Annotated in this window: 320 protein-coding genes, 6 tRNA genes and 21 pseudogenes (1 of these 347 running past the window's edge); 213 read left to right on the top strand and 134 right to left on the bottom strand. The window is 71.1% G+C overall.

Features of this window, described 5'->3' with window-relative positions:
- Positions 1–108: 108 nt before the first annotated feature.
- Positions 109–600 carry a hypothetical protein gene (locus ACFY1J_RS17810; RefSeq protein WP_390712640.1) on the top strand — a complete coding sequence of 164 codons (492 nt, stop codon included), beginning with the start codon at positions 109–111 and terminating at the stop codon, positions 598–600.
- Here ACFY1J_RS17810 and ACFY1J_RS17805 read toward each other — a convergent pair.
- Positions 567–1,388 carry an alpha/beta fold hydrolase gene (locus ACFY1J_RS17805; protein ID WP_390712641.1) on the bottom strand — a complete coding sequence of 274 codons (822 nt, stop codon included), beginning with the start codon at positions 1,386–1,388 and terminating at the stop codon, positions 567–569. The two genes, ACFY1J_RS17810 and ACFY1J_RS17805, sit on opposite strands and share 34 nt — an antisense overlap.
- 419 nt (positions 1,389–1,807) lie before the next feature.
- Here ACFY1J_RS17805 and ACFY1J_RS17800 point away from each other — a divergent pair, with 419 nt between their 5' ends.
- Complete coding sequence (locus tag ACFY1J_RS17800; protein WP_390712642.1) at positions 1,808–2,269, top strand: CBS domain-containing protein; 462 nt, start codon at positions 1,808–1,810, stop codon at positions 2,267–2,269.
- Here the strand turns inward: ACFY1J_RS17800 and ACFY1J_RS17795 are convergent.
- Complete coding sequence (locus tag ACFY1J_RS17795; RefSeq protein ID WP_390731491.1) at positions 2,249–2,404, bottom strand: hypothetical protein; 156 nt, start codon at positions 2,402–2,404, stop codon at positions 2,249–2,251. The genes ACFY1J_RS17800 and ACFY1J_RS17795 overlap by 21 nt on opposite strands.
- A 485-nt stretch (positions 2,405–2,889) precedes the next feature.
- Here ACFY1J_RS17795 and ACFY1J_RS17790 point away from each other — a divergent pair, with 485 nt between their 5' ends.
- From ACFY1J_RS17790 to ACFY1J_RS17765, 6 genes are all read left to right on the top strand, one after another.
- Positions 2,890–4,152 (top strand): cation:proton antiporter, encoded by a 1,263-nt coding sequence (locus ACFY1J_RS17790; protein WP_390731490.1) that lies wholly within the window; start codon positions 2,890–2,892, stop codon positions 4,150–4,152.
- The gene (locus tag ACFY1J_RS17785; protein ID WP_390712645.1) at positions 4,149–5,447 is read left to right on the top strand and encodes an SLC13 family permease; all 1,299 of its coding nucleotides are present in this window, start codon (positions 4,149–4,151) and stop codon (positions 5,445–5,447) included. The genes ACFY1J_RS17790 and ACFY1J_RS17785 overlap by 4 nt, the downstream gene beginning before the upstream one ends.
- 363 nt (positions 5,448–5,810) lie before the next feature.
- Positions 5,811–7,181, top strand: a complete 1,371-nt coding sequence (locus tag ACFY1J_RS17780) for a hypothetical protein (RefSeq protein WP_390712646.1) — start codon at positions 5,811–5,813, stop codon at positions 7,179–7,181.
- Positions 7,182–7,397: 216 nt separating this feature from the next.
- Entirely contained in the window at positions 7,398–7,487 is a 90-nt protein-coding gene (gene kdpF / locus ACFY1J_RS17775) for a K(+)-transporting ATPase subunit F (protein ID WP_390712647.1), read from the top strand.
- A 9-nt stretch (positions 7,488–7,496) separates the two neighbouring features.
- Entirely contained in the window at positions 7,497–9,998 is a 2,502-nt protein-coding gene (locus ACFY1J_RS17770; RefSeq protein ID WP_390712648.1) for an ATP-binding protein, read from the top strand.
- Between the two features lie 40 nt (positions 9,999–10,038).
- Positions 10,039–10,797: a DUF4118 domain-containing protein gene (locus ACFY1J_RS17765; RefSeq protein ID WP_390712649.1), complete on the top strand. Its 759-nt coding sequence runs from the start codon at positions 10,039–10,041 to the stop codon at positions 10,795–10,797.
- 19 nt (positions 10,798–10,816) lie between these two features.
- On the opposite strand, the gene ACFY1J_RS17760 is transcribed toward ACFY1J_RS17765, so the two are convergent.
- The gene (locus ACFY1J_RS17760) at positions 10,817–11,437 is read right to left on the bottom strand and encodes a hypothetical protein (protein ID WP_390712650.1); all 621 of its coding nucleotides are present in this window, start codon (positions 11,435–11,437) and stop codon (positions 10,817–10,819) included.
- 235 nt (positions 11,438–11,672) lie between these two features.
- On the opposite strand from ACFY1J_RS17760, the gene ACFY1J_RS17755 reads away from it, so the two are divergent.
- The 7 genes from ACFY1J_RS17755 (at position 11,673) to ACFY1J_RS17725 (ending at position 19,695) form a co-directional block, all read left to right on the top strand.
- Complete coding sequence (locus ACFY1J_RS17755; protein WP_390712651.1) at positions 11,673–11,813, top strand: hypothetical protein; 141 nt, start codon at positions 11,673–11,675, stop codon at positions 11,811–11,813.
- On the top strand, positions 11,810–11,899 hold the full coding sequence (gene kdpF, locus ACFY1J_RS17750) for a K(+)-transporting ATPase subunit F (RefSeq protein WP_016434100.1): 90 nt from the start codon (positions 11,810–11,812) through the stop codon (positions 11,897–11,899). Before ACFY1J_RS17755 ends, kdpF (ACFY1J_RS17750) begins: the two co-directional genes overlap by 4 nt.
- An 8-nt stretch (positions 11,900–11,907) precedes the next feature.
- Positions 11,908–13,569, top strand: a complete 1,662-nt coding sequence (kdpA, locus tag ACFY1J_RS17745; protein ID WP_390731489.1) for a potassium-transporting ATPase subunit KdpA — start codon at positions 11,908–11,910, stop codon at positions 13,567–13,569.
- The gene (kdpB, locus tag ACFY1J_RS17740; RefSeq protein WP_390731488.1) at positions 13,569–15,710 is read left to right on the top strand and encodes a potassium-transporting ATPase subunit KdpB; all 2,142 of its coding nucleotides are present in this window, start codon (positions 13,569–13,571) and stop codon (positions 15,708–15,710) included. The genes kdpA and kdpB overlap by 1 nt, the downstream gene beginning before the upstream one ends.
- A 5-nt stretch (positions 15,711–15,715) precedes the next feature.
- Positions 15,716–16,327 carry a potassium-transporting ATPase subunit KdpC gene (kdpC, locus tag ACFY1J_RS17735; RefSeq protein ID WP_390731487.1) on the top strand — a complete coding sequence of 204 codons (612 nt, stop codon included), beginning with the start codon at positions 15,716–15,718 and terminating at the stop codon, positions 16,325–16,327.
- Between the two features lie 115 nt (positions 16,328–16,442).
- Entirely contained in the window at positions 16,443–17,126 is a 684-nt protein-coding gene (locus ACFY1J_RS17730; protein WP_390731486.1) for a response regulator, read from the top strand.
- 25 nt (positions 17,127–17,151) lie between these two features.
- Positions 17,152–19,695, top strand: a complete 2,544-nt coding sequence (locus ACFY1J_RS17725) for an ATP-binding protein (RefSeq protein WP_390712656.1) — start codon at positions 17,152–17,154, stop codon at positions 19,693–19,695.
- A gap of 615 nt (positions 19,696–20,310) precedes the next feature.
- On the opposite strand, the gene ACFY1J_RS17720 is transcribed toward ACFY1J_RS17725, so the two are convergent.
- Together ACFY1J_RS17720 and ACFY1J_RS17715 are read right to left on the bottom strand one after the other, a co-directional pair.
- Positions 20,311–20,544: a hypothetical protein gene (locus ACFY1J_RS17720; RefSeq protein ID WP_390731485.1), complete on the bottom strand. Its 234-nt coding sequence runs from the start codon at positions 20,542–20,544 to the stop codon at positions 20,311–20,313.
- A 46-nt stretch (positions 20,545–20,590) separates the two neighbouring features.
- Positions 20,591–21,634: an amidohydrolase family protein gene (locus tag ACFY1J_RS17715; RefSeq protein ID WP_390731484.1), complete on the bottom strand. Its 1,044-nt coding sequence runs from the start codon at positions 21,632–21,634 to the stop codon at positions 20,591–20,593.
- A gap of 89 nt (positions 21,635–21,723) precedes the next feature.
- Here ACFY1J_RS17715 and ACFY1J_RS17710 point away from each other — a divergent pair, with 89 nt between their 5' ends.
- Positions 21,724–22,458: a TetR/AcrR family transcriptional regulator gene (locus ACFY1J_RS17710; RefSeq protein WP_390712660.1), complete on the top strand. Its 735-nt coding sequence runs from the start codon at positions 21,724–21,726 to the stop codon at positions 22,456–22,458.
- 68 nt (positions 22,459–22,526) lie between these two features.
- Here the strand turns inward: ACFY1J_RS17710 and ACFY1J_RS17705 are convergent, their stop codons facing one another.
- The gene (locus ACFY1J_RS17705; protein WP_390731483.1) at positions 22,527–23,357 is read right to left on the bottom strand and encodes a helix-turn-helix transcriptional regulator; all 831 of its coding nucleotides are present in this window, start codon (positions 23,355–23,357) and stop codon (positions 22,527–22,529) included.
- A gap of 103 nt (positions 23,358–23,460) precedes the next feature.
- Here ACFY1J_RS17705 and ACFY1J_RS17700 point away from each other — a divergent pair, with 103 nt between their 5' ends.
- From ACFY1J_RS17700 to ACFY1J_RS17685, 4 genes are all read left to right on the top strand, one after another.
- Complete coding sequence (locus ACFY1J_RS17700; RefSeq protein ID WP_390712662.1) at positions 23,461–24,306, top strand: NAD(P)-dependent oxidoreductase; 846 nt, start codon at positions 23,461–23,463, stop codon at positions 24,304–24,306.
- 46 nt (positions 24,307–24,352) lie between these two features.
- On the top strand, positions 24,353–24,982 hold the full coding sequence (locus tag ACFY1J_RS17695) for a nuclear transport factor 2 family protein (RefSeq protein WP_390731482.1): 630 nt from the start codon (positions 24,353–24,355) through the stop codon (positions 24,980–24,982).
- Entirely contained in the window at positions 24,979–25,905 is a 927-nt protein-coding gene (locus ACFY1J_RS17690; RefSeq protein ID WP_390731481.1) for an alpha/beta hydrolase, read from the top strand. The genes ACFY1J_RS17695 and ACFY1J_RS17690 overlap by 4 nt, the downstream gene beginning before the upstream one ends.
- Positions 25,906–26,034: 129 nt before the next feature.
- Entirely contained in the window at positions 26,035–27,078 is a 1,044-nt protein-coding gene (locus ACFY1J_RS17685; protein ID WP_390731480.1) for an SDR family oxidoreductase, read from the top strand.
- A 366-nt stretch (positions 27,079–27,444) separates the two neighbouring features.
- Here ACFY1J_RS17685 and ACFY1J_RS17680 read toward each other — a convergent pair whose 3' ends face one another.
- On the bottom strand, positions 27,445–28,149 hold the full coding sequence (locus ACFY1J_RS17680) for a GntR family transcriptional regulator (protein ID WP_390712666.1): 705 nt from the start codon (positions 28,147–28,149) through the stop codon (positions 27,445–27,447).
- Between the two features lie 157 nt (positions 28,150–28,306).
- Between ACFY1J_RS17680 and ACFY1J_RS17675 the strand changes: the two genes are divergently transcribed.
- The gene (locus ACFY1J_RS17675; protein ID WP_390712667.1) at positions 28,307–28,846 is read left to right on the top strand and encodes a YbhB/YbcL family Raf kinase inhibitor-like protein; all 540 of its coding nucleotides are present in this window, start codon (positions 28,307–28,309) and stop codon (positions 28,844–28,846) included.
- A gap of 8 nt (positions 28,847–28,854) precedes the next feature.
- Positions 28,855–29,547: a metal-dependent transcriptional regulator gene (locus ACFY1J_RS17670; protein WP_390712668.1), complete on the top strand. Its 693-nt coding sequence runs from the start codon at positions 28,855–28,857 to the stop codon at positions 29,545–29,547.
- A 166-nt stretch (positions 29,548–29,713) separates the two neighbouring features.
- Here the strand turns inward: ACFY1J_RS17670 and ACFY1J_RS17665 are convergent, their stop codons facing one another.
- Positions 29,714–30,121, bottom strand: a complete 408-nt coding sequence (locus tag ACFY1J_RS17665) for a RidA family protein (protein ID WP_390712669.1) — start codon at positions 30,119–30,121, stop codon at positions 29,714–29,716.
- A gap of 122 nt (positions 30,122–30,243) precedes the next feature.
- Here ACFY1J_RS17665 and ACFY1J_RS17660 point away from each other — a divergent pair, with 122 nt between their 5' ends.
- Complete coding sequence (locus ACFY1J_RS17660) at positions 30,244–30,624, top strand: winged helix-turn-helix transcriptional regulator (protein WP_390712670.1); 381 nt, start codon at positions 30,244–30,246, stop codon at positions 30,622–30,624.
- 296 nt (positions 30,625–30,920) lie between these two features.
- Here ACFY1J_RS17660 and ACFY1J_RS17655 read toward each other — a convergent pair.
- The 5 genes and pseudogenes from ACFY1J_RS17655 to ACFY1J_RS17635 form a co-directional block, all read right to left on the bottom strand.
- Positions 30,921–31,607: pseudogene (locus ACFY1J_RS17655) on the bottom strand (Tn3 family transposase).
- A pseudogene (locus ACFY1J_RS17650) lies at positions 31,604–32,818 on the bottom strand (IS3 family transposase). Before ACFY1J_RS17650 ends, ACFY1J_RS17655 begins: the two co-directional pseudogenes overlap by 4 nt.
- A gap of 361 nt (positions 32,819–33,179) precedes the next feature.
- Positions 33,180–33,344 (bottom strand): annotated as a pseudogene (locus ACFY1J_RS17645) (recombinase family protein); the annotation flags it as partial.
- Complete coding sequence (locus ACFY1J_RS17640) at positions 33,278–33,919, bottom strand: hypothetical protein (RefSeq protein ID WP_390731479.1); 642 nt, start codon at positions 33,917–33,919, stop codon at positions 33,278–33,280. The pseudogene ACFY1J_RS17645 and the gene ACFY1J_RS17640, both read right to left, overlap by 67 nt.
- Before the next feature lie 252 nt (positions 33,920–34,171).
- Positions 34,172–34,939, bottom strand: a complete 768-nt coding sequence (locus tag ACFY1J_RS17635; protein ID WP_390712672.1) for a DeoR/GlpR family DNA-binding transcription regulator — start codon at positions 34,937–34,939, stop codon at positions 34,172–34,174.
- 220 nt (positions 34,940–35,159) lie between these two features.
- Between ACFY1J_RS17635 and ACFY1J_RS17630 the strand changes: the two genes are divergently transcribed.
- The 17 genes and pseudogenes from ACFY1J_RS17630 (at position 35,160) to hisC (ending at position 59,149) form a co-directional block, all read left to right on the top strand.
- Entirely contained in the window at positions 35,160–36,335 is a 1,176-nt protein-coding gene (locus tag ACFY1J_RS17630; protein ID WP_390731478.1) for an MFS transporter, read from the top strand.
- A complete protein-coding gene (locus ACFY1J_RS17625) occupies positions 36,332–36,937 on the top strand; it encodes an HAD family hydrolase (protein ID WP_390731477.1) in 606 nt (201 codons plus the stop codon). The genes ACFY1J_RS17630 and ACFY1J_RS17625 overlap by 4 nt, the downstream gene beginning before the upstream one ends.
- Complete coding sequence (locus ACFY1J_RS17620; RefSeq protein WP_390712675.1) at positions 36,934–37,542, top strand: GPP34 family phosphoprotein; 609 nt, start codon at positions 36,934–36,936, stop codon at positions 37,540–37,542. Before ACFY1J_RS17625 ends, ACFY1J_RS17620 begins: the two co-directional genes overlap by 4 nt.
- A 236-nt stretch (positions 37,543–37,778) precedes the next feature.
- Positions 37,779–39,047, top strand: coding sequence for an aspartate aminotransferase family protein (locus tag ACFY1J_RS17615; RefSeq protein ID WP_390712676.1), 1,269 nt, complete (start codon positions 37,779–37,781; stop codon positions 39,045–39,047).
- Positions 39,044–39,997, top strand: a complete 954-nt coding sequence (locus ACFY1J_RS17610; RefSeq protein ID WP_390712677.1) for an inositol monophosphatase family protein — start codon at positions 39,044–39,046, stop codon at positions 39,995–39,997. The genes ACFY1J_RS17615 and ACFY1J_RS17610 overlap by 4 nt, the downstream gene beginning before the upstream one ends.
- Positions 39,994–41,031: a zinc-binding dehydrogenase gene (locus tag ACFY1J_RS17605; RefSeq protein ID WP_390731476.1), complete on the top strand. Its 1,038-nt coding sequence runs from the start codon at positions 39,994–39,996 to the stop codon at positions 41,029–41,031. Before ACFY1J_RS17610 ends, ACFY1J_RS17605 begins: the two co-directional genes overlap by 4 nt.
- The gene (locus ACFY1J_RS17600; protein ID WP_390731475.1) at positions 41,028–42,911 is read left to right on the top strand and encodes a beta-galactosidase; all 1,884 of its coding nucleotides are present in this window, start codon (positions 41,028–41,030) and stop codon (positions 42,909–42,911) included. The genes ACFY1J_RS17605 and ACFY1J_RS17600 overlap by 4 nt, the downstream gene beginning before the upstream one ends.
- A gap of 155 nt (positions 42,912–43,066) precedes the next feature.
- Positions 43,067–45,250 (top strand): aminotransferase class III-fold pyridoxal phosphate-dependent enzyme, encoded by a 2,184-nt coding sequence (locus ACFY1J_RS17595; RefSeq protein ID WP_390712680.1) that lies wholly within the window; start codon positions 43,067–43,069, stop codon positions 45,248–45,250.
- Positions 45,247–45,651 carry a nuclear transport factor 2 family protein gene (locus ACFY1J_RS17590; protein WP_390712681.1) on the top strand — a complete coding sequence of 135 codons (405 nt, stop codon included), beginning with the start codon at positions 45,247–45,249 and terminating at the stop codon, positions 45,649–45,651. Before ACFY1J_RS17595 ends, ACFY1J_RS17590 begins: the two co-directional genes overlap by 4 nt.
- Positions 45,652–45,661: 10 nt before the next feature.
- Positions 45,662–51,805 (top strand): amino acid adenylation domain-containing protein, encoded by a 6,144-nt coding sequence (locus ACFY1J_RS17585; protein ID WP_390731474.1) that lies wholly within the window; start codon positions 45,662–45,664, stop codon positions 51,803–51,805.
- Positions 51,802–52,998, top strand: coding sequence for a cytochrome P450 (locus ACFY1J_RS17580; RefSeq protein WP_390731473.1), 1,197 nt, complete (start codon positions 51,802–51,804; stop codon positions 52,996–52,998). The genes ACFY1J_RS17585 and ACFY1J_RS17580 overlap by 4 nt, the downstream gene beginning before the upstream one ends.
- A pseudogene (locus ACFY1J_RS17575) lies at positions 52,995–53,168 on the top strand (ferredoxin); the annotation flags it as partial. The gene ACFY1J_RS17580 and the pseudogene ACFY1J_RS17575, both read left to right, overlap by 4 nt.
- Positions 53,169–53,262: 94 nt before the next feature.
- Positions 53,263–54,666 (top strand): FAD-binding oxidoreductase, encoded by a 1,404-nt coding sequence (locus ACFY1J_RS17570; RefSeq protein WP_390731472.1) that lies wholly within the window; start codon positions 53,263–53,265, stop codon positions 54,664–54,666.
- A complete protein-coding gene (locus ACFY1J_RS17565; protein ID WP_390731471.1) occupies positions 54,663–55,889 on the top strand; it encodes an MFS transporter in 1,227 nt (408 codons plus the stop codon). Before ACFY1J_RS17570 ends, ACFY1J_RS17565 begins: the two co-directional genes overlap by 4 nt.
- Entirely contained in the window at positions 55,871–56,710 is an 840-nt protein-coding gene (locus ACFY1J_RS17560) for a TauD/TfdA dioxygenase family protein (protein WP_390731470.1), read from the top strand. The genes ACFY1J_RS17565 and ACFY1J_RS17560 overlap by 19 nt, the downstream gene beginning before the upstream one ends.
- Positions 56,711–56,741: 31 nt before the next feature.
- Positions 56,742–58,034, top strand: coding sequence for an ATP-grasp domain-containing protein (locus ACFY1J_RS17555; protein ID WP_390731469.1), 1,293 nt, complete (start codon positions 56,742–56,744; stop codon positions 58,032–58,034).
- Between the two features lie 47 nt (positions 58,035–58,081).
- Positions 58,082–59,149 carry a histidinol-phosphate transaminase gene (hisC, locus tag ACFY1J_RS17550; RefSeq protein WP_390731468.1) on the top strand — a complete coding sequence of 356 codons (1,068 nt, stop codon included), beginning with the start codon at positions 58,082–58,084 and terminating at the stop codon, positions 59,147–59,149.
- A 310-nt stretch (positions 59,150–59,459) separates the two neighbouring features.
- Here the strand turns inward: hisC and ACFY1J_RS17545 are convergent.
- Positions 59,460–60,616: pseudogene (locus tag ACFY1J_RS17545) on the bottom strand (transposase).
- Between the two features lie 181 nt (positions 60,617–60,797).
- On the opposite strand from ACFY1J_RS17545, the gene ACFY1J_RS17540 reads away from it, so the two are divergent.
- Together ACFY1J_RS17540 and ACFY1J_RS17535 are read left to right on the top strand one after the other, a co-directional pair.
- A complete protein-coding gene (locus tag ACFY1J_RS17540) occupies positions 60,798–61,094 on the top strand; it encodes a hypothetical protein (RefSeq protein ID WP_390731467.1) in 297 nt (98 codons plus the stop codon).
- Between the two features lie 156 nt (positions 61,095–61,250).
- Positions 61,251–61,469: pseudogene (locus ACFY1J_RS17535) on the top strand (PRC-barrel domain-containing protein); the annotation flags it as partial.
- A gap of 285 nt (positions 61,470–61,754) precedes the next feature.
- On the opposite strand, the gene ACFY1J_RS17530 reads toward ACFY1J_RS17535, so the two are convergent.
- The 5 genes and pseudogenes from ACFY1J_RS17530 to ACFY1J_RS17510 form a co-directional block, all read right to left on the bottom strand.
- Positions 61,755–62,993, bottom strand: coding sequence for a PP2C family protein-serine/threonine phosphatase (locus ACFY1J_RS17530; protein ID WP_390731466.1), 1,239 nt, complete (start codon positions 62,991–62,993; stop codon positions 61,755–61,757).
- Between the two features lie 295 nt (positions 62,994–63,288).
- Complete coding sequence (locus ACFY1J_RS17525) at positions 63,289–63,600, bottom strand: STAS domain-containing protein (protein ID WP_390705386.1); 312 nt, start codon at positions 63,598–63,600, stop codon at positions 63,289–63,291.
- A gap of 324 nt (positions 63,601–63,924) precedes the next feature.
- The gene (locus ACFY1J_RS17520) at positions 63,925–64,524 is read right to left on the bottom strand and encodes a DUF5994 family protein (protein ID WP_390705387.1); all 600 of its coding nucleotides are present in this window, start codon (positions 64,522–64,524) and stop codon (positions 63,925–63,927) included.
- Positions 64,525–64,667: 143 nt separating this feature from the next.
- Positions 64,668–65,016, bottom strand: a pseudogene (locus tag ACFY1J_RS17515) (hypothetical protein).
- On the bottom strand, positions 65,013–65,204 hold the full coding sequence (locus ACFY1J_RS17510; RefSeq protein ID WP_048584893.1) for a CsbD family protein: 192 nt from the start codon (positions 65,202–65,204) through the stop codon (positions 65,013–65,015). The pseudogene ACFY1J_RS17515 and the gene ACFY1J_RS17510 overlap by 4 nt, the downstream one beginning before the upstream one ends.
- Positions 65,205–65,515: 311 nt before the next feature.
- Between ACFY1J_RS17510 and ACFY1J_RS17505 the strand changes: the two genes are divergently transcribed.
- Both ACFY1J_RS17505 and ACFY1J_RS17500 read left to right on the top strand, forming a co-directional pair.
- Positions 65,516–66,517 (top strand): acyl-CoA desaturase, encoded by a 1,002-nt coding sequence (locus tag ACFY1J_RS17505; protein ID WP_390731465.1) that lies wholly within the window; start codon positions 65,516–65,518, stop codon positions 66,515–66,517.
- A gap of 42 nt (positions 66,518–66,559) precedes the next feature.
- Entirely contained in the window at positions 66,560–66,958 is a 399-nt protein-coding gene (locus ACFY1J_RS17500) for a DUF5994 family protein (protein ID WP_390731464.1), read from the top strand.
- Positions 66,959–66,989: 31 nt separating this feature from the next.
- On the opposite strand, the gene ACFY1J_RS17495 is transcribed toward ACFY1J_RS17500, so the two are convergent.
- The 4 genes and pseudogenes from ACFY1J_RS17495 to ACFY1J_RS17480 form a co-directional block, all read right to left on the bottom strand.
- Positions 66,990–67,202: a hypothetical protein gene (locus ACFY1J_RS17495; protein ID WP_390706270.1), complete on the bottom strand. Its 213-nt coding sequence runs from the start codon at positions 67,200–67,202 to the stop codon at positions 66,990–66,992.
- Between the two features lie 115 nt (positions 67,203–67,317).
- A pseudogene (locus ACFY1J_RS17490) lies at positions 67,318–67,551 on the bottom strand (DUF5994 family protein); the annotation flags it as partial.
- Positions 67,552–67,844: 293 nt separating this feature from the next.
- The gene (locus tag ACFY1J_RS17485) at positions 67,845–68,018 is read right to left on the bottom strand and encodes a CsbD family protein (RefSeq protein WP_390705390.1); all 174 of its coding nucleotides are present in this window, start codon (positions 68,016–68,018) and stop codon (positions 67,845–67,847) included.
- A gap of 91 nt (positions 68,019–68,109) precedes the next feature.
- Positions 68,110–68,295: a hydrophobic protein gene (locus ACFY1J_RS17480; protein ID WP_390731463.1), complete on the bottom strand. Its 186-nt coding sequence runs from the start codon at positions 68,293–68,295 to the stop codon at positions 68,110–68,112.
- A 713-nt stretch (positions 68,296–69,008) separates the two neighbouring features.
- On the opposite strand from ACFY1J_RS17480, the gene ACFY1J_RS17475 reads away from it, so the two are divergent.
- From ACFY1J_RS17475 to ACFY1J_RS17455, 5 genes are all read left to right on the top strand, one after another.
- Complete coding sequence (locus ACFY1J_RS17475; protein ID WP_390731462.1) at positions 69,009–69,305, top strand: hypothetical protein; 297 nt, start codon at positions 69,009–69,011, stop codon at positions 69,303–69,305.
- A gap of 84 nt (positions 69,306–69,389) precedes the next feature.
- Positions 69,390–69,779 carry an ANTAR domain-containing protein gene (locus tag ACFY1J_RS17470; RefSeq protein WP_390705394.1) on the top strand — a complete coding sequence of 130 codons (390 nt, stop codon included), beginning with the start codon at positions 69,390–69,392 and terminating at the stop codon, positions 69,777–69,779.
- On the top strand, positions 69,776–70,132 hold the full coding sequence (locus tag ACFY1J_RS17465; RefSeq protein WP_390705395.1) for a PRC-barrel domain-containing protein: 357 nt from the start codon (positions 69,776–69,778) through the stop codon (positions 70,130–70,132). Before ACFY1J_RS17470 ends, ACFY1J_RS17465 begins: the two co-directional genes overlap by 4 nt.
- 40 nt (positions 70,133–70,172) lie before the next feature.
- A complete protein-coding gene (locus ACFY1J_RS17460) occupies positions 70,173–70,532 on the top strand; it encodes an ANTAR domain-containing protein (protein WP_390705396.1) in 360 nt (119 codons plus the stop codon).
- A gap of 34 nt (positions 70,533–70,566) precedes the next feature.
- On the top strand, positions 70,567–70,674 hold the full coding sequence (locus ACFY1J_RS17455) for a DUF1206 domain-containing protein (protein WP_390705397.1): 108 nt from the start codon (positions 70,567–70,569) through the stop codon (positions 70,672–70,674).
- 177 nt (positions 70,675–70,851) lie between these two features.
- Here the strand turns inward: ACFY1J_RS17455 and ACFY1J_RS17450 are convergent, their stop codons facing one another.
- The 4 genes from ACFY1J_RS17450 to ACFY1J_RS17435 form a co-directional block, all read right to left on the bottom strand.
- Positions 70,852–71,568: a GAF and ANTAR domain-containing protein gene (locus ACFY1J_RS17450; protein WP_390705398.1), complete on the bottom strand. Its 717-nt coding sequence runs from the start codon at positions 71,566–71,568 to the stop codon at positions 70,852–70,854.
- A gap of 78 nt (positions 71,569–71,646) precedes the next feature.
- Positions 71,647–72,408, bottom strand: a complete 762-nt coding sequence (locus ACFY1J_RS17445; protein ID WP_390705399.1) for an ANTAR domain-containing protein — start codon at positions 72,406–72,408, stop codon at positions 71,647–71,649.
- Complete coding sequence (locus tag ACFY1J_RS17440) at positions 72,405–73,070, bottom strand: hypothetical protein (protein WP_390705400.1); 666 nt, start codon at positions 73,068–73,070, stop codon at positions 72,405–72,407. Before ACFY1J_RS17440 ends, ACFY1J_RS17445 begins: the two co-directional genes overlap by 4 nt.
- Positions 73,067–73,492, bottom strand: a complete 426-nt coding sequence (locus ACFY1J_RS17435) for an STAS domain-containing protein (protein ID WP_390731461.1) — start codon at positions 73,490–73,492, stop codon at positions 73,067–73,069. The genes ACFY1J_RS17440 and ACFY1J_RS17435 overlap by 4 nt, the downstream gene beginning before the upstream one ends.
- Positions 73,493–73,932: 440 nt before the next feature.
- Between ACFY1J_RS17435 and ACFY1J_RS17430 the strand changes: the two genes are divergently transcribed.
- On the top strand, positions 73,933–74,427 hold the full coding sequence (locus ACFY1J_RS17430) for an Asp23/Gls24 family envelope stress response protein (RefSeq protein ID WP_390705402.1): 495 nt from the start codon (positions 73,933–73,935) through the stop codon (positions 74,425–74,427).
- Positions 74,428–74,600: 173 nt separating this feature from the next.
- Here the strand turns inward: ACFY1J_RS17430 and ACFY1J_RS17425 are convergent, their stop codons facing one another.
- Positions 74,601–74,783 carry a hypothetical protein gene (locus ACFY1J_RS17425; RefSeq protein ID WP_390731460.1) on the bottom strand — a complete coding sequence of 61 codons (183 nt, stop codon included), beginning with the start codon at positions 74,781–74,783 and terminating at the stop codon, positions 74,601–74,603.
- A 307-nt stretch (positions 74,784–75,090) separates the two neighbouring features.
- Here ACFY1J_RS17425 and ACFY1J_RS17420 point away from each other — a divergent pair, with 307 nt between their 5' ends.
- Both ACFY1J_RS17420 and ACFY1J_RS17415 read left to right on the top strand, forming a co-directional pair.
- A complete protein-coding gene (locus ACFY1J_RS17420) occupies positions 75,091–75,336 on the top strand; it encodes a hypothetical protein (protein ID WP_390705404.1) in 246 nt (81 codons plus the stop codon).
- A 134-nt stretch (positions 75,337–75,470) separates the two neighbouring features.
- Positions 75,471–76,360: pseudogene (locus ACFY1J_RS17415) on the top strand (YihY/virulence factor BrkB family protein).
- Between the two features lie 1,880 nt (positions 76,361–78,240).
- On the opposite strand, the gene ACFY1J_RS17410 reads toward ACFY1J_RS17415, so the two are convergent.
- Positions 78,241–79,032, bottom strand: coding sequence for a GvpL/GvpF family gas vesicle protein (locus tag ACFY1J_RS17410; RefSeq protein WP_390731459.1), 792 nt, complete (start codon positions 79,030–79,032; stop codon positions 78,241–78,243).
- A 3-nt stretch (positions 79,033–79,035) separates the two neighbouring features.
- Positions 79,036–79,437, bottom strand: a complete 402-nt coding sequence (gene gvpJ / locus ACFY1J_RS17405; protein ID WP_390705406.1) for a gas vesicle protein GvpJ — start codon at positions 79,435–79,437, stop codon at positions 79,036–79,038.
- Positions 79,438–79,904: 467 nt separating this feature from the next.
- Between gvpJ and ACFY1J_RS17400 the strand changes: the two genes are divergently transcribed.
- Positions 79,905–80,948, top strand: coding sequence for a fatty acid desaturase family protein (locus ACFY1J_RS17400; RefSeq protein WP_390705407.1), 1,044 nt, complete (start codon positions 79,905–79,907; stop codon positions 80,946–80,948).
- A gap of 287 nt (positions 80,949–81,235) precedes the next feature.
- On the opposite strand, the gene ACFY1J_RS17395 is transcribed toward ACFY1J_RS17400, so the two are convergent.
- The 10 genes and pseudogenes from ACFY1J_RS17395 to ACFY1J_RS17350 all read right to left on the bottom strand — a co-directional run bounded on the left by ACFY1J_RS17395 (position 81,236) and on the right by ACFY1J_RS17350 (position 91,242).
- On the bottom strand, positions 81,236–81,691 hold the full coding sequence (locus ACFY1J_RS17395) for an RHS repeat domain-containing protein (RefSeq protein ID WP_390731458.1): 456 nt from the start codon (positions 81,689–81,691) through the stop codon (positions 81,236–81,238).
- A 203-nt stretch (positions 81,692–81,894) separates the two neighbouring features.
- Positions 81,895–82,506: pseudogene (locus ACFY1J_RS17390) on the bottom strand (transposase); the annotation flags it as partial.
- A gap of 114 nt (positions 82,507–82,620) precedes the next feature.
- Positions 82,621–83,316, bottom strand: a complete 696-nt coding sequence (locus ACFY1J_RS17385; RefSeq protein ID WP_390705409.1) for an RraA family protein — start codon at positions 83,314–83,316, stop codon at positions 82,621–82,623.
- An 853-nt stretch (positions 83,317–84,169) separates the two neighbouring features.
- Positions 84,170–84,817 (bottom strand): signal peptidase I, encoded by a 648-nt coding sequence (gene lepB, locus ACFY1J_RS17380; protein WP_390731457.1) that lies wholly within the window; start codon positions 84,815–84,817, stop codon positions 84,170–84,172.
- A 110-nt stretch (positions 84,818–84,927) separates the two neighbouring features.
- Positions 84,928–86,205 carry an Ig-like domain-containing protein gene (locus ACFY1J_RS17375; protein ID WP_390731456.1) on the bottom strand — a complete coding sequence of 426 codons (1,278 nt, stop codon included), beginning with the start codon at positions 86,203–86,205 and terminating at the stop codon, positions 84,928–84,930.
- A gap of 248 nt (positions 86,206–86,453) precedes the next feature.
- Positions 86,454–87,689, bottom strand: coding sequence for an MFS transporter (locus ACFY1J_RS17370; RefSeq protein WP_390705412.1), 1,236 nt, complete (start codon positions 87,687–87,689; stop codon positions 86,454–86,456).
- Between the two features lie 708 nt (positions 87,690–88,397).
- The gene (locus tag ACFY1J_RS17365; RefSeq protein ID WP_390705413.1) at positions 88,398–89,486 is read right to left on the bottom strand and encodes an aKG-HExxH-type peptide beta-hydroxylase; all 1,089 of its coding nucleotides are present in this window, start codon (positions 89,484–89,486) and stop codon (positions 88,398–88,400) included.
- A gap of 221 nt (positions 89,487–89,707) precedes the next feature.
- Complete coding sequence (locus tag ACFY1J_RS17360) at positions 89,708–89,845, bottom strand: hypothetical protein (RefSeq protein ID WP_363294854.1); 138 nt, start codon at positions 89,843–89,845, stop codon at positions 89,708–89,710.
- A gap of 51 nt (positions 89,846–89,896) precedes the next feature.
- Positions 89,897–90,175, bottom strand: a complete 279-nt coding sequence (locus ACFY1J_RS17355; protein WP_390705414.1) for a hypothetical protein — start codon at positions 90,173–90,175, stop codon at positions 89,897–89,899.
- On the bottom strand, positions 90,172–91,242 hold the full coding sequence (locus ACFY1J_RS17350) for a hypothetical protein (protein WP_390731455.1): 1,071 nt from the start codon (positions 91,240–91,242) through the stop codon (positions 90,172–90,174). Before ACFY1J_RS17350 ends, ACFY1J_RS17355 begins: the two co-directional genes overlap by 4 nt.
- Before the next feature lie 536 nt (positions 91,243–91,778).
- On the opposite strand from ACFY1J_RS17350, the gene fusA reads away from it, so the two are divergent.
- Positions 91,779–93,815: an elongation factor G gene (gene fusA, locus ACFY1J_RS17345; protein WP_390731454.1), complete on the top strand. Its 2,037-nt coding sequence runs from the start codon at positions 91,779–91,781 to the stop codon at positions 93,813–93,815.
- A gap of 148 nt (positions 93,816–93,963) precedes the next feature.
- On the opposite strand, the gene ACFY1J_RS17340 is transcribed toward fusA, so the two are convergent.
- Entirely contained in the window at positions 93,964–95,814 is a 1,851-nt protein-coding gene (locus ACFY1J_RS17340; protein WP_390731453.1) for a coagulation factor 5/8 type domain-containing protein, read from the bottom strand.
- 213 nt (positions 95,815–96,027) lie between these two features.
- On the opposite strand from ACFY1J_RS17340, the gene ACFY1J_RS17335 reads away from it, so the two are divergent.
- The 10 genes and pseudogenes from ACFY1J_RS17335 to ACFY1J_RS17290 all read left to right on the top strand — a co-directional run bounded on the left by ACFY1J_RS17335 (position 96,028) and on the right by ACFY1J_RS17290 (position 109,469).
- Complete coding sequence (locus tag ACFY1J_RS17335) at positions 96,028–97,344, top strand: ABC transporter substrate-binding protein (protein WP_390731452.1); 1,317 nt, start codon at positions 96,028–96,030, stop codon at positions 97,342–97,344.
- A 5-nt stretch (positions 97,345–97,349) separates the two neighbouring features.
- Positions 97,350–98,336 (top strand): carbohydrate ABC transporter permease, encoded by a 987-nt coding sequence (locus ACFY1J_RS17330; protein ID WP_390731500.1) that lies wholly within the window; start codon positions 97,350–97,352, stop codon positions 98,334–98,336.
- A 34-nt stretch (positions 98,337–98,370) separates the two neighbouring features.
- Positions 98,371–99,210, top strand: coding sequence for a carbohydrate ABC transporter permease (locus ACFY1J_RS17325; protein WP_390706225.1), 840 nt, complete (start codon positions 98,371–98,373; stop codon positions 99,208–99,210).
- Between the two features lie 26 nt (positions 99,211–99,236).
- Positions 99,237–100,601: a GH1 family beta-glucosidase gene (locus ACFY1J_RS17320; RefSeq protein WP_390731451.1), complete on the top strand. Its 1,365-nt coding sequence runs from the start codon at positions 99,237–99,239 to the stop codon at positions 100,599–100,601.
- Between the two features lie 61 nt (positions 100,602–100,662).
- A pseudogene (locus ACFY1J_RS17315) lies at positions 100,663–101,227 on the top strand (discoidin domain-containing protein); the annotation flags it as partial.
- A gap of 279 nt (positions 101,228–101,506) precedes the next feature.
- Complete coding sequence (locus tag ACFY1J_RS17310) at positions 101,507–101,818, top strand: hypothetical protein (RefSeq protein WP_390731450.1); 312 nt, start codon at positions 101,507–101,509, stop codon at positions 101,816–101,818.
- 51 nt (positions 101,819–101,869) lie between these two features.
- On the top strand, positions 101,870–103,096 hold the full coding sequence (locus tag ACFY1J_RS17305; RefSeq protein WP_390731449.1) for a hypothetical protein: 1,227 nt from the start codon (positions 101,870–101,872) through the stop codon (positions 103,094–103,096).
- A gap of 72 nt (positions 103,097–103,168) precedes the next feature.
- A complete protein-coding gene (locus ACFY1J_RS17300) occupies positions 103,169–103,567 on the top strand; it encodes a hypothetical protein (RefSeq protein ID WP_390731448.1) in 399 nt (132 codons plus the stop codon).
- 551 nt (positions 103,568–104,118) lie between these two features.
- Positions 104,119–108,966 (top strand): DddA-like double-stranded DNA deaminase toxin, encoded by a 4,848-nt coding sequence (locus tag ACFY1J_RS17295; protein ID WP_390731447.1) that lies wholly within the window; start codon positions 104,119–104,121, stop codon positions 108,964–108,966.
- Entirely contained in the window at positions 108,909–109,469 is a 561-nt protein-coding gene (locus ACFY1J_RS17290) for an Imm1 family immunity protein (RefSeq protein WP_390731446.1), read from the top strand. The genes ACFY1J_RS17295 and ACFY1J_RS17290 overlap by 58 nt, the downstream gene beginning before the upstream one ends.
- A gap of 255 nt (positions 109,470–109,724) precedes the next feature.
- Here ACFY1J_RS17290 and ACFY1J_RS17285 read toward each other — a convergent pair.
- A pseudogene (locus tag ACFY1J_RS17285) lies at positions 109,725–109,983 on the bottom strand (3'-5' exonuclease); the annotation flags it as partial.
- Here ACFY1J_RS17285 and ACFY1J_RS17280 point away from each other — a divergent pair.
- Entirely contained in the window at positions 109,984–110,907 is a 924-nt protein-coding gene (locus ACFY1J_RS17280; RefSeq protein ID WP_390731501.1) for a hypothetical protein, read from the top strand.
- 207 nt (positions 110,908–111,114) lie between these two features.
- On the opposite strand, the gene ACFY1J_RS17275 is transcribed toward ACFY1J_RS17280, so the two are convergent.
- Positions 111,115–111,582, bottom strand: a complete 468-nt coding sequence (locus ACFY1J_RS17275) for an ATP-binding protein (RefSeq protein ID WP_390731445.1) — start codon at positions 111,580–111,582, stop codon at positions 111,115–111,117.
- A 184-nt stretch (positions 111,583–111,766) separates the two neighbouring features.
- Between ACFY1J_RS17275 and ACFY1J_RS17270 the strand changes: the two genes are divergently transcribed.
- Complete coding sequence (locus ACFY1J_RS17270) at positions 111,767–112,627, top strand: Scr1 family TA system antitoxin-like transcriptional regulator (RefSeq protein WP_390731444.1); 861 nt, start codon at positions 111,767–111,769, stop codon at positions 112,625–112,627.
- A complete protein-coding gene (locus tag ACFY1J_RS17265) occupies positions 112,624–112,809 on the top strand; it encodes a DUF397 domain-containing protein (protein ID WP_390731443.1) in 186 nt (61 codons plus the stop codon). The genes ACFY1J_RS17270 and ACFY1J_RS17265 overlap by 4 nt, the downstream gene beginning before the upstream one ends.
- Positions 112,810–113,433: 624 nt before the next feature.
- On the opposite strand, the gene ACFY1J_RS17260 is transcribed toward ACFY1J_RS17265, so the two are convergent.
- Positions 113,434–113,574, bottom strand: a complete 141-nt coding sequence (locus tag ACFY1J_RS17260; protein WP_390731442.1) for a hypothetical protein — start codon at positions 113,572–113,574, stop codon at positions 113,434–113,436.
- Positions 113,575–113,643: 69 nt separating this feature from the next.
- Between ACFY1J_RS17260 and ACFY1J_RS17255 the strand changes: the two genes are divergently transcribed.
- The 3 genes from ACFY1J_RS17255 to ACFY1J_RS17245 all read left to right on the top strand — a co-directional run bounded on the left by ACFY1J_RS17255 (position 113,644) and on the right by ACFY1J_RS17245 (position 115,478).
- Positions 113,644–113,916: a hypothetical protein gene (locus ACFY1J_RS17255; RefSeq protein WP_390731441.1), complete on the top strand. Its 273-nt coding sequence runs from the start codon at positions 113,644–113,646 to the stop codon at positions 113,914–113,916.
- 80 nt (positions 113,917–113,996) lie between these two features.
- A complete protein-coding gene (locus tag ACFY1J_RS17250) occupies positions 113,997–114,671 on the top strand; it encodes a hypothetical protein (protein WP_390731440.1) in 675 nt (224 codons plus the stop codon).
- A 54-nt stretch (positions 114,672–114,725) separates the two neighbouring features.
- Positions 114,726–115,478 carry a YcnI family protein gene (locus ACFY1J_RS17245; protein ID WP_390705444.1) on the top strand — a complete coding sequence of 251 codons (753 nt, stop codon included), beginning with the start codon at positions 114,726–114,728 and terminating at the stop codon, positions 115,476–115,478.
- A gap of 66 nt (positions 115,479–115,544) precedes the next feature.
- On the opposite strand, the gene ACFY1J_RS17240 is transcribed toward ACFY1J_RS17245, so the two are convergent.
- Positions 115,545–116,351 (bottom strand): CDP-alcohol phosphatidyltransferase family protein, encoded by an 807-nt coding sequence (locus ACFY1J_RS17240; protein WP_390731439.1) that lies wholly within the window; start codon positions 116,349–116,351, stop codon positions 115,545–115,547.
- Positions 116,352–116,458: 107 nt separating this feature from the next.
- Here ACFY1J_RS17240 and ACFY1J_RS17235 point away from each other — a divergent pair, with 107 nt between their 5' ends.
- From ACFY1J_RS17235 to ACFY1J_RS17215, 5 genes and pseudogenes are all read left to right on the top strand, one after another.
- Positions 116,459–117,451: a zinc-binding alcohol dehydrogenase gene (locus tag ACFY1J_RS17235; protein WP_390705446.1), complete on the top strand. Its 993-nt coding sequence runs from the start codon at positions 116,459–116,461 to the stop codon at positions 117,449–117,451.
- A 152-nt stretch (positions 117,452–117,603) separates the two neighbouring features.
- Positions 117,604–118,002, top strand: coding sequence for a 6-carboxytetrahydropterin synthase (locus ACFY1J_RS17230; protein ID WP_263214598.1), 399 nt, complete (start codon positions 117,604–117,606; stop codon positions 118,000–118,002).
- 5 nt (positions 118,003–118,007) lie between these two features.
- Entirely contained in the window at positions 118,008–119,186 is a 1,179-nt protein-coding gene (locus tag ACFY1J_RS17225; RefSeq protein WP_390706226.1) for a glycosyltransferase family 4 protein, read from the top strand.
- Positions 119,183–120,205, top strand: a complete 1,023-nt coding sequence (locus tag ACFY1J_RS17220) for a trans-aconitate methyltransferase (RefSeq protein WP_390705447.1) — start codon at positions 119,183–119,185, stop codon at positions 120,203–120,205. The genes ACFY1J_RS17225 and ACFY1J_RS17220 overlap by 4 nt, the downstream gene beginning before the upstream one ends.
- Positions 120,202–121,296, top strand: a pseudogene (locus tag ACFY1J_RS17215) (YbhN family protein); the annotation flags it as partial. The gene ACFY1J_RS17220 and the pseudogene ACFY1J_RS17215, both read left to right, overlap by 4 nt.
- Before the next feature lie 164 nt (positions 121,297–121,460).
- Here the strand turns inward: ACFY1J_RS17215 and ACFY1J_RS17210 are convergent.
- Complete coding sequence (locus ACFY1J_RS17210; protein ID WP_390705448.1) at positions 121,461–122,225, bottom strand: creatininase family protein; 765 nt, start codon at positions 122,223–122,225, stop codon at positions 121,461–121,463.
- Positions 122,226–122,263: 38 nt separating this feature from the next.
- Between ACFY1J_RS17210 and ribA the strand changes: the two genes are divergently transcribed.
- Genes ribA through ACFY1J_RS17195 form a run of 3 tightly spaced genes read left to right on the top strand, consistent with a single transcriptional unit; the run spans position 122,264 to position 125,070 of the window.
- Complete coding sequence (gene ribA / locus ACFY1J_RS17205; RefSeq protein WP_390705449.1) at positions 122,264–122,923, top strand: GTP cyclohydrolase II; 660 nt, start codon at positions 122,264–122,266, stop codon at positions 122,921–122,923.
- Positions 122,924–122,956: 33 nt separating this feature from the next.
- Positions 122,957–123,928, top strand: coding sequence for an ornithine cyclodeaminase family protein (locus tag ACFY1J_RS17200; RefSeq protein WP_390705450.1), 972 nt, complete (start codon positions 122,957–122,959; stop codon positions 123,926–123,928).
- The gene (locus ACFY1J_RS17195) at positions 123,925–125,070 is read left to right on the top strand and encodes an NAD(P)/FAD-dependent oxidoreductase (protein WP_390705451.1); all 1,146 of its coding nucleotides are present in this window, start codon (positions 123,925–123,927) and stop codon (positions 125,068–125,070) included. Before ACFY1J_RS17200 ends, ACFY1J_RS17195 begins: the two co-directional genes overlap by 4 nt.
- A 35-nt stretch (positions 125,071–125,105) precedes the next feature.
- Here ACFY1J_RS17195 and ACFY1J_RS17190 read toward each other — a convergent pair whose 3' ends face one another.
- From ACFY1J_RS17190 to ACFY1J_RS17180, 3 genes are all read right to left on the bottom strand, one after another.
- A complete protein-coding gene (locus ACFY1J_RS17190) occupies positions 125,106–126,329 on the bottom strand; it encodes a serine hydrolase domain-containing protein (RefSeq protein ID WP_390705452.1) in 1,224 nt (407 codons plus the stop codon).
- Between the two features lie 75 nt (positions 126,330–126,404).
- A complete protein-coding gene (locus ACFY1J_RS17185; protein WP_390705453.1) occupies positions 126,405–127,748 on the bottom strand; it encodes an MFS transporter in 1,344 nt (447 codons plus the stop codon).
- The gene (locus ACFY1J_RS17180) at positions 127,745–128,326 is read right to left on the bottom strand and encodes a TetR/AcrR family transcriptional regulator (RefSeq protein WP_390705454.1); all 582 of its coding nucleotides are present in this window, start codon (positions 128,324–128,326) and stop codon (positions 127,745–127,747) included. Before ACFY1J_RS17180 ends, ACFY1J_RS17185 begins: the two co-directional genes overlap by 4 nt.
- 100 nt (positions 128,327–128,426) lie before the next feature.
- Here ACFY1J_RS17180 and ACFY1J_RS17175 point away from each other — a divergent pair, with 100 nt between their 5' ends.
- Positions 128,427–128,858 (top strand): PPOX class F420-dependent oxidoreductase, encoded by a 432-nt coding sequence (locus tag ACFY1J_RS17175; protein WP_390705455.1) that lies wholly within the window; start codon positions 128,427–128,429, stop codon positions 128,856–128,858.
- A gap of 80 nt (positions 128,859–128,938) precedes the next feature.
- Here the strand turns inward: ACFY1J_RS17175 and ACFY1J_RS17170 are convergent, their stop codons facing one another.
- The 5 genes from ACFY1J_RS17170 to zwf all read right to left on the bottom strand — a co-directional run bounded on the left by ACFY1J_RS17170 (position 128,939) and on the right by zwf (position 135,188).
- The gene (locus tag ACFY1J_RS17170) at positions 128,939–129,604 is read right to left on the bottom strand and encodes a TetR/AcrR family transcriptional regulator (protein WP_390706227.1); all 666 of its coding nucleotides are present in this window, start codon (positions 129,602–129,604) and stop codon (positions 128,939–128,941) included.
- 509 nt (positions 129,605–130,113) lie between these two features.
- Complete coding sequence (gene gnd / locus ACFY1J_RS17165; RefSeq protein ID WP_390705456.1) at positions 130,114–130,995, bottom strand: phosphogluconate dehydrogenase (NAD(+)-dependent, decarboxylating); 882 nt, start codon at positions 130,993–130,995, stop codon at positions 130,114–130,116.
- A gap of 2 nt (positions 130,996–130,997) precedes the next feature.
- On the bottom strand, positions 130,998–132,683 hold the full coding sequence (gene pgi, locus ACFY1J_RS17160) for a glucose-6-phosphate isomerase (protein ID WP_390731438.1): 1,686 nt from the start codon (positions 132,681–132,683) through the stop codon (positions 130,998–131,000).
- 1 nt (position 132,684) lies between these two features.
- Positions 132,685–133,611 (bottom strand): glucose-6-phosphate dehydrogenase assembly protein OpcA, encoded by a 927-nt coding sequence (gene opcA / locus ACFY1J_RS17155; protein ID WP_390705458.1) that lies wholly within the window; start codon positions 133,609–133,611, stop codon positions 132,685–132,687.
- Positions 133,608–135,188 carry a glucose-6-phosphate dehydrogenase gene (zwf, locus tag ACFY1J_RS17150; protein WP_390731437.1) on the bottom strand — a complete coding sequence of 527 codons (1,581 nt, stop codon included), beginning with the start codon at positions 135,186–135,188 and terminating at the stop codon, positions 133,608–133,610. Before zwf ends, opcA begins: the two co-directional genes overlap by 4 nt.
- A gap of 200 nt (positions 135,189–135,388) precedes the next feature.
- On the opposite strand from zwf, the gene ACFY1J_RS17145 reads away from it, so the two are divergent.
- The gene (locus ACFY1J_RS17145) at positions 135,389–136,282 is read left to right on the top strand and encodes a helix-turn-helix domain-containing protein (protein WP_390731436.1); all 894 of its coding nucleotides are present in this window, start codon (positions 135,389–135,391) and stop codon (positions 136,280–136,282) included.
- A 50-nt stretch (positions 136,283–136,332) separates the two neighbouring features.
- On the opposite strand, the gene ACFY1J_RS17140 is transcribed toward ACFY1J_RS17145, so the two are convergent.
- The 3 genes from ACFY1J_RS17140 to ACFY1J_RS17130 all read right to left on the bottom strand — a co-directional run bounded on the left by ACFY1J_RS17140 (position 136,333) and on the right by ACFY1J_RS17130 (position 139,763).
- Positions 136,333–136,755 carry a hypothetical protein gene (locus ACFY1J_RS17140; RefSeq protein ID WP_390731435.1) on the bottom strand — a complete coding sequence of 141 codons (423 nt, stop codon included), beginning with the start codon at positions 136,753–136,755 and terminating at the stop codon, positions 136,333–136,335.
- A gap of 177 nt (positions 136,756–136,932) precedes the next feature.
- Positions 136,933–138,321, bottom strand: a complete 1,389-nt coding sequence (locus tag ACFY1J_RS17135) for a glycoside hydrolase family 16 protein (RefSeq protein ID WP_390731434.1) — start codon at positions 138,319–138,321, stop codon at positions 136,933–136,935.
- A 197-nt stretch (positions 138,322–138,518) separates the two neighbouring features.
- Complete coding sequence (locus ACFY1J_RS17130; RefSeq protein ID WP_390731433.1) at positions 138,519–139,763, bottom strand: Ig-like domain-containing protein; 1,245 nt, start codon at positions 139,761–139,763, stop codon at positions 138,519–138,521.
- Between the two features lie 205 nt (positions 139,764–139,968).
- Here ACFY1J_RS17130 and ACFY1J_RS17125 point away from each other — a divergent pair, with 205 nt between their 5' ends.
- Complete coding sequence (locus tag ACFY1J_RS17125; protein ID WP_390731432.1) at positions 139,969–142,638, top strand: FAD/NAD(P)-binding protein; 2,670 nt, start codon at positions 139,969–139,971, stop codon at positions 142,636–142,638.
- 215 nt (positions 142,639–142,853) lie between these two features.
- Positions 142,854–144,161: a lipase family protein gene (locus tag ACFY1J_RS17120; protein ID WP_390705464.1), complete on the top strand. Its 1,308-nt coding sequence runs from the start codon at positions 142,854–142,856 to the stop codon at positions 144,159–144,161.
- Positions 144,162–144,444: 283 nt separating this feature from the next.
- Here ACFY1J_RS17120 and ACFY1J_RS17115 read toward each other — a convergent pair whose 3' ends face one another.
- From ACFY1J_RS17115 to ACFY1J_RS17095, 5 genes and pseudogenes are all read right to left on the bottom strand, one after another.
- The gene (locus ACFY1J_RS17115) at positions 144,445–145,290 is read right to left on the bottom strand and encodes a hypothetical protein (protein ID WP_390705465.1); all 846 of its coding nucleotides are present in this window, start codon (positions 145,288–145,290) and stop codon (positions 144,445–144,447) included.
- Positions 145,290–146,960, bottom strand: a complete 1,671-nt coding sequence (locus ACFY1J_RS17110) for a histidinol-phosphatase (RefSeq protein WP_390705466.1) — start codon at positions 146,958–146,960, stop codon at positions 145,290–145,292. Before ACFY1J_RS17110 ends, ACFY1J_RS17115 begins: the two co-directional genes overlap by 1 nt.
- A gap of 29 nt (positions 146,961–146,989) precedes the next feature.
- Entirely contained in the window at positions 146,990–148,816 is a 1,827-nt protein-coding gene (locus ACFY1J_RS17105; protein WP_390731431.1) for a LamG-like jellyroll fold domain-containing protein, read from the bottom strand.
- A gap of 65 nt (positions 148,817–148,881) precedes the next feature.
- A pseudogene (locus tag ACFY1J_RS17100) lies at positions 148,882–150,258 on the bottom strand (beta-galactosidase domain 4-containing protein); the annotation flags it as partial.
- Positions 150,249–150,359, bottom strand: a pseudogene (locus ACFY1J_RS17095) (carbohydrate kinase family protein); the annotation flags it as partial. The pseudogenes ACFY1J_RS17100 and ACFY1J_RS17095, both read right to left, overlap by 10 nt.
- Positions 150,360–150,498: 139 nt before the next feature.
- Between ACFY1J_RS17095 and ACFY1J_RS17090 the strand changes: the two are divergent.
- From ACFY1J_RS17090 to ACFY1J_RS17075, 4 genes are read left to right on the top strand one after another with little or no spacing between them, the layout of a single operon-like run.
- On the top strand, positions 150,499–151,263 hold the full coding sequence (locus ACFY1J_RS17090) for a DeoR/GlpR family DNA-binding transcription regulator (protein ID WP_390705468.1): 765 nt from the start codon (positions 150,499–150,501) through the stop codon (positions 151,261–151,263).
- Positions 151,260–152,597: a 6-phospho-beta-glucosidase gene (locus ACFY1J_RS17085; RefSeq protein ID WP_390705469.1), complete on the top strand. Its 1,338-nt coding sequence runs from the start codon at positions 151,260–151,262 to the stop codon at positions 152,595–152,597. The genes ACFY1J_RS17090 and ACFY1J_RS17085 overlap by 4 nt, the downstream gene beginning before the upstream one ends.
- A gap of 30 nt (positions 152,598–152,627) precedes the next feature.
- On the top strand, positions 152,628–155,687 hold the full coding sequence (locus ACFY1J_RS17080; protein ID WP_390705470.1) for an alpha-mannosidase: 3,060 nt from the start codon (positions 152,628–152,630) through the stop codon (positions 155,685–155,687).
- A 3-nt stretch (positions 155,688–155,690) separates the two neighbouring features.
- Complete coding sequence (locus ACFY1J_RS17075; RefSeq protein WP_390731430.1) at positions 155,691–156,941, top strand: alpha-L-fucosidase; 1,251 nt, start codon at positions 155,691–155,693, stop codon at positions 156,939–156,941.
- A 303-nt stretch (positions 156,942–157,244) separates the two neighbouring features.
- On the opposite strand, the gene ACFY1J_RS17070 is transcribed toward ACFY1J_RS17075, so the two are convergent.
- Both ACFY1J_RS17070 and ACFY1J_RS17065 read right to left on the bottom strand, forming a co-directional pair.
- The gene (locus ACFY1J_RS17070; protein ID WP_390731429.1) at positions 157,245–158,927 is read right to left on the bottom strand and encodes a carbohydrate binding domain-containing protein; all 1,683 of its coding nucleotides are present in this window, start codon (positions 158,925–158,927) and stop codon (positions 157,245–157,247) included.
- A gap of 142 nt (positions 158,928–159,069) precedes the next feature.
- The gene (locus ACFY1J_RS17065) at positions 159,070–160,239 is read right to left on the bottom strand and encodes an ATP-grasp domain-containing protein (RefSeq protein WP_390705473.1); all 1,170 of its coding nucleotides are present in this window, start codon (positions 160,237–160,239) and stop codon (positions 159,070–159,072) included.
- Between the two features lie 390 nt (positions 160,240–160,629).
- Here ACFY1J_RS17065 and ACFY1J_RS17060 point away from each other — a divergent pair, with 390 nt between their 5' ends.
- Both ACFY1J_RS17060 and ACFY1J_RS17055 read left to right on the top strand, forming a co-directional pair.
- Positions 160,630–161,538, top strand: coding sequence for a metallophosphoesterase family protein (locus tag ACFY1J_RS17060; RefSeq protein WP_390731428.1), 909 nt, complete (start codon positions 160,630–160,632; stop codon positions 161,536–161,538).
- Positions 161,486–162,166, top strand: coding sequence for a 4'-phosphopantetheinyl transferase (locus ACFY1J_RS17055; RefSeq protein WP_390705475.1), 681 nt, complete (start codon positions 161,486–161,488; stop codon positions 162,164–162,166). Before ACFY1J_RS17060 ends, ACFY1J_RS17055 begins: the two co-directional genes overlap by 53 nt.
- 15 nt (positions 162,167–162,181) lie before the next feature.
- Here the strand turns inward: ACFY1J_RS17055 and ACFY1J_RS17050 are convergent, their stop codons facing one another.
- The 3 genes from ACFY1J_RS17050 to ACFY1J_RS17040 form a co-directional block, all read right to left on the bottom strand.
- Entirely contained in the window at positions 162,182–162,418 is a 237-nt protein-coding gene (locus ACFY1J_RS17050) for a hypothetical protein (protein WP_390705476.1), read from the bottom strand.
- Positions 162,419–162,603: 185 nt separating this feature from the next.
- Positions 162,604–163,143 carry a toxin-antitoxin system, toxin component gene (locus ACFY1J_RS17045; protein ID WP_390706229.1) on the bottom strand — a complete coding sequence of 180 codons (540 nt, stop codon included), beginning with the start codon at positions 163,141–163,143 and terminating at the stop codon, positions 162,604–162,606.
- Between the two features lie 32 nt (positions 163,144–163,175).
- Positions 163,176–163,832, bottom strand: a complete 657-nt coding sequence (locus ACFY1J_RS17040) for a helix-turn-helix domain-containing protein (RefSeq protein ID WP_390731427.1) — start codon at positions 163,830–163,832, stop codon at positions 163,176–163,178.
- 232 nt (positions 163,833–164,064) lie between these two features.
- Here ACFY1J_RS17040 and ACFY1J_RS17035 point away from each other — a divergent pair, with 232 nt between their 5' ends.
- Positions 164,065–164,736: a hypothetical protein gene (locus ACFY1J_RS17035; protein WP_390705478.1), complete on the top strand. Its 672-nt coding sequence runs from the start codon at positions 164,065–164,067 to the stop codon at positions 164,734–164,736.
- Between the two features lie 77 nt (positions 164,737–164,813).
- On the opposite strand, the gene ACFY1J_RS17030 is transcribed toward ACFY1J_RS17035, so the two are convergent.
- Both ACFY1J_RS17030 and ACFY1J_RS17025 read right to left on the bottom strand, forming a co-directional pair.
- Entirely contained in the window at positions 164,814–165,590 is a 777-nt protein-coding gene (locus tag ACFY1J_RS17030) for a cache domain-containing protein (protein ID WP_390731426.1), read from the bottom strand.
- Positions 165,591–165,625: 35 nt separating this feature from the next.
- On the bottom strand, positions 165,626–166,399 hold the full coding sequence (locus ACFY1J_RS17025) for a FadR/GntR family transcriptional regulator (protein ID WP_390705480.1): 774 nt from the start codon (positions 166,397–166,399) through the stop codon (positions 165,626–165,628).
- Positions 166,400–166,476: 77 nt separating this feature from the next.
- Between ACFY1J_RS17025 and ACFY1J_RS17020 the strand changes: the two genes are divergently transcribed.
- From ACFY1J_RS17020 to ACFY1J_RS16960, 13 genes and pseudogenes are all read left to right on the top strand, one after another.
- Complete coding sequence (locus ACFY1J_RS17020) at positions 166,477–167,517, top strand: ABC transporter ATP-binding protein (RefSeq protein WP_390731425.1); 1,041 nt, start codon at positions 166,477–166,479, stop codon at positions 167,515–167,517.
- A gap of 14 nt (positions 167,518–167,531) precedes the next feature.
- Positions 167,532–168,744: pseudogene (locus ACFY1J_RS17015) on the top strand (ABC transporter substrate-binding protein).
- Positions 168,745–168,752: 8 nt separating this feature from the next.
- The gene (locus ACFY1J_RS17010) at positions 168,753–169,652 is read left to right on the top strand and encodes an ABC transporter permease (RefSeq protein ID WP_390731424.1); all 900 of its coding nucleotides are present in this window, start codon (positions 168,753–168,755) and stop codon (positions 169,650–169,652) included.
- A 32-nt stretch (positions 169,653–169,684) separates the two neighbouring features.
- On the top strand, positions 169,685–170,500 hold the full coding sequence (locus ACFY1J_RS17005) for an ABC transporter permease (protein ID WP_390705484.1): 816 nt from the start codon (positions 169,685–169,687) through the stop codon (positions 170,498–170,500).
- A 456-nt stretch (positions 170,501–170,956) separates the two neighbouring features.
- Positions 170,957–171,411, top strand: a pseudogene (locus tag ACFY1J_RS17000) (hypothetical protein).
- Between the two features lie 29 nt (positions 171,412–171,440).
- Positions 171,441–172,442 carry a LacI family DNA-binding transcriptional regulator gene (locus ACFY1J_RS16995; RefSeq protein ID WP_390731423.1) on the top strand — a complete coding sequence of 334 codons (1,002 nt, stop codon included), beginning with the start codon at positions 171,441–171,443 and terminating at the stop codon, positions 172,440–172,442.
- A gap of 110 nt (positions 172,443–172,552) precedes the next feature.
- Positions 172,553–173,902: an ABC transporter substrate-binding protein gene (locus tag ACFY1J_RS16990; protein ID WP_390731422.1), complete on the top strand. Its 1,350-nt coding sequence runs from the start codon at positions 172,553–172,555 to the stop codon at positions 173,900–173,902.
- Between the two features lie 5 nt (positions 173,903–173,907).
- On the top strand, positions 173,908–174,861 hold the full coding sequence (locus ACFY1J_RS16985; protein ID WP_390705486.1) for a carbohydrate ABC transporter permease: 954 nt from the start codon (positions 173,908–173,910) through the stop codon (positions 174,859–174,861).
- A complete protein-coding gene (locus tag ACFY1J_RS16980; RefSeq protein ID WP_390731421.1) occupies positions 174,858–175,733 on the top strand; it encodes a carbohydrate ABC transporter permease in 876 nt (291 codons plus the stop codon). The genes ACFY1J_RS16985 and ACFY1J_RS16980 overlap by 4 nt, the downstream gene beginning before the upstream one ends.
- A 36-nt stretch (positions 175,734–175,769) precedes the next feature.
- Entirely contained in the window at positions 175,770–177,392 is a 1,623-nt protein-coding gene (locus ACFY1J_RS16975) for a glycoside hydrolase family 13 protein (RefSeq protein ID WP_390731420.1), read from the top strand.
- A gap of 47 nt (positions 177,393–177,439) precedes the next feature.
- Positions 177,440–179,617 carry a discoidin domain-containing protein gene (locus ACFY1J_RS16970; protein WP_390731419.1) on the top strand — a complete coding sequence of 726 codons (2,178 nt, stop codon included), beginning with the start codon at positions 177,440–177,442 and terminating at the stop codon, positions 179,615–179,617.
- A gap of 87 nt (positions 179,618–179,704) precedes the next feature.
- Positions 179,705–180,217 (top strand): hypothetical protein, encoded by a 513-nt coding sequence (locus ACFY1J_RS16965; RefSeq protein WP_390705490.1) that lies wholly within the window; start codon positions 179,705–179,707, stop codon positions 180,215–180,217.
- Positions 180,214–183,423 (top strand): caspase family protein, encoded by a 3,210-nt coding sequence (locus ACFY1J_RS16960; RefSeq protein WP_390731418.1) that lies wholly within the window; start codon positions 180,214–180,216, stop codon positions 183,421–183,423. Before ACFY1J_RS16965 ends, ACFY1J_RS16960 begins: the two co-directional genes overlap by 4 nt.
- 7 nt (positions 183,424–183,430) lie before the next feature.
- Here the strand turns inward: ACFY1J_RS16960 and ACFY1J_RS16955 are convergent, their stop codons facing one another.
- From ACFY1J_RS16955 to ACFY1J_RS16940, 4 genes are read right to left on the bottom strand one after another with little or no spacing between them, the layout of a single operon-like run.
- Positions 183,431–184,999, bottom strand: coding sequence for a hypothetical protein (locus tag ACFY1J_RS16955; RefSeq protein WP_390731417.1), 1,569 nt, complete (start codon positions 184,997–184,999; stop codon positions 183,431–183,433).
- 22 nt (positions 185,000–185,021) lie between these two features.
- Positions 185,022–186,587: a hypothetical protein gene (locus tag ACFY1J_RS16950; RefSeq protein WP_390731416.1), complete on the bottom strand. Its 1,566-nt coding sequence runs from the start codon at positions 186,585–186,587 to the stop codon at positions 185,022–185,024.
- On the bottom strand, positions 186,587–190,009 hold the full coding sequence (locus tag ACFY1J_RS16945) for a hypothetical protein (RefSeq protein ID WP_390731415.1): 3,423 nt from the start codon (positions 190,007–190,009) through the stop codon (positions 186,587–186,589). Before ACFY1J_RS16945 ends, ACFY1J_RS16950 begins: the two co-directional genes overlap by 1 nt.
- Complete coding sequence (locus tag ACFY1J_RS16940; protein WP_390731414.1) at positions 190,009–192,648, bottom strand: hypothetical protein; 2,640 nt, start codon at positions 192,646–192,648, stop codon at positions 190,009–190,011. The genes ACFY1J_RS16945 and ACFY1J_RS16940 overlap by 1 nt, the downstream gene beginning before the upstream one ends.
- A 379-nt stretch (positions 192,649–193,027) precedes the next feature.
- Between ACFY1J_RS16940 and ACFY1J_RS16935 the strand changes: the two genes are divergently transcribed.
- Positions 193,028–195,082: a phosphocholine-specific phospholipase C gene (locus ACFY1J_RS16935; RefSeq protein WP_390731413.1), complete on the top strand. Its 2,055-nt coding sequence runs from the start codon at positions 193,028–193,030 to the stop codon at positions 195,080–195,082.
- A 66-nt stretch (positions 195,083–195,148) separates the two neighbouring features.
- Positions 195,149–195,979 carry a phospholipid scramblase-related protein gene (locus ACFY1J_RS16930; protein ID WP_390731412.1) on the top strand — a complete coding sequence of 277 codons (831 nt, stop codon included), beginning with the start codon at positions 195,149–195,151 and terminating at the stop codon, positions 195,977–195,979.
- Between the two features lie 120 nt (positions 195,980–196,099).
- Here the strand turns inward: ACFY1J_RS16930 and ACFY1J_RS16925 are convergent, their stop codons facing one another.
- Entirely contained in the window at positions 196,100–197,041 is a 942-nt protein-coding gene (locus tag ACFY1J_RS16925) for a hypothetical protein (protein WP_390731411.1), read from the bottom strand.
- Positions 197,038–197,832, bottom strand: coding sequence for a phosphatase PAP2 family protein (locus ACFY1J_RS16920; protein WP_390731410.1), 795 nt, complete (start codon positions 197,830–197,832; stop codon positions 197,038–197,040). The genes ACFY1J_RS16925 and ACFY1J_RS16920 overlap by 4 nt, the downstream gene beginning before the upstream one ends.
- A gap of 249 nt (positions 197,833–198,081) precedes the next feature.
- Between ACFY1J_RS16920 and ACFY1J_RS16915 the strand changes: the two genes are divergently transcribed.
- Positions 198,082–198,696: a TetR/AcrR family transcriptional regulator C-terminal ligand-binding domain-containing protein gene (locus ACFY1J_RS16915; RefSeq protein WP_390705500.1), complete on the top strand. Its 615-nt coding sequence runs from the start codon at positions 198,082–198,084 to the stop codon at positions 198,694–198,696.
- Positions 198,697–198,856: 160 nt separating this feature from the next.
- On the opposite strand, the gene ACFY1J_RS16910 is transcribed toward ACFY1J_RS16915, so the two are convergent.
- The 3 genes from ACFY1J_RS16910 to ACFY1J_RS16900 all read right to left on the bottom strand — a co-directional run bounded on the left by ACFY1J_RS16910 (position 198,857) and on the right by ACFY1J_RS16900 (position 202,406).
- The gene (locus ACFY1J_RS16910) at positions 198,857–199,876 is read right to left on the bottom strand and encodes a DUF2510 domain-containing protein (protein WP_390731409.1); all 1,020 of its coding nucleotides are present in this window, start codon (positions 199,874–199,876) and stop codon (positions 198,857–198,859) included.
- A 93-nt stretch (positions 199,877–199,969) separates the two neighbouring features.
- Complete coding sequence (locus ACFY1J_RS16905) at positions 199,970–201,118, bottom strand: anhydro-N-acetylmuramic acid kinase (protein ID WP_390731499.1); 1,149 nt, start codon at positions 201,116–201,118, stop codon at positions 199,970–199,972.
- A complete protein-coding gene (locus ACFY1J_RS16900) occupies positions 201,039–202,406 on the bottom strand; it encodes an MFS transporter (RefSeq protein WP_390731408.1) in 1,368 nt (455 codons plus the stop codon). The genes ACFY1J_RS16905 and ACFY1J_RS16900 overlap by 80 nt, the downstream gene beginning before the upstream one ends.
- Positions 202,407–202,590: 184 nt before the next feature.
- Here ACFY1J_RS16900 and ACFY1J_RS16895 point away from each other — a divergent pair, with 184 nt between their 5' ends.
- Entirely contained in the window at positions 202,591–205,272 is a 2,682-nt protein-coding gene (locus tag ACFY1J_RS16895) for an ATP-binding protein (protein WP_390731407.1), read from the top strand.
- An 11-nt stretch (positions 205,273–205,283) separates the two neighbouring features.
- On the opposite strand, the gene ACFY1J_RS16890 is transcribed toward ACFY1J_RS16895, so the two are convergent.
- The 3 genes from ACFY1J_RS16890 to ACFY1J_RS16880 form a co-directional block, all read right to left on the bottom strand.
- Entirely contained in the window at positions 205,284–206,075 is a 792-nt protein-coding gene (locus ACFY1J_RS16890) for an SDR family NAD(P)-dependent oxidoreductase (protein WP_390705504.1), read from the bottom strand.
- Between the two features lie 80 nt (positions 206,076–206,155).
- Positions 206,156–207,130 carry a DUF3048 domain-containing protein gene (locus ACFY1J_RS16885; RefSeq protein WP_390731406.1) on the bottom strand — a complete coding sequence of 325 codons (975 nt, stop codon included), beginning with the start codon at positions 207,128–207,130 and terminating at the stop codon, positions 206,156–206,158.
- Positions 207,131–207,239: 109 nt separating this feature from the next.
- Positions 207,240–208,310, bottom strand: a complete 1,071-nt coding sequence (locus tag ACFY1J_RS16880; RefSeq protein ID WP_390731405.1) for an ATP-dependent DNA ligase — start codon at positions 208,308–208,310, stop codon at positions 207,240–207,242.
- Between the two features lie 73 nt (positions 208,311–208,383).
- Here ACFY1J_RS16880 and ligD point away from each other — a divergent pair, with 73 nt between their 5' ends.
- Together ligD and ACFY1J_RS16870 are read left to right on the top strand one after the other, a co-directional pair.
- Positions 208,384–209,430 (top strand): non-homologous end-joining DNA ligase, encoded by a 1,047-nt coding sequence (gene ligD / locus ACFY1J_RS16875; RefSeq protein ID WP_390705507.1) that lies wholly within the window; start codon positions 208,384–208,386, stop codon positions 209,428–209,430.
- A 128-nt stretch (positions 209,431–209,558) separates the two neighbouring features.
- Positions 209,559–210,596, top strand: coding sequence for a LacI family DNA-binding transcriptional regulator (locus ACFY1J_RS16870; protein ID WP_390705508.1), 1,038 nt, complete (start codon positions 209,559–209,561; stop codon positions 210,594–210,596).
- A gap of 70 nt (positions 210,597–210,666) precedes the next feature.
- Here the strand turns inward: ACFY1J_RS16870 and ACFY1J_RS16865 are convergent, their stop codons facing one another.
- Complete coding sequence (locus ACFY1J_RS16865) at positions 210,667–211,455, bottom strand: VOC family protein (RefSeq protein ID WP_390705509.1); 789 nt, start codon at positions 211,453–211,455, stop codon at positions 210,667–210,669.
- Positions 211,456–211,741: 286 nt separating this feature from the next.
- On the opposite strand from ACFY1J_RS16865, the gene ACFY1J_RS16860 reads away from it, so the two are divergent.
- The 6 genes from ACFY1J_RS16860 (at position 211,742) to ACFY1J_RS16835 (ending at position 214,960) form a co-directional block, all read left to right on the top strand.
- Positions 211,742–211,987, top strand: coding sequence for a WhiB family transcriptional regulator (locus ACFY1J_RS16860; protein WP_363294951.1), 246 nt, complete (start codon positions 211,742–211,744; stop codon positions 211,985–211,987).
- 51 nt (positions 211,988–212,038) lie between these two features.
- Positions 212,039–212,110: transfer RNA gene (locus tag ACFY1J_RS16855), tRNA-Gly, on the top strand.
- Positions 212,111–212,117: 7 nt separating this feature from the next.
- A tRNA-Ala gene (locus ACFY1J_RS16850) sits at positions 212,118–212,190 on the top strand.
- Positions 212,191–212,321: 131 nt separating this feature from the next.
- Positions 212,322–212,393 (top strand) — tRNA-Glu (locus ACFY1J_RS16845).
- A 30-nt stretch (positions 212,394–212,423) separates the two neighbouring features.
- Entirely contained in the window at positions 212,424–213,776 is a 1,353-nt protein-coding gene (locus ACFY1J_RS16840) for an SDR family NAD(P)-dependent oxidoreductase (RefSeq protein ID WP_390705510.1), read from the top strand.
- On the top strand, positions 213,770–214,960 hold the full coding sequence (locus ACFY1J_RS16835; RefSeq protein ID WP_390731404.1) for a ribonuclease inhibitor: 1,191 nt from the start codon (positions 213,770–213,772) through the stop codon (positions 214,958–214,960). Before ACFY1J_RS16840 ends, ACFY1J_RS16835 begins: the two co-directional genes overlap by 7 nt.
- Positions 214,961–215,014: 54 nt before the next feature.
- On the opposite strand, the gene ACFY1J_RS16830 is transcribed toward ACFY1J_RS16835, so the two are convergent.
- Both ACFY1J_RS16830 and ACFY1J_RS16825 read right to left on the bottom strand, forming a co-directional pair.
- A complete protein-coding gene (locus ACFY1J_RS16830; protein ID WP_390731403.1) occupies positions 215,015–216,853 on the bottom strand; it encodes an AAA family ATPase in 1,839 nt (612 codons plus the stop codon).
- Entirely contained in the window at positions 216,854–218,260 is a 1,407-nt protein-coding gene (locus tag ACFY1J_RS16825; protein WP_390705513.1) for a hypothetical protein, read from the bottom strand.
- 99 nt (positions 218,261–218,359) lie between these two features.
- On the opposite strand from ACFY1J_RS16825, the gene ACFY1J_RS16820 reads away from it, so the two are divergent.
- A tRNA-Trp gene (locus tag ACFY1J_RS16820) sits at positions 218,360–218,435 on the top strand.
- A gap of 219 nt (positions 218,436–218,654) precedes the next feature.
- Here ACFY1J_RS16820 and ACFY1J_RS16815 read toward each other — a convergent pair.
- From ACFY1J_RS16815 to ACFY1J_RS16795, 5 genes are all read right to left on the bottom strand, one after another.
- Complete coding sequence (locus ACFY1J_RS16815) at positions 218,655–219,098, bottom strand: cupin domain-containing protein (protein WP_390705514.1); 444 nt, start codon at positions 219,096–219,098, stop codon at positions 218,655–218,657.
- A gap of 112 nt (positions 219,099–219,210) precedes the next feature.
- Positions 219,211–220,050: a hypothetical protein gene (locus ACFY1J_RS16810; RefSeq protein ID WP_390731402.1), complete on the bottom strand. Its 840-nt coding sequence runs from the start codon at positions 220,048–220,050 to the stop codon at positions 219,211–219,213.
- 80 nt (positions 220,051–220,130) lie between these two features.
- Positions 220,131–221,105 carry an acyl-ACP desaturase gene (locus ACFY1J_RS16805; RefSeq protein WP_390705516.1) on the bottom strand — a complete coding sequence of 325 codons (975 nt, stop codon included), beginning with the start codon at positions 221,103–221,105 and terminating at the stop codon, positions 220,131–220,133.
- Between the two features lie 225 nt (positions 221,106–221,330).
- Positions 221,331–222,107 carry a dimethylargininase gene (ddaH, locus tag ACFY1J_RS16800; RefSeq protein WP_390705517.1) on the bottom strand — a complete coding sequence of 259 codons (777 nt, stop codon included), beginning with the start codon at positions 222,105–222,107 and terminating at the stop codon, positions 221,331–221,333.
- 133 nt (positions 222,108–222,240) lie between these two features.
- The gene (locus tag ACFY1J_RS16795; RefSeq protein WP_390705518.1) at positions 222,241–223,866 is read right to left on the bottom strand and encodes an ABC-F family ATP-binding cassette domain-containing protein; all 1,626 of its coding nucleotides are present in this window, start codon (positions 223,864–223,866) and stop codon (positions 222,241–222,243) included.
- Between the two features lie 444 nt (positions 223,867–224,310).
- On the opposite strand from ACFY1J_RS16795, the pseudogene ACFY1J_RS16790 reads away from it, so the two are divergent.
- Positions 224,311–225,071: pseudogene (locus ACFY1J_RS16790) on the top strand (isocitrate lyase/phosphoenolpyruvate mutase family protein).
- A 130-nt stretch (positions 225,072–225,201) separates the two neighbouring features.
- Here the strand turns inward: ACFY1J_RS16790 and ACFY1J_RS16785 are convergent.
- Entirely contained in the window at positions 225,202–225,618 is a 417-nt protein-coding gene (locus ACFY1J_RS16785; RefSeq protein WP_390705519.1) for an SsgA family sporulation/cell division regulator, read from the bottom strand.
- A 267-nt stretch (positions 225,619–225,885) separates the two neighbouring features.
- On the opposite strand from ACFY1J_RS16785, the gene ACFY1J_RS16780 reads away from it, so the two are divergent.
- Both ACFY1J_RS16780 and ACFY1J_RS16775 read left to right on the top strand, forming a co-directional pair.
- Positions 225,886–226,947 carry a WD40/YVTN/BNR-like repeat-containing protein gene (locus ACFY1J_RS16780; RefSeq protein ID WP_390731498.1) on the top strand — a complete coding sequence of 354 codons (1,062 nt, stop codon included), beginning with the start codon at positions 225,886–225,888 and terminating at the stop codon, positions 226,945–226,947.
- A gap of 84 nt (positions 226,948–227,031) precedes the next feature.
- Positions 227,032–227,364, top strand: coding sequence for a plasmid stabilization protein (locus ACFY1J_RS16775; protein ID WP_390705520.1), 333 nt, complete (start codon positions 227,032–227,034; stop codon positions 227,362–227,364).
- Between the two features lie 10 nt (positions 227,365–227,374).
- On the opposite strand, the gene ACFY1J_RS16770 is transcribed toward ACFY1J_RS16775, so the two are convergent.
- Positions 227,375–227,671 (bottom strand): YciI family protein, encoded by a 297-nt coding sequence (locus ACFY1J_RS16770; protein WP_390705521.1) that lies wholly within the window; start codon positions 227,669–227,671, stop codon positions 227,375–227,377.
- 61 nt (positions 227,672–227,732) lie between these two features.
- Here ACFY1J_RS16770 and ACFY1J_RS16765 point away from each other — a divergent pair.
- Together ACFY1J_RS16765 and mmpA are read left to right on the top strand one after the other, a co-directional pair.
- A pseudogene (locus ACFY1J_RS16765) lies at positions 227,733–228,416 on the top strand (endonuclease V); the annotation flags it as partial.
- Positions 228,417–228,956: 540 nt separating this feature from the next.
- Positions 228,957–229,103: a morphogenic membrane protein MmpA gene (gene mmpA / locus ACFY1J_RS16760; RefSeq protein WP_390705522.1), complete on the top strand. Its 147-nt coding sequence runs from the start codon at positions 228,957–228,959 to the stop codon at positions 229,101–229,103.
- A 6-nt stretch (positions 229,104–229,109) separates the two neighbouring features.
- On the opposite strand, the gene ACFY1J_RS16755 is transcribed toward mmpA, so the two are convergent.
- On the bottom strand, positions 229,110–230,288 hold the full coding sequence (locus ACFY1J_RS16755) for a saccharopine dehydrogenase family protein (RefSeq protein WP_390705523.1): 1,179 nt from the start codon (positions 230,286–230,288) through the stop codon (positions 229,110–229,112).
- A gap of 353 nt (positions 230,289–230,641) precedes the next feature.
- On the opposite strand from ACFY1J_RS16755, the gene ACFY1J_RS16750 reads away from it, so the two are divergent.
- The 5 genes from ACFY1J_RS16750 to ACFY1J_RS16730 all read left to right on the top strand — a co-directional run bounded on the left by ACFY1J_RS16750 (position 230,642) and on the right by ACFY1J_RS16730 (position 237,779).
- On the top strand, positions 230,642–231,796 hold the full coding sequence (locus tag ACFY1J_RS16750; RefSeq protein WP_390705524.1) for a CaiB/BaiF CoA transferase family protein: 1,155 nt from the start codon (positions 230,642–230,644) through the stop codon (positions 231,794–231,796).
- Positions 231,796–232,809, top strand: coding sequence for an LLM class F420-dependent oxidoreductase (locus ACFY1J_RS16745; RefSeq protein ID WP_390705525.1), 1,014 nt, complete (start codon positions 231,796–231,798; stop codon positions 232,807–232,809). The genes ACFY1J_RS16750 and ACFY1J_RS16745 overlap by 1 nt, the downstream gene beginning before the upstream one ends.
- A 31-nt stretch (positions 232,810–232,840) precedes the next feature.
- A complete protein-coding gene (locus ACFY1J_RS16740; RefSeq protein ID WP_390705526.1) occupies positions 232,841–234,055 on the top strand; it encodes an acetyl-CoA C-acetyltransferase in 1,215 nt (404 codons plus the stop codon).
- 46 nt (positions 234,056–234,101) lie between these two features.
- Entirely contained in the window at positions 234,102–236,279 is a 2,178-nt protein-coding gene (locus ACFY1J_RS16735; RefSeq protein ID WP_390731401.1) for a 3-hydroxyacyl-CoA dehydrogenase NAD-binding domain-containing protein, read from the top strand.
- A gap of 165 nt (positions 236,280–236,444) precedes the next feature.
- Positions 236,445–237,779: a glycoside hydrolase domain-containing protein gene (locus ACFY1J_RS16730; protein ID WP_390705528.1), complete on the top strand. Its 1,335-nt coding sequence runs from the start codon at positions 236,445–236,447 to the stop codon at positions 237,777–237,779.
- Between the two features lie 21 nt (positions 237,780–237,800).
- Here ACFY1J_RS16730 and ACFY1J_RS16725 read toward each other — a convergent pair whose 3' ends face one another.
- Positions 237,801–238,514, bottom strand: a complete 714-nt coding sequence (locus ACFY1J_RS16725; protein ID WP_390705529.1) for a MerR family transcriptional regulator — start codon at positions 238,512–238,514, stop codon at positions 237,801–237,803.
- A gap of 246 nt (positions 238,515–238,760) precedes the next feature.
- Here ACFY1J_RS16725 and ACFY1J_RS16720 point away from each other — a divergent pair, with 246 nt between their 5' ends.
- Both ACFY1J_RS16720 and ACFY1J_RS16715 read left to right on the top strand, forming a co-directional pair.
- A complete protein-coding gene (locus tag ACFY1J_RS16720; protein WP_390705530.1) occupies positions 238,761–239,249 on the top strand; it encodes a macro domain-containing protein in 489 nt (162 codons plus the stop codon).
- Positions 239,246–240,163, top strand: a complete 918-nt coding sequence (locus ACFY1J_RS16715; protein ID WP_390731400.1) for an adenosine kinase — start codon at positions 239,246–239,248, stop codon at positions 240,161–240,163. Before ACFY1J_RS16720 ends, ACFY1J_RS16715 begins: the two co-directional genes overlap by 4 nt.
- A 256-nt stretch (positions 240,164–240,419) precedes the next feature.
- On the opposite strand, the gene ACFY1J_RS16710 is transcribed toward ACFY1J_RS16715, so the two are convergent.
- Positions 240,420–241,913: a M1 family metallopeptidase gene (locus ACFY1J_RS16710; protein ID WP_390705532.1), complete on the bottom strand. Its 1,494-nt coding sequence runs from the start codon at positions 241,911–241,913 to the stop codon at positions 240,420–240,422.
- Positions 241,914–242,094: 181 nt separating this feature from the next.
- On the opposite strand from ACFY1J_RS16710, the gene ACFY1J_RS16705 reads away from it, so the two are divergent.
- Positions 242,095–244,044 (top strand): Xaa-Pro dipeptidyl-peptidase, encoded by a 1,950-nt coding sequence (locus ACFY1J_RS16705; protein ID WP_390731399.1) that lies wholly within the window; start codon positions 242,095–242,097, stop codon positions 244,042–244,044.
- Positions 244,045–244,049: 5 nt separating this feature from the next.
- Here the strand turns inward: ACFY1J_RS16705 and ACFY1J_RS16700 are convergent, their stop codons facing one another.
- A complete protein-coding gene (locus tag ACFY1J_RS16700) occupies positions 244,050–244,970 on the bottom strand; it encodes an NAD(P)/FAD-dependent oxidoreductase (protein ID WP_390731497.1) in 921 nt (306 codons plus the stop codon).
- Between the two features lie 90 nt (positions 244,971–245,060).
- Between ACFY1J_RS16700 and ACFY1J_RS16695 the strand changes: the two genes are divergently transcribed.
- Both ACFY1J_RS16695 and ACFY1J_RS16690 read left to right on the top strand, forming a co-directional pair.
- Positions 245,061–246,089, top strand: a complete 1,029-nt coding sequence (locus tag ACFY1J_RS16695) for an oxidoreductase (protein ID WP_390705534.1) — start codon at positions 245,061–245,063, stop codon at positions 246,087–246,089.
- 36 nt (positions 246,090–246,125) lie between these two features.
- Positions 246,126–247,766 carry an ABC-F family ATP-binding cassette domain-containing protein gene (locus ACFY1J_RS16690; protein WP_390731398.1) on the top strand — a complete coding sequence of 547 codons (1,641 nt, stop codon included), beginning with the start codon at positions 246,126–246,128 and terminating at the stop codon, positions 247,764–247,766.
- A 163-nt stretch (positions 247,767–247,929) separates the two neighbouring features.
- Here ACFY1J_RS16690 and ACFY1J_RS16685 read toward each other — a convergent pair whose 3' ends face one another.
- On the bottom strand, positions 247,930–250,344 hold the full coding sequence (locus ACFY1J_RS16685; RefSeq protein WP_390705536.1) for a Tex family protein: 2,415 nt from the start codon (positions 250,342–250,344) through the stop codon (positions 247,930–247,932).
- A gap of 159 nt (positions 250,345–250,503) precedes the next feature.
- Here ACFY1J_RS16685 and ACFY1J_RS16680 point away from each other — a divergent pair, with 159 nt between their 5' ends.
- Together ACFY1J_RS16680 and ACFY1J_RS16675 are read left to right on the top strand one after the other, a co-directional pair.
- A complete protein-coding gene (locus ACFY1J_RS16680) occupies positions 250,504–251,463 on the top strand; it encodes a GlxA family transcriptional regulator (RefSeq protein WP_390731397.1) in 960 nt (319 codons plus the stop codon).
- Positions 251,464–251,527: 64 nt separating this feature from the next.
- Positions 251,528–252,163, top strand: coding sequence for a DJ-1/PfpI family protein (locus ACFY1J_RS16675; protein ID WP_390731396.1), 636 nt, complete (start codon positions 251,528–251,530; stop codon positions 252,161–252,163).
- Here the strand turns inward: ACFY1J_RS16675 and ACFY1J_RS16670 are convergent.
- Positions 252,150–252,905: an enoyl-CoA hydratase/isomerase family protein gene (locus ACFY1J_RS16670; RefSeq protein WP_390705539.1), complete on the bottom strand. Its 756-nt coding sequence runs from the start codon at positions 252,903–252,905 to the stop codon at positions 252,150–252,152. The two genes, ACFY1J_RS16675 and ACFY1J_RS16670, sit on opposite strands and share 14 nt — an antisense overlap.
- A gap of 246 nt (positions 252,906–253,151) precedes the next feature.
- Between ACFY1J_RS16670 and ACFY1J_RS16665 the strand changes: the two genes are divergently transcribed.
- Positions 253,152–253,646 (top strand): ATP-binding protein, encoded by a 495-nt coding sequence (locus tag ACFY1J_RS16665; protein WP_390705540.1) that lies wholly within the window; start codon positions 253,152–253,154, stop codon positions 253,644–253,646.
- A gap of 6 nt (positions 253,647–253,652) precedes the next feature.
- On the opposite strand, the gene idi is transcribed toward ACFY1J_RS16665, so the two are convergent.
- From idi to galE, 3 genes are all read right to left on the bottom strand, one after another.
- Positions 253,653–254,246, bottom strand: a complete 594-nt coding sequence (gene idi, locus ACFY1J_RS16660; RefSeq protein ID WP_363298599.1) for an isopentenyl-diphosphate Delta-isomerase — start codon at positions 254,244–254,246, stop codon at positions 253,653–253,655.
- 213 nt (positions 254,247–254,459) lie between these two features.
- Positions 254,460–255,401: a cation diffusion facilitator family transporter gene (locus ACFY1J_RS16655; protein ID WP_390731395.1), complete on the bottom strand. Its 942-nt coding sequence runs from the start codon at positions 255,399–255,401 to the stop codon at positions 254,460–254,462.
- 134 nt (positions 255,402–255,535) lie between these two features.
- On the bottom strand, positions 255,536–256,507 hold the full coding sequence (gene galE, locus ACFY1J_RS16650; RefSeq protein WP_390705542.1) for a UDP-glucose 4-epimerase GalE: 972 nt from the start codon (positions 256,505–256,507) through the stop codon (positions 255,536–255,538).
- Between the two features lie 295 nt (positions 256,508–256,802).
- On the opposite strand from galE, the gene ACFY1J_RS16645 reads away from it, so the two are divergent.
- The 20 genes from ACFY1J_RS16645 to ACFY1J_RS16550 all read left to right on the top strand — a co-directional run bounded on the left by ACFY1J_RS16645 (position 256,803) and on the right by ACFY1J_RS16550 (position 277,963).
- Positions 256,803–258,620, top strand: a complete 1,818-nt coding sequence (locus ACFY1J_RS16645) for a DUF5941 domain-containing protein (protein ID WP_390731394.1) — start codon at positions 256,803–256,805, stop codon at positions 258,618–258,620.
- Complete coding sequence (locus ACFY1J_RS16640; RefSeq protein ID WP_390705544.1) at positions 258,617–259,378, top strand: sugar phosphate nucleotidyltransferase; 762 nt, start codon at positions 258,617–258,619, stop codon at positions 259,376–259,378. The genes ACFY1J_RS16645 and ACFY1J_RS16640 overlap by 4 nt, the downstream gene beginning before the upstream one ends.
- Positions 259,366–260,427 carry an iron-containing alcohol dehydrogenase family protein gene (locus ACFY1J_RS16635; protein ID WP_390705545.1) on the top strand — a complete coding sequence of 354 codons (1,062 nt, stop codon included), beginning with the start codon at positions 259,366–259,368 and terminating at the stop codon, positions 260,425–260,427. Before ACFY1J_RS16640 ends, ACFY1J_RS16635 begins: the two co-directional genes overlap by 13 nt.
- Positions 260,405–261,184, top strand: coding sequence for a CDP-alcohol phosphatidyltransferase family protein (locus ACFY1J_RS16630; RefSeq protein WP_390705546.1), 780 nt, complete (start codon positions 260,405–260,407; stop codon positions 261,182–261,184). Before ACFY1J_RS16635 ends, ACFY1J_RS16630 begins: the two co-directional genes overlap by 23 nt.
- A 5-nt stretch (positions 261,185–261,189) precedes the next feature.
- Positions 261,190–262,074 (top strand): glycosyltransferase family 2 protein, encoded by an 885-nt coding sequence (locus ACFY1J_RS16625; RefSeq protein WP_390705547.1) that lies wholly within the window; start codon positions 261,190–261,192, stop codon positions 262,072–262,074.
- Between the two features lie 83 nt (positions 262,075–262,157).
- Positions 262,158–263,087 (top strand): ABC transporter permease, encoded by a 930-nt coding sequence (locus ACFY1J_RS16620; RefSeq protein ID WP_390705548.1) that lies wholly within the window; start codon positions 262,158–262,160, stop codon positions 263,085–263,087.
- The gene (locus tag ACFY1J_RS16615) at positions 263,080–263,859 is read left to right on the top strand and encodes an ABC transporter ATP-binding protein (protein WP_390705549.1); all 780 of its coding nucleotides are present in this window, start codon (positions 263,080–263,082) and stop codon (positions 263,857–263,859) included. Before ACFY1J_RS16620 ends, ACFY1J_RS16615 begins: the two co-directional genes overlap by 8 nt.
- Before the next feature lie 361 nt (positions 263,860–264,220).
- On the top strand, positions 264,221–265,123 hold the full coding sequence (hpnC, locus tag ACFY1J_RS16610) for a squalene synthase HpnC (RefSeq protein WP_390705550.1): 903 nt from the start codon (positions 264,221–264,223) through the stop codon (positions 265,121–265,123).
- A complete protein-coding gene (gene hpnD, locus ACFY1J_RS16605) occupies positions 265,120–266,073 on the top strand; it encodes a presqualene diphosphate synthase HpnD (protein WP_390705551.1) in 954 nt (317 codons plus the stop codon). Before hpnC ends, hpnD begins: the two co-directional genes overlap by 4 nt.
- Complete coding sequence (locus ACFY1J_RS16600) at positions 266,073–266,213, top strand: DUF6380 family protein (protein WP_390705552.1); 141 nt, start codon at positions 266,073–266,075, stop codon at positions 266,211–266,213. Before hpnD ends, ACFY1J_RS16600 begins: the two co-directional genes overlap by 1 nt.
- The gene (gene hpnE / locus ACFY1J_RS16595; RefSeq protein ID WP_390705553.1) at positions 266,210–267,637 is read left to right on the top strand and encodes a hydroxysqualene dehydroxylase HpnE; all 1,428 of its coding nucleotides are present in this window, start codon (positions 266,210–266,212) and stop codon (positions 267,635–267,637) included. Before ACFY1J_RS16600 ends, hpnE begins: the two co-directional genes overlap by 4 nt.
- A 68-nt stretch (positions 267,638–267,705) precedes the next feature.
- A complete protein-coding gene (locus tag ACFY1J_RS16590) occupies positions 267,706–268,770 on the top strand; it encodes a polyprenyl synthetase family protein (RefSeq protein WP_390706232.1) in 1,065 nt (354 codons plus the stop codon).
- A 118-nt stretch (positions 268,771–268,888) separates the two neighbouring features.
- Positions 268,889–270,922: a squalene--hopene cyclase gene (gene shc / locus ACFY1J_RS16585; RefSeq protein WP_390731393.1), complete on the top strand. Its 2,034-nt coding sequence runs from the start codon at positions 268,889–268,891 to the stop codon at positions 270,920–270,922.
- Complete coding sequence (locus tag ACFY1J_RS16580; protein WP_390705555.1) at positions 270,922–271,563, top strand: 1-hydroxy-2-methyl-2-butenyl 4-diphosphate reductase; 642 nt, start codon at positions 270,922–270,924, stop codon at positions 271,561–271,563. Before shc ends, ACFY1J_RS16580 begins: the two co-directional genes overlap by 1 nt.
- 5 nt (positions 271,564–271,568) lie before the next feature.
- On the top strand, positions 271,569–272,594 hold the full coding sequence (gene hpnH, locus ACFY1J_RS16575) for an adenosyl-hopene transferase HpnH (protein WP_363298584.1): 1,026 nt from the start codon (positions 271,569–271,571) through the stop codon (positions 272,592–272,594).
- A gap of 4 nt (positions 272,595–272,598) precedes the next feature.
- Positions 272,599–273,756, top strand: coding sequence for a flavodoxin-dependent (E)-4-hydroxy-3-methylbut-2-enyl-diphosphate synthase (gene ispG / locus ACFY1J_RS16570; RefSeq protein ID WP_390705556.1), 1,158 nt, complete (start codon positions 272,599–272,601; stop codon positions 273,754–273,756).
- 28 nt (positions 273,757–273,784) lie between these two features.
- Positions 273,785–275,713, top strand: coding sequence for a 1-deoxy-D-xylulose-5-phosphate synthase (dxs, locus tag ACFY1J_RS16565; protein WP_390705557.1), 1,929 nt, complete (start codon positions 273,785–273,787; stop codon positions 275,711–275,713).
- Entirely contained in the window at positions 275,710–277,095 is a 1,386-nt protein-coding gene (locus ACFY1J_RS16560) for an aspartate aminotransferase family protein (RefSeq protein WP_390705558.1), read from the top strand. Before dxs ends, ACFY1J_RS16560 begins: the two co-directional genes overlap by 4 nt.
- Before the next feature lie 101 nt (positions 277,096–277,196).
- On the top strand, positions 277,197–277,844 hold the full coding sequence (locus ACFY1J_RS16555) for a helix-turn-helix domain-containing protein (RefSeq protein ID WP_390731392.1): 648 nt from the start codon (positions 277,197–277,199) through the stop codon (positions 277,842–277,844).
- A complete protein-coding gene (locus tag ACFY1J_RS16550; protein WP_390705560.1) occupies positions 277,841–277,963 on the top strand; it encodes a DUF6126 family protein in 123 nt (40 codons plus the stop codon). The genes ACFY1J_RS16555 and ACFY1J_RS16550 overlap by 4 nt, the downstream gene beginning before the upstream one ends.
- A gap of 27 nt (positions 277,964–277,990) precedes the next feature.
- Here the strand turns inward: ACFY1J_RS16550 and ACFY1J_RS16545 are convergent, their stop codons facing one another.
- A complete protein-coding gene (locus tag ACFY1J_RS16545) occupies positions 277,991–278,788 on the bottom strand; it encodes a tyrosine-protein phosphatase (RefSeq protein ID WP_390705561.1) in 798 nt (265 codons plus the stop codon).
- Positions 278,789–278,960: 172 nt separating this feature from the next.
- Here ACFY1J_RS16545 and ACFY1J_RS16540 point away from each other — a divergent pair, with 172 nt between their 5' ends.
- The 3 genes from ACFY1J_RS16540 (at position 278,961) to ACFY1J_RS16530 (ending at position 283,370) form a co-directional block, all read left to right on the top strand.
- Complete coding sequence (locus ACFY1J_RS16540) at positions 278,961–281,033, top strand: alpha-galactosidase (protein WP_390731391.1); 2,073 nt, start codon at positions 278,961–278,963, stop codon at positions 281,031–281,033.
- Positions 281,034–281,374: 341 nt separating this feature from the next.
- Positions 281,375–282,307: a peptidoglycan DD-metalloendopeptidase family protein gene (locus ACFY1J_RS16535; protein WP_390731390.1), complete on the top strand. Its 933-nt coding sequence runs from the start codon at positions 281,375–281,377 to the stop codon at positions 282,305–282,307.
- Between the two features lie 277 nt (positions 282,308–282,584).
- Positions 282,585–283,370 carry an SGNH/GDSL hydrolase family protein gene (locus ACFY1J_RS16530; protein ID WP_390706233.1) on the top strand — a complete coding sequence of 262 codons (786 nt, stop codon included), beginning with the start codon at positions 282,585–282,587 and terminating at the stop codon, positions 283,368–283,370.
- 41 nt (positions 283,371–283,411) lie between these two features.
- Here ACFY1J_RS16530 and ACFY1J_RS16525 read toward each other — a convergent pair whose 3' ends face one another.
- From ACFY1J_RS16525 to ACFY1J_RS16495, 7 genes are all read right to left on the bottom strand, one after another.
- Positions 283,412–284,032: a TetR/AcrR family transcriptional regulator gene (locus ACFY1J_RS16525; protein WP_390705564.1), complete on the bottom strand. Its 621-nt coding sequence runs from the start codon at positions 284,030–284,032 to the stop codon at positions 283,412–283,414.
- A gap of 19 nt (positions 284,033–284,051) precedes the next feature.
- On the bottom strand, positions 284,052–284,471 hold the full coding sequence (locus ACFY1J_RS16520; protein ID WP_390705565.1) for a hypothetical protein: 420 nt from the start codon (positions 284,469–284,471) through the stop codon (positions 284,052–284,054).
- 73 nt (positions 284,472–284,544) lie between these two features.
- A complete protein-coding gene (locus tag ACFY1J_RS16515) occupies positions 284,545–285,063 on the bottom strand; it encodes an acetate--CoA ligase family protein (protein ID WP_390705566.1) in 519 nt (172 codons plus the stop codon).
- A gap of 112 nt (positions 285,064–285,175) precedes the next feature.
- A complete protein-coding gene (locus tag ACFY1J_RS16510; RefSeq protein WP_390705567.1) occupies positions 285,176–286,354 on the bottom strand; it encodes a Glu/Leu/Phe/Val dehydrogenase dimerization domain-containing protein in 1,179 nt (392 codons plus the stop codon).
- Positions 286,351–288,024, bottom strand: coding sequence for a thiamine pyrophosphate-binding protein (locus tag ACFY1J_RS16505; protein ID WP_390731389.1), 1,674 nt, complete (start codon positions 288,022–288,024; stop codon positions 286,351–286,353). Before ACFY1J_RS16505 ends, ACFY1J_RS16510 begins: the two co-directional genes overlap by 4 nt.
- The gene (locus ACFY1J_RS16500) at positions 288,024–289,181 is read right to left on the bottom strand and encodes an acyl-CoA dehydrogenase family protein (RefSeq protein WP_390705569.1); all 1,158 of its coding nucleotides are present in this window, start codon (positions 289,179–289,181) and stop codon (positions 288,024–288,026) included. Before ACFY1J_RS16500 ends, ACFY1J_RS16505 begins: the two co-directional genes overlap by 1 nt.
- 144 nt (positions 289,182–289,325) lie before the next feature.
- Positions 289,326–289,904, bottom strand: coding sequence for a carboxymuconolactone decarboxylase family protein (locus tag ACFY1J_RS16495; protein ID WP_390705570.1), 579 nt, complete (start codon positions 289,902–289,904; stop codon positions 289,326–289,328).
- Positions 289,905–290,107: 203 nt separating this feature from the next.
- Between ACFY1J_RS16495 and ACFY1J_RS16490 the strand changes: the two genes are divergently transcribed.
- From ACFY1J_RS16490 to ACFY1J_RS16430, 13 genes are all read left to right on the top strand, one after another.
- On the top strand, positions 290,108–291,370 hold the full coding sequence (locus tag ACFY1J_RS16490) for an MBL fold metallo-hydrolase (RefSeq protein WP_390705571.1): 1,263 nt from the start codon (positions 290,108–290,110) through the stop codon (positions 291,368–291,370).
- Between the two features lie 413 nt (positions 291,371–291,783).
- Positions 291,784–293,982: an ATP-binding protein gene (locus ACFY1J_RS16485; protein ID WP_390705572.1), complete on the top strand. Its 2,199-nt coding sequence runs from the start codon at positions 291,784–291,786 to the stop codon at positions 293,980–293,982.
- An 80-nt stretch (positions 293,983–294,062) separates the two neighbouring features.
- Complete coding sequence (locus tag ACFY1J_RS16480) at positions 294,063–294,497, top strand: roadblock/LC7 domain-containing protein (protein ID WP_390705573.1); 435 nt, start codon at positions 294,063–294,065, stop codon at positions 294,495–294,497.
- A gap of 2 nt (positions 294,498–294,499) precedes the next feature.
- A complete protein-coding gene (locus ACFY1J_RS16475; protein ID WP_363298620.1) occupies positions 294,500–294,871 on the top strand; it encodes a DUF742 domain-containing protein in 372 nt (123 codons plus the stop codon).
- The gene (locus tag ACFY1J_RS16470) at positions 294,849–295,448 is read left to right on the top strand and encodes an ATP/GTP-binding protein (protein WP_363298565.1); all 600 of its coding nucleotides are present in this window, start codon (positions 294,849–294,851) and stop codon (positions 295,446–295,448) included. Before ACFY1J_RS16475 ends, ACFY1J_RS16470 begins: the two co-directional genes overlap by 23 nt.
- Before the next feature lie 62 nt (positions 295,449–295,510).
- Complete coding sequence (locus ACFY1J_RS16465; RefSeq protein WP_390731388.1) at positions 295,511–296,083, top strand: GAF domain-containing protein; 573 nt, start codon at positions 295,511–295,513, stop codon at positions 296,081–296,083.
- A gap of 148 nt (positions 296,084–296,231) precedes the next feature.
- The gene (gene tdh / locus ACFY1J_RS16460) at positions 296,232–297,260 is read left to right on the top strand and encodes an L-threonine 3-dehydrogenase (RefSeq protein ID WP_390705574.1); all 1,029 of its coding nucleotides are present in this window, start codon (positions 296,232–296,234) and stop codon (positions 297,258–297,260) included.
- A gap of 166 nt (positions 297,261–297,426) precedes the next feature.
- A complete protein-coding gene (locus tag ACFY1J_RS16455; RefSeq protein WP_390705575.1) occupies positions 297,427–298,626 on the top strand; it encodes a glycine C-acetyltransferase in 1,200 nt (399 codons plus the stop codon).
- 31 nt (positions 298,627–298,657) lie between these two features.
- Positions 298,658–299,560, top strand: coding sequence for a LysR family transcriptional regulator (locus ACFY1J_RS16450; RefSeq protein WP_390705576.1), 903 nt, complete (start codon positions 298,658–298,660; stop codon positions 299,558–299,560).
- Positions 299,561–299,606: 46 nt separating this feature from the next.
- Positions 299,607–300,191 carry a helix-turn-helix domain-containing protein gene (locus tag ACFY1J_RS16445; RefSeq protein ID WP_390705577.1) on the top strand — a complete coding sequence of 195 codons (585 nt, stop codon included), beginning with the start codon at positions 299,607–299,609 and terminating at the stop codon, positions 300,189–300,191.
- On the top strand, positions 300,188–300,718 hold the full coding sequence (locus ACFY1J_RS16440; RefSeq protein WP_390705578.1) for a GNAT family N-acetyltransferase: 531 nt from the start codon (positions 300,188–300,190) through the stop codon (positions 300,716–300,718). The genes ACFY1J_RS16445 and ACFY1J_RS16440 overlap by 4 nt, the downstream gene beginning before the upstream one ends.
- A 30-nt stretch (positions 300,719–300,748) precedes the next feature.
- A complete protein-coding gene (locus tag ACFY1J_RS16435) occupies positions 300,749–301,108 on the top strand; it encodes an MmcQ/YjbR family DNA-binding protein (RefSeq protein ID WP_390705579.1) in 360 nt (119 codons plus the stop codon).
- 73 nt (positions 301,109–301,181) lie between these two features.
- Positions 301,182–302,474 carry an MFS transporter gene (locus ACFY1J_RS16430; RefSeq protein WP_390731387.1) on the top strand — a complete coding sequence of 431 codons (1,293 nt, stop codon included), beginning with the start codon at positions 301,182–301,184 and terminating at the stop codon, positions 302,472–302,474.
- An 18-nt stretch (positions 302,475–302,492) separates the two neighbouring features.
- On the opposite strand, the gene ACFY1J_RS16425 is transcribed toward ACFY1J_RS16430, so the two are convergent.
- Complete coding sequence (locus ACFY1J_RS16425) at positions 302,493–303,404, bottom strand: transketolase family protein (RefSeq protein WP_390705581.1); 912 nt, start codon at positions 303,402–303,404, stop codon at positions 302,493–302,495.
- A 34-nt stretch (positions 303,405–303,438) separates the two neighbouring features.
- Positions 303,439–304,146, bottom strand: coding sequence for a transketolase (locus ACFY1J_RS16420; protein WP_390705582.1), 708 nt, complete (start codon positions 304,144–304,146; stop codon positions 303,439–303,441).
- Positions 304,147–304,269: 123 nt separating this feature from the next.
- On the opposite strand from ACFY1J_RS16420, the gene ACFY1J_RS16415 reads away from it, so the two are divergent.
- The 4 genes from ACFY1J_RS16415 (at position 304,270) to ACFY1J_RS16400 (ending at position 308,876) form a co-directional block, all read left to right on the top strand.
- Positions 304,270–304,343: transfer RNA gene (locus tag ACFY1J_RS16415), tRNA-Pro, on the top strand.
- Between the two features lie 252 nt (positions 304,344–304,595).
- Positions 304,596–305,939: a helix-turn-helix domain-containing protein gene (locus ACFY1J_RS16410; protein ID WP_390705583.1), complete on the top strand. Its 1,344-nt coding sequence runs from the start codon at positions 304,596–304,598 to the stop codon at positions 305,937–305,939.
- Between the two features lie 574 nt (positions 305,940–306,513).
- Positions 306,514–307,821, top strand: coding sequence for a hypothetical protein (locus ACFY1J_RS16405; RefSeq protein WP_390705584.1), 1,308 nt, complete (start codon positions 306,514–306,516; stop codon positions 307,819–307,821).
- Positions 307,822–307,970: 149 nt separating this feature from the next.
- On the top strand, positions 307,971–308,876 hold the full coding sequence (locus tag ACFY1J_RS16400; RefSeq protein WP_390705585.1) for an aminotransferase class IV: 906 nt from the start codon (positions 307,971–307,973) through the stop codon (positions 308,874–308,876).
- Here ACFY1J_RS16400 and ACFY1J_RS16395 read toward each other — a convergent pair.
- The 3 genes from ACFY1J_RS16395 to ACFY1J_RS16385 form a co-directional block, all read right to left on the bottom strand.
- Positions 308,845–309,141 (bottom strand): hypothetical protein, encoded by a 297-nt coding sequence (locus ACFY1J_RS16395; protein ID WP_390705586.1) that lies wholly within the window; start codon positions 309,139–309,141, stop codon positions 308,845–308,847. The two genes, ACFY1J_RS16400 and ACFY1J_RS16395, sit on opposite strands and share 32 nt — an antisense overlap.
- A gap of 87 nt (positions 309,142–309,228) precedes the next feature.
- Positions 309,229–310,053 carry a hypothetical protein gene (locus ACFY1J_RS16390; protein WP_390705587.1) on the bottom strand — a complete coding sequence of 275 codons (825 nt, stop codon included), beginning with the start codon at positions 310,051–310,053 and terminating at the stop codon, positions 309,229–309,231.
- A gap of 6 nt (positions 310,054–310,059) precedes the next feature.
- Entirely contained in the window at positions 310,060–311,154 is a 1,095-nt protein-coding gene (locus ACFY1J_RS16385) for a Gfo/Idh/MocA family protein (protein WP_390731386.1), read from the bottom strand.
- Positions 311,155–311,406: 252 nt separating this feature from the next.
- Here ACFY1J_RS16385 and ACFY1J_RS16380 point away from each other — a divergent pair, with 252 nt between their 5' ends.
- From ACFY1J_RS16380 to gntA, 21 genes are all read left to right on the top strand, one after another.
- Positions 311,407–312,243 carry a transketolase gene (locus ACFY1J_RS16380; RefSeq protein ID WP_390705589.1) on the top strand — a complete coding sequence of 279 codons (837 nt, stop codon included), beginning with the start codon at positions 311,407–311,409 and terminating at the stop codon, positions 312,241–312,243.
- Positions 312,240–313,187, top strand: coding sequence for a transketolase family protein (locus tag ACFY1J_RS16375; protein WP_390705590.1), 948 nt, complete (start codon positions 312,240–312,242; stop codon positions 313,185–313,187). The genes ACFY1J_RS16380 and ACFY1J_RS16375 overlap by 4 nt, the downstream gene beginning before the upstream one ends.
- Complete coding sequence (locus tag ACFY1J_RS16370; protein ID WP_390731385.1) at positions 313,184–314,446, top strand: hypothetical protein; 1,263 nt, start codon at positions 313,184–313,186, stop codon at positions 314,444–314,446. The genes ACFY1J_RS16375 and ACFY1J_RS16370 overlap by 4 nt, the downstream gene beginning before the upstream one ends.
- Positions 314,443–315,483 carry a phosphotransferase gene (locus tag ACFY1J_RS16365; RefSeq protein WP_390705592.1) on the top strand — a complete coding sequence of 347 codons (1,041 nt, stop codon included), beginning with the start codon at positions 314,443–314,445 and terminating at the stop codon, positions 315,481–315,483. The genes ACFY1J_RS16370 and ACFY1J_RS16365 overlap by 4 nt, the downstream gene beginning before the upstream one ends.
- Complete coding sequence (locus tag ACFY1J_RS16360) at positions 315,476–316,981, top strand: FAD-binding protein (RefSeq protein WP_390731384.1); 1,506 nt, start codon at positions 315,476–315,478, stop codon at positions 316,979–316,981. The genes ACFY1J_RS16365 and ACFY1J_RS16360 overlap by 8 nt, the downstream gene beginning before the upstream one ends.
- Entirely contained in the window at positions 316,981–319,419 is a 2,439-nt protein-coding gene (locus tag ACFY1J_RS16355) for a non-ribosomal peptide synthetase (RefSeq protein ID WP_390731383.1), read from the top strand. Before ACFY1J_RS16360 ends, ACFY1J_RS16355 begins: the two co-directional genes overlap by 1 nt.
- On the top strand, positions 319,416–322,502 hold the full coding sequence (locus ACFY1J_RS16350) for a type I polyketide synthase (RefSeq protein ID WP_390731382.1): 3,087 nt from the start codon (positions 319,416–319,418) through the stop codon (positions 322,500–322,502). Before ACFY1J_RS16355 ends, ACFY1J_RS16350 begins: the two co-directional genes overlap by 4 nt.
- Positions 322,499–323,344: a 3-hydroxyacyl-CoA dehydrogenase family protein gene (locus tag ACFY1J_RS16345; RefSeq protein WP_390705596.1), complete on the top strand. Its 846-nt coding sequence runs from the start codon at positions 322,499–322,501 to the stop codon at positions 323,342–323,344. The genes ACFY1J_RS16350 and ACFY1J_RS16345 overlap by 4 nt, the downstream gene beginning before the upstream one ends.
- A gap of 3 nt (positions 323,345–323,347) precedes the next feature.
- Positions 323,348–323,641, top strand: a complete 294-nt coding sequence (locus ACFY1J_RS16340; RefSeq protein ID WP_390705597.1) for an acyl carrier protein — start codon at positions 323,348–323,350, stop codon at positions 323,639–323,641.
- A complete protein-coding gene (locus tag ACFY1J_RS16335; RefSeq protein ID WP_390705598.1) occupies positions 323,638–324,822 on the top strand; it encodes an acyl-CoA dehydrogenase family protein in 1,185 nt (394 codons plus the stop codon). The genes ACFY1J_RS16340 and ACFY1J_RS16335 overlap by 4 nt, the downstream gene beginning before the upstream one ends.
- On the top strand, positions 324,809–325,945 hold the full coding sequence (locus ACFY1J_RS16330; RefSeq protein WP_390705599.1) for an HAD-IIIC family phosphatase: 1,137 nt from the start codon (positions 324,809–324,811) through the stop codon (positions 325,943–325,945). The genes ACFY1J_RS16335 and ACFY1J_RS16330 overlap by 14 nt, the downstream gene beginning before the upstream one ends.
- A complete protein-coding gene (locus tag ACFY1J_RS16325; protein ID WP_390705600.1) occupies positions 325,942–326,565 on the top strand; it encodes a class I SAM-dependent methyltransferase in 624 nt (207 codons plus the stop codon). The genes ACFY1J_RS16330 and ACFY1J_RS16325 overlap by 4 nt, the downstream gene beginning before the upstream one ends.
- On the top strand, positions 326,565–327,299 hold the full coding sequence (locus tag ACFY1J_RS16320; protein ID WP_390705601.1) for an SDR family NAD(P)-dependent oxidoreductase: 735 nt from the start codon (positions 326,565–326,567) through the stop codon (positions 327,297–327,299). The genes ACFY1J_RS16325 and ACFY1J_RS16320 overlap by 1 nt, the downstream gene beginning before the upstream one ends.
- A complete protein-coding gene (locus ACFY1J_RS16315; RefSeq protein ID WP_390705602.1) occupies positions 327,286–327,879 on the top strand; it encodes a TIGR00730 family Rossman fold protein in 594 nt (197 codons plus the stop codon). Before ACFY1J_RS16320 ends, ACFY1J_RS16315 begins: the two co-directional genes overlap by 14 nt.
- Positions 327,880–327,900: 21 nt before the next feature.
- Complete coding sequence (locus ACFY1J_RS16310; protein ID WP_390705603.1) at positions 327,901–329,175, top strand: MFS transporter; 1,275 nt, start codon at positions 327,901–327,903, stop codon at positions 329,173–329,175.
- Positions 329,176–329,204: 29 nt separating this feature from the next.
- Complete coding sequence (locus ACFY1J_RS16305) at positions 329,205–330,002, top strand: 4'-phosphopantetheinyl transferase family protein (protein WP_390731381.1); 798 nt, start codon at positions 329,205–329,207, stop codon at positions 330,000–330,002.
- A 64-nt stretch (positions 330,003–330,066) separates the two neighbouring features.
- On the top strand, positions 330,067–331,305 hold the full coding sequence (locus tag ACFY1J_RS16300) for an ATP-grasp domain-containing protein (RefSeq protein ID WP_390731380.1): 1,239 nt from the start codon (positions 330,067–330,069) through the stop codon (positions 331,303–331,305).
- Between the two features lie 71 nt (positions 331,306–331,376).
- Positions 331,377–332,108 carry a class I SAM-dependent DNA methyltransferase gene (locus tag ACFY1J_RS16295; protein ID WP_390705606.1) on the top strand — a complete coding sequence of 244 codons (732 nt, stop codon included), beginning with the start codon at positions 331,377–331,379 and terminating at the stop codon, positions 332,106–332,108.
- 4 nt (positions 332,109–332,112) lie between these two features.
- Entirely contained in the window at positions 332,113–332,958 is an 846-nt protein-coding gene (locus ACFY1J_RS16290; protein ID WP_390705607.1) for a hypothetical protein, read from the top strand.
- The gene (locus ACFY1J_RS16285; RefSeq protein WP_390705608.1) at positions 332,955–334,964 is read left to right on the top strand and encodes a phenylalanine--tRNA ligase beta subunit-related protein; all 2,010 of its coding nucleotides are present in this window, start codon (positions 332,955–332,957) and stop codon (positions 334,962–334,964) included. The genes ACFY1J_RS16290 and ACFY1J_RS16285 overlap by 4 nt, the downstream gene beginning before the upstream one ends.
- Positions 334,961–335,650: a guanitoxin biosynthesis heme-dependent pre-guanitoxin N-hydroxylase GntA gene (gntA, locus tag ACFY1J_RS16280; RefSeq protein ID WP_390705609.1), complete on the top strand. Its 690-nt coding sequence runs from the start codon at positions 334,961–334,963 to the stop codon at positions 335,648–335,650. Before ACFY1J_RS16285 ends, gntA begins: the two co-directional genes overlap by 4 nt.
- Here gntA and ACFY1J_RS16275 read toward each other — a convergent pair.
- A complete protein-coding gene (locus ACFY1J_RS16275; RefSeq protein WP_390705610.1) occupies positions 335,634–336,332 on the bottom strand; it encodes a TetR family transcriptional regulator in 699 nt (232 codons plus the stop codon). The genes gntA and ACFY1J_RS16275 overlap by 17 nt on opposite strands.
- Positions 336,333–336,389: 57 nt before the next feature.
- Between ACFY1J_RS16275 and ACFY1J_RS16270 the strand changes: the two genes are divergently transcribed.
- Both ACFY1J_RS16270 and ACFY1J_RS16265 read left to right on the top strand, forming a co-directional pair.
- Entirely contained in the window at positions 336,390–337,076 is a 687-nt protein-coding gene (locus ACFY1J_RS16270; protein WP_390705611.1) for a class II aldolase/adducin family protein, read from the top strand.
- Positions 337,073–338,002: a carbohydrate kinase family protein gene (locus tag ACFY1J_RS16265; protein ID WP_390705612.1), complete on the top strand. Its 930-nt coding sequence runs from the start codon at positions 337,073–337,075 to the stop codon at positions 338,000–338,002. Before ACFY1J_RS16270 ends, ACFY1J_RS16265 begins: the two co-directional genes overlap by 4 nt.
- Before the next feature lie 6 nt (positions 338,003–338,008).
- Here the strand turns inward: ACFY1J_RS16265 and ACFY1J_RS16260 are convergent, their stop codons facing one another.
- The 4 genes from ACFY1J_RS16260 to ACFY1J_RS16245 are packed head-to-tail and all read right to left on the bottom strand — an operon-like array spanning position 338,009 to position 342,052.
- Positions 338,009–338,545, bottom strand: a complete 537-nt coding sequence (locus ACFY1J_RS16260; protein WP_390705613.1) for an NUDIX hydrolase family protein — start codon at positions 338,543–338,545, stop codon at positions 338,009–338,011.
- Positions 338,546–338,578: 33 nt separating this feature from the next.
- The gene (locus ACFY1J_RS16255) at positions 338,579–339,736 is read right to left on the bottom strand and encodes an amidohydrolase family protein (protein WP_390705614.1); all 1,158 of its coding nucleotides are present in this window, start codon (positions 339,734–339,736) and stop codon (positions 338,579–338,581) included.
- A gap of 2 nt (positions 339,737–339,738) precedes the next feature.
- Positions 339,739–341,142, bottom strand: coding sequence for a glutamine synthetase (locus tag ACFY1J_RS16250; protein WP_390705615.1), 1,404 nt, complete (start codon positions 341,140–341,142; stop codon positions 339,739–339,741).
- Positions 341,143–341,179: 37 nt separating this feature from the next.
- Positions 341,180–342,052, bottom strand: a complete 873-nt coding sequence (locus ACFY1J_RS16245; RefSeq protein WP_390705616.1) for an SAM-dependent methyltransferase — start codon at positions 342,050–342,052, stop codon at positions 341,180–341,182.
- A 93-nt stretch (positions 342,053–342,145) separates the two neighbouring features.
- Here ACFY1J_RS16245 and ACFY1J_RS16240 point away from each other — a divergent pair, with 93 nt between their 5' ends.
- Both ACFY1J_RS16240 and ACFY1J_RS16235 read left to right on the top strand, forming a co-directional pair.
- Positions 342,146–343,027 (top strand): Cof-type HAD-IIB family hydrolase, encoded by an 882-nt coding sequence (locus ACFY1J_RS16240; RefSeq protein ID WP_390731496.1) that lies wholly within the window; start codon positions 342,146–342,148, stop codon positions 343,025–343,027.
- Between the two features lie 71 nt (positions 343,028–343,098).
- Positions 343,099–344,031, top strand: coding sequence for an NADP-dependent oxidoreductase (locus ACFY1J_RS16235; RefSeq protein ID WP_390731379.1), 933 nt, complete (start codon positions 343,099–343,101; stop codon positions 344,029–344,031).
- A gap of 194 nt (positions 344,032–344,225) precedes the next feature.
- On the opposite strand, the gene ACFY1J_RS16230 is transcribed toward ACFY1J_RS16235, so the two are convergent.
- The gene (locus ACFY1J_RS16230) at positions 344,226–345,035 is read right to left on the bottom strand and encodes an alpha/beta hydrolase (protein ID WP_390705618.1); all 810 of its coding nucleotides are present in this window, start codon (positions 345,033–345,035) and stop codon (positions 344,226–344,228) included.
- Between the two features lie 131 nt (positions 345,036–345,166).
- Here ACFY1J_RS16230 and ACFY1J_RS16225 point away from each other — a divergent pair, with 131 nt between their 5' ends.
- Both ACFY1J_RS16225 and ACFY1J_RS16220 read left to right on the top strand, forming a co-directional pair.
- A complete protein-coding gene (locus ACFY1J_RS16225) occupies positions 345,167–346,354 on the top strand; it encodes a thiolase family protein (protein ID WP_390731378.1) in 1,188 nt (395 codons plus the stop codon).
- A gap of 93 nt (positions 346,355–346,447) precedes the next feature.
- Complete coding sequence (locus tag ACFY1J_RS16220; protein WP_390705620.1) at positions 346,448–347,221, top strand: sulfite exporter TauE/SafE family protein; 774 nt, start codon at positions 346,448–346,450, stop codon at positions 347,219–347,221.
- Here ACFY1J_RS16220 and ACFY1J_RS16215 read toward each other — a convergent pair.
- Positions 347,210–347,995: an HAD-IIA family hydrolase gene (locus tag ACFY1J_RS16215; RefSeq protein ID WP_390705621.1), complete on the bottom strand. Its 786-nt coding sequence runs from the start codon at positions 347,993–347,995 to the stop codon at positions 347,210–347,212. The genes ACFY1J_RS16220 and ACFY1J_RS16215 overlap by 12 nt on opposite strands.
- Before the next feature lie 117 nt (positions 347,996–348,112).
- Here ACFY1J_RS16215 and ACFY1J_RS16210 point away from each other — a divergent pair, with 117 nt between their 5' ends.
- Positions 348,113–348,859: a cobalt-precorrin-6A reductase gene (locus ACFY1J_RS16210; protein WP_390731377.1), complete on the top strand. Its 747-nt coding sequence runs from the start codon at positions 348,113–348,115 to the stop codon at positions 348,857–348,859.
- Between the two features lie 14 nt (positions 348,860–348,873).
- Here the strand turns inward: ACFY1J_RS16210 and cobF are convergent, their stop codons facing one another.
- Both cobF and ACFY1J_RS16200 read right to left on the bottom strand, forming a co-directional pair.
- The gene (gene cobF, locus ACFY1J_RS16205) at positions 348,874–349,647 is read right to left on the bottom strand and encodes a precorrin-6A synthase (deacetylating) (RefSeq protein ID WP_390705623.1); all 774 of its coding nucleotides are present in this window, start codon (positions 349,645–349,647) and stop codon (positions 348,874–348,876) included.
- 56 nt (positions 349,648–349,703) lie between these two features.
- The gene (locus tag ACFY1J_RS16200) at positions 349,704–350,240 is read right to left on the bottom strand and encodes a DUF309 domain-containing protein (protein WP_390705624.1); all 537 of its coding nucleotides are present in this window, start codon (positions 350,238–350,240) and stop codon (positions 349,704–349,706) included.
- A gap of 104 nt (positions 350,241–350,344) precedes the next feature.
- On the opposite strand from ACFY1J_RS16200, the gene ACFY1J_RS16195 reads away from it, so the two are divergent.
- The 5 genes and pseudogenes from ACFY1J_RS16195 to ACFY1J_RS16175 all read left to right on the top strand — a co-directional run.
- Positions 350,345–350,418, top strand: a tRNA-Pro gene (locus ACFY1J_RS16195).
- A gap of 149 nt (positions 350,419–350,567) precedes the next feature.
- Positions 350,568–351,482 (top strand): RNA polymerase sigma factor SigJ, encoded by a 915-nt coding sequence (sigJ, locus tag ACFY1J_RS16190; RefSeq protein ID WP_390705625.1) that lies wholly within the window; start codon positions 350,568–350,570, stop codon positions 351,480–351,482.
- A 61-nt stretch (positions 351,483–351,543) separates the two neighbouring features.
- On the top strand, positions 351,544–352,221 hold the full coding sequence (locus ACFY1J_RS16185) for an NAD(P)-dependent oxidoreductase (protein ID WP_390705626.1): 678 nt from the start codon (positions 351,544–351,546) through the stop codon (positions 352,219–352,221).
- Between the two features lie 62 nt (positions 352,222–352,283).
- Positions 352,284–352,952, top strand: coding sequence for an NUDIX domain-containing protein (locus ACFY1J_RS16180; RefSeq protein ID WP_390705627.1), 669 nt, complete (start codon positions 352,284–352,286; stop codon positions 352,950–352,952).
- A 77-nt stretch (positions 352,953–353,029) separates the two neighbouring features.
- Positions 353,030–353,199 (top strand): annotated as a pseudogene (locus ACFY1J_RS16175) (aldo/keto reductase); the annotation flags it as partial.
- Here the strand turns inward: ACFY1J_RS16175 and ACFY1J_RS16170 are convergent.
- From ACFY1J_RS16170 to ACFY1J_RS16125, 10 genes and pseudogenes are all read right to left on the bottom strand, one after another.
- On the bottom strand, positions 353,193–355,211 hold the full coding sequence (locus tag ACFY1J_RS16170; protein ID WP_390705628.1) for a beta-galactosidase: 2,019 nt from the start codon (positions 355,209–355,211) through the stop codon (positions 353,193–353,195). The pseudogene ACFY1J_RS16175 and the gene ACFY1J_RS16170 sit on opposite strands and share 7 nt — an antisense overlap.
- Positions 355,208–356,527, bottom strand: coding sequence for a glycoside hydrolase family 36 protein (locus ACFY1J_RS16165; protein WP_390731376.1), 1,320 nt, complete (start codon positions 356,525–356,527; stop codon positions 355,208–355,210). Before ACFY1J_RS16165 ends, ACFY1J_RS16170 begins: the two co-directional genes overlap by 4 nt.
- Positions 356,528–356,553: 26 nt before the next feature.
- The gene (locus ACFY1J_RS16160) at positions 356,554–357,450 is read right to left on the bottom strand and encodes a carbohydrate ABC transporter permease (RefSeq protein WP_263214807.1); all 897 of its coding nucleotides are present in this window, start codon (positions 357,448–357,450) and stop codon (positions 356,554–356,556) included.
- On the bottom strand, positions 357,447–358,427 hold the full coding sequence (locus ACFY1J_RS16155; RefSeq protein WP_390705630.1) for a carbohydrate ABC transporter permease: 981 nt from the start codon (positions 358,425–358,427) through the stop codon (positions 357,447–357,449). Before ACFY1J_RS16155 ends, ACFY1J_RS16160 begins: the two co-directional genes overlap by 4 nt.
- 8 nt (positions 358,428–358,435) lie before the next feature.
- The gene (locus ACFY1J_RS16150) at positions 358,436–359,749 is read right to left on the bottom strand and encodes an ABC transporter substrate-binding protein (protein ID WP_390705631.1); all 1,314 of its coding nucleotides are present in this window, start codon (positions 359,747–359,749) and stop codon (positions 358,436–358,438) included.
- A 269-nt stretch (positions 359,750–360,018) separates the two neighbouring features.
- Positions 360,019–360,804, bottom strand: a complete 786-nt coding sequence (locus ACFY1J_RS16145; RefSeq protein ID WP_390705632.1) for a GntR family transcriptional regulator — start codon at positions 360,802–360,804, stop codon at positions 360,019–360,021.
- Between the two features lie 71 nt (positions 360,805–360,875).
- Complete coding sequence (gene iolD, locus ACFY1J_RS16140; protein ID WP_390705633.1) at positions 360,876–362,780, bottom strand: 3D-(3,5/4)-trihydroxycyclohexane-1,2-dione acylhydrolase (decyclizing); 1,905 nt, start codon at positions 362,778–362,780, stop codon at positions 360,876–360,878.
- On the bottom strand, positions 362,780–363,676 hold the full coding sequence (gene iolB / locus ACFY1J_RS16135; RefSeq protein WP_390731375.1) for a 5-deoxy-glucuronate isomerase: 897 nt from the start codon (positions 363,674–363,676) through the stop codon (positions 362,780–362,782). The genes iolD and iolB overlap by 1 nt, the downstream gene beginning before the upstream one ends.
- Before the next feature lie 13 nt (positions 363,677–363,689).
- Positions 363,690–364,568 carry a deoxyribose-phosphate aldolase gene (locus ACFY1J_RS16130; protein WP_390731374.1) on the bottom strand — a complete coding sequence of 293 codons (879 nt, stop codon included), beginning with the start codon at positions 364,566–364,568 and terminating at the stop codon, positions 363,690–363,692.
- 167 nt (positions 364,569–364,735) lie between these two features.
- Positions 364,736–364,897, bottom strand: a pseudogene (locus ACFY1J_RS16125) (5-dehydro-2-deoxygluconokinase); the annotation flags it as partial.
- Positions 364,898–365,123: 226 nt separating this feature from the next.
- On the opposite strand from ACFY1J_RS16125, the gene ACFY1J_RS16120 reads away from it, so the two are divergent.
- From ACFY1J_RS16120 to ACFY1J_RS16090, 7 genes are all read left to right on the top strand, one after another.
- Positions 365,124–366,143: a sugar ABC transporter substrate-binding protein gene (locus ACFY1J_RS16120; RefSeq protein ID WP_390705636.1), complete on the top strand. Its 1,020-nt coding sequence runs from the start codon at positions 365,124–365,126 to the stop codon at positions 366,141–366,143.
- Positions 366,143–367,219 (top strand): ABC transporter permease, encoded by a 1,077-nt coding sequence (locus tag ACFY1J_RS16115; RefSeq protein WP_390705637.1) that lies wholly within the window; start codon positions 366,143–366,145, stop codon positions 367,217–367,219. The genes ACFY1J_RS16120 and ACFY1J_RS16115 overlap by 1 nt, the downstream gene beginning before the upstream one ends.
- 4 nt (positions 367,220–367,223) lie before the next feature.
- Positions 367,224–368,132 carry an ATP-binding cassette domain-containing protein gene (locus tag ACFY1J_RS16110; protein ID WP_390705638.1) on the top strand — a complete coding sequence of 303 codons (909 nt, stop codon included), beginning with the start codon at positions 367,224–367,226 and terminating at the stop codon, positions 368,130–368,132.
- A 2-nt stretch (positions 368,133–368,134) separates the two neighbouring features.
- Positions 368,135–369,037 (top strand): sugar phosphate isomerase/epimerase family protein, encoded by a 903-nt coding sequence (locus ACFY1J_RS16105; protein ID WP_390705639.1) that lies wholly within the window; start codon positions 368,135–368,137, stop codon positions 369,035–369,037.
- Positions 369,038–369,180: 143 nt separating this feature from the next.
- A complete protein-coding gene (locus ACFY1J_RS16100) occupies positions 369,181–370,434 on the top strand; it encodes a serine hydrolase domain-containing protein (RefSeq protein ID WP_390731373.1) in 1,254 nt (417 codons plus the stop codon).
- A gap of 23 nt (positions 370,435–370,457) precedes the next feature.
- Positions 370,458–370,673, top strand: coding sequence for a hypothetical protein (locus tag ACFY1J_RS16095; RefSeq protein ID WP_390705641.1), 216 nt, complete (start codon positions 370,458–370,460; stop codon positions 370,671–370,673).
- Between the two features lie 112 nt (positions 370,674–370,785).
- The gene (locus ACFY1J_RS16090; RefSeq protein WP_390731372.1) at positions 370,786–371,073 is read left to right on the top strand and encodes a hypothetical protein; all 288 of its coding nucleotides are present in this window, start codon (positions 370,786–370,788) and stop codon (positions 371,071–371,073) included.
- Here ACFY1J_RS16090 and ACFY1J_RS16085 read toward each other — a convergent pair.
- The gene (locus ACFY1J_RS16085; RefSeq protein WP_390705643.1) at positions 371,023–372,027 is read right to left on the bottom strand and encodes a Gfo/Idh/MocA family oxidoreductase; all 1,005 of its coding nucleotides are present in this window, start codon (positions 372,025–372,027) and stop codon (positions 371,023–371,025) included. The two genes, ACFY1J_RS16090 and ACFY1J_RS16085, sit on opposite strands and share 51 nt — an antisense overlap.
- Before the next feature lie 66 nt (positions 372,028–372,093).
- On the bottom strand, positions 372,094–372,318 hold the 3' portion of the coding sequence (locus ACFY1J_RS16080; protein ID WP_390705644.1) for an SDR family oxidoreductase. 552 nt of this gene lie beyond the right edge of the window; the window shows 225 of its 777 coding nt (coding positions 553–777); its start codon lies beyond the right edge, outside the window; its stop codon occupies positions 372,094–372,096.

The raw sequence follows: 372,318 nt of genomic DNA, 5'->3' as shown, positions 1-372,318 counted from the left end.
GAGGCCCTGCCTTCATGCCCACGGCCAGCCGCGATCACCCGATCGAGACTCCCGTTCGACGCCCACCCCTCAAGATCGGAACGACAACAGCTACTTAGCCTCGGCGCCATGCGGACGACGTGCCAGAGCACGCTGGCGTTCCTCGTCATGCTGCTCGCGGTCGACACGTGCGCCGGAACCCTGAACGCCATCCGGGCCGTCCTCTGGACGGGCCTCGCCCTCCTGCTCTTCCTGGTCCTGGCTCCGCCGCGGGTGGAGACCGGCGAAGGATGGCTGCGACCCCGCTGGCTGTGGCGCGAGCACTTGGTGCGGACAGACCGGCTGGTCTCCGTGCGCTGGTCGCAGAGAGGAGCACAACGGGTGATCCTTCGCGACGCGGACGGGGCGCGCATCGAGGTCGGTCCGGAGGTGCTGGCCGCCGATCCGGCGCTCTGGCGTCTGGTGGAGACGGGCGCGAGAGCGTCGTCGGAGCAGGGGAGGCTGTGGCGGGGGCATTCCGCCCTGCGCAAGCTGTCACGAAGGATCGACTCGGAGACCGCGTTGGCCATTTTCAGGATCTCCGGCCTTCACGAGGACGGCGGCTCCGCCGAATGGCGCTGAGCATGTTCCTGCGAGTCCGGCGGAAGGCAGGAGGTCAGGAAGTCGCGCACGCGGGCTGTGATCGTCGGCCAGTCGTCTCCGAACCAGACCATGTGGCTGTCCGCGGAGCTCTCCACCAGTTCCACTCGCTGAAGCCCGGCGGACAGCGCCTCGGCATGCGTGAACGATACGGCGCCGTCGCGACGGCTTGCGATCACCAGGCTCGGCTGGGTGATGTCGGCCAGCAGGCTGTTCAGATCGGGTCCGGTTCTGAGGTCTCTGAGGTCGTTCAGGAAGCCGCTGCCCGACCTCATCCGCGAGAACAGCGCAATCAGCTCCGCCCGGTGCTCGGGCCGCAGGCCCGCCACCACATCGGCGGCCGGAAGAGTCGTGAGATCACGCAACAGCAGCCGCAGAGCCGCATCAGGGGCGCGTCTCACGAGGGCGTGTACGAGCGCCCAGGTCGCACGCTCCCGACCAGGCGCGAAGACCACCTTGGAGCCGAGGTATGTACGGCGATCGGGCCAGGGCAGCGGTCCCACGGCGCTCTGCAGGATCAGCCGTTCGACGAGTCCCGGATGCCGCGCGGCCATCGCGACCGCGGTGGGGCCTCCACCGGAGATGCCGACCGCCGCCGCGACCTCGGCGATGCCGAGCCTCCTGCACAGCGCCGCAGTGACATCGGCGAAGCCTGTCGACGACCGACCGGTCGATGCGGGTGTGCGGCCGTAGCCGGGCCGCGACGGCACCAGCACGGAGTAGCTCGCATCGGCGAAAACCTCCTCACCGAGGGTGAGGCCGGCTCGCATGTGACCGCCGTAGAAGACGATGACGGTCGCCGGGCCACGGTGCTGGAAGCGGTATTCAACCTTCCCCTGCCTCAACTCCACGGTCTGCGTGGCAAGTTCGGCATCGTTGCTGCGCCTCTGCGGGTGTCTCACTGCAGGTCCTCGTGGCGGCGGAAAGCGGCTGTGTCGGCACGGTCAGTCTCACACGAGGAGGCGCTGGCGAGACCCCGGTGGCACTCCGACGGTCGAAATCCGTCGGAGTGCTCGCCCGGCACGGCGGCTGTCGTGTCGCACCTGTTCAGGAGCCCGAACGGGGTCGGCGGAGCCACCCGTCCCGATTGCATCACAATGTCAGGGGAACCCCGCGCGACGGCTGGCCCGGGTGCCGCGGCCGCGTGACGCTTCCCTCCGACGGGACACAGAACAATCAGGAGCCGACCGTGCGGGCACGAGACCTGGCAGTGGAGTACGAGACCGTCGGCGTCGACACCGACGCCATGGCGGCGGCACGGCTGATGGCCGAACACAGGCTGCCCGCCCTGCTCGTCCTCGACGAGAAGGGAGCGCCGAAGGCGATCCTGCCCGCCTCCCAGATGATCAAGACCGTGGTGCCGGCGTACGTCATCGAGGATCCGACGCTGGCCGCGGTGGTCGACGAGCGCCACGCCGACCGGCTGTGCCAGGCACTCAAGGGCCGTACGGTGCGTGACTGCCTCTCCAAGAGCGTGCCCGCGCCGCCGGTCGCCGAGTCCGACGCGACCGCGCTGGAGGTCGCCGCGCTGATGGCGCAGGTCCGCAGCCCGCTGGTGGCCGTGGTCGACAAGGACAAGACCGGCGTGCGGCTGATCGGCGTGATCACCGCCGCTCACTTGCTGGAACGACTACTGCTCGCCGCCTCCTGAGCCGAACGGGCCGTCCCCTTCGTAGAGGGGGAGGACTCGCTCCAGGCCCAGCCGGCTGGCTGTCCTGCGGGCCTGGGGAGGGACCTGGTTGACGACCACCCGCATGCCGTGCGCACGCGCCGTGCGCACGGCCATGAAGAAGACCGCACAGCCGTCAGGGCTCTGGTACGACACGTCGCCCAGGTCGATGTCAAGGACCGTCGCCGGGATCGCAGCAAGTCCCGGAGGCGGTCTCCGACCAGCCCGGCGTTCCTGGACGTGATCTCCCCGGAGAGCCGGAGGACGACATGGTCCGGTGATGAGGCGGGTGTGTGTCCGCGGCGACGGAAACGGTGCAGTGGATGCCGCATCGGTGGCTCCAGGACAGAGGGCGGCCGACCGCCGACCAGCCTTCCCGGCGCACCTGAGCATCAGCACAGGCCGCACGGCCTGCCCACGCCGCGTGAGCCGACCCCGGGCGGGACCTGACATTGCCGGGCCCCGGCAATGTTCGCGCGGGAGAGGTGCGCATAAGGAACCTGTCAAAGATGTATCAAGGACAGGTAAGGTTCCACCTGGTGTGCCGGGAAGCCTGGTCGGCGAGTCGAGGACAGCTCTCTCTTCCGATCGGGGCGTTTGCCATGGTGCTTGTGGTGGTGTTCGGCGTCGCGCTGCTGGTGGCGGTGCTGCTGTCGGGCCTTGCGGCCCGGACGGTGCTCTCCACGTCCTTCCTCTTCCTGGTCGGCGGTGCGCTCGTCAGTGACGGCTTCCTCGGGCTGATCCACATCACGCCGGACAGCGAGATCGTGTCCGTGACGGCCGACCTGGCTCTTTTCGCGGTGCTGTTCACCGACGGCATGCACGTCTCATTGCCGAAGCTGCGCGCCCACTGGAGGAACCCGGCGCGTGCCCTGGGTCTGGGCATGCCGCTCGCGTTCGTCTTCATGGCCCTGGTGACCCACTTCCTGGTGGGCCTGGACTGGACGACGTCGTTCCTGGTGGGCGCGGTCCTGGCGCCGACCGACCCGGTGTTCGCCTCGGCGATCGTGGGCCGCAGCGAGGTCCCGGCCAAGCTGCGTCAGCTGCTGAACGTGGAAAGCGGCATCAACGACGGACTCGCCCTGCCGGTCGTGATGATCCTGATCGCCGCGGCCGGTCCGACGGCCGCCGACCTGGAGGCGTCCCCCGGGAAGATCGCGCTGGAGCTGTTGCTCGGCCTTCTCTTCGGCGTCGCCCTGCCCCTGTTCGTCAACGGGCTGGTGCGGTTCCGGCTGCTGGGCGCGGAGCCCAAGCTGCAGCCCCTGCTGCCGCTGGCGACGGGGATCATCCTCTACGCGACCTGCCACCTCACGCACGCCAACCCGTACCTGGCGGCCTTCTCGGCGGGCGCGGCCCTCGCGCACGTCTCGCCGGAGGCGAAGGCATCCTTCGAGCCGCTCGGCGAGGCGCTGGCGGAGCTGGCGAAGTTCGCCGCGCTACTGGTCTTCGGCGCGCTGCTCACACCCCGGCTCTTCGGCGACCTGTCGCTCGGCGGATACGCCGCAGTGATCCTGGCGATCTTCCTGATCCGCCCGGCATCGCTGCTGCTGTCCCTGCTCGGCACCACCATCTCCCGCAGGGAGAAGCTCGTCGCCGCCTGGTTCGGCCCGAAGGGCTTCGCATCGGTGGTGTACGGGCTGCTGGTGCTGCAGTCCGGCATCCCGCAGGCTGAGGAGGCGTTCACACTGATCGCCGTCTGCATCGCCTTCTCGATCATCGCCCACAGCTCCACGGACGTGCCCATCGCCCGCGCCTTCGACGTCGAGGAACTGGCGGGCATCCCGGACGGACGCGACGACGCGGACATCCCAAAGACCCCCCAGGCCACGGCTCTGCAGGCCCACGGAGGAACCGGAGGAACGTGAACGACTGGCACAGCTGGGCCGCGATCGTCGTCTTCGTCGGCGCGTACGCCCTGATCATCAGTGAGAAGATCCACCGCGTCGCCGTGGCCCTCGGCGGCGCAGGCCTGATGCTGGCGATCGGGGCGACCGACGACGTCTCGGCGTTCTACTCCGAGGACTCCGGGGTCGACTGGAACGTCATCTTCCTGCTCATGGGCATGATGATGATCGTCGGCGTGCTGAAGAAGACCGGCATGTTCGAGTACCTGGCCATCTGGGCGGTCAAGCGCGCCCGTGCGAAGCCGTTCCGGGTCATGGCCATGCTCGTCGTCATCACGGCCGTGGCCTCGGCGCTGCTCGACAATGTGACCACGGTCCTGCTGGTCGCCCCGGTGACCCTGCTGGTGTGCGAGCGCCTCGCGCTGCCCGCCGCGCCGTTCCTCATCGCCGAGGTGATGGCCTCGAACATCGGGGGAACCGCCACCCTGGTCGGTGATCCGCCCAACATCATCATCGCCAGCCGGGCCGGCCTGACCTTCAACGACTTCCTCGTCCACCTCGCCCCGCTCGCCGCCGTCCTGGTGGCCGTCTTCCTCGCCCTGTGCCGAGTGATGTTCCGCAAGTCCTTCGTCTACGACGAGGACCGCGCCGCCGAGATCATGGCGCTCGAGGAGGGCGAAGCCATCAAGAACCCGCGCCTGCTCGTCCAGGGACTACTCGTCCTGGCCCTGGTCGTGGCCGGTTTCGTCCTGCACCCGGTGCTGCACTACGAGCCCAGCATCGTCGCCCTGCTCGGCGCGGGGCTGCTCGTCGCCGTCTCCAACGTCGACACCCACGACGTCCTGGCCGAGGTGGAGTGGCCCACCCTCGCCTTCTTCGCCGGCCTGTTCATCATGATCGGCGGCCTCATCGACACCGGAGTCGTCAGCGAGGTCTCCCGGAAACTGGCGGATGCGATCGGCGGCAACGAACTCGGCGGCTCCCTGAGCCTGCTGGGCGGCTCGGCCGTGCTGTCCGGCATCGTCGACAACATCCCCTACGTCGCCACCATGGCCCCCATCACCAGCGACCTCGTCCGGGACATGGGCGGTGCAAGCGACCACGTCCTGTGGTGGGCGCTCGCCCTCGGTGCCGACCTGGGCGGCAACGCCACCGCCATCGGCGCCTCCGCCAACGTCGTCGTCCTCGGCATCGCCGAACGCAACCGGCAGCCCATCTCCTTCTGGCAGTTCACCAAGTACGGCCTCGTCGTGACCGCCGTGACCGTGGCGATCTCCCTCGGCTACGTGTGGTTGCGGTACTTCGCGTTCGCGTGATCGAAGGCCGACGGATCGCGGTAGGCGTCAAACCCCCGTCAAGGGAACCTGAGCAGGCGTCAGGGGCGCGTCAACGAACGCTGTGTGTGGCTGATTTCCGTCGCAGACTGATCGGCACGGGGGACGGGCAACCGTCCGTGGCGTGACGTTGGAGGGCTCGTGTCGATCACGGCCGGCACCACGCGCAGTCCTGAGGCGGGGGCCGGGACTGCCGCGCAGACACCGCACGGAACCGTCGCCCCTGCTCCAGGCCGCCGGGGACCGCGACCGAGCGGGAGGCCGCGACCGAACGGGCCCGAGCGCCGCCTCCGCCACGAGGCCGTTGCCGCGTGGGCCGCTCTGCGCCGCCGCTACTGGGCCACCGTGCCCGCGCGGCTGCGTCTTCTGCGCGCCGCCACGGCCTCCCTCGGCGTGGCTCTTGCCGTGCTGATCCTGTTCTCCGGGCTGGCCGCCTCCGGCACCTGGGACGCGATCGCCGAGCGCGACGCGCCACGCACCACCAGCGCCACCGACCTCAACCTCGCCCTGAACGACATGGACGCACAGGCCGCGAACATCCTGTTGTCCAGCGGGGACGCGGGCAAGGGGCGGACGACGGTGCCCTACACCAAGGCGATCGGCTTCTACGCCGACGCCCGCCACTCCATCGGCCACCAACTGCGCACGCTGGCCGTAGCCGCCGAGGGCGACCGGGCCGCCGAGAAGACCGAGGAGTCCCTCACCGATGACTTCGCGGAGTACCAGGAGCTGATCGGCCGTGCTCTGGAGAACGACGGTCGGTCCGGTGGCAAGCCGGCCGCCCTCGCCGACCATCGCAGAGCCACCGATCTGCTTCAGAGCCGACTCCTGCCGGAGGCACGCGCGTTGGTGGACTCCAACAACCGTGCCTTCGAGCGGCAGTACGACGCAGCGCGCTCCTCCCTGTCCGCCCAGCTCGCTGCCGTCGCCTCGCTCGGTATGCTCCTGCTGGCGGTGCTCGGCGTCCTGCAGTGGTACCTGGCCCGCCGCTTCCGCCGGATCCTCAACCCTGGTGTCCTGGCCGCCACCGTGTGCACCCTGGTCGCCGTCGTCCTTGCCGGACAGCTGCTGTCCGGCACCGCGGAGCACCTGCGTGGCGCCCGGCGCGACGCCTTCGACTCGGTCGTGGCTCTCTCGCGCGCCCGCGCCATCGCCTACGACGCCAACGCCGACGAGAGCCGCTACCTCCTCGACCCTCAGCGCCGCGACCAGTACGCGCAGGCATTCCTCACCAAGTCCCAGCATCTGTACGGCGTGAAGGGGGCGACCCTCGCGACGTACGACGACGATCTGGCCCGGACGTGGCAGGCCTACGGGCGTGACCACGGCGATCTGCGGTTCACGGGCGAGTTCCGGCGCGAATTGGACAACATCACCTACACCGGGGAGCGGGCCGCCGTCGAGAAGACCGTGGACACGTACGCCGTGTACCAGCGCGACGACCGCCGCATCCGCGCACTCGTCGCGCAGGGCAAGGAACGGGCGGCGGTCGAGTTCTGCATCAGCTGGGATCCCGGTATGTCCAACGCGCACTTCGGGGCGTACATGCACGCCCTGGGCAAGCTGATCACCATCAACCGCGATCACTTCGCAACGTCGGTCCAGGCCGGTCGCTCCACTCTCACCGGTCTGCTCCCGTGGTGCTGCGGCCTGCTGCTGGCGGCGTCGCTGCTCACGATCCTGGGGCTGCGGCCCCGGCTCGCCGAGTTCCGTTGACGGCCGCCCTCCTGCGGCCCCCGTCCCAGACTTCCCGGCACACCGCGTTCACCTGTCGGGCCGTGCCCCGTCAAGGACGTGTCAAAGTCCAGGCGTGAGGCGCCAGGGATGCGTCAAGACAGTGCCCGGCGGCCGGCGGAACCGGTTCGGTGAGGGAAACGGCTCGGCGCGCAGCGAGACAGGACGCCGCCGGTACGTCGGAGGAGCTGAGGATCGGTGGATGCTGGACATGTCGTGGGAGTGATCGTGGCCGTCTGCCTCGTCGGATACCTGGTCCTGGCGCGCATCTTCCCGGAGAGGTTCTGAGAAGGCCCGATGAGCGACGTACGGCCGGGACGGCTCAAGGTCTACCTCGGAGCGGCTCCCGGGGTGGGCAAGACCTACCGGATGCTCGACGAGGCGCGGCGCAGGGCGGCGCGTGGCGCGGACGTGGTGGTGGGGTTCGTGGAGTGCCACGGCCGCCCGCACACCGAGGCGATGCTCGACGGCCTCGAAACCGTCAACTGGCTCCGCTGCACCCACCGTGGCGGGGAGTTCGCCGAGATGGACCTGGCTGCGGTTCTCGACCGGCGCCCGCAGCTGGCCGTCGTGGACGAGTTTGCGCACACCAACGTGCCCGGCGACGGACGCAACGCCAAGCGGTGGCAGGACGTGGAGGAGTTGCTGGCGGCAGGCATCGATGTCGTCACTGCCATCAACGTCCAGCATCTCGAGTCGCTGAACGACGTCGTCGAGAAGATCACCGAGGTGCGGCAGCACGAGACAGTGCCCGACGAGGTCGTCCGACGCGCTGACCAGATCGAACTGGTCGACATACCGCCGGAGGGGCTGCGGCGGCGGATGGCGCACGGCAACATCTACGCGGCCGAGAAGGTCGATGCGGCCCTGGCCAACTACTTCCGGCCGGGCAATCTGACCGCGCTGCGGCAGCTGGCGCTGCTGTGGGTGGCCGACCGGGTCGACGAGGCACTGCAGGCCTACCGGAGCGAGCACGGCATCGGCGGGGTGTGGGAGACGCGGGAGCGGGTGGTCGTCGCGCTGACCGGCGGCCCGGAGGGCGACACGCTGATCCGGCGAGGCGCCCGCATCGCCGACCGGTCCGCGGGTGGCGACCTGCTCGCCGTGCACGTCGCCCGCAGCGACGGTCTGGCCGCCGGCGCCTCACACGCCTCCCTCGCCCGGCAGCGCCAGCTGGTGGAGGACCTCGGCGGCAGCTACCACTCGGTGGTCGGCGACGATGTGCCCACCGCGCTGGTGGAGTTCGCCCGCGCGGAGAACGCCACCCAGCTGGTGCTGGGCACCAGCCGTCGTGGCCGTCTGGAGCAGTTCCTGACCGGAAGCGGCATCGGTGAGACGACCATCGCGCTCTCCGGCGACATCGACGTCCACATGGTCACCCACGAGCGGGCCGGTCGCGGCAGGCTGCTGCCGTCCCGGCGCCGCACGCTGCCGACGTCGCGTCTGATCGCCGGGCCCGTCGCCGGGTTTGTGGTGCCGGTGCTGCTCACGTTCCTGCTCGGTCAGGTGCGCGGCGCCCTCAACCTCACCAGCGACGCACTGCTGTATCTGCTGACCGTGGTGGGGGTGGCCTGCATAGGCGGGGTCGCCTCCGCGGTGGTCGCCTCGGTGACGGCGTCCCTGTTGCTCAACTACTGGTTCGTGCCGCCCACCGGCCGGTTCACGCTCGGCGACACCAACAACTTTCTGGCGTTGCTCGTCTTCGCGATCGTCGCCGCCACCGTCGCGGCTGTCGTCGACCGCTCCCTGCGCCTGTCGCGGCGCTCGGCGCGGGCGACAGCCGAGGCGGAGACCATGTCGTCACTGGCCGGCACAATCGTCCGTGGCGGCGCGACGATCCCGGCGCTGCTGGAACGCACGCGCGAGACATTCGGCATGGAATCGGCGGAACTCGTCGAGCAGCCACCCGGTCCCCCGGCCCACGGCGGGGTCACCGTGCCGGTCGGCTCCCGTTCCTTCCTGGTCCTGCGCGGTCGCACGCTCCCGTCCTCCGAGCGGCGGGTACTGGCAGCCTTTGCCGCGCACGTCGGCTCCGCGGTCGAACGGGCCAGGCTGGAGGCGGCCGCCGCCGAGATAGAGCCGGTCAAGGCCGCCGACCGACTGCGGACGGCGCTGTTGCGGGCCGTCGGCCACGACCTGCGCACCCCGCTCGCCGCGGGCTGGGCCGCCATCACCTCGCTGCGCAGCCGTGACGTCGACTTCTCCGCTGATGACCGCGAGGAGCTGCTCGCCACCGCCGACGAGTCCATGGCCAGGCTCAACCGTCTCGTGGAGAACCTTCTCGACCTCAGCCGTCTCCAGGCAGGCGCGCTCACCCTCAACCTTCGGGCGACCACGCTGGAGGAAGTCCTGCCGAGTGCGCTGGCGGACTCCTCCGATGTCGAGGTGGGGGAGATGGAGGGGATTCCCGAGGTTCTGGCCGACCCCCCGCTGCTGGAGCGCGTCATCGCCAATCTGGTCGGCAATGCTGCCCGCCACACCCGGTCGGGGACGAAGGTGCTGGTGACTGGCAGCGCCCTGGCGGGCCGAGTGGAGGTACGGGTCGTCGACCGGGGGCCCGGACTGCCGGTCGAAGACCGGGAGCGGATCTTCGAGCCCTTCCAGCGGCTCGGCGACACCGACAACACCAGCGGTCTCGGCCTGGGGCTCGCCCTCTCCCGCGGCCTGGCCGAGGCCATGGACGGAACGCTCACGCCGGAAGACACTCCCGGCGGAGGGCTGACCATGGTCTTGTCCCTGCCGGTCGCCGCGCAGATGGCGCAGGCGCGTGGTACGCAGAACGTAGGAGGCGGTGCATGAGCGGAGGAGCCGACGCCATGAACACAGGAGGCGTAGAGATATGACCGGCTTTGCACTGCGGGACCGGGCGGCGGTGGCCGCCGCGCTGCTCGGGCCCTTCCTCGTGGCCCTCGCCCTCGTGCCCTTCCGTACCGATCTGTCGAACACGAACGCGGCGCTCATCCTGGTCGTGGTGGTCGTCGCGGTCGCGGCCGTCGGCAACCGGATCGCGGGCGCGCTCGCGGCGCTGTCGGCGGCAGTGTGGTTCGACTTCTTCCTCACCGTTCCCTACGAGCGATTCACCATGACGCAGACGGACGACATCGAAACGGCCGTCCTGCTCCTGATCGTCGGCCTCATCGTCTCCCAACTGGCCGCTCATGCCAGGCGGCTTGAGGTGATCACCGTCACCGATGCCGATCACCTTCGCCGCATCCACGAGACGGCCGAGCTCGCTCGTACCAGTCGTTCGGCCGATGCCGTGGTCGAGCACGTGCGGCGCCAACTGATCGAACTGCTGGGGTTGCGCGGGTGCCGCTTCGAGTACGGCACCCTGATGGGCCGGCCGCCGCGCCTGGAACAGGACGGATCGGTGGCGGTGGGCCGCCGGAGCTGGGACGTCGACGCGGGTGGTTGGCCGGAGGGCGAGATCGAACTGCGCGCGTACGGCAACGGCCACTACTTCGGGCGGTTCATGATGGACCCGGCACCGGGGGCGGTCCCGTCGCTCAAGGCCCGGCTGGTGGCGGTGACGCTGGCCGACCAGGCGGGTGCCGCCTTGGACACGGCCGGCCTGACGAACGGCAGGACGCCGGCCTGAGAACGTCCTTGGCAGCCCGTCAGGGGGTGGGGGTTTCGTCTGTCTCCGCGGCCAGACCGGATACCTTGAACACCGCCCACGCCGTCTCCCGGTCGATGCGTTCCGACAGGCTGCGCAGAGCCTCCAGACACGGTGAGGTGGGGCTTCCGCTGGTGGAGATGCAGGCGTCCGTGCTGAGCCGGTGCCACAGGCCCGGGTTGGCGACCAGGACCTGTGTGTCGAACTCGACCCGCCCGCCGAGCGCGTCCCGCAGCACGAGGCGTTGCCCTTCGTGACCGGTGGTGCGGGCGGCGACGAGGCGGTCGGTACGTACCCGGCGTGTGCCCCTGAGGGTTCGTACGGCCAGCCATCCCTCACCCACGGCGACGCGGGGAGGCATCAGGACGAGGAACAGCAGCAGGGCGAGTCCGCCCCACAGGGCGGCACGCGCCGCGGTGAACGTGCCGGCCGCTGCGTCCACCAGGAACAGCAGCCCGAGGAAGGAGCCAACGCACAGGAGCGCGGTCCGCAGGTCTGAGGCCCACCGGCGGTCGACAACCCCGTTCCCGTACGGCCCGGGGTGGCCGGCGGTCCTATCGGCCCGTGGGCCGGACCGGCCGATCGGCCGTCCCTTCATACGCCTGTGCGTGCGGCGTTCCATGGCGTGGACGATAGGGCGACAAACGCGCCTCGCCCGGCTTCTTAACGCCCCGCTAACGGCTTGGCGATCCGACCCTGACGCCCGCGTCGTATCCGCCGTCCGGGCCGGGAAAAGCCAGGGACTACAGGCGCCTCATGATCACCCGTAGGGGCGGCGTCGACGCGGCCGTAAGAGGTGCGTCAAAGCTGTCGGAGTCGCCGTAAGAGGGCCGTTAAGGAGAGTTGGAACCGGCCGGATGGCAGGTTTCCTTTACTGGTCCGATTCTTACTCGAACCTCATCCAGGAGCTCACGATGGCCGACGTGGCCTTCGTCATCGCCACCATCGCGGCGTTCGCGCTGGTTGCTCTCGTCGCCAAGGGGGTGGCGAAGCTGTGACCGCCGAGAACATCGTCGGCCTGGTCGTGGCCGTCGCCCTGCTGGGTTACCTCGTCCTCGCCCTGATCTTCCCGGAGAGGTTCTGAGCCGCGACATGGGTCCCGTAATTGCTGATGTGCTCTTCGTGACCGCGCTGATCGGCGCGCTCGCGCTGGTGCACCGTCCCCTCGGCGACTACATGGCCGCCGTCTTCCAGTCCGAGAAGCACCTGCGGGTCGAGCGGTGGATCTACCGCTCGGTGGGCGCCGACCCGGACGCGGAGATGCGCTGGCCCGCCTACTTGCGCGGCATGCTGGTCTTCTCCGCGGTGAGCGTGCTGTTCCTCTACCTGCTGCAGCGGGTGCAGGACAAACTGCCGCTGTCGCTCGGCTTCAAGGCGATCACCCCGGACCAGGCGTTCAACACGGCCGCGTCGTTCGTGTCGAACACGAACTGGCAGTCCTACTCGGGCGAGGTGGCGATGAGCCACGTCACCCAGACCGCCGGTCTTGCCGTGCAGAACTTCGTGTCCGCCGCGGTGGGCATTGCCGTCGCGGTGGCACTGGTGCGTGGCTTCGCCCGCTCCCGCACCGGCGACCTGGGCAACTTCTGGGCCGACCTGGTGCGCTGCATCGTCCGGATCCTGATCCCGCTCTCCGTGGTCGCAGCCGTGATCCTGATCGCCGCGGGCGCCATTCAGAACTTCGGCGACATCCACTACATCACCACCCTGACTGGTCAGAAGCAGGCCATCAGCCCCGGCGCGGTCGCCTCCCAGGAAGCCATCAAGGACCTCGGCACCAACGGCGGCGGTTTCTTCAACGCCAACTCCGCCCACCCGTTCGAGAACCCCAACGGCTTCACCAACTGGCTGGAGATCTTCCTGCTCCTGGTGATCCCGTTCTCGCTGCCGCGCACCTTCGGCAAGATGGTCGGCTCGGTCAAGCAGGGCTACGCGATCGTCGCCGCGATGGGCGTCATCTGGTTCCTCGGCGTGGTCGCCGTGACCTGGCTCGAGTACGCCCACCCGGGCACGGCCTCGCAACTCGCGGGCGGCGTGATGGAGGGCAAGGAGCAGCGCTTCGGCGAGGGCAACTCGTCGTTGTTCGCCGTGTCCACAACAATGACCTCGACCGGGTCGGTCGACTCCTTCCACGACTCCTACAGCGGCCTGTCCGGCGGCGTGCTGCTGCTGGGCATGATGCTGGGCGAGATCGCGCCCGGCGGTACCGGCTCCGGCCTCTACGGCATGCTGATCATGGCGATCATCGCGGTGTTCATCGCCGGTCTGATGGTCGGCCGTACGCCCGAGTACCTGGGCAAGAAGATCGGCTCCCGCGAGATCAAGCTGGCGGCCTGTTACATCCTCATCACCCCCGCCCTGGTCCTGATCGGTGCCGCGCTTGCGATGGCTCTGGGCAAGGGCGAGTCGTCGATGACGAACACCGGCGCACACGGCTTCTCCGAGATCCTGTACGCCTACACGTCCGCGTCGAACAACAACGGCTCCGCGTTCGCCGGGTTCGCGGCCAACACCGAGTACCACAACACCATCCTGGGCCTGTGCATGCTGCTGGGCCGCTTCCTGCCGATGGTGTTCGTGCTCGCACTGGCCGGCTCGCTCGCCGAGCAGAAGCCCATCCCGGTCACGGCGGGCACCCTGCGCACCGAGAAGCCGCTGTTCACCGGCCTGCTGGTGGGGGCGATCCTGATCATCACCGGTCTGACGTTCTTCCCGGCCCTCGCTCTGGGCCCGCTGGCCGAAGGGTTGGCGTGATGACCACCGACACCTCCAAGACAGAGACAAAGAAGCAGGACTCCATGTCCACTCCCACCCTTGCGCCCCACCAGGACGCGCCGACCGGGCACAAGGCCCCAGAGGGCCGTGTCGGCGGCGGCCTGTTCGACCCCAAGCAGCTGGTCAAGTCGCTGCCGGACGCCTTCCGCAAGCTCGACCCGCGGGTGATGGTCAAGTCGCCCGTGATGTTCGTGGTCCTCGTCGGCTCTGTTCTGACGACGGTCTTCTCCTTCAAGGACCCGACCAACTGGTTCGGCTGGACGATCAGCGCCTGGCTGTGGCTGACGGTGATCTTCGCCAACCTGGCGGAGGCCGTGGCCGAGGGCCGGGGCAAGGCGCAGGCCGACACCCTGCGCAAGGCCAAGACCGACACCGTCGCACGCCGCCTCCTCAAGGATGGCTCCGAGGAGCAGGTCCCGGGCACCGCGCTGACCATCGGTGACCTGGTGGTCTGCGAGGCGGGCGACATCATCCCCGGTGACGGTGACGTCATTGAGGGCGTCGCGTCCGTGGACGAGTCGGCGATCACCGGTGAGTCGGCCCCGGTCATCCGCGAGTCCGGCGGTGACCGGTCCGCGGTCACCGGCGGCACGAAAGTCCTCTCCGACCGCATCGTCATCAAGATCACGACGAAGCCGGGCGAGACCTTCATCGACCGGATGATCAGCCTCGTCGAGGGCGCGGCCCGGCAGAAGACGCCGAACGAGATCGCGCTCAACATCCTGCTGGCATCGCTGACCATCGTCTTCCTGCTCGCCTGCGCCACGCTGCCGCCCTTCGCCGACTACGCGGGCTCGAAGCTCGGCATGGTCGTACTGGTCGCGCTTCTGGTCTGTCTGATCCCGACCACGATCGGCGCGCTGCTCTCCGCGATCGGTATCGCGGGCATGGACCGCCTGGTCCAGCGCAACGTCCTGGCCATGTCGGGCCGCGCGGTCGAGGCCGCCGGTGACGTCTCCACGCTGCTGCTCGACAAGACCGGCACCATCACGCTGGGCAACCGGCAGGCGTCCGAGTTCGTGCCGGTGCGCGGCACCACGGAGGCCGAGGTCGCCGACGCCGCCCAGCTCTCCTCGCTGGCCGACGAGACGCCCGAGGGCCGCTCGATCGTCGTCCTGGCGAAGGAGAGGTACGGCCTGCGCGAGCGCCACCAGGGCGAGCTGGCGCACGCCGAGTGGATCGCCTTCACCGCCCAGACCCGGATGTCGGGTGTCGACGTCGACGGCAAGAAGATCCGCAAGGGCGCGGCCGGTTCGGTCATCGCCTGGGTCAAGGAGCAGGGCGGCACGGTCGCCGAGGACGCGGACACCGTCGCCAACCGCATCTCCGAGGCCGGCGGCACCCCGCTGCTCGTCGCGGTCGACGACGTCGAAGGCGCCCGGATCCTGGGCGTCATCCATCTCAAGGACGTCGTCAAGGACGGCATGCGGGAGCGGTTCGACGAGCTGCGCCGCATGGGCATCAAGACCGTCATGATCACGGGTGACAACCCGCTGACCGCCAAGGCGATCGCCGAGGAGGCGGGCGTCGACGACTTCCTCGCGGAGGCCACTCCCGAGGACAAGATGGCCCTCATCAAGCGGGAGCAGGCGGGCGGCAAGCTGGTCGCGATGACCGGTGACGGTACGAACGACGCCCCGGCCCTTGCCCAGGCGGACGTCGGCGTGGCGATGAACACGGGTACGTCGGCCGCCAAGGAGGCCGGCAACATGGTCGACCTCGACTCCAACCCGACCAAGCTCATCGAGATCGTCGAGATCGGCAAGCAACTCCTCATCACCCGGGGCGCGTTGACCACGTTCTCCATCGCCAACGACGTCGCGAAGTACTTCGCGATCATCCCGGCGCTGTTCGCGGCGGTCTACCCGGGCCTGGACAAGCTCAACATCATGGCGCTGTCCTCGCCCGACTCCGCGATCCTGTCCGCGGTCATCTTCAACGCGCTGATCATCATCGCGCTGGTGCCGCTGTCCCTGAAGGGCGTGCAGTACCGGCCGGTGAGCGCGGACCGGATGCTCCGCCGCAATCTCACGATCTACGGCCTCGGCGGACTGATCGCCCCGTTCATCGGCATCAAGCTCATCGACCTGCTCATCTCTCTGATCCCCGGGATCGGGTGAAGGACATGAACACCTCTCTCGCGAACTCCGGCCGCATGGTGTGGGCCGCGCTGCGCATGCTGCTCGTCCTCACCGTCGTGACCGGGATCATCTACCCCCTCGTCGTCACCGGCATCGGGCAGGCCCTGTTCCACAACAAGGCCAACGGCTCGGTCGTCAAGGTCGACGGCAAGCAGGTCGGCTCCAAGCTGATCGGCCAGAGCTGGAACATCAGGGGCACCGACAAGCCGGACCCGAAGTGGTTCCAGGGCCGGCCGTCCAACAGCAACTACGACCCACTGGCCACCGGCTCCAACCAGCTCAGCGCCGGCAACCCCAAGCTGGTCAAGATGGTCGAGGCCGCCAAGAAGCAGGTCGCCGACTTCAACGGCGTCCCCCAGTCCGAGGTGCCCAAGGACGCGGTCACCGGTTCGGCCTCCGCGATCGACCCGGACATCTCCCCGGCTTACGCGGACATCCAGGTCAACCGTGTGGCCAAGGCGAACGGGCTGTCCGTCGCGCAGGTCCAGAAGCTGGTGAAGGACCACACCGACGGCCGCAGCCTCGGCTTCATGGGCGAACCGCACGTCAACGTCCTGGGGCTCAACATCGCCCTCAAGGAACTGACCCAGAAGTAATGGCCTTATGGACACGGACGGCTGGGAGCCGGCGAACCGGGAACCCCCGGCTCGCCGGCTCCCGCCGCCGTCCCTACAGCACGGACCCCACCGACAAGAGGAAGGCCGCACACCGATGACCCGGGTGCTGGTGGTGGAGGACGACCCGCAGCTCGTACGGGCCCTCGTGATCAACATGCAGGCCAGGCAGTACGGAGTCGACGCGGCGCCCGACGGCGCCACCGCCCTCCGCCTGGCCGCTGCCCGCCAGCCCGACGTGGTGATACTGGATCTCGGCCTGCCGGACATGGACGGCGTGGACGTGATCAGGGCCCTGCGCGGCTGGACCCGTGTTCCCATCCTGGTGCTGTCCGCCCGCCGCGCCTCGGACGAGAAGGTCGCGGCGCTCGACGCGGGCGCGGACGACTACATCACCAAGCCGTTCAGCATGGACGAGCTGATGGCCCGGCTGCGGGCCTCCGTCCGTCGTAACGAGGAGGCTCCGCTCCTCCCCGAGACGACCCTGGTCAAGACCGACGACTTCACCATCGACCTCCTGGCGAAGAAGGCGACGAGGGGCGGCCGGGACGTACGGCTCACTCCCACCGAATGGCATCTGCTGGAGATCCTGGTCACCAATCCGGGCCGCCTCATCACGCAGAAGCACCTGTTGCAGGAGGTCTGGGGCGTCTCGCAGAGCAACAAGACCAACTACCTGCGGGTTTACATGGCCCAACTGCGCCGCAAACTGGAAGCGGACCCCGCCCATCCCCGCTATCTGATCACCGAGCCCGGCATGGGCTACCGCTTCGAGGCATGACCGTAGAGACGAAGAGACGAGAGACATGGCACGCGGCAAGCTCCGGATCTACCTCGGCGCGGCACCGGGCGTCGGCAAGACCTACGCGATGCTCTCCGAAGCACACCGACGTGTGGAGCGGGGCACCGACTGCGTGGTCGCGTTCGTGGAGCATCACGACCGGCCGCGCACCGAGGTCATGCTGCACGGCCTGGAACAGATCCCGCGCAAGAAGCTGCAGTATCGCGATGCCGTCTTCACCGAGATGGACGTCGATGCCGTCCTGGCGCGGCGCCCGCAGGTTGCCCTGGTGGACGAGCTCGCCCACACGAACATCCCCGGCTCCCGCAACACCAAGCGCTGGCAGGACGTGGAGGAACTGCTCGCCGCCGGCATCGACGTGATCTCGACCGTCAACATCCAGCACCTGGAGTCGCTCGGCGACGTCGTCGAGTCGATCACCGGAATACGCCAGCAGGAGACCGTCCCCGACGAGGTCGTACGCCGCGCGGACCAAATAGAGCTGGTCGACATGTCACCCGAGGCCCTGCGCCGCCGCATGGCGCACGGCAACGTCTACAAGCCGGACAAGGTTGACGCGGCCCTTTCCAACTACTTCCGCCCCGGCAACCTGACGGCGCTGCGCGAGCTGGCGCTGCTGTGGGTGGCTGACCGGGTCGACGAGTACCTGAACCAGTACCGCAGCGAGCACCGCGTGTCGACGATCTGGGGGTCGCGGGAGCGGATCGTGGTCGGCCTGACTGGAGGCCCCGAGGGGCGGACGCTGATCCGCCGGGCGGCACGGCTGGCGGAGAAGGGTGCCGGCGGCGAGGTGCTCGCCGTCTACATCTCCAGCAGCGACGGCCTGACCTCCGCCTCTCCGAAGGAACTCGCCGTCCAGCGCACCCTCGTCGAGGACCTCGGCGGCACATTCCACCAGGTCGTCGGCGACGACGTCCCCGCCGCGCTGCTGGACTTCGCACGCGGAGTGAACGCGACCCAGATCGTGCTGGGCGTCTCCCGGCGCAAGAGCTGGCAGTACGTCTTCGGGCCGGGCGTCGGCGCGACCGTCGCCCGCGACTCCGGCCCCGACCTCGACGTCCACCTGATCACCCACGACGAGGCGGGCAAAGGCCGCGGGCTGCCCATCGCGCGGGGCGCGCGGCTGGGGCGCTCCCGCATCATCTGGGGCTGGTTCACGGGCATCGGTGGCCCGATGCTCCTGACGCTGCTGCTGACTCATGTCAACGCAGACCTCGGCCTCACGAACGACATGCTGCTGTTCCTGACGCTGACAGTGGCGGCGGCACTGCTCGGTGGCCTGCTACCGGCGCTCGCCTCGGCGGCATTCGGGTCCATGCTGCTGAACTGGTACTTCACGCCACCGGTGCATCGCATCACCATCGCCGACCCCAAGAACATCCTCGCCTTGGTGATCTTCGTGGCTGTGGCCGTGGCGGTGGCCTCCGTCGTCGACCTGGCCGCACGCCGCACCCACCAGGCCGCCCGGCTACGCGCCGAATCGGAGATCCTCTCCTTCCTCGCCGGCAGCGTGCTGCGCGGCGAGACCAGCCTCGATGCGCTGCTGGAACGGGTCCGCGAAACCTTCGCCATGGAATCCGTAGCGCTCCTGGAGCGCGACAACGACGCCGCGCCCTGGACCGTCGCAGGCTGCGTGGGCCCGAACGCGCTGACTCAGCGCCCCGAGAACGCCGACGTCGACGTACCGGTCGGCGACCACATGGCGCTCGCTCTCTCCGGCCGCGTATTGCCCGCCGAAGACCGCCGCGTCCTGGCCGCCTTCGCCGCCCAGGCAGCCGTCGTCCTCGACCGCCAGCGCCTCCAGGAGAGGGCCGACCAGGCCAAGGTGCTCGCCGAGGGCAACCGGATGCGCACCGCGCTGCTCGCCGCCGTCAGCCACGACCTGCGCACCCCCCTCGCGGGCATCAAGGCGGCCGTCACCTCCTTGCGTGCGGATGATGTGTCCTGGTCGGAGGAGGACCAGGCCGAACTCCTCGCCGGAATCGAGGACGGCTGCGACCGCCTCGACCACCTCATCGGCAACCTGCTGGACATGTCCAGGGTGCAGACCGGCACCATCGCGCCGCTCATCCGGGACATCGACCTCGACGAGGTCGTCCCCATGTCCCTCGCAGGCGTGCCAGAGGACAGCGTGGAACTGGACATCCCCGAGACACTGCCCATGGTCTCCGTGGACAAGGGCCTTCTGGAGCGGGTGGTCGCCAACGTCGTCGAGAACGCCGTGAAATACGGCCCCGCCGAGGAGCCCGTCTTCGTGTCCGCCAGCGCCCTGGGCGACCGAGTCGAAGTCCGGGTCGTCGACCGCGGCCCCGGTGTCCCGGACGAGGCCAAGGAACACATCTTCGAACCCTTCCAGCGCTACGGCGACTCCCCGAGCGGCAACGGGGTCGGCCTCGGCCTCGCCGTCGCCCGCGGCTTCGCCGACGCGATGGGCGGCACCTTGCACGCAGAGGACACCCCCGGCGGCGGTCTCACCATGGTCCTCAGCCTTCTGTCGGCGGGCAAACCGCAGTCCACGCCCGGCCTTTCCGCGACCACTGCCTCCTAGGCACCTCTCGCACACCGGCCGATCCGACGAACACCGCTCCGGCGGTCCGTGCTCTGCGCGTTGACGCCGGACACGGGCCTCGACCGCCGCGCCTCGGCATCCAGCACGAGGCGCACGAGGCGAAGCTCGATGGCAACTTGGCCCCGCTGCGCGAGCAAGGTTTCACTGCTCCCACGCTCGGGCATGCCGCGTGACGATGTACTCCCGGACCTGGTCCGTGTGCAGGGCGGTGGGCGCCTGACGCGTCATCCGCGATGGTGACGCCATATCCATACAGCCAGGCGAGTGGCGAGGACCGCAAGCGCCACAGCGCCGACGAGTAGAAGTACGGCCAGCACCGTATGCAGCGAGTCGGCAACCTCCAAGCCGCGCAGGAGCAGAGAGCCGGCCAGGCTGGAGAATCCAGGAAAGGCCAAGGACCAAGGAGGCCGCTGCCGTCGCTGCGATGCCTTCCCGGTCCAGTGCTCCGGTGGCCGCGCGGGGATGACGACCATCGCGCCCGGGCCTGGTGATGAAGACGAACACCCAGAATCCGACGACCACGACAAGCGCGGCAGTGAACGTAACCGTGGGGAAGCTGACAACAGCGTCGACGATCTCCTGCACTGCTCCACCTCATGGGTGCTGGTAGGTGTCGGGGATGCCGTCGGTGTCCTCGTCCCGGTCCTCGGCCTCGCACAGGCGACGGTAAACCCCATTGCGGCGCTTGAGCAGCAGCGCGGCCAAGGTGGCTGCGATCAGCGAGCCGATCAAGACTGCGGCCTTGATGTGCTTGCCGGCCGCGGGGTCGGTGGATGCGAGCTCGCCGACCAGGCAGCGGCAGGACAAGTGAACCTGAAACCACGTCAACCTGCCCTGACCAGCTAGTCAGCCACTCCCATGCAGCGGGGGAACCTCACCTAGGTCGCCGGGCGTGGTTTGTGGCGCGGGACGTGAGGTGCTCCCAGTTGCGGTGCGCGATGTCGGCCTTCTGCTCGTCGGTGAAGGGGGCGTCCTCCAGGAAGGACCGGGCGACGCCGGCGCTGGTGTCCACGTAGGGGAAGCCACCAGGGCGGAACCCGTAGGTGAAGGGGTAGTCAGTGGAGTACAGCATCCGTTCAGTCCCCACGACTTCGGCTGTCCAGCGGAGATAGCGGGGGCTGACGGTGCCGCTGCCGGCGAGCCAGAAGTTCTGCTTGAAGTAGTCGGCGAGCGGGCGGGCCAGGCCACCGGCGTCGGCGAAGAACCCGGTGTGGTCGAGATAGAAGAGCACGACCTCTCCCCAGTGGCCGGCAATGACCTGGAGATCGGGGTGCCGGTCGAAGACGCCGGAGAAGATCATTCGCAGGTACTGCACGCCCAGGTCGTAGTACCAGCCGATCGCGGGCCCTGCCAGTGCGGTCCCGATGGGGCCGATGTTGGAGTAGTAGGCGTCCATCACCGCCTGCACAGGCATCTGCGGATGGAAGTGGAGGGGGACCTGCAGCCTCTCCGCGGCGGCGTACAGCTCGTCGTACTCGGGGTCGTCGGCGAGCTTGGATCCGGTGCGCCCGTAGAGCATGGCGCCCGGGAAGCCCAGCTCGGTGACCGCCCGCTCCAGCTCCGCGGCCGCGGCCGACGGCGACTGTGTCGGGATAGCCGCGAACGCCTGGAACCGGTCGGGGTTGCCGGCCACAATCGCCGCGAGCTGGTCGTTGGTGTCGCGGGCCGCGGCGACCGCATCCGAGTCAGGCAGGTTCTGCACGCCCGGTGACGAGATCGACAGCACCGCCATGTCGACTCCCTGGTCGTCCATGTGCGCAAGCCTCGTCTCCGCGGTGTCGCGCAGTCGCTGGGCGATGGGGCCGTCGCCGAACCCCAGGTTCGGCAGCTCCGGCACCCCGGACCGCGACCACGCCTCCATGATCGCGGGCAGGACGACGTGCTCCTCCAATGCAATGATCCGCAGTCGGTCAGACATGCGATGCCTCTCCGCCAGTTTCCAATGGAATCACTAAAAGCGTATCACTGATACTAACGATGGATCCGTTCACGCGGTATCGTTGGTCCATGTCGCCACGTCCGCCTAGCGGGAGCAGCGCTTCCGACGCTGCGGCCATCGGCCGCGAACAGGCCCGACAGCGGGTCATCGAGGCCGCCATCGACCTGCTGACGCGAGGGGGTCGCGACGCGGTCACTACCCGCGCGGTCGCTGAAACGGCGGGCCTGCAGCCGCCGGCCATCTACCGGCTGTTCGGCGACAAGGACGGGCTGCTAGACGCGGTGGCCGAGCACGGCTTCACCGCGTTTCTCGCCACCAAGCACGTCGACCCCGACCCGCGGGACCCCGTCGAGGACCTGAGAGCTGGCTGGGATGTCGCGGTTGAGTTCGGCCTGGCCAATCCCGCGCTGTACACACTGATGTACAGCGAGCCCACGAGGGCCACCTCGGCCGCCTTCAAGGCGGGCATGGACATCCTGATGGGCCGTATCCGGCGCCTCGCCGCCAGCGGCTGGCTCCGCGTCGACGAGGAACTCGCGGCCCAGATCATCCATGCCACAGCGCGCGGCGCAGTGCTCACCTGGCTGTCCCTGCCGGAGCACCGGCGCAACCCGGCCCTATTGACCACTCTGCGGGAGTCCATGGTCGCCGCCGTAACCAGTCAACGGCCGTCCGTGCAGGACGCGGGCCCGGCGGGCGCCGCCCGCGCCTTGCGCGCAGCGCTTCCCGAACAGACGACCCTCAGCAGCGCGGAACAACATCTGCTGAGGGAGTGGCTGGGCCGCCTCGCCGCCGACGGTTGAGGCGTCGGAGGCTCGTGCGTTCTCGCCGGGGTGAGGCTCCGCATGAGTAATGGCCGACGGATTGTCGGCTATCCGGTGAGTGCCTGGGTGCCTATGACGGCGAGGAGCGCGAGGCGTTCGGCGTCCTGGCTGCCGGGTTCGGCTGTGTAGACCATGATGCGCAGGTCGTTGCCGGCGACGCTGAGTACGTCGCAGTCCAGCGTGAGAGCGCCGACGTGCGGGTGGTCGATGGTCTTGCGGGCGGACAGGTGCTGGCCGACGGCACCGGATTCCCAGAGCTCATCGAACTCGGCGCTTTTGATGCGCAGTTGGGAGATGAGGTGTTGCAGTCGCTGATCGGCCGGGTAGCGGCTTGCTGTTCTGCGCAGGTCGGCGACCTGCGCGGCGCGCAGTGCGCCCCGGGACTCGGGGGTGTGGCGGATGCGGGTGCCGGTGCCGAGGAAGTTGCGCCACACGGCGTTGCGGTCGCTGCCGTGCCATTCCCCTATCAGCGCCGTGTACAGGGGGTTGGCGAGCAGCTGGGTCCATGCGGCGTCGAAGACGGCGACGGGAGTGCCGGCGAGCCGGTCCAGCATCCGCTGGATGCTGGGCGTGATGTACGCAGGGACCTTCTCCGGGCCGGGAGGAACGAGACCGGCTAGTTGGAAGAGATGGGCGCGCCGGCCGCTGGTGAGCCGCAGGGCCCGGGCGAGGGCTTCGACGACCTGCGGGGAGGGGCTGGTGGCCCGGCCCTGTTCGAGGCGGGTGACGTAGTCGACGGATATACCGGCCAGCTGGGCCAGCTCTTCGCGCCGCAGCCCCGCGGCGCGCCGGTGGCCGCCTGTGGGAAGGCCTGCCGTCTCGGGTGAGACCTGGTCACGCCAGCGCCGCAGGGCTGCGCCGAGTTCTGTCGTTGCCATACCGGACAGTCTGGCTTACGTGCCACAAGGCGCGCCTGGTACTGGCAGTCCTATGAAGACGGGTCTACTGCCTGTTCCCGTGTTCTGTGCCCATCGTGGAGGCATGACAGCGACAGGAACATCTGCCGCCCCCGCAGTGGGCTGGATCGGACTGGGCGACCAGGGCCTGCCCATGGCCAGGGCCATCGCCGAAGCCGGGTTCCCCCTGCACACCTGGGCCCGGCGGCCCGTTTCCCTGGACGGACTGAGCGGTGTGCCGCACGTCCGCCACAACGACATCTTGGACCTGGCCACCGCGAGCGACATCGTTGCCCTGTGCGTCGGCACGGACGACGACGTTCTACGGGTGGCCGAGCAGTTGCTGGACGGGCTGCGTCCGGGGGCGGTCGTCGTCAATCACGGTACGGGCCTGCCCAGCGCCGCCGTGCGGCTCACCGAGGTGTGCGCCACGGCTGGCGTCGAGGTCCTGGACGCCCCGGTCAGCGGCGGCCGGGGCGCCGCTGAAGAGCACCGGCTGACCACTATGGTCGGCGGACCGCAGCCGGTGGCCGAGTGGTGCGAGAAGGTCTTCACCTCCTTCTCCCGCTACGTCGTCCACCTCGGCGCTGCAGGGGCCGGACAGACGGCGAAGCTGTTCAACAACGCGCTGCTGATGCTGAACCAGGCCGCCATCGTGGACATCGTCGACCTGGCCACCCAGCTGAAGCTGAAAGTGCCCCAGCTGGTCGGGGTGCTGAAACTGGGCAGCGCCTCCAGCGCCGCCCTGACCTTGCTGAACACCATGGTCACCCCCGACACCGTCGAGCACCTCTCCGCCGTCGAGGCGCTGGACATGGAGCTGTTCGACCAGGCCATGGGCGAGGCGGGTATCGACTCCGCTGCTGTCACCGCACGGGGACTCACCGGCGCCCGCGGGCTGCCCGACCTCTTGGGCCGGCTCAACCCCTGAAATCCCTCTTCACCTCACCCGTCGGCAACGGACAAGGAGACCCGTCATGAGCGCAGAAGACGTCGCGCAGCTGGTGCTGCGTGAGCGGCAGAGCCGGGATCGCGGCTGGTACGAGGGCATGGCGGCCTGCTTCGCCGAGGACTCGGTCGTGGAGATGAGCTGGTCCTCCGGCAGCGGCGCCGGCTTCGTCCAGGCGACCCGAGACATGGCCGGCCGCGGCGACCTTGCGGTCCACCGCCTGAGCCCGCCGACCGTGCGCATCGATCAGGACCGCGCGCTGGTGGAGCTGCCGCTGGTCATCGAGCGGCGTATCGATGTCGACGGGGTCGAGGCCGACATTGCTTCCGCCTGCCGCTCGCAGTACCGGGCCCAGTACGGCGCTGACGGAGTGTGGCGAATCGTGCGGATCACGTCGATCTACGAGAAGGACTTCCTCACTCCGGCCCTGCCCAACACCCGCCTGGATATCGACCCGCAGGTCCTGGCCGCTTACCGCCCCTCCTACCGGTGCCTGGCCTGGGACCTAAACCGCAAGGGCTACCAGGTCGGCGACGACCACCTCGGCGACGACCGGCCAGAGGCTGTCCAGGCCCAGTACCGGGACGAAATGACCTGGCTCCACGAGAGCCACACCCCGGCCTGCGCGACCGGCAGCCGAAAGGACCGATCCGTATGAGCAGGGAACAGCGCGGCCGGGTCGACGCGTTGCTGAGGCAGCCCCGCCCCGGGGGCCCGCAGTCGGTCGAGGCGTTTAGAGACCGATTCAAGTCGACGATGGCCCAGATGATCGTGCCGGGCGGCATCCGCACCACGCGGACGACGCTCGCGGGCCGACCCGCACTGCACATCGCGCCGGACAACAACCCGCGCCGCGGGATGATCCTGTACTTCCACGGCGGCGGCTGGGTGGCCGGCTCCCCGGAGACCGCGCTGTCGATGACGGGACACCTCGTGGCCAAAACCGGGTTCACGTCGTACTCGCTGGACTACCGGCTTGCCCCCGAGCACCCGTTCCCAGCCGCGATCGACGACGCGCTGCGCGCCTACCGCGCCCTCCTCGACAGCGGGCAGGAGCCTTCGGCCATCGCGTTCGCCGGGGACTCCGCCGGCGGCGCCCTCACCGTCACCACCTGCCTCGCGGCCCGCGACGCAGGGATCCCCCTGCCCGCCGCGATCGTGGCCTTCTCGCCCTCCCTGGACGCCACCGGATCGGGCGAGAGCATGGACACCAAGGCGGGTATCGACCCGATCTTCACCCGCGAATACCTCAAGGAAACCATCGCGCCCCTGTACCTCGCGGGTCAGGACCCACGCCAGCCGATGGCTAGCCCGGCCCTGTCCGCCGACCCGACCGGCTTCCCACCGATGCTCCTCCAAGCGGGCACGAACGAGGTCCTCCTGGACGACTCGACCCGCATGGCCGCCCGCGCCCGCACCGTCGGCGTGAACGTGATCCTCGACGTCACCGCCGACGTGCCCCACGTGTTCCAGTCCTTCGCCGGCGTTCTCGACGAGGCCGACGAGGCACTGGAGCGCACAGCCCTCTTCCTTACCCAACACGTCCGCAGCACCGAACCGGCGGCAGTGTCAGCGCGGTAAGGCCCCGAGCCGCCCGGCCCTCCAGCGGGCGGGCTCCGGTCCGGGCTGCTTGATGGCCCGAACAGTTGTCAATGACCCAGCAAGGAAGGGAATACAGATGATCATCACACCGCCCCCGGGGGTGCAGACATGACCGCGCCGCAGCCTAGCGTCCTCGTCACCGGCGGGTCCGGCTTCATCGCCGGACACTGCATTCTCCAACTACTGGAGCAGGGATACCGGGTGCGCACGACCGTGCGCACCCTCGGGCGCGAGTCCGAGGTCCGGACGCAGCTCAGCGACGCCGGGATGGTGAACGGCAGCGCGTTGTCCTTCGTGGCAGCGGACCTCACGAGTGATGCAGGATGGGCTGATGCCGTCGCCGGGTGCGACTTTGTGCTGCATGTTGCCTCTCCCGTGCACGTGGAGCATGTCGAGGACGAGGACGACGTCATCGTTCCGGCGCGTGAAGGTACTCTGCGCGTGCTGCGTGCAGCACGCAATTCCGGTGTCAAACGGGTTGTCCTCACCTCTGCGTTCCATGCGGTCGCCTACGGGTACCCGCACACCGACCACCAGTTCACCGAGGAGGACTGGAGCGTCCTCAACGGGCCAGGTGCCACCGCCTACACCAAGAGCAAGACGCTCTCCGAGCGCGCCGCGTGGGATTTCATCGACGCCGAGGGTGCTTCGACGGAACTCGCCACAATCCTTCCCGTCGCAGTCATGGGACCCGTGATGGGCAAGGCAATCTCCGGATCGAACCACCTCATCCAGCGAATCCTCGACGGGGCGATGCCCGGCTACCCCGATCTGTGGATCCCGATCGTCGACGTACGCGATGTGGCAAGCGCGCACCTGCTGGCCATGACCACCCCTGAAGCGGCTGGTCAGCGCTTCCTCACCGCCAGCGGACCAGCGATCTCGATGAAACAGATCGGCGCCACCCTCAGAGCCAACCTCGGAGACGCAGCCAAGCACGTGCCAGCCCGGTCCATCCCCAATGCCGTGGTACGCATGGTTTCCCTCTTCAACAAGGAGCTCCGTACGGTCGTGCCCGACCTCAGCTTCGCCAGGAAGATGACCAGCGAAAAAGCCCACCGCGTACTGGGATGGCAGCCCCGCAACAGTCCCGAGGCCGCCATCCTCGCAACCGCCGAGAGCCTGATCAGGAAAGACCTCGTGAAAGCGTGACCTGGCGGCACTTCACCAGGAGACCGCCGGCCCCGTACTGGCTCGGGGTAATCACCTTCTCCCCGATGGGCGTGGTCTTCTTGCCGGTGCCATCCGCACTATCGATGATCTGGCCCCCGCCGGTGCTCGATGTGCGCTGCCACGATTCTCCCCGGACAACATCACGGCTGCTGGCCAGAACACGCCAACCGGGCCCTCGCCATGCTACAGGCGCCGGCCGAGCACGGCTTCGCGCGCCTGAAGACCTGGCGCGTCCTCGGCAAGGTACGCACCGACCCTAACTCGAGCACCCCGAAGCCCACGCACGCCAGACCCGCGACCAGCAACTTCACGATGTACACCGCTCATCGGGTCATGACGAGGCGATCAGGCTTCCTTCGCGGGTTCGTGGTGGGCGCAGTCGGCCAGTCCGGCCGCGGTCAGAGTGAGGTGCTGGGTCAGTACCTCGGCCGCGGTGTGGGCGTCGCGGGCCAGCGCGGCTTCCTCCAGTCGGCGGTGCTCGCCCACGTGGTCCCGGTCGGGGTGGCGGTGCGCTGACCAGCGGCGGGCCAGCTCGCTCGCGGTCCACATCCGGTCGAAGGTCTCCAGTAGGACGGGGTTGCCGCAGCCCTCCAGCAGGGTGCGGTGGAAGACCCGGTGGGCTTCGGACCATGCGCCGCTGTAGTGCTCGCCCTCCTCCAGCGCGTGCGCCGGGGTGCGGGCCAGGCGGTGGTGGGCGGCTCGTACACGGGCCTCCCAGTCGACGTCGCCGCGCTCGATGGACATACGCAGCACGACCGGTTCGATGGTCCGGCGGGCCTCCGCGATCTCCTGCCAGCGGCGGTCGGAGAAGGCCGGGACGGCGAAACCGCGGTTGGGCAGCCGGTCGGCGAGGCCCTCGCCGACCACTCGCACGAGCGCCTCGCGCACGACGGCCAGGCTCACGCCCTGTTCCCTGGCAAGGTCCTGGGGCTTGAGGGCGTCACCGGGGGCGTAGTCGCCGCGCAGGATCGCATCCCGCAGGTGTGCGTAGACCTGCTCGGAGAGCATCTGCTTCCCCGACGAGGTTGAGGTGTGGGCCGCCTGGGTCATGCCCTCAGCATAGACGATCCAGCAAATAATCGATTATTAGTGTTATGGTCGATCTGGCGGTCGACGCAAGGGTGACGGCGGTGCTTTACGCGACGCTGCGGGCTCCTGTCGGCCGCATCACCGCCACCCCACAGCACGACATGAAAGGAACGACGCGATGAGCGCCAACGACCCCTTCGCCCGCCTCCCCGAGGCGGCCTCCTTCACCGTCACCAGCACCACCGTCACAGACGGCGATGCCTGGCCGCCCGACCAGTTCTCCGGCATCTTCGGCGTCCCTGGCGGGAAGGACGTCTCCCCGCAGCTGTCCTGGAGCGGCGCCCCGGAAGGCACCAAGAGTTACGCCGTCACCGTCTACGACCCCGACGCCCCCACCGGGTCCGGGTTCTGGCACTGGGCGGTCGCCGACATCCCCGCCACCGTCACCGAGCTGCCCGAGGGCGCCGGCGACGACACCGGCTCGGACCTGCCCGAGGGCGCCTTCCAGCTGCCGGGCGACGCCCGCACGGCTCGCTTCATCGGCGCTGCCCCGCCGGCCGGGCACGGCCCGCACCGCTACTTCATCGTGGTGCACGCCCTCGACATCGCCTCCATCGGCGTTGCGGCCGACGCCACCCCGGCCGTCCTCGGCTTCACCATGGCCGGCCACATCCTCGGCCGCGCGGTCCTGACCGCCACCGCCGAAACCCCCGCCTGACCGACAGCATGTCCCAACTCATCGACACCACAGAGATGTACCTGCGCACCATCCTGGAGCTGGAGGAGGAGGGCACGATCCCCATGCGTGCTCGCATTGCCGAGCGCCTGAGCCAGAGTGGCCCCACCGTCAGCCAGACCGTCGCCCGCATGGAGCGGGACGGTCTGGTGTCTGTCTCCAGCGACCGGCACTTGGAGCTGACCGACGCGGGCCGCCACCTGGCGACACGCGTGATGCGCAAGCACCGCCTCGCGGAGTGCCTGCTCGTCGACGTCATCGGGCTGGAGTGGGAGCAGGTCCACGCCGAAGCCTGCCGCTGGGAGCACGTGATGAGCGAGGCCGTCGAACGCCGCGTCCTCAAGCTGCTGCGGCACCCGACGCAGTCGCCCTACGGCAACCCGATCCCGGGCCTGGAGGAACTCGGCGAGAAGAGCACCGTGGAACCATTCCTCGACGAGAGCATCGTCAGCCTCAGCGACCTTAAGCCCGGGCCGAACGGCGCGAGCGCGGTCGTACGGCGCATCGGGGAGCCGATCCAGACCGACCCCCAGCTGATGTACACCCTGCGGCACGCCGGGGTGCGGCCCGGCGCGGTCGTGAGCGTGACGTCGTCGCCCGGCGTCGTGATGGTCGGCAGCGGCGGGGAGGCCGCTGAACTCCCCGCGCAGAGTGCTGCGCACGTCTTCGTGGCCAAGCGCTGAGCCCAGCCGGCGGCTGGCCGTTGCTGTGGCCCGTGCGGGCACGAGGGTGGCCCTGGACCACGATCGTGGTCCAGGGCCACCCTCGTTGCGGCAACCCCACGATGTCACCGCGACCAGGGGCGCGAGGCCCCTGGTTCAGCGACATCCCCGGGCGAAGAGGGCCTGTTCAGTCGATGACTGCGGTGGCTTCGATCTCGACCAGGTGCTCGGATACGTCCAGCGCCGCAACGCCCAGCAGGGTGGCGGGGGGTGCCGGGGTGACGCCCAGTTTCGTGACCGCCCGGGTGATCCCTTCCATGAGCAGGGACATCTTGTCAGGGGTCCAGTCGACGACGTAGACGGTCAGTTTCGCCACGTCGTCGAGGGAGGCGCCGACTTCGGCCAGGGCGGTGCCGATGTTCAGGTAGCACTGCTCGACCTGGGAGGCGAGGTCACCTTCGCCGACCGTGACACCGTCGGCATCCCAGGCGACCTGGCCTGCGACGAAGAGCAGCTTCGAACCGGTCGCGATCGACACCTGCTGGTAGGCATCGATCTTTGGCAGTCCGCTGGGGTTCACCAGGGTGATGGGCATGCTGCTGCCTCCTTGTCATGAGGGCGCTTCGCGACACGCTTGCTCTCTTGTGGTTACTTCGGAACCGTAGGAGAGTGGTCGCTGACATGGAAGAACGCACTTTTCGGTGACTGGGGAACCTTATGGTGACCAAGCAGTTCATAGGCTCGCCCGACGAAGCGGACGTGAGGCGCGCCGACTCTCTGGCTCGGGAGATTTTCTCGGACGTCGCCAACAAGTGGGCCCTCCTGATCATTGAGGCTCTGGGGGAGCGCACCCTGCGCTTCGGTGAGCTGCGGGACGAGATCGAGGGCATCAGCCACAAGATGCTCACCCAGAACCTGCGCATGCTGGAGCGCAATGGCCTGGTCGAGCGGACGGTGCACCCGGTCGTGCCGCCGCGGGTCGAGTACACCCTCACCGAGCCGGGCCAGGCCCTGCGAGTGACGATCGACGGACTGTGTGACTGGACCCACCGGTACCTCGGTCACATCGAGGCCTCCCGCCACTGTTTCGACGACTGACGGGTTGACCACTCGCAGGCCGCCCCGAGCTTCGCGATCGTGCCGGACGACAGTCCTGCCCGGTCGGCGAGGACTGACGGGCGCCTCGCCGACGCCTTCTGCGCCGCCGAGATACGCGCCGGGAAGGCGGCGTGCTGTGAGTGTGTCCTGAACGTGTCGGCTTGTCCGTCACGCTGCTGCCGCCTTGTTGTCGTCGCCGAGCACGCTGAAGTCGACGTCCAGGTGGGCGTCGTAGGCGTCGGGGGTGATGCCGAGCTCGTGGGTGGCGTACTCGCAGAACCGCTTGATGTGCTCGGTCAGGTACGGGGAGACCTGCGCGAGGTCGAGCGGGTCTCCACCACCTGGCCCTCGGCCTGCAGCTCGCGGACCACGTCGGCGATGTCCAGGGTGTTGTGGAAGATCACCAGGTTGGCCAGCAGGGAGGTGAACTTCACGTCCTTCTCCTGCTCCACTGGGTCGTTCGCCGCCACCGTGCCGTGCTGGCCGAAGCGCACCCAGTCGGAGAAGCCGTTGAACGCCTCGACCTTGTTGGTCGCCGCCGTCACCCTCGCCCGCAGCGGCGCGTCCGAGAGGTAGCGCAGCAGCTGGATGGTGCGGATGACCTTGCCGACCTCGCGGAAGGCCGTGTAGGTGGCGTTGCGGCGCGAGCCGGACCGCAGGCGCCGCAGCAGCAGGACGGAGGAGATGGTGCCCTCGCGGATCTAGACGATCACCCGCATCAGGTCCCGGAAGTGGGTCTCGATCAGGCGCCAGTCGATGACGTTGCGCCCCGCCTCCCCGAGCGAGGCGTCGACGTGCTCGTAGGCCGCGGTGCGCGGGGGGCGGAAGAACAGCAGGTCCTTCCAGTTGCGGATGCAGGGCATCAGGTAGATCCCGAGCAGGTGGGCGATGGCGAAGACCGGGTGGCTCTGGCCCTGGGTGTCCGCGTGGATCGTGGTCACGCGGACTGAGGTTGATCCCCGGGGGTGGACACCGGGTTTCACGCGACGAGTGACAGCGTACGTGACGTGATCAATTGCTGTTCATAATCGGCTGGCGCTAGGTAGCCGAGGGCTGAGTGGCGGCGGCGCCGGTTGTAGTACGACAGCCACCTGAACAGCTCCAGCCGTGTCTGCGCCTTCGAGGTCCAGCGCCTGCCGTGCAGCAACTCGCGCTTGAGGCCCTGGAAGAACGATTCGGCGAGGGCGTTGTCACAGCTTGAGCCGACGCGGCCCATGCTGCGGCGGATGCCGTGCCGGCGGCAGACCTCAGCGAAGGCGGCCGATCCATATTGCGTGCCCCTGTCCGTGTGAAAGACGACGCCGTGGACCTGGCCGCCGCGGGCGGCCACGGCCATCTCGATCGCGTCGGTGACCAGCGAGGTACGCATGTGGTCCGTGATCGACCAGCCGATCACGCGCCGCGAGCAGATGTCGATGACCGTGGCGAGATACAGCCAGGTCGAGCCGACGGCGACGTACGTTATGTTGCCGCACCACTTGGTGTTGAGCATGTCCGCCGTGAAGTCACGGATCACCAGGTCCGGCACAGGCGGGGCCGCCTTGTCCTGAATGGTCGTGCGCTTCTTGCGCCGCAGGTGCCGTCCGACGATGCGGTTGATCCTCATCAGTCTGCTCACGCGCTTGCGGTTGATCTTTCTCCCGCGGGAGCGGAGTTCGGCATGGACGCGCGGGGCGCCATAGGCGCCCTGGTGGTCGGCATGGATCTGCCGGATCTCAGACACCGTCCGCTCTTCCTCGACGGCTCGTGCGGCGCGGGCGTCTGCAGTGACCCGATGCTGGTAGTAGCCGGAGCGGGAGACGCCCAGGACCCAGCAGATCCGCTTCACGCCGAAGGCGGCGCGATTCTCGGAGATGAAGTCCCAGCGGCGGGGGGCTCACTTCACCTCCCGGGCGAAATAGGCGGCTGCCCGGCGCAGGATCTCGCGCTCCAGCTGCCACTCCTTCTCCGCCTTCAGCAGCCGGGCGTTCTCCGCCCGCAACCGGGCCAGTTCCTCAGCCGGACTACCGCCGGCCTCACGGCGCTCGGGCAGTGCCAGGGACTCGTTTTCCTTGCGGACCCACGTTCGCAGCGACTCGGCGGTGATGCCGAGGTCCGCCGCCACCGCCGCGTAGGTGCGCTTGCCGCCCCCGGCGCGGTAGAGCGCGACCGCGTCCTTCCTGAACTCCTCCGGATACGGAGACTTGCGTCCCAACTGGACATCCCTCCCTGGACCACCAAGATCCATTGTCAGGGTGTCCACTCCAAAGGATCAGCCTCACGGCAGGACGTGATCCTCGCGCAAGGACGTGTTGGGGCGCGACCGGGTTGGGACCCGGTCGCGCTGGTGTGGCCGTGGCGGCACCGGTGGCCGGGACGGCGGTGGGCCCAGTGGGATTCCATGCGCCGGCCGGAGACGCCGCAGCACAGCAGCCCGGGGGACGTTTCCCGGTGGACGCGGAGGTTCTGGACGGTGATGAAGTCGGCCTCGCTGACCAGCGCCGGGTGTGCGGGCGGTCGGAGATGATCCAGTCGGTGGGGTTGTTCCAGCGCATGACGTTGAGGTGGCCGAGAGTGGTGTTGGCGGGGTCGACGAGGTCGTGGTCGGTGCGCCGGCGGTTCCAGACCTGTCGGCCGGTGTAGCGGGGATTGGCGAGGATGGCCTGCACCGTGTTCAGCACCCAGCGCTGACCGTCACGGTGCGGGTTGCGGACCCGGTCGGCGGCGGATGGGCAGGGGATGCCGGCGTCGTTGAGGCGCGGGTGATGCGGGCGATGCTGTGCCCGGCCAGGCGCTGGGCGAAGATCCAGGACACGATCAGCCCGCACGCGGGGTCGATGTCCAGGCGCTGCAGGCGTACGCCGCGGCGGGCCAGGGCCAGGGCCAGGGCCAGGGCCAGGGCCAGGGCCCGGTTCCCGGTTGGGGTGCGGGCCGGCGTCGGCGAGGCGGTAGCCGTGGGGTGGGCGGCCGCCGAGATGGCGGCCCTGATCGCGGGGACAAGATCCCGAGCAGGATCATCAGCTCCTCCTGCCCGCCGGTCTGCGGATCCACAACGCCGCCCCAGCTTCGGCACCCACACCTCGACGCCATAGTGCTCGAAGAGCGGAGTCATGGTCGCGAACTGGCTGCCGTAGAAGGCGCGTTCACTGGAACCGATGACGACCGCGTCGAACTCCCGGTCGGGATCAGCCATCGCGACGAGCAGGGCCGCAGCCTCGGGTCGGCGCGACCAGGGCACGGTGCGGCTGCGCCCGGTGTCGAAGAACTCGGCGACGATCCGTCCGTGACCGGAGACCAGGGCCTGAGCGCGTAACAACTGCCAAGCTTGTGACGTGTTCGGGTCCTGGTGGTCCTCGGTGGACACCCGCCCGTAGAACGCAAACCGCAGACCACTGGCCGGCGGCATGCCGACGGGCATCCGGATGACGGCGCTTGGCTTCCTGCGCGCTGCATTCCTGCCCTTGCCGTATCCCGGCAGCCAGGTACGGGGATCGGTGATGTCGTTGCGCAGCCCGGAATCCCGGGTGTTTGCAGGCGGGGAGGGATCGCGGGCTCCCCGCCCCGCAGTTCAGTCCTCGGTGGGATGGACGACCTGGACCCCACGCGCCTGCATCGCCTCGACCACCGGGTTGTCCGGCGCCGCATCCGTGACGACCAGCGTGATCTCCTCCAGCGGGCAGATCCGGCCGAGCGCCGTGCGGCCGAGCTTGTCGGCCGTGGCCACCAGGATGACCCGCTGGGCCGCTTCGAGAGCCGCCCGTTTCACGCGGACGTCGTCGAGGTTGTAAGCGGTGGCACCACGGGCCGGGTCCACGCCGCAACAGCCCAGTACAAAGGTGTCGAAGCACAGATCCTTGAACGTCACGGCGGGCGTGTCGCCGTAGAAGGAGAGCTCCCCCGAACGGATCTGGCCACCGGGCAGCAGCAGCTGGATGCCGGGGTATGTGGAGAGTGCGAAGGCCGCGTGCAGTGACAGAGGGGTGACCGTGAACTGCCGGTCCTCCATGGCCTTGGCGACGGCCACGAGGGTGGTGCCGGTGTCCAGGGCGACCGTCTCGCCGTCCGTCAGCAACGACAGCACGGTACGCGCGAGTCGCTCCTTCGTCTCCGTGCCCGACATCGCGCGGATCGCGTACGGCGGCTCGACCCCGCCCGGCAGGTTGCTCACCGCGCCGCCACGCACTCTGCGCAAGGCACCGCGCGATTCCAGAAGCTCCAGGTCCCGGCGGATTGTCATCTCCGAGGCCCCCGTCGCGCGGGCGAGGTCGGCGACGGTCGCGCGGTTCTCGCGCATGAGCATCTCGATCACGAAGTTGTGTCTCTCCATCACATTCATGTCGGCGAGGGTATCGGCCATCCCTGCGGGACGCCGAGGAATGAACATCCCACCTGTTCAAGATGACATGATCTATGAGAGAGTTCTGGGGTGATGCTCATCTGACCTGCGTCTTCCTGTGTGTGTTTGATGTGCGTTCAACTACCGTTCCTTGAGGAGTTCGATGTCCACAGCCCGCAGACCCGAACCGTCCGGGGCCCCGCGGCCATTACTCTCGATCGTGGCGATCGTCGCCTCCTGTGTGGCATTCGTGGTGATCGGAGCCCTCCAGGCCTTGTACGGGCCCGCGATCCCCGCGCTGCGCAGGGACTTCGGCATCAGTCCCGCCGTCGCCGGACTCAGCCTGAGCGGACACTTCGCCGCCGCGGTGGTCGGCGTGCTCGTCTACCACCTGCTGTGCGCACGGCTGGGCCACCGGATCCTGCTCGGTGCCTCGTACCTGCTCATGGCGCTGGGCGCGGTCGTGTTCGCCACCGCGCCCAACTGGCCCCTGGCCCTGGTCGGCACGTTCGTCATCGGCCTTGGCTTCGGCGGTGTCGACTACGGCCTCAACCAGCTGTTCGCCGTCGCCTTCGGCCGCCGCAGCACCGCGATGCTCAACCTGCTCAACGGCCACTTCGGTGTGGGTGCGATCGCGGGGCCCGCCCTGGTGGGATGGCTCGGCGCCGAGCACTACCCGGGCATCTTCGTCGGCGTCGCCGCCGTCTGTGTGCTCATCCTGTTCACCCTCGGAGGTGTGGCCTCCCGGGAGCCCGAGCCCTTCAACGAGGGCACGTCCGGTACGGGTGCGCGCGTCGCGCCGATCATCGCCGCGTTCATCGGCGTCTACGTGCTGCACGTGGCCATCGAGACCGGGGTCGGCGGATGGGAGCCCACCCATCTGGAGACCGTGGGCTTCGCCGCCGCGACCGCCGCCACCGCCACGTCGGCGTACTGGGCCGCCATGACCATCGGCCGCTTCGTCGTGGTCCCGCTCTGCCTGCGCTTCTCGGCGCCCGCGATCCTCACCGTGTGCTGCGCGGGCATGGCGGGATTCCTCATGCTCGCGACGCTTCCCTCGGCGGCGCCCTACGCCTACTTCGGGGTGGGCCTCGCCATCGCGCCGATCTTCCCCACGTGTCTGCCCTGGCTGAACCGGGCGGTGCCGAGCGTCGCCGCGGCCGGCGCCTATGTGATGGCCGCTTCGATGATCGGAGGCGTCGCCTTCCCGCCGCTGCTCGGCGTGGTCATCGACGGACTGGACGTCAAGGCGCTCCCGGTCGTCCTGTTCGCCCTGGCCGGCGTCTGTCTGCTGCTCAGCTTCTGGCTGCGCGGCAACGCCCCCGACCCGAACGGACTGCCCGCATCGAGCCCCGGCGCCGCCGGGACCACCAAGCCCTCGGAGGTGCAGGCGTGAAGGCCGTCCTCTTCGACATGTTCGGAGTCCTGGCCCGGGTCCAGTCCGCAGAGTCGCAGGTGGTGATCGAACGAACAGCCGGCGTGAGCGGAAAGCGGTTCTGGGACGCCTACTGGTCGCTGCGCGCGCCGTACGACCGCGGCGACGTCCTGGGCCCCGCCTACTGGAAGAACGTGGGCGAACGGCTCGGGACGCCGTTCACCGGCCGGCAGGTCGACGAACTGATCGCCGCCGACCTCGCCAGCTGGAGCGAGGTCGACCAGGAGAGCGTGAACTTCCTGGTCGAGCTGGCCGGCCGGGGCGTGCGCCTGGGACTTCTCTCCAACATCCCGGAGGAACTCGCCGTCCACTACGAGGCCACCCAGGAGTGGCTCGGACATTTCGGCGTGGTCGGACTGTCCTGCCGGATCGGCAGCGCCAAGCCGGAAGCCGCCGCGTACGAGTGGTGCGGCCGCGAACTGGGGCTGCCTGCCGAGGAGATCCTTTTCGTGGACGACCGTCCCGACAACGTTCTCGCGGCCCGCGAAGTCGGCATGCGCGGCCATGTGTTCACGGACGTCGGCACCCTCGCCGCGGTGCTGGAGGAGGAGTACACCGGGTGACACCGACGCCTCTCCTCCTGGCCCTGTGCGGTGCCGGAGAAGGCGGATCCTGGCCCTGGCCCACCCGGACCGAAGCCGGACGCGCGGTCGCCGGAGCGGCGCTGTACGAACTCGCCCTCGCACGGCGGCTGGAGCTGCTGGACGACAGAGTCGTGCCGTACGGCGGCGGCACCACGGACGACGTGGTCCAGGACGAGGTGCTCCGCAGCGTCGGCGCGGCCGGCCGGGCGCGGCCGCCCTGGGAATGGGTGGAGTCGCTCGGCCATGGTGCGCTGCGGCACGTCGAGGAGGAATGCGGGGCCACCGCACTCGGCACGCTTGGCGAGCGCATGAGCGAGGCGAGGGCCCGGGCGCGGCGCGCCGCCGAACGGCCCGACGTGTCGGACGCCTCGGCCCTGGCAGTCGTCGTACTGCTGGTCGCCGCCCGCCAGGGACACCTGGTGCAGCCGGCAGCCCTGCCCCCGGACCGGGCGCGCCACGCGGCGCAGGCGCTCGCCCTGCTCGAACGCAGCGTGCCGCATTCCGGCCGGGCGCTGCGCTGTGCCGCGGCCGCGGTGCGGCGCTCGATCACCGTTTCCGCCGCCGCTCTGACCTTCCCCGGATAGCCATTGCAAACGAATTCCTGCCCCTCCTTGCCAGCGAGGGATCCGATATGATCTTCTTGCTGCGGGGATGTTGAGTGAGTTCCGAGTGCACCGCAATTCCACTCCGTCCCGTCTCCTCTGCATCACATACCACATGGTGCGAGTGATTTCAGCGACCAGATTTCACCGGCACAATTCTTCGACCACACAGAAACGTGAACAGGCATGTGCTTTCGTGTCTGCCCCAGGGGGAAATGATGGATACCAAGACCGTCACCGATCACCTCTATTATCCCGTCAGCGCGCAAAAGATGGAGCGGGGTGAAGGCGTCTATCTGTACGATGCCGACGGAAACCGCTACCTGGACTGCGCGTCGGCGACGTTCAATCTCAGCCTCGGTTACTCCCACCCCGCCGTGATCGCGGCGATGAAGGACCAGCTCGACAAGGTGGTCCATCTCACCTCCTCGTACCAGAGCGATCCGATCAACGGGCTCGTGCAGCGGCTCGTGGAGACCTCGCCGGCCAATCTGACCCGGGTCCACCCCAAGGTCTCCGGCGGGTCGTCCGCCAATGAGGGCGCCATCAAGATGGCCCAGCACGCCACCGGAAAGTCCGAGGTCATCACGTTATTCCGCAGCCATGTGGGACAGACGATGATGATGGCATCGATGTCAGGAAACGCTTTCCGGCGCGAGCCGTTCCCGCTTCTGTACCCAGGCAGCCTGCAGGTCCCCGACCCGTACTGCTTCCGCTGCTTCTACGGGCAGAACAAGGAAACCTGCGGCCTGATGTGCGTCGACCGCATCGACGACTTCATCGAGTACGCGAGCAGCGGCCGGGTCGCGGCCGTACTGATCGAGCCGATTTCCGGAAACGGCGGGAACATCATGCCGCCGGACGGCTACATGCAGAAACTGCGGGCCTTCTGCGACGAACACGACATCGCCCTCATCTTCGACGAGATCCAGACGGGCATCGGCCGTACGGGGCATATGTTCGCGGCCCAGCATTTCGATGTCGAGCCGGACGCCATCACCACGGCGAAGGGCCTCGGTGGTTCCGGCGCGCAGGTCGCCGCCATTCTCACCAACGACCGTCTTTCCGGGCTTCCCGCGCATCACCACTCCTTCACCTACGGCTCGAATCTCCTTGCCGCCGCGGCCGCGAACGTCACCCTCGACATCGTGCGGCAGCCGGAATTCCTCGCGAATGTCAGGAATGCCGGCGACTATATTCTCGAGCGACTTCGCGACATGCAGCTGCGCTATCCGGCCATCGGCGACGTCCGCGGTGTCGGCCTGATGATCGGCTTCGAGATGTGCGAGCCCGACGGCAAGCCGGCCGTAAAGCTCACCAACCACCTGGCGAGCGCGGCCATGGACCACGGCCTCATCCTGCGCACCTCGCGCTACGGCTACGGAAACGTCCTCAAGATCCGTCCTCCGCTGATCCTGACGATGGCTCAGGCCGGGGAGATCTGCGACAAGCTGGAGAACCTCTTCATGTCGGAGCTCGCCCAGTGAAGAATCTACTCAAGGGTCTCGGCGAACACGTCCGCGCCGAGCTGCTGACCTACGGCGAGCTGGGCCTGGCCCGCCAGGTGCACGGCGACTCCCCCGGCGGCGACGCCCAGTTCGACGTCGACGAGGTGGCCGAGAAGGCCGTCCTGGACTACCTGCGCGCCCACGCCGAGGTGCCCGTCGCCGTCTACACCGAGGACGGCGCCTTCGTCGAACTCGCCCCCGACCCGCAGTATCTGCTCGTCGTCGACCCCATCGACGGCACCCGCCCCACCTCGGCCGGCCTCGAGATGGGCGTGGTCTCCATCGCCGCGGCCCCCTACGGCGACGGCAAGCCGACCCTCGCCGACGTCACCGCCGCCTTCCTGTTGGAGATCAAGAGCGGCGCATGGATCTACGGTGACGACACCGAGGGCCTCTCCAGCGGCGGTCACCCCACCGCCGTACCGCGGCTGAGCCGGACCACCGACCTGGCGAAGATGTTCTGGTCCATCGAGTTCAACGGCCACCCCATGCACCTGATGGACGCGGCCTACTCCCACCTCGTGGACCAGTCGTCCAACACCGGCGGCGTGTTCGTCTTCAACAGCGCCAGCTTCTCCATCTCCCGCATCATCACCGGACAACTCGACGCCTACGTCGACATCGGCAACCGGATCCTGCGCGACCACCCCGACACCGAGGCCGAGTTCCTGCGCGTCGGACGCGGCTCGATCCTGCACCTGTTCCCGTACGACATCGCCGCCGCGGTCTACCTCGCCAAGCAGGCCGGTGTCGTGATCACCGACGCCTACGGCGACGACCTGGGCCCGACCTCGCTGGTCGACCTCGGGCCGCTGAACCAGAAGTCGTGCATCGCCGCGGCGACGCCCGAACTGCACAAGCAACTGATCGACTCCATCCGCTGGGAACCGGGCCGTGGCACCACCCCGGCCGCCAAGGGGGACGCATGAAGGCGCTCACGCTGACCGAAGACCGCTCTCTGGAGCTGGTCGACCGGCCCAAGCCGGAACCTCGCGAGGCGACGGACGTCGTCATCCGCATCGTCCAGAGCGGTATCTGCGGCACCGACCGCAGCGTGCTCGTCGGCAAGTTCCCGGCCGAGGCCGGGGTGGTGATGGGACACGAGGCCGTCGGCGTCGTCGAGACCACGGGCCCCGGCGTGACCCGCTTCGCACCCGGTGACCGGGTCATCGTCAACCCCACTCTGTACTGCGGCAGTTGCGCCACGTGCCTGGAAGGCCACTGGAACTTCTGCGGCAACAAGGCGGGCACCGAGGTCGGGCTCGACTACGACGGCTCCTTCGCCGAGTTCATGCGCCTGCCCGAGTTGTTCTGCCACGCGATACCCGACGGGATGAGCTTCGACCGGGCCGTCGTGGTCGAACCGCTCGCCTGCGCCCTCAACAACATCGAGGCCGGCCGGCTCCAGCCGGGCGAGACCGTGGTGATCGTCGGTGGCGGTCCGATGGGCACCGTCACCGCCATGGCCGCCGCCCGCTACGGCGCCCGGGTCCTGGTCGTCGAGCCCGACCCGGTCCGTCAGTCGCTGGACCGGGAGATCTTCGCCGCCCCCGAGTTCGAGGGCCGGATCACCCTCCACTCCCCGGACGACGCCGAACTCACCCACCGCGGCCACCTGGTCGTCGACTCCGTCGGCAACCTCCTGGAGCAGAGCCTCGGTTACGCCGCCCAGCGGGGACGGGTCGTCGTCATGGGCTTCAACAGCAACGCCACCGCCACCGTGCGTCCGCTGCAGATCCTCCAGCGCGGACTGCAGATCATCGGCGCCGGCGACTACAACAGCATGATCTTCCCCAAGGCCGTCGAGCTGGCACGCTCGATCCCGCTGGAGCGGCTGATCACTCACCGCTTCCCGCTGGAGGACCACGCGGAGGCCTTCAAGGCCCTTGCCGCGGTGCCGGGCGCCGACTACGCCGCGCTCAAGGTCGTCCTCATACCGGACCAGGACGGGGGCACCGTATGAGCGCCCGGCTGAACACGGCCCTGATCCCCGGCACGGACCGCCCCGTCGTCATCGGCGAGTACCCCTACTACCGGGCCGATCCGGCCAACTGGGCAGGCAATCTGCTGGAGTTGCGCTCCCTCGGCGTCGACGTCGTCTCGTTCTACCTGCCCTGGCGGCTCCACGAGACCGGCGAGGGCGAGCAGCGCGCGTTCGACTTCCACGGCAAGACCGACCCGCAGCGCGACGTCGTACGGCTGATCGGCCTCGCCGCCGAGGCGGGCCTGGCCGTCCTGGTCAAGCCCGGCCCCTTCATCCACGCGGAAGTACAGCTCGGCGGGCTCCCCGACCGGCTGTGCGGCTCCGGCCACACGCCCTACCAGGGGCTGACCGGCGACCTGCTCACCTCCCAGGCCAAGCCGTTGCCCAGCCTCCTCGACCCGGCCGTCAAGGACGAGGTCGCCACCTGGCTGCGGGCCGTGGCCGGCGAGGTCGTGTCACCCACGGCCGCCCCCCGGGGCCCCGTCGTCGCGCTCCAGCTGGGCAACGAGGGCATGTCCGGTGACGTGCACATCGCCATCGACGCCCAGGACGCCTCCCCGGCGGCCCGCGAGGAGTTCGCCCGCTGGCTGTCCGCCCGCGGACTGACCGACGAGGCGGCGCGCGCCGGCGACGAACTCGCCGACTGGCCCAGCGCACTGCGGCTGCTGTGGTCGCGCTGGTCCGGCGAGGCCATCGCCGGGCTGTGGGACTGGATCTCCGACCTGTTCCCGGCCGGCCCGGCCCGCGTGGCCAACGTGCCCCTGGCCCGCGCCATCGGACCGGACGCCACCATCGACGCCTGGGCCGCCCGCCACCGCGCCCTCAAGGGCTCCCGGCATCTGATCGGGCACACCGAGTGGGTGGGCAACCCGGCACAGAGCCCGGAGGCCTTCGCCACGCACCTCGGCGAGATCCTGCTGGGCGGCACCGATGTGCTCGAGGCCAACTGGGGCTTCACCTGGGACGACGAGACATTCGCCGGTCCGCGCACACCCCTGTTCAACGCCCTGCTGGCCCTGACGCTCGGATCCACCACGGTCAGCGTCTACACCGCCTGCGCGGCGGGCACCTGGGGCGAGCTGATCGACATGGACCCGGAGGGGCTGCGCGCCGAAGGCGTCGACCCCGCCCTCCACGCACCGCCGTACTGCCCCGGTGCGCCCCTCACGGAGGCCGGCGAGCACAACCCCACCGCGGAGAGCCTGCTGCTGCTCACCCGCTTCCTCGACCGGCACGGCGCGGCCCTGGCCGACAGTCGGCTCGACCGCGACGCGGATCTGCTCGTCGACCGCGCCCTGGCGGAGGCCGGCGCCTGGCAGCGGGAGGGGAAGACCGTACTGCGGGAACTCACCGAGGCCGTCCACGAGCAGCTGCGGGACACCCACCGGCTGGTGGGCCTGCGCTGGCTCGACGAGGCCCCGCCCCGCACCGCACAGGACGCCACCGGGCCCCTCGGCGTGCTCCGCGCGGGTCACCCCGGCGCGAGCACCGCACCCGGCGAACTCACCGTCGCCGCGGGCGTCCCCGCCCACGGTGCCGTGGCCGGCTTCGTCGCCGGGCTGGGCACGGACGCCCCACGCTGGACGTCCGCCCAACGCCGCGCCGTCGCCCTCACCAGGACGGGCTCCGACGGGACGCGCGTGATCGGCGTCTTCAACCCCACCGGCGCGGACGACCGGATCACCGGCGCCGACGGCGACTGGGCCGTCGATCTGCCCGCAGGGACCGCGGCGCTCGCCGTCTGCTGGGGAGACACGCTCCTGGGCTGGCTGGCGACGCCCACCGCACCTTCCACCGCCGCCGTCACCCTGACCTGGGGCGGCGAGCAGGCCGACGCACAGCGCGTGACGGCCTCCTGAGAACGCGGGCGGCGGGAGAACGCGCCTGACAACGCTCTCCCGTCGCCCGCTCCCGCGGCTTGGTCGTCCAACTCCTCGCGAGGCAGAAGGGAGTTCGACGACCGGGCCGCGGACCGACGAAATCGCCCGAACCCGATTCGAGCCCAGGTGCCGCCATGTTCCAGAACCACGACGTCGCGTCCCCCACGGCCACCACCGTGTTCCGCCCCGCAGGTCGCAACACCCTCACCGCTCTGCGCGACCTCATCGAACAGGAGCATCCGATCTTCGCGATGCCCTCCTGGTTCGTGACCGCCGACTCCGCCCACGCCGGCCACCTGATCAGCGAGTTCCTGCGGGAACTCGGCGGCCCCGGGACCCCCGCGGCCTACCGCAGCTTCTTCGCCAACTCTCGCTACGAAGCCCTCCACGGAGCGGTCAAGCTGCTGCGCCACCGCTCGGCCGATTCCGCGGCCCGGCACCACGGACGCGTTCTCGTCCTCGATCCCGATGGCACACTCGCCCGCCGCGCCGACCCGCTCGGCGACGGCCCCGACCGAGCGCTCGCCCCCGGGCTCCACAGCCACTCCACCCTTGCCGCCCTGCGCACGGCCGCCGCCGGCGCCGACCACTGCGGCCTGATGCTGCGCGGCACGGAGCGACTCGGCGCGGACGACCTGGCCGATCTGGCGGCGCTCGTCCGCGACGTCCGGGCCCGCGGCGCCCGCATCGCCCTGGACCTGTCCGACGTCGATCCGCTGGCCCCGCCGTCCGGCACCGTCCGCGCCCTGCGACCCGACCTCTTCGTCCTCGGCGAGTCGCTCACCGGCTACGAGGTGCCCTTCGGCGCCTTCGCGGGCAGCCCCGACCTGTTCGCGCCCTGGTCCACCCCCTCGACCGGATTCCTGCACTCCAACACCTATGGCGGCAACACCGTCGCCATGCGCGCGGTCAAGGACCGGCTGCTGGGGCGCTGGGACGAACGGCACGCCGTGCACCGCGTCCTGGCCGCCACCGCCCACGACTGGCAGCGCACCCTCGACCTGTACGCCCGGCACGTCAACCCGATGACCGCCCGGATGCACCGCAAGCTGCGGGGCGCCCTCCACGTCGTACGCGCCAAGGGCTCCCGGCTCACCGTCCAGCTGGACTCGGGCCGCCGCCTCGAACTCGTCGACGGGCTGTGCGGTGCGGGTCTCGGCGTGGCCGGCCACAACCCCGTCGACGCCCTCACCGACGTCGTCCGCACACACGACACGGAGCGCGACTATGTCGCCGAACTCCAGCGTGTCCTCGCCCGGGACACCGGGCTGCCCCACACCTACCCCGCCGTCAGCGGCGCCTCTGCGGTGGAGAGCGCGTTCATCCTGGCCCGGCTGGCCCGCCCCGAGCAGCGCCGGATCGTGGTCTTCAAGCACAACTACGGCGGCAAGACTCTGGTGTCCCTGCTGGCCACCGCGGCCGAGCGCACCCGTGCCCCGTTCGGGCCGCTGTACGAGGACATCCGCTACATCGACCCGTACACCCCGCACGCCGCCGAGGAGTTCCGCAAGGAGGCGGCGACCGGAGAGGTCGGCCTGGTCTGGATCGAACTCGTCCACGGCAGCTCCGACTCCTACGCGCCCATTCCCACCGCGCTGCTCGACGCCGTCTCCGAGGGCCGCGAGCCGCACGGGTACCTGGTCGGCGTCGATGAAATCCTCACCTCGTACTACCGCTGCGGCACCCGGTTCGCGCACCAGGGCAGGCTGCCCGAGATCGACCTGATGAGCCTGTCGAAGGCGCTCAGCTACGGCTGCTTCCCGACCGGAGCCGCCCTGGTCTCCGACGCCGTCCACGAGGCTGCCCGCCGCACCGCTCCGCAGCTCGTCGAGGAACTACGCACCCGGCACGCCCACCAGCTCGGTGCCCATTTCTCGCTGCAGGCCGTCGCCCAGGTCGACGCACTGCACCTGGACCGGCGGGTAGCGGCCCTGTCCGCCGTGGTGGACGAGGGGATCGCCGCGATGGACACCGGCCCCGCCGGCGTCGTCGGGCGCCGCTTCGCCGAGGGCCTGCTGGGCCGCTTCGAACCCCGTGTGCCCGGACCGCTGCGCCGCGTCGTCGACCCCGAGGGCGAGTGGATGACCTTCGCCCTGATCATCTGGTGGATCACCCGGGCCAGGGCCTTCGTCGTCTACGACGTCTTCCTGCTGCCGCTCGTCGCCACCGAGGACGAGATCCGCCAGGTGATGCGCGGGGCCCGAGAACTCTCGCGCACCTCCCCGTACCGCCTCCTCGCCCAGGTGGGCCTCTTCCGTCTGGGCGAACGGGCACGCGCCGTCGCGCGCACCCTGACCACCGCTAGGAGCACCGTATGAGCCAGCAGAACGTCGACGTCGTCCGCCGTTTCTTCCAGCTCTTCGACGAACGACGGCTGACGGACATCGAGGCCCTCCTCACCGACGACTTCGAGTGGGTCTACCACGGTCCGAAGTCCCTGCCCTGGGCGGGCACGTACCGGGGCGTCGAGGGATTCAGGCAGTTCTTCACCATCGTCCGCGATCTGATCCAGGTGCAGGAGTGCGTGGCGTACGACTACCTGGACGCGGGCGACCGGGTCGTCGTCCTCGGCGTCAGCCGCACCCGGGTGCTCGCCAACGACCGCCGCTACGAGGCCCAGTGGATGAACGTCTTCACCGTGCGCGACGGTCTGATCTCCCGCTACCTGGACCTCTACGACACCGCCAGCGTGGTCGAGGCCCTCGGCCAGGAGCACTGAACCAGAGCACATGAACGCAGCCAGAGCCCACACCCTCGGCGACGCCTTCGCCGACGTCGTACGCGCCCGCGCCGAGCACACCGCGCTCGTCCACGGCGACCTCCGCCTGACCTACCGCGACATGGCCGGCTGGGCCGCGTCCGTCGCGGACCGGCTCGGCCGTGCCGGGGCCGTCGGCGCACCCGTCGGCATCCGTGCCCCCCGGTCCGCGGGGACCGTCGCCACCGTCCTCGGCGCGGTCCTCGCCGGATGCGCCTACGTGCCCCTCGACCCGGACGCGCCCGACGCTCGACTGCATGCCCTGGTGGAGGAGTTCGGCCTGCGCACGCTCTGCGTGGCACCCACCGAGGCCTGCCGGCTGCGCACGCTGCTGCCGGGGGTGCGGATCCTGACCGTCGACGCGACGATGCCGGACCCCGCACCCCTCGCCGTCGCGCCGAGCGCCCCGGACACGCTTGCCTACGTCATCGCCACCTCGGGCACCACCGGGCGGCCCAAGGGCGTACAGGTGGAACACCGTGGCGTCCTCACGCTCGCCCGGGCCCCGGAGGCGGGGTTCCGGCCCGACGACGTGGTGCTCCAGCTCGCCCCCCTCCATGTCGACCCGTCCGTCTTCGAGATCTGGGGCGCCCTGCTGAACGGGGCCACCCTCGTCCTGCCCGAAGCCGCCCGGCCCGGCATCCACGACATCGGGCGGGAGGTGCGCCGGCACCGGGTGAGCGTGCTGCGGCTCGCCGCACCGCTGTTCGCGCTCGCCATGGAGCACATCACCGACGCGCTGCGCGGACTGCGGCTGTGCGTGTCGGGCGGTGACCGGGCCTCGGCGAAGGCCGTGCGCGCGGCACTGCGCGAGCTGCCCGGCTGCCGGATCGCCAACGGCTACGGGCCCACGGAGACCACGGTCTACGCCTGCTGGCTGGTGCTCGACGCCCAGCACCCCTATGCCGCAGACTGGCCGGACGTGCCGATCGGCCGTCCCTTCGCCGATGCCACCGTCCACGTGGTCGACTCCGACCGGCGGCCTGTCGCCCCCGGCGAGGAGGGCGAACTCTGCGTCGGCGGGCCGGGCGTGGCCCGCGGCTACCTGGGCCGGCCCGACCTCACCTCCGACCGCTTCGTCCCCGAACCCGGCCGGCCCGACCGCACCGCCTACCTCACCGGCGACCGGGTCCGGCTGCTGCCGGACGGCAACCTCGCCTTCCTCGGCCGCACCGACGACCAGGTCAAGATCCGGGGCCACCGGGTCGAACCGGTCGAGACGGAACGGGCCCTGCTCGCCCATCCCGCGGTCCGCGAGGCCGCCGTGGTGGCGCACGGCACCGGCGAACGGCGCAGGCTCGCGGCGTTCGTCGTCCTCCGGGACGTGGCCGCCGAGCCGGACCTCATCGCCCACGCGGCGACACTTCTGCCGTCGCCGCAGGTCCCGGCGACGGTGACGGCGCTCGCGCAGCTGCCGGTCACCCCGAACGGCAAGACCGACCGGCCCGCCCTCGCCCAACTGGCCGGGCGGGCGCCCGACATGGCCGGGCCCGGCCTCCCGGACACACCCACCGAGAAGGTCGTGGCGGACCTGTGGCAGGAGGCGCTGGGCTCCTCGGTCGGCACGGACAACGACTTCCTCGCCGCGGGCGGCGACTCGCTCACCGCCATAGGCGTACTGGCCCGCCTGGAGCGCGCGACCGGTGTGGCCCTGTCGGTCGGGGACCTGTTCCGGGCGGCCACGGTGCGCGGGCTCGCCGCGCTCGTCGACGCCGCCGTGCCGGCCGGGACCGGCACGTCACCCGCCGTGGAGCGGCAGCCCGACGGCACCTGCACCGCACGGGCCGCCGAGCGGCAGCCGGACACACACGGCCGCGTTCCGCTCCTGCCCGGGCAGGAGGGCATCTGGTTCGAGCAGCAGGCCAGGCCCGGGAATCGGTACGTCATCTCCCGCACCTTCCTGGTACGGGGGCAGGTCGACGTACCCCGGCTGCGCCGTGCGCTCACCCGGCTCGGGCAGCGGCAGACGGCCCTGCGCACCGTCGTCCGGCAGGACGCCGACGGCTGGTGGCAGACGCCGGACGCGGATCCCGGCGCCGCCGTGGACCACCACGACATGACCCGGATGCCGCCGGCCGAGCGGCAGCATCGGATCCGCGCGCTCATCGCCGCCGGGGCGGCCGCCGGCGAGGCGTCCCCGCTCGTCCGCACCCTGGTGGTCACCCTCGACGAGTCCGCCGCTGTCGTCCACTTCGACATCCACCACATCCTCGCCGACGACTGGTCCCTCGACCTCTTCTTCACCGAGCTGTCGGCTCTCTACGACGACCTGGAGGCTCAACTCCCGCCGCTTCGGCGGACCTTCGCCGACCATGTGCGCGAGACCCTGGCCCGTCTGCCGGAACGCGAGCACGCCGCGCTGGAGTTCTGGCGCGGCGCCCTGAAGGGCGGCGCGGCCACTGCCGACCTCGTCACCGATCACCCCCGGCCGGCCCTGCTCAGCGGCGCCGGTGACCGCGTCCGGCTGTGGATCGACGCCGCCGAGAGCGCCCGGTACGCCGAGGCCGCCCGCCGGCATGGCATCAGCCGCTTCATGTTCTGCCTGGCCGGCGTGTACACCGTCCTCGCCGCACACGCCGAACGCGACTCCCTGTGCCTCGGCAGCCTGGCGACGGGCCGCGGGCGGGCCGGTACCGAGGACCTCGTCGGCTACTTCGTGAACCTGCTGCCGATCCGGGTCGAGGCCACCGCGGACACACCGGTCGTCACCCTGTTCCGGCAGGTCCGGGAGGCATGCGCCGCCGCACACGCCCACCACCACGTGCCCTTCCAGACGGTGTGCCGGGAACTCGGCGCCTCGGGTGTGTCCCGCGGATCCAGCCCCTTCCGCGTGGTCGTCAACCACCAGCAGCACCCGCCCCGCCCGCTCCGGCTGGGCTCCGCGCCCGTCGAGCCCCAGCCGCCGACCGAGGACGACACCGCAAAGTTCGAGCTGACCTTCACCTTCCAGGAGTCGTCCCAAGGACTCGCTCTCGACGTGGAGTTCAGCACCGACCTCTACCGCCGGGACACCGTCGAGCGACTCGCGAGCCAGCTGGTCGCGGTACTGGGCCGGCTCGCCGACGCCGGTCCGGACACCGCCCTGCGCGACATCGAGTTGCTCGAACCCGGCGAACGCGGCCGGCTCCTGGCCGCACCGGCGTCCGAGCGGCTCCCGGCCCACCCGGACGCCACCCTCACCTCGCTGTTCGCCCGTACGGCCGCCGCCCACCCCGGCAAGACCGCCGTGGTGGGGGAGGACACCGCCCTCACCTACCGCGAACTCGACCGACTCTCCGACGAGATGGCCAACCGGCTCCTCGCCCGGGGCGCGGGCCCCGGTGAGCGCGTCGCTCTCTGCCTGGAGCGCACGCCCCTGCTGATCGTGGCCGTCCTCGGCGTGCTCAAGACCGGCGCCGCCTACGTCCCGCTCGACCCGGCGTATCCGGCCGAGCGGCTGCGCCACGTCCTCGCGGACGCCCGGGCCCGGGCGCTGGTGACCTCGAAGGACATCACCGACCGGCTGCTGCGACCCGGTACGGAAACGGACGGCCTGCCGCCTGTCGTGGACATCGACCGGCTCGTGCGCCCCTCGGACGAGTCCCCGCCCACGCGGGCGGCGGCCTGCGCCACCGACCCCGCCTACATCATCTACACGTCCGGCAGCACCGGCCGGCCGCGCGGCGTCGTCGTCTCCCATCGCTCGGTCGTCAACACCCTGCACGCCGGCCTCGCCCGCCACCCGTTCACGCTGGACGACGTCTGGCTGCAGCTCACCTCGCCCGGCTTCGACGTGGCGGTTTACGAACAGTTCATGCCCCTCGTCTCCGGCGGCACCCTGGTCTGCTGCGCGGACGCCACCCGCGGTGACCCCGCCGCACTCGTCCGGGCCCTGCGCGACTACGGCGTGACCGTGATGGTCATCGTCCCCTCGCTCCTGCGCGCGCTGGGCCGACCGGACCTCGCTTCGGTACGGGTCCTGATCGTGGCCGGCGAGCCCGCCGACCCGCACGACACCCGCCACTACGCCCAAAGCCGCGTCGTCATCAACGGCTACGGCCCCACCGAGGCGGCGACCCTCGCCACCACCCACGAGGCCGGACCGGACGAGGACCGCGGCAGGATCCCGATCGGCCGGGCGCTGCCGGGAACCACCGCCCATGTCATCGACCGCCACGGCAGGCTCGCCGCCACGGGAGTCCCGGGGGAACTCTGGTTGGGCGGCGCGGGAGTCGCCCTCGGCTACTGGAACAACCCCGAACGCACCCGCGACCTGTTCACCACCGTCCCCGTCCTCGGCGACCGACGCCTGTACCGCACCGGGGACCGGGCACGGCGGCTGCCCGACGGCACCCTGGACTACCTGGGCCGACTTGACGGACAGATCAAGCTGCGCGGCTTCCGCATCGAACTCGGCGAGATCGAGGCGACCCTGACCCGCCATCAGCACATCGGTGAAGCCGTCGCGGTGCTTGTCGGCCAAGGACCCGACGCCGATCTCGGTGTCGCCTACGTGGGCACTGCCGACGAGCAGGAGGCGCGGGCCCATCTCGTCCGCCACCTGCCCGGCCACATGGTGCCCCGGCTCGTCGTGCCGGTCGCGCACATCCCCACCAGCAGTCACGGCAAGGCCGACCGCACCGCGCTCGCCGTCCGCCTCGCGACCCACGCGCGCGACCACGGCCCCACCGAGGAGACCGGCCGCGCCGCGAGCCCGCTGGAACAGGAACTGCTGGCCCTGTGGCGGGAGGTCCTCGGCAGCGGCCCGGCCATCGGCCTGTTTGACGACTTCTTCGCGCTCGGCGGGCACTCGTTGCGCGTCATCCGGCTGCTCGGCGAGCTCGAACGACGCTACGACCACCGGATACCGGTCCGGGACTTCCTCGCCGAGCCGACGGTCAGGGCCACCGCGCGCGCACTCACCCGCCCCGACGCCGGCACCCGGACGGCGACGGTGCTCCCCGAAGACGTCGTGCTCGACCCCGGCATCACCTTCGCCGGGCCCGTCGCCGCGCCGCGCCGCACGGACTCCGTCCTGCTCACCGGTGCCACCGGGTTCGTCGGCAGCCACGTCCTGAGCGAGCTGCTGGAGCGTACGGAGGGACCGGTGCTGTGCCTCGTACGCGCCGCGACGCCCGAAGCTGCCCGCGCGCGGCTGGCGCAGGCGGCCCGCCGGTACGCGCTCGCCCTGGACGCCGCCGACCCCCGGATCGTGCCGCTGCCCGGCGACCTCACGCTGCCCGGTCTGGGACTGGCGGGAACTCCCGGGCAGGGAGCGGCCCGTGCGGCGGCCACCGTCCTGCACCTGGGCGCGGAGGTCCACCACCTCTCCGGCTACCAGCACCTCGCCGCGGCGAACGTCGGCGGGACCCAGGAACTGCTGAGGATCGCCGCCGAGGGCCGGGCCGCCCGCTTCCACTACGTCTCCACGCTCGCCGTGCTGCGCGAACACACCCCGGACGGCCGCACGCGCACCCTGAGCGAGTCGACACCGACCGAACACGAACGCCACCCGCGCGGACGCGGCTACGCCGCGGCGAAGTGGGCCGCCGAACAGCTCGTCCGCCAGGCCGTCGCACGGGGAGCCGACGCCCGGACGTACCGGCTGGGCCGCGCGGGGGGCAGCTCGGCGACCGGCGCGCTCAGCCGAGACGACATGCTCACCCGGCTCCTGGTGAGTTCGGCCGCCCTCGGCTGCTACCCCGACCACCCGGGCCTCGCCTCCGACGCCCTGCCCGTCGACGTGATGGCCCACGCACTGGTGGCGCTGGCCCTCGCCGACGCCCCGCCGGGCACGGTCGGCCATCTGCACCATCCCCGCCGCAGCGGGCTCGGTGTCTTCCTCGCCGGCCACGACCGGCGCACCGGCTCCCGCACCCGCCCGGTCGCCCTGCGCACCTGGCTGGGGCGGCTGGACGACGCGGTGGCCCGGGGCACCGAACTGCCCGCCCTGGCCTACCGGGAGCACCTGCGCGAGCTGTGCGACGCACCCGACCGGGCGCAACCCGCCGGCTACCGCAACGAAGCCACTCTCGCCGCCCTGCACGCCCACGGCATCACCCCGCCCGACTGGGACGACGCCGTGGTCGACCGCTGGTGGCAGTACCTCGCACCGACCGGAGAGACGAGCGAATGACGGAAGTGCTGTATCCCATGGCCCGCCAGTGCCCGTTCGCCCCGCCCGAGGAGGTCACCCGGCTGCGCGACGAGCCGGAGGTACCCCGCGTCCCGATCTGGAACGGCGTACGCCCCTGGCTGTTCACCCGCTACGAGGACGCGCGGCTGGTGCTGAGCGACCCCCGGTTCAGCGCCGACAAGAGCCGCCCCGGCTACCCGCTCTCCAGCGCCGTCGCGGCCGCCGAGACGGCCGTCGAGCCGACGCTGCTCATCATGGACAACCCCGAGCACGACGCGCTGCGCCGCCTGGTGCTCGGCGAGTTCACCGTCCGGCGGGCCGAATCCTGGCGCCCCGCCGTGCGCGCCGTCGTCGCGGGCTGCCTCGACCGGATGCTGGACGGACCGCGCCGCGCCGACCTCGTGGCCGATCTCGCGCTGCCCGTCGCGCTCTCGGTGATCTGCGAGTTCCTCGGCGTGCCCCTGGCGGACCGGGAGCTGTTCCGCTCGCTCACCCACACCATGAACGCAGTGGCCGGCACCACCGAGACCGCAGCCGCGGCCCGTCAGGAACTTCAGGACTACCTCGAATCCCTTGTGGCCGCACGGGAGAAGGACCCGGGAGACGACTTCATCGGGCGCATGGTGGTCCGGCATGTGCGCACCGGGGCGATGAGCCGCCGCACCCTGAGCGCGATGGCGCTGCTGCTGCTCACGGCGGGGCACGACACCACGGCCAACATGATCTCTCTCGGCATCCTCACCCTGCTGCGCCACCCCGGCCGCTTCGCTGCCCTGCGCGGGCACGAGGACCCCCGGCAGCTCGCGGACACCGTGGAGGAGCTGCTGCGCCACCTCACCATCGTCCAGCGGGGAATCCGCCGGATCGCCACCGAGGACGTCGAGGTGGGCGGCCGTCTCGTGAAGGCGGGGCAGGGGGTGATCGCGGCGATCAACGTGGCCAACCGGGACCCCTCGCGCTTCCCCTCCGGCGAGGACTTCGACCCGGGCGTACGCGCCCACGGCCACCTCGCCTTCGGCTACGGCCCGCACCAGTGCCTGGGCCAGTCCCTGGCGAAGGTCGAACTCCAGGAGACCTACCACGCCGTCGCCCACCGGCTGCCGGAACTGCGGCTCGCCGTGCCCGTCGAGGAGATCCGCTTCAAGTCGGACATGGCCGTCTACGGCGTCCACGAACTCCCCGTGGCCTGGTGAAACCTCCGCATCCGGGCCGCCCGTCCGCCCTCTTGACCGCCAAGGAGTCAACCACCTTGAAGATCACCCTCGAACCCGAGCGATGTGTCGGAGCCGGGCACTGCGTCCTGTCGGCACCCGAGGTCTTCGACCAGAACGAGAGCGACGGCCTCGTCGTGCTGCTCGACACCGAGCCGGCCGTCGCGCTCGCCGACGCCGTCCACGAGGCGGCGGACCTCTGCCCGGCGCCCGCGCGATCCTCGTCGGCGGCGAGGACGGCACCCCGTGAGCCTGATCCACCGGCTGCGGGAGGCGCTGGGCGGTGCCGCCGTGCTCACCGATCCCGACGCGACCGAGGGCTACGCCCGCGACATGATGCCGCTCGCCCCGGCGGGCCGCCCCCTCGCCGTGGTGCTGCCCGCCGACACCGCCGGGGTGCAGGCCTGCGTCCGCGCGTGTGCCGAGGCCGGCGTACCCGTCGTCCCGCGCGGTGCGGGCAGCGGTCTGACCGGCGGCGCCAACGCGGTGGACGGATGCGTCGTCCTGGTCACCACCCGGATGGACCGGATCCTCGAACTCGACGCGGACAACCGCCTGGCCGTCGTCCAGCCCGGAGTCGTCAACCGCACGCTCCGGGACGCGGCCGCCGCACACGGCCTCTTCTACCCGCCGGACCCCTCCAGCCTCGAATGGTGCACGCTCGGCGGCAACCTCGCCACGGACGCTGGCGGCCTGTGCTGCGGAAAGTACGGCGTGACCAGCGATGCCGTCCTCGGCCTCGAAGTCGTCCTGGCCGACGGCTCGTTGCTCACCACGGGCCGCAGGACCGTCAAGGGCGTGGCCGGTTACGACCTGACCCGGCTGTTCGTCGGCAGCGAGGGCACGCTCGGGATCATCACCGAGGCGACGCTGAAGCTGCGTCCGCTGCCCGCCGCGCCGGGCACGATCGTCGCCGCCTTCGACTCCGTCGAGCGGGCCGGGGAGGCCGTCAACCGCGTGGTCCGGGCCGGGCTGGTGCCCTCCCTGATGGAGATCATGGACGCCACCTCCCTGCGGGCGTCCGCCGAGTACCTGCGGGCGGACCTCGGCGCGGGCGACAGCAACGCCCTGCTGCTGTGCCAGTCGGACGCGGGCGGCGAGCAGGCAGCCGCCGAACTGGACTCCATGGAGCGGCTGTTCAAGGACACCGGCGCGCAATGGACGCACGCGACCACGGACCCGGCCGAGGGTGGTCTGTTGCTCCGGGCCCGCCGGGTGTCCCTGCCGGCCCTGGAGGCGCGCGGCGCCTGCCTGACCGAGGACGTGGCGGTGCCCCGCACCCGGATCGCCGAACTCATGGCCGGCTGCGAGAGGATCGGGGCGCAGGAGGGACTGACCGTGGCCGTCGTAGGCCACGCGGGCGACGGCAACATGCACCCCACCGTCCTGTACGACAGGGCCTCGGCTGAGGAGTACGCCCGTGCCCGCGGCGCCTTCGACACCATCCTCGCCCTCGCCCTGTCGCTCGGCGGCACCGTCACCGGCGAGCACGGCATCGGCAAGCTCAAGACCGAGTGGCTGGAGAGGGAACTGGGGCCCGTCTCGATGCGGGTCCACCGGCAGCTGAAGGACGCCCTCGACCCCGCGGGCCTGTTCAATCCGGGCGCGTTGTTCGCCCGCCGGCGCCCGGCGGGCGGGCGCACTCCGTGATCACCCGTACCGTCCGCGCCGTCGCGGGGCTCCCCGCACCGCTGCGCACCCTGTTCTTCACCACCCTGATCTTCCGTACGGGCACGATGGCCTATCCGTTCCTCGCCGCCCACCTGCTGGTGCACGAGGGACTGGGCAGGGGCACGGCCGGCACCGTTCTCGTCTGCTTCGGCGTGGGCGCCCTCGGCGCCGACCTGGCGGCGAGCGTCCTGCTCGGCAGGGTGAGCGCCCGTGCGCTGATGCTGGGCGGCCTGGTGCTCAACGGGGCGGTCCTGGCCGTGTTCCCCTTCCTGCACGGTCTGGCGCCGCTGGTCGCCTCCGTCGTCGTGTGGGGCTTCGCATACGAGATCTTCACCCCGGCCGCGTACTCGGCGACCGTCGCCGCCGCCGGTTCCGAGGAGCGGAAGGTCGCCTTCTCCTGCTACCGGCTCGCCATCAACCTCGGCATGGCCGCCGGGCCCGTCGCGGGCGGGCTGCTCTTCGCCGTCGAGCCGCGGCTGGTGTTCTGGGCCAACGCCGGCTGCGCCCTGACCGCCGCCGGACACCTCGCGGCACGCTCCCGTGGAGCGCCGTCCGCCGCCCCGGCAGGACGCGACACCCCGAAGACCGGTGCCGTCCCGCGCACCCGGTACGAACGGACCCGCTTCTGGACGATCTTCGGTCTCTCGTTGCCCGTCCAGCTCGCCTACTCGCTGCCGTCCGTCTTCGTCTCCACCTACGTCATCGTCGGACTGGGGCTGCCCGGGTACTGGGCGGGCGTCGTCTTCGCCGTCAACGCGGCGGGCATCGTCCTGTTCGAGGTCCCCCTCAACGTAAGGATGGCCAGGACGGGACACCTGCCCACCCTGCTCCTGGGCTTCGGCCTCGCGGGCGCCGGGTTCCTGCTGATGGCGCTGTCCGGATCGGGCCCGTCGCTCGTCCTGTCCACGCTCGTGTGGACTGCCGGGGAGACCATCGTGTTCCCGGGGCTCCTCGGCTACGTCAGCGAGTTGTCCGGCGAGGCCTCGGCGGACCGCAACCTCAGCCTCTACTCCACCGGCGTCAACATCGCCTTCATCCTGGCGCCCCACCTCTCCCTGCTGCTCGCCCGGCCGTCCGCCCCCGGTATCCCGTGGGCCGTCGCGGGCGGCGCCCTGTGCGTCGCCTGGCTCCTGCTGACGGTGGCCCGCAGCAGCCCCCACACCTGGTACAAGGAGGAACCTTCATGCACCGACGCGATCTGACCCCGTTCATCGGCGTCGAGTACACCGGAGTCACCCACGAGGACCTGCGGAGCGAGGAACTCTTCGCAGACGTCGTCGACTCCGTCCACCGGCGCGACCTGGTGGTGCTCCGGGGCATCCGGCTGACACCCGAGCAGCAGATCGGGCTCGCCGCCCGCCTCGGCACCCCCGTCCCCTTCCTGCTGAGCGACTGGCGCCACCCGGAGTTCGCCGAGATCCTCGTCTCCTCCAACGAGCGCCGGCAGAACAAGCCCGTCGGCGTCCCCCGGGTCGGAAACTTCTGGCACCAGGACTCGTCGTACAACGCGCGCCCGGCCGAGTACACGGTGCTGCACGGGGTGAACGTGCCGGCGGAGCACGGCCACACCCTCTTCGCGTCCGCCACCGACGTCCACGACCGGCTGCCCGAGGCGTGGAAGACCCGCCTGGAGGGCCTCACCGGACGGCACACCCTGACCAGGCAGCAGCGCATCGAGCCCCGCCACGTGGGCCTGTCCATCGCCGAGATGCGGGCCCTTGTCGCCCACGAGTACCCGGCGGTCGAGCACCCCGTCGTCCGCCGCGACGCCTTCACCGGCCGGCGCTTCCTGTATGCCGCCCGGGAGTACATGGAAGCGGTCGTCGGTCTCGACGCCAACGGCAACGACGAGTTCTTCGACCTGGTCGACTCCCTGGTGCAGGACCCCGCGCACGTCTACGAGCACCACTGGACGCCCGACGACCTGCTGATCTGGAAGACCGCGACCACCTACCACCGGGCCACCGACCTCCCGGAGGGCGTCGGCCGGACCGTGCACCGCATCAGCGTCGCCGCTGCCTGACCGGCCGCGCACGGAAAGGACCCGACCTCCCATGAGTCACCCCGCCCCGAGCCGTCCCGTCGGCGTCGTCGTCGACGCGTACTCGATCGGCAAGTTCCTGCCCGCCGCGTTCCAGCGGCTCGGCGCCGACGTCGTCCACCTGCAGTCCACCCCGGAGTTCCTCGCCTCGGTACCGCCCCCGGACCTCGGGCCGTACATCGCCAACGTGGTGCACGGCACCAGCGACTGGGACCGCACCGCCAAGGAACTCGCCGCCTACGCCCCTGTCGGCGTGCTGCCCGGGCAGGAGACCGGCGTCCCCCCGGCCGACACCGTCGCCGAGCGGCTGGGCCTGCCCGGCAACCCGGCCGCGACCTCCGCCGTGCGCCGCGACAAGTACCGGATGATCGAGGCGCTGCGAGCCGCCGGGCTGCGCTGCGCCCGGCAGCTGAAGTCAGCGGACGCCGCCGAGATCGTCGACTGGGCCGAGCGCGACGCCGGTTACCCCGTAGTGGTCAAGCCGCTCAGCTCGGCCTCCACCGACGGTGTCTCGATCTGCCGCAGCGCCGAGGAGATCCGCACCGCCGTGGCCGCCGTCCTCGGCACCTGCGACATCTTCGAGCGCTGCAACGCCGAAGTCCTCGCGCAGTCCTTCCTGCGGGGCCCCGAGTACATCGTGGACATCGTCCGGGGGCCCGGCGGTGGGCGCCATGTGTGCGGGGTGTGGCGGTACGAGAAGACGGAGACCGGCACCAAGCGGATCTACGACAAGGACATCCTGCTCGACCCGGACAGCCCCGGGGTGCCCGTCCTCGTCGACTACGTGGACCGCGTCCTCGACGCCCTCGACATCCGCTTCGGCGCAGCCCACGCCGAGGTCGTGATGACCCCCGAGGGCCCCGCACTCGTCGAGGTCGGGGCCCGGCTCAACGGGAACATGGAGCCCGCCGTCCACGACACCTGCATGGACGGCAACCAGGCGGACCTGCTCGCCCTCGCCTGCGTACGCCCCGAGGAGTTCCAGCGCAGGTATGCCGGCCGCACGATGTACCGCAAGCACCGGGAAGCCCTCGTCGTGCACGGGCAGACCACCCGGGAAGGAACCGTCGAGGAGATCGACGAGGACGTCCTCGCCCGGATCGCCGCCCTGCGCACGGTCCGCCTGGCCGTGCCCCGGCTTCGCCCCGGCGACCGGATGCGCCCGACCACCGATCTGCTCTCCAGCCCGCTGCGGGTCTTTCTGGTCGGGGACCGTCCCGAAGACCTGCTCGCCGACCACCGGCGGATACAGGGCCTGCAGGACGGAGTCTTCCGGCTCGCCGAGCCGGTCGGGGCGACGCGCTGAGCCGGCCGCATCGCCCCACGCCGCACGCACGAAAGGAAGCTGCCCCCATGGGTGTTCCCACCCGAGCCGATCTGGCCGGCATCCCCGGCTACATCATTCCCGGCCGGCCTCCGGGCGCGATCCTGCTCAACTCGAACGAGAGCTCCCTGCCGCCGCTGCCCTCGGTCGTCGAGGCGATCACCCGGGCCGCTGCCGAGGGAAACCGGTACCCGCAGTGGTTCTCCGAGGACCTGGTGGCGCGGCTCGCCGTCGAGCTGCGGGTCCCGGAGTCCTCGCTCGCGATCGGCTGCGGTTCGGTGAGCCTGTGCCAGCAACTCGTCCAGGCCTACTGCGCGCCGGGCGACGAAGTGCTCTGCGCCTGGCGTTCGTTCGAGGCGTACCCCGTCTTCGCGCGGGTCGCCGGGGTGCACGCCCGTACCGTCCCGCTGGATGCCGAGCACCGCCATGACCTCGCCGCCATGGCGGACGCCCTCTCCCCGGCGACCCGCGTGGTCTTCGTCTGCAATCCCAACAACCCCACCGGCACGGCGGTAAGCGCCCGGGAGGTGCGCGAGTTCGTGGAGCGGGTCCCCGACGACGTCCTCATGGTCCTGGACGAGGCATACCGTGAGTTCGTGACGGACCCTGACGTACTGGACGGTGTGCTGCTCACCCGTGAGCACGAGAACGTGGCCGTCCTGCGGACCTTCTCCAAGGCCTATGGGCTCGCCGGCATTCGGGTCGGGTACTGCGTCGGGGCGCCCGCCGTCGTCTCGGCGGTCAACAAAGTCGCCGTCCCCTTCGCGGTCAGTCGGCCGGCACAGGCGGCGGCGACAGCCGCACTGGCGGACACCGAGCGGGTGGGCGAGCGCTGCCGGACCGTGGCGGCGGAACGCGAACGCGTGCGGGACACGCTGCTGAGGGCGGGCTTGCACGTCCCGGCGTCCCAGGCGAACTTCCTCTGGCTTCCCCTGGGTCACAGATCGAGCGACTTCGCCGCTTTCTGTGCTCGACGCGGTGTCGTGGTCCGGCTCTTCGGAAACGAGGGGGTACGCGTCACGGTCGGTCTGCGGCAGGAGAACGACGTCTTCCTGCACGCCGCGGAAGAGTTCGCTGCGATCACACTGCACGGGTGAGTTGACTCGTCGGTCATACCGATGGCCAACAAGGCGCGCTGCTCACCTCTCCGAGCCTCCGCAGCGCATGGCACGTTCCTGCACAGGGACGCCCCGTAGGCAAGTCCGCCTGCCGACCCAGTACGTCCGGGAAGCGGTCGCACCGCCAGCGCGGACTGGCGGGCGGTTCCCTCGCACCCACCGCCGCACCTCATCCTGCGGGGCCACGCCTTGGGCATTTGAGTGAACCGCTGCCCACCTCCCCTCCACCGGGCCAGCCGAGAGGAGGAGACTGCCCGCCATCAAGGTCATGCCCCGCGGGGTGGTGTAGTCACGGCAGCTGGTTCGGTTCCGGTTGTGGGGTGATCTGCGGCTCGGGTTCGGTTGCCTTGGTGGTGAAGAGCTCGGCCATGGAGGCTTCCGGCAGGTAGCGGCGGTCGAAGACCTGCCACTCGTCGGGGAGTTTCGGCCAGCACCGCGGCGGCGAGCCGGTCCAGGGCGGCGGGGTTGGGAAAGACCTGGACGACGTCGGCCCGCCGCTTGATCTCCCGATTCAGCCGCTCCAGCGGGTTGGTCGACCAGATCTTCTTCCAGTGCGCCGACGGGAAGTCGGCGAACGCGGTGATGTCCGTCGCCGCATCCAACAGCATCGTCTTGACCTGCGGGAACTGCCGTCCGAGCATGTCGGCGACCACATTCAGCTGGGTGCGCACCTGCTCTCCGGTGGTCTGCGCGAAGATGGTGCGGATGGGCGCGGCGACCATCTCCCCGGAGCCCCTCTCGATCACCGAGAACACGTCCCGGACGAAGTGAACCCGGTACCTTTGCCAGGCCGCGCCGAGGAAAACGGTGCGGATCGCGGCCACCAGCTCGCTGTGGCTGTCGGAGATGACCAGCTGGACGTGCTCCAGGCCACGGGCCTGCAGCGAGCGCAGGAACTTCGTCCAAAACGGTGGCGATGACCACGGCCTGGGAGACGATCCGGTGATTCACCCTCGCCTTGCAGTAGGTGGCGTCCAGGAAGACGTAGGGGAAGACGGTGTGGTCCAGCGGCCGCTCCTTGATCGCGGCCAGTTCCTCGTCCAGCTCACCGCAGATGCGGGAGACCTCGGACTTGGAGATCCCGCTGTCCGCACCGAGTGCTTTGACCAGGTCGTCGACCGAGCGGGTCGAGACACCGTGCACGTATGCCTCCATCACCACGGCGAACAACGCCCGGTCGATCCGCCGACGCCGCTCCAGCAACGACGGGAAGAACGACCCGCTCCGCACCTTCGGGATCTTCGGGTCCAGATCGCCGGCCCAGCAGCCTCTCCCGATGTCCATTGCGGCAGGTCGTGCGCGTCTCGGAGTGCTCGCGCGGCGCGGCACCGATCACCTCGGTGGCCTCGGCCTCGATCAGCTCCTGCAGGATGCGCTCGCACACCACCCTGATTGCTCAACTCCATCGGCCCGACGTAGTGACTCAAGCAGCCGCACGTTTGAGATCGGCGTCCGTGACCTTTCGCGCGGAGCCCGGCGGGTCCGAACAGGTCTCAAGCAGCCATCCATGCCGGGCAGGACGCGCTTGCGTCGCACGCTGTGCGCAACCGTTGGGCAGGACTACGCTGTGGGGTGAGGCCCCAGTCCCCGGTATCGATGCTGTGTCCCGCTCCCGGGGAGGCCCACTGTGTTCGTCCTGCTCCTCACTCTCATCGCGGTCCTGTTCGGCTTCGGCTTCCTCGGTCCCATTTGGTGGGTGGCTGCGGCGGTGCTGGTCTATGCCGCTACCCGACACGGCCGCGATCGTGGCGGCGGCCGGAGCCGCAGCGGCAGTTCCGATCTCGGGGACTACCGGGACTACCGCGAGCGCCGGAATCGCCAGGAACGCTGGGACCGCCGCTACAGCCGTCAGAATCGGGCGCGTTGGCGGCGCGAGGACCGTCGGGACCGCGAACACCGCAGTACCCGTGAAGTGGCCGGGTAGCCACGGGTTGCGTTCGGAGGCGGCCGGGGCCCTGGTCGCCGCCTGGGAGGGCAAGTCGCTCCCGGTGCGGATGCAGCGTGCGCTGCGGCGATTTCACGCGGAGATCCAGGGGGTGACTCACGACCGCCAGGCGTGTCGTCCAGGTAGGGAGAGGTCGTGGTTCACGCAGCCGACGTCCGAGAATGGCGCAACCGCGATGTCGTCTACACCGAGTCGTACAAGATCGGTGTCTTGGAGGCGGTCTATGTGGACACCACTACCGATGAGCCGGCCATGGCCGCGGTACGGACGGGACTGCCCACCCGGCATCGTCTTGTCTTCGTCCCTTTTGAGGACGCGATAGTCGGGCCGGGCCGTCTCAGGGTCGGTTATGTGACAGGCGAAGAGTCCGCACCCCGTAGCCATCTGTGTTCAGCAACGGCATGCCGCCGGGGTCTGGGACGTCTGCACAGCAGCGTAGTCCTTCGCGTCGTGTGACCGCGGTCCGAAGCAGCCCAATCTCAGGATATGGACGGTGCAAAAGACGCGGTGGCTCGCGCATGTCCGAGGCATCGCAACAGGAATTGGACAGAAAGCACTCGTGACGGCTGGCGGAGTACGGCACCTCGTGCACCCCCAGGAGGTGGCTCGCATGACGGAGCCGGTCGTGCGGTTGTCGGCTCACTCCAGGAGCACGAGGTGGTCGGCGGCGCCCCCTTGCCATTCGATCAGGAAGAGGGCCGCGTCGTCGCTGGTGCGGCCGCCCCGTTGCTGCTTCAGGGCGTGGGAGAGTGCGCGCACCACCGCGCGTACTCCCTTCTCCGTGTGTTCGATGCGGTTGACCCAGTGGATGAGTTGTTCTTCGCCGAATTGTTCTTCGCCGGCTTCGTGTTCCTCGATCAGGCCGTCGGTGAAGCACAGCACCCGGTCACCGCGTTGGAGCCTCTGCTGGCTGGTCCGGGGCTCTTTACCGCCGAAGCCGACGGGAAAGGTGGTCGGGCCGCGCAGTTGCCGGACGACCTTGTGGTCGCGGATCAGCAGCGGTGCAGGGTGGCCCGCGTTGACCCACTGCAGATGGCCCGTTGCGATGTTCAGACGCATCATCTGCGCGGTGACGAAGTGGTCGGGCCCGAACTGGTCGGCGATGGCCCGGTCCATGAACGCATAGATCTCCGACAGGCCGATGTCGGCACGTCTGGCGTGCCGGTAGGCCCCGACGGCGACGGTCGCCATCGTGGCGGCGTCCAGACCGTGGCCCATCGCATCGACCATGGCCACGTGCAGGATGTCCTCGTTGAGGGCGTAGTCGAAGCTGTCGCCTGCGACGTCGTAGGCGGGCTCCAGGATTCCGGCCACTGCTGCCTGTGGGACGGACATCGCCAGCGGCGGCAGCAGGGACCACTGGATCTCCGCGGCCACGCTCATCGGTTCGCGGCGCCGGGCGAGGAAGAACTGGTCGGTGTAGCTGTGCTTGGTGACCAGCATGTCGGCGACCAGACCGGCGAGCCTGCGCAGGAGCCGCCGGTCGTCGTCGACGGTGTCCAGGGTGAGGGCCATCACTCCCACCTGGTCGCTGCCGTCCAGCAACGGTAGGTACATCCGGACGCCGTCGGGCTGCGGCACCTCGACAGTGGTCGCGTGCAGGAAGGCCATGCCGGCGGGAGAGTCACCGATCGGCTCGGGCTCGCCGACCATCAGCCGCCGACCCGGCAGTGGCACCAGCACCAGCTGGCCGTAGTCCTGCAGCAGGATCGAGACGTCGCGGCCACCGACCCTGGCCACCTCTTCCGCGATCAGCGGGGCGATCAGCTGCGGCGGCATCTGGTGTGCCCGGTCCAGCAGCACCCCCAGCAGCCGCTCACCGAACCCTTCCGACCGGTCCAGCATGCCCTCGTCGGGTTGGCGCTCACCTTCCGCCATAACTGCACTCCCGCACCGGCGTCGTCGAAGCTTCGGCCGCCGTGTCCATGCTCACCTCGTGCCGCGAGTCCAGCGCCCGCACCGACAGGCGCGGTCCGTCCTGCGGTCACGGCGGATGCGCTCGACCCGCTCACGTGATCTGTACACACGGGCTCCTGACACGACCGCGATCAACGCGCACAGAGTGACGCGGCGGGCCACGCCGAACAGCCCATTACGCCAGACGCGGCATGTCACACACGGTCGGAACAGATGGCTCTGGGTCCCGTTGTGCACCACCTCTCGCCCGGAGCCGTCACAGGAGCAGAAGATCGGAGCCGCTGTCCGTGAGGAGCCGTGCGGTCTGCGGGGACGGGTGGTGCAGTCGCAGGGACGCGTGGGTCTCGGCGGCGTGCCGCGACGCGTCGAGGAAGACGCTCAGGCCACTGTTGTCGCAGAGGCCGACGGTGGTCAGATCGACATCGATGGTGGTGATGCCGTCAAGCAGGCACCGCTCCAGAGCGGTGCGCACCTGGGGCGCGGTGGCCGGGTCGATCTCACCGGCCAGGGTGATCAGTGCTCGCCTGCCCCGGTGGTGCCGGTAGATGTTCAGCTGCGGAAGAGTCATGACGCCTCGGTTCATGGGACCCGGCCCTCTCCTCGCACAGTCATAGGCCCGGCGACGTACGGCTGCGGTGGCGAGGCGGGAACCGGCCGCGGCCCCCGTCGCGGTGGTCCAGCCGTTCGCCCGTGGTCGGCGACTCGGACCGGTCCGGACCCACCGGGGGCTTGCGGGGTGCCGCGGCAGCGGCGGCCGGGCAGGGGGGCGCTGTACCAGTGCACGGCGATTCTCTCGGCGTGCTGGATGTTGAGCCGGTGGATCACGTACGCCGCCCCTGCGATGAGAACCACGAAGGCGGCGGCCGTCAGGAAGGCGTTCATGGCGGCCACCTCACATACCGATGATCAGACGACTGGTCCGGCCGGGCGGACCGGTCTGTTCCGGAACGGCCGCGGCCACCGCCGAGGCGCCGCCCTCGTACTCCCATGCCTCGTCCGGGTCCAGTGGCTCGTCGGTCGCAGAGACGCCGTGCCGGGCCTCGTCCGCGGCGATGAGAGCGCTCGCAGTCAGTGGCGGGCCGTCGTAGTCGGACGCGGCAGCCATCAGACGGGCCGCCGACTCCGCGCCGGTCTCGGGCGGGATGACCAGCAGGTCCCAACGGCCGGTGCCGTAGGAGAGCAGCAGCAGCTTGTGCGGGTCGATTTCCGGGGTGAACCAGCCGACCTTGACGATGTGGCCGTCCACGGGAATCTTGCGGGGGATGACCGGCCAGTGCTCCGGGTTGACGGCGATGCGGGTGATGCGGCCCCACAAGGGGTCCAACACGTCGGTCAGTGCAGGCAGTTCGCTCAGCAGATCCCGGGAACGGGGCCACCAGGCACCGTCCAGAAGTCCACGAGAGGTGCCGTCGGTCTTCAGGGCGAGACGCGCGGCCGGGGCTGCGACGGGCTCGGATTGCGGCAGTGGTGGAAGCAAGGTCGCCCACATCATGCGGACCCGTCTCCGGGCCGCCTCTGCGGCGGCCCGGGTTTCATCTTTCGCCAAGAACGACCCGGCATGGTCGCCGGTGTGCGAATGCCCTCGGTACTGTCCACACTACTCCGCGCAACGCCGCGGCGCGGAGTAGTGGCTGCCTAGATGTGGAGCAGTCGCTGGATGATCTCCCGGTGCTGCCGCAGCGCGAGCCGGAGTCCGTCGGACTGTGCCTCCGGGGCCTGCTCCTGCCAGTCGTCGCGAAGGAGACGCCGCCGTTCCGCGAGGGCGTTCACGAGCTGGGCGGTGGCTTCGTCATAGGCGCTCTCGACCTCTTCCAGTGCCTCGAGCGGCGTGTCGGCGAAGGTGTTGAGAGCGTGCCGGAGGGACTGGACGATCTTGTCCTGTTTCGTCCGACGGGAGCAGCGGCTCCGGGCCTGGGGCGCGGCGCTCGGCGGGGCCCCGGGTCTGGCCCGCGGGCTGCTGGGCGCGTTTCTGGTCGTACATCATCGGGGGCCGCTTCCGTTCCGCCTGAAGGCGCCCTTGGCCTTCTCCGCGGCCTGCTTCAGGCTTCCGGAGACCCGGTCGGTCCTGCCTCGGCGCTGCAGTCGCCTGTTGCGGGTGACTCGGCCGAGTTCTTCCGTGATCCTGCCCTTCATCGTCTGCGCCTGGTTCTTGATGGTCCGTGAAACGGTCATGGCCGGCCTCACTGTTTGTTCGGTAGGTGGGTTCCCGCGAGGTCTGGGCGAGGCGGGAAGGCGGAATGCTTCGCCGTGTTGTTCCGGGGTGGCATGGCCCTGCACCGTGCTGCCAGTCAACGTCCGGCAACGGTCCCTGTCAACGCGGTCGCCACGCGATCCGGTCCCGCCTCGTCTCGGAGCGTGCGGGAGTACGGTGGAGAAAGCGAGGCTCTTCGTAGCCGGTGTCCGGCCCCCTCCTCGCGACTCCCATCCCATGGGCAGCCCGTGACCCCGGCCGCGCCATCCGTATCCAGGCCGAGGAACCACGTATGCCACTCAGCCCGAACACCTCCACCACGGTCGCACCGTCCGACCCCATCCCGCCGCCCCAGGGCTACGACGGGACGTCCCCCTTCCCGCCGGACGGCCCAGCGCCCGCGCGCGACGGCGGTGAGCGGCTGTATGTCATGGTGACGGCGGTGATCGTCGTTCTGCCGTTCGTGGCGATCGGCCTGGCCGGCTGGTTGCTGTGGGGGAATCTCATCCATCCCGCCGATATCGTGCTCGCCCTCGTCCTCTACACGATCACGGGTCTCGGCGTCACGGTCGGCTTCCACCGTGGCCTCACCCACGGCGGCTACCGGGCCGTCCGCCCCGTGCGGATCGCGCTCGCGGTGGCGGGGTCGATGAGTTTCCAGGGCGACGTCATCGGCTGGGTCGCCACCCACCGCCGCCACCACGCCTTCACCGACCGGCCCGGCGACCCGCACTCCCCGTACCGCTACGGCACGCATTTGCGAGGCCAGTTGCGCGGTCTGGTGCACGCTCACGTCGGCTGGCTGTTCCGCAACGACCGTACGCCGCCGGAGCGTTATGCCCCCGACCTCCTTGCCGACCGCGACATCCGTGCCGTCGCCCGCGCCTTCCCGGCGCTGTGCGTCCTCACGCTCGCCCTGCCGTTCGCGGTGGGCTGGGTCATCGGCGGTACGTGGGTGTACGGCGTAACCGCCCTGCTGTGGGCGGGACTTGTGCGCATCGCGCTGCTCCATCACGTCACCTGGAGTGTGAACTCGCTCTGTCACCTGATCGGTGAGCGTCCGTTCCGCACTCGGCGCCACGACCGGGCCACCAATCTGTGGCCCCTCGCCCTGCTCGCGTTCGGCGAGAGCTGGCACAACCTCCACCACGCCGACCCCACCAGCGCCCGCCACGGCGTCGACCGCGGCCAGCTCGACCCCTCCGCCGCTGTCATCCGCCTCCTCGAACGCCTCGGCTGGGTGCACGACGTGCGCTGGCCCACCGCGGAGCGGGTCGCGGCCCATCGCGCCTGACGCCGACCACTCGATCCCTTACGGCAGTTGGCAGGAGCCTTCATGACCACCGCACTGCAGTCCCCGCTTCCCTCCCACCCTCTCCTCCGCTTGCGCCTTGCGCCCCACGGCGGCATGCCCCGGCTCATCGACGGAGCGTGGTGGCCCCGTTCGTACGACCTGCTCGCCGAACTCCCCCAGCTGCTTGCTGGATTGCCGCGCGCGTGGGGCCACATCACCAGCGTCACCGTCAACGGGGCGACGTGGTCCGCGGTGCCCGGCCGGATCCTCGTCCTCAACCAGGTCGTACGACTGCACAGGACCGTGGCGGCATCAGCCCCGCACACCGTCGTCCTGCTCGCCCCCGGCCGGGGGCGCTGGGATCTGCTGGTCGTGCCTCCGGATACGACCGAGGAGGCCGCTGAACCGCTCATGGCGGCCGCGGCAAGTGGCCACGACTGATCCGGCCCACGACGGACTGCCCGGCGAATCATCAGGGCACCGACGGCCAGGTTCGGCGACGACGACCGTCACATCCCACCATCAGCCGGTCGGGCCGGCCGGTGGTGGCCTCGCACGACGAGGAGGTTTCGCCGGCCTGTTCCGCCGCCACGAGGGCGGTCGCGTTCGTCAGCGGGCCGGTGTTCGCGCTCGCGGTGGCCATCAGCCGGGCGGCCGAGGGGGCGCCCGGCTCCGGGGGGATCACCAGGAGGTCCCAGCCGCCTGCGGTGTAAGACAGCAGCAGGATCTTGTGCGAAATCCTGCTCCGACGTGAACCAGCCGACCTCCACCACATGGCCGTTGACGAGGATCTTGCGCGGGAGTGTCGGCCAGTAGCGCGGGTTGACGGCGATATGGGTGATCCGTCCCCACAGCGGATCCAGTACGTCCGCCAGAGCGGAGAGTTCGTGTGTCAGGTCACGTGACCGAGGCCACCAGGCGCCGTCCAACTCGACGTGCCCTGGTGAAGGACTCACGGATTTCAGCGCGAGGTGCGCGGTCGGGGTCCTGAAGGGAACGGCCCGTAGCGGGGGAGGAGAGGTGGTCGCGGACATCACGCGAACCCGTCTCCGGACCTCTGCGCGAGCGTAACTGCCCGGTGTCGTTGCTCACTGGGAACGACACCGGCATCGGAGCCGGTGTGCGAAATGCTTCCGATGCATTCACGCTACTCCCCGAAGAGGCCGAACGGGCCGCTCCTGGACGTCGGCTCGCTTCCGTCGGCGGTCGTCCTCCGAGGAGCGGCTGGTCTCACCCGACGATGAGCCGGCTTCATTTGCCGGCCAATTCCGCGTTGGCCTGCCGGGTGGCGTCCACGCGATCTGGGCGCCACCCGGGGCGTTCGTGGTCAGGGCCTGAAGGCGTCCTCGGCCTTGTCGCCCGACTGCTTCAGGTTTCCGGAGACCCGGTCGGTCCTGCCGTGCCGCTGCAGGCGCCTGTTGCGGTTGGTCTGGCCGATGCGTTCGGTGACCCGGTCCTTGAATGCCTGGGTCTTGTGCTTGATCGTCTGTCCGACGCTCATGGCTGTCCTCTGCTCGTTCGCTGGACGGGCTCCCGCGCGTGATCGCCGTACAGGCCGCTGTTCCCGTGGGTGGGAGAGCGTCTGGTGCGGACTACCCGCGGCTGCGGCCGTACCGGCGGCTGCCACCGCCGCGCCCACTGCCGCCGCGCCCGCGCATCGCGAAGCCGACGATCCAGACGACCAGCAGTACGGTGGCGACCCACCAAAGGGCCTGCAGGGTGAAGCCGAACCCGAACACCACCAGGATCAGCAGAAAGAGAAGGATCCACAGGATCATTGCCGGGCCTCCAGATCGCGGGAAGTTCCTGATTCCGCGGGGTCCGGGCGAAGCGGGAAGGTGGAATGCGTCGCCCGAGTGATCCGGAGCGGCATGGCCCTACGCCGTGCTGTCAGTCAACGCCTGGCAACTTCCCTTGTCAACGCGGTGTCGACACGGGGGAGTTCTGCGAGTTGGGCAGGGGCCGCTGGGGCAAGCGGAGCCTCGGCGGGGGTTTCGACCGGCTCGGCCGGCGGCGACGGCAGGACGTGGTCCTCCCACCAGGACAGGCCCATCACGGTGGCGAGCAGGACGAAGGGGGTCGAAGCGGGAACGATCAGCGCGTACATGCGTACCGCCTGCGGTGGATACGTGCGACAAGGCGGGCAGCGGATGGAGTGTGCCCGCATGGGGCGCATCGTGGCTGCGCCGGGATCGCGTAGCGACGGCGGGTGCGGGAGCGGCCCGTTGGCAAATGGGGCAGGTACCGGCACCGATGCGCCAGGTGCGCCCTTGAAGGAGCGCGAGAGGTGATCGACGCTGCCGGGGGCCCGGGCCGTACCGTGCACGCTAGCCTTCGCCGCGCTTCCTGGACAGACGGCAAGTGGCCATCCGGTCCCGGCGGAGGACACTGACGTGGGCCGCTTTCCGTAACCTCTGGGGAGGACTAGTCTGTTCGAAACAGGCCCCGGCCCCCGGCAGTGACGTTTTGTTCTGCTCCGGGGAGGCCCGCTGTGTTCGGTCTGCTTCTCATCCTCATCGTGGTCTTGTTCGGCCTCGGCTTCCTCAATCCCCTCTGGTGGGTGGCCGCGGCGGTGCTGGTCTACGGCGTCACCCGCCACGGCCGCGATCGCGGAGGAGGCTGGATGCGCGGCGACGGTTCCGATCTCGGGGACTACCGGGACTACGAGAACCGCCGGGACCGTCAGGACCGCTGGGACCGTCAGGACCGCTGGGACCGCCGCTACAGCCGACGGAACCGGGCGCGCTGGCGGCGCGAGGACCGTCGGGACCATGAACGCCGCGGGTGACCGATGAAGTTGCCCGACATCCAGAGGTTCCGGTGTGGCTTAAGGCAGGCCGGACATGCCGAGATCGTGGGGAGGGTGCGTGCCATGCATCGCACAACCATGCTCCCAGAGGATTGGTGGAATGTGGCGGCCGAGGCCCCGGTAGGGAATGCGGCCGGTCTGGATGTGATGGCGCTGCGCGCCGAGATCGATCAGCTGCGGCGGGCGCTGGACGGTCGTGCGGTGATCGATCAGGCGTGCGGCATGGTAATGGTCCTGGCCCCCTGCCGCCGTGGGCCGGCCAGGAGCCTGCTGGTGGACATGGCACGGCAGTGCCACACCAAACTTCCCGACGTGGCTGCGGCCGTGGTCGCCGCCTGGGAGGGTGAGCCGCTCTCGCGGTTGATGCAGCGTGCGTTGCGGCGGCTTTACGCGGAAGACCGGGGGTGCGACTCATCACAGGCGGATGAGCCGTCCGGAAGGGGAACGCCATGATTCACGCAGCCGACGTCCGCGAGTGGCGCAACCGCGACGTCGTCGATACCGAGGGCCACAAGATCGGTGTGCTCGAAGCGGTCTATGTGGACACCACCACGGACGAGCCGGCCGTGGCCACGGTACGGACCGGACTGCCCACCCGGCACCGTCTGCTCTTCGTCCCCATCGATGATGCGATCGCCGGGCCGGACTATCTCAAGGTCGGCTATGTCAAAACGCTGGTGAAACACGCTCCTTCGATCGGCACGGACGACGTGCTGCCCGCTGAACAGGAGGAAGCGATCTTCAAGCACTACGGACTGGCCTACAAGACCGGTGCGGCCGGAGAACGGCAACTGGCGCGCCGCTGACCGCCTACGGACAGGATGACTGCCCTGTGAGGTACGGACCATGTACCAGCTGACCACGCCCCGTGAAGAACAGCGGCTGTTGACGGCCGTGGCATCGGCGGAGGAAACGGCTCTACTGGCTGAGGTCGTCGAACTACGCGCCAGAAACGAGCAGTTGGGCCGTGCGCTGGCAAGCCGTGCGGTGATCGACCAGGCGCGCGGCATGGTGATGGCCCTGGCGCCGTGTTCCAGCGGCAGGGCATGGGACCTGCTGGTGGACGTGTCGCAGCACTGCAACGTGAAACTTCGGGACGTGGCTGCGGCTCTGGTCGCCGCGACGAAGGACGAGAGGCTCCCGGAGCCGATACAGCGGGAGTTGCGGCGGGCGCTGCGGCGCCTTCATCTGGCAGACCGGCGGTGACGCCATGCGTGCCCGGCGGACGGCACCGGGAGCTGTGAGCACACAGACACCGGTGGGGCCATGGCTCCTGGTTGTCGTCGCGATCGGGCTGGTTCTCTTCGGCGTCTTCTCCTTCGCCTCGGCCCGCTGGCGCCGCCTGTGAGCGCCCGACCCAAGCCGGATCCGCCGGCTCCTCCCGCAGACTCGCCCTTGGGCCCGAGCCGTCACCACGCAATCTCCGCCCGTGCGCAGACGGCGCACTCCAGAAGCACGGCCCGTGATCCGAGCGTGGTTCTTCGTGCTCGGGCAGCTGCGTGCGGTCACCGCCTCGGCGACGGTGTCAGGCCGACAGTCCGGGAAGGGGTTCGGAGTCGTCGATGAAGGCGCGGGCCAGATCGGACAGGCGCCGGTTGTGCGCACGGGCGTAGCCGCGCAGTGCGGTGAAGGCCTGTTCCATGTCGGTGTTGTGGCGTTCGGCGAGTTTGCCCTTGGCCTGTTCGATCAGTACGCGGCTGTTCAGTGCGGTCTGCAGCTGTTCGTTGAGGACGGTGCTGCGGTGTGCGGAGCGCTGTTGGAGCAGGCTGATGGTGGCGACGTCGGCCAGGGCCTGGGCGATGAGCGTGCCGGCCGGGTCGAAGGGGCCGGGGGCGGCGCGGAAGAGGTTCAGGGCGCCGACAGTCTCGTCCCGCAGGCGCATCGGCAGGGCCTGGACGGCTCCGAAGCCGCTGCGGTGGGCCGTCGCGACGAAGCGCGGCCAGCGGTCGATCTCCCGGGTCAGGTCGGGGACTGCCACCGGTGTGCCGGTGCGGAAGCACTCCAGGCAGGGGCCTTCGTCGTTTTGGAGCTGGAAGAGTTCCAGCAGCCGTACCTGTTCGTCGGAGGCGGCCATGACGCGCAGTTCGCCGTCGCGGTCGGCGAGGAGCACGCCTGCGGCGCTCGCGTCGAGCATTCCCACGCAGCGGTCGGTGAGCAGGCGCAGGAAGTCGATCAGGTCGAAGTCGGCGACCAGGTTGTCCGCCAGTTCGACGAAGGTCTTGGCCAGGAGCTGCTGATTCATCGTGTCACCCTCGATTGAGACTGGTCCCGCCGGAAGGGGGCGGGAAGCACGGCACGTTCATCGGATGGCACCAGTGCGTCAGGATTCCTCTTCGGTCCGTCTGGGCTCCGCGTCCGGGGAGAAGCGGAGCCGGTGGGCCACCACGTCGGCGGCCACGTCGTCGAGCCGGCGTCCCTGCATATAGGCGTAGGCGCGCAGCCGGACGAAGGCTTCGTCGATACCGACACCGAGCTGGACGGTGAGGATGCCGGTGGCCTGGTCGATCTCCGCCCGGTATCCGCCCAGGTCCTCGAAGTCGCGATCTGCCAGTACTCCGTCGACCGGTGCGCCCGTCTCCTCGATCCGTGCGTCGAGCAGGAGCAGCGTCGCGAGATCGGCGAAGACCAGTGCGTCGGCCAGCTCCTCCGCGTCCAGCACGGTCGGCACGTCGGCGTACAGGTCGAGAACTCCCGGGCTGATCGCCCCCATCTGCAGGGGGAGTGCGAAGACCGCCCGTGCCCCGGCCTCCAGGGCCGCATCGGCGAACATGGACCAGCGGTCCTGCAGTTCACCGGTGACCAGATCGGGCGTCAGGACGGCCGAGCCATGGGTGAAGGCATCCACGCATGGCCCCTCGCCCAGGGTGAGCTGCAGTTCCTCCAACTGCTCGCTGATGTCGTCGGTGCTGCACAGCGGATGACTCGCCGCGGTGCGGGACATCGCCGACAGCCCGGCCCCGCCGACCGGCAGCGCGGCCACCGCCGCCGTGCACACATCCACCACACCGACCCGGGCACCACGCAGGGCCGCCTGCTCGGCGACCAGCACCTGAATCCGGGCCGATCGACTGTCGGACCTCACCCGGGCCACCGCGTCCCGGCATCGTGAGCGAGGCCCTCCAGTCTCGCCGCGGTACGTTCCCCGACGGGAAGGACCAGCACCCGGAGCAGCGTGGCGCTGATCGGCCTCCAGGTCTCTCCTGCGTCCAGCCATCCCCAGGAACGGAGCGCAGCGGGAGTTGGGCGATCAGCCCGGTCCACCAAGGTGGCGCCGAGCGACGCCTGGTGGTCGCTCAGCAGCCGCTCCTGCAGTCGGCAGGCCCACTCACGACCCTGCGGGTGCGGCCGGACGAGGATGTCGGTGATCGCGAAGACAAGTCCCGACTCGGTGAGTTGCTCGATGCCACGCGGCTGTGCCCCGTCGAAACCGAGACACCAGAAGCCGTCGCTGCGCACCGGACATCCGAAAGCGCATCCCACCAGGCCGTTCGTCTCCGCGATCACCATGGCGAACCCCGGCCGACGGATCTCGCCAGTGAGACGGTTCAGAATGTCCTGGCCGCCGGGACGGCGGTACTCCTTACGGGGAGACGTCTTGCGGTAGTCCACGTACAGATCCGCGAGCTCCCCGCTCGCACCCAGTGCCCGCCAGCGGTTCACCCGACGTAACCGCACCGCGTCCGCGTCGGACCCCTCGCGGCCACGGGGCTTGTACGGCTGCCCCAGCTCCGACTGGGCCGTCACCGCACATCGCCCGAGAGTACAGAGGCAAGCGGAACAGTCCGCCGCGGCGGGGCTTGCGCGGTCGGGGCTGGGACATCCCCGAGAAGAGGTGACAGACGCCCGACCGGCGGGCCGAGGAGCAGGAACCCGGAGCCGGTGAGGTCGAGGATCAGGCCCAGTGTCGGTGGCGGGTGGTGCAGTCGCAGGATTCCGCCGGCCTCCGTGGTCAGCTGTGAAGCGTAAAGGAATGCATTGAGGCCGCTGCAGTCGCAGAAGGTCACGGGGGTGAGGTCGACATCGACGATGCGGATGCCGTCGCGCAGGCACCGCGCCAGTGCCGCGCGTACCAGCGGCGCCGATTCCAGGTCGATCTCACCGGCGAGGGTGATCAGCGCCCGGTTCCGTAGATCATGACGATAGATGGTGAGCTGTGGGAGGGGCATGACGCCTCGGTTCAGAAGACCGTCAGACAGCGCACGCGGTGACGCCAGGATTCCCGGCCCCCTTGGCGCGCTCCTGGCAGGGGCGTACGTTCGACGGAGGCAGAGCAACGGCTGGCCCAACAGCCTGTGCGACAGGACAGAGGACCCAGTTCCCTCCAGGGATGCGCCGGGGGACGGACGAAGAGCCCGCTCCCCGCAGCCATCTGTATCGAGCAACGACAAAGCCGCCGGGGTCTGGGACGTCCGTACACCAGCGTAGTCCTCAACCCGGTCCGGCAGACGGCCGGAAGCCGCCCATTCCCAGGATGTGGACGGTGCCAAGGCCAGTGGCGCGCGCATATCCGGTGCCCTGCACGGTACTTGGGGGAGCGACACGAAGGCGGCGGCCGACAGCCGCTCAGGTATGGCAGTCCGTCGACTGCCTGAGGAGGTGGCTTCGCATGACGGAGCCGAACGGTTCAGCCCTGCAGAAGTCCGGTCCCGGTGAGCCGAGCACCGATCTGGGCACGATGCTGCAGGCCGCACGGCCCGGGCCTCAGGAACCGCCAGCGACCCGTGGCCGGACGACCATCGCGGACGGCGTGGTGGAGAAGATCGCCGGGATCGCCGCACGGGAGGTCCCCGGAATCAACGCACTGGGTGGCGGGTTCACTCGCACCATGGGCGCTGTGCGCGACCGGGTCCCGGGCGGGCACGCGAGCGCGGGGCGTGGCGTCAAGGTCGAGGTCGGCGAGAAGCAGACCGCCATCGACCTCCAGGTCGTAGTGGAATACGGGGCGAGCATCCGCGAGGTCGCGGCAGAGGTCCGCGAGAACGTGATCGCTGCGGTGGAACGGATGACGGGCCTGGAAGTCGTCGAGGTGAACATCGCCGTCAACGACGTGCACCTGCCGGACGAGGACACGCCGCCGACCAGCGAGGACCGCGTGCTCTAGTCGAGAGGCGGGCAGGGGCAAGGATTCCGCCCCATCGCTCCTCCGGGGCATGGGGACAGCCACGACTGCAGGCGGTGATCGCCTGATCAGGGTGCAACTCAGCCCCGCTGATGGGAAATCCCTGGCCGCTCCCCGTTCGGATCGCTGACACGAGGATGGAGCGCATCGTTTCCTCAGCGCCGACGTCCGCTTCCCCGGGAGGACCAGCCAGAGCCCACGCCGGCCGAGTGCACGGCGAGGAAAGCAAGCCCGATAAGCATGAGGCTCGTCGGACTGAAGATCACCTCGGTCGACGTCTCGGTGACATGGATGATGAAGGCGATGACGAAGAGTGCGCCGGCCACGAATGCGAGCATCTGTCTACCCCTGTCGGTGGACGACGAACCACACGTGATCCCGGTGGCTGCGCCGCTACCTGCCGGATTCCCCGGACGGCGCCGATCAGTCGCGTAATCCGTACCGGAGCCGACGGCAACACCCCGTCGCGTGACCTGCAGATGCTGTGAACGAGGCAACCGGGACTGCTGGTACCGCGACCCCTCGGCCGCCCAGCCCACAGGCCGACCGATCCGTGTGAGCATGGGAAGTGGACAGGCCGCCATCGAGCACCCGGATCCAGATCGAATGCCGCGGTCGGCCATCTGCGACAGTGAGGAGCGCCCCATGGGCGCGAACAGGGCCGAAGCTGCGGTATCTGACACTATCCAGGAGCTGACGGACCGACTGACGGCCTCCTACGCAAACCTGTTGACGGCTGCAATCGTGCGGTATGTGGTGCAGGACTGCTACCAGCCGCTCAGCAGCGCTGACCATCCCGCAGACGGCCTTGCCGCACCGGACGACCAGGCGCCGCAGGGTCATGATCGGCTGGCTCCGCCCCAGATCTCGGTTGACCTGCAGGCATGGTGACGGTAAAGGCTGCCGGTGAGCTGCTGGCACACCAGCAACCGTCGGCCGGCGCAGCTCGCATACGTCGGGATGCACGGGTTCGCCGCCGGATGCCTCTTCTCCTGCCGTGGGTACGCTGAGAGTGGGTGTTCTTCATGAATTGGCTGACACGGCCCCCTGTGATAGCACGGTTGATGCGTACGCACGGGTGGCGGGCGTTCGAGCGGCTGGATGCTGTCCACTGGGCCCGGCTCGCCGCCGCTATCACCTTCACCAGTTTTCTCGCGCTCTTTCCGCTGATCACCGTCGGCGCGGCGATCGGCGCCAAGCTGCTGAGCGAGGACCAGCTGGGGAAGCTCCAGGACAAGATCGCCGCTCAGGCGCCGGGCCTCTCCGATCTGCTGGACCTGGACAGTCTCGTCGCGCAGGCCGGATCCGCCGGGCTGATCGCGGGTGCCCTGCTGCTCGTGATCGGCATCAACTGGGTCGGTGCCCTGCGCGGGTGCCTGCGTGCGGTGTGGGAGAAGGAGCAGGACCCTGGCAATCCGTTCCTGCTCAAGTTCAAGGACTCCGTGGTGCTGGTCGGCCTCGGCGCGGTCGGGCTGGTCGCGATCGGCAGTTCAGTGTTTGCGAACAGTGCAGTTGGCTGGGCCGCCGACAAGGTCGGGATCGAGGGCGGGGCGGGACGGGCGCTGCTGTTCTTCGCCGGCTTGGCCATCGCCCTGGTTGTCGACTTCCTGTTGCTGGTCTACTTGCTCACCCGGCTGCCGCGCGTGTATCCCGGCCGGCATGCGGTCGTGGTTGCCGGGCTGATCGGTGCGGTGGGCTTCGAACTGCTCAAGCTGCTACTGACCGGCTACCTGCAGGGTGTCGCGGCCAAGAGCATGTACGGTGCCTTCGCCGTGCCGGTCGCCGTCGTTCTGTGGATCAACCTCATGGCCGGCTGCTGCTGTACTGCGCCGCCTGGACGGCGACAGCAACGGGGACGGCGGTGCAGGCCGGCGAACAGCCGAGAGTGAGGGACCAGATCCCGGGATCAGCGTGAGCGCCCACCGACACCCAGGGGCTTTGGCTCCTGCCCGTTCCGCTTCATCCGACGATGAGGTCGCCGACCATCTGGCGCAACAGCCGCGCCGCACCAGGCGCGGCATACTGGGACAGCCCGCTCAAAAGAGCCGGAGTCAGAGCTGGGGGCGACGGCGGTGCAGGCCCGCGACGGGCTACTCAGGAGAGGCGTCCGACGGCCGACCCGGGCGAAGGCACCAGGGGAGTTGGAGTCACCGCTCCCGGCGACGTCCGCTGAGCGCAGCCGTCACCGGCGGTCTGCTGATGAAGGCGCCGCAGCTCCCGCTGTATCTGCTCGGGGGAGCTTCTCGTCCTTCGTCGTGGCGAGCAGAGCCGCGGGCCACGTCCTGGAGTTTCACATTGCAAGGGACGAAGACCAGGCTGCGCCGTGTGGGCAGTCCGGTCCGTACCGTGGCCATGGCCGGGGTCCTGGCCGCCCCGGCGGCCCCAGCCACGACCAGACGCGCCGCGACTGGCGGACCTGCTGGAGCGCCTGGGCATCCGCACGGTCGGCGCCTACGCGGTGCTCTGCCCGAGAACAAGGTGCTGGCCCGCTTCGGCGCCGAGGGCCTCGCCGCCCACCGCACCGCTAGCGGCCAGCACGATCGCCAACGCCCTGGACCACCGCTTCGAGCACCGTGCGGCATGACCGAGCGCGAGCGCCGGGCCCTAGTCCGACGCAGGCCAACTATTACCTCGTGGCGGCGCGCCTTCTGGAGACGGCACGCCTGGAACACTGGCAGCAGACCCAATGCTGCGCGACTGCCTCACCGCCGGCGAGTTGACCCTGGCCGCCGACCGAGGCCGTACAGGTCGTGTGCTGCTGAAGAGCTGCGTGGCTCTGGACCGCGGCGGGCTGTCTGACCTGCGTAGGCGGCACGACGAATGCCACTAGTAGCGAACGGCCATGGCTGCGAAGGTGCTGGGGGAGTGGGCCGGGAGCCGCCGAGGGGGCGCAGCACTGGCGCCAGTTCAGCGCCCAAGCGTACGACCGCAGTGACGAAGCCGCCCAGACGATCGTATCCTTTCGCTGTGGCGGGCGTTGGTGAAGTTGACGCGTGCACGAGCCGGGCTGACGGGTGGCCTGCGCCCGTGTGATATGACCCCGAGCCGTGACGATCGCGCCGCACAGGCCGTCCAAGCCGGTTTGGCGGGGGTTGATGCACGGACTGCCCGCTAGCTGGTGGAGCGATGTCGCCGCCCAGGACGCGGCTGTGGCAACGGCGAGCCCACTGCGCGTGTTCCACCGCACCCGTATCCGCGCTTTCGTACGGTCCCAGATATGAATGATGCACAACCCTCTGGTGGCAACGGCGAGCCCGCTGCGCGATCGGGTTTTGCGGCGTTTTCCTTTCAGGACGTGCTGCGAGAGCTGAACGCCAATCTGCGGTCGCTGTCGGCCAACGGTGCTTGCAGGGGCGTCCGTCCTCCTCACCCCCGTAGCACTGTCGACAACCGCGGCCGCGCCGAGCCTGCCCGTAGTCCCAGCCCCGCTGCTTTCGTCGAAGACGGCGCTGCAGGGCCCGTTCGTCCGACTCCCGCAGAACCCACAAAGTCGCAGGCCCTCGCAGGCCCTCGCATTCCCACAGGCCGATACCGTGAGAGCAAGCCTGGCTTGACCTGTAGTCAGCCGACCGCCCAGTTATCCCGCTTCACACACAGGTTGAAGCGCGGCAAACGCAATCCAGTCGACGTCTCCCCGCGTCACCGGGAATGTGGGAAGACGCCGGACGGACTTCACCGTCAGGCTGCCTGCCACGGTGCTCGATGCCCTTGATGCCCTGGCTACCCCCGGCACACTGCCCGTCAGGCTCGCCGTCGTGGAGGAGTGAAGCCGCCCGTCCATCAGGCTTCAGCGTCTCACCCGTTCGTCGGCTGGGCCGCTGCGGCACCGAATGCGTCCGCGGTACCGCCTTCGGCATGTTGCGTCGAGGGGGTGTCGACGAAGCTGTAGGGCGGGAGCGGGCCGTTGACGCGCAGCTCCAATTGCGCGTGCTGCCCGCGTAGTTCGTCGATCGCGGCCAGGAATTCCTCCGCCGAACCGCGGTCCACCAGGAAGGAGAGGTTGGCCAGCCAGCCGGTGCTCTGCAGCCCGACGCTGACTGCCTCGGCCATCGGCTCCAGCGCCTGATGAAGCATCTCGGCGTCAGTGGCCTCGCGCGCCTGGAGGGCAGCAGCTACCAACTCCCAGAGTTGGACCTTCTGCTCGTGTGATCCGCCGCCGGCCTGCCGGTTTGCCTCTGCCAGGGACCGGATCTCGTCGTTGTCCTCCATCACCAGGCGGAGTACGGCCTCTTCGTTGTGGTTGGCCTTGAGGTTGTACTCCGTTTTGCCGTCCAGTGCCCGCAGCCGTTCGAGGAAGTGCTCTGCACGCCCGGCGAGCACGGCGGTCACCGTGTCGTCGCCCGGGGAGGCGTGGCCGAACCGCATCGGCAAGACCACGCCATCCGCACCTGCTTCGTCCAGTACACGCTGGTGAGCGAGGAGATCACGCCGCTTGGGCCGCAGCTCCTCGGGGGCATCGCTGACGATCGCGGTCAGCTCGCTCTGGCGCAGAATGCGCACCGGCCGCGGCGGGTCTCCGATGCCGTCCATGTCCTGCGGGAGTGGGGAGTGGGTGGCGCGGATGATCCCGTAGACGTAGGTGCTCATCTCTCATTCCCCTGTCCTGCGGGCGGATTGCCGGTCGCGCTGGCGTTCCTGGCCCTCGTCACGGGACTGCTGGAAGGCGTCGGAGATCGTCTCCGCGGCGCCGGACAGGTCTCCCTTGGTCTTGCCGCGGGCGCCGGACTCCGTGAGTTGCCCCGTGAGCTCCGTCAGCCCGGCCAGCTTGCGCGATCCCGCTTCCAGATCGAGACGGTTGCCCGCCTCGGCGAAACGCAGATAGGTGTCGACGCTGGCGACCACGATCCGAATGTCGATCTTGAGTAGCTCGATACCGACAATGGAGACCCGCACGAACGCGTCGATCACCAGCCCGCGGTCGAGAATGAGCTCCAGCACGTCGTACAGGCCACTGGAACCTCCCCCACCACCCTGCTGTGTCGCCACACTCATCACGACCAACCCCTTTGCCGTCTATCTCTGTGTGGTCCCGCCCGCGTTGTCCCACTTCATAAGCGACTCCCGAAACTCCCGGTCAAAAGGCCTATGGATGCACTCTCACAGTGACAGCTACGAGGCAGGCGTTCAGTGCGCGAGTAGCCCCCATCACCCAAGGTCGAACGCATGTACGAGTGAAGCCGCGTCCTCTAGAGCACCCAGCGTTGTGCTGGCAGGGGCGCACTCCATCACGTCTGCAGTCGGCTTCCAGACAGCGACGCCGCCACCGGGCCCGGCCCGGGCACGACCCCGTGGTGCAGATGCCGGGACCGTCCTCTGCACGGACCGCCAGTAGCCCTGTGCCGTCACGGTGTGAGACCTGCCGGGCAGGGAACCCGAGAGAGCGCACCGGCGGCCCGCTCTCATGCGGTTCCCGTGGGCGGCGCCGAGCCACCTGCTTCACAGCGGAGAGTGTCACCATCATGATCAGAAGTACCACGGCCCGTCCCCCGGCGCCGGAGACGTCCGGCAGCGACTTTGCCCGGTTGTCGAGGAAGATCGCTGATGCCGGCCTGCTGGGGCGCCGCCCCGGCTATTACACGCTCCGGATCACAACGGTGGCCGGGCTCTACGTCGGCGGGTGGACCGCCTTCGCGTTCATCGGCGTCAGTTGGTGGACCCTGGCGGTCGCCGTCTTCCTGGCCGTTGTTTTCGGTCAGGTGGCCCTGGTCGCCCATGACGTGGCCCACCGCCAGGTGTTCCGCCGACGCCGGGCCAGCGAGGTGTCCGGACGGATCGCCGGAGCCGGTATCGGCATGGGCTACGGGTGGTGGCAGGACAAACACACCCGCCACCATGCCAACCCCAACCATGAGGAACTCGACCCGGACCTCGACCCCGACCTCCTGGTCTGGACCCAGGAACAGGCCCTGGCCGCCAAGGGGCTTCCCCGCCTGATCGGCCGCTGGCAGGCGTTCCTGTTCTTTCCGCTCCTTACGCTGGAGGGCTTCAACCTGCACGTGTCGAGCGGGAAGGCGCTGGCCAATCGATCGCTCAAGCACCGAATGCTCGATGGCGCGCTGTTGTTCGCGCACTGCGCGGTTTACCTGACCGTCCTGTTTTTCGTGCTGCCGCCCGGTATGGCGATCGCCTTCCTCACCATCCACCAGTGCCTGTTCGGCGTCTACCTCGGCTGCCTCTTCGCTCCCAACCACAAAGGCATGCCGATCCTGACGGGCAAGGACCGCCCGGACTTCCTCCGCCGCCAAGTGCTCACCTCACGCAACGTGCGCGGCGGCTGGTTCACCGACATTGCACTGGGCGGGCTGAACCACCAGATCGAGCATCACCTGTTCCCCAGCATGCCCAGCCCCAACCTGCGCAAGGCCCGGCCCACCGTCCGGCGTTACTGCGAGGAACTGGGCGTGGACTACGTGGAGACCGGGCTGATCACCTCCTACCGGCAGGCCCTCACCAGCCTCCACCAGGCCGGAGCACCGCTCCGGCACGCCCACGTCCCCGCTTAAGAAATGCCGCGGCCATCAACGACAGCGATGTGGCAACGGACGGCACTTTTAGTCCTCCCCCGGGCACGTCGCCGCCGCCGAGGAGGCCTAGTGCACGGCGACGGTTACCAGCAGGTTCGGCCTCGCAGGGCGGCTTTGAGCGATGTCCGCAGAGGCGGATGCCCTGGATGGGTTCGTCGGTCAGGCGCATTCCTCCCCGAAGCCGACTTCTGCTTCTGCCCCCGGCCCGGGCGTCTCCGGAACGAAAGCGTTCGCCGGCCCGCGGTCTGGCGAGGCGTACGAAGGTCTTACTCCGCCCCAGGTGACCGACGCGTTCTGGGGGCCTTCGCTAGATCAACTGCGATGAGTTTTGGTGACGTCACTGGGGCAGAGGCTGCAGGGGTTGGGAAGGCCATGAGGGCTGCACTTGGGCTGCCTTGGTGCGAAGTGAGGGTGGACGCGAGCGCGTTGCCCGTACCACCGGTGGCAATGACGCGCCCCTGGTCGTCGTACTCGTACCAGTAGTTGGTGCCGTTCCGGTCGGTCCACGACGTGATGCGCCCGTCGACGTCATAGGTGTAACGCATCGGCAGCCCCGAGGAGTTGAACTCCTCGGACAGGTGACCGTGCTCGTCGTACGCGAAGGTGAGCAGCGTGGTGCCGGGCCGGTCCGGGTGGGCGGGGTCGATCAGGCGCAGGCCCGTGATGCGGGAGCGCGCGTGATCGTGGTCGAGGGCGATCCGGTAGCCGCCGGAGTGGACCACCGCTCCAGGGACGTCACCCTCCTCGTACTCGATGGTGATCCGGTTGCCGTTGCGGTCCTGGATGTACTGCAGAGGCAGATCGACGGCGGTGTCACCGGCAGCCGCGACGGGGCTGTGGAAGACATACGTCAGGCCCGCGTCGGGGTCGGCGACACGGATGCCGCCGTCAACCTTGCTGTCCCAGGACAGGGTCAGTCGGGAACCTCGGCGGCGGTGTTGCTGCCCGCGTTCCCGGGCCGCAGCAGGTCGGCGACCGGTTCCCCGCTTCCGCCACTGCCGTGGTCGACGAATCCCATCAGGGGGTGATGCCCGAAGGTCTTCTTCCAGGTCGCGGTGGCGTCCTGCTTGTCGGAGTGGGCCAGCACGAGCACTCCGTCCAGGTCCACGATCACCTGCCCGCCCGCGTTCGGCGCCGATGGACCGGCCAGCTTCCAGACGCGGTCACGCACTTCGCCCCGCGCCGAGCGGATCGCGGCCAGGGCCCTCGGCCCGGCCGTGGCGAGGGTGTCGATGAGGCGGGAGACCGTCGGGTCCGAGGCGACCGGCCCGAACACGACCGGCTCGGCCCGCAGCAGCCCGACATCCGCGAGGCAGTCCCCGCCCAGCGCGACCGCGAGGGCCACGTCCAGCAGGATCTTGCCCGAATCGTGCACCGCCCTCGGCTTACGCCACGGCGCGAGCGTCGCCGAGAGCGCGGTATCCAATCCAGTCCGGCGGGCGGTCTCCACCAGCAGTACTCCGCCCGCCTGCGAGACCGTACCCTCACCGTCGCCACGGACGCGGACACGCGGATACAACCCGTTGTGCTTCCTCACCGGGAGAGTGCTTCTTTCGCTGCGGCGACTGGACCCTAGACCAGTCCTATCGTCCCAGTTCAGAGGCACCCTCCAACGTTCGGGGCACCTCATGAACTCGGCCTGATGCGCTTGCTATTCCTCGATCGCTCCGCCCACCCGGCGCAGATGCTGCCGGAACGTGTATGACGGGTCGACGGCGCGCCGTGCGAGGAAGTCGGCGAAGGAGGTCTGATCACGCAGGGTCCGGCCCTTACGGATCTGGGCAGCCTGCTCGCGCTCGGTCTCCCAGATCGAGCGGGCGGTGGCCAGGACCTCTTCGGCGCGTTCGGCGGCCACGAACAGCACGCCGTCCTCATCGCCAAAGACCACGTCCTGACCGCTGACAAGGTGAGGGCTGACACGCGCGGTCCGAAGTGCCTCGGGTTCCCGTTCGTCAAGGCGGACCGGCCCGGCCGGCCAGCTGCCGTAGCTGAACACCGGCAGCCCGATCTCCACCAGCTCAGGCGTGTCGCGGTGCTGCCCCCACACCACGAGACCCGAAAGACCAGCCGCCTCGGCCTCAAGTACCACCAGGTCGCCGATGCACGCCTCGTCGGTTCGACCACCGTTGTCGATGACCAGCACGGCGCCATCCGGCACCTCGGTGAACGCTTCGAGGAACACGTCCGCGCTGCCGGAGTGCCGGACAGGCAGCACCTGCCCGGAGACACGGCCACCAGGGGCCACCGAACTGATGCCGGGAGGTGCCACTCGTAGCGGTACGCCTACGCGCAGGCAGGCGTCGGCCACCAGCGGCGTGGACAGATCGGTGAAAGCCTCGACAGCCATGGCGTCCTTCCTCAGGTCGCTTTCCGTGCCCCTGATGGTGAACAGCCAGGGGACAGCGCCGTGATCGTAACCTGTGAAGGCTCACCCAGAGAGAGCTGCCGCCCCCTGGCCGCGCGGCCCTGGACCAGCCCTGTCGTCCCAGGTCACAGGGCGCCTCCGGCACTACGGACAGCAATCAGAACATCGCCTCGTGAAAGCGCGAGGCTAAGGAAGGCGGGTCTGCGGAAAGTATGGGCGAGATCAAGAACAGGCAAAGGCTCGCAGTGGATGCCGAGAGGAGAGGTCCGGTCAAATGCCGGCTCCCGCGGTTGATCAGGCGAGTGCCCTACGCGGCAGCACGGAGCATGGGAACGAGGGGAGCCGACGTTCCGCTGTGCGCAGCTGGAGGTGCAGATGGTCGTCATATTGGAGATGAATTGTCGAACGGCCGGCGGATCTCTGAGATCCATTACGTGAGCGGCAAGTAGGAGGGCGCCTCCCGCGGTTGGCATGCGGACGAGAGCCTGTCGGCCTGCGGCGTTCCGGAGACCGAACTCCGCGCGGTGGTATCGGGCACCCTGCCGTCGGCTTCGCAGCTCGACGGCCTCGCCTCGGCGCTCGGTCTCCACGCCGCCGACCTCCGTGATCGCCGACGTCCCGGTGCCGGAAGCCCTCACACCCTGCGGCTCGGCCATGCAGGGCAAGACTCACGTCTGGCTCCCGAGGTGGAGCCGTCCTTGGGCGACCACAACCGTATCGTCTGCATCCGGCCCATCCTCCCATCCATGAGGCCCGGGAGCCGCTGGCCCGGACTGCCGACGAAGATCCACTCCGTTAGGACACCGTCGGGGATGAGCACCGGCCGTCATCCTCCTCAGCCCACGAGCCATGGTGCGGCGGGCGGAAGCGATCTCTGGGCGCGTCGTCTGGCCACGTACCCTCCGATGCCGAGCAGCGTCAGCGCAATCCCGAGGCTTCCGATTGTCACCGGCACTGTTGGCGGGGCGGAGTCCTCCATTACTCGCCCCTGTACCCCGGAGGCCGCGAAACTGCCTGACTGCTCACTGAGGTGGTATCGCGAGTCGTTGGAGTTCGCACGGTGGTCGCCGAGCACGAACAACCGCCCCTCCGGGACCTTCACGTCGTACGGGTCGACCGCCAGGTCCTCGTCGGCGTCCGTCACGTACGGCTCGTCGAGTGGCTTTCCGTTCACCGTGACCCGGTTCCCGGCCCCCACCACATGATCGCCGCCCATCCCGATGACCCGTCGCAGCACCGGTTCGGCTACATAGCGCTCGGGTGAATCGATGAGTACGACATCACCTCGACGTATCTCGGTCGCGTCGATCTGTTCGATCAACAGTCGGTCACCCGGGCGGAATGTGGGCCTCATCGAGTCACCCATGACCGTGACCAACTTGTAGTTCGCGAGGGTGTACGCGATGGCCCCTACCAGGATGGCCAACCCGAAGGGTGCCAACACCCAGGCCACATCTCTCAACCTGGCGATCGTCTGCCGCATGAGCACCCCTGTCCTTGAACTGCCCGACGGCTGTGCGGGCATGCAGAGGCTATGTGGCCTCGGTACGGAACGCACCCAGCTCCCGTCCCGTACGCGTGGTGTGACCTGCGTCAGCCGGTCGCGCTGCCCGAGATCCACTCGCGCCACGGCACGTTCCAGTCGCTGAGGCCGTTGTCCGGGGCCAGCGTGGTCTTGTCCGCGGAGTTCTTGACGATCACTACGTCACCGATCATCGAGTTGTCGAAGAACCAGGCGGCGGGCTTCTTGGCGTCGCCGCCGCCCACGACGTCCTTCAGGCCCACGCAGCCGTGGCTGGTGTTGACCTTGCCGAAGACCGAGTCGGCACCCCAGTAGTTGCCGTGGATGAACGTGCCCGAGGCGGTCAGGCGCATGGCGTGCGGTACGGCCTTGATGTCGTACGAGGGCTTGCCGTCCTTCTCCGTGAGGCCGACGGTCGCACCGTTCATGTGGATCTGCCTGAACTTCTCGGAGATGACCATCTGACCGTTGTACGTCGGGTGTTCGGGGCTGCCGGACGAGATCGGGATGGTCTTGATCGTCATGCCGTCCCGCACGACGGTCATCTGCTTCGTCTCGGCGTCTACGGTGCTGATCTGGCTCCGGCCGATCTTGAAGGTGACCGTCTTCTGGATGCCGTAGGCGTTGAGCTTGACGGTGACGGTGGAGCCGGGCTGCCAGTAGTCCATGGGGCGGAAGTCCAGGCGGTGGTCGTTGAACCAGTGACCGACGACCTGCTGGCCGCTGCTGGAGCTGACCTGGACCTTCGACTCCACGGCGGCCTTGTTGCTGATCGCCTTGCCGAAGTTGACCGTCACCGGCATGCCCACGCCGACGGTCGAGCCGTTCTCGGGGGAGAGGTGCCCGATGAAGTTGTTGGCCGGGGAGATCGTGGTGATCGTGGCGCTCCCGGTGGCGGATCGGCCCTGGGCGTCCTCGGCCTCCGCCGCGACCTGGTATTTGGTGGCCTTCTCCAGTCGGCCGTCCGGCTTCCAGGACGTGCCGTCCGCGGACAGGGTGCCCGGAATCTCGGTACCGGTCGCGACGGCGGTCATGGTCACCTTGGTGAGCTTGCCGTTGCTGACGGTGACCGTGACGGGGGCGTTGATCCCGACGTTGTAGGCGCCTTCCCCGGGCGTGATCTTTATTCGGGCGTCGGAAGCGTCCTGGGCGCCCGTCTGATCCGTCGGCGTCGGCGTCGGCGTCGGCGTCGGTGACTGCGCCTGCACCTGCGGTTTCGGGTCGGTTCCGGGGCCGTTGTCGCTGGTGGCAGCGTGGCTGGTACCGCCTAGGGCCGTGACTGCGAGTACGCCGCCGAATACGCCGGCCGTAGCCATCAGCCCGGTGCGTCGCTTACGTACCGTGATCAAACGCTTCTCCCATGCCACTGGTCGTTGAATCCGTGGAGCCGGTCACCGGAGGAGGGCAACCTGCTCCAAGGACTCCATTTATGCATTCATCCATCCTTAAAGGGGTAAATTGTGGCGGATTCCACGCCCAGCCGTTCGGGTGCGTGCCCGGTGTCGGCACGTGGTGGGACGGTGCGACGCCGGAGTCGTTGGCCGGCTGCGGCAGCATCCTCTGCTGGAGGATGACTGCGGCGGCGCCGGTCGGTGCGTCAGCCGGAGACCTCTCCCACCGCCGACTGCCGGCGGCGGAGCGAGCGCAGCATCTCCCACACCACGAAGGCCAGCGGGATCGCGCCGGAGACGATCACCTGGCCGCGGCTGGAGACGAGACTGTTGGGGGTGCCCAGCGCATAGCCGAGGCCGATGCAGCACCGGGACAGGGCCTGGTAGCAGGCCCAGGCGCTGCCGTGCACCTCGGCGGGGACATTGGTGTGCACCGCGTTGCGCAGACCCACGTTGCACACGCCGTTGCCGAAGCCCGCGAGCAGGAACAGTGGGAAGATCACCGGGGCCATGGGCAGCGCGCCGGCGAGCACCAGCCCGACGGAGATGCCGAGCACCCCGCCCAGGATGAGCGCGGTGTGCCGTTGCGACCATCCCGCACGGCCCGCGAGCAGCGCGCCGGGGATGCTGCCCAGTGCCCAGGTCGCCAGGAAGAGACCGAAGACGCTGTCGTTGCCGTCCGCCACGTCACGCAAGTAGTAGACGCCCGCGACGCCCTCGATGCTGGTGGCCAGCATCGCCGCCGCCAGTGTGGGGATGAGCGCGCCGACAACCGGCGCGTGCCGCAGCGCCCGATATCCGTCCGACAGCTTCGTGGCGGGCCTGCGGCCGATGGCCACGTCCACCGAGCGAGGGACGGCGAGCGCGGTGCACCAGGCGAGCACCAGGAACGAGACGCCGTCGGCGCCGAGCAGGAACGCGGTGCCCCACACGGAGTGCAGCAGGCCCGCCAGCGCGGGACCGATCAGCCCCGCCATCGAGAGCCCCGCGGTGAGCAGACTGTTCGCCCGGCCCGTGTGCTCCTCGCCCGCGATGACGGGGAGCATCTTGAAGCCCGCGGCCACCGAGGCCACCCCGGCCAGACCCGACACCGCGATCAGTCCCACGCGCAGATGGAAGGCGTCCACCGCGGCGGCTCCGCCGAGGGACAGTGCCTGGACCACCAGCGCCCACAGGCACACGGACCGCGCGCTGACCCGGTCCACCAGCGACCCGATGAAGGGCGCGCCGATCACCGTGGGCACGAGCTCGGCGAGGAAGACCTCCGTCACGCCGAAGCGGAAGTCCTTGTTCGCCGCGTCCAGCACCATGCCGAGGGAGGCGAACGAGTCGCCGACGCGTGAGAAGAGAGTGCCCGCGATCAGAACCAGGGCGGGAGCGGGGACCAGCATGCTCCGGCGCAGCGGGGCGAACGTCGTCTTCCGCGTCTTCTGCGTGTCCAATCGAGTCCAATCCATTCGCTTGCCGCGTTCACATCAAGCTGCTGCGGGAACAGATTAGGCCTGCGCGCAATGCAGAAGGGCGTCCACCGGCCAACCGACGCACCACCGCCCGTGACTTCCATGGTGTTGCGACCCTCGTATGCGAGTCCCGGTTTCTCGGCCATTGCCCGAACTTCACGAGAGGTCCACAGGCGCTCTTCATGAATCCCCCGGAACGCGAGGGAAGGCAGGGGCATCCCCCTCACGCGCCTCGACGAAGCAGCTGTGGCGCAACTTCCGGGACTCCGCGGCGAAGTCGATCCCGTGCCGGACCGGCTGCCGGCCGCCCCACCGGTCCTCCAACCCCGCAGGTTGCGGACGACTTCCCGCGTATCGGGCGCGGACGTGAAGGAGTTGAGCGTCGAGTTGCCCAACAGCACCACGTCGACCGCGCTTTTCGGCCAGATGCGGGAGTCGAGGAGGTTCCCCTTGACGAATCGCGTCAGTCCGGCATGGCGCTCCGGAAAGGGCTTCACCGTGGCTCCCGAGTTGTCGGTTCCGGTCAGATGAATGTCCGGAAAATGCCGGGCCAACGCGAGACCGGAGAAATAGGACCGAACGGGAATGTCCGGGAACTTCTTCAGAATCCGCGAGAACAGGCCGAACAACCAAGTCGCTGTTTGCGGGGACGGATGTCATACGACGGCCTGTGTCAACGACGGCCTTGAGTCATACGAGGGCGGCTTCCGCCTCCAGCCGATGGACCTGTTCGAGCGCGTCCGCCGTGTACGGGCCGTCCGCGTCCCGTCCGGCCGCCGCCAGGGTCTCCCGGTGGGTGTCCATGATCGTGGCGAGCCAGTCGACCATCGCCCGCGCGTCAGGTCCGAGAGCCGAACGCACCACGTCGCTGCGCACCGCCGCGTCGAAGAACCGGGCCCGCTGCCAGTACTCGGTGAGCATGCCGTCGCATTCGTCCCGGTCGGCCAGGGAGCCTACCCACACGCTCAGCAGCAACTCCAGCAGATGCACGTACACATGGATCGTGGACAGGACGCGCAGACAGTCCATCCGGCGGCGTTCGCCCGCCACCGGGTTCCACGGGATGCCGAACAGCGCGCCGCCCAGGTAGTCGTAGTCGGGGTTGACGAGCCGCCGGCAGACCAGCAGGTCGTAGAACTTCTGGTGCGCGGCCTCGTGGAGCACGGCGTCCGCCGTCTTGAGCGGACTGGCGAGCACCTGGGTGTTGAGGACGGACACGAACGGCGCCGGAACGATGAACGCGGACTCGATGATGCTGTCCTCGATCAGCACCGCGCCCCGTACGGAGGAGACGATCGAGGCGCCGAACTCGCCGACGGCCGCCTTGATGAGCCGCAGGCCGTTTCCGACGGCCCGGACGTGTCGCGGCGTCGCGGCCACATAGCTGTGCGGCACCGCCAGATCCTCGCTGATCACCGTCCTGAGCGCCCGGCCGGCCTCGACGCCCGACCAGTCGGTGGCGAGGGCGTAGGCGTGACCGGGCACCGCGAGCTGGGTCTGCGGTGCGGCGGAGGCGAACAGCTGGGCGCCTCGCCGCAGGATGCGGGCGGCCTCGGCGGGGTCCTTGCGGCCGTGCAGGGCACGGAAGGAGTCGAGCGTCGTCGCGCGTGCGACGCTGTGCTCGATGAGCGCGGCATCCTGAGCAGGGCTCGGGGGACGGAGCCCCGTGTGCGCGTGCAGCAGTTCGGACGCGATCTCCGAGAAGGTCGCCATGTCGGCGTGGATGCCCGCCGCTGCCCCGAAGGGGCCGGTGCCGAGAAGGTGCCGTGCCTTGGACATGTCCTGTCCCTCCCTCGTGGAGGAAGCCTGGTGGGTGTGGATGGGCCGGGTGGTGGCCGAGCGACGCGTGCGGGAATCCGGGGCCGTTCGCCCGTTCTCCCGTTCGCCCGTACGCGGAATCCGGTGCCGCCGCCCGTGGTGGCGCCGCGGCCGGGCGCCACCACGAGTACGGCTGCGGACCGCCGGGGCTCTTCGGCCCGCGGTGTCCGGGCGGTGCCGGCTCAGCTGACCGCTGGGTACTGCGCCTGCGCCTGTATCTCGGGGATTACGGGGCTGGTGGAGCTGCCGTCGTCCTCGGCGTCCGCGGCCAGCTCGGCCAGTTGCTCGACGTCGATCCTGGACTTGTCTTCGGAACCCATGGGTCACACCTCCTCCCGTGCGGGGATCTCCCGTCCCGACCGTGTGGGGGCCTACGGTCGGGCGGGAAGCTCTTCGAGAAGTCCCGCTCCGGCCAGGCCGTCGGCCCGGCGGGCGAGTTCCTTGCGTGCGTCCGCGTCGCTCTTCTTGCGCAACTCCGCGTAGCGTGCGACGAGTTCGTCGCCGGTCAGGCCACGCTCGAACAGCTTCAGCAGCAACACCGAACCGGCGTCGATCTGCAGCACCGTGGGAGGCGTGGTGGTGAAGGCGAGGAACCGGCCCTTGATGCTCAACGGCCGGTACTGAATGCCCTTCGCAAGCCTGTAGTTCACGTGTGCACCTCGCGCTGTGGTGTGGCGTGCCAGGTGGTGAGCGTGCCGACGAGACTCGCGGGCAGTTCGTCGCGGACCGCGGCCAGCATCCGTGTCAGCTCCCGGTGCAGCAGCAGTCCGTCCGGCCCGAACTCCCGGCGCACACTGTCGAGTTCGAGTGAGCCGAGCAGAAACCCGCCGCGTTCCACGGCTGTGGCCAGCCTCTGCCGCACGGTCCGTGGGTCACAGCCGGTCTTGTCCGGCTGCCCTTGCCGCAGCGCGGTCGTGTGGAGCACCGCGAGATGGGTGTAGACGTGCGCCGCGGAGATGACGCGGCCCGCGGTGAACCACCTCGGTGCCGCCTGGTCGAGACTCCATGGAAGCAGTACGCGCGCGCTGCGTTCGTCGGTGTAACCGGGCCGTACGAGCCGGCGGGTCAGGCGCAGTACGGCCATTTTCTCGTGCAGCGATTCGTGGAGCAGGGCGTCCGCGAGACCGAGCGTGTCCCCGTGGAGTGTGGCAGTGGAGATGAATACGGTCTCGGGTACCTGGGTCAGATACAGGCTCGGAATGGGCGAGTCGAGTACGATGATCTGGTGCACGAACGGCAGGACGCTGTCCGCGATTTCCGGCAGGAGATCCCGGAGCAGCAGTACCGCCCGCGAAATCCGTATTTCGTCATCCGCCGTGACCCGGAACGGCCGGGCGTGTTCCCCGATTCCCTGTTCCGTCATGACCGAGACGAAATGCCTCTCGAACACGGCTGCCGTGGAATCGGTGATCCAGTCCCGCACGTAAATCCGCAGCGCCGGTGCCGCGTGGACAGGCAGCGCGGTGGAGTCGTACGTCCGCCACGCCCGTAGTGCCCGGCTCCCCGGGTCCGCGCCGCCGAGTTTCCGGTCGATGGCGCAACGCCTCAGGCAGGCGGCCATTCCATCGCCGTCCGGAAGGTTTCGCAGATCCATGGGATCGCCGAGTCCGGTGGCCCACGCCGCTCCGGAATAAAGGACGTCCCGGTCGGCCAGGAGCGCGTCGGCGTCGGCGACGACACCGGTCGTGGCCAAGGAGACGACGTTGCTCACAGGCATGAATGCCGCCCATCCCGTTCGCCTTTGTTTCCGGGGTGGTCACCCCTTGTTCGCCATATTCTCGGCGGCTATTCCGAAGCATGTCAACGGCCCTCCGGCGGGCCGAACTCCATTTCCACCGGCACTCCAGCAGCGGTCGACTCATGGCGTCGGGACCAGGGTTCGGCCGGTCGGAAAACCGGGTGACCGGATCGTGTCGGCCTTCCTACACTCGCCACGGACACACCGCACGCCGCCGTCATCTAGCCGTGCGCCGTGTGCCGTGACGACCAGTGGGACGAGTGAGGGGAGCAGGGCCGTGCGTGACCGCACCGCTGTCGCCGTTCCCCGCGCCCGGTACGAGGTGATCCTCGTGTCCTCGTCCGCCCGGTGCCCGCTGCGCGGCCGGTACCGGACACCCGTGACGCACGACTGACCTCATTCACGCAGGCACGTACGCCTGCTTGTCGACGGAGGATCAGAGAACCGGACGTCCGACGTCCGCACGGGAAATCGCGCCGCCCTTTTCCAGCCCAATTCCCGAAAGGCACCGGGCCGTGCGCACCACTTCTCAGACCGCCGTCCGCAATCTGGGCATCCTCGCCCATGTCGACGCCGGCAAGACCACCCTCACCGAGCGGATCCTGTTCGCGACCGGGACCACGCACAAGCGCGGTGAGGTCCACGACGGCACGACCGTCACCGACTTCGACCCCCAGGAGCGCGACCGTGGCATCACCATCTTCGCCGCGGCCGTGAGCTGCGCCTGGGACGGGCACCGGATCAATCTGATCGACACCCCCGGCCATGTCGACTTCGCCGACGAGGTCGAGCGTTCGCTGCGCGTGCTCGACGGAGCGGTCGCCGTGTTCGACGCCGTCGCGGGGGTCGAGCCGCAGAGCGAGTCGGTGTGGCGGCAGGCCGACCGGCACGGCGTACCGCGTATCGCGTTCGTCAACAAGCTGGACCGCGCGGGCGCCGACCTGGACGCGGCCGTCGAGTCGATCCGACGGCGGCTCCATCCGGCGCCGCTCGTCGTGCAGTTGCCGATCGGGACCGAGGACGGCTTCACCGGTGTGGTGGACCTGCTCCGCATGCGGTCGCTGGTGTGGTCCGACGGCGGTGGCGACGCCGCGGAGGGGCCGGTGCCGGAGGCGCTGCGAGAGGAGGCCGGGCGGCGGCGCCGGCTGCTGGAGGAGGCGGTGGCCGAGCTGCATCCGGCGGCGATGGAGGAATTCTGCCTGGAGTCCGCCGTCGCCACGCCGACCCTCGTCTCCGCGCTGCGGGACCTGACCCGCAGCGGCGACGGAGTGGTGGTGCTCTGCGGCTCGGCCTACCGCAACCGGGGGATCGAGCCACTGCTCGACGCCGTCGTGGCCTATCTGCCGTCGCCGCTGGACGTGCCATCCGTACGGGGCACGCACCAGGGCGCGGAGGAGGAGCGGACCGCCGACCCGGCGGCGCCGTTCGCTGCGCTGGCGTTCAAGGTGAACATCGCCCCGACCGGGCGGCTGACGTATCTGCGGGTGTATTCGGGAACGGTCGAGAAGGGAGACGCCGTGTGGGACTCGGTCGCACGCCGTACCGAGCGGATCGGGCGGATCCTGCGCGTCCGGGCGGACCGGCACGCGCCGGTCGACCGGGCGGTCGCCGGGGACATCGTCGCCGTGGTCGGACTGAAGTCCGCCCGCGCCGGCTCGACCCTGTGCGCCCCCGGCGCCCCGCTCGTCCTGGAACCACCCGGTGTCGCCGAGCCGGTGGTCTCGGTGGCGGTCGAGGCCCGCGGCCCGGCCGGGGCCGACCGGCTGGCCACCGCGCTCGCGCGGCTGGTCGAGGAGGACCCCTCGCTGGTCGTGCGGACGGATCCCGAGACCGGCCAGACGGTGCTGTCCGGCATGGGCGAACTGCATCTCGAGGTCGCGACGGAGCAGCTGCGCCGCGTCCACGGCGTGGAGGTCAACGTTGGGCGTCCGAGGGTGAGTTACCGCGAGACGGTCGGCCGAGGGGTGTCCGGACTGGTCTTCCGGCACGTCAAACAGGACGGCGGGGCAGGCCAGTTCGCCCACATCGTCCTCGACGTCCAACCGCTGGCCGAGGGCTTCGAGTTCCGCTCGACGGTGGTCGGCGGGCGGGTCCCGCAGGAGTACGTCCGCGCGGTCGAGGCCGGCTGCCGGGACGCCCTCGTCGAGGGACCGCTCGGCGGGCACCCGGTGACCGGGCTGCGTGTCACCCTCACCGACGGGGCGACCCATGTGAAGGACTCCTCGGACACCGCCTTCCGCACGGCGGGCCGGCTCGGTCTCCGGGAGGCCCTGCGCGCCGGCGCGATGGTCCTCCTGGAGCCGGTCGCAGAGGTCACGGTCACCGTGCCCGACGAGGCCGTCGGCGCAGTGCTCGGCGACCTCGCCGCACGCCGCGGCCGCGTCTCGGGCTCGACCGCGCGCGCCGGCGTGGCGGTCGTGACGGCGACAGTGCCGCTGGCCGAACTCTTCGGCTATGCGACCCGGTTGCGCAGCCGGACCCAGGGCCGCGGCACGTTCACGGTCCGGCCCACGGGCTATGCGCCGGCGCCGGCCGGGGTGCCCGTGCGGTAACCGGTACGGGCGGCCCCGCTCCTCAGTGGGTGGGGCCGCCACGGCTCATCGCTCGCCGTCACCGTGCCCGGCGACGTCGTCGTGTCGGGACCCCCGTGCGGTGAACGATTCGGCGGCCCCATCCCTCAGCGGGCGGGGCCGCCCCGGCTCACGGGTACGACACGACCGTGGACGGCACCGTGGAGGTACCCGAGGTCGGCGCGCCGGTCTCGTTGATCACGTGTTCGTACTGGCCGTTGCCGCCGAGCGAGACGACCAGGACGTTGTGGAAGCGGACGCCCGGACGGTTCGGCGCGGCGAAGCCGTTGTGCTGCACGATGGTGGGGTCGACGTTGTAGTAGCAGTAGCTGCCGAGGCCCCATGCCTCGTGCGCGGTGACGGCGTCGCCGACCTTGTAGGCGGCGTAGCCCTTGACGGAGCCGTTCTGGATCGCGGCCTGGTTGGGGGCGTCGTACGCCTTCTCGTTCTGGAAGAAGATCGTGCGGCCCCGACGGCCGTACCACTGCACGTCGTACTTGTTGAAGTGCTCGACGAACAGGCCGGTCGCGAGGACGTCGTCGCCGTTGACCACGACTCCGTAGTCGGCCCGGTTGGTGTCCCAGCCGACGCCGGTGCCGTGGTCGGCGCGCCACACCCAGGTGTGGTCGACGATGGTGTGCCGGTTGTTGATCACCATGCTGGTGGTGGCCCTGCCCGCGCCCGCGCCGCCGATGCGGACGAACACGTCCTGCACGGTGGTGGGGTTGGCGGAGTGGTCGCGGGAGGCGCCCGTGGGCCCGACTTCCAGCAGGGTGCGGGAGTTGACCGGCCCGGCGTCGATCAGGAAGCCGGCCAGCCGGACGCCGTCCACGTCGGCGACCTTCAGGGCCGTGACGCCGTTGTCGGGCACGATCGTCGCGTACCCGAGGCCCAGGACCACGGTACCCGCGCGGTTCACCTGGATCGGCTGGTCCACATGGTAGATGCCCGGAGTGAGCAGCAGATGAAGGCCTTGCGCCAGCGCCTGGTTGAGGGTCGCGGCGCTGACGCCCGGCTTGGCGACGTAGAACTGCGAGAGCGGCAGCGACGTACCCCTCAGCGTGCCGTTGCCCCAGGTGACACCGCGGGCGTTGGTCCGCTTCTCCGGCAGGAACACACGCAGGTCGCTGCCGCTGACGTACAGGAAGGGCTTCTCGCGGGAGACGGGCGTGGTGTCGAGCATGGTGTACGGCGGGTTCGGGAAGGTCTGCGCCGGGGCGCCCTCGACCCCGGAGAACACCATGTTCCACACGCCGTTGAGCCAGCTGCCGATCGCGCTGTCACGGGTGTACCACTGCTGTTGCGAGTACGGCCCCACCTGGCCGTCGATACGGCTGTCGGCGATGTAGCCGCCGCTCGCCCAGCCGTAGCCGGTGGGGGAGAGGTTGAGGCCGCCGCGGACGTGCATCCGCCGGAAGGGGGCCGCCTGGGCGACCGCCCAGCGGTTGGTGCCGTTCGCCGGGACCAGGGCGAGGTTCTCCGCCGAACGCCAGAAGTTCTGCGTCGCGTTGCCGTTGAACCAGCCCGCGTCGACCGTCACGTCCCCGTTGATGGTCGTGTCGTCGGGGGACAGGCCGAGGCCCGCGATCGAGGTGTAGAAGCCGAGTTGTGCGTTGAGCCCGTGGTAGGTGCCGGGCCTGAACAGCAGCGCATAGCGGCCGGTGCCGAACTGGGCCGACTCCTGCCGCCGGAACACCTCGTCCAGCCTGGCCTGGATGTCCGGGGTCGACGGGTCGAAGACGAGCACGTTGGGGCCGAGGTCACCGCCGCCGGGCAGGGCGTGCGGGCGGGCCCGGGAAGGGACCGGCATTGCCGCTGCCGGCGTGGCTGCTGCCGGCGTGGCCGTTGCCGGGGCGGCCGTTGCCGGGGTGGACGACAGGCCCGCCACCGTCGAGGCCGCAGCCGCGGCTGCGCCGAGGACGGTTCTGCGGCCGACGAAGTGGCCCTGCGGAGCAGGGCCGTCCGGGGAGTGGGAAGACATGGGGCGGCTCTCCTTGTTCAGGAAGCGAACGGTGGGGAGTACAGGGAGCGCTCTCTCGCCGGGGAATGCTTCATGGCGTGAACACACCCGTCAAGGGGTGTGACCGCAGTTCGTCGGGCTCTGTCGAAACCCTTGACGGACCAGCGTTCCGAGGTTTAACTCACGTCCTAAATTAAGCCATGATGGCAATCCCGGAAGGGGACACCAGGAGCCATGCGCAGCATCCGAGCCGCGGCCGTAGGCGCCGTCACCATGTCTCTCGCCCTGGCGGCCACGGCCTGCGGAGGCGGTTCGTCGAGCAGCGGTGGGTCCAACGACTCGCCGAAGACGCTCACCTACTGGGCCTCCAACCAGGGCGCCAGCATCGCGATCGACAAGAAGGTCCTCCAGCCCGAACTCGACAAGTTCGAGAAGCAGACGGGCATCAAGGTGAAGCTGGAGGTCGTGCCCTGGTCGGACCTGCTCAACCGGATCCTGACCGCGACCACCTCCGGCCAGGGCCCCGACGTGCTGAACATCGGCAACACCTGGAGCGCCTCGCTCCAGGCGACCGGGGCGCTGCTGCCGTGGGACGCGAAGAACTTCGGCAAGATCGGCGGCAAGGACCGCTTCGTCGACTCCGCGCTGGGCTCGACGGGCGCGGAGGGCAAGGACCCGGCGGCCGTACCGCTGTACTCGATGGCGTACGCGCTCTACTACAACAAGCAGATCTTCGCCGACGCGGGCATCTCCAAGCCCCCGGCCACCTGGGCCGAACTCGTCGCCGACGGCAAGAAGATAACCGCCAAGGGCAAGTCGGTCCTCGGCGCCGAGGGTTCGAACGTCTCGGAGAACATCCACCACGTCTTCGTCTTCGCCAAGCAGCACGGCGCCGACTTCTTCACCGCCGACGGCAAGCCCGACTTCACCAACGACAACGTGGTCGCCGCGGTCAAGCAGTACGTCGACCTCATGGCCAAGGACAAGGTCATCCCGACCGGAGACGCCGAGTACGCGCAGAACCAGTCCGTCAGTGACTTCGCCAAGGGCAAGCAGGCGATGCTGCTGTGGCAGTCCGCGTCCGCCAACCTCAAGTCGCAGGGCATGAGCGAGGACGCCTACGGCGTCGCCCCCGTCCCCGTGCAGTCCGGCACCCCGGGCAGCGGCGCGCAGGTCAACTCGATGGTCGCGGGCATCAACATCTCCGTCTTCAAGAACAGCCACAACCTCGACGGCGCCACGAAGTTCGTGAAGTTCATGACCAGCGACGAGGAGCAGAAGATCCTCAACAAGGCCTACAGCTCCATCCCGCCGGTCAAGACCGCCCAGGAGGACGCCGCCTTCAACACCCCCGCGAACGCCGTCCTGAAGAACACCCTCGCCACCAGCGCCGCCGCACTGCCCCAGGTCGCCGCGGAGTCGCAGTTCGAGACCGCGGTCGGCACCGCCGTCAAGGAGTTGTTCGCCGACGTCGCCGCCGGACGCGCGGTGACCACCGACTCGGTGAAGGCCAAGCTGGAGAAGGCCCAGCAGCAGATGCCGGCGGCGTGAGCACGATGACGACCACCACCCCCGTCAGGGAGTCGGTCCCCACGAGTTCCCCCGGGGCGGCGCGCGGCTCGCGCCGCCCCGGGCGGATCCGCCGCGTGGGACTGCCGTACCTGCTGCTCCTGCCCGCCCTGCTGCTCGAACTCCTGGTCCACCTGGTGCCGATGGTGATCGGCATCGTGATGAGCTTCAAGGAGCTCACCCAGTTCTACATCCGCGACTGGGGCAGCGCCCCCTGGTCCGGCTTCGGCAACTACCGGATGTCGGTGGACTTCAACGCCCCCGTCGGCGAGGCGCTGCTGCACTCCTTTCTCGTCACGGTCGGCTTCACCCTGCTGTCGGTCGGCCTGTGCTGGCTGATCGGCACGACGGCCGCGGTCTGCATGCAGGACACGTTCCGCGGCCGGGGCCTGCTCCGGGCACTCTTCCTGGTGCCGTACGCGCTGCCCGTCTACGCGGCCGTCATCACCTGGGTGTTCATGTTCCAGCACGACAACGGCCTGGTGAACCACGTCCTGCACGACCAACTGCACCTCACCGACAAGCCGTCGTTCTGGCTCATCGGCAACAACAGCTTCGTCGCGCTGCTCGTGGTGAGTGTGTGGAAGGGCTGGCCGTTCGCCTTCCTCATCGTGATGGCCGGGCTGCAGAACATCCCGCGCGAGCTGTACGAGGCGGCCGCGCTGGACGGCGCCGGAATGTGGCAGCAGATCCGCCGCATCACCCTGCCGTCCCTGCGCCCCGTCAACCAGGTGCTGATCCTGGTCCTGTTCCTGTGGACGTTCAACGACTTCAACACGCCGTACGTCCTGTTCGGCAAGGCCGCCCCCGAAGCCGCGGACCTCATCTCGGTCCACATCTACCAAGCGTCCTTCGTCACCTGGAACTTCGGCACCGGCTCCGCGATGTCCGTCCTGCTGCTCCTGTTCCTGCTCGTCGTCACGGGCGTCTATCTGCTGCTCACCTCACGCGGACGGAGGGCCGCCGATGTCTAGCCCCGCCGGCTCCCGGGTCCCGTCGGCCTCCCCGATGGCCCCGCCGCGCTCCTTCCTGTGGACCCGGCGGATCTTCCTCACGCTGCTCACCGGCTTCGTCCTGGTGCCGGTGTATGTGATGATCTCCAGCTCGCTGAAGCCGCTCGCGGACGTCACGGGCAAGTTCCGCTGGCTGCCGAGCGACCTGACGATCCGCCCGTACATCGACATCTGGTCGACCGTCCCGCTCGCGAAGTACTTCGTGAACTCGCTGATCGTGGCGGGCGCGGCGACCGTCTGCTCGGTGGTGATCGCGGTGTTCGCCGCCTACGCCGTCAGCCGCTACAGCTTCCGCGGCAAGCGTGTCTTCACGGTCACCGTGCTGTCGACGCAGATGTTCCCGGGCATCCTCTTCCTGCTCCCGCTGTTCCTGCTGTACGTCAACATCGGCAACGCCACCGGAATCGCCCTGTTCGGCTCGCGCGGCGGTCTGATCCTGACGTACCTCACCTTCTCCCTGCCGTTCTCGATCTGGATGCTGATCGGGTACTTCGACTCGGTGCCGAAGGACCTGGACGAGGCGGCGCTGGTGGACGGCTGCGGGCCGCTCGGCGCGCTCTTCCGGATCGTCGTGCCGGCCGCGATCCCCGGCATCGTCGCGGTCGCCGTCTACGCCTTCATGACCGCCTGGGGCGAGGTCCTCTTCGCCTCCGTCATGACCAACGACACCACCCGCACCCTGGCCGTCGGCCTCCAGGGCTACTCCACGCTCAACGACGTCTACTGGAACCAGATCATGGCCGCGTCGCTGGTCGTGAGCGTGCCCGTGGTCGCGGGCTTCCTGCTGCTGCAGCGCTATCTCGTCGCGGGACTGACGGCGGGCGCCGTCAAGTGAACCCGCCCCGTTTTGAAGGGACTTACGTGTCCGAACGCATCGACCTCGCCGCACTCCCGCACGACTTCCTGTGGGGCACGGCCACAGCGGCGTACCAGATCGAGGGAGCTGTCACCGAGGACGGCCGCTCCCCGTCGATCTGGGACACCTTCTCGCACACCCCCGGGAAGATCGACAACGACGATCACGGCGACGTCGCCTGCGACCACTATCACCGCTGGCGCGAGGACATCGGCCTCATGCGTCAACTCGGCACGAACGCCTACCGGTTGTCGATCGCCTGGCCGAGGGTGATGCCGGGCGGCGACGGCCCGGTGAACCCCAAGGGCCTCGCCTTCTACGACGAGTTGGTGGACGGCCTGCTGGCGTCGGGCATCACCCCCTCCGTCACCCTCTACCACTGGGACCTCCCGCAGGCCCTCCAGGACCGCGGCGGCTGGCCGGAACGGGCGACCGCCCTCGCGTTCGCCGAGTACGCCTCGGCCGTCGCCGAACGCCTGGGCGACCGCGTGCGGCTCTGGGCGACCCTCAACGAGCCCTCCTGCTCGGCCTGGATCGGCCACCTGGAGGGCAAGATGGCCCCGGGCCTGACCGACCTCACGGCCGCCGTCCGCGCCTCCTACCACCTCCTCCTCGGCCATGGCCTCGCCACCCAGGCGATCCGCGCGGCCGTCCCGGACGCCAGGATCGGCATCGTCAACAACCTCTCCACGGTGTTCGCCGCCACCGACCGCCCCGAGGACGAGGCCGCGGCCCGCCGCCACGACGGCCACGTCAACCGCTGGTGGCTGGACCCGGTCCACGGCCGTGGCTTCCCGGCCGACATGCGCGAGGTGTACGGCATCGAACTCCCCGAGCGGGAAGGCGACTTGGCGACGATCGCGGCCCCGCTGGACTGGCTCGGCCTCAACTACTACTTCCCGGCGTACGTGGCCGACGACCCCACCGGCCCCGCGCCCCGCGTCCGCTCCGTGCGCCGCCCCGGCGTCTCCCGTACTGGCATGGACTGGGAGATCGACGCGAGCGGCATCGAGACCCTGCTGCTCCGCCTCACCCACGAGTACGGAGCCCGGAAGATCTACGTCACGGAGAACGGCTCCGCCTACCCGGACGTGGTGCGCCCCGACGGCACCGTCGACGACCCCGAGCGCCAGGAGTACTTGCTGACCCACCTGGCGGCCTGCGCCTCGGCGGCCCGCAAGGGAGCCCCGCTGGCCGGCTACTTCGCCTGGTCGCTGCTGGACAACTTCGAGTGGGCGTACGGCTACGACAAGCGCTTCGGCCTCGTCCACGTCGACTACCGCACACAGGTCCGCACGATCAAGGGAAGCGGACACCGGTACGCGGAGATCGTGCGCGCCCATCGCGGCCGCGCACGCAAGGCCGCCTGAGGCGGTTCCCCGGTGGGCGCGAGTGGTGGAGCCCGCGCCCACCACATCCCACACCTCACGCATGCTCCTGAGCGCGCTCACGACGCCGGCGTTCCTGGGCGCGTGCCCGGCGCTCGCCGCCCCTGTTTACACCGACCGCGCGGCCACCGCCTCCGGCAGCGAGAACGCGGCACCACGCCGGACCTGGCCTTCGACGGAAACGGCGCGACCCGCTGGTCCAGCTACTTCGCGGACGACGCCTGGATCCGCCTCAACCTCGGCACCACGATCCGCATCGACCGGGTCGTCCTGGACTGGGAGGCGGCGTACGGCAAGAGGTACGTCCTGGAGGCATCCCGCAACGGCACCGACTGGACCCCCTTCCACACCGAGACCGATGGCACCGGTGGTACCGTCACGGCACACACCTGCCCGCAGGAGGTCACCGGCCGCCACATCCGCCTGCGCGGCATCGAACGAGCCACCTCCCTACGGCTATTCGCTCTGGTCGTTCAAGGTCTACGGCGGCGAACCGGCCCCGGCCTCCCCGCCCCGCACCGACCTGGCCCTGAACCACCCCGCACTCGAACCACTACCAACGCGCGGGAAACTCACCGGCGTTCGCCAGGGACGGCGGCTGGCCCGCCGGCTTTCCAGTCCGGTTCTGCATGAGCCGGCATTCGCGGCAACGGGTTCACGGCAGCGCGGTCAGGTCCCCCGTTCGCCCTCGGCTGCCGACTCGACCTCTGGCACGGCCTTCCGGGCGAACTCGCCTGTCGCCGCCCGCACATCCACCCCGTCCGTCATGGAGGCCATGATGCCCGGCCCGGCGGCAACGGCCCCTGCCAACGGCAAGGTTGAGCAGTTGGGGTACCGGCGGCGTCATAGCCGCCCGGTGTCACCCCGAGGATCGTTAGTGTTGCCCCATGAGCGCGTTGGACACGGCCGAGCTCAAGGCCATGATCGAAGAGGCGACTGTCGACGCCTACAACGACGACGAGCAGCTGACCGGACTGTTCACCATGCTCGAGGAGCACCTCGAACTGCCCTTCACCACCGCGGTTCTAGGTGTCGAGGTGACTGTTCGCGGCATCGACCTCACCCCGGACGGCAGGATCGCCGCCCTGTGCTCTCGCGGCGGCATGCGGCAGTCGATCGGAATCCTGGATCTGCCTTTGCCCAGCCCGGCGCCCGAGGGCGCGGAGTGGATCGAGGCATACCGTCACTGGGCCGGTTGAGGCCGGGCACCTCACACCCACGCGGAACCGGCTTGTGTGAAAGGGCTGAACATGGGTGACGTCGTACAGGGCACGCATCAGGGCGCCGGCGATCCGTCGCTGACCGACCTCATCGAGCACAGTGCCGAGTTGAAACGGCAGCTGGTCGCCTTCGGGCAGAGCTCCCGCTTCGACCGGTGGTTGACGCCCCTCCTGCTGGAGGCCGCGGGGCCTGAGCGGCAACTGGACGAGGGCGAGGCGATCCGGATCGTCGACCACTTCATCCTGCGGTACCGCCTGCCGGACGGCTCGACCGTGGTGGACCGGTTCGTCGCCGGACGGAAGGACTTGACCGCGGCCGACCGCGAGATGCTGCTCGGCTGGCGTGACCCGGTCGAGGGCATCTTCGAGGTCCAGCGCAGGGAAGCGGATGCCCTCGTCCTGCTGAACCTGGTCGACGACCTGGAGTACCGCACGTACTCGAATGCCGGGCGGGCGGCCTTCCGCGGAGTGTCCAAGGGCAGCTTCCTCCATGCCTGCCTGGTACCGGTCCATCCGGCGGGTGGTCCGTGGCTGGTGTCCGGGGCGATGTCGAGCTACCCAAGATCCAGCGCCACCGAGATCGCCCAAGCCGCTCTCCAACTGGTCACGAGCCGACCCGAACTGGTCTTCCGCAACCCCCAGAAGATCGAGCAGGGATGGCAGGCGATGCGGAAGGACCGGGCCGTGTTCGTCGAGTTCTGCGGCAGCGACGAACTGGTCCTTCCACCTGCCGAGGCCGAGGACCTCCTCAACGCCTACTACCGCCACCGTCAGGAGGCCGCCGTCGCCGGACATCCCGACCGTGCCCGGGACAGCCGACGCCCCGGCCTGGACCTGCCGCTTTTCGAGTTGCCGGCGGAACTGGCGGGCTCGGACACCATCGGTGTCATCTACGACCAGGTCGACGGGCTCAACTTCTACGCGGACTATGGGATGCTGCGGGACCTCTTCGGGACCCCGGCTCTCGCGGGCCGTAGGCAGCATCAGGACCTGCTGCGCACGTACCTGCGCGAGGAGTCGATCGGGCCACTGCCGATCCGCCGACTGGCTGCCGCTCACCCGGAGGCGGTCGACGCGGTGTTCCGAAAGCTGCTGCGGAAGCCCGGTTTCACCTGGAGCGAGCACGGCGAGGCGCTGCTGCGCCGACGCAAGCCCTGGTACTACGAGAACGAACCTCGCCCTGGTGTCTCCGTGATCGGCGACCGGCTCAGTGCGCTGGCCGCCGGCCGCCGACAGTCACCCTTCACACGGCCGTGATATTGCGCAACACTGCCCGTCCTCTTTCCATACCGCGTGTCCGAAGGCCAGTGCGTGAAAGGCGGCAGAGGCTTGACCGACTGGATCTACATCCTCGATCGGAACAAGGATACACTGGACGGCGAGCCCTCCGGCATGGAATCCATCCGCCGCCTCGCCCGCGAGGATCCCGAGCTGGACTTCTGGCTCAGCCGGCGCAACCGCATGCGTCCGGGCGACCGCCTGTGGTTCTTCTTCAGCCACCCGGAGTCGGCGGTCGCGGCAGTGGCCGAGGTCGACGATGAGCCGTGCCTCGATCCCGACGACCCGGAGTTGTCCTACCGGGTCGAGGCGACCTTGCTGCCGGAGGCGACGGACGCGCTGTACCGCAACCCGGTGGGGCGGGAGGACCTGCGACTCGGTCAGGTCCGGTCGGTGCAGAAGGTGAAGCCGGAGGCACTGCCGGTCCTGCTGGCGCGGGCTGGCCTGTGAAACGGCTGCTGATGCAGGTGCGTTACCCGGCCCGGCCCGGAGCCCGGGCCGTGGCTGGCCGACTCGGACGGCGCGCATAGACGAGTCCGGTCAGCAGAGTCTGATCCTCGATGCGGCGAGGTCCGTCGCTTGCTCCAGGCCTCATTCCGACTGTGATGTTGATCTCACGGTGACGGAGGGTATGGGAGGCCGTCGGTTCCGGTAAGGGGCCGGTAAGGCGGTTCTCGCAAGCTCTACACAGTATCCGCACAGTTCCCTCATATGCGTCACGGTAACCAGGCGTAACTGCCGTCTGAGGCAATGCCGTTGCGGAGTGGATCACCGACGTGTCTATGGTGGCGTCCACTCCTGGAAGGACCTGACCAGTCCGCCTGTCCCGGAGCGACCGGCGCGTCCACGGGGGGAGCGCCCTACACAACATGAGGTCCCAGAAGTCACGCGGGCCTGACGTTCCCCTCCTGGGAGTGCGCTTGAAGAAGCCACCCCCCCTATAGAGAGGGATACGCGTGTTGCGTAGACCTGCACGGAAGCAGGGCAAACATCCCAGATGGATGGCGGTCCTGGCGACTCCGGTCGTCCCGATTGCCTCCCTCGCTCTCCTCGCCACCGTAGCGGTGCATCCGGAGCCGACCGCCGGCCGTGATCCGCGCACCAGCCCGGTCGCCGACTCCTACGACGGGTTCGACACCAAGGCCGCCGAGCAATTGCGCCTGGACCAGTGCCTGATGGCCGACGGCCTGCGCAGAGGCGGGCCGAACCTGTACAGCTTGGCCAACACCTCCCTGCCGCTGCCGGCGGACCAACTGCACCAGAAGGCAGACCGCACCTACGACACCGGTGCGTTCGCTCAGGCATGGCAGAAGGACAGTGACGACACCGACGCCTGGGTGAAGAAGGCCCAGGACACCGACCAGTCGTTCAAGAACACCGTCAGCGGCCTGGACAACTACCCCGGCTCTCCCAAAGCGGAGAAGATCTTCGACAAAACGGGGATGCTTCCTTGGCTCTACCAGTCGTACTTCAAGTCCGTCGACTTGCTGTCACCGTTCTACGACCCGTCACCGCAGGCGGACGACAAGACCAAGAAGGCCGCCCTCGCCATCGGAAACCCGCTGTACACCAGCGGTGGGACGAGCCAGGAGCAGGAGGCCTGGAAGCTCTGGAAGAAGAACTCCGCAGACCCGATCCCGAACGAGATGTTCGTTCCCCGGGTGTTCGACGACGACGCCAGGATCTTCCTCGCCTCCGGAGGCTTCCCCAGGACCGCGCCGACGACGGACACCCCGGAGTTCCGCATCGCGGTCGAGGACTTGAAGTCCCGGTTCGCTTCGTGCGCGTGGCACAACCCGATCGACCCTGACCGGGTCCTCGGCAAGGAGGTGGCGCAGGCGTCCGGCGAGTGGCAGCAGGAGATCACCTCGCAGGCCGCGCAGCGCCAGCAGATCTTCTCTTCCGGCAGTACCGCCACCAAGGCGCTGCAGAACGGCACCTTCGCCCTGGGCAAGATGCTGGGTCAGTCGTGGATCGCGGACTACTCCACCCGCTGGCTGGACTACTACACCGAGGGCGGCCTCGGCTGGATCGGCGACGGCCAACTGGAGATCCAGGTGCCGGGCGCTGCCGGCAAGTGCCTCGACGTCCAGGGGGCCGGCAAGACCAACGGCACCCCGGTCCAGGTCTACACCTGCAACGGCGGCGCTTCCCAGAAGTGGCAGGTGATGGGCTCCTACGACGGCGGCTACACCCTGGTCAACCCGAACTCCTTCAAGTGCCTTGAGGTGCTGAACGGCAACGGCGCCGACGGCACGAAGATCCAGATCCGGGACTGCGGCAGCGCCAAGGCCCAGCAGTGGAAGTTCGACGTGCGCAGCGCCGGCCCGCTGCGCAACGCGGCGACCGGCAAGTGCCTGCACCTGCCGACCTTCGACAACAGCAAGGACGCCGTGCAGTCGACCTGCAACGGCTCTGCCGCGCAGAAGTTCAGGATCGTCCCCAAGACCCACACCGGCACCGCACCGGCAAAGGCCGATGTGGACAAGGCCAAGGCCAACATCACAGCTGCGCAGGCGGATACGAAGAAGCAGCTCGCCCTCCTCAAGACCCAGCTGGAGACAGCCCAGAAGGCCGCGACCACGTCGGACACCGCACTCCAGGCGTCGTACGGCATCGCCGACACCAACGGAGCCCCGCGGGGTCGTGGTCTGCTGGTCGGTCTGCAGAAGGACCAGGTCACCAAGGGTGCGGCCGCCGCGCTCACGGCGATGGAGAAGGCCGGTGAGACCGCCGAGGCCGCGACCCGCGCCTCGGCCGGGGACAGCGCGACCATCACGCAGCGCGCCCTCGCGCAGGCGGCGCAGTCGAAGGCGGAGTTCCGCAAGAAGGCCGCCGAGGCAGCCGAGTTCCAGGCGAAGGCCGCGGCGGACGCGGCGAAAATCCACCGGGACAACGCCAAGAAGGACAAGGAGACCGCGGAGGCCAAGCTCACGGTCGCGGTGAAGGCCGAGGGCGACGCGAAGGCGGCCGCCGCCGACGCGCACGCCAAGCGGCTCGCCGCCGAGGCCGAGGAGAAGACGGCCAAGGCGGAGAAGGAGAACGCGGCGGCCAAGCAGGCCGAGGCCGCCCAGCACCGCAAGAACGCCGAGTCCGAGGCGACCAAGGCGAAGGACGCCAAGGACAAGGCCGAGGCCGCCGAGAAGACCGCCGAGAGCAAGCGCGACGACGCGGTCACGGCGAAGGACCATGCCAAGTCCCTGCGGGACGACGCGTGGGACGCGAAGCAGAAGGCGGATGCGGCCCGCGCCAAGGCCGACGCAAAGGACGCCTACGCCGACTCCCTCGACTCCGGGGACGCGGCGGACGCGGCTCGTGCTGCCGCGAACGACGCGGACAAGGCTGCCGACGACGCCGAAGCCGCCGCGACGAAGGCCCGTTCGGAGGCGGACGCCGCCACGCAGGCCGCGGCCGACGCGGATGCGGCAGCGACGCGCGCGGAGGCGGCGGCGAAGCGGGCCCGCTCCGACGCGGACGCCGCCCAGGCGGACAAGCTGAAGGCGGACGCGGCGGTGAAGACCGCGACCAGCGCCGCCGCGGACGCCATCAAGGCATCCCAGGACGCCGCAGCCGAGGCCAAGACGGCGGTCAAGCTCGCCGACGAGGCCGAACAGCACGCCAAGGACGCCAAGACCCAGGCCGACGGCGCCAACAAGGAGGCCGGCAACGCGGTCGCGGCCGCGGCGAAGGCCGCGGGCTTCGCCCACGTCACCGCGCAGGCCGCGGTGGACGCCGGTGAAGCGGCGAAGCAGGTCGCCAACCCGGCCAACGACGCGATCCAGCTCGGCTCCTCCTACGTCGACAACGACTCCACCGCCGGCCTGGTCGTGCTGACCGGTCAGGCGTCGAAGACGATCGCCGAGCAGCAGCAGGCCGTCGCCGACGCGCACGCCAAGAACGCCGCCGCAGAGGCCGACGCCGCCAAGAACCTTGCAGACCAGGCCAAGGGCGACGCGAAGGAGGCCTACCAGCACGCAGCGAACGCCGCCAAGTACGCGTCCGACGCCCGCACCTACTCCAAGGACGCCCTCGGCTACGCGGCCGACGCCGCCAAGGCCGCGGCAGCGGCGCAGGCATCACTGGCCCGCACCATGGAGTACGACAAGCAGGCAGCCGAAGACGCCGCAGCAGCCGACAAGGCAGCAGGCAACGCCGAAGGCTACGCAAAGGACGCCCGCGACTCCGCCGACGCCGCCGAACTCGACGCCGAGGCGGCCCGCTCCGCGGCCAGCCAGGCCGAACAGGACGCCAAGGACGCCCGAGCGGCCGCCACCCGCGCCGACGCAGCGGCAACTGAGGCCGAACAGGCGGCGAAGGATGCCGACAAGTACGCCAAGGAAGCCCAGGATGCGGCCGACCGGGCTGAACGGGAGGAGGCCAACAAGGAAGCATCCCAGGGGTCCGGTACGGGCATTCCCGGTGTGTTCGCCGTCCCGGACGAGTCGACCGTCGAGATCGTCAGCTCCAAGCAGATCGGCACGTGCCCGGGGATGCCGGAAGCGGCCTTCCAGGGCTGCGATGCGACGTTCGACCTGGTCGTCACCTACGAGGCCGACTTCTACCTGTGCGCCGACGACCAGGCCCAGGCCACGGCGGACGGGTGCCCGAAGTCGGCGTGGGAGTTCCTTAAGCGGACGACACTGAAGAACGTCAAGATCGACGGCTGGACGCACAAGTTCTCCGGTAAGGACATTGTCCGCGCCGGGTGGCAGAGCCTCTTCGGTGATGTGGCCGGATCGATCCTGTTCTCCTTCTTCGCCGAAGACCTGATGGACTGCTGGCACGGCAGCAAGACCGCCTGCGCCTGGAGCCTTGCCACGTATGTCCCGGTCGAAGGCCTGCTCACCCCGATTGCGCGTGCCGTCAAGACACTCAACACGGCTGCCAAAACCGGAGTTGGGTTCGAGGACGCCTGGAAGGCGCTGCGCGCCTACAACTTGTCCGATGAGGTCATCGCCGGTATTGCCGCAAGAGCCGTTGCGGCTCTTGCCAAGGTGTGCGAGCGCACCAATAGCTTCCCCGGCACCACACGAGTGCTGATGGCAGACGGCACCACCCAGCAGATCCAGGACGTCCGGGTCGACGACGCAGTCCTCGCCACCGATCCCGAGAGCGGCCGTACCGAAAGCCACAGCGTCACCCGCACCATCTACACGCCGGACGACACCGACTTCGCCGACATCACGATCAACGTCGGCAACGCACGGATCACCGCCACTCAGCACCACCCCTTCTGGTCGCCCAGCGCCCACCGCTGGATCGACGCCGGCGACCTCAAGCCCGGCCAGGCCCTGCGCACCAGCAGCGGCGCGACCGTCACGGTGGCTCGCGTCCATCGCTACCATCAGATCCATTCGGCTTACAACCTCACCGTTGAAAACTTCCACACGTACTATGTGCTAGCCGGGGCGACGCCAATCCTCGTGCACAACACAGCATGCGTTAACGTCGCGAAGGTGCTGGCGGAGCTTGCCGACAAGCGCGTGACGACCGGTCGAATCTTCGATTCGTCGGGCAAAGAGGTTTTCAAGGAGATAGAAGCCGGAGGTGGCGGCGCTCTCGTTGACGCTACCGATGAATATCTGAGAAAATACGGAACTGCCATCCATCCGAAGGCTAAATACTACCCGGCTGCGCAGCATGTTGAATCGCAATATGCCATGTGGATGCGGCAAAATGGGGTAACCAACGCCACGGTGGTAATGAACAACGCCGAAGGTGTATGCGGAGGTCCGTACGGGTGCCTAAGGGCAGTCAAGACAATCCTGCCGGAAGGCTCAAGGATGACTATATGGTACCCTGGCGCACTGAAGCCAGAAGTCATTCTCGGAGAGGCCGCCGCACCGTGATTTTGAATGCAGTGATCCATGGCCGCTATCACTATGCAGAAAGCTGGCCGGAAAAGGTCAGGCTAGTTGATGAAGTCATGGAGAATATGCGGTCAGAGCGCCGTGACCAGCCTTGGATCAGTCCAGGGGAGGTGGCTACGCTCATGTTCGCGGACAGGCGTCATTCAGAGTCCGTAGACGATTGGTGGCCTGACAACACCCTCCAGGTTGCAGTCAACTTGGAGAGCGGTTACGGCGGCCTCGTCTGGTTCGCAACCCAAGAGCGCGCGACGAAGGACGAAATTTCGGAGCACATTTGGGTTTCCGATAACCCGAATCCTCCGAACTTCGATCCGCGTGTTGTGTCCGACCCCGGGGTTCCGTTTTTCTTTGATCCCAGAAGCGCTCTGCCGATTGATCGGGTTCGGGCCGCACTTGAGGAGTTCTGTCGACATGAAACCGGCGATCGACCCGAGTGTATTCGATGGGTTCACGGAGAAATGAATGGACAGAGGAATGAGTGATTCTCATCCTGTCATGCTGTCCCGGGCGGAGCCGATCGTGGGTTGTCTGCCGGAATAGTTCCGGCAGGAGGCCATCGTCATCATAATGCGCCATGCGGGATCATCCGAGAACTGAATGGACCGTACGAGTGTGGTTGCGGCCTCGAACTTCGCAGGTGACGCTGTTTGGTTAATTCGGGGCCTCGCGTGACGTCGGTTCCCAAGACCCCGGTGGTCTTGGGAACCGACGTTGTTGTTTGAGGAGGGTGGCAGTCGTTACGCAAGCTCAATCGCGCCAGAATCTGTTGGATGTGTATCAATCCAGGACAACCCACCTAGGTCGAGGCGGATGCGCGCCCGTGTGACAGCAACGTAGGCAAGGCGGACATCAGTGTCGTTGACAGGTTCTGGAATTGCGCGGCCCTCGGCATCGTGCCGGGTCGGTGTCCTTGGGAGGTGGGAAGTCGTCACGGATCCGGACGGATGGCCATTCGCGGCCCTTGGCCTTGTGAGCGGTGGACACAGTTGCGTCGGCATGCCCCTGGCCGACAGGCAGGCCGGCGCATGCGTATACGTCGACACCATTGACGGTCCGGCAGGCGGTGTCCACGTCAGCTGGAATGCCGGTCAATCCCTGACCGAGGCTGCCCTCGGGTTCATGGAGCCGGACCGGCTCGATCACCGGGGACCGGTGATCGAGCACGGTGCGCGGGTCGGTTCACTCATGGACGAGACGATCAAAAGGGTGCTCACACTTGCCGGTTTCCGCACCCGTGACGCGGCCGAGCTCAACGACCTGGCCCCGGGAACCCATGTCGCGGGCCGGCAGCCGAGACAGTGGTTCATCGAGTACATCCTCACGGAGGGTGTACTTGGTCTCATCGCCGCCATCCGTTCCTGCGACCCGAGCGGTGACGATTCCGGCGAGTCGGCGGCCGGTATCAGCGCGGAGGACAAGGCACGGCTCACCGGACGGGGCATCCGGATCGTGCAGGACGGTCTGCACCGTCTGACGGATGACGACCGGCAGGAATTCGCGCGCGTCTTCCGCCGGCTCGCCGGAGCGATGTACAGCCAGGCCATGGCATGCAGGGGCTTTTGGAAGGCAGACCGGTTGCTGCTGGAACTTCCCGACGAACTCTGCCTCCCTGCGCAGGAACCGCCGACCGTAGCCGGTACTTCGGTGACCCGGTTTCAGGTGCTCGCGGCCGCGTACGCGGCTCTGCTCGGCAGTATCGAGCTGGCCGACGAAGACACCGTCGACGACGATGACGCCGTCAAGATCACCGAAGCGTGGACGGGGACCCTGCTGAGGCGGATGGGCCAGGCGCCTGACGAGGACCGGCAGGAGCTGATCCGCCTCTTCCGGGAGGCCGCTTGCGAGGAGACCGACTCCGCGTACATGGCGTTCGCTTCCGGTTTCCCGGAGGCCATTGGTTTGGTCGAGGAGGGCGACTGAGCGACGACCACCTGATCAGGTGGTCCGGCCATCGGCCACCAGGCGTGCTCCGCTGGCCTCCATCCACAGTTCATGCGAGCCACTGCTTACCGGCCGGTGCGGTCGTGGCGGAAGTGCAAAGTGCGGGTCACCACCGAGGCCATCGTCGGCGCCGTCACCGGCTCCCTCGCCACGCGCCAGGCCGTGCTGCCATCCCGTAGGGGCGATTCACTCACTGACCGACCCGGGTTCGCGTCGGCCGAGGGTGAGTTCGGCCCACACGGTCTTGCCACCTGGCGGATAAGGCTCGGTGTCCCAGCGGTCGGCCAGGGCCGTGATGAGCAGGAGGCCACGACCCGTCTCAGCGTACGGTGGTGTCTCGAAGTCCGTTGAAGCGGAGGGCAGTTGGTTGCCGCGGGCGTCGGTGACGGCGATGCGGAGGACGCCGGCGGACGGGTGGTCGAGGGTGAGCGCGAGGCGAAAGTCGCGGCCTTGGACTCGGCCGTGCAGGACCGCGTTCGCGGCCAGTTCGGCGACGATCTGCTCGGCACGCTCGGTGACCGTGGGGGACACCTCCCAGGTGCGCAGCTGCTCGTAGGTGAGCAGGCGGGCGAGGCGGGCTCCGCGGCGGGTGGACGACAGTTGCTGCGCGAAGTTGCGCACGGGGGTGCGGAGCGGAGGCGTGGTCGCGTTCATGGGGCCACGGTGGCGGGCGTGTGGGAGCGTGATCCAGGCTTGCGGCCCGTACGCTGCGTCAGCGTACGGGCGCATTCCGTGGACGGTACGCGAAACCTGCGGTCACGCTGGGTGTTGTCCAGTGCGGGGACGACGGCAACGGCCATCAACGGCCGTGCAGGCAGGCATCTGGAGGTGACCGCGTATGACGGGCGGTGCGGGGGCGAGTGACCAGCTGACGGTGTGCGAGGCGGAACGGGAGCCGGACCCGTCGGACAGTCTGCGGACTTTCGGCGCCGTCGTCCAGGCCCTGCGGGAGAACGCGGGGCTCAGCCGGGCCGAGTTCGGTGAGCTGGTCCGTTTCTCCAAGCACACCGTGGGGTCGGTGGAGTTGGGGCGGCGGATGCCGGACGAGTCGTTCGTGGAGCGGGCGGAGGAGGAGCTGGGGAACACGGGGGCGTTACGGAGGTCGGCGCGGTTTCTGACGCGGGGGGAGGCGGGGCTGGCGGCTTGGTTCCGGCGGTGGGCGCGGCTGGAGCGGGTGGCGGTGAGTCTGTGTACGTATGAGTGTCGGTTGGTGCCGGGGTTGTTGCAGTCGGAGAGGTACGCGCGGTCCGTGTTCGACAACAGCATCCCGCCCTTGTCGAATGAGCAGTTGGAGGCCCAGCTCACGGCTCGGATGGAGCGGCAGCAGATGATCTGCGAGCGGCCCAATGTGCCGTTCAGCTTCATCATCGAGGAGCACTTGTTTCGGCGTCGGCTCGGGGGCGATGAGGTGATGCGGGGGTTACTTGATCACGTGCTGGAGCTGACAGCTCTGAGGAATGTGACCCTGCAGATCATGCCTGTCGATGCTGAGACCCATGGATGCCTCGATGGGTCGGTGCAGCTGCTTGAGACCCCGGAGCGGCGGCTGGCCTACTCGGAGGGGCAGCAGAACGGCCGTCTGATCTCCGACGCGAAAGAGGTGAGCCTCCTCTATCAGCGCTATGACACACTGCGCTCGCAGGCCTTGCACCCCAAGGACTCGCGTGGCCTGCTGGAGCGACTGCGAGGAGAGCTATGAGCACGACCGAACTCGCCTGGTTCAAGTCAAGCTACAGCGGCACCCAGGGGGACAGCTGCGTGGAGGTCGCCGTCACCGCGCAAGCCGTCCACGTGCGGGACTCCAAAGACGTCACACGACCTCACTTTGCTGTCGGGCGGGACGGATGGGTGCCGTTCGTGGGGTTCGTGACCGAGGTCTGAGCGCTCGGCACGCCGGTGACGTTCAGAAGATCTTGCAGAGCGTCATTGCGCGCATGTCCACCTCGCCCGGTGACCCGAGTACCGAGCTGCGGCCCACGTAGACGGTGTCCCAGTGCGATGTCCCGACCGGACATGAGCCGCTACTCAGGAGCAGGCCGCCGGACAGGTCGGGGCTTGTTCCGGTGCCCAACGGTGTGTCGACGGTGGTCGGAACGGCGGACGCGCCGGCTTCGCCTTTCTCGCCCTCGGGTCCGCGCTCGCCCTGCGGCCCTTGCTCGCCTTGGGCTCCCTGCGGTCCTCGCGGCCCTGTCGAGCCTGCCGGGCCCCGGGCGCCTGCGGGCCCGGTTGCGACGAAGTACGCACCGGCCACGGCCCCCGCCGCACCAGAGACGGTTACGACGGCCACGGCAGCGGCGACTATCAGGGTGAGCTTTCCGGGCCGCCGCCGAGGAGACGCTGAAGGGGCCGTCAGCGTTGGGTGCGCTGCGGTGTCCGGAGCCTCTTGGGCGGTCTCGGGTCTCTCGGGCAGGTTGTCGGTCATGTGGCGGCGATTCCTTGTCCGGACGGGGCCTTGCGGGCGCAGGCACTGGGTGAGGATGGAGGAGTGTAATTCGTGCCGCCCGATCAGCGCTCGTAGGCTGCGAAGGCGCGGGCCTGCTCCACCTTGCGGATGCGACCGAGTTCGATGGGCAGGGACGAGTGGGGGCGGCCCAGGCGTTTGAGGATCTCGGCAAAGTACGGGACGGGCCTGTTCTCGGTTGGCACACCCAGTTCTCCCTGCTGGGCAGCATCGAGCACCGGGCGCCCCGGCTCAAGCCGCAGCTGTACACGTCCATGGCCAAGGGAGGGCGTTACCGCACGCTGGACCTCGGTCGTCCGGGCATCGTGCTGGTGCACCGTGCCAGCGCCAAGGGGCTGGGCTTCGACACGGTCGTGATCCCCGACGCGCACACCGACGCGGCTGCCGATCCCACCTCGGCCGCGCTGCGCATGACGTACTACGTGCTGGCCACGCGTGCCCGGCGCGAGCTCCACCTCGCCTACGAAGGGGAGAGCGAGCCGCCGCTCCTTGCGCAGGTCGGGCGCGGCGAACTGCTGCGTGGGTGACGGGACTTCGTCTGTGCGTCCGCACTGAACCAGAGCGTCGTCGCGACACGTGTCCCCCCACCGTGGGAGGATCACCGACCATGAGCGCGTCCCCGGCGGTGAGGAGTCTGCGCGCCGCTGTGTTCGCCGCGGTGTGTGTGCTGCTCGCTGCCGCCGGGCACGGGCTTGCGATGGGGGCGATGCCGCCGTTGTGGGCCGATGCGGCCGCCTTCCTCGGCGTGTTCGCGCTGGGGTGGCTGCTGGGCGGCAGGGAGCGGTCGCTGGCGGGGATCGGCGCGGCCATGTTCGTCACCCAGGCGGGGCTGCACGTCGGCTTCGACGCGGCCCGGCCCGCCGCTCCCATGCCCGCGCACGCCATGCGGACGGCGGCCGCGCACGCCCACGGCATGGCGGCCGCGCACGCCCACGGCATGGCGGCCGTGCACGCCCACGGCATGGCGGCCGTGCACGCCCACGGCATGGCCGCCATGGCCCGGCCGCACACCGTCACCGCGCACGCCACCGCCGCCCATGTGCTCGCCGCGCTGGTCGCCTCCTGGTGGCTGCGGCGCGGTGAGGCCGCACTGTGGTCGCTGCTGCGCCGGGCCGTCGCGCTCGTGCCGGGGCTGGTGGCCTGGTGGCGGGGCTCCCCGTTGCCCGCGCTGCTCGACGGGCTCCGCCGCGTCCCGGACGCCGTCATCCCCGCGCGTCGGCTTCCGCTGCGGTATGCGGTGCGTCGCCGAGGCCCTCCGGGCCGGATTCCGTACACGATCTGAACACGATCTGAGTCAGCCTCACACCCTTCATCCCGTACGGAGATCCACTCACCCATGTCCACGTTCACGACACGCATCGCCCTGCGCCGTGCCGCCGCCGTCACCGCCCTCGCCGCCGTCGGAGTCCTCGGGGCTGCGGGCATCGCCTCCGCGCATGTCACCGTCCACCCCGAGAGCTACGCCAAGGGAGCCACGGACGGTCTGCTGACCTTCCGTGTGCCCAACGAGGAGGACAGCGCGAGCACGACCGAGGTGCAGGTCTTCCTGCCCACCGACCACCCCGTCCTCGGGGTGCTCGTCCACCCGCAGGACGGCTGGACCGCCAAGGTGACCACCACCAAGCTCAAGAAGCCGGTCAAGACCGACGACGGCACCATCACCGAGGCCGTCTCCGCGATCACCTGGACCGGAGGGAAGATCGGGGCCGGTCAGTACGAGGACTTCGACGTGGCCTTCGGGGCATTGCCGGAGGACGTCGACCAGCTGACCTTCAAGACCCTCCAGACCTACTCCGACGGCAAGGTCGTCCGCTGGATCGAGCAGGGCGGCGAGGACGAGTCGGAGAATCCCGCGCCGGTGCTGAAGCTCACGGCCGGTGACGACGAAAGCGCCGCTTCGTCGGGCGCGAAGGGCGGCGACACCAAGAGCGGTGACGCGAAGAGCGGTTCCGCACAGGCCGCCTCGGACTCCGGCGACTCCGACGACTCCACCGCCCGCAGCCTCGGCAGTGCCGGGCTGATCGTCGGCGTGCTGGGCCTGGCGGCCGGGGCGGTCGCGATCGTGCGGAGCCGGTCGGCACGCTCGTAACAGCCGTACGCGAAGGGCCCGGATCAGCAGCTGATCCGGGCCCTTCGCATTGTGCTGGGTGGGGTGTCACCGCGCGACGAGTTCCAGCATCTCCTCCCGGGCCTCGCGGGCGGGCGCCTGCGAGGCCCGGGAGGCCTCGCGGGCGGGCGCCTGCGCGACCACCCGGGACGTCCGCCACAGCCACAGCACGTCCCGGCCGAACGACCACAGCAGCGACCCCAGGGCCAGCAGCGCCACCGCCATGTTCGCGACGTGCGGGAGCAGTTCCGAGCCGGCCAGCAGCAGGCAGACGCCCTGGATCGCGGCGACCGTCTTGCGGGCGAAGGACGGCGGCAGCGGCGCGTTCAGCCAGGGCGCGACCTTGGCCGCGGCGACGAACGCGTAGCGCATCGCGCCGATCAGCAGCACCCACGGGCCGAGCTGCATCGACACGTACACGCTCAGCACCAGGATCAGGAACGCGTCGACCTCCATGTCGAAACGGGCCCCCAGCGCCGTCGACGTGCCGGTGCGCCGGGCGACCTTCCCGTCCACGCCGTCCAGGATCAGCGCCACAGCCGTCAGGCCCACAAGGAGCGTGACCGGCGGCGAGCTCTCGAAGGAGTCCGCGACCAGCGCCGTCACCCCGCCCACCAGCGTCGCCCGGCCGAGGGTGACCCGGTTCGCCGGGCCGAAGGAACGCAGCCGGGAGCGGTGCAGCGCCCGCGAGAGCACCGCCCAGCTCGCGACCGCGAACGCGAGCCCCGTCAGCCAGCCCGCCGGCCCCATGCCGATCGCCGAGCCGAGCAGGGCCAGCAACAGGATCTGCACGCCCGCTCCCACAGCGGTCTCCTGCTGGACCAGCCTTGCTTCGTAAGTGTTGTTCAGGGCCACCGCACGTCCTCCGGCCGAGTGACAGAGTCGATCAACGCCGCGTACTGTGCGCGGCCTGTGCACATCTCGGTACGTGAACAGGTTCCCGATCGTTCAGGAGGATGCCGATGAACCGCTCCGCGCGCGCTTTCTGGCTGAGCTCGCCGGGTCAGGGCGAGATCCGCGACGTCACCCTCACGGGGCCCGGCGAGGGCGAGGTGCTGGTGCGCTCGCTCTACTCCGGCGTGAGCCGCGGCACGGAGACTCTCGTCTTCCGCGGGGGCGTCCCGGCCAGTCAGCACACCGCGATGCGGGCGCCGTTCCAGGAGGGCGACTTCCCCGGACCGGTGAAGTACGGCTACCTCAATGTCGGGGTGGTGGAGGAGGGGCCGGATGAGCTGACCGGCCGAACCGTCTTCTGTCTGTATCCGCACCAGACCCGCTACGTCGTTCCGGTGAACGCGGTGACCCCGGTGCCGGAGAACGTGCCCGCCGAACGGGCCGTCCTCGCGGGGACGGTCGAGACGGCCGTGAACGCCCTGTGGGACGCCGCCCCCCTGGTCGGCGACCGGATCGCGGTGGTCGGCGGCGGCATGGTCGGCTGCTCGGTGGCCGCCCTGCTGGCCCGCTTCCCGGGGGTGCGGCTGCAGTTGGTCGACGCCGACCCGGCGCGCGCCAAGACCGCCGAGGCCCTCGGCGTCGGCTTCGCCCCGCCCGAGGACGCACTCGGCGACTGCGACCTGGTCGTCCACGCCAGCGCCACGGAACAGGGACTCGCCCGCTCCCTCGAACTGCTCCGCGCCGAGGGCACCGTCCTCGAACTGAGCTGGTACGGCGACCGGCGCATCGCCCTCCCGCTCGGCGAGGCCTTCCACTCGCGCCGGCTCACCGTCCGCAGCAGCCAGGTCGGCACCGTCTCCCCGGCCCGTCGCGCGAGCCGCAGCTACGCCGACCGGCTCGCCCTCGCCCTCGACCTGCTCGCCGACCCGGCGCTGGACGCGCTGGTCACCGGGGAGAGCCCGTTCGAGGAGCTCCCGGCGGTGCTGCCGAGGCTCGCCTCGGGCGAGATCCCCGCCCTGTGCCACCGGGTCAGCTACGCCGGCCCCGAAGACACAGCCTGACGGACCTGTTCAATCCCGGACGACAAAAGGGCCTGACCTGAGAAAAGAGTGAGAGGGGGCTGAACACGGGGAAGCGAAGAGCCGTACTACACAGCATCCCCGCCAGCAAGGGGCCGGAGGGGCCAGACGTGCCGCACCTGGAGGGTCGTCCGTTGTTCAGCATCACCGTCCGCGATCACATCATGATCGCCCACAGCTTCCGCGGCGAGGTGTTCGGGCCCGCGCAGCGACTGCACGGCGCCACGTTCCTCGTGGACGCCACCTTCCGCCGTGAGCAGCTGGACGACGACAACATCGTCGTCGACATCGGACTGGCCACCCAGGAACTGGGCGCCGTCGTCAGCGAGCTGAACTACCGCAACCTCGACGACGAGCCCGACTTCGCCGGTGTCAACACCTCCACGGAGTTCCTCGCCAAGGTCATCGCCGACCGGCTCGCCGAGCGCATCGAGAAGGGCGCCCTGGGGGAGGGGGCCAAGGGGCTGGCGGGCATCACGGTCACCCTGCACGAGTCGCATGTCGCCTGGGCGAGTTACGAGCGTGGCCTGTGACCGACATGGCCATCGACCGGGCCCCGGCCCTGACCTATGTGCCCGCGCAGCGCGCGGCCGCCCCTGCGAACGTCGGGATCATGCCCATGTCCCTGCGCACCGTGCACTTCGTGCTGCCGGGCGGCGTCGACGACCCGGCCTCGCCGAGCGGCGGCAACGCCTACGACCGGCGTGTCTGCTTGGACCTGCCCGGCTTCGGCTGGCAGGTCACCAAGCACGCCGTCGCCGGGGCCTGGCCCCGGCCCGGTGCGGCCGCCCGTGACGAACTCGCCCGCACGCTGCGGGAACTGCCGGACGGCGCGGTCGTCCTGCTGGACGGGCTGGTGGCCTGCGGCGTCCCCGAGATCGTCGTCCCCGAGGCGGAACGCCTGCGTCTCGCGGTGCTCGTGCACCTCCCGCTCGGCGACGAGACCGGCCTCGACCCGTCGGTGGCCGCGGACCTGGACGCCCGGGAGCGCGCGGTGCTGCGGGCCGTACCCGCCGTCGTGGCCACCAGCGACTGGGCGGTCCGCCGCCTCGTCTCCCACCACGGCCTCGCCCCCGAACGGGTCCATGTCGCCGCTCCCGGCGCCGACATCGCGCCGCTCGCCCCCGGTACCGACGGCGTCTCGCATCTGCTGTGCGTGGCCGCGGTGACCCCGCGCAAGGGGCAGCACCGGCTGGTGGAGGCCCTCGCGACGGTACGGGACCTGCCGTGGGACTGCGTCTGCGTGGGCGGACTCGGGCACGACCCGGAGTACGTCGCACAGCTGCGATCCCTGATCGCGAAGTACGGCCTGACGGACCGTCTGCACCTGGTGGGCCCCCGTGCCGGCGCCGACCTCGACGCCAGCTACGCCGCCGCCGACCTGATGGTCCTCACCTCGTACGCGGAGACGTACGGCATGGCGGTCACGGAGGCCCTGGCCCGGGGCATCCCGGTCCTCGCGACCGATGTCGGCGGTCTGCCCGAGGCGGTCGGCCGCGCCCCCGACGGCGGCGTGCCCGGCATTCTGGTGCCGCCGGAGGACCCCGCCGCGCTCGCCGCCGAACTGCGCGGCTGGTTCGGCGAGGCCGATGTGCGCCGCCGGCTCAAGGCCGCCGCCCGCGGCCGCCGCGCGGCCCTCGACGGCTGGGCGACCACGGCCCGCAGCCTGGCCGGAGTCCTGCTGAGGCTCCCTGACGAACCCCGGAGGGCGGCATGAGGAAGACGACGGTGACCACGCCGACCGGGGCGATCCCGGCACAGCCGGGGCCGCGCGGCGAGGAGCATGCGCCCGTGTCCGGACCGGAGAGCGAGGAGGGGGTGTCCGACGTGATCGCAGGTGCCGGACCCGTGACCCGGCCCGGGGAGCGGGCCACCGTGCGGCTGAGGGAGGGCGGGTCCGAGGAGCCGCCGCGGTACGCGCCCGAGTGGCTGGAGCTGCGCGAGAGCGCCGACGCGGCCGCCCGCGCGCTCGATCTGCTCGACCCGCTGCGCATCCGGCTCGCCAACCTGCCGGGGCGCACGGGCGGGTTCGCCGTGCACGACCTCGGCTGCGGCACCGGCTCGATGGGCCGCTGGCTCGCGCCCCGGCTGGACGGCGCCCAGCACTGGATCCTGCACGACCGCGACCCCTACCTCCTGCACTTCGCCGCCGTGGCCTCCCCGCGCGCCGCCGCCGACGGCAGCCGGGTCACGGTGGAGACGCGGCGCGGCGAGATGGCCCGGCTGACCCCGGACGCGCTGGCCGGCGCCTCCCTGGTGACGGCCTCCGCGCTGCTCGACGTCCTCACCCGCGAGGAGGTCGAGACCCTCGCGGACGCCTGCGTCGGGGCCGGCTGCCCGGCCCTGTTGACCCTCTCGGTGGCCGGACGCGTCGAACTCACCCCGTCGGACCCGCTGGACGCCGACATGGCGGAGGCGTTCAACGCCCACCAGCGCCGCGGCGGCCTCCTCGGCCCCGACGCGGCCACCGTGGCCTGCGAGGTCTTCGGCGAGCGCGGCGCGACGGTGAAGGTGAATCCGAGCCCGTGGCGGCTGGGCCCGGCCGAGTCGGCGCTGACCGCCCAGTGGCTGCGTGGCTGGGTGGGCGCGGCCGTGGACCAGCGCCCCGAACTGCGCGAGCGCGCCGACCGCTACCTCGAGGAGCGGCTGGCCGCCTGCGAGGCCGGTGAGCTGCACGTCGTCGTCCACCACAGCGACGTACTGGCGCTGCCCCGGCCCAGGGGCGGGGCGTCATGAGCACCCAGGCGGTGGGCGCCGGGGCGACGTCCCGCACGATACGGGCGGCCGGCCACGCGCGCGTGACGCCCACGACACCGGCACGCGCGCGCGTGCACGGGACCGGCACCGCGGCGGCCGCGGGCCCGCGGGACGGCGGCTGTCTCGTCGTACCCGCTCAGGCGTCCGACGGCGGCTCCCCACTCGACCCGGCCGGTGCGCTCGGGGTCTCGGACGGCGCCCCGGGTGCCGAGGAACGGCGCGGCACCGGCCCGCGCCGCCTCCTCGGCCGCCTCGACCTCCGGGCCGTGCGCGCGCACTTCGGCACCGTCGCCGGAGTCGCCATCCTCGCCGCACTGCTGTGGAAGCTCGGCACCGGCGTCTTCCTGGACGGGCTGCGGCGGATCGATTCCCCCACGCTGCTGGCCGCCGTGGCCGTCGGGGTGGTCACCACCGTGTTCAGCGCCTGGCGTTGGCAACTGGTGGCCCGGGGGCTGCGGATCCGGCTGCCGCTCGGGCCCGCCGTGGCCGACTACTACCGCGCGCTGTTCCTCAACGCGGCCCTGCCCGGCGGTGTCCTCGGCGATGTGCACCGCGCGGTCCGGCACGGGCAGAGCGCCGGCGACATGGGCCGCGCCGTGCGGGCGGTCGTCCTGGAGCGCGTCGCCGGGCAGATCGCGCTGGCCGTCCTCGGCGGTGCGGCGCTGCTGACCCTGCCGTCCCCGGTGCGGGACGACGTGCGCGGCTTCGCCCCGCTGGTGGCGCTGGCCGCGGCGGGCGCGCTCGCCGTCGTCCTCGCGGTCCGTATGAACCGCGCGCCCGCCCGGCGCGGCGGCGCGCTGCGCAGGACCCTCGGCGAGGCGCGCCAGGGCCTGCTGTCCGGCGGCAACGGGCCGGGCGTCGCGCTCTCCTCGGTGGTCGTGCTCGCCGGGCACGTCGCGATGTTCGTCGTGGCGGCCCATGTCGCCGGGTCCGGCGCCTCCGTCGCGGTGCTGGTCCCGATCGCGGTCCTCGCCCTGGTCGCCATGGGCCTGCCGCTGAACGTCGGCGGGTTCGGCCCCCGGGAGGGCGTCACCGCCTGGGCGTTCGGCGCCGCCGGACTGGGCGCGAGCAGCGGAGTGACCGTCGCGGTCGTGTACGGCGTGCTGAGCTTCGTGGCGAGCCTGCCCGGCGCCGTCGTCCTGGTCGTGCGCTGGTACACCGGGCTGCACTCGGGCGCCGGGTCCCGGGCCGCCGACGCGGTTGCGGAACCCGGCGCCCGGGCCGCGGACGCGGACTACCCCAGCCCGTCCGTGGACGTGAGCAACTCGAAATACGCGCCGAAGGAATCGGCGAGGCTCGCCAGCAGTTCCTTCCCCTTTTCCGCCGACCCCAGGGAAGGACGGCCGATGACGCCCGATTCGGTATAGCGGGACATTCCCGTGGTGAGCAGATGACGGCGGTCGTCCGCCGTGAAATCGGCGGACTCGTAACCAGGGCGGACCAATTCGGGATGAGCGTGCAGCAGAATGGAGGTCTCGATTTCCCCCGCGTGCATGTCGGTGAGCATCGAGGTCCGCACCCCGGACCGTTCCAGCGCCTCCTCCCAGTCCTCCGGGGCCGGGAACAGCGCCATCCGCTCCCCGCGCGCGGAGGACTCCTGAACGACGTTTCCCAGTACGTAGTTGCCGCCGTGGCCGTTGACCACGACGAGCGCGTCGACGCCCGACCGGCGCAGCGACGCGGCGATGTCCCGCACCACCGCATGAAGGGTCACGGACGAGATGCTGACGGTACCGGGCCAGGCCGCGTGCTCGTGCGAGCAGGCGATCGTCACGGGAGGAAGGAGGTGCACCGGGTACGCTGCGGCGATCTCCCGCGCGACGGCACAGGCGACCAGGGTGTCGGTCGCCAGGGGAAGGAAGGGACCGTGCTGTTCGAAGCTCCCGACCGGAAGGACGGCGACCTGTGTTGAGACGCCGGCCGCCCGCGTCCGTACGTCTTCCGTGGTGTCCGCCGGCAACAGCCCGTATGCCGCCGTAGGCGCGCCCGAACCACTCATCTTTTCACGGCCTTTCGTCTCTGCTTAGGAATCAGATCATGACAGAAAACATCGGCGTACTCGGCCAGAAGACCCCACGGCGTTCGGGCGTGGAACGCGTCGTGAATGCACCGTTGCCCACCGTGTACGGGAAATTCCAGGCGATCGGCTACCTGGACCACGAGCGCGGTGACGAGCAAGTGGCCCTGGTCTACGGCGACATCGGCACCGAGCACGTTCTCACCCGGCTGCACTCGGAATGCCTGACCGGCGACGCGTTCGGCTCCCAGCACTGCGAGTGCGGCGACCAGCTGGCCTCCGCGCTGCGCGCGGTCGTCGCCGAAGGCAGCGGCATCGTCGTCTACTTGAGGGGCCACGAGGGCCGCGGCATCGGTCTGCTCGCCAAGCTGCGCGCGATGGCCCTGCAGGCGGAGGGACTGGACACGGTGGAGGCGAACCTCGCCCTGGGCCTGCCGGTCGACGCCCGCGACTACGGCGTCGCCGCCGGGATCCTGCGCGACCTGGGGGTCCGCTCCGTACGTCTGATGTCCAACAACCCGCGCAAGCGCGAATCGCTGCTCCAGCACGGCATAGAGGTCGCCGAGACGGTCCCGCTGCTGATCGAGCCGTGCGAGAACAACATCACCTATCTGCGCACCAAGCGGGAGCGTCTGGACCACAACCTGCCCCATCTGGACGCGGTCGCCCACTGGTCCTGATTCGCCGGGCGACGGCCCGGACAGGATGTGGGGATGACCGACGACGTCCTCTTTCTCTCCGGCGAGCAGGTGGTGCGGCTGCTGGACCTCGACGCGGCGATCGCCTCGCAGCGGGCGGCCTTCACCGCGCTCGGGACCGGTGACGCCGACCTGCCCGGGAAGATCATGGAGCCCAGCCGCTTCGACGACAGCGTGGTCTTCGCCTACCTCGCCCGGCTCTCGGCGGACACCGGCCCGGTGGCGAAGTTCGGCAGCGTCAACCCGGGCAACGCGGCCGCCGGGCTGCCCACCGTCCATGCGGTCGTCACCGCCCTGGACCCGGTGACCGGCCGGCTCGCCGCCGTCCTGGACGGCACCGCGCTGACCACACTGCGCACGGCCGCGGGCAGCGCCGTGGCCGTGGACGCGCTGGCCGTCCCCGGCGGCGTGGAGCCGGCCGTCCTGGGCTCGGGCACCCAGGCCCTCGCCCACGTACGGGCGATCGCCCGGGTGCGGGAGGTGACGTCCGTACGGCTGTGGAGCCCGACCCCCGCGCACCGCGCCCGCGCCGCGCGGACCCTGGCGGCCGAACTGGACGTCCCGGTGCGCGCGGCCGACAGCGCCGAGGAGGCCGTGACCGGGGCGTCGCTGGTGGCCGCCTGCACGCTCAGCACGACGCCCGTGGTGCGTGGTGAGTGGCTGGCGCCCGGGTGCACAGTGGTCAGTGTGGGCTCGTTCGAGCCGACCCGGCGCGAGGTCGACACCGAGGTCGTACGGCGGGCCGCCGTCGTCGTCGTGGACGATCCGGCGACGGCTGCGGGGCATGCCGGGCCCGTCGTGGACGCGCTGCGCGAGGGCCTGCTCGCGCCCGGGGACCTGGTCCCGCTGGGCGAGGTGCTCACCGGACGGCGCGCCGCCCGCACCTCGTCCGACGACATCGTCTACTACAACAGCGTCGGACTCGGCATCCAGGACGCCGCGGCGGCCTGGGCCGTGATCCGCGCGGCGAAGGAGGCACGCGCGTGAATCTCCAGGCCCGGGTCGTGGTCATCGGCGGCGGGGTGATGGGCACCAGCATCGCCTACCACCTGGCGAGCGCAGGCGTACGCGATGTCGTGCTGGTCGAGCGGGACGAGCTCGCCGCCGGCTCCACCTCGAAGGCGGCGGGCGGGGTGCGGGCGCAGTTCTCCGACGCGCTCAACATCCAGCTCGGGGCCAGGAGCCTGGAGGCGTTCGGCCGGTTCGAGGAGGACACCGGGTACGACATCGGGCTGCACCGGGTCGGCTACCTCTTCCTGCTGTCCACGCCCGAGGAGGTGGCCTCCTTCGAACAGGGCGTCCGACTGCAGAACTCGCTCGGTGTGCCCAGCCGCCTGATCACCCCGCGGGAGGCCCGCCGGCTGTCCCCGCTCATCACCACCGACGGCCTGCTCGCCGCCGCCTGGTCGCCGGACGACGGCCACTGCACCCCCGAGTCCGTCGTCCACGGCTACGCGACGGCCGCCCGCGCCCACGGCGCCCGGATCCTGCGCCACACCGAGGTCACCGGCATCGAACTGCACGGTGCCGGCATCACCGCCGTGACCACCACCCTGGGCCGGATCACCACCGACACCGTGATCTGCGCGGCCGGGGCGTGGTCGCGGGCCGTCGGCGCGATGGCCGGCGTCGATCTGCCGGTGGAGCCGCTGCGCCGGCAGATCGCCGTCACCGAACCGGTCCCGGGCCTGCCTCCCGCCCTCCCCATGACGATCGACTTCACCACCAGCCTCTACTTCCACGCCGAGGGCCCCGGCCTGCTGCTCGGCATGTCGGACCCCGACGAGAAGCCCGGCTTCGCCACCGACACCCACGACCGCTGGATCCCCCGTCTGTACGAGGCGATGCAGCGGCGCGCGCCCGCCCTGCTCGACCTGCGCCGCACCGGCGGCTGGGCGGGCCTGTACGAGAACACCCCCGACCACAACGCCCTGATCGGCGAGGCGACTTCGGTCTCCCGCTTCCTGTACGCGACGGGCTTCTCCGGCCATGGCTTTCTGCAGGGCCCGGCCGTCGGCGAGGTCGTCCGCGACCTGTACCTCGGCCGCGAACCCTTCCTGGACGTCGGCCCGTTGAGCGCCGCCAGGTTCGCGGCCGACGCCCCGCGCCCGGAGGCCAACCTGGTGTGACGGAGCCGGGGCCGTGCCGTGAAGCCCGTTCGTCCTCAGTCGACGACCGCCTCGTGCACCAGCCGCTTCAGCTCCGGGAACACCTTCAGCGTCTTCGGCCGTACCTGGGTCATGAACTGCACCGTCAGGTCACGGCTCGGATCGACCCAGAAGGTCGTGGTCGCCACGCCGCTCCAGCCGTACGCGCCCAGGCCCGTCGGGGCGAGGGTGCGGGACGGGTCGATCACGACGGAGACGTTGAAGCCGAAGCCGACGCCCTCGTTGCCGGGCTCCTGGTGGGCGGGGGCGCCGAAGGTGCGCAGGTCGGTGCCGCCGGGAAGGTGATTGCTGGTCATCAGGGCGAGCGTGCCCGGGGACAGGAGGCGGGTGCCGTCCAGTTCGCCGCCCCGGCGGAGCATCTCCATGAAGCGGTGGTAGTCGTGCGCCGTGGCCGCCATGCCGCCGCTGCCGGACAGGAAGCGCGGCCGGCCGCGCAGCGGGAGCCCGGGGATCGGCGCGATGCCGCCGTCGTCCGTCTCGCCGTACAACTCCGAGAGCCGCGGGGCCTGTTCGGGCGTGATGTGGAGCCCGGCGTCCGTCATGCCCAGGGGGCGGAAGATCCGCTCGGCGAAGAACTCGTCCAGCGGCTGCCCGGAGACCACCTCGATGACCCGGCCGAGCACATTGGAGGCGACCGAGTAGTTCCACTGCGTCCCCGGCTCGAACTGCAGCGGCAGGCTCGCGTACACGTCGACCGTCTCGGCGAGGTCCGCGCCCGGCGGTACCGAGGACTCCAGGTGGGCGTCGCGGTAGAGGGCGTCGACGGGATGGGAGTAGTAGAAGCCGAACGTCAGGCCCGCGGTGTGGGTGAGCAGGTGCCGGATCAGGATCGGTCCGTCGGCTGGGCGGGTGCGCACCTCGGCCCCGGATCCGCTCACATACACCCGCGGCTCGGCGAACACGGGAAGGTGACGGCCGACCGGGTCGTCCAGCGACAGCCTGCCCTCCTCCACCAGCAGCAGCGCCGCGACCGCGGTGACCGGCTTGGTCATCGAGTAGATCCGCCACAGTGTGTCCGGCTCGACGGGCAGCCCGGCCGCGATGTCGCGGTGGCCGTGCGTGGTGAGGTGGGCGACACGGCCGCCGCGGGCCACGGACACCAGGTAGCCGGGCAGACGTCCGTCGTCGACGTAGTGCGCGAAGTGCTGGTCGAGGCGGTCAAGCGCCTTCGCGTCCAGCCCGACCTCGTCCGGCTCGACTTCCTGTCGCAGCTGTGCCATCGCTCTCCTCCGGTCGCGTCGTACGCGATGCGGTCCGGCATACCCCTCGGGGGCGGCTCCCGACCTCATCAGATCTCATCGTCGCTCAGAAACGCGGAAAAGTGCCCGCTCATCAGGGTGTTGTGTGATCGACACGACGCCGCGACCGGGAAGCGCGCGGGCAGCCACCGCGCCGACCGCGGCCACAGCGGCCAGCACCGTCAGCGGCAGCGCGGTGCCCGCACCCATGAGCGCGGTGGCCGCGGCCACGCCCAGCGTCGGGCCGATGTTGAGGGCGGTCTGCTGCAGTCCGCCCGCGACTCCGGCCGACCCGGTGTCCGCCTGCCGTACGACGACATGGGTCGCCGCCACCATCACCGTGCCGAACCCGGCGCCCAGCAGCGCGAATCCGCAGCCCAGGGGGAGGGTGCCGGAGGCCCGGGACAGCAGCAGGACGCCCAGCGCGAGGACCGCCGTCGCCGCTCCCGTCGTACGGCGGGCACCGACCCGGCGCAGCAGTACGGCGCAGCCGGGAGCCGACAGCACCATCAGCACCGCCAGCGGCAGGCTGCGCAGGGCGCTCTGGAACGGGTCGAGGGCGAGGGTGCGCTGCAGGACGTAGGTGGCCACGAACAGCGTGCCGAACAGGGACGCCGACGCGGCGACCAGAATGCCGAGCGCCGCGCCGACGGACGCCGAGCCGATCACCTCCGGTGGCAGCAGCGGGCTCGCGGTACGGCGTTCGTGCCGGACGAAGGCGGCGCCGGTGAGCGCCGCCAGGCACAGGCCGAGGGGATACGGCGCGACCAGTGAGTGGACCAGGCAGGCCAGCGTCACGGCGAGCAGCAGGGCGCCCGGCACGTCCAGCGGCCTGCCCGGCGCCCCGGCGAGGTCCGGGCCGCGGGCGGCGAGGGCGAGCACGCCGAAGCCGAGCGCGGGCAGCACATTGAGGAAGAAGACGGCCCGCCAGCCCAGGCCGGTCACCAGCGCCCCGCCCACGACCGGGCCCGCGGCGGCCGCGAGGCCGATGGCGCTGGTCCGCACCGCGAGCGGCATCGCGAGCCGGTCCGGCGGGAACGCCGCACGCAGCATCCCCAGCGTGGCCGGTTGCAGCAGCGCGCCGAACACCCCCTGCGCCACCCGCAGCGCGATCACCCAGCCCACGCCGGGCGCGAGGCCGATGCCCGCAGAGGCCGCTGCGAACCCGAGCATGCCGCAGGCGAACACTCGCCGCTGCCCGTACCGGTCGCCGAGCCGCCCGGCGAACACCAGCAGGCTCGCGACCGCGATGAGATAGGCGGTGCTGGTCCACTGGACCTGCGCGAACGACGCGTGCAGATCCCGTTGCAGGGTGGGCTGCGCGACGGTGAGGACCGTACCGTCCAGGGCGACGACGACGGCGCCCACCACGCTGCTCGCCAGCGTGAGCCGACGGTTCACCGCGCGCCGTCCGGCCCCAGGTGGGCGTCCAGGGCGGAACGCAGCAGCGGCGCGAAGTCCCGTGCGCCGGTGACGAGTTGAAGGCTTCCCCAGCTCCACAGCTGGGCGATGCCGTGCAGGTTCGCCCACAACGCACCGGCCACGAGGGAGGCGTTGGCGTCCGGCCGGACCCTGCCGACCAGGTCCGTCAGCAGACCGAAGAGCGGCAGGCTGGTCTCGCGCAGGCCCAAGTGCCCGCTCTCCAGCAGGTCGTGACGGAACATCAGCTCGTACATGCCGGGGTTGTCCAGCGCGAACCGCAGATAGACGTCCGCCAGTGCCGTCAGCTGTGCGCGCGGCGGCGCCGCGCGGTCGCCGAGCACCGCCCCCGCCCGGTCGGCCAGCGCGTCGAAGCCGCGGCGCGCGATGGCCGACAGCAGCTCCAGATGGGTGGGGAAGTAGCGGCGCGGCGCACCGTGCGAGACCCCCGCACGACGGGCGATCTCCCGCAGGGTCAGCGCTTGGGCGCCCTCGGCGGCCACCAGCGCCACACCGACGTCGACCAGCCGGGTCCGCAGACCCGTATCGGACTCACTCATGGACAGTGTCTACCAGGAGCGAGTAGACACTGTCTACTATTTTCGGGCAGGAGGCGTCCGCGCGGGAATGCGCGGCTGGCCCCGCCCCGTTGTTCCACGTATGACTGCCACGCAGGACGCACTGCTGAAGTTGCTCTCCGCCGGCCACGGCGGGGTGCTGGTCACGCTCAAGCGCGACGGGCGCCCCCAGCTGTCGAACGTGAGCCACGCGTACTACCCCGACGAGCGGATCATCCGCGTCTCGGTCACGGACGACCGTGCCAAGACGCGCAACCTGCGCCGGGATCCCCGTGCCTCGTACCACGTCACCAGCGGTGACCGGTGGGCGTACACGGTCGCCGAGGGCACGGCCGACCTCTCGCCCGTCGCGCAGGACCCGTACGACGAGACGGTGGAGGAACTCGTCCGGCTCTACCGCGACATCGTGGGCGAACACCCCGACTGGGACGACTACCGTGCCGCCATGGTCCGCGACCGGCGGCTCGTCCTGCGGCTGCACGTCGAGCGGGCCTACGGCGCTCCCAAGCGCTAGGTTCCGCCGGACCTGGCTCAGCGGCGCCGCGAACGGCTCGGGGTGTCGTGTCTCCCCGACCCAGCCCTCCAGCAGGGCCCTCAGTCCGCCGCCCGCTCCGCCGTGAGATAGGCGATCACCATGTCGCCGAGCATCGTCCGGTAGTGCTCGCGCCGGGCGGGGTCCACCAGGTCCCGGCCGAACAGGGCGCCGAAGGTGTGCCGGTTGGCGACCCGGAAGAAGCAGAACGAGCAGATCATCGCGTGCACGTCGACCGCGTCGACATCGGCCGCGAACAGTCCCGACTCCTGTCCCGAGGCCAGGATGCGGCGGATCACGTCGAGCGCCGGCGAGCCGATCTTCCCGAGCTTGTCGGAGGCGGCGATGTGCTCGGCCCCGTGGATGTTCTCGATGCCGACCAGCCGGATGAAGTCCGGGTGCCGCTCATGGTGGTCGAAGGTGAGCTCGGCCAGCCGCCGGATGGCCGCGACCGGGTCCAGGTGGTCCACGTCGAGTGCCTGCTCGGCCTCGCGGATCACGCCGTACGCCCGCTCCAGGACGGCCGTGAACAGCTGCGCCTTGCCGCCGAAGTAGTAGTAGATCATCCGCTTGGTGGTACGGGTGCGGGCGGCGATCTCGTCGACCCGGGCGCCGTCGTAGCCGGCCCGGGCGAACTCCCGCGTCGCCACGTCGAGGATCTCGGCCCGGGTACGAGCGCCGTCACGCCCGCGCCCGCTGTGCCGTGCCGGTTCGTCGACGCTGGTCATCGGGTTCCTTCGGGCGTGGGGCGCAGGGCGCGGGGCGCGGGGCGCGGTCGGTGCCGGTGATTGTAGAAGCAGGGCCCGCCCCGGGTGGACTTCGACCACGTCACCGGCTTCGCCGCACCCTCCGCGCACGGTCTGCCCGACGTCCCGCTGGAGCGGGCGGTGCGGCTGGATGCCGGAGACGCCGGTGCGCCCGTCGGTGCGCGGCCGGCTAGCGCCGGCGAGCGCGCCGCGCCCCTGGTCCGGCACTTCGGGGACGACCGGCCGGCCTGGGCCGGCCTCGACCGGCTCGCCGGACCGCTCACGGCCGCCGACGGCGCCAGTGGCCTCGCCCATGCGTCCCCCGGCCGGCGTGGCCCTCTTCCAGAGAGCACGCTGCCCCCGGACGTACCGGTGAGCCTGGCGGCGCAGCGGCACGTCCGGGGGCAGGGGCGGCTAGGTCGGGTTCGTCGGGCTCTCCAGTTCCGCTCCGCGATCAATGGGCGCCCGTGCCCGGTCGGCTCGCCGGGCGGTCACTCCTTCGTCGACTCGACCGCGTGGCCGCCGAACTGGTTGCGCAGGGCAGCGATCATCTTCATCTGGGGGGAGTCGTCCTGCCGGGAGGCGAACCGTGCGAAGAGGGAGGCGGTGATCGCGGGCAGCGGCACCGCGTGGTCCACGGCCGCCTCGACGGTCCAGCGGCCCTCGCCGGAGTCCTGCGCGAAGCCCTTCAGCTTCTCCAGATGCTCGTCGTCCTCCAGGGCGTTGACCGCGAGGTCGAGCAGCCAGGAGCGGATGACGGTGCCGTCCTGCCAGGAGCGGAACACCTCGCGCACGTTGTCCACCGAGTCGACCTTCTCCAGGAGCTCCCAGCCCTCGGCGTAGGCCTGCATCATCGCGTACTCGATGCCGTTGTGGACCATCTTGGAGAAGTGCCCGGCGCCGACCTTGCCGGCGTGGACATAGCCGTACGGCCCCTCGGGCTTGAGCGCCTCGAAGATCGGCTGGAGCCGCTCGACGTCCTTCCTGGCGCCGCCGACCATCAGGGCGTAGCCGTTCTGCAGGCCCCACACGCCGCCGGAGACGCCCGCGTCGACGAAGCCGATGCCCTTGGCGCCGAGTTCCGCGGCGTGCTTCTCGTCGTCCGTCCAGCGGGAGTTGCCGCCGTCGACGACGGTGTCGCCGGCCTCCAGCAGCTCCCCGAGTTCGTCGATGACGGACTGGGTGGCGGTGCCGGCCGGGACCATCACCCAGATGGTGCGCGGGGCGTCGAGCCGCGCGACGAGTTCGGCCACGTCCGCGACGTCGGAGAGCTGGGGGTTGCGGTCGTAGCCGAAAACGGTGTGGCCGGCGCGGCGGATCCGCTCGCGCATGTTGCCGCCCATCTTGCCGAGACCGATGAGTCCGAGCTGCATGGTCAGTTCACTTCTTCCTGAGCGTTCCGGACGTTGTGGGCGTTCCGGGTGTTCCTGAGCGTGCGGTACGCGGCGACCAGAGCCCGGGTGGACGGGTCGAGACCGGGGACGTCCGCGCCTTCGGTGAGGGCGGGCTCGACGCGCTTGGCGAGGACCTTGCCGAGTTCCACGCCCCACTGGTCGAAGGAGTCGATGTTCCACACCGCGCCCTGGACGAACACCTTGTGCTCGTACAGGGCGATCAGCTGGCCGAGGACCGACGGGGTCAGCTCGCGGGCGAGGATCGTGGTGGTGGGGTGGCTGCCCTTGAAGGTGCGGTGCGGCACCTGCTCCTCGGGCACGCCCTCGGCGCGGACCTCGTCGGCGGTCTTGCCGAAGGCCAGGGCCTGGGTCTGGGCGAAGAAGTTGGCCATCAACAGGTCGTGCTGGGCGGCCAGTTCACCGCTCAGCTCGTCGACGGGCCGTGCGAAGCCGATGAAGTCCGCCGGGATCAGCTTCGTGCCCTGATGGACGAGCTGGTAGTAGGCGTGCTGCCCGTTGGTGCCGGGCGTGCCCCACACCACCGGGCCGGTCTGCCACTGGACCGGCTCGCCCTGCCGGTCCACCGACTTGCCGTTGGACTCCATGTCCAGCTGCTGCAAGTAGGCGGTGAACTTGGAGAGATAGTGCGAGTACGGCAGCACCGCGTGCGACTGGGCGTCGAAGAAGTTGCCGTACCAGATTCCGAGCAGGCCGAGGATCAGCGGGGCGTTGGCCTCGGCGGGCGCGCTGCGGAAGTGCTCGTCGACCAGGTGGAAGCCGTCGAGCATCGACCGGAACCGGTCCGGGCCGATGGCGATCATCAGGGAGAGGCCGATCGCGGAGTCGTAGGAGTAGCGGCCGCCGACCCAGTCCCAGAACTCGAACATGTTCTCCGGGTCGATGCCGAACGCGGCGACCTTCCCGGCGTTCGTCGACAGGGCCACGAAGTGCCTGGCCACCGCCTTCTCGTCGCCATCCAGGCCCCGCAGCAGCCAGGAGCGCGCCGAGGTGGCGTTGGTGATCGTCTCGATGGTGGTGAACGTCTTGGACGCGACGACGAACAGCGTCGTGGCCGGGTCCAGGTCCCGTACCGCCTCGTGCAGGTCCGCGCCGTCCACGTTCGACACGAACCGGAAGGCCAACTCCCGTGCTGTGTACGGGCGCAGCGCCTCGTAGGCCATCGCGGGGCCCAGGTCCGAGCCGCCGATGCCGATGTTGACGACGGTGCGGATCCGCTTGCCGGTGTGGCCGGTCCACTCGCCCGAGCGGACCCGGTTCGCGAAGTCGCTCATCCTGTCGAGCACGGCGTGCACCGCCGGGACCACGTTCTCCCCGTCGACCTCGATCACCGCGTCGCGCGGGGCGCGCAGTGCCGTGTGCAGGACGGCGCGCTTCTCCGTGACGTTGATCTTCTCCCCGTGGAACATGGCGTCCCGCAGACCGAAGACGTCGGTCGCGGTGGCCAGTTCCTGCAGCATGGCCAGGGTCTCGTCGGTGATCAGATGCTTGCTGTAGTCGATGAGCAGGTCGCCGACCCGTACGTGGTACCGCTCGGCCCGCGCGGGATCCTCGGCGAACAGCTCCCGCAGTTGGGTCTGCCACTGGGCGCGGTGGTCCTCCAGAGCCGTCCACTCGGGGCGCCGGGTGAGCTTGGGGGGGCCGGACATGTCAGGAGTGCTCCTCGGTGCCCTTGGCGCGCAGGGCGATGGCGTACATCTCGTCGGCGTCGAGGCGGCGCAGTTCCTCGGCGATGAGTTCGGAGGTGGCCCGGACCTTCAGGGCGAGCGTGCGCGGCGGCTGGCCCGGCAGGGTCAGCGTGGCCAGCGGGCCCTCGGGCCGGTCGATGACGATCTCGCCGCCCGCGGTGCCGAGGCGTACGGCCGTGACGACCGGTCCGGCGGTGACCACGCGGTCGACCTTGACCTTCAGCCGCACCCCCAGCCAGCGGGCGAGCAGCTCGGCGGCCGGGTTGTCGGCCTCGCTCTCCACGGCGGCCGAGATCACCGGCACCCGGGCCTGGTCCAGGGCCGCCGCCAGCATCGAGCGCCACGGGGTCAGCCGGGTCCAGGCGAGGTCGGTGTCGCCGGGCGTGTAGGCGCGGGCACGGGCGTCGAGGGCCTCCAGCGGGCGCTCGACGGCGTACAGATCGGTGATCCTGCGCTGCGCGAGCGCGCCGAGCGGGTCCTTGGCGGGCACCTCGGGCGCGTCCGCCGGCCACCAGACGACGACCGGGGCGTCCGGCAGCAGCAGCGGCAGCACCACGGAGGCGGCGTGGTCGGAGACCTCGCCGAAGGTCCGCAGGACCACCGTCTCTCCGGTGCCCGCCTCGGAACCGAGCCGGACCTCGGCGTCCAGCCGCGACCGGGTGCGCTCCCGCGGGGTGCGGGACTGCCGCTTGATGACGACCAGGGTGCGCGAGGGGTGCTCGTGCGAGGCCTCCTCGGCCGCCTTGATCGAGTCGTAGGCGTTCTCCTCGTCCGTGACGATGACCATCGTCAGGACCATCCCCACGGCCGGGGTCCCGATGGCGCGGCGGCCCCGCACCAGCGCCTTGTTGATCTTGCTTGCCGTGGTGTCGGTCAGGTCGATCTTCATGGCCTGCGCCAGCTCCGTCCGTCTCGTGCGAGCATCTCGTCGGCTTCCTCAGGTCCCCAGCTGCCCGACGCGTACTGCGCCGGCCGGCCGTGTTCCGTCCAGTACTCCTCGATCGGGTCGAGGATCTTCCAGGACTCTTCCACTTCCTGGTGACGGGGGAACAGATTGGCGTCGCCGAGCAGTACGTCCAGGATGAGCCGCTCGTACGCCTCCGGGCTGGACTCCGTGAACGACTCGCCGTAGGCGAAGTCCATCGTCACGTCCCGGATCTCCATCGAGGTGCCCGGCACCTTCGACCCGAATCGCACGGTCATGCCCTCGTCGGGCTGGACGCGGATGACGACCGCGTTCTGCCCCAGTTCCTCGGTGGCCGTGGAGTCGAAGGGGGAGTGCGGGGCCCGCTGGAAGACCACCGCGATCTCGGTGACCCGGCGGCCGAGGCGCTTGCCGGTGCGCAGATAGAAGGGGACGCCCGCCCAGCGGCGGTTGTCGACCTCCAGCTTGATCGCGGCGTAGGTGTCGGTCTTCGACTGGGCGTCGATGCCCTCCTCCTGGAGGTAGCCGATGACCTTCTCGCCGCCCTGCCAGCCCTCCGCGTACTGTCCGCGTACGGTATGCGCGCCCAGGTCCTCGGGCAGCCGCACCGACTTCAGCACCTTCAGCTTCTCGGTGAGCAGCGCGTCCGCGTCGAAGGCGATCGGCTCCTCCATGGCGGTCAGCGCCATCAGCTGGAGCAGATGGTTCTGGATGACGTCACGGGCGGCGCCGATGCCGTCGTAGTAGCCGGCGCGACCGCCGATGCCGATGTCCTCGGCCATGGTGATCTGCACATGGTCGACGTACGAACGGTTCCAGATCGGCTCGTACATCTGGTTGGCGAAACGCAGCGCCAGGATGTTCTGGACGGTCTCCTTGCCGAGGTAGTGGTCGATGCGGAACACCTGGTCGGGCTCGAACACGTCGTGCACGACGGCGTTGAGTCGCTGGGCCGACTCCAGGTCGTGGCCGAAGGGCTTCTCGATGACCGCGCGCCGCCAGGAGCCCTCCGGCGGGGCGGCCAGGCCGTGCTTCTTCAGCTGTCGTACGACCTTCGGGAAGAACTTGGGCGGCACGGAGAGGTAGAAGGCGAAGTTGCCACCGGTGCCCCGGGAGGCGTCCAGCTCCTCGACGGCATTCTTGAGCTGCTTGAACGCCGTGTCGTCGTCGAAGTCGCCGGGGACGAACCGCATGCCCTCGGCGAGCTGCTGCCAGACCTCCTCGCGGAACGGGGTGCGCGCGTGCTCGCGGACGGCGTCGTGCACCACCTGCGCGAAGTCCTGGTCCTCCCAGTCCCGACGGGCGAAGCCGACGAGAGAGAAGCCCGGCGGCAGCAGACCCCGGTTGGCCAGGTCGTACACGGCCGGCATCAGCTTCTTGCGGGACAGGTCACCGGTGACGCCGAAGATGACCAGACCGGACGGGCCCGCGACACGGGGGAGCCGGCGGTCGCGCGCATCGCGCAGGGGGTTCAGCCAGTCGGTGGCCGGGACGACGGGGAGGCGCATCTCCGCCGCGTCCTTGGCAGGCTTGTCGCTCATCACGCGTCAACTCCCTTGCTGTCGCTCGAAGCCGTCGGAGGTCTGCGTGCTCATCTTCAAGAAGTCCTCGATGGAAGCGGGATTGCTGACCGGACGCGTTCAAAAGTAAAAGTCTGACTTTTTGGAGGGAAGGTCGGGGTGTGCCAGCCTTTGGTGAAAGTGGGACACCAGCGGCACCCCAAGGACGGCACGGGAAAGACATGGCGGACAGAACGGCCCAAGAGGGCGGCGGAGACGGGATCAGAACCTTCCCCTTCCCGGTCGATCTGAGCGTCTGCGGCGTGGGCATGCAGGCCGGCCCCATGGGCGCCGGCCACACCTGGCACGCCGAAGCCCCGCTGCACCGCGTCCACCGCATCGACTTCCACGTGGTCATGCTCTTCGACCACGGCCCCGTACGGCACATGATCGACTTCGCCGAGTACGAGGCGACGGCCGGCGATCTGCTGTGGATCCGCCCCGGGCAGATCCACCGCTTCTCGGACACCGACGAGTACCACGGAACCGTCCTGACCATGCAGCCCGGCTTCCTGCCCCGGGCCACGGTGGAGGACACCGGCCTGTACCGTTACGACCTGCCGCCGCTGCTGCGCCCCGACCCGGCCCAGCTCGCCGCCCTGCGCGCGGCCCTCGCCCAGCTGCAACGCGAGTACGAGGACACCGCGACCCTCCCGCTGGCTCTGCACACGGCGGTGCTGCGCCACTCCCTGACCGCGTTCCTGCTCCGTCTGGCACATCTCGCGGCCAGCTCCGCGGAGGCCGCCCGGCTCCAGGCCGATTCGACGTTCACCCTCTTCCGCGACGCGGTCGAGCAGGGCTTCGCCACCAACCACAGCGTCAGCGCGTACGCCGACACCCTCGGCTACTCCCGCCGTACCCTCGTCCGCGCGGTCCGCGCCGCCACCGGCCAGACACCCAAGGGCTTCATCGACAGACGCGTGATCCTGGAGGCCAAGCGGCTGCTCGCCCACACGGACATGCCGATCGGACGGGTGGGCGCGGCGATCGGCTTCCCCGACGCCGCGAACTTCTCCAAGTTCTTCCAGCTGCACACCGGCCAGACGCCGGTGGGATTCCGGGCGGAGCTGCGGTAGCGGTCCGGGCCGGAAGGGGGAAGCCCCGGTCGCCGGTACCCGATCGGTCGCTAGTACCCCATCGGGCGGTAATACCCCAGCACCGCCGCCAGCTGCGCGAACCACTGCCCCAGCACCTCGCGCGGCTTCGCCGCCACGACGCACTCGTAGACCCTGCCGTCGAGGTGGACGACGGCCATCATCAGAGCCTTGCCCGAGGGACTCGCCTTGTAGTGGACGCTGCGGATCTCCGGCCAGGGGAACTCGGCGATGACGTCATGGTCCTCGAAGGCGACGCCGTTCACGTCGACCACGATCGAGTTGTGACGGTCGACGGCCAGGAACTCCGGTCCCGCAGGCGCCGGCCCGGGCGGCACCGGCGGCGTGGGTGGCACCGGCGCTTGCGGGTACTGCTGTGGCATGGGGGCGTACTGCGGCGGCGGAGGCCCGAACCCCTGTGGCTGCTGCCGGCCGTACCCCGGCTGATTCGTCATGGGTCCCCCAATCCCCCGCACTTCTCGTCTCCCACGGAGAACCTACCCGTCGCCTCCGAAACCTTCCGAAGCGGCCCAACCGTACTGATCGGCACGCGGTGCACGGCGGCGGCGCCAGGGGCCGACCCCCACGCGGAGGTCGAGCCGCCCGGCGCCGCCGGATGCGTAACTCCCTTGTCAGTGACCGAAGTCGAACCAGTTCACGTTCACGAAGTCGGCCGGCTGTCCGCTGGTGAAGGTGAGGTACACGTCATGGGTGCCGGTGACCGAGGTGATGTTGGCCGGGACCGTCCGCCAGGACTGCCAGCCGCCCGTGTCGGCCAGTGCGAAACTTCCGACGGGCGCGTTCGTACGGCTGTCGAGGCGGACCTCGACCAGGCCGCTCACTCCGGAGCCCGCACCGCTCGCCACCCGCGCGAAGAACTGCGTGGCCGGCGTGGAGCCGAAGTTCACGCCCTTGTACTGCGCCCAGTCACCGTTCGCGAGCCAGCCGATGTTCTGCCCGCCGCCGGTGTCCGTGGTCGTCTCGGTGCCCACGCCGGACTGGCTGTCGTACGACTCGGCCTGGATCGCGCTGTAGGCGTCGCGATTGCCGGAGGGCGGGGGAGTGGTGCCGCCCCCACTGCCGGACTGGAGGACCTGGACGTAGTCGACGACCATCGGGTGCCCGGACTCGGTGTCGCCGTCCAGACCGCCGCCGAGCGCGTCCGGGAAGGCGCCGCCCATCGCCACGTTCAGGATGACGAAGAAGCCGTGGTTGGTGGCGTTGGCCCAGGTCGTCGCGTCGACCTGGTTCGCCGTCACCGTGTGGTAGTTGACGCCGTCGACGTAGAAGCGGATCGCTTCGGGGCTCACCGAGCGGTCCCACTCCATCGTGTAGGTGTGGAAGCCGGACTGGCAGGTGGTGTTCGGGCAGGCGACGTTGTTGCCGATGCCGGAGGTCTCGTTGCACGGGCCGCCGGGGTTGGTGCCGCAGTGCATCGTGGCCCAGACCTTGTTCAGGCCCTGGACGTTCTCCATGATGTCCAGCTCGCCCACGCTCGGCCAGTTCTGGTAGTTGCCGCGGTAGGGGGCGCCCAGCATCCAGAAGGCGGGCCAGTAGCCCTCGGCCGCGGTGCCGGTGACGTTCGGCATCTGGAGGCGGGCCTCCACCCGCAGCTTGCCGCCTGCCGGGGGCTGGAAGTCGGTGCGGGTGGTCTCGATGCGGCCCGACGTCCAGCGCCCGGACGCGTCGCGCACCGGGGTGATGCGAAGGTTGCCGTTGCCGTCGAGCGAGACGTTGCTCGGGCTGGACGTCATCGTCTCGACCTCGCCGGTGCCCCAGTTGGCGGGGCCGCCGGGATACGAGGTCCCGGTGTCGTACTGCCAGTTCGAGGTGTTGACGCCGGAGCCCGCGGAACCGTTGAAGTCGTCCAGGAAGACCTGGGACCAGCCGGACGGGGGTGTGGGGGCGGAGGCGCTGGCGGGCAGGGTGGCGGCCGTGGCGGCAGCGGCGGCCAGACCGATCGTCGCGAGCACGGCGACGAGGGCCCGCCGCCGTCTGGGTATGCCGGAGGTTTCACTCATGGGGGTGCCTCTCGGGTACGGGAGGGGGAAGCGCGGGTGACCTTGAGAGCTGACCTTCAGTGCTGACTTTGAGGGCAGGTGCTGAGAGCGCTCTCAAAGTGCGCCCAATGTGCTCTCCGCTCCTCCGGTCGTCAAGAGTTGAAACAAAGAAAGTGCTTGATTCTCAAGGGAGTTCACCCGGTGAAACCGCCGCGGACCTAGACCGCGCTGCCCGCCTTCCAGTCCGCCCAGGACAGGTTCCAGCCGTTGAGGCCGTTGGACGGCTCCACGGTCCGCTCGCCCGAGTTCTTCACGATCACCACGTCGCCGAGCATCGAGCTCTCGTAGAACGTGTAGCCCGCCACGGAACTGTCGCTCGCGCCCTTCGCGTCGTGCAGGCCGACGCATCCGTGGCTGGTGTTCTGGTGCCCGAACACCGAGGTGGACGCCCAGTAGTTGCCGTGGACGAAGGTGCCGGAGGTGGTCAGGCGCTGGGCGTGCGGCACATCCGGGATGTCGTACTCGTCGCCGAGTCCGACCGTCGACGACTCCATCCGCGTCCGCTTGAACCGCTCGCTGATCACCATGATCCCGGACCAGGTGGTGTGCTGGGCGTTGCCGCCGCTCACCGGGTAGGTGGCGACGGTCCTGCCGTCCCGCGCGACGGTCATCTCCTTCGTCGCCAGGTCGACCGTGCTGATCTGCTCGCGGCCCATGTGGAAGGTGACGTCCTTCGACTGGACGCCGTACACCCCGTCCGCCCCCTCGACGTCCTTCAGTCGCAGACTGAGCGTGATCTTCGTCCCGGCCGCCCAGTAGGTCTCCGGCCGGAAGTCCAGCCGGGTGTCGCTGAACCAGTGGCCGACCACCTCGACGGCCGGCTCCGCGGTCACCGTGATCGCCTTCTGCACGGCCGCCCGGTCCTTCACCGCGTGCGTGAAGTCGATCGACACGGGCATGCCGACGCCGGAGGTGGAGTTCGCCTCGGGCGTGAAGTACCCGACGAACGTCGCGCCGGGCGACCTGGTGGTGAACGTCGACACGGTCTCCTCGGCGGCGCCCTTCGCTCTGGCGGTCACGGTGTACTCCGTGCCGGAGCAGGGGTTCTTCGCCGAGGTCCACTTCGTCCGGGCGTCGTTGTAGGAGCCGGACAGGGCGGAGCCGTCGTTGCCGGTGACGGTGACCGAGGCCAGGGTGCCGTGCGTGACGGTCACCTCGACGGGGCTGTCGAATTCGGCCTTTCTGGTGCCGGAGGCGGGCGTGACCGCGATCGTCGCCTTCTTGGCCGTGACGGCCCGTGCGGAGCCCGTGGCGTCCTTGCCGTCCGCGGCCGGCGAGCCGTCCGCCGATTCACCGCAGCCCGCGAGGGCCGCGGCCGGAACCGCCCCGAACGCGGCGAGGAGCCCGCGCCGGGTCCACCGCGACTGCCGCCCCGACCGGTGGGAAATGTGCGAGACGCCCACGACACGCCTTCCTGAGTTGTCCGTCCGTGCCTGCGCATCCTGCGTCACTTGTCTGTACCGGCCCTTTGAATCCGAGGGGTCCTTGCTGAGATTCCGGTGAGGACACGCCCGGACGGCCGGAAAGCGCGGTTGCCGGGGCCCCCGCAGGTATCGGAAGAATTCGGAACAGCAAGAAGAAGACGACCCACCCCCGCCGGAGGTATCCGTGACCCAAGTCCGCAAGCGGCACACCGTGGCCATCGTCGGAGCCGGCGCGGCGGGCGCCCTGACCGCCGTCCAGCTCTGCGAGACGGCGACCCGCCGCCGGACTCCCCTGGACGTCGTCCTCGTCGACCCGGCACCGGAGGCGGGTCGCGGCACCGCCTACGCCACGCCCGACCCCCGCCACCGGCTCAACGTCCCCGCGGGCAACATGAGCGCCTACCCCGACGAGCCGGGTCACTTCACCCGCTGGCTGTGCCGGCACGGCGAACCGTCGGTCACCGCCGCCGACTTCGCCACCCGCTACCGCTACGGCGCCTATCTCGCCGACACCCTCGGCCAGGCCGTCGTGCGCGCCCACGGCACGGTCACCGTGCGCCGGCTGCGCACCCGCGCGGAGAGCTGTACCGGCACCCCCGACGGCCGGGTGGAGCTCCGCCTCGCCGACGGGGGACAACTGACCGCGGACGCCGCCGTCCTCGCCACCGGCCCCGCCGGCGCGACCGCGGCCTGGGCCCCGCCCGCCCTGCGCGACTCGCCCCGCTTCGTCGACGAGCCATGGGCGCCCGGCGCCCTGAACGGCGCGCGCGAGGGCACCGACGACGTGCTGCTCGTCGGCACCGGCCTGACCGCCGTCGACCTCGCCCTCACCCTCGACCGCCCCGGACGCACCGTGCACGCCCTGTCCCGCAGCGGACTGCTGCCCCAGCCGCACGCGCTGCGCCCGGCCGGGGTGATGACCGCACCCGACGACCTCGACGACACCTCCCTGGGCAGGCTGCGCCGGGCGGTCTACCGCCACCTCAGCCGCTCGGTCCGCACCCACGGCGACTGGCGCCCCGGCCTGGACAGCCTGCGCCCGCACACCGTACGGCTGTGGCGCAGCCTCACCCCCGAGGAACGGGAGGAGTTCCTGGCCCGCGAGGGCGCCCTGTGGAACACCCACCGCCACCGCATGGCCCCCGCCACCGCCGAGCACGTCTCCCGGGCCCGTACCGCCCGCCGCCTGCACGTCCACACCGGTACGGTCGTCCGCGCCGCCGCCCACGAGGACGGGACCCTCGCCGTCGAGCTCTCCGGCGGCCGAACGCTGCGCGTCGGCTGGGTGGTCGACTGCACCGGGCCGGGGCGCCGCCTCGACGACCCGCTGTGGGCTTCGCTGCTCGCCTCCGGCGCGGCCGTGCACGGCCCGCTGGGCATGGGCGCGGCCACCCGTGACGGGCGTCTCCTCGACGCCCACGGCCGTACCGGGCTCCCGCTGTTCACCCTCGGCTCGCCGCGCCGCGGCGAGCTGTGGGAGACCACCGCCATCCCCGAAATCCGCGTCCAGGCGGCCGAGTTGGCCCAGCAACTGCTGGCGCCGCTCACCCCGAAGCCCCGCGCGAGCCGCCGACCCGTCGACGGACACGGACTCGCCCTGACCACCCACGCCGAGGCGGCCGCCGCCTACCGCACCGGACTCGACCGGGTCCTCAGGGTGCGGTCCGGCGCCGAGGACGCCTTCGCCCGCTCGGTCGCCCTCGATCCGGGCTTCGCCCTCGGCCATGCCGCCCTCGCCCTGCTCGGCCACGAGTGCTCGGCCGCCGTCGACGTGCCGCGCGCCCTCGCCGACGCGCAGCGCTGCGCCCGCGAGCGGGCCGACGAGCGCGAGCGCTCCTTCGTGGACGTGATCAGCCGCCGGGTCACCGGTGACGACGGGGACGAGGCCCTCGTACGCCATCTCGGGGAGCACCCCGGTGACGCGCTCGCGCTCGCGGCGGCGGTGCCCACCATCGCCTTCTCCGGCGTCAGCGACCTCCAGGACGACGAGGCGCTCGGTCTGCTCGAACTGACGTCACCGGCGTACGACGGGCACTGGTTCCACACCTCGCTGCTCGCGTTCCTGCGCCAGGGGCAGGGCCGGCTGCACGAGGCGGGCGAACTCGCCCACCGGGCCCTGGCCGTCGAGCCGGCCTCCGGACACGCCGTGCACGCCCTGGCGCATGTGCACTACGAGTCCGGCGCGCACGAGGCTGGCCGCGACTGGCTCGACCGCTGGGTGTCGGGGCGGGGCCGGGGCGCGGTCCACCGGGCGCACTTCTCCTGGCACATCGCCCTGCACGAACTGGCCCTCGACGACCCGGCCGCGGTCCGCAGGCGCTGGTTCGCGCAGCTCGCGCCCGGCCGGGTGACCGGAATGCGGGCCCTCGTCGACTCCGGGTCGCTGCTCTGGCGGGCGCGGCTCAGCGACAGCTGGCAGGGCGAACTGCCCACCGCGGACGTGCTGGACTCGGTCGGCCGTGAGGTGCTGGAGCGGCCCGCGACCGCGTTCACCGCCCTGCACGCCGCGGTCGCCCTGACCGCCGCCGGGGACCTGCCCGCCCTGCGCAGGCTGCGCGACCACGCGGCGGGGGCCGACCCCGTGCAGCGGGAGGTCGTCGCGCCGCTGTGCGAGGCCTTCGCCGCGCTCGTCGAGGAGCGCTTCAAGGAGGCGGCCCGCGGTCTCGACGCGCTGCTGCCCGTGCTGCGCAGGGTCGGCGGCAGCGCCGCCCAGCGCGAGGTCGTCGAGGAGACGCTGCTGTACGCACTGGTGGCGGACGGCCGCTGCGAGGCGGCCCGCCGACTGCTGGACGCCCGCCTCGACCGCAAACCGGCGCCCCGCGACCGCCGGTTGCTGGCCGCACTGCCCGCCTGACCGACCAGCTGTATACCACCGGGCCCCGCATCCGAGCACGCGTCGGATGCGGGGCCGTCGCGTTCTGCCTGCCCCGAGGCTAGTCATCGGCGCACAGCCCGGCCCGCGTCGGTTCATCGTCCTTTAACTATCAGCGCTTACCTACGGCTCCGTAACCTCACGGCCTGCTCAGCTTCACGTACCTCTCCACCCCACGGAAGGAACGCTCTGAAGTGATGTCACACAGGTCGAGGAAGCCGCTGAGGAAGCCGCTGCCGAGGAGAGCCGCACTGCTCGCCGCCGCGGGTCTGCTCGGCGGACTGCTGGCGGTGCCGGCAGTGACCGCGGCGGCCGGGACGCCGGCCGCGTGCTCCGCCGCCGACGCCGACATATACCGCCCCCCGGACGGCGCGACCGCCGCTCCGGGCGCCGTCGTCGCCTGCCGCCACGTCGACTCGCTCCCCATGGTGATCGGCGGTCCGCCGCTGGACGCCTGGAAGGTCCAGTACGGCTCCACCGACGGGCGGGGCAAGCCGGTCTCCGTCGCCGGCACCGTCGTCGTACCGAAGAAGCCGTGGACCGGGCCGGGCGAACGGCCGCTCGTCGCGTTCGTGCCCGGCACCCTCGGCATCGGACCGCAGTGCGCGTTCTCCAAGCAGCTGGCCGGCCAGTACCAGGACGCGTACGAGGGCCCCAACATGGCGGCGCTGCTCAACGCCGGTTACGCCGTCGCCGCGACCGACGGCCAGGGATACATGGACGGCCAGGTCCACCCGTACGCCTCGGGCGCCGAGGCCGGTCACGCCGCCCTCGACATGGCCCGCGCGGCCTCCCGGGTGCCCGGCAGCGGGGTGAGTCCCGATGCCCGGGTCGGGATCTGGGGCTACTCGGAGGGCGGTTCGGGCAGCCTGTGGGCGGCCCAGCTCGCCCGCTCGTACGCGCCCGAGCTGAACGTCGTCGGCGCCGCCTCCGGCGGGATCCCCGCCGACCTCAAGCAGGTGGCCGGCCACCTCGACGGGCAGTTCTTCGCCGGGTTCCTGATCGACGCGTTCATCGGTCTGTCCGTCACCCACCCGGACATGCCGTTCGACGAAGTCCTCAACGACAGCGGCCGCAAGGCCGTCAAGGACGCCGAGTCGCTGTGCGCTCTCGGCACCGTCAGCCGGTTCGCGGGCGCCCGGGTCGAGCAGTACACCAAGGACGGGCTGACCCTCGACCAGCTGTACGCCCTGCCCGCCCCCGACGGCACCACCTGGGGCGATGCCGTCGAGGCCAACAAGCTCGGCGTCGGCGTCGGCACCCCCGGCTCGGGCGCCCGCTACGAGATCGGGTTCCCGGTGCTGCAGTACCGCGGCCTGCTCGACGAGGTGATCCCTGGCGCCATGGCCAACAGCACACGCCGCGCCTACTGTTCCGCCGGAGTCAACACCCAGTGGACGCCGTACGTCGGCGATCACCTCACCGGCGACCCGCAGTCGGTCGGCGACGTGGTCGCCTGGCTCGGCGACCGGTTCGAAGGCAAGACGACGAAGGGCAACTGCTGATCCCCGAGCGGTGACCGCCCGTCCCGCGACCGTCCCCGTGCCGACAGCCCCACGGCACGGGGACTCACGCTTCCGGGCCTCGGGACCCCGGGACTCGGGTCGACGTGACCGGGGTTCCTTCGCCGGACGCCGGACGCCGGACGCCGGACGCCGGACGCCGGGCGCCCACGAGCCGACGATCGCACTCGGGTCGTAGCCGAGCCGTGTCCCCAACTCCCGGAACCGGCCGACCGCCGCCGCCCTCCGGAGCCCGTCACGCTTCTGCGCCCGCACCCCGGCCCGGCTACCCCTGCCGGTACGAGTACACCGTCGTCGCCGCCGCGCACACGCCCGGGGGGATCACCTCCGCGCGCAGGGTGCCGGACTTCGTGTCGTAGTCGACGCCCTCCGCCTCGAAGGTGCCCGAGCAGATGCTGGTCTGCTCCAGGGCGAACAGGCTCTTCACCGAGCCGGTGACCGGCCGCCCGTCCAGTCTGTGCGGAAGGTCGACCTGGAGCAGCGGCCGGATCTCGGGGAACAGCGTTCCCGAGGCGTCGTCCGAGGCGCACACCAGGCGGGTGTCGGTGACGAAGTCGCAGCCCTGGATGTCGCGCACCGGCTTGTCCAGGGTGATCTGCCCCGCCTCCGGCAGGTCGCCGCCCCTGGCCGGGGTGGACGGGTTGAGCAGGGGAGCGGGGAAGGCCTGAAGCCTGCTCTGGTCGCCCCACTCGCCCGACACCAGCCACTGCCCGTCGGGCGAGACGGCGGCGAAGGAGTTGTTGACCTTCTCGCCCGGGTTCAGCCGGTGCGTGTACTCGTAGCGCTGTCCGGACGGCGTGGTGACCGCGTACATCTTGGAAGTAGCCGTGTCGGCGCCCTGGTAGGCGTCGAAGACATAGCCGCGCGCGATGTCCGGGTCACCCACGTGGTTCCAGCCCTTGATCCGCAGGTCCAGCGGGATGTCCAGCAGCCCGCGGTACAGCAGCGAGCCGTCCGCGCGGCTCGCGAGCCCCTGCCCGCCGCCGAGGGTGTCCGTGTACGACGTTCCGGTCCGCGCCCACTGCGGTTCCCCGGAGGCGGCGAATGCGCTCGGGGAACCGAGGGTCACAGCAGCGGCCAAAGCGGTGAGGGCGACCAGCTGACGCTTCATCAACGACCTTCCACGTCCACGAAGATGGGGTTGGAATAGAACCACGTATCGGCCCACGGGGCACCGTTGCCGGGCTCGTGGGAGACCGGTCCGTGCGGGTCCACGGACGCGCCCAGATACCCCGCGCCGTTCCGGTTGCCGTCGCTGCCGCGCAGCCGGACGTAGAAGGACTCGTCCCCGGCGGTCAGCGGGATGCGCAGGGTGTACGTCCCCTTGCGGCCGGACACGTCCTTGGTCTGTACGACCTTGGTGTCGGGCGCCTGCCAGGTGTCGCGGTCGGTCACCGGACCGCGCACCGCGCCACGGATCACGTCCACCTGCGCCAACTGGGGCAGGACGCCGTGCGGGTTCACCCGGGAGGCGGTCGTCACCGTCACGTACAGCGTGATCCGCTCGCCCTTGCGGACCCGCAGCCGGCCGCCCAGCGTGACACCCCGCCCGAAGTCGCAGTCCCGCTTCAGGCGCACGTCGAGCCCGTCGAGCAGATGCCCGTGGTCGAGCCAGACCCGGCCCGCGCGCAGGCCCGCCATCACCGCGCGGTAGCCGTAGCGGGTCACGCCGACGTGGGTACGGCTGAACTCACCGGGCCAGAAGTCGCTGCCCGGCTGCGGGGCGTCGGTGTCGACCGGGTCGGGCAGCCTGCCGGTGTTGTCGAAGTTCCGGCCGGCCGGCCAGTCGCCGTTCTTCCAGGTGTCGAAGACCGTCCGGTGGTTGTCGGAGTTGGTGGTGATCGAGAACAGCCGGCCCTCGGCCAGCATCGAGTCCCACAGCCCGCCGACGGTGGCGGTGGCCCAGTCGAAGCCGCCGTAGGTGAGGTAGGCCCCGGCCGGGTATCCGGCGTAGGAGTTGGCGGACGGAGCGTTCTGGTACTCGCCGCGGATCGCCGTGGAGCCGCCCCAGCCGGGGATGGCCGCGCCCTGGGCGCCGGGCGCGCCCTCCATACCGATCATGATCTCGGGGGCGGCGTCGCGCCAGTTGCGCATCTCGTGCGGGGAGTCGATGCCCAGGCGCAGCGGGTGATTGGCGAGGACGAGGACGTCGTCGACATAGCCGGTGCGACGCTGCTGGGCGAGCCACTGGATGGCCTTGACCGCGTGGGCCTCGTTGCGGGCCGTGTTCGGGTTGTCGGGGGCGCCGTCGGCGTAGCCGAGCAGCTTGCCGTCGTAGGCGAGCTCGAACCGGGTCAGCAGGTCGACCTCGTTCGGTCCGGGGGCCGCGAAGACCGTGCAGTGCTCGGCGGCCGGGATGTACCACTCCAGGCCCTGGAAGATCAGCCGGCGCGGGTTCTCGGCGCGGGCCTTGAGGATCTCCTGGTGCTCCAGCTTTGCGCCGTAGTAGGCGTGGCCGAAGTTGGAGTGCTCGTTGAACACCATCCAGTCGAGGCCGTACTTGGCGGCGGCCCGGGCCTGCTGGGAGAAGGTGTACTTCGCGTCGTGGCTGTAGACGGAGTGGACGTGGTGGTCGCCGACCAGATAGGCGAGGCGCGGGTCCTCGCCGCCGAAGGCCCGGCCGGAGGCGGCGACGGCCGGGGTGGCCGCCCCGCCGAGGGCGAACGCGGCGCCGAACAGGCCGGCGCGCCGCAGGAGTTGGCGTCTCGACACACCCTGGGCGTCGAGGTCGGCGGGGGCGATGGCCGGGTCGGCCCATTCGGGCAGCTGCTGCTCGGGCATGGTGGTCCTCGTGATCCTCGTGAAGGGGGTCAGTGGGTCATGAAGGAGGTGACGGGCAGCGCCCGGGACACGATCCGGACGTCACCGAGCCGGCCGTGCAGGATCTGGTCGATCTTCCCGGCGTACTCGTAGCCGCCGAGCAGCCAGGGCAGCCCGGCCGAGGCGATGCCGACGGCGGCGGCGTGCGGGTTGCGGGCCACCGGGCAGCCCTGGACGTACATGACCGTGTGCCGTCCGTCGTTGACGACGGCGAGGTGCCACCAGGTCTCGCGGGCGGTCTCGTCCCCCCAGTTGGTGGCGAGCTGCTGCTGGTTGAGCGGATGGACCGCCCACTGCGGGCCCGGTCCGTCGGAGATGGACAGCGTGGCGAGCGGCTCGTCGGGGTCGTCCGTGACCGGTCCGACGGAGCCGTTGTTGCCGGTGCGGCTGACCAGACCGGACCAGGCATTGTGGCCGGCGTCCCAGTCGGCGGGCAGCCGGTAGAACGCCTCGATGGTGTAACCGTGCGCGAAGGTGGCCGAGTTGAGGGGAGCCCCGTCGACCGTGCGCAGCCAGGCGCCCTTCAGCGGGGACTTGTAGCCCTGGAACTCCAGGCTGCCGTGGCCGGGCTGGTCGGGGTGGTGGTCGGGCGACCAGCCGAGCGTGCCGCCGCCGACCGAGACGACGGTGAGGTCGTTGCCGCGCCCCGAGAGGTCATGGACGGTGCCGGAGGGCGCCGACTCGAACCGCCAGTAGGCCATGGTCCCGGGTATCAGCATCTTCGACGCGGGCCGCGCGGGACGCACGGGCACGGGGTCGAAGCCCGAGAAGCGCTCCGCGAAGTCGATCTCGACCGAGAAGCGGTCCGCGTCGCCGCTCAGCTCGATCTCCTGCCGCTCCAGCTCGTTGAGCCCCCGCTGGGCGCGGCCCAGGATCCACGGGGAGACCGTCTCGACGTCGATGACCTTGCGGTCGAGGTCGAAGTGGTAGAGGCGGATCATCGCCGCGCCGCCGAAGTAGCGGTTCTGGTAGTTCGTCAGGTGCAGATGCACCTCGTTGCCCGCGGCGTTCTTGCGGACCGCCCGCCCCGCGGGCCAGTAGTGGCCGCCCAGCGTGAGGAAGATCTGGTCATGGGCCTCGATCAGCTGGTCCCACAGCTGCTGCCCGTAGGCCGACAACGTGTCGTCCTCGGCGACCAGTTCGTGCGTGGTGAGGACGACCGGCGTCTTCGGGTGGGCGGCGAGGACGTCCTTCGCCCAGGCACACCCCTTCGCGGACAGCCGCCAGTCCAGCGCCAGCACCATCCACTCGCGCCCGGCGGCCCGGAACAGATGGAAGGTGTTGTAGCCGTCCGGGGAGGCGCCGCCGAACGTGGGCTTTCCCTGGAAGCGCTTCGGCCCGAACGCGTCCAGATACGGCGTCGCGCCGCGCTGGTCGTCCGTCGAGGACCGCACGTCGTGGTTGCCGGCCAGGACGCTGTAGCCGACTGAGCGCCGGTCGAGGATCCCGAACGCCTCGCTGATCGCGGCGACTTCGGCCGGTGCGCCGTTCTGGGTGAGGTCGCCGAGATGGGACAGGAAGACGATGTTGTCGTCCTTGCCGTGTTCCAGCAGATAGCGCAGGGACGCCTCGATCGGCGCCTTGTCGATGCTGGGCCCGTCGAAGAGGTACTGGGTGTCGGGCATCACCGCGAGGGTGAAGCGGCGGCTCGCGGTGTCGGGCCGCCAACCGCTCTTCTCGGCGGCCTCGGCGACGGCCGGCAGGGCGACCCCGGCGGTGGCGGCGGCCCCGAGCAGCGCGGTGGCCCTGAGGAAGGTGCGTCTTCCGGCGTCGGCCTGCGCGGCCTCGCCCTGGCTGTGGTCATGCCAAGTACACACGTGTGCTCCGTGAGAGTGGTGAGGCCGGGGAGAATGGAGAATGAGGTGGGTGCGACCGGGGGAATTCAGCGAACGCGCAGGGTCCAGCTCCAGCGGTGGACACCCGGTGGGATGCGGTACCGGGGCGAGGTGTCGGGTCCGCACGAGGCCGTGCCCAGCCCTCGGTGCGCCGCGTCGATGTGCACGACGCAGCCGGGCCGCGGCACCAACTCGTCGTGGTGCGCCGCGGCGGCCACGTCCTCGGCGCGGTGGCGGGTGACGGAGACCTGGCGCGGCTCATCGAGCACCACCGCGAGGCCGGTGCCGTCCGGTGCCGACAGGGTGAAGTGCCGTACGCCGTGCCGGCCGCCGCTCTCCTGCGGACGCAGACAGGGCGTGAACAACTCGTCGACGGGGACGGAGCGATGGCCGACGGGCGCCCCCGCGCTCCGGTCGGGATACGACTCCCAGGGCCCCTGCCCGAACCACTCCAGCAGCTTTGGGCCCGGCGTCGTCCCGAAGACCGTGCCGACCCGCGCCACGTCCTCGAACTCCTCCGGCAGCTCGGCCTCTTCATCGATGCGGACACCGCCCTCGACGGGCGTGAGCACCTGCCGGTGCCGTACGACCCCGGCCGTCCCGGCGTACTCGGCGCGCACCGTCACCCGGCCGCCGTACCGCCGGACCGACACGACCTTGCGGACGAGCGAGTCGAGTCCCCAGGCCCGCCAGCGCTGCGCCATGCCGCCCAGCTCGTTGTTGTCGGTGGGCGCCCGCCACAGCGAGAGAGCCGGCGCGGCCGTCAGCAGCGGATGGATCAGCAGACCCTCGCCGTCGACCTCGACGGCCCGGTCCGCGGGAGCGTCTTCGAGCGGCACGGCCGGACCGCGCAGCCGGATCCGCGGCACGCACACCTCGGTCCCGCGCGGTGCCCACGGCAGGTCCTGCGCCGTGCTCACCCGCAGCGTCAGCCAGGCCTCGCCGCCGTCGCGCGGCACGGCGAAGGGCAGCGGCACGGCCGCCGTCTCGCCGGGCCGCAGACCGGGCAGTACGGCGGGCGCGGACAGCGTACGGCCGTCCGCCAGGGACAGCTCCCAGGTGCCGGACAGCCAGTCCAGGCCCCGGAAGTGCTGGTGGTTGGAGAGGACGATCCCCTCGTGCCGGAAGCACTCGATCCGCACCGGCGCCGCGAGCTCCCGGTGCTCGTACAGCACCGGCTTCGGGGTGCGGTCGGGCAGGACGACACCGTCCGCGACGAACGCGCCGTCGTGGATCGGCTCGCCGAAGTCGCCGCCGTACGCCCAGCGATGGCCGGGCGCGGCGACACCGTTGTCATACAGCCCGGCGCCTGCGCGTCCGGCCGGTTTTCCGTCGCTCACGCGCTGAAGAATTCCGTGGTCCCAGAACTCCCGGATGAACCCGCCCTGAAGACCCGGGGTGGCCTCGATGGCGGCCCAGTCGTCCAGATCTCCTCGCCCGGTGTGGGCGGCCTGCCCAGGCCCGTGAGGACGAGGGCGTAGAAGAGCAGCCCGGTCAGCAGCACGTCGGGCCGGCCGTCGTGCACGGATACGTCCTCTCGTCCGGAGAGCCCGTCAAAACTCTTCAATTCGGTGACCGGAATCGTGTGCCGCTCCTGAGATTGGTCAATAACTGAGCAGAACTGAGCATGGATTTGATTGAAGATGACGAGTAGTGTTCATGGTGTGCTGGCGGAACGACGACATCAACTCATCCTCCGGGCCCTGCGCTCCGGCGGCCCCGCGGCCGTGACCGACCTCTCCGAACAGCTCGGCGTGAGCCCGGCCACGATCAGACGCGATCTGCTCAAACTGGAGGAGGACGGCCTGCTCACGCGGGTGCACGGCGGCGCCGTGGTGGAGGAGGGGGACCAGCCCTTCGCCGAGGTCGCCGAGGTGCGCGTGCCCGAGAAGGACGCCATAGCGGCGCGCGCGGCGGCGATGGTCGCGGACGGCCAGTCGGTGCTGTTCGACATCGGCACCACCGCCTACCGGCTGGCACGTCAGCTGCACGGCCGCCGGCTCACCGTGATCACCAGCAACCTGGTGGTCTACGAGGAGCTGGCCGACGACGAGGGCATCGAGCTGGTGCTGCTCGGCGGCATGGTCCGCCGCGAGTACCGCTCCCTGGTCGGCTTCCTCACCGAGGACAACCTGCGCCAGCTGCACGCCGACTGGCTCTTCCTCGGCACCAGCGGAGTGCGGCCCGGCGGGCAGGTGATGGACACGACCGTTGTCGAGGTGCCGGTCAAGCGAGCCATGATCAAGGCAAGCGAAAAGGTCGTCCTGCTCGCCGACTCGGCGAAGTTCCCGGGTACCGGAATGGCGAAGGTCTGTGGTCCCGAGGACCTGGACGTGGTGGTGACGAACGCGCCGGTCGACCCGGTGACGCGCTCCTCCCTGGAGGAGGCGGGCGTCGAGGTGGTCCTGGCAGGAAAGGTGCAGCCGTGAAGCTGACGATTCTGGGCGGCGGCGGATTCCGTGTGCCGCTTGTGTACGGGGCGCTGCTGACCGACCGCGGCGAGGGGCGGGTGACGGAGGTCGTCCTGCACGATCTGGACGACGGCCGGCTGCGCGCGATCGTGCGCGTCCTGGCCGAACAGGCGTCGAGCGTGCCCGACGCGCCCCGGGTGACGGCCACCACCGACCTCGACGAGGCCCTGCGCGGCGCCGACTTCGTCTTCTCCGCGATCCGCGTCGGCGGCCTGGCGGGCCGGGCCGATGACGAGCGGGTGGCGCTCGCGGAGGGCGTGCTCGGCCAGGAGACGGTCGGCGCGGGAGGCATCGCCTACGGTCTGCGGACGGTCCCCGTCGCCGTCGACATCGCCCGCCGGGTGGCCCGCCTCGCCCCCGACGCCTGGGTCATCAACTTCACCAACCCGGCCGGCCTGGTCACCGAGGCCATGTCCCGCCATCTCGGCGACCGCGTCATCGGCATCTGCGACTCGCCCGTCGGCCTCGGCCGCCGTATCGCCCGGGTGCTCGGCGCGAACCCCAAGGAGGCGTGGATCGACTACGTCGGTCTCAACCACCTCGGCTGGGTGCGCGGCCTGCGGGTCGCCGGACGCGACGAACTCCCGCGCCTGCTCGCCGACCCCGACCTGCTCGGCTCCTTCGAGGAGGGCAAGCTCTTCGGCACCGACTGGCTGCGGTCCCTGGGCGCGATCCCCAACGAGTACCTGCACTACTACTACTTCAACCGCGAGGCCGTCCGCGCCTACCAGCAGGCCGGGAAGACCCGCGGCGCCTTCCTGCGCGACCAGCAGGCCCACTTCTACGAGGAGATGCGCAACCCGGACGCGCCGGCCCTCGCCGCCTGGGACCGCACCCGCGCCGAGCGCGAGGCCACCTACATGTCCGAGAACCGCGAGACGGCCGGCGCCGGCGAGCGTGACGCCGACGATCTCTCCGGCGGCTACGAGAAGGTCGCCCTCGCCCTGATGCGGGCCATTGCCCGCGACGAACGCACCACCCTGATCCTGAACGTGCGCAACGCGAACACCCTCTCCGTGCTCGACCATGACGCCGTCATCGAGGTCCCCTGCCTGGTCGACGCCAACGGCGCGCACCCGGTCGCGGTCGACCCGCTGCCCGGCCACGCCACGGGCCTGGTGTGCGCGGTCAAGGCGGTCGAGCGCGAGGTGCTCGCCGCCGCCGAGTCCGGCTCCCGTACGACGGCCGTGAAGGCCTTCGCGCTCCATCCGCTGGTCGACTCCGTGAACGTGGCCCGTCGGCTCGTCGAGGGCTACACCGCCGTCCATCCCGGCCTGGCATATCTTGTGTAAGCGCTTTCCCTTCGCTTCCTGGAGACCTCCATGCACGACGAACGCCGCCGGATCGAGGAGCGCGTAGAGCGCCTCCACAACCAGCGCATCAAGCCCGCGACATACGCGGCCACCGTCCCCCTCGCAGTGGAGGCATGGCAGGCGCCCGGGGAGCCCGTGCCCTTCGAGGAGGCCGCGGCCGCCCCTTACGAGCCCTTCGCGATGGGCACCCCATGGGGCCCGCCGTGGGGGACGACCTGGTTCCGGATGCGCGGACAGGTGCCCGCCGCCTACGCGGGCCGGCGCGTCGAGGCCGTGATCGACCTCGGCTTCGTGGGTGACTGGCCCGGCAACCAGGCCGAGGCCCTCGTCCACCGCACCGACGGTACCCCGCTCAAGGCCGTCAACCCGCTCAACCAGTACGTGCCGATCGCCGACCCGGCGACGGGCGGGGAGCAGGTCGACTATCTGGTCGAGGCCGCCTCCAACCCCGACATCCTCGCGGGCGACTTCGCGGCCCCGACCCCGCTGGGCGATGTGCTGACGGCGGGCGACCGTCCCCTGTACACCTTCCGCCGCGCCGACATCGCCGTCCTCGACGAGGACGTCTGGCACCTCGACCTCGACGTCCAGGTGCTGCGCGAGCTGATGCTGGAACTCGGCGAGCACGACCCGCGCCGGCACGAGATCATGCACGCCCTCGACCGGGCGATGGACCTGCTGGACCTGGACGACATCTCCGGTTCGGCGCCCGCCGTGCGCGCGGCCCTGAAGCCGGTGCTGTCGAAGCCCGCCCACGCCAGCGCCCACGTCGTCTCCGGCGTCGGCCATGCCCATATCGACTCCGCCTGGCTGTGGCCGATCCGCGAGACCAAGCGCAAGACGTCCCGCACCTTCTCCAACGTCACGTCCCTGGCCGACGAGTACGAGGAGTTCGTCTTCGCCTGCTCGCAGGCCCAGCAGTACGAGTGGGTGCGAGACAACTACCCGCAGGTCTGGGCCCGCATCCAGGAGTCCGTGAAGAAGGGCCAGTGGGCGCCGGTCGGCGGCATGTGGGTGGAGGCCGACGGCAACCTGCCCGGCGGCGAGGCGCTCGCCCGCCAGCTGATCCACGGCAAGCGCTTCTTCATGGAGCACTTCGGCATCGAGACCAAGGGCGTCTGGCTGCCCGACTCCTTCGGCTACACCGCCGCCTACCCGCAGCTCGCCAAGCTCGCCGGCAACGACTGGTTCCTCACCCAGAAGATCTCCTGGAACCAGACCAACAAGTTCCCCCACCACACCTTCTGGTGGGAGGGCATCGACGGCACCCGCGTCTTCACCCACTTCCCGCCGATCGACACCTACAACGCCCGCTTCAGCGGCACGGAGATGGCCCGCGCGGTGCGCAACTACAGCGAGAAGGGCGGCGCGACCCGCTCGCTGGCCCCCTTCGGCTGGGGCGACGGCGGTGGCGGCCCCACCCGCGAGATCATGGAACGGGCGCGCCGCCTCAAGGACTTGGAGGGCTCCGCCCGGGTCGAGATCGAACACCCCGACGCCTTCTTCGCGAAGGCACGCGCCGAGTATCCGGACGCCCCGGTGTGGGCCGGCGAGCTGTACCTGGAGCTGCACCGCGCCACCTACACCACCCAGGCCCGCACCAAGCAGGGCAACCGCCGCTCGGAACACCTGCTGCGCGAGGCGGAGTTGTGGGCGACGACGGCCGCGCTGCACGCGCTGGGCTACGTGTACCCGTACGAGAGGCTCGACCGCCTCTGGAAGACGGTGCTGCTGCACCAGTTCCACGACATCCTGCCCGGATCCTCCATCGCCTGGGTGCACCGCGAGGCGGAGGCCGAGTACGCCCGGGTGGCGGGGGAGCTGGAGGAGCTCACCGCCGAGGCCGTGGCCGCGCTCGGCGGCGGCGGGACGCGGGTCTTCAACACCAGCCCCTACGGCCGCGCCGAGGTCATCCGCACGTCGGACGGCACGCCGGCGTACGTAGAGGTGCCCGCGAACGGCAGCGCGCCCCTCGGCGACGCCGAACCCCCGCGGCCGGTCACGGTGTCGGGGCGGGTCCTCGACAACGGGCTGGTCCGCGTGGCGGTGGCGGAGGACGGCACGCTGTCGTCCGTCGTCGACCTGCGGGCGAACCGTGAGGTTCTCGCGGACCCGGGCAATCTGCTGCGCCTGCACACGGACCTGCCCAACTACTGGGACGCCTGGGACATCGACAAGCACTACAAGAACCGGTACACGGACCTCCTGGACGCCGAGTCGGTCACGGTGGTCGATCAGGGTCCGCTCGTCGGCGCGATCCGCGTGGAGCGCTCCTTCGGCAAGGGTTCGAGGATCACCCAGACGATCACCGTCCGGGCGGGCAGCCCCCGGATCGACTTCGAGACCGAGATCGACTGGCACGAGGCCGAGAAGATCCTCAAGGCGGGCTTCCCGGTGGACATCCGGGCCGCGCACTCCTGCGCGGAGATCCAGTTCGGTCATGTCCAGCGCCCCACCCACACCAACACCAGCTGGGAGGCGGCCCGCTTCGAGGTGTCCGGCCACCGCTGGGTGCACCTCGGCGAACCCGGCTACGGTGTCGCGGTCATCAACGACTCGACCTACGGCCACGACGTCTCCCGCACGGTCCGCGAGGACGGAGGTACGACCACCACGGTCCGGCTCAGCCTGGTCCGCGCCCCGCGCGTCCCCGACCCCGAGGCCGACCAGGGCCGGCACCGGTTCGTCTACTCCCTGCTGCCCGGCGCGCGCATCGAGGACGCGGTCGCCGCGGGCTACGCCCTCAATCTGCCGCTGCGCGTGGCGGACGCGGCGGGTGAGCCGGAGCCGGTGGTCTCGGTGGACGGCGCGGGCGTGACGGTCGAGGTGGTCAAGCTCGCCGACGACCGGTCGGGCGATGTCGTCGTCCGGCTCTACGAGTCCCGCGGCGGCCGGGCCCAGGGCGCCCTGCGCACCGGCTTCCCGCTCGCCGGCGCCCAGGTCACCGACCTGCTGGAGCGCCCCCTGGAGAACACGGACCTCGACATCGACGCCACCGGCGCGATCCCGGTCGCGCTGCGCCCCTTCCAGATCCTGACCCTGCGTCTGCGGCGTGCCGAGGTGAGCTGACCCGTGGCGATACAACCCTGGTTCACCGACGCCAAGTTGGGGATCTTCGTCCACTGGGGCATCTACGCCGTCGACGGCGTCCAGGAATCCTGGTCGTTCTACGACGACATCGTCCCCTACGACCGGTACATGTCCCAGCTCGACCGGTTCACGGCCGCCCGCTACAACCCCCGTGACTGGGCGAGGCTGTTCGCCCGCGCGGGCGCCCGGTACGCCGTGCTGACCAGTCGGCACCACGACGGCGTCGCCCTGTGGGACAGCGCCCACGGCCGGCTGAACGTGGGCCGTGATCTGATCACCGGCTACGCGGACGCCCTGCGCGAGGAGGGCCTCAAGGTCGGTCTCTACTACTCGCACTCCGACTGGAGCCACCCGGACTACGCCTCCACCCGCAGGCCCGGCCGCCCGCCGGAGCAGGAGGACAACCGCTACTCCGAGGCCGCGGCCGAATGCGAGGACCCGGCGGCCTGGGAGCGGTTCATCGCCTACCGGGACGGCCAGATCCGCGAACTCGCCGAGCGTCACCGGCCCGATCTGATGTGGTTCGACGGCGAGTGGGAGCGCAGCGAGGAACAGTGGCGGATCCGTGAACTCGCCGCGCTCGTCCGCTCGCACGCGCCGGACGTCGTCTTCAACGCGCGCATGCTGAGCGAGGGCGACTATGCGACGCCCGAGCAAGGGGCTCCCGTGGTCCCACCGGACGGCCCCTGGGAGCTGTGTCTGACGATCAACGACTCCTGGGGCTTCCAGCACCACGACCACCACCACAAGTCGGTGGACCAGCTGATCCGCTACTTCACCGAGACGATCGGCGGCGGTGGCAACCTGCTGCTCGACGTCGGCCCGCGGGAGGACGGGACCGTACCGGCCGAGCAGGCAGAGCGGCTGGAGGGGCTCGGCGACTGGATCGGCAGGCACGCCGAGGCGGTGTACGGGACGCTGCGGGGGCTGCCGGCCGGCCATCACCACGGCCCGAGCACGCTCTCGCCGGACCGCCGCACCCTGTACCTGACGCTGTTCGACGCCCCGCGTGCCGCGTTCGGTGTGCGCGGGCTGCGCAGCGGGGTGCGCCGGGTGACGGTGCTGGGCAGCGGCAGGGAGCTCGGCCATCGGGTCGTCGGCGGTCTGCACGAGGCGCCGGGTGTGCTGTGGATCGATCCGCCCGCCCCGGCCGACCTCGACCCGCATGCCACGGTGCTCGCCCTGGAACTGGACGGTGAACTGGAGCTCTACCGCGGGGCGGGCCGCTCCTGACGGTGTGTCCGCACGGCCTCGTGCTCCCGCTCACCGCCGGGTGACGTCATTCGGGCCGGCCGGTCGCTCCCCGTGACAGCGGCCGACCGGCCCGATCCCCCGTGGTCCCCCGTTCTCCCCCCTGGCTCCCCCCGAGCCTGTTCCCCCGTTGTCCCCCGTACTTCCCCCGTTGTGTTTCACCGTTAAGAGCCGCCGGGCCGGCCCCTGATACACCCCGGCACGAAAAAAATTCCCGGCAGGTGTCCGAGGGGAAAGGAGAGTCCCCCCGGCCCAGGAACCGGGGGGACGTCAGCAGTGGTGCGCTCAGCCGGTGAAGCCGGCCGTGATGGAGGTGAACTGCCAGTTGTTCTGGCTGATGCCGGAGCAGTTGCTCACCACGCCGCCGCCCGCGCAGGGCCGGTCGCGGTTGACGGACCAGAAGGCGAGCCGGGCAATGTGGTGGGAGTTGGCCCAGTCGCGGATCTGGGTCCAGATCGCCGGGGTGGTGGTCTCCTGCTGGTCGGACAGGCCGTTCATGCCGGAGATGCCGATGTGGGAGTACGCGGTGGCGTCGTCCCAGCCGAAGGTCGACTTGAGTTTGGCCTTCAGGCCCTCGGTGGCATTGACGGTGTTGCCGTACATGTCGGAGCCGCCGCCGAAGTCGAAGGGCATGATGGTGAAGACGTCGATGTTGGCGCCGAGCGACTGGGCCTGCTCGATGAGGCGGTTGCCGTAGTAGGTCGGGCCGGTCGTCGAGGTGCCGAAGGTGACGATGGTCTTCAGGCCGGGGTTGTTGGCCTTGACCGTCTTGAGGGCGGTGAGGATCTTCGCCTGGACGGCCTCGCTCTCGAACTCGTCGGAGTTCTCGATGTCCATGTCGACGGCCTTGAGGCCGTAGGCGTCGATGACCTTCTGGATCGCCCCGGCGAGTGCGCTCGCGGAGGAGCAGTTGGCGCCGAGCTTGCTGCCCTGCCAGCCGCCGAACGACGGGACGATGTCACCGCCCGCGGAGCGGATCTGGTTGATGGCGGTCTGGTCGACGCCACCGGTCAGCGCGCGGCTGCCGTCCCAGGCGGGGTTGCAGCCGCCGGAGTCCAGCACGAACGCCATCGTGAACCACTTGATGCCCGTCGCGCTCATCACCGTGGTCGGGCTCGGCGGGTCGCCCCAGCCCTCGTACAGATACGGCGCGGCCTGCTTGAAGCCGGTGCCGCCGCTGCCCGCGTCCGTGGTGACGGTCACGGAGTTGGAGGCCCCGGACCTGTTGCCGGCCGCGTCCCGAGCCCTGACGGTGAAGGTGTACGCCGTGCTCGGCGACAGCCCGCTGACCGTGGCCGTCGTACCGGACACGCTGAGTACCTGGTTGGAGCCGGCGTAGATGTCGTAGGCCGTGACCCCGACGTTGTCCGTCGAGGCGTTCCACTTCAGCGACACGCTCGACGAGGTCTTGCCCGTCGAGGTGAGACCCGTGGGCACGGTCGGCGCCTGGGTGTCGCCGCCTCCGCCGCCACCCGGGCCGTCCAGGCTGATGTCGTCGGCGTAGTACGTGCCCTGCGCGTACCAGCCGTGGACGTAGATGGTGGCGCTGGTCTGGGAGGCGCCGGTGGTGAAGGACACCGACAGCTGGCTGTAGGCGGACGGGGAGGTCGTCCATGTCGAGGCGCCGCCGTTCACCCCGAGGTAGACATAGGAGCCGCGCACCCAGCCGCTGAGCGTGTAGGCGGTGTTCGGCTGGACCGCGACGGTCTGGGTGCACTGTGCGTTGTCGCTCGAACTCGCCGCCCCCGCAAGGGCCTTGGAGCCGCTGTGCACGGGGGAGGAGACGACCGAGCCGAGGTTGCCGGTGCAGGTCCAGGGGGAGAGGCCGCCCGACTCGAAGCCGGGGTTGGTGAGGATGTTGGCCGCGTGGGCCGTACCGGGCAGGGCGATGGCTCCGGCGAGTGCGAGGACCGCGGAGCCGACCAGGGCGAGCAGACGACGTCTGGAACGTCGGAATGTGTTGCGCACGCGATCTCCCTGATGGAATGGGGGTGTTCGGGAGTGCACGGATGTGCGGAAGGGGTGCGCAACCAAGTTGGTATGGACCAATCACGGTGTCAAGGGGCTGCGCCATGATTGGTCCAGACCGGTGTGGACTCGACGGCCGGGCCTAGGCGGGTGCGATGGCCGAGGCGGTTGCGGGGGCAGGGCTGGGGGTTTCGGCCTCGGTCGTGAGTTCGGCGGCGGGCCCGGTGGCGGGCGCGGGCATCGCCGGGAGCAGCGGCTCGGTCTCCGCCGACCGCTGGTGCGGCAGCGACACCGGCCGCAGCGGGCGCGGTCCGGACACCACCGTGTAGTCCTGGCCCAGGAACGGCGGCTCGATCTCGCCGGGGTCCTCGCCGAGCGCCAACTGTACGGCCGCCCACGGGGCGTTGACTCCGCACAGCGCCAGCTGGTGCAGGCCGCCCGCCGGACGCGTGTTGACGTCGAGCAGCACCGGACGGTCGCCGTACATCCGGAACTGGATGTTGGACAGGTGGTGCAGCCCGAAACCTCCCGCGATCAGCCGGGCCGGCGCCAGCCACCGCTCGTCGAGCGTGAAGCCGCGGCGACGGCCGTTCTTGGTGCGTCCGACGGCCAGCCGGATCCGGTTGTCGGGACCCGTGAGGCAGTCGACCGACACCTCCGGCTGCTCCAGACGCGGCATCACCAGCCAGTCCACGGGGTGATCGGCCTTCTCCAGCGCCTCGACGACCAGGTCCAGCTGGACGTAGGGACCCGGGAAGCCGTTGAGGTGCAGAAGCGAGAACGGGGCGCGCGTGATGACGCGGAAGCCCACGCCGCCCGCGCCCGCGGCCGGCTTGAAGCAGGCCTTGTGACCCTCCGCCTCCAGCTGCTCGACGGCGGTGACGAGCTCTTCGGCCGTCCGCACCCGCCACCACGGCGGCACCGGCACGCCGACCGAGCGCACCGCCTCGTAGGCCGTCGCCTTGTCCTCGAACACGGCCACCGCCTCCGGCGTCGGCGCCAGCAGGGCCGTGCCGACCGCCTCGAAGTCGGCGCGGTGCGCCACGATCGCGGCCTGGTGCAGCCGGGGCACGAACACGTCGATGCCGCGCCGTGCGCACTGGTCCAGGGCGTACTCGACGTACGCGGCCGGGGACAGGCCCTCCGGCTCCAGGTCGGCGGTGTCGGCGGCGGCCAGCACGGGGGAGTCGGCGTCGCCGTGCGTGGCATGGATCTCGACCGCACGGTCGCTGGGATTTCTCCGCAGCTGATCCATGAAGAACACGTTCTCCGCGTACGTGCGGTTGAGCCAGACGCGTACGCGAGAGATCATGCAGGCCGCCTTTCGGGGATTTCGGGCAGGGCGGAGCGGCCCGTGCCCGGGCAGGGTGGTTGGAGGGACACCAAACCGCCCTACGCGAAGGGAAGTTCGTGGCGGTGGTGTTGGGGCGATCATACGGCTTTCAAGGGCCCCGTCGTGCAACGCGAATGTTACGGATTCCCGGCTTCTGCCAAACCATCTCCCTCACCACCACTCTCCCGCCCCAACGGGACGCCTCCCGACCCCGGCTCACCCGGACGACGCAGCCGTGCGGAAAGGGCGGGTGAGCGGCGCCGGCGGGGCCCGGGCCGTGGCGCCGCGCCGTCCGGATCGGTTGCCCCTTGTCCGGGGGCGGTGAATATGTTCTCGTGTTGCCAGTGGCGTGATCGGAAGGGGTGACGGGTGGAGTCGACGGCCGATGGTGCCGGGCAGTTGCTGGCCATCAGCGACCTGCACATCGCGTACGCCGAGAACCGTGCGCTCGTCGAACAGATGCGCCCCGAGACGGACGACGACTGGCTGATCGTGGCCGGTGACGTCGCGGAGACCGTCGCCGACATCCGCTGGGCCCTGGAGACGCTCGCCGGCCGCTTCCGCAAGGTGCTGTGGGTCCCCGGCAACCACGATCTGTGGACCCACCCCAAGGACCCCGTCACCCTGCGCGGCGTCCCACGCTACGAGTACCTGGTCGGGATGTGCCGGGACCTGGGCGTGACCACCCCCGAGGACCCCTACCCCATCTGGGACGGCCCCGGCGGCCCGGTGGCCGTGGCGCCGCTGTTCCTCCTGTACGACTACTCGTTCCTGCCCGACGGCTGCGCGACCAAGGAGGAGGGCCTCGCCTACGCGCACGGCACCGGCATCGTCTGCAACGACGAGTACCTGCTGCACCCCGACCCCCACCCCTCGCGCGAGGCCTGGTGCCGCGCCCGGGTCGCCGCGACGGAACGCAGGCTCGCCGAACTCCCGGACGACCTGCCCACCGTGCTGATCAACCACTATCCGCTCGACCGGCACCCCACCGACGTCCTGTGGCACCCCGAGTTCGCCATGTGGTGCGGCACCGACCTCACCGCCGACTGGCACCGCCGATTCCGGGTCGACACCATGGTCTACGGTCATCTCCACATCCCGCGGACCACCTGGCTCGACGGCGTCCGCTTCGAAGAGGTGTCCGTGGGATATCCCCGCGAGTGGCGCAAGCGACCGGAACCCCCGGGAAGGCTGCGCCGCATTCTGCCGATGGAGGTCGGATCCGGTGATCGAGGAGCTGCTCCCGGACTCGGTCGTGGCCGTGGAACTGCACGGTGACGACGCGATCCAGGAAGCCCCGCTCTATCCCGAGGAGGAGGCGCTCATGGTCCGGGCGGTGGCCAAGCGCCGCCGCGAGTTCTCGTCCGTGCGCGCCTGCGCCCGGCGGGCCATGGAGAAGCTCGGCGTACCCGCGCAGCCCATCCCGACCGGCGAGAGCGGAGCCCCGCGCTGGCCGGACGGCCTGGTCGGCAGCATGACCCACAGCCAGGGCTACTGCGCCGCGGCCCTGGTCCGCGCCGCCGACCTGGCCTCCCTCGGTATCGACGCCGAACCGGACGAACCGCTGCCCGAGGACGTCGTCTCCTTCGTCTTCCTGCCCACGGAGCGCGAGCGCCTGCGCGGGCTCGCCGCGGAGCGCCCCGACATCCACTGGGACCGGATCCTGTTCAGCGCCAAGGAGTCCGTCTACAAGGCGTGGTTCCCCCTCACCGGACGCTGGCTGGACTTCAGCGAGGCCGACATCGAGATCCTCGCGGACCCCGGCGAGCGGCCGCACGGCGGTCTGCGCGCCGAACTCCTCGTCCCCGGCCCATGGGTGGACGGTCACCGCGTCCAGCGGTTCGAGGGCCGGTGGAGCGTCCGGCGCGGAGTCGTGACCACGGCCGTGGTCGTGCCCCACTCCTGAGGGCCGGCGTCGGCCTCAGGGCCGCGGACACCACATCTGCAGCAGCCGGAAGAACGCCTCCTCGTTGCCCGTGAGTCCCGCGTCCGCCAGTGCCTGCTCCGCCTCGGCGAGCACGGTGGGCGGGACCACGGCCGGACGGCCGCCGCGGCCGCCGTCCGGTGGGCCGTCGAAGGCCGCACGCACCGTATGCAGCAGTCGCAAGTAGGCCTGTACGGCGGTGCGCTCATGGTCGGTCAGTACGGCGGTGGGCATCGGTCGGCTCTCCCCGGTCGGCTTCACGGTCACGCGCCCGCAGGACACGTACCTCCAGCTTGCCGTCCACCACTGACAACGCCCTTTCTCCCGCACTCCGGGCTTCGCTCGTGCGGGGGGACCCCATCGCCCGGGTTCGCCCGCTCAGCGGAGGCGGAACCGCACCGGCCGGGCCGGGGCGACGCTCAGCCCTGCGGTCCCAGATAGCCCAGGGAGGCCTCGATGCGGCCCGCCAGGTGGTTTCGCTGCACCGGGCCGCGCAGGGCCGAACCCGCCAGCCAGGTGCGGCACTTGCTGGCCAGCAGCAGGCCGAAGGTCTCGGCGTCGCGTTCCTCGTCCAGATGGAAGCGGGTGCGGGCGGCCACCCGCTGGACGGTCGCCTGGAGCGCCGCCTGGTCCGTGTCGTTGTCCAGCAGCCGGGTCGCGACGGCGACGCCCTCGACGTGGTGGCCGCCGTGGTCGGCCTTCATGTGCCACAGCTCGTGGCCGAGGATCACCAACTGGTGGTCGGGCGCGGTGCGTTCCTCGACGACGATGAGGTCCCGGTCGGTCATGTCGAGCCACAGCCCGCTGGCCGTCCCGGGCGGGAAGGCGGCCGTACGGAAGAGGACGGGACGGCCGCGGCGGCGGCTCATCGCCTCGCACAGCGCGGTGTACAGGTCGTGCGGCCGGGCCGGTGCGGGCAGCGTCAGCTCCCCGACGAGCTCGCCGCACAGCCTGCGCATGTCCCTGCCGATGCCCACAGTTCTCCCCCGGCTCACGACTCGGGCCGTTTGACGCTCTCCAGGAGCATGTCGAGCCACTCCGCGACCTTGTCCCGGTGCTGGTCGGTGGGCAGTTGCGCGGCGCGCCAGGCGATCCCGCGGACGCCGTGGTCCTGCAGCAGCCGCTCCAGCGGGTCCGCCACGGACTCGGCCGCGGCCCGTTCACGGTCGGCGAGTTTCTGCAGCAGCTCCTGCTCGGTGCGCCGCAGGGCGCCCGCGAGGGCCTCGGGGTCCTCCGCCGTGAGAAAGCCCGCGTGCACCCGGAAGAAGCGCTGGATGGCGTCGCAGTGCTCCATGGTGGGGCGCCGGTCGCCGTTGATGAGCGCGCCGGCCTGCTGCCGGGACATGCCCGCGCCGTCGGCTATCTCCTGCTGGGTGTACTTGCGCCCGTTCGGCTTGAGCCGGGTCCGGCGCAGCAGGTCGAGACGCTGCAGGAACCGGGCCTGCACATCGGGCTCGCCCGCGGGCCGCCCGCTCAGCAGGGCCCTGACCACGGGCTCGGGGACGCCGCAGGCGATACACAGGCGCCGGACGTCGAAGACCTCGGCGTGCGGTACGCCGAGCCGGTCGGCGAGCGCGGCGACGCGGGCGACGTCGGCCGGCAGCTGGGCGGTCGCCGTGGCGCCCGGATCCTCGTAGCCATCCGTCACCGACAGAACTCCTACGTCTCTCAGGGGCTTCAAGGGGTTCTCACAAGCGAGTGGCGTGAACTTCCCGGAGAGTAGCGGGTGGTTCGAACTCACATCCAGGTCTCGCCACAACTGTGGCCAATTTCAGCCGTCAACAGGCATGAAATGCCACGATAGTTGACATGACTCTTGTCGGGGCAGCAGGATCACATCGCCGCGTGAAGGCCGCATAGGCAAGAGGGGTGACCTCCCGATGGCATATCAGGCAGGTGGGCAGCGGTCGGCGCCGCGGCCCGTCCCCGAGAGTCTCGAGGCCCAGGCATATCTTCAGGACTACGCCACGCTGCTGGAGGCCGTCGCCTTCCCGTCCGTGGTCTTCGACCACCGCTGGGACGTGGTCCTGGCCAACGGCGCGTTCGAGACACTTTTCCGCGGCATCGGCCCGCACCCCACGGCCATGCCGGGCGACAACCTGCTCCGGTTCGTGCTGTTCCACCCCGACGCGGGAACGGTCCTCGGGGAGCACGAGGCGCGTTGGTGCCTGCCGATGCTGGCGCACTTCAAGGCGGCCATGGAGCGCTACGGCCATGACCATGAGCTGCAGGCCATCCGCCGGGAGATCTCCCAGGACCCCATCATGGAGGCCGCGTACCGGCACGGTCTGCCGCACTGGATCCGGGCCGTGGGGGACGAGGCCGTGGAGCACGACGGCGCCGTCCGCCCCCTGCTCCACCCCGACCCGCGCTGGGGCGCGACCGAGTGCCGCATCGTCGGTGACACCCCGAAGATGCTGGAGGCCATGGGCTACACGCGTCTCACCCTGGTCCTGCGCGACTCCCGCCGCCCCGGCGCGGCCCCGCGCCGCCCCCGCCGCGCGCGTGGCAGCGCCACGCACCTGACCGTCGTACCGACCGCGGACGCCTGACCCGGCACCGTCGGCGTTCAGGTCGCCGACGGCGCCGGGCGGCACACCCGCCCCATTGGCTCCGGGCCGCGCCCCGCTCAGCCCGCCCCCACGACCAGCACCAGCGGCACCCCGCGGCACGGAACCAGTCGTGTCCCGGCGAACGCCGTGGCTCGCGCCCGCTCCAGCACGGTCGCGAAGTCCGGGCCCTTGGTGAGGGAGCCGGCCAGGTGGGCCGGGTCCGCGGAGGCCGCCACGCGGCCGCGGGCGTTCACCAGATGGGCGGGGCCGGACAGCTCGCGCAGGAGGGGGAGCGCGGTCGCCTCGAAGTGCCGCAGATACACGTCGGCCGCGGCCACTCCCACGAACCGGCCCGCCACCTCCACCGGCGCGGACAGGGTGAGGCTGTACTCGTCGGAGCAGAGGTAGTCGACGTACGGTCCGGCCACGGCCCGCCGCCCGGTGTCACGGGGCAGCGCGAACCAGTCCCAGTGCGTGTAGTCCGAGTACGCCGACCGGTTCGGGTCGAGGTCGAGCAGCAGCGGCCGTACGTCCCCCTCGGCGGTCGTCTGCCACCACTCCAGCCAGGCGGGTACGTCGGCCAGCAGACCCGGTGCCGCGACGAAGCCGACTCCGGAGACCAACTCCTGGCGGGCCAGCCGAAGGTGCAGCCCCGGACGGAGCGCGGCCAGATCGGCGGAGGCGGGCCGGCCGCCCCGAGCGTGCACCCGGGCCAGCAGCTCGGCCGTGTCGGCGCGGGTCTCGGCGACCGCGGCGAAGACCGCCTCCAGTGCGTCGCCCACCCGGGCCGCCACGCGCTCCTCCGCCGACGCGTCGAGCGTCGCGGCGGCGCCGGGACCGGGGCTCCTGCTCATGGCGCCCTCCAGCGGACGGGGACCGGTGACGAGTCCTACAGCGTGAGGCGCACCGCGATGAGCCGTGCCGTCGACTCCTGTACGCACCGTTCGGCCAGCGTGCCGGCCGAGGCGTGCGCCCCATCTTGCACGGCCGAGATTACGGAGCGGTGACGGTCTGCGGCTTCTTCACGATATTCGTCGTCCCCGAACACGAGGCACAGCAGCGCGCCCACCTCCGTCTGCAGGGCCACCTGTTCGCGGGTGAGCCGGGCGGACTGCGCGGCCGCGGCCAGCTCCACGTGGAAGCGGCCGTACATCCGGCTGCGGGTCGGCGCGTCCTCTGCCTCGGCCAACTCCACGGCCGTACGCCGCAGTTGGATCAGGTCGTCCGGTTCCGTGCGCTGTGCGGCGAGCCGGGCCGCGGCGCCCGACAGGGCGGCCCAGTGATCGCCGAGGTCGCGCAGCTCCTCGGTGCTCCAGCCGCGCAGCCGGGCCTTGAGCCGCTCCTCGCCGGGCACGGCGGGCAGCGAGACGAAGCTGCCTCCGCCGCGCCCCCGGCGGGTGGTGACCAGGCCCTGCTGGCGCAGCGCCATGAGCGCCTCCCGCAGGGTCACCGTGGACACGCCGAGCTGCCCGGCCAGCTCGCTCTCCCCGGGCAGTTGCTCCCCGTCGGCGAGCAGCCCCAGCTCTATGGCGTCGCCGAGCCTGCGGACGACCGTGTCCACCCGCGCCCGGTTGTCGACCGGCGCGAACACGGCTCTGCGGGCCCCACCGTCCGTCGGTTGCTTCACGGTCACCACCTTGCACGTTGACTCAAGCTTTACCATAAGGGAGTCTTGAGATTTGACATATGACTTCATAGGTTTCCCTTCAACGATCAAGAGCGCCAGAAAGGTTCCCGCCCATGGAGGGAATTGCGATCCGGCTCGAAGGGCTGCGGAAGTCGTTCGGGGAGACGGCCGCCGTCGCCGGCGTCGACCTGGACATCCGGGACGGCAAGTTCTTCTCGATGCTCGGCCCGTCCGGATCCGGCAAGACGACCGTCCTGCGCCTGATCGCCGGCTTCGAGACCCCCACCGACGGCCGGATCGAACTGGCCGGGCAGGACGTCACCGGCCTCGCCCCCTTCGAGCGGGACGTGCACACCGTCTTCCAGGACTACGCGCTGTTCCCGCACATGACGGTCGAACAGAACGTCGCCTACCCCCTCAAGGTCCGCAAGGTGCCCAAGGCGGAGCGCCTGGTCCGCGCCCGCAAGGCGCTGGCCGAGGTGCGCCTGGACGGGTACGGCAAGCGCCGCCCCGCCCAGCTCTCCGGCGGCCAGCGCCAGCGCGTCGCCCTCGCCCGCGCACTGGTCGGCCGCCCCCGGGTCCTGCTGCTCGACGAACCCCTCGGTGCCCTCGACCTCAAACTGCGCGAGCAGATGCAGATGGAGCTCAAGGCGCTCCAGCGCGAGGTCGGCATCACCTTCGTGTTCGTCACCCACGACCAGGAGGAGGCGCTGACGATGAGCGATCGCATAGCCGTCTTCCACCAGGGCGTCGTCGAACAGGTCGGCACCCCCGCCGAGATCTACGAGCGCCCGGCGACCCCGTTCGTCGCGTCCTTCGTCGGCACCTCGAACCTCCTGGTGGGCGAGTCCGCCCAGCGCGTCGTCGGCACCCCCGGCACCTACAGCATCCGGCCCGAGAAGATCCGCGTCCTCAAGGAGTCCGCCACGGCGGACGAGTCCGAGCACGCCTCGGCCACCGGCACCGTCGCCGAGGTCGTCTACCTGGGCGACGCGACCCGCTTCCTCGTCGACCTCGACGCCGGCGGCCGCCTCACCGCCCTCCAGCAGAACCTGGAGACCTCCGCCGAGGACGTCGCCGCCTACCGCGGCGCCCGGGTCCGCCTCCAGTGGCATCCGCGCCACACGGTCCAGGTCCCCGACGCCGCCCGCTGAACCCCTGCTCACCCATGGAGAACGCCGTGCGCCACACCCGAACCCTCCACGTCGCGGCCGCCGCCGCGCTGCTCCTCGTCGCCACCGCCTGCGGATCCTCCGGCTCCGGCGGCGGCTCCTCGGCCACCGGCCTCAATCCCCCCGACCTCAAGGCGCAGTCCGAGCTCGGCAAGACGGAGGGCCAGGTCAACCTGATCGCCTGGGCCGGTTATGTCGAGGACGGCTCCAACGACCCCAAGGTGAACTGGGTCGGCGACTTCGAGCAGCGGACGGGGTGTCAGGTCCACTCCAAGGTCGCGGCCAGCTCCGACGAGATGGTCAAGCTGATGAAGACGGGCGAGTACGACGCCGTGTCGGCCTCCGGCGACGCGTCCCTGCGCCTGATCGCCTCCGGCGACGCCGCCCCCGTCAACACCGGCCTCGTACCGAACTACAAGGACGTCTTCGGCGACCTGAAGCTGCAGGCCTGGAACTCGGTCAAGGGCAAGGCGTACGGCATCCCGCACGGCCGCGGCGCCAATCTGCTGATGTACAACACCCAGAAGGTCACGCCCGCCCCGACGTCCTGGTCCGCGGTCTTCGGCGACGCCGCGAAGTACCAGGGCCATGTCACCGCCTACGACTCCCCGATCTACATCGCCGACGCGGCGCTCTATCTCAAGGCCACCAAGCCGGAGCTGGGCATCAAGGACCCCTACGCGCTCGACCAGAAGCAAGTTCGACGCCGCCGTCGCCCTGCTGAAGAAGCAGAACACGAACATCGGTGAGTACTGGAGCGACTACCTCAAGGAGACCTCCGCCTTCAAGAGCGGCGACTCCGTGGTCGGCACCACCTGGCAGGTCATCGCCAACCTCGCCGCCGACGAGGGCGCCAAGGTCAAGGCCTTCGTGCCCAAGGAGGGTTCCACCGGCTGGTCGGACACGTGGATGCTCTACGCCAAGGCCAAGCACCCCAACTGCGCGTACAAGTGGCTGGACTGGATCGTCTCGCCGAAGGTCAACGCCCAGGTCGCCGAGTACTTCGGCGAGGCGCCGGCCAACGCCAGGGCCTGCGACGAGACCAGCGACAAGAACTTCTGCGCCACCTACCACGCGGCCGACACCGCCTACTGGAAGAACATCGCCTTCTGGAACACGCCCATCGAGCAGTGCCTGGACGGCCGCACCGACGTCAGGTGCGTGCCGTACGCCAAGTGGGTCCAGGCCTGGACCGAGATCAAGGGCTGAACCCCACCATGACCGTCGTCGCGCAGACCGCCGGGCGGCCCTCCGGGGGCACCGTCCGGCGAGCCGCCGGGCTGTTGCACCGCCGCCCGCGGCTCAGACTCGCCCTGCTGCTGGCCGCCCCGCTGCTGTGGCTGGTCATGCTCTACCTCGGCTCGCTGACCGTGCTGTTCGTCTCCGCGTTCTGGACGACGAACTCCTTCACCTCCGAGGTGGTGAAGGTCTGGTCGACCGACAACTTCCACGAGCTGTTCACCACCCCCGTCTATCGGCAGGTGATCCTGCGCAGCATCGGCGTGGCCCTCGCGGTCACCGTCCTGTGCGTGGTGATCGCCTCTCCGGTCGCCTTCTACACCGCCCGGGTGGCCCGCCCGAAGTGGCGCCCGCTGCTCGTGGTCGCCATCCTCACCCCGCTGTGGGCGAGTTACCTGGTCAAGGTGTACGCCTGGCGGCTGATCCTGTCCCAGGGCGGGCTCGCCGACTGGATGCTGGAGCCGTTCGGGCTGAGCGGGCCGGGGTTCGGACTCCCGGCCGCGGTACTGACACTGACGTACCTCTGGCTGCCGTACATGATCCTGCCGATCCACACGGCCCTGGAACAGCTGCCCGCCAATCTGCTCGACGCCTCCGCCGACCTGGGCGCCCGGCCCGGCCGCACCTTCCGCTCGGTCGTGCTGCCGATGGTGCTGCCGTCCGTCGCCGCCGGCTCGGTCTTCACCTTCTCGCTCAGCCTCGGCGACTACATCACCGTGCAGATCGTCGGCGGCAAGACCCAGCTGATCGGCAATCTCGTCTACTCCAACATCGAACTCAACCTGCCCATGGCCGCCGCGCTCGGCACGGTCCCGGTCGTCGTGATCGTGGTCTATCTGCTGGCGATGCGCCGCACGGGCGCGCTCAGCAGCCTCTAACGCTCAGCAGCCTCCAAAGGGGTGTTCTCGTCATGCAGCTCTCGCGTTCCGCGCGCATCGCGCTGCGCGTCGCCGCCGGGTTCGGCTTCGCGGTGATCTACGTGCCGCTGCTGCTGGTCCTCGTCAACTCGCTGAACCCGGACCGGAGCGCGAGCTGGCCGCCGCCGGGGCTGACCCCGCACTGGTGGTCGGTGGCCTGGAACAACTCCGGTGCGCGCAGCGCGCTGTGGGTCTCCGTCAAGGCGGGGCTCGGCGCCACGGCCATCGCGCTCGTCCTCGGCACCCTGATCGCCTTCGCCGTGGCCCGGCACCGCTTCTTCGGCCGTGACGCCCTATCCTTCGTGGTCGTCCTGCCGATCGCGCTGCCCGGCATCGTCACCGGCATCGCGCTCAACTCGGCGTTCGGCACGGTCCTGGAGCCGCTCGGGGTGGGCCTGGGCCTGTTCACGGTGGTCGTCGGACACGCCACCTTCTGCATCGTCATCGTCTTCAACAACGTGGTCGCCCGGCTGCGCCGCACCTCCGGCTCGTACGAGGAGGCGGCGATGGACCTGGGGGCCCACACGTTCCGGGCCTTCGCCGATGTCACCTTCCCGCTGGTGCGCTCGGCGCTGTTCGCGGGCGGACTGCTCGCCTTCGCGCTCTCCTTCGACGAGATCGTGGTGACCACGTTCACGGCAGGGCCTGGCATCCAGACCCTGCCCATCTGGATCTTCGACAACATGACCCGGCCCCAGCAAGCGCCGGTGGTGAACGTGGTGGCGGCGGTGCTCGTCCTGCTGTCGGTGATCCCGATCTACGTCGCACAGCGGCTGTCGTCGGACACGGCGACGGAGAGCAGGATCTAGGGAATGTCGTTTGGATCATGCCGGCGTCGCGGTGGTGCTCCGGGTGTCACCCGCGAGCCGTCCAGCGGGGTGCCGTCCCGGCCGGTGTCGCGGGGACCGGCGCCGTCCGGGACCGGCTCGTCCGCCGTGACCCCCAGTTGATGCGCCACCGCGACGGTGGCCGGCCGTCTCCGGTGCCGTACTCGTCCTGGCCGCCTCGGGCATCGCGGCCCGCGGTCTGGACCTCGGGGTCGGATTCACCGGCGGACGGCTCATCGAGTACTCCACCGCCACCCCGGTCGACCCGGACCGGGCCCGCGCCGCCCTCGCGGACGCCGGATTCCCACGCGTCGTCGTGCAGTCCTCGGGACAGGAGCAACTCGCGCTGCGTACCGCCGGTTGACCGATGCCGAGGAAGCCCCGGTCACCGAGACCGTGCGCGGCCTCGGGGGAGCGACCCAGAAGGTACGGGACCACATGGTCGGTCCCAGCCTCGGCAGGGAACTGCGTCAGGGGGCGCTGATCGCCCTCGCCGTGGCCCTCGGGGCTCAACTCCTCTATCTCGCCGCACGGTTCCGGTGGGTCTTCAGTACGGCCGCGGTCACCGCCCTCCCCCACGACGTGCTGATCCTCGTGGGTGTCTCATCGGCTACTCGGTCAACGACTCCGTCGTCGTCTTCGACCGCATCAGGGAACGCCGGCGCTCGGGAACCGGGGCCGGCCTCGCGCACCTGACGAACCAGGCGATCCTGCAGACGCTGCCGCCTACGGTCAACACCGGCATGGCCGTGCTCGGCGGCGAGGCGCTCGGCGACTTCGCCCTCGCCCTGCTCGTCGGGCTGGTGGTCGGCACCCACTCCTCGATCTTCACCGCCGCCCCGATGGCCCTCGAACTGGAGGCGCACATCTCCTCGGTCACTTCACGCAAGTGACTTGCGTTTCTTGCGCTATTCTTGCGCTCATGACACGACGACTTGCGGAAGTGGCGAAGAAGGTCGGGGTCAGCGAGGCCACGGTCAGCCGGGTGCTCAACAACAAGCCTGGTGTCTCCGAAGCCACGCGGCAGGCGGTGCTGTCCGCCCTCGACGTCCTCGGCTACGAACGGCCCACCCAGCTGCGCGGCGAGCGTGCGCGGCTGGTGGGGCTGGTCCTCCCGGAGTTGCAGAACCCCATCTTCCCGGCGTTCGCCGAGGTCATCGGTGGCGCGCTGGCCCAGCTCGGACTCACCCCGGTGCTGTGCACCCAGACCAAGGGCGGGGTCTCCGAGGCGGACTATGTGACGCTGCTGCTGCAGCAGCAGGTCTCCGGGGTCGTCTTCGCCGGCGGGCTGTACGCCCAGGCCGACGCCCCGCACGACCACTACCGGCTGCTCGCCGACCGCAACATCCCGGTGGTGCTGGTCAACGCGGCCATCGAGCACCTCGGCTTCCCGGGCGTCTCCTGCGACGACGCGGTCGCCGTGGAGCAGGCCTGGCGGCACCTCGCCTCCCTGGGGCACGAGCGGATCGGCCTGGTGCTCGGTCCCGGGGACCATGTGCCGTCGGCGCGGAAGCTGGCGGCGGCGCGGGCGATCGCCGGGGGAGAGCTGCCCGACGAGTTCGTGGCCCGCGCCATGTTCTCCATCGAGGGCGGCCACGCGGCGGCGGCCAAGCTCATCGACCGCGGGGTCACCGGGTTCATCTGCGCCAGCGACCCGCTCGCCCTGGGAGCCGTACGGGCCGCCCGGCGCAAGGGACTTGGCGTGCCCTCGCAGATCTCGGTGGTCGGATACGACGACTCCGCGCTGATGAACTGCACCGAGCCGCCCCTCACCACGGTCCGCCAGCCCATCGAGTCCATGGGCAAGGCCGCCGTGGAACTGCTGAACGCGCAGATCGGCGGCAGTGCCGTAGCGGCCGACGAACTGCTCTTCGAACCGGAGCTGGTGGTCCGCGGATCGACCGCGCAAGCTCCTCGTCCCTGAGATCCGCTCGACTGTCGAATAATTACAGATTCTGCGCGTCATCTTGCAAAGAGATGTCGCCGGTGCTTGAGTGTGCGACGCCCACCGCTCCTGCCCAGAGGGGTCCACCGATGAGAAGCACCGGGTTCCGCCGTACCTTCCTCGCGCTAGGCGTCTGTTCCTCCCTCGCGCTCTGCGCCTCCGCCTGCGGATCGGGCGACGACACGGCGAGCGGCAAGACCCGCATCACCGTCAACTGCGAGCCGCCCAAGAGCGCCAAGGTCGACCGCGCGTTCTTCGAGGAGGACACCGCCTCCTTCGAGAAGCAGAACCCGGACATCGATGTCGTCGCACACGACGCGTTCCCCTGTCAGGACCCGAAGACATTCGACGCCAAGCTCGCCGGCGGGCAGATGGAGGACGTCTTCTACACGTACTTCACCGACGCCCGGCATGTCGTCGACATCGGCCAGGCCGCCGATCTCACCCCGTACCTCAAGGAGTTGAAGAGCTACCCCACCATCCAGCGGCAGCTGCGCGACATCTACACCGTCGACGGCAAGGTCTACGGCATACCGCGCACCGGATACTCCATGGGGCTGATCTACAACCGCACGCTCTTCGAGAAGGCCGGCCTCGACCCCGACAAGCCCCCGGCGACCTGGGACGAGGTGCGCGCCGACGCCAAGAGGATCGCCGCGCTCGGCGGCGGCACCGTCGGCTACGCCGACTACAGCGCCCAGAACCAGGGCGGCTGGCACTTCACGGCCGAGCTGTACTCACAGGGCGGAGACGTCGTGTCGGCCGACGGCAAGAAGGCCACCGTCGACACCCCCGAGGGCCACGCGGTCCTGCAGAACCTGCACGACATGCGGTGGACCGACGACTCGATGGGCAGCAAGCAGCTCCTCGTCATCAACGACGTCCAGCAGCTGATGGGTTCGGGCAAGCTCGGCATGTATCTCTCCGCGCCGGACAACATCCCGATCCTGGTGAAGGAGAAGGGCGGCAACTACAAGGACCTCGCCCTGGCCCCCATGCCCGGCGGCAAGGGCACGCTCATCGGCGGCGACGGCTACATGTTCAACAAGAAGGACACGCCCGCGCAGATCAGGGCCGGCCTGAAGTGGCTCGACCACATGTTCCTCACCCCGGGCGACGGCTTCCTCGGCGACTACGCCCGCGCCAAGCAGCACGACGCGCCGGTGGGCCTGCCCGAGCCGCGGCTGTTCACCGGCCCGGCCGACGTCAAGGACCAGCAGGTCAAGAAGGCCAACGCCAATGTCCCGGTGGAGAACTACCAGGCCTTCCTCGACGGCAACCAGCAGCTGCAGATGAAGATCGAGCCGCCGGACGCCCAGCAGATCTACTCCGTCCTCGACGGAGCCGTCTCCGCCGTCCTCACCAAGAAGGACGCCGACATCGACCAGCTGTTGGTGGACGCCTCCGGCAAGATCGACGGCATCCTGGCCAGGAGCTGACACCGATGACGAAGACGGTTGCGCCGCGACCCGTCGGGCAGATCGCCGTACGCCCCGTACAGGCGCCGCCTCCGGCAGGGGACCGGAGGCGGCGCCGCCTGGCCGACCAGGCCCGCGCCTACGCCTTCCTCCTCGGCGGTCTGCTCTGCTTCGCCCTGTTCTCCTGGTACCCGGCGATCCGCGCGGTCGTCATCGCCTTCCAGAAGTACACGCCCGGCTCCCCGCCCCAGTGGGTCGGCACCGCCAACTTCACCCGCGTCCTGCACGACCCGGAGTTCGCGGCGGCCTGGCGCAACACCCTCACCTTCACCCTGCTCGCCCTGCTCATCGGCTTCGCGATCCCCTTCGTACTCGCCCTGGTCCTCAACGAGTTGCGGCACGCCAAGGCGTTCTTCCGGGTCGTGGTCTATCTGCCGGTGATGATCCCGCCGGTGGTCAGCGCCCTGCTGTGGAAGTGGTTCTACGACCCCGGAGCCGGCCTCGCCAACGAGGCGCTGCGCTCTTTGCATCTGCCCACCTCCAACTGGTCCAACGGCGCCGACACCGCCCTCGTCTCCCTCGTCATCGTCGCGACCTGGGCCAACATGGGCGGCACGGTCCTGATCTATCTGGCCGCGCTCCAGTCCATCCCCGGCGAGCTGTACGAGGCGGCCGAACTGGACGGCGCCGGACTGCTGCAACGCATCCGGCATGTGACGATCCCGCAGACCCGCTTCGCTGTCCTGATGCTGATGCTCCTTCAGATCATCGCCACCATGCAGGTCTTCACCGAACCCTTCGTGATCACGGGCGGCGGACCGGAGAACGCCACCGTCACGGTCCTCTATCTGATCTACAAGTACGCCTTTCTCTACAACGACTTCGGCGGCGCCTGCGCGCTGAGTGTGATGCTCCTGGTGCTGCTCGGCCTCTTCTCCGCCGTATATCTGCGACTGACTCGCTCCGAGGGGGACGCATGAGCACCCGGACCCTCGTCTCCCCGGCGACGCTGGCCCGCCCGCGCGGCAAGGCCGTCTACTGGACCGTGTTCACCGGCGTCGTCGTCCTCTTCGCGCTCGCCTTCCTCTTCCCGGTCTACTGGATGGTGACCGGCGCGGCGAAGTCGCCGGACGAGGTGGCGCGGACCCCGCCCACCTTCGTGCCGGAGCACTGGCACCTCACTGGCTACACCGACGCCTGGGACCTCATGCAACTGCCCCGGCATCTGTGGAACACGGTGGTCCAGGCGTCCGGAGCCTGGCTGTTCCAGCTGGTGTTCTGCACGGCCGCCGCCTACGCCCTCTCCCGGCTGCGGCCCGCCTTCGGCAAGGTGATCCTCGGCGGCATCCTGGCCACCCTCATGGTCCCGGCCCAGGCACTCGTCGTACCCAAGTACCTCACCGTCGCCGACCTGCCACTGGTCCACACCAGCCTGCTCAACGACCCCCTCGGGATCTGGCTGCCGGCCGTCGCCAACGCCTTCAACCTGTATCTCCTGAAGCGGTTCTTCGACCAGCTGCCGCGCGATGTGCTGGAGGCCGCCGAGATCGACGGCGCCGGAAAGCTGCGCATCCTGTGGTCGATCGTGCTGCCCATGTCCCGGCCGGTCCTGGGCGTGGTGTCGATCTTCGCGCTGGTCGCCGTGTGGCAGGACTTCCTGTGGCCGCTGATGGTCTTCTCCGACACCGACAAGCAGCCGATCAGCGTGGCCCTCGTCCAGCTGTCGCAGAACATCCAGCTGACCGTGCTCATCGCCGCGATGGTGATCGCCAGCATCCCGATGGTCGCCCTGTTCCTCGTCTTCCAGCGGCACATCATCGCCGGGATCAGCGCGGGCAGCACGAAGGGCTGACGCCGCCCTCCTTACCGACACAGAAAGGCAGGCACCGTGGGACAGCCCCCCCATGCCCGAAACGCCGACTGGTGGCGCTCCGCCGTCATCTACCAGGTGTACGTACGCAGCTTCGCGGACGGCGACGGCGACGGCGTCGGCGACCTCGCGGGCGTCCGGGCGAGGCTCCCGTACCTCGCCGAACTCGGCGTGGACGCCCTGTGGTTCAACCCCTGGTACCTCTCACCCATGAAGGACGGCGGCTACGACGTCGCCGACTACCGCGCCGTCGACCCGGCCTTCGGGACGCTCGCCGAGGCCGAGAAACTCATCGCCGAGGCGCGGGAGCTGGGCATCCGCACCATCGTCGATGTGGTGCCCAACCATGTCTCCGACCAGCACGTCTGGTTCCGTGCGGCGTTCGCGGCGGGCCCCGGCAGCCCCGAGCGCGAGCTGTTCCACTTCCGGCCGGGGCGCGGTGCGCAGGGCCAACTCCCGCCGAACGACTGGCCGTCCCAGTTCGTCGGCTCCACCGGGCCCGTGTGGACCCGGCTGCCCGACGGCGACTGGTACCTCCATCTGTTCACACCCGAGCAGCCCGACCTCAACTGGGCGCACCCGGCCGTCCGCCGCGAGCACGAGGACATCCTGCGCTTCTGGTTCGAACGGGGCGTGGCCGGTGTCCGCATCGACTCCGCGGCCCTGCTCGCCAAGGACCCGGACCTCCCCGACCTGGCCGGCGGCCGCGATCCGCACCCCTTCGTGGACCGCGACGAGCTGCACGACATCTACCGCTCCTGGCGCGCGGTGGCCGACGAGTACGACGGTGTCTTCGTCGGCGAGGTCTGGCTCCCCGACCCCGAACGCTTCGCCCGCTACCTCCGCCCCGACGAGCTGCACACGGCCTTCAACTTCTCCTTCCTGGCCTGCCCCTGGGACGCCACGAGGCTTCGCACGTCGATCGACACCACCCTCGCCGAACACGCGCCGGTGGGCGCACCGGCCACCTGGGTGCTGTGCAACCACGACGTGACCCGCACCGTCACCCGGTACGGCCGTGAGGAGACCGGCTTCGACTTCGCCACCAAGGCCTTCGGTACGCCGACGGACCTCGCCCTCGGCACCCGCCGGGCCCGCGCGGCCGCGCTGCTGTCGCTGGCCCTGCCCGGGGCGGTCTATGTGTACCAGGGGGAGGAGCTGGGGCTGCCGGAGGCCGACATCCCCTCGGACCGGACACAGGATCCGATGTACTTCCGCTCGGGCGGCACCGCCCCGGGCCGCGACGGTTGCCGGGTGCCGCTGCCCTGGGCGGCGGGGGAGCCGTACGCGGGTTTCGGCTCCCGCGAGGAACCATGGCTGCCGCAGCCGGCCGCCTGGCCTTCGTACGCGGTCGACCGGCAGCAGAACGACCCGGACTCCATGCTCGGCCTCTACCGCGAGGCGATCCGGCTGCGCCCGTCGTTCGGCGACGGCCCCCTCACCTGGCTGCCCGCCCCCGAGGGCGTCCTCTCCTTCACGCGCGCGGAGGGAGCGGATGGCGCGGATGGTGCGCTCTGCGTGGTGAACCTCGCGGCCGCCCCCGCCGAACTGCCCGCGCACACCCGACTCCTGCTCGCCAGCGGCCCGCTGGACCACCGGGGCCGCCTCCCGCAGGACACGGCGGCCTGGCTCCGGGTCTGAGCCGCCGCCTTGCTATCCCCGCACCCCCACCTCGAAGGGATCAGCACATGCAGCAGAGCACCCTCAGATATGTCAGGCGCATGCCAGCCGTCGGCGCGGCCGTCGCCCTCGCCGCCGGCATGCTCGTCGCCCTCGCCCCGGCCGCCCACGCCGCAGCGGGCGCCTCCCTCCCGTTCACCTCCGTCGAGGCCGAGTCGGCGACCACCAACGGCACGAAGATCGGACCCGACTACACCCAGGGCACCCTCGCCTCCGAGGCCTCCGGACGCAAGGCCGTCCGGCTCGGCTCGGGACAGCGGGTCGAGTTCACCGTGCCTCGCGCGGCCAATGCCGTGAACGTCGCCTACAGCGTCCCGGACGGCCAGTCCGGCACGCTCGACGTGTACGTCAACGGCACCAGGCTCGCGAAGTCCCTGCCCGTCACCTCCAAGTACTCGTACATCGACACGGGCTGGATCCCCGGCGCCAGGACGCACCACTTCTTCGACGACGCCCGGCTGCTGCTCGGCCGGGACGTCCAGGCGGGCGACACGATCGCGTTCCAGTCGACCGGCACCCAGGTCACCGTCGACGTCGCCGACTTCGAGCAGGTCGCCGCGGCCGCGTCGCAGCCAGCCGGCTCGGTGTCCGTCACCTCCAAGGGCGCCGACCCCAGCGGTCAGGGCGACTCCACCCAGGCGTTCCGGGACGCCATCGCGGCCGCACAGGGAGGAGTGGTCTGGATCCCGCCCGGCGACTACCGGCTCACGTCCTCGCTCAGCGGCGTGCAGAACGTGACCCTCCAGGGCGCCGGCAGTTGGTACTCCGTCGTGCACACCTCCCGCTTCATCGACCAGTCGTCCTCCGCCGGGAACGTCCACATCAAGGACTTCGCGGTCATGGGCGAGGTCACCGAGCGGGTGGACTCGAACCCGGACAACTTCGTCAACGGCTCGCTCGGGCCCGGGAGTTCGGTGTCGGGCATGTGGCTCCAGCACCTCAAGGTCGGCCTCTGGCTGATGGGCAACAACGACAACCTGGTCGTCGAGAACAACCGCATCCTCGACACCACCGCCGACGGCCTCAACCTCAACGGCACCGCGAGGGGCGTCCGCGTCCGCAACAACTTCCTGCGCAGCCAGGGCGACGACTCGCTCGCGATGTGGTCCCTGTACGCGCCGGACACGAACAGCAGCTTCGAGAACAACACCATCTCGCAGCCCAACCTCGCCAACGGCATCGCGATCTACGGCGGCACCGACATCGCGGTCAGGAACAACCTGATCTCCGACACCAACGCCCTCGGCAGCGGCATCGCGATCTCCAACCAGAAGTTCCTCGACCCCTTCCACCCCCTCGCGGGCACCATCACGGTCGACGGCAACACCCTCGTCCGCACCGGGGCCATGAATCCCAACTGGAACCATCCGATGGGGGCGTTGCGCGTCGACTCGTACGACAGTGCCATCAACGCCACCGTCAGCATCACCAACACGACGATCACGGACAGCCCCTACAGCGCCTTCGAGTTCGTCTCCGGCGGTGGGCAGGGTCACCCGGTCAGGAACGTCACCGTGGACGGCGCGACGGTGCAAAACACCGGCACGGTCGTGGTCCAGGCCGAGGCCCAGGGCGCAGCAACCTTCCGCAACGTCACCGCCACCGGCGTCGGCGCGGCCGGTGTCTACAACTGCCCCTACCCCGCGAGTTCGGGGTCCTTCGCACTCACCGACGCCGGCGGCAACTCCGGCTGGAGCAGCACCTGGTCGGACTGCTCGACCTGGCCCCAGCCCGGCCAGGGCAACCCGGACCCCGACCCGAACCGCAACCTGGCCAAGGGCCGCCCGGCCACCGCGACCGGCTCGCAGGACGTCTACACGCCCGGCAAGGCGGTCGACGGCGACCCGAACAGCTACTGGGAATCCACCAACAACGCCTTCCCCCAGTCCTGGACGGTGGACCTCGGCTCGACCGAGGCCGTGCGCCGACTGGTGCTGAAGCTGCCGCCGTCGTCCGCCTGGGGCGCACGGACCCAGACCATCACGGTGCTGGGCAGCACCGACGGTGCCACCTACTCCACGGTGGTCGGCCCGCAGGGCTACCGCTTCGACCCGGCAACCGGAAACACTGCGACCGTCTCCCTGCCGGGTGGCACCAGCCTGCGCCATCTGCGCCTGACGGTCAGCGCCAACACCGGCTGGCCCGCCGGACAGTTCAGTGAGGTGGAGGCGTATCTGACGTCGTAGCCCGAGGGGTTCCGCGCTTCGCCGCTCGTCTCTGCTTGCGCACAGGGCGCGCAGTGCGGCGAAGTGCGGAACCGATCCTCGGAGGGCATGTCACGGGACATCCGCCCGTTCAGTGGTTTGCCCGAACGTCATATGGTTTGGTGCGGGATCTGCCAAGCTGAGGCGATGAAGCTGGTGGTGGAGATCCTCGGCACTGAGCGGCCGCACATCGAACTCGACGATCTGCGTCACGACTTGGCCCGAGACCCGGAACTGCGCCCGCTCGCCGTCGAAGCGCGGCCGGCGCCCGGCGTCGACGGTGCGATGAGCGGCGTGATCAAGGACCTGGTGATGGTGCTCGGGGCGGGCGGGGTGGGCGCCGCCCTGGTCCAGGCCCTCACCGCCTGGCTGGCGGGCCGTCAGCGGAGCATCAGCATGAAGGTGACGTGCGGATCGCGGAGCGTGGAGTTCGAGGTGCGCCAGGCCCGCGACCATCAAGCCGCCCTTGAGATGTCACGGCAACTGCTCGAACTTCTCGCCCAGGGCGGCGACGAGGCGTCGGGCGAGGAACAGCAGCCGTCGGGCGGGGAAGAACCACTCGTCCCGGGTGGCGAAGCGTGATCCACCACCCGGACCCGGCGAAGTCACGGGCCGTCCTCATCGGGGTCAGCCGCTACGCCGACCCCGACCGCTGGCAACCCCTGCCCGCGGTCGCGACGAACCTCGCCGACCTCAAGGCGGTCCTCACCGACCCGGACCTCTGGGGCCTGCCTCCTGAGCACTGCGATGTGATCGAGGACCCCGAGGACCCCACCGAAGTCCTCGTGCGCGTGCTGTCCGCCGCGAACAGCGCCGAGGACACCGTGGTGGTGTACTTCGCGGGCCACGGAGCCATCCTCAAGTCCCAGCTCGTCCTGCCGACCGTCACCTCCACCGGCGACACCCTCAGCGCGCGGAAGATCCCGTTCGCCGACATCAGAGAGATCGTCACCGAACGCAGGGCCCGCCATGCGGTGATCATCCTGGACTGCTGCTGGAGCGGTATGGCGACCGCCATGTCGGACATGGAGTCCGTGATGGACCGGGAGATCGAACCCAGCAGCGCCTACATCCTGACCTCGTCCGCCCGCGACAGCATCTCGATCGCCGTACGCGGCGAGAAACACACCGTCTTCACGGGCGAGTTGCTCAAGACGCTGCGCGGTGGTGTGCCCTCACCGGACTGGGCCCTCACCCTGCGCGCCGTCACGACCGCCGTCGTCCGCGGGCTGCGCGAGCGGCGGATGCCCCGTCCCCGGCACAGTCAGGCCGGCCACGGCGACTACCTCGCCCTCGTCCGCAACCGTCAGTGGCGTCCCCCGCCGGACCCCGGGCCCGATACCGCCGGGACCGCCGACACCGGGACGCCCGACGTGGTGAGCGCTCCGGGCTCCAGCTGCGTACTGCGGCGCTACCCCGAGCAGTTCGACCCCGTCGAGCCGGACGGGGCCCGTATCACCCCGAGCCTCCTGCTGCGGGCCGACCGCGCCGTCGTCCCCTTCCACGGCCGGGAACGCGAACTGGCGAACTTCGCCGTCTGGCGCGAGGGCGGCGGCGCGCGCCTCAGGGTCCTGTACGCCGGTGGCGGCCAGGGCAAGACGCGCTTCGCCCGCCATCTGGCCGAGGAATGGGCGGAGGGGGGATGGCAGGCCTGGCACGCCGTCCGCCGCCCGAAGCAGGTCTCCGTGCTGCGCGAGGCCACCGGGGGCCGTTGGCGCTCCGGCGGCGCCGGGACCCTCGTCGTCGTCGACTACGCCGACCGGTGGCCGACCGAGGAACTGAGCGCGCTGCTGGAGTTCGTCGCCTCGTCCGGTTCCGGCCCCTTACGGGTCCTGCTGCTCGCCCGGATGACCGGCCACTGGTGGACCGCCCTCACCTCGCGTCTGCCGACCGTCATCGCCCTGCACAACGCCGTCCCCCTCACCTCGCACACCCCTGACCCGAGTCACCGGCCCATGGAGTTCCAGACCGCGCGCGAGGGCTACGCCCAGGCACTCGGCGTCCCCCTCGACCGGGTGCGCCCCAAACCCATCGACAGACAACCCGACTGGAACCTGCGCGACTTCTCCCTCGTCCTGACGGTGCACATGGCGGCCCTGGTGGACGTGCTGGCACAGCTGTCCGGTACGCCCGCCCCCGTCGACCCGGTCGCCGTGTCCGCGGATCTGCTCGCCCGCGAGCGAGCCCAGTGGGAGGACGTCCTGGGCCACCGCGACTTCCGTGGGCTCACGCTCGACCAGGTCAGACGAGCCGTCTTCGTCGCCACGGTCACCGGCGGACTGCCGGTGCGACAGGCGCGCAGGGCCCTGCGTCGCGCCGGCATCAGGGCCGACGAGGTCATCGACCCGCTGCTGAACCTCCACCGCCAGTGCTATCCGCCCCTCGACGGCGCCCAGAGCGCCGCCCTGGAGCCGCTGTACCCGGACCGGCTGGGCGAGGACTTCCTGGCGCTCACCATCCCCGGCCACAGTGCGGACTACCCCGCCCAGATGGAGGCGCAGGAACTCGCGGAACGGCTGCTCCTCCCGTCGGACTCCGAACCCGACGGGCCGCCGTGGACGCCGTACGCGATGACCATGCTCGCGGAGACCTCACGCCGCTGGTCCCATGTCGCGAGCGCGGTCCTGCATCCGCTGCTGAGGGACCACCCGAAGCTCGCGGTGCGCGCCGGGGGCACCTTCCTCGCCACCTTCGCCGAGACCACCGAGCACACCGACCTGCTGGTGCGGATCCGTGCGGAGCTGCCCAGGCACCGCGGTGCCGACCTCGCGGTCGGAGTCGCCGCGATCGACCGCCGCCTCGCCCCCTACGACGCGGACCGGGCCACCACGGGCGTGGACCTGGCCCGCAGCGCCGACGAACGGGTCCGCTCCTACTCCCGGGCGGGCCAGTCGCATGAGGCCCTTCGCGAGGCCGCCCGCGCGGTCGACGCATGGCGTGTGCTGGCCGAGCACCATCCGGCCGCGTACCGGGCGGGCCTGGCGAGCGCCCTGGCCACGCTCGGGTCGCTGGAACTGGGTGACGGACAGACCGAGAAGTCGTGGGAGTCCGTCGACGAGGCGCTGCTGCTCGTCCGGCGGACCGAGGAGCCGGCGCTGAAGCCGACCGAGCGCTCCCGCATCCTCGTGAACATCGCCAGCGTCCTGCAGCAGGCCGGCGACGAGGACCGACGTGCCTCGGCCGTGCGGCTGGCGGAGGAGGCGGTGAAGACGTTCCGCGCGGCAGAACCGGGACCGGACCGGCGGAACGAGGCCGGGCTCGCGGACGCGCTGTCGGTGCTGTGCGCGGCGTACGGCAGCGTGGGCGACATCCCGAAGGCGCGGGAGGCGGGCGACGAGGCGCTGGCGATCCTGGGGCAGCTCCACGCCGGGGGAACGTCCGGCTTCGAGGAACTCAGCGAGGTCCTCGACCTGCTGGGCCGCCTCGCCGCCGACGCGGGCGACCTGCCGACCGCGCTCAGACGGGGCAGGGCCGCGGTCCGCACCCGCGAGCTGCTCGCCGCCGAGAACCCCGCCTTCGAGGAACGCCTCGCGCAGTCGCTGTGCAATCTCGCCGGATACCACTCCGACCTCGCCCGGCGCGTGTCCGACCCGAGGGAGCACGACAAGGCCGTGGCCCATGCCGAGGAGGCACTGCGGAGGCTGCGGGACCGCCTCGGCCCCGCAGCCGACAGGTCCGACGCCGGCGTGCGCGCGGTGGCCGGAGTGCTCGTGACCATCCTGCGGCGCCGGAACCCCGCGGACCCCAGGGCGGACGCCCTGGGGCAACGCCACGGCCTCGTCGGCTGACGGGGCCTCAGCCCACCCGCGAACCGGGCGAGCCGACGGGGCCCGCGTCCCAGAAGAGGTCCTCCTCCGCGTCGGCCGCGTACCCGAAGTCCCACAGACACACCAGGCTGCGGTCCTCCACCGCCGCTTCCACCTTCGCGACGACACTGGACAGGAACCACGGCAGCGTCGGCTGCCCCGCGGACCACAGGTCGGCGAACTGCCGTCCCGTGTCCTCCCGCAGCAGCAGGTCGGTCACCGGACGGGTGCACACCACCAGCAGCTCCCGGGGCAGGGTCTCCACCAGAGCCCAGTTCACCGCGGTGTTGTCCGGCAGCGGGCCGGCCGTCGCGCCCGGGGCTCCCGCAGCGGCAAACACCTGTTCCCAGCGTCCCTTGCGCAGCCGCAGCACGGACCCGTCGCCGACGCCGAACACGAGATGCGTCCGGGACTGCCGGTCGTCCAGCGGGGTCAGCACGGCCGTCACCCCGGTCGCGGTCGCCCGCTCCGCGGGCGAGCCGTCCAGGGCGATCCACCCGCGCTGCCTGCCCTCCACCTCGACGGCCCGGCCGACATCGCGCAGGGCGAGCCGCAGTGTCGCCTGCGCCCCCGACGGAACGGGATCGGTCGCCGGGCCGTCCAGCCCCTCGGCCAGGGCGTCCGCGCTCCGCACCACCTGCATCTCCAGCGCCCGGCACACATGTGCCGCCGCGGACTGCGACCACGCGCCGTCCGGCGCTCCGGCCGCAACCGTACTCAGCAGATGGCGCCGGCCCCGCGCCGTGGGCATCCGCAGCAGTACGGCATCGCGGCGGTGCTGCCGCTCCCGTCGGTGCCGGTCTCCGCACGTCGACACCGCCCGGACCACCACCGCGCCCAGATCGGCACCGTCGACGACGCTGTCGGCCACGGCGTCGGCACTCAGCGAGGGATGCTGGGGCATCACGGGCAACAGGTCGCGGATGTTCGACAGCGGCTGTGCTGAGGTGCCGCCGGGGTCGATCAGGCTACGAATGCGGTCGAGCTGTGCCCGCATGCCCGGATGGCTCATCTGGGCGCTGTCGCGCGGCAGCGCTCGCTCTTCCGCCAGCTTGCGCCGCGACGCCTCCTCGTCCGCGACGCGCTGCGCCTCGTCACGCTGCGACCGGGTCTCGGCCAGCTGCTCGGAGAGCCGCTTGTGGTCCTTGCGGAGGCGCTCGTGTTTCGCCGTCAGTTTGCCGTGACGCTCGGCGAGTTCGTCCCGCGCGGCGGTCAGACGGTCGCGTTCCTCGGCGAGTCGGTCCCGCTCCGCCAGGAGTCCGTCGCGCCCCCTGCCGAGCTCGTCCCGGTCCGTGAGGGCCTCGGTCAACGAGTTCTCCAGCAGCGCCGCCCTCGTGCGCGCCGTGTCCCGCTCCCGGACCGCGTCCTCGGCCTCGGCCCGGGAGCGCCAGAGCTCCTGGGCGATGTCCGCCGGCGGCAGCGCCGCCTCCAGACGGGCGATCTCGTCCCGCAGCCGCAGGCGTTCCCGGCCGAAGAGGTGGCGCAGCCGCCAGAGCAGGGCCAGGGCGCCCACGAGGAGCGCGCCGAGGGCGGCGAGCAGGGCATTCACAACCGTCATCTCGTCCTCCCGGACCCGCTCGTCATCTCGTCCTCCCGGACACACTCGGCTGCTGGACGACGACCACACCGAGGCCCTTCTCCTGGGAGCCTGGGCGGCGCACCAGGGCGTGCAGCACCCACTGGACCAGCGGGGCCGAGGGCTGCGCGCGCCCCGGGACGTTCTCCCCGACGGTGAACCGCGACACCTGGTCACGATCGATGAACCTCATGTTCTGGTGCGGGAAGAACTCGTAACCGGCGCGCGGTGCGGAGCCGGCCAGGTCCGCCCAGGGCGCGATGCGCCACTGCCACCACCAGCTGTCCAGCGCGGCGACGGTGGGCCGCAGCACGGAACCGATCAGAGCGTCGAGCTCGTACTCCGCGCGGAACGTGCCGTCCGTCATGAGCCTGCGCAGCCGCTCCTCCAGCAGCGTGGTGAAGTAGTCCTGGTCGACGGGCCCGGCGACCTTGCCCTTCCAGCACAGCACCAGAGCGGAGTCGAGCGCGGTCAGCCGCAGGATCTGCCCGGCCCGCACCGCCCACACCCGCCATCGTTCATGCCGCGGGTCCGGCTCGCCCGCCCGCGCCGCGGCGGCCAGGGCGGGCGGCAGCGAAGCCGGCAACTCCCCTTCCGTGTCGGGCCGGACGGCCAGTCGCTCCTCCGTGCAGTGACCCGGCAGGGCCGGAATGATGACGCTCGGGTCCTCGGGAGCCCTGGCCGCGCTCCATTCGGAGGTGAACCGGATGTCGTCCTCGGCCGCCGAGCGAGCCGTCTGCCACAGGTCGTCGCGCCATCGGTCCATCTGGTCGGCCGGCAGATGCAGCAGGGCCATGTGCGCGGCGCACCAGATCTCCTCGACCGTCGTCGGCTCCGCGATGCCGCCCCAGCCCTTCGGCTTCAGCTGCGGGATCGGCGTGTCCAGCCACGGCTTGGTGTCCGGGTCCTTGTACAGGCTCTCGAACCGTTCGGCCAGCGCCTTGCGCAGCCGCTCCGTATGGTCCACCGGCAGCGGCGGATAGGTGGGTCTGGGCGGCGCGGCGGGCTGCCCGGCCGTGCTCGCCGTCCGCGCGGTGGGGCCGCCCTCTTGCGGCGGAAGTCCCGCGTCCTGCCCCATGGGAACGGGACCGTCCGCGCGGGCCGACCCGCTGTGGGCCGGGAGAACCGGTGCGGGCAGGGGGTCCTCGTCCGGCCGGTCCGCGTCGGCCTCGTCGGCGTCACTCGCCCCGGCCGCGTCGCCCGCCCCGTGCCGCACGGTGGGCTCGGCCGGGGAATCCGATGCCGGCGTGGTCCGTCGGGCGGCCGGTGGTGTGCTGCGGCCCAGCCGATGGGCGAGCAGGCCTACGGCGCTCAGCGCGTCGTAGGCCAGTACCTGGGCGCGCTCGGGGTCGGCGCTGAGCCGTTCGTCGTGCAGCTGCGCCGCCATCCGTGCGCAGCAGGCACGCAGGCCGTCGATGAGCACGTCCCGGCTGGCGGACGGCAGGTCCGCCAGCTCGGTGACGGCGGCCGAGAAGGAGCCGAGGAGGTCGCCGACGTCCGCCGGACCGGCCGGGGCCGTGTTCCGTTGCGCGACCGGAGGCGCCGCGGCGAGTGCTCCGGTGTCGTCCATCAGTGCTCTCCCGTCAGGGGATTCCAGAGGTCGTTGAAGTCGGGGCGGCCCTCGTCCATACGACGCCGGTAGACCCGCCCGGGGAACCGCTCCACCTCCGGCAGGTGCCTCGTCTCGGCGAAGGGCACCGCGCCACGGAACACACGGAGGTGCCCGCGGGCGTCGAGCGTCGCCATGTGCAGGCGCTGGGGGCCGTTGGAGGCGGCGTCGAGGACCGCCAGGCTCTCCAGCTTCCGCGTGTTGCCGCTGCCGTCGTCGAGGTGGAACTCGTACTGCCGGCCGATGGGCGGCACCGGTATCACGGCCCTGCGGCCGGGGACGGTGCGCTGGGTGCCGTCGCGGTCCGGGTGGAAGACGTCCGGGAAGTACTCCTCCTCGGAGGATCCGGCGGCGGGCCGGGGGAAGACCTCGACGAGCGCGCCGCCGGCGTCCGGGACGCACAGGCGTCCGGGCAGGCGGCAGCGGCTGACCTCGGGGTCGAAGTGGGCGTCGGGGACGAGGTCGGCGAGCGGGAGGTGGTGGCTCTCGGAGTCGACGTAGTAGTGGGGGGCGCCGGAACAGATCAGGATCTGCGGGACGAGCTGCTGGTCCACCTCGATCAGGTACTTGGCGCGGCGGCCGCTCCAGACCGGTGCCGACAGGTCCAGCCGGTCCCGGGCCGCGGCCAGCGCGAGGTCGAAGCTGCCCCACTGGATGGACCGGGAGGAGGAGGTGAACCGGTGCAGTTCGAGCAGCTCGGGCAGTTCGTTCCAGTGGCGCGAGCGGATGCCGCGGGTGCCGACCTCGTCCAGTTCGACGAAGGGTTCGCCGGCCCGCAGCAGGACGAGCCGGCGCCCCGCCTGGCCGAGCGGTCCGAGGTCGCAGGGCAGGCTGGCGAACAGGCCGTGGGTGACGATGTCCAGCTCGCTCATGTTCTGCTGCTTCGCCGCGGCGGCCACGCCCGCGCGCTTGCTGATGGCATGGGCCCAGGCCGCACCCAGGGAGGTGGCCTGCTTGGCCGCGAACCCGGTCTCGATGGCCAGCGCGGTGGGGTTCCAGCCGAACTTGCGCCGTGAGCCCGCGTCCGCCCGGGTCAGTACGTCCGCGATCGTCTCCTGGACCATGGGCATGCTGCTGGTCCGGCCGGAGATGACGACCTGATCGAGCACGGGCGGGAACGCGGCGGCCCGTCCTGTCCCGGCGGCCCCTGCGTCGACGTCCCACTCGCGTTCGAAGGTGCTGCGCACCAGATCGGCGCCCATCTCCGCGGCCCGTTCCAGCACCGGTCGCATCAGCCGCCGGAACTGCCCGGGATCCAGGGGCAGATCACCGGTGGGATTGCTCAGCGGCACGTCCGCGCTCTGCACGATCTCGTGCACGTCGTCCTTCCGCAGCACCGGGGGCTCGGCGGGATCGGCCGCCCCCAGCAGGCACTTGGTCCGCTCGGCCAGCTGCCACAGTGCATGGAACCGGTCCCGGGCGAGCTGGGGCTGCAGGGTCGAGGCGTCGTAACGCGTCGGGATGCAGCGGTCGAGCACCTCCTTGATGTCCGCGCCCACCACCGATTCCAGCTGCCGCCCGGCCTGTTCGGCGACCTGGGCCGCCAGTGACCGGCGGTTCGGCGGCGTGCCGCCCGGGGGTTCCCACAGGGCGTCGACGAGCACGGCCTTGAGCCAGTGGAAGACCTGGAGCGTGAGCAGGTCGCCGCCCAGCTGCTCATGCCCCGTGGAACCGAGCAGCAGGGGCTCCAGCCGGTAGCGCCGGCCCAGGAACGCCGGGTCGCCGCCGGGCCGTTCGGGTGTGACGTCGGTGAGGACCAGCCTGAGCAGCGCGATGTCCGTGGTGCCGCCGCCGATGTCGATGACCAGCATGGTGCGGTGCCAGGTCGCGGGCAGCACCGGAACCCGGCGCTCGCGGGCGGCCTCGTCCTCCGGCCCCGCCGCGGACCGCGCGGGCAGCACCCGTACGACACGGCGGGAGCGGGCGCGCAGCGCCTCCAGGCCCAGGTTGAGATTGCCCGACAGCTCGCGCATGACGAAGAACAGACCGGCGGCGAGCCCCTCGTCGTAGTCCATCACCACGACTTGGGCGTTCAGCGCCTTCTTCACCAGCGTCAGCAGCCGGTCCTTGACCTCCGGCAGGGCGGTGGTCGGATAGGTGACGACGACGGTCTGCACGGTGCTGCTGTCGGTGGCCGAGTCCCGGGTCAACTCCTCCGCGGCGCTGACCAGTTGGAGATACATGTGCTGCGTGAGATGGATCGCGCTGAGGTCAGAGCCGGGGACATCGCCGGGCCGCAGCCGCATGACCTGACGCTTGAGCCCGGTGATCGCGGCGGGCGCGTCGACGAGCTGGAAGCGGCGCTGCTCGGGGGCCCCGGCCACACCGTCGGAGTCGTCCTCCAGCAGGGCGCTCGCGGGCGCGTAGGTGAGTTCGGCGTTCTTCCCCTGGAACTGGACGGGGCGCAGTGAGTGCATCCGCAGCGGCGGTGTGTCGGTGACCCGGGAGTAGCCGCGGTGCAGCCGGGGGACCAGCCACTCGCGCAGTTCCGTGTCGCCGTGCTGGCGGATCTGCTCCATCGCCAGGAGGAGGGCGTCCACCGCGTCCGGGTTCTCCTCGTGCATCAGGTCGAGGGCCTCGCGTCCGGCGACTGTCTCTCCCGAGCCCAGGCGCACCTGCGAGGCCAGCAGGTTGTCGACGGCGGTCCGGTACGGGGCGGGCCAGTCGGGCCGCGGGTCGAGCAGTTCGCCGAGCATCGTGCCGAGCGCCCTGCCCTGGGCGGGGTCGACCGGGAACTGGGTGACCTTGGCGGCGCTCTGCAGTGTGACGGTGGAGGCGGTGGTGCCGAAGTCGACGACCACGAACTCCTGGAAGTGCCGGTCGGACGGTTTGCGCAGGGTCAGGAACTCCGGCAGCGACGGCTCCTCCTCCCCGGCCGTGGGCTCCGGTTCCTCGTGCGGCGGGCGGAACTCCAGCAGCACGGTGCCCTGGACGATGTCGCGGCCCGCCTTGCTCTGGTAGTCCAGCTCCCAGGTCACGTCGACGCGCAGCGGGAGGCCGTTCGTCCATGGCTCGTTCGGCTGCGTGGCGGACCCGAACAGCAGGAAGGAGGTGTCGACGAAGGCGTCCTTGGACAGCACGGTGTCGGCCAGCATGTGCTTGGTGATCGAGCGAGCGGGCAGCCAGGCCGCCCGCAGCGCCTGCTCCAGCCGGGGCGGCAGGACCGAACCGTCGCCCGGGCGCATCGTGAGTCTGCCGGGAAGCGTGGTGTTGAAGTACGGGTTGTCGTGGGCGGCGGCCAGTCGCAGGGTGACCACGGGCAGCGGATAGCGGCCGTCCTGGGCGTGGAGGACGAACTCCCGGGAGCCCCGGGAGCGGACGTACGGGGACTTGGCGCCGTCCGCGGTGTCCGGCACGTCGAACGAGAGCACCAGCTCGGGCATCAGGCCTTCCTCCAAGTCCTCATCAGCACGTCGATGGGCTGGTTGCCGCGATCGTCGGCGTGACCCGGACCGCCTCCCGGGCCGTCGGCCGGCGCCTCGCCCTGGGATGCGTGCCGGGCACCGGGAGTGCCGCGCGGCGGGCGGATGTCGTGATCGGCGAGCACCCACTGCGCCGTCTTCTCGTAGAAGGTGTGCAGTACGTCGACCCGGCCGCTCAGCAGCCGGTTGAGGCGCTCGGTGACGACGGCCGCCGCCGCGTCGGCGGTGTACTGCCGCAGCCGCGTCACGATGAGCGGATGGCGTTCCTGGCGCTCGGTCATGAGCTCGCCCTCCGGCATGGCGTGGTGCCAGGGCAGCGCGTGGTCGGCCAGTCCCGGGAAGCGGTCGGCCGGGTTCTCCCGGGGGCCGTTGTCCTGGTGGTGCTGGCGGCGCTGGTGGCCGACGACCTCCGCGGGGTGCAGCGCGGTCCACAGCTGCGTCAGCCGGTTCTCGACCTCCTCCGGGTCGCCGAGGTGGCTCAGATAGACCTCGCTCAGCAGGGGCAGCGTGCCGGGCTCCTCGAACCAGGAGCGCAAGCCCTCGAACTCGGCCTCCCACCTCTCCTGCCAGGCGCCGAGCCAGGTGTCCAGCCGCTCCCGGTCCCGGTCCGTGTGGCCCTCCACGAGGGCGGCGAAGCGCGTCATGTAGCCCTTCGTCGTGTCGGTCGAGCGGACCCCGGTGGCCGGGGCGGGCGCGCTGACCCGGCCGGGCAGCACGATGCTGAACTCACCGGCCGGGCGCGGTGGTGCGCTGCGCGACACCAGGCCGTTCTCGTCGTTCCGGGCCCGTTGCAGCAGCAGGTCCCACTCGCCCCACTCGTACACCGCCTGCCGGACCTCGGCCGCGGCACCGGCCAGGCTCAGCGGTGGGGGTGACGCGGCGACGTCCTGCGGAGCCGTGGCGCGCAGCTCGTCGAGCTCGGCCATGAGGGTGGCCAGCAGTCCGCGGTACTGGCCGAGGCGCTCGGTGAGTTCACGGAATTCCGCGGAGGTGGCGACCGTGGGTCCGCTCTCCTGGCGTACCTGGTACTGCAGGGCGCGCAGCGCGTCCCAGAGTTTGCGCCGGGAGCGCTCGGCGAGCTCCTGCTTGAGCGCCACGCCGTTCGCTCTCAGATGCTCCTCGATCAGCCGGTGCAGCTTGCGCACACCGCCGTCGTCGGCGACCGCGCGCAGCCGGTCCGCCCAGTGGCCGTGCGGGGCGAGGGACTGGAAGCGGTCGGCCAGCGCGGTCCACCCCGTGCCGCCGCCCTGTTCGTCGCGTGCGTCCAGGGCTCGCTGGGCGTCGTCGATCCGGGCCTGCGAACCCGGCGACAAGGCGGCGTAGGGCAGGCCGTAGCGGCGGATCGCGGTGATCGCGGAGGTCAGCACCACTGCCTCTTCGCGACCCCGGACGAACTTGTCGGAGTGGACGTGGATGGCGTTCAACTCGTCCGAGGCGTGCAGCAGTTCGGTGGCGTCGGCCGCGGTCTCCGGCGCGCCGGGCACCGGGACCTGGTCGAAGAAGCTCGCCGCGACGAGGGCGGCCTTGCCCAGCACCTCGGTGCTGCGGCCGTCCTGGGTCAGCATCCCCCAGAAGCTCTCGACGCCCTGGGTGCCCGCGCGTCGGGCGTCCAGCACCACGAGGATGGTGTGCACGTCCGCGAGTTCACGGCGGCTGAGATGGGTGTCGCGGCCGTACGAGCCGGCGCCGCCGATGCCGGGGAAGTCGAGGAACTGCACCTCGTGGTCGGCCAGCAGTTCGTTCAGTTCCCAGTGCTCGGGGGAGACGTACACGTCCTGCACGACGCGCTCGATCAGGTCGAAGCTGCGGCTGAGCGCCTCGGTGTCGTTCCTGATCTCGGCCGCGGTGAACGGCTGGACGCGGCGCAGCGGCAGCCTGGCCGGGATCCGTTCCTCCACACCGTGGTCGAGGGCTTCGCGCAGATGCTTGGAGGGCAGCCGCTGGACCGTGCCCATGACGCCGTCCTGGCTCAGCCAGGCGTCACGGATCCGGCACAGCTCGGCGGCGGCCGCGCGGTGCGTGGAGGCGATGCGCAGCGGATCCACGAGCGGATCGGGCTGTCCGGGGCCCTGTTCCGGCCACAGACAGCCGACCCACTGGTCGAACAGGGTCCAGCCCTCGGGGCTGTTGAGCGGGTCCAGGCTGCGCAGGACCGCGCCGGCGACGAGTTCGGGGTGCTCGTGGTCGAGGCCGTCGGCGAGTTCGTCGAGGATGGTCCGTACGCACTCACCGAGGCGCTTTTCCGTGAGGTAGTGGATCTCGGCCGTCGGGTCCGCGTACGTCTGCTGGGGGCGGCCCTCCTCGTCGCCGGCCGGCTGCTGCCGCAGCCGTAGCACCGTGATGTTGCCGGTGGCCTTGCGGTTCTCCACCGGCAGCAGGTCCGACTTGCCCAGCAGCGTGCCCACCAGCAGGGACTTGCCGACCGAGAATTCGCCGACGACGCCGAAGGTGACCGGCTGGGCCGCGCGGGCGGCCAGCTCCTTGGCCAGCGCCTGCACCGCCGAACGTTGCTCGTGCGCGTCGGTCTGCTGCTCACCGAGCATTTCTAGCGTTTCTCGGGCAAATGCCCGCATTTCGGGCAGGGTTAACTGCTCGGCCATGGTTGCGGATCCCCCTCGTGCGAAGAGCGCGCGCTGACGCTCTGCCCCCGATGTGCTCATCCGGCGCCACTCGTCGCGGCGGCGTGAGGGTACCTATTAGGCCAGAAAGCGGCCGTCCGAGAGCATGCAATGCAAAAAGACGCCAATATGATCTTTTCTGGCGGCCGGGGCGTCAGTTCCGCTCCCGCGGGGGCGGTGTCCATGTCCGCGAAGCGCTTACTTGATGAGGACTTGGCCGCGCGTACCGTCGGGCGTCACATCGGCGCCATCGCACCCTTCCCTGTCGTTTGCTGCTCTTGGAACACTCGCACCGCGCACGTTCCGTCATCCGTTCCACGATCCGGCCATCCCGCACATCAGGATGAGAGGTTCCTTGCTCATGTCCGAAGTCAACCGGCGCCGATTCCTCCAACTCGCGGGCGCCACCACGGCGTTCACCGCGCTTTCCAGCAGCATCCAGCGCGCCGCCGCGCTGCCCGCGAACCACCGCACGGGATCGATCGAGGACGTCGAGCACATCGTCGTCCTGATGCAGGAGAACCGCTCCTTCGACCACTACTTCGGCTCGCTCAGAGGCGTCCGCGGCTTCGGCGACCCGCGCCCGGCGGTGACCCGGCAGGACGGCAAGCCGGTCTGGTACCAGTCGAACGGCACCAAGGACCTGCTGCCCTTCCACCCCGACGCCGACGACCTCGGCATGGCCTTCATCCAGGACCTCCCGCACGGCTGGAACGACGGCCACGCGGCCTTCGACGGCGGCAAGTACGACAAGTGGGTGCCGTCCAAGGGCTCCACGACGATGGCGTACCTGACCCGCGACGACATCCCGTTCCACTACGCGCTCGCCGACTCCTTCACCATCTGCGACGCCTACCACTGCTCGTTCATCGGCTCCACCGACCCGAACCGCTACTACCTGTGGACGGGCTACACCGGCAACGACGGCCAGGGCGGCGGCCCGGTCCTCGGCAACGACGAGGCGGGCTACGGCTGGACGACCTACCCCGAGCGCCTGGAGCGGGCCGGGATCTCCTGGAAGATCTACCAGGACGTCGGCGACGGCCTCGACGCGAACGGCTCCTGGGGCTGGATCCCGGACGCCTACCGCGGCAACTACGGCGACAACTCGCTGCTGTACTTCAAGCAGTACCAGAACGCCCAGCCCGGCGACCCGCTCTACGACAAGGCCCGCACCGGCACCGACGCGCGCAAGGGCGAGGGCTTCTTCGAGCAGCTCGAGGCCGACGTCAAGGGCGGCAAGCTGCCGCAGATCTCCTGGGTCGTCGCCCCCGAGGCCTTCACCGAGCACCCCAACTGGCCCGCCAACTACGGCGCCTGGTACATCGCCCAGGTCCTCGACGCGCTCACCGCCGACCCGGCGGTGTGGGCGAAGACGGCCCTGTTCATCACGTACGACGAGAACGACGGCTTCTTCGACCACATGATCCCGCCGTTCCCGCCGGCCTCCGCGGCCCAGGGCAAGTCCACCGTCGACGCCGGACCGGACCTCTTCAAGGGTGACGCCGGCCATGTGGCCGGACCCTACGGTCTGGGCCAGCGCGTGCCGATGCTCGTCGTCTCCCCGTGGAGCAAGGGCGGTTTCGTCTGCTCCGAGACCCTCGACCACACCTCGGTCATCCGCTTCATGGAGCGCCGCTTCGGCGTGCACGAGCCGAACATCTCGCCCTGGCGGCGCGCGATATGCGGCGATCTGACCGCCGCGTTCGACTTCACCCGCAAGGACACGCGCCCGGTGGTGCTCCCGGACACCGACGGCTACCGGCCGCCGGACCACGACCGCCACCCGGACTACGTCCCGACCCCGCCCGCCAACGGGGCCCTGCCCCGGCAGGAGCGCGGCCGCAAGCCCACCCGCCCGCTCAAGTACGTCCCGTTCGTGGACGGTTCGGCGGACAGCGCGGCCGGAAAGTTGACGCTGACCTTCGCCTCCGGTGCCAAGGCCGGCGCCGCCTTCCTGGTCACCTCCGGAAACCGCACCGACGGACCCTGGAGCTACACCACCGAGGCCGGCAAGACGGTCGCCGACACCTGGAACTCCGCGTACTCGAACGGCTCGTACGACCTGACCGTGCACGGCCCCAACGGCTTCCTGCGCGTCTTCAAGGGCCCGGGCAAGGCGGCCGGACCCGAGGTCACCGCGCGGCACAGCGGCGACCACGTCGAGCTCACCTTCACCAACAAGGGCTCGCGCACCGTCGAGCTGGAGCTGGTCAACGGCTACACCGGCCGGCCCCTGACCTTCCAGGTGCGCCCGGGCGCCAGGGTGCGGCACGCCGTCGACCTCGCGGCGAGCAGGCGCTGGTACGACCTCACCGTCACGTCCGACAACGACCCCACGTTTTTGCGGCGGTTCGCCGGACATGTCGAGAATGGGTGTTCCGGTGTCAGCGACCCCGCGATCCTCACGTCGTAACAGGGCGATGAATACCGCATCGTGGGGGCTGGTCAGCTCCTGGTCGGCTCAGGGTAGTGTGCCCCGGTGACCACGCAATCGAACACTCCTGCAGGCTGGTACCCCGATCCCCACGGGGCAGCCCAGACGCTCCGTTACTGGGACGGCGCGCAGTGGACCGACCACACCAGCCCGGCCCAGCAAGGTACTCAGCAGGCGCCTCCGCAGGCCGGCGTCCCGCACCAGGCGGGCGCCGACGCGAAGGTGCAGCGTCAGGTGCAGCAGCAGGCCGGGGTCGCCGCGGGCGGCCCCGGTGGCGGCACCCTGTTCACCGAGCCGGTCCTGGTGGTGAACCAGAAGGCCAAGCTGATCGAGCTGACCAACGAGTACAAGGTCATGGATCAGAACGGCAACCAGATCGGCTCGGTCACCGAGGTCGGCCAGGGCGTGCTCAGGAAGATCCTGCGGTTCGTCTCCAGCCTCGACCAGTTCCTGACGCACAAGCTGGAGATCCGCGACGCCCACGGTCAGCCGCAGCTGCTGCTGACCCGGCCGGCGAAGTTCCTCAAGTCGCGCGTGATCGTGTCGCGTCCGGACGGTTCGCCGGTGGGCGAGATCGTCCAGCAGAACATGATCGGGAAGATCAACTTCGCGATGAACGCGAACGGCCAGCAGGTCGGCGCGATCAAGGCGGAGAACTGGCGGGCGTGGAACTTCGCCATCGTCGACCACGCGGACAACGAGGTCGCCCGGATCACCAAGACCTGGGAAGGCCTCGCCAAGACGCTGTTCACGACCGCGGACAACTACGTCCTGCAGATCCACTACCAGCTCCCCGAGCCGCTGCTGAGCCTCGTGGTGGCGACGGCACTGACCGTCGACACGGCGCTCAAGCAGGACTCGCGGGGCCTGGGCTGACACAGCCGGGCAACGGCACGAACAAACGCAACGGCAACGGCGGCCGGTGCGTGCGGGATGCGCACGCGTCGGCCGCCGCCTTTGTGTCGTTCCGGGAGAATGCGTCGTTCCGGGGAACTGCTACAGCGGAGTGAGGTGTCCGCGCTCCGGTCGCCGCGGCACCAGGACCGGCTCGGGCGACGCGGTCCCCCGCTCCAGCGCGAGCACCGCGGCCACGGGATGCTCCTCGTCGCCCGCGTCCGGCGCGGGTGTCTCCCGGGTCAGCAGCACCACACCCCAGGACGCAAGACCCGCCCCGGACAGCGCGAGGAGCACACCCGCAGCGCCGCCCCGCAGGCCCTGCCCGAGCAGCGTCAGGCCGATCAGCGCGGCCGCCACCGGGTTGGCGAGCGTCACCACCGCCAGCGGGGCGCCGAGACCGCCGCGGTAGGCCGTCTGCGACAGCAGCAGCCCGCCGGTGGCGAACGCGGCGACGAGCAGCGCCACCACCACCTCCTCCGCGCCCAGCGCCGCGCCCGTGCGGTCCGTCGCCGCCACGGTCACCGTCTGGGTGAGCGCCGAGGCCACACCGGAGGCGAAGCCGGACGCCGTCGCGTGCCGCAGGCCGGGCCGGGCGCCGGGCCAGGACAGCGCGCCGATCAGGGCGGCGGTCGTACCGGCGACCGCCACTGCCTCGGTGAGGCTCAGCACCCGGTCGGGAGCCGGGCCCGATGCGGTCACCAGCAGGGCGGCCAGCCCCAGCAGCGTCAGCGAGGTGCCCCGCCACTCGGCCGTGCTGACCTTCCGCCCGGCCGCCCGCGCCCCCATCGGGACCGCCGCGACCAGGGTGAGCGCGCCCAGCGGCTGCACCACGGTCAGCGGGCCGTACTTGAGAGCCACGACATGCAGCAGCGCCGCGCCCGCGTTCAGCCCGACCGCCGACCACCACGCGCCGGTGCCGAGCAGCCGCAGCAGGCCCGCGTCCGGGCCGCGGGAGGCGAGCCGTTCCTGCGCCACCGCGGCGGCCGCGTAGGCGACGGCCGAGACCAGCGACAGGACGACAGCCACCAGGACGGCGCTCATCGGGCCGCTCCCACCAGGACGGGCTCCTCCGGTACGAGCGTGCGCGTGCCCCGTCCCGCCGTGGTTGCTGTGCGGTGCGGCGGATGGATGAGGGCGAGCGCGACGCCCAGCATGGCCGTGGCGACGATCGCGTCCAGCCAGTAGTGGTTGGCCGTGCCCACGATCACCGCGAGTGTGATCGCCGGATGCAGCAGCCACAGCAGGCGCCGGCGGGACCTGGTCGCCACGATCAGGCCGATGGCCACCATCAGGGCCCAGCCGAAGTGCAGCGACGGCATCGCCGCGAACTGGTTGGACAGATGGTCGGTCCGCGGGGGGCCGTAGACCGACGGGCCGTACAGCCGTGCCGTGTCCACCAGCCCGGTCGCGGCCAGCATGCGCGGCGGGGCCAGCGGGAACGTGAAGGGCAGGACCAGGGCGGCCGCGGTGACCACGGCGAGGACCCGCCGGGCCCAGACGTAGTGCGCCGGGCGCCGCAGATACAGCCAGACCAGGAAGGCCAGGGTGGCCGGGAAGTGGACGGTCGCGTAGTAGGTGTTCGCGAGGTGCACGAGGGTGCCGCTGTGCAGCAGCGCGGACTGCACGTCGCCCTCGCCGGGAAGGTGCGCCGCCCGTTCCAGGTCCCACACGCGACGGGCGTTGTGCAGGGCCTCGCCGGTGTGGCCGGTGGCCAGCTGCCGGCCGAGCTTGTAGACGAGGAAGAGCCCTGCGACGAGCAGGAGCTCACGGCCGAGCGGGGGCCTGGTCATGGCTCCTGGCTCGGGTTCTGCAGGCTCGGTGCGGGCATTCATCCCCCGGCCCCTTCGCTGACGGCGGTGCGTGTGGTGGTGCGTACTGAGACCCGGACCACAGCCCGAACTCATCGATACGTCTCCGTACCGATACGCCAGTGTACCGATACGCACGAGTACCGGTACACTGGCGTATCGATAGACGTACGACACACTGGTTACAGGCTTCGAAGCCGCGCTTGAGGACCGCTTCAGGCGGCCTTGAGCAACGGCGGGGCGCACGAGTCGCACACGAGTGAGGAGAGACGCATGACGTCGCAGGCCGCGGACGGACCGGAGACGGTCGCCGCCTCGCGCCGCTCCAAGATCACGCCCGAGCGTGAGCGGGAGTTCTTCGACGCCGTGCTCGAACAGATCCGCGAGTGCGGCTATGACTCCGTCACCATGGAGGGCGTCGCCACCAGCACCCGGTGCAGCAAGTCCACGCTCTACCGCCAGTGGAAGACGAAGCCCCAGTTCGTGGCCGCGGCGCTGCGGTCCAACCGTCAGGCGCGCTTCGCCGGCATCGACACCGGATCACTCGCGGAGGACCTGCGCCAGGCCGCGCGGGACGCGGGGGACTGGTCGGGCAAGGACACCCGGCTGCTGCAGGCCCTCAGTCACGCGGTCACCCAGGACCCCGAGCTGCAGCAGGCGCTGCGCGAGGCCCTCGTCGATCCCGAGATCGCCGCACTCCAGGAGATCCTGCGGCGTGGTGTCGAGCGGGGCGAGGTGCGGGCCGGTCATCCGGCGCTCGAGTACATCCCCGCCATGATGTTCGGAGTGCTGCGCGTGCGGCCCGTGTTGAGCGGGCAGTACGCCGATTCCGACTATCTCGTCCGGTTCGTGGAGGCCGCCGTGCTGCCCTCGCTCGGGCTGACCTGAGACCCAGGCCGCCGTCCATGGGATGACTGGACGGTGACCTGCTCGCGCCGCACCGTGGGGACGGGGGCGGCGCACACCCCCGGCCGGGTGGGGTTCCCCTTGAGCGGAGGGGCTCCCCACCCGGCCGCATCATGTGCCGGGGCGGGCCGGGCCGGGGGAGTCAGACGTTCTGGCCGTTGCCGCCGCCGGACGACACCTTGATCCCCTTGGTGATCTCGTCGATGACCGACAGCTTCTGCCCGACGTCGATGCCGAAGCGGACCACGACCATCCGATCGGGACTCGCCGGGGAGGGGAAGGCGAGCGATTCGACGTAGCCGTCGGCGCCCTTGCTGGTGACCGCCTTCCAGCGGACCAGATAGCCCTTCTGCCCGGCCACGGTGACCGCCTCGGAGGCGAGCACCTCGTGCGAGGTGATGCTGCCGTAGGTGGTGCCTCCGTAGGACTCCTTGGCGTTGGCCGCGATGTCCGCCTTGGCGACCTCCTCGGCCGTGCTGCCCTTGGTGCGCAACAGCGCCGCCGGTGCCGAGTAGGCGCCGCCGGGGACACACGACTTGGACGTGTCGCCGGGGCACTTGTACGAGTCGTTCGACGAGATCTGCGCGCCCACGTTCATGGCCTGCCCGGTCCAGCCCTTGGGCACGGGCAGGCTGATCCCGTTGATCGGGTCCGGCACGCTGCCGCCGCCCTCGACCTTCGGCGCCTCGGACTGGCCCGGCGACGGCGACTGACCGCCGGGGCCGCCCGAGCCGCCGCCCGGTCCGCCCTGACCGCCGTTCTGCCCCTCGGGCCCGCCCCGGCCGCCCGGCCCGCCCTGGCCCTGCTGCGAACCGGCCCGGTCGCCGCCGGAGTCGTGCCTGGCGAGCGCGTACACGCCGACCCCGATGCTCGCGAGCACCGCGACGGCCACCGCGACGGCTATCCCCGTGCGCAGACCGCGCCGGGAACCGGCCGGCGGCTGGGCGGGATACCCGGGATACCCGGGATATCCGGAGTGGCCGCCGTAGGCCGGGTACGGGCCGGTGCCCTGCGGCTGCGTCGGGGTACCCCAGGCGGCCCCCGACCCGGCGGGGCGGGTCTGGTCCGTCCATGCCCCGCCGTCCCACCAGCGCTCGGTGGGGGGACCGTCATTCGTCTGCCCGGGGTCGGGGTACCACCCCGGAGGAGTCACCTGCGTCATGCCCCCACCGTATGAGGCGTCGGTGAAAGCGGGATGAGAGGCCCCGCAACAGTTGCGTGTTGCCGATCCGGGACCGTGCTCTCCCGGCCATGGTCACTCCACTTCCAGCCGCACCGGCGCGTGCCGCGCGGGCGCGGGCAGCCGCAGCCCGCCCCGCCCCGGGGTCACCGACCCCAGGACGCTCGGATGCCGGGCGCCGGTGCTGACCGGTTCGGTGCCCGAGAGCCCGTGCGCCGTGAGGAACCCGAGGACCGCGAAGGCATACGCCTCCTTGGCGGCCGAGGGCAGGCCCAACTCGTCGGAGGTACGCACCGCCACCCCGGGCAGCCGGTCTCGCAGCATCGCCATCAGCACCGGGTTGCGCGTACCGCCGCCCGAGGCGATCACCTCCGTGGCGCCCACGGACCGTACGGCGTCCGCGACCGTGCGTGCCGTCAACTGGGTGAGTGTCGCCAGCACATCGTCCGCGGGCAGGCCGTCGAGTCCGGCCGCCCGCACATATCCGGGGTGGAACAGCTCCTTGCCGGTGGTCTTCGGCGCGGGCCGCGTGTAGTACGGCTCCCTCAGCAGCCGGTCCAGCAGCGGGCCGTGCACCCGGCCGCGGGCGGCCAGCGCGCCGTCGGCGTCGTACGCCAGCCGTCCGCCGCTGAACTCCCGGGCCGCGGCATCGGTCAGCGCACAGCCGGGACCGGTGTCGAAGGCCGTCCCGTCCGGCGCGGTGAGGTTGGCGATCCCGCCGATGTTCAGCGCGACCGGCGTGCCCTGCCTGCCGCGCAGCCACAGCAGGTCGACCAGGCTGACCAGCGGTGCGCCCTGGCCGCCGGCGGCGACGTCGCGCGGCCGGAAGTCGGCCACGACGGGCACCCCCGTCGCCTCCGCGATCCACGCGGGCTGCCCGAGCTGCAGTGTCCCGTGCACCCGGCCGCCGTCCACCCAGTGGTAGACCGTCTGCCCGTGCGAGGCGATCAACTCGGCCCGCCCGTCGCACAGTTCACGATCGGCCCGGACGGCCGTCGCCGCGAACGCCTGCCCGATCCGGGTGTCGAGCCGGCACACGTCCGCAAGCGGGACGGCCGACGGGGGCAGCGCCGCCGCGAGGGATTCCCGCAGCGCGTCGTCGTACGGCTCGCTCACCATCCCGAGCGGCTTCAGGACGAGCGTGTCACCGCCGAGGCGCAGCTCGGCCGCCGCCGCGTCGACGGCGTCGTACGACGTCCCGGACATCAGTCCGATCACCAGCACCTGGTCCATCCGCCTTCCCGGCCGGGCGCCCGAGGAGCGCGAGCGCGCTCACCGCGCAGGTCGCCGCCGCGTAGTACGCGGGCACGTCCACGTTTCCGGTGCGCTTCACCGTCTCCGTGATGATGAGCCCGGCGCACCCCGAGAACACGGCATTGGACAGGGCGTAGGCGAGTCCCAGCCCCGTACAGCGCACACGCGTCGGGAACAGCTCGGCGAGCATCGCCGGCCCCGGCCCGGCCATGAGCCCCACGACCGCCCCGGCGGCGCACACGGCCGCGCCCTTCACCAGGGACGAAGTCCCCGTGTCCTGGAGGAGGTTGAACAGCGGCACGGCCGCCCCCACCACCAGCACCGCCCCCGTCAGCATCACCGGCCGCCGCCCGATCCGGTCGCTGAGCAGCCCCGCCGGGAGGATCGCCGCCGCGAAGCCCAGATTGGCCAGAACCGTGGCGGTCAGCGCCTGCCGGAAGTCCGCGTGCAGCGCCGTCTGGAGATACGACGGCAGGACGACGAGGAAGGTGTACCCGGCCGCCGACCAGCCCATCACCCGTCCGGCCCCCAGCGCGACCGCCCGCACGACCCCGCGTGCGGGCAGGCGCTCCGCGTCCGGCGTCCGCTCCCTGAACGACGGTGTCTCCTCGAGCCGCACCCGCAACCACAGCGCCCCCAGCCCCATCGGCAGCGCGAGCAGGAACGGCAACCGCCAGCCCCAGGCACTCAACTGATTTTCCGTCAGCACGGTCGCCAGACCGACCGCGGCACCCGCCCCGCCCAGCAGTCCAAGCGCCACCGTGAACGACTGCCACGCGCCGTACAGCCCGCGCCGGCCCGGCGGGGCGAACTCCGTCATCGCTGACACCGCGCCCCCGAACTCACCTCCCGCGGAAAGCCCTTGAACGACCCTCAGAAGGGTGAGCAGCCAGGGGGCCAGGGCGCCCGCCGTGGCATAGGTCGGCAGCGCGCCGATCAGCGTGGTCGCCCCGGTCATCAGGGCGACCACCAGGATCAGCACCGGCCGCCGCCCGATCCGGTCGCCCAGCCGGCCGAACAGGGCGGCGCCGACCGGCCGGAAGAAGAACGCCAGCGCGAAGGAGGCGTATGCCTTCACCAGCCCCTCGACCGCACCGCCGCCCTCCGGCGTGAAGAACCGCTGCGCGACGACCGTCGCGAAATAGCCGTAGACACCGAACTCGTACCACTCGATGAAATTGCCCACCGACCCCGCGGCCAGCGCCCTTGCGGACGACGCCTTTCGCGGGGTCCGGCGATCTTCGAAAGTCAGCTTCATTCCCAGCCTTGTTGACGGTCCGTCGACTCCACAGCGGCAGGTCCGGGCAGGGGGCACGTCGTCCTCACGCGTCCCTGTTCACCCGTCGCGGCAACACGTGCCCGGAGCGGCCTCCGTACAGCCAATCCGACGGCTACGCTCGTGGTCTGTACGTCGTTCGGGCGACACCAGGGGAGGTAACGGGATGACGGAGGCACGGCCCCCTGTGGCCGCTTCGCCTTCCCTGTGGGAGCGCGACGCGGAGATCGCCGCCGTCACACAGGCGCTCGACGCCCTGTGCGCGGACCGCTCGTCCTCCGGGAACCTGCTCGTGTTCCGGGGCGACGCCGGACTGGGCAAGACGGCGCTCCTGACCGAGACCCGCCGTATCGCCGAACGGCGCGGGTGCACCGTGTGGTCCACCCGCGGCGGCGAGAACCTGAAGTCCGTCCCGTTCAACGTGGTACGGCAGTTGCTGCAGCCCGCGCTGGTCTCGCTGATGCCACAGGAGGCCCGCGAGTACCTCGGCGACTGGTACGACATCGCGGGGCCCGCGCTCGGCATAACGGAGCCCGGTGAGCGGCAGGCCGACCCGCAGGGCGTGTGCGACGGCCTGGTCGCGGCCGTCCGCAGACTGGCCAAACGGGAATGGCCGCTGGTGCTGCTCGTCGACGACGCGCACTGGGCCGACGAGGAGACCCTGCGCTGGCTCACCGCGTTCGCCGATCGCCTCGACGATCTGTCCGTCCTGGTCGTGGTCGCCCGCCGGCCCGGTGAGGTGTCCGGTGACAGCGCCCGCTACCTCGACGCGATCGCCGCCACCGCGGGCCGCCCCGTCAGCAGTCTCGACGCCCTCACCCCGGACGCCACCGCCGGACTCACCCGTGCCACCCTCGGCCGGCACGCGGACGCCCCGTTCTGCCGCGAGGTCTGGGCCGTCACCGGCGGCAATCCGTACGAGACCGTCGAACTCCTCGCCAAGGTGCAGGACAGCGACCTCCAGCCGGTCGAGGCCCACGCCGGTGAACTCCGCCCCCTGAACCGCTCCGCCCGCGGCGGCGGACTCGTCGCCCGGCTGGAGGGCCTCGGCATCGACGCCACCCGGTTCGCCTGGGCGGCCGCCATCCTCGGCACCGGCATCACCGTGGACCTGGTAGCCCAGCTCGCCACCATGAGCATGGACGACGCCGAACGCTGTGCCGAACTGCTGTGCAGCGCCCGCATCCTCACCGAGCCCGACCCCGCGGCCGCCCGGCCCGACGACGGCGACCTGGAGTTCGTCCACCCGCTGATCGCCTCCGCCGTCTACAACTCCATCCCCGAGGCCCTGTGCACCGCCATGCACGGCATCGCCGCCCAGGTCGTCACCGACTCCGGGCGCGGTGCCGCCGCGGCCTCCCGGCACCTCCTCCAGGTGCACCCGGACGACGACGAGGAACTCGTCGAGCAGCTGCGCGAGGCGGCCCGGGAACACCTCGCCGTCGGCGCCCCGGACGCGGCCCGCCGCTGTCTGGAACGCGCTCTGGTCGAACCGCCCGTGCCCGAGGTCCACGCGCGCGTGCTCTACGAATTGGGCTGCGCCACGCTGCTGACCGCGCCCGCGACCACGATCGACCATCTGCAGAGCGCGCTCGGCATGCCCGGCCTCGACGGCGACGAACGCGTCGACGCCGTCTTCCGCCTCTCCCAGGCACTGCTCCACAACAACCAGCTGGAGGAGGCCGTCCACACGGTAGAGGCCGAGGCTGCCCGCCACGAACCCGGGCCCGCCCGGCTTCGGCTGCAGGCCGTGCACTTCATGTGGGAGGGCATCCACGGCGAGGCCGCCTCACCCGGCCGCTCCGAACGCCTCGCCGACCTCGCCCGCACCTGCACCGGCCGCGACAACTCCGAGCGCGCCCTGCTGATCCTGCGCGGCTTCGACGCCATGACCCACGGCGAGAGCGTGGAGGAGATCGTCGAACTGTGCGACCGGGCCCTCGTGAACGGCCGTCTCGCCCCCGGTCTGGGCTGGACCGACACCGAGTGGGGCGTCGAACTGCTGATGATGCTGGGCAGTGCGTACACCTACGCCGACCGGCTCGACCGCGCCGAGAGCCTGTTCGCCGAGGCCCTACGGGCCTATACGACCGCGGGATGGAGCGGCGGCCATCTCTCCCTGGCGAACGCGTTCCTCGGCCTCGCCTACCGTCGGCAGGGCCGCCTCAGGGACGCGGAGACCATCCTGCGCGAGTCCCTCGCACTGGCCGAACGCGTCGGCCGCGGCCTGCCCCTGTACTGGTCGGCGACCTGCGGACTCGTCGACACGCTGCTGGCCCGCGGCCATGTGGACGAGGCCTGGGCGGTGGCCGAGCGGTACGGCTTCGCACCGCCCTACCCGTCGACGATCGTGCTGCCCGACCCCCGCTCCGTGCGCGGCCGGCTGCTGCTCGCCGTCGGCCGCACCGAGGAGGGCATCAACGAGCTGGAGGCGGCCGAGAAGGCGGCGGCCGCCCGGGGCGGCCACCATCCGGTCCTCGCGCCCTGGGCCGTCGACCTCGCCAAGGCCCTCGCCGTGCAGGATCCGCCGCGCGCCGCCCGGCTCGCCACCGAGGCCCGCCGCCAGGCGGAGCGCCTCGGCACGGACACCGCCATCGGCGAGGCCCTGCGCTGTGCGGCCGCCCTGGAGACCGGGCAGCGCGCGGTGCGGCCGGCCGCGCAGGCCGTCGCCTACCTGGAGGCCTCGCCCTGCCAGTACGAACACGCGGCCGCCCGCGTCGAGTACGGCATCGCGTCCCGTTCGGTCGCCGAGCTCAACCGGGGCATGGCACTCGCGCGCTCGTGCGGGGCGGACGGGCTGGTGGAGCAGGCGCGAGAGGTACTGGAGACGGGCGGGGGCCTCAGCTGACCCGCGCCGCCTCAGATCGCCAGCAGTTGCTCGGTGACCGCTTTCAGGCGCTTGCGCACCTCGGGGTCGTACGTCCCCTCGTGCGCCCTGGCCGGACGCGTGCCGTCGAAGTAGCCGCCCGAGCCCAAGTCCCGGGTGGCCAGGGCCAGGACGCCCGTCGCTCCGTCCGCGACCGTGTTCCAGGGGGTGATCCCGCCCTCGCGGACCATCGCGGTGTCCATGTAGGTCGCGGGGTGCAGCACATTGACCGACACACCGCTGCCCGCCAGCTCCTCGGCCAGCGTGAACGTATGGGCGGCGAGGGCGAACTTGCTGCGGCAGTACGCCGACACGCCGCTGTAGCCGCGGGTGAGCTCCGGGTCGGTGAAGTCGAGCGGCTCCTGGCCGACCGAGCCGACGTTGACGATCCGGGACGGTGTGTTCGCGCGCAGCACCGGCAGCAGGGCGCGGGTCAGCACGACGGGGGCGAGGTAGTTCACGGCCAGCCGCAGCTCGTGCCCGTCGGTGCTCAGCTCGCGGCCGGAGCCACGCGGCCCGGCGCCCACCCCGGCGTTGTTGATCAGCACGTCGAGCCCGGGCCGCGCCTGTGCCACCCGGGCGCCCAGCTCGCGCACCTGGGCGAGCGAAGCGAGGTCCGCGACGAACCCCTCGGCCTCACCCTCGGCACGCAACTCCTCGACGAGCCGCCGCGTCCGTTCCGGGTCCCGCCCGTGGGCGAGCACGACATGACCGGAGCGGACCAGCTCGAAGGCGACGTACCGGCCGAGTCCGGAGGTGGCACCGGTGATCAGAACAGTGGACATGTCCCCACCCTAGGCACGCTCCGGCGCCGGATGCCTGGTGCCGCCGAAGCTACGCCCAGCAGGGTCACCCTCACGCGCAATCAGTGGCCGGACTGCGCGAACACCACCCACACCTGGCCCTCGGCGAAGTTCATGGGCGTGCCGTCGGCGGTGGTGAACTCCGTGCCGTCGGCGGCGGCCGCGCGGGTCCAGGTCGCGTCGAAGGCGCGCCCGTCCCGCAGCACCTCCGCCTTCCCCGTGCCCACCGTCTCGGTGTACGGCGTGTTGTTGCCGAGGACGTCGTGGTACGCGGACTCGTGCACCTTCACGTACTGCACGACGACCGTCGCGGGAGTCACGCGCTTCCCGTCGGCCGTCCTCGTGGGCGTGCCGTCCATACCGACCAGCCAGCGGTGCCGGTCGGCGGACCAGGTGAAGGTGAACTCGGCCACCGGGTAGCGCACGGTGCGCGAGGTCGCGGGCCGCCCGCCCGCCGGTGCCGCGCCGTAGTGGAAGCCGGTGGTCAGCGCGGCCTTGCCCGGCGTGGCGGACAGCAGCCGGTCCGGGTGCAGATAGAGGTTGTGCGGCGCGGCCTTGTCGCTGCCGCGGAAGAAGGCGTCGGACGCGTTGTTGGGTGTCTCCGGCCGCAGCGGCGCCTTGTCGATCAGCGGCAGCAGCTTGGTCTGCGCCCCCGAGAAGGCGAGTGTCGGCCGGTCGAACTGGCGCAGCAGCTCCAGATCGGATTCGCGGGCGCTGCGCACCGGCCCGATGACCTTCGGCAGCTTGGTCGCGTACACCGCCATCAGCCGGCTCAGCCCGCCCTCGACCTGTTCCGCGTACACGACGTCCGCGGAGTCCAGCCCCGTCTGCGGGCGGGCCGCGGGCACATTGTCGATCTTCACGGCGAGCACCTGGCCGGTGCCGCCGCCCGGGGCCGGCCCGCTGGTCCCGCCGCGGCCGTCGTCCACCGGGCCGGGGCCGTGTCCCGACGTGCAGCCCGCCGCGAGAGAAGCCGTCAGCGCGGCGGCCAGAAATGCTGTCGTCGCGGCGCGTCGTGTGCGCCCTCTGTGCCCCATGCCCACCGTCGCCACCGTTGCCACCAGGTCTGTGCCGTCGATTGTGCGCTCATAAGTTCATTGATGGCCATACCCGCGCGATTCTGATCGAGCCTGCCGGGTGAGCCGGTCAGCCGGGGCTGCCGAGGATCTCCGCGAGGTCGTAGCGCACCGGTTCCTCCAACTGGGCGTAGGTGCAGCTCTCCGGGGTGCGGTCCGGGCGCCAGCGGCGGAAGCGGGCCGTGTGCCGGAAGCGGACCCCGTTCTCCATGTGGTCGTACGCCACCTCGGCCACCCGCTCCGGCCTGAGCGGCACCCAGGACAGGTCCTTCTTGCCCGACCAGCGGCTGGGGGCCCCGGGCAGCCGGGCCGTCTCGTGGGCGGCCTCCTGCGACCAGGCCGCCCACGGATGTCCGGCCGCATCCGTCATGCGCAGCGGCTCCAGCTCCTCGACCAGTTCGGCGCGGCGCTTCATCGCGAACGCGGCCGACACGCCCACATGCTGCAGGGCGCCCTGGTCGTCGTAGAGACCGAGCAGCAGCGAGCCCACCACCGGACCGCTCTTGTGGAAGCGGTAGCCCGCCACGACGACGTCGGCCGTACGCTCGTGCTTGATCTTGAACATCGCCCGCTCGTCCTGCAGATAGCGCACGGTGGGCGGCTTGGCGACGACCCCGTCCAGGCCCGCCCCCTCGTACTGCTCGAACCACTGCCGCGCCACGTCGATGTCGGTCGTCGCCGGTGCCAGATGGACGGGTGCCGTCACCCCGGACAGCGCCCTGGCGAGGAGCGCCCGGCGGTCCGTCAGCGGGACGTCCAGCAGTGACTCGTCGGCCAGGGCCAGCAGGTCGAACGCGACGAAGGAGGCGGGCGTCCGCTCCGCCAGCGTGCGCACCCGGGAGTCCGCCGGGTGGATGCGCTCGGTCAGCGCGTCGAAGTCGAGCCGCCCCTCCCGGGCGATCACGATCTCGCCGTCCAGCACGCAGCGCTCGGGCAACCGCTCCTTCAACGCCGCGACCAGCTCGGGAAAGTACCTGGTCAACGGCTTCCCGGTGCGACTGCCGAGCTCGACCTCGAGCCCGTCACGGAACACGATGGCCCGGAAGCCGTCCCACTTCGCCTCGTAGTGCATGTCCGGCGGGATCTTCGCCACCGACTTGGCGAGCATCGGCTTCACGGGCGGCATCACCGGGAGATCCATGCTCCGATTCTGCGCGCATACAGCGGCTGCCGCCCGGTGTGCGCGGTGTGCGGGGTACGCCTACCGTGGCCGCATGGGTGACGCGGTGGAACTGGAGGCGGGCGGCCGGACCGTGCGGCTGTCCAGCCCGGACAAGGTCTTCTTCCCCGAGCGCGGTTTCACCAAGCTGGACCTGGCCCGGTACTACATCGCGGTCGGCCCCGGCATCCTGCGCGCCCTGCGCGACCGCCCGACCACCCTGGAGCGCTACCCGGACGGGGTGACCGGCGAGTCCTTCTTCCAGAAGCGGGCGCCCAAGAACATGCCCGACTGGATCCCCACCGCCCACATCACCTTTCCCAGCGGCCGCTCCGCGGACGAGATGTGCCCCACCGAGGAGGCCGCCGTCGTGTGGGCCGCCCAGTTCGGCACCCTCACCTTCCACCCCTGGCCGGTGCGCCGCACCGACGTCGACCGCCCCGACGAGCTCCGCATCGACCTCGACCCGCAGCCCGGCACCGATTTCGCCGACGCCGTCCGCGCCGCCCACGAACTGCGCACCGTCCTCGACGAGTTCGGCGGACTGCGCGGCTGGCCCAAGACCTCCGGCGGCCGCGGACTGCATGTCTTCGTGCCCATCGAACCGCGCTGGACCTTCACCCAGGTGCGCCGCGCCGCGATCGCCGTGGGCCGCGAGATGGAACGGCGGATGCCGGACCACGTGACGATCAAGTGGTGGAAGGAGGAACGCGGAGAGCGCATCTTCATCGACTACAACCAGACCGCCAGGGACCGCACCATCGCCTCCGCCTATTCCGTACGCCCCCGCCCGCACGCCCCGGTCTCGGCCCCCCTGCGCTGGGAGGAAGTGGGCGAGGCCCACCCCCGGGACTTCGACCTCGCGACCATGCCCGCCCGCTTCGCCGAACTCGGCGACGTGCACGCCGACATGGACGACCACGCCTTCTCCCTCGAAGCCCTGCTCGAACTCGCGCGCAAGGACGAGCACGACCACGGACTGGGCGACCTGCCCTACCCGCCCGAGTACCCGAAGATGCCCGGAGAACCCAAGCGCGTCCAGCCGAGCCGAGCACGACGCGAGAAACAAGACCCACCACCGCCGGACCCGAACGGCCCCTAGGACCGCCTACGCACCGACACCGCCGAGATCGAAGAGGCCCCAACACCCCTTCCTATTACGAGAGCGCTCTCACGACGGTCCTCGCTCGGGGATATCCTGATCCGCAATCGCCGATGAGGAGTCGCGAAGTGACCGAGACAGCGCCGCGTCCCACGTTGGAGGCCGTGGCCGCACGGGCGGGGGTGTCGCGGGCCACCGTGTCCCGGGTGGTCAACGGTGGGGACGGAGTCCGGGAGCCGCTCGTGGAGCGGGTCCGGCGGGCGGTCGAGGAGCTCGGCTACGTCCCCAACCAGGCCGCGCGCAGCCTGGTGACGAAGCGGCACGACGCCGTCGCCGTGGTCATCGCCGAACCCGAGACCAGGGTCTTCGCCGACCCCTTCTTCGCCCTGCAACTGCGCGGGATCAGCAAGGAGCTGACGGCGCACGACAACCAGCTCGTCCTGTTGCTGACCGAGGGCCGGGACGATCACGCCCGCGTGGCCCGCTATCTCGCCGGAGGCCATGTCGACGGCGCGCTCGTCTTCTCGCTGCACCTCGACGATCCGCTGCCCGGGCTGATCCGGGGCGCGGGCGTCCCCACGGTGTTCGGCGGCCGGCCCGGCTGGAGCCACGGCACGCCCGACGCGGTGTACGTCGACAGCGACAACCGGGGCGGGGCCCGCGACGCCGTACGCCATCTCGTCGGCCTCGGCCGGAGGCGGATCGCGCACATCACCGGCGCCCTCGACCAGACCTCCGCGGTGGACCGGCTCGACGGGTTCCGGGACGTGATGGCGGACGCCGACCCGCTGCTGATCGTGGAGAGCGACTTCACCCCGGCCGGCGGCGAGCGCGCCATGCGGGAACTCCTCGACCGCTGCCCCGACGTGGACGCGGTGTTCGCCGCGAACGACCTCGGCGCCTCCGGAGCGCTGCGCGTACTGCGCGCGAGCGGACGGAGGGTGCCCGAGGACGTCGCCGTGATCGGCTTCGACGACATGCTGCCGGTCGCCGAACAGACCGATCCGCCCCTGACCACGATCCGTCAGGACATAGAGGAGATGGGCCGGTTGATGGCCCGCCTCCTGCTGCGTGGCCTGGACCGCGGCAATCGCGACGACTTCGCGGCGGACGCGCCCTCCGGCATCATCCTGCCGACCACGCTGGTACGGCGCGCCTCCGCGTAGGCCCCTGGCCCGGCCCTCGTTGCTGCTGACGGGCCGGGGTGCCTCACGCCCTCGCCGGGGATGCCGGGTCTCAGCCCTGCGGCTCGCTCTTGATCACCGCGAAGCGGGCGCCGTACGGGTCGGCGAGCTTCGCCATCCGGCCGACGCCCTCCATGCTCGTGGCGGGCATGCGGACCTTGCCGCCCAGCTGCTGCGCCTTCTCGACCACGGCGTCGGTGTCCTCGACCTCGAAGTACGGCAGCCAGTAGGCGCCGGCCTCGGCCTCGGTGGGGTCGTCGGCCAGCGGGACCATTCCGCCGAACATCGCGTCCTCACCGCCCTCGGTGGGGTTGACGCAGGTGTACGTGCCGCCGGGGAAGGGCATGGCGGACGTCTCCAGACCGAGCACCTGGTGGTAGAACGCGGCGGCCGCGGCGATGTCCGGCGTGTACAGCTCGACCCAGCACAGCGAACCGGGTTCGCTCGCCTTGTCCACACCCTTGGTCCGGCCCGGCTGCCAGAGCCCGAAGGGCACGCCCGCCTGGTCCGCGAGGATCGCCATGTGGCCCTGCCCCATCACGTCCATGGGCTGGAGCAGCACGCTGCCGTGCGCCCCCTCGGCGGCCTTGGCCGTGGCCTGCGCGTCCGCGCTCTGGAAGTACACGGTCCAGGAGGGCGGACCCTGCTCAGGAGTGGTCTGCATACCGCCGGCCACGGTCTTGCCGTCCAGTTGGAAGAAGCCGTAACCGCCGGCATCGGGCCCCGCCGACTGGAACCGCCAGCCGAAGAGACCGCCGTAGAAGGAGGTGGCGCCCTCGATGTCGGATGTGCCGACGTCGATCCAGTTGGGTGCGCCGTTGACGAAACGGGTGGTGAGCATCTTCGCCCTCCTCAAAAGGGTCCCGTTCTCAGTGCACTGCCGAGTCTTGCACCGCCCACTGACAATCGCTGCCGCAGCGCGTCCGCGAGCCGCAGCGCCCACCGCGACTACCCTGGGTGACCAGCCGCGTTCCTCTTGTTTTCATCCCGGTCCCGCGCGCCGCCGTGCGCCGCCGCGGGCCGGGGGAGCATCATTCGGGGCGGCACACAGGCCCCGTACACGCCCCGGCCGCGGCGTTGACCCGGCGTTGATCGAACGTTTTTCGCGGCGCGGCACGATCCTGCTCATGCACATCGAAACGATCACCTCGCCCGACCTTGCCTGGCAGGAGGAGGCGTTGTGCGCGCAAACGGGGGCGGACTTCTTCTTCCCGGAGCCCGGCAGCTCGGTACGGGAGGCGAAGCGGATCTGCGGCCTGTGCCCGATCCGCTCGGCCTGCCTGGCGTACGCGCTCGACAACGACGAGCGCTTCGGCGTCTGGGGCGGCCTGTCGGAGAAGGAACGGCTGGAGCTCCGGCGCGCATCGCTGTGAAGCCCGGACGGTGCGTCACCCCGGACTGGCCGTTAAGATCCGGGAGCGCGTCCGGGCGTAGCGCAGAGGCAGGCGCACCGCCTTGCCAGGGCGGCCACACCGGTTCGAATCCGGTCGTCCGGGCGTGCGGGGGTCGGTAGCGCAGAGGCAGGCGCACCTTCACGGCACTGAGGGACACGCCGGTTCGAATCCGGTCCGATCCGCGACGTAGCACGACCGCGACAGAGCGCGAACGGGGCGGGACCGCATACCCGAGCGGTCCGCAAATCCGTGCGGCCACCGCCGCCGTGTGCGGTTAGGATCCGGGAGCGCATCCGGATGGGACGCGTCTCTCGGTCCTGTAGAGCAGAGGCAGACTCGCCACCCTCTCAAGGTGGATACGCCGGTTCGAATCCGGCCGGGACCACGGCACGGCGGACACGGGGCGGGTAATCGGATGGGCGAGGCGATCACCGACACGATCACAGGCACCGTCACCGAGGCGGAACTGGCAGCCTTCCACCAGGTGGTGGGCAAGCTGCGCACGCTGCCCGTCGACGACCCGGTGCGACTGCGGGCCGAGCAGGTCGCCGCGTCCTTCGCGCGCGACGGCCGGCTGCGGCGACGCAAGGCGCGGGGCGCCGAGGCGTCCGCGGCCGACGCGGCGGCGATGGCGGCGACGGCGACCGGCGCCCCGGACCGCCGCGAGGACGCCCCGCTGGCCGAGTCCGGCGCCGGGGGAGTCTTTCTCCGGCCGCGCACCTGCTACGTCTGCAAGTCGCCCTATCGACAGGTCGACACCTTCTATCACCGGCTCTGCCCCGAGTGCGCCGCCGACAACACCGCCCGCCGCGCCCTGAGCACCGATCTGAGCGGCCGCCGGGCGCTGCTCACCGGCGGCCGGGTGAAGATCGGTTTCCAGCTCGCCCTGATGATGCTCCGGGACGGCGCCGAAGTGCTCGTCACCTCGCGCTTCCCGCACGACACCGTGCGCCGCTTCCGGGCGGCCGAGGGCAGCGCGCAGTGGCTGGACCGGCTGACCGTCCTCGCCGTCGACCTGCGCGACCCGCGCCAGGTGCTCGGGCTGTGCGAGGAACTGCGGCAGGAGGGCCGGCCGCTGGACATCCTCGTCAACAACGCCGCGCAGACCGTGCGGCGGCCGCCCGAGTCGTATGCGCTGCTGGCCGCCGGGGAGTACGACGCGCTGCCCGCCGGGGCCCGGCAGGCGCCCGGGTTCCGGCCGATGCGGATGCTGGAGGGCTCGGCCGCCGCGCTGCCGGTCGCCCTGCGCGAGGCCGACGAGGCCGGGCTGCTGCCCGACCCGTCCCCGGAGAACTCCTGGTCGGCCCGGCTCGGCGCGCTCGACCCGGCCGAGGTCCTGGAGACCCAGCTCGTCAACGCCCTTGCCCCGGCCCTGCTGTGCGACCGGTTGCTGCCCCTGCTGCTGGCCGCGCCGCGGCCACGCCGGTACGTGGTCAATGTGACCGCCGTCGAGGGCCGCTTCGCCGTCCGCAACAAGATGCCGGGCCATCCCCACACCAACATGGCCAAGGCGGCCCTGAACATGCTCACCCGCACCAGCGGCGCGGAACTCGCCGCCCGGGGTGTGCACATGTGCGCCGTCGACACCGGCTGGATCACCGACGAGAACCCGGTCCCGAAGAAGGCCCGTATGGCCGAGGCCGGGTTCCGCACACCGCTCGACATCGTGGACGGGGCGGCCCGGGTGTACGACCCGATCGTGCGCGGCGAGGCCGGGGATCCGGTGTCGGGGGTGTTCCTGAAGGACTACCGGGAGGCGGAATGGTGAGCGAGGAGCCCGAGGAGGAGATGGGCGGCTTCGCCGGGGTGCCGTACGTCGTGCCGCGTCCCCTCGCCGAACTGGCGCCCCTGCTGGACTGGTTGCGCGCGGGCCGCCCGGCCGGTGAGCGGCTGGACTTCACGGCCGGTACGGCGCTGCCCGACGGGCGGCTCGATCTGTGCAAGCAGGGGGTCGGTGCGGAGGGCGCGGCGCTGATCGCCGACGCGCTCGCCCAAGGGCCGTCTCCGGTACGGCACCTGCTGCTCGGTACCGACGCGCTCGGCGACGACGGGGCGGCCGCCGTCGCCGAGAGCACGGGGGACGTCCAGACGCTGTACCTCGGCTGCAACGGGATCACCGCGGGCGGCGCCTGCCGGATCGCCGACAATCTGCGCGCCTCGCCGCAGGTTGTCACTGGCCTGTGGCTGAAGAGGAACCCGCTGGGCAACGGGGGCGGGCAGGCCGCGGCCGAACTCATCGAGTCCGCACGGTCGTTGCGCACCCTCGACCTCGTCCAGACCGGACTGGACGCGCCGGGCACCGCCGTCCTGGCCGACGCGCTGCTGGCGGCCGCCGAGGGCGGGCGCCGGATCGAGCGGCTCTTCGTCGGCGGCAACCCGCTGGGGGAGGCGGGCGCGCGGGCGCTCGCCTCGGTCGTCGCCGGGGGCGCGGTCGACGAACTGTACGTGTCCGCGGCCCGGTTGGGAGACGCGGGCGCACTCCGGCTGGCCGAGGCCCTGGAGCGGGCGCCGTACGGGCGGCTCACCCGGCTGGCCGTCGCCAGCAACGGCATCGGACCGGCCGCCGCGGCCCGCCTGGTGACGGCGGCGACCGCGGCCGGTGTGACGCTGCTGGACCTCGGCCGGGTCCGGGCGGCGGCGGTGCTTGCGGCGGAGGACAACCGGCTCGACCTGACGGCCGCCGAGACCATCGCCGCGGCCCTCGCCGACGGCGAGCACAGGCTCGCCCACCTCGTCCTGACCCACACCGGGATGCGCAGCCGCGAGGCCCACCGCCTCCTCGACCACGCGGCCCATGCCACCACGGCCACCCGCTTCCGGCTCGGCAACGGCATCGCGGCCAGCGTCAAACGCCGCCTGGACGCCCTGAGCGCACATGTCCCCGCACCGGCCGTCCCGGCGGACGTGGCGGCCATCCGCAGCGTGCACCGCACGGCCCCGCCTCAGGCCTGAGCCGGGGCGGGGCCCGGCAGCCCGGACTTCGGCGTCTCGGACCCCGGCACCGCCTCAGCTCCGCCGCAGCCCGGTGAACACCTCCGTCCAGAAGCGCTGTTGCTGCTGCGACGCTCCCACGAGATACGTCGCCCGCAGCTTGGGCGGCAGCAGCGCCACCAGCCGGGCCACCACCGCCCGGTGCTTCTTCAGCTGGGACAGCTCCGCGTTGGCGAGGATCTGATGGACCACGTCACTGTCGTTCTCGCCCTCGTCCGAGCGGCCGGCCGCTCGGCGCAGGCGCTCCTCCCACAGGTCGGCGTCCCGGGCGAGCTCGCGCAGGCCCGTGACCGGGCGGCCGCGCAGACGGTCCATCAGGGCCGTGAGCGGCACGGGCGCGTACTCGCCGTCGCCGAGATAGACGGTGCCCATCTCCAGCGGCAGTCCCCGCCGGTGCAGCTTGATGAGGCGCTCCAGGGTGCGCTTGGTGATCCAGGCACGCCCGTCGTCGTCGATGTCGTGCTTCCACCACTCCAGGACCGTCTCGGCGTCGGTGCCGTACTGCGCAAGGAGCCACTCGTTGGCCGGGATGTCCTCCGGCTCGACGGTGAGCGAGGCCGTGAAACGGGTCGCCTGGGCGATGTTGTTCCGGGACACCAGGAGCTTGCGGCCCAGGTGGTACGGCGGGTTCTGAACCGCTATCTGCGCCCGCAGGTTCTCGATCCGCCGCCCCGCCAGCGACCACTCCTGGGTGACCTCCATGAGCTTGGCGAACGCGGCCTTGTCCTTGGGCCGGTTGTACTCGTCCCACACGATCGCCTTCGGCTCGGGACCGGTGAAGGGCGCGGCGAGGAGGTTGTCCAGCGTGCCGTCCGGGGACGGGATCGGCGCGCACAGGTCCTCGACGTTCGTCACGGGCAGGGAGAAATACAGCGCCTCCCGGCCGAGCCCCTCGCGCAGGGTCTCGCGCACCAGCTCCGTCTTGCCGCAGCCCGGCGGGCCCTGCAGCAGCACGGTCCACCGGTTGCGCAGGGCGGCCCGGACGACCTGCCGCACCGGGTCGGGGATGGTGGCCGGGTTGCGTGTGCCGAGCGCCTCGGCGATCCGGTCGAGGATCTCCGACGTGCGGTTGTGACCGGGGCGGCCGTCCGGGCCCGGCTCTGCCAGCCGCAGCCGCTCGCCGTCGACCAGGGGCAGGCCCCAGCGCAGTGGGAAGCCCTCCCTGGCGTTGGCCAGGATGTGGTCCAGGGTGCGCGGGGAGAGCAGCTCACGCAGCTCCGGGGAGAGCGAGGCCCACAGGGAGAACACCGGACGCAGGTCCCACTGGCGGTACTTGGCCGCCAGATGGCGCCGCCAGGACGTGTCGTTCGCGGTGATCCGGATCGTCACCATGCGGTCGAGCAGCGCCAGGTCGCCGCGGCGCGCCGACGTCTCGGCCAGTGACTCGTTGTCCGTCAGGAACACGCCGACGCAGCCAAGGGCGCGCAGATCGTGCTCGCCGAGCGTCCAGTTGCAGGCGATCTGCATCAGCTGCGACTGGATCGTGTCGCCCGCCTGCAGCGAGTCGTCGATGAGCAGCACGAAGGGCCTGCCCGGCTTGAGCTGGCTCATCACCAGCTGGCGCAGGACCAGTTCGCCGGTCCGCGGGTCGCGCACCGGCGCGTTGACGAGGAGGTCGTCGGGTGTCAGGTTCGCCGCGGGGACGTACACCAGCGTGGCGTCCGGGTGGGCGCGGGCGAGGTGGGAGAAGAACGTCGCCGTCTTGCCGATGCCGTGCTCGCCGAAGACCTGCCCGGTCTGCCCCATGTCGATCATCGCGTCGATGAAGGCCTCCAGGCGTGAGGCGGTCGACTGCCGTGGGCCCGTGCGGTCCGTGTGGCCCGTGTGGTCCGTGTGCTGCGCTTCCGTGGTCATCTACCGTGATCCTGTGGTGACGCGATGGCAGTCCATCGCCGGTGTGTGCGTCTCGGGCCAGTCACTGCCGCCCTGGGTGATCAGCCAGATCCATTTGCCCGGCTCGGCCGGAGTGATCGCCGGGGCGTATCCGTCGGTGAGCATCACGACGGCGTCCGGGGTCACGTCGAACCGGCGCCCGTTCACCTCCGTGCGGCCCTCCACGTAGTCCGCGACCGCCTGGAAGCTCGTGCCACCGCCGCCGTACACGCGCTCGCCCGGTCTGAACGGCATCACCACGGAGTCGAAGGACAGCCAGTGTGCCTCCACCCCGTCGATCCGGCCGACGAGTTCGGTGAGCCACGTGATGACGTGGTCCGGCATCGAGCCCGAGGTGTCGTACGCGATGACCAGCACCTTGTCCCGCACCGGGCCCCGCCGCGAGAGCATCGGGTCCTGGCCCAGGGCCGCGAGCAGGGCGCCCCGCTTCTTCGGGTACACCAGCCGCTCGCCGTCGCGCAGTTTCGAGCCGAGTACGTCGATCAGCCAGCGCTGCCACCAGTCGACCGTACGCGTGCGCGTGGTCTCGCCGCGGAGCATGCCCGCGCCCAGGTTGCCCCAGATCCGGGCGGCCCGGGCCGAGCCCTCCTCGGTGCGGCCCATCAGGTCGAGCAGCTCGCGCTCCGCGCCCGGGTGCCCGCGCCGGGCCGCCAGCAGGGAGTTGAGCAGCGCGGAGGACGTCACCGCGTCGACGGTCTCCTGGTCGGCCGGGACGAGCCCGCCCTCCAGGCGCACGCACAACCGCCGCTCGGGGACGGGTGGATGGCGCATGCGCTTCAGCTCGCCGTACACCCGCATGTCCGTGTGGGTGAACGTCTCGTACGCCACCGGCTCCAGGCCGTGCGTCGTCAGGTCCTTGCAGTAGGCGTCGTACACCTTGCGCGGGTCGACGCCCGTGGGCCGGCCGTCGAGCAGTGGCAGCTCCTCGCGGGCCAGCCGGACCAGTGCCACATGGTTGATGGACACCTCGGCGGCCAGTTCGAACACCGGGTCCTCGCGCAGCTCGGCGTCCGCGAACAGATGGCGGTGCACCAGATGCCGCGCCTCGTGGAACAGCACGAACTTCACGCCGTCCAGGCCCAGCGCGACGAAGAAGTCCGGGTTGTACAGCAGCAGGCAGGAGCCGTCGCCGGAGGCGACCACGGCCGCCGTGTCCACCGCGGTCGTCGGGATCTGGTGGTGGCACTTCGCGTACAGCCAGGACGCCACCGCCGATTCGGTCAGGCCGAAGTCCAGCAGCGCGGCCTCCTTCAGCCGCCGTGCCTCCTCGACCACGGCCGGATCCGCCGGGCGGTACCGCTCAAGTGCCCGGCGGTCGGTGAGGTCGACCACATGAGGGCGCCGTCGCCCCCGCTCCCCGTACGCCATGCGAAGCCCCCCGTGCCCCCTGTAACGCGCTTCCCCCGGTGCTTCATTGGTACCAGCCCGCACTGACAACGGGCCAAGGCATTACGCTCTGCGGCAAGGGCGGGGCCGTAGCGCAGAGGCAGGCGCACCGGTCTCCAAAACCAGAACACGCCGGTTCGAATCCGGCCGCCCCGCCCCCCTAGGCCCTGTCGTCAAATCCCCGTCAGCCCGGCGACGCCATGCACGCCCTCTCGCCGCACCGGGCCCCGACCCAAGTACGTCCAGTACGAGGGCCGAGGCCCGGCACGCCGAGAGCACGCTCCCCCAAGCTCTCGGCTGCGCTCGAGCAGGGGGGACCCCCATGACGCCGCGGGGCCCGCCCTCCGGGCGGACGACGGGGATTTGACGACAGGACCTAGTCCACGGGCCGCGGGGCGCGCAGATGCGCCCGCCGAGCCAGTTCCTCCTCGTCCACCAGCGTGAGCATCGGCTGATTCGGTGCGCAGAGCATGGTCACGACGAAGCGGGTCCGTGCGTCCGGCAGGGCGTTGCCGTCCTGGTAGTGGATCACGTCACCGCCCGGCTCCCAGAACGTCCCGCCGGCCTCGACCACACGTTCCGGCTCGCCCTCCAGCTCGAAGCGGACCGCGCCTTCGAGCACGTATCCGAAGGCCGGCCCGGGGTGCCGGTGCGGAGGAGTCCCGGGGTCGCCGGGAGGCCACTCGACCACGATGGTCATACCCGAGGCACCCTCGGGTACGAAGGGGGGTCTGACGTCCTGCAGCACCGTCACCGCCGTCTTCCAGGCCTCGGACCGCGGCTCCTCGCCGGCAGGGGTCTGTGGTTCCTTGTCCGACACTGTTCCGCACCTCCACGATGTCCCCGGCGCCCCGACATCCATCGTCCGGCAAGAGCCGCGATCACGCAGTCCGGGACGGCCGCCCGCCCCTTCGCCCTTTCGCCCCTTCGGCTCAGGCGACGGCGCTCGCGGTCAGCACCAGCTCCTCGGCGTTGCCGTGGAACGTCTCGACCAGCTGGGCCAGTACCGCCCAGGCGTCCTCGCGGTCGCCCAGCTGGTCCTGGACGAGCGGGCGCAGGGCTTGCTCGGCCTCCTTGATGCGGGTCGGGAACAGCACATGACCCATGGAGAGGACCTGGAGCGCGTGTACGGCGGGGCCGTGGGCCGTCGCGTACTCGGCCGGGCCGTCGAGCACACCCGCCAGACGGACCCGGTGGGTGAACTTGCGGTGCGAGCCGAACCGTTCGCGCAGCGCGGGCGGGCAGTCCGGGCGTACGGACAGCGCCCAGCGCGCGTACCCGGGCAGTGGACGCTCGCCGTGCGCCTCGGCGACCGCCGCCCAGTCGGTGCGCGTCAGGACCATGGACCCGGCCGCCCGCGCCTGCTGAAGGGACGTCACTTCCCGCAGCGCGCCCACGAGGCCGTGCCGCACATAGCTCTCGGGCACCTCGGGTTCCTCGTCGCGCAGGGAGGGGTGCACCGGGAGTGGCTCGGTGCGCCCGGGACCGAACGGCACGCCCCGCGCGACGGCCCGGCGCAGCGCGGCATCGGTGCCGACGAACCGCCACACCACCGCGTTGAGGTCCGGGTCGTCCTCCTCGAGGACCCACAGCACCACCGAGGACGGCAGCGCATTGGCCCAGGCCCACGCGCGGTCGAGCCGGCGCCGGACCGCCGCGGGGTGTTCGGGGCCGGGCAGGCCGGTCCGCGTTCTGATCCGGCCGGCGGTTCCTTCGTCGATCAGGCCGAGCAGAAAGCCGACTGCCTGTTCCGCCCTGGTGTGGTCACGCATGGCGGCATGATGCCGCAGGCCACTGACAGGGCGCACCGACAAATCGGTGCGCCCCGCGCGGTACGGTCGGGTGCTGCCGGTCAGGCCCCGGCGCGCGCCGCCATCCGCGCCTTGCGCGCGGCCAGCCTCTCGTCGAACTTCAGCGCCTCCGCGTCGAGACCGCCCATGAACAGGCCGAGTTCGTCCTGTGCCTGCTTCCCCTCCGGGCCGAGCCCGTCGATCTCCATGATCTTCAGGAAGCGCAGCACGGGCTGGAGGACGTCGTCGTGGTGGATGCGGAGGTTGTAGACCTCGCCGATCGCCATCTGGGCCGCGGCGCGCTCGAAGCCGGGGATGCCGTGGCCGGGCATGCGGAAGTTCACGACGACGTCCCGCACGGCCTGCATGGTCAGGTCGGGGGCGAGTTCGAAGGCGGACTTCAGCAGGTTGCGGTAGAAGACCATGTGGAGGTTCTCGTCGGTCGCGATGCGGGCCAGCATGCGGTCGCAGACCGGGTCGCCGGACTGGTGGCCGGTGTTGCGGTGCGAGATACGGGTCGCGAGCTCCTGGAAGGCGACGTAGGCGATCGAGTGCAGCATCGAGTGACGGTTGTCGGACTCGAAGCCCTCGCTCATGTGGGACATGCGGAACTGCTCCAGCTTGTCCGGGTCCACCGCGCGCGAGGTAAGCAGGTAGTCGCGCATCACGATGCCGTGCCGGCCCTCCTCGGCCGTCCAGCGGTGCACCCAGGTGCCCCAGGCGCCGTCCCGGCCGAAGAGCGAGGCGATCTCGTGGTGGTAGCTGGGGAGGTTGTCCTCCGTCAGAAGGTTGACCACGAGGGCGACACGGCCGATCTCGGTGACCTTGGAGTGCTCCTTGTCCCAGGCCTCGCCGTCCTCGAACTGGCCGGGGAAGTTGCGGCCGTCGGTCCACGGGACGTACTCGTGGGGCATCCAGTCCTTGGCGACATTCAGATGGCGGTTCAGCTCCTTCTCGACCACTTCCTCGAGCGCGTACAGCAGCTTCGCGTCGGTCCACACGGACGGGCTGCCGAGGTGAGGAGAGGTGATCGTCACAGGAACTCCAGGGGGACGCCGTACAAAGGGGGATGAAGGAGGTGAACCGGCGAGCGGTGCCGGAACCTACGAGATCGTAGGCTACGAAGCCGTAGGTTACGAAGCCGTAGGTTAAGCGTGGCGTAAAGATCGCTGATCAGGCGCCGTTCCTCCGCTGTACCAGGACATGTCAAACAGCCCCGGGACGCGCAGGTCCCGGGGCTGTTGGGGTGATGGATCACCCGATCAGGCGTACAGCCCCCGCAGTCGCACCGAGAGGCACGTCACACATCCCTCGAGCTTCTCGAACTCGCTGATGTCCACCGTGACCACCTGATGGCCGAGATCGGTGAGCAGTTCCTTCGTCTTGGGCGCGCTGTCGGCCATCAGCAGCTTGCTGCCGCCGAGCAGCACCACGTGCGCGCCGGCCTCCTCGGGCACCGCGAGGAAGCCCGGGAACAGGGAGGGGCGGTCCACGTTCGGGATGTGCCCGATCACCGTGCCGTCGGGCAGCGCGGTGACCGCCGACTTCAGATGCAGCACCTTGTTCACCGGTACGGCCACCACCCGCGCGCCCAGCGGCTCGAAGGCGGCCCGCACCTGCTGCACCCCGGCCGCGTTGGTGCGCCCGCCCCGGCCGACGTAGATCGTGTCGCCGACCTTCAGGACGTCACCGCCGTCCAGGGTGCCCGGCTCCCAGATCCAGTTGACCGAGCAGCCGAGGCGGGCCACGGCCTCCTCGACCCCGGCGGTCTCGTCCCGCCGGGACTCGGCACCCGGCCGGGTGATCAGCGCCACGTTCTTGTACATGACCACGGTGTCCTCGACGAACACCGAGTCCGGACAGTCGTCGGCCGCGTCCACCTCGACCGTCTCCCAGCCGTGCGTACGCAGCGCCTCGACGTACGCCTCCCACTGCTCCACGGCGAGTTCCGCGTCGACCTTCTCCCGCTCGATGTGCGTCACCAGGCCTTCGGCGAGGCGCGGGCTGGGGCGGCGGACGAGGGCCTTCTTGCTGGGCACGACGGGTCTCCGAATCGGCGGGTCGGTACGGCGCCCACGATGCGGCGCCGGTTCGCCATCATGCAGGCCCGGACCGGGTGTACAAAACCCCGGTGCCGGGCCGTGTCCCGGCAAAGGCGCTCCAAGGGGACGGTCAGGCCGGGTCCCCGACCTCCTCGGGTGTCGTCTCCTTCAGTTCTCCCTCCTCCAGGAGCAGCCAGCGGGTGATGCCGAGGGACCTGAGGAACGGCAGGTCGTGGCCGGCCACGATCAGCGCGCCCTCGTAGGAATCCAGGGCGGTAGTGAGCTGGCGCACGCTCGCCATGTCCAGGTTGTTCGTCGGCTCGTCGAGCAGCAGGAGCTGCGGCGCGGGCTCGGCCAGCATCAGTGCCGCCAGGGCCGCCCGGAAGCGTTCGCCGCCGGACAGCGTGGCCGCCTTCTGGTCGGCGCGGGCGCCCCGGAACAGGAAGCGGGCCAGACGCGCCCGGATCCGGTTGTTGGTGGCGCCCGGCGCGAACCGGGCCACGTTCTCGGCGACGGACAGCTCGCCGTCGAGGACGTCCAGCCGTTGCGGCAGGAACCGCAGCGGCACATGCGCCTCCACTTCGCCCGCCACCGGCGCCAGCTCCCCGGCGATGGTGCGCAGCAGGGTCGTCTTGCCCGCGCCGTTGCGCCCGATCAGCGCGATCCGCTCGGGACCGCGCAGGTCGAGGATGCCGTTGACGCGCGCCCCGTACGCCGGTTCCAGGCCGCGCAGAGTGAGCACGTTCCGGCCCGGCGGCACGGCCGTGTACGGCAGGTCGACGCGGATCTCGTCGTCGTCCCGTACGGCGTCCACCGCATCGTCGAGCCGGTCCTTGGCCTCGGCGAGCCTCTCCTCGTGCATGATGCGGTGCTTGCCCGCGGACTCCTGCGCCGCGCGCTTGCGTGCCCCCATCACGATCTTCGGTTCACGCTTCTGCTCCCACATCTTCTGCCCGTAGCGCTTGCGGCGGGCCAGCTTGACCTGGGCGTCCACCAGTTCGCGCTTCTGCTTGCGAAAGTCCGCCTCGGCGACCCGCACCATGCGTTCGGCCGCCTCCTGCTCCACGGCGAGGGCCTCCTCGTAGGCCGAGAAGTTGCCGCCGTACCAGGTGATCTCCCCGGCACGCAGATCCGCGATCTGGTCGACCAGTTCGAGGAGCTCGCGGTCGTGGCTGACGACGACCAGCACGCCCGGCCAGGACGAGACGGCCGCGTACAGCCGCCTGCGCGCGTACAGGTCCAGGTTGTTGGTGGGCTCGTCGAGCAGCAGCACGTCCGGGCGGCGCAGCAGCAGCGCGGCCAGGCGGAGCAGTACCGACTCGCCGCCCGACACCTCGCCGACCGTGCGGTCCAGGCCGATGTGCCCGAGACCGAGTTCACCGAGGGTGACGAGCGCGCGCTCCTCGACGTCCCAGTCGTCGCCGACCGTCTCGAAGTGCTCCGCGGACGCGTCGCCCGCCTCGATGGCGTGCAGTGCGGCCCGCCGGGCGGCGATGCCGAGCGCCTCGTCGACACGCAGGGCGGTGTCGAGCGTGACGTTCTGGGGGAGGTGGCCGACCTCGCCGGTCACCTTGACGGTGCCGTCCGACGGGGTGAGCTCGCCGGCGATCAGCTTCAACAGGGTCGACTTTCCCGATCCGTTGACGCCGACCAGCCCGGTCCTGCCGGGGCCGAAGGCCACGTCGAGGCCGTCGAGGACGCAGGTGCCGTCGGGCCAGCCGAAGGACAGGGACGTACAGCTGAGAGAAGTGGACACAAGGGCCTCGCGGTTGCTGGGTGCGGTCGGGGTGAACGCGTGTCGAGACACCGCGGGGCGCGAACGGGGAACCGGGGGCACACGAAGGCCCTGTGCCGGAGGACGGCTCGGACGCCGAGGTCGCACACGACGCACACACCCGACGGGTGTGACGCGGTGTCTCAGGACCTCAGACGAGCAACGTCCTTCTCCAATCGACGGCAACAGGACCGCTGAACAACGTACGAGGGGTGCGCCGGGCCGTCAACGCAATTAATCGCGAGCCCGCGCCGCGAGTCCGCACCGGCCCCACGTGCACGTCGGATTTCTGCCAGCCCGCGTCCCGGCCGGCCGGTTGAGTCGTCCGCATGACGAACGAGAGCACCCTGCGAGACCGTGCCCTGGCCTTTTTGCGCCCTGCACATCCCGGGGCGTCCGCTCGTCCTGCCGAACGCCTGGGACGCGATGAGCGCCCGGCTCGCCGAGGACGCCGGCGCCGCCGCGGTGGCGACCACCAGCGCAGGGCTCGCCTGGAGCCTCGGCGCAGCCGACGGCGACCGGCTGGAGCGGGACCGAGCACTGGACGCGGTGGCGCGCATCGCCGCCGCGGTAGGGGTCCCGGTCAGCGCCGACGTCGAGAGCGGCTACGCGAAGGACCCGGGGGGCGTCGCCGACACCGTCCGCGCGGTGCTCGCGGCGGGCGCGGTGGGCATCAACATCGAGGACGCGCTGTACGAAGAGGGGAGGGGTCCCCCGGACGAAGTCTGGGGGAGCATCGCGGCCGCCCGCGAGGCCGCCGACGCGCAGGGCGTGCCGCTGTTCGTCAACGCCCGGATCGACACCTTCCTGAGGGGCGCCGGGGGAGTGGACGCCACCCTGGAGCGGGCCGCCGCCTTCCGCGCCGCGGGCGCGACGGGATCTTCGTCCCCGGGGCCGTCGACCCGGAAACGGTCAGGGCGCTCGCCGAGGTCATCGACGGACCGCTCAACGTGCTGGCGGGCCCCGGCGCACCGTCCGTCGCCGAGCTCGCCGCCCTGGGCGTGGCCCGGGTGAGCGCCGGGTCCGGCCCGGCCCAGGCCGCCTACGCGGTCGGCCGCCGCGCGGCGCGGGAGCTGCTGGACGCGGGGACGTACCGGGCACAGGAGCAGGGGCTGGACTACGGGGAGCTCAACACCCTGCTGACGCGGGGGCGCTGGGGGCTGTTGTTCGGATCGGGCCGGCTGTGACCGAACGGTGCGGTCTGGCCGACCCCGAGCGGGGTCATGGGGGTGCCCCCTGGTCGAGCGAAGCCGAGAGCTTGGAGGAGTGCGTGCCAGGGCCCACGACGCCGGGATGATCCAAACGACACCCTTTGGGTCAGCAGGCGTCCCGCATCAATTCGGCCAGTTGGTGGTCGAGGTCCAGCTGGAGGTGTTCCAGGCCCTCGGGCACGAGCTCGTTCGTGGCCTGTAGGAACCGGCGGATCTCGCCCGTGCGGATGTGTACGACGGCGGTGCCCTCGGGGGCGTGGAACTCCAGCACGGTGCGGTCGTACCCGTACGGCCGCACCCGGACGTCGCCGTGGCCCTCCGGGCCGTGCAGGCCTGCGGACAGGAGCTGGCGGGCAAAGCTCCAGCACACCTCCACGCCCTCCAGGGTGGCCGGGGCGGGGAAGGTCATCCGGACGGCGAACGGGTCGTGCCGGTCGTAGCGCAGCGTGGCGGGAATGCTCGGCATGCGCGGTGCGGCGGCGACGAGTCGGGCCTCTACGGGCTGCTCGATGACGATGGACAACGCCTTGCTCCCTCGTGACGGCTGGACGAACTTCCGGGTGGCTGAGACCTGGCACTGGAAGAGACGACGGAATCAGCCAATCCGTGCACACGAATTTCGAGTGACCTCGGTCACCGCGTCCATGCACGCGAGGGGCAGGTGTGTTCCGCACTGCCGTGAGCGGCGCCCGGGCCCCCTGGACGACGCCGGGGCGGTGGGCTAGCTTCGCCCGCCATGAGGCGCTTGGGGAGCACGCGACGAACGAGACGTACGACCCGTACCAGCCCGATGGTGGCCGCGGGGGTGGCCTGCGGGGCCGCGCTGGCCGCGCTGACGCTCGCACCGGCGCACGCCGCGCCGCAGGGCGGCCATCACGCACCGCACTGGGAACTCAAGGACACCGGCACCCCCGACATCCGCTACCGCGGGCTGTCCGCCGTCAGCCGCGACACCGCCTGGGTGGCCGGATCCGGCGGTACGGTCCTGCGCACCACGGACGGCGGGGCGAGCTGGCGGAACGTCTCTCCGCCGGGCGCGGCCGCTCTGCAGTTCCGGGACATCGAGGCGTTCGACGCGCGGCGCGCGGTGGTGCTGGCCATCGGCGAGGGCGAGGACTCCCGCGTCTACCGCACCGACGACGGCGGCGTGACCTGGACGGAGTCCTTCCGCAACACCGACCCGAAGGCGTTCTACGACTGCCTCTCCTTCTTCGACCGCCGCCACGGCCTCGCCATGAGCGACCCGGTGGACGGAAAGTTCCGCATCCTGTCCACCGGCGACGGCGGCCGCACCTGGCGGGTGCTGCCCTCCGACGGCATGCCCGCCGCGCTGGACGGCGAGGCGGGCTTCGCGGCGAGCGGTCAGTGCCTGGTCGCCTCCGGTGCCAAGGACGCGTGGCTGGCGACCGGCGGCGGCGCACGCGCGCGCGTGCTGCACTCCACGGACCGCGGCCTGACCTGGACGGCCACCGACACGCCGGTCCCGGCCGGCGACCCGGCCCGCGGCGTGTTCGCCCTCGCCTTCCGCGACCGCACCCACGGCCTCGCCGTCGGCGGCGACTATCGCGCGGACCAGCCCTCCCCACAGGCGGCGGCGCTCACCTCGGACGGCGGCCGCAGCTGGCGGCCCGCCGCCGCGCCCCCGCCCGCCTACCGCTCCGGCGCCGCCTGGCTTCCGCACAGCCGTGGCGCCGCGCTCGCCGTCGGCCCCACCGGAACCGACCTGACCACCGACGCCGGGCGCACCTGGCGGACGGTCGACACCGGCTCGTACGACACCGTGGACTGCACCCCCGACCTGGGCTGCTGGGCGGCCGGGGAGAAGGGGCGCGTGGCGCGGCTGGAGAGCTGATGAGGTGGGCCACGGCGCGGGTACTCGGGTGTCGTGCACGACACGAGAGGTCGTCGCACACGACACGAGAGGAAGTGAGCGGCCGTGCCACGCGGTGCCAGTCCCAAGCGCGAACGTCAGTACGAGCACATCAAGCAGAGCGCCCTGGACCGGGGCGAGAGCACCGAGCGCGCCGAGGAGATCGCGGCGCGGACGGTCAACAAGGAACGCGCCAGGGCCGGTGAGTCGAAGACCGCCAGTCGCACCTCGACCCAGGACATGTCGTCCGGCGAGCGCGGCGGCAGGCGGTCCCACCAGGGTGCCCAGGGGCCCACCTACGACCAGCTGTACGAGGAGGCCAAGCAGCGCAACGTCAAGGGCCGTTCGGACATGAACAAGGAGCAGCTGCGGCGCGCGCTGGGCGGGAAGAAGAGCTGAGCCCGCGCGCTCAGCCGAGCGTCTCGCGGTAGCGCTCCAGCCCGGGCGCCGTCTTGGTGGCGATGAACTCCGTGATGCGGTAGGCGCACACCCCGGCGGCGACGAACGGATCGCCCGCGGCGAGCTCCTCGATACGCGCGCGGTCCTCCGCGACGGCCAGGATCACCCCGCCCTCGCGGGGGTCCTTGCGCCCGGAGGCGAGGAAGAGGCCCTTCTCGTACTGCTCGTCGAGCCATGCCACGTGTGCCGGCATCACGGCGTCCACGGCCTCGAGCGGTGCGGTGTAGATCAGGTCCAGTACGAACATGATCACGAGCCTACCCCTGGGCGGCCGCGCGGCCGGCCGGGCCCGTACAGTCGACCCCACCATGACGACCGTACGCGTGCCCGCGGGCTGGCCCGCGACCGAGGAGCAGGCCCGCGCCGTACAGGACGAACTGCGCGGACGGGTGGTGCTGGACGAGCCGGGGCCGCCGCCCGGGACGGGGTACGTCACCGGGGTCGACGTCGCCTACGACGACGAGCGGGACGTCGTCGCGGCCGCGGCCGTCGTGCTGGACGCGGCGACGCTGGACGTGGTGGCCGAGGCGACGGCCGTCGGGCGGATCTCCTTCCCGTACGTCCCCGGGCTGCTCGCCTTTCGCGAGATCCCCACCGTCCTGGCCGCCCTCGACGCCCTTCCCCAACCGCCGGGCCTGGTGGTCTGCGACGGCTACGGACTGGCCCACCCGCGCCGCTTCGGCCTCGCCAGCCACCTCGGCGTGCTCACCGGACTACCCACCATCGGCGTCGCCAAGAACCCGTTCACCTTCATGTACGACGACCCGGACCCGCGGCGTGGCAGCGGCACCCCGCTCCTCGCGGGCACCGAGGAGGTCGGACGCGCCCTGCGCACCCGGGACTCCGTCAAGCCGGTCTTCGTCTCCGTCGGCCACCGGGTGAGCCTGGACAACGCCTGCGCCCACACCCTCGCGCTCACCCCGCAGTACCGGCTCCCGGAGACAACGCGCCGGGCGGACGCGCTCTGCCGGCGCGCGCTTCGTGAGGCGACGCGCGGGCGGAGCCCTCTCGTCGAGCATGCGGCCGCGGATCCCGAACGGAGCTGGGGCCGTTCCCTGTTCGAGCGCCAGCCCCTTCCCGTCGTCTGGGCGGGCCGGGTGCTCCGGGCGGCGGCGGAGGGGCTGGGCCGGACACCGGAGATCGACGCCGCGCTGGACCTCGCGGACGACCGCGACCGCTGGAGCCGGGGGCGCGAGGTGTTCGAGCTGGTGCGCGGGCGAGGACTCGCGGCCTGGGAGCATCCGACGCAGGAGCAGCAACTCCTGGTCCGCCTCGCGGAGCTGGTCGGCAAGCTCGCCCACAACGAGGCGGGACCCCCGCCGTTCTTCGACTACCACGCGGGGTGGCAGATCGGCCCCATCGCGGTCCGGCTCGCCACCGCCGCGCACGATCCGGCCGTACGGGACCGCATCGCGGAAGCGCTGGGGGACTGGCCGCCGGCTGAGTACGACGTCTGAGTACGACGCCTGAGTACGTCGTGTGAGTAGCTGTACGGATGTGACGGCCCCGCAGCGACCGGCACGCTGTGGCGCATGACGACATCACGTGCCGCAAAGCCCCTCGCAGACCCCAACCGCCCCGTCGAGCGCGCCGTGACGGCCGCGCTGGTCCTCGCCGTGCTGGCGGGGCTCGGCTGGATAGGCGGGATGATCTACACCGTACTGGGGTGGCCGCTCTAGCCGCCGCTAGAAGGTCGCCGCCACCCTGAACGTGATCCCCGCCGTGCGCAGCCGCTCGGTCAGGGCGTCGCCCATCGCCTGGACCGTGGTGACCTGGCCGGCCGTCGGCGGGAGGTCGTCGAAGGCCAGGGACAGGGCCGACTCGGCGAACATCTTCGCCGTCTCGTCGTAACCGGGGTCGCCGCCGCGGACCTCCGTGAACACGCGCCGGCCGCCGCCCTCGCCGACGAACCTGACCGAGAACCAGCTCTTCGCGCGCTTGTCGGCGCTCGGCCCGTCCCCGGGCTTGAGCCGGTCCGACAGCCAGCGCCGGGCGGGCGGCAGCTGAGCGGCGGCGACCACCGCGCCCACGGCCGCGACCGAGCCCAGGGCGACGGGCAGCCGCTTGACGGCCGCGTAGTGCCGGTAGCGGAAGTCCGGGCCGTACCGGTCCACGGCCTTCGCCGACCGCCGGACGATCTGCGCGTCGATGGTCGGCAGGGGGAGGGCCCAGGCGCCGATCTCCTTGGCGAACCGTGGCGCACCGGTCGGCGCCGAAGCCCTGCGGCCCATCAGCCGCGGCTCGTGACGGCCGCGCTCGCGCGCGGCGGCGAGCATCTGCCGGCCGCGCCCCATCTGGGTCAGTGCCGAGGCGAGGGTGCCGCCGGAGAAGGTGGCGTCGGCGCTCACGTATCCGTCCACCGTCAGCGGTACGCCCTCGGGCAGCTGCCGGACCGTGAAGTACGCCCCCAGGTCGTGCGGCACCGAGTCGAAACCGCAGGCGTGCACCAGCCGGGCGCCGGTCTCACGCGCGCGTGCGTCGTGGCGGACGTACATCAGGTCCACGAATTCGGGCTCGCCCGTGAGGTCGAGATAGTCCGCACCGCTGTCCGCGCAGGCGGCGACGAGTTCCTCGCCGTAGCGGACGTACGGCCCGACGGTCGAGGCCACCACGCGCGCGTGCCCGGCCAGTTCGCGCAGCGTCCCGGGTTCGGTGACGTCCGCCCGGAGCACCCCGACCTCCGCACCGCCCGGCAGCCGCTCGCGCAGCGCCCGCAGCCGGCTCTCGTCACGGCCGGCGATCGCCCAGCGCAGGTCCTCGGGGGCGTGTGTGGCCAGGTACTCCGCGGTGAGCGTCCCGACGAAGCCCGTGGCTCCGAAGAGCACGATGTCGTACGGACGGTCCGTCCTGCTCAGCCTGCTCATGACACCTCTCGGTCGTGCAACCCGCGCCGCTGTCGGTGGCTGAGGCTAGCGTGAGGGGTGCGGAGCCCGACGACCAGCCCGGAGGCAGCCGATGGTCGTGTCCAGCAACGCCCTGAAGAAGTGGGAGAAAGTACGAGAGTTCGCTCTCGGGCTGCCGGGCGAGAGCTATCGGGGATCGCCCCCAAGAGGCTCATAGCGGAACTCGACGCACGCTGACCTCCCGCGGACCACGCTGGGCGAGCGGACTTCCGGGTAACTTGGCTAAGCGCTTGCTCGCCAGGCCTTGTGCCGGGTGGAACACGTTCTTAGCATCACTGGTGTTACATCAGTTGTGTCACATGACTGGGGGCGGCATGAGGACGGCCAGGACGGCGACGCCGGGACAGGGCCCGCTCACGGGCGTGCGCGTGGTCGAGCTGGCCGGGATCGGACCCGGCCCGTTCGCCGCGATGCTCCTCGCCGACCTGGGCGCCGACGTCGTACGGGTGGACCGGCCGGGCGGCAACGGCCTGGGCATCGACCCGGCGTACGACATCACCAACCGCAACAAGCGCTCGGTGCTCGTCGACCTGAAGTCGGCGGACGGCCCGACGCGCGTCCTCGACCTGGTCGAACGGGCCGACATCCTCATCGAGGGCTTCCGCCCCGGCGTCGCCGAGCGCCTCGGCGTCGGCCCCGAGGACTGCCAAGCCCGCAATCCGCGGCTGGTCTACGGCCGGATGACCGGCTGGGGCCAGGAGGGCCCCCTCGCCCAGCGCGCCGGCCACGACATCGCGTACATCGCCCTCACCGGCACCCTCGGCATGATCGGTGCCCCGGACGAGCCCCCGGCCATCCCCGCGAACCTGGTCGGCGACTACGCGGGCGGCTCCCTCTACCTGGTCGTCGGTGTCCTCGCCGCCCTGCACCACGCGCGCGCCACCGGCACCGGCCAGGTCGTCGACGCCGCCATCGTGGACGGCGCCGCGCACCTCTCCGCGATGATCCACGGCATGCTGGCCGCCGGCGGCTGGCAGGACCGGCGCGGCGCCAACCTCCTGGACGGCGGCTGCCCCTACTACGGCACCTACGAGACCGCCGACGGCAGATACATGGCGGTCGGCGCCCTGGAGCGGCAGTTCTACGAGGAGTTCCTGCATCTGATGGACCTCGACGAGCTGGCCCCCGCCCGCAAGGACTGGACCCGCTGGGGCGAGCTGCGCGAGCGCGTCGCCGCCCGCTTCAAGTCCCGTACCCAGGACGAGTGGACGGCCGTCTTCGAGGGCTCCGACGCCTGTGTGGCGCCCGTCCTGTCCCTGCGCGAGGCCCCGCACCATCCGCACCTCGCCGCCCGCGGCACCTTCACCGACCACGGCGGCATCACCCAGCCCGCGCCGGCCCCGCGCTTCACCGAGACCCCCACCGCCGTCCGCACCGGCCCCGTCCTGCCGGGCGCCGACACCGCGGAAGTGGCCCGCGACTGGGACGTACCCCGGCTCATCACCGACCCCGAGAAGGACGGCGACTGATGGAACTCTCGATCCCCCTCGACTACGCGAGCGACCCGCGCACGGCCGCGGACCAGGCCGCCGCACTGGAGTCGGCGGGCCTCGACGCCGTCTGGGTCGCGGAGGCGTACGGCTTCGACGCCCCCACGATCATGGGCTATCTGGCCGCCCGCACCGAACGGATGAAGATCGGCTCCGCGATCCTCAACGTCTACTCCCGCACCCCGGCCCTGATCGCCCAGACCGCCGCCGGCCTCGACGCCATGTCGGGCGGCCGCGCCGTCATCGGGCTCGGCGCCTCCGGCCCGCAGGTGGTCGAGGGCTGGCACGGGAAGGCGTACGACAAGCCCCTCGGCCGCACCCGCGAGACCATCGAGCTGACCCGACGCATCCTGCGCCGCGAGGTCATCGACCACCACGGCATCACGGACATGCCCCGGCCCGGCGGCCTCGGCAAGCCCCTGAAGCTCCTCACCAAGCCCGTGCGCCCCGCGGTGCCCCTGTACGTCGCCTCCCTCGGCCCCGCCAACGTCCGTATGACCGCCGAGATCGCCGACGGCTGGCTGCCCACCCTGTTCGTCCCCGAGAAGGCCAAGGACGTGTGGGGGACCCCGCTCGCGGAAGGCGCCGCCCGCCGCGACCCCGCCCTGGAGCCGCTGCGGATCGTCGCGGGCGGGCTGCTCGCCATCGGCGAGGACGCGGCCGCCGTACGGGACCTCGCCCGCCCCAAGATCGCCCTGTACGTCGGCGGCATGGGCGCGCCCGGCAAGAACTTCTACAACGACCTCGCCGTCGCGTACGGCTACGAGAAGGAAGCGCGGCTCATCCAGGAGCTGTACCTGTCCGGCCGCAAGAAGGAGGCCGAGGCGGCCGTCCCGGACGAACTCTGCGAGCTCATGTCGCTGTGCGGCCCGGAGGGTTACGTCCGTGAGCGCGTCGCCGCGTTCCGCGAGGCGGGCGTGACGATGCTGAACGTCGTCCCTGTGGGCCCGGAACCGGCCCGCCTGGTCGAGACCGTCAAGAGCTGGCTCTGAAAAACCCTCACCCTCCCGGAAAGGCTTGTCAGTGAGCACCGAAGCGTACGTGTACGACGCGATCCGCACTCCGCGCGGCCGCGGCAAGGCGAACGGCGCCCTGCACGGCACGAAGCCCATCGACCTGGTCGTCGGACTCATCCACGAGATCCGTGACCGTTTCCCCGGCCTCGACCCGGCCGCCGTCGACGACATCGTCCTCGGCGTCGTCGGCCCGGTCGGCGACCAGGGCTCGGACATCGCCCGGATCGCGGCGATCGCGGCCGGACTGCCGGACACCGTGGCGGGCCTCCAGGAGAACCGCTTCTGTGCGTCCGGCCTGGAAGCCGTCAACCTCGCCGCCGCCAAGGTGCGCTCCGGCTGGGAGGACCTCGTCCTGGCCGGCGGCGTGGAGTCGATGTCCCGGGTGCCGATGGCATCGGACGGCGGCGCCTGGTTCAACGACCCCATGACCAACCTCGCCGTCAACTTCGTGCCACAGGGCATCGGCGCCGACCTGATCGCCACCATCGAGGGCTTCTCCCGGCGCGACGTCGACGAATATGCGGCCCTCTCGCAGGAGCGTGCGGCCACCGCCATGAAGGAGGGCCGCTTCGAGCGCTCCGTCGTCCCCGTCAAGGACCGCAGCGGACTCGTGGTCCTCGACCACGACGAGTTCCCGCGCCCCGGCACCACCGCCGACTCGCTCGCCAAGCTGAAGGCGTCCTTCGCCGACATCGGCGAGCTGGGCGGCTTCGACGCGGTGGCCCTGCAGAAGTACCACTGGGTCGAGAAGATCGACCACGTCCACCACGCGGGCAACTCCTCCGGCATCGTGGACGGCGCCTCGCTGGTCGCGATCGGCTCCAAGGAGGTCGGCGAGCGCTACGGCCTCACCCCGCGCGCGCGGATCGTCTCCGCCGCCGTCTCCGGCTCCGAGCCGACCATCATGCTCACCGGGCCCGCGCCCGCCACCCGCAAGGCGCTCGCCAAGGCCGGGCTGACCATCGACGACATCGACCTCGTCGAGATCAACGAGGCGTTCGCGGCCGTCGTGCTGCGCTTCGTCAAGGACATGGGCCTGTCCCTGGACAAGGTCAACGTCAACGGCGGCGCGATCGCGCTGGGCCACCCGCTCGGCGCCACCGGCGCGATGATCCTCGGCTCGCTCATCGACGAACTGGAGCGCCAGGACAAGCGGTACGGCCTCGCCACCCTGTGCGTGGGCGGCGGCATGGGCATCGCCACCATTGTCGAGCGCATCTAGTCCCCAGCGGCAGCAGAGACTTCAGACCTCAACGGAGACCCCTGACATGACCGAGAGCACCACCATCCGCTGGGAACAGGACGACACCGGCGTCGTCACCCTCGTCCTCGACGACCCCAACCAGTCCGCGAACACCATGAACGCGGCCTTCCGCGACTCGCTCGCCGCGATCACGGACCGCCTGGAGGCGGAGCAGGACTCCATCCGCGGCATCATCTTCACCTCCGCCAAGAAGACCTTCTTCGCGGGCGGCGACCTGCGCGACCTCATCCGCGTCACCCCCGAAACCGCCCAGGACCTGCTCGACGGCGGCCTCGCCATCAAGCGCAACCTGCGCCGCATCGAGACCCTGGGCAAGCCGGTCGTCGCGGCGATCAACGGCGCGGCCCTGGGCGGCGGCTTCGAGCTCGCCCTCGCCTGCCACCACCGCGTCGCCCTCGACACCCCCGGCACCAAGATCGGCTGCCCCGAGGTCACCCTCGGCCTGCTCCCCGGCGGCGGCGGAGTCGTGCGCACCGTACGCCTGCTGGGCATCGCCGACGCGCTGCTGAAGGTCCTCCTCCAGGGCACGCAGTACAACGCGCGGCGCGCCCAGGACAACGGTCTCGTCCACGAGTTGGCCGCAACGCCCGAGGAACTGCTCGCCAAGGCCCGCGCCTTCATCGACGCCAACCCCGAGTCGCAGCAGCCCTGGGACAAGCCGGGCTACCGGATTCCGGGCGGCACCCCGGCCAACCCGAAGTTCGCGGCCAACCTGCCCGCCTTCCCGGCCACCCTGCGCAAGCAGACGGGCGGCGCGCCCTACCCGGCCCCGCGCAACATCCTCGCGGCCGCCGTCGAGGGCTCCCAGGTCGACTTCGAGACCGCCCAGGTCATCGAGGCCCGCTACTTCGTCGAGCTGGCGGCGGGCCAGACCTCGAAGAACATGATCCAGGCGTTCTTCTTCGACCTCCAGGCCGTCAACTCCGGCGCCAACCGCCCCAAGGGCATCGAGGCGCGCAAGGTCCGCAAGGTCGCCGTCCTCGGCGCCGGCATGATGGGCGCGGGCATCGCCTACTCGTGCGCCCGCGCGGGCATCGACGTCGTCCTGAAGGATGTGTCGGCCGAGGCGGCGCGGAAGGGCAAGGGCTACTCCGAGAAGCTGTGCGCCAAGGCCGTCGCCAAGGGCCGTACCAGCCAGGAGAAGGCCGACGCGCTGCTCGCCCGCATCACGCCCACCGCCGACGCGGCCGACCTCGCCGGCTGCGACGCGGTCATCGAGGCCGTCTTCGAGGACACGACCCTCAAGCACAAGGTGTTCCAGGAGATCGAGAGCGTCGTCGCCCCCGACGCGCTGCTCTGCTCCAACACCTCCACCCTGCCCATCACCGCCCTCGCCGAAGGCGTGGAGCGCCAGGCCGACTTCATCGGACTGCACTTCTTCTCGCCCGTCGACAAGATGCCGCTCGTCGAGATCATCAAGGGCGAGCGCACCGGCGACGAGGCCCTTGCGCGCGCCTTCGACCTGGTCCGGCAGATCAACAAGACGCCCATCGTCGTCAACGACTCCCGCGGCTTCTTCACCTCGCGGGTGATCGGCCACTTCATCAACGAGGGTGTCGCGATGGTCGGCGAGGGCATCGAGCCCGCGTCGGTCGAGCAGGCGGCCGCCCAGGCCGGCTACCCGGCCAAGGTGCTCTCCCTGATGGACGAGCTGACCCTGACCCTGCCGCGCAAGATCCGCAACGAGTCGAAGCGGGCCGTCGAGGAGGCGGGCGGCACCTGGCAGGCGCACCCCGCCGAGGCCGTCATCGACCGCATGGTCGACGAGTTCGGGCGCCCCGGACGCAGCGGCGGCGCGGGCTTCTACGAGTACGGCGAGGACGGCAAGCGGGCCGGGCTGTGGCCGGGGCTGCGCGAGCACTTCACCGAGCCCGGACACCAGATCCCGTTCCGGGACATGCAGGAGCGCATGCTCTTCTCCGAGGCGCTCGACACCGTCCGGCTCCTCGAAGAGGGCGTCCTGACGTCCGTCGCCGACGCCAACATCGGCTCCATCTTCGGCATCGGCTTCCCGGGCTGGACCGGCGGTGTGCTCCAGTACATCAACGGCTACGAGGGAGGGGTCGCCGGTTTCGTGGCACGCGCCTGTGAACTCGCCGAGCGCTACGGCGAGCGGTTCCAGCCGCCCGCCCTGCTGGTCGAGAAGGCGGAGCGGGGGGAGACCTTCACCGACGCGCGCTGAGCAAGTCCTCGGGTGACACGGCCGCGCCCGCGCCCTGCCGGAGCTCCGGCAGGGCGCGGGCGCGCATCGTAATGGGTGAACTTCTTGCACGCCTGTGGACAGCGGGGACTTGGGGACGCGAACGTGAGGGCGAGCGAACTCGGCCATACCGCTCAGGGGGGTCCCATGCCGTACTCACGCTCTGCCCTGCGAAGATTCCTCGCCGTCGCCTCGGCCTGCCTCCTCGGCGGCGCCTCTGCACTCGCGGTCGCTCCCGTCGCCGCGGCCGAACCGGCCACGCCGGTCGGCTATCCGGCGGGAGCGACCGCCACCCGCTACTCGGGGCTCGCCTTCGACGCCTGCACGGCCCCGCCGCTCACCACCGTGCAGGCCTGGAACGCCTCGCCCTACCGCGCCCTCGGCGTCTATGTCTCCGGCGTCAACCGTACGTGCGCCCAGCCGCAGCTGACCGCGTCCTGGGTGGCCTCCGTGACCGGGCTGAAGTGGCGCCTGCTGCCCATACACAAGGGCCTGCAACCGCCGTGCGGGGCACGGCCGTCCGACGCCAAGATCAGCACGAGCCCGGCCACGGCCCGCTCGCAGGGCACCGCGGCAGCCACGGAGGCGATCGCCGCGGCCAAGGCCCTCGGCATGCTGCCCGGCAGCGCCCTCTACAACGACATCGAGCACTACGACCAGACCGACGGCACCTGCCGCACGGCCGTCCTGACCTATGTCTCCGCCTGGACCAAGGAACTCCACCGGCTCGGCTATGTCTCCGGCGTCTATATGAACCTCAACCTGGGCGCCCGCCAACTCGCCGACGTCTACACGTCCACGGCCTACGCACGCCCGGACGCCCTGTGGATCGCGCGCTACGACAGCGTCGACTCCCTCAAGGGCTGGGCCGGCATCGCCGACTCCAAGTGGGCCGTCCACCAGCGCGCCAAGCAGTTCCGCGGCGGCCACGACGAGACCTACGGGGGAGTGACCCTCAACATCGACACCGACCGGCTCGACGCGCCCGTCGCCACGGTGGCGTACCCGTACAAGGTGACCAGCACGACCCCGCTCAACGCCCGCACCGGGCCCGCGACCAGCTACCCCGTCACCGCGACCTACGCCCCCGGCGCGACCCTGAAGGTCGTCTGCCAGACGCCCGGCACCAAGGTCGGCACCACGTCCGTGTGGGACAGGCTCACCAACGGCGGCTATGTCTCGGACCGTTACGTCAGTACCCCCTCCGGCACCGGCTACAGCGCGCCGCTGCCCCGCTGCGCCTACCCGTACCAGGTGACCGCCCCGGCAGGCGTGACCGAGCGCAGCGGCCCCGGCGTGGGGTACTCCGCGGTCGGCACCTCGCCCGGCGGAGCCCTGGCGTGGGTCACCTGCCAGCGGTCCGGTTCGACGGTCGGCACCACCAGGATCTGGGACCGGCTCGACAACGGCCACTATGTGTCGGACCACTATGTGGCCACGCCCAGCAGTACCTCGTACAGCAAGCCCGTGCCGCGCTGCTGAGCCGCGCGACGGGCCGGAGGGTCACGGGGCTGCGTCTGCCTGCGCGTCGTCGAGCCACAGGCGCAGCTCCTGCTTCAAAGACCGCTGGAACGTGGTCAGCAGCCCCTGCACCACCAGCGGCTGCATATGGGCGGACAGCGACCGCACATGCCGCGCGTCCCGCTCCGAGACCTCGTCGCGCAGCAGTTGCGACAGCTCGTGGGCGGCCGCGCGCGAGTGCTCCAGGAGCACCTTCCGCGCGGCGAGGATGGCCTCCTGGGACAGCGGTACGTCCAGCAGCTCGACGCCGAGCCGCAGCTGTCCGAGGTCCACGCGGTACGCGTCACCGGCCCGCTCGACGACGTCCATCGCCACGAGCCGGTCCAGGTCGCCCTCGTCCAGGGACCGCCCCGCCCGCCGCTCCAGTTCCTCGCGCGACAGTGTCTCCGCCGCGTCCGGGGCCCACGAGGAGACCACGGCCCGGTGCACGGCGAGTTCGTGCGCGGTCAGGTCCGGCGGCAGCTGCCGCAGATACCGCTCGATCGCGGCCAGCGTCATGCCCTGGTGCTGCAACTCCTCGATCAGCGCCAGGCGCGCCAGATGCTCCCGGCCGTAGTGACCCACCCGGCGCGGACCGATCACCGGCGGCGGCAGCAGTCCCCTGGTGCCGTAGAAGCGGACCGTGCGGACCGTGACGCCCGCCCGGGCGGCCAGTTCGTCGATGGTGAGGGTCGGCTCCTCGGTGTCGGTCGTCATGTGCAGCAGTATTGCTGTCTCACCAATGCTGTGACACCTCTTCCCGAGGTCTGACCGGAGTGTGAGCCGCGGGTGACCGCGATGTGAGAAGAGCCGCTCTGTGACGTCTGGTCACCCGGCCGCACTTCCGCCTCAAGGGCAGCCCCGGCACGGAGATCGCCACGATCGCCTTCCTGCTGGTCTGCCTCGGAACTCACGAAGTAGCAGGTCACGGCCACTGTCAGTGGCATCGCCTACGGTGGCGTCATGTCGGAGATCACATATGTCCGGGGTGACGCCACCGTGCCGTCGGTCAAGGGCGTCAAAGTGATCGCCCACGTCTGCAACGACATCGGGGGATGGGGAAAGGGCTTCGTCCTGGCGCTCTCGCGCCGCTGGCCGGAGCCCGAGGCGGAGTACCGCGCATGGCACCGCCACCGCGCGTCGAACGACTTCGGGCTGGGCGCGATACAACTTGTGCGGGCCGAGCGGTACGTCTGGGTGGCCAACATGATCGGCCAGCGGGGCACCCGAACGGGCAGCAAGGGCGCCCCGGTGCGATACGAGGCCATCGACACGGCACTCGCCCGGCTCGCCGACGAAGTGATCGAACTCGGCGCGTCCGTGCACATGCCCCGCATAGGCTGCGGTCTGGCAGGCGGGAAGTGGTCCCGGATCGAGCCGCTGATCACGGAGCGGCTGGTGCGGCGCGGGATCGCGGTGACGGTGTACGACCACGGGGAGGGCGGGGGATGAGCGACGGGATCGACGTCCTGGTGCTGGGCGGCGCGGGCGTGGACACGATCGTGTACGTCCCCGAACTGCCGCTCCCGTACGCCGACAGCTACATGATCGACTCCGGGATCCGCACCCGCGCCGGACAGACCGGCGACTTCGTCGCGGTGGGCCTGAGCGCGCTGGGCCTGCGCACCCATCACCTCGACCTGCTCGGTGACGACCCCGAGGGCGAACTCGTCCGCGCGCTGCACCGGGAGCGCGGGATCCCGCTCACCGCGATCCCGCAGCCGGCCGGCACCAAGCGCGCGGTGAATCTGGTCGGCCCGGACGGCCGCCGGCTCTCCCTCTACGACACCAGCCGGGCCCTCGCCGACGACCGCTTCCCGGAGCGGACGGTCCGGGACCTCGCCGCGGCGAGCCGGCACGTCCACGTGGCCATCACCCACCCGTGCGCCCACACCCTGCCCGCACTGCGCGAGACCGGCGTCTCCGTCTCGACCGACCTGCACGACTGGGACGGCGAGAACCCCTACCACGAGCCCTTCGCCCACGCGGCGGACATCGTCTTCCTCTCGGCGACGGCCCTCACCGACCCCGAGCGGACGATGCGCCGCATCGCCGACCGGGGCAGGGCCGAGCTGGTCGTCGCCACCGCCGGGGCCGAGGGCGCGTACCTGCTGTCCGACGGCGAGCTGAGCCACATACCGACGGTGACACCACCCGCGCCGGTGGTGGACACCAACGGCGCGGGCGACGCCTTCGCCGCCGCCTTCCTCTTCGCCCACCTCGACGGGGAGCCACCCCGGCGCAGCGCCCTGTACGGGACGGTGGCCGGGGCGTACGCCTGCACGGTGCCGTCGACGGAGACGGCCGCGATCGGCCGAGACCAACTGCTGGACCGGGTGGCGGAGCTGGTCTCGGCCGAGGTGTGAGCCACGGGGCCGCGTCCGCAGGCATCGGGCCGGCGCACCGGGTGACGTCCTCGGCCGGGGCCGGGTGAGCCGCCTGGCCCCGGCGCCATGTCCCTCCAGTGTCTCGGCCGGCGTGCGCCTCGATCGTCGCCTGCCGGGCGGCGCCCGTCTGGACGGTCGGGCGGAGTCCCCGTCGGCCCGCCGTGGCAGGTGACGTCCTCGGACGGGGCCGGGGTGACCCGTCCGGTCCTGGCCCCGGCCCCGTACCTCCGGTGTCTCAGCCTCCGTGGGCCTCGTTCGTCGCCTCGATCTTCTTCCAGGACTTGGGCTGGACGGGGGCCGCCGCGGGCTCGGCGACGACCGCGGAGCGGGCCGCGGCGGCTGTCGGCTTCGTCGGCTGGAACAGCCAGGTGTCGAACAGGGCGGACAGCGGCTTGCCGGAGACCTTCTCGGCGTACGTCCGGAAGTCGGCCACGGACGCGTTGCCGTACGCGTGCTCCTTCGGCCAGCCCTTCAGGATGGCGAAGAACGCGTCGTCACCGACCTCGTTGCGCAGCGCCTGGACGGCCAGCGCACCCCGGTCGTAGACGGCGATGTCGAACTGGTCGTCCGGTCCCGGGTCACCGGGCTCGACGGACCAGAAGGCGTCGTCGGCGGGGTGTGAGGCGTACACATAGTCGGCGAGCTGTTGCGTGGTGCCCTCGCCCTCGTGCTCCGACCACAGCCACTGCGCGTACCGCGCGAAGCCCTCGTTGATCCAGATGTCCTTCCAGCCCTTCAGCGACACGTCGTCGCCGTACCACTGGTGTGCCAGCTCGTGCACGACCACTGAGGTGTTGGAGCCGTTCGCGAACTGGCGCGGGCTGTAGTACACGCGGGTCTGGGTCTCCAGCGCGAACCCGGTGGTGGTGTTGGGGACATACCCGCCGGCCGAACCGAAGGGGTACGGCCCGAAGTAGCCGCTGAGCCAGTCGACGATCTCCCCGGTCCGTTCCACGCTCGCCCGCGCCGCCCCGTCGTTGTCCCCGAGGTCCTTGCTGTACGCGTTGACGACGGGGACCCCGCCCTCGGAGGTGCCCGTCGTGATGTCGAACTTCCCGACCGCCAACGTGGCCAGATAGGTCGCCTGCGGCTTGTTCTCACGCCAGTTGTAGCGGGTCCAGCCCAGCCTCGAACTGCTCGACTGGAGCGTGCCGTTGGAGATGGCCTGGGTGCCGTCCGGCACGGCCACCGACACGTCGTAGGTCGCCTTGTCCAGCGGGTGGTCGTTGCTCGGGAACCACCACCAGGCCGCCTCGGGCTCGTCGGCCGCGATCGCGCCGTCGGGCGTGCGGTGCCAGGTGTTGAAGCCGTACGCGCTCTTCGTCGACGGCACCCCGCTGTAACGGACCACCACGGTGATCGGCGTGCCCTTCGCCAGCGGGTTCTTCGGCGTGATCACCAGCTCGTGCTGGCCGGAGGCGGCGAAGCCGGCCTTGGCGCCGTTGACCCGCACCTCGCTCACGTCCAGCAGGAAGTCCAGATCGAAGCTGGACAGCTCCTGCGTGGTCCTCGCCTGGATCGTCGCCGTACCCGCCAGCTCGTCCGTGGCCGGCTGGTACGTCAGCCGGAGGTCGTAGTGGGAGACGTCGTAACCGCCGTTTCCGTAGTTCGGGTAATAGGGATCGCCGATGCCCGGTGCGCCGGGAGCGGAACTTGCGGCCGATGCCGGGATCGCCAGCAGGAGAGAGGCCGCCGCGAGCGCGCCCGGCGCGAAGATTCTGCGGTGCACGAGAACTCCAAGTCGTAGGGGCACGAAGTCTGTTCGGAGCCTATTCAGACCCTGTGGCCCCTGACCTGTCCACAGCCCCTCGTGTCACACGATCGCCATCCGGCCGACATGAGCCACCCGGTCCCGACGTTCACTCAGCTGCCCTCTTCTGCACGGGAGTTGACCGGGGTACCGTCCGCGCATGCCGAAACGCACGCGCTTCACGATCTGGAGATCGCTCGCGACCCTGGCCGTCGCGGCCCTGATGGCCGCCTTCCTCACCCCCGTGGCCGCCCAGGCCGCCCGGCGCGAGAGCCGGCCCGTCTACTCGTACGCCCATGCCATCCGTGAGGCCGTCTGGGTGGACACCGGCCTCGACGGGGACGGCGACGGCAGGACGGACCGCGTCGCCGCCGACATCGTCCGGCCGGCCGAACCCGCCCGGCAGGGCCGCAAGGTGCCGGTCATCATGGACGCCAGCCCGTACTACTCCTGCTGCGGGCGCGGCAACGAGAGCCAGAAGAAGACGTACGACGCGAGCGGCCGCGTCGTGCGGATGCCGCTCTTCTACGACAACTACTTCGTGCCCCGCGGCTACGCCTTCGTCGGCGTCGACCTGGCCGGTACCAACCGCTCCGACGGCTGTGTCGACATCGGCGGCCGCTCCGACATCGGGTCCGCGAAGGCCGTGATCGACTGGCTGAACGGCCGCGCCAAGGGCTACACCAGCCGCACCGGCACCACCACGGTCAAGGCCACCTGGACCAACGGGAAGACCGGGATGATCGGCAAGAGCTGGGACGGCACCATCGCCAACGGCGTCGCCGCCACCGGCGTCAAGGGCCTGAGGACCATCGTCCCGATCAGCGCCATCTCCTCCTGGTACGACTACTACTTCGCCAAGGGCGCACCGCTGTACGACTCCGGCCCGGACTGGCTGTCCGACGCCGTCGAGAGCGCCGACGCCCGAGCCCACTGCGCCGCCGTACAGAAGAAGCTCGTCGACGGCGCCCCGCGCACGGGTGACTGGACCGGTCTGTGGACCGAACGCGACTACGTCAAGAACGCGTCCAAGGTGAAGGCCAGCGTGTTCCTCGTGCACGGCATGCAGGACCTCAACGTCCGCACCAAGCACTTCGGCCAGTGGTGGGACGCCCTCGCCAGGCACGGCGTCGAACGGAAGATCTGGCTCTCTCAGACCGGCCATGTCGACCCCTTCGACTACCGGCGCGGGGCCTGGGTCGACACCCTGCACCGCTGGTTCGACCACGAGCTCCTCGGCTACGCCAACGGCATCGACCGTGAGCCGATGGCCGACATCGAACGCCACCCGGACCAGTGGGTCACCTCCACGGTCTGGCCGCCGCGCGACACGCAGGGCACAACCCTGCGCCCGGCCGCCGGCAGCCGGGCGGGCGTCGGCACGCTCGGCCTGCGCCGGGGACAGGGAACCGAGACCTTCACCGACAACCCGGCCCTGAGCGAGACCGACTGGGCCGCCCGGATCGGCACGGCCACCCCCGAGAAGGCCGGTTTCCTCACCGAGCCGCTCACCCGGGACCTGCGCCTGTCCGGCTCGTCCAAGGTCACCGTGACCGCCACGCCGACCACCTCGACGGCCCATCTCTCCGCGGTCCTCGTCGACCTCGGCCCCGGCACCATCCGGGACTACGCGGACGACGGCGAGGGCATCACCACCCTCACCGACCGCACCTGCTGGGGCGCGAGCACGACCGGGGACAGCGCCTGCTTCAAGGCGACGAAGGCGAGGACGAAGGCCGTCGACTACACGGTGTTCAGCCGCGGCTGGGCCGACCTCGGCAACTACGCCGACACCGGCAAGGGCGTCCCGCTCACGCCGGGCAAGGCGTACACCATCACGCTCGACCTGGCGGCCACCGACCATGTCGTCCCCAAGGGCCACCGGCTGGCGCTGATCGTCGCGGGCACGGACAAGGACCTCATCGACCCGCCGTCGACCACCCCGACGCTCACCGTCGACCTGGCCCGCACGTCGGCCAGGCTGCCGCTGGTGGGCGGTCCCGCGGCGTTCACCCGGGCGACCTCGGGCACCGCGTCCACCGCTCCCGCACCCACGTCCCTGGAAGGCGTCCGCTCACCCCGTACGATCCAGCGCCTCCCCGGCAACTGACCGGCTCAGGCGGCCGCGCCCGCCAGCGCGGCCGCCTCCCGGGCGCAGCCCCAGGCCACGGTGACGCCGGCGCCGCCGTGGCCGTAGTGGTGGACCAACGCCCGTTCGTCCGGCAGCGGCAGGCGCTCCAGCCGTACCGCGATGCGTGCCGGGCGCAGCCCCACGCGATGGGCCAGCACCCTCGCCCCGGCGATCTCCGGCCGGACCGCGGCACACCGGGCGATGATCCCCGCGGCCACGGCCGGGTCCGGCTCCAGCGACCACGCGTCGTCCTCCGCCGTACCGCCCAGGATCAGCCCGCCCGGCTGGGGAAAGAAGTACGTGGAGGTGTCCGAGGAGTGATCGACGGAGGTGAACCAGGTCGTGACGCCCGGGTTCTCCACCACGACCAGCTGACCGCGCACCGGCCGCACCTCCGGATCCGGTACGAGCTCACGGGCCCCCAGACCGGTGCAGTTGACCACGACCGGCGCGGGCACCCGGGCCAGATCGGTCACCACCCGCTCCTCGACCGTGCCGCCCGCCTTCAGCAACCGCGCCCGCAGCCACGCCAGATGGGCCGGCATGTCGATCAACGGCAGCCGTGCCGCCAGACCTTCGCCGTCGTCCGCGGTGCGCAGCCCCGGCACCCGCGCCGCCCAGGGGCCCAGCTCGTCCAGACGCAGCCCGCGGTGTACGCCCTCGACCATGCGTACGCCGGTCTCCTCCGGGCGCGTCGCCAGGTCCTCGTACTCGGCAAGGGATTCGAGGGCCCAGCGGCCGACGAGCGGTTCCGGTTCGATGCGGTACGGCCACCACAGCGCGCCGGCGACCGCCGAGGTCGTGCGCTCGGCCGGGTCCCGGTTCCACACCCGTACCCGGACGCCGTTCTCGGCCAGCACCACGGCCGTGGTCAGCCCGACGACCCCGCCGCCGACCACGATCACGCCATCACTTCGCTCATGCTCCACGCGAGGACGTTAGCGAAATATGTCATGCCGCGCTCACATGCGTCCCACTCTGGGAATACTCACAGCATGTCTGCCGCATACGTGTCCTTCGGCCTGGCACCGGCGATGCGCGCCGGCGGTGTGCTCGCCGACGGCGGCTACCAGGTCCACCGGGACTTCGTGGACTTCATCGTCGACGGACGTCCGCTGCTGTTCCAGCTGTCCGACCTGGACGCCGTCTCGCCGCTCGCCTCCGACGTCCCGCCCGCGATCTTCACCGCGCAGGTCCGCAGCCTGCTCCTGGAGAGCGAGGCGCCCCTGCCCGACGGCCGCTACGTCGTCTACGGCTGCCCCGAGTGCGAGGACCTGGCCTGCGGTGCGGTCACCGCCGTCATCGAGCGGGACGGCGACGACTACATCTGGCGGGACTTCGCCTGGCAGAGCGAGGACCATGCCGACCTGGAGCTCAACGGCTATCACGGCATAGGGCCCTTCCGCTTCCACGGCGACGAGTACCGCGCGGCCCTCGGCGCCCTCCTCGACGACGCCGACGCGCAGGCCCAGCCCCGCCGCCGGGTGCTGCTGATCGGCGCCCGCGTCGCGCTCCTCGCCAAGCTCGCCGCCGCCCTGCGCACCATCGGCATCGGCGCCGACATCACCCAGGACGCCACGGGCGTTCCCGAGGAGGAACTGCGCGCGTACGGCGCCGTCGCCTTCGGCCGGGCGATCGGTGAGGCGCAACGGGCCGCCGTACGCCGGGCGTTCGAGCGCGCCCGCGTCGACGTGGCCTATGTCGACGGGCTCGCCCCGATCGTCCCCCTGCTCGTCGCGCAGATCGAGCACGCCCTGGACCGCCGCCCCGTGGCACAGCGCAGGCTGACCCGCCTGGTGGCGGCTGACGGCGAGGCGGGCATCGAGGTCACCTCGCCCTGCCGGGTCCGTCTCACGGCGTACCGCCTCGACCGGCTCTACCGCACCCACACCCGGGAGGTCTTCGACGGAGTCCTGGAGGCCGGCCTGCACCGCATCGCCCTGGACGCCAAGGCGGTCAAGGGGGAGTCCTTCGTCGTGGCCCGGACCTCGGGGAGCGTGCTGGTGGAGGCGATGGCCCGCTGACCGGCGCGGCGTGCGGCCATTAGGATCGGCGGTCTGATGACTGCCACCCTCGTCGCCAAGAATCTCGCCGCCGGCCACGGCGACCGCTCGCTCTTCTCCGGGCTCGACCTCGTCGTCGCGCCCGGTGACGTGATCGGGCTGGTCGGCGCCAACGGCGCGGGCAAGTCCACGCTCCTGAGGCTGCTCGCCGGGCTGCTCGCGCCCGAGCACGGCGAACTGCGCCTGTCCCCGCCCACCGCGACCGTCGGCCATCTGCCCCAGGAGCCGGAACGACGGCCCGGCGAGACCGTACGGGAGTTCCTCGCCCGCCGCACCGGCGTCGCCGAGGCCCAGCGGGTGATGGACGAGGCGACACAGGCCCTGGTCGACGGCGCGCCCGGTGCCGACGACGCCTACGCCACCAGCCTGGAGCGATGGCTGGATCTCGGCGGCGCCGACCTGGAGGAGCGCGCGGAGGAAATCGCCGACTCGCTGGGCCTGGCCGTGGACCTGGACCAGCCGATGACGTCCCTGTCCGGCGGCCAGGCGGCCCGCGCCGGCCTCGCCTCGCTCCTGCTCTCCCGCTACGACGTCTTCCTGCTCGACGAGCCCACCAACGACCTCGACCTGGACGGCCTGGAGCGCCTCGAACGCTTTGTGACCGGCCTGCGCGCCGGGACCGTCGTCGTCAGCCACGACCGCGAGTTCCTCACCCGCACCGTCACCAAGGTCCTCGAACTCGACCTCGCCCAGGGACAGATCAACCTCTACGGCGGCGGCTACGAGGCCTACCTGGAGGAGCGCGAGGTGGCCCGCCGGCACGCCCGCGACGACTACGAGGAGTACGCCGACAAGAAGGCCGCCCTGCAGGACCGCGCGCAGATGCAGCGCTCCTGGATGGACAAGGGCGTGAAGAACGCCCGGCGCAAGGCGGGCAACGACAACGACAAGCTCGGCCGCAAGTTCCGCAGCGAGGCCAGCGAGAAGCAGGCCGCGAAGGCCCGCCAGACCCAGCGGATGATCGAACGCCTCGATGTGGTCGAGGAGCCGCGCAAGGAGTGGGAGCTGCGCATGGAGATCGCGACCGCGCCGCGCTCCGGCGCGGTGGTCGCGACCCTGCGGGACGCGGAGATACGGCGCGGGGACTTCACCTTCGGCCCGGTCTCGCTGCAGCTCGACTGGGCGGACCGGGTCGCGGTGACCGGCGCCAACGGCGCGGGCAAGTCGACGCTGCTGGGCGCGCTGCTCGGCCGCGTCCCGCTGGACGCCGGGCACGCCTCCCTCGGCTCGGGCGTCCTGGTCGGCGAGGTCGACCAGGCCCGCAAGGTGTTCCACGGCCCGGAGGCACTGCTGGACGCCTTCTGCGCGGCCGTCCCGGACACCGAGCCGGTCGAGGTCCGCACCCTGCTCGCCAAGTTCGGCCTGAAGTCGGACCATGTGTTGCGCCCGGCGGCCACCCTCTCCCCGGGCGAGCGCACCCGCGCCGCCCTGGCGCTCCTCCAGGGCCGGGGCGTCAATCTGCTCGTCCTCGACGAGCCGACCAACCACCTCGACCTGCCCGCCATCGAACAGCTGGAGTCCGCCCTCGACTCCTACCAGGGCACGCTGCTCCTGGTCACCCACGACCGCCGGATGCTGGACGCGGTCCGCGTGACCCGCCGACTGGAGGTGGCGGCGGGCAAGCTCACCGAGCGCTGACCGGCGCCCTCGCGCCGCACCGGGGACCGGGCCGGCCGGCCCCCGTGGCGATCGCAAGATCACTGTCCACGGGTTTCACCCGACGGCACTGATGAGACCGCGCGGGCCCCGGCGATCCCTCGCCTTCCCGCACGCGCGGGAAGGCGGGGCGGGCTCCGGTGTCTCAGCCGCGGCGGCCGCTCTTCGGGTCGAGCAGGCCCGCGCGGCGCAGCGCGTCCGCCATCGCGCTGTTGGCGGGCGGCGGGGGAGCCTGGCGCCCGCCCCGGTCTCCGCCGCGGCCCTGGCCTGCGCGCTGCTGCCCCTGCCGCTGCTGGCCCTGGCGCTGCTGTCCCTGCCGCTGCTGGGGTGGCCGTCCGCCGCCGCCGCGCTGCTGGCGCTCCTGCGGCGCCGCCTCGTCGTCGAGGCGCAGCGTCAGCGAGATCCGCTTGCGCGGGATGTCCACGTCGAGGACCTTCACCTTGACGATGTCACCGGGCTTCACCACGTCACGCGGGTCCTTGACGAACGTCTTCGACATCGCGGAGACATGCACGAGGCCGTCCTGGTGGACACCGACGTCCACGAACGCCCCGAACGCGGCCACGTTCGTGACGACGCCCTCCAGCACCATCCCAAAGGACAGGTCGGAGATCTTCTCCACACCCTCCTTGAAGGTCGCCGTCTTGAACGCCGGACGCGGGTCACGGCCCGGCTTCTCCAGCTCCTTCAGGATGTCGGTGACGGTCGGCAGACCGAAGGTGTCGTCCACGAACGCAGACGGCTTCAGCGAGCGCAGCACCCCCGTGTTGCCGATGAGGGCGGCCACCTCCTGGCCGGAGGTCTTCACCATGCGCCGTACGACCGGGTACGCCTCCGGGTGCACGCTGGACGCGTCCAGCGGGTCGTCGCCGCCACGGATCCGCAGGAAGCCCGCGCACTGCTCATACGCCTTCGGGCCCAGCCGTGCCACGCTCTTCAGCTGCGACCGCGAGGTGAACGGGCCGTTGGCGTCCCGGTGGGACACGATGTTCTCCGCGAGCCCGGAGGTGATGCCGGAGACCCGGGCGAGCAGCGGCGCGGAGGCGGTGTTCACGTCCACGCCCACGCCGTTCACACAGTCCTCCACCACCGCGTCCAGCGAGCGCGACAGCTTCACCTCGGACAGGTCGTGCTGGTACTGGCCGACACCGATCGACTTCGGGTCGATCTTCACCAGCTCGGCCAGCGGGTCCTGCAGCCGGCGCGCGATGGAGACCGCGCCGCGCAGCGACACGTCCATGTCCGGCAGCTCCTGCGAGGCGAACGCCGACGCCGAGTACACGGAGGCGCCCGCCTCGGACACCATCACCTTGGTGAGCTTCAACTCGGGGTGCCTGGCGATCAGTTCGCCGGCGAGCTTGTCGGTCTCCCGGGACGCGGTGCCGTTGCCGATCGCGATCAGCTCGACCGTGTGCTCCTTCGCCAGCCGGGCCAGCTTCGCCAGGGCCTCGTCCCACTTGTTGGCCGGGACGTGCGGGTGGATGACGTCGGTGGCGACGACCTTGCCGGTCGCGTCGACCACGGCCACCTTCACGCCCGTACGGAAGCCCGGGTCCAGGCCCAGCGTCGCGCGCGTGCCGGCCGGGGCGGCGAGCAGCAGGTCACGGAGGTTGGCGGCGAAGACGTCGACCGCCTCGTCCTCGGCGGCCGTGCGCAGCCGCAGCCGCAGATCGATGCCCAGGTGGACGAGGATGCGGGTGCGCCAGGCCCAGCGGACCGTGTCCGTCAGCCACTTGTCGGCGGGGCGGCCGCGGTCGGCGATGGCGAACTTCGACGCGACGATTCCCTCGTACGACGACGGGCCCTCCGTCGGCTCCTCCGGCTCCAGGACGAGATCCAGGACCTCCTCCTTCTCGCCACGCAGCATCGCGAGGATCCGGTGCGAGGGCAGTTCGGTGAACGGCTCGGCGAAGTCGAAGTAGTCGGCGAACTTGGCGCCCGCCTCCTCCTTGCCGTCGCGCACCTTCGCGGCCAGGCGCCCGCGCACCCACATGCGCTCGCGCAACTCGCCGATCAGGTCGGCGTCCTCGGAGAACCGCTCGGTGAGGATCGCCCGCGCGCCGTCCAGGGCGGCCTGCGGATCGGCGACGCCCTTGTCGGCGTCCACGAAGGCGGCGGCCGCGGCGAGCGGCTCGACCGTCGGGTCCTTGAGCAGGCCCTCGGCCAGCGGCTCCAGGCCCGCCTCGCGCGCGATCTGGGCCTTCGTCCGGCGCTTCGGCTTGTACGGCAGGTAGATGTCCTCCAGGCGCGCCTTGGTCTCGGCACCCCGGATCCGCGCCTCCAGCTCCTCGGTGAGCTTGCCCTGCTCGCGCACCGACTCCAGGATCGCGGTCCGCCGCTCCTCCAGCTCCCGCAGATAGCGCAGCCGCTCCTCGAGGGTGCGCAGCTGCGCGTCGTCGAGCATCTCGGTCGCTTCCTTGCGGTAGCGGGCGATGAAGGGCACCGTCGAACCGCCGTCGAGCAGTTCCACGGCAGCCTTGACCTGCCGCTCCCGTACGCCGAGCTCTTCGGCGATCCTGCCTTCGATGGACCCTGCTGCGAGGGACCCGGGTGTCGTCACGATGCCGTACCGCCTTCTCCACTGAGGTTGCGCGGCAATTGTGGCAGGTGGCACCGACAACCGGGGATCAGGGCGCTCCCACGTGGCGGGTTGTTCATGGCAGAAAAGGTGGGGTACCCGTCATTGCGGCTGTCCGCCGGCCCGCCAAGAATCGAAACCATGGCGCAACGAACCGTTCTCGTCGTCCTCTTCGACGGCGTCCAGAGCCTCGACGTCACCGGCCCCCTGGAGGTCTTCGCGGGCGCCGAGAGCCACATCCCGGGCAGCTACCGCATCCGTACGGCCTCCCTGGACGGGGCCCCCGTATGCACTTCCAGCGCGCTCACCCTCGTACCGGACCAGTCACTGGCGGACGCGTCCGAGCCGCACACGCTGCTCGTCCCCGGAGGGCAGGGCACCCGCCACCCCGATCCGCGGCTGACCGACTGGCTGCGCCGGCACGGGCCGGGTGCCGAGCGGCTGGTCTCCGTGTGCACCGGGGCGATCCTGCTCGCCGCGGCCGGTCTGCTGGACGGCCGCCGCGCCACGACCCACTGGGCGTACTGCGGCAAGCTCGCCCGGGACCACCCCGCCGTCGAGGTCGACCCCGACCCCATCTACGTACGCGACGGACACGTGGCCACGTCGGCCGGTGTCACCTCCGGGATAGACCTCGCCCTCGCGCTGGTCGAGGAGGACCTGGGCCGGGACGTCGCGCTCTGCATCGCCCGCCACCTCGTGGTCTTCCTGCGCAGGCCCGGGAACCAGGCCCAGTTCAGCGCCCAGCTCGCCGCGCAGACCGCACGGCGCGAGCCGCTGCGCGAGGTCCAGCAGTGGATCAGCGAGCACCCGGACGGCGATCTGAGCGTCGAGTCGCTCGCCGCCCGCGCCCGGCTCTCGCCCCGCCACTTCGCCCGCGCCTTCCAGGCGGAGACCGGCGTCACCCCCGGCCGCTACGTCGACCGGATCCGTCTGGAGCACGCCCGCCGGCTCCTGGAGGACACCGCCGACGGCGTCGAGGAGATCTCCCGCGCCAGCGGCTACGGCACGCCCGAGGCCATGCGGCGCGCGTTCGTCAAGGCACTGGGGACCGCACCGGCCGAGTACCGCCGTCGGTTCCGCACCGCGCCCGCCCACTGAACTGCCGACCGAACCCGCCCACTGGACTCGTCCACCGAACCCGTCCGCCGAAAGGGAACTCGCGATGCACATCGCCTGCGTCGTCTACGACCGCTTCACCGCCCTCGACGTCGTGGGGCCCTACGAGGTCCTCGCCCGCCTCCCGGACGTCCGCCTCGACTTCGTCGCCGAGCGGCCCGGCCCCGTGCGCACCGAGACGGGATTCCTCGCCGTCGCCGCGGACAAGGCCCTGGACGAGGTGCCGCACCCCGACCTCGTCGTGGTCGCCGGCGGCCCCGGCACCTTTGCCCAGCTGGAGAACGAGGATCTGCTGGAGTGGCTGCGCGGCGCCGACGCCACGAGCACCTGGACCACCTCCGTGTGCTCCGGCTCGCTGCTGCTGGCCGCCGCCGGACTGCTCAAGGGCCGCCGGGCCACCAGCCACTGGGTCGCGCTCGACCTGCTGAAGGAGTACGGCGCCCTGCCGACCGGGGAACGGGTCGTCACCGACGGCAAGTACGTCACCGCGGCCGGTGTCTCCTCCGGCATCGACATGGGCCTCACGCTGGTCGGCCGGATCGCGGGCGACGAGCACGCCCAGGCCGTGCAACTGCTGACCGAGTACGACCCGCAGCCGCCCTACGACGCCGGGTCCCCGGGCAAGGCGCCCGCGCATCTCGTCGAGGAGTTCCGTACGAACAGCCGGTTCACTCTGGTGTAGGCACGGTCCAGGTGAAGTGCGGCCGGCGGCGCTCCAGGAAGGCGGCGACCCCCTCCGCGGTGTCGCCGCTGCCGCGCGCCTGCTCCGTCCAGTGCGCGTCCCGGTCGGCGCGCCCGTTCGCGAACTCCTTCGCCGCGGCCTGCGTCAGCTGCGAGCGCGAGACCAGGACCCGGGCGAACTCGGCGACCCGCTTGCCGAGTTCGCCCTCCGTCAGCAGCTCGTCGATCAGACCCGTGCGCAGGGCCCGCTCCGCGTCGATCAACTCGCCGGAGAAGAGAAGGTACTTGGCGGCGGCCGGGCCCACCAGCGAGACCAGTCGGCGGGTGGAGGACGCCGGATAGACGATGCCGAGCTTCGCCGGGGTCACCCCGAACAGCGCCCCCTCCTCGGCGAACCGCAGATCGCAGGCCGCCGCGAGCTGCGACCCGCCGCCCACGCAGTGACCGCGGATCGCCGCCAGGGTCGGCTTGGGGAACGCCGCCAGGGCCTCCTCCGCCGCCACGGCGAGCCGCTGCGCCTCCTCCGGCGAGCCCCGCAGCGTCGAGATGTCGGCTCCGGCGCAGAAGGTCGCGCCCTCACCGGTGAGCACCAGCGCCCGCACGGCGGGATCGGCGGCCAGCGCGTCGAGCAGCGGGGGCAGGGACCGCCACATCGCGGCCGTCATGGCGTTGCGCTTGGCCGGGTGGTGGACGACGACGGTGGCGACCGAGTCGGCGACCGAGTGCAGCAGCTGGGACTCCATGCGGGGATGCTATCCGCCGCTGCCCTGGCATGATCTCCGGGGGAACCCGTCAAACCCGTACAACCCGAATAGTTCGCGAAGGCGGCGCGACCGGGACAGGAGCAGTCCCACAACTGACCTTGTCATACGCCAACGGTCAGAACCGCTCGATACCAGCTGACTTCCTGTCAGACCTGTGGGGTGGAGCGGGTCGTTATCAACACTCGATGTGTGGTGACAATCGAGCGCGAGGGTGGCGACCGGACGATGGAAAACCACGGGCGCGGGTACGACCCGCGCCCACACGGAGGCGACCAGAGGGCGCCGGATCCGCTGCCGTACGAAGGGGTGTGGCGGTTCACCGCCGCCGCAGTCGACGCCTCGGTCCCGCAGGCGCGACACGCCGTGCGGGACCTGCTGCTGCGCCAGGGCGTCCCGGTCTCTGACGACCTGGTCCACGGGCTGTTGCTGATCGTCTCCGAACTGGTCACCAACGCGGTGAAGCACGCGGCGCTGCTGTCGCCGATGCTCGCCGTGGAGGTGGCCGTCGGTGCCGAGTGGGTGCGCGTGTCGGTGGAGGACAACCATCCCTACCGCCCGACCGCCCTGGAGGCCGATCACGGTCAGACCGGCGGCCGGGGACTGCTCCTGGTCCGCGAGGTGGCCCAGGAGGCGGGCGGGGTGATCGACGTGGAGCACACGGCGAGCGGCGGCAAGGTGATCTGGGCCGCCCTGCCACTCAAACCGGTCAGGCTGGTGTGAGTCTCCTCACCAGCCCGCGGACGGGCCCGTCAGCTCCTTGACCGCCGGACGGGCCGCGTCCAGAACGGTCATGAACCAGGAGGAGAAGGTGTCCTTCGCGTGCCGCTCCGCCAGCTCGGCGGGGGTCACGAAGGCGGTCTGCGCCACCTCCTGGGGATCCGGCCCGAGCGGGGCCTGCACCATGCCGACGAACAGGTGGTTGTACTCCTGCTCGACCAGGCCCGAGGCCGGGTCGGGGTGGTTGTAGCGGACCGTGCCCGCCTCGGCCAGCAGCGACGGCGAGACGCCGAGTTCCTCGTACGTCCGCCGGGCCGCCGCCGCGAAGGGCGCCTCGCCCGGGTAGGGGTGGCCGCAGCAGGTGTTGGACCACACACCGGGGGAGTGGTACTTGCCGAGAGCCCGCTGCTGGAGCAGCAGCCGTCCGCGCTCGTCGAAGAGGAACACCGAGAACGCGCGGTGCAGCTGTCCCGGCGGCTGATGTGCCGCGAGCTTCTCCGCGGTGCCGATCGTCACACCCTTCTCGTCGACCAGTTCCAGCAAAATCTCGTCCGCGGTGCCGTTCGACGAGCTGTGCGTCGCGGTGGCAGGTGTGATCGGCATACCCATCCTTCGCCTCGGTCTTGGCACCCCAAGTCTGCCGTACGAATCCGGCACTACCGGCACTTCCCGGCACGGGCCACGCCGGAAGAGGGACCCGGTAGATGATCGTGCCCGGCAGGTGTGGCCGGGAACCGTCCACTGGCCTCGAACACGGGGACGCGGGCGCGCTCCGGACCGCTGCGTTCCGGCCGTGACGCCTTCAGCGGGGTGCCGTCAGAGGCACAGCCGTGCCTCGTGCTCCGCGTGCCCGCCCGGCTCCAGCTGGAAGGTGCAGTGCTCCACGTCGAAGTGGTGGCCCAGACAGCCCTGCAGCTCGTGCAGCATCTTCTCGTGGCCTATGGCGCTCAGCACGTCCGAGCGCACGACCACATGCGCGGACAGCACCGGCAGACCGGAGGTGATGGTCCAGGCGTGCAGGTCGTGTACGTCCTCCACACCGTCCAGCGCCAGGATGTGGGCCCGCACCTCCGCCATGTCGACGTCCTTGGGAGCGGCCTCCAGCAGCACGTCGAGGGTCTCGCGCAGCAGCTTCACCGTGCGCGGGACGATCATCAGGCCGATGACCAGCGAGGCGATCGGGTCGGCCGCCTGCCAGCCCGTGGCCAGGATCACCGCCGCCGAGACGATCACCGCGAGCGAGCCGAGCGCGTCCGCGGCCACCTCCAGGAACGCGCCGCGCACGTTCAGGCTGTCCTGCTGGCCCTTCATCAGCAGCGTGAGCGAGATCACGTTCGCGACCAGGCCGATCGCACCGAACGTGAGCATCAGCTGACCCTGGGTCTCGGCGGGTGTGAAGAACCGCTGGATCGCCTCGTACAGGACGTAACCGCCGACGCCGAGCAGCAGCAGACAGTTGGCGAGGGCGGCGAGGATCTCGGCGCGCGCGAGGCCGAAGGTGCGGTTGGTGCTCGGCGGGCGGTTGGCGAAGTGGATGGCGAGCAGGGCCATGCCCAGGCCCAGCGCGTCCGTGGCCATGTGCGCCGCGTCCGCGATGAGCGCGAGCGAATCGGCGAGCACACCACCGGCGATCTCGATCAGCATGACGGCGAGCGTGATCGACAGAGCGACGCGCAGCCTGCCGCGGTAGGCCGCGGCCGCCGTACCGGTGGGGGGCGCGTGCGTGTGCCCGTGCCCGTGATCGTGACCGGCCCCCATGGAATCCGCCCTCCTGTGTGTCGCCCGGGATCACAGTGAACTACGGGTGGGGGGTATCGGGCAACGCGGCACTGAACACCGTTGTCATGTGCCCTGACCTGCGGAAACGAACCGCAGGTCAGGGCATTGCCGGCTCACTTGCCGTGGTGCAGCTGCCAGCCCTGCCATGCCGATTCCACCATCTCGCGCACCCCGCGCCTCGCCCGCCAGCCCAGTTCCTCGGCGGCAAGCGCGGCCGAGGCGACCGCGCGCGGCGCGTCCCCGGGGCGGCGGCCCTCGACGACGGGCGTTCGCCCCTCGCCGGTGACCTCGCCGATGACCGTGATCAGTTCGCGGACCGAAACGCCCTCGCCGCGGCCGATGTTCACCGTCAGATCCCCGGTCGCGGTGCCCCCGGTGAGCCGGCGGGCCGCCGCGAGATGGGCCTCGGCGAGGTCCGCGACATGGATGTAGTCGCGGATGCAGGTGCCGTCCGGCGTCGGATAGTCGTCACCGAAGATCCGCGGGGCCTCGCTTCGGGTGAGCCGGTCGAAGACCATCGGCACGATGTTGAACACGCCCGTGTCGGCCAGCAGCGGCGCGGCCGCGCCCGCCACGTTGAAGTAGCGCAGACAGACGGTCGCCATGCCGTGCGCCTGCCCCGCCGCCCGCACGAGCCATTCGCCGGCCAGTTTCGTCTCGCCGTACGGGTTCACCGGGGCACACGGGGTGTCCTCCGTGATGAGGTCCACATCCGGGTTCCCGTACACGGCCGCCGACGAGGAGAAGAGGAACCGCTCGATCCCGGCCCCGGCGGCCGCCTCCAGCAGCGTGGCGAGGCCGCCGACGTTCTCCCGGTAGTAGCGAGTGGGCTGCGCCACCGACTCGGCGACCTGCTTGCGCGCCGCGAGATGCACCACACCCGTCACCCCGTGCTCGACGAAGACCTGCTTGAGCAGGTCCGTGTCCATCGTGGAGCCCGTGATGAGCGGGATCTCGTCCGGGAGCCGCTCGGGCACCCCGGCCGACAGATCGTCCAGGGCCACGACACGCTCCCCGGCCTCCGTCATGGCCCGCGCCACATGCGCCCCGATGTATCCGGCCCCGCCGGTGATCAGCCAAGTCATGGTCATCCACCCTATGCCGAGGCCGCACGGGCGACGCACGATGTCCCGGATGCCCGGAACGGGGCCGGGCGCGCCGGGCACGGTTTGTGGGGCGGGCCCCCGATCCCCGATGATGATCGCGGCAAAGGCCGGTGGAGGCCGCGTCGACCGGCCCGTGAACGGGTGGTGAACACAGGCTTCCGGTCATCGGATAGCCTCTGCCGACATGCCGCCCGGGTGTCACGGACAAGCGGCCCATCCAACACGCACGCAGACGACCGGCGCGGACGCGCCGGCACCCAGGGAGTGAGTTCGGTTGCCGACCGCCATCGTCACCGGTCAGCCGGTCCCCGGATCGTCGCTCGAAAGCGATCTGCGGTCCCTCGGCTTCGACGTGCGGGTGGCCTTCGACGCCTCGGACACCGAGGCGCTCCTCGCCGCCGTCCCGGCCGACCGGCGGGTGGCCGTCGTCGACGCCCGCTTCGTGGGCCATCCGCACGCGCTGCGCCTCGGCCTCACCGACCCCCGCTTCCCGCTCGCCGCGATCCCGGGCGCCGTGACCGCCCAGCCGGCCGGCCGCCAGGCCCTGACCCGTGCGGTTGCGCGGGAGACCTCGGCGGGCGGCGCGGGCGCGCTCGCCGTGGACAGCGTCGCCGACGGCATCGTCACCGCCCTCGACGCCGACGGCGCGGACGTGCACCGCCCCGAGCTCGGCAGCCTGGTCGCCGCCGTCCCCACCGACCCGCAGGCCCGCAACGAGGCACGCCAGGCCGTGGACGCCGTCGACGACGAGGCCGTACGCCTGAAGTCGGCCGTGAAGTCCCGCGACGGCTTCTTCACCACGTTCTTCATCAGCCCGTACTCGCGCTACATCGCCCGCTGGTGCGCCCGCCGGGGTCTGACCCCCAACCAGGTCACCACCGCCTCGCTGCTCACCGCCCTGATCGCGGCGGGCTGCGCGGCCACCGGCACCCGTGTGGGATTCGTCGCCGCGGGCATCCTGCTGATCTGCTCGTTCGTCCTGGACTGCACCGACGGCCAGCTCGCCCGTTACTCGCTTCAGTACTCGACGCTCGGCGCCTGGCTGGACGCCACCTTCGACCGCGCCAAGGAATACGCCTACTACGCGGGCCTCGCGCTCGGCGCGGCCCGTGGCGGCGACGACGTCTGGGCCCTCGCCCTGGGCGCCATGATCCTGCAGACCTGCCGGCACGTCGTGGACTTCTCCTTCAACGAGGCCAACCACGACGCCACCGCCAACACCAGCCCCACCGCCGCCCTCTCCGACAAGCTCGACAGCGTCGGCTGGACGGTCTGGGTGCGCCGGATGATAGTCCTGCCCATCGGCGAACGATGGGCGATGATAGCCATCCTCACGGCGGCCACGACCCCGCGGATCACCTTCTACGCGCTGCTGGTCGGCTGCGCCCTCGCGGCGACGTACACCACGGCGGGGCGGGTACTGCGGTCGCTGACCCGCAAGGCGCGGCGGACGGGCCGGGCGGCGCAGGCGCTGGCGGACCTGGCCGACTCGGGCGCTCTCGCGGACGGCCTCGTACGTCTCTTCAAGAAGGGGCTGCCCGGCAAGAAGGGGCTGCCCGGCCTCGCCGTGCCCGCCGTCGCCCTCCTGGGCGCAGCCGCCGTCGTGGCCGCGTCCGCACTGACCGACTTCGGCGGACCGCTGCCCGTGATCGCGGCCGCCGTCTACGCCCTGACCTCGGCCCTTGCCGTCGCCCGCCCGCTCAAGGGCGCCCTCGACTGGCTGGTCCCGCCGTTCTTCCGGGCCGCCGAATACGGCACCGTGCTCGCCCTCGCGGCCAAAGCGGAGGTGAACGGAGCCCTTCCTGCGGCTTTCGGCCTGGTGGCCGCCGTCGCCTACCATCACTACGACACGGTGTACCGCATCCGCGGCAACGCCGGAGCGCCGCCGGCCTGGCTGGTGCGCGCCATCGGGGGGCAGGAGGGTCGGACGCTGCTCGTCACCGTGCTGGCAGCGCTGCTCACCGCCGCGCAGTTCAAGGTCGCGCTCACGGTCCTGGCCGTGGCCGTCGCCCTCGTGGTGCTCGTCGAGAGCATCCGCTTCTGGGTGTCCGCAGGGGCGCCCGCCGTACACGACGAAGGAGAAACCGCATGATCGGCCTCGTGCTGGCGGCGGGCGCCGGACGGCGTCTTCGCCCCTACACCGACAGCCTTCCCAAGGCATTGGTGCCGGTACGTTCCGCTGAGCCGACGGGCATAGAGGACGGCATCACCGTGCTCGACCTCACGCTCGGCAACTTCGCCGAGGTCGGTCTGACCGAGGTCGCGATCATCGTCGGCTACCGCAAGGAGGCCGTGTACGAGCGCAAGGCGGCTCTTGAGGCGAAGTACGGCCTCAAGCTGACCCTCATCGACAACGACAAGGCCGAGGAGTGGAACAACGCCTACTCCCTGTGGTGCGGGCGCGATGCCCTCAAGGACGGTGTGATCCTCGCCAACGGCGACACCGTGCACCCGGTCTCCGTCGAGAAGACCCTGCTCGCCGCCCGCGGCGAGGGCAAGAAGATCATCCTCGCCCTGGACACGGTGAAGAGCCTGGCCGACGAGGAGATGAAGGTCGTCGTCGACCCCGACAAGGGCATGACGAGGATCACCAAGCTGATGGACCCCGCCGAGGCTTCCGGCGAGTACATCGGCGTCACCCTGATCGAGGGCGACGCGGCCCCCGAACTGGCCGACGCGCTCAAGGCCGTGTGGGAGACCGACCCGCAGCAGTTCTACGAGCACGGCTACCAGGAGCTCGTGAACCGCGGCTTCAGGATCGACACGGCGCCCATCGGCGAGGTCCAGTGGGTCGAGATCGACAACCACGACGACCTCGCCAGGGGACGGGAGATCGCGTGCCAGTACTGACGAGGCTCATTCCCTCGCCGCTCGTCGTGGACATCCGCCCGGGTGCCCTCGACGACCTGGCCGGTGTGCTCGCCGACGAGCGCATCTCGCACTCCGGCCGGCTCGCCGTCGCCGTCAGCGGCGGCTCGGGCGCCCGGCTGCGCGAGCGCATCGCGCCGTCGCTGCCCGGCGCCAGCTGGTACGAGGTGGGCGGCGGCACCCTCGACGACGCCGTGCGGCTGGCCGGCGACATCAAGGCCGGCCATTACGACGCGGTCGTCGGACTCGGCGGCGGCAAGATCATCGACTGCGCCAAGTTCGCCGCGGCCCGGGTCGGCCTGCCCCTGGTCGCTGTGCCGACGAACCTCGCGCACGACGGTCTGTGCTCGCCGGTCGCCACCCTCGACAACGACGCGGGGCGCGGCTCCTACGGCGTGCCGAACCCGATCGCGGTCGTCATCGACCTGGATGTGATCCGCGAGGCACCGGCGCGCTTCGTACGGGCCGGTATCGGCGACGCGATCTCCAACATCAACTCGATCGCGGACTGGGAGCTGTCCAACCGCGTCAACGGCGAGAAGATCGACGGCCTCGCCGCCGCCATGGCCCGCCAGGCCGGCGAGGCGGTGCTGCGGCACCCCGGCGGCATCGGGGACAACGACTTCCTCCAGGTGCTCGCCGAGGCGCTGGTCCTCACCGGCATCGCGATGTCGATCTCGGGCGACTCCCGGCCCGCCTCGGGTTCCTGCCACGAGATCAACCACGCCTTCGACCTGCTCTACCCCAAGCGCGCCGCCAGCCACGGCGAGCAGTGCGGGCTCGGCGCGGCCTTCGCGATGTATCTGCGCGGGGCCCACGAGGAGTCGGTGCACACGGCCCAGGTGCTGCGCCGGCACGGGCTTCCGGTGCTGCCGGAGGAGATCGGCTTCACCGTGGACGAGTTCGTCCGCGTCGTGGAGTTCGCTCCGGAGACCCGGCCCGGCCGCTACACGATCCTCGAACACCTCGACCTCAAGACCCACCAGATCAAGGACTTCTACGCCGACTATGTCAAGGCCATCGGTAGCTGAACTCCGCACGGTCGTCCATCCCCCGGGGGTGAAGGACCGGCGCAGCGGTGAGCACTGGATGGGACGCCTCTATATGCGCGAGGTGTCCCTGCGGGTCGACCGCTGCCTGGTGAACACCAGGGTCACGCCCAACCAGCTCACGTACCTGATGACCGTCTGCGGTGTGCTCGCGGCCCCGGCCCTGCTGGTGCCGGGGATCGCGGGCGCCGTGCTCGGCGTGGTCATGGTCCAGCTGTATCTGCTGCTGGACTGCGTCGACGGCGAGATCGCGCGCTGGAAGAAGCAGTACTCGCTCGGCGGGGTCTATCTGGACCGGGTCGGCGCCTATCTGACCGACGCGGCGGTCCTGGTCGGCCTCGGCCTGCGCGCCGCCGACCTGTGGGGCTCCGGGCGGATCGACTGGCTGTGGGCCTTCCTCGGCACCCTGGCCGCCCTCGGGGCGATCCTGGTCAAGGCGGAGACCGACCTGGTCGGTGTCGCCCGGCACCAGGGCGGCCTGCCGCCGGTCAAGGAGGCCGCGTCCGAGCCCCGCTCCTCCGGCATGGCGCTGGCCCGCCGTGCCGCCGCGGCGCTCAAGTTCCACCGGCTGATCCTCGGGATCGAGGCGTCCTTGCTGATCCTGGTCCTCGCGATCGCGGACCAGATCAGGGGCGACCTGTTCTTCACCCGGCTCGGCACCGCCGTACTCGCCGGGATCGCGCTGGTGCAGACCGTGCTGCACCTGGTGTCCGTCCTGGCGTCGAGCAGGCTGCGGTGAGTGCGATGACGTCTTCACTGAAGGTCGGCGCGGTCGTCATCACCATGGGCAACCGCCCCGACGAGCTGCGCGCCCTGCTCGACTCGGTCGCCAAGCAGGACGGCGACGCGGTCGAGGTGGTCGTCGTCGGCAACGGCTCGCCGGTGCCGGACGTCCCCGAGGGCGTGAGGACGCTGGAGCTGCCCGAGAACCTGGGCATTCCGGGCGGCCGCAACGTCGGCACAGAGGCCTTCGGGCCGGGCGGCCGGGACGTCGACATATTGCTCTTCCTCGACGACGACGGCCTCCTCGCCCAGCACGACACCGCCGAGCTGTGCCGGCAGGCCTTCGCCGCCGACCCCGAACTCGGCATCATCAGCTTCCGCATCGCCGACCCGGACACCGGCGTCACCCAGCGCCGCCACGTCCCGCGGCTGCGGGCCTCCGACCCGATGCGCTCCTCCCGGGTCACCACCTTCCTCGGCGGCGCCAACGCCGTCCGCACCCGGGTCTTCGCCGAAGTCGGCGGGCTGCCGGACGAGTTCTTCTACGCCCACGAGGAGACCGACCTCGCCTGGCGGGCCCTGGACGCCGGCTGGATGATCGACTACCGGTCCGACATGGTGCTGTACCACCCCACGACCGCGCCTTCCCGGCACGCGGTCTACCACCGCATGGTCGCCCGCAACCGCGTCTGGCTGGCCCGCCGCAACCTTCCCGCCCCCCTGGTCCCCGTCTATCTCGGGGTGTGGCTGCTGCTCACGCTGCTGCGCCGGCCCTCGCGCCCGGCGCTCAGGGCCTGGTTCGGCGGGTTCAAGGAGGGCTGGGCCACTGAGTGCGGTCCCCGCCGGCCCATGAAGTGGCGTACGGTGTGGCGGCTGACCCGACTGGGCCGGCCTCCGGTCATCTGACAAGCTCGACCTGGGGCGCCACGTATCGCGCGGCGAAGCGCGGACGGCCTCGAAGACGAACTCGAAGACGAAAGTTTCCACCCGTGAGTGAGACAACGCATGACGCCGGGGTCGCGGTGAACGCGGCTCCGTCGCCCGACGAGGGACTGCCGGCCGCCCAGCTCGCCGCCAAGTACGGGCTCGCCGTGAGCGGTGCCCGCCCCTCGCTCGTCGAGTACGTCCGACAGCTGTGGGGCCGACGGCACTTCATCCTCGCCTTCTCGCAGGCGAAGCTGACCGCCCAGTACAGCCAGGCCAAGCTCGGGCAGCTCTGGCAGGTGGCCACCCCGCTGTTGAACGCCGCGGTGTACTACTTCATCTTCGGGCTCATCCTCAAGGCGGACCGGGGCATGTCGCACGACGTGTACATCCCGTTCCTGGTGACGGGTGTGTTCGTCTTCACCTTCACGCAGAGCTCGGTGATGGCCGGCGTGCGCGCGATCTCCGGCAACCTCGGCCTGGTCCGCGCCCTGCACTTCCCGCGTGCCTCGCTGCCCGTCTCCTTCGCGCTGCAGCAGCTCCAGCAGTTGCTGTTCTCGATGCTGGTGCTGTTCGTCGTCGCGGTCGGCTTCGGCAGCTACCCGGACCTGTCCTGGCTGCTGATCGTCCCGATCCTCGCTCTGCAGTTCCTCTTCAACACCGGTCTCGCGCTGATCATGGCGCGGGCGGGTTCGAAGACCCCGGACCTCGCCCAGCTGATGCCGTTCGTGATGCGTACCTGGATGTACGCGTCGGGCGTGATGTTCTCCATCCCGATCATGCTGGCCGACAAGCCGCAGTGGGTGGCGACCGTCCTGCAGTGGAACCCGGCCGCCATCTTCATGGACCTGATGCGCTTCGCGCTCATCGACGGCTATGGCTCCGAGAACCTTCCCGAGCACGTCTGGGTGGCCGCGGGCGGCTGGGCCGCGCTGCTCGCCGTCGGCGGCTTCGTGTACTTCTGGAAGGCGGAGGAGAGGTACGGCCGTGGCTGAGCAGGACCAGCGGGAGCTCATCCCCACCGTCATCGCGGACGAACTGCACATCGTCTACCGGGTCAACGGCGCCAAGACCGGCAAGGGCAGCGCCACCGCCGCGCTCAGCCGCATCCTCAAGCGCGGCGAGGAGCGGGGCGTGCGCAAGGTGCACGCCGTGCGGGGGGTGTCCTTCGTCGCCTACCGCGGCGAGGCCATCGGTCTGATCGGCTCCAACGGCTCCGGCAAGTCCACGCTGCTGCGTGCCATCGCCGGTCTGCTGCCCGCGGAGAAGGGCAAGGTCTACACCGACGGCCAGCCGTCCCTGCTCGGTGTCAACGCGGCCCTGATGAACGACCTCACCGGGGAGCGGAACGTCATATTGGGCGGGCTCGCCATGGGCATGTCCCGTGAGGAGATCAGGGAGCGCTACCAGGACATCGTCGACTTCTCCGGGATCAACGAGAAGGGCGACTTCATCACCCTGCCGATGCGCACCTATTCCTCCGGCATGGCGGCCCGTCTCCGCTTCTCCATCGCCGCCGCCAAGGACCATGACGTCCTGATGATCGACGAGGCCCTGGCCACCGGCGACCGCAAGTTCCAAAAGCGCTCCGAGGAACGCATCCGGGAACTGCGCAAGGAAGCCGGCACCGTGTTTCTGGTCAGTCACAACAACAAGTCCATCCGCGACACCTGCAACCGCGTCCTGTGGCTGGAGCGCGGCGAGTTGCGCATGGACGGACCGACCGACGAGGTGCTCAGGGAATACGAGAAGTTCACGGGCAAGTAGCCCGGTTCCGCCCAGGGCCCTGCCGGAACCTTTCCGGCGGGGCCCTGCGTCTGCAAAGGAAACGTCAACTCCGGCTTCTCTTAGGAATCTTGACGCCAATCGGTGTGTTGTTGTGATGTGCAGGACACCCCGACGGACCCAGCTGCGTTGTACAACGTAAGCTGTACCGGTCCCCGAAAGCGGCAAGTGGGGCGATAATACGCGACACCCACCGTCAGGGGCGCTCCACCGACGGCGAGGCGGCGTGTCCGAAATAGTGTGTATTGGGTCGGCAGTGTAGAACGGGAGATGTGACGGCAATGGCTACGGAAACTCCCCAGCTCAACGCAGCATGTGCCGTCCACGCCCCGGGCAGCGTGCGGTGACGGCGACCGGTACGCCGCGCACCCTGGATCCCGAGCGCGGCACCCTCGACAAAGCCGCGGACGAGAACTTCCCGGTGGCCCCGTTCTTCCTGCCCAGAGCCTGGCGCGACGACCTCATGGCGGTGTACGGCTTCGCGCGTCTCGTCGACGACATCGGCGACGGCGACCTGGCACCCGGCGGCGCCGACGCCCGTCTGCTCGGCGTGTCGCCCGCACAGGCCGAGGACCGCCTGCTGCTCCTCGACGCCTTCGAGGCCGATCTGCACCGCGTGTTCGAATCCACCCCGCACCACCCCCTGCTGCGCCGCCTCCAGTCCACGGTGCGCCGGCGCTCCCTCACCCCCGGGCCCTTCCTCGGCCTGATCGCGGCCAACCGCCAGGACCAGCTCGTCAAGCGGTACGAGACCTACGACGACTTGCTTGCCTACTGTGAGCTGTCCGCCAACCCCGTCGGCCGCCTCGTCCTCGCCGTCACCGGAACCTCGACCCCCGAGCGGATCCGCCTCTCCGACTCGATCTGCACGGCCCTCCAGATCGTCGAACACCTTCAGGACGTCGCCGAGGACCTCGGCCGCGACCGGATCTATCTGCCCGCCGAGGACATGAAACGCTTTCAGGTCCAGGAGGCGGATCTCGCCACGACAACCGCGAGCGCATCGGTGCGCGCACTGGTTGCATACGAATCAGAACGCGCCCGCGGTCTCCTGAATGAAGGCGCCCCCCTGGTGGGTAGCGTCCACGGCAGGTTGAGGCTGCTGCTCGCGGGGTTCGTGGCGGGGGGAAGGGCGGCGATCCGCGCGATCGCCGCCGCTGAATACGACGTACTTCCCGGCCCGCCCAAGCCCGGCAAGGTCCAGCTGCTGCGCGAGGTGGGCGTGTCTCTGCGAGGAGAGGGGTGATCCGGACCGTGGAGTCTCCGCCACACGTGTCCTCACCGGTACTCGCCGCCTACAGCTACTGCGAGGCCGTCACCGGGCAGCAGGCCCGTAATTTCGCGTACGGCATCAGACTGCTGCCGACGCCCAAGCGCCGCGCGATGTCGGCGCTGTACGCCTTTTCCCGGCGCGTCGACGACATCGGCGACGGCGCGCTGGCGGACGAGGTCAAGGTCGCGCGCCTGGAGGACACCCGGGCCCTGCTCGCCCGGATCCGCGAGGGCGCGGTCGGCGAGGACGACACCGACCCGGTCGCCGTCGCCCTCACGCACGCCGCCCGGGCCTTCCCGGTCCCGCTGGGCGGCCTGGACGAACTCATCGACGGCGTCCTCATGGACGTACGCGGCGAGCACTATGAGACCTGGGACGACCTGAAGGTCTACTGCCGTTGTGTGGCCGGCGCCATCGGGCGGCTCTCCCTCGGCGTGTTCGGCACGGAAGAGGGGGCGCGCGGTGTCGAGCGGGCACCCGAGTACGCCGACACCCTCGGTCTCGCGCTGCAGCTCACCAACATTCTCAGAGACGTCCGCGAGGACGCCGAGGGCGGCCGTACCTATCTGCCCGCCGACGACCTCGCGAAATTCGGCTGCTCGGCCGGGTTCAACGGGCCGACACCACCGGAGGGCTCCGACTTCGCGGGCCTCGTGCACTTCGAAGTGCGACGGGCCCGCGCCCTTTTCGCCGAGGGCTACCGGCTGCTCCCCATGCTCGACCGGCGCAGCGGCGCCTGCGTCGCCGCCATGGCCGGCATCTACCGCCGTCTGCTCGACCGCATCGAGCGCGACCCGGAGGCCGTGCTGCGCGGCCGGGTCTCGCTGCCCGGACGCGAGAAGGCCTATGTGGCCGTGCGCGGCCTGTCCGGCCTCGACACCCGTCGGCACGCGTCCCGGCGGACCGTCAGGAGGCGCGCCTGATGGACAATACGGTCCAAGGTGACTCCACCGGAGAAAAACGGCACGCAACCCTCCGGTGCGGTGCGGCGTCCCTGACTGCGACGGCCTGCCGTGCACTGTTCAACCACCACGGCGGGCATGCACGGGAGGACGCGCGATGAACGACGGCAGGCAGGCCGACGAGCCGCACGCCGGCACGCCGGGGGGCACCGGGCGCAGTGCCGTCGTGGTCGGCGGCGGACTGGCCGGGATCACGTCCGCGCTCGCGCTCGCCGACGCGGGCGTCCGCGTCACCCTGCTCGAAGGCAGGCCTCGCCTGGGCGGGCTCGCCTTCTCCTTCCGGCGCGGCGAGCTGACCGTCGACAACGGCCAGCATGTGTACCTGCGCTGCTGCACCGCCTACCGCTGGTTCCTCGACCGCATCGAGGGAACGGCGCTGGCACCACTGCAGGATCGTCTCGACGTGCCCGTTCTCGACGTCGCCAAGCCCGAGGGCCGACGGCTCGGGAGACTGCGGCGCGACGCCCTGCCCGTGCCCCTGCATCTGGGCCGGAGCCTGGCCACCTACCCGCATCTCTCGCTCGCCGAGCGGGCGGGCGTGGGGCGTGCCGCGCTCGCGCTGGGGGGGCTCGACCTCGCCGATCCGACCCTGGACACGCAGGACTTCGGCAGCTGGCTGGCCGGGCACGGCCAGTCGGCGCGTGCCGTCGAGGCCCTGTGGGACCTGGTCGGGGTCGCCACCCTCAACGCGGTCGCGGGCGACGCCTCGCTGGGGCTCGCCGCGATGGTGTTCAAGACCGGTCTGCTGTCCGACCCGGGCGCGGCCGACATCGGCTGGGCGCACGTCCCGCTGGGCGAACTGCATGACCGCCTCGCCCGCAAGGCGCTCGACTCCGCGGGCGTCCGTACCGAGGTCCGTACACGCGTCACCTCCGTCTCCATCAACGAAAACGGGAGTTGGAGCGTTCAGGTTCCCGGCGAGACGCTGGAGGCGGACGCCGTCGTCCTCGCCGTACCGCAGCGCGAGACCCACGAGCTGCTGCCGCCCGGCGCCCTCGACGCCCCCGAGAACCTGCTGGCGATCGGCACCGCGCCGATCCTCAACCTCCATGTCGTCTACGACCGCAAGGTGCTCGCCAAGCCGTTCTTCGCGGCCCTCGGCACCCCGGTGCAGTGGGTCTTCGACCGCACCGAGGCCTCCGGGCTGCGCACCGGCCAGTACCTCGCCCTGTCCCAGTCCGCCGCGCAGGACGAGATCGACGAGCCGGTCGCCGTGCTGCGCGAGCGCTATCTGCCCGAGCTGGAACGCCTGCTGCCCGTCGCCCGCGGCGCGCGGGTGCAGGACTTCTTCGTGACCCGGGAGCGCGCCGCGACGTTCGCTCCCACCCCCGGCGTCGGGCGGCTGCGGCCCGGCGCCCGCACCAAGGCCCCCGGCCTGTACCTGGCCGGAGCGTGGACCGCCACAGGGTGGCCCGCGACCATGGAGAGTGCGGTCCGCAGTGGAGTGAGTGCGGCCGACGCCGCGCTGAGCGCCCTGGGCCGGCCCCGCCCCAGCCACCTCTTCGGCTTCGAGGAGGCGGCGTGATGCTCGATCAGCACCCGGCAGGCCCCCGCACCCCCGGTACCGCAACAAGAGGAGAGACTGTGCCCACTGTGCCCCCGGCCTCGAAGGCCGCTCGCGAGAGAGCGGTGGACGTGACCGCGCTCCTGGAGCGCGGTCGGACCCTGGCCACACCGGTACTGCGGGCGGCCGTCGACCGGCTGGCCCCTCCCATGGACACCGTCGCCGCCTACCACTTCGGCTGGATCGACGCGCAGGGCAACCCCGCCGACGGAGACGGCGGCAAGGCCGTACGCCCCGCTCTCGCCGTGCTCTCCGCCGAGGTCACCGGCGCCGCCCCCGAGGCCGGCATCCCCGGCGCGGTCGCCGTCGAACTGGTCCACAACTTCTCGCTCCTGCACGACGACCTGATGGACGGCGACGAACAGCGCCGCCACCGCGACACCGTCTGGAAGGTGCACGGCCCCGCCCAGGCCATCCTGGTCGGCGACGCCCTGTTCGCCCTGGCCAACGAGATCCTCCTGGAGCTCGGCACCGTCGAGGCCGGCCGCGCCACCCGCCGGCTGACCACCGCCACCCGCGCCCTGATCGACGGTCAGGCGCAGGACATCTCCTACGAGCACCGCGACCGGGTCAGCGTCGAGGAGTGCCTGGAGATGGAGGGCAACAAGACCGGTGCGCTGCTGGCCTGCGCCAGCTCCATCGGCGCGGTGCTCGGCGGCGCCGACGACCGCACCGCCGACACCCTGGAGAAGTACGGCTACCACCTCGGCCTCGCCTTCCAGGCCGTCGACGACCTGCTCGGCATCTGGGGCGACCCGGAGGCCACCGGCAAGCAGACCTGGAGCGACCTGCGCCAGCGCAAGAAGTCCCTGCCGGTCGTCGCCGCGCTCGCGGCGGGCGGACCCGCCTCCGAGCGGCTCGGCGAGATGCTCGCCGCCGACGCCAAGAGCAGCGACTTCGAGAACTTCTCCGAGGAGGAGTTCGCGGCCCGCGCCGCCCTCATCGAGGAGGCGGGCGGCCGCGAATGGACCGCCGAAGAGGCACGCCGCCAGTACACCATCGCCATCGAAGCCCTCGACGCCGTCGACATGCCCGCCCCGGTACGGGACCGGTTCGCGGCGCTCGCCGACTTCGTCGTCGTACGAAAGAGATGATCACTATCGGTCGAATAGCCCTCGCGTAGTCGCCGGCCGGTGGCGCGAGATCCGACGCGTACCGGCCGACGGCGGACCCACAGCAGCACGACTCGCACGACTGCACGAAGGGGAAGCCATGACAGCGACGACCGACGGAAGCACCGGGGCCGCCTTGCCGCCCCGGGCCGCCGCGGCCAGCGAAACCGACATCAGCACACCCGTGGCGGCCGGGGTGCAAGAAGCCGCCGAACGCGCCGTCGGGCTCGCCACCGATTTCCTGCTCTCCCGGCAGGACGCGGAGGGCTGGTGGAAGGGCGACCTCGAGACCAACGTCACGATGGACGCCGAGGACCTGCTGCTCCGTCAGTTCCTGGGCATCCGCGACGAGGCGACGACCCACGCCGCCGCGCTCTTCATCCGCGGCGAGCAGCGCGCGGACGGCACCTGGGCCACGTTCCACGGCGGCCCCGGTGAACTCTCCACCACCATCGAAGCCTATGTCGCGCTCCGCCTGGCGGGCGACGCGCCCGACGAGCCCCACATGGCCCGCGCCTCCGCCTGGATCCGCGAGCGGGGCGGCATCGCGTCCGCCCGGGTCTTCACCCGGATCTGGCTGGCCCTGTTCGGCTGGTGGAAGTGGGAGGACCTGCCCGAACTACCGCCGGAACTGATCTACTTCCCCAAGTGGATGCCGCTCAACATCTACGACTTCGGCTGCTGGGCCCGGCAGACCATCGTGCCGCTCACCATCGTCTCCGCCAAGCGCCCGGTGCGGCCCGCGCCCTTCCCGCTCGACGAACTGCACACCGACCCGGACCGTCCGAACCCGCAAGGGCCCCTCGCCCCGGCCGCGAGCTGGGACGGTGTCTTCCAGCGGCTGGACAGGGCGCTGCACCGGGCGCGCCGGGTCGTACCGCGCAAGCTGCGCCGGGCCGCGATGAACTCCGCCGCCCGCTGGATCGTCGAGCGGCAGGAGAACGACGGCTGCTGGGGCGGCATCCAGCCGCCCGCCGTGTACTCGGTGATCGCGCTGTACCTGCTCGGCTACGACCTCGAACACCCGGTGATGCGTGCGGGACTGGAGTCGCTGGACCGGTACGCCGTGTGGCGCGAGGACGGCGCCCGGATGATCGAGGCCTGCCAGTCCCCGGTGTGGGACACCTGCCTGGCGACCATCGCGCTCGCCGACGCGGGACTGCCCGCCGATCACCCGCAGCTCGTCAAGGCCGCCGACTGGATGCTCGGCGAACAGGTCGTCCGGCCCGGTGACTGGTCCGTACGGCGGCCCGGACTCCCGCCGGGCGGCTGGGCGTTCGAGTTCCACAACGACAACTACCCCGACATCGACGACACCGCCGAGGTGATCCTCGCCCTGCGCCGGGTCCGGCACCACGACCCGGAGCGGGTGGAGAAGGCGATCACGCGCGGAGTGCGCTGGGAAGTCGGCATGCAGTCCCGCAACGGGGCCTGGGGCGCCTTCGACGCCGACAACACCAGCCCGTTCCCCAACCGGCTGCCGTTCTGCGACTTCGGCGAGGTCGTCGACCCGCCCTCGGCCGACGTCACCGCGCATGTCGTCGAGATGCTCGCGGTCGAGGGCCTCTCCCACGACCCGCGCACCCGGCGCGGCATCGAGTGGCTGCTGGCCGAACAGGAGCCGAACGGCTCGTGGTTCGGCCGCTGGGGCGTCAACTACGTCTACGGCACCGGGTCCGTGGTGCCCGCGCTGACCACCGCCGGGCTCCCCGCCTCGCACCCGGCGATCCGCCGGGCCGTGACCTGGCTGGAGAGCGTCCAGAACGACGACGGCGGCTGGGGCGAGGACCTGCGCTCCTACAAGCACGTCAAGGAGTGGAGCGGCCGCGGCGCCTCCACCGCCTCGCAGACCGCGTGGGCGCTGATGGCGCTGCTCGCGGCGGGGGAGAAGGACTCCAAGGCCGTCGAGCGCGGCATCCAGTGGCTGGCCGAGACCCAGCGGGAGGACGGCTCCTGGGACGAGCCGTACTTCACCGGCACCGGCTTCCCCTGGGACTTCTCCATCAACTACCACCTCTACCGGCAGGTCTTCCCGCTCACCGCACTCGGCCGCTATGTGCACGGCGAGCCCTTCGCCGACCAGCACACCGCGAAGCTCGCCGAGCAGCGCCTCGCCGAGGCCAAGGGGAGCTGATGAACGCACAGCCCGCCCCGGCCCCGCTGCTGATCGCCTGCGCGCTCGGCATCGAGCGGCTCGCCCTGCGCACCCGCGACCACGGCGGAGCCGGCGGGCCCGTCACCGTCCTGCGCACCGGCATGGGGCCCGAGGCGGCGGAACGCTCCGTCAGCCGCCTGCTGGCCGATCCGGCGTTCGCCGGCGCGGCCGTCCTGGCCACCGGCTTCTGCGCGGGACTCGCCCCCGGCATGCACCCCGGCGACCTGGTCGTCGCCGAGGAGACCCGGGACCCGCGCGGAAACGTCCCGTGCGTGGGCACCGACCTGCTCGTCGAGGAACTCGTGCGCACCGCGCCCGGGCGCACCGTCCACACCGGGCCCCTCACCGGCTCCGACCATGTCGTCCGCGGTCAGGAACGCTCCGACCTGCGCGCGACCGGCGCGATCGCCGTCGACATGGAGTCGGCGGCGACGCTGCTGAGCGCCGTCCGCGCAGGCGAGCGCCCGGTTGCGGCCGTACGGGTGGTCGTGGACGCACCAGAACATGAACTCGTCCGGATCGGCACGGTGCGCGGTGGAATATCAGCTTTCCGCGTCCTTCGTTCAGTGATTCCCGCTTTCTTCGAATGGCACCGTTCTTTGCTGCTCCCCCGGAGGTGAGCCAGATGGCCATGCCGCTGCGTCAGTCCATCAAGGTCGCTACGTACCTGTTCGAACAGAAACTGCGGAAGCGGGACAAGTTCGCGCTGCTGGTGGAGCTGGAACCGCTGTTCGCCTGCAACCTCAAGTGCGAGGGCTGTGGCAAGATCCAGCATCCGGCGGGCATCCTCAAGCAGCGCATGCCCGTCGCCCAGGCCGTGGGAGCGGTGCTGGAGTCCGGTGCCCCGATGGTGTCCATCGCCGGCGGCGAGCCGCTGATGCACCCCCAGATCGACGAGATCGTACGGCAGTTGGTGGCCCGGAAGAAGTTCGTCTTCCTCTGCACCAACGCACTGCTGATGCGCAAGCACATGGACAGGTTCAAGCCCTCGCCCTACTTCGCCTGGGCGGTGCACATCGACGGGCTGCGGGAGCGTCACGACGCCTCGGTGGCCAAGGAGGGCACCTTCGACGAGGCGGTGGAGGCCATCAAGGAGGCCAAGCGGCGCGGCTTCCGGGTGACCACCAACTCGACCTTCTTCAACACCGACACCCCTCAGACCGTCGTCGAGGTGCTGAACTTCCTCAACGACGACCTGCAGGTCGACGAGATGATGCTCTCGCCCGCCTACGCCTACGAGAAGGCTCCCGACCAGGAGCACTTCCTCGGCGTCCAGCAGACCCGTGAGCTGTTCAAGAAGGCCTTCGCGGGCGGCAACCGCCGGCGCTGGCGGCTCAACCAGAGCCCGCTCTTCCTGGACTTCCTGGAGGGCAAGGTCGACTTCCCGTGCACGGCGTGGGCGATCCCGAGCTACTCGCTCTTCGGCTGGCAGAAGCCCTGCTATCTGATGAGCGACGGCTATGTGGCCACGTACAAGCAGTTGTTGGAGGAGACCGACTGGGACGCGTACGGCCGCGGCAAGGACCCGCGGTGCGCCAACTGCATGGCGCACTGCGGCTACGAGCCGACCGCCGTCCTGGCCACCATGGGCTCCCTGAAGGAGTCGCTGCGAGCCGCCCGCGAGACCATGACCAGCGGAAAGCAGAAGTGATGTGATGACCGCCATTCCCTTGGGCGTCCCCGAGGTACCGGCCCGGCCGATCGCCGAGCGGCGCGCGTCGCGGCAGATCCATGTCGGGCCGGTGGCGGTCGGGGGCGGGGCCCCGGTGTCGGTGCAGTCGATGACGACGACCCGTACGTCGGACATCGGCGCCACCCTTCAGCAGATCGCGGAACTGACCGCGTCCGGCTGCCAGATCGTGCGCGTCGCCTGCCCGACCCAGGACGACGCGGACGCCCTCGCGACCATCGCCCGCAAGTCGCAGATCCCGGTGATCGCGGACATCCACTTCCAGCCGAAGTACGTGTTCGCGGCCATCGAGGCGGGCTGCGCTGCCGTGCGGGTGAACCCCGGCAACATCAAGAAGTTCGACGACCAGGTGAAGGAGATCGCGCGGGCCGCGAGGGACCACGGCACGCCGGTCCGTATCGGAGTCAACGCCGGCTCGCTGGACCGGCGGCTGCTCCAGAAGTACGGCAGGGCCACCCCCGAGGCGCTGGTGGAGAGCGCGCTGTGGGAGGCGTCCCTCTTCGAGGAGCACGGCTTCAGGGACATCAAGATCTCCGTCAAGCACAACGACCCGGTGGTGATGATCGAGGCGTACCGGCAGCTGGCGGCGCAGTGCGACTACCCGCTGCACCTGGGCGTCACCGAGGCGGGCCCGGCCTTCCAGGGCACCATCAAGTCGGCGGTCGCCTTCGGCGCGCTGCTCTCGCGGGGCATCGGCGACACGATCCGGGTGTCCCTGTCGGCGCCGCCCGCCGAGGAGGTCAAGGTCGGCATCCAGATCCTGGAGTCGCTGAACCTCCGGCCGCGGCGGCTGGAGATCGTGTCGTGCCCGTCCTGCGGCCGCGCCCAGGTCGACGTCTACAAGCTGGCGGACGAGGTCACGGCGGGCCTGGAGGGGATGGAAGTGCCGCTGCGCGTGGCGGTCATGGGGTGCGTGGTCAACGGCCCCGGCGAGGCGCGCGAGGCGGACCTGGGGGTGGCCTCCGGCAACGGCAAGGGCCAGATCTTCGTCAAGGGCGAGGTCATCAAGACCGTGCCCGAGTCCAAGATCGTGGAGACCCTCATCGAGGAGGCGATGAAGATCGCCGAACAGATGGAGCAGGACGGCGTCGGGTCCGGAGAGCCCGCCGTCACCGTGAGCTGAACAGCACGGACCGAGAGGGGGCCCGAGCGTGACGATGCTGGAGAACATCCGGGGACCACGCGACCTGAAGGCGCTGTCCGAGGCGGAACTCGGTGAACTGTCCGACGAAATACGCGAGTTCCTGGTGCAGGCGGTCGCCAGGACCGGCGGCCACCTCGGGCCCAACCTGGGCGTGGTGGAACTGACCGTCGCGCTCCACCGGGTCTTCGAGTCACCGGTCGACCGCATCCTCTGGGACACCGGCCACCAGAGCTATGTCCACAAGCTTCTGACAGGGCGTCAGGACTTCTCCAAGCTGCGCGGCAAGGGCGGCCTGTCCGGCTATCCCTCGCGTGAGGAGTCCGAGCACGACGTCATCGAGAACAGCCATGCCTCCACCGCGCTCGGCTGGGCCGACGGGCTGGCCAAGGCCCGCCAGGTGCAGGGGGAGAAGGGCCATGTCGTCGCGGTCATCGGCGACGGCGCGCTCACCGGCGGCATGGCCTGGGAGGCGCTGAACAACATCGCGGCCGCCAAGGACCGGCCGCTGATCATCGTCGTCAACGACAACGAGCGGTCCTACGCACCGACCATCGGCGGCCTCGCCAACCATCTGGCCACCCTGCGCACGACCGACGGCTACGAGAAGGCGCTGGCCTGGGGCAAGGACGTACTGCTGCGGACACCGGTGGTCGGGAACACCCTCTACGAGTCCCTGCACGGCGCGAAGAAGGGGTTCAAGGACGCCTTCGCCCCGCAGGGCATGTTCGAGGACCTGGGCCTGAAGTACGTCGGCCCCATCGACGGGCACGACATCAAGGCCGTGGAGTCGGCGCTGCGGCGCGCGAAACGCTTCCATGGCCCCGTCCTCGTCCACTGCCTCACCGAGAAGGGCCGCGGCTACGAACCCGCCCTGGCCCACGAGGAGGACCACTTCCACACCGTCGGAGTGATGGACCCGCTCACCTGCGAGCCGCTCACACCGTCGGGCGGACCCTCCTGGACCTCGGTGTTCGGCGACGAGATCGTACGCATCGGGGAGGAGCGCGACGATGTCGTGGCCATCACGGCGGCCATGCTGCACCCGGTGGGCCTCGGCAAGTTCGCCGAGCGCTTCCCCGACCGGGTGTGGGACGTCGGCATCGCCGAGCAGCACGCCACCGTGTCGGCGGCGGGCCTCGCGACCGGCGGCCTGCACCCCGTCGTCGCCGTCTACGCCACCTTCCTCAACCGCGCCTTCGACCAGCTCCTGATGGATGTGGCGCTGCACCGCTGCGGGGTGACCTTCGTCCTCGACCGGGCCGGCGTCACCGGCGTCGACGGGGCCTCCCACAACGGCATGTGGGACATGTCGATCCTCCAGGTCGTCCCCGGTCTGAGGATCGCCGCCCCGCGCGACGCCGCCCAGCTGCGCGCCCAGCTGCGCGAGGCGGTGGCGGTCGACGACGCGCCCACCCTGGTGCGCTTCCCCAAGGAGTCGGTGGGCCCCGAGATCCCGGCGGTCGACCGCGTCGGCGGCCTGGACGTCCTGCACCGCGGCGAGCGCCCCGAGGTGCTGCTGGTGGCCGTCGGCGTCATGGCGCCGGTCTGCCTCCAGGCCGCCGAGCTGCTGCGGGCGCGCGGCATCGGCTGCACCGTCGTCGACCCCCGGTGGGTCAAGCCCGTCGAGGCGGCCCTGCCGGGCCTCGCCGCCGAGCACCGGCTGGTGGCCGTCGTCGAGGACAACAGCCGCGCGGGCGGGGTCGGCGCCGCCGTGGCCCTGGCACTCGGCGATGCCGATGTCGACGTACCGGTACGGCGGTTCGGCATCCCGGAGCAGTTCCTCGCGCACGCCAAGCGCGGCGAGGTGCTGGCCGACATCGGCCTCACGCCCGTCGAGGTCGCCGGACGGATCGGCGCGAGCCTGGCCGTCCAGGACGTGGGGGACACGGCAGCCGTCAAGGACCTGGGGGGCACAGTCAAGGAGAGAGCTGAATGACCAGGGAGTTCGACCTCGGCGCGCTCCTGGCCGAGCGCGGAGCCGAACGCTACGAGCTGCACGCCAGGTATCTGAACCACCAGCTGCCGCGCATGCTGCACACCATCGGCTTCGACAAGGTCTACGAGCGTGCCGAGGGCGCCCACTTCTGGGACGCGGACGGCAACGACTACCTGGACATGCTCGCCGGGTTCGGGGTGATGGGCCTCGGCCGTCACCACCCCGTCGTCCGCAAGGCGCTGCACGACGTCCTCGACGCCCAGCTCGCCGACCTCACCCGCTTCGACTGCCAGCCGCTGCCCGGCCTGCTGGCCGAGCGGCTCCTCACCCACAGTCCGCACCTGGACCGGGTGTTCTTCGGCAACAGCGGTACGGAGGCCGTGGAGACCGCGCTGAAGTTCGCCCGGTACGCCACCGGCAGACCGCGGATCCTCTACTGCGACCACGCCTTCCACGGCCTGACCACCGGCTCGCTGTCGGTCAACGGCGAGAACGGCTTCCGGGACGGATTCGCCCCGCTGCTGCCCGACACGGCCGTCCCCCTCGGCGATCTCGACGCCCTGGCACGGGAACTGAAGAAGGGCGACGTCGCCGCCCTGATCGTCGAACCGATCCAGGGCAAGGGGGTGCACGAGGCCCCGCCCGGCTATCTGCGCGCCGCCCAGGAGCTGCTGCACAGGCACAAGGCGCTGCTCGTCGCCGACGAGGTGCAGACCGGCCTCGGCCGGACCGGGGACTTCTACGCCTATCAGCACGAGGACGGCGTCGAACCGGACCTGGTGTGTGTGGCCAAGGCGCTGTCCGGCGGCTATGTGCCGGTCGGCGCCACCCTCGGCAAGGACTGGATCTTCAAGAAGGTCTACTCGTCCATGGACCGGGTGCTGGTCCACTCGGCGAGCTTCGGCTCCAACGCGCAGGCCATGGCCGCCGGGCTGGCCGTCTTGGCGGTCATGGAGAACGAAGCGACCGTCGCCCATGCGCGGATGATCGGCGACCAGCTGAAGTCCCGGCTGGCCGCACTGGTCGACAAGTACGAACTGCTCGCCGACGTCCGCGGCCGGGGCCTGATGATCGGCATCGAGTTCGGCAGGCCGAGCTCGCTGAGGCTGAAGAGCCGCTGGACCATGCTGCAGGCCGCGCGCAAGGGCCTGTTCGCGCAGATGGTCGTCGTACCGCTGCTGCAACGCCACCGCATCCTCACCCAGGTCTCCGGCGACCATCTGGAGGTGATCAAGCTGATCCCGCCGCTGGTCATCGGCGAGGCGGACGTGGACCGCTTCGTGGACGCGTTCACCGATGTGATGGACGACGCGCACAGTGGCGGCGGCCTGATGTGGGACTTCGGCAGGACGCTGATCAAGCAGGCGGTCGCCAACCGGTGATCACCACTGTGTGCTGATCACCGGCCTGGGCTGATCACCAGGGGCTTTGCCTCTGAGGCAAGAAATTTGCCGGAGAGGCAAAGCTCGGGCTGAATGGAGACATGAGCTCCTCCGAAGCCGAGCGTCCGCCCGGCCACGGGTCCGAGCCGACGGCCGGACCGGCCGACGACCTGGCCGCCGTGGCCCCCCAGCTCCGCTCGCTGCGCCGCCGCGCCGGTCTCACCCTGGAGGCCGCGGCCCGCGCGGCCGGGCTGTCGCCCGCCCATCTCTCCCGTCTGGAGACCGGGCAGCGCCAGCCTTCCCTGCCGATGCTGCTCGCACTCGCGCGCATCTACGGTACGACGGTCTCGGACCTGCTGGGCGAGACGGCCGGCGACCGGGACGCGATCGTGCGCGCCGCCGACATGGAACCGACCCGGGCCGGTGGCTGGACGTACTGGCAGGCCGGCGCGTCCGGCCGCGGGATGCAGGCCCTGCGCGTCCACGTGCCCCACGGCTCACAGGGCGACATCGTGCGCGTCCACCCCGGCGAGGAGTGGCTGTACGTCCTCAAGGGGCGGCTCCGACTGCGGCTCGGGGACACCGCGCACCTGCTCGCGCCCGGAGACGGCGCGCACTTCGACTCGCTGACCCCGCACCGCCTCGCCGCCGAGGACCACGACGGGGTCGAGCTCCTGTTCGTCCACACCCTGCTGCAGAGTCCCACGGCCACCCTGTGCCTGGGCCCGATCACCGGAGAGCTGCCATGAGCAACCTGGAGGAGAAGTTCCCCCGCGCCCTGTGGGTCCGTCTGATCGTCTACGGCGTCCTCGGCCACGTCCTGGCCGCCTTCATCTACCTGCTGTTCGCGGTCGGCGCCAAGGGCTGACCGGCTGGGGGCCGGGAGACACCGGCGTCAGTCGAGCAGCCGCTCGCGCAGCCGCTCCCGGTGCCCGGGGCCGAGGCCGAGGCCCTGTTCCAGGTAGACGTCGACCGTGCCCCACGTCTCCTCGACGGTTTCGAACGCCGCCGCCAGATACTCGGTGCGGGCTTCGAACAGCGGGCTGAGCAGCTCCATCACCTCGGGGGTGTAGGCCGACTCGGCGCTGCCGCTGCGCCGAACCTTGTAGCGGCGGTGCTTGGCGTTCGACTCCAGGTAGTCCGCCAGGATCGCCTCGCGGTCCACGCCAACGGCGAGCAGCGTCACAGCTATGGACAGGCCCGCGCGGTCCTTGCCCGCCGCGCAGTGCATCAGGGCCGGGACGCTGTCCTCGACCAGCGCGTGCAGCACCCGGGAGTGCTCGGCGGTGCGCTCCTTGACCATCCTGCGGTAGGAGGTGATCATCCGGTTCGCGGCCTTGCCGTCCGCGAGGATCCCGCGCAGCTGGTCGAGGTTCCCGTCACGGACCATCTTCCAGAACTCGGTGCCGTCCGCCGGGTCGCTCAGCGGCATGTTCACGTTGCGCACGCCCGGCAGCGCCACGTCGGGGCCTTCCAGCTTCTGGTCGGCCGCGTTGCGGAAGTCGAAGATCGTGTGCAGGCCCAGGGAGGAGAGGAACTCCGTGTCCTTGTCGGTCGCGTGCGCGAGGTGGCCGCTGCGGAACAGCACCCCGTACCGCACCCGCCGTCCGTCCACGGTCGGCAGTCCGCCCACGTCACGGAAGTTGCGCACTCCGGCCAGCTCGGGCTCGGTCGACGGGACGTGCTGCGTCACGGTGGCTCCTCACGCTCGGGCGGCGCCGACGCGGCTCGTCGACGGGCACGCTGTCGACGATACGACATGAGTTTCCTCGGGCAATGAGTTGTCCACAGGCGTTGCCCACGACACCCCCGGCCCTTGATGATGTTGGGGCTTGCGCGGATCTGTTGGCACTTGTGAGGACTTCATGGTGGACATCGCCGAGAACGGTCGTACCTGGCTCCTGTCCGGGCCGAACAGCAGCTATGCGCTGCACCTCACCGAGGCGGACGAGTTGCTCCACCTCCACTGGGGGCCGAGCATCGCGCTCGCCGACGCCGAGGCGCTCGCCGTGCGCCCGCTGCCCGACTACTGGCCCTTCGAGTCCGTGCTCGACGGCCGCGAGGAGTACCCGGTCGAGGGCGGCCCCCGCTTCGTCCGCCCCGCCCTGTCCGTGCGCACCGAGGAGCGGCGCGGCACCGAGTGGACCTTCGAGGCGTACGAGACGGAGGGCGACGAACTGCGGCTGCGCTTCGGGGACGCAGGGCTTGCTGTCACGCTGCACTACCGGATGCGCGGGGACGTCGTCGAGCGCTGGGTGACCGTGGGCAACCAGGGGCACGCGCGTGTGGAGCTGCTCCGCGCCGACCCGGCCACCTGGACCCTGCCCGACCGTGAGGGCTGGCGGCTGTCCCAGCTGCACGGCCGCTGGGCCGCCGAGTCCCTGCTGACCCGGGCCCCGCTCACCCACGGCGAGAAGGTCATCGGCAGCCGCCGCGGCCACACCGGTCACCAGCACCTGCCCTGGGTGGCGCTCGACACCGACGCCACCGAGGAGCGCGGCGAGGTGTACGGCTGCGCGTTGGGCTGGTCGGGGTCCTGGCGGATCGGGGTCGCCCAACTCCCGGACGCGCGCGTGCAGATCACCGGTGGGGCCGGCTACGACGACTCGGGGCTGCTGATGCTGGCCGAGGGGGAGTCGTACACGAGTCCCGTCTTCGCGGGCCTGTGGAGCGACGGCGGCTTCGGCGGCGCGAGCCGTGCCTGGCACGCCTACCAGCGGGCGTATGTCATCCCGGACGCCGACCGGGACCGGCCGGTGCTCTTCAACTCCTGGGAGGCCACGAACTTCGACATCTCCGAGGAGCAGCAGGCGACGCTCGCGCGCCGGGCGGCTGCGATCGGCGTCGAGCTGTTCGTGGTCGACGACGGCTGGTTCGGCGCCCGCACCAGCGACCGCGCCGGACTCGGCGACTGGACGCCCAACCCCGACCGCTTCCCGAACGGCCTCAAGCCGCTCGCCGACTACGTGCACGCCCTCGGGATGCAGTTCGGCATCTGGGTCGAGCCCGAGATGGTCAACCCGGACAGCGACCTGTACCGCGCACACCCCGACTGGGTGCAGTACCAGCCGGGACGAAAGCGGACGGAACTACGCAATCAGCTAGTGCTCAATCTGGCCCGTGAGGACGTCCAGGAATACCTCTGGGAGCAGCTCGACGGTCTGCTCTCCAGTGCCCCTGTCGACTATGTGAAGTGGGACTTCAACCGCTGCTTCACCGACGCGGGCTGGCCCGGTGAGGCGTATCCGCAGCGCCTGTGGGTGGACCATGTGCGCGCCCTCTACGCCCTGCTGGACCGGCTGCGGGCGGCCCACCCGGGCGTCGCGTTCGAGTCCTGCTCGGGCGGTGGCGGCCGTATCGACCTCGGCGTCATGAGCCGCACCGACCAGGTGTGGACCTCCGACAACACCGACCCGCTCGACCGCCTCCACATCCAGCACGGCTTCAGCCAGATCCACCCGGCCCGGATCATGGCCGCCTGGGTCACCGACAGCCCGAACACTCAGCTCAACGGCAGGGTCAGCTCGCTTCGCCTTCGCTTCGTCAGTGCCATGGCCGGGGTCCTCGGGGTCGGCGGCGACCTCGCGGAGTGGGCGGAGGAGGAGCTTGCGGAGGCCAAGGAGTGGGTGGAGCTCTACAAGGGCATCCGCCCGGTCGTGCAACGCGGCGAGCAGTACCGGCTGCGGCCCCCGGAGGGCGGGCTGAGCGCGGTGCAGTACGTGCTCGGAGGCGAAACGGTCGTCCTCGCCTGCCTCCAGGCTCAGCACTACGGCGAGCCGGCCCCGGCGCTGCGGCTGCGCGGCCTCGACCCGGCGGCGGCGTACGAATGCCGCGAAACGGGCGAAGTGCACCGTGGTGCCGTACTGCTGCACCACGGGCTGCGCACCGGACTTCGGGGCGATCTCGACGCGGCGGTCTTCCGTCTTCGCCGCATATGAACTATTTGCCCGAATTAGCCCCTTCATTCGAACTCGCCCTGAAATGAAGGGGCATGGGTGAGGTGCGTGAGGAGCGTCATATTCGTGACCGTCCGTCGCGGGTCATGTTCACGTAATTCGCGCCGTTTTCCTGAGAATTGACCGGAAGAATGGAGCGGGAATTCACTGAGGGTGACTGGGAATTCTCGTAACGGATCAAGCGAAAGCCGGACGCAAGGAACCAACTGCTTGTCCGTTCGCATCTTGCTCGCTTACGTTCGCCACCAATCCGGACGGAATGCCGAATCCTGCCGCCGACCGGAGCGACAGCTCACCTCGCAGGCGCCGGAGAGGAATTCGCCATGCCCCGGAAGGGTAAGCACCGCCGCCCCAAGCACCGCCGCTTCAGTCGTTCGGTCGCCGTCGCCGGTACCGGCGGCGCGGCGCTGGCCCTGCCGCTGATCGGGGCCATCGGTGCCCATGCGGCCACGCCGCAGTCCGTCCCCGCACAGGCCGTGCAGTCGGTCCCGAGCGTCGAGAAGAAGGCCGCGCCGGCGGATGCGGGCGTGCGCACCTACACGGTGAAGACCGGCGACTACCTTTCGAAGATCGCCGAGGAGCAGAACGTCCGTGGCGGCTGGCACCGGCTCTACCAGGACAACCGCGAGGCCGTCGGCGACAACCCTTCGCTGATCCATCCCGGCCTGAAGCTCGCCCTCGGCGGGAAGGCCGCGACGGCCGCCAAGTCCTTCGCTCCGGCTCCCTCGTCCGCATCCTCTTCCGCGTCGAAGCCGTCCGCGTCGCAGGCGTCCGCGACGGAGTCCGCGAACGCCTCCGGCGTCTCGGCCGAGAGCGCCGGAACCGCTCAGGCCGCCGTCGCCTCGTCCGGCTACACCCTCCCGGTCGCGGGTGCCGCCATCGGGACCAACTACCACGTCCCGGGCAGCATGTGGTCCAGCGGCTACCACACCGGCGTCGACTTCGTCGTCCCGACCGGCACCTCCCTCAAGGCCGTGGCCGCGGGCACGGTCGTCTCCGCGGGCTGGGGCGGTGCGTACGGCAACCAGGTCGTCATCAAGCTCGACGACGGCTACTACGCGCAGTACGCCCACCTCTCCCAGATCTCCGTCTCGGCCGGCCAGTCCGTCGTCGCGGGCCAGCAGATCGGGCTGTCCGGCGCGACCGGCAATGTGACCGGACCGCACCTGCACTTCGAGATCCGCACCACGCCGGACTACGGCTCGGACGTGGACCCGGTCGCCTACCTCCGCTCGCACGGCGTGCCCGTCGCCTGATCGCGTCGGGCACCCGCCCCGACCCCCACGCCGCCGAAGGCCGGACCCCTGCCCCCCGGGTCCGGCCTTCGGTGTCGCTGTGCGTTGCTGCTGTGCGGCGTTGCTGTGCGATCGATGCGTCAACTCGCCTGATGGGCGTCATATTCCCGCGTTGGCAAACTATTTAAGAGTGTCTTATCTCACCGATCGTCAACCCCTTCCTACGATCGCGTAGGTCACATCCGAAGGTGAATCATGGGCCGACGTGGCAGACGATTCGAAGAGTGACAGCAGATCAGTGATCGGGTCGTACGTGGCGGTGGGGGACAGCTTCACCGAGGGCGTCGGCGACCCCGGCCCCGACGGGGCATTCGTCGGCTGGGCCGACCGGTTCGCGGTACTTCTCGCGGACCGTCGGCCCGAGGGCGACTTCAAATACACCAATCTCGCGGTACGCGGGAAGCTGCTCGACCAGATCGTGGCCGACCAGCTCCCCAAGGCCGTGGAGCTCGCGCCGGACCTGGTGTCCTTCTGCGCGGGAGGCAACGACATCATCCGTCCCGGCACCGACCCGGACGAGGTGGCCGAGCGCTTCGAGCGGGCGATCGGGCAGCTGACCGACGCGGCCGGCACGGTCATGGTGACGACCGGGTTCGACACCCGCAACGTGCCCGTGCTCAAGCATCTGCGCGGCAAGATCGCCACGTACAACGGGCACGTCCGGGCCATCGCAGACCGATACGGCTGCCCGGTCTTGGACCTGTGGTCCCTGAAGACCGTTCAGGACCGGCGTGCCTGGGACGACGACCGGCTCCACCTCTCGCCCGAGGGGCACACCCGGGTGGCGCTCCGGGCCGGCCAGGCCCTCGGCGTGGCGGTCCCGGCCGACCCGGAGCAGCCCTGGCCCCCGCTCCCGCCCCGCGGCACGCTCGACGTCCGTCGCGACGACGTCCACTGGGCCCGCGAGTATCTGGTCCCGTGGATCGGGCGGCGGTTGCGCGGGGAGTCGTCGGGGGACCATGTGACCGCCAAGGGGACGCTGTCCCCGGACGACATCAAGATGCGGATCGCCTCGGTGGCCTGACGGGCCCCGCTCGGCGTGCACGGCGCGACGGCCGGGAGCGGTCACCGCTCCTGCGCCGTCAACGCCTCCCGGGCCAGGCCCAGTTCCCGGGCGAGTGCCTCGTCGACCCACTGCTGGGCCCGGGGCCGCGGGACCGCGCCCGCGTAGGACGTCAGCTGAACGGCGAGCCCGTCGAGCAGGGCCGTCAGCCGCAGGGCGGTACCGGTCGGGTCGGGGCACTGGAACTCGCCGGCCGCCACGCCCTCCGCGATGACCTCGGTGATGGCCGCCTTCCACTGCCTGTCCAGGTCCCGGGTGACCTCGCGCAGGGCGGGCTCGCGCAGGGCCACCGCCCAGCCCTCGATCCACAGCCGCCAGCCCTTGGCCTGACCGGTGGGCGCGTACCAGCGCACGGCAGTCCGCAGCCGGCGCAGCGCGGTCGTACGGCGGTTCAGCAGCTTGCGCAGATGCGTCAGGTCGTCCTCGGCCGCGTGCGCGAACGCGGCGGCGACCAGCTTCTCCTTCGTCGAGAAGTGGTACAGCACCAGCGCGTTGCTCACACCGAGCGCCGAGGCCACATCGGCGATCCTGACCGCCGCCACGCCCCGCGCCTCGATCTGCTCGACGGCGGCCCGCAGCAGTTCCTCCCGCCGCTCCGCCACGCTCAACCGCACTCTCGCCACGCGGTCACCCTAATCCGTTTCACTCCACGAACTGGTAGTCGAGCCTGATGCGGCCCTCCTCGTCGAGGACCAGGAACTCCAGGCCGCCACCCATCGCCCGGTCCTCCTCCCGGTGGAAGGACTCCCAGCGGAACGTGATGACGTCGCGCAGCAGCCTCGGCGCCCGCTGGATCCGGAAGCCGTACGCCCCCGGGGCGACGAACTCCTCGTACGCACGCTCCACGCGCGCGTACACCTCCTCGTGGCCCCGGGCCTCCAGGACGGCGGTGGGGAAGCCGAGGCCCACCGCCGTGTCGTGCATCTCCTGGGGCGGGCGCAGGATGTGCAGCCCGTCCTCCGCCCAGAGGTCGTGCACGGTCTTGCGGCGGATCTCCGGGTCCGGCTCGTTCCAGACCCCGATGTAGCGCTCGATCAGGGACTGCGGGTCGATGGCAGGCATGGTCGGCTCGACGCTCCTCGTGTCGATGGGCTGTGCGATGTGCCATCGACTCTGCCGCCGCCGCGCCGCCGCCTCAATTCCCGTCAGGGTATGAGGAGCCGGGCTGCCGGAGTACGGCGTGTGCGTCCAGGGCGATCGCGCCGCCCGGGTGCACGAGAAGCGGGTTGACCTCCAGCTCGGCGAACTCGGGGTGCTCGGCCGCACAGCGCGCCACGGCGCACAGGGCGGCCGCGGCGGCCTGCGGTGCGACGGGCGGGGCGCCGCGCCAGCCGGTCAGCAGGGGCGCGTGCCGAAGCCCCAGCAGCAGGGCACGCGCGCGTGCCGGGGTGAGCGGGGCCAGGGCGAGGGCGGTGTCGGCGTGGAGTTCCGCCGCGGTCCCGCCGATTCCGGCAAGCGCGACCGGACCGAAGGCCGGGTCCTGACGCACACCGACGATCAGTTCGCGGGCGTGGGCAGGCGCCACCATGGCCTCCACCGCGTACCGCCGGGCGCCGGTGGCCGCCCGCATCCGGACGAAGGCCGCGCGCAGGGCGTCCTCGTCGGCGATGCCCAGCACGACACCGCCGGCCTCCGTCTTGTGCGCGAGCCCCATCGCCCGGAGGCGCCGACGACGGCGACCGAGGCGGGATCGAAGAACGATTCGGGCAGGGGCACGGCCGTTGCCGCAAAGGGGGCGGCGGGTGGCGGCGGCTCCTCGGGATCCGTCACCGGTACCACCCGAACCGGTCCGCGATCACCGGCAGCCGGTCGGCCACGATGGCGTGCGCGGCCGCCCTCGGGGTCGTGCCGTCGGCCTCCGCGCGGGCCAGCATGCGGTCGATGAGGCTGCGCATGGAGCGCCGGGTACAGGCGAACGCCTCGTCCGCGTCGGGGCCGATGTCGCCGAACAGCGTCCACCACCACCAGGCGTTCGTCCCCGAGTTGACCACCACGTCCGGCAGCACGGTCACCCCGCGCGCGGACAGCAGCTCCTCCGCCGCCGGCAGCACCGGCATGTTGGCCGCCTCCACGATCCAGCGGGCGGTGATCCGCTCCTGGTCGGCGGTGTCGATGGCGTACGACACCGCGGCGGGCACCAGCACCTCGGCGTCGGCGGACAGCCAGGCGTCGCCCGGCAGTTCGCGGTCGCCGGGGCGCAGCACGGCCCGGTCGACGGTGCCGTACGCGTCCCGCGCGGCGAGCAGCGCCTCGACGTCCAGGCCCGCCGGGTTGGCGATCGTGCCCTTGATGTCGGCGACGGCCACGATCGTCAGACCCGCGCGCGCGAGGAAGCGCGCCGTGGCCCCGCCCATGGTGCCCAGACCCTGCACGGCGACCCGCGTGCCCGGGTGCGGCACCCCGGCCCGGTCCAGGGCCGCGAGCACCGACTCGGCGACCCCGCAGCCGCCGACCAGCTCGTCGAGGCCGATGCCGTCCACCTCGACCGCGAAGGCGTCCGCGAGCCGCCGGCGCGCCGCGGCCTCGTCGTCGAGCAGCGGGTACACGGCCTGGATCGACGACACGAGCCCCGCCTCGGCGGCGGCCCGGTCGACCAGGTCCTGGGTGAGGCCGAGGTCCTCGCCGGTGGTCCAGAAGCTCTCGATGTACGGCCGCATGGCCCGCAGATAGCGCACCAGGAGCCCGTACGCCTCCGGGGCCTGGGGATCGCAGTCGATGCCGCCCTTGGCGCCGCCCAGGGGCACATAACGGCCCTCGGGGTTGTAGTGCAGGGCCTCCTTCATGGTCATGCCGCGGGCCAGCCCGGCCACCTCGTCGAGGGTGCAGCCGGGCCGCATCCGCAGACCGCCGCTGGCCACTCCGCGCACCAGCCGGTCGACGACCAGGAAGCCCCGGCGGCCGGTGACGTGGTCGGTCCAGACGAGCGACATGAGGGGGGCGGTCATGGGGTCTTCTCCTCGGGAACGGTGATCAGGGTGGGGCCGGGCCGGTCGAGGGCCTCGGCGAGGGCGCGGGCGAGTCCGGCCGGTCCGCACGCGTGCGTGCCGTGCCCACCGTAGGCGCGGGCCAGGGCGGGCAGATCGACCGGTGGGAGGTCCACCGCGGTGGGGATGTCGCCGCGCGCCGTCATCTCGTCGCGGATCTCGCCGTAGCCGCCGTTGTCGAACACCACTATGGGCAAGGGAAGTTGGAGCTGTACGGCGGTGGCCAGTTCCTGCACCGTGAACTGCAGCCCGCCGTCGCCGCTGAGCGCGACCACCTGTCGGCGCGGATGGGCGACCTTGGCGCCGATGGCGGCGGGCAGGGCGTAGCCCAGGGTGCCGAAGCCGGTCGGGTGCAGATAGCTGCCGCGGGGGCCGACAGGGAAGTGCGGCAGGGCGCCGTAGTAGCAGCACTGGGCGCTGTCCGAGGTGACGACGGCGTCCTCGTCGAGCACCGCGCGCATCGCCCTCAGGTAGCCGAGCCAGCGGGTGTCGCGCTCGGCGGTCTCGGCGTCGCGCGCGGCGCGCAGGGCGGCGACCTCCTCGGCCACGCGCGCGTGGGCCTTTGTTCCGTCCGCCGCGGGAAGTTCCGCCAGCAGCGCGGTCACGGTCGTCCGCGCGTCCCCCACGAGCGCCAGGTCCGCCGGCATGTGGGCGTACATCTGGTCCGGGTCGATGTCGACGCGGATCAGCGTGCCGTCGAGCGCGGGCGGCGAGGTCCAGAAATCGGACTCGGCCAGCTCCGTGCCCACGGCCACGACGACGTCCCGCGTGCCGAGCCACTCCCGTACGACGGCACTGTGCAGCGACACCCCCAACGACAGCGGATGGGTCTCGGGCACACCGCCCTTGCCGTTGGCCGTCGTGACGGCGGGAGCGCCCAGCCGTTCGGCGAGCGCCAGACAGTGCGGGCGTGCCTCGCGCGCCCCGCCGCCGAGCACCAGCGCGGGGCGCCGGGCCCCGGCGAGCGCCTTCGCGGCCTCCCGGACGGCCCGCTGGTCCGGCGCGGGGCGCGGGACCGGCGGAGCGACGCGAACCGGGCCCAGCGTCTCGGAGGCGGTCAGCAGGTCCAGCGGGACCTCGACATGCGCGGGCCGCGGCCGGCGCGTGCGGAACATCGTGAACGCGCGGGCCACGGCCGCGTCGATCTCGGCGATCGACGAGACACGGTGGCTGAACGCGGCCACGGCCCGCAGCGCCTCGGTCTGACTGCCCATCTCGTGCAGCGCACCGGTCGACAGCCGTGGGTGGCCGAGCGGCATGCCCGGCGAGAGCACCAGCAGCGGCACGCTGTCCGAGTAGGCCTGGCCGACCGCGGCCGCCGCGTTGAGCAGGGCGGGCCCGGTCGTGGTGAGGACGACGCCGGGGCGGCCCGTCACGCGCGCGTACCCGTCGGCCGCGTAACCGGCACCCTGCTCGTGGCGGGGTGTCACATGCCGTATGCCGTACGCCGCGAGATGCCGGTAGACCTCCAGGTTGTGGGTGCCCGGGATGCCGAACACACGGGTCACGGCGTGCCCGCTCAGGGCGCGTACGAGGGCCTCCCCGCCGGTGAGGGCCTCCCCGCCGGTGAGGGCCTCCCCGCCGGTGAGGGCCTCCTCGCCGGTGAGGACCTCCCGCTGTGCGAGTCCCATCACAGGCTCCGCGAGATGACGAGCCGCATGATGTCCGAGGTGCCTTCCTCGATCTCCTCCAGCTTGGCGTCCCGCATCCACTGCTCGACCGGGAACTCCCTGGAGTAGCCCCAGCCGCCGAGCGTCTGGACGGCCGCCCAGGTGCAGTACGCGGCGGTCTCGGACGCCGTCAGCTTGGCCATCGCCGCCTCGGCGGACGCCTCCAGACCGGAGTCGAGGCGCCGGGCGGCCCGCCAGGTCATCAGCCGGGCCTGCTCCACGCGCGTGCGCATGTCGGCGAGGCGGAAGGCCACCGCCTGGTGCTCGATGATCGGTTTGCCGAACTGGCGCCGCTTGCGGGCGTAGTCGCGGGCGTACTCGTAGGCCGCCCGGGCCACGCCGGTCGCCGCCGCGCCGAGCACGGTCCGGGAGATGTCGAAGGTCCGCATCAGACCGTGGAAGCCCGCGCCCTCCGCGCCGAGCCGGTGCTCCTCGGGGACGAACGCGTCCTGGAGGAAGACCTCCCGGCAGACGATCGCCCGCTGGCCCATCTTGCGCATCGGCTCACCGAAGGAGACCCCTTCGTTGTCCTTGCGCAGCAGGAACGCCGTCACCCCGCGCGAGCGCCGCGCCGGGTCGGTCTTGGCGAAGACGACGTACAGCTCGGCCTCGCCCGCGTTGGAGATCCAGGCCTTCTGGCCGTTGAGCCGGTAGCCGCCCGTCGTGCGGTGGGCCGTGGTGACGATCGAGGCGGCGTCGGAGCCCGCCCCGGGCTCGGTGGTGGCCAGGGCGGTCATCGGGGTGTCGGGGCCCGTGAGCGGGGTCAGCCACTCCCGCTTCTGCTTCTCGTCGCCCAGTTCGAGGACCGGATCGGCGAAGAAGCCGTTGGAGCAGAGCAGATTGCCGATGCCCAGGTCGCCCACGCACAGCTCCTCCTGCACGAGGCACTGGGTGAAGACGTCGGTGAAGCCGCCCCCGCCGTACTCCTCGGGCAGCATGAAGCCGGTGATGCCCACCGCGGCCGCCCGGCGCCACAGGTCCCAGGGCGTCTCGACGTCGGCCTCGTCGACGGCACGCGCGCGCGGGCGGATCTCCGCACGGGCGAAGGCCCGCGTGAGCTCCACGATGTCGCGCTGCTCCTCGCTCAGCGGGACCAGCTCGGTGGGCAGGTCGGACATGGTGCCTCCGGAGGCGGCGGGCTACCGGGACTACTGAATCGTCAGTCAGTATCGGAAGCCGGGCCGAGCCATGTCAACGCACTGAGCGGATCATCAGTGGCGTCGGCCCTCGTGGAGGCAGTGGCCGCCGCCGCGCAGTCGCCGCTACTTCGCAGTCGTCCGCCGATCGCCTCCGGAGGCCGGCACCGCGCACGAGTCCTTGAACCCCTGGCTCGTCAGGCCCAGGGAGGAGTTGATGCGCGAGCGGAGGTTCTCCACCGCCACCATCGCCGTCAGCTCCACCAGGGCCGGCTCGCCCAAGCGGTCGCGCAGCCGGGCGACCAGGTCGTCCTCGACCGTGGGCGGGGTCGCCGTCATCGCCTCGGCGTACGCCATGACGTCGCGCTCCAGGGGCGTGTACGCGTCACTGTCGCGCCACAGGGGAACGTCCTGCACCTTCTCGGGCGCCATACCGCGCTCCCGGCTGACCCAGTAGCCGAAGTCCATGCACCACGAGCACCCGATCGCGGCGGCCGTCGCCATCTCGGCGAGGGCCTTCAGGTCCGGGTCCAGCCGGTTCCACTTCGCCACCGACTGCTCGAACCGCAGATCGCTCCGGAGCACGCGGGGGTGGTGCGCGAGTGCCCGGACGGGGTCGAGGACCTTGCCGTACACGCGCCGGCTGTACCACTCGGTGAGCCGTACGAAGGGGGTGCGGGGCGGGGTGAGCGAGATGCGGGCCATGGGGCCACCTCCTGAAACGCCGGGGCCGGGACACCCGGGTGCGGATGCCCTCACCGGTATGACGGACGGGGACCGCACGGATGTGACATGGCAGCGCCGGAGGCTCTGCGGGGCCGTGGCAGCGGGCTGTGACCCCGGCGATCCGGGGTTGTCGCAGGGGCCGACCATAATGGATGACCTCAGCGACTCCACCTGGAGGTACCGTGACCGGTTTGCGTTCCCTGAGCTCCGGGCTCCGCGCGCTGCAGCCTGCTGCCTTCGGCGTGGACCCGGAAGGTGAGCGCCTGGCGCGTATCCACAGATCGCCGCACTTCAAGGACGGTGTCTTCCAGAACCCCGGAGGAACGGCACGGACCCGGCCCTCCGGCTCGATGCTGGACTTCGCCAAGGTCTTCTTCGACAAGGACGAGCGGCCCCGGCGCGCCCCGCGGGGCACGGTCCCGGTGCACGCCACCACCCTCGCCGACCTCGCCGAGCCACCCACCACGGGACTGCGGCTGACGTGGATGGGCCACTCCAGTGTGCTCGCGGAGATCGACGGACAGCGCGTGCTCTTCGACCCCGTCTGGGGCGAGCGCTGCTCCCCGTTCCCGTTCGCCGGGCCCAAGCGGCTGCACCCGGTTCCGGTTCCGCTGGCGGCGCTCGGCCCGGTCGACGTCGTGGTCATCTCGCACGACCACTACGACCACCTGGACATGCCCTCGATCAAGGCGCTGGCCGGCACGGACACCCTGTTCGCCGTTCCGCTCGGCGTCGGCGCCCACCTCGAGCACTGGGGCGTGGCCGAGAGCCGGCTGCGCGAGCTGGACTGGCACGAGGAGACCAAGGTCGGCGGCCTCACCCTGACCGCCACTCCGGCCCGCCACTTCTGCGGCCGCGGCCTGCGCAACACCCAGCACACGCTCTGGGCCTCCTGGGCCGTCGCGGGCGAGCGGCACCGGATCTACCACAGTGGTGACACCGGGTACTTCCAGGGGTTCAAGGACATAGGCGCCGACCACGGACCCTTCGACGCCACCATGATCCAGATCGGCGCCTACTCCGACTTCTGGCCGGACATCCACATGACCCCCGAGGAGGGCATGCGCGCCCACCTCGACCTTCAGGGCGGCAGGCCGCACGGGGTGATGCTGCCGATCCACTGGGGCACCTTCAATCTGGCCACCCACGCGTGGTCGGACCCCGGCGAGGGCACCATCGCGGCCGCCGCCGCGGCCGGCGCCCCCGTCGCCCTGCCCCGCCCCGGCGAGCCCTTCGAGCCGACCGCCTGGACTGTGCCGGCCGAGCCGTGGTGGCGCGGCGTGGCCATGGCCCCGGTGGGCGGCTGGCCGACCGCGGCGGACGGCGGCGCCGAGGCCGAGGGCGTGGTGTCCCCGGCGGACCGGGACCGGGCGCGTGCGGCGGCCGACGTCGCCGGTGACCCCGCCGAGGACGAGGGCGACCCGCAGACCGTTTCCGCGGGCTGACCCTGTGCGGCACCGCGCGGTCGGCCGCCGGCCGCGCGGGCGCCGCTTTTTCGCCTTTTCCGCGCAACTTTTCGAATGGGCCACTGGTGTGCCCGCTCGCCGATGGCGAAATGTCATAGGCCTGGCGCGTGTTCATTTTCGACCGCTCTGAATTGCCTTTTGTTCGTTCTGGAACGGGGGCCCTGAGGGGCTTATCGCCCTGTCGTGCGACGCCTCATACCAGAGCGGGACGCTGCCCGTGGGACTTTGTCAACTGCCCACCGCACATGATGCACAGGCGACTACGGTGAGTGTCCGTCGGGCGACGAAGGGCCGAAATTCGACGGCTCTATCGACCGGCACCGCGATGGCGCATGCCCATATTGCGCACCCGCGCGAGGAATCAAGCCCGACGGACCAGTACGAGGACACCGATGTCTCACCTCCGTGCACCGGCCGCACGTGCCGACCGCCGTGAGGGCGGCCGGCACGGGCGACCGGTCGCCCGCCCCGTTCCCGCACTGCCCGAGACGCACATACGTCCCCAACTCCTCCGTCTCGCCTTGCTGCCGCCCACCGCGGTCGCGCTCAGCGGCAGCGCGGTCGTCCTGTTCACCGTCCGCACCACCGGAGTGCGGCCCGGTATGACCCTCTGGGCCGTGATCGCCGGAGCGGTCTCGGTGACGGTCGTGGGCATCGTGATCGCCGCCGTCGCCGCCGGCCGTGCCGCCCGCTCGGTGCGCGACCGCGTCGGCGCCCTGCGCCGCAGCGCCGTCCGCGGCGAGGCCGATGTGCGCGCCCTCGTCGAGGCGCTGCGCCGCGGGGAGGTCGCACCGCAGCGCAAACCGCGCGGCGGACCGCCAGAGGACGCCGACGACTTCGAACTCCTCGCCGCCGACCTGGCCCGCGCCCACGACAGCGCCGTCAGCGCCGTCGTCCAGGCCGCACAGCTCTCCAGCCAGACGGGCAGCGAACAGAAGCTGGAGGTCTTCGTCAACCTCGCCCGGCGGCTGCAGTCCCTCGTGCACCGGGAGATCTCGATCCTCGACGACCTGGAGAACGAGATCGAGGACCCCGACCTGCTCAAGGGCCTCTTCCACGTGGACCACCTCGCCACCCGGATCCGGCGGCACGCCGAGAACCTCGCCGTGCTCGGCGGCGCCGTCTCACGGCGGCAGTGGAGCAACCCCGTCTCCATGACGGAGGTGCTGCGGTCGGCCATCGCCGAGGTCGAGCAGTACTCGCGGGTCAAGCTGGTGCCGCCGATCGACGGCGAACTGCGCGGTCACGCCGTTGCCGACGTCATCCATCTGCTGGCCGAACTCGTCGAGAACGCCACGGTGTTCTCCGCTCCCCACACCCAGGTCCTGCTCCGCGCCAACCTCGTCACCTCGGGGCTCGCCGTGGAGGTGGAGGACCGCGGGCTCGGCATGCCGGTCGGCGAGCAGGCCAGGATGAACGCCCTGCTCGCCGACCCCGACCAGGTCAACGTCGCCAGCCTGCTGGCCGACGGCCGCATCGGGCTCTTCGTCGTCTCCCAGCTCGCCCGGCGGCACGGCATCCACGTCCGCCTGCAGTCCAACATCTACGGCGGCGTGCAGGCCGTGCTCGTCGTCCCGCAGGAGCTGCTCGGTACGACGCCGGGCGCCCCCGGAGCCGTACCGCAGCCGCGCGAGGCGACGGGCAAGGGACTGCCGCCCGCACCCGCGGCGCGGCAGCATCCGCAGCGGACCGCGGGCAGGCCGGATCCCGCGACGGGGGCAGCCACGCCGTCCCCGGGCGGTGCCTTACCGGTGGTCCCCGGGGGAGCGGCGGACGGAAGTCCGGGCGGGGCCCGGGGGAGTGCCGGGGGCGGGGCCCCGAGCGGACCGGCGGGGCCCCAGGGCGGATCCCAGGCAGGTTCTGCGCGTGGTCACCGGGCAGGGCAGGGGACCGGGCAGCCGCCGGGCCGTTCCGCGGAGCCGCCGGCGGGCGCCACGAGGTGGCACGCGCACGGTGAGTCCGCGACGGCGGGCCCGGCGGGCGTCGGCGCCCCGGCGCCGCTGCCGGTGCGCGGTGCCCGCGAGGCGCGGTCGAATCCCGCCGCGGCCGTGCCCGGGATCCGGGCCGACGACCGCCGGACGGTCGAGGAGAACGCGGGCGCGCCCCCCACCCCGCGCGTCACCGGCGTCGTACGCGGCACCATGGGCAAACCCCAACTGCCCCGCCGCCGCGCCCAGGAGCACATCGTGCCCCAACTGCGCGGTGGTCCGGCACCACGCCAGGACAGCGAGACCCCCGCGGGACACGACCCCGGCCTGATGGCGGCCTTCCAGCGCGGAGTCGGCCTCGCCGAGGCGCAGCAGCACACGGATGCGGCGCATCCAGAGCCGATGCATGGGGGACCGGCACAGGTCGAGTCCGTCCATGGCGGACCGGCACCTGTGGAGTCGATCCACACCTTCCCGACAGAGCTGGGGCACGCCCACATGGGCCGGGGAGACATGGATCAGCAGCCGACCCGCGCCGAGGAACCCCACCCCGAGTGGACCCGTACGAGCCTGACGGACCGGGGCGCGACCGACCCGCACCACCCGGCCCCCGTGCAATCCGATCTCACCACCCGGCCCGACGGGAGCGCACCGGCCGGATGACCACCCCCGTTTCCACCTCAGGACCCACCCCCACGCCCGGCGCTCCCACAGACCTGCGTACCCCAAGGAGTCGATCGATCATGGCGAGCGATGCGCCGACCGCCCAGGTATCCGACCTCGACTGGCTGATGAGCGGCCTCGTGCAGCGCGTACCGCACACCTCCAGCGCGGTGCTCCTGTCCTGCGACGGACTGGTGAAGTCCGTCCACGGCCTCGACCCCGACAGCGCCGACCACATGGCCGCCCTCGCCTCCGGCCTGTACTCCCTCGGCCGCAGCGCGGGCGTCCGGTTCGGCGACGGCGGGGACGTACGGCAGGTGGTCGTCGAACTCGACTCGACCCTGCTGTTCGTCACCACCGCCGGCTCCGGCACCTGCCTCGCAGTGCTCGCCGGCCGGGAGGCCGACGCGGCGGTGCTCGGCTACGAGATGGCGATGCTCGTCAAGAGCGTCCGCCCCTACCTGGTGACCGCGCCCCGGCAGCCTGCCGTCGAACCCCCGGCGATGAGGCCTTGAGCATGCCGACGGCCGGCGACGGGCCCTGGCTCGACGACGCGGCCGGACGGCTGGTGCGCCCCTTCACGGTCAGCAACGGCCGCACCCGGCCCACCATCGACATGGACCTCATGTCACAGGTGATGGCCACCGGAGCGACCCCCCTCGGCTACCTCGGCCCCGAGCACGCCCAGGCACTCGACCTGTGCCGCGCGCCCGTTCCCGTTGCCGAGGTCGCGGCCCATCTCAAGCTGCCGGCGGTGGTCACCAAGGTGCTGCTCTCCGACCTCGTCGACTGCGGGGCGCTGACCGCCAAGCCCCCCGCGTTCCACCACAACCCCACTGACCGGTCCCTTCTGGAGGCAGTGCTCGATGGACTACGACGACAGCTATGACCCGTTCCCCACCGCACTCAAGATCCTTGTGGCGGGCGGGTTCGGGGTCGGCAAGACCACCTTCGTGGGCGCGGTGAGCGAGATCGCGCCGCTCAGCACGGAGGAGCTCCTCACCACGGTCAGCGCCGCGACCGACAGTCTCGACGGCATCGAGAACAAGATCGAGACGACCGTGGCGATGGACTTCGGCCGCATCACGCTCGACCCGCAGCATGTGCTGTATCTGTTCGGCACGCCCGGACAGGAGCGGTTCTGGTTCATGTGGGACGAGTTGTCCGAAGGCGCGCTCGGCGCGGTCATCCTCGCCGACACCCGCCGCCTGGAGGACTGCTTCGCGGCCGTCGACTTCTTCGAGGAGCGCGGTCTCGGCTTCATCGTCGCCGTCAACGAGTTCGACGGGTCCTACCGCTACGACCCGGAGGAGGTGCGCGCCGCCATCGACCTCGACCCCGAGATTCCCGTCGTCCGCTGCGACGCACGCATCTCCAGTTCCGGCGTCCAGACCCTGCTCACCCTGGTGCGCCATCTCATCGCCCACGCCCCTGTCCACGCGCCGAGCCACGGCGCCCACAGGTGATCCCCGCACAACCCGCCACGGAGCCCGCACATGACCCACGTCCACACAGCCGGAGCCAGGCCATGAGCTACGAGCCGCCGCGCCCGGTCAGAGGTCTGCTGCTCACCCCCGAGGACCGGGAGGCCCCCGCCCGCACCCACAGACTGCGCCGACTCGGCCTCGGGGAGCGCCCGGAGCCCGCCCTCGACGCCTTCGCGGGCCGCCTCGCCGAGCACACCGGCGCGCCGTACGCCATGGTCAACTTCATCGACGAGGAGCGGCAGTTCTTCGCCGGCCTGCGCACCCCGGGCGCCGGACCGGTCGTGCTGCCCGACGGCACGAGGCCCGAGGTGGGCCGCTCCATGCCCCGCGACCATGGCTTCTGCCCCCATGTGGTGGTCCGGCGCAAGGCCCTGGTGCTGGAGGACGTGTGCGACTACCCGCGGTTCGCGGGCAACCCGGTCGTCGACACGTACGGCATCCGCTCCTATCTGGGAGCCCCGCTCATCGACAGCACGGGCATGGTGCTGGGCACGGTGTGCGTCGCCGACGTCGAGCCCCGGCACTGGGGCAAGGCCGGTCTGGAGACCATCAAGGCGACGGCCGTGGAACTCGCCGTGGGTCTTGAGCGGCTGGAGGGGTCCGCGGGGGCGTGAAGGAAAGCTGAGGCGGCGGTTAAGAAAAGCTCGATGGACCGCGCCCCGCGAATGCGGCAGATTGCAGCTCAGATTCCACCCCTCTTCCCCGGTTCAGGGCTCCTTCGGCATGCCCGGGACCAGGGCCTCACCCACAGGAGCCGTAGCGTTGAAGGCGCTGGTCAAGGAGAAGGCGGAGCCCGGGCTGTGGCTCACGGACGTCCCCGAGCCCACGGTCGGACCCGGTGACGTACTGATCAAGGTCCAGCGGACCGGCATCTGCGGCACCGACCTGCACATCCGGTCCTGGGACGGCTGGGCCCGGCAGACGATCCGCACCCCGCTCGTGGTCGGACACGAGTTCGTCGGCGAGGTCGTCGGGACCGGCCGGGACGTCGACGACATCAAGGTGGGCGACCGGGTCAGCGGCGAGGGCCATCTGGTGTGCGGCAAGTGCCGCAACTGCCTGGCCGGCCGCCGCCATCTGTGCCGGGCCACGATCGGGCTCGGCGTCGGCCGGGACGGGGCGTTCGCCGAGTACGTCGCCCTGCCCGCCACCAACGTCTGGGTGCACCGCGTCCCCGTCGACCTCGATGTCGCCGCGATCTTCGATCCGTTCGGCAACGCCGTGCACACCGCGCTGTCCTTCCCGCTGGTCGGCGAGGACGTCCTGATCACCGGCGCCGGCCCGATCGGCCTGATGGCCGCGGCGGTGGCCCGGCACGCCGGCGCCCGCAACGTCGTGATCACCGACGTCAGCGAGGAGCGCCTGCAACTGGCGCGGAAGATCGGGGTGAGCCTCGCGCTCAATGTGGCGGAGTCGAGCATCGCCGACGGGCAGCGCGAACTCGGCCTGCGCGAGGGCTTCGACATCGGCCTGGAGATGTCCGGCCGCGCCGAGGCGATGCGCGACATGATCGCCAACATGACGCACGGCGGACGGATCGCCATGCTCGGCCTGCCGACGCAGGAGTTCCCCGTCGACTGGGCCCGGATCGTCACCTCGATGATCACCATCAAGGGCATCTACGGCCGCGAGATGTTCGAGACCTGGTACGCGATGTCGGTGCTGCTGGAAGCCGGCCTCGACCTGTCCCCCGTGATCACCGGCCGCTACGACTACCGCGACTTCGAGGCGGCGTTCACCGACGCGGCGAGCGGCCGCGGCGGCAAGGTAATCCTCGACTGGACCGCTTGATCTCTGGCTCGGTTCGCCTCCGGGGCGCAACCGTATCGATCTGCGCCTACCGGCGCGTGGCGGTGTCGACCGACCGTGCTCAGCCCTGCGGGCCTCCGCGCGCTCGATCGCTCGACACCGGCGCGCCCCTTCGGCTCACTCGCCCCTGCACCTGATGGAGCCCCTCATGTTCAACTCTGTTCGAGACGATCTGCGCGCCACCCTCGACGACATCCGTGCCGCGGGCCTGCACAAGCCCGAGCGCGTGATCGACACCCCGCAGTCCGCGACCGTCAACGTCAGCGCGGGCGGCCGCCCCGGCGAGGTCCTCAACTTCTGCGCCAACAACTACCTCGGTCTCGCCGACCACCCCGAGGTGATCGCCGCGGCCCACACGGCCCTGGACCGCTGGGGCTACGGCATGGCGTCCGTGCGCTTCATCTGCGGTACGCAGGAGGTGCACAAGGAGCTGGAGGCGCGGCTGTCGGCCTTCCTCGGGCAGGAGGACACGATCCTCTACTCCTCCTGCTTCGACGCCAACGGCGGCGTCTTCGAGACGCTGCTCGGCGCCGAGGACGCGGTGATCTCCGACGCCCTGAACCACGCCTCGATCATCGACGGCATCCGCCTGTCCAAGGCCCGCCGCTTCCGCTACGCCAACCGCGACATGGCGGACCTGGAGCGGCAGTTGAAGGAGGCCGTCGAGGGCGGTGCGCGCCGCAGGCTGATCGTCACGGACGGCGTCTTCTCCATGGACGGCTATCTGGCCCCGCTCCGGGAGATCTGCGATCTGGCCGACCGCTACGACGCGATGGTCATGGTCGACGACTCGCACGCCGTCGGCTTCGTCGGCCCCGGCGGCCGCGGCACCCCCGAGCTGCACGGCGTCATGGACCGCGTCGACATCATCACCGGCACCCTCGGCAAGGCGCTCGGCGGCGCCTCCGGCGGCTATGTCGCCGCCCGTGCCGAGATCGTGGCCCTGCTGCGCCAGCGCTCGCGGCCGTATCTGTTCTCGAACACGCTGGCCCCGGTGATCGCCGCCGCCTCCCTGAAGGTCATCGACCTGCTGGAGTCTGCCGACGACCTGCGCGTCCGGCTCACCGAGAACACGGCGCTGTTCCGCCGCCGGATGACCGAGGAGGGCTTCGACATCCTCCCCGGCGACCACGCCATCGCGCCCGTCATGATCGGCGACGCGGCGAAGGCGGGCCGGCTGGCGGAGCTGCTGCTGGAGCGCGGCGTGTATGTGATCGGCTTCTCCTACCCGGTTGTCCCGCAGGGCCAGGCCCGCATCCGCGTCCAGCTGTCCGCCGCCCACTCCACCGAGGACGTCAACCGCGCGGTCGACGCCTTCGTCGCGGCCCGGGCGGAGCTGGCGGGCTGAGCAGGGCGCACGCCTTGCGATAATTGGCCGCATGATCGAAGCGCGGCGGCTCCACATCCTGCGTGCGGTGGCGGACCACCGCACCGTGACAGCGGCTGCCGCCGCGCTCTATCTCACGCCCTCGGCCGTCTCCCAGCAGCTGGCGGCCCTGGAGCAGGAGACGGGCCACCGGCTGGTCGAGCGCAGCGCCAAGGGCGTACGGCTGACCCCGGCCGGCGAGATCCTGCTCGGGCACACCAACGCCGTCCTCGCCCAGTTGGAGCGGGCCGAGGCCGAGCTCGCGGCGTACGGCTCGGGCGAGGCCGGCACGGTCACGGTCGCCGCCTTCGCGACCGGTATCGCCCAGGTCGTCGCCCCGGCGGTGGCCCGGCTCGCGCAGGCGGCGCCCGGGATACGCATCCGCGTCCAGGACGCCGAGGGCGACGCCAGCCTGCCCATGGTCCTGGACCGGCAGGTCGATGTCGCGGTCGCCGTCGAGTACCGTGGGGCGCCGCCCGCCGACGACCCGCGGCTGACCCATGTCCCGCTCTACGCCGAGCCGTTCGACGCGGTCGTCCCGGTCACCCACCGCCTCGCCGACGCCACCGAGGTCCCCCTCGCCGAGCTGGCCAAGGACGCGTGGATCGGCCCCTACCCCGGCAATCCCTGCCACGACGTCGTCGTCCTGGCCTGTGAGAGCGCCGGATTCCAGCCCCGCCTCGAACACTCCTCGGACGACTTCCGCGCGGTCGTCGCCCTCGCCTCCGCCGACGCGGGCGTCGCCCTCGTCCCCCGCTCCGCCCTGCGCGGCATGGACCTCACGGGCGTGGTGGTCCGTCCCGTCGACGGCGTGGCCCCCACCCGCCGGGTCTTCGCGGCGGTACGGCGGGGAGCCGAGGGCCATCCCCTGATCCGGCAGGTGCTGGACGCACTCGGCGAGGCGGCACAGGCGTGAGCCTTCCGTAACCCGCCCGTCTCACATCAGGGATAGCGTCCCGGATATGAGACGTGAACGGGCAGACCTCGCCCCGGACGCCGTCGACGCGCGGCTCGGGGCCCGCCTGGCCGAGCTGCGGGCCGAACGCGGCTGGTCGCTGGGCGAGTTGGCGGAGCGCAGCGGAGTGAGCAGATCGACCCTGTCCCGGGCCGAGCGCGCGGAGGTCAGCCCCACGGCGGCGCTGCTCAACCGGCTGTGCCAGGTGTACGGGCGGACCATGTCCCAGCTGCTCAGCGAGGTGGAGCCGGCCCCCGCGCCGGTGGTGCGCGCGGCCGAGCAGCCGGTGTGGGAGGACCGGGCGTCCGGGTTCGTACGGCGCTCGGTGTCGCCCCCGCACGCCGGGCTGCGCGGCGAACTCGTCGAGGGGCGGCTGACCGCCGGGGCCGACATCGCCTACGACCGGCCGCCCGTGCCAGGCCTCGAACAGCACATCTGGGTCCTGGCGGGAACGCTCGACGTCACCGTTCAGGACGCCCGGCACCGACTGGACGCGGGCGACTGCCTGCGACTGCGGGTGTGGGGACCGACGCGGTTTTGCTGCCCGGGGCCCGAGGACGTGCGGTACGTGCTGGCGGTGGTGCTGCCATGACGGTGACCCGCCTGGACGCGGACCGGACCCGGGACCTGGCGGCGGAACTGGCCGAACTGCTCACCGCCGTCGTGGCCGACGGTGCGTCCATCGGCTTCCTGGCTCCGCTCGGCCGCGCGGAGGCCCTCGCCTGGTGGTGGGAGCGGGCCGCCGCCGTGGCCGCCGGGCAGCTCGCCGTGTGGATGGCGCGGGGTGACGACGGACGGGTGAGCGGGACGGTGGGTCTGGCCTTCCCCGGCAAACCCAACAGCCGGCACCGCGCCGAGATCGTCAAGCTGATGGTCCACCGGGACGGCCGTGGAAGGGGCCTCGGCCGCCGGCTGCTGTCCACCGCGGAGGAAACGGCCGCCACGGCCGGAATCACCCTCCTCCACCTGGACACCGAGACCGACAGCCCCGCCGAGCACCTCTACCGCTCGGCCGGCTGGACCCGGGCCGGCGTCATCCCCGACTACGCGGCGAGCCCCGCCGGAGTGCTGCGGCCCACCTCGCTCTACTACAAGCGCATATCCGCTCCGACCAGGTGATTGTCAGTGGCACGGGCTACGGTGCCTGTCATGCAGGATGCCGAAGACGTACGCCGTATCGCCCTGTCCCTGCCGGACACCACGGAGAAGATCGCCTGGAGCATGCCCACGTTCCGGGTGGCCGGGAAGATGTTCGCCACGCTGCCCGAGGAGGAGACCTCCATCGCCGTGCGCTGTCCCAAGGAGGAGCGCGACGAACTGGTCCTGGCGGAACCGGAGAAGTTCTGGATCGCCGACCACGAGGCCCAGTTCGCCTGGGTCCGCGTCCGGCTCGCCGCACTGGAGGACCAGGACGAACTGCGCGACATCCTCGCCGACTCCTGGCGCCAGGCGGCCCCGCCCCGACTCCTCGACTCCCACCCGGAACTGGGGCTGCCGGACGGGGTGTAAAAACGGTCGAACACGGCCGGGCGCCGTGGCATGATCCGGCGGCGGTGGCGCAGCCGAGGGGGAGGGGGCGGGGATGACGGGGACGTCGTCACGGAGTGACATCGTTGCCGGAGCCGAGTTCAGCAGCGGGCGAGGGGACCGGGCCCGTACGGTCTGGTCGCGGGACTTCGTTCTGTTCTTCGTGGCGCGAGCCGTCGCCCGGCTCGGGGACACCATGCTGCCCGTGGCGCTCGCCGCCGGCCTGCTGGAGCACGGGTACGGCGCGGGCGCCGTCGGCCTGGCCATGGCCTCGACGGCCGCCGCCTTCGCCGGACTGGTCGTCTTCGGCGGGGTGATCGCCGACCGGTTCAGCACCCGCAGACTGATGATCGGCGCCGATCTGGTCCGGATCGGCACGCAGTCCCTCGCCGCCGCGCTGTTCTTCGCCGGCCATGTGGTCCTGTGGCAGGTCTGCGCGATCGGCGTCGTCAACGGCGTGGCGGGAGCGGTGTTCCAGCCCGGTGTGGCGAGCACGGTGCCGCGGCTCGCCTCCGACATCCAGGGCGCCAACGGTGCCATACGGATCGCCGAGTCCGCGGCCCAGCTGGCGGGACCCGCCCTCGCCGGCCTGCTCGTCGGCTTCGCCTCGCCCGGCGGTGTGTTCGCGGCCCACGCCGCCACGTATGCGGTGAGCGCCCTGTGTCTTCTGCTGCTCCGGCTGCCGCCGCTCCCCGACGCCGGCCGGGCCCCGGCGGCGGGTGCCGGGGCCTTCAGGGCCGATCTGGTCGAGGGCTGGCGGGAGTTCAGGGCGCGGACGTGGCTGTGGGGAGTCATCGCCGTCTGGTGCGTCTACATGATCGCTGTATGGGGGCCGACCGTCCCGCTGGTGGCCACGGAGGTGGTGCGGAACCACGGCCCGCGCGCCTACGGCCTGGTCAACTCGGCGCTCGGCGCCGGTACCGCCCTGGGCGGCCTGCTCGCCCTGCGGCTGCGGCCCCGCCGGATGCTCCGGGCCGGCTCGATCGCCCTGTTCGCCTTCGTCGGCTTTCCGGTGACCGTGGGCGCCGGTCTGGGCGTACCGGCCATGGCGGCCGGGGCGGCCGTCGCCGGGGCCGGGATGTCCTTCTGGGGCGTGATGTGGGCGACCAGCGTGCAGACCCAGGTCCCGCCCGACGTCCTCAACCGCATCCACGCCTACGACGTGGCGGGCTCCCTCGCGATGATGCCGGTCGGCCAAGCCCTCGCCGGGCCCGCGGCCGGTGTCCTGGGCGCCGGTCATGTCCTGCTGGTCGCCGGGGCGATGAGTCTGGTGGTCGCCGTCGCCCTGCTCGCGGTCCCCGCGATACGGGACCTGGTTCGGGCCGACGCGGCCACGAGCGGGCACTGATCAGCCCCGTACCGGCGATCACCCCCGTACCGGCGCCGCGACGAACCCCGCGATCCGGTTCCGCAGACCTGCCGCGTCGAGTCCGTGCGCGGCGATGTGCTCCTCGATGCCTCCGTACCGTCGCAGTTCGCGGCGCCCCACGCCCAGTCCGAGCACCCGGTGGGGCACGTCCGACAGGGCCTCGTTCACGGCGGCCGTCGACGTCCCGGCCAGATACGGCTCGACGAGTACGACGTCCGTGCCCGCCGACTCGGTGGCCCGGCGCAGTGCGGGCGCGTCGAAGGGCCGTACCGTCGTCGCGTACAGGACGGTCACATCGAGGTGCTCGGTGGCGGCCAGGACGGCGTCCAGCACCGGACCCACGGCGACGACCACACCGGAGCGCCCCTCGCGGACGGTGAGGAAACGCCGGCCGTCCACCGGGAGGCCCTGCCGGTTGGTCTGCACGGACAGGCGGACGTACACCTTGTCGTCCCCCGCCGCGACCGCGTGCCGCAGCAGCGTCTCGGCCTCGTCGGGGTGCCCGGGTACATGGACGGTCCAGCCGTCCAGGGTGTCGAGCAGTGCCACGTCGCCGGGTGCCATGTGCGTGTACCCGCCGGCGGGCCAGTCGAAGGAGGCGGCCGCGCTCACCAGGACCGCCCCGACGTCCTGGTGCCCCAGGTCCAGCTTCACCTGCTCGAAGGGCCGCTCGACCAGAAAGCTGGCGAAGGTGTGCACGACCGGCCGCATCCCGGTGAGCGCCAGCCCGGCCGCGGCCCCGACCAGGAGCTGCTCGCGGATACCGACGTTGATCACCCGGTCCGGATGCCGGCGCCACGCCTCGGCGAAGCCGTCCTTGCCGATCTCGGCGAGGACGACCGCGACCCGGGCATCCTCGTCGAGGATCCGGGAGACGACGGGGGCGAAGCGGTCACGCATGGTGTCCATGGAGGTCAAGCCCTTCTGGAAGTGTGAAATCGGTTCAGGCGTGCTTCGGCTCGACACGGGCCACGACCACGTGCGGGCGGCCCGGATGCGGCGTGGTGAAGGCGGCGTACAGCGCCTCGTGGTCACGGCCGTCGACGGTCACCGCGGACCAGCCCGCGGCCTCGAAGCGCGCGGCGATCCCGCCGGGCCGGGCGTGGCTCGCGGAGGAGTTGTCGACGACGACGGTGTGCAGCCGCTCCAGACCGGCGGGCCCGGCGAAGGCGATCGCCTCGTGGTTGCTGCCCTCGTCCAGCTCGGCGTCCCCGATCAGCACCCACACCCGCGGATCGGCGGGCCCCCGGGCGCGCAGTCCCAGCGCCGTGCCCACCGCGATCGGCAGCCCGTGTCCGAGCGATCCGCTGCCGATCTCCGCCCCCGGCACCAGCACGCGGTCGGGATGGTGGCCGAGCGGGGAGTCGTACGAGCCGAAGCCCGCCAGCCACTCGACCGGCACGAAGCCCTTGGCGGCCAGCACGGCGTAGTACGCCATCGGCCCGTGCCCCTTGCTCAGCAGGAACCGGTCCCGCGCCGGATCGTCCATCGACCGCGGCCCGACCCGCAGCACCCGGTCGTACAGCACCCACAGCACGTCGAGCGTGGAGGTGGCCGCCGGGCCGTGCTTCTCGTCGCCGGTCATCCTGCTCATCAGCCCCGGCAGGTCCGTGTAGGCGTACGTGCGCCCTTGTTCCTCGGTGATCGTCATGCCGACGATCGTGCAACCTCGACCAAACTTGAGGTCAAGACAAAAGAGTGCGCGACCACCGACCCGAGTGCGGTATTGTTTCCCTGCGCGTTTCGACCGGGGAAACCCCAGGTCAGACGGCACCGGGACGTGGCGCAGCTTGGTAGCGCACTTGACTGGGGGTCAAGGGGTCGCAGGTTCAAATCCTGTCGTCCCGACGGTGCGAAGGGTCTTCGCGGGCAGCAGCCTGTGGAGGCCCTTTTTGCATGAGCCTTCATCGAGTCCGCCTCGATCTTGCGGTGTGGCGGGACTCATTGGTGTTCGAACACCCGAAGCCGAAATCAATCACGAAAAACGACTTCTCGGGAGAACTCCGCACACCAAGAGTTATTGCTTCGTGACAGGTGCAGAGTCAACCCAGTGAGGTAATCTTGACTGCATCGGCCTGTCAATCCCATCGAGGAGAAAGTGTGAACATCTCGAGTGACGTGGGTTCGCGTATCCGGCGGTTGCGCCGTGCTGCCGGGCTTTCCCAGGCCGACCTTGCGGGCGGCGAGCTGTCACCCAGCTATGTCTCCTTGTTGGAAGCAGGGAAACGGACGCCTTCGCTCGACGTGCTCGCCCAGCTGGCCAAGCGGCTCGGCTGTGATGTGTCCGAGCTGACGGGCGGCCCGGTGGAAGCCACCATCGGCGATCTGGAGGTCAAGCTCAAGTACGCCGAGATGGCCCTGAACAACGGCGACCCGCACGCGGCCCTGGAGGCGTACCGGTCCGTGCAGGACACGGCCACGCCGGACGCCCAGCCCGAGATCTGGTACAAGGCCGAACACGGTGTCGCCCGCGCGCTGGAGCACGCGGGCCGTCTGGAGGAGGCGGTCGCCCACCTGGAGGGTCTGCGCTCGGCCTCCGTGGACCGCCCCGATCTGGTGGCACACCTCACCGTGGTGATCGCGCTGTGCCGGTGCTACCGGGAACTCGGCGACCTCTCGCACGCCATCGAGCTGGCGGAGGCCACGCTGGAGGAGCTGCAGAAGCTGAACCTGGCACCGACGGTCGTCGGGGTCGAGCTGCTGTCCACCCTGGTCGGGGTCTACATGGAGCGGGGCGACCTGCACAGGGCCGCCTACCTGGCCACCAGGGCGATCGACCAGGCCGGCACGATCACCGACTCCCGCGCCCTGGGCGCCGCGTACTGGAATGCCAGCGTGGTGATGCACCGCAACGGCAACACCGCCGACGCCCTGACCCTGATCGAGAAGGCCCTGACGGTGTACGCCGAGGGGGACGACGAGCGGGCGCTCGCGCGACTGCGCAACGCGTACGCGATGGTGCTCCTCCAGTCGGAGACGCCCCAGCCCCAGGCCGCCCATGACGTCCTCGAACAGAGCCTTGCCTCCCTGCGGTCGGTGGGCAGCAGCGTGGACGTCGCCTACTGCCTGTCCGCCCTGGCCCGGGCGGAACTGCGCCTGGAGAACGTGTCGGCCGCCATCGATCACGCGGAGGAGGCGCTGAGGCTGCTGGGTACCGAGCACCGTCTGCAGAGCGCGCGCAACCATCTGGTCCTGGCGGCGGCCCGGCTGGCCCAGGGCGACCGCACGGCGGCCCAGCAGGCGTACGAACGCGGCGCCCTGATGCTGGAGGCCTCCGAGGCCAACCGTCAGGCGGCCTTCGCCTGGGCGGAGCTGGCGGAGATCCTCAAGCTGTGCGGCGAGGACGAACGGGCGGTCTGGGCCTACCGGCAGAGCATGCGGTGCATGGGACACCGGGAGACCTTCCTGACGGGGCAGCCGCTCACGTCACGGGTGCGAGGCTGACCGGAGCGGTCATCGGGAGGGCGGCAGCGGGCCACCGGCCACTGCCGCCCTCCCGGCGTTACGGCCGTCGGCTCAGCAGCAGACCGGTACGTCCGGGCCCCTGCCTTCCGGGCCGGCCAGGACCTGTGCGGACGTCGTCGTGGAGGCCGCGACCCGCCCGGTGGCGCCCCGTAGTTCCGCCTGCGTTCCCGCCGCCAGCAAATTGAGGGCGAACAGTAACACGGTGACAACAAGGGAAAGCTGCCTCGAGCGAATATGGCTCACTTTTTCTACCTCCGCGATGACTTGCTTTATGACTCATCTTGACCGGTGATGACTACGTTGTCTTCGGATACTGACACGTCATGACCAACGCAGTCAACGCGCGACACGGGTGGATCGATATATCCCTTTTGGTGCACAAGATCGCCACCGTTTACGGGCTGTCCGGCCCGCAAAGCGGACCTATCGGACATAAGGGCATCGACTGGGGGACTCGCAAGCGTTAGTGACTTCTGTCTGAACTTTTGTGACAGCTGTAAATGCATGTATCTGCGACCGGAGGCGGACTCCGGAGTGACGGGGAGTGATACACGTGACGGAGGGTCTCGCGCAGTCCCGGGCCCAACCACGCGGAGCCGAAGCGGCGCCGCTGTTCGTGGAGAGCCTGATGCGGGCCGGATACCGTCGGCGCCCGCCCCGCCCGCTGCTTGCGGGCGGCGGCGCGACCACGCTGCTCACCTCTGTCGCGGCCCCGGACTGGCGGTGGTCCCTGAGCGGCTATCCGCGGCCCGAGGCGGGCGGTGCCGTGGTGCTCCAGTGGATCGTGAACACGAGTCGTGTCACGGCGCTCCCGCCGGCGTCCCCGCCGAGCGCCGGCCGGGTGGTCGGAGCCGTCTGGACCGGGGCGCGCCCGTACACGGCGGCCCTCCAGGACCTCTTCGAGGCGCTGCGCGACTCCGGTGCCGGGACCGGCGGTCTGACCTTTCTGCTGTCCGCACAACCCGAGGACAGGAACGCGGTGGTGCGCGCACTGCGCGCCCTCGGCGTCGAGCGGGACCGGGTCGTCGACGGTGGCGGCGTGGCCGGCGTTCCGCCCCGCATGGCTCCCGAGCTGGGGCCCCGGCTCACCGTGCGCCGCCGGTCGGATTCGGCCATGTACGCGCACTGCGGTCCGGGCTGCCCCTGCGGCTGTCATCTCTCCGTCGCCCACCTGCAGTTCGCCGAGCGCCGGCGCCGGGCGGGGCGGCTGACGGCGCTGCCGCATCCGCTGTTCGAGATGATCGTCCCGGAGAATGTGCTGACGCACCGCGGCGCCGGACCGGAACCGGGCGTCGCCGCGGCCGGTGTGCCGCCGCTGCTGGGACCCCTGACGGCGAGCATCTCCGCGGTCCTGGCCGAGGCCGCCGATCCGGCGGGCGTCAGCTCCGTCTTCCTCGCCGATCTGTCGAGCGCCGCCGCGCTGCTGCTCGGGGAGGGGGTCGCCCCGGGGCCCAGGGGCGGCCCGTACGTGCTGCGCAGACTCATCCGGATGATCGGGAGCGAGCTGGCCGTCCGGGGCGTACCGCCGTCGATGCTGCGTGAGGTCATTGCCGTCGCCGACGTCGCCTACCGCGTCCCCCTCGGCCTCACCCCGCTCTCGCCGGGCTCGTGGGAACACGTGGCCCGCGAGAGTCGGGCATTCGAACGGGTCGTCAGACGGGGGCGCGCCCGGGTGCTGGGGCCGGGGCTGCTGAGCGGCAGCCCGCGCGAGACGGCGCGTGCCCTGGCGCGGCTTCGCTCGGAGCAGGGGGTGCCGCTCGGACTCTCCCTGCGCTGGTGCCGTGAGGAAGGAGTCGAGCTGCCACCTGCGGTCATGGCACTGGAGGAGCTCAACGGACGGGGGATGCGGGACGGAAATTGACTGCGTTTGTGACTGTCTTGACAGGGATTCCTTGCTGAACCTAGGGTCGGTCAGGGTTCTGCGTGATCTCCAGGTTCAGTAGGGTTCCGTCGAGAGGAGCAGGCGTGTCTTCCGAATATGGACGCTTGATATGGCGCAATGGCGCTTTCATGCCATGGGAAGAGGCGACGATCCACATCAGTTCCGTGGGGCACGCCTCGGTCTCCGCCGCGTTCGAAGGCGTCCACTCCTACTGGAGCGAAACGCGCGGGGCGCTGTACGGCTTCCGGTTCCGCGACCACATGCAGCGGCTGCTGGACTCCCTCCGGCTGGGCCGCCTGGAGCCCGAGTTCGACGCCGACGCGCTCGTCGCGGCCGCCGCCGAACTGCTCGCTTCGTGGGACAGCCGGGGCAAGGACCTCTATGTGCGTCCGTGGGGCTTCGCCCGGGGGACGCACAAGGAACAGATGGTGCCGCGCGGGACGCCGGCGGAAATCGCCATCGAGACCTGGGAGTTCGAGAGCAAACTCGGCCGGGGGCGCACCTGCACGCTCGCGGTCAGTTCCTGGCCCCGCTTCAACCCCGGTGCCTCACCGGCTTCGATGAAGGTGTTCTCGAACTACCACAACGGCAGGCTGGGCAATATCGACGCACAGGCCCGCGGCGCCGACTGGCCGGTCTTCCTCAACGGCGCGGGGAACGTCACCGAGTCCTCCGGCTCGTGCATCGCCCTGGTCAAGGGCGGCCGGCTCATCACCCCCGACCTGGCCAGCGGGGTTCTGGACAGCATCACCCGCAACACCCTGTTCCGGCTTGCCGAGGACGAACTCGGCCTGTCCGTCGAGACCCGGCCCGTGGAGCGGACCGAGCTGTATCTCGCCGACGAGATCTTCCTCATGGGCACGGCGGCCGAAGTGCTGCCCGCCGTCGAGGTCGACGGGTTCCCCATCGGTGACGGCAAGACCGCCGGCGCGATCACGCAGGCGCTGGAGTCCTGCTACCACGACACGGTCCGCGCCGTCACCGACAAGTACGACGCCTGGCTCACGCCGGTCCCGGCGGCGCCGACACGCTGAAGCGCGCCTCGGCCGTCCGGATGCGCGCCGCGTAGAGCCCCGGATCGAGGCCCAGCACACGGGCGTTGGCCAGCCGTACCAGCAGAACCGGATGCGCCCCCCGGCGGTAGAGGGCGGCGACGTCGCCGCGCAGCAGTTCGTCCCGCTCCACCGCGGACAGCGGGCGACGCCCCAGCTCCCGCCGCGGGTCCGCGCGCAGCCGCTCCAAAGTTTCCGGGTCGTGCGCGACGTCGTAACAGAGGCGATCGATCGCCTGGACGCTCATCCGCGAGTCCTTTCTTCCTCGGCCGTGGCTCCGGGACGCATCCATCGCGTCCCGGAGCCACGGGTGTTGCACAGTCCGGGCAGGTGGTCAGGCGGGTCCCCAGGCCGCGAAGGCGTGGCCCTCGCCGTCCCGGTGGTCCATGAGGGCGAGGGGCAGGTCCACGGCCGTCTCGGCGGCCGCGATCCACGGCAGGACCTCACCGGCGACCGTGCCCGCCTCCTCGATGCGCCGCTCCGTGGCCTCGGCGACCAGGCCGTCCAGGTCGCCCCGGTGCAGCCGGTCGGCGACCGAACGGGCCCAGGCCGGCCGCGGCACGCCGTACACCTGGTCGGGCAGCACCCGGGGTCCGCCCACCTCCAGCGAGAAGCTGCCGCTCGCGACGACGGCGACGCGGCGGCCCGGCAACTCCTCCAGGGCGTTGCGCAGCACCCGGCCGAGTCGTCTGCACCGCGCGGCCGAGGGCCTCGGGGCCACCATGCCGTTCACATACACGGGGACGACGGGCAGCCGGCGCCCGTTGAGGAAGTGCAGCGGCACCACGACCGAGTGGTCGACCGAGTGGTCCCTGAGGGCCACCGGATCGAAGTCCTGGCCGACCAGACCCCGGTGGAGCGCCGCCCCGGCATCCGCGGCCAGCGCGTACGACATGGGGGAGACGCCCGGCACGTCGTCGTTGGGGCCGAGGGCGCTGTGCCCGGTGGCGACGGCGAACGTCGGCCACATGTCGGGGGTGAAGGTGTTGATGTGGTCGCAGGTGAGGACGACGAGGACATCGGCGTCCGCCCGCGCGACCACCTCGTCCACCGCCGCGTAGCGCCGCGCCACCTCCGCCCCCGACTCCGTGTCACCCCGGGCCAGGGCAGGGAACACCGGGGTGTGCGGGACCCCGGCGACGGCGACGACCTCTGCCACGCGCCGTCACCCGCCCAGCGCCGGCACGGCGTTCGCGGCCGCGGGTACGGCCGTGCGCTCGCCGGGAGCGGTGGGGCCGCCGGGGCGGGCCGCACCGTACATCTCGCGGAGCAGCCGCAGTGTGTCCAGGCCTGCCTCGCCGTCCGCCGTCATCCTGCGCCCGTCACGTACCGCGCCGGCGAAGTCGGCGATCTGGCGGCGGTGGGAGATGCCGTAGTAGCCGATGCCGGCCGGGGCCGGCTCCACCTGCGCGCCGATCTCCCGCGCGGCCGCGCGCAACGCTTCGCCGCCCTCGGCGAGATGGAGCGTCCCGGGGTGGTCGAGGTCGAAGAGGACCGAGCCCTCGGTGCCGACCAGTTCGACCCGGGTGCGCCAGGTGATGCTGCTCGCGACCGTGACGTGGTACGTCACCAGCGCGCCCCGCGGGCCCCGCAGCAGCGCCGCCAGCGTGTCCTCGGTCTCCATCCCGCCACGGGGTGCCGTGTGTCCGGCGGCCGCGCCGGCCACGGTGAGGCCGCCGACGAGCCAGCGGGTCACGTCGAGCGCGTGATAGCCCTGGTTGACCAGGGCGGACCCGCCCTCGCCCGCGAAGGTGCCGCGCCAGTAACTGTCGGCGTAGTAGGCGTCGTCGCGCCCGCACTGGAGGCTGACGGTGCCGGACACTAGCTGTCCGAGCAGGCCGCCCGCGATCCAGTCGCGCACGGCGGTGACGACCGGGTCGTACCGGTGCTGCGAGACGACCGACAGGACGCGCCCGGTGCGCTGTGCGAGGGCCGTCAGCGCGGTGCCCTCCTCGACGGTCAGGGCCAGCGGCTTCTCGACCAGGACGTGCTTGCCCGCTTCGAGTGCCGCGGCGGCCAGCTCGAAGTGCTGGGCGTGGTCGACGGCGATGGAGACGCTGTCGACCTCGGGGTCGGCCAGGACGTCTCGCAGGTCCGCCGTCGCACGGGGCAGTCCGTACCGGCGCGCCAGGGACTCGGCACGCGCGAGGTCGCGGTCGCACGCCCAGCGCAGTTCGGCATCGGGGAGCACCGAAAAGCCGTCGACATGGTTGGGGGCGACGCGTCCGCAGCCCACCACGGCATGAACAAGGGGTTTCACCGAGAACTCCTCGCATCTCGCGGTTGCCCGGCCGGCGGCAACACGAAAAAGGCGGTGCCGGGCCGGTTCTCCGCTTCAGTCAATGTCACGTGACTTCCGAATGTCAATGTGCCGAGGTATTTCCCGACTCGGTTAGTGACTCCATTAATGACTAGCCTTGACAAGCTGTCATGAAGCTACTTGACTCTGCGTTGCCCGGCGTGGGGACGCCGCCGCGAAGACCGTCCCCCGGGACCAACCGGAGGTATCCGCATGTATGCGCCCAGCAGCGCACCCTCGTCCGCCGGTACGCACACCGACGTCGTGCCCCACCCCGACGACCTGGCCCGCCGCGCCCGGCGGCGCGTCGTCGAACTGGCCGCACGCAAGGCGATCCACCTCGGCGCCGCACTGTCCATGACCGACCTGCTCGCCGTCCTCTACACCCGAGGCCTGCGCTACCGCCCGGACCGGCCCGACTGGCCCGACCGCGACCTGCTCGTGCTGAGCAAGGGCCACGGCGCCTACGGCCTCTACGCGATCCTGGCCGAACTCGGCGTCATCGAGGCGGACCTGGCCTCCCTGCCCGGTCATCCGTCCGACGCCGTACCCGGCATCGAGGCCGCGACCGGCGCCCTCGGCCACGGTCTGTCCCTGGCCTGCGGCATGGCCCTCGGCGCTCGGCTGGCGGGCCGGGACCAGCGGGTCGTCGTGGTCACCGGCGACGGCGAACTCGACGAGGGCAGCAACTGGGAGGCCGCGCAGTTCGCCGCCCACCACCGCCTCGGCAACCTGGTCGCCGTCGTGGACCGCAACCGTCTTCAGCAGGAGGGCGACACCGAGACCGTCAACGCCCTGGAGCCCCTCGCCGACAAGTGGCGGGCCTTCGGCTGGCGCGTCACCGAGGCCGACGGGCACGACACCGGCGCCGTCACCGAAGCCCTGGCCGCACTGCGGGCCGGCGACGGTCCCGGGGTGCTGATCGCCCACACGGTCAAGGGCAAGGGCGTCCCCTTCGCCGAGGGCGATCCCGCCTGGCACATGGGCGAGTTGGACGCCGTACAGCGTGCGACGGCACTCGCCGCCCTCGCCCGGGGCGAGCGGCCGTGACCGGCATCGCACGGCTCGGTATGCGCGCCGCCCTCGCCCCCGCCCTGGCCGACGCCGTCGACGCCGACCCCGCGCTGATCACCCTGGGCGCCGACGGACAGGCGCTGTTCCAGGGGGTCATGGCACGTCACCCGCACCGGTACGTCGACGTGGGCATCGCCGAGGCCAACCTCGTCGGGGTCGCCGCCGGACTCGCCCGCAGCGGCCTTCGCCCGGTCGCGGCCGCCATGGCTCCCTTCCTCGTCCGGCGGGCCTACGAACAGCTCCGCCTCGACGTGTGCGTGCCCGGCCTGCCCGTGGTCCTCCTCGGCGTCGGCGGGGGACTGGGGTACGGACACCTCGGCCCCACCCACCACGCCACCGACGACATCACCCTCATGTCGGCGCTGCCCGGCATGAGCGTGCACTGCCCGGCCGACGCCGCCGACGCCGTGTCCGTGCTGCGCACCGTGCTGTCGGCCGACGGACCCGCGTACATACGACTCTCCGCGCGCCCCGACCCGGTGCTGCCCCCCGCGGCCTCCGACGGCGACCCGCGCACCGCCCGTCTCCTGCGCGACGGCGACGACGTGCTGCTCCTGGCAACCGGCCGGTGCCTGGCCGAGGCGCTGACCGCCGCCGACGCCCTCGCCGCCGACGGAGTGGAGGCCGCCGTGGCCTCGGTGACCACCCTGCACCCCTTCCCCCGGGACGCGGTGCGGGCCCTGGCCCGCGACCGGGCGCTGGTCGTCACCGTCGCGGAGTCCCTGGGCCCCGGGGGCCTGGGGGACCGGACCGCGCTGACGCTCGGCCGGGACGGACCTCCCGTGGTGCGACTGGAGACCGACCACCGCTACCCACCGGTGGCCTCCCACGAAGAACTTCTCCACTTCTACGGCGTGGACAGCCGCGGCATCCGGTCCGCCGTGCTCGGCCAACTCACCAGGAACACGAGGAAAGCGTGACGATGAGGATCCTCTCCAGCGCCCAGGCGTGCGGGTTCGGCCCCGTCTCCAAACTGGTCGCCATCACCCCCCTGCTCGCCGACGGCAGCGTCGACTTCGTCGGCCAGGACGTCGCACTCGACTTCGCCCGGCGCCACAGCCACCGCTTCCACCGCATCACCGAGGGCGACACCCGCCGGTACGAGGACGTCGCCCAGAGCCTCGGCGACGCCGACCTCGTGGTCAGCGTCATGGACGCCGAACTCGTCTTCTGGGCCGCCCGCGCCGATGTCCCCGTGCTGTTCTTCGACAGCCTCCTCGGCTTCTGGCTGACCGGGCGCGGCAGCGAGGAACTGTCGGCGCGCGCCCAACTCGTCCGCTGGGCCGATCCCGAGACCGCCCGCTATGTCTTCGACACGCTCTCCCCGCACGAGCGCATCCTGCTGGCCCACCTCCTGGCCCGGCGGTCGTTCGCGCAGAACTTCCCCGGGGTGCCCGAACGCATCGCGGCCCTGGCCGAGGCGGGCATCGACCACATCGAACTGTGCGGCCCCATCGTCGACCGCAGCGCCCTGGAGAACGCCCTCGTCCTGCCGCCGCCCGAGCGCCCGGCCGGACTCCTGATCAACCTGGGCGGCTTCCAGAACTTCTTCCTCGACTACGAGTCCCACAACGCCTACCTCGACGTCCTGCGCCGCTGGGTGGCCGAACTGGCCGCCGCCCGACCCGAGCTGGGCCGCATCCTGGTCTGCGGCGGAGCGTTCCGCGAGCCCGTCACCGAGACCCACGGCGCGGTCGAGGTCGAGTACGCCTTCCTGCCGCAGACCGAGTTCCTGCGGCACCTCGCCCACACGCCGCTCTACGCGGTGCCCCCGAGCCTCACCTCGCTGCACGAGTCCGTCATCCTGCGCCGGCTGCCGCTGCTGCTCCCCGAACAGCACTACGGCCACATTGCCAACCTCCGCGCCCTGCGCGGCACCGTCGCCGGCGACACCGCGGCCAGCCTCACCGACCTCGGCAGCAGGTTCACCGTCCCCGAGGACGACCTGGAAGGCACCAAGGCGCTGGACCGGCTCACACGCGAACTGCTCACGGACGAGTCCGGCTACCGCCACCTGGCCCAGCACCTGGACGCACGCCTGGCCGCCTACCAGAAGCTGACCGCCGAGGAGCGGCACGCGGCCGTCGACGAACTCGGCGACCTGCTCGGCGGAGACGCGCTCGCCGACCTCCTGCAAGGCGTCGACGCGGACCTCGTCACCGCCGGGAGGGCGTCATGACCCACGCCCCCGCCACTTGCACCTCCACCCGCGGCACTCCCGCCCCCGCCGACCTGGCCGACCTGACCGAACGGACCGTGGACACCGACGAGGTGGCCCGGCTGATGCTCGCCGCCCACCTGGCCAGGACCGGCACGCCCGAGCCCGCCCCCGACCGGGTGCGGTCCACCACCTGGACACCGGCCGGCGCCCGTAAGATCCGCCGCCGCACCTTCGTGCAACTCGACATCGACGGTGTGCCCGTCGCCGTCGCCAAGGTCCCGCTGTCCACCACCGACCCGAAACTCGCCCGCGAACTGGAGATCCTCCGCGGCTTCCCGGCACCCGCCCCGCTGGGCAGCCCGGTGCCCCTCGACGCGCTGTGCGGCGGCTTCACCATGAGCCATCTGCCCGGTGTCGACCTGCCGACCGCCGTCACCGGCGCCGACGGACCCGACGCGCTGTGGCAGGTGCTGCGCCCCGCCGTCGAACGCGTCGCCGAGCTCCACCTGTCCGCGGACCGGGTGCCCTCCGGTCCCGAGCGCGCCCTGGAGACGGCCGCCGCGTACGTCCGCAACCCCGAGTTCGGCGTCGAGCACGCCGACCAGGCGCTGCGCACCGCCCTGCTCGCGCCCACCCACGGCGACCTCGGCCCGTGGAACGTGCGCTACGACGCCCGTGACGGGTCGGCCCGTGTCCTCGACTTCGAGGACTACCGCGCCACCGGCATCGCCGCCATGGACGTGGTCAACCTCCTCGTCACCACCGCCCTCCCGGTCTTCCCCGACTACCCGGAACACGGCTTCGACTGGCTGTACGACCAGGTCTTCCGCACGGACCACTGGTTCCGGTCCGTGCTGGAACGGGGCCTGGCCCGCTACGGGTCCCTCACCGGACAGCACCCGGGCCGGGTACTGGATCTGCTGCCCTTCACCTGCCAGTGGCTCATCGAACGCATCGAGGCCGAGGGCCGCGACACCAGCGGGCTGTTCTACCGGACCTTCGTCGAGCGCCATCTGGAGCGCCGGCCCGCAGCCTTCGGGAGCGACCATGCCTGAGCGGACCCGCACGACCCGCACGACCCGCACGACCCGCACCGACGCCGTCGTCATCGGCGGCGGCCCCGCCGGACTGTTCGCCGCACTCACCCTGGTCCGGGCGGGCCGGCGAGTCGCCCTCCTGGAAGCCGGCGGCGACATGCGCGAGAGCCTGTGCTCCCGCCTGGTGGCCCGCATGGACGGGCGCACGGTCCGTGACGCGGAGAAGTTCCGGCTGCAGTGCCCGCGCTGCACCTGCCTCACCGGACTCGGCGGTGCCGCCTTCCACTTCGACACCAACCTCGGATACATCTCCTCCCTCACCCGCTCCAAGATCGAGTCCGCGCCCGACGGGACGGTCCGCTCGTACAGCGGACTGGAGCGCGCGCTCGGCTCCTTCGACCGCGCGCAGCACCTCATCGGCGAGGCGTACCGCATCTTCTACGAGCTGGGGCTGCCGCCCGCCGGGCCGCCGCGGGAGGACAACGGCCCGCTGCTCGGCGAGGGCACCGTCTTCCAGCACGTCGACACGGCCTACTCGCAGAGCGTCACCGTGGACGACTCCCTCGTCGTCGTCGCACGCCTCAAGGACGAGCTGGACAGCGGCGGCGGGAGCGTCCTGCTGCACCACCGGGCCACCGACGTCGAACCGCTGACCGACGGCGGATTCGAGGTCCGCGCCGACACCCCGCACGGGCCTGCCGTCTTCCGGGCCGACGACGTCATCGTGGGGGTCGGCAAGCTCGGCCTGCCCTGGGTGCGCGACCTCGCCCGGCGCATCGGAGTCCGCCATCGGCCCAGCAGCCGTGTCGACCTCGGCGTCCGGCTGGAGGCCGACCGCGCGGACCTCGCGCCGCTGCTGGACGGCTGCCACAACCCCAAGCTGTCGTTCCTCAACGAGGAGGGCCACTCGGTCCGGACGTTCTGTGTCTGCGAGGGCGGCCGCGTCATGCAGTACGGCTTCCTGGACGCCGTCGCGCTCGACGGACAGCACTGTCTGAACCAGCCCACGACGAAGTCCAACCTCGGCATCCTCACCACGGTCGACCTGCCCGAGCACATCGACGGCACCGAGCACGCCGGGGAGTTCGCGGCGCGCGTGGCCGCACACGGCGGCGGACGGCCCGTCGTCAGCACCGTCGACGAACTGGCCGGACGGCCCGCGCCCGAGGGACCGCTCACCACCAGCCTCATCAACTACCACCACGGCGACCTGCGCGACTGCCTGCCCGCGTCCATCGTCCGTGACGTCCTCGCCATGGTCGGCCGCCTCAACACCCTTCATCCGGGTCTCGTCCCGGGCACCGCCACCGTCGCGGCACCCGTCGTCGAACGCCTCTTCCCCGACCTCGACCTCTCCGACGACCTGGAGTCGTCCGTGCCCGGCCTGTACTTCGTCGGCGACAGCTCCTCCAAGATCATCGGCATTACGTACGGCGCGGCCACCGGCATGGCCGCGGCCCGCTCCGTGCTGCACCGCCGGGTTGCCACGGCCGCCGCGGCGGGCGGGAGGCACTGATGCTCGTCCTGCCCCAGCGCCTGCCCACCGCCACACCGCCCCGCCCCGAGCGGACGTCGGCCCGGCTCACCGCCCCCGCGGCCCGGCTGCTCGGCGCGCCCGAAGGGCACCGGGTGCTCGCGGCCCTCAGCCGTCTGCTGCTCCACCGGTACGGAGCGGGCTGGGAGGTCTTCGGGACCTCCGGCGACACCCTGGTGCGCCACGCCTGCGCCGAGGACCAGGAGACCCCCACCCTGGCGGACCTCACGGGCGCCACACGTCCGGTCGCGGCAGACCTGCCGGTCGACGGTGAACCGTACGTGGCCGTACTGGCCGACAGCCCGGCCGTACCGCCCGCGGTGCTCGGGCGCCCCGTGTGGACCGCCGCCGCCGACGGACCGGCCCTGCGCCTCACCCACGACGCCGCCGTCGTCGATGCCGCCACGGCCGGCCGTGTCGCCGAGCACCTGGCCCTGCTCGCCCACCACACCGCCGTACGGCCCCGGACCACCGCGGGAGAAGTCGACCTCCTTCTCCCGGACGAGCGGACCCTGCTGCTCGACACCTGGAACGCCCCGCACACCGTGCACGCGGACACCACGCTGCACCGCATGTTCCGCGAGCAGGCCGCCCGCACCCCCGACGCGATCGCCCTGCGCGACGGCGGCACGGAGGTCACGTACGGCGAACTCGACGCGGACTCAGACCGCTTCGCCCGGCGGCTGCGCCCGTACGTCACCGAACCCGGCGCGCTCGTCGTGCTGAGCGGTGACCGCGACACTGCCCTGTTCACCGCCGTCCTCGGCATCTGGAAGGCCGGCGGAGGGTTCGTCCACCTCGACCCGCACCTGCCGGACCTGCGCGTCGAGGAGATCCTTGGCCTCGTCGATCCCGTCGCCGTCCTCACCACCGGGAGTGGGCACCGCGCCGTCGCCGGCCGGAGCCTGCCCGTCGCCGACCTCCTCGACCCGGCCGCGCCGCCCGCCGCCCCGCCCGGCGCACCCGAGGACAGGGCACGCCCCGACACCACGGCCTACGTCCTGTTCACCTCCGGCAGCACCGGCACCCCCAAGGGCGTCGTCCGCCCGCACCGCATGCACACCTCGCGCATCCGTCTGGAGCAGGGGATGTACGGCATGGGCCGCGACGACCGGCATCTGCTCAAGTCACCCATCAGCTTCCGGGAGTTCGCATGGCCGCTGGCGACCGGCGGCACCGCCGTCCTGGCCGCGCCCGGCAAGGACCGGGACGACCGCTACCTGGCGGAGCTGATCCGCGACGAGCGGATCACCACCGTCAGCTTCGTGCCCTCCATGCTGCGGCTGCTGGTCACCCAGCCCGCGTTCCGGACGGCGCCCGCACTGCGCCACGTCTTCGTCGGCGGTGAGGCACTCGGCCAGGACCTGGAGGACGAACTGCGCGGCCTCGGCCTCGCGGTCCACAACACGTACACGCTCAGCGAGGCCGACTACGTCTGCCATCGCACCGGACCGCTCCCCGAGCCCCGGCCCGCACGGACCGGCACGGTCGTCGGCGTCCCGCTCGACATGCGGATCTACCTCTGCGACGCGGCGGGCCGGCTCGTGCCGCCCGGTGTGGTCGGGGAGATCCACACCGCGGGCGCCGGCCTGGCCGACGGCTATCTCAACCGCCCGGACCTGACCGCCGAACGGTTCCGGCCCAACCACCTGGACCCCGCCGGTCCTCCGGTCCTCTTCCGCACCGGAGACCTGGCCCGCCATCTGCCCGACGGCCAGGTCGAGTACGTCGGACGCGCCGACGACCAGGTCAAGGTGCGCGGCCAGCGGGTGGAACCCACCGAGGTCGAAACGGTGCTCCGCGGGCACCCCGGGGTCGCGAACGCGGCGGTCGTCGGGATACCGGACCCCGATCAGGGCGCCGTCCTCGTCGCCTACGTCGTGCCCGACGGCGAGGAGGTGCCGCCCCAGCGGCTGCGCGAGCATCTCGCCGCCCGGCTGCCGGACTTCATGGTCCCCGCCCATGTGGCCTCGACCCCCGCCCTGCCCCTGCTCCCCAGCGGCAAGGTCGACCGCAAGGCGCTGCGCGTCACCCCGCGCACCCGCCCCGCGCTCGACGTGCCGTACACCCCGCCCGCCACACCCGGCCAGGAACGGGCCGCCGCGCTGGTGGCGCGTGTCCTCGGACTCGACACCGTCGGCGTCGACGACGACTTCTTCGCGCTCGGCGGCGACTCCCTCCGCCTGATGCTGCTGCGCGGCTCGCTGGAGTCGGCCTGCGGACGGGAGTTCGCCCTCGCGGACGTCTTCGCCGCCCGTACGCCGCGTGGTTACGCCCGTCTGCTGGAGGACACCGACGGCACCGCCGACGCCGATTCTCTCCGCCGTCCCTCCGAACGGCGCCGTCCGCCGCCGCGCCGCACGGCCGCGTCGGCCACCCGCACCCGCACCCGCTCGTCCGAAGGAGGTGAACCGAGGTGAACGCCCCGCTGCCCGGGCCGCCGGCCCCGTCCGCGGACCACGACGAATGGGCCGTGGCCGTCGTCGGCATGGCCGTACGCCTGCCCGGCTGCGACAGCCTCGACCGCTACTGGGAGATCCTCGACTCGGGCGAGGACAGCGTCACCCGACGCGAGCGCACCTCCGGCTCGTTCGTCCCGGCCTACGGCTCCGTGCCCCGTCCCGCCCACTTCGACCCGGCCCGCTTCGGCATCGCGCCCTCCGAGGCCCTGCTCCTCGACCCGCAGCACCGACTGCTCCTGGAGGCCGCCGACGAGGCGCTGGAGGCCGCGAACGTCGACCGTGTCCGCACCCCCGGCATCAGCGTCTACGCGGGGGTCGGCCACAACGAGTACGAGCGCTGGGTCGGCACCGCCCTCGCCGGGCGCCCCGGCGTCGACGCCCAGGCGCTGGAGGTCACCAACCGGGGCGACTACGCCGCCACGCGCGTCGCGTACCGCCTCGGCCTGCAGGGCGCCGCCGTGACCGTCCAGTCCGCCTGCTCCACCGCGCTCACCGCCGTCCACCTGGCGGTCCAGGACCTGCTGAGCCACGGAAGTTCCCTCGCAGTCGCCGGTGTCGCCTCCGTGCGGGTTCCGGCGCCGGGCGGATACGAGGCGCCGCTCGGCGGCATCGGTTCGCCGGACGGCGTATGCCGCCCGTTCGACCGGGCGGCGGGCGGTTCCGTGCCCGGCGACGGCGCCGGTGCCGTGGTCCTCAAACGACTGGCCGACGCGCTCCGGGACGGCGACGACATCTGGGCGGTCGTCCGCGGCACCGCCATGAACAACGACGGCTCCGGCAAGTCCGGCTTCGCCGGCGTCGACCCGGCCGCGCAGGCCGAAGTCATCCGGGCCGCGCTGGACGTCGCCGGACTCGAACCCGACGACATGGACTACGTCGAGGCGCACGGCAGCGGCACCCGCATCGGCGACGCCTCGGAATGGACCGCGCTCCACGAGGTCTTCGGCGGCGTACGCCACCGGGTCCATGTCGGCGCCGTCAAGGCCGGCCTCGGTCATCTGCGCGAAGCCGCGGGCCTCGCCGGACTGGTCAAGGCCGTGCTCTCGCTGCGCCACGGCCGGCTCGTCGCCACCCCGCACTTCGAGCGCCTCCCCTCCGATCTCGCCCGCAGGGAAGGGCCGTTGGCCCCGCTGGGCGAAGCCCTCGACTGGCCGGCCGCCGGACACCGCCCACGGCGCGCCGGGGTGAGCGCCTTCGGCCTCGGCGGGACCAACTGCCACATCGTCCTCGAAGAGGCCCCGCCCCGCGCCCGCGACGCCGCGGCGGCCACGGGCGAGGCGGAACTGGTGCTGCTCTCCAGCCACCACCCCGACGCGCTGACCGCCGACCTCGATGCCGTACGCGACCACCTGGAGCGGAACCCGGCGCGGACGGGCGACACCGCCTGGACCACCCAGACCGCACGCCATCGCCACCCGCACCGCGCCTATGCCGTCGTCACCCCCGCAGCAGGCACCGAGGCGGCCTTCGCGGCCGACCGGCTGCGTGTGCAGCAGGGACGGGCCCCGGCCGATGCGCCCGAGGTCGTCTTCGTCCTGCCGGGCATCGGCAGCCACTACCTCGGCATGGGCGCCGACCTGGCCCGCACCGATCCCCTGTTCGCGGGCCATCTGCGGGCCGCAGTCACGGTCGCCGACCAACTCACCGACGGGGCCGTCGGCCGGTCCTTCGCCTCCGGGCAGGAGCGTTCCTCCGGCGACGGCAACCGGGTCGATCTGCGCGCCATGCTGCGCCGGGACGGTGCCACGCCGTCGCCCCGCCGGCAGCTGCGCGACGTCCATCTGTCCCTGTTCTGCCTCGAACACGCCATGGCCCGCACCCTCATGGACCTCGGCATCAGGCCCGCCGCCCTCCTCGGGCACAGCCTGGGGGAGTGGGTGGCCGCCGTCCTGGCCGGCGTCATCGGCCTCGACGACGCCATGGCGGCCGTCGCGCGCCGCGCCGACCTCGTCGTCACGGCCGGGGAGGGCGCCATGCTCGGCGTGCTCGCCGCCGCCGACGACGTCGAGAAGTACGCCCTCGACGACACCTGGCTCGCCGCCGACAACGGACCGGGGCACTGTGTCTTCTCCGGCCGCCCCGCCGCCATCTCCGCGCTCGCCGACCGGCTGCGCGGCGACGGCTTCACGGTCCTGCCCGTCGACACCGCGCACCCCTTCCACACGCCCCAGCTCACCCGGGCCGCCGACCTGCTCGGCGAGGACCTGCGGGAGGTACGGCTGCACCCGGCCCGTATTCCGATCGCCTCCAGTGTCCTGGGCTCCTGGCTCGACGGCGGGATACCCCAACCCTCGTACTGGCGCGACCACATGGTCGGCCGTGTCCGCTTCCGTACCGCCGCGGGACTGGTCCTGGACCGGCACCGCGTCCTGATCGAGGTCGGCCCCGGCACCACCCGCCCGTGGATCGGCCAGACCGCCCCGGACGCCGTGTGCGTGCGCACCGTCCGGCAGTCCTACGAGCACGTGCCGGACCGGCAGATCCTCCTGGAAGCCCTCGGCGAGCTGTGGACCCACGGGGTCGAGGCCGACTGGGAGCGCCTGCACCCGGCCCCCGGACGCAGGACGACCCTGCCGCCCAGGAACCTGGTGCGCCGCAGGTTTCTGCCGGACTCGGCGCCGCCCGCCGACCCCTGGCCGGGCACCGCGTCCGCACCGCCGGCCGCCGCGCCCCTGCCCGCCGGTCGGGACGACACCGCGGAGCACGAGCGGACGCCCGTGGCAGGAGGGGCGGCGCCCTCGACCGTGTCCGGACCGCCTGCGCCCTCGACCGTGTCCGGGTTCCTCGCGGAGCGGTTCCGCGTCCTGCTGGGCCTGCGCGAGGTCCACCCCGACGACCACTTCTTCCACCTCGGCGGCGACTCACTGATGGGCGTCCATCTGATCTCGGGGCTCAAGCAGCTCACCGGACGGTCCGTGCCCTCCTCGGTGGTCTTCGCCTCGGCGACCCTCGGCGGCATGACACGCGAGGTGGAGAACTGGCTCGCCACCCCGGCGCCGCAGCAACCGGAACCCAGCGAGAACGGGAGTCGTACGCCATGACCGCACCCACGATCGGAGTGCTCGGAGCCGGAGTCATCGGGTCCAGCGTCGCCCACGCCGCCGCGGCGGCCGGGTACACGGTGACACTCGTCGACTCCGACGCCGCTGCCCTCGACACCGCCCGCACCACCATCCGCCGCCACCAGCGGCTCGCCACCCTCCTCGGCGGCGGCCGGAGCGCCCACGCACTGGACATCCGCCCCTCCACCGACCTCGCCGCACTCGCGGACGCGGACCTCGTGGTGGAGAACACCACCGAGTCCGAGGAGGCCAAGCGGGCCCTCTACCCGGCGCTGGAAGACGTCATCGCACCGGACACCACCATCGCCGCGAACACCTCCGCCGTCCCCATCGGCCGGCTCGCCGAGCGGCTCGCCGACCCCGGCCGGGTCGTCGGCGTCCACTTCATGAACCCGGTCGACCGCATCGACATGGTGGAGGTCGTCCGCGGCAAGGCCAGCTCCGACGCGGCCATGGCGGCCGTGGACACGCTGCTGCGGCGCATGGGCAAGAAGGCCGTCGTCGTCGAGGACGCGCCCGGATTCGTCATCAACCGCGTCCTCATGCCGGTCGTCAACCTCGCCGCCGCCGTCGTCGCGGACGGCGTCGCCACCCCGAGCCAGGTCGACGAGCTCTTCAAGGGCTGCCTCGGCCACACCTCGGGCCCCCTGCGCACCGCAGACCTCATCGGCCTCGACACCGTCGTCCGCACCCTGGAGGTGCTGCACGACCACTACGGCACCGGTGAGTTCGTCACCCACCCGGCCCTGCGCCGGATGGTCGACCAGGGCCTGCTCGGCACCAAGAGCGGCCGCGGCTTCTACTCCTACGACGGGAACTGAACCATGGCTTCCCAGCCGACCACCGCTACGCCCGCCCCCTCCACAGCCCCCGCAGCCCCCGAAGTGACCGACGCCGTACGGCAGTTCATCGCCCGGCTGAGCGGGCACCCCGACATCGCGGACGACCGGCCGCTCATCTCCGACGGTGTCCTCGACTCCGTGGCCGCCGTCCAGATGGTCGACTTCGTCGAGCGCACCTTCGCCATCGAGATCGCCGACGAGGACCTCGAACTCGCCAACTTCGACTCGGTCCAGGGGCTTGCCGCACTCGTCCACCGCAGGCTGGCGGCGTCGTGACCGAATCCGCGCCCGAGGCACTTCTGCAGGCGCTGCGCGACGACGCGTTCGCCGCCCGGGCCACGGCCTGGGAACGCGCCGGAGCCGTGCCGCGTGAGGACATCGACGCACTGGCCGCGCTCGGGCTGCTCGGCCTCACCGTGGACACCGCCCACAAGGGCAGCGGCACACCGGCCGCCGCCGTCACCGAGGTGCATCGCCTGGTGGCCGCCGCCTCACCCAGCCTGCACAGCCTGCTGGTCGTGCACGCCATGGTCTGCCACGCAGTACAGCGCTGGGCCGGGCCCGAACTGCGCGACACGCTGCTGCCCGAGCTGGCGACCGGCCGCACGCTCGCCGCGTTCGCGCTCACCGAGGAGGAGGCGGGGGCCGACTTCGGCAACCTGACCACCACCATCGAAGAGGACGGCGGCTCGCTGCGCGTCACCGGCACCAAACGCTGGCTCTCGTTCGGCCGGATCGCCGACACCTACCTCGTCTTCGGCACCACCGCTGGGCGCGGCAGCTGTGCGCTGGTGGACGCGGGACCGGGCGTGCGGATCAGCGCGGAACCCGTCACGGCGGGCCTGCGCGCCGCCCGGCTCGCCCGCGTCACCTTCGACGGCGCCACGGCACCCGCCACGCGCGCGATCGCCCGCCCCGGCTTCGGCGTTCCCTTCGTGGCCACGTCCTGTCTGACCCTGGGCAGGCTGTACGTCGCCGCCGGCGCGGTGGGCGTCGCGGAGGCCGCGCTCGCCCTGGCCACCCGGCACGCCGCCACCCGCACCCACGGCGGCACCACCCTGGGTGAACGGCAGCTCGTACGGGGCCTGCTCGCCGACGCCGCGCTCGCCACCGACGCCGCCGCCCGCTACGTACGTCAGACCGCGCACGAGGTCGCGGACCGGGAGCCGTCCGCCGTGGTCACGGCGGCCCGCGCCAAACTGCTGGCCACGCGCGCGGCGAGCCTCACGACCGCCACCGCCTCCCGGCTCCTGGGCGCCGCCGGACAGACCGAGGACCACCCGCTGGCCCGCCTGCACGCCGCCGCCCGCGTCCACGAGGTGATCGAGGGGCCGACCGAAGTACTCCAGGACATCGTCGCCGCCGACCTCCTGCGCGGCCGGGCCGCCGCGGACGGCGCCCGGCCTGCCACGGACGGCGCCCGGCCCGGAAAGGACCACGCCCATGCCGACCGCTGATCCGCGCACCGCCCCGGCCCCGCAGGTCAAATGCGTCGTCTGGGACCTCGACGAGACCCTGTGGGACGGCACCCTGCTGGAGGGCGACGACCTCAGCGTGCCCGAGGCCAACCGGAAGCTGATCCGGACCCTCGACGAGCACGGCATCCTCCAGTCCGTCGCCAGCCGCAACGACCCCGACGCCGTCACCGAACAGCTGCGCGCCTTCGGGCTCGCCGAGTACTTCCTGTACCCACAGGTCGGCTGGTCGGCCAAGTCCGCCTCGCTGCGCGCCGTGACTCGGGAGCTGAACATCGCCCCCGACAGCGTGCTGTTCGTGGACGACTCCGAGTTCGAGCGGGCCGAAGTGGCCAGCGAACTGCCCGAGGTGCGGTGCATGACCCGGCAGGAGCTGCACGCCCGGGTCGCCGACGGCGCCGTGCTGCCGGCACACGTCACCGACGACGCTCGCCACCGCCGGGAGTTGTACCTGGCGGAAAGCAGACGCCGCAGCCACGAGGGCGCGTTCGACGGGCCGGCGGAGGAGTTCCTGCACTCCCTCGGTATGACGTTGCACGTCCGCGAGGCGACCGCGGGCGACCTCGCCCGCGCCGCGGAACTGACCCAGCGCACCCACCAGCTCAACACCACCGGCATCACCTTCGACCAGGACGAACTGGCGTCCCTGATGAGCGATCCCGGTCACCGCGTGCTCGTCGCCGAACTCGACGACCGCTTCGGCACCTACGGCACCATCGGTCTGGCCGTGCTCGCCACCGGCCACCCGGACACCTCCGCGGACCGCGAGGCCGGCGCCGCGCGCCGGTGGACGATCCGTCTGCTGCTCATGTCGTGCCGGGTCATGGGCCGCAACGTCGGCACCACCCTCATCGCCGCCGTGTCCCGGCTCGCCGCCGCCCACGGCGCCGCGACCGTCGCCCACTTCCGCCCCACCGACCGCAACCGGCAGATGCTGCTCACCTACCGGTTCGCGGGATTCACCGTCGAGTCCCGCACCGAGGACCTGGTCGTCCTCACCCTCCCCGACGAGCTGCGCCCGGCCGTGCCGGGATATGTGCGCCTCGTCCTCGACGACACCGCCGCCGCCTCCCCGCGCGGCACGACACAGGAGCTGACCGCATGAAGGCCTTCACCCAGAGCTGGACCGACACCTTCTCCTCCGTCTACTCCGAGGAGCCGCTCGCCAAACTGTCCTGGTTCAACGCCTCGCCGGGCCTGGAACTCATCAAGCGCGTCATCGACGGCACGCTCAAGCCCGGCCAGCGGCTCATCGACCTCGGCAGCGGCCCGGGCGTCGACGCCGTGTTCCTGTCCGTTCAGGGCCTCGACGTCACCGGTGTCGACCTGTCGGCTGACGCGGTCGTCCGCGCCCGCAGGTGGGCCGAACTCGCGGGAGCCTCCGCCGACTTCATCCAGGGCGACGTACTCGACGTACCGCTGCCGGACCACTCCGCCGACGTCGTGACGGACTCGTTCGTCTTCCACAACATGCGCGACGAGGCCCGCGAACCCTACGCCGACGAGGTGCACCGCCTGCTGAAGCCCGGCGGTCTGTTCCTGCTCAACTCGTTCTCGGACCACATGGTCGAGGGCACCGGACCGCGCCGCATCACCAGCGAGGAGATCCTCGGCACCTTCCGCTCCGACCGCTTCGAGTGCGTCGGCCTGTACGTCTACCGCAACGTCCCCACCCGCACCAAGCCCGATCAGCTGCACTGGTTCGGCGAGTTCCGGGCCCGCTGATGCGGGTCGTCGTCACAGGCGGCGGCCGGGGCATCGGACGTGCCGTCGCGCTCGGTTTCGCCGAGCGCGGCGCGCGGGTTGCCCTGCTGGCCCGCACCGCCTCCCAGGTGCGGTCGGTGGCGGACGAGATCGAGGCGCTCGGGGCCGAGAGCCTCGCGCTGACGGCCGACGTCGCGGACGAGAAACAGGTGCTGCGATGCGCCGAGCAGGTCACCGAGACGTTCGGCGGCCTGGACGTGCTCGTCAACGCCGCCGGGGTGTTCGACCTGGGCCCCACCACGGAGTTCCCGGCCGAGGACGCCCGCGGGCTGCTGGCCACGAACGTCATGGGCACCTTCCTCACCTGCAAGGTCTTCGGCAGACATTTGCTGGACCAAGGCCACGGGAAGGTCGTCAACTTCTGCTCGCTGCTGTCGTACACCGCCTTTCCCGAACGGGCGCTGTACGCGGCGAGCAAGGGCGGGGTCCTCCAGCTCACCCGCAGTCTGGGCGTCGAGTGGGCCGCACGGGGCGTCAATGTCAACGCGGTGGCTCCCGGCATGATCCGTATCGAGACACCGCACCCGGCCGCGCTCGCCGAGGACGCGATCGTCGGGCGCATACCCGCCCGCAGGCGCGGCAGTCCGCGGGACATCGTCGGCCCTGTCCTTTTCCTGGCCTCCCCGGAGGCCGACTACATCAACGGCCAGACCCTGGTCGTCGACGGAGGCTGGCTGAGCTATGGATACCTCTGAACATCCCTTGTCCATCGGCGTCTTCTGCGGCGCCTCCGCCGGGCGCTCGCCGCGGTACGCGGAGGTCGCGGCCGAGCTCGGCACCCGCATCGCGGCACGCGGCCACCGGCTCGTGTACGGGGCCGGCGGCGTCGGCATGATGGGCGAGGTCGCCCGGGCCGCCGCCGCGGGCGGCGCGCCGATCCTGGGCGTCATCCCCGAGTTCCTGCGCACCCGTGAGATGGGGGACGAACTGCCGCCGCAGGAACTCGTCCTGACGACGGATCTGCTGCAACGCAAACGCATCATGATCGACAGCGCGGATGCCTTCGTCGCGCTGCCCGGCGGCTACGGCACCCTCGACGAGATCCTCGAAGTGGTGTCCATGGCCGCTCTCGGACAGCGCGTCGGTCCGCTCGTCCTCGTCGACGTGGAGGGCGACTGGGACCCGCTGCGGCGGCTCGTCGAGGGACTCCTGCGGCGGGGCTTCGTCCGCGACGCCGGACTCGTCCGCGTCGCCGCCGATCCGGACCAGGCCCTCGACCTGGTCGCCGCCGCCCGCACCGGTGCCCTGGCGGGAGCGTTCGATGCCGGCGTGTGAACACCGCACGGAGGTGGACCGGTGAAAACCGCGGCACGACGTGAGCCGCTGCCCCGATACGCGGGGTTCCTCACCGGCTGGGGCGCCACCACGTTCGGCACCGGCCTCGTGCTGCCACTCACCGTGGTCTACCTCCGGGAGACGCTCGGCCTGCCCACCTCCGGCGTCTCGCTGTACTTCGCGCTGTTCGCGCTGGCCGGACTCGCCGTGAACCCGCTCGCGGGCCGGGCCGGCAAGGCGTACGGCCCCGGCCTCGCCGCGATCGGCGCCACTGTCCTGCAGGCCGCCGGCGCGGCCTGGCTGACGGCGGCGGGCTCCATGGCCGCCACGGTGCCCGCCGCCTGTCTCTCCGGGGCGGGCACCGGCGCCTACTACGCGGTCCAGACACCGCTGCTCACCAAGGCCTTCGGCAACGCCCGCCTCAGCCGGGTCCTTTCGGGGCAGCACCGTGTCTCCGCCCTGACCATGGCGGTCGGCGCGCTGCTGGGCGGCCAGGCGGTGGAACGCCTGGGGGAGCGGGGCTACACCTGGTGCCTGGCCGTCAACGCGGTCAGCTACCTGGTCCACGGGGCCATGCTGGCCCGACTGCCGCGGGCGCGGCGCCGGCCCGCCGGGTCCGGTGTGGACGGCGCGGGACCGGACCTGCCCCATGGTGTGCGGGACGGCCGCAGCGCTGCCCTGCACGACACGGTGTTCCTGCGGCTGCTCCTCGTCCAGACCGCGCTGGTCGTCTTCGGTATCGCCCAGGTCGACGCCGTGGTCCCCGCCATCCTGCGCAACGCCGATCTGTCGGTGTCGGCCGTCAGCGTCGTCATCGCCTGCAACACCGTCGGCGTGATCGTCTTCCAGGGCCTCGCCCTGCGTGTCGTCGAACGGATCGGGTACGTCGCCGCGTTGACGGCGGCCATCGTGGTCTGGGTCGCCGCAATGGCCGCGCTGACGGCCGCCGTGCTGATGCCCGGTCTCCGGCTGCGCCTGCTGCTGGGCGCCTTGTTCGGGCTGCTGTTCGCCATCGGTGAGTGCCTGATCGCGCCGAGCGTCCAGCCCCTTGTCACGCTGACCGCTCCGGCGGGGCGGCTGGAGGGGTACGCCGCGGCCACCTCCCTCGCCCATGGCCTCGGCGCGTTCGTCTCGCCCCTGGTGCTGCTGCCCGTGGTGGACGGCGGCGGGGTGTGGAGCTATCTCGCCCTCCAACTCGGCGGCTACGGCCTCGCGTTGTACGCCCTGCTCTCGTTCCGGGCCCGTAGCGTCCGCCGCCTCGCGTCCTCACCCCTCAGCGAGGAGACCACGCCCTGAAGCCGCCGACGACGACGCATCCACCGACGATGACGCATACGCCGACGACGGCTCATACGGCGCGGCCCGCACCCGACGATCTGCCGGGACCCGGCGAGGCAGCCCTCTGGACGGTCCGGCTGGAGTCCGTCCCCGTCGCACGGGCCGAACACGTCCTCGACCGACATGAGTCGGCGCGAGCGGCCGCGTTCGGCGACGGCCCCGGGCGGCACCGCTACGTCGCCTCGCACCTCGCGCTGCGCACCGTCCTCGGCGGCTGCCTGGGCATGGAGCCCGGCGAGGTCCGGCTGACCCGCGAGATCTGCGGTCTCCCGCACTGCGCACGCCCCCACGGGCGGCCCGTGCTGAGCGGCGCGAGTCCACCCGTCCAGTTCTCCCTGTCCCGCTCGGGCGACCTGGCAGTCGTGGCGCTCGCGACGGTCCCCGTCGGCGTCGACGTCGAGTCGCGCGCCTTCCGCCACCCGGACAGCCCCCTCGACGGCATGATCCGCCGGCTCCACCCGGCCGAGCGCGCCGCGCTCGCCCGACTGCCGCCCGCACAACGGGAGGAGGGCTTCCTGAGCTGCTGGGTGCGGAAGGAGGCGTACCTCAAGGGCACAGGCACGGGACTGCCCGGCGGACTGGCCCGCCACTGCGTGGGCCTGGCCGCCGAACTCGCTCCTGGCGGCAGGGGACCGGCGCCGACCCCGCGGGGATGGACCTTCCTCGACCTCGACCTGCCCCCCGGCCACCGCGCGGCCCTGGCCGTCGCCCAGGTAATCCGGGGTAATTTTCCCACCCTATTTCATTTAACTCCACGAGAGATTAGTGACTCGCTTAATGACTAATCTTGACAAGCAGTCACAAGAATACTTGACTCTGTATCGCTCGACCGAACCGAGAGGAAGACACATGACGCACGACAGTGCGGGCCGCCGGGAAACGCTGCTCGTCGTGGGGTCGGGCTATCGCGCCGGCCACGAGCGCCTGCTGGCCCAGATGGCGGCGGACGCCGACCTGATCCTGCTCAACCCCGAACCGGTGAGCTGGCAGCGCGACTGGGTACAGGCCGCCGAGGTCTTCGACCCCGCCGACGGCGATGACGGCGTGCTGCGCACGGCCAAGACCCTCGTGGACCGACGGCCGGTCGCGGCCGTGGTCACCTACGAGGAGACCACGGTGGTGACCGCGGCCCGGCTGGCCCAGAGCCTCGGGCTGCCCGGTGTGCCGGTGGCGGCCGCCGAACTGGCCCGGGACAAGCACCGCCAGCGCACGCTGCTCAACAGCACCGGCATCTCACCCACCCGCTCCGTCCTCGTCCACGACCTGCCCGCGGCACGGCGGGCCGCACAGGAGATCGGCTACCCGCTGATGGTCAAGCCGCGCGGCCTGTCCGGCAGCGCCGGGGTGCGCCGGGTGGACGAGGAGTCCCAGTTCGACGCCGCCTTCGACGCCGCCGTGAACGCGGACAAGAGGGGCCTGGAGAGCGAAGGGGTCCTCGTCGAGGAGTTCCTGGAGGGCTTCGAGTTCGACGTGGACTGCCTCGTGCACGACGGAACGGCCACCCCGGTCTCCTGGGCACGCAAGATCTGGGCGTACGACCCCTATCCGATCGAGGCGGGCTTCATCACCGGCCACGGCACGCTGGGCCGGGCCGAGATGACGGAGGGCTTCGACCTCGCCTGCCGCAGCGTCCTGGCCGCCGGCATCGACCGCACGGTGGCCCACGTCGAAGTGAAGATGACGCCCGCCGGACCGCGCATCATCGAGCTCAACGCACGCCCCGGCGGTGACATCGCCTCCCGGATCGTCGAACTCGCCCGCGGCGTACGGCTCGGTTCGCTGCTCGTCTCGGCCGCGCTGGGGCGCGCGCCGCACACCGCCTCCAGCGACGACCGCTCGGCCGGCATCCGCTTCCTGTACCCCCGCTCCCGCCGGCGCTTCGACGGCCTGGCCGAGGCCGCCCGACTGCGCTCCCGCCCCTGGGTCCACGAGATCAGGGAACTGCACCCGCGCGGCGAGACGGTGGCACCTCCGCCCGAGGACCTCTACGGCCGGGTCGGCTACGTCATGGCCACCGGCCCGCACGCCGACGAGGTCGAGGACCGTCTGCTCCTCGCCCACCACGAACTGCGGGTCCTCGGCTCCTGACCACCCCGGCGCCCCGCCCCGCACCGACCACCCGAACCCCCTCACCACCGACCACGAGAGAGGCACACGCCATGACCGAGTGGAAGCCCGAGACGTACGGCCCCCGCTGGAAGAACGTGTACGACCACATCGACTGGCCGCAGCCCGAGGGGGCCGTCGAGTTCCTGGCCAAGCGCGCGGGCAGCGGCCGGGCCCTCGAACTGGCCATCGGCACCGGCCGCGTCGCCATCCCGCTCGCCCGGCTCGGCGTGCCCCTCGACGGGCTCGACGCCTCCCCGGAGATCGTCGAGGTGATGCGCGGCAAGCCCGGCGGCGAGTCCATCGAGGTGTCGATCGGCAACATTGCCGACTTCACCTCGGAGCGCCGCTACTCCCTCATCTTCCTGCTGCTCAACTCGCTGTACGCGCTGCAGACCCAGGAAGAGCAGATCCAGTGCTTCGAGTCGGTGGCCGCCCACCTGGAGCCCGGCGGGCTGTTCGTGGTCGAGACGTTCGTACCCGACCCCACCCGCTTCCACTTCAACGGGCGCGCCCATGTGTACGACGTCGGGCTCGACCACGTACGCATCGAGGCCGACACCTTCGACCGGGCCACCCAGCACATCAAGGAGAACCACATCGAGATCCGCGAGGACGGCATCAAGCTCTACCCCGCCTTCCTGCGCTACACGTGGCCCTCCGAGCTCGACCTCATGGCCCGCATCGCCGGCCTCGAACTCAGCGAACGCTGGGGGGACTGGGGCAACGTGCCCTACGACACCTACTCGGAGAACCACATCGGCGTCTACCGCAAGGCGAGCTGACACGATGCCGGACGGACTGGCACCCACCGTCCTGACCCCGGCGGTGGCCGACGCCCGCTGCGATCCCGGTCTGCCGCCGGCCGGACCGCGCACCGGGCGGCCCCATCCGGTGGCGGCGCTGGTGGACCGGATCGGTGACCTGTTCGTACCGCTCGGCTTCGACCTGGTCCAACTGCCGCTGCTGGAGTCGGTCCGGGACAACTTCGACGTCCTCGGCTATCCGCCCGACCACCCCACCCGGACCCGGCTGAGCCTCTTGCCCGCACCCGACGTGGTGCTGCGTACGCACGCGACCTCCGGCGGCCCGCGGGCCATGCGCGCCGCTGCCCCCGGACCGCTGCGGGCGCTGCTCGTCGGCACCTGCTTCCGCAACGAACTCTCCTCCCCCTACTCCGGCTCGCAGTTCACCCAGATCGACGGCCTGGTGGTCCAGCCGGACGTGGGCCTGCCGGAGCTGATGGGGCTCTTCGACCGCCTGGTGTCCGGTCTGTTCGGACCGGGCCACCCCTGGAGGGTCCGGCGCGGCGGCTACCCCTTCGCCGCGCCGGGGTTCGCGGTGGAGGTGGCCTGCCCGCGCTGCGGTCCCGGCTGCGACGAGTGCGAGGGACGCGGGCACGTGGAGATCGGCGCCGGCGGCCTCCTGCGTGCGCAGGTGCTCACCGCCGGGGGCTACGACCCGCACCGGGTGACCGGTCTGAGCTTCGGCTGCTCGGTCGAGCGCCTGCTCAGGCTCAGCCACGGGCTGACCGACATCCGGGAACTGCTGGTCAACGACATGCGCCTGCTGGAGCAGTTCGAGCACGCCTACCTGCCGGTCGGGCCGTCCGAGAAGGGAGTTGACCGACCGTGAGAATTTCCCTGGCCTGGCTGGAGCGGGAATGCGGCGGCCCCGTCGACCCGGAGGAGCTGCTGGACGGCCTCCGTGCGAGCGGGGCACGTGCCGCCCTTGCCGACGCCCGCGCGGTGGACGTGGAGCCGCCGCCCGAACTCGCGCATCTGGCTTCCGTGCGCGGTCTGGCGGCCGAGATACGCGCGCGCCACGGAGGCACACCCTCCCCGCCCGCGCGCTCGCCGCGGCTGCCGGACGGGCTCGCGATGACGGCGGACGAGCAGGTGCCGGGCCGGGTGGCGGCAGCCGTCGTCCGCCTGCCGGGCCCGGTCCGCCTGCCCGCCGACGCGGCCGACCGGCTGCGCGCGGCGGGGGTGCGGCTCACCGGGACGGTCGCCGACCTCATCGCGTATGTCGCGCTGGAAACCGGTCAGCCCCTCGGCGCGGCCGACGCGCGGACACTCGACCTCACGGCCCTGCGACTGCGCACCGTGAGCACCACCGAATCGGTCACCCACCGGCTTCCGTCCGGCCCCCGGCCCCTGCCCCCCGGCACCTGGGTGCTGTCCGCGGGGGACGAGACACCGGCGGTCCTCGGCTGGGACCCGCCGCCGGAGCCCGTCCCGGCCGACGGCCGCGAGACGCTGGTCTGGGCGTGGTGGCTCGCCCCGGAGGCGGCCCGCCGAGCGGACGGGGCAGGACCCGAGCCGGACGCGGTCGCAGAGCGCGGCGTACGGGGACACGACCCGGAGACGCCCGATCGCGCGGTGGCCCGTCTGGGCGAGCTCGTCACCGAGTGGGCGGGTGGCACCGTTTCGGCCGCCGGCCGCGCCGGCAGGCCGGCCCCCGCCCCGCGCGTCCTGCGGGTGGACGCCGGTGACCTGTGCCGCCTGGTGGACCCGGAGCTGGACCGTACGACGGTGACTGCCCTGCTGACGGCAGGGGAAGCGGCGGTCCGTGCGGAGGGCGACCTGCTGTATGTCACCGTCGGCGCCGGGCGCCCGGACCTCGACTGCGTGGCCGCGCTGGCCGGTGACGCGGCCCGTGTGCGCGGCTACCGGACCGTGCCCCGCCGGCTGCCGCCCTCGTCGGCGGGACCGTGGCCGGACCCCGAACGCCTGCTGCGCGACGCACTCACCACCACCGCCCTGCGCCGGGGGTTGCAGCAGGTCGTGACGCCCGTGCTGCTCAGGCCGTCGGAGCCGCTCACCCGGCTCGGAGTGGCAGCCGGCGCGGAGCCCATCGCCGTGCGCGGGCGCGCCGGGCTGCGCGACATGCGGGTGCGCGGCTCCTTGCTGCCGGGCCTCCTCGGCGTCGCCGGCCGCTCACTGCACCAGACCGGCGCCGCCCAGGTCTTCGAACTCGGTCAGGTCCCGCTGTCCGTCACGCCCCACGACGAGACCTGGCGGTTCGCCGTCGTCCTGAGCGGTGCCTCGACGCCCGCGTCACTGGTCGAACCCCGGCCGCGGACCGTGGGCTTCGCCGATCTGACCGGCCTTCTGCGGGCGGCCGCGGGCGCGGTGGGCCAGGAAGCGCCGGAGCTGACGCCTCAGCCGTATGCCGGCTTCGTGGCCGGTGCCTCCTTCGCGGTGCGCCTCCAGGGCGGCACGGTGGGCCGGGCCGGACTGCTCTCCGAGGAGAACGCGGCCCTGCTCGACGCGCCGGGTGAGCGCCTGTTCTGCGCCGAACTCGATCTCACGGCGCTCGGCGGTCTCCCGCCGGTTCCGGTGGCGGTGCGGGTGCCGGAGCCGCTGCCCCTGCCCGCGTTCAACGTCACCGTCGTGGTGCCCGAGGCGGTGTCGGCGGGGGACGTGCTGCGGGTGGTCGCCGAGGCGGGCCGCACCGAACGCGCACGGGTCACGGTGAAGGACCTGTTGCGGGGCGGGCGGGTGCCCGCCGGTCAACTCTCGCTCACCGTGCGGGCGGAGTTCGCCGGGGCGGACGCGGGCCCGGTCCGGGAAGAACGGCGGCGCCGCAGAGAAGCCGTGCTGCGGGCGCTCGGCGACCGTGGCTGGAGCGGACAGTGACGGGGCCGACCACACCGGGCCACGAGGGCGCCGAAGACGCGGTCGAGCTGTTCACCGAGTGGCTGCGGAGCGACGGGTTCACCTGCCTGGGAGCGCGGGCGGCCCTGCACCGCGGGGAACTGGTGACCGGTGTCTACCCCGCTCTGGGCAGTGCCGAGTGCCTGCCCGAACTGGCGTCGGACCTGGGGCGGTTCATCACCGGCTCGCTGAGCACGGACGGACGCTTCCATTCCTTCGCCGCGATCTTCACCGAGTGCGATCCCCCGGACCCGGACGAGGAGACGTTCGAGCAGCTGCTCTGGCGGCAGTTGCGCGCACTCCACGAAGCGGACCGCACCGACAACGTCTGGGCCCATGACGTCTCGGACGATCCACGCAGCCCCGACTTCGGGTTCAGCTTCGGCGGCCACCCCTTCTTCGTCATAGGGCTGCACCCGGGGGCGTCACGCGTCTCCAGGCGCTTCGCCCGGCCGGCCCTGGTCTTCAATTCGCACCGTCAATTCGCCGAATTGAAACGCGCCGGCGTGTATCAGGGAATGCAGACGAAGATACGGGCCAAGGAGAGGGAACTCCAGGGCGATGTGAATCCCATGCTGGCGGAGCACGGAGTGATTTCCGAAGCGCGGCAGTACTCCGGCCGTATCGTCCCACCCGACTGGGAATGCCCGTTCAGTCGGCCCGGCTGACATCGGCCGTCGCGGCGCGTGCGGGGCGCCGGTAGCGCCCGGTGACCTCGACGAGGTAACCCCGCAGCATGGTCTTCGCCTCGCCGAGGAGGGCGGCGTCGCCCTCGGGGTCGCGGCGGAACGCCTCCTGGGCGAGTGCGTCGGCGGCCAGGAACGCGGCGTGACAGGCCCGGCCCAGGGCCTCGTCGTCCTCGGCCAGGCCGAGCGCCAGCAGAACGCGGCGGACCCCGTCGGCCATTTGGCGCTTGTGCTCGCGGTCCGCCGCCCTGGTCCGCTCGGTCAGACCGCTGCCGAACCACAGCGCCCGGAAGCCGTGTTCGGTGCGGTAGACCGCGGCACAGGCGTCGATCAGCACGCCGACCGGGTCGTCCCAGTTCTCGTCGGCCGCGGCCCGGGCGAAGTCCTCCATGACCGCTTCGAGCCGGGCGAAGTATCCGCCCGCCAGGGCGTCGATGATCGCGTCGCGGTCGGGCAGGTACTGGTACAGCGAGCCGACCGACACCTGCGCCTCCGCCGCGACGCGCGTGGTGGTCAGCGCCTCGACGCCCTCGGAGACCAGAACCCGCTCGGCGGCCTCCAGAACCCGGGCCAGGCGGGCCTTGCTGCGCGCCTGCCGGGGAGTGCGGCGCAGCGGGGTGACACCACCACCGGCCCGGCCGGTGTCCGTGGTCGGTTCGCCCACGCATGGCCTCCGAAGCTGAACGTGACTTTGTTTCAGGTTTACGTTAGCGTCGCGGACATGACGGACTCAAGCTCCGCGCTGGGCCTGGAGAGAGCCGCCGTCGCGGACGCCTGCCGCCGTCTGGGTGCGGCGGGACTGCTGATCGGTACGGCCGGAAACGTCAGTGTGCGGGTGGGGGAGCGGGTCGCGGTCACCGCGACCGGAGCGGTGCTCGCCCAGTTGACCGCCGGTCAGGTGAGCGTGGTCGACCTGGACGGGAAGGTCGTGGCCGGGACCCTGCGGCCGACCTCCGAACTGGAGCTGCACCTCGGTGTCTACCGGCGCTACGGCGCCGGCGCGGTCGTCCACACCCACGCCCCGATGGCCACCGCCCTGTCCTGCGTCCTGGACGAACTGCCCTGCATCCACTACCAGTTGCTCGCCCTCGGCGGCAGCGTCCGGGTGGCCCCGTACGCCACGTTCGGCACCCCGGAACTCGCCGAGTCGGTGCTCGGGGCGCTGGAGGGCCGCAGTGCCGCCCTGATGGCCAGTCACGGGGCGCTCACCCACGGCCCGACGCTCGACAAGGCGGTCGAGCACGCCCTGCTGCTGGAGTGGGCCTGCGGCGTCTATCAGCACGCGGCCGCCCTCGGCACTCCCCGTGTCCTCGACGAACAGCAGCAGCGCGCGGTGATCGAGGCCGCGATCGTACGCAACTACGGCACCACCCAGTCCGTACCACCCGCGCAGGAGGGAAACCGATGAAGGTCGTCACGCTGGGCGTACATGTGCTGGACGTGCTGGTGCGGCCGGTGGAGGCCATACCCGAGGGCCAGGGCGCGACCCTGGTGGAGGACATCCGGATGACCGCCGCCGGCACCGCCGGCGGGACCGCGCTCACCCTGGCCAAGCTGGGCGCCTCGGTGCGCAGCGCGGGCGCCATCGGCACCGACCCCACCGGGGACATGCTGGTCCAACTGCTGGGCCGGGCGGGCATCGACACCGGGTTCCTCGTCCGTCGCGCGGACACCCCCACCTCGGCGAGCGTCCTGCCCATCCGCCCGAACGGCGACCGGCCCTCGCTGCATCTGCTCGGCGCCAACATCACCTACGGACTCGACGACGTCCCCTGGGACGCGATCGCCGAAGCCACCCATCTGCACCTCGGCGGCCCCGAACTGATCGGGGTCGACGTCGCCGCGCGCATCCTGGCGCACGCCAAGGAACACGGCGTCGTCACCTCCGTGGACCTGCTCGCCCCCGGTGTCCTCGGCAGCTTCGAGCAGATCGCGGCGGCCCTGCCGTACGTGGACCACCTGCTGCCCAACGACGAACAGGTCCTGGGCTTCTCCGGTGAGGAGGACCTGGTCGCGGGCGCGAAGAAACTCCTCGGCGCCGGCGCCGGCCTCGTCGCGGTCACCCGGGGCGGCGACGGCGCGCTCCTGGTCACCGAGGAGAGCACCGAGGCGGTCCCCGCCTTCGCGATCGACGTCGTCGACACCACCGGATGCGGTGACGCCTTCTCGGCCGGCTTCCTGCGCGGCGTGGGTCTGGGCCGTACACCCCGTGAGTCCGCCGTGCTGGGCTGTGCCGCGGCGGCGCTGGTGGCCCAGGGACTCGGCAGCGACCACGGCGACTTCGACCTTGCGGCCGCCGACGCGTTCGCCGCGGCGCACGGGTCGCGCGCCTGAGCCGGCTCAGGCCACGTGGCCCACATGCGCGAGGGCCTGCTTCAGCAGCACGCCGTGGCCGCCGGGCATCTCGCTCTGGACCGCCTCCGAGACGGCCTCCTGCGGCGTGACCCACACCAGGTCCAGGGCGTCCTGCCGGGGCCGGCAGTCACCGGTCACAGGCACGACGTAGGCGAGGGACACCGCGTGCTGGCGCGGGTCGTGGTACGGGGTGACGCCCAGGGTCGGGAAGTACTCGGCGACCGTGAAGGGCTGCAGGGAGGGCGGGACCCGGGGCAGGGCCACCGGGCCGAGGTCCTTCTCCAGATGACGCAACAGGGCGTCGCGGACCCGTTCGTGGTGCAGGACACGGCCGGAGACCAGGGTCCGGCTGACCGTTCCGTCCGGCCCGATGCGGAGCAGCAGTCCGATGCTGGTGACTTCGCCGCTGTCGTCGACGCGCACGGGCACGGCCTCGACGTACAGGATCGGCATACGGGCGCGGGCCATTTCCAGCTCGTCCGTGGACAGCCAGCCGGGCGTGGTTTCGGTCAAGTCAGACATTGCTTGATCATACTTTCCGGGTGGGGCGCGCGCTCAGTCGCGGCCGTGGGCGGATGCGGGCAGTCCGTACAGGCGGCGGGCGTTGTCACGCCCCGTCCAGGCGGCGATCAGCAGGGCGTCGGGCAGGCTCAGCTCGTCGGCGTCCACCCGGTCCTGGAGCAGCGCCGCCAGCCCCTGCCGGAAGGACAGCGCGCCGAGGTGGTGGAATTCGGCCACACCGTAGGCGTCGGAGCTGTACAGGAGTTTGCGGAACGGGGTGATCTCCAGGGCCTCCTCCAGGATCGCCCGGGACCGGGCCGGTCCCGTGAAGTGGAGGGCGAGGCCGACGTCGAGGTACACGTGCTCGAACACCGCCGCCAGATAGGCGGCCTGCCGCTGGTAGGGCCAGCAGTGCAGGAAAAGCACCGGGATCGTGCCGCTCGTCAGATGCAGCCAGTCCGTCAGCAGAGCCGGGTCGGAGCGGTGCAGCCGGATGTCGTTGTCGCCGAGTCCGGTGTGGAGCTGGAGCGGCAGTCCGAGGTCCACGGCGGTCCACAGCAGATGCCGTACCAGGACCGGGTCGGCCAGGCGGCCGGTGCCGGATTCGAGTGTGTGCCGGGCCGCCCGTGTCACCTCCGCGTCCGCCGGTCTCGCGGGGTCCAGGCCGAAGCCGGTGCGGTAGGCGGCCACCGACTTCACCGCCACCACGCCCGGGCGCCGTACGGCGTCCTGCGCGGCCGCCCGGAACACGCGCGCGTACTCGCCCGCCTCGACCCCCCGCGCCAGCACCGCCTCGGCCACCCCCTCCAGCCGTACGACCTCGTACGCCGCACCGCCCGCGGCCTCGGCCAGCTCCGACGGACCGGTGACGGGATGCGGGGCATAGCCCGTGTCCACGCAGAACGCCTCGGCCCCCGCCGCCGTCAGGAACCGCCGGTTGACCTCGCGCCAGCCCAGGGCGGACCGCCGGGCGAGATAGTCGGCGGCGGGCGCGTGCCGGGGCAGGTCCAGCAGGGGCGCGCAGTGCCGCCGTACGGCCACGCCGACGGGGCTGTCGAAGGGCGAGATTCCGCTGCCGGGCCACACCTCGCCCTCGGTGATCAGCGACTCGAACTCCGGCGGGTCGAGGTCGGCCATGACGGCGCCGTGGCAGTGGTGGTCCACCAGCGGCAGACCGGCGAGCGCCTCCCGGACCGGTCCGGACGCGGCCATCGTCAGTACTTCCAGCGGTAGGCGGCCGCCACCTGCGCGTCGTCGAGACCCTCGACGGCGGCAGCCTCCCCGAGGCGTACGGCGCTCACCGCGTCGGCGAGGACCGGGCCCAGCGCGGCACGCAGCACCTCGTCCCCGCGGAACCGTTCCACCGCCTCCTTCAGCGAGACCGGCAGCCGGTGCACGCCCCGGGCCGCCGCCTCCTCGGCTCCGAACCGTGCCGGGTCCCCGGTGATCTCCTCGGGCAGGGGCGCGGCCGACGCCACCCCGTCGAGCCCGGCGGCGATGACGCAGCCCAGCGCGAGATAGGGGTTGGCGGCCAGGTCGACCGGTTTGACCTCCAGGTTCGCCGACTCCTCCTGGCGGCCGGCCGTACCGGTGACCACCCGCAGCGCGGCCTCGCGCGTCTCCCGGCCCCAGGCGGTGAACACCCCGGCCCACTGGGAGGGCCTGAGCCGCAGATAGCTGGCCGGACTCGGCGCGGTCACGGCCGTCAGCGCGGGCAACCGGGCCAGCACCCCGGCCGCGAACGACTCGGCCTCGGCCGTCATGCCGTACCGGCCCCTGCCCCCGGCGTGCAGGTTCACCCCGTCGCGCAGACAGGAGAGGTGGATGTGGCCGCCGTTGCCGACCCCCTCGGCGGACACGGCCGGGGCGAAGGACACGCGCAGGCCGTGCCGCTGCGACACCGCGCGGACGGTCTGCCGCACCAGCACGCTCCGGTCGGCCGCCGCCACCGGGTCCAGCGCCCCGGCCGACAGCTCGAACTGGCCGGGCGCGTACTCGGGATGGATCTGCTCGACGTCCACGCCCTGCGCGGCGCAGGCCGCGAGCAGGTCGGCGGCGTAGTCGCTCAGCTCGACCTGCCGGGTCGCGCCGTAGGCCGGGCCGGACACCGCCGGGACGAACTCCCCGTCGGGCGCCGATCCGAGACCGACCGACCACTCGATCTCGATGCCCGCGCGAAAGGTGAACCCCAGCCGCTCCTCGGCGTCCGCGACAAGGCGGCGCAGGAAGGTGCGGCTGCATCCGGGGTGGCGTTCGCCCTCCTGGGTGATGCGGTCGACGGGAGCCCAGGCCCAGCCGGGCTGCCCGGCCAGCTCGACCAGTCCGTCGAGGTCCGGGTAGAGGCGCAGATCGCCGTCCGGGGAACCGAGGACGTCGGTCGTGACGATGGAGTCGTCGGCCAGGAACGTGTCGAAGACGGGTGACATCCCGATGCCCCAGGCCGCCGCCGTGGCGAGCCGCGCCGTCGGGACGGTCTTCACCCGGCCGATGCCCGCGGTGTCCACATAGGCCAGCACGACTCCGCGCACGCCCCGCTCGGCCAGCTCCGCGCCGAGCGCGCCGGCCCGCGCGACATCGCCGGGACGTCCGCCGGGCACGGGGTCGACAAGGGTGGTCATGGTCCTCCTCGACGGGCTCGGCCTCGCCCGTTCGTGGTCAGGGTTTTACGGCCACCGCGCCGAACTGCGGTACCGCGGCGGCGGAGTCGGTCCCGGCGTGCCACTGGGAGCACGGCACCAGTCCCGGCTCCAGCAGGTCGAGGCCGTCGAGGAAGCCGGCGATCTCGGCGCGGGTACGGGCGGTGATCGGCGGGGTGGCGTTCTCGTTCCAGAACTTCATCGCGGCGATGTTGCCCTCGCCGCCGAGGTCGGCGTCGAACGTCGGGTGCGTGAGGACGAGGAAACTGCCCGAGGGGACCATCGCCATGACCTGGCGCACGATGTCCCGCGCCTTGTCGGTGTCGAGCACGAAGTTGAGGATGCCCAGCATCATCACCGCGACGGGCCGGGTCAGGTCGAGGGTCTCGGCGGCGTTCTGGACGATGCTGTCCGGGTCGTGCACATCCGCGTCGATGTAGTCGGTGACGCCCTCGGGGGTGCTGGTCAGCAGCGTGCGGGCGTGCATGAGCACGATCGGGTCGTTGTCGACGTACACGATCCGGGACTCGGGTGCGATCCGCTGTGCTATCTCGTGCGTGTTGTCGACGGTCGGCAGACCGGTGCCGATGTCGAGGAACTGCCGCACCCCGCGCTCACCGGCCAGGAACCGCACCGCGCGGCCCAGGAAGTCGCGGTCCGCGCGCGCCACCGCCCGGATCACCGGGAACATCCCGGCGACGTGCTCGCCGACCCGCTGGTCGACCTCGTAGTGGTCCTTGCCGCCGATCCAGTAGTTCCAGACCCGCGCGTTGTGCGCCACGGTGGTGTTCAGCCTCGCCGCTCCACCCTTTGCCGGGTGATTCTCGGTCACGTCGCTGCCCTTCGTCCTGCGCGGCTGTACGCCGCCATTGTGCCGTCCGTTGATCGTCATGTCCCGGGAATCGGCGCAGTGGGCGGGTCCGGGACCACCCGACGCATGAGGAACACTGGTTCGGGTACGTCCGTCCCCGACCGGAAGCAGGACATGCCCGCCTCCCCCGCGCCCCTCCTTGCCGCTCCCGACCTGCCCACCGACCCCGCCGGCATCCGGCTGATCGTCACCGACATGGACGGCACGCTCCTCGACGACGCCAAGCGGATCCCGGAGGGGCTGTGGCCCATGCTGGCCGAACTGCGCCGGCGCGGTGTGCTGTTCAGCCCGGCGAGCGGCCGTCAGTACGCCACGCTGGCACGGCAGTTCGCCGAAGTGGCCGACGGCATGGTGTTCATCGCGGAGAACGGCACCTATGTGGTGCGCGACGGGGTGGAGCTGAGCTCGGACCCGCTGGCACCCGCCGTTGCCGCCGGCCTCGCCCTGGCCGTACGGCGGCTGGTGGCGGACGGGGTGGACGTGGGCGCCGTCGTCTGCGGCAAGCGGTCCGCGTATGTGGAGCGCACCGACGAGCCCTTTGTGGCCGAGGTGCGCAAGTACTACGTCGAGCACCGCGTCGTCGAGGACGTCACCGCGGTCGACGACGATGTGATCAAGGTGGCCCTGTTCGACTTCGGCCGGGCCGAGCGGACCACGGCGCCCGCCCTGTCGGCCTTCGCGGACACCCACCAGGTCGTCGTCTCCGGTGAGCACTGGGTCGACGTCATGAACCGCACCGCCAACAAGGGCGCCGCCCTGTGCGGTCTGCAGCGCGAGCTCGGCATCACTCCCGCGCAGACCATGGTGTTCGGCGACTACCTCAACGACCTGGAGATGCTCGACGCCGCCGAGTGGTCCTTCGCCATGGCCAACGCCCACCCGGAGGTGGTCGGCCGGGCCCGCCATCTGGCCCCGTCCAACAACGACAACGGGGTGTTGCGCACGATCGCCCGGGTGCTGGGGATGTCCGGCGGCGGCTTGGCACCGGTGACCTGACCGCGGGTCACCGCGGATGCGGACCGACGTGCTGCGTGGGCAGTCTGGAGACCGCGGATCCGGAGGTCGGGATGGACACGATGCACGCGGTACGGGGTCACCGGCGCGGTGGCCCGCAGGAGCTGACGTACGAGGACGCACCGCGCCCGGTGGCCGGCGCGGGTGAGGTGCTGGTGGCGGTGCGGTCCGCCTCGATCACCCGGGGCGAGCTGGACTGGGACGCCACCTGGACGGACGCGCTCGACGGCAGCGGAAGCCCACGGGTGCCCATCGTGCCGTCGAAGGAGGTGTCGGGGGTCGTCGTCGCGGCGGGCCCGGGGGTGACGGACTGGGGCCCGGGCGACGAGGTGTACGGGCTGATCCCGTTCACCCGGGACGGGGCGGCCGCCGAGTTCACCACGGTTCCGGCGGCCGTGCTCGCCGCCAAGCCGCCGCGGCTCGATCACGACCGGGCGGCCGCCCTGCCGCTCGCCGGGCTCACGGCGTGGCAGGCGCTGGTCACCCATGGCGGTGTGCGTCCCGGCGCGCACGTCCTGGTGCACGGCGCCGCGGGCGGTGTCGGGTCGATCGCGGTGCAGGTCGCGGCCGCCCTGGGAGCCCGGGTCGTCGCCACGGCCACTGCCGAGACCGCGGACTTCGTGCGGGAACTGGGCGCCGATGAGGTCGTCGACCATCGGGCCGGGCGCTTCGAGTCGTTCGTCGAGGACGTGGACCTGGTCCTCGACACGGTCGGCGGTGACACCCAGGACCGTTCCTGGCTGGTGCTGCGGCCCGGCGGCGTACTGGTGAGCATCGTCTCCCCGCCGGACCCGGCCAGGGCGGGCGGCGTGTTCTTCGTGGTGGAGCCGGACCGGACGGGGCTGGAGGAGTTGTCCCGGCTCGTCAAGGACCGGAAGCTGACCCCGCGCGTCGACCGGGTGGTCCCGCTGGAGGAGACCCCGCAGGCCTACGCGGCGCTGGAGCACGGCAACCGGTGCGGGAAGATCGTCATCCGGATGTCGTGAAGCGGGGGCGGCGAGCCGCCGTGCCGCCCCGTCACGGGCCGGTCCGTCATGGAGACGATCCCCGGGGCCATCAGGTCGAGTCCCTTGAAGAAGCGGCCGAATGCGCCCCGCGAGCGGGCCACCGGGCTCACCCCGCCGGCGGCATGGGCGGCGACGCCCCGCCGCACGTTCTACGGGCGGCGGACCGTCCGGAATCAGTCCGTCAGCACGCTGTCCAGGAACGCGGTCAGGTCCGTGAAGACCTCCGCGCGGTTCGTCTCGTTGAAGACCTCGTGCCGCGCCCCGGCGTAGATCCGCTCGGTCCGCCGGCCGCCGCTCAGCCGCTCCACGCCGATCCGGCTGCCGGGCAGCGGCACCAGCCGGTCGTCGTCGCCGTGCAGCCACAGCAATGGGAGCGGACCGGCGTCGCCGCCCTTGGCGACGGTCTCCAGGGCCCGTACGAACGCCTCCAGCGTCGGGCGCTTCATCGGACCGTGCCAGACCAGTGGATCGGCGGCGTACGCGGCACCCACCGCCGGGTCGCGGGAGAGCGCGCCCGGGCTGATGGGGGTGTCCGGGATCTCGTCGAGCGCGAGCAGCCGCCCCGGCAGCTCCCAGACGCCGATGACCGGGCCGGACAGCACGAGCGCGGCGAGCTCGTCGCCGTACCGCTGGGCGTAGCGGGCCGCGATCAGGCCGCCCATGGAGTGGCCGATCACGACGACCGGCAGGTCCGGGTGCGCGGTGCGGGCCAGGCCGGCCACGGTGTGCAGATCGGTGACCACGTCCTCGAAGTCCTCGATCACCACGCGTTCGCCCGCCGACCTGCCGTGGCCGATGTGATCGGGGCCGTGGACCACCGCCCCGTGCCCGGTCAGGACGTCGGCGAGTGCGTCGTAGCGGCCCGCGTGCTCGCCGTACCCGTGCACCACCAGGGCGATGTACCGGGGCCGCGGGTGCGGCCACTCGCGTGCGCTGATCGTGCCGCGGGTCCCGGTGAGGACGTGCTCCCGCGTGTCGGCCATGTCTCCTCCGGCTGCCTCGGTGAAGGTGCCCGAGGATCTTCCCAGGGGGCCGGTCCGAGGTCTATAGTCCAAAACTAGCAGTGCTAATTAATTCGACTTGGTTCGACAACGTCGTCGGTCAGGAGTCCTTCGTGCGTCCCGTCCACTTCGCGGCCGCCCGCCGCACCCCCATCGGCAAGCTGCGCGGCGCCCTGTCCCCGGTCCGGCCCGACGACCTGGCGGCGACGGTGATCCGCCACCTGGTCGCCGAGGTGCCCGCGCTCGACCCGGCCCGCATCGACGACGTCTACTGGGGCGCAGCCAACCAGGCGGGCGAGGACAACCGCAATATCGCCCGGATGGCCGCGCTGCTCGCCGGACTGCCCGAATCCGTACCCGGCGCCACCGTCAACCGGCTCTGCGCCTCCGGCCTGGAGGCGGTCACCACCGCCGCCCGCACCGTCGCCGCGGGCGAGGCCGACATCGTGATCGCCGGCGGCTCCGAGTCCATGAGCCGCGCCCCCTTCGTCCTGCCCCGCCCCGACGAGGCCCTGCCGCACCGCATCGAGACCGTCGACACCCGCCTCGGCTGGCGCCTGGTCAACCCCGCGATGAAGGAGCTCCACGGCCTGCTGTCCATGGGCGAGACCGCCGAGGAGGTCGCCGAGCGCTACGGCATCACACGCCAGCGGCAGGACGAGTTCGCCCTGCGCAGCCACCAACTCGCCGCCGCCGCACGGAAGAACGGCCACTTCGACGACGAACTCCTGCCCGTCGAGCGCCCGGACGGCATCGTCGTCGACAGCGACGAGTGCGTCCGCGAGGACACCTCGTACGAGAAGCTCGCCCGGCTGAAGCCGGTCTTCCGCGCCGGCGGGACGGTCACCGCGGGCAACGCCTCGCCGATGAACGACGGCGCGGCCGGACTGCTGCTGGTCAGCGAGGAGGCCCTGAACGAACTGGGGCTGGAGTCGCTGGGCCGGTACGTCGCCGGTGCCTCGGCCGGAGTCCACCCCGATGTGATGGGCATCGGCCCGGTGCCCGCCACCCGCAAGGCGCTCGCCCGCGCGGGCTGGGAGATCGGCGACCTCCAGGAGGCCGAGTTCAACGAGGCGTTCGCCGCCCAGGCCCTCGCCTGCGTCGACCAGCTCGGCATCGACCCGGAGCTGGTGAACCCGACCGGCGGCGCGATCGCTCTCGGCCACCCGCTGGGCTGCTCCGGCGCCCGCATCCTCACCACCCTGCTCCACCGCATGCGGCGCACCGGAGCCGGGCGCGGGCTGGCGACCATGTGCGTGGGCGTGGGGCAGGGGAGCGCGGTGCTGGTGGAGAGGCACTGAGCGGCGGCACTTCGCCACGCCCGTCGGTACCACGACCACCAGCCGAGACACCGCTTACACCGGCACATGCATGCGCATAGCATCGGTGCCCGCATGAACACGATGACGCTCTGGCACATAACCGGCTGGGAGTTCGCCGCCCTCGCCTTCGCGGCGCTGCTCGTCGGCTTCTCCAAGACCGCCGTCAGCGGGGCCAACACGGTCAGTCTCGCCGTCTTCGCGGCCGTCCTGCCCGCCCGCGCCTCCACCGGCGTCCTGCTCCCCGTACTGATCGCGGGCGACCTGCTCGCCGTCGCCACCTACCGCCGGCACGCCCACTGGCCCACGCTGTGGCGGCTGTTCCCGGCGGTGGCGGCCGGCGTGGTGTTCGGCACGCTGTTCCTCGTGTGGGCCGACGACGGGATCGTACGGACCTCCATCGGCGCGATCCTGCTGCTGATGGCCGCGGTCACGGTGTGGCGGCGGCGCCGGGCCGACGCGGACGAGGAGCCGGACTCGGTCGTCACCCGGGCCGGCCGGGTCAAGGCCCGTTCCTACGGCGTCCTCGGCGGCTTCACCACGATGGTCGCCAACGCGGGCGGCCCGGTGATGTCGATGTACCTGCTGTCCGCGGGCTTCCGGAAGCTGGGCTTCCTTGGCACCTCGGCCTTCTTCTTCCTGATCGTGAACGTGTCCAAGGTGCCCTTCAGCGCCGGCCTCGGCCTGATCGACGGCCGCTCGCTGCTCCTTGACGCCGCGCTCGTGGTGTTCGTCGTACCCGGAGCGTTGTTCGGCACTTGGGCTGTGAACAGGATCAACCAGCGGCTGTTCGAGCAACTGGTGATCGCGGCGACCGTCGTGGGCGGCGCTCAGCTGCTACTGCGTTAGGTTCAGCAGCGCGGGCAGGTCCGCGAACGAGTCCAGGACGTGGTCCGGGGTGCCGCTCGCCCTCTCGTGGGTCTCCGGCAGGTACTTGCCGGTCTTCACCAGGACACCGGTGATCCCGGCGCGCTGTGCCGCCAGTACGTCGAACTCGATGTCGTCGCCGACCATCAGGGCCTGGTCCGCACGCACCCCCAGCCGGGCCAGCGCCGCCCCGAAGAACGCCGGCGCGGGCTTGCCCGTGATCTCCGCCTCGACGCGTGCCGCCTTCTCCAGCCCGACCAGGAACGCTCCCGTGTCCAACTGCAGCCCCTCGGCCGTCCGCCAGTACAGATTGCGGTGCATGGCCACCAGCCGCGCACCCCGCTGCAGTTGCCCGAAGGCCCGGTTGAGCGCCGTGTAGCCGAACTCGGGCCCCGCGCCGCCGACGACCACCACGTCCGGGACGGTGTCCCCGTCGACCAGGGTGATGCCGGCGAGATCCTCCGCGATGTCCCCGCTGTTGAGCAGGGCGCACCGGGCGCCGGGGTAGTGCTCGGCCAGATGGGCCGCGGTGACCGAGGGCGCGGTGAGGACGTCCTCGGCCCTCACCTCGAACCCGGCCTCCGACAGCGTCCCGGCGATCGACGCGCGCGTACGGGAGGTGGTGTTGGTGACCAGCGCGACCCCGAGCCCGGCCGCACGGATCTCCCGCAACGCCTCCACCGTCCCCGGCAGCGGCTGCCACGAGACGGTGAGCACCCCGTCGATGTCGATCAGCACGGCACGCACGGATTCCATGCCTGGACGATAGCGATCCGGGCGGCGCACCGGACCGTACGACATCGCCTCCCGAGCGGGCGGGCCCCCTCCCACCGACTGTCATCCGACCCGAACCGGCGTCGTACGCTCACTGCCATGTCCCCGCACATCCTGATCCTCGGCGGCACCACCGAGGCCCGCCGGCTGGCCGCCGCCCTCGCGGCCCGCCCCGGTGTCCGGGTCACCACCTCGCTCGCGGGCCGGGTGGCCCGGCCCGGGGCAGTGGAGGGGGACGTACGGATCGGTGGCTTCGGCGGTGCGGAGGGGCTGGCGGACTGGCTGCGCGAGCAGCGGGCGGACGCGGTCGTGGACGCCACGCACCCCTTCGCCGCGTCCATCACCGCGAACGCGGCACGGGCCGCGCGGGCCACCGGGCTGCCCCTGGTGGTCCTGCGCCGCCCCGGCTGGCGACCCGCACCCGGCGACCGCCGGCACCCGGTCCCCTCCCTGGCCGCGGCCGCCGACGCGCTGCCCGGCCTCGGCCGGCGGGTGTTCCTGACCACCGGGCGCCTGGGCCTCGCGGCCTTCGCCCGGCTGACGGACCTGCACTTCGTCGTACGGTCCGTGGAGCCGCCCGAGCCGCCGATGCCGCCCGACGCCGAAGTGATCCTGGCCCGCGGGCCGTTCACCGTGGCCGACGAGCTGACGCTGCTGCGCGCCCACCGCATCGACGTGCTGGTCACCAAGGACAGCGGGGGAGAGGCGACGGCCGCCAAACTGACGGCCGCGCGTGAACTCGGCCTGCCCGTGGTCGTCGTACAACGCCCCCCGCTCCCGCCCGGCGTGACCGCGGTCCCCGGCGTGGCGGCCGTACTGGAAAGACTCGGCCTCGAACCGCCGTGACCGGGGAGTACCGGTCAGTCTTCCCCGGGGTGCCTGCGCAGCAGATACGTGTCCATGATCCAGCCCTTGCGCTCACGCGCCTCGGCGCGCACCCGCTCGATGCGCGGGCCGGCCTCGGCGAGGGGACCGGAGACGAGGATCTCGTCCGGGGTGCCGATGTACGCGCCCCAGTAGATGTCGATGTCCTGCTCGGCGTACTGCCGGAAGGTCTGGTGCGCGTCGAGCATCACCACCACGTCGTCCACCCCCTCCGGGAACCCCTCGGCCAGCCGCCGCCCCGTGGTGATCTGCACCGGCCGGGCCACCCGGTTCAGTCCCGTGCGGTGCCGCGCGACGAGCGCCGAGACACTGCTGATGCCCGGCACCACGTCGTACTCGAAGGCCACCGCACCCCGCGCGAGCACCTCATCGAGGATCGCGAGCGTGCTGTCGTACAGCGAAGGGTCCCCCCAGACCAGGAAGGCCCCGCTCTCGTCGGCCCCGAGTTCCCCGGCGATCAGCCGCTCGTAGATGTCGGCGCGGGCGCTGCGCCAGTCCCCGACCGCCGGTGAGTACGCCGCACCGCCGGCGCTCCGGTCCCGCTCCGGGTCGCGCGCCTCCACCAGCCGGTACGACCCCTCCGGTATGTGCGCGTCCAGCATGTCCCGGCGCAGCCGCGTCAGATCGCTCTTCACCTCGCCCTTTTCGAGGAGGAAGAACACGTCGGTGCTCCGCAGCGCCTTGACCGCCTGCAGGGTCAGCTGGTCGGGGTCGCCCGCACCGATACCGATGACATGAATCTTTCGCACGCCCCCGAGTCTGCCGCATGCCACTGACAGTGAGTCCACCGCCTCCACACACCCCGCTACGGCACCCCGTGCCCCCGCAGCCGGGGCGCCCGCGCCGCGGCGTCGACCGCGGTTGCGGCATCCCGCTCCACGTCGTCCGCCAGGTCCCGTGCCCAGCCGACGAGCCCGGCGAGATCCATCCCGTACGGCCGCCGCTCCCCGCGCTCCGCCGCCCACTCCTCGACGGCGCCCGCGCCGCGCCGCAGCAGCCGTACGCCACCGGTGACATTGCCCCGGGCCGCGTGCGTGAGCCCCACGGCCAGTTGGGCCAGCCCCCGCCACAGCGCGCGCTCGTCCCGCGGACCCGACTTCCAGGCGTCCTCGAAGACCTCGTGCGCGTGGAACGGCTTCCCCGCGTCCAGCAGCGCCTGCGCCTGCGAGACCGTCTCCCGGGGAGTCCGCAGGACCCCCTCGGGCTGCCGCTCCACCCCGGCGGCGCCGTACGGCAACGGCCGCCCGAGCCCGTCCCGCGGCCTCGCGTTCCTCGCGCGCCCCTCACTGTCCCGGTCCCGGGTCTCCACCGGCCGTCCCCGCGATGCCTCTGCGCTGCCCATAGGACCGATTGTCCACCGCCCCGCGGTGCCCCCTTCGGCGCGGCCCGCCACGTGCGGTAAAGTTCTGTTCGCGCGATCACACGGGTCACCGTGAGTGAGCGCACCGGGACGTGGCGCAGCTTGGTAGCGCACTTGACTGGGGGTCAAGGGGTCGCAGGTTCAAATCCTGTCGTCCCGACCGGAGCTCCGCTCCGTTCGACATGATCGAGGCTCTGTTCGCCGAGGCGAGCAGAGCCTCGATGCATATGGCACGGCCGTCACTTCCGGATGTCACACTCCGACTCCTCCTGCTGCTCTTAGAAGCAAGACACCGCAGGAGGTCCGAAGATGTCCGACACCCCGTCGGCGGGCAGTGCCCGGCAAAGCGCCCTGGACGCGGCGACCAACGTGTTCGTCCAACACCGTGAGCTGCTGTTCTCCATCGTCTACAACATGCTCGGCAGCGTCGCCGACAGCGAGGACGTGCTGCAGGAGACCTGGCTGGCGTGGTCGTCCAGGGGCGAGTCGGGGGACGTGGAGCCGGTCAACAGTCCGCGCGCCTATCTGGCCCGGATCGCGGTGCACAAGGCGCTCGCCCGGCAGGCCGCCATCGACCGGCGCCGCGAGACCTATGTCGGTCCATGGCTGCCCGAGCCGCTGGTCACCCCCCTCGTGGACCCGGCCGAACACACCGAGTCGGTGTCGATGGCGCTCATGGTCGTCCTGGAGACGCTCACCCCGCTGGAGCGCGCGGTGTTCGTCCTGCACGAGGTGTTCGGCTATGCCCACACCGAGACCGCGGAGATCCTGGGGCGCAGCCCCGCGGCCGTACGCCAGCTCGCGCATCGCGCACGCGAGCACGTGCAGGCCCGCCGCCCGCGCTACCAGGCCGATCCGCGGCTGCGACAGCAGGTCACCGAGCGGTTCGTGGCCGCGGTCTCCGGCGGCGATCTGGAGACGCTGCTGCGGCTCCTGGCGCCCGACGTGACGCTGTGGGCCGACGGCGGGGGCAAGGCCACCGCCGCGGGGCCGCGTCCTGTGCACGGCCGGGAGAAGGTCGCCGAGATGCTGGCCAGGGGGACCGAGCGGGCCCCGAGCGGCCTGGACGTCCGCTACCGGCGGGTCAACGGCGACCCCTCGGCACTGCTGTTCAGCGGTGACTCGCCCTTCGCCGTACTGGTCCTCGACCTGGTGCCGGACGGCCAACAGGTGTGCGGCATCTACTTCCTGACCAATCCGGAGAAGCTCACGGGCCTCGCGTGACGCGGGACCGACGTCGGATCGCGCGATCCGGGAACTCACCCAAGCCCAGGAGGAACGACCCATGAAGCTCACCGTCTTCGCGGCCACCGGCGGCGTCGGCCGCCACCTTCTCGAACAGGCCGTCGCCGCGGGCCATGACGTCACCGCCGTCGTACGCAACCCCGCGAACCTGGCCGGGCGGGGCGGACGGGTGCGCGTCGTCACGGCCGATCTGGCGGCGCCGGACCCGGGCGTGCTCGCGTCCGCCGTCGACGGCCGGGACGCCGTCCTGTCGGGACTCGGGCCCCGCAGGCCCAGGGCCGACGCGGGCATCACCTCGCGCGGTACGCAGGCCGTCGTGGCCGCGATGCGGGCGACCGGTGTACGGCGCCTCGTGGTCGTCAGCGCGGCGCCGATCGGCACCGTGGCGTCGCCGGCCCGGCCGAACCCGCCGAGGCACGACCCGGGCGACGGTTTCTTCATGCGCCACCTGGGCGCCCCGCTCGCCCGCACCATGTTCGGCGCGCACTACGCCGACCTCGCGGTGATGGAAGACCTGGTGCGCGACAGCGGTCTGGACTGGACCATCTCGCGCCCGCCCCGTTTCACCGACAAGCCCCTCACCGGCGTCTACCGCACCGCCTTCGAACAGAACCTGCGCGGTGGCACCAGCATCTCCCGCGCCGACGTGGCCCATCACATGCTGTCGGTGCTCGACCACCCCGAGACGATCCGGCGCACGATGGGCGTCGCCCACTGACCGAGCACACCGATGACCATGGTCGCCGAGACACCGCGGGCCCGGGTGATAGAGAGGTGACCATGACGACCGAAGGCATCGACATCCCGGACCGCCGGGGCCGTACCGGACTCGACCGGACGGGGCTGGAGCTGAGCCGCAATCCGCGGGTCAAGGTCCGGGAGGTGAAGCTCCTGTCCAGCCACTGGTACGTCGAACGTGCCACCACCTTCGACATCCGGCGCGCCGACGGGACCTGGAGCACCCAGCAGCGCGAGACGCACGACCGGGGCAACGGCGCCACCCTGCTGCTGTACGACAAGGAACACGAAACCGTGCTGCTCACCCGGCAGTTCCGCTTCCCGGTGTATGTCAACGGTCACCCGGACGGCATGCTGGTGGAGACGCCGGGCGGGCTGCTCGACGACGATGACGAGCACCCGGAGATCGCCGTCAGACGCGAGGCGGTGGAGGAGACCGGGCACACCGTCGGCGCGGTGGAGCACGTCTTCGACGTCTATATGAGCCCGGGCTCGGTCACCGAACGCGTCAGCTTCTACGCGGCCGCCTACGGCCCCTCCACCCGCACCCACGAGGGCGGGGGGCTGGACGAGGAGGGCGAGGACATCGAGATCCTCGAACTCCCCTTCCGCAGGGCCCTGGAGATGATCCGCACCGGCGAGATCGCCGACGCCAAGACCATCATGCTCCTCCAATGGGCGGCGCTGGACGGGCCGTTCGCCGCGTCGTGATACACGACCAAGCTCGGGGCCCGGCCGCCCGCCCCGGGCACGAGCTGTGCGGTGCGGAGGCCCAGCTCCTGGACTAGCTGCGCGCGGAAGCGGGACTGACCTTGGTCCGACTTCGACCACCCGGCACCCCGCCCCGCCTCGCCGCCCTGCGGGACGTGGCACGGGAGACCAGTTGGAGGAGAACCTCGCCGCCGTGGACCTGGAGTTGACGCCCGGTCAGCGGGCCCGGCTGGACTGGGCTCACTGAGCCCGCGGCTCCCGGACCACGGCGATGTCGCCGGGCGCGACGGTGACCGTGCCGAGGGTCTCCTTGCCGGACAGGAGCTCCGTCGCGCCCGGCGCGACCGGGACCTCCCCGCCCCGACCGGCGTGGTCGATGACGAACAGGTAGTCCGCGTCGGTGCCGCGCCGCAGGACCACCTCGACCCCGGGCGGGGCGGTGCGCACCGGCGCCACGCCCGCCTCGGCACGGATGCGGTCGAGGAGCCCGGCGAGGGTGTCCGGGTCGGGGAGCGTCGCCACGTACCAGGCGGTGCCCGTGCCGTGCGCGTGCCGGGTCACGGCCGGGACACCGGCCAGCGGACCGTCCGCGTACGACGCGACCGCCTCGGCGCCTTCGAGCCGCACCCGCTCCGACCAGAGCGTGCCCGAGGCGCCGTCGGGCACCTCACCGCTCAGGCCGACCGGCTCGCCCGGCAGGAGCGGGAACAGCTCGTCGGTGCGCACGCCCAGGACCTCCCGGAACGCGCCCGGGTAACCGCCCAGCCGCACATGGCAGTTCTCGTCGACCGCCCCGCTGTGGAAGCCGACGGCCAGCGTGCCGCCGCGCTCGGCGTACGACGTGAGGTTCGCCGCGCCCGTGTCGTCGACGAGGTAGAGGTTCGGGGCCAGGACCACGCGGTACGCGGAGAGGTCGGCGTCGGGGCGGACGAAGTCCACGGCCACGCCCGAGCGCCACAGCGGCTCGTACCAGGCCCGCGCCAGCTCCAGGTAGCGGAGTTCACCGCTCGGCTGGGAGGGCAGTTCCACGGCCCAGCGGGCGTTCCAGTCCCAGACGATCGCGACCTCGGCCGTACCCGTGCTGCCGCGCACCTCGGCCAGGGCCTGCAGATCCGCACCGAGCCGGACCACGTCCCGCCAGATGGGGCTGTCGGTGCCGGAGTGCGGCAGCATCGCCGAGTGCCACTGCTCGGCGCCCGCCTTCGCCGCCCGCCACTGGAAGTAGGCGATGCCGTCCGCGCCGTGCGCCACATGGGCGAGGGCGTTCCGGCGCAGCTCGCCGGGGCGCTTGGCGCGGTTGACCGGCTGCCAGTTGACGGCACCGGTGGAGTGCTCCATCAGCAGCCAGGGGCCGCCGGCCAGGGAGCGCATCAGATCGCCGCTGAGCGCCACGTCGATCTCCGACTCGGGGTCGGCGGACATGAGGTAGTGGTCGTTGGAGACCACGTCCAGCTCCGGCGCCCAGCGCCAGTAGTCCAGCGCGTCGAAGTTGTGCATCACCATGAAGTTGGTGGTGGCGGGGATCGCCGGGGCCGCCGCCCGCAGCTCGTCGCGCTCCGCCGTGCACAGCGACAGCAGTTCGTCGGAGCAGAAGCGCCGCCAGTCCAGCTGGTGGGTGGGGTTGGGGACGGCGCCGGTGGCCCGGGGCGGGAGGATCTCGTCCCAGGCGTAGTACCACTGGCTCCAGAACGTCGTGCCCCAGGCGTGGTTGAGGGCCGCCAGGTCGTCGCCGTACCGGGCGCGCAACCAGCGGCGGAAGGCCTCCGCGCTGGTGTCGCAGTAGCAGGCCGCGTTGTGGCAGCCGTACTCGTTGTGCACGTGCCACATCACGACGGCCGGGTGGTCGGCGTAGCGCTCGGCGAGCGCGCCCGTGATGCGCAGGGCCGCCTCGCGGTAGGCGGGGCTGCTGGGGCAGAACGTCTGGCGGCTGCCGTAGGAGAGGGTCCGGCCGTCCCGGTCGACCGGCAGGGCCTCGGGGTGGGCCCGGAAGAACCAGGCGGGCGGGGCCGCGGTCGGCGTGGCCAGGTCGGCGGCGATGCCGTTCTCGTGCAGCAGGCCGAGGATCCGGTCCATGCGCGAGAAGTCGTACGCGCCCTCGGACGGTTCCATCAGCGCCCACGAGAAGATCCCGACGCTGACCATGTTCACGCCCGCCTCGCGCATGAGGCGTACGTCCTCGGCCCACACCTCCTCGGGCCACTGCTCGGGGTTGTAGTCGCCGCCGTAGGCGATGCCGGGGACGGACAGGGTGCGCTTCATCGGGTGGCTCCCGCCGAGGTCAGAAGGCGGCGCGTGGTGTTCACGCCCCACTGGTCGAGGGACAGCAGACGGTCGCTGGAGGCCATCAGCCCGCCGGTGGCCTCCACATGGGCGGCCCAGCGCTCACGGGTCTCAACGGCCGGGCGGGCCATCAGGCAGTCGGGGTCGTTGATCCAGAGCCGGCCGTGCTGCCACTGGCGGCCGGCACCGGTGAACTCGGCCGGGTCCTGGCCCGGCTGGCTGTAGTCACCGGCCTGGGGCCGCCGGTGCGGGGCCGTGTCGGGGCTGACCCGCATCGCGTCGAACAGGCCGATGGAGGGCAGGATCGGCGCGCCGCAGCCCAGCAGGTAGGCGTCGGCTCCGATGGCCTCGCGGATCAGGGCGACGCCCCTGCGGTACGCGGTCAGCGCGTCCGCCCCCGAGTGCCGTACGCCCTCCAGGGCGCCCGCGTAGAGGAAGTCGACCTTGAAGTAGTCGTAGCCCTCGGCGCGCAGCGTCACGAAGACGTCGTACAGACAGGCCGCCGCTGCCGGGTGGGTGGTGTCCAGGACGTACAGGTCGTGGCCCCGGTTGCGGCCGGCGGACAGCGGGTTGCCGTCGCCGTCGCGGACCAGCCACTCCGGGTGCGTTCCGGCGAGTTCGCTGTCCGGGGCGACCAGGAAGGGGGCCGTCCAGATGCCCGCCCGGCGGCCCCGTGCCCGGATGGCGTCCGCGATGCCCCGCCGGGAGCGGAAGCGGCCGGAGAGGGTGAGCCAGTCGCCGAGCGCGCTCTGGTGGCCGTCGTCGATCTGCACGACGTCGATCGGCAGGTCGAGGGTGTCCATCGCGCGCAGGTTCTCGTGGATGTCGTCCTCGGTGACGGCCGTGAAGTACTCGTACCAGGAGCACCAGACCGTCGGCGCCGGGCGCGGGGCGGGCAGCGCGAGGCCGTCCGCCCAGCGCTCCAGCGCCGGCCGGATCCCGGTGTCCGTCCACTCCTTGACCGGTCCGTCGGCCTCGACCTCGGCGTGACCGTCCCGGACGGTCAGCCTGATCGACGGCACGTCCAGGAGCGGGGCGGCGCCCGCCCACAGCCGGACCGGGGCGCCGTCGCCCGGGTCGAGCGCGAGCAGGCCCTCGCCCTGGAAGACCCCGGCGGGGACGGTGCGGCCGGGGCGGTAGCAGACGGTCGCCCAGTTGTCGTTCGTCGGGCGGTACGGCCTCGCGTCGAGGGCGTAGGCACCGCTGGGGCTCCAGGACTGCCAGCCCTCCTCGTGGACCCGGGCGCTGCGCGGGTCCACGGGGACCGAGGCGACGGGGGTGAACGGGTTGTGCACGGGGTTCTCTTTCAAGTGGAGCCGGGTCAGCCCTTGTTGGAGCCCAGGGTGAGACCGCTGACGAACTGCCGCTGGAGCGCGAAGTAGACGATCAGGGTGGGGATCGCGGTGAGCAGGGCGCCCGCGGCGACCAGGTTGGGGTCCGTGAAGTACTGGCCGGAGAGGTTGTTCAGGGCCGAGGTGATCGGCATGTTCTCACCGGTCGAGATCAGTACGAGGGCCCAGAAGAAGTCGTTGTAGATCCAGATCGACAACAGGGTGGCCAGGGCCGCCATCGCCGGCTTGCACAGCGGCAGCGTGATCTGCCAGTACAGCCGCCACACCGAGGCGCCGTCCACGAGCGCGGCCTCGGTCAGTTCGTGCGGCAGCGAGCGCATGTAGTTGCTGAGCACGAACGCGCAGAAGCCGGACTGGAACGCCACATGGATCAGCACCAGGCCGAGCGCCGAGTCGTAGAGCTTGCCGCTCTGCGTGATGCCGGGCAGGTCGGTGAGCAGATACATCCGGTACAGCGGGGTGATGATGACCTGCTGCGGCAGCAGGTTGCCCGCCGTGAAGACCAGCAGCAGCGCGAGGTTGAGGCGGAAGTCGAAGCGGCTGACGTAGAAGGCGACCATCGACGACAGGAACAGCGTCAGAAGCACCGCCGGCACCGCGATCAGCAATGTGTTGCCGAAGTAGTGCGTCATGTCCGACTGTTCGAACGCGTTCTTGAAGTTGTCGAAGTTCAACGTGTCCGGCCAGGACACATAGCCCTTCTCGCTGGTCTCGCTGTACGGGCGCAGGGCCGAGAAGATCGCCCACAGCAGCGGGGCGAGCCACGCGAGGGCCGTGCCGGCGAGGAAGACGTGCAGCAGGATGCGGGCGGGGCGGACGGGCGCGCGCTTCTTGAGCGCGCCGGCCGCGAGGGTGGGGGCGCTCACGATCGCCGCTCCTTCCGGAAGGTGGCCACCAGGTAGGGGATGATCACGGCGAGCGAGATGACCAGCAGGACCACCGCGATCGCCGACCCGTAACCGATGCGGCTGGACTCGCCGATGATGTTGTTGGTCACCAGGATCGACAGCAACTCGGTGCCCTGGGCGCCCTTGTTGAACACGAACACCAGGTCGAAGGCGCGCAGGGCCTCGATGATGGTGACGACCAGGACGACCGTGTTGGTGGGTCGCAGCGTCGGGAAGATGACGCTCTTGAACGTCTGCCACTCATTGGCGCCGTCCAGCGCGGAGGCCTCCCTGAGCGACGGGTCGACGCTCTTCAGACCGGCCAGGTACAGGATCATCATGTAGCCGGTGTGCCGCCAGGAGGCGGCGATGAGGACGGCCCACAGATTGAGCTTGGGGTCGCCGATCCAGTCGATGTAGTGGCCCGGCTTGTTGGCGCCGATGATGCTGTTGATCAGGCCCGTGTCCGGGTTGTAGACCAGCTGCCAGACGAAGCCGATGCACGCCATGGAGATGACGACCGGCAGGAAGAACGCCGTCTGGTAGACGCGGCTGAAGCGGATCTTCTTGTCCAGCTGAATGGCGAGGAAGAGGCCGAGCGGCGTCGGGATGAGGATCAGGACGACGAACCAGATGACGTTGTGCTGGACGGCCGGCCAGAACTGCGGGTTGTCGTTGAAGAGTTGTTTGAAGTTGTCGAGGCCCACCCACTTGATCGAGTCGAACCCGATGCCGTCCCAGGTGGTGAAGGCGAGCGCGATGGAGGCGAGGGCGGTGACCCAGACCAGGGCCACGTGCAGGACCGTGGGCACGCCCGCCATCAGGGCGAGCGTGAACCGGTCACGGCGGGTCAGCAGGCGCCGATGGCCCTGGCCCGCCCGCTTGGATGCGGAGGCAGCGCCCGGAGGCGGCACGGCGGCCGCCTCCGGTGTCTTCGTCGTCATGTCGGTTGTCATGCCGTTGCTCACGAGGACGCGAAGATCTGCTTCTTCTGGCGCTCGATCGACGACAGCAAGCCGTCCACGCCCTTGGGGTTCTGGAGGAACTTCTGCAGGCCGGGCTGCATCACCGTCGAGGTGAAGTCCGGCCGGGAGTCGCGGTCCATGAACTGGGTGAGGGTCTTGGCGCCGCTGATCATGTCGAACGCCTTCTTCTGCAGCGCCGAGTAGGAGGAGGTGTCGGCCTTGCTGGAGGCGGCCACCACGCTCGGGTCGGTCTTGAGGTAGGTCTGCTCGGCCTCCGGGCTGCCCAGGTACTCCAGCAGCTTGACGACGCCGTCGTGGTTCTTGGGGGCCTTGCTGACCATGAAGCCGTCGGTGGGCGCCTCCACGGTGTCCTGGCCGTACGCGGAGTTGATCTCCGGGAAGGGGAAGAAGTCGAGGTCGTCCAGGTCGGCCTTGTTGGTGAACTGCTGGGCCACGAAGGAGCCGAGGAGGTACATGCCGGCCTTCTTGGACACCAGCGACTGGGCGGCGTCCTGCCAGGTGCGGCCCATGAAGCCGTCCTGGTGGTAGGGGAGGAGCTCGGCCCAGTGGTCGAAGACGGCCTTGACCTTGGAGTCGGTCCAGGAGGCCTTGCCCGCCATCAACTGGACGTGGAAGTCGTAGCCGTTGAGGCGGAAGTTGATCTGGTCGAAGGTGCCCATGGCGGGCCAGGCGTCCTTGTCGCCGAAGGCGATCGGGACCAGGCCGTCCTTCTTCATCTGCTTGCACAGCGCGACCAGTTCGTCCCACGTGGCGGGGACCTTGTAGCCGTGCTGCTGGAAGACGCTCTTGCGGTAGAAGATCGCCCACGGGTACGTGGTCAGCGGGACGAAGTAGTACTTGCCGTCCTCGCCCTTGCTGAGCTTCTTCATCGCGTCGGGGAAGTTGTCCCCGATCTTCGCCCACACGTCGTCGATCGGGGTGGCGAGCTTCTTGGCCGCGAAGAACTGCATCCGGTAGCCGGCGAACCAGTTGAACACGTCGTCCGGCGTGCCCTGGAGGTAGGAGTTGATCTGCTCCTGGAAGGTGTTGTGGTCCTTGGTGTTCACGTCGACCGTGATGCCGGCCTGCTTCTTGAAGGCGGCGTAGACGGACTCGAAGGCCTTCTTCGGCACGGCGTCGGACGCGTTGGAGCCGAGGGTGACGGTCTTCGGGTCCGAAGAGGCGCCGCTGCCGCCACAGGCGGACAGCAGGGGTATACCGGCGCCGGCGAGGACGGCGGCGCCACCCACTCCACGGAGCAGGGAGCGACGGCTGGGACCCGGAACGGCAAGACCCGAGGGCGAGAGGCGCATGGCGGCTCCTGAAGGCAGGGGTTCGATCAAGGGGGTGAGCCGGCCTCCGAAAGGTTCTCGAAACCGATCAGAAACCAACTCGACCGAACATCGTGGGCGTAATAACAGCCGCATGTCCGGGCATGCGTCAATACCTCACGTCCCTCTCATGCGTCTCTTGCCCGAAACGTAATCGACACGATCACTCGCAAGTTCGTTCAGAAACCAACAGCCACAGAGCCCCCACGGCGCGGACGGCCGTGGGGGCTGAGGTGAGGGGAGGCTTCCGGTTACGGTCTGACCAGTAGCTGGAAGTCGAAGGCGTACCGCGACGCCCGGTAGATGTGGGTCCCGTACTCGACGGGCCGGCCCGTGTCGTCGTACGCCGTGCGCTGCATCGTGAGCAGTGCGGCGCCCTCCTTCTCGTCGAGGCGGGCGGCCTCCTCGGCGGTGGCGGAGCGGGCGCCGACGGTCTGCCGGGCGCTGTGCAGGGTGATGCCCGCCGCGCGCATCATCCGGTACAGACCGGTCGACTCCAGGCGTTCTGTGTCGAGTTCAAGCAGGTTCGCGGGCAGGTAGTTGCACAGAAATGCCACGGGCTGGCCGTGGGTGCAGCGCAGCCGCTCCAGCAGCGTGACCTCGCTGCCCTCCGCGACGCCGAGGGCGGCGGCCACATCGGCGGGCGCCGGCACCCCCTCGTTGCGCAGCACCCGCGTGGTCGGACCCTGTCCGGCCGACTCCAGGTCGTCGTAGAGGCTGCTGAGCTCCAGCGGCCGCTTGACCTGGCTGTGCACCACCTGTGTACCGACGCCGCGCCGGCGGACCAACAGGCCCTTGTCGACCAGGGACTGGATCGCCTGGCGGACCGTGGGCCGGGACAGACCCAGGCGGACGGAGAGATCGATCTCGTTGCCCAGAAGGTTCCCCGGGGCCAGGACCCCGTGCTCGATGGCCGCCTCCAGCTGCTGGGCCAGCTGGTAGTAGAGCGGCACCGGACTGGCCCGGTCCAGGGCGAAGTCCAGGGAGTCGAGCGCGGAGCCGGGCACGGGACGAGGCTGATCAGCGGTTCTCGCCACCGGGGCACCTCCTTGCGAAGAGCGGGGACGGGATCAGGAGCGGCTGGGCAGGCCGGGGCCACAGGGGGAGTTCACAGATGCCGGCGGCGGTCGGCGACCTGGCGGTCGTAGCTCTCACGGGCCCGTACGGCGGCCTCGCGCGAGGCGGTCTCGGCGACCGGCACGTCCCACCAGGCCTCGGCGGGGGGAGCGGTGGGGGACGGGTCGGTCTCGACATGGACACAGGTCGGCCGGCCGGAGGCGCGGGCCGTGACCAGCGCCTCGCGCAGCTCCCGCACGGTCTTGGCGCGCAGGACGTCCATGCCGAGGCTGGCCGCGTTGGCGGCGAGGTCCACGGGCAGCGGGGCGCCGGAGAACGTGCCGTCCGCGACGCGGTAGCGATAGGCCGTGCCGAAGCGCTCGCCGCCCACCGACTCGGACAGACCGCCGATCGAGGCGTACCCGTGGTTCTGGATCAGGACCAGCTTGACCGGCAGCCCCTCCTGGACCGCGGTGACGATCTCGGTCGGCATCATCAGGTAGGTGCCGTCGCCGACCAGGGACCACACGACGGTGTCCGGTGCGGCCTGCTGGACGCCGAGGCCGGCCGGGATCTCGTAACCCATGCAGGAGTAGCCGTACTCCAGGTGGTACTGGCGCGGCGAGCGCGCCCGCCAGAGCTTGTGCAGATCGCCGGGGAGGGAGCCCGCCGCGTTGATCACCACGTCGTCGTCGCCGACCACCGCGTCGAGGGCGCCGAGCACCTGCGTCTGGGTCGGGACCGCGTCCTCGTCGTCGGCGCGGTAGGCGGCCTCGACCACCTGGTCCCAACGCTCCTTGCCCGCCCGGTACTCGGCCTCGTAGGCGGGGTCCACGCGGTGTCCGGCCAGCGCCTCGCCGAGCGCCTCCAGGGCGGCCCGCGCGTCGGCCACCACGGTCCGCGCGGCCAGCTTGTGGGCGTCGAAGGAGGTGATGTTGACGCCCAGGAAGCGGACGCCGGGGTGCTGGAAGAGGGTGCCGGAGGCGGTGGTGAAGTCCGTGTAGCGGGTGCCGACCCCGATGACCAGGTCGGCGGTGCGGGCGAGGTCGTCGGCCACGGCCGTGCCGGTGTGGCCGATCCCGCCCAGGTCGGCGGGGTGGTCGTGGCGCAGGGAGCCCTTGCCCGCCTGGGTGGAGGCGACCGGGATGCCCGTGGCGTCCACGAAGGACTTCAGCGCCTCCTCGGCCTCGCTGTGGTGGACTCCGCCGCCCGCGACGATCAGCGGGCGCTCGGCGGCCCGGATCGCGCGGACCGCCCCGGCCAGCTCGACCGGGTCGGGAGCGGGGCGCCGTACCCGCCAGATCCGCTCGGCGAAGAACTCCTCGGGCCAGTCGTACGCCTCCGCCTGTACGTCCTGCGGCAGGGCGAGGGTGACGGCTCCGGTCTCGGCCGGGTCGGCGAGCACGCGCATGGCGTTCAGCGCGGAGGGGATCAGCGCCTCCGGGCGGGTGACGCGGTCGAAGTACCGCGACACCGGGCGCAGGGTGTCGTTCACGGAGATGTCCGCCTCGACCGGGTGCTCCAGCTGCTGGAGCAGCGGATCGGGGGCGTGGCTCGCGAAGTAGTCGCCGGGCAGGAGCAGGACCGGCAGCCGGTTGATGGTCGCCAGGGCCGCGCCGGTCACGAGGTTGGTGGCGCCGGGGCCGATGGACGTCGTCACGGCCTGCGCGGAGAGGCGGTTGAGCTGGCGGGCGTAGCCGACCGCCGCGTGCACCATGGACTGTTCGTTGCGGCCCTGGTGGTACGGCATGACGGGGGGTGTGGGGGGTGTCCCCCCACTGGGCACAGTGGAGTGCTCGATGAGCGCCTGGCCGATGCCGGCGACATTGCCGTGGCCGAAGATGCCCCAGGTGCCGGCGATCAGCCGGTGCCGTACCCCGTCGCGCTCGGTGTACTGGGCGGACAGGAACCGTACCAGCGCCTGGGCGACGGTCAGGCGGACAGTGGTCGTGCTCATCAGGGCCTCTCGGGTGCGGTGTACAGCGGCAGACGGGGGTCGACGGGCCGGTCCGGCCAGGTGTCACGGATCCAGGCGTGGTCGGGGTGGTCGCGGATCAGCCAGGCCCGCTCGGGCTCCGGCCCCGCCATGACGTTCAGGTAGTACATGTGGTGGCCGGGCACGGCCATGGACGGTCCGTGCCAGCCGTCCGGGACGAGGACGACATCCTTGTTACGCACCTCGGCCAGGACGTCGGTGCCGCGGCCCCGGCCGGACGGCGAGACCCGCTGGTAGCCCAGGCCCGGAGTGCCGTCGTGGGACTGGAACTCGAAGTAGTAGATCTCTTCGAGCACGGACTCCTCACCGGGGCGGTGCTCGTCGTGCTTGTGCGGCGGGAAGGAGGACCAGTTGCCGCCCGGGGTGATCACCTCGACCGCGATGAGCCTGTCGCACTCGAAGGCGCCTGCGGCAGCGAAGTTGTTGACCTGACGGGAGCAGTTCCCGGTGCCGCGCAGCTCCACCGGCACGTCGGACGCCGGTCCGTGGCGCGCGGGCAGCCGCCGGGTGCAGCGGGCACCGGTGAGCGCGAAGCGCCCGCCGCCGGCCGAGGTGACGGTCGTACGGGCGTCGCGCGGCACGTACGCGAAGTCGGTGACGGCGGCGAACACGCTGTCCCGGCCGTCGAGGCGGAAGGTGTCCCGGCCGAACTCGTCGACGGCGGTGACGGTGCAGCCGCCGCTGAGCGGGAGGACGATCCACTCGCTCTCGTCGGTGTCGAAGGTGTGCGAGCCGCCCGGCGGCAGCTCCAGCACGCGCAGGCCGGCGAAGCCCCACCCCGCGGTCTCGGGCGAGACGTCCACGGCGTACGGGCCGCCCAGGGCCTTGCCGGCCGGCAGGTGGAACGGGCTGTTCATCGTCGCCTCCGGGTCACAACAGGCCCACGGTCGTGTCCACCGCCTGCTCCACACTGCCCTCGGCGGGATAGAGCAGGGAGCGGCCGACGACCATGCCGTGGACGGTGGGGAGCCGCAGCGCCTTGCGCCAGCGTTCGTACGCGCCCTCCTGGTCGTCGCCGATCTCGCCGCCGAGGAGTACGGCGGGCAGGGTCGAGGTCTCCATGACCTCGGCCATGTCGTCGGGGTTCTCGGTGACGGGGAGCTTCAGCCAGGTGTAGGCGGAGGTGCCGCCCAGAGCGGAGGCTATGGCGATGGAGCGGGTCACGGCCTCGGCGGACAGATCGTTGCGGACCGCGCCCCCGGTCCTGCGGGAGATGAACGGCTCGACGAACACGGGCAGTCGGCGCGCGGCCATGTCGTCCACCGCGCGGGCGGTGGACTCCAGCGTGGTCAGCGAGCCCGGGTCCGAGTAGTCGATACGGAGCAGGAGTTTGCCCGCGTCGAAGCGGAGCCGCTCGATGTCCTCGGCGCGGTGCCCGGTGAACCGGTCGTCCATCTCGAAGGAGGCACCGGCCAGACCGCCCCGGTTCATCGAGCCCATGACCACCTTGCCGTCCAGCGCCCCGAGCAGCAGCAGGTCCTCCAGGACGTCGGCGGTGGCCAGCACCCCGTCGACCCCGGGCCGCGACAGCGCCACGCACAGCCGCTCCAGCAGGTCGCTCCGGTTGGCCATCGCCAGCCCCCGGCCGCCGACGCCCAGGGCGCCGCGCGCCGGGTGGTCGGCGGCCACGATCATCAGACGGCCGTCGTCGCCGAGCAGGGGGCGACGCACCCGGCGGGCGGCCGCCTCGGCGATCGCCTCCGGGTGCCGGGCCCTGACGGTGGCGAGCTCGGGGATGGTGAGGGTCAAGACGGACTCCGTTCGGGGGTGGCACGCGCGAGGAGGTCCTCGACCTCGGCCTCGGCCTCGGTGGGCATCGCGGAGGAACAGGCGAGGCGGGAGGCGACCGGGGCGCCGGCCGCGCCTGCGTACCGCATGGTCTCGGCCAGGTCCCGGCCGCCGAGCAGCCCGTGGACGAGCGAGCCCGGCGGGACCGCCACATCGGCCGCCGAACCCCCGAGGTACTTCCCGAAGGACTCCTCCCGGGCCAGGGGTACACCTGTTTGCAACGGGTAGAGATCAACTTCGATACGGCCCATCGTGATCAGGTCGAAGGGCTGGGATGCTGACGTGGCCATGGGCTCAGGTGTAGGTCCCGTCGGGTCGTGCTGTCAATGGTTTGTACTTACATTCGGACCTGAGCGTGAAATGATGTCTTAACAAAGTATTGACAGCGGGCGCGAGGGGGACTTTGATCCCGTCCCAACACACAGACAGCACATGACCCGGACCGCCGCCCGGCGCCGGGCCCGGATCCCCGTAGATCCGCCCCCTTTTCTCGTCGCACAGTGAGGTGCCGGAAAGATGGACCGCTCTTCGTACTCCCGCTCCCGCAGACTGGCCCCCGTGGTGGCCGTGGCCGCCGCGGCGGCGCTCACCCTCGCCGGCTGCTCCAGCAGCTCCGGCGGCAAGAAGTCCGAAGAGGGTGGTTCGAACGCCTCCGCGGGCAAGGCCACCACTCCCCGGATGACGGTCGCGCTGGTGACGCACCAGGCACCGGGTGACACCTTCTGGGACATCGTCCGCAAGGGCGCGGAGGCCGCCGCGGCCAAGGACAACATCAAGCTCGTCTACTCGGCCGACCCGAACGCGGGCAACCAGGCCAACCTGGTGCAGAACGCGATCGACCAGAAGGTCGACGGCATCGCCATCACCCTCGCCAAGCCGGACGCCATGAAGGACGTCGTGAACAAGGCGAAGTCCGCGAACATACCGGTGGTCGGCCTCAACTCCGGTGTGAGCGACTGGAAGAAGCTGGGCCTGATGGAGTTCTTCGGCCAGGACGAGGGCGTGGCCGGCGAGGCGCTCGGCAAGCGGCTGAACGAGGCCGGCGCCAAGAAGGCCGTGTGTGTGATCCAGGAGCAGGGCAACGTCGGCCTGACCCAGCGCTGCGACGGCGTGAAGAAGACGTTCTCCGGCACGCTTGAGACGCTGTACGTGAACGGCACCGACATGCCGTCGGTGAAGTCGACCATCACCGCCAAGCTCAAGCAGGACAGCGGCATCGACTACGTGGTCGCCCTCGGCGCGCCCTACGCCCTGACCGCCGTCCAGTCCGTGGGCGACGCGGGCAGCAAGGCGAAGGTCGCCACCTTCGACCTCAACAAGGACCTGACCGGCGCGATCTCCAAGGGGACGATCCAGTTCGCGGTCGACCAGCAGCCCTACCTGCAGGGCTACCTGGCGGTCGACTCCCTGTGGCTCTACAAGAACAACGGCAACTACATGGGCGGCGGGGAGCAGCCGGTGCTGACCGGCCCGGCCTTCGTCGACAAGACCAATGTCGACAAGGTCGCCCAGTTCGCCGCGAAGGGCACCCGGTGATGAGCATGACCCAGCAGGCTGGGCCGGCGGTGGGCACACCGCCGGCCTCCGGCCCCAAGGCGACCGACGGCCGTACGGCCCAGCGCCCCCTGGCGCTGCGGCTGCTGGCCCGGCCCGAAGTGGGCGTCTTCCTCGGCGCGGTGGCCGTGCTCGTGTTCTTCCTGATCGCGGCGCCCGCGGTCCGCCAGGGCAGCTCGATGGCCACCGTGCTCTACCAGTCGTCGACCATCGGCATCATGGCCCTGCCGGTCGCCCTGCTGATGATCGGCGGGGAGTTCGACCTGTCCTCCGGTGTCGCCGTGATCACCTCGGCGCTCACCGCGAGCATGCTCAGCTACCAGCTGACCATGAACGTGTGGGTGGGCGTCATCGTCGCCCTCATCGCCTCCCTCGGGGTCGGCGCGTTCAACGGCTGGATGGTGATGCGCACCGGGCTGCCCAGCTTCCTGGTCACCCTGGGCACATTCCTGATCCTGCAGGGCGTGAACCTGGCCGTCACCAAGCTGATCACCGGCAACGTCGCCACCGACGACATCAGCAACATGGACGGCTTCGACCAGGCCAAGAAGATCTTCGCGTCGTCGTTCGACATCGGCGGCGTCCAGGTGAAGATCACCGTCGTGTGGTGGCTGGTCTTCGCCGCGCTCGCCACCTGGGTGCTGCTGCGCACCAAGTACGGCAACTGGATCTACGCGGTCGGCGGCAACAAGGACAGCGCCCGCGCGGTCGGTGTCCCGGTCGCCTTCACCAAGATCACGCTGTTCATGACCGTCGGCTTCGGCGCCTGGTTCATGGGCATGCACAACCTGTTCTCCTTCAACACCGTGCAGTCCGGCGAGGGCGTCGGCCAGGAGCTGATCTACATCGCCGCGGCGGTGATCGGCGGCTGTCTGCTCACCGGCGGCTACGGCTCCGCCATCGGCCCGGTCTTCGGCGCCTTCATGTTCGGCATGGTGAACCAGGGCATCGTCTACGCCGGCTGGAACCCCGACTGGTTCAAGGCCTTCCTGGGCGTGATGCTGCTCGGCGCCGTCCTCATCAATCTGTGGGTCAGTCGCACGGCGACCCGGAGGTGACTTCATGACGACCAACGGAACCCACGGAGCCGTCCTCCAGGACGCCGCGCCCGACGGCGCGGACCGCCCCATCGTCGAACTGCGCAACGCGGGCAAGTCGTACGGCAACATCCGCGCCCTGCACGGCGTCGATCTGACGGTCCGCCCCGGCAAGGTGACCTGCGTCCTCGGCGACAACGGCGCCGGCAAGTCCACCCTGATCAAGATCGTCTCCGGGCTGCACCAGCACACCGAGGGCGACTTCCTGGTCGACGGCGAACCGGTGCGCTTCACCAGCCCGCGCGAGGCCCTCGACAAGGGCATCGCCACCGTCTACCAGGACCTGGCCACCGTGCCCCTGATGCCGGTGTGGCGGAACTTCTTCCTCGGCTCCGAGATGACCAAGGGCCCCTGGCCGGTCCGCCGTCTCGACATCGACCGCATGAAGCAGACCGCGGACCAGGAACTGCGCAACATGGGCATCGTCCTCGACGACCTCGAGCAGCCCATCGGCACGCTCTCCGGCGGCCAGCGCCAGTGCGTGGCGATCGCCCGCGCCGTCTACTTCGGCGCCCGCGTCCTGATCCTGGACGAGCCGACCGCCGCACTCGGTGTCAAGCAGTCCGGTGTCGTGCTGAAGTACATCGCCGCCGCCCGCGACCGCGGCCTCGGCGTCATCTTCATCACCCACAACCCGCACCACGCCTACATGGTCGGTGACCACTTCAGCGTGCTGCGCCTGGGCACCCTCGAACTCAGCGCCGACCGCAGCCAGGTCAGCCTGGAGGAGCTGACCAACCACATGGCCGGCGGCGCCGAACTCGCCGCGCTCAAGCACGAACTCGCGCAGGTGCGCGGTGTGGACGTCGATGAGCTCCCCGAGGAGAAGGACCTCACCGCACCCGTCGCGACCCACCCCGAAGGGACCTCCTGACCATGGCGAACGCCCTCGACCGCATCCGGGTGGGCTCGGCCCCCGACTCCTGGGGCGTCTGGTTCCCCGAAGACCCCCAGCAGGTGCCCTGGGAACGCTTCCTGGACGAGGTGGCCGAGGCCGGCTACTCCTGGATCGAACTGGGCCCGTACGGCTATCTGCCCACGGACCCCGCCCGCCTCACCGACGAGGTGAACAAGCGGAACCTGAAGGTGTCGGCGGGCACGGTCTTCACCGGCCTGCACCGCGGACCCGCCGTCTGGGAGTCCACCTGGGCGCACGTCGGCCAGGTCGCCGAGCTCACCCAGGCGATGGGAGCCGGGCACCTGGTGGTGATCCCCTCCTTCTGGCGCGACGACAAGACCGCCGAGATCCTGGAGCCGCCGGAGCTCACCGCCGAGCAGTGGACCCACCTCGCCCAGGGCATGGAACGGCTCGGCCGCGAGGTCAAGGACACGTACGGCCTCGACATCGTGGTGCACCCGCACGCCGACACGCACATCGACACCGAGGAGCACGTCGAGCGGTTCCTCGACGCGACCGACTCCGATCTGGTCAACCTCTGCCTGGACACCGGTCACTACGCCTACTGCGGCGGCGACAGCGTCAAGCTCATCGAGACGTACGGCGAACGCATCGGCTATCTGCACCTCAAGCAGGTCGACCCGGAGATCCTCGCGGACGTCGTGGCGAACGGGGTGCCGTTCGGCCCGGCGGTGCAGCGCGGGGTGATGTGCGAGCCGCCTTCCGGCGTACCGGAGTTGGGGCCCGTGCTGGAAGCGGCCCAGAAGCTCGGCGTCGATCTGTTCGCCATCGTCGAGCAGGACATGTACCCGTGCGAGCCGGACAAGCCGCTGCCCATCGCGGTGCGCACGCGGCAGTTCCTGAGGTCGTGCGGGGCGTGAACGGGCGGCCGTGACGGAGCGTTGCCGCACCGTCACGTCGTCGAGCGGGAGTGCCCGCGTGCCGCCGTCTCCGACAGGCGACGGCGCGCGGGCACTTCTATGCTGGGGTCCAGGGCATGCGTCCTCACCCGGGAGTTGAGCCCATGTCGCACTCCTCGACCCGACTGCGCAAGGGGGCCGTGGTCGTCACCGCGGTGGGGATGCTGCTGGTGCCGGCCGCGGGTACGACCGCCGTGGCCCTGCCCTCTACGGCTCCCCTCGCCGCCGCGGTCGCCGATCCGCCCTCGCCGTCGCCCTCCGGCGGCGACGTCCGCACGCTCACGCCCGCCGTGCGGCGGCAGCTCGACGCGACCGTGCAGCGGGTCATGCAGGAGGCGAACGTCCCGGGTGTGATGGTCGGGATCTGGACGCCCGACAAGGGCCGGTACGTGAAGTCCTTCGGCGTCGCCAACAAGACCAACGACCGGGCGATGACCCCCGACCTCTACATGCGGATCGGCAGCGAGACCAAGACGTTCACGGTGACGGCGCTGCTGAAGCTGGTCGACCAGGGCAAGGTGGGCCTTGACGACACGATCGACAAGTACGTCAGCGGCGTACCGAACGGGGACAGGATCACGCTGCGCCAGCTGGCCGGGATGCGCAGCGGGCTCTTCAACTACTCCGAGGACGACGGCTTCTTCAAGGCGCTGACGTCCGATCCGCAGCGGCCCTTCACCCCGCAGGAACTGCTCGACTACGCCTTCCGGCACCCGGTGCTGTTCCCACCGGGGGAGAAGTTCGACTACTCCAACACCAACCTGATCCTGCTCGGCCTGGTCGTCGAGAAGGCCAGTGGCACACCGCTCGGTGACTACATCCAGCACAACATCCTGGACCCGGCCGGCCTCAGGCACACCCTCTTCCCGACCGGCAACGAATTCCCGCAGCCGCACGCGCAGGGCTACACCGACCAGACGGCGACCGGCCAGGTGACGGACTCGGCCGACTGGAACCCCTCCTGGGGCTGGGCGGCCGGCGCGATGATCTCCGACCTGGAGGATCTGCGGGTCTGGGCGCGCACGGTGGCCACGGGCCGGCTTCCCGACGGCGGGATCCTGATCAGCCCCGCGGTCCAGGCGCAGCGGCTCACCACGCCGCCGACCGCCATTCCGGGCGCCGGGTACGGCCTCGGCATCTTCGACGTCCAGGGCTGGATCGGGCACAACGGCTCCCTGCCCGGCTACGAGTCCCTGACCATCTATCTGCCGTCGGCCCGGGCGACCCTGGTCGTCCTCCTCAACACCGACATCAACTACAACGGCCAGGAGCCCAGCACCGTCTTCGGCGACGCGATCACGTCGATCATCTCCCCGAACCACGTCTTCAACCTGCCGGCGGAACCCGCGGCGCGCTGAGAACGTTCAGGAGGGTGACGGGGATGGGAACGCGGTACGGGGAGGACGAGTTGACGCACACGGAGCACGAGGAGACGACACCGGCCGCTGCCGAGGCCACGCTGCGCCGGGCCAGGTTCGGCGCACTGCCTGAGCGGGTCCGCCCGCAGGACACCGTGGAGGAGAGGCCGGCCGCACCACGGGATCCGGCGCGGGACGCGTACAACCCCGACGAGTGGATGGTCCGCTACTGCCTGTGAGGTTCGACCGATCGGCCCGGCGGCGCCGTGCTCGATCAGGCCTTCCGCACAGTCGAACACCGTCTGCCGGGCGGGCCGGGGCTGCCGGCGAAGAAGGCGATGGGACCTCGCGGTGGTGTACCGGCTGCGACGGCCGGGGGCGGGGGCGATCGCGCGCGGCAACGGGTCCCCGAGGGCACTGCTCATTGCCGGGCTCGACCCCGAGGACGTGCTCCTCCAACTCGGCGTACTGCGGCGCACCGACCGCGGCTGCGACGGCGAGGCGAGGGCGGAGCGGATCCTCGGCCTCGTCGTCGACGGACCGCGCGCCCAGGGCCTGCCGTCGTGCGACACGGCCCGGGGCCCGCTGTCAGGCGCCGCGTACCTCCTCGATCGTCACCGGGCGGTGCTCGTGCAGTGACAGCGTGCAGGCCTCCGCGATCCAGCCGGCCTCCAGGGCGTCCGCGACCGTGCAGGGAGAGGGCCGGGTGCCGGCGACGACCTCGGTGAACGCGGTGAGTTCGGCGCGGTAGGCGTCGGTGAAGCGGTCCATGAAGAAGTCGTGCGGGGTGCCGGACGGGAAGGTCACACCGGGCTCGACCGAGCGCAGCGGGAGCTTGTCCTCCAGGCCGACGGCGATGGAGTCCTGGAAGCCGTGCAACTCCATGCGGACGTCGTAACCCCGGGCGTTGTGGCGGCTGTTGGAGACCACGGCGATGGTGCCGTCGTCGAGGGTGAGGATCGCCCCGGTGGTGTCCGCGTCGCCCGCGTCCTTGATGTAGTCGGCGCCCCGGTTGCCGCCCACGGCGTACACCTCGGTCACCTCGCGGCCGGTCACCCAGCGGATGATGTCGAAGTCGTGGACGGAGCAGTCCCGGAAGATCCCGCCGGACGCGGCGATGTACGCGGCCGGGGGCGGCGCCGGGTCCAGCGTCGTCGAGCGGACCGTGTGGAGCTTGCCCAGCCCGCCGCTGCGCACGGCGGCCCGCGCGGCGACGAAACCGGCGTCGAAGCGGCGGTTGTAGCCGATCTGGATCGGGACGCCGCTGCCCTCGACGGCCTTGAGCACCTCGACGCCCTCCGCCATGGTGCGGGCGACGGGCTTCTCGCAGAAGACCGGGACGCCGGCCTCGACGCCGGCCAGGAGCAGGGCGGGGTGGGCGTCGGTGGCCGCCGCCACGACGAGACCGTCCACTCCGGCGGCCAGGACCGCCTCGGGCGAGTCCGCGACCTCGGCCCCGAACCGCTCCGCGGCGGCCTTGGCCGCCTCCGCGAACGGGTCGGCGACGACGAGGGACTCGACGGCGTCCAGCGCGGACAGGGTCTCGGCGTGGAAGGCGCCGATGCGGCCGAGGCCGAGGATTCCGATACGCATGGGGGTGCAGCTCCTAGGACGGTGCGGTGCGGTTGGTGCGAAGTGCGAAGCGGCTGTGCGAAAGGGTCAGTCGAGGCCGCCGAGAACGTTCTGGTCCCAGTCGATCACCGAACCCGTGACCACGCCCGACCGGTCCGACAGCAGGAGGACCACGAAGTCGGCGATCTCGTCCGGTTGGCCCAGCTTGCCCATCGGCAGCCTGGCCGCGGCCTGCTCGCGCCAGTCGTCCCCGGCGTCGTGGAAGGCCCGCTGTGTCGCGTCCTCGCCCTCGGTCGCCGTCCAGCCGATGTT

The organism is Streptomyces sp. NPDC001406 (assembly GCF_042895285.1).
GTDB lineage: Bacteria > Actinomycetota > Actinomycetes > Streptomycetales > Streptomycetaceae > Streptomyces.
The sequence above is the reverse complement of the archived record's forward strand: the minus strand, read 5'-3'. Positions and strand labels throughout refer to the sequence as shown.

Excerpts from the sequence above, each read along its gene's own strand:
- ACFY1J_RS17810 (WP_390712640.1), top strand. The coding sequence starts at position 109 with ATGCGGACGACGTGCCAGAGCACGCTGGCGTTCCTCGTCATGCTGCTC.
- ACFY1J_RS17805 (WP_390712641.1), bottom strand. The coding sequence starts at position 1,388 with ATGCGAGCCGGCCTCACCCTCGGTGAGGAGGTTTTCGCCGATGCGAGC.
- ACFY1J_RS17795 (WP_390731491.1), bottom strand. The coding sequence starts at position 2,404 with ATGGCCGTGCGCACGGCGCGTGCGCACGGCATGCGGGTGGTCGTCAAC.
- ACFY1J_RS17790 (WP_390731490.1), top strand. The coding sequence starts at position 2,890 with ATGGTGCTTGTGGTGGTGTTCGGCGTCGCGCTGCTGGTGGCGGTGCTG.
- ACFY1J_RS17770 (WP_390712648.1), top strand. The coding sequence starts at position 7,497 with ATGAGCGACGTACGGCCGGGACGGCTCAAGGTCTACCTCGGAGCGGCT.
- ACFY1J_RS17765 (WP_390712649.1), top strand. The coding sequence starts at position 10,039 with ATGACCGGCTTTGCACTGCGGGACCGGGCGGCGGTGGCCGCCGCGCTG.
- ACFY1J_RS17760 (WP_390712650.1), bottom strand. The coding sequence starts at position 11,437 with ATGGAACGCCGCACGCACAGGCGTATGAAGGGACGGCCGATCGGCCGG.
- ACFY1J_RS17755 (WP_390712651.1), top strand. The coding sequence starts at position 11,673 with ATGGCAGGTTTCCTTTACTGGTCCGATTCTTACTCGAACCTCATCCAG.
- kdpA (WP_390731489.1), top strand. The coding sequence starts at position 11,908 with ATGGGTCCCGTAATTGCTGATGTGCTCTTCGTGACCGCGCTGATCGGC.
- kdpB (WP_390731488.1), top strand. The coding sequence starts at position 13,569 with ATGACCACCGACACCTCCAAGACAGAGACAAAGAAGCAGGACTCCATG.
- kdpC (WP_390731487.1), top strand. The coding sequence starts at position 15,716 with ATGAACACCTCTCTCGCGAACTCCGGCCGCATGGTGTGGGCCGCGCTG.
- ACFY1J_RS17730 (WP_390731486.1), top strand. The coding sequence starts at position 16,443 with ATGACCCGGGTGCTGGTGGTGGAGGACGACCCGCAGCTCGTACGGGCC.
- ACFY1J_RS17725 (WP_390712656.1), top strand. The coding sequence starts at position 17,152 with ATGGCACGCGGCAAGCTCCGGATCTACCTCGGCGCGGCACCGGGCGTC.
- ACFY1J_RS17715 (WP_390731484.1), bottom strand. The coding sequence starts at position 21,634 with ATGTCTGACCGACTGCGGATCATTGCATTGGAGGAGCACGTCGTCCTG.
- ACFY1J_RS17710 (WP_390712660.1), top strand. The coding sequence starts at position 21,724 with ATGTCGCCACGTCCGCCTAGCGGGAGCAGCGCTTCCGACGCTGCGGCC.
- ACFY1J_RS17705 (WP_390731483.1), bottom strand. The coding sequence starts at position 23,357 with ATGGCAACGACAGAACTCGGCGCAGCCCTGCGGCGCTGGCGTGACCAG.
- ACFY1J_RS17700 (WP_390712662.1), top strand. The coding sequence starts at position 23,461 with ATGACAGCGACAGGAACATCTGCCGCCCCCGCAGTGGGCTGGATCGGA.
- ACFY1J_RS17695 (WP_390731482.1), top strand. The coding sequence starts at position 24,353 with ATGAGCGCAGAAGACGTCGCGCAGCTGGTGCTGCGTGAGCGGCAGAGC.
- ACFY1J_RS17690 (WP_390731481.1), top strand. The coding sequence starts at position 24,979 with ATGAGCAGGGAACAGCGCGGCCGGGTCGACGCGTTGCTGAGGCAGCCC.
- ACFY1J_RS17685 (WP_390731480.1), top strand. The coding sequence starts at position 26,035 with ATGACCGCGCCGCAGCCTAGCGTCCTCGTCACCGGCGGGTCCGGCTTC.
- ACFY1J_RS17680 (WP_390712666.1), bottom strand. The coding sequence starts at position 28,149 with ATGACCCAGGCGGCCCACACCTCAACCTCGTCGGGGAAGCAGATGCTC.
- ACFY1J_RS17675 (WP_390712667.1), top strand. The coding sequence starts at position 28,307 with ATGAGCGCCAACGACCCCTTCGCCCGCCTCCCCGAGGCGGCCTCCTTC.
- ACFY1J_RS17670 (WP_390712668.1), top strand. The coding sequence starts at position 28,855 with ATGTCCCAACTCATCGACACCACAGAGATGTACCTGCGCACCATCCTG.
- ACFY1J_RS17665 (WP_390712669.1), bottom strand. The coding sequence starts at position 30,121 with ATGCCCATCACCCTGGTGAACCCCAGCGGACTGCCAAAGATCGATGCC.
- ACFY1J_RS17660 (WP_390712670.1), top strand. The coding sequence starts at position 30,244 with ATGGTGACCAAGCAGTTCATAGGCTCGCCCGACGAAGCGGACGTGAGG.
- ACFY1J_RS17635 (WP_390712672.1), bottom strand. The coding sequence starts at position 34,939 with ATGAATGTGATGGAGAGACACAACTTCGTGATCGAGATGCTCATGCGC.
- ACFY1J_RS17615 (WP_390712676.1), top strand. The coding sequence starts at position 37,779 with ATGGATACCAAGACCGTCACCGATCACCTCTATTATCCCGTCAGCGCG.
- ACFY1J_RS17605 (WP_390731476.1), top strand. The coding sequence starts at position 39,994 with ATGAAGGCGCTCACGCTGACCGAAGACCGCTCTCTGGAGCTGGTCGAC.
- ACFY1J_RS17600 (WP_390731475.1), top strand. The coding sequence starts at position 41,028 with ATGAGCGCCCGGCTGAACACGGCCCTGATCCCCGGCACGGACCGCCCC.
- ACFY1J_RS17595 (WP_390712680.1), top strand. The coding sequence starts at position 43,067 with ATGTTCCAGAACCACGACGTCGCGTCCCCCACGGCCACCACCGTGTTC.
- ACFY1J_RS17590 (WP_390712681.1), top strand. The coding sequence starts at position 45,247 with ATGAGCCAGCAGAACGTCGACGTCGTCCGCCGTTTCTTCCAGCTCTTC.
- ACFY1J_RS17585 (WP_390731474.1), top strand. The coding sequence starts at position 45,662 with ATGAACGCAGCCAGAGCCCACACCCTCGGCGACGCCTTCGCCGACGTC.
- ACFY1J_RS17580 (WP_390731473.1), top strand. The coding sequence starts at position 51,802 with ATGACGGAAGTGCTGTATCCCATGGCCCGCCAGTGCCCGTTCGCCCCG.
- ACFY1J_RS17560 (WP_390731470.1), top strand. The coding sequence starts at position 55,871 with ATGCACCGACGCGATCTGACCCCGTTCATCGGCGTCGAGTACACCGGA.
- ACFY1J_RS17555 (WP_390731469.1), top strand. The coding sequence starts at position 56,742 with ATGAGTCACCCCGCCCCGAGCCGTCCCGTCGGCGTCGTCGTCGACGCG.
- hisC (WP_390731468.1), top strand. The coding sequence starts at position 58,082 with ATGGGTGTTCCCACCCGAGCCGATCTGGCCGGCATCCCCGGCTACATC.
- ACFY1J_RS17530 (WP_390731466.1), bottom strand. The coding sequence starts at position 62,993 with ATGGCGGAAGGTGAGCGCCAACCCGACGAGGGCATGCTGGACCGGTCG.
- ACFY1J_RS17525 (WP_390705386.1), bottom strand. The coding sequence starts at position 63,600 with ATGACTCTTCCGCAGCTGAACATCTACCGGCACCACCGGGGCAGGCGA.
- ACFY1J_RS17520 (WP_390705387.1), bottom strand. The coding sequence starts at position 64,524 with ATGATGTGGGCGACCTTGCTTCCACCACTGCCGCAATCCGAGCCCGTC.
- ACFY1J_RS17510 (WP_048584893.1), bottom strand. The coding sequence starts at position 65,204 with ATGACCGTTTCACGGACCATCAAGAACCAGGCGCAGACGATGAAGGGC.
- ACFY1J_RS17505 (WP_390731465.1), top strand. The coding sequence starts at position 65,516 with ATGCCACTCAGCCCGAACACCTCCACCACGGTCGCACCGTCCGACCCC.
- ACFY1J_RS17500 (WP_390731464.1), top strand. The coding sequence starts at position 66,560 with ATGACCACCGCACTGCAGTCCCCGCTTCCCTCCCACCCTCTCCTCCGC.
- ACFY1J_RS17485 (WP_390705390.1), bottom strand. The coding sequence starts at position 68,018 with ATGAGCGTCGGACAGACGATCAAGCACAAGACCCAGGCATTCAAGGAC.
- ACFY1J_RS17480 (WP_390731463.1), bottom strand. The coding sequence starts at position 68,295 with ATGATCCTGTGGATCCTTCTCTTTCTGCTGATCCTGGTGGTGTTCGGG.
- ACFY1J_RS17470 (WP_390705394.1), top strand. The coding sequence starts at position 69,390 with ATGCATCGCACAACCATGCTCCCAGAGGATTGGTGGAATGTGGCGGCC.
- ACFY1J_RS17465 (WP_390705395.1), top strand. The coding sequence starts at position 69,776 with ATGATTCACGCAGCCGACGTCCGCGAGTGGCGCAACCGCGACGTCGTC.
- ACFY1J_RS17460 (WP_390705396.1), top strand. The coding sequence starts at position 70,173 with ATGTACCAGCTGACCACGCCCCGTGAAGAACAGCGGCTGTTGACGGCC.
- ACFY1J_RS17450 (WP_390705398.1), bottom strand. The coding sequence starts at position 71,568 with ATGAATCAGCAGCTCCTGGCCAAGACCTTCGTCGAACTGGCGGACAAC.
- ACFY1J_RS17435 (WP_390731461.1), bottom strand. The coding sequence starts at position 73,492 with ATGCCCCTCCCACAGCTCACCATCTATCGTCATGATCTACGGAACCGG.
- ACFY1J_RS17430 (WP_390705402.1), top strand. The coding sequence starts at position 73,933 with ATGACGGAGCCGAACGGTTCAGCCCTGCAGAAGTCCGGTCCCGGTGAG.
- ACFY1J_RS17425 (WP_390731460.1), bottom strand. The coding sequence starts at position 74,783 with ATGCTCGCATTCGTGGCCGGCGCACTCTTCGTCATCGCCTTCATCATC.
- ACFY1J_RS17420 (WP_390705404.1), top strand. The coding sequence starts at position 75,091 with ATGGGCGCGAACAGGGCCGAAGCTGCGGTATCTGACACTATCCAGGAG.
- ACFY1J_RS17410 (WP_390731459.1), bottom strand. The coding sequence starts at position 79,032 with ATGAGCACCTACGTCTACGGGATCATCCGCGCCACCCACTCCCCACTC.
- gvpJ (WP_390705406.1), bottom strand. The coding sequence starts at position 79,437 with ATGAGTGTGGCGACACAGCAGGGTGGTGGGGGAGGTTCCAGTGGCCTG.
- ACFY1J_RS17400 (WP_390705407.1), top strand. The coding sequence starts at position 79,905 with ATGATCAGAAGTACCACGGCCCGTCCCCCGGCGCCGGAGACGTCCGGC.
- ACFY1J_RS17385 (WP_390705409.1), bottom strand. The coding sequence starts at position 83,316 with ATGGCTGTCGAGGCTTTCACCGATCTGTCCACGCCGCTGGTGGCCGAC.
- lepB (WP_390731457.1), bottom strand. The coding sequence starts at position 84,817 with ATGCGGCAGACGATCGCCAGGTTGAGAGATGTGGCCTGGGTGTTGGCA.
- ACFY1J_RS17365 (WP_390705413.1), bottom strand. The coding sequence starts at position 89,486 with ATGTCCAAGGCACGGCACCTTCTCGGCACCGGCCCCTTCGGGGCAGCG.
- ACFY1J_RS17360 (WP_363294854.1), bottom strand. The coding sequence starts at position 89,845 with ATGGGTTCCGAAGACAAGTCCAGGATCGACGTCGAGCAACTGGCCGAG.
- ACFY1J_RS17350 (WP_390731455.1), bottom strand. The coding sequence starts at position 91,242 with ATGCCTGTGAGCAACGTCGTCTCCTTGGCCACGACCGGTGTCGTCGCC.
- ACFY1J_RS17340 (WP_390731453.1), bottom strand. The coding sequence starts at position 95,814 with ATGTCTTCCCACTCCCCGGACGGCCCTGCTCCGCAGGGCCACTTCGTC.
- ACFY1J_RS17335 (WP_390731452.1), top strand. The coding sequence starts at position 96,028 with ATGCGCAGCATCCGAGCCGCGGCCGTAGGCGCCGTCACCATGTCTCTC.
- ACFY1J_RS17330 (WP_390731500.1), top strand. The coding sequence starts at position 97,350 with ATGACGACCACCACCCCCGTCAGGGAGTCGGTCCCCACGAGTTCCCCC.
- ACFY1J_RS17325 (WP_390706225.1), top strand. The coding sequence starts at position 98,371 with ATGGCCCCGCCGCGCTCCTTCCTGTGGACCCGGCGGATCTTCCTCACG.
- ACFY1J_RS17310 (WP_390731450.1), top strand. The coding sequence starts at position 101,507 with ATGAGCGCGTTGGACACGGCCGAGCTCAAGGCCATGATCGAAGAGGCG.
- ACFY1J_RS17305 (WP_390731449.1), top strand. The coding sequence starts at position 101,870 with ATGGGTGACGTCGTACAGGGCACGCATCAGGGCGCCGGCGATCCGTCG.
- ACFY1J_RS17295 (WP_390731447.1), top strand. The coding sequence starts at position 104,119 with ATGGCGGTCCTGGCGACTCCGGTCGTCCCGATTGCCTCCCTCGCTCTC.
- ACFY1J_RS17290 (WP_390731446.1), top strand. The coding sequence starts at position 108,909 with ATGGTACCCTGGCGCACTGAAGCCAGAAGTCATTCTCGGAGAGGCCGC.
- ACFY1J_RS17280 (WP_390731501.1), top strand. The coding sequence starts at position 109,984 with ATGCCCCTGGCCGACAGGCAGGCCGGCGCATGCGTATACGTCGACACC.
- ACFY1J_RS17275 (WP_390731445.1), bottom strand. The coding sequence starts at position 111,582 with ATGAACGCGACCACGCCTCCGCTCCGCACCCCCGTGCGCAACTTCGCG.
- ACFY1J_RS17270 (WP_390731444.1), top strand. The coding sequence starts at position 111,767 with ATGACGGGCGGTGCGGGGGCGAGTGACCAGCTGACGGTGTGCGAGGCG.
- ACFY1J_RS17265 (WP_390731443.1), top strand. The coding sequence starts at position 112,624 with ATGAGCACGACCGAACTCGCCTGGTTCAAGTCAAGCTACAGCGGCACC.
- ACFY1J_RS17255 (WP_390731441.1), top strand. The coding sequence starts at position 113,644 with ATGGCCAAGGGAGGGCGTTACCGCACGCTGGACCTCGGTCGTCCGGGC.
- ACFY1J_RS17250 (WP_390731440.1), top strand. The coding sequence starts at position 113,997 with ATGAGCGCGTCCCCGGCGGTGAGGAGTCTGCGCGCCGCTGTGTTCGCC.
- ACFY1J_RS17245 (WP_390705444.1), top strand. The coding sequence starts at position 114,726 with ATGTCCACGTTCACGACACGCATCGCCCTGCGCCGTGCCGCCGCCGTC.
- ACFY1J_RS17235 (WP_390705446.1), top strand. The coding sequence starts at position 116,459 with ATGAACCGCTCCGCGCGCGCTTTCTGGCTGAGCTCGCCGGGTCAGGGC.
- ACFY1J_RS17225 (WP_390706226.1), top strand. The coding sequence starts at position 118,008 with ATGGCCATCGACCGGGCCCCGGCCCTGACCTATGTGCCCGCGCAGCGC.
- ACFY1J_RS17220 (WP_390705447.1), top strand. The coding sequence starts at position 119,183 with ATGAGGAAGACGACGGTGACCACGCCGACCGGGGCGATCCCGGCACAG.
- ACFY1J_RS17210 (WP_390705448.1), bottom strand. The coding sequence starts at position 122,225 with ATGAGTGGTTCGGGCGCGCCTACGGCGGCATACGGGCTGTTGCCGGCG.
- ribA (WP_390705449.1), top strand. The coding sequence starts at position 122,264 with ATGACAGAAAACATCGGCGTACTCGGCCAGAAGACCCCACGGCGTTCG.
- ACFY1J_RS17200 (WP_390705450.1), top strand. The coding sequence starts at position 122,957 with ATGACCGACGACGTCCTCTTTCTCTCCGGCGAGCAGGTGGTGCGGCTG.
- ACFY1J_RS17190 (WP_390705452.1), bottom strand. The coding sequence starts at position 126,329 with ATGGCACAGCTGCGACAGGAAGTCGAGCCGGACGAGGTCGGGCTGGAC.
- ACFY1J_RS17180 (WP_390705454.1), bottom strand. The coding sequence starts at position 128,326 with ATGAGTGAGTCCGATACGGGTCTGCGGACCCGGCTGGTCGACGTCGGT.
- ACFY1J_RS17175 (WP_390705455.1), top strand. The coding sequence starts at position 128,427 with ATGACTGCCACGCAGGACGCACTGCTGAAGTTGCTCTCCGCCGGCCAC.
- ACFY1J_RS17170 (WP_390706227.1), bottom strand. The coding sequence starts at position 129,604 with ATGACCAGCGTCGACGAACCGGCACGGCACAGCGGGCGCGGGCGTGAC.
- gnd (WP_390705456.1), bottom strand. The coding sequence starts at position 130,995 with ATGCAGCTCGGACTCATCGGTCTCGGCAAGATGGGCGGCAACATGCGC.
- pgi (WP_390731438.1), bottom strand. The coding sequence starts at position 132,683 with ATGTCCGGCCCCCCCAAGCTCACCCGGCGCCCCGAGTGGACGGCTCTG.
- opcA (WP_390705458.1), bottom strand. The coding sequence starts at position 133,611 with ATGAAGATCGACCTGACCGACACCACGGCAAGCAAGATCAACAAGGCG.
- zwf (WP_390731437.1), bottom strand. The coding sequence starts at position 135,188 with ATGAGCGACAAGCCTGCCAAGGACGCGGCGGAGATGCGCCTCCCCGTC.
- ACFY1J_RS17145 (WP_390731436.1), top strand. The coding sequence starts at position 135,389 with ATGGCGGACAGAACGGCCCAAGAGGGCGGCGGAGACGGGATCAGAACC.
- ACFY1J_RS17140 (WP_390731435.1), bottom strand. The coding sequence starts at position 136,755 with ATGACGAATCAGCCGGGGTACGGCCGGCAGCAGCCACAGGGGTTCGGG.
- ACFY1J_RS17135 (WP_390731434.1), bottom strand. The coding sequence starts at position 138,321 with ATGAGTGAAACCTCCGGCATACCCAGACGGCGGCGGGCCCTCGTCGCC.
- ACFY1J_RS17120 (WP_390705464.1), top strand. The coding sequence starts at position 142,854 with ATGTCACACAGGTCGAGGAAGCCGCTGAGGAAGCCGCTGCCGAGGAGA.
- ACFY1J_RS17115 (WP_390705465.1), bottom strand. The coding sequence starts at position 145,290 with ATGAAGCGTCAGCTGGTCGCCCTCACCGCTTTGGCCGCTGCTGTGACC.
- ACFY1J_RS17110 (WP_390705466.1), bottom strand. The coding sequence starts at position 146,960 with ATGCCCGAGCAGCAGCTGCCCGAATGGGCCGACCCGGCCATCGCCCCC.
- ACFY1J_RS17080 (WP_390705470.1), top strand. The coding sequence starts at position 152,628 with ATGCACGACGAACGCCGCCGGATCGAGGAGCGCGTAGAGCGCCTCCAC.
- ACFY1J_RS17065 (WP_390705473.1), bottom strand. The coding sequence starts at position 160,239 with ATGATCTCTCGCGTACGCGTCTGGCTCAACCGCACGTACGCGGAGAAC.
- ACFY1J_RS17050 (WP_390705476.1), bottom strand. The coding sequence starts at position 162,418 with ATGCCCACCGCCGTACTGACCGACCATGAGCGCACCGCCGTACAGGCC.
- ACFY1J_RS17045 (WP_390706229.1), bottom strand. The coding sequence starts at position 163,143 with ATGCGCAGGCTGTGCGGCGAGCTCGTCGGGGAGCTGACGCTGCCCGCA.
- ACFY1J_RS17035 (WP_390705478.1), top strand. The coding sequence starts at position 164,065 with ATGGCATATCAGGCAGGTGGGCAGCGGTCGGCGCCGCGGCCCGTCCCC.
- ACFY1J_RS17030 (WP_390731426.1), bottom strand. The coding sequence starts at position 165,590 with ATGAGCAGGAGCCCCGGTCCCGGCGCCGCCGCGACGCTCGACGCGTCG.
- ACFY1J_RS17025 (WP_390705480.1), bottom strand. The coding sequence starts at position 166,399 with ATGGTAAAGCTTGAGTCAACGTGCAAGGTGGTGACCGTGAAGCAACCG.
- ACFY1J_RS17020 (WP_390731425.1), top strand. The coding sequence starts at position 166,477 with ATGGAGGGAATTGCGATCCGGCTCGAAGGGCTGCGGAAGTCGTTCGGG.
- ACFY1J_RS17010 (WP_390731424.1), top strand. The coding sequence starts at position 168,753 with ATGACCGTCGTCGCGCAGACCGCCGGGCGGCCCTCCGGGGGCACCGTC.
- ACFY1J_RS17005 (WP_390705484.1), top strand. The coding sequence starts at position 169,685 with ATGCAGCTCTCGCGTTCCGCGCGCATCGCGCTGCGCGTCGCCGCCGGG.
- ACFY1J_RS16995 (WP_390731423.1), top strand. The coding sequence starts at position 171,441 with ATGACACGACGACTTGCGGAAGTGGCGAAGAAGGTCGGGGTCAGCGAG.
- ACFY1J_RS16990 (WP_390731422.1), top strand. The coding sequence starts at position 172,553 with ATGAGAAGCACCGGGTTCCGCCGTACCTTCCTCGCGCTAGGCGTCTGT.
- ACFY1J_RS16985 (WP_390705486.1), top strand. The coding sequence starts at position 173,908 with ATGACGAAGACGGTTGCGCCGCGACCCGTCGGGCAGATCGCCGTACGC.
- ACFY1J_RS16980 (WP_390731421.1), top strand. The coding sequence starts at position 174,858 with ATGAGCACCCGGACCCTCGTCTCCCCGGCGACGCTGGCCCGCCCGCGC.
- ACFY1J_RS16970 (WP_390731419.1), top strand. The coding sequence starts at position 177,440 with ATGCAGCAGAGCACCCTCAGATATGTCAGGCGCATGCCAGCCGTCGGC.
- ACFY1J_RS16965 (WP_390705490.1), top strand. The coding sequence starts at position 179,705 with ATGTCACGGGACATCCGCCCGTTCAGTGGTTTGCCCGAACGTCATATG.
- ACFY1J_RS16955 (WP_390731417.1), bottom strand. The coding sequence starts at position 184,999 with ATGACGGTTGTGAATGCCCTGCTCGCCGCCCTCGGCGCGCTCCTCGTG.
- ACFY1J_RS16950 (WP_390731416.1), bottom strand. The coding sequence starts at position 186,587 with ATGGACGACACCGGAGCACTCGCCGCGGCGCCTCCGGTCGCGCAACGG.
- ACFY1J_RS16945 (WP_390731415.1), bottom strand. The coding sequence starts at position 190,009 with ATGCCCGAGCTGGTGCTCTCGTTCGACGTGCCGGACACCGCGGACGGC.
- ACFY1J_RS16940 (WP_390731414.1), bottom strand. The coding sequence starts at position 192,648 with ATGGCCGAGCAGTTAACCCTGCCCGAAATGCGGGCATTTGCCCGAGAA.
- ACFY1J_RS16935 (WP_390731413.1), top strand. The coding sequence starts at position 193,028 with ATGTCCGAAGTCAACCGGCGCCGATTCCTCCAACTCGCGGGCGCCACC.
- ACFY1J_RS16925 (WP_390731411.1), bottom strand. The coding sequence starts at position 197,041 with ATGAGCGCCGTCCTGGTGGCTGTCGTCCTGTCGCTGGTCTCGGCCGTC.
- ACFY1J_RS16920 (WP_390731410.1), bottom strand. The coding sequence starts at position 197,832 with ATGAATGCCCGCACCGAGCCTGCAGAACCCGAGCCAGGAGCCATGACC.
- ACFY1J_RS16915 (WP_390705500.1), top strand. The coding sequence starts at position 198,082 with ATGACGTCGCAGGCCGCGGACGGACCGGAGACGGTCGCCGCCTCGCGC.
- ACFY1J_RS16910 (WP_390731409.1), bottom strand. The coding sequence starts at position 199,876 with ATGACGCAGGTGACTCCTCCGGGGTGGTACCCCGACCCCGGGCAGACG.
- ACFY1J_RS16900 (WP_390731408.1), bottom strand. The coding sequence starts at position 202,406 with ATGAAGCTGACTTTCGAAGATCGCCGGACCCCGCGAAAGGCGTCGTCC.
- ACFY1J_RS16895 (WP_390731407.1), top strand. The coding sequence starts at position 202,591 with ATGACGGAGGCACGGCCCCCTGTGGCCGCTTCGCCTTCCCTGTGGGAG.
- ACFY1J_RS16890 (WP_390705504.1), bottom strand. The coding sequence starts at position 206,075 with ATGTCCACTGTTCTGATCACCGGTGCCACCTCCGGACTCGGCCGGTAC.
- ACFY1J_RS16885 (WP_390731406.1), bottom strand. The coding sequence starts at position 207,130 with ATGGGGCACAGAGGGCGCACACGACGCGCCGCGACGACAGCATTTCTG.
- ACFY1J_RS16880 (WP_390731405.1), bottom strand. The coding sequence starts at position 208,310 with ATGGATCTCCCGGTGATGCCGCCCGTGAAGCCGATGCTCGCCAAGTCG.
- ligD (WP_390705507.1), top strand. The coding sequence starts at position 208,384 with ATGGGTGACGCGGTGGAACTGGAGGCGGGCGGCCGGACCGTGCGGCTG.
- ACFY1J_RS16865 (WP_390705509.1), bottom strand. The coding sequence starts at position 211,455 with ATGCTCACCACCCGTTTCGTCAACGGCGCACCCAACTGGATCGACGTC.
- ACFY1J_RS16860 (WP_363294951.1), top strand. The coding sequence starts at position 211,742 with ATGCACATCGAAACGATCACCTCGCCCGACCTTGCCTGGCAGGAGGAG.
- ACFY1J_RS16840 (WP_390705510.1), top strand. The coding sequence starts at position 212,424 with ATGGGCGAGGCGATCACCGACACGATCACAGGCACCGTCACCGAGGCG.
- ACFY1J_RS16835 (WP_390731404.1), top strand. The coding sequence starts at position 213,770 with ATGGTGAGCGAGGAGCCCGAGGAGGAGATGGGCGGCTTCGCCGGGGTG.
- ACFY1J_RS16830 (WP_390731403.1), bottom strand. The coding sequence starts at position 216,853 with ATGACCACGGAAGCGCAGCACACGGACCACACGGGCCACACGGACCGC.
- ACFY1J_RS16825 (WP_390705513.1), bottom strand. The coding sequence starts at position 218,260 with ATGGCGTACGGGGAGCGGGGGCGACGGCGCCCTCATGTGGTCGACCTC.
- ACFY1J_RS16810 (WP_390731402.1), bottom strand. The coding sequence starts at position 220,050 with ATGCGTGACCACACCAGGGCGGAACAGGCAGTCGGCTTTCTGCTCGGC.
- ACFY1J_RS16780 (WP_390731498.1), top strand. The coding sequence starts at position 225,886 with ATGGTGGCCGCGGGGGTGGCCTGCGGGGCCGCGCTGGCCGCGCTGACG.
- ACFY1J_RS16770 (WP_390705521.1), bottom strand. The coding sequence starts at position 227,671 with ATGTTCGTACTGGACCTGATCTACACCGCACCGCTCGAGGCCGTGGAC.
- mmpA (WP_390705522.1), top strand. The coding sequence starts at position 228,957 with ATGACGACATCACGTGCCGCAAAGCCCCTCGCAGACCCCAACCGCCCC.
- ACFY1J_RS16755 (WP_390705523.1), bottom strand. The coding sequence starts at position 230,288 with ATGAGCAGGCTGAGCAGGACGGACCGTCCGTACGACATCGTGCTCTTC.
- ACFY1J_RS16750 (WP_390705524.1), top strand. The coding sequence starts at position 230,642 with ATGAGGACGGCCAGGACGGCGACGCCGGGACAGGGCCCGCTCACGGGC.
- ACFY1J_RS16745 (WP_390705525.1), top strand. The coding sequence starts at position 231,796 with ATGGAACTCTCGATCCCCCTCGACTACGCGAGCGACCCGCGCACGGCC.
- ACFY1J_RS16735 (WP_390731401.1), top strand. The coding sequence starts at position 234,102 with ATGACCGAGAGCACCACCATCCGCTGGGAACAGGACGACACCGGCGTC.
- ACFY1J_RS16730 (WP_390705528.1), top strand. The coding sequence starts at position 236,445 with ATGCCGTACTCACGCTCTGCCCTGCGAAGATTCCTCGCCGTCGCCTCG.
- ACFY1J_RS16725 (WP_390705529.1), bottom strand. The coding sequence starts at position 238,514 with ATGACGACCGACACCGAGGAGCCGACCCTCACCATCGACGAACTGGCC.
- ACFY1J_RS16720 (WP_390705530.1), top strand. The coding sequence starts at position 238,761 with ATGTCGGAGATCACATATGTCCGGGGTGACGCCACCGTGCCGTCGGTC.
- ACFY1J_RS16715 (WP_390731400.1), top strand. The coding sequence starts at position 239,246 with ATGAGCGACGGGATCGACGTCCTGGTGCTGGGCGGCGCGGGCGTGGAC.
- ACFY1J_RS16705 (WP_390731399.1), top strand. The coding sequence starts at position 242,095 with ATGCCGAAACGCACGCGCTTCACGATCTGGAGATCGCTCGCGACCCTG.
- ACFY1J_RS16695 (WP_390705534.1), top strand. The coding sequence starts at position 245,061 with ATGTCTGCCGCATACGTGTCCTTCGGCCTGGCACCGGCGATGCGCGCC.
- ACFY1J_RS16690 (WP_390731398.1), top strand. The coding sequence starts at position 246,126 with ATGACTGCCACCCTCGTCGCCAAGAATCTCGCCGCCGGCCACGGCGAC.
- ACFY1J_RS16680 (WP_390731397.1), top strand. The coding sequence starts at position 250,504 with ATGGCGCAACGAACCGTTCTCGTCGTCCTCTTCGACGGCGTCCAGAGC.
- ACFY1J_RS16675 (WP_390731396.1), top strand. The coding sequence starts at position 251,528 with ATGCACATCGCCTGCGTCGTCTACGACCGCTTCACCGCCCTCGACGTC.
- ACFY1J_RS16670 (WP_390705539.1), bottom strand. The coding sequence starts at position 252,905 with ATGGAGTCCCAGCTGCTGCACTCGGTCGCCGACTCGGTCGCCACCGTC.
- ACFY1J_RS16665 (WP_390705540.1), top strand. The coding sequence starts at position 253,152 with ATGGAAAACCACGGGCGCGGGTACGACCCGCGCCCACACGGAGGCGAC.
- idi (WP_363298599.1), bottom strand. The coding sequence starts at position 254,246 with ATGCCGATCACACCTGCCACCGCGACGCACAGCTCGTCGAACGGCACC.
- ACFY1J_RS16655 (WP_390731395.1), bottom strand. The coding sequence starts at position 255,401 with ATGGGGGCCGGTCACGATCACGGGCACGGGCACACGCACGCGCCCCCC.
- galE (WP_390705542.1), bottom strand. The coding sequence starts at position 256,507 with ATGACTTGGCTGATCACCGGCGGGGCCGGATACATCGGGGCGCATGTG.
- ACFY1J_RS16640 (WP_390705544.1), top strand. The coding sequence starts at position 258,617 with ATGATCGGCCTCGTGCTGGCGGCGGGCGCCGGACGGCGTCTTCGCCCC.
- ACFY1J_RS16630 (WP_390705546.1), top strand. The coding sequence starts at position 260,405 with ATGTCAAGGCCATCGGTAGCTGAACTCCGCACGGTCGTCCATCCCCCG.
- ACFY1J_RS16625 (WP_390705547.1), top strand. The coding sequence starts at position 261,190 with ATGACGTCTTCACTGAAGGTCGGCGCGGTCGTCATCACCATGGGCAAC.
- ACFY1J_RS16600 (WP_390705552.1), top strand. The coding sequence starts at position 266,073 with ATGGACAATACGGTCCAAGGTGACTCCACCGGAGAAAAACGGCACGCA.
- hpnE (WP_390705553.1), top strand. The coding sequence starts at position 266,210 with ATGAACGACGGCAGGCAGGCCGACGAGCCGCACGCCGGCACGCCGGGG.
- shc (WP_390731393.1), top strand. The coding sequence starts at position 268,889 with ATGACAGCGACGACCGACGGAAGCACCGGGGCCGCCTTGCCGCCCCGG.
- ACFY1J_RS16580 (WP_390705555.1), top strand. The coding sequence starts at position 270,922 with ATGAACGCACAGCCCGCCCCGGCCCCGCTGCTGATCGCCTGCGCGCTC.
- hpnH (WP_363298584.1), top strand. The coding sequence starts at position 271,569 with ATGGCCATGCCGCTGCGTCAGTCCATCAAGGTCGCTACGTACCTGTTC.
- ispG (WP_390705556.1), top strand. The coding sequence starts at position 272,599 with ATGACCGCCATTCCCTTGGGCGTCCCCGAGGTACCGGCCCGGCCGATC.
- ACFY1J_RS16560 (WP_390705558.1), top strand. The coding sequence starts at position 275,710 with ATGACCAGGGAGTTCGACCTCGGCGCGCTCCTGGCCGAGCGCGGAGCC.
- ACFY1J_RS16555 (WP_390731392.1), top strand. The coding sequence starts at position 277,197 with ATGAGCTCCTCCGAAGCCGAGCGTCCGCCCGGCCACGGGTCCGAGCCG.
- ACFY1J_RS16550 (WP_390705560.1), top strand. The coding sequence starts at position 277,841 with ATGAGCAACCTGGAGGAGAAGTTCCCCCGCGCCCTGTGGGTCCGTCTG.
- ACFY1J_RS16540 (WP_390731391.1), top strand. The coding sequence starts at position 278,961 with ATGGTGGACATCGCCGAGAACGGTCGTACCTGGCTCCTGTCCGGGCCG.
- ACFY1J_RS16535 (WP_390731390.1), top strand. The coding sequence starts at position 281,375 with ATGCCCCGGAAGGGTAAGCACCGCCGCCCCAAGCACCGCCGCTTCAGT.
- ACFY1J_RS16520 (WP_390705565.1), bottom strand. The coding sequence starts at position 284,471 with ATGCCTGCCATCGACCCGCAGTCCCTGATCGAGCGCTACATCGGGGTC.
- ACFY1J_RS16515 (WP_390705566.1), bottom strand. The coding sequence starts at position 285,063 with ATGGGGCTCGCGCACAAGACGGAGGCCGGCGGTGTCGTGCTGGGCATC.
- ACFY1J_RS16510 (WP_390705567.1), bottom strand. The coding sequence starts at position 286,354 with ATGACCGCCCCCCTCATGTCGCTCGTCTGGACCGACCACGTCACCGGC.
- ACFY1J_RS16505 (WP_390731389.1), bottom strand. The coding sequence starts at position 288,024 with ATGGGACTCGCACAGCGGGAGGTCCTCACCGGCGAGGAGGCCCTCACC.
- ACFY1J_RS16500 (WP_390705569.1), bottom strand. The coding sequence starts at position 289,181 with ATGTCCGACCTGCCCACCGAGCTGGTCCCGCTGAGCGAGGAGCAGCGC.
- ACFY1J_RS16495 (WP_390705570.1), bottom strand. The coding sequence starts at position 289,904 with ATGGCCCGCATCTCGCTCACCCCGCCCCGCACCCCCTTCGTACGGCTC.
- ACFY1J_RS16485 (WP_390705572.1), top strand. The coding sequence starts at position 291,784 with ATGTCTCACCTCCGTGCACCGGCCGCACGTGCCGACCGCCGTGAGGGC.
- ACFY1J_RS16480 (WP_390705573.1), top strand. The coding sequence starts at position 294,063 with ATGGCGAGCGATGCGCCGACCGCCCAGGTATCCGACCTCGACTGGCTG.
- ACFY1J_RS16475 (WP_363298620.1), top strand. The coding sequence starts at position 294,500 with ATGCCGACGGCCGGCGACGGGCCCTGGCTCGACGACGCGGCCGGACGG.
- ACFY1J_RS16470 (WP_363298565.1), top strand. The coding sequence starts at position 294,849 with ATGGACTACGACGACAGCTATGACCCGTTCCCCACCGCACTCAAGATC.
- ACFY1J_RS16465 (WP_390731388.1), top strand. The coding sequence starts at position 295,511 with ATGAGCTACGAGCCGCCGCGCCCGGTCAGAGGTCTGCTGCTCACCCCC.
- ACFY1J_RS16455 (WP_390705575.1), top strand. The coding sequence starts at position 297,427 with ATGTTCAACTCTGTTCGAGACGATCTGCGCGCCACCCTCGACGACATC.
- ACFY1J_RS16450 (WP_390705576.1), top strand. The coding sequence starts at position 298,658 with ATGATCGAAGCGCGGCGGCTCCACATCCTGCGTGCGGTGGCGGACCAC.
- ACFY1J_RS16445 (WP_390705577.1), top strand. The coding sequence starts at position 299,607 with ATGAGACGTGAACGGGCAGACCTCGCCCCGGACGCCGTCGACGCGCGG.
- ACFY1J_RS16440 (WP_390705578.1), top strand. The coding sequence starts at position 300,188 with ATGACGGTGACCCGCCTGGACGCGGACCGGACCCGGGACCTGGCGGCG.
- ACFY1J_RS16435 (WP_390705579.1), top strand. The coding sequence starts at position 300,749 with ATGCAGGATGCCGAAGACGTACGCCGTATCGCCCTGTCCCTGCCGGAC.
- ACFY1J_RS16430 (WP_390731387.1), top strand. The coding sequence starts at position 301,182 with ATGACGGGGACGTCGTCACGGAGTGACATCGTTGCCGGAGCCGAGTTC.
- ACFY1J_RS16425 (WP_390705581.1), bottom strand. The coding sequence starts at position 303,404 with ATGGACACCATGCGTGACCGCTTCGCCCCCGTCGTCTCCCGGATCCTC.
- ACFY1J_RS16420 (WP_390705582.1), bottom strand. The coding sequence starts at position 304,146 with ATGACGATCACCGAGGAACAAGGGCGCACGTACGCCTACACGGACCTG.
- ACFY1J_RS16400 (WP_390705585.1), top strand. The coding sequence starts at position 307,971 with ATGCCATGGGAAGAGGCGACGATCCACATCAGTTCCGTGGGGCACGCC.
- ACFY1J_RS16395 (WP_390705586.1), bottom strand. The coding sequence starts at position 309,141 with ATGAGCGTCCAGGCGATCGATCGCCTCTGTTACGACGTCGCGCACGAC.
- ACFY1J_RS16380 (WP_390705589.1), top strand. The coding sequence starts at position 311,407 with ATGTATGCGCCCAGCAGCGCACCCTCGTCCGCCGGTACGCACACCGAC.
- ACFY1J_RS16365 (WP_390705592.1), top strand. The coding sequence starts at position 314,443 with ATGACCCACGCCCCCGCCACTTGCACCTCCACCCGCGGCACTCCCGCC.
- ACFY1J_RS16360 (WP_390731384.1), top strand. The coding sequence starts at position 315,476 with ATGCCTGAGCGGACCCGCACGACCCGCACGACCCGCACGACCCGCACC.
- ACFY1J_RS16355 (WP_390731383.1), top strand. The coding sequence starts at position 316,981 with ATGCTCGTCCTGCCCCAGCGCCTGCCCACCGCCACACCGCCCCGCCCC.
- ACFY1J_RS16345 (WP_390705596.1), top strand. The coding sequence starts at position 322,499 with ATGACCGCACCCACGATCGGAGTGCTCGGAGCCGGAGTCATCGGGTCC.
- ACFY1J_RS16340 (WP_390705597.1), top strand. The coding sequence starts at position 323,348 with ATGGCTTCCCAGCCGACCACCGCTACGCCCGCCCCCTCCACAGCCCCC.
- ACFY1J_RS16330 (WP_390705599.1), top strand. The coding sequence starts at position 324,809 with ATGCCGACCGCTGATCCGCGCACCGCCCCGGCCCCGCAGGTCAAATGC.
- ACFY1J_RS16325 (WP_390705600.1), top strand. The coding sequence starts at position 325,942 with ATGAAGGCCTTCACCCAGAGCTGGACCGACACCTTCTCCTCCGTCTAC.
- ACFY1J_RS16320 (WP_390705601.1), top strand. The coding sequence starts at position 326,565 with ATGCGGGTCGTCGTCACAGGCGGCGGCCGGGGCATCGGACGTGCCGTC.
- ACFY1J_RS16315 (WP_390705602.1), top strand. The coding sequence starts at position 327,286 with ATGGATACCTCTGAACATCCCTTGTCCATCGGCGTCTTCTGCGGCGCC.
- ACFY1J_RS16305 (WP_390731381.1), top strand. The coding sequence starts at position 329,205 with ATGACGCATACGCCGACGACGGCTCATACGGCGCGGCCCGCACCCGAC.
- ACFY1J_RS16300 (WP_390731380.1), top strand. The coding sequence starts at position 330,067 with ATGACGCACGACAGTGCGGGCCGCCGGGAAACGCTGCTCGTCGTGGGG.
- ACFY1J_RS16295 (WP_390705606.1), top strand. The coding sequence starts at position 331,377 with ATGACCGAGTGGAAGCCCGAGACGTACGGCCCCCGCTGGAAGAACGTG.
- ACFY1J_RS16290 (WP_390705607.1), top strand. The coding sequence starts at position 332,113 with ATGCCGGACGGACTGGCACCCACCGTCCTGACCCCGGCGGTGGCCGAC.
- ACFY1J_RS16270 (WP_390705611.1), top strand. The coding sequence starts at position 336,390 with ATGACGGACTCAAGCTCCGCGCTGGGCCTGGAGAGAGCCGCCGTCGCG.
- ACFY1J_RS16265 (WP_390705612.1), top strand. The coding sequence starts at position 337,073 with ATGAAGGTCGTCACGCTGGGCGTACATGTGCTGGACGTGCTGGTGCGG.
- ACFY1J_RS16260 (WP_390705613.1), bottom strand. The coding sequence starts at position 338,545 with ATGTCTGACTTGACCGAAACCACGCCCGGCTGGCTGTCCACGGACGAG.
- ACFY1J_RS16255 (WP_390705614.1), bottom strand. The coding sequence starts at position 339,736 with ATGGCCGCGTCCGGACCGGTCCGGGAGGCGCTCGCCGGTCTGCCGCTG.
- ACFY1J_RS16250 (WP_390705615.1), bottom strand. The coding sequence starts at position 341,142 with ATGACCACCCTTGTCGACCCCGTGCCCGGCGGACGTCCCGGCGATGTC.
- ACFY1J_RS16245 (WP_390705616.1), bottom strand. The coding sequence starts at position 342,052 with ATGACGATCAACGGACGGCACAATGGCGGCGTACAGCCGCGCAGGACG.
- ACFY1J_RS16240 (WP_390731496.1), top strand. The coding sequence starts at position 342,146 with ATGCCCGCCTCCCCCGCGCCCCTCCTTGCCGCTCCCGACCTGCCCACC.
- ACFY1J_RS16235 (WP_390731379.1), top strand. The coding sequence starts at position 343,099 with ATGGACACGATGCACGCGGTACGGGGTCACCGGCGCGGTGGCCCGCAG.
- ACFY1J_RS16230 (WP_390705618.1), bottom strand. The coding sequence starts at position 345,035 with ATGGCCGACACGCGGGAGCACGTCCTCACCGGGACCCGCGGCACGATC.
- ACFY1J_RS16220 (WP_390705620.1), top strand. The coding sequence starts at position 346,448 with ATGAACACGATGACGCTCTGGCACATAACCGGCTGGGAGTTCGCCGCC.
- ACFY1J_RS16215 (WP_390705621.1), bottom strand. The coding sequence starts at position 347,995 with ATGGAATCCGTGCGTGCCGTGCTGATCGACATCGACGGGGTGCTCACC.
- ACFY1J_RS16210 (WP_390731377.1), top strand. The coding sequence starts at position 348,113 with ATGTCCCCGCACATCCTGATCCTCGGCGGCACCACCGAGGCCCGCCGG.
- ACFY1J_RS16200 (WP_390705624.1), bottom strand. The coding sequence starts at position 350,240 with ATGGGCAGCGCAGAGGCATCGCGGGGACGGCCGGTGGAGACCCGGGAC.
- sigJ (WP_390705625.1), top strand. The coding sequence starts at position 350,568 with ATGTCCGACACCCCGTCGGCGGGCAGTGCCCGGCAAAGCGCCCTGGAC.
- ACFY1J_RS16185 (WP_390705626.1), top strand. The coding sequence starts at position 351,544 with ATGAAGCTCACCGTCTTCGCGGCCACCGGCGGCGTCGGCCGCCACCTT.
- ACFY1J_RS16180 (WP_390705627.1), top strand. The coding sequence starts at position 352,284 with ATGACGACCGAAGGCATCGACATCCCGGACCGCCGGGGCCGTACCGGA.
- ACFY1J_RS16170 (WP_390705628.1), bottom strand. The coding sequence starts at position 355,211 with ATGAAGCGCACCCTGTCCGTCCCCGGCATCGCCTACGGCGGCGACTAC.
- ACFY1J_RS16155 (WP_390705630.1), bottom strand. The coding sequence starts at position 358,427 with ATGACAACCGACATGACGACGAAGACACCGGAGGCGGCCGCCGTGCCG.
- ACFY1J_RS16150 (WP_390705631.1), bottom strand. The coding sequence starts at position 359,749 with ATGCGCCTCTCGCCCTCGGGTCTTGCCGTTCCGGGTCCCAGCCGTCGC.
- iolD (WP_390705633.1), bottom strand. The coding sequence starts at position 362,780 with ATGAGCACGACCACTGTCCGCCTGACCGTCGCCCAGGCGCTGGTACGG.
- iolB (WP_390731375.1), bottom strand. The coding sequence starts at position 363,676 with ATGAACAGCCCGTTCCACCTGCCGGCCGGCAAGGCCCTGGGCGGCCCG.
- ACFY1J_RS16120 (WP_390705636.1), top strand. The coding sequence starts at position 365,124 with ATGGACCGCTCTTCGTACTCCCGCTCCCGCAGACTGGCCCCCGTGGTG.
- ACFY1J_RS16115 (WP_390705637.1), top strand. The coding sequence starts at position 366,143 with ATGAGCATGACCCAGCAGGCTGGGCCGGCGGTGGGCACACCGCCGGCC.
- ACFY1J_RS16110 (WP_390705638.1), top strand. The coding sequence starts at position 367,224 with ATGACGACCAACGGAACCCACGGAGCCGTCCTCCAGGACGCCGCGCCC.
- ACFY1J_RS16105 (WP_390705639.1), top strand. The coding sequence starts at position 368,135 with ATGGCGAACGCCCTCGACCGCATCCGGGTGGGCTCGGCCCCCGACTCC.
- ACFY1J_RS16100 (WP_390731373.1), top strand. The coding sequence starts at position 369,181 with ATGTCGCACTCCTCGACCCGACTGCGCAAGGGGGCCGTGGTCGTCACC.
- ACFY1J_RS16095 (WP_390705641.1), top strand. The coding sequence starts at position 370,458 with ATGGGAACGCGGTACGGGGAGGACGAGTTGACGCACACGGAGCACGAG.
- ACFY1J_RS16085 (WP_390705643.1), bottom strand. The coding sequence starts at position 372,027 with ATGCGTATCGGAATCCTCGGCCTCGGCCGCATCGGCGCCTTCCACGCC.